The sequence below is a fragment of the Acinetobacter sp. AHP123 genome, from assembly GCF_023757925.1.
GTDB classification, from domain to species: domain Bacteria; phylum Pseudomonadota; class Gammaproteobacteria; order Pseudomonadales; family Moraxellaceae; genus Acinetobacter; species Acinetobacter oleivorans.
The window spans coordinates 173,015-634,387 of the sequence record NZ_CP092454.1 but is presented as its reverse complement, the minus strand read 5'-3'; the positions used below and the strand labels follow the sequence as shown (position 1 = coordinate 634,387).

414 protein-coding genes, 12 tRNA genes, 3 rRNA genes, 2 other RNA genes, 4 pseudogenes and 1 riboswitch (2 of these 436 only partly in view) are annotated in these 461,373 nt (G+C 39.5%); of the genes and pseudogenes, 276 read left to right on the top strand and 159 right to left on the bottom strand.

Going from position 1 to position 461,373, the window contains the following annotated elements; genetic code table 11:
- The 5 genes from MJX77_RS02995 to MJX77_RS02975 all read right to left on the bottom strand — a co-directional run.
- A protein-coding gene (locus MJX77_RS02995; RefSeq protein ID WP_252060526.1) for a PhoX family protein crosses the window boundary here: on the bottom strand, positions 1-1,656 show its 5' portion. The gene continues 537 nt to the left of window position 1, outside the view; the window shows 1,656 of its 2,193 coding nt (coding positions 1-1,656); the start codon lies at positions 1,654-1,656; the stop codon falls past the left edge of the window.
- Between the two features lie 174 nt (positions 1,657-1,830).
- Positions 1,831-4,011, bottom strand: coding sequence for a PhoX family protein (locus MJX77_RS02990; protein WP_252060525.1), 2,181 nt, complete (start codon positions 4,009-4,011; stop codon positions 1,831-1,833).
- Between the two features lie 175 nt (positions 4,012-4,186).
- Positions 4,187-4,957 (bottom strand): twin-arginine translocase subunit TatC, encoded by a 771-nt coding sequence (gene tatC, locus MJX77_RS02985; RefSeq protein WP_252060524.1) that lies wholly within the window; start codon positions 4,955-4,957, stop codon positions 4,187-4,189.
- The gene (tatB, locus tag MJX77_RS02980; protein ID WP_252060523.1) at positions 4,954-5,388 is read right to left on the bottom strand and encodes a Sec-independent protein translocase protein TatB; all 435 of its coding nucleotides are present in this window, start codon (positions 5,386-5,388) and stop codon (positions 4,954-4,956) included. The genes tatC and tatB overlap by 4 nt, the downstream gene beginning before the upstream one ends.
- 12 nt (positions 5,389-5,400) lie before the next feature.
- Positions 5,401-5,619, bottom strand: a complete 219-nt coding sequence (locus MJX77_RS02975) for a Sec-independent protein translocase subunit TatA (protein WP_002114991.1) — start codon at positions 5,617-5,619, stop codon at positions 5,401-5,403.
- Between the two features lie 251 nt (positions 5,620-5,870).
- On the opposite strand from MJX77_RS02975, the gene MJX77_RS02970 reads away from it, so the two are divergent.
- The gene (locus MJX77_RS02970; protein WP_111855520.1) at positions 5,871-6,746 is read left to right on the top strand and encodes an AEC family transporter; all 876 of its coding nucleotides are present in this window, start codon (positions 5,871-5,873) and stop codon (positions 6,744-6,746) included.
- Positions 6,747-6,991: 245 nt separating this feature from the next.
- On the opposite strand, the gene rdgB is transcribed toward MJX77_RS02970, so the two are convergent.
- The 7 genes from rdgB to MJX77_RS02935 form a co-directional block, all read right to left on the bottom strand.
- Positions 6,992-7,618 (bottom strand): RdgB/HAM1 family non-canonical purine NTP pyrophosphatase, encoded by a 627-nt coding sequence (rdgB, locus tag MJX77_RS02965; RefSeq protein ID WP_151682928.1) that lies wholly within the window; start codon positions 7,616-7,618, stop codon positions 6,992-6,994.
- A gap of 174 nt (positions 7,619-7,792) precedes the next feature.
- Positions 7,793-8,380, bottom strand: a complete 588-nt coding sequence (locus MJX77_RS02960) for a tetratricopeptide repeat protein (protein ID WP_013198993.1) — start codon at positions 8,378-8,380, stop codon at positions 7,793-7,795.
- A complete protein-coding gene (gene metW / locus MJX77_RS02955) occupies positions 8,377-8,970 on the bottom strand; it encodes a methionine biosynthesis protein MetW (protein ID WP_001217230.1) in 594 nt (197 codons plus the stop codon). Before metW ends, MJX77_RS02960 begins: the two co-directional genes overlap by 4 nt.
- Positions 8,970-10,130: a homoserine O-succinyltransferase MetX gene (metX, locus tag MJX77_RS02950; protein WP_049837917.1), complete on the bottom strand. Its 1,161-nt coding sequence runs from the start codon at positions 10,128-10,130 to the stop codon at positions 8,970-8,972. Before metX ends, metW begins: the two co-directional genes overlap by 1 nt.
- Before the next feature lie 83 nt (positions 10,131-10,213).
- Positions 10,214-11,911, bottom strand: a complete 1,698-nt coding sequence (gene leuA, locus MJX77_RS02945; RefSeq protein WP_107880700.1) for a 2-isopropylmalate synthase — start codon at positions 11,909-11,911, stop codon at positions 10,214-10,216.
- A 458-nt stretch (positions 11,912-12,369) separates the two neighbouring features.
- Positions 12,370-13,053 carry a Fe2+-dependent dioxygenase gene (locus MJX77_RS02940; protein WP_199944983.1) on the bottom strand — a complete coding sequence of 228 codons (684 nt, stop codon included), beginning with the start codon at positions 13,051-13,053 and terminating at the stop codon, positions 12,370-12,372.
- Positions 13,054-13,160: 107 nt separating this feature from the next.
- A complete protein-coding gene (locus MJX77_RS02935; protein WP_252060522.1) occupies positions 13,161-15,449 on the bottom strand; it encodes a TonB-dependent receptor in 2,289 nt (762 codons plus the stop codon).
- Positions 15,450-15,863: 414 nt separating this feature from the next.
- On the opposite strand from MJX77_RS02935, the gene tig reads away from it, so the two are divergent.
- From tig to MJX77_RS02915, 4 genes are all read left to right on the top strand, one after another.
- Positions 15,864-17,198 carry a trigger factor gene (gene tig, locus MJX77_RS02930; protein ID WP_252060521.1) on the top strand — a complete coding sequence of 445 codons (1,335 nt, stop codon included), beginning with the start codon at positions 15,864-15,866 and terminating at the stop codon, positions 17,196-17,198.
- 193 nt (positions 17,199-17,391) lie between these two features.
- Positions 17,392-17,997, top strand: coding sequence for an ATP-dependent Clp endopeptidase proteolytic subunit ClpP (gene clpP / locus MJX77_RS02925; RefSeq protein WP_003654845.1), 606 nt, complete (start codon positions 17,392-17,394; stop codon positions 17,995-17,997).
- A gap of 105 nt (positions 17,998-18,102) precedes the next feature.
- The gene (gene clpX / locus MJX77_RS02920) at positions 18,103-19,416 is read left to right on the top strand and encodes an ATP-dependent Clp protease ATP-binding subunit ClpX (protein ID WP_005302193.1); all 1,314 of its coding nucleotides are present in this window, start codon (positions 18,103-18,105) and stop codon (positions 19,414-19,416) included.
- 154 nt (positions 19,417-19,570) lie between these two features.
- The gene (locus MJX77_RS02915; RefSeq protein WP_005302195.1) at positions 19,571-20,287 is read left to right on the top strand and encodes a DUF2846 domain-containing protein; all 717 of its coding nucleotides are present in this window, start codon (positions 19,571-19,573) and stop codon (positions 20,285-20,287) included.
- A gap of 24 nt (positions 20,288-20,311) precedes the next feature.
- Here MJX77_RS02915 and MJX77_RS02910 read toward each other — a convergent pair whose 3' ends face one another.
- From MJX77_RS02910 to MJX77_RS02890, 5 genes and pseudogenes are all read right to left on the bottom strand, one after another.
- Entirely contained in the window at positions 20,312-20,866 is a 555-nt protein-coding gene (locus tag MJX77_RS02910) for a DUF2059 domain-containing protein (protein WP_252060520.1), read from the bottom strand.
- 141 nt (positions 20,867-21,007) lie between these two features.
- On the bottom strand, positions 21,008-22,534 hold the full coding sequence (locus MJX77_RS02905; protein ID WP_002115045.1) for a fumarate hydratase: 1,527 nt from the start codon (positions 22,532-22,534) through the stop codon (positions 21,008-21,010).
- 228 nt (positions 22,535-22,762) lie between these two features.
- Positions 22,763-24,907 carry a phosphate acetyltransferase gene (gene pta / locus MJX77_RS02900; protein WP_252060519.1) on the bottom strand — a complete coding sequence of 715 codons (2,145 nt, stop codon included), beginning with the start codon at positions 24,905-24,907 and terminating at the stop codon, positions 22,763-22,765.
- 41 nt (positions 24,908-24,948) lie between these two features.
- Positions 24,949-26,151: an acetate/propionate family kinase gene (locus MJX77_RS02895; protein WP_191900508.1), complete on the bottom strand. Its 1,203-nt coding sequence runs from the start codon at positions 26,149-26,151 to the stop codon at positions 24,949-24,951.
- Positions 26,133-26,253 (bottom strand): annotated as a pseudogene (locus MJX77_RS02890) (hypothetical protein). Before MJX77_RS02890 ends, MJX77_RS02895 begins: the two are co-directional and overlap by 19 nt.
- A gap of 658 nt (positions 26,254-26,911) precedes the next feature.
- On the opposite strand from MJX77_RS02890, the gene edd reads away from it, so the two are divergent.
- From edd to MJX77_RS02870, 4 genes are all read left to right on the top strand, one after another.
- Entirely contained in the window at positions 26,912-28,765 is a 1,854-nt protein-coding gene (edd, locus tag MJX77_RS02885) for a phosphogluconate dehydratase (RefSeq protein ID WP_252060518.1), read from the top strand.
- A 20-nt stretch (positions 28,766-28,785) separates the two neighbouring features.
- Positions 28,786-29,415: a bifunctional 4-hydroxy-2-oxoglutarate aldolase/2-dehydro-3-deoxy-phosphogluconate aldolase gene (gene eda / locus MJX77_RS02880; protein WP_252060517.1), complete on the top strand. Its 630-nt coding sequence runs from the start codon at positions 28,786-28,788 to the stop codon at positions 29,413-29,415.
- A gap of 186 nt (positions 29,416-29,601) precedes the next feature.
- Positions 29,602-30,960: a GntT/GntP/DsdX family permease gene (locus MJX77_RS02875; RefSeq protein WP_004794740.1), complete on the top strand. Its 1,359-nt coding sequence runs from the start codon at positions 29,602-29,604 to the stop codon at positions 30,958-30,960.
- Between the two features lie 17 nt (positions 30,961-30,977).
- Positions 30,978-31,490 (top strand): gluconokinase, encoded by a 513-nt coding sequence (locus MJX77_RS02870; protein ID WP_151821263.1) that lies wholly within the window; start codon positions 30,978-30,980, stop codon positions 31,488-31,490.
- Positions 31,491-31,559: 69 nt separating this feature from the next.
- Here the strand turns inward: MJX77_RS02870 and MJX77_RS02865 are convergent, their stop codons facing one another.
- Positions 31,560-32,825, bottom strand: a complete 1,266-nt coding sequence (locus MJX77_RS02865) for a glutamate-5-semialdehyde dehydrogenase (protein WP_252060516.1) — start codon at positions 32,823-32,825, stop codon at positions 31,560-31,562.
- Positions 32,826-33,124: 299 nt separating this feature from the next.
- On the opposite strand from MJX77_RS02865, the gene MJX77_RS02860 reads away from it, so the two are divergent.
- Positions 33,125-34,438 (top strand): alpha/beta fold hydrolase, encoded by a 1,314-nt coding sequence (locus MJX77_RS02860; RefSeq protein ID WP_252060515.1) that lies wholly within the window; start codon positions 33,125-33,127, stop codon positions 34,436-34,438.
- A 55-nt stretch (positions 34,439-34,493) separates the two neighbouring features.
- Here the strand turns inward: MJX77_RS02860 and MJX77_RS02855 are convergent, their stop codons facing one another.
- Both MJX77_RS02855 and nagZ read right to left on the bottom strand, forming a co-directional pair.
- On the bottom strand, positions 34,494-35,336 hold the full coding sequence (locus tag MJX77_RS02855) for a class I SAM-dependent methyltransferase (RefSeq protein ID WP_252060514.1): 843 nt from the start codon (positions 35,334-35,336) through the stop codon (positions 34,494-34,496).
- Between the two features lie 373 nt (positions 35,337-35,709).
- Positions 35,710-36,729, bottom strand: coding sequence for a beta-N-acetylhexosaminidase (gene nagZ, locus MJX77_RS02850; protein WP_252060513.1), 1,020 nt, complete (start codon positions 36,727-36,729; stop codon positions 35,710-35,712).
- 192 nt (positions 36,730-36,921) lie between these two features.
- Between nagZ and MJX77_RS02845 the strand changes: the two genes are divergently transcribed.
- The 33 genes from MJX77_RS02845 (at position 36,922) to MJX77_RS02685 (ending at position 68,311) form a co-directional block, all read left to right on the top strand.
- Positions 36,922-39,105 (top strand): carboxy terminal-processing peptidase, encoded by a 2,184-nt coding sequence (locus tag MJX77_RS02845; protein WP_004794726.1) that lies wholly within the window; start codon positions 36,922-36,924, stop codon positions 39,103-39,105.
- Between the two features lie 138 nt (positions 39,106-39,243).
- On the top strand, positions 39,244-40,533 hold the full coding sequence (locus MJX77_RS02840; RefSeq protein ID WP_252061305.1) for a glycosyltransferase family 4 protein: 1,290 nt from the start codon (positions 39,244-39,246) through the stop codon (positions 40,531-40,533).
- A gap of 24 nt (positions 40,534-40,557) precedes the next feature.
- Positions 40,558-41,109, top strand: a complete 552-nt coding sequence (locus tag MJX77_RS02835; protein ID WP_013198979.1) for a phosphatase PAP2 family protein — start codon at positions 40,558-40,560, stop codon at positions 41,107-41,109.
- A gap of 99 nt (positions 41,110-41,208) precedes the next feature.
- Positions 41,209-41,409, top strand: coding sequence for a Fe-S cluster assembly protein IscX (gene iscX / locus MJX77_RS02830; RefSeq protein ID WP_003654869.1), 201 nt, complete (start codon positions 41,209-41,211; stop codon positions 41,407-41,409).
- 113 nt (positions 41,410-41,522) lie between these two features.
- Positions 41,523-41,954 (top strand): nucleoside-diphosphate kinase, encoded by a 432-nt coding sequence (ndk, locus tag MJX77_RS02825; RefSeq protein WP_003654870.1) that lies wholly within the window; start codon positions 41,523-41,525, stop codon positions 41,952-41,954.
- Positions 41,955-42,077: 123 nt separating this feature from the next.
- Complete coding sequence (gene rlmN, locus MJX77_RS02820) at positions 42,078-43,313, top strand: dual-specificity RNA methyltransferase RlmN (protein WP_004794719.1); 1,236 nt, start codon at positions 42,078-42,080, stop codon at positions 43,311-43,313.
- A gap of 15 nt (positions 43,314-43,328) precedes the next feature.
- On the top strand, positions 43,329-44,129 hold the full coding sequence (gene pilW / locus MJX77_RS02815; RefSeq protein ID WP_252060512.1) for a type IV pilus biogenesis/stability protein PilW: 801 nt from the start codon (positions 43,329-43,331) through the stop codon (positions 44,127-44,129).
- The gene (locus MJX77_RS02810; RefSeq protein WP_005302244.1) at positions 44,120-44,911 is read left to right on the top strand and encodes a helix-turn-helix domain-containing protein; all 792 of its coding nucleotides are present in this window, start codon (positions 44,120-44,122) and stop codon (positions 44,909-44,911) included. Before pilW ends, MJX77_RS02810 begins: the two co-directional genes overlap by 10 nt.
- Before the next feature lie 21 nt (positions 44,912-44,932).
- Complete coding sequence (ispG, locus tag MJX77_RS02805; RefSeq protein ID WP_004698760.1) at positions 44,933-46,048, top strand: flavodoxin-dependent (E)-4-hydroxy-3-methylbut-2-enyl-diphosphate synthase; 1,116 nt, start codon at positions 44,933-44,935, stop codon at positions 46,046-46,048.
- Positions 46,045-47,337, top strand: a complete 1,293-nt coding sequence (gene hisS / locus MJX77_RS02800; RefSeq protein ID WP_199987235.1) for a histidine--tRNA ligase — start codon at positions 46,045-46,047, stop codon at positions 47,335-47,337. Before ispG ends, hisS begins: the two co-directional genes overlap by 4 nt.
- Positions 47,338-47,364: 27 nt before the next feature.
- Positions 47,365-48,063, top strand: coding sequence for a YfgM family protein (locus MJX77_RS02795; RefSeq protein WP_252060511.1), 699 nt, complete (start codon positions 47,365-47,367; stop codon positions 48,061-48,063).
- Positions 48,063-49,208: an outer membrane protein assembly factor BamB gene (gene bamB, locus MJX77_RS02790; protein WP_049837905.1), complete on the top strand. Its 1,146-nt coding sequence runs from the start codon at positions 48,063-48,065 to the stop codon at positions 49,206-49,208. The genes MJX77_RS02795 and bamB overlap by 1 nt, the downstream gene beginning before the upstream one ends.
- 187 nt (positions 49,209-49,395) lie before the next feature.
- Positions 49,396-50,805, top strand: coding sequence for a ribosome biogenesis GTPase Der (gene der / locus MJX77_RS02785; protein ID WP_004794708.1), 1,410 nt, complete (start codon positions 49,396-49,398; stop codon positions 50,803-50,805).
- 197 nt (positions 50,806-51,002) lie between these two features.
- The gene (locus tag MJX77_RS02780; protein WP_252060510.1) at positions 51,003-51,617 is read left to right on the top strand and encodes a beta-ketoacyl synthase chain length factor; all 615 of its coding nucleotides are present in this window, start codon (positions 51,003-51,005) and stop codon (positions 51,615-51,617) included.
- A complete protein-coding gene (locus MJX77_RS02775) occupies positions 51,602-52,405 on the top strand; it encodes a lysophospholipid acyltransferase family protein (protein ID WP_107880720.1) in 804 nt (267 codons plus the stop codon). The genes MJX77_RS02780 and MJX77_RS02775 overlap by 16 nt, the downstream gene beginning before the upstream one ends.
- A 1-nt stretch (position 52,406) precedes the next feature.
- Complete coding sequence (locus MJX77_RS02770; protein ID WP_252060509.1) at positions 52,407-52,667, top strand: phosphopantetheine-binding protein; 261 nt, start codon at positions 52,407-52,409, stop codon at positions 52,665-52,667.
- Between the two features lie 5 nt (positions 52,668-52,672).
- Entirely contained in the window at positions 52,673-52,927 is a 255-nt protein-coding gene (locus tag MJX77_RS02765) for an acyl carrier protein (RefSeq protein ID WP_080649511.1), read from the top strand.
- The gene (locus tag MJX77_RS02760) at positions 52,924-53,478 is read left to right on the top strand and encodes a COG4648 family protein (RefSeq protein ID WP_252060508.1); all 555 of its coding nucleotides are present in this window, start codon (positions 52,924-52,926) and stop codon (positions 53,476-53,478) included. The genes MJX77_RS02765 and MJX77_RS02760 overlap by 4 nt, the downstream gene beginning before the upstream one ends.
- Positions 53,479-53,487: 9 nt before the next feature.
- On the top strand, positions 53,488-55,146 hold the full coding sequence (locus MJX77_RS02755) for an ApeI family dehydratase (RefSeq protein ID WP_252060507.1): 1,659 nt from the start codon (positions 53,488-53,490) through the stop codon (positions 55,144-55,146).
- A gap of 2 nt (positions 55,147-55,148) precedes the next feature.
- On the top strand, positions 55,149-55,889 hold the full coding sequence (locus tag MJX77_RS02750; RefSeq protein ID WP_252060506.1) for a glycosyltransferase family 2 protein: 741 nt from the start codon (positions 55,149-55,151) through the stop codon (positions 55,887-55,889).
- A gap of 2 nt (positions 55,890-55,891) precedes the next feature.
- Positions 55,892-56,818: a lysophospholipid acyltransferase family protein gene (locus MJX77_RS02745; protein WP_252060505.1), complete on the top strand. Its 927-nt coding sequence runs from the start codon at positions 55,892-55,894 to the stop codon at positions 56,816-56,818.
- Between the two features lies 1 nt (position 56,819).
- Complete coding sequence (locus MJX77_RS02740) at positions 56,820-58,355, top strand: HAL/PAL/TAL family ammonia-lyase (RefSeq protein ID WP_252060504.1); 1,536 nt, start codon at positions 56,820-56,822, stop codon at positions 58,353-58,355.
- Between the two features lie 9 nt (positions 58,356-58,364).
- On the top strand, positions 58,365-58,793 hold the full coding sequence (locus tag MJX77_RS02735; RefSeq protein ID WP_252060503.1) for an acyl-CoA thioesterase: 429 nt from the start codon (positions 58,365-58,367) through the stop codon (positions 58,791-58,793).
- Positions 58,793-59,422, top strand: coding sequence for a LolA family protein (locus MJX77_RS02730; RefSeq protein ID WP_174726921.1), 630 nt, complete (start codon positions 58,793-58,795; stop codon positions 59,420-59,422). The genes MJX77_RS02735 and MJX77_RS02730 overlap by 1 nt, the downstream gene beginning before the upstream one ends.
- A complete protein-coding gene (locus MJX77_RS02725; RefSeq protein WP_252060502.1) occupies positions 59,397-61,712 on the top strand; it encodes an MMPL family transporter in 2,316 nt (771 codons plus the stop codon). Before MJX77_RS02730 ends, MJX77_RS02725 begins: the two co-directional genes overlap by 26 nt.
- A gap of 29 nt (positions 61,713-61,741) precedes the next feature.
- Positions 61,742-63,037 (top strand): NAD(P)/FAD-dependent oxidoreductase, encoded by a 1,296-nt coding sequence (locus tag MJX77_RS02720; protein WP_250374795.1) that lies wholly within the window; start codon positions 61,742-61,744, stop codon positions 63,035-63,037.
- Between the two features lie 2 nt (positions 63,038-63,039).
- Positions 63,040-63,585 (top strand): DUF3261 domain-containing protein, encoded by a 546-nt coding sequence (locus MJX77_RS02715; protein WP_252060501.1) that lies wholly within the window; start codon positions 63,040-63,042, stop codon positions 63,583-63,585.
- Positions 63,582-64,784 (top strand): beta-ketoacyl-[acyl-carrier-protein] synthase family protein, encoded by a 1,203-nt coding sequence (locus MJX77_RS02710; RefSeq protein WP_252060500.1) that lies wholly within the window; start codon positions 63,582-63,584, stop codon positions 64,782-64,784. Before MJX77_RS02715 ends, MJX77_RS02710 begins: the two co-directional genes overlap by 4 nt.
- On the top strand, positions 64,784-65,209 hold the full coding sequence (locus MJX77_RS02705; protein WP_252060499.1) for a hotdog family protein: 426 nt from the start codon (positions 64,784-64,786) through the stop codon (positions 65,207-65,209). Before MJX77_RS02710 ends, MJX77_RS02705 begins: the two co-directional genes overlap by 1 nt.
- Positions 65,210-65,232: 23 nt before the next feature.
- The gene (locus MJX77_RS02700) at positions 65,233-65,958 is read left to right on the top strand and encodes a 3-ketoacyl-ACP reductase FabG2 (RefSeq protein WP_016139278.1); all 726 of its coding nucleotides are present in this window, start codon (positions 65,233-65,235) and stop codon (positions 65,956-65,958) included.
- Positions 65,958-67,184 (top strand): beta-ketoacyl-ACP synthase, encoded by a 1,227-nt coding sequence (locus MJX77_RS02695; protein WP_252060498.1) that lies wholly within the window; start codon positions 65,958-65,960, stop codon positions 67,182-67,184. Before MJX77_RS02700 ends, MJX77_RS02695 begins: the two co-directional genes overlap by 1 nt.
- 11 nt (positions 67,185-67,195) lie before the next feature.
- A complete protein-coding gene (locus tag MJX77_RS02690) occupies positions 67,196-67,630 on the top strand; it encodes a hypothetical protein (RefSeq protein ID WP_004794675.1) in 435 nt (144 codons plus the stop codon).
- Between the two features lie 24 nt (positions 67,631-67,654).
- Positions 67,655-68,311 (top strand): 4'-phosphopantetheinyl transferase family protein, encoded by a 657-nt coding sequence (locus MJX77_RS02685; protein ID WP_252060497.1) that lies wholly within the window; start codon positions 67,655-67,657, stop codon positions 68,309-68,311.
- A gap of 69 nt (positions 68,312-68,380) precedes the next feature.
- Here MJX77_RS02685 and secB read toward each other — a convergent pair whose 3' ends face one another.
- The 4 genes from secB to rsgA all read right to left on the bottom strand — a co-directional run bounded on the left by secB (position 68,381) and on the right by rsgA (position 70,706).
- Positions 68,381-68,833 carry a protein-export chaperone SecB gene (secB, locus tag MJX77_RS02680; RefSeq protein WP_003654925.1) on the bottom strand — a complete coding sequence of 151 codons (453 nt, stop codon included), beginning with the start codon at positions 68,831-68,833 and terminating at the stop codon, positions 68,381-68,383.
- Between the two features lie 27 nt (positions 68,834-68,860).
- Entirely contained in the window at positions 68,861-69,118 is a 258-nt protein-coding gene (grxC, locus tag MJX77_RS02675; RefSeq protein ID WP_002114715.1) for a glutaredoxin 3, read from the bottom strand.
- A gap of 11 nt (positions 69,119-69,129) precedes the next feature.
- A complete protein-coding gene (locus MJX77_RS02670) occupies positions 69,130-69,546 on the bottom strand; it encodes a rhodanese-like domain-containing protein (RefSeq protein ID WP_004794673.1) in 417 nt (138 codons plus the stop codon).
- Between the two features lie 98 nt (positions 69,547-69,644).
- Positions 69,645-70,706, bottom strand: a complete 1,062-nt coding sequence (rsgA, locus tag MJX77_RS02665; protein WP_005302303.1) for a small ribosomal subunit biogenesis GTPase RsgA — start codon at positions 70,704-70,706, stop codon at positions 69,645-69,647.
- Between the two features lie 125 nt (positions 70,707-70,831).
- On the opposite strand from rsgA, the gene orn reads away from it, so the two are divergent.
- The 3 genes from orn (at position 70,832) to MJX77_RS02650 (ending at position 73,224) form a co-directional block, all read left to right on the top strand.
- Complete coding sequence (orn, locus tag MJX77_RS02660) at positions 70,832-71,398, top strand: oligoribonuclease (RefSeq protein ID WP_005302306.1); 567 nt, start codon at positions 70,832-70,834, stop codon at positions 71,396-71,398.
- 153 nt (positions 71,399-71,551) lie between these two features.
- A complete protein-coding gene (locus MJX77_RS02655) occupies positions 71,552-72,283 on the top strand; it encodes a Bax inhibitor-1/YccA family protein (RefSeq protein ID WP_004794670.1) in 732 nt (243 codons plus the stop codon).
- 137 nt (positions 72,284-72,420) lie between these two features.
- Positions 72,421-73,224: an enoyl-ACP reductase FabI gene (locus MJX77_RS02650; protein ID WP_023274323.1), complete on the top strand. Its 804-nt coding sequence runs from the start codon at positions 72,421-72,423 to the stop codon at positions 73,222-73,224.
- A 114-nt stretch (positions 73,225-73,338) separates the two neighbouring features.
- Here MJX77_RS02650 and MJX77_RS02645 read toward each other — a convergent pair whose 3' ends face one another.
- The 9 genes from MJX77_RS02645 to MJX77_RS02605 all read right to left on the bottom strand — a co-directional run bounded on the left by MJX77_RS02645 (position 73,339) and on the right by MJX77_RS02605 (position 83,792).
- Positions 73,339-73,668 carry a hypothetical protein gene (locus tag MJX77_RS02645; RefSeq protein WP_252060496.1) on the bottom strand — a complete coding sequence of 110 codons (330 nt, stop codon included), beginning with the start codon at positions 73,666-73,668 and terminating at the stop codon, positions 73,339-73,341.
- A 118-nt stretch (positions 73,669-73,786) separates the two neighbouring features.
- Positions 73,787-74,041: a hypothetical protein gene (locus MJX77_RS02640; RefSeq protein ID WP_252060495.1), complete on the bottom strand. Its 255-nt coding sequence runs from the start codon at positions 74,039-74,041 to the stop codon at positions 73,787-73,789.
- A gap of 184 nt (positions 74,042-74,225) precedes the next feature.
- Entirely contained in the window at positions 74,226-75,620 is a 1,395-nt protein-coding gene (locus MJX77_RS02635; protein WP_252061304.1) for an efflux transporter outer membrane subunit, read from the bottom strand.
- A gap of 22 nt (positions 75,621-75,642) precedes the next feature.
- Positions 75,643-77,637, bottom strand: coding sequence for a MacB family efflux pump subunit (locus MJX77_RS02630; RefSeq protein ID WP_005302315.1), 1,995 nt, complete (start codon positions 77,635-77,637; stop codon positions 75,643-75,645).
- A 2-nt stretch (positions 77,638-77,639) separates the two neighbouring features.
- Entirely contained in the window at positions 77,640-78,980 is a 1,341-nt protein-coding gene (locus tag MJX77_RS02625; protein WP_004794665.1) for a MacA family efflux pump subunit, read from the bottom strand.
- Positions 78,981-79,087: 107 nt separating this feature from the next.
- On the bottom strand, positions 79,088-80,077 hold the full coding sequence (gene holA / locus MJX77_RS02620) for a DNA polymerase III subunit delta (protein ID WP_004794664.1): 990 nt from the start codon (positions 80,075-80,077) through the stop codon (positions 79,088-79,090).
- A gap of 18 nt (positions 80,078-80,095) precedes the next feature.
- A complete protein-coding gene (locus MJX77_RS02615) occupies positions 80,096-80,605 on the bottom strand; it encodes an LPS-assembly lipoprotein LptE (RefSeq protein WP_004794663.1) in 510 nt (169 codons plus the stop codon).
- Between the two features lie 27 nt (positions 80,606-80,632).
- Positions 80,633-83,257: a leucine--tRNA ligase gene (gene leuS, locus MJX77_RS02610; RefSeq protein WP_252060494.1), complete on the bottom strand. Its 2,625-nt coding sequence runs from the start codon at positions 83,255-83,257 to the stop codon at positions 80,633-80,635.
- 187 nt (positions 83,258-83,444) lie between these two features.
- Positions 83,445-83,792: a DUF4124 domain-containing protein gene (locus MJX77_RS02605; protein WP_252060493.1), complete on the bottom strand. Its 348-nt coding sequence runs from the start codon at positions 83,790-83,792 to the stop codon at positions 83,445-83,447.
- A gap of 505 nt (positions 83,793-84,297) precedes the next feature.
- Between MJX77_RS02605 and MJX77_RS02600 the strand changes: the two genes are divergently transcribed.
- The 4 genes from MJX77_RS02600 to MJX77_RS02585 all read left to right on the top strand — a co-directional run bounded on the left by MJX77_RS02600 (position 84,298) and on the right by MJX77_RS02585 (position 89,952).
- A complete protein-coding gene (locus tag MJX77_RS02600; protein WP_004794658.1) occupies positions 84,298-86,022 on the top strand; it encodes an acetolactate synthase 3 large subunit in 1,725 nt (574 codons plus the stop codon).
- Positions 86,022-86,513 (top strand): acetolactate synthase small subunit, encoded by a 492-nt coding sequence (gene ilvN / locus MJX77_RS02595; protein WP_001215920.1) that lies wholly within the window; start codon positions 86,022-86,024, stop codon positions 86,511-86,513. The genes MJX77_RS02600 and ilvN overlap by 1 nt, the downstream gene beginning before the upstream one ends.
- Positions 86,514-86,545: 32 nt before the next feature.
- Complete coding sequence (gene ilvC / locus MJX77_RS02590; protein WP_004794656.1) at positions 86,546-87,562, top strand: ketol-acid reductoisomerase; 1,017 nt, start codon at positions 86,546-86,548, stop codon at positions 87,560-87,562.
- A 335-nt stretch (positions 87,563-87,897) separates the two neighbouring features.
- On the top strand, positions 87,898-89,952 hold the full coding sequence (locus tag MJX77_RS02585) for a bifunctional diguanylate cyclase/phosphodiesterase (protein ID WP_252060492.1): 2,055 nt from the start codon (positions 87,898-87,900) through the stop codon (positions 89,950-89,952).
- 701 nt (positions 89,953-90,653) lie between these two features.
- Here MJX77_RS02585 and MJX77_RS02580 read toward each other — a convergent pair.
- On the bottom strand, positions 90,654-91,226 hold the full coding sequence (locus MJX77_RS02580; RefSeq protein ID WP_013198955.1) for a TetR/AcrR family transcriptional regulator: 573 nt from the start codon (positions 91,224-91,226) through the stop codon (positions 90,654-90,656).
- A gap of 329 nt (positions 91,227-91,555) precedes the next feature.
- Between MJX77_RS02580 and MJX77_RS02575 the strand changes: the two genes are divergently transcribed.
- The 7 genes from MJX77_RS02575 to MJX77_RS02545 all read left to right on the top strand — a co-directional run bounded on the left by MJX77_RS02575 (position 91,556) and on the right by MJX77_RS02545 (position 100,974).
- Positions 91,556-92,419, top strand: a complete 864-nt coding sequence (locus tag MJX77_RS02575) for a hypothetical protein (protein WP_252060491.1) — start codon at positions 91,556-91,558, stop codon at positions 92,417-92,419.
- Between the two features lie 233 nt (positions 92,420-92,652).
- Positions 92,653-94,245 carry a peptide chain release factor 3 gene (locus MJX77_RS02570; RefSeq protein ID WP_199943647.1) on the top strand — a complete coding sequence of 531 codons (1,593 nt, stop codon included), beginning with the start codon at positions 92,653-92,655 and terminating at the stop codon, positions 94,243-94,245.
- 69 nt (positions 94,246-94,314) lie between these two features.
- Complete coding sequence (locus MJX77_RS02565; protein WP_252060490.1) at positions 94,315-95,157, top strand: hypothetical protein; 843 nt, start codon at positions 94,315-94,317, stop codon at positions 95,155-95,157.
- Between the two features lie 91 nt (positions 95,158-95,248).
- On the top strand, positions 95,249-96,190 hold the full coding sequence (locus tag MJX77_RS02560; RefSeq protein WP_252061303.1) for a DUF3298 domain-containing protein: 942 nt from the start codon (positions 95,249-95,251) through the stop codon (positions 96,188-96,190).
- Positions 96,190-97,002: a TatD family hydrolase gene (locus tag MJX77_RS02555; protein ID WP_252060489.1), complete on the top strand. Its 813-nt coding sequence runs from the start codon at positions 96,190-96,192 to the stop codon at positions 97,000-97,002. The genes MJX77_RS02560 and MJX77_RS02555 overlap by 1 nt, the downstream gene beginning before the upstream one ends.
- Positions 97,003-97,126: 124 nt before the next feature.
- Complete coding sequence (acnA, locus tag MJX77_RS02550; RefSeq protein WP_144734209.1) at positions 97,127-99,883, top strand: aconitate hydratase AcnA; 2,757 nt, start codon at positions 97,127-97,129, stop codon at positions 99,881-99,883.
- Between the two features lie 329 nt (positions 99,884-100,212).
- Entirely contained in the window at positions 100,213-100,974 is a 762-nt protein-coding gene (locus MJX77_RS02545) for a tRNA threonylcarbamoyladenosine dehydratase (RefSeq protein ID WP_151989376.1), read from the top strand.
- 64 nt (positions 100,975-101,038) lie between these two features.
- On the opposite strand, the gene MJX77_RS02540 is transcribed toward MJX77_RS02545, so the two are convergent.
- A complete protein-coding gene (locus MJX77_RS02540; RefSeq protein ID WP_252060488.1) occupies positions 101,039-101,161 on the bottom strand; it encodes a hypothetical protein in 123 nt (40 codons plus the stop codon).
- A 96-nt stretch (positions 101,162-101,257) separates the two neighbouring features.
- Between MJX77_RS02540 and MJX77_RS02535 the strand changes: the two genes are divergently transcribed.
- On the top strand, positions 101,258-102,157 hold the full coding sequence (locus tag MJX77_RS02535) for a LysR family transcriptional regulator (RefSeq protein ID WP_252060487.1): 900 nt from the start codon (positions 101,258-101,260) through the stop codon (positions 102,155-102,157).
- Positions 102,158-102,188: 31 nt separating this feature from the next.
- On the opposite strand, the gene MJX77_RS02530 is transcribed toward MJX77_RS02535, so the two are convergent.
- The 6 genes from MJX77_RS02530 to MJX77_RS02505 form a co-directional block, all read right to left on the bottom strand.
- Positions 102,189-102,584 (bottom strand): hypothetical protein, encoded by a 396-nt coding sequence (locus tag MJX77_RS02530; protein ID WP_252061302.1) that lies wholly within the window; start codon positions 102,582-102,584, stop codon positions 102,189-102,191.
- A gap of 169 nt (positions 102,585-102,753) precedes the next feature.
- Positions 102,754-103,272, bottom strand: a complete 519-nt coding sequence (locus tag MJX77_RS02525; RefSeq protein WP_252060486.1) for a hypothetical protein — start codon at positions 103,270-103,272, stop codon at positions 102,754-102,756.
- A gap of 334 nt (positions 103,273-103,606) precedes the next feature.
- Positions 103,607-104,611 carry a tRNA dihydrouridine(20/20a) synthase DusA gene (gene dusA, locus MJX77_RS02520; RefSeq protein ID WP_252060485.1) on the bottom strand — a complete coding sequence of 335 codons (1,005 nt, stop codon included), beginning with the start codon at positions 104,609-104,611 and terminating at the stop codon, positions 103,607-103,609.
- Positions 104,612-104,752: 141 nt separating this feature from the next.
- Positions 104,753-105,943 carry an MFS transporter gene (locus tag MJX77_RS02515; protein ID WP_252060484.1) on the bottom strand — a complete coding sequence of 397 codons (1,191 nt, stop codon included), beginning with the start codon at positions 105,941-105,943 and terminating at the stop codon, positions 104,753-104,755.
- A 15-nt stretch (positions 105,944-105,958) separates the two neighbouring features.
- Positions 105,959-106,369 carry a RidA family protein gene (locus MJX77_RS02510; protein WP_252060483.1) on the bottom strand — a complete coding sequence of 137 codons (411 nt, stop codon included), beginning with the start codon at positions 106,367-106,369 and terminating at the stop codon, positions 105,959-105,961.
- Positions 106,370-106,436: 67 nt separating this feature from the next.
- Complete coding sequence (locus MJX77_RS02505; RefSeq protein ID WP_252060482.1) at positions 106,437-107,363, bottom strand: DMT family transporter; 927 nt, start codon at positions 107,361-107,363, stop codon at positions 106,437-106,439.
- 238 nt (positions 107,364-107,601) lie between these two features.
- Here MJX77_RS02505 and MJX77_RS02500 point away from each other — a divergent pair, with 238 nt between their 5' ends.
- Genes MJX77_RS02500 through MJX77_RS02490 form a run of 3 tightly spaced genes read left to right on the top strand, consistent with a single transcriptional unit; the run spans position 107,602 to position 110,522 of the window.
- A complete protein-coding gene (locus tag MJX77_RS02500; RefSeq protein WP_004794594.1) occupies positions 107,602-108,729 on the top strand; it encodes a Re/Si-specific NAD(P)(+) transhydrogenase subunit alpha in 1,128 nt (375 codons plus the stop codon).
- An 11-nt stretch (positions 108,730-108,740) separates the two neighbouring features.
- On the top strand, positions 108,741-109,055 hold the full coding sequence (locus MJX77_RS02495; RefSeq protein WP_003654992.1) for a proton-translocating transhydrogenase family protein: 315 nt from the start codon (positions 108,741-108,743) through the stop codon (positions 109,053-109,055).
- A gap of 12 nt (positions 109,056-109,067) precedes the next feature.
- Positions 109,068-110,522 (top strand): NAD(P)(+) transhydrogenase (Re/Si-specific) subunit beta, encoded by a 1,455-nt coding sequence (locus MJX77_RS02490; RefSeq protein ID WP_004794591.1) that lies wholly within the window; start codon positions 109,068-109,070, stop codon positions 110,520-110,522.
- A 69-nt stretch (positions 110,523-110,591) separates the two neighbouring features.
- On the opposite strand, the gene MJX77_RS02485 is transcribed toward MJX77_RS02490, so the two are convergent.
- The 6 genes from MJX77_RS02485 to MJX77_RS02460 form a co-directional block, all read right to left on the bottom strand.
- Positions 110,592-111,413: an SDR family NAD(P)-dependent oxidoreductase gene (locus MJX77_RS02485; RefSeq protein WP_252060481.1), complete on the bottom strand. Its 822-nt coding sequence runs from the start codon at positions 111,411-111,413 to the stop codon at positions 110,592-110,594.
- Positions 111,414-111,629: 216 nt separating this feature from the next.
- Positions 111,630-112,031, bottom strand: coding sequence for a ribosome silencing factor (gene rsfS, locus MJX77_RS02480; protein WP_004794586.1), 402 nt, complete (start codon positions 112,029-112,031; stop codon positions 111,630-111,632).
- An 81-nt stretch (positions 112,032-112,112) separates the two neighbouring features.
- Positions 112,113-112,907, bottom strand: coding sequence for a hydroxypyruvate isomerase family protein (locus MJX77_RS02475; RefSeq protein ID WP_252060480.1), 795 nt, complete (start codon positions 112,905-112,907; stop codon positions 112,113-112,115).
- Between the two features lie 13 nt (positions 112,908-112,920).
- Positions 112,921-113,790: an NAD(P)-dependent oxidoreductase gene (locus MJX77_RS02470; RefSeq protein WP_252060479.1), complete on the bottom strand. Its 870-nt coding sequence runs from the start codon at positions 113,788-113,790 to the stop codon at positions 112,921-112,923.
- A 12-nt stretch (positions 113,791-113,802) separates the two neighbouring features.
- Positions 113,803-114,591, bottom strand: coding sequence for a crotonase/enoyl-CoA hydratase family protein (locus MJX77_RS02465; protein ID WP_004794580.1), 789 nt, complete (start codon positions 114,589-114,591; stop codon positions 113,803-113,805).
- Between the two features lie 94 nt (positions 114,592-114,685).
- Positions 114,686-117,493 (bottom strand): GacS-like sensor histidine kinase, encoded by a 2,808-nt coding sequence (locus tag MJX77_RS02460; protein WP_192835849.1) that lies wholly within the window; start codon positions 117,491-117,493, stop codon positions 114,686-114,688.
- 172 nt (positions 117,494-117,665) lie between these two features.
- On the opposite strand from MJX77_RS02460, the gene cysM reads away from it, so the two are divergent.
- From cysM to MJX77_RS02440, 4 genes are read left to right on the top strand one after another with little or no spacing between them, the layout of a single operon-like run.
- A complete protein-coding gene (gene cysM / locus MJX77_RS02455; protein ID WP_005036815.1) occupies positions 117,666-118,598 on the top strand; it encodes a cysteine synthase CysM in 933 nt (310 codons plus the stop codon).
- Positions 118,599-118,610: 12 nt separating this feature from the next.
- Entirely contained in the window at positions 118,611-119,429 is an 819-nt protein-coding gene (locus tag MJX77_RS02450; protein WP_252060478.1) for a 3'-5' exonuclease, read from the top strand.
- A gap of 9 nt (positions 119,430-119,438) precedes the next feature.
- The gene (gene rlmD, locus MJX77_RS02445) at positions 119,439-120,830 is read left to right on the top strand and encodes a 23S rRNA (uracil(1939)-C(5))-methyltransferase RlmD (RefSeq protein ID WP_005302392.1); all 1,392 of its coding nucleotides are present in this window, start codon (positions 119,439-119,441) and stop codon (positions 120,828-120,830) included.
- A gap of 30 nt (positions 120,831-120,860) precedes the next feature.
- Positions 120,861-123,167: a RelA/SpoT family protein gene (locus tag MJX77_RS02440; protein WP_005302395.1), complete on the top strand. Its 2,307-nt coding sequence runs from the start codon at positions 120,861-120,863 to the stop codon at positions 123,165-123,167.
- Between the two features lie 48 nt (positions 123,168-123,215).
- Here the strand turns inward: MJX77_RS02440 and MJX77_RS02435 are convergent, their stop codons facing one another.
- Positions 123,216-123,989, bottom strand: a complete 774-nt coding sequence (locus MJX77_RS02435) for an SDR family oxidoreductase (protein ID WP_252060477.1) — start codon at positions 123,987-123,989, stop codon at positions 123,216-123,218.
- A 112-nt stretch (positions 123,990-124,101) separates the two neighbouring features.
- Between MJX77_RS02435 and mazG the strand changes: the two genes are divergently transcribed.
- The 9 genes from mazG to yjgA all read left to right on the top strand — a co-directional run bounded on the left by mazG (position 124,102) and on the right by yjgA (position 130,738).
- The gene (gene mazG, locus MJX77_RS02430; RefSeq protein WP_252060476.1) at positions 124,102-124,908 is read left to right on the top strand and encodes a nucleoside triphosphate pyrophosphohydrolase; all 807 of its coding nucleotides are present in this window, start codon (positions 124,102-124,104) and stop codon (positions 124,906-124,908) included.
- Complete coding sequence (locus MJX77_RS02425; RefSeq protein ID WP_252060475.1) at positions 124,877-125,281, top strand: ComEA family DNA-binding protein; 405 nt, start codon at positions 124,877-124,879, stop codon at positions 125,279-125,281. Before mazG ends, MJX77_RS02425 begins: the two co-directional genes overlap by 32 nt.
- Positions 125,282-125,406: 125 nt before the next feature.
- Entirely contained in the window at positions 125,407-126,870 is a 1,464-nt protein-coding gene (gene pcnB / locus MJX77_RS02420; protein WP_013198931.1) for a polynucleotide adenylyltransferase PcnB, read from the top strand.
- Complete coding sequence (gene folK, locus MJX77_RS02415) at positions 126,867-127,349, top strand: 2-amino-4-hydroxy-6-hydroxymethyldihydropteridine diphosphokinase (RefSeq protein WP_013198930.1); 483 nt, start codon at positions 126,867-126,869, stop codon at positions 127,347-127,349. Before pcnB ends, folK begins: the two co-directional genes overlap by 4 nt.
- A gap of 46 nt (positions 127,350-127,395) precedes the next feature.
- Positions 127,396-128,205 (top strand): 3-methyl-2-oxobutanoate hydroxymethyltransferase, encoded by an 810-nt coding sequence (panB, locus tag MJX77_RS02410; protein ID WP_004794557.1) that lies wholly within the window; start codon positions 127,396-127,398, stop codon positions 128,203-128,205.
- Positions 128,206-128,208: 3 nt separating this feature from the next.
- Positions 128,209-129,057: a pantoate--beta-alanine ligase gene (panC, locus tag MJX77_RS02405; RefSeq protein ID WP_252060474.1), complete on the top strand. Its 849-nt coding sequence runs from the start codon at positions 128,209-128,211 to the stop codon at positions 129,055-129,057.
- A 24-nt stretch (positions 129,058-129,081) separates the two neighbouring features.
- Positions 129,082-129,933: an RNase adapter RapZ gene (rapZ, locus tag MJX77_RS02400; RefSeq protein WP_004794551.1), complete on the top strand. Its 852-nt coding sequence runs from the start codon at positions 129,082-129,084 to the stop codon at positions 129,931-129,933.
- Entirely contained in the window at positions 129,930-130,199 is a 270-nt protein-coding gene (locus MJX77_RS02395; protein ID WP_013198928.1) for an HPr family phosphocarrier protein, read from the top strand. Before rapZ ends, MJX77_RS02395 begins: the two co-directional genes overlap by 4 nt.
- A 2-nt stretch (positions 130,200-130,201) precedes the next feature.
- Positions 130,202-130,738, top strand: coding sequence for a ribosome biogenesis factor YjgA (gene yjgA / locus MJX77_RS02390; RefSeq protein ID WP_004794549.1), 537 nt, complete (start codon positions 130,202-130,204; stop codon positions 130,736-130,738).
- A 47-nt stretch (positions 130,739-130,785) separates the two neighbouring features.
- Here the strand turns inward: yjgA and MJX77_RS02385 are convergent, their stop codons facing one another.
- A complete protein-coding gene (locus MJX77_RS02385) occupies positions 130,786-132,423 on the bottom strand; it encodes an acyl-CoA synthetase (protein WP_252060473.1) in 1,638 nt (545 codons plus the stop codon).
- A 393-nt stretch (positions 132,424-132,816) separates the two neighbouring features.
- Here MJX77_RS02385 and thrS point away from each other — a divergent pair, with 393 nt between their 5' ends.
- The 4 genes from thrS to MJX77_RS02365 all read left to right on the top strand — a co-directional run bounded on the left by thrS (position 132,817) and on the right by MJX77_RS02365 (position 136,631).
- Entirely contained in the window at positions 132,817-134,739 is a 1,923-nt protein-coding gene (thrS, locus tag MJX77_RS02380; RefSeq protein ID WP_004794546.1) for a threonine--tRNA ligase, read from the top strand.
- Positions 134,740-134,744: 5 nt separating this feature from the next.
- Positions 134,745-135,296, top strand: a complete 552-nt coding sequence (gene infC, locus MJX77_RS02375; protein ID WP_081399203.1) for a translation initiation factor IF-3 — start codon at positions 134,745-134,747, stop codon at positions 135,294-135,296.
- Positions 135,297-135,524: 228 nt separating this feature from the next.
- Positions 135,525-136,145 carry a glutathione S-transferase N-terminal domain-containing protein gene (locus MJX77_RS02370; protein ID WP_005302422.1) on the top strand — a complete coding sequence of 207 codons (621 nt, stop codon included), beginning with the start codon at positions 135,525-135,527 and terminating at the stop codon, positions 136,143-136,145.
- A 57-nt stretch (positions 136,146-136,202) separates the two neighbouring features.
- Positions 136,203-136,631 carry a YqaA family protein gene (locus tag MJX77_RS02365; RefSeq protein ID WP_252060472.1) on the top strand — a complete coding sequence of 143 codons (429 nt, stop codon included), beginning with the start codon at positions 136,203-136,205 and terminating at the stop codon, positions 136,629-136,631.
- Between the two features lie 44 nt (positions 136,632-136,675).
- Here MJX77_RS02365 and nreB read toward each other — a convergent pair whose 3' ends face one another.
- Complete coding sequence (nreB, locus tag MJX77_RS02360) at positions 136,676-137,929, bottom strand: nickel resistance MFS transporter NreB (RefSeq protein ID WP_252060471.1); 1,254 nt, start codon at positions 137,927-137,929, stop codon at positions 136,676-136,678.
- A 236-nt stretch (positions 137,930-138,165) separates the two neighbouring features.
- Here nreB and rpmI point away from each other — a divergent pair, with 236 nt between their 5' ends.
- The 4 genes from rpmI to MJX77_RS02340 all read left to right on the top strand — a co-directional run bounded on the left by rpmI (position 138,166) and on the right by MJX77_RS02340 (position 139,940).
- Positions 138,166-138,360 carry a 50S ribosomal protein L35 gene (gene rpmI, locus MJX77_RS02355; protein ID WP_003655048.1) on the top strand — a complete coding sequence of 65 codons (195 nt, stop codon included), beginning with the start codon at positions 138,166-138,168 and terminating at the stop codon, positions 138,358-138,360.
- Positions 138,361-138,371: 11 nt separating this feature from the next.
- A complete protein-coding gene (gene rplT / locus MJX77_RS02350; protein ID WP_000124858.1) occupies positions 138,372-138,731 on the top strand; it encodes a 50S ribosomal protein L20 in 360 nt (119 codons plus the stop codon).
- Positions 138,732-138,821: 90 nt separating this feature from the next.
- Positions 138,822-139,379 carry a riboflavin biosynthesis intermediates N-glycosidase gene (ybiA, locus tag MJX77_RS02345; protein WP_252061301.1) on the top strand — a complete coding sequence of 186 codons (558 nt, stop codon included), beginning with the start codon at positions 138,822-138,824 and terminating at the stop codon, positions 139,377-139,379.
- Between the two features lie 57 nt (positions 139,380-139,436).
- Positions 139,437-139,940 (top strand): GNAT family N-acetyltransferase, encoded by a 504-nt coding sequence (locus tag MJX77_RS02340; RefSeq protein ID WP_252060470.1) that lies wholly within the window; start codon positions 139,437-139,439, stop codon positions 139,938-139,940.
- Positions 139,941-139,946: 6 nt separating this feature from the next.
- Here MJX77_RS02340 and MJX77_RS02335 read toward each other — a convergent pair whose 3' ends face one another.
- Positions 139,947-140,939: a hypothetical protein gene (locus MJX77_RS02335; RefSeq protein ID WP_252060469.1), complete on the bottom strand. Its 993-nt coding sequence runs from the start codon at positions 140,937-140,939 to the stop codon at positions 139,947-139,949.
- 158 nt (positions 140,940-141,097) lie between these two features.
- Between MJX77_RS02335 and pheS the strand changes: the two genes are divergently transcribed.
- The 3 genes from pheS to MJX77_RS02320 are packed head-to-tail and all read left to right on the top strand — an operon-like array spanning position 141,098 to position 144,785.
- A complete protein-coding gene (gene pheS / locus MJX77_RS02330; RefSeq protein WP_252060468.1) occupies positions 141,098-142,078 on the top strand; it encodes a phenylalanine--tRNA ligase subunit alpha in 981 nt (326 codons plus the stop codon).
- 32 nt (positions 142,079-142,110) lie between these two features.
- Positions 142,111-144,492, top strand: a complete 2,382-nt coding sequence (gene pheT, locus MJX77_RS02325) for a phenylalanine--tRNA ligase subunit beta (RefSeq protein ID WP_252060467.1) — start codon at positions 142,111-142,113, stop codon at positions 144,490-144,492.
- The gene (locus MJX77_RS02320; protein ID WP_000126166.1) at positions 144,489-144,785 is read left to right on the top strand and encodes an integration host factor subunit alpha; all 297 of its coding nucleotides are present in this window, start codon (positions 144,489-144,491) and stop codon (positions 144,783-144,785) included. The genes pheT and MJX77_RS02320 overlap by 4 nt, the downstream gene beginning before the upstream one ends.
- Before the next feature lie 153 nt (positions 144,786-144,938).
- On the opposite strand, the gene MJX77_RS02315 is transcribed toward MJX77_RS02320, so the two are convergent.
- Complete coding sequence (locus MJX77_RS02315) at positions 144,939-145,178, bottom strand: hypothetical protein (protein ID WP_252060466.1); 240 nt, start codon at positions 145,176-145,178, stop codon at positions 144,939-144,941.
- Positions 145,179-145,272: 94 nt separating this feature from the next.
- On the opposite strand from MJX77_RS02315, the gene MJX77_RS02310 reads away from it, so the two are divergent.
- Entirely contained in the window at positions 145,273-145,425 is a 153-nt protein-coding gene (locus MJX77_RS02310) for a hypothetical protein (RefSeq protein ID WP_107880773.1), read from the top strand.
- 164 nt (positions 145,426-145,589) lie between these two features.
- Here the strand turns inward: MJX77_RS02310 and rho are convergent, their stop codons facing one another.
- On the bottom strand, positions 145,590-146,858 hold the full coding sequence (gene rho / locus MJX77_RS02305) for a transcription termination factor Rho (RefSeq protein ID WP_004794523.1): 1,269 nt from the start codon (positions 146,856-146,858) through the stop codon (positions 145,590-145,592).
- A gap of 322 nt (positions 146,859-147,180) precedes the next feature.
- Positions 147,181-147,507, bottom strand: a complete 327-nt coding sequence (gene trxA / locus MJX77_RS02300) for a thioredoxin (RefSeq protein ID WP_003655060.1) — start codon at positions 147,505-147,507, stop codon at positions 147,181-147,183.
- A gap of 277 nt (positions 147,508-147,784) precedes the next feature.
- Here trxA and ppx point away from each other — a divergent pair, with 277 nt between their 5' ends.
- The 5 genes from ppx to MJX77_RS02275 are packed head-to-tail and all read left to right on the top strand — an operon-like array spanning position 147,785 to position 152,884.
- The gene (gene ppx, locus MJX77_RS02295) at positions 147,785-149,305 is read left to right on the top strand and encodes an exopolyphosphatase (protein WP_004794521.1); all 1,521 of its coding nucleotides are present in this window, start codon (positions 147,785-147,787) and stop codon (positions 149,303-149,305) included.
- An 18-nt stretch (positions 149,306-149,323) separates the two neighbouring features.
- Positions 149,324-150,145, top strand: a complete 822-nt coding sequence (locus MJX77_RS02290) for an acetyl-CoA carboxylase carboxyltransferase subunit alpha (protein ID WP_013198918.1) — start codon at positions 149,324-149,326, stop codon at positions 150,143-150,145.
- A 56-nt stretch (positions 150,146-150,201) separates the two neighbouring features.
- Positions 150,202-151,485, top strand: a complete 1,284-nt coding sequence (gene tilS, locus MJX77_RS02285; RefSeq protein ID WP_252061300.1) for a tRNA lysidine(34) synthetase TilS — start codon at positions 150,202-150,204, stop codon at positions 151,483-151,485.
- Entirely contained in the window at positions 151,457-152,293 is an 837-nt protein-coding gene (proC, locus tag MJX77_RS02280) for a pyrroline-5-carboxylate reductase (protein WP_081399200.1), read from the top strand. The genes tilS and proC overlap by 29 nt, the downstream gene beginning before the upstream one ends.
- 21 nt (positions 152,294-152,314) lie before the next feature.
- On the top strand, positions 152,315-152,884 hold the full coding sequence (locus MJX77_RS02275) for a YggT family protein (RefSeq protein ID WP_004794512.1): 570 nt from the start codon (positions 152,315-152,317) through the stop codon (positions 152,882-152,884).
- 53 nt (positions 152,885-152,937) lie between these two features.
- Here MJX77_RS02275 and polA read toward each other — a convergent pair whose 3' ends face one another.
- The gene (gene polA / locus MJX77_RS02270) at positions 152,938-155,709 is read right to left on the bottom strand and encodes a DNA polymerase I (protein WP_252060465.1); all 2,772 of its coding nucleotides are present in this window, start codon (positions 155,707-155,709) and stop codon (positions 152,938-152,940) included.
- A gap of 154 nt (positions 155,710-155,863) precedes the next feature.
- Between polA and MJX77_RS02265 the strand changes: the two genes are divergently transcribed.
- The gene (locus tag MJX77_RS02265) at positions 155,864-158,668 is read left to right on the top strand and encodes a DUF2339 domain-containing protein (protein WP_252060464.1); all 2,805 of its coding nucleotides are present in this window, start codon (positions 155,864-155,866) and stop codon (positions 158,666-158,668) included.
- On the opposite strand, the gene MJX77_RS02260 is transcribed toward MJX77_RS02265, so the two are convergent.
- Positions 158,658-159,575 carry a mechanosensitive ion channel family protein gene (locus MJX77_RS02260; protein WP_049837853.1) on the bottom strand — a complete coding sequence of 306 codons (918 nt, stop codon included), beginning with the start codon at positions 159,573-159,575 and terminating at the stop codon, positions 158,658-158,660. The genes MJX77_RS02265 and MJX77_RS02260 overlap by 11 nt on opposite strands.
- Before the next feature lie 9 nt (positions 159,576-159,584).
- The gene (locus tag MJX77_RS02255) at positions 159,585-160,406 is read right to left on the bottom strand and encodes a DUF432 domain-containing protein (protein ID WP_151822292.1); all 822 of its coding nucleotides are present in this window, start codon (positions 160,404-160,406) and stop codon (positions 159,585-159,587) included.
- Positions 160,407-160,502: 96 nt separating this feature from the next.
- Here MJX77_RS02255 and gspE point away from each other — a divergent pair, with 96 nt between their 5' ends.
- The gene (gene gspE / locus MJX77_RS02250; RefSeq protein WP_049837851.1) at positions 160,503-161,993 is read left to right on the top strand and encodes a type II secretion system ATPase GspE; all 1,491 of its coding nucleotides are present in this window, start codon (positions 160,503-160,505) and stop codon (positions 161,991-161,993) included.
- A 57-nt stretch (positions 161,994-162,050) separates the two neighbouring features.
- On the opposite strand, the gene MJX77_RS02245 is transcribed toward gspE, so the two are convergent.
- The 7 genes from MJX77_RS02245 to MJX77_RS02215 all read right to left on the bottom strand — a co-directional run bounded on the left by MJX77_RS02245 (position 162,051) and on the right by MJX77_RS02215 (position 166,995).
- On the bottom strand, positions 162,051-162,482 hold the full coding sequence (locus MJX77_RS02245) for an organic hydroperoxide resistance protein (protein WP_107880781.1): 432 nt from the start codon (positions 162,480-162,482) through the stop codon (positions 162,051-162,053).
- Between the two features lie 88 nt (positions 162,483-162,570).
- A complete protein-coding gene (locus MJX77_RS02240; protein ID WP_013198912.1) occupies positions 162,571-163,008 on the bottom strand; it encodes a MarR family winged helix-turn-helix transcriptional regulator in 438 nt (145 codons plus the stop codon).
- A gap of 166 nt (positions 163,009-163,174) precedes the next feature.
- Complete coding sequence (locus tag MJX77_RS02235) at positions 163,175-163,549, bottom strand: DUF4951 domain-containing protein (protein WP_004794496.1); 375 nt, start codon at positions 163,547-163,549, stop codon at positions 163,175-163,177.
- A gap of 14 nt (positions 163,550-163,563) precedes the next feature.
- Positions 163,564-164,388, bottom strand: a complete 825-nt coding sequence (locus tag MJX77_RS02230) for a carbon-nitrogen hydrolase family protein (protein WP_252060463.1) — start codon at positions 164,386-164,388, stop codon at positions 163,564-163,566.
- A gap of 26 nt (positions 164,389-164,414) precedes the next feature.
- Entirely contained in the window at positions 164,415-164,936 is a 522-nt protein-coding gene (gene gigB, locus MJX77_RS02225; protein WP_002117273.1) for an anti-anti-sigma factor GigB, read from the bottom strand.
- Positions 164,937-165,038: 102 nt separating this feature from the next.
- A complete protein-coding gene (gigA, locus tag MJX77_RS02220) occupies positions 165,039-166,007 on the bottom strand; it encodes an RsbU family protein phosphatase GigA (RefSeq protein ID WP_252060462.1) in 969 nt (322 codons plus the stop codon).
- Positions 166,008-166,116: 109 nt separating this feature from the next.
- Entirely contained in the window at positions 166,117-166,995 is an 879-nt protein-coding gene (locus tag MJX77_RS02215; protein WP_225995796.1) for an MlaA family lipoprotein, read from the bottom strand.
- Between the two features lie 572 nt (positions 166,996-167,567).
- Here MJX77_RS02215 and MJX77_RS02210 point away from each other — a divergent pair.
- The 12 genes from MJX77_RS02210 (at position 167,568) to hisC (ending at position 180,073) form a co-directional block, all read left to right on the top strand.
- A 16S ribosomal RNA gene (locus MJX77_RS02210) occupies positions 167,568-169,105 on the top strand.
- Positions 169,106-169,164: 59 nt separating this feature from the next.
- Positions 169,165-169,241: transfer RNA gene (locus tag MJX77_RS02205), tRNA-Ile, on the top strand.
- Between the two features lie 55 nt (positions 169,242-169,296).
- Positions 169,297-169,372: transfer RNA gene (locus tag MJX77_RS02200), tRNA-Ala, on the top strand.
- Between the two features lie 352 nt (positions 169,373-169,724).
- Positions 169,725-172,617 (top strand): 23S ribosomal RNA (locus tag MJX77_RS02195).
- 179 nt (positions 172,618-172,796) lie between these two features.
- Positions 172,797-172,911 (top strand): 5S ribosomal RNA (rrf, locus tag MJX77_RS02190).
- The 16S, 23S and 5S rRNA genes sit together here with 2 tRNA genes alongside, the layout of an rRNA operon.
- A gap of 322 nt (positions 172,912-173,233) precedes the next feature.
- Positions 173,234-174,682 (top strand): RNA polymerase factor sigma-54, encoded by a 1,449-nt coding sequence (locus MJX77_RS02185; RefSeq protein WP_252060461.1) that lies wholly within the window; start codon positions 173,234-173,236, stop codon positions 174,680-174,682.
- A gap of 165 nt (positions 174,683-174,847) precedes the next feature.
- Positions 174,848-175,186: a ribosome hibernation-promoting factor, HPF/YfiA family gene (gene hpf, locus MJX77_RS02180; RefSeq protein WP_004641296.1), complete on the top strand. Its 339-nt coding sequence runs from the start codon at positions 174,848-174,850 to the stop codon at positions 175,184-175,186.
- A 138-nt stretch (positions 175,187-175,324) separates the two neighbouring features.
- Positions 175,325-175,576, top strand: coding sequence for a BolA family iron metabolism protein IbaG (ibaG, locus tag MJX77_RS02175; RefSeq protein WP_004794487.1), 252 nt, complete (start codon positions 175,325-175,327; stop codon positions 175,574-175,576).
- Between the two features lie 6 nt (positions 175,577-175,582).
- On the top strand, positions 175,583-176,839 hold the full coding sequence (gene murA / locus MJX77_RS02170; protein ID WP_252060460.1) for a UDP-N-acetylglucosamine 1-carboxyvinyltransferase: 1,257 nt from the start codon (positions 175,583-175,585) through the stop codon (positions 176,837-176,839).
- A complete protein-coding gene (hisG, locus tag MJX77_RS02165) occupies positions 176,839-177,522 on the top strand; it encodes an ATP phosphoribosyltransferase (protein ID WP_003655841.1) in 684 nt (227 codons plus the stop codon). The genes murA and hisG overlap by 1 nt, the downstream gene beginning before the upstream one ends.
- Positions 177,523-177,628: 106 nt before the next feature.
- Positions 177,629-178,915, top strand: a complete 1,287-nt coding sequence (gene hisD, locus MJX77_RS02160; protein ID WP_252060459.1) for a histidinol dehydrogenase — start codon at positions 177,629-177,631, stop codon at positions 178,913-178,915.
- Positions 178,916-178,987: 72 nt separating this feature from the next.
- Positions 178,988-180,073 carry a histidinol-phosphate transaminase gene (gene hisC, locus MJX77_RS02155; protein WP_252060458.1) on the top strand — a complete coding sequence of 362 codons (1,086 nt, stop codon included), beginning with the start codon at positions 178,988-178,990 and terminating at the stop codon, positions 180,071-180,073.
- A gap of 3 nt (positions 180,074-180,076) precedes the next feature.
- Here the strand turns inward: hisC and MJX77_RS02150 are convergent, their stop codons facing one another.
- On the bottom strand, positions 180,077-181,435 hold the full coding sequence (locus MJX77_RS02150; RefSeq protein ID WP_252060457.1) for an anthranilate synthase component I family protein: 1,359 nt from the start codon (positions 181,433-181,435) through the stop codon (positions 180,077-180,079).
- 356 nt (positions 181,436-181,791) lie between these two features.
- On the opposite strand from MJX77_RS02150, the gene filA reads away from it, so the two are divergent.
- The 6 genes from filA to filF all read left to right on the top strand — a co-directional run bounded on the left by filA (position 181,792) and on the right by filF (position 189,977).
- On the top strand, positions 181,792-182,631 hold the full coding sequence (filA, locus tag MJX77_RS02145) for a putative pilus system protein FilA (RefSeq protein ID WP_225995840.1): 840 nt from the start codon (positions 181,792-181,794) through the stop codon (positions 182,629-182,631).
- 314 nt (positions 182,632-182,945) lie between these two features.
- Positions 182,946-183,779 carry a putative pilus system C39 family peptidase FilB gene (gene filB, locus MJX77_RS02140; RefSeq protein ID WP_004794473.1) on the top strand — a complete coding sequence of 278 codons (834 nt, stop codon included), beginning with the start codon at positions 182,946-182,948 and terminating at the stop codon, positions 183,777-183,779.
- Between the two features lie 45 nt (positions 183,780-183,824).
- Positions 183,825-184,991 carry a putative pilus system protein FilC gene (gene filC / locus MJX77_RS02135; protein WP_252060456.1) on the top strand — a complete coding sequence of 389 codons (1,167 nt, stop codon included), beginning with the start codon at positions 183,825-183,827 and terminating at the stop codon, positions 184,989-184,991.
- 12 nt (positions 184,992-185,003) lie between these two features.
- On the top strand, positions 185,004-186,668 hold the full coding sequence (gene filD, locus MJX77_RS02130; protein ID WP_252060455.1) for a putative pilus system OmpP1/FadL family transporter FilD: 1,665 nt from the start codon (positions 185,004-185,006) through the stop codon (positions 186,666-186,668).
- Positions 186,662-188,017, top strand: coding sequence for a putative pilus assembly protein FilE (filE, locus tag MJX77_RS02125; protein ID WP_252060454.1), 1,356 nt, complete (start codon positions 186,662-186,664; stop codon positions 188,015-188,017). The genes filD and filE overlap by 7 nt, the downstream gene beginning before the upstream one ends.
- Before the next feature lie 19 nt (positions 188,018-188,036).
- Positions 188,037-189,977 carry a putative pilus system protein FilF gene (gene filF, locus MJX77_RS02120; protein WP_252060453.1) on the top strand — a complete coding sequence of 647 codons (1,941 nt, stop codon included), beginning with the start codon at positions 188,037-188,039 and terminating at the stop codon, positions 189,975-189,977.
- Between the two features lie 58 nt (positions 189,978-190,035).
- On the opposite strand, the gene MJX77_RS02115 is transcribed toward filF, so the two are convergent.
- Complete coding sequence (locus MJX77_RS02115; RefSeq protein ID WP_002115876.1) at positions 190,036-190,584, bottom strand: NUDIX hydrolase; 549 nt, start codon at positions 190,582-190,584, stop codon at positions 190,036-190,038.
- A 114-nt stretch (positions 190,585-190,698) separates the two neighbouring features.
- On the opposite strand from MJX77_RS02115, the gene MJX77_RS02110 reads away from it, so the two are divergent.
- The 6 genes from MJX77_RS02110 (at position 190,699) to fghA (ending at position 195,879) form a co-directional block, all read left to right on the top strand.
- Positions 190,699-191,328: a CoA pyrophosphatase gene (locus tag MJX77_RS02110; protein WP_085942204.1), complete on the top strand. Its 630-nt coding sequence runs from the start codon at positions 190,699-190,701 to the stop codon at positions 191,326-191,328.
- A gap of 19 nt (positions 191,329-191,347) precedes the next feature.
- Positions 191,348-191,875 (top strand): gamma carbonic anhydrase family protein, encoded by a 528-nt coding sequence (locus tag MJX77_RS02105; RefSeq protein WP_252061299.1) that lies wholly within the window; start codon positions 191,348-191,350, stop codon positions 191,873-191,875.
- Positions 191,876-192,010: 135 nt separating this feature from the next.
- On the top strand, positions 192,011-192,676 hold the full coding sequence (gene tsaB / locus MJX77_RS02100; protein ID WP_005302860.1) for a tRNA (adenosine(37)-N6)-threonylcarbamoyltransferase complex dimerization subunit type 1 TsaB: 666 nt from the start codon (positions 192,011-192,013) through the stop codon (positions 192,674-192,676).
- Positions 192,677-192,685: 9 nt separating this feature from the next.
- A complete protein-coding gene (locus MJX77_RS02095; RefSeq protein WP_252060452.1) occupies positions 192,686-193,477 on the top strand; it encodes a class I SAM-dependent methyltransferase in 792 nt (263 codons plus the stop codon).
- Between the two features lie 136 nt (positions 193,478-193,613).
- The gene (locus MJX77_RS02090; protein WP_005302864.1) at positions 193,614-195,065 is read left to right on the top strand and encodes a C13 family peptidase; all 1,452 of its coding nucleotides are present in this window, start codon (positions 193,614-193,616) and stop codon (positions 195,063-195,065) included.
- The gene (gene fghA / locus MJX77_RS02085; protein ID WP_252060451.1) at positions 195,034-195,879 is read left to right on the top strand and encodes an S-formylglutathione hydrolase; all 846 of its coding nucleotides are present in this window, start codon (positions 195,034-195,036) and stop codon (positions 195,877-195,879) included. Before MJX77_RS02090 ends, fghA begins: the two co-directional genes overlap by 32 nt.
- Here fghA and MJX77_RS02080 read toward each other — a convergent pair whose 3' ends face one another.
- Complete coding sequence (locus MJX77_RS02080; RefSeq protein ID WP_125698996.1) at positions 195,880-196,152, bottom strand: DUF2218 domain-containing protein; 273 nt, start codon at positions 196,150-196,152, stop codon at positions 195,880-195,882.
- Between the two features lie 184 nt (positions 196,153-196,336).
- On the opposite strand from MJX77_RS02080, the gene rpe reads away from it, so the two are divergent.
- From rpe to MJX77_RS02010, 14 genes are all read left to right on the top strand, one after another.
- On the top strand, positions 196,337-197,023 hold the full coding sequence (gene rpe / locus MJX77_RS02075) for a ribulose-phosphate 3-epimerase (RefSeq protein WP_013198894.1): 687 nt from the start codon (positions 196,337-196,339) through the stop codon (positions 197,021-197,023).
- 357 nt (positions 197,024-197,380) lie between these two features.
- Positions 197,381-198,202 (top strand): Cof-type HAD-IIB family hydrolase, encoded by an 822-nt coding sequence (locus MJX77_RS02070; protein ID WP_252060450.1) that lies wholly within the window; start codon positions 197,381-197,383, stop codon positions 198,200-198,202.
- 103 nt (positions 198,203-198,305) lie between these two features.
- Positions 198,306-198,701: a hypothetical protein gene (locus tag MJX77_RS02065; RefSeq protein ID WP_252060449.1), complete on the top strand. Its 396-nt coding sequence runs from the start codon at positions 198,306-198,308 to the stop codon at positions 198,699-198,701.
- A 40-nt stretch (positions 198,702-198,741) separates the two neighbouring features.
- Positions 198,742-200,676 (top strand): copper resistance system multicopper oxidase, encoded by a 1,935-nt coding sequence (locus tag MJX77_RS02060; RefSeq protein WP_252060448.1) that lies wholly within the window; start codon positions 198,742-198,744, stop codon positions 200,674-200,676.
- A complete protein-coding gene (locus tag MJX77_RS02055; RefSeq protein WP_252060447.1) occupies positions 200,663-201,418 on the top strand; it encodes a copper resistance protein B in 756 nt (251 codons plus the stop codon). Before MJX77_RS02060 ends, MJX77_RS02055 begins: the two co-directional genes overlap by 14 nt.
- Positions 201,419-201,446: 28 nt before the next feature.
- Positions 201,447-202,442, top strand: coding sequence for a cation efflux transmembrane domain-containing protein (locus MJX77_RS02050; protein ID WP_252060446.1), 996 nt, complete (start codon positions 201,447-201,449; stop codon positions 202,440-202,442).
- Between the two features lie 149 nt (positions 202,443-202,591).
- A complete protein-coding gene (locus MJX77_RS02045; protein WP_032056956.1) occupies positions 202,592-202,912 on the top strand; it encodes a DMT family transporter in 321 nt (106 codons plus the stop codon).
- 12 nt (positions 202,913-202,924) lie between these two features.
- Complete coding sequence (locus tag MJX77_RS02040) at positions 202,925-203,404, top strand: methylated-DNA--[protein]-cysteine S-methyltransferase (protein WP_252060445.1); 480 nt, start codon at positions 202,925-202,927, stop codon at positions 203,402-203,404.
- 133 nt (positions 203,405-203,537) lie between these two features.
- A complete protein-coding gene (gene argJ, locus MJX77_RS02035) occupies positions 203,538-204,758 on the top strand; it encodes a bifunctional glutamate N-acetyltransferase/amino-acid acetyltransferase ArgJ (protein ID WP_252060444.1) in 1,221 nt (406 codons plus the stop codon).
- Between the two features lie 144 nt (positions 204,759-204,902).
- Positions 204,903-205,967 carry a quinolinate synthase NadA gene (gene nadA / locus MJX77_RS02030; RefSeq protein ID WP_004794428.1) on the top strand — a complete coding sequence of 355 codons (1,065 nt, stop codon included), beginning with the start codon at positions 204,903-204,905 and terminating at the stop codon, positions 205,965-205,967.
- A 142-nt stretch (positions 205,968-206,109) separates the two neighbouring features.
- Positions 206,110-206,186 (top strand) — tRNA-Pro (locus MJX77_RS02025).
- A gap of 56 nt (positions 206,187-206,242) precedes the next feature.
- A tRNA-Arg gene (locus tag MJX77_RS02020) sits at positions 206,243-206,319 on the top strand.
- A 32-nt stretch (positions 206,320-206,351) separates the two neighbouring features.
- Positions 206,352-206,427: transfer RNA gene (locus tag MJX77_RS02015), tRNA-His, on the top strand.
- A 4-nt stretch (positions 206,428-206,431) separates the two neighbouring features.
- Positions 206,432-206,508 (top strand) — tRNA-Pro (locus MJX77_RS02010).
- A gap of 301 nt (positions 206,509-206,809) precedes the next feature.
- Here MJX77_RS02010 and add read toward each other — a convergent pair.
- Complete coding sequence (add, locus tag MJX77_RS02005; protein ID WP_252060443.1) at positions 206,810-207,805, bottom strand: adenosine deaminase; 996 nt, start codon at positions 207,803-207,805, stop codon at positions 206,810-206,812.
- Between the two features lie 401 nt (positions 207,806-208,206).
- Here add and MJX77_RS02000 point away from each other — a divergent pair, with 401 nt between their 5' ends.
- On the top strand, positions 208,207-209,382 hold the full coding sequence (locus tag MJX77_RS02000) for a zinc-binding dehydrogenase (RefSeq protein ID WP_252060442.1): 1,176 nt from the start codon (positions 208,207-208,209) through the stop codon (positions 209,380-209,382).
- Positions 209,383-209,485: 103 nt separating this feature from the next.
- Here the strand turns inward: MJX77_RS02000 and MJX77_RS01995 are convergent, their stop codons facing one another.
- Positions 209,486-210,433 (bottom strand): LysR substrate-binding domain-containing protein, encoded by a 948-nt coding sequence (locus MJX77_RS01995; protein WP_252060441.1) that lies wholly within the window; start codon positions 210,431-210,433, stop codon positions 209,486-209,488.
- Between the two features lie 245 nt (positions 210,434-210,678).
- Between MJX77_RS01995 and MJX77_RS01990 the strand changes: the two genes are divergently transcribed.
- The 3 genes from MJX77_RS01990 to MJX77_RS01980 all read left to right on the top strand — a co-directional run bounded on the left by MJX77_RS01990 (position 210,679) and on the right by MJX77_RS01980 (position 214,727).
- The gene (locus MJX77_RS01990) at positions 210,679-211,899 is read left to right on the top strand and encodes an acyl-CoA dehydrogenase (protein ID WP_252060440.1); all 1,221 of its coding nucleotides are present in this window, start codon (positions 210,679-210,681) and stop codon (positions 211,897-211,899) included.
- Positions 211,900-212,123: 224 nt separating this feature from the next.
- The gene (locus MJX77_RS01985; RefSeq protein ID WP_252060439.1) at positions 212,124-213,446 is read left to right on the top strand and encodes an MFS transporter; all 1,323 of its coding nucleotides are present in this window, start codon (positions 212,124-212,126) and stop codon (positions 213,444-213,446) included.
- A 51-nt stretch (positions 213,447-213,497) separates the two neighbouring features.
- Positions 213,498-214,727, top strand: a complete 1,230-nt coding sequence (locus tag MJX77_RS01980) for a CaiB/BaiF CoA transferase family protein (protein ID WP_252060438.1) — start codon at positions 213,498-213,500, stop codon at positions 214,725-214,727.
- Positions 214,728-214,813: 86 nt separating this feature from the next.
- Here the strand turns inward: MJX77_RS01980 and MJX77_RS01975 are convergent, their stop codons facing one another.
- Together MJX77_RS01975 and MJX77_RS01970 are read right to left on the bottom strand one after the other, a co-directional pair.
- Entirely contained in the window at positions 214,814-215,473 is a 660-nt protein-coding gene (locus MJX77_RS01975) for a VOC family protein (RefSeq protein WP_252060437.1), read from the bottom strand.
- 14 nt (positions 215,474-215,487) lie between these two features.
- Positions 215,488-216,036, bottom strand: coding sequence for a TetR/AcrR family transcriptional regulator (locus MJX77_RS01970; protein WP_032048087.1), 549 nt, complete (start codon positions 216,034-216,036; stop codon positions 215,488-215,490).
- 97 nt (positions 216,037-216,133) lie between these two features.
- On the opposite strand from MJX77_RS01970, the gene MJX77_RS01965 reads away from it, so the two are divergent.
- Positions 216,134-216,667, top strand: coding sequence for an HPP family protein (locus tag MJX77_RS01965; RefSeq protein ID WP_252060436.1), 534 nt, complete (start codon positions 216,134-216,136; stop codon positions 216,665-216,667).
- A 77-nt stretch (positions 216,668-216,744) separates the two neighbouring features.
- Here the strand turns inward: MJX77_RS01965 and tcuB are convergent, their stop codons facing one another.
- The 7 genes from tcuB to MJX77_RS01930 form a co-directional block, all read right to left on the bottom strand.
- Positions 216,745-217,878, bottom strand: coding sequence for a tricarballylate utilization 4Fe-4S protein TcuB (gene tcuB, locus MJX77_RS01960; RefSeq protein WP_252060435.1), 1,134 nt, complete (start codon positions 217,876-217,878; stop codon positions 216,745-216,747).
- Entirely contained in the window at positions 217,868-219,274 is a 1,407-nt protein-coding gene (tcuA, locus tag MJX77_RS01955) for an FAD-dependent tricarballylate dehydrogenase TcuA (RefSeq protein ID WP_252060434.1), read from the bottom strand. The genes tcuB and tcuA overlap by 11 nt, the downstream gene beginning before the upstream one ends.
- A gap of 103 nt (positions 219,275-219,377) precedes the next feature.
- On the bottom strand, positions 219,378-220,307 hold the full coding sequence (locus MJX77_RS01950) for a LysR family transcriptional regulator (protein ID WP_004773590.1): 930 nt from the start codon (positions 220,305-220,307) through the stop codon (positions 219,378-219,380).
- Positions 220,308-220,437: 130 nt separating this feature from the next.
- Positions 220,438-221,232: a substrate-binding domain-containing protein gene (locus MJX77_RS01945; protein WP_252060433.1), complete on the bottom strand. Its 795-nt coding sequence runs from the start codon at positions 221,230-221,232 to the stop codon at positions 220,438-220,440.
- A 91-nt stretch (positions 221,233-221,323) separates the two neighbouring features.
- The gene (locus MJX77_RS01940) at positions 221,324-222,634 is read right to left on the bottom strand and encodes an MFS transporter (protein ID WP_004773587.1); all 1,311 of its coding nucleotides are present in this window, start codon (positions 222,632-222,634) and stop codon (positions 221,324-221,326) included.
- 279 nt (positions 222,635-222,913) lie between these two features.
- Positions 222,914-223,843, bottom strand: coding sequence for a LysR family transcriptional regulator (locus MJX77_RS01935; protein ID WP_005302915.1), 930 nt, complete (start codon positions 223,841-223,843; stop codon positions 222,914-222,916).
- Positions 223,844-224,047: 204 nt separating this feature from the next.
- The gene (locus MJX77_RS01930) at positions 224,048-224,656 is read right to left on the bottom strand and encodes a LysE family translocator (RefSeq protein ID WP_017481278.1); all 609 of its coding nucleotides are present in this window, start codon (positions 224,654-224,656) and stop codon (positions 224,048-224,050) included.
- Between the two features lie 255 nt (positions 224,657-224,911).
- On the opposite strand from MJX77_RS01930, the gene MJX77_RS01925 reads away from it, so the two are divergent.
- From MJX77_RS01925 to MJX77_RS01910, 4 genes are all read left to right on the top strand, one after another.
- Positions 224,912-225,784, top strand: a complete 873-nt coding sequence (locus MJX77_RS01925) for a LysR family transcriptional regulator (protein ID WP_252060432.1) — start codon at positions 224,912-224,914, stop codon at positions 225,782-225,784.
- Between the two features lie 366 nt (positions 225,785-226,150).
- Positions 226,151-227,137, top strand: coding sequence for a DUF1852 domain-containing protein (locus tag MJX77_RS01920; protein ID WP_252060431.1), 987 nt, complete (start codon positions 226,151-226,153; stop codon positions 227,135-227,137).
- Between the two features lie 21 nt (positions 227,138-227,158).
- Positions 227,159-228,202, top strand: coding sequence for a methionine synthase (locus tag MJX77_RS01915; protein WP_004703605.1), 1,044 nt, complete (start codon positions 227,159-227,161; stop codon positions 228,200-228,202).
- 187 nt (positions 228,203-228,389) lie between these two features.
- Positions 228,390-228,881 (top strand): flavin reductase, encoded by a 492-nt coding sequence (locus tag MJX77_RS01910; protein WP_252060430.1) that lies wholly within the window; start codon positions 228,390-228,392, stop codon positions 228,879-228,881.
- 3 nt (positions 228,882-228,884) lie between these two features.
- On the opposite strand, the gene MJX77_RS01905 is transcribed toward MJX77_RS01910, so the two are convergent.
- Positions 228,885-229,970 carry an AraC family transcriptional regulator gene (locus tag MJX77_RS01905; protein ID WP_252060429.1) on the bottom strand — a complete coding sequence of 362 codons (1,086 nt, stop codon included), beginning with the start codon at positions 229,968-229,970 and terminating at the stop codon, positions 228,885-228,887.
- A 270-nt stretch (positions 229,971-230,240) separates the two neighbouring features.
- Here MJX77_RS01905 and MJX77_RS01900 point away from each other — a divergent pair, with 270 nt between their 5' ends.
- The 5 genes from MJX77_RS01900 to MJX77_RS19315 all read left to right on the top strand — a co-directional run bounded on the left by MJX77_RS01900 (position 230,241) and on the right by MJX77_RS19315 (position 240,392).
- Positions 230,241-230,699 (top strand): GFA family protein, encoded by a 459-nt coding sequence (locus MJX77_RS01900; RefSeq protein ID WP_252060428.1) that lies wholly within the window; start codon positions 230,241-230,243, stop codon positions 230,697-230,699.
- Between the two features lie 86 nt (positions 230,700-230,785).
- Positions 230,786-232,036 (top strand): oxygenase MpaB family protein, encoded by a 1,251-nt coding sequence (locus tag MJX77_RS01895; RefSeq protein WP_252060427.1) that lies wholly within the window; start codon positions 230,786-230,788, stop codon positions 232,034-232,036.
- A gap of 738 nt (positions 232,037-232,774) precedes the next feature.
- On the top strand, positions 232,775-233,329 hold the full coding sequence (locus MJX77_RS01890) for a TetR/AcrR family transcriptional regulator (RefSeq protein WP_252060426.1): 555 nt from the start codon (positions 232,775-232,777) through the stop codon (positions 233,327-233,329).
- A gap of 487 nt (positions 233,330-233,816) precedes the next feature.
- Positions 233,817-234,392 carry a hypothetical protein gene (locus MJX77_RS01885; protein ID WP_252060425.1) on the top strand — a complete coding sequence of 192 codons (576 nt, stop codon included), beginning with the start codon at positions 233,817-233,819 and terminating at the stop codon, positions 234,390-234,392.
- A 24-nt stretch (positions 234,393-234,416) separates the two neighbouring features.
- The gene (locus tag MJX77_RS19315) at positions 234,417-240,392 is read left to right on the top strand and encodes a beta strand repeat-containing protein (RefSeq protein ID WP_286089232.1); all 5,976 of its coding nucleotides are present in this window, start codon (positions 234,417-234,419) and stop codon (positions 240,390-240,392) included.
- An 81-nt stretch (positions 240,393-240,473) separates the two neighbouring features.
- On the opposite strand, the gene MJX77_RS01865 is transcribed toward MJX77_RS19315, so the two are convergent.
- Entirely contained in the window at positions 240,474-240,803 is a 330-nt protein-coding gene (locus MJX77_RS01865) for a darcynin family protein (protein WP_252060424.1), read from the bottom strand.
- Positions 240,804-240,922: 119 nt separating this feature from the next.
- Here MJX77_RS01865 and MJX77_RS01860 point away from each other — a divergent pair, with 119 nt between their 5' ends.
- The 3 genes from MJX77_RS01860 to MJX77_RS01850 all read left to right on the top strand — a co-directional run bounded on the left by MJX77_RS01860 (position 240,923) and on the right by MJX77_RS01850 (position 242,493).
- Positions 240,923-241,522 carry a TetR/AcrR family transcriptional regulator gene (locus MJX77_RS01860; RefSeq protein WP_252060423.1) on the top strand — a complete coding sequence of 200 codons (600 nt, stop codon included), beginning with the start codon at positions 240,923-240,925 and terminating at the stop codon, positions 241,520-241,522.
- A 72-nt stretch (positions 241,523-241,594) separates the two neighbouring features.
- Entirely contained in the window at positions 241,595-241,906 is a 312-nt protein-coding gene (locus tag MJX77_RS01855; protein WP_111855889.1) for a hypothetical protein, read from the top strand.
- Positions 241,907-241,917: 11 nt separating this feature from the next.
- Positions 241,918-242,493: a hypothetical protein gene (locus MJX77_RS01850; protein ID WP_252060422.1), complete on the top strand. Its 576-nt coding sequence runs from the start codon at positions 241,918-241,920 to the stop codon at positions 242,491-242,493.
- Between the two features lie 6 nt (positions 242,494-242,499).
- Here the strand turns inward: MJX77_RS01850 and MJX77_RS01845 are convergent.
- Positions 242,500-242,664: pseudogene (locus MJX77_RS01845) on the bottom strand (LysR family transcriptional regulator); the annotation flags it as partial.
- Positions 242,665-242,667: 3 nt separating this feature from the next.
- On the opposite strand from MJX77_RS01845, the pseudogene MJX77_RS01840 reads away from it, so the two are divergent.
- From MJX77_RS01840 to MJX77_RS01830, 3 genes and pseudogenes are all read left to right on the top strand, one after another.
- Positions 242,668-242,862: pseudogene (locus tag MJX77_RS01840) on the top strand (hypothetical protein); the annotation flags it as partial.
- A 50-nt stretch (positions 242,863-242,912) separates the two neighbouring features.
- Complete coding sequence (zapE, locus tag MJX77_RS01835; protein ID WP_252060421.1) at positions 242,913-243,995, top strand: cell division protein ZapE; 1,083 nt, start codon at positions 242,913-242,915, stop codon at positions 243,993-243,995.
- A 173-nt stretch (positions 243,996-244,168) separates the two neighbouring features.
- Positions 244,169-244,927, top strand: a complete 759-nt coding sequence (locus tag MJX77_RS01830; protein ID WP_252060420.1) for a sulfite exporter TauE/SafE family protein — start codon at positions 244,169-244,171, stop codon at positions 244,925-244,927.
- Positions 244,928-245,345: 418 nt separating this feature from the next.
- Here MJX77_RS01830 and MJX77_RS01825 read toward each other — a convergent pair whose 3' ends face one another.
- From MJX77_RS01825 to MJX77_RS01815, 3 genes are all read right to left on the bottom strand, one after another.
- Entirely contained in the window at positions 245,346-246,629 is a 1,284-nt protein-coding gene (locus tag MJX77_RS01825; RefSeq protein ID WP_005302967.1) for a ribonucleotide-diphosphate reductase subunit beta, read from the bottom strand.
- Between the two features lie 138 nt (positions 246,630-246,767).
- Positions 246,768-246,902, bottom strand: coding sequence for a preprotein translocase subunit YajC (locus MJX77_RS01820; RefSeq protein ID WP_081399196.1), 135 nt, complete (start codon positions 246,900-246,902; stop codon positions 246,768-246,770).
- Between the two features lie 54 nt (positions 246,903-246,956).
- Entirely contained in the window at positions 246,957-249,788 is a 2,832-nt protein-coding gene (locus tag MJX77_RS01815) for a ribonucleoside-diphosphate reductase subunit alpha (RefSeq protein WP_151964519.1), read from the bottom strand.
- Between the two features lie 353 nt (positions 249,789-250,141).
- Between MJX77_RS01815 and MJX77_RS01810 the strand changes: the two genes are divergently transcribed.
- Genes MJX77_RS01810 through bfmS form a run of 3 tightly spaced genes read left to right on the top strand, consistent with a single transcriptional unit; the run spans position 250,142 to position 252,719 of the window.
- The gene (locus MJX77_RS01810) at positions 250,142-250,324 is read left to right on the top strand and encodes a hypothetical protein (RefSeq protein WP_034679197.1); all 183 of its coding nucleotides are present in this window, start codon (positions 250,142-250,144) and stop codon (positions 250,322-250,324) included.
- Positions 250,321-251,037 (top strand): response regulator transcription factor BfmR, encoded by a 717-nt coding sequence (bfmR, locus tag MJX77_RS01805; RefSeq protein WP_003653488.1) that lies wholly within the window; start codon positions 250,321-250,323, stop codon positions 251,035-251,037. The genes MJX77_RS01810 and bfmR overlap by 4 nt, the downstream gene beginning before the upstream one ends.
- Before the next feature lie 32 nt (positions 251,038-251,069).
- Positions 251,070-252,719 (top strand): sensor histidine kinase BfmS, encoded by a 1,650-nt coding sequence (bfmS, locus tag MJX77_RS01800; protein ID WP_049838196.1) that lies wholly within the window; start codon positions 251,070-251,072, stop codon positions 252,717-252,719.
- A 22-nt stretch (positions 252,720-252,741) separates the two neighbouring features.
- Here bfmS and MJX77_RS01795 read toward each other — a convergent pair whose 3' ends face one another.
- Together MJX77_RS01795 and MJX77_RS01790 are read right to left on the bottom strand one after the other, a co-directional pair.
- Entirely contained in the window at positions 252,742-253,095 is a 354-nt protein-coding gene (locus tag MJX77_RS01795; protein ID WP_002120022.1) for a hypothetical protein, read from the bottom strand.
- A gap of 91 nt (positions 253,096-253,186) precedes the next feature.
- On the bottom strand, positions 253,187-254,605 hold the full coding sequence (locus MJX77_RS01790; RefSeq protein ID WP_252060419.1) for a GGDEF domain-containing protein: 1,419 nt from the start codon (positions 254,603-254,605) through the stop codon (positions 253,187-253,189).
- A 424-nt stretch (positions 254,606-255,029) separates the two neighbouring features.
- Here MJX77_RS01790 and ndhC point away from each other — a divergent pair, with 424 nt between their 5' ends.
- The 15 genes from ndhC (at position 255,030) to MJX77_RS01715 (ending at position 271,222) form a co-directional block, all read left to right on the top strand.
- Positions 255,030-255,581 (top strand): NADH-quinone oxidoreductase subunit A, encoded by a 552-nt coding sequence (ndhC, locus tag MJX77_RS01785; RefSeq protein WP_003653481.1) that lies wholly within the window; start codon positions 255,030-255,032, stop codon positions 255,579-255,581.
- Positions 255,582-255,587: 6 nt separating this feature from the next.
- On the top strand, positions 255,588-256,265 hold the full coding sequence (locus tag MJX77_RS01780; RefSeq protein WP_002050353.1) for a NuoB/complex I 20 kDa subunit family protein: 678 nt from the start codon (positions 255,588-255,590) through the stop codon (positions 256,263-256,265).
- A gap of 84 nt (positions 256,266-256,349) precedes the next feature.
- Positions 256,350-258,137: an NADH-quinone oxidoreductase subunit C/D gene (nuoC, locus tag MJX77_RS01775; protein WP_004794331.1), complete on the top strand. Its 1,788-nt coding sequence runs from the start codon at positions 256,350-256,352 to the stop codon at positions 258,135-258,137.
- A 13-nt stretch (positions 258,138-258,150) separates the two neighbouring features.
- Positions 258,151-258,660 (top strand): NADH-quinone oxidoreductase subunit NuoE, encoded by a 510-nt coding sequence (nuoE, locus tag MJX77_RS01770; protein ID WP_005302974.1) that lies wholly within the window; start codon positions 258,151-258,153, stop codon positions 258,658-258,660.
- Complete coding sequence (gene nuoF, locus MJX77_RS01765; protein WP_049838194.1) at positions 258,657-259,988, top strand: NADH-quinone oxidoreductase subunit NuoF; 1,332 nt, start codon at positions 258,657-258,659, stop codon at positions 259,986-259,988. Before nuoE ends, nuoF begins: the two co-directional genes overlap by 4 nt.
- An 11-nt stretch (positions 259,989-259,999) precedes the next feature.
- Positions 260,000-262,684 (top strand): NADH-quinone oxidoreductase subunit NuoG, encoded by a 2,685-nt coding sequence (gene nuoG / locus MJX77_RS01760; RefSeq protein ID WP_144735480.1) that lies wholly within the window; start codon positions 260,000-260,002, stop codon positions 262,682-262,684.
- Positions 262,685-262,687: 3 nt separating this feature from the next.
- The gene (nuoH, locus tag MJX77_RS01755) at positions 262,688-263,704 is read left to right on the top strand and encodes an NADH-quinone oxidoreductase subunit NuoH (protein WP_004703499.1); all 1,017 of its coding nucleotides are present in this window, start codon (positions 262,688-262,690) and stop codon (positions 263,702-263,704) included.
- A gap of 18 nt (positions 263,705-263,722) precedes the next feature.
- Complete coding sequence (gene nuoI, locus MJX77_RS01750; RefSeq protein ID WP_004794319.1) at positions 263,723-264,265, top strand: NADH-quinone oxidoreductase subunit NuoI; 543 nt, start codon at positions 263,723-263,725, stop codon at positions 264,263-264,265.
- Positions 264,265-264,783, top strand: a complete 519-nt coding sequence (gene nuoJ / locus MJX77_RS01745; RefSeq protein ID WP_014205902.1) for an NADH-quinone oxidoreductase subunit J — start codon at positions 264,265-264,267, stop codon at positions 264,781-264,783. Before nuoI ends, nuoJ begins: the two co-directional genes overlap by 1 nt.
- Positions 264,783-265,091: an NADH-quinone oxidoreductase subunit NuoK gene (nuoK, locus tag MJX77_RS01740; protein ID WP_003653467.1), complete on the top strand. Its 309-nt coding sequence runs from the start codon at positions 264,783-264,785 to the stop codon at positions 265,089-265,091. Before nuoJ ends, nuoK begins: the two co-directional genes overlap by 1 nt.
- Complete coding sequence (nuoL, locus tag MJX77_RS01735; RefSeq protein ID WP_252060418.1) at positions 265,088-266,977, top strand: NADH-quinone oxidoreductase subunit L; 1,890 nt, start codon at positions 265,088-265,090, stop codon at positions 266,975-266,977. Before nuoK ends, nuoL begins: the two co-directional genes overlap by 4 nt.
- 1 nt (position 266,978) lies before the next feature.
- On the top strand, positions 266,979-268,577 hold the full coding sequence (gene nuoM, locus MJX77_RS01730; RefSeq protein WP_004794314.1) for an NADH-quinone oxidoreductase subunit M: 1,599 nt from the start codon (positions 266,979-266,981) through the stop codon (positions 268,575-268,577).
- Between the two features lie 2 nt (positions 268,578-268,579).
- A complete protein-coding gene (gene nuoN, locus MJX77_RS01725) occupies positions 268,580-270,076 on the top strand; it encodes an NADH-quinone oxidoreductase subunit NuoN (RefSeq protein ID WP_004794312.1) in 1,497 nt (498 codons plus the stop codon).
- Positions 270,077-270,176: 100 nt separating this feature from the next.
- Positions 270,177-270,812 carry a uracil phosphoribosyltransferase gene (gene upp, locus MJX77_RS01720; protein WP_004794310.1) on the top strand — a complete coding sequence of 212 codons (636 nt, stop codon included), beginning with the start codon at positions 270,177-270,179 and terminating at the stop codon, positions 270,810-270,812.
- Positions 270,813-270,928: 116 nt separating this feature from the next.
- A complete protein-coding gene (locus MJX77_RS01715) occupies positions 270,929-271,222 on the top strand; it encodes a cold shock domain-containing protein (protein WP_004794308.1) in 294 nt (97 codons plus the stop codon).
- Positions 271,223-271,418: 196 nt separating this feature from the next.
- Here the strand turns inward: MJX77_RS01715 and gigC are convergent, their stop codons facing one another.
- On the bottom strand, positions 271,419-272,303 hold the full coding sequence (gigC, locus tag MJX77_RS01710) for a LysR family transcriptional regulator GigC (RefSeq protein WP_004794306.1): 885 nt from the start codon (positions 272,301-272,303) through the stop codon (positions 271,419-271,421).
- Positions 272,304-272,389: 86 nt separating this feature from the next.
- Between gigC and MJX77_RS01705 the strand changes: the two genes are divergently transcribed.
- Complete coding sequence (locus MJX77_RS01705; protein ID WP_005302981.1) at positions 272,390-273,151, top strand: ferredoxin--NADP reductase; 762 nt, start codon at positions 272,390-272,392, stop codon at positions 273,149-273,151.
- 48 nt (positions 273,152-273,199) lie between these two features.
- On the opposite strand, the gene MJX77_RS01700 is transcribed toward MJX77_RS01705, so the two are convergent.
- Positions 273,200-273,619, bottom strand: coding sequence for a hypothetical protein (locus MJX77_RS01700; protein ID WP_171056780.1), 420 nt, complete (start codon positions 273,617-273,619; stop codon positions 273,200-273,202).
- A gap of 290 nt (positions 273,620-273,909) precedes the next feature.
- Here MJX77_RS01700 and MJX77_RS01695 point away from each other — a divergent pair, with 290 nt between their 5' ends.
- The 3 genes from MJX77_RS01695 to MJX77_RS01685 all read left to right on the top strand — a co-directional run bounded on the left by MJX77_RS01695 (position 273,910) and on the right by MJX77_RS01685 (position 276,328).
- The gene (locus MJX77_RS01695; protein ID WP_005302983.1) at positions 273,910-274,143 is read left to right on the top strand and encodes a hypothetical protein; all 234 of its coding nucleotides are present in this window, start codon (positions 273,910-273,912) and stop codon (positions 274,141-274,143) included.
- Between the two features lie 221 nt (positions 274,144-274,364).
- The gene (locus tag MJX77_RS01690; RefSeq protein ID WP_252060417.1) at positions 274,365-276,029 is read left to right on the top strand and encodes a mechanosensitive ion channel; all 1,665 of its coding nucleotides are present in this window, start codon (positions 274,365-274,367) and stop codon (positions 276,027-276,029) included.
- A 128-nt stretch (positions 276,030-276,157) separates the two neighbouring features.
- Positions 276,158-276,328 carry a hypothetical protein gene (locus tag MJX77_RS01685; RefSeq protein WP_004794296.1) on the top strand — a complete coding sequence of 57 codons (171 nt, stop codon included), beginning with the start codon at positions 276,158-276,160 and terminating at the stop codon, positions 276,326-276,328.
- A gap of 1 nt (position 276,329) precedes the next feature.
- Here the strand turns inward: MJX77_RS01685 and MJX77_RS01680 are convergent, their stop codons facing one another.
- The 5 genes from MJX77_RS01680 to MJX77_RS01660 form a co-directional block, all read right to left on the bottom strand.
- Entirely contained in the window at positions 276,330-277,529 is a 1,200-nt protein-coding gene (locus MJX77_RS01680) for a BaiN/RdsA family NAD(P)/FAD-dependent oxidoreductase (protein ID WP_252060416.1), read from the bottom strand.
- Between the two features lie 117 nt (positions 277,530-277,646).
- The gene (locus MJX77_RS01675) at positions 277,647-278,528 is read right to left on the bottom strand and encodes a 1-aminocyclopropane-1-carboxylate deaminase/D-cysteine desulfhydrase (protein ID WP_252060415.1); all 882 of its coding nucleotides are present in this window, start codon (positions 278,526-278,528) and stop codon (positions 277,647-277,649) included.
- A gap of 64 nt (positions 278,529-278,592) precedes the next feature.
- A complete protein-coding gene (locus MJX77_RS01670) occupies positions 278,593-279,738 on the bottom strand; it encodes an HlyD family secretion protein (protein ID WP_252060414.1) in 1,146 nt (381 codons plus the stop codon).
- A 40-nt stretch (positions 279,739-279,778) separates the two neighbouring features.
- On the bottom strand, positions 279,779-281,422 hold the full coding sequence (locus MJX77_RS01665; RefSeq protein WP_252060413.1) for an MFS transporter: 1,644 nt from the start codon (positions 281,420-281,422) through the stop codon (positions 279,779-279,781).
- On the bottom strand, positions 281,419-281,988 hold the full coding sequence (locus MJX77_RS01660; RefSeq protein WP_192836462.1) for a TetR/AcrR family transcriptional regulator: 570 nt from the start codon (positions 281,986-281,988) through the stop codon (positions 281,419-281,421). Before MJX77_RS01660 ends, MJX77_RS01665 begins: the two co-directional genes overlap by 4 nt.
- A 178-nt stretch (positions 281,989-282,166) precedes the next feature.
- Here MJX77_RS01660 and MJX77_RS01655 point away from each other — a divergent pair, with 178 nt between their 5' ends.
- The 3 genes from MJX77_RS01655 to MJX77_RS01645 all read left to right on the top strand — a co-directional run bounded on the left by MJX77_RS01655 (position 282,167) and on the right by MJX77_RS01645 (position 283,457).
- A complete protein-coding gene (locus MJX77_RS01655) occupies positions 282,167-282,790 on the top strand; it encodes a LysE family translocator (RefSeq protein ID WP_013198835.1) in 624 nt (207 codons plus the stop codon).
- 162 nt (positions 282,791-282,952) lie between these two features.
- Positions 282,953-283,141, top strand: a complete 189-nt coding sequence (locus MJX77_RS01650) for an NF038215 family lipoprotein (RefSeq protein WP_005302999.1) — start codon at positions 282,953-282,955, stop codon at positions 283,139-283,141.
- A complete protein-coding gene (locus MJX77_RS01645) occupies positions 283,122-283,457 on the top strand; it encodes an EF-hand domain-containing protein (RefSeq protein WP_004794282.1) in 336 nt (111 codons plus the stop codon). Before MJX77_RS01650 ends, MJX77_RS01645 begins: the two co-directional genes overlap by 20 nt.
- A gap of 110 nt (positions 283,458-283,567) precedes the next feature.
- Here the strand turns inward: MJX77_RS01645 and metG are convergent, their stop codons facing one another.
- On the bottom strand, positions 283,568-285,634 hold the full coding sequence (gene metG / locus MJX77_RS01640) for a methionine--tRNA ligase (RefSeq protein ID WP_252061297.1): 2,067 nt from the start codon (positions 285,632-285,634) through the stop codon (positions 283,568-283,570).
- 396 nt (positions 285,635-286,030) lie between these two features.
- Between metG and MJX77_RS01635 the strand changes: the two genes are divergently transcribed.
- The 3 genes from MJX77_RS01635 to MJX77_RS01625 all read left to right on the top strand — a co-directional run bounded on the left by MJX77_RS01635 (position 286,031) and on the right by MJX77_RS01625 (position 288,883).
- Positions 286,031-286,531 carry a hypothetical protein gene (locus MJX77_RS01635; RefSeq protein WP_013198830.1) on the top strand — a complete coding sequence of 167 codons (501 nt, stop codon included), beginning with the start codon at positions 286,031-286,033 and terminating at the stop codon, positions 286,529-286,531.
- A gap of 145 nt (positions 286,532-286,676) precedes the next feature.
- A complete protein-coding gene (apbC, locus tag MJX77_RS01630) occupies positions 286,677-287,867 on the top strand; it encodes an iron-sulfur cluster carrier protein ApbC (RefSeq protein WP_252060412.1) in 1,191 nt (396 codons plus the stop codon).
- Between the two features lie 143 nt (positions 287,868-288,010).
- On the top strand, positions 288,011-288,883 hold the full coding sequence (locus tag MJX77_RS01625) for a 5'-methylthioadenosine/S-adenosylhomocysteine nucleosidase (RefSeq protein WP_174743088.1): 873 nt from the start codon (positions 288,011-288,013) through the stop codon (positions 288,881-288,883).
- Between the two features lie 31 nt (positions 288,884-288,914).
- On the opposite strand, the gene MJX77_RS01620 is transcribed toward MJX77_RS01625, so the two are convergent.
- Positions 288,915-289,484, bottom strand: a complete 570-nt coding sequence (locus MJX77_RS01620) for a DUF2062 domain-containing protein (RefSeq protein ID WP_003653419.1) — start codon at positions 289,482-289,484, stop codon at positions 288,915-288,917.
- Between the two features lie 362 nt (positions 289,485-289,846).
- On the opposite strand from MJX77_RS01620, the gene MJX77_RS01615 reads away from it, so the two are divergent.
- The 7 genes from MJX77_RS01615 (at position 289,847) to MJX77_RS01585 (ending at position 299,318) form a co-directional block, all read left to right on the top strand.
- On the top strand, positions 289,847-290,440 hold the full coding sequence (locus tag MJX77_RS01615) for a LysE family translocator (protein ID WP_252060411.1): 594 nt from the start codon (positions 289,847-289,849) through the stop codon (positions 290,438-290,440).
- A gap of 115 nt (positions 290,441-290,555) precedes the next feature.
- Positions 290,556-291,125, top strand: a complete 570-nt coding sequence (dcd, locus tag MJX77_RS01610) for a dCTP deaminase (protein WP_003653416.1) — start codon at positions 290,556-290,558, stop codon at positions 291,123-291,125.
- Between the two features lie 297 nt (positions 291,126-291,422).
- Complete coding sequence (locus MJX77_RS01605) at positions 291,423-292,763, top strand: hypothetical protein (protein WP_192834770.1); 1,341 nt, start codon at positions 291,423-291,425, stop codon at positions 292,761-292,763.
- Between the two features lie 223 nt (positions 292,764-292,986).
- Complete coding sequence (locus tag MJX77_RS01600) at positions 292,987-295,020, top strand: hypothetical protein (RefSeq protein ID WP_151826430.1); 2,034 nt, start codon at positions 292,987-292,989, stop codon at positions 295,018-295,020.
- A gap of 15 nt (positions 295,021-295,035) precedes the next feature.
- Positions 295,036-295,761, top strand: a complete 726-nt coding sequence (locus MJX77_RS01595; protein ID WP_111855928.1) for a DUF6160 family protein — start codon at positions 295,036-295,038, stop codon at positions 295,759-295,761.
- A gap of 32 nt (positions 295,762-295,793) precedes the next feature.
- Positions 295,794-298,205 carry a DUF6160 family protein gene (locus tag MJX77_RS01590; RefSeq protein ID WP_252060410.1) on the top strand — a complete coding sequence of 804 codons (2,412 nt, stop codon included), beginning with the start codon at positions 295,794-295,796 and terminating at the stop codon, positions 298,203-298,205.
- A 159-nt stretch (positions 298,206-298,364) separates the two neighbouring features.
- The gene (locus tag MJX77_RS01585; protein ID WP_252060409.1) at positions 298,365-299,318 is read left to right on the top strand and encodes a DUF6160 family protein; all 954 of its coding nucleotides are present in this window, start codon (positions 298,365-298,367) and stop codon (positions 299,316-299,318) included.
- 80 nt (positions 299,319-299,398) lie between these two features.
- Here MJX77_RS01585 and MJX77_RS01580 read toward each other — a convergent pair whose 3' ends face one another.
- Complete coding sequence (locus MJX77_RS01580; protein WP_192455632.1) at positions 299,399-300,343, bottom strand: tRNA dihydrouridine synthase; 945 nt, start codon at positions 300,341-300,343, stop codon at positions 299,399-299,401.
- Positions 300,344-300,427: 84 nt separating this feature from the next.
- Positions 300,428-301,237, bottom strand: a complete 810-nt coding sequence (locus MJX77_RS01575) for a cytochrome C assembly family protein (protein WP_013198819.1) — start codon at positions 301,235-301,237, stop codon at positions 300,428-300,430.
- Between the two features lie 140 nt (positions 301,238-301,377).
- Here MJX77_RS01575 and ffh point away from each other — a divergent pair, with 140 nt between their 5' ends.
- Positions 301,378-302,793: a signal recognition particle protein gene (gene ffh, locus MJX77_RS01570; protein WP_004794257.1), complete on the top strand. Its 1,416-nt coding sequence runs from the start codon at positions 301,378-301,380 to the stop codon at positions 302,791-302,793.
- A gap of 49 nt (positions 302,794-302,842) precedes the next feature.
- On the opposite strand, the gene MJX77_RS01565 is transcribed toward ffh, so the two are convergent.
- On the bottom strand, positions 302,843-303,577 hold the full coding sequence (locus tag MJX77_RS01565) for a pantothenate kinase (RefSeq protein ID WP_252060408.1): 735 nt from the start codon (positions 303,575-303,577) through the stop codon (positions 302,843-302,845).
- A gap of 14 nt (positions 303,578-303,591) precedes the next feature.
- Entirely contained in the window at positions 303,592-304,344 is a 753-nt protein-coding gene (locus MJX77_RS01560; RefSeq protein ID WP_252060407.1) for a biotin--[acetyl-CoA-carboxylase] ligase, read from the bottom strand.
- A gap of 30 nt (positions 304,345-304,374) precedes the next feature.
- Between MJX77_RS01560 and MJX77_RS01555 the strand changes: the two genes are divergently transcribed.
- From MJX77_RS01555 to MJX77_RS01525, 7 genes are all read left to right on the top strand, one after another.
- Positions 304,375-305,178, top strand: a complete 804-nt coding sequence (locus MJX77_RS01555) for a sulfite exporter TauE/SafE family protein (RefSeq protein WP_252060406.1) — start codon at positions 304,375-304,377, stop codon at positions 305,176-305,178.
- A gap of 256 nt (positions 305,179-305,434) precedes the next feature.
- Positions 305,435-306,130 carry a GntR family transcriptional regulator gene (locus MJX77_RS01550; protein WP_004794249.1) on the top strand — a complete coding sequence of 232 codons (696 nt, stop codon included), beginning with the start codon at positions 305,435-305,437 and terminating at the stop codon, positions 306,128-306,130.
- 10 nt (positions 306,131-306,140) lie between these two features.
- Complete coding sequence (gene smc / locus MJX77_RS01545) at positions 306,141-309,590, top strand: chromosome segregation protein SMC (protein WP_252060405.1); 3,450 nt, start codon at positions 306,141-306,143, stop codon at positions 309,588-309,590.
- Position 309,591: 1 nt separating this feature from the next.
- On the top strand, positions 309,592-310,635 hold the full coding sequence (locus MJX77_RS01540) for a cell division protein ZipA C-terminal FtsZ-binding domain-containing protein (protein ID WP_252060404.1): 1,044 nt from the start codon (positions 309,592-309,594) through the stop codon (positions 310,633-310,635).
- Positions 310,636-310,729: 94 nt separating this feature from the next.
- Positions 310,730-312,769, top strand: coding sequence for an NAD-dependent DNA ligase LigA (ligA, locus tag MJX77_RS01535; protein ID WP_252060403.1), 2,040 nt, complete (start codon positions 310,730-310,732; stop codon positions 312,767-312,769).
- A gap of 252 nt (positions 312,770-313,021) precedes the next feature.
- Entirely contained in the window at positions 313,022-313,486 is a 465-nt protein-coding gene (gene ftn, locus MJX77_RS01530) for a heteropolymeric bacterioferritin subunit Ftn (protein WP_001214863.1), read from the top strand.
- Between the two features lie 289 nt (positions 313,487-313,775).
- Positions 313,776-314,969 carry an MFS transporter gene (locus MJX77_RS01525; RefSeq protein ID WP_252061296.1) on the top strand — a complete coding sequence of 398 codons (1,194 nt, stop codon included), beginning with the start codon at positions 313,776-313,778 and terminating at the stop codon, positions 314,967-314,969.
- A 69-nt stretch (positions 314,970-315,038) separates the two neighbouring features.
- Here the strand turns inward: MJX77_RS01525 and MJX77_RS01520 are convergent, their stop codons facing one another.
- Positions 315,039-316,472 (bottom strand): alpha,alpha-trehalose-phosphate synthase (UDP-forming), encoded by a 1,434-nt coding sequence (locus MJX77_RS01520; RefSeq protein WP_213073478.1) that lies wholly within the window; start codon positions 316,470-316,472, stop codon positions 315,039-315,041.
- Positions 316,460-317,311, bottom strand: coding sequence for a trehalose-phosphatase (gene otsB / locus MJX77_RS01515; protein ID WP_252060402.1), 852 nt, complete (start codon positions 317,309-317,311; stop codon positions 316,460-316,462). Before otsB ends, MJX77_RS01520 begins: the two co-directional genes overlap by 13 nt.
- Positions 317,312-317,667: 356 nt before the next feature.
- Between otsB and MJX77_RS01510 the strand changes: the two genes are divergently transcribed.
- From MJX77_RS01510 to bioD, 5 genes are all read left to right on the top strand, one after another.
- Complete coding sequence (locus MJX77_RS01510; protein ID WP_252060401.1) at positions 317,668-318,399, top strand: alpha/beta fold hydrolase; 732 nt, start codon at positions 317,668-317,670, stop codon at positions 318,397-318,399.
- Positions 318,400-318,492: 93 nt separating this feature from the next.
- Positions 318,493-319,773 carry an adenosylmethionine--8-amino-7-oxononanoate transaminase gene (gene bioA / locus MJX77_RS01505; protein ID WP_252060400.1) on the top strand — a complete coding sequence of 427 codons (1,281 nt, stop codon included), beginning with the start codon at positions 318,493-318,495 and terminating at the stop codon, positions 319,771-319,773.
- Between the two features lies 1 nt (position 319,774).
- Positions 319,775-320,932 (top strand): 8-amino-7-oxononanoate synthase, encoded by a 1,158-nt coding sequence (locus MJX77_RS01500; RefSeq protein ID WP_252060399.1) that lies wholly within the window; start codon positions 319,775-319,777, stop codon positions 320,930-320,932.
- Positions 320,929-321,678 (top strand): malonyl-ACP O-methyltransferase BioC, encoded by a 750-nt coding sequence (bioC, locus tag MJX77_RS01495; protein ID WP_252060398.1) that lies wholly within the window; start codon positions 320,929-320,931, stop codon positions 321,676-321,678. The genes MJX77_RS01500 and bioC overlap by 4 nt, the downstream gene beginning before the upstream one ends.
- Positions 321,679-322,323, top strand: coding sequence for a dethiobiotin synthase (gene bioD / locus MJX77_RS01490; protein WP_005303053.1), 645 nt, complete (start codon positions 321,679-321,681; stop codon positions 322,321-322,323).
- 59 nt (positions 322,324-322,382) lie between these two features.
- Here the strand turns inward: bioD and rluB are convergent, their stop codons facing one another.
- The 5 genes from rluB to MJX77_RS01465 all read right to left on the bottom strand — a co-directional run bounded on the left by rluB (position 322,383) and on the right by MJX77_RS01465 (position 326,323).
- Positions 322,383-323,306, bottom strand: a complete 924-nt coding sequence (gene rluB, locus MJX77_RS01485; RefSeq protein WP_004794225.1) for a 23S rRNA pseudouridine(2605) synthase RluB — start codon at positions 323,304-323,306, stop codon at positions 322,383-322,385.
- Positions 323,307-323,347: 41 nt separating this feature from the next.
- Positions 323,348-323,941, bottom strand: a complete 594-nt coding sequence (scpB, locus tag MJX77_RS01480) for an SMC-Scp complex subunit ScpB (RefSeq protein ID WP_004794223.1) — start codon at positions 323,939-323,941, stop codon at positions 323,348-323,350.
- Positions 323,938-324,729, bottom strand: coding sequence for a segregation and condensation protein A (locus tag MJX77_RS01475; protein ID WP_034590956.1), 792 nt, complete (start codon positions 324,727-324,729; stop codon positions 323,938-323,940). The genes scpB and MJX77_RS01475 overlap by 4 nt, the downstream gene beginning before the upstream one ends.
- Before the next feature lie 224 nt (positions 324,730-324,953).
- Entirely contained in the window at positions 324,954-325,571 is a 618-nt protein-coding gene (locus MJX77_RS01470; protein WP_004794219.1) for an L-threonylcarbamoyladenylate synthase, read from the bottom strand.
- 89 nt (positions 325,572-325,660) lie between these two features.
- Entirely contained in the window at positions 325,661-326,323 is a 663-nt protein-coding gene (locus MJX77_RS01465; protein WP_252060397.1) for an elongation factor P hydroxylase, read from the bottom strand.
- 96 nt (positions 326,324-326,419) lie between these two features.
- Between MJX77_RS01465 and MJX77_RS01460 the strand changes: the two genes are divergently transcribed.
- From MJX77_RS01460 to lysM, 6 genes are all read left to right on the top strand, one after another.
- The gene (locus MJX77_RS01460) at positions 326,420-326,980 is read left to right on the top strand and encodes a YceD family protein (RefSeq protein ID WP_004794216.1); all 561 of its coding nucleotides are present in this window, start codon (positions 326,420-326,422) and stop codon (positions 326,978-326,980) included.
- Positions 326,981-327,054: 74 nt separating this feature from the next.
- The gene (gene rpmF / locus MJX77_RS01455; protein ID WP_000290730.1) at positions 327,055-327,240 is read left to right on the top strand and encodes a 50S ribosomal protein L32; all 186 of its coding nucleotides are present in this window, start codon (positions 327,055-327,057) and stop codon (positions 327,238-327,240) included.
- 151 nt (positions 327,241-327,391) lie between these two features.
- Complete coding sequence (gene fabD, locus MJX77_RS01450; protein ID WP_005303062.1) at positions 327,392-328,378, top strand: ACP S-malonyltransferase; 987 nt, start codon at positions 327,392-327,394, stop codon at positions 328,376-328,378.
- A complete protein-coding gene (fabG, locus tag MJX77_RS01445) occupies positions 328,375-329,109 on the top strand; it encodes a 3-oxoacyl-ACP reductase FabG (RefSeq protein WP_092709241.1) in 735 nt (244 codons plus the stop codon). The genes fabD and fabG overlap by 4 nt, the downstream gene beginning before the upstream one ends.
- Positions 329,110-329,192: 83 nt before the next feature.
- A complete protein-coding gene (gene acpP, locus MJX77_RS01440) occupies positions 329,193-329,429 on the top strand; it encodes an acyl carrier protein (protein ID WP_004641570.1) in 237 nt (78 codons plus the stop codon).
- Between the two features lie 185 nt (positions 329,430-329,614).
- A complete protein-coding gene (lysM, locus tag MJX77_RS01435) occupies positions 329,615-330,088 on the top strand; it encodes a peptidoglycan-binding protein LysM (RefSeq protein WP_005303067.1) in 474 nt (157 codons plus the stop codon).
- A 42-nt stretch (positions 330,089-330,130) separates the two neighbouring features.
- Here the strand turns inward: lysM and MJX77_RS01430 are convergent, their stop codons facing one another.
- Positions 330,131-330,898, bottom strand: a complete 768-nt coding sequence (locus MJX77_RS01430; protein WP_252060396.1) for a hydroxymethylpyrimidine/phosphomethylpyrimidine kinase — start codon at positions 330,896-330,898, stop codon at positions 330,131-330,133.
- A 97-nt stretch (positions 330,899-330,995) separates the two neighbouring features.
- Between MJX77_RS01430 and MJX77_RS01425 the strand changes: the two genes are divergently transcribed.
- A complete protein-coding gene (locus MJX77_RS01425; protein ID WP_151989106.1) occupies positions 330,996-331,670 on the top strand; it encodes an HAD-IA family hydrolase in 675 nt (224 codons plus the stop codon).
- Positions 331,671-331,729: 59 nt separating this feature from the next.
- Here MJX77_RS01425 and ribB read toward each other — a convergent pair whose 3' ends face one another.
- Positions 331,730-332,389, bottom strand: a complete 660-nt coding sequence (ribB, locus tag MJX77_RS01420; RefSeq protein ID WP_111855962.1) for a 3,4-dihydroxy-2-butanone-4-phosphate synthase — start codon at positions 332,387-332,389, stop codon at positions 331,730-331,732.
- Positions 332,390-332,479: 90 nt separating this feature from the next.
- Positions 332,480-332,630: riboswitch (FMN riboswitch) on the bottom strand.
- Between the two features lie 176 nt (positions 332,631-332,806).
- Here ribB and MJX77_RS01415 point away from each other — a divergent pair.
- Together MJX77_RS01415 and MJX77_RS01410 are read left to right on the top strand one after the other, a co-directional pair.
- Positions 332,807-334,597, top strand: a complete 1,791-nt coding sequence (locus MJX77_RS01415; protein WP_252060395.1) for a DUF2157 domain-containing protein — start codon at positions 332,807-332,809, stop codon at positions 334,595-334,597.
- Positions 334,594-335,145, top strand: a complete 552-nt coding sequence (locus MJX77_RS01410; protein WP_252060394.1) for a GDYXXLXY domain-containing protein — start codon at positions 334,594-334,596, stop codon at positions 335,143-335,145. The genes MJX77_RS01415 and MJX77_RS01410 overlap by 4 nt, the downstream gene beginning before the upstream one ends.
- A gap of 55 nt (positions 335,146-335,200) precedes the next feature.
- On the opposite strand, the gene panD is transcribed toward MJX77_RS01410, so the two are convergent.
- From panD to MJX77_RS01355, 11 genes are all read right to left on the bottom strand, one after another.
- Entirely contained in the window at positions 335,201-335,581 is a 381-nt protein-coding gene (gene panD, locus MJX77_RS01405; RefSeq protein ID WP_252060393.1) for an aspartate 1-decarboxylase, read from the bottom strand.
- A gap of 131 nt (positions 335,582-335,712) precedes the next feature.
- On the bottom strand, positions 335,713-336,294 hold the full coding sequence (gene pth, locus MJX77_RS01400; RefSeq protein ID WP_252060392.1) for an aminoacyl-tRNA hydrolase: 582 nt from the start codon (positions 336,292-336,294) through the stop codon (positions 335,713-335,715).
- Between the two features lie 20 nt (positions 336,295-336,314).
- The gene (gene rplY, locus MJX77_RS01395; protein ID WP_004794199.1) at positions 336,315-336,611 is read right to left on the bottom strand and encodes a 50S ribosomal protein L25; all 297 of its coding nucleotides are present in this window, start codon (positions 336,609-336,611) and stop codon (positions 336,315-336,317) included.
- A gap of 96 nt (positions 336,612-336,707) precedes the next feature.
- A complete protein-coding gene (locus MJX77_RS01390) occupies positions 336,708-337,658 on the bottom strand; it encodes a ribose-phosphate pyrophosphokinase (protein WP_005303079.1) in 951 nt (316 codons plus the stop codon).
- Between the two features lie 36 nt (positions 337,659-337,694).
- Positions 337,695-337,769: transfer RNA gene (locus tag MJX77_RS01385), tRNA-Gln, on the bottom strand.
- A 91-nt stretch (positions 337,770-337,860) separates the two neighbouring features.
- Positions 337,861-337,935 (bottom strand) — tRNA-Gln (locus tag MJX77_RS01380).
- A gap of 20 nt (positions 337,936-337,955) precedes the next feature.
- A tRNA-Gln gene (locus MJX77_RS01375) sits at positions 337,956-338,030 on the bottom strand.
- Between the two features lie 26 nt (positions 338,031-338,056).
- Positions 338,057-338,131, bottom strand: a tRNA-Gln gene (locus MJX77_RS01370).
- Entirely contained in the window at positions 338,130-338,963 is an 834-nt protein-coding gene (gene ispE, locus MJX77_RS01365; RefSeq protein WP_151989109.1) for a 4-(cytidine 5'-diphospho)-2-C-methyl-D-erythritol kinase, read from the bottom strand. Before ispE ends, MJX77_RS01370 begins: the two co-directional genes overlap by 2 nt.
- Before the next feature lie 18 nt (positions 338,964-338,981).
- On the bottom strand, positions 338,982-339,560 hold the full coding sequence (gene lolB, locus MJX77_RS01360; RefSeq protein WP_003653326.1) for a lipoprotein insertase outer membrane protein LolB: 579 nt from the start codon (positions 339,558-339,560) through the stop codon (positions 338,982-338,984).
- Positions 339,561-339,564: 4 nt separating this feature from the next.
- A complete protein-coding gene (locus MJX77_RS01355; protein WP_252061295.1) occupies positions 339,565-341,274 on the bottom strand; it encodes a tetratricopeptide repeat protein in 1,710 nt (569 codons plus the stop codon).
- Positions 341,275-341,362: 88 nt separating this feature from the next.
- On the opposite strand from MJX77_RS01355, the gene hemA reads away from it, so the two are divergent.
- Positions 341,363-342,646: a glutamyl-tRNA reductase gene (gene hemA / locus MJX77_RS01350; RefSeq protein ID WP_252060391.1), complete on the top strand. Its 1,284-nt coding sequence runs from the start codon at positions 341,363-341,365 to the stop codon at positions 342,644-342,646.
- Here hemA and MJX77_RS01345 read toward each other — a convergent pair.
- Both MJX77_RS01345 and MJX77_RS01340 read right to left on the bottom strand, forming a co-directional pair.
- Positions 342,643-344,517, bottom strand: coding sequence for a DNA primase (locus MJX77_RS01345; protein WP_199987831.1), 1,875 nt, complete (start codon positions 344,515-344,517; stop codon positions 342,643-342,645). The two genes, hemA and MJX77_RS01345, sit on opposite strands and share 4 nt — an antisense overlap.
- A gap of 157 nt (positions 344,518-344,674) precedes the next feature.
- A complete protein-coding gene (locus MJX77_RS01340) occupies positions 344,675-345,838 on the bottom strand; it encodes an outer membrane protein assembly factor BamD (protein WP_151827015.1) in 1,164 nt (387 codons plus the stop codon).
- Positions 345,839-345,909: 71 nt separating this feature from the next.
- Here MJX77_RS01340 and rluD point away from each other — a divergent pair, with 71 nt between their 5' ends.
- The 3 genes from rluD to MJX77_RS01325 all read left to right on the top strand — a co-directional run bounded on the left by rluD (position 345,910) and on the right by MJX77_RS01325 (position 348,455).
- Positions 345,910-346,962, top strand: coding sequence for a 23S rRNA pseudouridine(1911/1915/1917) synthase RluD (rluD, locus tag MJX77_RS01335; protein ID WP_005303089.1), 1,053 nt, complete (start codon positions 345,910-345,912; stop codon positions 346,960-346,962).
- A 10-nt stretch (positions 346,963-346,972) separates the two neighbouring features.
- Entirely contained in the window at positions 346,973-347,710 is a 738-nt protein-coding gene (gene pgeF, locus MJX77_RS01330; protein WP_252060390.1) for a peptidoglycan editing factor PgeF, read from the top strand.
- A gap of 193 nt (positions 347,711-347,903) precedes the next feature.
- Positions 347,904-348,455 (top strand): flavodoxin family protein, encoded by a 552-nt coding sequence (locus tag MJX77_RS01325; RefSeq protein WP_005303092.1) that lies wholly within the window; start codon positions 347,904-347,906, stop codon positions 348,453-348,455.
- Positions 348,456-348,502: 47 nt separating this feature from the next.
- Here MJX77_RS01325 and smpB read toward each other — a convergent pair whose 3' ends face one another.
- The gene (gene smpB / locus MJX77_RS01320) at positions 348,503-348,979 is read right to left on the bottom strand and encodes an SsrA-binding protein SmpB (RefSeq protein ID WP_004641603.1); all 477 of its coding nucleotides are present in this window, start codon (positions 348,977-348,979) and stop codon (positions 348,503-348,505) included.
- 134 nt (positions 348,980-349,113) lie between these two features.
- On the opposite strand from smpB, the gene coaD reads away from it, so the two are divergent.
- The 5 genes from coaD to MJX77_RS01295 all read left to right on the top strand — a co-directional run bounded on the left by coaD (position 349,114) and on the right by MJX77_RS01295 (position 351,726).
- Complete coding sequence (gene coaD, locus MJX77_RS01315) at positions 349,114-349,605, top strand: pantetheine-phosphate adenylyltransferase (protein WP_023274310.1); 492 nt, start codon at positions 349,114-349,116, stop codon at positions 349,603-349,605.
- Between the two features lies 1 nt (position 349,606).
- On the top strand, positions 349,607-349,870 hold the full coding sequence (locus tag MJX77_RS01310) for a YfhL family 4Fe-4S dicluster ferredoxin (protein ID WP_004794186.1): 264 nt from the start codon (positions 349,607-349,609) through the stop codon (positions 349,868-349,870).
- A 27-nt stretch (positions 349,871-349,897) separates the two neighbouring features.
- An RNA gene (gene rnpB / locus MJX77_RS01305) (RNase P RNA component class A) lies at positions 349,898-350,253 on the top strand.
- A 63-nt stretch (positions 350,254-350,316) separates the two neighbouring features.
- Positions 350,317-350,393 (top strand) — tRNA-Met (locus MJX77_RS01300).
- Positions 350,394-350,541: 148 nt separating this feature from the next.
- Positions 350,542-351,726: a porin gene (locus MJX77_RS01295; RefSeq protein ID WP_252060389.1), complete on the top strand. Its 1,185-nt coding sequence runs from the start codon at positions 350,542-350,544 to the stop codon at positions 351,724-351,726.
- A 53-nt stretch (positions 351,727-351,779) separates the two neighbouring features.
- On the opposite strand, the gene MJX77_RS01290 is transcribed toward MJX77_RS01295, so the two are convergent.
- The gene (locus MJX77_RS01290; RefSeq protein ID WP_130121079.1) at positions 351,780-352,760 is read right to left on the bottom strand and encodes a LysR family transcriptional regulator; all 981 of its coding nucleotides are present in this window, start codon (positions 352,758-352,760) and stop codon (positions 351,780-351,782) included.
- Positions 352,761-352,863: 103 nt separating this feature from the next.
- Here MJX77_RS01290 and MJX77_RS01285 point away from each other — a divergent pair, with 103 nt between their 5' ends.
- The 7 genes from MJX77_RS01285 (at position 352,864) to MJX77_RS01255 (ending at position 360,546) form a co-directional block, all read left to right on the top strand.
- Positions 352,864-353,976: a tartrate dehydrogenase gene (locus MJX77_RS01285; RefSeq protein ID WP_252060388.1), complete on the top strand. Its 1,113-nt coding sequence runs from the start codon at positions 352,864-352,866 to the stop codon at positions 353,974-353,976.
- 20 nt (positions 353,977-353,996) lie between these two features.
- Complete coding sequence (locus MJX77_RS01280) at positions 353,997-355,649, top strand: BCCT family carnitine transporter (RefSeq protein WP_252060387.1); 1,653 nt, start codon at positions 353,997-353,999, stop codon at positions 355,647-355,649.
- An 11-nt stretch (positions 355,650-355,660) separates the two neighbouring features.
- A complete protein-coding gene (locus tag MJX77_RS01275) occupies positions 355,661-356,635 on the top strand; it encodes an alpha/beta hydrolase (RefSeq protein ID WP_252060386.1) in 975 nt (324 codons plus the stop codon).
- 42 nt (positions 356,636-356,677) lie between these two features.
- Complete coding sequence (gene cntA, locus MJX77_RS01270) at positions 356,678-357,793, top strand: carnitine monooxygenase subunit alpha (protein ID WP_252060385.1); 1,116 nt, start codon at positions 356,678-356,680, stop codon at positions 357,791-357,793.
- 63 nt (positions 357,794-357,856) lie between these two features.
- The gene (locus MJX77_RS01265) at positions 357,857-359,308 is read left to right on the top strand and encodes an NAD-dependent succinate-semialdehyde dehydrogenase (protein ID WP_252060384.1); all 1,452 of its coding nucleotides are present in this window, start codon (positions 357,857-357,859) and stop codon (positions 359,306-359,308) included.
- 47 nt (positions 359,309-359,355) lie between these two features.
- Positions 359,356-360,312, top strand: coding sequence for a carnitine monooxygenase, reductase subunit CntB (cntB, locus tag MJX77_RS01260; protein ID WP_252060383.1), 957 nt, complete (start codon positions 359,356-359,358; stop codon positions 360,310-360,312).
- A gap of 157 nt (positions 360,313-360,469) precedes the next feature.
- A tRNA-Met gene (locus MJX77_RS01255) sits at positions 360,470-360,546 on the top strand.
- 43 nt (positions 360,547-360,589) lie between these two features.
- On the opposite strand, the gene MJX77_RS01250 is transcribed toward MJX77_RS01255, so the two are convergent.
- From MJX77_RS01250 to MJX77_RS01230, 5 genes are all read right to left on the bottom strand, one after another.
- A complete protein-coding gene (locus MJX77_RS01250) occupies positions 360,590-361,618 on the bottom strand; it encodes a hypothetical protein (protein ID WP_252060382.1) in 1,029 nt (342 codons plus the stop codon).
- Complete coding sequence (locus MJX77_RS01245; protein ID WP_252060381.1) at positions 361,611-363,236, bottom strand: NAD+ synthase; 1,626 nt, start codon at positions 363,234-363,236, stop codon at positions 361,611-361,613. The genes MJX77_RS01250 and MJX77_RS01245 overlap by 8 nt, the downstream gene beginning before the upstream one ends.
- A gap of 385 nt (positions 363,237-363,621) precedes the next feature.
- Positions 363,622-364,182 carry a hypothetical protein gene (locus tag MJX77_RS01240; protein WP_111855992.1) on the bottom strand — a complete coding sequence of 187 codons (561 nt, stop codon included), beginning with the start codon at positions 364,180-364,182 and terminating at the stop codon, positions 363,622-363,624.
- Positions 364,183-364,344: 162 nt separating this feature from the next.
- Entirely contained in the window at positions 364,345-364,797 is a 453-nt protein-coding gene (locus MJX77_RS01235; RefSeq protein ID WP_013198778.1) for a CopD family protein, read from the bottom strand.
- Positions 364,798-364,815: 18 nt separating this feature from the next.
- Positions 364,816-366,045 carry a beta-ketoacyl synthase N-terminal-like domain-containing protein gene (locus MJX77_RS01230; RefSeq protein WP_004641618.1) on the bottom strand — a complete coding sequence of 410 codons (1,230 nt, stop codon included), beginning with the start codon at positions 366,043-366,045 and terminating at the stop codon, positions 364,816-364,818.
- 300 nt (positions 366,046-366,345) lie between these two features.
- On the opposite strand from MJX77_RS01230, the gene MJX77_RS01225 reads away from it, so the two are divergent.
- From MJX77_RS01225 to rimI, 8 genes are all read left to right on the top strand, one after another.
- Positions 366,346-367,665, top strand: a complete 1,320-nt coding sequence (locus tag MJX77_RS01225) for an EcsC family protein (RefSeq protein WP_252060380.1) — start codon at positions 366,346-366,348, stop codon at positions 367,663-367,665.
- A 200-nt stretch (positions 367,666-367,865) separates the two neighbouring features.
- Positions 367,866-368,240: a 30S ribosomal protein S12 gene (rpsL, locus tag MJX77_RS01220; RefSeq protein ID WP_002050319.1), complete on the top strand. Its 375-nt coding sequence runs from the start codon at positions 367,866-367,868 to the stop codon at positions 368,238-368,240.
- 160 nt (positions 368,241-368,400) lie between these two features.
- Positions 368,401-368,871 (top strand): 30S ribosomal protein S7, encoded by a 471-nt coding sequence (rpsG, locus tag MJX77_RS01215; protein ID WP_004638185.1) that lies wholly within the window; start codon positions 368,401-368,403, stop codon positions 368,869-368,871.
- 177 nt (positions 368,872-369,048) lie between these two features.
- Complete coding sequence (gene fusA / locus MJX77_RS01210; RefSeq protein WP_004794161.1) at positions 369,049-371,187, top strand: elongation factor G; 2,139 nt, start codon at positions 369,049-369,051, stop codon at positions 371,185-371,187.
- Positions 371,188-371,281: 94 nt separating this feature from the next.
- Positions 371,282-372,472 (top strand): elongation factor Tu, encoded by a 1,191-nt coding sequence (gene tuf, locus MJX77_RS01205; protein ID WP_004794160.1) that lies wholly within the window; start codon positions 371,282-371,284, stop codon positions 372,470-372,472.
- 204 nt (positions 372,473-372,676) lie between these two features.
- Positions 372,677-373,558, top strand: a complete 882-nt coding sequence (locus MJX77_RS01200; protein WP_252060379.1) for a metal-dependent hydrolase — start codon at positions 372,677-372,679, stop codon at positions 373,556-373,558.
- Positions 373,559-373,798: 240 nt separating this feature from the next.
- Positions 373,799-374,674 (top strand): metal-dependent hydrolase, encoded by an 876-nt coding sequence (locus MJX77_RS01195; RefSeq protein ID WP_252060378.1) that lies wholly within the window; start codon positions 373,799-373,801, stop codon positions 374,672-374,674.
- A 107-nt stretch (positions 374,675-374,781) separates the two neighbouring features.
- The gene (gene rimI, locus MJX77_RS01190) at positions 374,782-375,237 is read left to right on the top strand and encodes a ribosomal protein S18-alanine N-acetyltransferase (RefSeq protein WP_252060377.1); all 456 of its coding nucleotides are present in this window, start codon (positions 374,782-374,784) and stop codon (positions 375,235-375,237) included.
- Positions 375,238-375,278: 41 nt separating this feature from the next.
- On the opposite strand, the gene MJX77_RS01185 is transcribed toward rimI, so the two are convergent.
- Both MJX77_RS01185 and aat read right to left on the bottom strand, forming a co-directional pair.
- Complete coding sequence (locus tag MJX77_RS01185) at positions 375,279-376,094, bottom strand: arginyltransferase (RefSeq protein ID WP_005303129.1); 816 nt, start codon at positions 376,092-376,094, stop codon at positions 375,279-375,281.
- 18 nt (positions 376,095-376,112) lie between these two features.
- Complete coding sequence (gene aat / locus MJX77_RS01180; protein ID WP_005303131.1) at positions 376,113-376,844, bottom strand: leucyl/phenylalanyl-tRNA--protein transferase; 732 nt, start codon at positions 376,842-376,844, stop codon at positions 376,113-376,115.
- A 108-nt stretch (positions 376,845-376,952) separates the two neighbouring features.
- Between aat and MJX77_RS01175 the strand changes: the two genes are divergently transcribed.
- Positions 376,953-377,252 (top strand): putative quinol monooxygenase, encoded by a 300-nt coding sequence (locus MJX77_RS01175; protein ID WP_252060376.1) that lies wholly within the window; start codon positions 376,953-376,955, stop codon positions 377,250-377,252.
- Between the two features lie 65 nt (positions 377,253-377,317).
- Here the strand turns inward: MJX77_RS01175 and trxB are convergent, their stop codons facing one another.
- On the bottom strand, positions 377,318-378,268 hold the full coding sequence (gene trxB, locus MJX77_RS01170) for a thioredoxin-disulfide reductase (RefSeq protein WP_107881034.1): 951 nt from the start codon (positions 378,266-378,268) through the stop codon (positions 377,318-377,320).
- 269 nt (positions 378,269-378,537) lie between these two features.
- Here trxB and MJX77_RS01165 point away from each other — a divergent pair, with 269 nt between their 5' ends.
- Together MJX77_RS01165 and rhtC are read left to right on the top strand one after the other, a co-directional pair.
- Positions 378,538-381,579, top strand: a complete 3,042-nt coding sequence (locus MJX77_RS01165) for a DNA translocase FtsK (protein ID WP_252060375.1) — start codon at positions 378,538-378,540, stop codon at positions 381,577-381,579.
- 156 nt (positions 381,580-381,735) lie between these two features.
- Positions 381,736-382,356 (top strand): threonine export protein RhtC, encoded by a 621-nt coding sequence (rhtC, locus tag MJX77_RS01160; protein ID WP_252060374.1) that lies wholly within the window; start codon positions 381,736-381,738, stop codon positions 382,354-382,356.
- 102 nt (positions 382,357-382,458) lie between these two features.
- Here rhtC and MJX77_RS01155 read toward each other — a convergent pair whose 3' ends face one another.
- The 7 genes from MJX77_RS01155 to yihG all read right to left on the bottom strand — a co-directional run bounded on the left by MJX77_RS01155 (position 382,459) and on the right by yihG (position 387,496).
- Entirely contained in the window at positions 382,459-382,983 is a 525-nt protein-coding gene (locus tag MJX77_RS01155) for a hypothetical protein (protein ID WP_192455573.1), read from the bottom strand.
- Positions 382,984-383,130: 147 nt separating this feature from the next.
- Positions 383,131-383,418 (bottom strand): PA4642 family protein, encoded by a 288-nt coding sequence (locus tag MJX77_RS01150; protein ID WP_003653274.1) that lies wholly within the window; start codon positions 383,416-383,418, stop codon positions 383,131-383,133.
- Between the two features lie 84 nt (positions 383,419-383,502).
- On the bottom strand, positions 383,503-383,775 hold the full coding sequence (gene minE / locus MJX77_RS01145) for a cell division topological specificity factor MinE (protein ID WP_000896934.1): 273 nt from the start codon (positions 383,773-383,775) through the stop codon (positions 383,503-383,505).
- Positions 383,776-383,777: 2 nt separating this feature from the next.
- Complete coding sequence (gene minD, locus MJX77_RS01140; protein ID WP_004794144.1) at positions 383,778-384,590, bottom strand: septum site-determining protein MinD; 813 nt, start codon at positions 384,588-384,590, stop codon at positions 383,778-383,780.
- Between the two features lie 66 nt (positions 384,591-384,656).
- On the bottom strand, positions 384,657-385,385 hold the full coding sequence (gene minC, locus MJX77_RS01135) for a septum site-determining protein MinC (protein WP_004641649.1): 729 nt from the start codon (positions 385,383-385,385) through the stop codon (positions 384,657-384,659).
- A gap of 121 nt (positions 385,386-385,506) precedes the next feature.
- Positions 385,507-386,553, bottom strand: a complete 1,047-nt coding sequence (locus tag MJX77_RS01130) for a preprotein translocase subunit SecA (protein ID WP_111856008.1) — start codon at positions 386,551-386,553, stop codon at positions 385,507-385,509.
- A 16-nt stretch (positions 386,554-386,569) separates the two neighbouring features.
- Positions 386,570-387,496: a 1-acylglycerol-3-phosphate O-acyltransferase, YihG family gene (gene yihG, locus MJX77_RS01125; RefSeq protein WP_013198766.1), complete on the bottom strand. Its 927-nt coding sequence runs from the start codon at positions 387,494-387,496 to the stop codon at positions 386,570-386,572.
- Between the two features lie 245 nt (positions 387,497-387,741).
- Between yihG and MJX77_RS01120 the strand changes: the two genes are divergently transcribed.
- From MJX77_RS01120 to MJX77_RS01075, 10 genes are all read left to right on the top strand, one after another.
- Complete coding sequence (locus MJX77_RS01120; RefSeq protein ID WP_005303150.1) at positions 387,742-388,395, top strand: YiaD family glycine zipper/OmpA-like lipoprotein; 654 nt, start codon at positions 387,742-387,744, stop codon at positions 388,393-388,395.
- A 193-nt stretch (positions 388,396-388,588) separates the two neighbouring features.
- Complete coding sequence (locus MJX77_RS01115; RefSeq protein ID WP_004794135.1) at positions 388,589-390,628, top strand: UvrD-helicase domain-containing protein; 2,040 nt, start codon at positions 388,589-388,591, stop codon at positions 390,626-390,628.
- 23 nt (positions 390,629-390,651) lie between these two features.
- Entirely contained in the window at positions 390,652-391,104 is a 453-nt protein-coding gene (gene dut, locus MJX77_RS01110; protein ID WP_003653255.1) for a dUTP diphosphatase, read from the top strand.
- A gap of 198 nt (positions 391,105-391,302) precedes the next feature.
- Complete coding sequence (locus MJX77_RS01105; RefSeq protein ID WP_005303157.1) at positions 391,303-392,721, top strand: phosphomannomutase/phosphoglucomutase; 1,419 nt, start codon at positions 391,303-391,305, stop codon at positions 392,719-392,721.
- A gap of 15 nt (positions 392,722-392,736) precedes the next feature.
- Positions 392,737-393,642, top strand: coding sequence for an acetylglutamate kinase (gene argB, locus MJX77_RS01100; RefSeq protein WP_004794131.1), 906 nt, complete (start codon positions 392,737-392,739; stop codon positions 393,640-393,642).
- 122 nt (positions 393,643-393,764) lie between these two features.
- Complete coding sequence (locus MJX77_RS01095) at positions 393,765-394,547, top strand: GNAT family N-acetyltransferase (protein ID WP_004794129.1); 783 nt, start codon at positions 393,765-393,767, stop codon at positions 394,545-394,547.
- Between the two features lie 107 nt (positions 394,548-394,654).
- Positions 394,655-395,503 carry a class II glutamine amidotransferase gene (locus MJX77_RS01090; RefSeq protein WP_252060373.1) on the top strand — a complete coding sequence of 283 codons (849 nt, stop codon included), beginning with the start codon at positions 394,655-394,657 and terminating at the stop codon, positions 395,501-395,503.
- 251 nt (positions 395,504-395,754) lie between these two features.
- Positions 395,755-396,210, top strand: coding sequence for a bacteriohemerythrin (locus tag MJX77_RS01085; protein WP_013198763.1), 456 nt, complete (start codon positions 395,755-395,757; stop codon positions 396,208-396,210).
- A 151-nt stretch (positions 396,211-396,361) separates the two neighbouring features.
- Entirely contained in the window at positions 396,362-397,429 is a 1,068-nt protein-coding gene (locus tag MJX77_RS01080) for a hypothetical protein (protein WP_252060372.1), read from the top strand.
- Positions 397,429-397,743 (top strand): RnfH family protein, encoded by a 315-nt coding sequence (locus tag MJX77_RS01075; RefSeq protein ID WP_252060371.1) that lies wholly within the window; start codon positions 397,429-397,431, stop codon positions 397,741-397,743. Before MJX77_RS01080 ends, MJX77_RS01075 begins: the two co-directional genes overlap by 1 nt.
- 64 nt (positions 397,744-397,807) lie before the next feature.
- Here MJX77_RS01075 and MJX77_RS01070 read toward each other — a convergent pair whose 3' ends face one another.
- Positions 397,808-398,206, bottom strand: a complete 399-nt coding sequence (locus MJX77_RS01070; RefSeq protein ID WP_003653245.1) for an outer membrane protein assembly factor BamE — start codon at positions 398,204-398,206, stop codon at positions 397,808-397,810.
- Between the two features lie 111 nt (positions 398,207-398,317).
- On the opposite strand from MJX77_RS01070, the gene fur reads away from it, so the two are divergent.
- A complete protein-coding gene (fur, locus tag MJX77_RS01065; RefSeq protein WP_004794120.1) occupies positions 398,318-398,755 on the top strand; it encodes a ferric iron uptake transcriptional regulator in 438 nt (145 codons plus the stop codon).
- 69 nt (positions 398,756-398,824) lie between these two features.
- Here fur and MJX77_RS01060 read toward each other — a convergent pair whose 3' ends face one another.
- Both MJX77_RS01060 and MJX77_RS01055 read right to left on the bottom strand, forming a co-directional pair.
- Positions 398,825-399,943 carry a PilT/PilU family type 4a pilus ATPase gene (locus MJX77_RS01060; RefSeq protein ID WP_013198760.1) on the bottom strand — a complete coding sequence of 373 codons (1,119 nt, stop codon included), beginning with the start codon at positions 399,941-399,943 and terminating at the stop codon, positions 398,825-398,827.
- 19 nt (positions 399,944-399,962) lie between these two features.
- Positions 399,963-401,000: a type IV pilus twitching motility protein PilT gene (locus tag MJX77_RS01055; protein ID WP_003653239.1), complete on the bottom strand. Its 1,038-nt coding sequence runs from the start codon at positions 400,998-401,000 to the stop codon at positions 399,963-399,965.
- A 126-nt stretch (positions 401,001-401,126) separates the two neighbouring features.
- On the opposite strand from MJX77_RS01055, the gene MJX77_RS01050 reads away from it, so the two are divergent.
- Positions 401,127-401,819, top strand: coding sequence for a YggS family pyridoxal phosphate-dependent enzyme (locus tag MJX77_RS01050; protein WP_252060370.1), 693 nt, complete (start codon positions 401,127-401,129; stop codon positions 401,817-401,819).
- Between the two features lie 107 nt (positions 401,820-401,926).
- Positions 401,927-402,769: an undecaprenyl-diphosphate phosphatase gene (locus MJX77_RS01045; protein WP_013198758.1), complete on the top strand. Its 843-nt coding sequence runs from the start codon at positions 401,927-401,929 to the stop codon at positions 402,767-402,769.
- 122 nt (positions 402,770-402,891) lie between these two features.
- Here MJX77_RS01045 and MJX77_RS01040 read toward each other — a convergent pair whose 3' ends face one another.
- Entirely contained in the window at positions 402,892-406,488 is a 3,597-nt protein-coding gene (locus MJX77_RS01040) for an AAA family ATPase (protein ID WP_252060369.1), read from the bottom strand.
- Between the two features lie 9 nt (positions 406,489-406,497).
- The gene (locus tag MJX77_RS01035; protein WP_252060368.1) at positions 406,498-407,766 is read right to left on the bottom strand and encodes an exonuclease SbcCD subunit D; all 1,269 of its coding nucleotides are present in this window, start codon (positions 407,764-407,766) and stop codon (positions 406,498-406,500) included.
- Between the two features lie 164 nt (positions 407,767-407,930).
- Between MJX77_RS01035 and MJX77_RS01030 the strand changes: the two genes are divergently transcribed.
- Positions 407,931-408,404 carry an OsmC family protein gene (locus MJX77_RS01030; protein ID WP_252060367.1) on the top strand — a complete coding sequence of 158 codons (474 nt, stop codon included), beginning with the start codon at positions 407,931-407,933 and terminating at the stop codon, positions 408,402-408,404.
- 75 nt (positions 408,405-408,479) lie between these two features.
- Here MJX77_RS01030 and MJX77_RS01025 read toward each other — a convergent pair whose 3' ends face one another.
- Positions 408,480-408,857, bottom strand: coding sequence for a VOC family protein (locus MJX77_RS01025; RefSeq protein ID WP_252060366.1), 378 nt, complete (start codon positions 408,855-408,857; stop codon positions 408,480-408,482).
- A 380-nt stretch (positions 408,858-409,237) separates the two neighbouring features.
- On the opposite strand from MJX77_RS01025, the gene MJX77_RS01020 reads away from it, so the two are divergent.
- Together MJX77_RS01020 and MJX77_RS01015 are read left to right on the top strand one after the other, a co-directional pair.
- Positions 409,238-409,690, top strand: coding sequence for an ABZJ_00895 family protein (locus MJX77_RS01020; protein ID WP_013198753.1), 453 nt, complete (start codon positions 409,238-409,240; stop codon positions 409,688-409,690).
- Positions 409,691-409,773: 83 nt separating this feature from the next.
- Positions 409,774-410,679 (top strand): TIGR01777 family oxidoreductase, encoded by a 906-nt coding sequence (locus MJX77_RS01015; protein WP_252060365.1) that lies wholly within the window; start codon positions 409,774-409,776, stop codon positions 410,677-410,679.
- Here the strand turns inward: MJX77_RS01015 and MJX77_RS01010 are convergent.
- Together MJX77_RS01010 and hemB are read right to left on the bottom strand one after the other, a co-directional pair.
- Complete coding sequence (locus MJX77_RS01010; protein WP_252060364.1) at positions 410,671-411,786, bottom strand: NAD(P)/FAD-dependent oxidoreductase; 1,116 nt, start codon at positions 411,784-411,786, stop codon at positions 410,671-410,673. The genes MJX77_RS01015 and MJX77_RS01010 overlap by 9 nt on opposite strands.
- Positions 411,787-411,811: 25 nt before the next feature.
- Positions 411,812-412,825 (bottom strand): porphobilinogen synthase, encoded by a 1,014-nt coding sequence (gene hemB / locus MJX77_RS01005; protein ID WP_005075335.1) that lies wholly within the window; start codon positions 412,823-412,825, stop codon positions 411,812-411,814.
- Between the two features lie 142 nt (positions 412,826-412,967).
- Here hemB and MJX77_RS01000 point away from each other — a divergent pair, with 142 nt between their 5' ends.
- The 9 genes from MJX77_RS01000 to MJX77_RS00960 all read left to right on the top strand — a co-directional run bounded on the left by MJX77_RS01000 (position 412,968) and on the right by MJX77_RS00960 (position 424,117).
- A complete protein-coding gene (locus tag MJX77_RS01000; protein ID WP_004703260.1) occupies positions 412,968-413,465 on the top strand; it encodes a thioesterase family protein in 498 nt (165 codons plus the stop codon).
- Positions 413,466-413,732: 267 nt separating this feature from the next.
- Positions 413,733-414,884 carry an EmrA/EmrK family multidrug efflux transporter periplasmic adaptor subunit gene (locus tag MJX77_RS00995; RefSeq protein ID WP_252060363.1) on the top strand — a complete coding sequence of 384 codons (1,152 nt, stop codon included), beginning with the start codon at positions 413,733-413,735 and terminating at the stop codon, positions 414,882-414,884.
- A 6-nt stretch (positions 414,885-414,890) separates the two neighbouring features.
- Positions 414,891-416,417 carry a DHA2 family efflux MFS transporter permease subunit gene (locus MJX77_RS00990; protein ID WP_013198748.1) on the top strand — a complete coding sequence of 509 codons (1,527 nt, stop codon included), beginning with the start codon at positions 414,891-414,893 and terminating at the stop codon, positions 416,415-416,417.
- A 303-nt stretch (positions 416,418-416,720) separates the two neighbouring features.
- The gene (ggt, locus tag MJX77_RS00985; RefSeq protein WP_252060362.1) at positions 416,721-418,706 is read left to right on the top strand and encodes a gamma-glutamyltransferase; all 1,986 of its coding nucleotides are present in this window, start codon (positions 416,721-416,723) and stop codon (positions 418,704-418,706) included.
- Positions 418,707-418,866: 160 nt separating this feature from the next.
- Positions 418,867-419,225: a transfer-messenger RNA gene (gene ssrA / locus MJX77_RS00980) on the top strand.
- Positions 419,226-419,520: 295 nt separating this feature from the next.
- Entirely contained in the window at positions 419,521-421,569 is a 2,049-nt protein-coding gene (locus MJX77_RS00975; protein WP_252060361.1) for a DUF262 domain-containing protein, read from the top strand.
- A gap of 238 nt (positions 421,570-421,807) precedes the next feature.
- Complete coding sequence (locus MJX77_RS00970) at positions 421,808-422,239, top strand: hypothetical protein (RefSeq protein WP_252060359.1); 432 nt, start codon at positions 421,808-421,810, stop codon at positions 422,237-422,239.
- Between the two features lie 250 nt (positions 422,240-422,489).
- Positions 422,490-423,077 (top strand): hypothetical protein, encoded by a 588-nt coding sequence (locus tag MJX77_RS00965; RefSeq protein ID WP_252060357.1) that lies wholly within the window; start codon positions 422,490-422,492, stop codon positions 423,075-423,077.
- Between the two features lie 128 nt (positions 423,078-423,205).
- A complete protein-coding gene (locus MJX77_RS00960) occupies positions 423,206-424,117 on the top strand; it encodes a GIY-YIG nuclease family protein (protein WP_252060356.1) in 912 nt (303 codons plus the stop codon).
- Positions 424,118-424,262: 145 nt separating this feature from the next.
- Here the strand turns inward: MJX77_RS00960 and MJX77_RS00955 are convergent, their stop codons facing one another.
- Positions 424,263-424,547: a hypothetical protein gene (locus MJX77_RS00955; protein ID WP_004794079.1), complete on the bottom strand. Its 285-nt coding sequence runs from the start codon at positions 424,545-424,547 to the stop codon at positions 424,263-424,265.
- Between the two features lie 645 nt (positions 424,548-425,192).
- Positions 425,193-425,288, bottom strand: a pseudogene (locus MJX77_RS19380) (hypothetical protein); the annotation flags it as partial.
- Between the two features lie 225 nt (positions 425,289-425,513).
- On the opposite strand from MJX77_RS19380, the gene MJX77_RS00950 reads away from it, so the two are divergent.
- Genes MJX77_RS00950 through MJX77_RS00940 form a run of 3 tightly spaced genes read left to right on the top strand, consistent with a single transcriptional unit; the run spans position 425,514 to position 431,656 of the window.
- Complete coding sequence (locus tag MJX77_RS00950; protein ID WP_252060355.1) at positions 425,514-426,995, top strand: type I restriction-modification system subunit M; 1,482 nt, start codon at positions 425,514-425,516, stop codon at positions 426,993-426,995.
- A complete protein-coding gene (locus MJX77_RS00945) occupies positions 426,992-428,182 on the top strand; it encodes a restriction endonuclease subunit S (RefSeq protein WP_252060354.1) in 1,191 nt (396 codons plus the stop codon). The genes MJX77_RS00950 and MJX77_RS00945 overlap by 4 nt, the downstream gene beginning before the upstream one ends.
- Before the next feature lie 30 nt (positions 428,183-428,212).
- On the top strand, positions 428,213-431,656 hold the full coding sequence (locus tag MJX77_RS00940) for a DEAD/DEAH box helicase family protein (RefSeq protein ID WP_252060353.1): 3,444 nt from the start codon (positions 428,213-428,215) through the stop codon (positions 431,654-431,656).
- Positions 431,657-431,742: 86 nt separating this feature from the next.
- On the opposite strand, the gene MJX77_RS00935 is transcribed toward MJX77_RS00940, so the two are convergent.
- From MJX77_RS00935 to MJX77_RS00925, 3 genes are all read right to left on the bottom strand, one after another.
- Complete coding sequence (locus MJX77_RS00935; RefSeq protein ID WP_252060352.1) at positions 431,743-433,089, bottom strand: OprD family outer membrane porin; 1,347 nt, start codon at positions 433,087-433,089, stop codon at positions 431,743-431,745.
- 77 nt (positions 433,090-433,166) lie between these two features.
- On the bottom strand, positions 433,167-434,552 hold the full coding sequence (locus tag MJX77_RS00930; RefSeq protein WP_252060350.1) for an MFS transporter: 1,386 nt from the start codon (positions 434,550-434,552) through the stop codon (positions 433,167-433,169).
- A gap of 172 nt (positions 434,553-434,724) precedes the next feature.
- Positions 434,725-435,669 (bottom strand): dihydrodipicolinate synthase family protein, encoded by a 945-nt coding sequence (locus MJX77_RS00925; RefSeq protein ID WP_000050879.1) that lies wholly within the window; start codon positions 435,667-435,669, stop codon positions 434,725-434,727.
- Between the two features lie 187 nt (positions 435,670-435,856).
- On the opposite strand from MJX77_RS00925, the gene MJX77_RS00920 reads away from it, so the two are divergent.
- From MJX77_RS00920 to MJX77_RS00880, 9 genes are all read left to right on the top strand, one after another.
- Positions 435,857-436,747: a LysR family transcriptional regulator gene (locus tag MJX77_RS00920; protein WP_252060348.1), complete on the top strand. Its 891-nt coding sequence runs from the start codon at positions 435,857-435,859 to the stop codon at positions 436,745-436,747.
- Positions 436,748-436,883: 136 nt separating this feature from the next.
- Positions 436,884-437,405, top strand: coding sequence for a sigma-70 family RNA polymerase sigma factor (locus MJX77_RS00915; RefSeq protein ID WP_114212174.1), 522 nt, complete (start codon positions 436,884-436,886; stop codon positions 437,403-437,405).
- The gene (locus MJX77_RS00910; protein WP_252060346.1) at positions 437,406-438,422 is read left to right on the top strand and encodes a FecR family protein; all 1,017 of its coding nucleotides are present in this window, start codon (positions 437,406-437,408) and stop codon (positions 438,420-438,422) included.
- Positions 438,423-438,561: 139 nt separating this feature from the next.
- Positions 438,562-441,735, top strand: coding sequence for a hemophilin receptor HphR (gene hphR / locus MJX77_RS00905; RefSeq protein WP_286089231.1), 3,174 nt, complete (start codon positions 438,562-438,564; stop codon positions 441,733-441,735).
- 194 nt (positions 441,736-441,929) lie between these two features.
- Positions 441,930-442,721 (top strand): hemophilin HphA, encoded by a 792-nt coding sequence (gene hphA, locus MJX77_RS00900; protein ID WP_252060344.1) that lies wholly within the window; start codon positions 441,930-441,932, stop codon positions 442,719-442,721.
- A gap of 79 nt (positions 442,722-442,800) precedes the next feature.
- Positions 442,801-444,291 (top strand): hemophilin secretion modulator, encoded by a 1,491-nt coding sequence (hsmA, locus tag MJX77_RS00895; protein WP_502806537.1) that lies wholly within the window; start codon positions 442,801-442,803, stop codon positions 444,289-444,291.
- A 10-nt stretch (positions 444,292-444,301) separates the two neighbouring features.
- Positions 444,302-445,222: an energy transducer TonB gene (locus MJX77_RS00890; RefSeq protein ID WP_252060343.1), complete on the top strand. Its 921-nt coding sequence runs from the start codon at positions 444,302-444,304 to the stop codon at positions 445,220-445,222.
- Between the two features lie 32 nt (positions 445,223-445,254).
- Positions 445,255-445,854: a biliverdin-producing heme oxygenase gene (locus MJX77_RS00885; protein WP_081402120.1), complete on the top strand. Its 600-nt coding sequence runs from the start codon at positions 445,255-445,257 to the stop codon at positions 445,852-445,854.
- A gap of 28 nt (positions 445,855-445,882) precedes the next feature.
- The gene (locus tag MJX77_RS00880) at positions 445,883-446,323 is read left to right on the top strand and encodes a YbaN family protein (RefSeq protein ID WP_252060342.1); all 441 of its coding nucleotides are present in this window, start codon (positions 445,883-445,885) and stop codon (positions 446,321-446,323) included.
- A 5-nt stretch (positions 446,324-446,328) separates the two neighbouring features.
- Here MJX77_RS00880 and MJX77_RS00875 read toward each other — a convergent pair whose 3' ends face one another.
- Positions 446,329-446,604: a hypothetical protein gene (locus MJX77_RS00875; RefSeq protein WP_013198670.1), complete on the bottom strand. Its 276-nt coding sequence runs from the start codon at positions 446,602-446,604 to the stop codon at positions 446,329-446,331.
- A gap of 322 nt (positions 446,605-446,926) precedes the next feature.
- Between MJX77_RS00875 and MJX77_RS00870 the strand changes: the two genes are divergently transcribed.
- Positions 446,927-447,634, top strand: coding sequence for a YoaK family protein (locus tag MJX77_RS00870; protein WP_151987128.1), 708 nt, complete (start codon positions 446,927-446,929; stop codon positions 447,632-447,634).
- A gap of 149 nt (positions 447,635-447,783) precedes the next feature.
- Positions 447,784-449,697 (top strand): esterase/lipase family protein, encoded by a 1,914-nt coding sequence (locus tag MJX77_RS00865; protein ID WP_252060340.1) that lies wholly within the window; start codon positions 447,784-447,786, stop codon positions 449,695-449,697.
- A 55-nt stretch (positions 449,698-449,752) separates the two neighbouring features.
- On the opposite strand, the gene MJX77_RS00860 is transcribed toward MJX77_RS00865, so the two are convergent.
- The 7 genes from MJX77_RS00860 to betI form a co-directional block, all read right to left on the bottom strand.
- Positions 449,753-451,087, bottom strand: coding sequence for a basic amino acid/polyamine antiporter (locus MJX77_RS00860; RefSeq protein WP_107881073.1), 1,335 nt, complete (start codon positions 451,085-451,087; stop codon positions 449,753-449,755).
- 5 nt (positions 451,088-451,092) lie between these two features.
- Complete coding sequence (locus MJX77_RS00855; RefSeq protein ID WP_199942592.1) at positions 451,093-451,971, bottom strand: homocysteine S-methyltransferase family protein; 879 nt, start codon at positions 451,969-451,971, stop codon at positions 451,093-451,095.
- Between the two features lie 216 nt (positions 451,972-452,187).
- Positions 452,188-452,658 carry a hypothetical protein gene (locus MJX77_RS00850; RefSeq protein ID WP_252060339.1) on the bottom strand — a complete coding sequence of 157 codons (471 nt, stop codon included), beginning with the start codon at positions 452,656-452,658 and terminating at the stop codon, positions 452,188-452,190.
- 91 nt (positions 452,659-452,749) lie between these two features.
- Complete coding sequence (gene mqo, locus MJX77_RS00845) at positions 452,750-454,390, bottom strand: malate dehydrogenase (quinone) (RefSeq protein WP_191899647.1); 1,641 nt, start codon at positions 454,388-454,390, stop codon at positions 452,750-452,752.
- A gap of 510 nt (positions 454,391-454,900) precedes the next feature.
- Positions 454,901-456,559, bottom strand: coding sequence for a choline dehydrogenase (gene betA, locus MJX77_RS00840; protein WP_151766823.1), 1,659 nt, complete (start codon positions 456,557-456,559; stop codon positions 454,901-454,903).
- Positions 456,560-456,654: 95 nt separating this feature from the next.
- Positions 456,655-458,127, bottom strand: coding sequence for a betaine-aldehyde dehydrogenase (gene betB, locus MJX77_RS00835; RefSeq protein ID WP_252060338.1), 1,473 nt, complete (start codon positions 458,125-458,127; stop codon positions 456,655-456,657).
- Positions 458,120-458,743, bottom strand: coding sequence for a transcriptional regulator BetI (betI, locus tag MJX77_RS00830; protein ID WP_005303239.1), 624 nt, complete (start codon positions 458,741-458,743; stop codon positions 458,120-458,122). Before betI ends, betB begins: the two co-directional genes overlap by 8 nt.
- 265 nt (positions 458,744-459,008) lie before the next feature.
- Here betI and MJX77_RS00825 point away from each other — a divergent pair, with 265 nt between their 5' ends.
- Both MJX77_RS00825 and MJX77_RS00820 read left to right on the top strand, forming a co-directional pair.
- Positions 459,009-460,631: a BCCT family transporter gene (locus tag MJX77_RS00825; protein ID WP_250374675.1), complete on the top strand. Its 1,623-nt coding sequence runs from the start codon at positions 459,009-459,011 to the stop codon at positions 460,629-460,631.
- Between the two features lie 120 nt (positions 460,632-460,751).
- A protein-coding gene (locus tag MJX77_RS00820; RefSeq protein WP_252060337.1) for a choline transporter crosses the window boundary here: on the top strand, positions 460,752-461,373 show its beginning. Its footprint extends 1,445 nt past the window's final position; the window shows 622 of its 2,067 coding nt (coding positions 1-622); its start codon is at positions 460,752-460,754; its stop codon lies beyond the right edge, outside the window.

Below are 461,373 nucleotides of genomic sequence, written 5' to 3'. Positions count from 1 at the left end.
TTCTTTAAAACGGATAATATGACCGTTAACGTTACCCTTTTGCTCTTTAGTGCCGTTGTAGAGGTCTGTGTAGTTACGTGGGTTTGCAGCATCGGTTGCGTAATCTTTACCACGATTTGAGTTGTTGGTTAGGGTGACATAGACTTCGCCGTTTACTGGATTAACCGTACACCATTCTGGACGGTCCATTTTTGTAGCGCCGACTGCATCTCCCGCCAAACGTGCAAATGTAACAACGTCTGCCTGAGATTTGAAAGGGTAAGTAGTGTTGCTTTCATTTAAGCCATTTTTGCCATAAGCAAGTTCAATCCATTGACCTGAACCATCGTTATTAAACTTGGCAACATACAATTTACCTGCGTTCATGTATTTGTCACCAGCCGCATAACCACGATTTACATCTTTGGTGTCCCACACTGCCGTAGAGACAAATTTATAGATGTATTCACCACGAGAGTCATCGCCCATATAAAACGCTAATGGTTGACCTGCTACGGCACGACAAGCACTGTCTTCATGTGCAAAACGACCTAACGATGTTCTTTTAACTGGGTTTAGACGGTTATCGAAAGGATCAATCTCGACCATCCAACCGAATGTATTTGGTCCGTTACGATAGTCTTGAGTAGCTTGTGCCGCTTTTACATCGGCATTCCAGCGGTCATACAAGTCTTGTGACTCCACTTGACCGATTGCTGTTTCCCAACCGTAACGTGAACCAGATCCTGCCTTTAAGCCATAGCGTTTCAGTGCAATAATTTCTTCTGGAGTACGTAACGCGTCATCAGTCGTACTACGAGCAAAGTAACCAATAAAGTTTTCTTCGGTAGTTAAGTATGTGCCCCAAGGCGTATAACCGTTACCGCAGTTATTATGGGTACCACGAGTTTGACGACCAGCAGGTGAGAAACGAGTTGCAAGCAAACTAGACCCAGCAGCAACACCTGCAAAATTCATCTCTGTTGACGCTGTAATACGGCGGTTAAAAATTGATTTTTTATCAATGGCTACTTTTTGAGTTGCTGCATCTTTTTTGATGTGAACAATAGAAACGCCATGCGCATTTGTTTCACGAATGACTTCATCTTCAGGGCGGCGTCCATTAACTTTTGTTGGGCCTTTTGGGTGAAGGAAGGTCTGGTTGATATATTCGTGATTCATTACCAACAAACCTTCAGCCGAAACACTTTCATCAAAGTTGTTTTTTGAAGTATTTAAACCAAAGAAATGCATACCGTCATGGCAATCACCAGAACGGAACTGGAAGCTTGGACCAGATGGAATATTATTGTCATCCCAGTCACCAAAAGCAGGGTTGATTGAATCCCCTAAAGCGTAAATGACATTCGCTTCATAGCCTTCAGGTACAGTCACGATGTCGTTATGGTTTTTCGCAACTGCGGTAAAAGTTAATTTCTCTGGTTTTTTATTTGGATCTACAGGTGGGATTCCACCGTTGTTAGAACCTGGGTCATCATTACTATCATTACAGCCTGTTAAAGTAGAGGCTAAAGTTAAAGCTACAGCACCGCTTGCTGCTTTAGTAATTAAACTACGGCGACTTACATGTTGTTCTAAAATGTCACGAAAGTGGATATTGTCAGAAGTATTATTGTCCAGTTCTTGATCTTCATGATATGGCGTCAGCTCTGTCATGGGAAATTCCTAAGTAATTAAAGAAATAGAGATTGTTCTAAAAATCTTCATTAGCTTAGTTGGGTAGTGTGACGAGGCTTTGACGTTTTGATGATAGGTTTGTGAAATAATTGATCGTTTAGTCAAAAAAAGAAACCTGCACAAGGCAGGTTTCTTCTATTTTGGTAAAAGAGATTATTTCTTCACAACAGATGGAGCAATTGGATCGGCAGTGATATAACCAACCGCTGCTGCAAATTTATTGCTGTAGTTTACATTAATCGCTGTATCAATTTGCGAAAGTAAATCTGCACTGATACCAGTACGAACACCGTTAGTTTCTTTATAGAAACGATTCCATTCATCACCTGGATGTTGGAAGTTACTCATGATGTAAGTCCAACCGTTTACTTCATCGACTGCGTGTAGACCAGTTGATTCTGCACCTGCTGGTGTAGACAAGATACGGATGAGCTGTTTAGTGTCGACATTGTAAGCCCATAAGAAGTTATTTAAGTGATTACCAGAGTCTTCACCGATAAATAACGTACGTAGCTTTTCAGAGAACTTCAAGTTGTCAGGGCTAGCAATCTGTTCTGGGTCAGCAGTGTTACCTAAGCTGTCAAAGCTAATGTCTTTACCTTTAATGAGAAGACTAGATTGGCTAGGTACCCATTCACTGTTAATTGCTACATTTGAGCTGTCTTTTTGGCCGCCTGTCAGTTTATGCTCCAAAATACCACCAGCCGTGATTTTCGGGAATTTAACGTTGTGCTCAGCAAGGTAACCGCTACCACCTTCAACCATTGAATCAACAATGTTAGCTAAAGCTGAATATGCGCGTTTATCTGCAATATTTACAGTCGTACCTTCGTTCTTGGTCAATGCCATTGAAGCACCAACGTAAGCTGCATAACGGTGTGTCTCAAGGAAAGCCGCTGCAAGTTTAGTTTTGTCGCTGTTATCTTTAAGCTTGAGATAAACACCAGTTTTGCTCAAATAAGTAAATTTAAAACCTTGAGCTTCTAATTCTGCTTTTTGAGCAGCTTGTTGTAGTTTTAAACGATCTTTCGCAGCTTTTGCTAAAGCTTGTTGTTCAGGCGTACCTTTATCTCCAGCATCAATAGCTTCAACTTCTGCTGTCGTTGCATCGCTTGGATATTTGGCAATTTGTAGAACCGATTCGAAAATATCAGTTCCTTTGATACCGCTCTTGATTAGATTTTCAATCTCTACACTTGTTGCATGACCAAGCTTGATCCATGAGATCTGACCCGTCGTTGTATCTGTAAGTACTGTTGTATATTTTGCAACGTAAAGTGTGCCAGCAGATAGGTCTTTCTCTTTATCTGCAACGAACATGAAGAGACCACCATTGGTATAGTCGTCACCCATCAAAACTGTACGGTTATCTGGGAAAACTTGTACAAGCTCATGTGAAATACGGCCTAAACAGTAATGCTTTGTTACACGACCCGTACCATCTGCATTTACGGTAATTTCTGGTAAGTGACCGTAGTTATATGGGTTAGCCGCATTTTCATCACCATACACATTTTTACTGAATGCTTTAAGTGTTGAAAGTGATTGACCTAACTTTTGGTTGAAAGCATCTGGCTCATATTCTTCACTCGATAAATGAGTTCCCCATGGTGACAAGCTTGCACCACAAGTAATCCATAAACCATGCGCACTTGAAGTGTCTACATTGTGATATTTAATTAAAGTCAAATGACCAGTTTTCGGGTCTTGATCTAAAGTAAGTACTGCAATCGGAGATGATAATTTACCGTACGTATCACCACCATTTTGGTCTTTAGATAAATATTCAAACTGAACGACATGGAACACTGGGTTACCAGTTACACCTAATGCTTTCTTGTCTGCATCTGTGAAATCTTTGCCAGTCGCTTGTTTGAAGCTAATCAGAGAACTACCATCTGGACAGTCAGAGAAGAATTGACGTTCTTTACCTGCAACTGACTTATCAATAATTGGTTTATTATTAATATCAACATAACCACCTGCAATAATCTTTCCGCCTTTACCATCAGGAACTTCTGTACCTGTTAAGAAGAATGGTTTGTAAGCAAGTTGATATTCGGTTTTACTGCCATCTTCCCATGAAATAGCAAGCTTTGATGCACATGCTGTTGTTGCGATCTCTGCTACAGTAGACGGTGCAGGCATTGACGTGAACGTTGCATTTTTAAAGTTAATTGGTTTTGATGGAGTTGTAACGTCTGAATCATCATTACTATCGTTACATCCTGCTAACGTTGCTGCCGTAGCCATCGCACCTAATGGAAGAAAAGGGATCCCCGTAAACCATTTTAAAATGTCGCGACGTGTTGGGTGGTTAGAAGCAGTTGTCATAATAAATCCGTAACTTTTGTGAGTATATTTGTTGAGTTGATTCTATGGACTGGAAATGACACTTTTCTTACATTTTTAAGTCACTTTGAAGACAGTTTATTGCTTTATAGATTAAAAAGTGGTCTATATAAAAAAGCCTGAACTTAGAGGTTCAGGCTTTTTCTTAAATATTATTTTATTCAGCAGATTGAGCTTTTCTTTTCTCAAGAATTTTACCGAACAATAATCCAAGTTCGAAAAGCAACCACATCGGGATTGCCAACATCACCATAGAAATTGCATCTGGTGGGGTAATGAACATCGCTACAAAAAAACAGCCCACAATGATAAAACGTCTTTTTTCAGCAAGACTTTTTGTATTTACCACACCAATTAAAATCAGTAGAAGCGTCGCGATTGGAATTTCAAAAGTGACACCAAAAACTAAAAACAGCTTTAAGCAAAAGCTTAGGTAGCTATTAATATCCGTCATAGGTGCAACAGTTTCAGGCGATACACTAATAAAGAAATGTAAAATTGCAGGAAGTGTAATGTAGTATGCAAAGGCAACTCCAGCATAAAACAAAACAATACTACCGATGAGTAATGGCAGCGCTAAATGACGTTCTTTTTGATATAACGCTGGGCGGACAAAAGTCCAGATTTCATAAAGAATAAATGGCATTGCCAGCACAAGCGCGACAAATAAATTGAGCTTAAAAGGTGCCATAAAGGTTGCAGTTACATCTGTTGCAATCATTGACGATGATGCTGGAAGTTGCAGTCTTAAAGGTTCAGATAATAATTGGTAAGTATTATTTCGAAACGGTAATAAGCAAAAGAATAAAAATAATGTTACCCCGACAATCCTAAATAAATGACGTCTTAAAATGACCAAATGATTCATGATTGGCATTTGGTCTAAATTTTCTTGCGTATTTACAGTCGTTGAAGGCAGTTGGTTCATACGGCAATCTTCAATTTAACGGGAGGTGTTTCTAAAGTGTCGCTTTCAGATACCAAAGGTGTAAATTTGGTAAGAAAGGGCACTTCATAATGACCCGATACAGGGGAGTACATCGTAGACTGAGATATAGTTTCAGCTACCTCAGTTTTTTCTGAGTTGTCTGAAGTAGTCTGTTTTTGTATTTCTTCAAGTTGTTGTTGTACTTTGCGTTCTAGTGCTTCAATGCGGTTGAGTTCTTCTTGCATTTCTTTTCGAAATTCAGAAAGACGCAACTCTTGATCAATCTCATTTTGCAAATTGGTAATATAACGTTTTAGGCGAACATACCAGCGACCAGCAAAGCGTGCGGCTTCTGGAAGTTTATCTGGGCCTAAAACTAAAATTGCAATAATTGCAAAACAGAGTAGCTCTGTCATTCCTACATCAAGCATGGTGGAAAACCTTTAGCTTTTCACTGATGTGCTGTCAGGGGTTTTGACTTGGGCATCAATTGTACGTGGAGTATTAAGAGCAGTAGTTTCGTCTTCTTCACGAACTGATTTTTTAAAGTCTTTTACTGCACCGCCTACATCTTTACCGATATTTTTTAATTTAGATGTACCGAATAATAAAATAACGACAATTGCAAAAATAACGACGTGCCAAATAGATAAACCGGCCATGATCTTATACCTCTTTTCAGTTTGCTTTATATCAACAGGTTGCCATGACAACAATGTGACATTTATATGTCATTTTTAAGACAATAACCGTCAGTCAAAATCTAAAAGGGTAATTCTATAAAGGCTGTCTTTAATTTTTATTTTGGAGAGAGCTGAGAAAGTGAAGCTTAAATTACTTGAAATGGAGAGTACATTTCACTTTGAAAAGGTGTAGCATAACAACCTGATTTTGATGGGTGAGAGGAGAAAACGTGGCGTTATTATTGCCAATATTGGCGTTTATCACTGGACTTTTACTTGCTCAGACTTCTCTTTCAGAAACGATAAAACCTGTTCTTTCAGCTTGGCTTGCCCGCTTACTGATTCCAGTTGTGATTATTTACAACATGGTATTTTATCAGCCGGGTAGTTTGAGTTTGATGCTCTTTAGCTTCGGTTCAGCATTTCTTATTTTCTTTGCTTATTTAGCTTTATTTAAAGACAGATTATTAGCGCTTTGCGTGAGTTATACCAACATGGGCTGGCTCGGTTTTCCTTTTGCCATGGCTTTATTTGGCCCTGATGCTACGGCTCCAATTGTTGCGCTATATATTGGTATGTCTCTTTTTGGAAATGCATGGGCTGTTACGGCAGTCACTACAGCACCACAAAGTAAGCTTAATATATTAAAAAAGGTTTTAACTTCTCCACCGTGTATTTCAATCTTTTGCGCGCTTGTGCTCAGGTTGTTAGGTGCTCAGCATATCGAGCATCCTGCCATACATTGGGTGTATGAGGTTGCCAAGTTTGCAATGACATTTGCTGGAATGTGTGTATTGGGAATGTGGTTACGTCGTACTCGAGTGCATTTAAAAGACTTAATCTACAGCACCAAAGCTCAAGCATTTAAGGTGGTGTGTGGACTTATTCTTTGTGGCTTAACTTATAGATTTCTACCGATTCCAAATATAAGTCAGCAAATTGGTGTGATGTTTTTAATGTTCTGTCTGCCACCAGCAGCCAATATTGTAGCGCTAGAAACACATTATCAAGGAACAGGAAGATCTGCGGCTTATATCGCCTCAGGGACGATTGTGAGTTGTGTATGTATTGCGATTTATGCAGTATTTTTGCATCTTTATTTCTAAGTAAGATAATTAGATTAGGCTGCCTTTGAATAGTGGTTATATGCTTATTTTGTGTATGTAAGCAATACTTTACTTTTGTTTCGTCAAAAGTAACAAAACCATTTGTCGAACTGACGACACATCCTGAGCGATTCCCGAAGCACTGCTTTGGGAATCAGCGCAAGGCAGTGACGGGCGACATCCATGTCGCCTAGCACGATAGCAAATGGCTTTAAAGTTAAACTAAATAAATACTATATAAAGTTTTACTTCTGCAAACTCTCTCTAAATAACTGCATCGCTTGTCCACGATGACTAATCTTATTCTTGTCTTCTTTAGAAAGTTCAGCGCTAGAAACTTGTAGCTCAGGTAACCAGAATAGTGGGTCATAACCAAAGCCATTTTCACCACGTGCAGCTTCTAAAATTTCGCCGTGCCAGATGCCTTGGAAAATTTGTGGCAAAGGATCTTCAGCATGCGTTACTAAGGCAAGTACACACACAAACATGCCTTCAATCACTTCACCATTTTTACGAAATGGCAAAAGATCATTTAATAATTTGGCATTGTTCGCTGCATCATCACCGTGTTCTCCAGCATAGCGTGCAGAGTAAATGCCTGGTGCACCGCCTAAAACAGGAACACAAATACCTGAGTCGTCAGCCATCGCAGGTTTACCTGAAATTTTAGAGGCATGACGAGCTTTAATAATGGCATTTTCAATAAAGCTTAAGCCATCTTCAATTGCATCCGGAATATTAAGGCGACCTTGAGGAATAATTTCTACAGGTAACTTAAGCTGTTCAAAAAGTTTTTCAAACTCAGCGACTTTACCTTTGTTATTGCTGGCAAGAACTAAACTGCCCTGATCAAACCAATGTGGGGTAGACATAATAAAACCAAACTTTATAGCGAATATCGAACGTGAGTTATGTTACGTGTTTTTTAAGAGGGGATATAGAGGGAAATAAATAGAATATAAAATGGGACAACCTAAACTAAAGCCACCTTGTAGAGCATACAAGGTGGCTTTAGTCGAGTAAGGTTTTTTACGGATGAACCGTTATTATTGTGCTTGAATCCATTTGTCTGCACGGTCACGCGCTGTACGGATTTGTTCTTGAGTTAAGTTCGCCGCTAGAGCAGTTTTCTTACCTTCAGATAGGCTAATCACTTTATTATCGAGCATGCCATCACGAGTTGAAAGCTCATACCACTGGTAAGCACCTACGTAGTTTTTCTTTTGCTCTTCCATCATCGCGAGGTTGTAGCTTGCACGGTTATCACCATTGCTTGCTGCTTTTTCAAAGTATTTACGAGCCATTGACTCATCTTTTCTAACACCAATACCGTCGGCGTACATACGACCCACGTTGAGTTGTGCTGGCGATAAACCTTGATCAGCTGCTGCTTTAAACCATGCGAAAGCTTGTTTTTCGTCTTTTTCTACATCTTTACCATATTGGTAGTGTGTACCAAGGTAAAATTGCGCGCCTGCTTGACCAGCTTTTGCAGCTTTCTGAAGGTCATTAACCCCCATTGTTGAAAAGCGTGCAGCCTGACTCGCAACCGATTGTGGCTGGGCGATATAATCTGCATGAGCCTGCATACTTAGCAGTCCTGCAAATAGTGTGCTAAATAATGTCTTTTTCATAGTGCACTCACTCGATAAATAGCGACTTCACCAAACAAATTAGGAACATGTTTGCTTAACAGGCTTCCCTGCTGATTTCCATTGACGGCGAGTCGATTAATAATTTGTATCTGATTTTCAGCACAGAGTGCTTCGAAATCTTTAAATGTACATAGATGAATATTGGGGGTGTTATACCACATATATGGTAAAGCATCCGATACAGGCATCATTCCTTTTAATGCAAGAAAAGAACGAGTCTTCCAATGCGCAAAGTTCGGAAAAGTAATAATTGCCTGTTTACCCACACGCACCATGTCTCTTAATAAAACATCCGGTGCATCTACGGCTTGCAAAGCCTGTGCCATAACCACATAGTCAAAAGACTGGTCAGCAAAACGGCTCAAACCGAGATTCAAATCTTGTTGAATAATATTTAACCCGCGACTGACGGCAATTGCAATCTTTTCTTGATCAATTTCTAAACCATAAGCACGAATTTGATGCTTTTGGCTCATATGAGCGAGTAATTCACCATCACCACACCCTAAATCGAGTACGCTTGAGCCGGGTTTAATCCACTTTTCTGCCAGTTGTTGATCAATACGCATTAACTTGCCTCCAGTGATGTCGATTTTAAGTGTTCTTCACCGCCTAAGAAAGCGCGCATGGTTTTGACATACAGTGGAATCGGGAATAAGAACGAGTCATGGCCTTGCTCAGCATCAATATCGAGATAACTTACAGGCTTATGATTGGTAATAAGTGCATCTACAATTTCTTGAGAGCGACTAGGGGCAAAACGCCAGTCTGTTGTAAATGAGACAATCAGGAACTGACATTTGGTTTTACCCATCGCTTCTGTTAACGAATGATTGTATTCACGTGATGGGTCAAAATAATCCAAAGCTTTGGTCATGATGAGATAAGTATTGGCATCAAAGTTACGGCTAAACTGTTCGCCTTGATAACGAAGATAGCTTTCGACTTGAAACTCGACATCAAAACCATACATAAATTTGCCAGATTTTAAATCACGGCCAAATTTTTGTTTCATGGCTTCTTCTGAAAGATAGGTGATATGACCGACCATGCGAGCCAAAATCAGACCACGTTTCGGGTAGCTATCATTTTCTAAATAACGACCATGATGGAAGTCTGGATCAGATAAGATCGACTGACGTGCAACCTCATTAAATGCAATATTTTGTGCTGAAAGCTTTGGTGCGCTGGCAATAATCACACACTTTTGTAAGCGGTCAGGATAGTCTACTGACCATTGTAGTGCTTGCATGCCCCCTAATGATCCACCCACAACTGCATACCACGCATCTACACCTAATAGGTCAGAAAGCATGGCTTGGGTTTTGACCCAGTCGCGTACCGTTACTAACGGGAAATCCGGTCCATAAGGGCGATTATCATTTTCAGGATTTGGTGACGTTGGACCAGTTGAGCCGCTACATCCACCAATATTATTGAGCGAAACTACAAAAAACTTATTTGTGTCGATTGCTTTACCCGGGCCAATACAGCTATCCCACCATCCAGCTTTTTTATCATCTTCATGGTGATAACCCGCTGCATGATGATGTCCGGAAAGAGCATGACAGATTAAAATGGCATTTGATTTATCTGCATTTAAAGTGCCGTAAGTTTCAACCATTAATTCAAAACGTGGCAAAACACGCCCACATTCAAGATGTAATGGTTCTTCAAATTGGAACTTTTGCGGAGTGACTAACCCCACTGAATCAGCTGGAAAAGACACGGGAACATTTCGCCTTTTAAATCTTTCAGGAATAAAAAGAAAGGATACCAAGCTAGGTATCCTTTCAAAAGAGTTTTTTTAAATTAAACAGCGGCGGCAACAACCTGATCTGTACTTAAAACGCCTTGATCAATCAAACGGTTAGTACATGCAATAATTGCTTCAATCGATGAGGTGACGGTATTGTCATGAACACCTGCACCAAATGAACCTTTACCGGTACCTTTGACTTGAAGTTCGATCAAGGTTAATGCTTTCGCATTTGCACCTGAACTAATACTACGTTCTTCATAGTTCAATACGTCAATTGGTAATTGAAGCGCATTTAAGAATGCAGAGATTGGTCCGTTACCTTCACCGCGAAGTTGTTGTGTTTCACCTTCAACATCAACATCAAGTTCGATAATTTGAGTGCCATTAATGTCAGATAATCTGTAGTTTTTGACTGTGTAATGGTGGTTTTTCACATCAACATAAGTGTCTTTAAACAAGGTCCAGATTTCTTTTGCATTAATTTCTGTACCATTATCATCAGCATATTGTTGAACAACTTGGCTGAATTCGATTTGTAAACGGCGAGGCAATACAACGTTGTAGTTCGCTTCTAATAAGTAAGCGATACCGCCTTTACCAGACTGACTATTTACACGAATAACTGCGTCATAGTCGCGGCCCAAATCTTTCGGGTCGATTGGCAAGTAAGGCATATCCCAGATTTCTTCGTTTTTCTGGTACTCAAAGCCTTTTTTGATTGCATCCTGATGTGAACCAGAGAATGCAGTAAATACCAAGTCGCCTGCATATGGATGACGAGGGTGTACCGGTAAACCAGTACATTCTTCAACCGTTGCAATCACTTCATTAATGTTAGAGAAATCTAACTCTGGCGCTACGCCTTGGGTGTACATGTTCAATGCAATTGCTGCAACGTCAACGTTACCTGTACGTTCACCATTACCGAACACACAACCTTCAACACGGTCAGCACCCGCCATAATCGCAAGTTCTGATGCAGCAATACCACAGCCGCGGTCATTGTGACAATGAACAGAAATGATCACGCCATCACGACGTGCCAAATTACGATGCATCCATTCAATTTGGTCTGCATAAACATTTGGTGTAGAAACTTCTACAGTCGCGGGTAAATTTAAAATCACTTTATGGTCAGGACGTGCATCCCAAATTTCTGTGACGGCATCACAGACATCTTTAGCGACTTCTAATTCAGTTGCAGAGAAACACTCTGGGCTGTACTGGAAAATCCAGTCAGTTTGAGGATATTGCGCCGCATATTCTTTAACTTTTTGAGCAGCATTAATTGCTAATTGTTTTGCGCCATCAACATCTACATTCAACACCTTTTGACGGAAGGTTGGAGAGTTAGAGTTATAAATATGCACAATTGCGCGTTTAGCACCTGCCAAAGATTCAAAAGTACGTTCAATTAAATGATCACGTGCTTGAACTAAAACCTCAATGTATACGTCATCAGGAATATGATTTTCTTCAATCAACATGCGAGTAAAATCGAAGTCAATTTGAGACGCGGAAGGGAAACCGATTTCAATATGTTTAAAACCGATTTTTACAAGCATTTTGAACATTTTGAATTTTTGTTCCATGTTCATCGGTTCAAAAATTGCTTGGTTACCGTCACGTAAATCAGTACTCATCCAGATTGGCGCTTTCGTAATTTCTTTATTTGGCCATTGGCGATCTGGTAAATCCACTCGTTGGTACATACGGCGGTATTTTTTGCTTGGGTCAGCCAACATCATGAGAAAACTCCTTGTCTCGTAGCGCAGTTGCTCTGGATATATTTAAAAGGCAACGTCTCTACTTAATATATGGTATCTAATTCAGAAAAATTAAAGGGAATTTCAAAGTGCTGCTTTAGAAAGCAGACAAAATTTTTATACGCGCGCTTGGCGCAGCATCAGGAGTTGCGGATGATGTCTTGCTTGAGTAGGCTGGGCAAACAAGTAATTCGTTTTCATCTCTAGACCGTGAAATAATAAGTTTGATGGTTTGCTGGTAATCTTGATATTTAGATATATCACATCTAAACAATGATTACACCTTGTGCAAAATTCTTATCGTAATTTTAATCTCAGAAATTAGAAAATAATTTTCTAATTTTGCGCAGTTTTATATTTATGAGAAAATAATTTTCATATTTTTGCCAAATTAAGGTAAAAGAAATTATATGATCTCAATAAGGCAAAAATAAATGTAGTTATAGCTCTGACCACATTCGAATTAAATTATGATAAATGTTGGTGAGCTTCATGACTTCTGGATAGTTGTCGCCGTGTGTTTTACGTAATTCTCTAATACTTTCATCTAAGTTAAATAAAAGATGGCGTTTACTATCGTCGCGTACCAAACTTTGTACCCAAAAGAAAGAGGCAAAACGAGTACCTGAAGTAATACTACTAACTTCATGCAGGCTAGTAGACGGGTAGAGCACCACATCACCTGCGGGTAATTTGACTTCGTGATAACCATAAGTGTCTTCAATAACGAGGTCACCACCTTCATATTCATCAGGTTCGCTTAAAAATAGCGTACAAGATAAATCGGTGCGGAGCTGCTCAGAAGTGCCACGGATAAGACGAATTGAGTTGTCCACGTGAAAACCGAAGCTTTCATGTTCATCATAACGATTAAAAAGTGGTGGAATAATTTTGTGGGGTAGAGCCGCAGCCTGAAACACTGGATTTTGCCAAATTGCTTTAATGACAATATCACTTAAATGATGAGTAAGCGGGTCTTGTTCAGAAAGCTGCTGATTTCTTTTAACAGAAGCAGATAAGGTCCCAGCCGTCACTTTTCCACCTACCCAATTGGCTTCTTCCATAAGTTTACGAAACTCGGCAACTTGCTCTTTGCTTAAAACATTGGGGATATGATGAATCACAGCAAACACCTTTTAATATAGATACTTCATTTGTAAAAATAGCCTCGTGATGAGGCTATTTTATATGAAATTTGATTAATTCCATAAATAAATTATGGAATTTAAACTTAGTACTTAAAGTTAATCGCTAAAACTGCATTACGGCCATTACCTTCAAACGCGTAGTGAGCCGCATGTGCGCTAGTGAAATAACGCTTATCAGAGATATTGTTGATGTTAAGCTGTAAATTTACGTTCTTGTTCACGTCGTATTTAGCCATCGCATTATAAATAGTATAGGTTGGCAAGTATTTTGGAGCAGTTGTGTTCACAAAAACTTGATCACGATATTCAACACCGGCACCTAAAGTCAATTGAGGCATAACTTTATACGTAGACCATAAGGTAGCACTGTTTTTCGCTACAAATGGTAATGGTTTACCTTCTTGAGCAATGGCATTGTAAGCAGCTTCAGTGATTTCGCTATCTAGATAGCTATAGCCTGTAGATACATCCCATTTGTCAGTAATCTTTCCGTTCAAGCTAATTTCAAATCCATCAACTTTACTTTTACCTGCATTTGCAGTTGTTGTAGGATCGATTTGGATGCGAGTATTTTGCTTTTCAGTACGGAAAACTGCTGCTGTTAAGTTCGCACGATTATTAAACAAATCCCATTTTGTTCCAAGTTCAAAAGTACGAGCTTCTTCTGGTTTTAGATCATTTGCACTCGCACTTGCAGCACCTGAGTCGCTAATAGAATCTGAACCTGTATCACCTTCAGCGAGCACACCTACTGGGTTTGCTGACGTAGCATAGCTTAAATAAATACTACCATCTTCTGTTGGTTTAAAAACTAAACCAGCTTGGTAAGAGAAGTAATCTGTATCACTTTCTAGTTTATCGCCAGCTTTATGAGGTGTACGTCCACCTACGTCTTGATTGTATTTTTTCTCAGTGTCAAATTTATCCCAACGAACACCTAAGTTAAGTAACCATTGTGGATTAAATTCGATACTATCTAAAGCATATACACCTACATTATGACTACGAGTGGTCGATTGTGCTGTAATAGTTCCACGTTTGTCTGTGAATGCACCATTTCCTGGATTATTTAAACTCGTACACCAGCCATTTGCTACAGCAGCGGCTGAAGTACAGTTTTGAATGTTGCTGTCTAAAATGGTTGAGGTAGTTTCACCAGCAGCATTAGTAAAGGTATGTACACCTTGATCAGTTTCTTGGAAGCTCCATTCAGTACCGACATTAAAAGAATGTTTTAATGAACCAGTATTAAATTTACCTCTTAAAGAAAGTTGATCGCTATAAGCATCGCTATCCAAAATACGACTTAAAGCACGACGAGCGATTGTGCCTCTGTAAATATTACCCTTAGAGTCATCAGCATTCGTATAAACATAATCAGATTTAGATTTGTTGTAAGTTGCTACATTTGACAAAGTAAGATTTTCATTAAAATCATGTTCTAATTTAAACGTACCAATATGGTTCTCACGTTTATCGAAATCACGTGCTTTCCAGCCATAGTAGGTACCCGCTTTTACATCAACAGGTTTACCATCACCAGGAGTTACAGTAACTCCAGCTGGAGGAGTCGTTGGATTTGCGTTGTTAAACGGAATACCTGCATCAGGTTCATCATTACTACGTAAATAGTAGTAGCTCAGTGTTCCGCGAGTTGCAGTATCTAGGCCAAATGCAAGACTTGATGCAATACCAGCACGAGCATATTCTGCGCCGTTACTTTGACCAGCTTTTTCATTTTCATGACCCATAATAACAACACGACCAGCAACACCGTTACCAAAGTCTTTGTTGGCATCGAGTTGGATATGTCGATAGTTGTCAGTACCACCTTGAACACTACCTTGGTAAACGTCACCTTCATGAGCAACTTTAGGGATTAAGTTGATACTTCCACCTACGCTACCACCACCACCAAGGGCAGAAGAAGAGCCCTTAATAACTTCAACTTGTTCAATGGCAAACATATCGCGGCTTTGTGAAGTTGTATTGCGAACACCATCAACATAAATAGAAGATTGACCGCTATAACCACGAATGTAAGGCATATCTGTAAACGGGGTACCGCCTTCACCTGCACCTAGCGTAATACCAGGTTCATAGCGTAATGCTTCGAGTAGGGTATTAGAGTTTGTATCTTTAATTAATTTTTGAGAAAGAATAGAGACTGATTTTGGTGTGTCTTTGAGGGGAGCCACGAATTTAGAGTTTGCTGACTGATCTACTTTTAAAGATTCTTCTTGAGTCGCTTGAGCATGAATCGTTGGTAATTGTGAAATTGCTTCTTGTGCCATGGCTGTTGTTGCAATCATTGATAACGAAGAAGCTATCGCAGAAGAAACAATTTTTTTACGTGTTCTAATCAAAGACATGACTTCAGGACTCTAAAACTAAAAGGTTATGCGAATAATAATAATTCTTATTTATATGTACAGTTTGTGTTAATTGGATTTGCCAATTGAATTGTGAAGGAAAAGTGAATGATTGAATGGTGAATTGTACTTTTATTTAGCTAATCTACTGATTCTTAGTAATTGTTTGTAAAAGCGATTAAATTTAGATTTTGATTGTAATTTTAGATTTATGAAGAATAACTAAAAAATTAGTTTTAGTTAATGCTTTATGAAAAATATTTAAAGAATCATAAAATTACTGTGAAATTTACGAGAATAACGAGGCTAACTTAAATGAAGTGATCGGTTAATTTTGTATATCTTGAAAGTTGTCATATAATACAGCACTTTTAAAAAAACTGTTCCTACTCACTAATTTTTATCGAGGAAGCCATGCAAGTAACGACTGAAGCGGTTTCGGGCGTTGCCCGTCGTTTAAATGTGTCTGTACCGACGAGCCGTATTAACGAGCAATTTGAAGCTCGTTTGAAACGCACTGCCAAAACTGTGAAGATCAACGGCTTCCGTCCAGGTAAAGTACCTGAAAACGTTGTTCGCCGCGAATATGGTGCAGGCATTTATCAAGAAGTTGTAAATGACATCATTCGTGATAGCGTTTTTGAAGCAATTCAACAAGAAAAAATCAATGCGGTAGGTATGCCGAACATTGATAAAGTTGAACATAAAGAAGATGCTTTAGTTTTTGAAGCGACTGTAGAAATTTATCCAGAAGTTGCAGTACAAGCATTCGACGGTTTAGAAGTTGAACGTAAAACAGCTGAAATTAAAGATGCTGACGTTGATGCTATGATCGAAAACTTGCAAAAACAACGTCAAACTTGGGCTGTTACCAAGGGCATGGCGAAAAAAGACATGCAAGTGACTTTTGACTTTGAAGGCACTATCGACGGTGAGAAGTTTGAAGGCGGTTCTGCTGAAGACTTTAAACTCGTATTAGGTTCAGGTCGTATGATTCCTGGCTTTGAAGACGGCATCGTTGGTATGAAAGCTGGTGAAGAGAAAGTAATTGATGTTACTTTCCCAGAAGACTACCAAGCTGAAAACTTGGCTGGTAAAGCAGCTCAGTTCAAAATCACTGTGAAGCAAGTTGAAAAATCAAAACTTCCAGAAATTGATGCAGAATTCTTGAAAATCTTCGGTGTAACTGAAGAAGAAGGCGTTGAGAAATTAAAAGCTGACGTTCGTAAGAATATGGAACGTGAAGTTCGCAATGGTTTACGTAACCAAGTTAAACAAGCTGCTTTTGATGCACTTGTTGCTGCGAACGAAGTTGAAGTTCCAACTGCAATGGTTGCTCAAGAAATTGACCGCCAACGTCAACAAATGGTTCAACAATTCACTCAACAATTTGGTGGTGCAGGCGCGCAATCTTTTGACAAGAGCATGCTTCCTGACGAATTGTTCAAAGAACAAGCAGAGCGTTCTGTTAAGCTTGGCGTATTGGTAAGCAAAGTTTTAGCTGATGCTAAACTTGAAGTTGACCAAGCTCGCGTTGATGCTTACATCGACGACATGGCTTCTTCTTACGAAGATCCAACTGAAGTGATTGAATACTTCAAAAATGATGCTCAACAACGTGCTCAAATCGAAGCAGTTGTATTAGAAGATCAAGTTGTTGATCACATCTTAGCTGGTGCTAAAGTGACTGACAAAGCTGTATCTTATGATGACTTATTGAAAGAACAACAAGCTCGCCGTATGGGCTAATCTTTTAAGAAGTCAGAAAAAGGCGCTTTAGGCGCCTTTTTTGTTTTTCTTTATGTGGTCAATTTGAGTGCGACATTAAGTACTTAGGTATAAATAATATAATATTTCAGTGCGAACCTTTTGCAATTTGAGAAATTATCCCGCATATTGTTGCCATAGGTTAAGTCACAAAAAATTTAGGAATAAATAACGTATGTATGTTCCAACAATTGAAAATGCTTTAGTTCCTGTTGTGGTTGAACAATCTTCTCGCGGCGAACGTTCTTTTGATATTTATTCACGACTTTTACGTGAGCGCGTCATTTTTTTAACAGGTGAAGTTGAAGACAATATGGCAAATCTAATTGTTGCCCAAATGTTGTTTTTAGAAGCTGAAAACCCTGATAAAGATATCCACCTTTATATCAACTCTCCAGGTGGATCAGTGACAGCGGGCATGGCTATTTATGACACGATGCAGTTTATTAAACCTGATGTCGTCACATATTGTATGGGCCAAGCTGCTTCAATGGGGGCATTCTTATTAAATGCTGGTGCTAAAGGCAAACGCTATTGTCTAGAAAATGCCCGTGTCATGATTCACCAACCATTAGGTGGTTTCCGCGGTCAAGCATCGGATATTGAAATTCATGCGCGTGAAATTCTATTTATTAAAGAACGTTTAAACCGCTTAATGGCAGAGCATAGTGGTCAAGACTACGAAACTGTTGCTCGTGATACTGACCGTGATAACTTTATGACAGCACAGTCTGCTAAAGAATATGGTTTGGTTGATCAGGTGTTAAGTAAGCGTCCATAAGGACCTTCCTATATAAATAACTTGAGATGTTGAAAAAGATCTCCATTTAGTTATTTATGCAGTGCATCTTGCCCTAATATTTAAGATTCTATTTGTGGAGTGAATATGTCCGAACATCCTCAAGGACAAAAACATTGTTCATTTTGCGGTAAAACGCAGTCTGAAGTCGGGAAACTGATTGCAGGTGAGGACGCATATATTTGTAATGAGTGTGTGGATGTCTGCTTAGACCTTGTACAAACCAGCCAACAGGTTGAAGCAGGGGACTGGGCGAGTAAGGCATTGCCAAAACCACATGAAATACGTGCTGCGCTTGATCAATATGTAATTGGTCAAGATCTTGCCAAAAAGACATTATCTGTTGCGGTTTATAACCATTATAAACGCCTAAAAGTTGGTCATAATGGCCATGTGTCTAAAGAAGTAGAAATTGCTAAAAGTAATATTCTATTAATTGGACCTACAGGTTCGGGTAAAACTTTACTTGCGCAAACATTGGCTCGCCTTTTAGACGTTCCATTTGCAATGGCAGATGCAACGACATTAACCGAAGCTGGTTATGTGGGCGAAGATGTTGAAAATATTGTACAAAAACTTTTGCAAAAAGCAGACTACGATGTAGAGAAAGCTCAGAAGGGCATTATCTATATTGACGAGATTGACAAGATTACTCGTAAATCTGAAAACCCGTCAATTACGCGTGATGTTTCTGGTGAAGGTGTACAACAAGCATTGTTAAAAATGATTGAAGGTACAGTGGCTTCTATTCCTCCGCAAGGTGGACGTAAGCATCCGCAGCAAGAGTTTATCCAAATTGACACTTCGAATATCTTGTTTATTTGTGGTGGTGCATTTTCTGGTTTGGAAAAAATTGTACAGCAGCGTCAAGAGAAAGGCGGTATTGGTTTTACAGCTGATGTTAAAAACAAAGATGAAACCAAAAAACTTGCTGAATTGTTCCGTCAGGTTGAACCAACCGACTTAGTGAAATTTGGTTTAATTCCAGAATTCATTGGTCGTTTACCAGTGATTGCGACACTTGAAGAGTTGGATGAAGAAGCATTAATGCAAATTTTGACTGAGCCAAAAAATGCATTAACTCGCCAGTATCAATATCTTTTCACTATGGAAAATGTTGATCTGATCTTTGAAGATTCTGCATTGCGTGCTATCGCGAAGAAAGCACTTGAACGCAATACTGGTGCACGTGGTTTACGTTCTATTATGGAGAACGTGCTGCTTGAAACCATGTATGATTTACCAAGTCGTACTGATGTTGGGACAGTCATTATTAATGAAGCAGTCATTAATGGTGAAGCAGAACCTGTTTATAAAGCAGAGCGTCAACCTAAAGAAGCTGCAACGCATGAAAGTGTTGCTAAGGCAGATTTAAAGGTTATTGATTCGAAGTCTGCATAGAGATTTCATTCATCTAAAAAGCATGAATCGCGCGAGTGATTCATGCTTTTTTTGTTTTCAATTTATGTGCGTGGTGTTAATCTTAAAAATACAAAATACGCATAGTTTTGCGTTGTAAAAAATAAATCAAAAACAAAACGCTTTGAGGGATGCCATGCGTTATTTAATCGTATCTTTGTGCTGTGCCGGACTGTTTGTGGGCTGTCAAAGTTCATCTCATTTAGAAAAAAATACGGGTGAATTGACTGCGACCTTACCTAAAGTTGATGTTGAAAAAGAACCTGGTTTATTTGATCAATATCATGTGGGTGGTTTTGCTGTAGGTGGTTGGGTTAATCAAAAATTGGGTCAGACTTTTGTTCCAGTCAAACCACAAAATCAACAAGCTGCTGTTGTTTATCTTTACCGACCAGACACGAAATGGAATCGTCAGGAAATTGCGGCGATAAATCTCTTTGTGAATGGCAAACGCATTCCGAGTCTATTACATAATCATTATTACTGGATTGAATTGCCCGCAGGAACTTATCGTCTTTCTGCAAGCCGGCCTCTACTTGGTATTCATTTTCAAGAACCAAAATATATTGATATCACTGTTGAGGCGGGAACGTCTTATTATTTGAAATATGATGAAGAGAACAAAATGGACCGTGGTGAACACACTGGCCCATTTATGTTAATGCAAGACAATATTGGACGTAGAGAGATAGCATTTACTGAGCTTAAATCTTCTAGCTACAACTTTGTGGCTGAAGATGCTTCAGGCAAGATCCGTCATAAACCACAGGAATTAAAGCCAGCCAAATATGATGAAAAATCAGATGTACATCTGATTAAGCCATTTAAATTATGGAATCCTTTAACTTGGTAATAGCCTACAAAAGATAAAGAAAAGTTAAGACTTTTCTTTATCTTTCATGAGTGGGGCAAGAATTTTAAGCATTTCTTCTTGCATATGATCCCTTGCTTTAGGGTCATTAAAGGTCTGTTGTCCCAACTCCATCATGTATTCTGAAATTTGCCCCATAATTTGCACGTTCTTGCGTGTAATTGATAGGCCTTCAGGAGTTTTTAAAAACTTCAAATTTGCTTGAACTTCCTCTTCAGTATAAGTCTTAAGATAAATATCCTGTAAAGCTTGAGCGGTTTTTGGGTTGCTAATGAGCTGATTGCTCGAATCTTTCAAAAGTAAGCCTAACTTTTTCGCGGCCTCTTTTTCTTTTGGACCTAAAGTTTTGATACCCGTGATATTACTAACGATCTGTTCTGCCTGTTGATCATAGTAAGGCGTTAATTCATTAATTGATTCTTTAAGCAGGTAATCAATCTGGCTCATTTGCATGAGTTCTTTGACTGAACTTAATTTGGCAGGAGAAGCAAATAAGCTTGTGGTAATACAGCTTAAGCAGAGACTGATCGAAAGATTTTTAAGAATAGGGCGAATAGTCATGAAATGACCTATATTCAATATATGGCGAGAGAGTGCATTTATTAATAGCACAGATTGAAGAAGTAATTGTTACAATTCTTTTCAGATTTTAAAATAAAAAAAGAATGCAAAAAAAAGCACCGAATTCGGTGCTTTTCTTGATTAGCCTGCAGCAGCGTCGACTACTGGAATTTTTCCAATTTTCGCTTGCCAGATTTTTGGAGCTACTGCGTGAATTGAAGTACCGTTTACATCAACTGCAACAGAAACAGGCATATCTTCAACTACGAATTTGTAGATTGCTTCCATACCTAAGTCTGCAAACGCAACAACTTCAGCTTCGCGAACAGCTTTAGATACGAGGTAAGCCGCACCACCAACTGCCATTAAGTAAGTTGCTTTGTTGTCTTTGATTGCTTCAATTGCTGTAGGGCCACGATCAGCTTTACCAATCATACCGAATAGACCAGTATGCTCGAGTACTTTACGTGTGAATTTGTCCATACGTGTTGCAGTTGTAGGACCAGCAGGACCAACGACCTCATCACCCACAGGATCAACTGGACCAACGTAGTAAATAAATTTACCTTTAAGATCAACTGGTAATTCTTCACCATTGTCGATCATTTCAACCATACGTTTGTGCGCAGCATCACGACCTGTGTACATTGTACCGCTAAGAAGTAATGTGTCGCCTGGTTTCCAAGAATCCATTTCTTCTTGAGTAATGGTATCAAGGTTTACGCGCTTAGATTGTGAAGAGTCCCAAGTTACTGAAGGGTAGTCTTCAAGTTTTGGTGCTTGAATATGAGCTACACCTGTACCATCAAGCTGGAAGTGAGCATGACGAGTAGCAGCACAGTTAGGGATCATACCAACTGGTTTACCAGCAGCATGACATGGGTAATCTTTAATTTTAATGTCAAGAACAGTTGTTAAACCACCAAGACCTTGAGCACCAATACCAAGTGCGTTTACTTTTTCAAAGATTTCGATACGAAGTTCTTCGATTTTGTTTTCTGGTCCACGGCGAAGTAATTCGTCCATGTTGATTTCTTCCATGAGCGCTTCTTTAGCAAGCATCATGGCTTTTTCAGCAGTACCACCAATACCAATACCGAGCATGCCTGGAGGACACCAGCCTGCACCCATTGTTGGAACAGTTTTAAGTACCCAATCAACAATCGAGTCAGATGGGTTAAGCATTGCAAGTTTAGATTTGTTTTCTGAACCGCCACCTTTAGCAGCAACAGTAATATCTACTTTATTACCCGGAACGAGTTTGTAGTGAATTACAGCAGGGGTATTATCTTTTGTATTTTTGCGACCGAATGCTGGGTCAGCAAGTACAGATGCACGAAGAACGTTGCTGTTTTCAAGGTAACCTTGGCGAACACCTTCGTTTACCGCATCGTCTAAGCTCATTGTTAAATCAAATTTAACATCTAAGCCCACTTCAAGGAAAACGTTAACAATACCAGTGTCTTGGCAAATTGGACGATGACCTTCCGCACACATGCGAGAGTTAATTAGAATCTGTGCAATTGCATCCTTTGCGGCTTTGTTTTCTTCGCGATCATAAGCACGGCTCATCGCTTGGATAAAGTCTTGCGGGTGATAGTACGAAATAAACTGTAGGGCGTCCTTGATCGATGTAATCAAGTCATCTTGTTTGATAATCGTTGTCATACCAGAAAATCTCTTGAGCGGGCTGTTAGCTAGCGGGCTAAATTATATGACAAAAAGACAGTGTTGTGGGAGATTGGTTGATCTTTTGACCGAAAGTCGCATAAGACGATATTGAAGTGATTTAAATACCAGAAATCGGAAAATTATTTATTTTTGAATAACTAAAATAAAAAAAGCCATTTGAGCGGACATCAAATGGCGAGAGGTAGTAAAGGTTAATTATATTAATTATTTGGCAGTGGCTTGCTGTTCTGCCTGAATTGCGGTTAATGCAATGGTAAAGACGATGTCATCTACCAATGCTCCACGAGACAAGTCATTAACAGGCTTGTTTAGGCCTTGCAGCATTGGTCCAACGCTCACAACATTTGCAGCACGCTGTACTGCTTTGTAAGTGGTATTACCCGTATTTAAATCTGGGAAAATAAATACATTTGCACGGCCAGCAACGCGTGAGTCTGGTGCCTTTTGACGTCCCACACTTTCAACTGAAGCTGCATCGTATTGAAGTGGACCATCAATTAGTAAATCAGGACGACGTTGCTGAGCAATTTGAGTTGCTTGCTGTACTTTTTCGACATCTGCACCTGTTCCAGAAGTACCAGTTGAGTAGCTGATCATGGCAATACGTGGGTCAATCCCAAAAGCTTTCGCTGAGTCAGCCGACTGAATTGCAATTTCAGCAAGTTGCTCTGCGGTTGGATCTGGATTAATCGCACAGTCGCCATATACATAAACTTCATCTGGCAAAAGCATAAAAAATATTGATGAAACCAGTGAATAATCAGGGGCTGTTTTAATGAGCTGGAATGCTGGGCGAACCGTATTGGCCGTGGTGTGTACCGCACCTGAAACTAAACCGTCGACTTGATCTAAAGCTAACATCATGGTGCCAAGCACAACAGTATCTTGAAGCTGTTCTTTCGCTTGAAGCTCGTTGAGTTTACCTTTACGTAGCTCAACCATTGGTGCAACGTATTGATCACGAATACTATCAGGGTCAACAATTGCCAATTCAGCAGGTAATTCAATACCACGTGCTTTTGCAACATCCTGTACTACATCTGGTTTAGCCAGCAAAATACAGTCAGCAATACCACGTGCCTGACAAATTGCCGCAGCTTGAATGGTGCGTGGTTCATCACCTTCGGGTAGAACAATTCTTTTTTTCGCTGCAATCGATTTTTGCACCAGTTCGTGACGGAAAGCTGATGGCGACAGGCGAGGGGTAGCAGCATTGTTGCTGTGCTGCTTAAGCCATTCAACATCAATATGACTTGAAACAAAACGAGTCACTTGCTCAGCACGTTCAGTATCATCTGTTGGAATTTCATTACCAAAATTAGATAAACGCTGAGCGGTTTCAAGTATGTTTAAACGGGTATGTAAAATCGGCAACCCTTGTTTAATCGCACTTTGACAAAACTCTAAAAGTTCTGGTGCCGGCGCTTCTCGTTCTGTAAGTACTAAACCTGCTAGAGGAATACCATTGCTCGTTGCCAAACTACTTGCGAGTAAAACGTCGGTACGCTCAGATGCGCTAATAATCAATTCGCCTGCAATAAATTTATTCAGTTCATATTCAATGCTTGAAGCAATTAAACTCGAATGCAAAATACGACGGGTTTTCGCTTCACCTTGATGTACCCATTGCCCATCAATGACATTTGCAATATCGAGAGTTCTCGGTACGCTTAGCGTGTTACTAAATGGAACCAAACCAATAATTGGTAAATCGCTAGAGCCAAAATAACGATTATATTTTTGCAGTTCGGTCGTAAATTTTGCGATTTCTTCATTCGGTCGTAACGATGGATCAAAAGCAACAGGAATTTGTGCTGTTTCTTCAGTTAATCCACGGGTACGCATAAAGAGTACGCCCGCAGTACGATTTGAAGCTGCTCCACCGAACTGGCGTAAATGAGCATCTACTTTTTCTGCGGCTTTTTTCGGGTTTTGAATATCTGCTGTGCTGACCAGCACGACTTCTGCATCAAGTGCTTGTGCAAGACTTGCGTTGAGCTCACTGGCGAAGTGGTCTTGTCCGTTAGGTAATAAGCCTTCCACAATAATGACATCGTGGTCTGCTGCAACGCTACGGTGGAGGCTGACAGCCTCTTCAAGTAATTCATCTACTTCCCCAGCGGCAATAAGCTGAGTTAATTTTTCATGCGAAATAGATTGAACGGTTTTGCTTTGAAATAGATGACCAAATAATGAAGTGGTTCGGTCAAGATGCTCTTGGTCTTCTTGAGAAAATGGTTTTAAAAAGCCAGCTTTAATCCCGTTGCAATCAAGTGCGTAAATCATGCCTAAACAGGCAGAGGTTAAGCCAACCCCTTCGCCTGTAGGAATCAATAAAATTGTATTCATATAAACCTATAAATAAATATCGAGTTTTCGCTGAGCTCTAATTAAGCAAGGCTTGCTACAGATGCTGTATTTTCTGCCGCTTCAACAACTTGACGAGTTTCTTTGGCAATGCGACCTTCTTCATCTGTTGGAATGACCCAAATTTGAGGACCAGTTCCATTGTCGATTCGGCCTTCAGTGCCACGTTTTAGGTTGTTGTTTTGATCTTTATCAAGCTGCAAACCAAAATGAGGTAAATAAGCTAAGGTTTTTTCACGAATATAAGCTGAGTTTTCGCCAATACCACCCGTGAAGATTAAGCCGTCTAAAGTTGGTAAGCCACAGCTTAATGCAGCAAGTGATTTTGCAAGGCGATAGCTAAACACTTCAATTGCAAGACAAGCATCTTCATTACCATTTTCAGCAGCTTCAATCACTGTACGCATGTCATTAGACAGTTGAGATAAGCCTAGTAAGCCACTTTCGTTATTTAAAACTTTATCAATTTTTGCTAAATCCCAACCGAGGTTTTTCGCAAGGAAACTATGTAAGCTTGGGTCGACGTCACCACTACGCGTTCCCATCACCACACCTTCAAGTGGAGTAAGGCCCATAGATGTATCAACACTTTGTCCATTCCAAACTGCGCAAGTTGAACTGCCATTTCCTAGATGCGCTGTTAACCATCCACCTTTTTTCAGGTTGCCTGCAAGCTCACTTGCTTTGTCAGATACATAAGCATGGCTCGTACCATGGAAGCCATAACGGCGGACGTTGTGGTCAGTATATAAAAACTTAGGAATTGCATAACGGTATGCATGCGGTGGCATGGTCTGATGGAATGCAGTATCAAATACGGCAACCTGAGGTAATTCAGGAAATAGGCGTACGGTTGCGTCAATACCAATTAAATGTGCTGGGTTATGAAGCGGAGCCAAAGGCGTTGCCGCACGAATACGTTCAATAATTTCAGGAGTGAGTAATTCTGCTTTGGTTAAACTACCACCGTGTACAACACGATGTCCGATGGCTTGCGGTTTGTAGTTGGCAAGACGTGCAAGTAAAGTTTCTAAAGCTTTGGCATGGTCAGCATAAGGAATTGAAAGTTCAAGTGGTTCACCACCAACTGTAACTCCCTTAATACGAGCGTCAGCTGCCCCCAAGTTTTCTGCTAAACCGTAAATACGGTCTTCACGACGCTCTGAAACCAGTGCGTATTTAATAGATGAAGAGCCGCAATTGATAACTAATACTGATATAGCCACGTTGAAATACCCAAGTCCTGATTTAAAATAGTTTTCCTAACTTCCTGTTCAAGATGTATTATTTTTTTCATACAGATTGAACGGGTTGTCATGTTTTAACATGTGTTGTTTTTCTGTCCAAGATAGACTTTAGCCCATTAGACTTAAGCACTATCGACCATCAAATTATTTGTAACTAATATTTGTCCAGTATAAAGCTTAACCACTGTATTCCTTGTTTTTTTATATGCTTAGAAACGAGTTTTTTGTATATATTTATGAAAAAATAACCCCGAATGAAGCATGTGTTTTAAATGCTAGAAAACAAACCTTTATTGAATAAGTGAGTTGGTTCTTTAAGTTAAATTTTAAGCATATATTACAAATAATATACGTAATTGAAATTAAGTTTTGATGGTATTTAAGGGCGTTAAAAAGAACCTAATATGGATTTATAAGTACTAAAAATTAGAATGAAAAGCTCATCATTTATATAGTATTAAATATATTTTATTGTGTTGATTTACAATAAATTTACCGTATTTTTGAGATTTTGTTTAGCTGTAAATATACCTAAATATTAAATAAGTTTTTTGTCTAAAATATAAACTCGTTATGTCTTTAAAGCTTGTACTGAGGCCATTACAGCCACATTGGCTGGGGTTGCATGTCGCTTTTTGCCTGAATAATATTGTTCATCCTTTTTTCAAATGATTATAAAAATATATCATTTGGTCTATTTTTCTTTTCCGGCTTATCCGGTTGTACAGGAGCGTCCAGCATGGACTTGCCGAATCCAATATTGGCAAAAGTGACCGAGCGTGTAATCGTCCGTAGTCAAAAAACTCGTTCTTCATATTTACAACGTATTGAACATGCACAAGGCAAATTTCCTGCTCGTGGGGCACTTTCATGTGCCAATCTGGCTCATGGTTTTGCCAGCATGGATGACAATGAAAAATTAATTATTAAAGTTGGCCGTGAACCAAATATTGGCATTGTGTCGTCATATAACGAAATGCTGTCGGCTCACGCACCGTATAAAACATTTCCAGATTTAATTAAAACAGCCGCTCGCGAAAATGGTGGCGTGGCACAGTTTGCAGGTGGTGTTCCTGCGATGTGTGACGGTATTACCCAAGGTAATGCTGGCATGGAACTATCTTTGTTCTCTCGTGAAACCATTGCGATGAGTACAGCGATTGCATTGTCTCATAACATGTTTGACGCAGCTTTATGTCTTGGTGTTTGCGACAAGATCGTGCCGGGCTTGCTCATTGGTGCTTTGCAGTTTGGCTATTTACCTACTATTTTTGTGCCAGCTGGCCCAATGACCAGTGGTCTATCTAACGATGAGAAAGCTAAAATTCGCCAGCAATTTGCAACGGGTCAAGTTGGTCGAGATGCTTTGTTAGAAGCTGAGTCAGCTGCTTATCACGGACAAGGGACTTGTACTTTTTACGGTACAGCCAACAGTAACCAGATGCTGATGGAAGTCATGGGCTTACATTTGCCAAGCGCTGCATTTGTTCATCCTCACACACCATTACGTGATGCACTGACCGCAGAAGCTGCGATTCGTGTACTTGATTTAACCGTTGAGCGTGGAAACTACACGCCGATTGGTCATGTTGTCGATGAAAAAGCAATTATAAACGGCATCGTGGCGTTACTCGCTACAGGTGGTTCAACCAATCATACTTTGCATTTAATTGCGATTGCTCGTGCCGCTGGCATCTTGATTGACTGGGATGACTTCGATGAATTGTCAGCTGTTGTTCCATTGCTCGCAAAAATCTATCCAAATGGTAAGGCCGATGTAAACCATTTCCAAGCTGCGGGTGGGGTTGCTTTCCTTATTCGTAACTTACTTGAAGCTGGCTTGTTGCATAACGATGTAACGACAGTGGCTGGTAAAGGTTTGCAGCATTACACCAAAGAACCGAAATTGATTGACGGTAAGCTCACTTGGGTTGACGGTGTGGTTCAAAGCCTTGATGACAAAGTTCTACGTAGCATTGATGCGCCGTTTCAACCAGATGGTGGCTTGCGTTTGATGCAAGGTCGCCTTGGCCGTGGTGTTATCAAAATTTCTGCTGTTGCGCCAGAGCACCGTAAAGTTAAAGCTCCAGCAATCGTGTTTGATTCTCAAGAAGCAGTACAAGCAGCGTTTGATCGTGGTGAGTTACACCGAGATTTTATTGCGGTTGTTCGTTTCCAAGGTGCGCGTGCTAACGGTATGCCTGAATTACATCGGTTAACGCCTGTGTTAGGTGTTTTACAAGATCAAGGTTTTCACGTTGCTTTAGTTACTGATGGACGTATGTCTGGTGCTTCAGGCAAAGTTCCTGCGGTGATTCATTTATCTCCAGAAGCCTTGCTAAATGGGCCGATTGCTAAAGTTCAAACAGGCGATATGTTGATTATTGATGCTGAGGCTGGCGTACTCGATGTTGAAATAGATGAACAGACTTGGCAGTCGCGTCCTGTTGCACAGCCAGAACATCAGGCAGAAAACGAAGTTGGTTTTGGCCGTGAATTATTTGGTGTTTTCCGTGCTGCTGCTGCGCCAGCTGAACATGGAGCATCTGTATTTGGTGCATTGGTTGGTGAAATTTTACCAGAGCAGATTTGAGTCAAAGGAACTGAAAAATAATGATTAAAATTGAAGATATCGTCAAATTAGGTCCAGTCATTCCTGTATTGGCATTTGATTCTGCTGAGCAAGGTGAAGATGTATCTCGTGCGTTGCATGCTGGTGGTGTAAAAGTCCTTGAAATTACGTTGCGTACTGCTGCGGGTCTTGCTGCTATTGAGCGTGCGAGCCAATTGGCGGATGACATTGTGGTAGGTGTAGGAACGATTACCAAGCCAGAACATTGTGCTCAAGCTAAAAAAGCAGGCGCTCAATTTGGTGTTTCTCCTGGTTTGACCAAAGATCTGCATTTGGCTGCACAAGATGCTGGCTTACCTTTATTACCGGGTGTGATGACACCAAGTGATCTGATTCAGGCGATTGAGTTAGGTTATGAGATTGTGAAGTTCTTTCCAGCTCAACAAGCAGGTGGAGTTGAGATGCTAAAAGCATTTTATGGTCCATTTCCAAACTTACGTTTTTGCCCGACTGGCGGAATTACGGCAGAGTCAGCGCTAGATTTCTTAAAGCAACCAAACGTAGTGTGTGTAGGTGGTTCATGGTTAACGCCTAAAGCTGCTGTAGCTGCACAAGATTGGGCTGAAATTACTCGCTTAGCGCAAATTGCGAGTCAGTTGAGAGCACTGTAAATGTAGTCAATATTTATAAAAAATGAAGTGCATTCTATGTGCTTTAAGGCTGTATTGAGGTGGCCAGTTTGTGCTGGTCACACCTAAATATAAAAATTTAGTGTCTTAACAGTAGGAATTACTGTGGTTGAAGACCTTTGTTTGGGCAGTGTGCCTAAATAGTATTATTCCAAGGAGAAGTATCACATGGAAACCGTTCAGGGTGGCATGTTGCTTATCTACACTGTAATCGCGATTATTGCATTGGTTGTCATGATCGCGAAGTTCAGAATTTATCCATTTCTTGTTCTTATTATTGTTTCACTCGGTTTGGCTTTGGCTGTTGGCATGCCAATGGGCGATATTGTTAAATCATACGAAGCTGGTACTGGTAAAACCTTGGGCCACCTTGCGATTGTAATCGCACTGGGAACGATGCTCGGTAAAATGATGGCCGAGTCGGGTGGCGCTGAGCGAATAGCAATTACTTTAATTAAATGGTTTGGTGAGAAAAATATTCACTGGGCCATGATGTTTATTGCGCTGATTGTTGGTCTTCCCGTATTTTTCGAAGTAGGTTTCGTTCTACTCATTCCAATTGCCTTCAACATTGCTAAGCGAACTGGTAAATCTTTACTGGTTGTTGGCTTGCCAATGGTCGCTGGTTTATCTGTTGTGCATGGCTTAATTCCACCACATCCGGCGGCATTGTTGGCTGTACAAGCCTATCACGCTGATATTGGTAAAACGATTGCGTACAGCTTAATCGTCGGTGTGCCAACGGCTATTGTTGCTGGGCCATTGTATGCACTTTGGATTAATAAGTACGTCAAATTGCCTGAAAATAACCCGTTAGCAAAACAGTTTATTGAAGCAGATACAAATAGAACTCGTGAGTTGCCAAGCTTTGGGATTACCTTATTTACGATTATGCTGCCAGTAGTGTTGATGTTAATCGGAAGTTGGGCAGATCTGTTCTTTGCGCCACAGACTTTCGCAAATGATTTACTACGTTTCATTGGTACTTCTGATATCGCATTGCTTATTGCTGTACTGGTCAGCTTTATTACCTTTGGTACGATGCAGGGTTTTAACCGTGAACAAATTGAAAAATTCTGCGGCGGATGTTTAGCTTCTATTGCCGGAATCATGTTGATTGTTGGTGCTGGTGGTGGTTTTGGTGGCATTTTACGTGACACAGGGATTTCTAATGAGATTGTGTCCACAGCCTTGAAAGCAAATTTGTCGCCATTATTGTTGGGTTGGTTTGTTGCAGCATTGATTCGTTTGGCAACAGGTTCTGCAACGGTGGCTATGGCTACAGCATGTAGTATTGTTGCTCCAATTGCAGCTACGGCTGGGGTCGCTGTTAGGCCAGAACTTTTAGTACTTGCCACAGGCTCAGGTTCATTGGTTTTCTCACATGTAAATGATGCGGGATTCTGGTTAATCAAAGAATATTTTGGTATGACCGTGGGACAGACACTCAAAACTTGGTCGGTATTAGAAACGATCATTTCAGTGTTGGGTTTATCTTTCACGCTACTGCTTAGCACTATTTTATAATTAAAGGTGAGTAATCCATGATTGTGATTGCAATGGGTGTCTGTGGAACAGGTAAAACCCTCATTGGTGAGTTGTTATCAGAGCGTTTGGCTTGTGAGTTTCTCGACGGTGATACGCTTCATTCGGCTGCAAATAAAAGTAAGATGAGCCAAGGGATTCCTTTAACTGATGATGATCGTCTGCCATGGTTGCAGGCCATTCGTCAGGTGATTGAAACCAAACAAAGAGATGGTGAAACAGCTGTATTTACATGTTCATCTTTAAAACGTATGTATCGCGATATTTTAAGAGGGCAAGATCAGAATGTTAAGTTCGTCTACCTCAAAGGCTCTTATGAGTTATTACAGGAAAGACTTGCAGCAAGATCAGGCCATTTCTTTGACCCATCATTGCTACAAACTCAGCTTGATACATTAGAAGAACCAGATCTTCATGAAGCAATAACGATTGATATTGCTTTGACACCTGAACAGATTGTGGCGCAAGTCATGCAGCAACTTGGTGTAGTTAGTGATGTCTGCCAAGAATAATCATAGAAAAGTTTAAATGATAAAAAACGCCTGATATTGATCAGGCGTTTTTTTGAATTGTTAAATCGGTTATTGGCGAATTTGACCATCACCTAACACAATCCATTTTTGAGAAGTTAAGCCTTCTAAACCAACTGGACCACGTGCATGAATTTTATCTGTTGAGATACCAATTTCTGCGCCTAAGCCATATTCAAAACCATCAGCAAAACGAGTTGATGCATTGATTACAACTGAGCTTGAATCTACGCGAGCCAAGAACTGACGAGCCAGAGTGTAGTTTTCAGTCACGATTGCATCGGTGTGATGTGAACCATATTTGTTGATATGGTCAATTGCTTCATCAATGCCACTCACTACTTTAACTGCAAGAATTGGCCCTAAATATTCGGTATACCAGTCTTCTTCTGTTGCAGGTTTTACAGAAGTACCCAAAATACGACGTGTTTCTGGACAGCCGCGAAGCTCAACTTGTTTTTCAGCATATAGTTCAGCAATGCGTGGTAGGAAAACTTCTGCAATTTTTTCATCAACAAGCAGAGTTTCCATCGCATTACAAACGCCATAACGATGTGTTTTGGCATTTAATGTAATCGGTAATGCTTTTTGCAAGTCTGCCTGTGCTTCAACGAATACATGGCAGTTACCATCAAGATGCTTAATCACCGGAATACGCGCTTCGTTGGTGACACGTTCAATTAAGCTTTTGCCACCACGTGGAACGATTACATCTACATATTCCGCCATGGTAATGAGATGACCAACTGCCGCGCGGTCAGAAGTGTTAATTACTTGAACTGAATTTTCAGGTAAGCCAGCAACTTTTAAGCCATGCTTAATCGCTTCAGCAATTGCTTTATTTGACTCGAGTGCTTCTGAACCACCACGTAAAATAATGGCGTTGCCCGATTTAATCGCTAAAGATGCAGCTTCAAGGGTTACGTTTGGACGTGATTCGTAAATCATCCCAACAACACCTAAAGGCACACGCATTTTTCCAATTTGAATGCCTGTGGGGCGATATGCAAGATCAGTAATTTCCCCAATTGGATCGACAAGAGCAATCACATCTTTTAGACCTTGCAACATTCCTTTAAAACGTGCGGGCGTAAGTTCAAGACGATCAAGCAATGCGCTGTCGAGCTGATTGCTACGACCTTTATCCATGTCGATTTGATTCGCTGCCAAAATTGCTGCCTGATTATTTTCTAAAGCAGTATAAATAGCAGAGAGTGCATGGTTTTTTAGTGAGGTAGAAGCACTTGTAAGGACACGAGAGGCCTGACGTGCTTGTTGCCCAACTGTTTGCATATATTGTTCAATTGAATCTTGCATAGCATTTTTTAATCATTTACCAATGAGTAAGATAGTAGCAGTCAAATGCGGAACAATGAATGGCTTTTTTTGAAAAATGTGACCGCCATAAAAAAACATTTAAATATTTTGCAAACTATTAGCGACTTAAACAAGATGAGCGGTCATTTGAGCGATTGCGTATATTTCACACAATTGTTTAGAATGTTATTGTGCAATACAAACTAATACAAATTTTAAAGTTTTGTGCATAAAAGATTACGTGTTCAAGAAGGAACTCTTGCAGCATAAAAAAATTACAGCAAGGAGGAAGCAAGGATATGAATTCCATTATTCAAATGGATTCGGAGATCAACCAAGCTTATGCCGGTTTTGGCTTTTTCGATATCTACCATAGAGATAGTTTTAAACAACCTGCTCGTACCACATGGATTGACGGCTGGAAAATTGAATATATGGCAATTGCCGACCCAAAAACGATTCACAATACGCCAATTGTGATTGTGGGCGGAGCTTTCCAGAATTTTAATTCTTATAAATATTGTGTTGAGCAATTGTTTGAAAGCGGTCCGGTCATATTAATTGATTTACCTTCTATGGGCGCAAATCAGCAAATTACCAATCGGGACACAGGAGTATCAGCGGGTACTTTAGAGCTACCTGATTTGTCTAAAATGTTGGGTCGCTGGTTAGATATTGTGGGACTACAAAAAGTTTCTGTGATGGGAATGTCTTTGGGGTCAGTGATTGCTTCTTGCTTTGCTTATCACCGTCCCGAGTTAATGGATCGCATGATTTTGATGGGGGTTATGCAAAAGACCCGAAAAAGTTGGCGAATGATTTTGGAAGAGTCGCTCAAGCTCATGCAAGAAAACCGCATGGAAGAGTTTGGGCAAGCTGTAATTTTATATTTAGTTAATCATGCAAAATTAGATAAAACCCGCATGTCACCAACAGCCAAAAAATTATTTTTTAGGCAAATGGCTGAGTTTACGGGTACAGAGCGAGAACGTTATGAAATTAACTGTAATCGTCTTTTGCGGTTAACTGATGTACCCATTCCAGAGTGTAAAACGCTGGTTGCAGCAGGGCAGTACGATAGTTTTACTCTGCCTCATGAAAATGCGAATTTTGCTTTGCAATGCCCAGATATGGAATTTGCACTTATTGCTAACGCGGACCATGTGCCACAGCTCCAGCGTCGTAAAGAAACCATGAGTTTGTTCACTTCATTTTTAAAAGGTGAATCTATCCAAAATTTGGATGGCATTATTCCTATGACACGTGAACAAATGCAAAAGATGGAGCGCCGTGGGGAAGAGCGAGTTCGGGTTTTGCAGCCAAAAACCCAACTTACTCACCGAGAGTCTGATGTAGAGGTACCTGTAACGATTGTTGATGTCACTTTCTTCGGTATGTATTTAAAAATGGATGATATTTTGCAGCTTGATTTTGTGAATGATCATCCACGTGATTTAGCACTACATTTAGAGGATGAAGAAGGTAGCTTTGCAATTGAGTGCTTAATTTTTGAAAGTACAGAGCAGGGTATTCGAGCTTTATTTAAACATGGTAGTTTCGAACTTGCTGATCGTTTAAGCCGTTTTATTGCTCGTCAAAAACAAGCAGTTTAATAATATAGTTATAGATGGAAGCTCGTTTATTTCGAGCTTCCATTTTTCATATGAGTTATTTTGTTTGGGCGTGAATGGTCCAAACTAAGTCGCCTAAATGTTCTTCACCTCTTTCTTTAGAAACTGGTCCAAAGAATATTTGTGGTTGTTCCACGCTAACTTGATCGAACTCTGTATCTTTAAAAAAGTCTTCAACTTCTTTGGGATTTTTGAAGTGAAAACTAAACGAGCTTCGAGACATTAATTTCAATAATTTACTGCTATTCCAGATAATACTGGCAAGTTTGTTTTTTACTGGTTCAGGGTAGAGGTCCGTTAAATAATGGAACTTTTTAAAAGAAGTGCCATAGTGAGCAATTGATTGAATCAGCTGTTTTAATAAATTTTTATCAAAATAATTAATTAAACCTTCACTAATCACAACCAATGGGCGGTTCGGGTCAAATACTTCAAATGCTTGTGCAAAAGCTTCGGTAAATAAATCAACTGATAAAACTTCAGGTGCATTTTTTTCAATTTGTTGTAACGCATTTTGTTTGGTTTGTGCCATATCGGGTAAATCAAGCTCCCGATAGGTAATCGAAGGGTAATGCTGTCTAAACCACCAGCCACGTGGAGACAGGCCACATGCTATTTCTAGAACTTGTAAATCAGGACTTTCTTGAATGAGTTGTTCTAAGTGATGATCAAGCATGGTGTGGCGTTGTTTGAGCGTCGTGCGCATGCTACCGCCTACATATTTCTCAGCCCAAGATTCTATTGGGTGAACTAAATATGCCAGTGATTTACCTTTAGTTGTAGCAAGTGCTTCATGAGAGATCCCCATTTGATACCAGATATAGCCTGTGTAATGGGCTGTAAAAGAGATGTGGCGGTGTTTTGAAAGTTGTTGTGTCATTCGTCCTGAGCTCGATTTATTGTTTTTCTGTGATCTTCATTATTTGTAACAATGAAGAGGGTTTAATGTATTGATGTTGAATGAACCTGCATGACGGAGTCCTGTCAATTAGGTTCGCATTCTGGGATGAACTTTCAGTTAGAGTTACTTTTCTTTTGGGAAAAGTAACCAAAACCTGAGGTGCGAATAGCAAAGATTAATTATCTTTGCCGTACCGTAAAACGAAAGCTATGCTTGAGTAAAATACTACGCACTTCGTTTGTCTTGCGCAATGCGAAAGCGCTAACGCTTTTGCATTGCTCAGGTTGCGTATGACTTAACCGCGTATCAGATAGTGAATAGGTTTTTGTAGCCAATTAAAATTTTTACTAACTTAAATCGAATTTTTAAACTCTTCAATGGCTGTTTTGACAGCTTGCCACTCGTCGCCAAGCGATAAGGTTTCACCAATCTGAATTTGTGGAATTTGACCACGCATGCGTTCAAGGCGTTCTTGATTTGGTAGCTCTAGGTTTGCAATACCTTCAAGTGCTGTACATGCCGCACTACGGTCGTTACACACAAGTCCCATATCACAACCAGCAGTTAAAGCAGCTTGAATACGTGCATCTGCGCCACCTGCTACACATGCGGCTTGCATGCTTAAGTCATCAGAGAAAAGTACACCATCAAACTTCAAACGGTTGCGTAGAATTTCTTGAATCCAGAACGGTGAAAAACCTGCTGGATTTGGATCGATTTGATCATAAATCACATGTGCAGGCATGAGTGCATCAAGCTGAGGCATAAGCTTAATGAAGCTTTGCATGTCATGGTTGTAAATTTCGTCATAGCTACGGCTATCGATTGCAGCTGCGACATGAGAGTCGGCTTTCACTGAGCCGTGACCCGGGAAATGTTTGCCCGTGTTAGCCATTCCAGCTTTTTTCATGCCTTGCATAAATGCGCCAGCAAGTGGTGCGATATCCTCAATATTTTTAGAGAAACCACGGTCGCCAATCACGTCACTAATTGCATTAAGGTCTAAAACGGGTGCAAAACTAAAATCGATACCTACAGCAAGGACTTCGGTTGCCATTAACCAACCGCACTGTTCAGCTAGTTCAAGTGCTTTTTGAGGTTGAGTAATATAGAGTTCACCGAAACGACCCATGGCCGGTAATAAGGTAAAACCTGATCTTAGGCGCTGAACTCGACCACCTTCTTGGTCAACAGCAATTAAAATATCTGGACGAATTTGACGCATATGGTCCGTTAAGGCACGGACTTGTTGTGGAGATTCAATATTTCGTGCAAATAAAATCATGCCACCGACTTGCGGAGCGCGTAATAGTTCAATATCTTCTTGAGTAAGTTCTGTGCCGGCGATGTCCAGCATCAATGCGCCAATCATATTGGTTCCATTTGAATTTTGATTGAAAAACAATAAGCGAATTTTGCAATGTTTTGCTACATTTTGTCAGTACAGAATATGATAAAACTACACGGTATAAACAATTTAGTTGGTTAAGATTTTGAATCTGCTTAGTTCATATCGAAAACAGAGCGTGTAAGATAGGAACACCCAAGGAAGTATTAAAAATTTATGAAACTTCAAACTATAGCTTGTGCAGTAGCGATCGCGACTGGCGGTTTATTCTTCACTCATACGATGAATGAAGCGAGAGCAGCAACCAATACTGCTGTGGTTTCTCAATCGATCCAGCCAACGCAAGAACAGGCTTTGGTGGCTCGCCAACTGGCAACTTTAGTTGATCGCCAACATTATTTAAATATGCGTCTGGATGCGACGACATCAAATCGTATTCTCGATATGTATTTAGATAGTCTTGATCCGGATCACTCTCTATTTTTAGACGCTGAAGTTCAAAATTATAAAAAACTATATGGTTCAAATTTTGGTGCTTCTTTAAAAGCGGGGAATTTGACTGGACCGTTTGCAATTCATCAGCAATATCGTGAACGCTTAAAACAATTTTATGAGTTCATGTTAGCCGAGCTGAAACAGCAGCAAAATTTAAAACAGCCAAATAGCTATATTGAAGTAGATCGCGAAAAAGCGCCGTATTTTAAAACATCGGCTGAGCAACAAAATCACTGGCGTAAAATGTTGGTTTCGCAGTTAATCAACTTAACGATTAGCCGTGAAGAAGAACAGGCGAAACAAAAAGCGCTTAAAGAAAATCCATCACTTGCTGATGGTCAAGATTTAACTGGCCCAGAAGATTTAACACCAGCTCAGACTTTAACTAAACGTTATACGCGTCAGCTTGAAAGAATTAGTCGTGTGAAAAGCGATGATGTGTTGGACAAAACATTGAACGCCATGTTGGCGACTTATGATCCACACAGTAACTATTACCCACCAATCGATGCGATAGAACTGAATCGCCAAACGACCTTGCAACTAGAAGGTATTGGTGTGTCGATTCGTCCAGAGCGCGGCAATGAAGATTACACCAAGATTGAAACCATTGTAGAAGGTGGTCCTGCAAGTAAGTCTGGCCAAGTGAAATCAGGAGACCGAATCGTTGGTGTCGCCCAAGAAGGCGAGAAAATGATTGATGTGGTTGGTTGGACAAGTTCTGAAATTGTTGGACTCATTCGTGGTAAGCGTGGAACTAAAGTCACGTTAAAACTTCTTGGTGCTGGCGCATCAATGAGTCAAGCACGTAATGTGACCTTAGTGCGTGATGTGATTCAAGAAGAAGATGCTGGTGTTCGTTCGCGTACAGTTGAAGTGACACGTGATGGTAAAAAGCATGTGTTGGGCGTAATTGAAATTCCCTCATTCTATTTTGACTATCGTTCACGTCGTGCGGGTCAACAATATCGTTCAGTTTCTGAAGATACAGCAAATGCTTTTGAAGCGTTAAAAGCGAAAAAAGTAGAAGGTATTATTATCGACTTGCGTAATGATCCAGGTGGTTCATTAGAAGAAGTTGCACGTATGCTGGGTCAAGTGATTAAGTCAGGTCCAGTGGTTCAAATTCGTGATGGCAATGGCAACGTAAGTGTTTTTGAAGACAACGACGGTGGTCAGCAAGTTTACACAGGGCCTCTTGCTGTAATGGTGAACTTGGCATCTGCATCTGCAAGTGAGATTTACTCTGCTGCAATCCAAGACTATGAGCGCGGTATTATTATTGGTAGCACAACGACTGGTAAGGGTACAGCTCAGGTGCAACTTGATACTCTGGCATACGGTCAAGCGACTTTAACTCAGCGTAAGTTCTACCGTATTACAGGTGGTAGTACACAAAATAAAGGTGTAGTGCCAGACATTAAACTCGTCGATATCTATAACGAAGAGTTTGGTGAGCGTAAATCGAAGAATGCGTTGAAGTGGGACACAATTCCTACAGCACCATTTAAACGTGAAGGCTCTGTTCAACCTTATGTGGCAAAGTTGTCTCAATTCTCTGAACAACGTGTTGCTAATGATGCCCAGTTTAAATATCTAAATAAACGTACGGCGATTGCCAAAGTTACGAGTGATCAGAAACAAGTGGTGCTTGATATTGATAAACGCCGTGCTGAATTACTTGGTTTAGAGAAACAAACTTTAGATGCAGAAAATGAACGCCGTGCTGCAACTGGTCAAAAGCCTTTTGCAAACTGGGAAAGCTATCAAGCTTCATTAGATGCTCTAGCTGAATCTCGCGCTAAAATGAAAGCATCTCAACGCCCTGCATTACCAGAGGAAGAAACTTTTGTGACTGAAGCTGCAAATGTACTCATGGACTATGCAAAATTGCAAAATCGCTAAGTATTACTAGGTCTTAAGAGAAAAGCATGCTGTTATCAGTGTGCTTTTTTTATTTTTCATGTCAGTAAACTGTCACGCATTTATCATCAAAATGTCAAAAAAACTGCTTAATCTTTAAGCATGAAAATAAATACATTGATGGATGGCGCTATGCAAAGCTCATACGCGACAGCACTATTAAAACAACAGCAACTTCCTGAAAGCTTCCAATTCTTTTTTAAACAAAAGCAGCAGCTATCTAATACGCATTCATTGCATGATTTGGTGCGCCCACGTTTAAAAATTGCGATTGTGACGGAAACTTGGCCACCTGAAATTAATGGTGTGGCACTTTCATTATTACAACTATGCCAAGGTCTACAAAAACAGGGGCATAAGATTTTACTGATTCGTCCAGAGCAAAAGGCAAAATGCCATGACTTTACGCCAGAGCAAGAATGTCTGGTGATGTCGCAGGCGATTCCAAAATATCCAACTTTACAATTTGGTTGGCCACAATATTTAAAAGTATCGAAAGCTTTTGAAAAGTTTGTGCCCGATGTCGTGCACATCGTGACTGAAGGACCGTTAGGTTTAACTGCCATGCAAGCTGCTAAGGCAAAAGCTATTCCAGTTTCTAGCGGCTTTCATTCGCCATTTCAAGATTTTAGTCGATTCTTCGATTTGGCTTTTTTGGTTAAACCGATTCAAAAATACCTATGCTGGTTTCACAACAATACTCAAGTGACTTGTGTGCCAAGTAAAGATACACAAGAAGCATTACGCGGTTTTGGCATTACTTGCCCGCTGGTTGTCGTTGGGCGTGGCGTAGACACAACAAGATTTTCACCAAAGCACCGCTCTGAAAATTTACGAAAGCAATGGGATGCCGATGAGAATACTCGCGTTATGCTTTATGTGGGGCGTTTGTCTCCTGAAAAAGAAGTGCAAGTGCTCATTGAAAGTTATGCCAACTTACAAACTGTTCAGCCCCAGAAAACGAAATTAGTTATTGTGGGAGATGGCCCAGATTTTGCTCGTTTAAAGTCACTACCTGAAGCGAAGGGTGTTATCTTTACCGGAAGTCTGAGAGGTCAAGATTTGGCTGCTGTATATGCGAGTGCCGATGTATTCGTATTTGCGAGTCAAGTTGAAACGTTTGGTAACGTAGTTTTAGAGGCAATGGCAAGCGGTTTGCCAGTTATCGCGTATGATTATGCATGTGCACATCAATATTTAACCCATGGTGTGAATGGCTGGTTAAGCCCACTTGGACAAAAAAGCCACTTTATACAACAAATTTATCAGCTTCCTTCAGTACAACAACTTAGAGAAATGGGCGTACAAGCCTGTCATAAAGTACAGCAAAGCGGTTGGCAACTTCCGGTTCAGCAATTGGAGCAGGCATTTTATCAGGTAGTGAAGGAGCCCTCGGTGGACTTCACCTAAGTATCCTAAAATAGGAGAATGACCATGAAATTTAAGAATGCAAAAATAAAAATACTCGATTTAGATTTAAGAGGCTGTTTATATCTTAACAATTTCTCTCACTCACAGCGCGTTGCCCTTTTCTTCAAAATTATCAGTCGTGTGGGTGACGGTCCATTTTGGTATCTAATGCTGGCAATCGTGTGGGGCATGCAAGGCATCACCTATAGCTTGCAAATCATCTACTTGTTATTAGGTGGTTCTATTGGCACGGCAATCTATAAATTTTTAAAACATAAGACAACACGACCTCGTCCTTATCAAGTGCATCAGGTGATTGTGCTCGGTGAGAGACCACTTGATCATTTTAGCTTTCCATCGGGTCATACACTTCATGCAGTGATGGTGACAATTGTGTTGGGTTATATCCAGCCCGCTTTGCTTGCGGCGATGTTTCCTTTCATGGTGCTTGTAGCATTGTCTCGTATGGTCCTTGGTCTTCATTATCCAAGTGATGTGATTGTCGGTGCGCTTATTGGCGCGGCGGTCGCGGGTATGATTATCTTTATGGCTCCACTATTGAATATCGCTTTATAAGTATCGGTAATTTTTATCAGCTTAAGCTATCGATTAGGTTTGTGGATTTGCTAAAGTACACAGTTCGTGATTTAGCAGATTAAACAGATAGGAGCCGCTATGGGCTTACGTTGGACAGATACGATTGATATTGCCATTGAATTGTCAGAAGCACATCCAGAAGTTGATCCGCAATGGATTCGTTTTACCGATTTACATGCATGGGTGTGCGCATTACCAGACTTCAATGATGACCCAAATAAATCGACAGAAGGATTGCTAGAAGGGATTCAAATGGCCTGGATAGACGAAGTTCGCTAAAAACAGTAGAAAAAATCGCAACTTTTACACATTCAAAGCTGATTATTGCCTATGACATCGGTATAATGCGGCAAATTTTTCAATGTTTAAATTTTAAAATAAAGGAGCCACTCATGGCTATTGAACGTACTTTGTCTATCGTAAAACCTGATGCAGTGTCTAAAAACCACATCGGTGATATTTTTGCTCGTTTTGAAAAAGCGGGTTTAAAAATTGTTGCGACTAAAATGAAACACCTTTCTCAAGCTGATGCTGAAGGTTTCTATGCTGAGCATAAAGAACGTGGTTTCTTTGGTGACTTAGTTGCATTCATGACTTCTGGTCCAGTTGTAGTATCTGTTCTTGAAGGCGAAAATGCAGTTCTTGCACACCGTGAAATCTTAGGCGCTACAAACCCTAAAGAAGCTGCTCCTGGCACTATCCGTGCTGACTTTGCTGTAAGCATCGACGAAAATGCTGCTCATGGTTCTGACTCAGTTGCTTCTGCAGAGCGTGAAATTGCTTACTTCTTTGCTGACAACGAGATCTGCCCACGCACTCGTTAATCGAAAGCATTCAAACCAGATAAGTGGTATACTACTTATCTGGTTTTTTTATTCTCTCAAGAGAATATTGTTTGATTCTTGAACAATATCTTCAGTTTTTTGACATGGTTTAGGTAAATACACATGAGTTCTGCAGAGGTCGTTTCATCTGAAAATCTTGATGGACAGCAGCAATCTTCGTCCACGCTGGTAATTCCTGCTGCCGAAAATAAAGTGAATTTACTCGGCATGTCTCGTACTGAATTAGAAAAATTCTTTGAAGATATTGGCGAGAAAAAGTTTCGTGCCGGTCAGGTCATGAAATGGATACATCAATACTTCATTACTGATTTTGCTGAAATGACCAATATTTCAGGGAAATTGCGTGCGAAGCTTGAACAGATTTGTGAAATCAAAGCTCCTGAAGTGGTTCACCGTCACTATTCAAAAGATGGTACACGTAAGTGGGTTTTTCGTGTGGGTGATGGTGCAGGTTCTTTAGTTGAAACTGTATTAATTCCTGCCGAAGATAAAACAGGCTTGCGCAAGACTTTGTGTATTTCGTCACAAGTCGGTTGTGCATTAGACTGCTCATTTTGTTCAACAGGCAAACAAGGTTTTCAACGTGATTTAACGCCAGATGAAATCATTGGACAGCTTTGGATGGCAAACTATTCTTATATGGAAGAAGTGCCTGTTGCTGAGCGCGAGCGTTCAGTGACCAATGTTGTGATGATGGGTATGGGTGAACCATTGCTCAACTATGATGCCGTATTAAGCTCAATGCAGATTATGCTTGATGACTTTGCTTATGGCATGTCTAAGCGTCGTGTGACTTTATCTACATCAGGTGTTGTACCTAAAATTGATCAACTTGCAAAAGACATTGATGTTGCTTTAGCAATTTCTTTACATGCACCAAACGATGAATTACGTAATGAATTAGTGCCAATTAATAAAAAATATCCATTGGCTCAGTTGATTGCAGCATGTCAGCGTTATATTGCCAAAGATGGTAATGAAAGTACGCGTAAACATGTGACTATTGAATATGTGATGTTAGAGGGTGTAAATGATCAGCCTGAACATGCACAGCAAATGATTAAATTATTAAAAAACCTACCAAGTAAAATTAATTTAATTCCATTTAACCCGTTCCCGCATGCACCATATGGTCGCTCAAGCCGAAATAGAATTATCTCGTTCCAAAAAACTTTGTCTGATGCTGGATTTGTGTGTACGATTCGTCAAACACGTGGTGATGATATTGATGCTGCATGTGGACAGTTAGTTGGTCAAGTGGCCGATAGAACTCGTCGTGCTGAACAGTGGCAGAAGAAAGTCACACAGCGTCAAGAGATTTTGCGTACACAGGGATAAAATTGAGGGCAGGCTTTGAGTACTCCAAAGTTAAAAACGGTATTATGTATGGGGGTTGCAGTTGCATTTATGGTAAGTGGTTGCCAGACAACGCATGTGCAAAAGAAAGACCCAGAAAAAGCGGTAAAAGTGCGTACACAACTTGCTGCTGAACATATCCGTTCGGGTGACTTGGATTCGGCAAAGCGAGCTCTTGATCAAGCTTTAAGTGTAGATAGCCGCGATGCAACGGCAAATATGATGATGGGTATTTTACTACAGCAAGAAGGTAGTAAGCCGAACTTAGAAAAAGCAGAACATTACTTTAAACGAGCAATTTCATCTGAACCAGATAATGCTCAAGCACATAATAACTATGGTACGTACTTGTATCAAATGGAACGCTATAATGATGCGATCGAGCAATTTCGTATTGCTGGTACAACATTAGGTTATGACCAACGCTATCAGGCGTTAGAAAATCTAGGGCGTATTTATTTAAAATTGGGTGATGTTGCGAATGCTGAAAAAACATTCAAACAAGCACTCCTTGCTAACCGCGACTCTTATATTTCAATGTTAGAGTTAGCGGAAATTTTTTATTTGCAGCAGCAGATTCCGGCTGCTACACAAATGTATGAACAATACGTTCATACAGTGGGGCAGAAAAATCAGGGTGCAAGAGCACTTTGGATTGGTGTAAGAGTGGCTCGAGCCAATGCGGATAAAATGGGAATGCAAGTGTTAGTAAACCAGTTACGTGCTTTATTCCCGGAAAGTCCAGAATATCAACGTTATTTGCAATTACAGTATAGTACTGAGGCCGTATGGAAATAAATCCTAATTCACAGCAGCCAACTGGCTCAAGCTTACCGACTTCTGCTTTAGGAAATATTCAACGTCCTGGTGAGTATTTACGTCAAATTCGAGTTGCTCAGAATAAAGAGTTAGGGCAAGTTTCTTCAGATTTAAACATGCCGGTTAAGACTCTAACTGCTTTAGAGCAAGATGATTACAAGTCATTGCCAGAAGCGACTTTTATTAAGGGTTATTACCGTTCATATGCAAAATATTTAAATACAGATGCGACGGCAATTATTCAGCGCTTTGATGAAATTTATGCAAATGATACCGGGCTTTTACCAAACCATGCCTTAAACAACTCACCGATTAAAATCATGGGTAAACTCCCTGGTTCTAATAGTGACCGTAATAAGAAATGGTTGAAGCGAGCACTTCTTGCAATCGTGGTTATTGCTGTTGTGTCATTGATTGTCATGGGTATTCAAAAATGGACTTCTAAGAAAGAAGATGCTGATTTACCTAAAGTAAATCAATCTAGTGTTGAAGTTTTACCTATGAAAGGAAATGCCACCTCAACAGTGGGTGATCAATTGGTGCTAAACTTTAACCGTCCAACGTCTGTTCATATTGTTGATGCAACAGGTAAAGTTTTGGCGACAGGCCGTCAGTCATCAACTTTAAACTTAAATGGCGAGTCTCCATTTCAGATTCGTCTTGATGATGCAACTGCGGTGTCATTAAGTTTAAACCAAGAACAGATTTCATTGTCTCCATATACGGTAAACGGTAAAGCTGAATTCCGTTTATCCCGCTAATACCATGAGTTGAGCGATACAATGATAGAGAACCCAATTAAACGTCGACCAACACGCAAAATTCGTGTTGGGTCGGTGTATGTCGGTGGCGATGCACCTATTAGTGTGCAAAGTATGACAAACACTGAAACTTGCGATGTTGATGCAACCGTTGCTCAGATTGAGCGTTGCGTTGATGCAGGTGCTGATATTATGCGTGTTTCGGTCCCATCTATGGAGGCTGCTGAGGCATTTGGTGCAATTCGTAAGCGCGTTTCAGTACCATTAGTTGCCGATATTCATTTTGACCATAGAATTGCCTTAGCAGTTGCAGATTATGGTGCAGACTGTTTGCGTATTAATCCGGGTAATATCGGGTCAGACCAGAAAGTTCGTGAGGTCGTTGCTGCGGCACGTCATCATGGTATTTCAATGCGTATTGGTGTGAATGCGGGTTCTCTAGAAAAAGATTTACAGAAAAAATATGGCGAGCCTACTGGGCAAGCACTTCTTGAATCAGCTTTACGTCACATTGATATTTTAGACCGCCTTGATTTTCATGAGTTTAAAGTTAGCGTAAAAGCCTCAAATGTGTTTTTAACCATGGATGCTTACCGCTTGCTTTCTCAGCAAATTGATAATCCATTACACCTTGGTGTTACCGAAGCGGGTATTTACCGTACGGGGACTGTGAAATCAGCGATTGCCCTTGGCGGATTATTGATGGAAGGCATTGGCGATACAATGCGTATTTCGCTTGCTGCCGAACCAGAAGATGAAATCAAGATTGGTTTTGATATCTTAAAATCGCTGGGTCTACGCTCTAACGGGATTAACTTTATTGCTTGTCCGAGTTGTTCGCGCCAAGAATTTAACGTTATTCAAGTGATGCAAGCTTTGGAAGAACGTTTAGAAGATATTCGTACTCCAATGGATGTGTCAGTGATTGGTTGTAAGGTAAATGGCCCGGGTGAAGCAAAAGAAGCTGATATCGGAGTTGTTGGGGCTGCGCCTCGCTCACTGGTTTATCGTAATGGTGAGAAAAGCCATTTAATCGATACCGATCAATTGGTTGATGAAATCGAAACAATGGTTCGTCAACGTGTCCAAGAGCTTGAAGAAGCTAAATCTAAAGAAATTATTCGTAGTTCATCATGAGTTCAATTGTCGCAATCAAAGGTTTTAATGACGTCTTGCCAACGCAAACAGTAGCGTGGAGACGTCTTGAGCAACATTTAGCATCGTTAATGGATGCTTATGGTTATCAACAAATTCGTTTACCAATCGTTGAACAAACGAGCTTGTTTAAACGCACTATTGGTGATGCTACTGATATTGTTGAAAAAGAAATGTATACCTTTTTCGATAAAGGCAACCCACCAGAGTCATTAACTTTACGTCCGGAAGGTACAGCTGGTTGTGTTCGTGCGTTGGTTGAACATAATTTGTTGCGCGGCGCTACGCCACGTGTGTGGTATATGGGACCTATGTTCCGTTATGAAAAACCACAAAAAGGGCGTTATCGTCAGTTCCACCAGTTTGGTGTGGAAACTTTTGGCGTTGCGACTCCTGACATTGATGCTGAATTGATTATGTTGACAGCTCGCTTATGGAAACGTATGGGCGTTGCTGATAAGGTTCAGCTTGAGTTGAATACTTTAGGTGAGGCTGATGAGCGTGCTGAATACCGCAATGCTTTAGTTGCGTTCTTAAATGAACATAAAGATGCGTTGGATGAAGATTCTCAGCGTCGCTTAACAACAAATCCATTACGCATTTTAGATTCTAAAATTGAATCTACTCAGAAAATTCTGGAAAATGCGCCGAAATTGCACGATTTCTTAAAAGAAGATAGTTTGGATCATTTTAAGCAGTTACAAGATTATTTGTCTGCTGCTGGCATCCAGTTTGTAATTAACCAGAAGTTGGTACGTGGCCTGGACTATTACAACAAGACTGTTTTTGAATGGACGACTACAGCACTCGGTTCGCAAGGTACGGTATGTGCTGGTGGACGCTACGACGGTTTAGTTGGTCAATTAAAAGGTAAGCCAGATCAATCTGTACCGGCTGTTGGTTTCGCGATGGGTATGGAGCGTCTATTGCTTCTGCTTGAGCAAGTTGAACAAGCTGAAGTTATTCGTGATTGTGAAGTCTTTTTGGTTGCAGAACCTGCTTATCAAACAAATGCTTTGATTTTAGCGGAACAATTACGTGACCAGTTAGAAGCTGCAAATAGCAGTATTCGAATCAAAACAGGTTCACAAGGCAGCATGAAAAGCCAGATGAAAAAAGCTGATCAGGCTGGAGCAATCTTTGCTTTGATTTTAGGGGAACGAGAGTGGGAAGCGCAGCAGTTTGCTATTAAAGAGTTAGCAACAGCTGAACAGTCACAAGTCGCAATTGCTGACCTCGTACCATTTTTAATCCAAAAATTTACAAAATAAACTGAACATCTGGAAAAGGACAATCACATGAGCTTAAGTGATGAAGAACAATTCGACAGCTTAAAGTCGTTCGCCAAAAAATATGGTTCTGCCATGATTAGCGGAATTCTCATTGCGTTGATTGCCTTTTTTGGGTGGACATACTGGCAAAAAAAGAATCTGGCAACTAGTCAGGTAGAAACTGCAAAAGTACAGCAGTTAATGGATGAGGCAAATGCGAGTGCCGATAATCCGAATGCTTTAAGTTCAGTAACTGCATCAGCAGATAAAATTGTAAAAGATGATATCGACTCTGTTCAGGCCATACAGACTCAGTTTGTATTAGCAAAATTAGCCTATGAAAAACAAGATTATGCCGCTGCCGAAAAAGCCTTAAAGAAAGTTGAAAATTCAAAAGTTAAAGATGAAGGTTTGATTCAGGTTGTAAAAGTGCGTTTAGCAGATGCACAATTGGCGCAAAACAAATATGATGAAGCACTAAAAACTCTGTCTGGTAACGTCGATCCTGCATTTAAAGCAACGGTAGAAGAGTTACGTGGTGATATCTTTGTTGCTAAGAAAGATGTTGATTCTGCTAAAAAAGCGTATCAGGCAGCTTGGAATTCGTTACTAGAACGTAAACAAGAGCGACAAATTTTACAAATTAAACTCGAAAGTGTTGGCGTTTTAGTTGAAGATCCACAGATTGAGCGCCCAATTTTGGAAACACAGGTGGAAGAGTCTTAATGAATCAGAAATTCAAACTGCCTTTGGCAATTGCAATCGCATCGGCTGTACTGGTGGGATGTTCTAGTAATAAAGTAAAAGAAGTTAAACCAAATCCTCTACCGAAATTGACCGAGTCGAAAAAGACCTTAACGCCAGTGTTTTCGCGTAGTGTTTCTTCTACTGATAAAGCTGATCCATTACGTTTGCAACTTGATGCAAACGATGGTGTGGTTTTCACTCTTGATCCAAAAGGTGAAGTAGCTGCATATCGTGGTAAACAACGCATTTGGGAAAAGAAAGTCAGCAAATTAGGCTTGAGTTCTGGTGTTGAAGCTGCTGAAGGAATTGTTGTTGTTGGTAACAGTAAAGGTCAACTTTTCGCACTAGATCAGGCAACAGGGGAGCAGAAGTGGACTGCACAGTTATCCGGTGCATTGTTAAGCCCGTCATTGGTTCAATCTGGACGTGTTATTACCATTGCGAATGATGGTACTGTATTTGCGCATGATGCTACTTCAGGCCAACAAGTTTGGGCTTATAAGTTACCGAATGTCCAATTTAGTTTGCGTGGTCAGGCATCACCAGTGAGCCTTGATCCTCGTACTGTATTAATTGCTTCTGCGAATGCATATGTTTATGCAATTGATACCATTAGTGGTATTCCGCGTTTCCAACGTCGTGTTGCGGTGAGTGAAGGTCGTTCTGATATTCAACGTTTAATTGATATCGATGGTGATCCTACTGTAGCTGGACAATTTATGGTAACGACCAGTTTCCAAGGTCAAGTGACTGTAACAGATCTTGCTTCTCAACGTGTAGTTTGGAGTGAAGATTCGAGCAGTACTAAACGTCCAGAAGTTTATGACAATAAAGTATTTGTCTCTTCAACAGATGGTAAGTTAACAGCTTACGATTTAGCATCTGGTGAAAAAATCTGGGAAAATGATAGTTTGTTAAACCGTCATTTAAGTAACCCAGTTGTGTTAGGACAAGATCTTGTTGTAGGTGATTTAGATGGCGTATTACATCTTGTTGAACCAACAACAGGTAAGTTAATTGGTCGTTCAAAAACAAGTGGTGAAGTTAACACATTGCGTGTTATCGAGAATCAACTTTATGTTTCGACCCGAAAAGGCGATTTAAGTATTTGGCAGAATCGTTAATTTCGTTCGCTTGTGCTAAAATAAGCGCTTAACAAATTATGCTGTTAAAAATATCGGGGTGTTTGAATTAAATCAGTTCAAAGCCCCGTCTTTTATTATGGTCATCTCTGACCTTAAAATATATCTCCTGTACTGTTTTTAATGCTCATGCCATGAGATATGGCTGGTCTTGAATTAAGGTTATTGTATGAAACCCGTTATTGCGCTCATTGGTCGTCCGAATGTCGGAAAATCAACGTTATTTAACCAGATTACCAAGAGTCGTGATGCACTTGTAGCCGACTTCGCGGGCCTGACTCGTGACCGTAAATATGGTGATGCGACTTATCAGAATAAGTCTTTCATTGTCGTTGATACTGGCGGTATTGGTGAAAATGAGGGCGGTATTGATAACTACATGGCCGAGCAGTCAAAAACAGCAATCAATGAAGCAGACATCATTATTTTTGTGGTTGATGCTCGTGCTGGTTTATTGGCTTCTGATGAACAAATTGCCCGTGAACTACGTACTTTGGGCAAGAAAATTTATCTTGTTGCGAACAAGGTAGATGGCGTTCATGCAGAAGCGGCTTTGGTTGAATTCTACAAGCTTGGTATGGGGGAACCTTTACAAGTTGCTGCCAGCCATGGTCGTGGCGTGCAGCAAATGCTTGAAGATGTTCTTGAGAATGTTCCTGAAGACGAAAGTGAAGAAGAACATGACAAAGCAACAGGTTTACGTTTAGCTATTATTGGTCGTCCAAATGTTGGTAAATCTACCTTGGTCAATCGATTACTTGGCGAAGATCGTGTAGTAGCATTTGACCAACCTGGTACAACCCGCGATTCGATTTATATTCCTTTTGAACGTGATGGTCGTCAATACACATTAATTGACACAGCTGGTGTGCGTCGTAAGGGTAAAGTAGAAGAAATGATTGAGAAATTCTCAATTGTGAAAACGCTACAAGCAATTAAAGATGCACATGTGGTTGTGGTAGTTCTCGATGCTCGTGAAGGGGTTGTTGAGCAAGATTTACATTTAATTGGTTATGCGCTTGAAGCTGGGCGTGCCATGATGATCGCCATTAATAAATGGGATAACATGACCGAATATGATCGCAAACAATGTAAATTGGATGTTGATCGTCGTTTTGACTTTATTCCATGGGCGAAAGTACACCTTATTTCGGCATTGCATGGTACGGGTGTAGGCGATATGTACCCAACTATTCACCGTGCTTATGATTCATCGCATTTAAAAGTTTCACCTGCGAAATTAACCCAAATTTTGAATGATGCTACAGATGCACATCAACCGCCAATGGTGAGTGGAAAACGTATTAAAATGCGTTACGCGCATATGGGTGGACAGAACCCACCAACGATTGTAATCCATGGTAATAAGGTTGATAAGACTCCTGCGGATTATCGTCGTTACTTAGAAAACGTGTTCCGTAAAGTATATAAACTTGAAGGTACACCAGTTCGTATTGACTTTAAAACTTCTGAAAACCCGTTTGAAGGTCGTAAGAGTCAAATTGATGAACGTACTGCTGCGCGTCGTCGTCGCTACATTCAGAAATTTAAAAAAGCAGAGAAAAAATTTAATCGTTAAGCTTTTTAACGTTCAAAAACCCAAAGTTTTCTTTGGGTTTTTTATTGCAAATAAATGAGCACGTGCCAAGAGTTATGAAAAAGTGTGAGTGATAAACGTAATTTTTTGTAAATTTTATAACGAATGCTATAATCAGCATCTTTATAAAATAATTTATATTTCGACAGAATAACGCGGCTTAGGGTTCATTTTTTAGCATGGTAACATTACATCTTGCTCAGCTTATATTTACACATGCTCAGCCCTCCTACGCAGCTCTCGACTGCATCCCCGCTATGCAGCGTAGACGGTTATCGCCTTTAGCTAAACTTGCTTTAAATAGCGCGATCGGTGCATTAGATGGTAATAAAGCCGATTATATTGTTTGGGTGTCAAAATATGGTGATGAGGCCAAAACTTTAAATATCTTAAAAGATGTTTTAAATGACCAAACTCCATCACCTACACAATTTTCAACGTCTGTTCATAATGCAATTTCTGGGCTTTATTCTATTTTATGTCAGGATGATACTCCCTCTACAAGTTTAAGCTGTTCATGGACTGAAAGTTTGATTGAGGCATATGCACTTTTAAAGTCAATGACTGATATCAAACGGGTCTTAGTCGTTGCTTATGATGAGCCATTACCTAATATTTATGCTGAGGCAGTCGATTTTTCTGCCTATGCAATGGCTGCTGTCGTTACTTTAGAGCAACCTAATTTACAAATTACTGCGTGGATGCATACAGATGAAGCAGATGCTCCTGCTTTTGCTCATTTTTGGCAGGATGCTGACCAGTTAACATCTGCATTTGGGTGGAACAAATGCTAAATCTTAAAAACCTCAAGCAAAAAAGTAATTATTGCTGGCGTGTGGCTGCTACTGGTTTTAGTTTTGCCAGTTTTGGGCTGGGTGGTATGGCAATTGCCTCAGTGATTGCACCAGTACTAAATGCGACAACCTCTGATTCTGAAGAGCGTCAGCAGCGTGCACAAAATGTGATTAAACATAGTTTTAAAGGCTTTACCGAAATGATGGTCAAACTTGGCATCATGACTTATTCGGTAGAAGGCTTGGAAAAGCTACAAAATAGTCGTCAAGAGTTGGTGATTGCCAATCATCCGACTTTGATTGATGTTGTAGTACTAATTGGTATGATGCAGCAGGCTAATTGTGTTGTGAAGCAGTCTCTTTGGTCGAACCCATTTACCAAAGGACCCGTACAAAGCGCAGGCTATATTTTAAATGCAGGTTCTCAGCAGTTTGTTGAAGACTGTGTAAAGCGTCTAAAAGAAAACAATGCGGCTTCTCTTTTAATTTTTCCGGAAGGAACGCGCACTGAAAAAGGGATGACCCTAAATGAGTTTCAGCGAGGCGCAGCCAATATTGCCATTCGCGCAAATGTACCAATTCGTCCAGTAGTTATTACCTGCACACCATCCACATTAACCAAGAATGAAAAATGGTATCACGTACCATCTCAACCATTTCATATCGAGGTCAAGGTTTTAGATGCGGTACAGGTATCAGATTTGTTAGACGATTTAACAGTAGGACCTAAACAAGTTCGTCAGTTAAGTCGTAGTTTTTATAAAATTTTTGATGAAGAGTTATCTTGAAATGAGCAATCTTGCTGATGAACTAAAGCAAATGATTATTGATGTTTTGGCACTTGAAGATATCACTAGTGCGGATATTGATACAGAAGCGCCACTATTTGGAGAAGGTTTAGGATTAGACTCGATTGATGCACTTGAGTTGGGACTAGCTTTGAAAAAGCGTTACAACATTCATTTAAATGCAGAGTCGGATGAAACCAAACAGCATTTTAAATCAATCCAGAGTTTGGCTGCTTTAGTTGAAGCACAACAGAAGTCATAAGGAGCGTGATGATGTTATCTCAAGAGCAAGTATTAACTAAACTCCGTGAATGGATGGAAGATTTGTTTGAAATTGAACCAGAGTCTGTTCAACTCGATTCGAATCTTTATTCAGATCTTGATGTCGACAGTATTGATGCGGTTGATTTAGTTGTAAAAATTAAAGAGTTAACAGGTAAGCAAGTAAAGCCTGAAGACTTTAAAAATGTGAGAACCGTACTGGATGTTGTGACGGTTATTCAGAACATGACTGCTGAATGAAGTTTATTCTTAAAGGGATAGTTGCAGCACTTTTTGTGCTGTATCCCTTTATTGTGGGTTGGAGTTTGACACACGGTCAATTCATTTGGGTAAGTCTATTACTCATCGGGTTGGGTGTTGTCAGACTTTTTGGTAAAGGTAACTCATTATTATGGCCTTTAACCGGTTTTGCTATTGTTTGTGGCAGTCTGAGCTTATTGTCACATAATCATGCGTGGTTAAAGTTATATCCAGTTGGTATGAGTTTAGGCGCATTAATTATTTTTTCGCTGACACTCATCAATCCGCCGTCTATGATTGAGCGCTTTGCCCGACTTGTTGAACCTGATTTACCTGATTCTGGGGTGCAGTGGACCAGACAGGTGACTAAAGTTTGGTGTGTTTTCTTTTTTTGTAATGCACTGATTGCGTTAAGCACTGTGCTTTTTACCTCAACTCAGGTTTGGGTCATTTATAATGGCTTTATTTCTTATGTGCTGATGGGCATTTTGTTCCTTGGTGAATTTATTTTGCGTAAGCGACATCAGCGTTTACTTTCTTCAAATCATTAATTAAAAACTATGTATTGCCATTTTCAGAAATTCATCGATTCAGCTCAGCCACTTTGTATAGACGGTGCTCTGCACTCGATCAGTTTTAATTACTTTTGGCAGGATGTGGCCTTACAAGCTGCTGCAATTGCTCAAATGGAAAATCTAACTTGGGCTTTATGGGAAGCGGATAGCTATGAATTTCTGGTTTTATTCTTTGCTGCTTTGCTAGCGAAAAAACAAGTACTTTTACCACCAAATCAAGTACGTGAACTAGAACAAGATTTTGCAGCACAACAGATTTATTTTTTAAAGCGCCAAAATTCTGAAAAAGTTGTTCCTTCATCTTTAACCTTAGACGATGCTTTTTTAGAGCAGGCGCAACTCTATTTTTATACATCAGGTTCAACTGGTGAACCTAAAAAAATTCCAAGGACACTCAAACAATTACTCAATGAAGTCCAAGGGTTGAGTCAAAGCTTTAGTTTTGATGAGCATGCAATCGCGATTGCAACGGTTAGTCATCAACATATTTATGGATTACTGTTTAAATTACTGCTACCACTTGCTACTGGTCGAAGTTTTTATGTGCCTCAAATGGCATTCCCCGAAGATGTGGTACAAGCTCAAAAACAATTAGAAACGTTGGGATTAAGCAATTATTTGATCTCAAGTCCTGCATTATTAAAACGTTGGACAACCGATGTCATTTTGCAACACTGCCAGATGGTCTTTAGTTCTGGGGGCAAGCTAGAAAGTGGTGTTCGCCCTTTCTTAAATCGTCCGATTATTGAAGTTTTGGGAAGTTCGGAAACTGGTGGTATTGCCCATCGTGCTAAAGATGAAGATGCTTGGATTGCATTTAGTAATGTGGCTATTCGGATTGAAGACCAACAGCTTATGGTCAAGAGTAATCAAGCCTTTGAGAATGATTGGATTAGCACAGGTGATGGCGCTGTATGGACAGATGCAACATGTCAGACCTTTAAGCTGATGGGACGTACAGATCGAATTGTAAAACTTGAAGAAAAGCGCTTGAGTCTAGACGCGATTGAGCAAAGTATTCAGGCTCTAGATGTCGTAAAACACTGTCATGTATTGGTACTTGAACATGAGCAACGTCAAATATTGGGCTGTATTGTTGTTCTGACAGAACAAGCTCGTGAGCAGTTACAACAGCAAGGTAAGTCCGCTTTTGTCAGCCATTTAAAACAACAATTAAAAGACAGCTTGGAAACGATCGCGATTCCTCGTCAATGGCGTTTCCTCAGTCAGCTACCACAAAATACTCAGTCCAAACTCAATAAAAACTATTTGAAAACTCTATTTAAGCCTATGTTACAACCCGTGGTGCTGTCACAGTCTCAAAATTCAGATGACTACATTTGGGAGTTGGAATTTCCACCTGAGTTAGTTTGTTTTAAAGGGCATTTCCCAACACAACCGATTTATCCTGGGGTTGGGCAAATAGGTTTTTTACAACATTTTGCTAAATCAATTTGGTCTGATTTGAGCTGGTGTCAGGGATATGAACAGTTAAAATTTCAAAACCTGATTCGTCCGTATGCTGTGGTACAACTTAAGCTTGCTCGAAAAGAGCACAAAGTGAGTTTTGAACTACGTGATTCAGAACAGATTCTGGCTTCAGGGCGACTATTATTTGCCTTGCAAACAGAAGTAGAGGATTAAAAATGCAGTCCAATTACGGCTTTGTTGTTCCGGTTTATAACCATCCACATTATTTAGCAGATTTGATTTCTTATCTGGACAGTTTTGATCTACCGATTGTGTTGGTAAATGATGGAAGTGATGATGCTTGTAGCCAAATTTTAAAAGGATTAGCAGAGCAATATTCTCAAATTCATCTTATTGAACATGATGTGAATAAGGGTAAGGGACAAGCCGTAATGACTGGTTTACGTGCAGCCTATGAGCTTGGTTTAAGCCATGCATTACAACTCGATTCAGATGGACAACACTGCTGGGATGACATTCCAAAATTTATTGAGCAGTCTCGGCAACATCCAGATGCAATGGTGATTGGTCAGCCATACTTTGATGCCTCTATTCCTAAAAAGCGCTTATATGGCCGTTACATTACCCATTTTTGGGTCTGGTTAAACAGTTTGTCTTTTGAAATTAAAGACAGTATGTGTGGGTTTCGCGTGTATCCGCTTGAGAGCACAATAAATGTTTTAAATAGTGCTAAATTTCAGCCACGTATGGGTTTTGATAGTGAAATTTTAGTGCGTTTAAAATGGGAAAATACTCCTTTTATTAATGTACCAACGCCTGTGGTTTATCCAGAGCAGGGTATTTCTCATTTTCATGCTTGGCGAGATAACTTAGGACTAAGCAAAGCGCATGCAACTTTGTTTATGGGCATGCTGATTCGCTTACCGAAGCTATTAAAACAAAAGCTGCAAGGTTAATTATGACAGATTCAGCTTCACCAAAATGGAACGACATTAAAGAGCGAGGTGGCATGTTGCCCCTTATGCTGATGTTGTGGTTTTACCGTTTTGGTGGACGTTGGTTATGCAAGTTGGTGATGTACTTTGTCATTATGTGGTACTGGTTATTTGCTGTCACAGCAAGACAGGCTTCCCTATTTTATTTACAAAAACTACATTATTTTGCTGGATCAGAGTCGCCGTTTAATCACCAACCAAATTGGACAAATAGCTATGCGCATTTCATGCAATTTGGCGAATGTATTTTAGATAAGATTGAGGGCTGGTTGGGTAATATTCCTGAGCAGGAATTACAAGTTTTTGGACATGAAAACTTCTCTCAGCATTATCAAAAAGGCGCTCTTATTGTTGTCTCTCACTTTGGCAATATTGAATTGCTTCGAGCCATTAAGTCAGAGCATCCGCAGAAAATTAATGTGCTGGTTTACCAAAAGCACGCGACAAAATTTAATGAGTTTTTAAAAAAAATAAATGATAAGGCAGATGTCTGTCTTTTATCAGTTGATGAGCTGGGTATTGAAACTGCCATGCTATTGCAAGACAAAATGCAGCAAGGTGAGTGGGTCATTGTAGCGGCAGATCGAGTGCCTGTGCAGTCAGATCGTGTACAGCATGTTGATTTTTTAGGGGAGTCAGCAGCTTTCCCACAAGGGGCTTGGATTTTAGCAAATTTACTCAAAGTGCCTGTTATTGCGGTGTTTTGTTATCGGATGCATCAGCAATTTCAAGTGCATATTCATTCAATTGCTGAGCAGGTAATTTTACCTCGTGCTCACCGTATTGAAAGTATGCAAACCATCACTAAAACATATGTTGCCGTACTAGAACAGCATTGTCTGCGTGCCCCTTATCAATGGTTTAATTTTTATAATTTTTGGACGAAATAACATGCGTGTGTTAACCGTAGGTGAACAGCCACTGAGTATTGAAGATGTCGTTTCTGTAGCCAGAGGCGAATGTCAGGTTGCTTTACCAGAAACGTCTGAGTGGCGTGAACTGATTCAAAAAGGCGCTGATTTTCTCGATCAGCTCCTTGAAGAAGAAGGGGTTATCTACGGTGTGACCACGGGTTATGGTGACTCATGTTTGGTTGACGTGCCATTACATCAGGTGAATGAACTACCGCTGCATCTTTCACGCTTTCATGGTTGTGGTTTAGGTGAAAATTTAGATGTCATCACTGCACGTGCAGTAGTTGTAACACGTTTATGTTCATTGGCTCGCGGTTATTCAGGCGTGTCGATAGCACTACTTGAGCGCTTGGTTTGGTTGCTAAATGAAAATGTAATTCCAGTTATTCCATCAGAAGGTTCAGTCGGGGCAAGTGGAGATTTAACGCCGTTGTCCTATATTGCGGGAACTTTAGTCGGTGAGCGTGATGTCTATGTTGATGGACAAATTGTTCCTGTTGCTCAAGTCTATACTGAAAAGAATATGCAGCCTTTAACGCTTAGACCTAAAGAAGGTTTAGCGCTCATGAACGGCACAGCAGTGATGACGGCAATTGCTTGTTTAAATTATAAAAAAGCAGAGCAAATTGCACTTGCAAGTACTTTAATTACTGCTCTAAATGTATTGGCATTAGAAGGTAATCCTAGTCATTTTGATGAAGTGCTGTTTGCACAAAAACCTCATTCAGGGCAGCAACGGATTGCCAAGCAATTACGTGACTGGCTGAACAGTGAAGTACAAACAGCACATCAAAGTCCACGCTTGCAAGACCGTTATTCGCTTCGTTGTGCACCACACATTATTGGCGTGTTTGAAGACTCAAAAGTATGGTTACGTCAGTTTATTGAAAATGAACTGAATTCAAGTAATGACAATCCACTGATTGATCCAGTCGGTATGCGTGTATTGCATGGCGGTCATTTTTACGGTGGACACATTGCACAGGCAATGGATAGCTTAAAAATTATGATTGCCAATATTGCTGACTTGATGGATAGACAGATTGCACAGCTAGTCGATCATAAAATGAATCATGGCTTACCACGTAATTTAACGGGTGCAACAGCAGAGCGTTTGCCGCTGAATCATGGTTTTAAAGCGGTGCAAATCGGAGTATCGGCGTGGACGGCTGAAGCCTTAAAAAACACTTTGGCAGCTTCAATTTTTTCACGTTCAACCGAATGTCATAACCAAGACAAAGTTAGCATGGGAACTATTGCTGCGCGTGATGCGAGCCGAGTAATTACCTTAACACAGCAAGTCATTGCAGCGCTGTGCTGTGCAAGTGTGCAGGCGATTCACTTGAAAGGCCTCACCACACAGTTAAGTCCAACATTGCAGGCATTTATGCAATGGACCTTACAAAGCTTTGCATTTGTCGAAGAAGACCGACCATTACAAACCGAATTACAACAGATTGTTGATCGTTTAGACCAACTTGAACTGTTTAATCAACCAGAATTTATGGGATAAGGTGAGCCAATGCATGCAGATGTAATCATTGAAATTCCATTTCATGATGTCGATACCATGAATGTGGTTTGGCATGGACACTATTTAAAATATTTTGAGATTGCTCGCTGTAAATTGCTCGATCAATTTCATTACAACTATATGCAGATGAAAGAATCAGGCTATGCATGGCCTGTGATTGAAAGCCATGTTCGCTATGCATACGGTATCGAGTTTGAACAAAAGATTCGGGTTCGGGCCATTTTAAAAGAATGGGAAAACCGTTTGAAAATTGATTATTTGATTTTTGATGCTGAGTCAGGGAAACGTTTAACCAAGGGTTATACCACACAGGTGGCGGTGAATATTGAAGCTCGTGAAATGTGTTTTCAATCGCCACAGATTTTATTTGATCGCTTGAATGCATGGTCTGAGTTTCAACCGAAGAGGAATGCGTGATGTCTCAATTCATCAAAACTTTAGGTTTAGGTGCTGCTGTTTGGATGAGCAGTTTAAGTGCGGTCTATGCAGCGCCAACACAGATCACTCAAATTTTTCAGCAATTGTCACAGTCTCCTACGGTTCGTGCTGATTTCGAACAGCAAAAAAAATTGCCATCGTTGAATAAAACTTTTGTATCGAACGGCTCTTTGTTGTTCTCAAAATCTTATGGTGTAGCGTGGCAAATCAAACGACCTGTGCAAGCAGATTTGATTGTTACCCCAACCAAATTGGTACAGAAAACTCAGCGTACATTTAGCCAAATACAAGTTGATCAATCGCCATATAGTTCGGTCGCGACTTTATTCTTACAGCTCATGTCTGGTAATGAACAGGCTTTGGCAAAGAATTTTAATGTAGTAAGTTCGAATTATAGTCCAGCGGGTTGGAGCATGAGCTTAACTCCGAAAAGTAGCTTGTTTAAAAAGTTATTTGTGCGTGTTGATGCTCAAGGGCAACAGTACGTCAACCAAATCGTGATTACCGAGAAAGCGAATAATTTAACGACCATCCGCTTTAGTCACCAGACTTCTCAACCGACGACTCTAACGGCTGCTGAGCATGCGATTTTCCAACTGGCAAAATAAGTTCACCGCGCTTTGGTTAATTGCCCTGTTACTGATTGCTGCGGGGCTGGGCGTGACGTGGCTGAATAAAGATATTCATATTCAAACTAATATTTTTGCGTTATTGCCTAAAGTTCAGCAAGACCCAGAACTTGCACGTACTCAGCAGTACATGAATGAGCAACTCAACAATAAAGTATTTGTGGTGGTAGATGCCAAAGATGAAGCTGTGATACAACAAGCGACTCATTTCTTAACAGCGCAGGCCAAGCAAAGCCAGTTGTGGCAACCACTGAAGCCACAACTTGATTTTGATCAATTTGCAAAACAGTTGTATCAACATCGCGCAGGCTTGTTGAGTGCTCAAGATCAAGCCTTATTGCAAAAAAAGGATTATGCTGCGCTGACTGAACAAAGTCTGATGCAGATGATGAGTCCAGGCATACCTGTCACTGCTGAATCACTTAAGCAAGACCCGCTATTATTGTTTCCTCGCTATGCTATGCAGTTGGCAAACCCGTCACAACAAGATATTGAAATGGAGCAGGGGTTTGCCACGATTCATCATGAGCAAGGTATCTCTCGGCTTTTTGTATTACAGTTGACGCAAAGCCCATACAATATTGATTACCAAGAACAGACCTCTACTTGGATTGAGCAAACTAAGCAAAAGTTAGCTGCAATGGGATTAAAATCTCATTGGACTGGAACTATTTTATTTTCAAATTTTGGGACGCAATCGGCTAAACAGGAAATCTCAACCATTGGTGTTGGTTCGACATTGGGCTTAATTTTTCTGGTTTGGTTCGGCTTTCGCTCATTGCGACCTTTGGCGACCGAGTTTATTGCAGTTTCGACTGGAAGCTTTGTAGCGTTTGCGGTCACACATTGGGTGTTTGGTGAAATTCACCTGATGACATTAGTGTTTGGTGCAAGTCTGATTGGTGTCTGTGTCGACTTTTCATTTTATTTTATGGCGATGCAATCGCAGCATAGAAAGCTTGGTGGTTTTCAAATTTTAAAACCGCTATTACCAAGTTTGTTTATGGGCTTAATGACCACATTAGTTGCTTACATCTTTTTGAGTTTTACTCCATTTCCAGGTTTTAAGCAGATTGCAGTCTTTTCAATTGTAGGATTAACTGCGGCATGGATCAGTAGTGTACTGCTATTACCAAGATTACCTGCACTCAATGCCCAGCCAGCAATAAAAGCACTGTCGTGGATTGGACAAGCACGGTTATGGTTTCAACAGCGTGCCAAAATTCGTTATGGCTTGATTGGAGTCATTTTAGCAGTAGGTACAGTGAGTCTTTTCTATCTTAAAAGTAATGATGATATTCGTAATTTACAAGGTATGGACGCGAGCTTAAAACAGCAAGACCAAGCGGTTCGTGAGCAATTTGGCCAGCAACAAAGTAGTGATTATTTTGTGGTGCGTGCAGCATCGGCAAATGAAATGCAGCAACAAGAGCAGCAACTGATTGGTCATTTGCAACAGTTACAGTCACAAGGGAAAATCAGTGCATTTCAAGCTTTGGGACAATGGATTCCACCATTGGCAGAGCAGCAAAATAATCTACAATTATTAAGAAATATTCCAAAAGCGACTTTGCAGCAATATGCACAAAGCATGAGCCTAAATGTCGCTGATGTTTTACAGTGGCAACAGCAACTGGCAACACAACCGTTATTAGATTTTTCTGTATTTAAAGATCACCCTTTAGCTTTTTTACAACCTCAAGCCAATGAACGATTAGTGATGGTGACAGGGGCAAAACAGCCTGAAGTGTTAAAGCAGCTTCAGAATGAGCATATACATTTCCAACAACCAATTACCGAAATGTCGCAAATGTTTGCTGAACATCGAGTGCAGGCTCAACATCTTCTGATTTATGCCTTAATTGGTCTGGCGGTTGGTTTAGCGCTTATTTATGGACTAAGTTCGATTGTGCCATTGGTTCTGCCAGTCAGTTTGGCTTTAATGAGCACTTTTGCTGTTCAGGCATGGTTAGGTGTGGAGATTAACCTATTTAGTATTATGGCAACTTTTCTGATTATTGGGATTGGTGTCGACTATGCAATTTTCTACCGACATGGACATGATCACCCTCAAGTAGTTGGAATGGCATTATTTTTATGTATGATGTCGACCTTACTTGGCTTTGGATTACTTTCATTTAGCCATACTTATGCAATTCATTGTTTTGGTTTAACGGTTTTATTCGGGGTTATTTTCTCATTTATCTATGCGACTTTGTTAACCCCCGCAGATGAAAAACATATTGTAAATTTACAAGACCATTCATAATTTGAATAAATTAAAAAGGAAGTTGTGCTATGAGCACTATAGAAAAAATTGACGTCGTGATTATTGGGGCTGGGCCATCAGGTAGTTCTGCTGCTGCACTTCTTCGAAAAAAGGGCTATACCGTTACGGTCATTGAAAAACAGCATTTCCCTCGTTTTTCGATTGGTGAGTCATTGTTACCTCAATCTATGGCATTTTTAGAAGAGGCTGGTTTATTAGAAACAGTCCGTGAACATGTTGAACAATATGCTTTTCAATTTAAAAATGGGGCAGCTTTTCTACGTGGCAAACAGCGTAGTTTTTATGACTTTACAGAAAAATTTACGGATGGTCCGGGAACAACTTGGCAAGTTCGCCGTGCAGATTTTGACAATTTGCTAGCAAAACAGGCTCAAGTTTATGGCGCAGACATACGCTTTGGACATGAAGTCTTAGATGTTGATGTTGCATCTGAACAGCCTGTACTTACAGTAATTGATGAAGAACAACAGCGTTATCAGATTCAAACTAAATTCTTGTTAGATGCAAGTGGCTTTGGTCGAATTTTGCCAAAATTATTAGATCTGGAGAGTCCATCAAACTTTCCAGTACGACGTGCGCTGTTTACCCATGTTGAAGATGGAATTACAGATGACCCAGAGTTTGATCGCAATAAAATTCTAATTACGGTGCATGAAAAAGATCACCGTGCATGGTATTGGTTAATTCCATTTGCTGATGGGCGTGCTTCTTTCGGTGTCGTTGCAGAACAAGAATTTTTTGACAAATACACGGTCGAAAATGCTGAAGATAATGAACCAGAGGCAATGTTTAAGCGTATTTTGGCTGATGAATCAAGCTTGTCACATGTCTTGCGCCATGCAAAGTTTGATACACCAGTGCGTACTTTGGTGGGCTACTCAGCGAATGTAAAACACTTGGCAGACCGCAACTATGCGCTATTAGGTAATGCGGGTGAATTTCTTGATCCGGTCTTTTCATCGGGTGTGACGATTGCTCTTAAATCTTCAAGTTTGGCGGTTCCTTTGGTTGAACGAGTTTTACAAGGTCAGCAAGTCGACTGGTTAGAAGAATATGAAAAACCATTACGCCGCGGCATTCAGGTATTTCGTGCCTATGTTGAGTCATGGTACGAAGGCGAGTTCCAAGATGTGGTGTTCTCGCAAAATCAGAATGAAGGTATTCGCCGTATGATTTCTTCATTATTGGCTGGTTATGCGTGGGATGAAAAAAATCCAATCCATAAAAGTGCCAAACGTAGACTCAACACTTTGGCAGAATATTGTCGTGAAGGCTTGGCGCAAGAACAAGTACTTGAGGGATAACCATGCAACGCAAATGGGCAACGATATTACTCAGTAGCTTTATATTTTTACATGGTTGTCAGGTCATGCCTCATGCCAAAGGGCTGCAAAGTCCACTATGGCAGGCTCAGACCTATCAAAGGCAAGATCAGGTTGAAGTTCAGTGGAAGCAGCAAAGTTTTAGCTTCTTGTTATATCAACAGCAAAAGGGTGCTGTACTGGATATGGTCGCTTTGAGCTTGACAGGCCAGCAATTATTTAAGTTACAGTTTGATGGGTATTGGGTTCATGTTGAACAGCGTATTGATCAAATGCGTTTATTGCCTTTTGAATTTGTGGTGCGTGACCTTTTGTTTGCGACATACCCTCAGTTTTCGCATTTAGGGCAGCAAGCTGTAGAGATGAAACAACAAGCAGACAAGCAGGTTGTTTATATTGAAAAGCAACCTGTGTTGCAGCTTAAACAGGGGCAAGGAAGCATTGAATTGATTAATGAACAAGTCCCTTATACCATGACGCTGAGTTCGATTGAGAACACCTTGCAGACAGAAGAAAGTTCTACGCCATGAAACATTTACCTTCAGAAAATGCAGCTCCAATGGCAGTAGGCATACAATTTAGTGTTGGTTTATCTGCATTAGGCTGCGAACTTAATCAAATTAAACAAGCATTACAACAGCCGCAGCAAATCTTAACTTTGCGTAATGATTTAATCGCTGATCGTGATGTTTGGGTGGGACAATATACGCATCCATTATGTTCGAGCGTACCTGATGCTTTACAGTCTGTAGATTCACGTAATCTACGCTTTGCCTTAACCGCATTATCTAAAATTGAAACAGAGTTAAAAGGCTATACAGCATCCTTTGAAAATAAACGTTTAGCCATTGTGGTAGGCACATCTACCTCTGGTATTGCAGATAATGAATTATTACTTAAGCAATATTTTCAAGGGCAAACAGATCTATCGATATCACACTATCCCCAAGAAATGAGCTGTTTAGGGAAAGCATTACAGCAGTACTTAGGATGGGAAGGGCCAGCATATACGATTTCAACAGCTTGTTCTTCAAGCGCTAAAGCATTAGCCGCAGGGCAGAGATTACTTCACGCAGATTTAGCCGATGTTGTGCTAGTCGGTGGCGTCGATACCTTGTGTAAGTTGACTCTAAATGGATTTAATAGTCTAGAAAGTTTATCTGAACATGTTTGCCAACCCTGCGGTCTAAACCGTGATGGTATTAATATTGGTGAAGCCGCTGCGTTTTTTGTAATAAGTAAAGAACAAGCACCTGTCATGTTAATGGGGGCGGGTGAGTCCATGGATGCATGGCACATTTCAGCCCCGCACCCTGAAGGTAAAGGTGCCGCTTTAGCTATGCAACGTGCATTAGATATGGCACATATTTCAGCTCAAGAGGTGGGTTATATCAATTTGCATGGAACAGCAACTCCACAAAATGATGCAATGGAAATTAAGGCTGTAAGACAAATTTTTGGTGATTACCCAGTGGCTTTAAGTAGTACAAAACATAAAACTGGACATTGTCTCGGTGCTGCTGGTGCCATAGAAGCTTTTATTTGTGAGCAAGTTTTAAAAGATCAAAATTGGTTGCCTTTACATCAAAGTGTTGAGGTCGACCTAGATTTGGCTGACCAAAACTATGTGCAAAATGCCGAACTAAAACAGCCCATCCGCTATGTCATGAGTAATTCTTTCGCTTTTGGGGGAAGTAATATTAGTCTTGTTTTTGGAGTGAAGCCCTGATGAAACTAGATGCAATTCAATATATTCCTCATGAGCAACCGATGGTATTTATCGACCATTTAACTGAGGTTGCAGAAGGGCGAGCGCAAGCAGAACTCACGATTACGCCAGAGCTGATGTTTTGTGAAGCAGAAGGCTTGCCGACATGGGCAAGCATTGAAATTATGGCACAAACGATTAGTGCTTATTCAGGCTGGCAAGGTCAGCAGTCAAAACAAGCGCCAAAAGTCGGTTTTTTATTGGGAACGCGTAAGTTAAATTTACCGATCCCTTATTTCGCTTTAGGTTCACGATTGATCATTCAAATAGAACAACAATATTTTCATGAAGGACTTGGGCAATTTTCCTGTGAAATTCAATATGCTGAGCACTGCATTCAGGCAACGTTAAGTGTATTTGAGCCAACAGAATCATCATTTGAATAACCACAAAGAATTAGGAATACATTGTGACAAGACGAATTTTAGTAACAGGTTCAAGCCGAGGAATTGGGAAAGCAATTGCGTTGCAACTTGCAAAGGCTGGTTTTGATGTAACTGTGCATGCACGTTCGCGTCAGGCAGAGGCTGAGCAAGTCGTACAAGAGATTCAAGCGCTAGGTCAAAATAGTCATTATCTAATGTTTGATGTAAATGAACGCCAAACCGTTCAACAAATTCTAGAACAAGATGTAGAACAGCATGGCGGATTCTATGGTGTTGTACTCAATGCAGGTCTTACTCATGATGGTGCTTTTCCAGCACTCACCGATCAAGATTGGGATGAAGTTATTTCGACTTCCCTAGACGGTTTTTATAACGTATTAAAACCATTAGTTATGCCAATGATTCATTTGCGTAAAGGTGGTCGTATTGTCACCTTATCTTCGGTTTCTGGAATTATGGGTAATCGTGGTCAGGTCAACTACAGTGCTGCAAAAGCAGGATTGATTGGTGCGACCAAGGCTTTGGCACTTGAATTGGCGAAGCGAAAAATTACCGTGAACTGTGTAGCCCCTGGACTGATTGAAACTGAAATGGTCACCGATGAAGTTAAAGAACATGCGCTTAAAATGATTCCGTTGCAACGCATGGGACAGGTCGATGAAGTTGCTAGCGTAGTTAAATTCTTGTGTTCAGATGAAGCCTCTTATATAACCCGACAGGTTATTTCTGTAAATGGGGGACTCATCTGATGAAACGTGTGGTCGTGACAGGAATGGCAGGAATTACTTCTTTAGGTGAAACCTCCGATGAGATCTTTGCTCGATTTGACGCTGCCAAAAGCGGTATACGTTATATGCCAGAGTGGGAGCAATATGTTGATCTTCGGACAAAGCTTGCTGGCCCTGTTGAAACATTCCATGTTCCAAAACATTTTAACCGTAAGGTTACCCGCGGGATGGGGCGTGTAGCGCTCATGTCTGTGGTTTGTGCCGAAACTGCTTTACAAAATGCTGGTTTGTTTGGGCATGAAATTTTGTCTAGTGGCGAAGCAGGTGTTGCTTTTGGTTCTTCTGCGGGTAGTGTAGAGGCCGTAGGTGAGTTTGCTAGCATGTTGCTTCATCAGAGCATGAGTAAGATCAATGCAACAACCTATATTCGTATGATGGCCCACACCAGTGCGGTGAACATGACCGTATATTTTGGTCTAAAAGGCTTAACTTTACCGACCTCAAGTGCATGTACTTCTGGCTCTATGGCCATTGGGCAAGCCTATGAAGCCATTAAATATGGCAAACAACAGGTCATGATTGCGGGTGGTGCTGAGGAACTCAGTGCAGCAGGTGCAGCAGTTTTTGATGTATTGTTCGCGACCAGTGGCATGAATGATCAACCCGAAAAAACACCGCGTCCATTTGATGCCAAGCGAGATGGATTGGTGATTGGTGAAGGGGCAGGTTGTTTAATTTTAGAAGAATACGAACATGCCAAAGCTCGAGGTGCTCATATCTATGCAGAGGTGATTGGCTACGGTAGCAATACTGATGGTCAACATGTAACTAAACCAGATGCCGAGATGATGGGGCGCTGTATGCAATTGGCACTTAAAGATGCATCTGTAGACGCTAAAGACATCGCTTATGTGAATGCGCACGGTACCTCAACAGATCAGGGGGATGTAGCTGAAAGTCAGGCGACAGCAACAGTTTTAGGACGTAAACCAATCAGCTCTTTAAAAAGCTACTTTGGACATACGCTGGGGGCGTGTGGAGCTATTGAAGCTTGGCTGAGCATTGAAATGATGAATCGTGGCCGCTTTATCCCAACTTTAAACCTAGATGAAATTGATCCATTGTGCGGTGATCTAGATTATATCGTTCAGCAACCGAGAACTTTGGATGCTGACATTATTATGAGCAATAACTTTGCTTTTGGCGGAATTAATACTTCGCTTATTTTTAAACGTGTTAAACAATAAGGAACACAACAATGTTAAATAAAAAACTTTTATTTGTAGCAATGCTAAGTGCGGGTTTTACTGCCACTGTTCAGGCTGGAGATGAAGTACATCAGTTAAATTTTAAAGAAGCTGTAGACCGTGCAGTTGCAGATGGGACTTTAGATGGTTCAGTAAAGTTTTATTTAAAGGGTACAAAGTCTGGCGGTAAAATTATTCAAAAAGATGCGGTGACTAATAAAAAAACCAATGGTTTTGGTAAGTCAGCAGCAACGTCTTGTGACTGGGTTTTACGTTCAGCACTGATCCAAATGCAAAACAATGCTAAAGCACAAGGTGCAAACGCTGTTACCAATATTGTGAGCTATTTTAAAGCCAATGAAACTACAAGTACGACAACTTACGATTGCTATAAAGGTGCCATGATGGCGGGTGTTACCTTAAAAGGTGACGTGGTTAAGTTCTAATTAATTTTAAATAAGGTCGGGATAATGTCTAAACGTAATATTGAAGTCTACACACAGACATTGTCCCAGCTTCTTTTAAAATCTAAACAAGATTTTCCAGACTTTCGTACATTTAATCATTATAAAAAACAGCAAATACATAATATTAGAAACGAGCTGATAGCACAGAAATTACAAATTACAATAACGGATTTGGCGTTTGCAAAGCATGAGCATGGCAAGCCATATTTATTGAGTCACGATTTAAATTTTAATCACTCTCATAGTCAACAATACTATGCTTTAGCGATGAGTCAGCATGTTAAAGATATCGGTATAGACGTTGAAGAGTTAGACCGTAAAGTACGTTTGGAAGCTCTAGCGCAGCATGCATTTCATCCCGATGAATATGCAACATGGCAAAGTCTAGAACAAGATAGAGAATATTGGTTTAAAGTCTGGACGACAAAAGAGGCTGTTCTAAAAGCTTCAGGCCTTGGTATCCGTTTAGATTTAAATACTTTAAATACTCAAGCACATCCTACAGACCGTGGCGGAATATGTTCTCATCCACTGATCGGGACATTTGCTTATCAAAACTTCGTTGTGGGTAATATGATTTTAACAGTGGCATGGCGTTCAGAATTATCTTGCCGTGGTTTTCAGTTTCCTACAATTCAGCTTCATTCAATTGATGTTTAATAAGCGAAATAGCAGACATAAAAAAACCGCGAATTACGCGGTTTTTTTAGTTTAGAACAAGCTATAAAATTAAGCTTGACCTTCAACAGCTTGAGCACGTTGCATATTCGCTTCGAACTCTGCATCAAAGTTGATTGGTGTAAGAAGTAACTGTGGGAAGCTACCTTTAGTCACTAAATCATTTACCGCTTCACGTAAGAACGGGAACAAAATATTTGGGCAATAAGCGCCTAAAATATACGGTAAGCGATCTTCTTCGATGTTATCAATCAAGAAAATACCTGATTGAGTGATATCTACAATGAACGCTGTTTCGTTGTCGTTATCGGCTTGTACCACAACTTTTAAAGAAACTTCAAAATGAGTTGGATCAATTTTTTCTGCAGCAGAAGAAAGATTGATATTGAGTTCAGGTTGCCATTGTTTAGTAAAAACCTGCGCCCCAGGAACCTCAAAAGAAATATCTTTTGTATAAATACGCTCTAAAGCTAATTGTGGTTGAACTTGTTGTTCTTCGCTCATTGTTTTTTCCTTAATATGGATGCGAGATTAAGCCAATAATTCGTCGAGTTTACCTTCACGCTCTAAAGCATAAAGTTGGTCAAAACCACCAATAAACTGATCGTTAATAAAAATTTGTGGGACAGTACGATGATTAGTGCGTTGCATTAATTCAACACGTACTTCCGGTGCTTCAACAGAAAGATTTACTTCTTTGTAAGCAACACCTTTACGCTCAAGTAACTGTTTAGCACGAACACAATACGGGCATACAGAAGTTGAGTAAACAATGACATTTGCAGCCATAATAATTCTCCTTAAGCTTTTGGTTTGCTTTTTACAAGAGGTAAGCCTTGTGCTTTCCAGTTACTAATGCCACCATCAAGACGATAGCTGTCATGGTGAGCAACTTTTTGCAAAGCACTACCAGCGACTTGCCCGAGGTTGCAAATAAATACTAATGGACGGTCACTTGCTTTTAATTCATCAGCATGACTTGCAATTTGGCTGAAAGGAATATTGCGGCTACCACTAATATGACCTTCACGGAAGTCTTTACTATCGCGCAAGTCGATGAGTATGGCATTTTTCGCTTTCACTAAAATACCAAGCGACTGTGGTGAAATTTTACGACCGTTACGTTGACCTTCAAAAATGAAGAACAACACGACCAAGACTCCGAGCGTACCAAACAAAATGGGGTGATTCCCCATAAACTCTAACCAGCGTTCCACAAGTCACCTAAAAAAAATTAAAAACAAAATTGACCTAGAGTATAGCGTATATAGATGGTGATCAAAATCACCACTTCAAGGGCAAAGCGGACAGAAAATTAGTTTTTTTGCTGTGCTTCTTGAATCTCATCATTCAAACGCAAAAAGCTATCTAGGCGCCGTGGTAAAATTTCACCAGATTCTACAGCGTGTTTTAACCCACAGTTCTTTTCATGGGTATGGGTACAGTTACGGAATTGGCAAGAACCCAAATGTGCTTCAATTTCTGGAAAGCCCATACGAATTTTTTCTAAATCAAGATGCCAAAGCCCAAATTCACGAATTCCCGGTGAGTCGATTAACGCGCCATTTTTACCGAAATTCATTAAACGTGTAGAAGTTGTTGTGTGCTGGCCAAGTGCAGAGTTTTCAGAAATAATATTTGTTTTTTGCTCTGCTTCTGGAATGAGCACATTAATTAAAGAACTTTTTCCTACACCCGATTGGCCAACGAATGCTACTGTTTCGCCATCTAAACGTTCAGATAAAGCAGAGATATCACCCTTTTTAGACTGACAAATCATCACTTCATAACCCAAAGTTTTATATTCTTCTAATAGTGTGAGAATTGGGTCATTTTCGGTTAACAAATCAGACTTATTGAGGACTAAAAGAGCAGGAATATTAGCATCTGCACAAGCAACTAAATAACGGTCAATTAACGTTGGCGCAGGTTCAGGAAGCGGTGAAAATACAATCACAATCAAACTGATATTTGCTGCCACAGGTTTAACTTTGTGATAACGGTCTGGACGGGTAAGTAAAGAGGTACGAGGGTGAATGGCTGTAATAATGCCTAACCCTGTGTTTGGGTCAGCTTGCCATTTAACTCGGTCACCAGTCACAAGTAATTCTAAGTTTGTTCTAGTATGACAGCGCCATACGCTTTTGAGCTCGATAGGTTTCCAGAAAGGTTCTGGCTCTCCTTCGGCAACTTGAGGTTTTTCTGGGTGATGCTCAGGTACAGAGAGTGCTTGTACTTCAAGTTGGCGGCCATAATGTTGTACAACGAGTCCGTCCAGATCTTGTGAAGTATCGGCCTCTTCTTGGCGAGTTTTGTGCTGTTTTTCAATACGACGTTGCTGTTGTTCAGTTAAACGACGCTTACGAATTAAAGCCATTCATATCCCAAAAAAACCACTGTTTGAAGATGGCAAAAATAGCATGAAGCGGCTATAGAATTACAGCGCAGATGCAAGAAATTTGCTACTATTGATGTTTTTACGGCATTTTAGAACGTACATACATGAGCAGTACTTTAAATACACGATTAATTTGGATTGATCTGGAAATGACCGGATTAGATACCGATAATGACCAAATTATTGAAATCGCAACAATTATTACAGATGATCATTTAAATGTACTTGCCGAAGGTCCGGTTTTAGCCGTTCACCAGCCTGACCGTATTTTAAATGCAATGGATGAATGGAACACTCGTCAACATGGGCAGTCTGGTCTGATTGAACGAGTTCGTCGCAGTAAATTAACAGCTCGTGATGCCGAGTTACAAACTTTAGAATTCCTAAAAAAATGGGTGAATCCAAAAGTTTCACCAATGTGCGGTAACTCGATCTGTCAGGATCGCCGTTTCTTACACCGTCTTATGCCTGAACTAGAGCAGTATTTCCACTACCGTAATCTTGATGTATCTACGGTAAAAGAACTCTCAAAACGCTGGCGCCCTGAAATCATGAGCGGTCTTAAAAAGAATGCATCGCATTTGGCAATGGATGATATTCGTGACTCGATTTCTGAGTTGAAATACTACCGTGAATATTTCTTTATTATGAACACTGACGGTAAAGATTAATGACTTTGCCTGAGTGATATGAAAAGGAGGCTATTGCCTCCTTTTTATTGTTTAAAGGGGATTGTTACAATAATGCCGATCGCCTGATTTGGCTTTCATATTCATTTTGCTTAAAATGATGTTTTAAATTTTTATTATAAAAAGAGAGCATTTATGCAAAGTAATAACCCGATACTGACCCGTGTTGAAACGGTCAGTGACTATAGTCAACCGATGACTGTGCAAGGTGCGATTCAAAAATCTGTAATGTTGACAGTCATTGCTGCTGCGGTGGGTGTCGCTTTATTTTTCTATGCAGCCTTTACTGCAAATGTTGGTATTGCTTACGCGGCTTCAATTGTGGGTGCAATTGGTGGCTTGGTTTTAGCTTTAATTACAACGTTTAAACCAACGACAGCGCCAACATTGGCAATTCCATATGCCTTATTTGAAGGGGCTTTTTTAGGTGGTATTTCTTTTACTTTCCAGTTGAAATACCCAGGTGTTCCTCTTCAAGCTTTATTAGCAACTTTCGTTACGACTTTGGTGATGTTTGGTCTATATAAATTCCAAATTATTCGTGCAACTGAAAAGTTCAAGTCAGTTGTAATTTCTGCATCTTTGGCGATCTTTATTGTATTTATCGTTCAGATGGTTATGCGTTTAGCATTTGGTTCAAGTGTTCCTTATATTTTTGAAAGTAACTGGTTAGGCATTGGCTTTGCTGCATTTGTTGCAGTGATTGCTTCACTTAACCTGATTTTAGATTTTGATTTAATCGAAACTAATGCAGCATATCGTGCACCAAAATTCATGGAATGGTTGTGTGGTATCGCATTACTTGCAACTTTAGTGTGGATGTATATTTCTTTCTTACGCTTACTTGGCTTATTGTCTGACGACTAAGATTGAATTCATCGAGAAGTCGCTCCTTATCAGGAGCGATTTTTTTTCGTGCGATTTTTGAAAAAAGATGCATTATGCAATTTCGAAAACCGCTGAATATTGGCATTATGCTTGAAATTGTTTTGAGTGAGATCGGCATGACACAAGGACTTTTAGCAGGTAAGCGCTTTTTGATTGCAGGCGTTGCTAGTAAATTATCAATTGCTTTTGGTATTGCACAAGCATTACACCGTGAAGGTGCAGAGCTTGCGTTTACTTATCCAAACGAAAAATTAAAAAAACGTGTGGATGAATTTGCTGAGCAATTCGGTTCTAAGCTTGTGTTTCCATGTGATGTTGCTGTTGATGCTGAAATTGATAATGCATTTGCAGAACTTGCAAAACATTGGGACGGTGTAGACGGTGTTGTGCACTCAATTGGCTTTGCACCTGCGCACACGCTTGATGGTGACTTCACTGACGTGACTGACCGCGACGGTTTTAAAGTTGCTCATGACATCAGTGCATACAGCTTTATTGCAATGGCTCGTGCTGCAAAACCTTTATTACAAGCTCGTCAAGGCTGTTTATTGACTTTGACTTACCAAGGTTCTGAGCGCGTTATGCCTAACTACAACGTAATGGGTATGGCAAAAGCTTCTTTAGAAGCGGGTGTTCGCTACTTAGCATCAAGCTTGGGTGTTGATGGTATTCGTGTAAACGCGATTTCTGCGGGTCCAATCCGTACTTTAGCTGCTTCTGGTATTAAGTCTTTCCGTAAAATGTTAGATGCTAATGAAAAAGTTGCACCGTTAAAACGTAATGTAACGATTGAAGAAGTAGGTAATGCAGCGTTGTTCCTATGCTCACCTTGGGCTTCAGGTATTACTGGTGAAATTCTATATGTAGATGCTGGTTTCAATACTGTAGGTATGAGCCAATCTATGATGGATGATGAATAATTAGATTTATCTAATTTATATAGTAAAGCCGCTTTAATAGCGGCTTTACTTTAACAACTTAATTTCACTTTTGTGTCATTTCAAAATTAATATAAATATATCGCTATAGTCTAATTATTCGTTTTGGGGATATGGTCCTTCAATAGACCATTCATGATCTTTGTAATATTCAAGCCATTCATCAAACATAGGATCATCTATACCGCAGCGCGAGAATTCATCTTGCAGAGTGCAGGAAAATGAATTGCTCTCCATGCTCCATTTAATAGATTTAATTTTTTGGTTTCTTTCAAGAGGAAAGTCAATTTCTAAGCCAATGAAAGGAATAAATGGCATTTCAATCTTTTTATATGCCACTGCCCAATTCTTCGATTGGTCTAAAGTTTGACTATCCCAGATGTATAAAAGAAGGTGAACTTTATGCATATTGCTATTACTATCCATGTTAAGAAACTTGTTTATAATTTAATAAATACTCAAATATTTAATTTGTGAAGCCGTACTTTGGTAATTTTATATCGCTTCGTAGAGCTTATCTGGTAAAAGTACATAGTTAAGCAATTTATACTATTTGTTCTCTCATATATTTTTTTGCTTGGTTTAATATATCTTCACCCATTGTTTTCGAAATTAAATCATCAAGTTCACCTGCTATAAATTGTTCGAAAGAAACAGACTTTGAACCACTCGAATGAGCAAAACGCCCATATGTACAAATGACATTTTTTTCCTTGTGAATTATCAATTCATATAGTTCATCTCCAATGTTGTCTAAAGTCCACTTTTTGATAATTCCATTTACCCAAGGTTCGTGCATTTAACTACTCTCTTTTGATATATCGTTGTGATAATAAAATATAATTAATTGGATTTTCTATCTTATTTTTATCGAAATATAAAAACAATATTTTCGTCAAGATGCATAATAATCAAGAGTTATCAGCCCTTTGAAAATGAGCTGATAACTCTAATTGAATAAAGAAATAGCATCTATAGTACTATTAATTCGGCAGTTCTTTTACAGGTGAACCACCTAATGCCTGCATAAGGGTGACATAAGCGTTATATTGGCTTTGCTTGGTTTCAACGAGGCTTAAGCGGGCAGTACGTGTGGTTTGCTGAGCATCAAGAAGTGTTTTTAATGCGACAGCACCATAACGGTAACGGACTTCGGTTAAACGTTCAGTTTTTTCTGCAAGTTCAACATTGCGTTCCTGTAACGCTACTTGTTTGTCGAGTTCGGTACGACTCGATAAAGCGTTTTCTACATCAGCAAAAGCCTGATAAAGCGTTTGACGATATTGAATAATCGCTTTTTCATAATCCAGATTACTAATCGCGATATCTTTCTTCATATCGTTATATTGCAAAAACGGTAAGCTCAAACTCGCCCCAAGCGTCAGAGCAGGGTTACGTAATAACTCTGTTAACGATGTGCTGCTTGAACCCAAACTACTGGTTAAGCTAATTGATGGATAGTAGCTCGCCTTAGTAGCATCTTTAGTAGCTAATGCTTTTCTTAAGCGGAGCTCACTTGCTTGCAAATCAGGGCGGCGCGATAAAATATCAGCAGGTAAACCAGCACCAATTGCAGGTAGAGCAGTGCGTGGTAAACGCTTTGGCTCTTGGATGTTTAACTGTTGCAATGGCTCATGTAATAGCACTGCAATAGCCGTGCGTGTTTCAACACGTTGTTGTTCAATCTGGCTTAAACTCGCTTTCTGGCTTTGTACCGATTGTTCTGCTTGAGTCAGATCTACACCTGAAACAGCGCCAGCTTTATATTGAATCTGTACCAAGTCATAAAGCTTTTGTGATGTTGCGAGACTTTGCTGGGCAGTTGTGTAGCGCTCATTTAAATAACCGAGTTGCCAATAAAGTTTAGCTGTGGTTGCAATTAAACTTTGCCCAGTGGCTTGTAAGTCTTGTTCAGTTGCTAAGGCTTCCCATTTACTTGCCTCAGTTTGGCGTGCAAGCTTGCCAAACAAGTCAAGCTCATAGCTTACACCCGCACTCATTGATAGGCCTTTAGAGCTGTCATCTGCCGAATTTAAATCGAAAGAATGTCCTGTAGAAACGTTTGAGCTGGTACGTAAGCCTTGTTTGTTTGCAGTTAGATCAGCTTGTAGACGGGCTTGCTTTAAGGCAATACCTGCAACTGCTAAATCACTGTTACGCTCTAATACATTGCTTACGAGCTGATTAAGCTGAGCATCATTAAAAAGCGTCCACCAACGATCAGAGTATTGATCGGCAGACATGTTTTTCGCTTTTGCTGTGTCATATTGAAAGCTACCCGGAACTTGTACCGCAGGCGTTTCATAAGGGGTTTTCACTACAGCTGCACATCCTACAAGAGAACCTGTGAGAAGAAGTGCTGTGCTGAGTTTAGTCATAGAGAAAGACATGCAATTTTCCTTATTCTCGAGATAGTGCGGCAACAGGGTCAAGTTTCGCGGCATTCTTGGCAGGTAAGAAACCGAATACGACACCAATCAGTGTTGAACAGACAAATGCTGCAATAATAGAAGTGCTTGAATAAGCCACGCTAAAGTTACCGCCAGCAAATTTATTAATGAGTTGTCCAAGGCCAAGCGATAGTAAGACGCCAAGCACACCACCAATTAAACACACCAAAATTGCTTCAATTAGGAATTGCTGCAAAATATCACTTTGACGAGCACCTACGGCCATACGTACGCCAATTTCCTGAGTACGTTCAGTCACTGAAACCAACATAATGTTCATCACCCCGATACCACCAACCACCAGTGAAATTACGGCAATTGCTGAAACCAGAAGCGTCATTGTGCTGGTTGTTTTCTCAATGGTTTGACGGATACTGTCACTATTCATGGTGAAAATATCTTGTGCGCCATGGCGCTGGGTTAATAAATTTACAATCGCATTTTCTGCCGCAGCAGTTGAATATTTGTCATTAATACGAACCACGATATTACGTACATTAGACTGACCCAACATACGGCTCATTACGGTTGTATACGGCATATAGACATTTAACGTATCATCTGAACCCATGCCGCTTGTCTGCGGCTCTACAATCCCGATAATACGTGCTGGTACACTACCGAGCAGTACGACTTGGCCAATTGGATTGCTACCATCTCCAAAGAATTGTTTTTGTGTATTGGTATCGATTACAACATCTTGTGAACGATCACGCACACTACGTTGGTCGAAAGTTTGCCCATCTTTAAAGACTAAACCTTTTACATCGAAATAATCGTTACTCACACCATTAATGGTCGCATTTGCTTCATTCTGCTGGTAACGCATGGTTTTTGATGTACTGACGATTGGGCTGACTGCGCTGACATAAGGTTGAGTCATTAACGCATCAGCATCGGCAGGAACCAATGTTTTAAAGTTTGCAGTTTTGGAGTTATCACCAAAACCACGGCCCTGAAACACCGTAATCGTATTTGTTCCCAGACTACTAATATTACTTAAAATTTGTTGTTGAGAACCTTTACCTAGCGCGACCACTGTAACAACAGATGCAATACCAATAATGATCCCAAGCATGGTTAAAAAAGTACGCATGCGGTGGGCATTCATAGACAGTAAAGCCATTTGAAAAGCTTCTGACAAACGATCTAAAGTAGAACGCCATGCAGAAATACTTTTGCCTTTCTTTTGTTTGCCTTGCAAAGCAGGAGCGGCATCAGGATCAGAATTGCCTGGTTCGGCTGCTTGATCAGGAACATTAGGACGGTCACTAATAATTTCTCCGTCACTAATTTCGATAATACGCGTCGCATTTTTTGCAACTTGCATATCGTGGGTGACTAAAATAATAGTGTGACCTGCGGCATTGAGTTCACGCAAAATACGCATCACCTCAACACCACTATGAGAGTCGAGTGCCCCTGTCGGCTCATCTGCTAGAATAACGTCACCGCCATTCATAAGAGCACGGGCAATAGAAACACGTTGCTGCTGACCGCCAGAGAGCTGGCTTGGTCTATTAAGTGTTTTAGTACCTAATCCTAATTCGGTCAGTAAAGCCGTTGCACGTTGTTTACGCTCAGAAGGGGTAACACCTGCATAAACAGCCGGAACTTCAACGTTACCCTCAGCAGATAAATCACCTAATAAATGGTAGCGCTGGAAAATAAAACCAAAATATTCACGACGTAGTCGAGCGAGTTGATCTGGTTCAAGTTTACCGGTCTCTTGTCCACTAACCTTGTAACTACCACTCGTAGGGCGGTCTAAACAGCCCAAAATATTCATGAGTGTTGACTTACCAGAACCAGACTGACCGACAATGGCAACCAGTTCACCTTCGTAAATGGTAAGGTCAATGCCTTTTAAAATTTGTATCGTGCTTTCGCCAGCAGGGAATTCCCGGACTAGATTGCTGACTTCAAGCAAAGCTTGTTTTGTCATGCTTACATTCCCATTGGGCCACTACGGCGACGGTTATTACTACTATTAGCTGATGCAGCAGAAGTATCGGCGCTATCGGCAATGACAACTTGATCACCTTGTTTTAAGCCCGCAAGAACTTGCGCATTTACACGGTTGTTAATGCCAACCAAAATTTGAGTTGGTTTAGTTGTGCCATCAGCTTGTAATACACGTACAACACTTAACGTTAATTTGCCTTGTTCAATTAACTGTTTTTGCTCAGCAGTCAGGTTAAGACGCTCTAAACGAGCTCCATTTCCTTGTGATTTTTTAGCAGCTTCAGGTGTAGAGCTTGCTTTATCAGATGATTGGCCTGATTTTCTTTGACCTGAAAATTGTTTAGAGCTAAGTGCTGATGATGGAACGAGTAGGGCATTTTTAGCTGAGTTTAATACGATATAAACTTGTGCAGTCATATCAATACGCAATTTACCATCGGTATTTGGCACATCGAATAAGGCATTATAGTAAACAGCTGAACTCGTTGTTGAGCTTGTCGTACTTGTTGATTCGCTAGAAATAGAATCTGGAGCAGGTTCAATCTGACGTAAAGTTGCATAACGCTTAGTGTCTTCACCTAAGGTAGTGAAATAAACCTGTTGTCCTTTCTCAACTTTCATAATGTCAGCTTCACTGACCTGTGCCTTGATCGTCATGTTTTGTAGTTTTGCAATTTTGACAATTGTTGGCGCACTTTGATTGGCGTTTACTGTTTGACCTTCTTCGGTCACAATCGCAACAACCGTACCATCTGTTGGAGCAACAATACGCGTATAACCAATATTGGTTTGCGCCGTAGATTTTGTGACTTTTGCCGATTCGATTTGTGCATCTAACGCTTTGATTTGTGCCTGAGCTGTTTTATAGCTTGCCTCAGCCGACTCTAAATCTGCACGCGGTGTTGCATCTTGCGCATACATTTGTTGCTGACGGCGGTATTCAAGTTGTTTTTCATTCAAAGAAGCAACTTGCTGAAGGCGCTGTGCTTCTAAATTTTTAATATTTGCATCAGAGGTTTTTAAACTATTTTCTTGGGTCGTTGAATCAATCTGTGCAATAAGTTGACCTTGCTTAACCTGATCGCCAAGTTGCACATACATCTTTTTGACCTGACCAGATACCTGAGCACCGACACTAATCAGTTTGGTTGCATCAAGTGTACCCGTTGCAAGTACATTATTTTCAATATCCCCGCGTGTTACCTCGGCAGTAATATATTGTGGCTGTTGCTGTTTAGGCTTGAAAAACTTCCAGGCTAAAAGAGCAATAATGACTATGCAGACGATGATAATAACAAGTTTGATTGGCTTTATTTTTGGCATGGCGAGAGGTCGAAAAGTTTAAAATTTAATTTAGTATAAAAGCGAAATGAGGATAAAACGTGAATTTTTATGATATTTCAGGAATGAAGAAAAAGGATACAGCCGAATTACTGTATAAATAATGTTTTTCCACATAATTCAGCAATCGCTTGCTGCATTAAATGTTCTGCATTTTCGTTCGACATTCCTTTAATTGCTGCATCGATTTGCAATAGAAGGGTAGACCAGCCTAGAAACTGTTGTGGATTTAGTCTTCTTAATGCTTGTTGATATAAGCTGACTTTTGTTTTCCATATACCGAGCTGTAAGGCATTATGGGGTTGTTCAAACAACTGCATCAACAAGCGCATTTCTTTACTTAAAGTCCATAAAATCAGACTGTCTGGTTCGCCTGCTGCAATTAAATATTGAAAAATCTTAATAGATTGGCCAAGGTTGCCTTCTAATAATGCATCACTTAAATCATAGGTGGTATAGCGTGATTGATCTTGTAGGCACGCATATAATTGTTCAATTTGAATGAGTTGTTGGTCTGGAAATGTGTCTCGTACACGCATCAAGCTATTTTTAGCTGCAAGCAAATTGTGCTCATGATGTTGCATTAGCCATTGCCAAGCATCATTGTCGAGTTGAATTTCAAGTTTCTCTGCTTCAGCAGATAAAATTCTTTGACGATCTTGTGGGTAATTTGCTGTGAGAGCAACTACAACCCCATTTGCCTCAACAACTTGGAAAAAAGCAGATTTTAAGCTGCTACTATCTTGTTTGGGTAAAACAATTAATAGCAGGTTATGTTCATTATGTTGTATATAGCTTTTGAGCTGTTTTAAGCCATTCGCATCAGGTTTTATATTGCCGTGTACTTCAATAGCAAGCTGCTGAGAAAATAAAGATAAGCTATTAAGTGCGTTAAAGACATTTTTCCAGTCGCTTACGCTACTAATATCATAACGCTGTCTTTCAACTTCTTGTTGCTGCCAGCTTTTGCGAAAGGCATCTAATAAATTTTGTTCTAATAAAGGCTCTTGCCCATGCAAAATCCACGCACCCCGAGCTTCCGGAGTACGTTTTAAGGCTTGTAAATAATCAATTTTCATTGCTGATAAAAATACAGATTAAGGCTGAGCTTTTGGTAAGCGATTTGCTGAAATCTGACGAGTAATTTGCTGTGCAATATCATCAATTACAATGCGTTGTAAGTAACTTTCTTGCTGATTTTCAGTGTTGACTGTTGCCAAGTCATATTGATAACTACGAGATGCAGTTAATGAGCGTGGCTCAGTAATTTTATTACCCTGACGATCTTCAATCTGGAAGGTTACCGTCAAACGTAATAATACTTCAGTGAGTTTTCCATTTAAAAGCTGACGACGTGGTGTGTACTCTAAAACGCGAAGTACATAGGCATCATTATCATTGCTGAGTTGAACACCATTTGCAGCTAAATACACTTTTAACTGCGTTTCCAAATCATCAGTTTTAGCCGGTAACTCAAGGCTTAACTTTTTATAAACAAGCGGAGTCGCAGTGGGGTTGGTTCCTTTTAAATGAAATCCACACCCGACTAAGCCTGCACTAAGGCCTAAGGTTAAAACAACAGCGGCTAAACGTTTGGCTAAGTGCATGCTTGATCCTCTCATTAATAACTTTAATTAAACCACGAGGTTAACTAATTTATTTGGAACCACAATTTCTTTTTTTGTTGGTCCGGTTAAGAATTGTTGAACTTCTGGTAGAGCTTTAGCTTGAGCTAATAGATCTTCCTTAGAAATATCAACAGAAACTTCAAGTTTACCGCGAAGTTTACCATTAACCTGTACAACAATCGTTTGTGTATTACGCGTCAACGCAGAAGCATCAACTTCAGGGAAAGTTGCTGCTGTAACATCTGTACCAAATTGAGCCAATAAAGTTTGGCTTAAATGCGGTGCAAACGGTTCAAGTAAAGTTAACAGTGTTGTGATTGCTTCACGTTCTACAGCAATGTCATTGTCATCTTTTGCTTCAAACTTGTTACTTGCGTTTAATAGCTCCATTAAAGCAGCAATCGCAGTATTGAATGCATGACGACGTTCAATATCATCACTTACTTTTTGAATAGTTTCGTGTGTTTTACGACGTAAATCTTGAGCGTCTTTAGACAAATTAGCTGCATCAATCGTAGAAGCTGAGTTGCCTTTTTCAAGGAAGCCAGCTACAAGGCGCCATACACGTTTCAAGAAACGGTTTGCACCTTCAACACCTGCATCAGACCATTCTAAAGATTGATCTGGTGGAGCAGCAAACATCATGAATACACGAGCTGTATCTGCGCCGTATTGATCAATAATCGCTTGTGGGTCAATACCGTTATTTTTCGACTTAGACATTTTTTCTTGTCCGCCGATCACAACTTCTTGGCCGTCACCTGAATATTTTGCAGAAAGAATACGACCTTTCTCATCACGTTCTAGTTCAATATCAGCTGGGTTGAACCAAGTTTTCTTGCCATTTTCTGCTTCACGATAGAACGTATCTGCAAGTACCATGCCTTGAGTTAATAAGTTCGTAAATGGCTCATTACCTTGTACAACGCCTTCATCACGCATTAATTTGTGGAAGAAACGTGCATAAAGTAAGTGCAGAATCGCGTGTTCAACACCACCAATGTATTGGTTTACAGGAAGCCAGTTTTGAGCTGCTTCAGGTTTAACCATACCACCAGTAAAGTCTGGAGAAGCATAGCGTGCATAGTACCAAGATGACTCTACGAAAGTATCTAAAGTATCTGTTTCACGACGAGCATCGCCACCACAACAAGGACATTTAGTTTCATAGAATTCAGGCATTTTATTAAGCGGGTTACCTGAACCATCTGGAACAACGTCGGTTGGTAATACAACTGGAAGCTGGTCTTCTGGAACTGTGACTTGACCACAAGTATCACAGTTAATCATTGGAATTGGACAACCCCAGTAACGTTGACGAGAAACACCCCAGTCACGTAAACGGAATTGAACTTTAGAGTTTGCTAAAGCTTGTGGTTCTAATTTTGCAAGGAATGCGTCAAACGCGGCTTGGAATTCTAAACCGTCAAACTCACCAGAGTTAACAAGTTTACCTTCTTTAGAACCGTACCACTCTTGCCATTCAGTTGCAGAGTAATCTGCATCTTCAGCACCTTTTGCATCAATCACTTGCTTAATTGATAAATTGAACTTGTTAGCAAATTCAAAATCACGTTCGTCATGCGCTGGTACAGCCATTACTGCGCCAGAACCATAAGACATTAATACGTAGTTTGCGATCCAAACAGGAAGCTCTTCACCAGTTACAGGATGTTTTACAAACAAACCTGTTGCCATGCCTTTCTTCTCGGCTGTTGCCAAGTCAGCTTCTGCAACTGAACCCATGCGGCACTCTTCAATAAATGCAGCCAATTCAGGGTTGTTTTCAGCAGCTTTAAGCGCGAGAGGGTGTTCTGCTGCAACAGCAACATATGTCACACCCATTAGCGTGTCGGCACGTGTTGTATAAACAGTTAAACCATCAGCATAGATTTCAGTATTGGCAGATGGGAAAGTAATTTCCATGCCTGTAGAGCGACCAATCCAGTTACGTTGCATGGTCAACACTTGTTGAGGCCAGCCGTCTTGTAAGGTGTCTAGATCGTCTAATAATTCTTGTGCATAGTCCGTAATACGGAAGTAATACATTGGAATATCACGTTTTTCAACCAATGCACCTGAGCGCCAGCCACGACCATTTTCAACTTGCTCGTTTGCTAAAACTGTTTGGTCAACCGGATCCCAGTTTACTGTTGAAAGTTTACGGTAGATCAGGCCTTTTTTATAAAGCTGAACAAATAACCATTGTTCCCAGTGATAATACTCTGGTGTACAAGTTGCGAATTCGCGATCCCAGTCTACAGATAGACCTAATTTTTTTAATTGATCACGCATGTAAGCGATGTTTTCAAATGTCCATTTTGCCGGAGCAACTTTATGGGCAATTGCTGCGTTTTCAGCAGGTAAACCGAATGCATCCCAACCCATAGGTTGTAATACAGTTTCACCTTTTAAACGGTAAAAACGGCTAATTACATCGCCAATTGTATAGTTACGCACATGCCCCATATGCAGCTTGCCGCTTGGGTAAGGAAACATTGACAGGATGTAGCGATGTTTACCTTCGACAGTGTCGGCAACTTTAAAGACTTTACGATTTTCCCAATCTTGTTGAACTGATGGTTCAATCGTGTTTGCTTGATATTCGGGGTCAATGTGAGAAATAGTCATAGACGTAAGCTATACAACGAAAATTGAAATGAAAGATTGCTGCACAGCATAGCGCAAAATAACAGGAAATGTCAGTTTTTAGATCAGGATTTTATCTTTTAATATGAACAATAAACATTTCTCAATCTATTCTTCTTTATTTTAAATAATAGAGGAGTGATGAAAATATTCACCACTCTCATTTTACTTATCGCGGTGTTGGAGCAGATGGGGTAGATGCTACAGGTGGAACAGCTACTGCTGGTGCATTTTTTTCCTGTGCGACGTTAGTTGCCTCTTGCACTACTTTATCTGTTTTATCTTGAGATTGTTGTTCTGGAGAAGGCGTCGAATTTTTTACGGATGATTGGCTACCGTAAGTTGAAACTTTGTTCAAATGTTTTGCACTCTTAGGTGGTGGAGTCGTGGTGTAATGGGTGGAACCATTTTTATCCATCCATTTATAATATTGCTGTGCCTGACTTTGGCTTGAGTAAACTAAAAACACTGTTGTAACTGCCGTATATAAGCTTGTTTTTAAATAAGATAAATTCATATTAGATATTCCCCAAAGAAAGCTGGCTATATTTAAATAAAGTTCAGAAATAAGCAATTTACAATGCATGGTTTTATATAAAAAAGAAGAATTATTTTTAATAAATAGAGAGTAGAACTACCAAATTTACGATTCAATTTTAGATTAAAAAAGAAGCAGCTAAAATTTTTTATGGAAAAACCTTTTCTTTAATCTTGACTTTAGTGAATTAAACAACAAAAATGCTTCCTTTAGTTTTATATGCGATTATTTGATCACCCTTCGAATAACCGTCATGTTTTGTAATAGACATTCTCTCTAGCCGAGAGATTGATTTTACTTAAAGTATGTATATCCAGACATGCTTTATTAATGTTAAAAAAGCTTATACGGCTGAAAAACAGAAATTTTTCTATTGCAACGAAAACTAGACAATATGTGTGCTATAACAGTGCAGACAATTCAATGAATGAAACACTATTTGTGCCTTCCATAAATAGTGATAAAGATTTTAGGGTGAATCACGTTGGAACTTTTATCTGGTGGTGAAATGCTCGTTCGTGCTCTTGCGGACGAAGGCGTTGAACATGTTTTTGGTTATCCAGGCGGCGCTGTATTACATATTTATGATGCGCTATTTCAACAAGACAAAATTAATCATTACCTCGTACGTCATGAACAAGCTGCTGGTCATATGGCAGATGCTTACTCGCGTGCTACAGGTAAGACTGGCGTAGTACTGGTCACTTCTGGACCTGGCGCAACTAATACTGTGACTCCAATTGCAACAGCTTATATGGACTCAATCCCAATGGTGATTTTGTCTGGCCAGGTTGCATCACATCTTATTGGTGAAGACGCTTTCCAAGAAACTGATATGGTGGGTATTTCACGTCCGATCGTGAAACATAGCTTCCAAGTTCGTCACGCAAGCGAAATTCCTGCAATTATCAAAAAAGCATTTTATATCGCATCAAGTGGTCGCCCTGGCCCTGTTGTAGTCGATATTCCTAAAGATGCGACAAATCCTGCAGAAAAATTTGCGTACGAATATCCTGAAAAAGTGAAGATGCGTTCTTATCAACCACCTTCACGTGGTCATTCTGGTCAAATTCGTAAAGCGATTGATGAGCTTTTAAGTGCAAAACGCCCTGTTATTTATACGGGTGGTGGTGTTGTTCAAGGTAATGCATCAGCATTATTGACTGAGTTGGCTCATTTGTTGGGCTATCCAGTAACAAATACACTTATGGGCCTTGGTGGCTTCCCAGGTAATGATCCACAGTTCGTGGGCATGTTGGGAATGCACGGTACTTATGAAGCAAACATGGCGATGCATAATGCTGACGTCATTCTTGCAATTGGTGCGCGTTTTGATGACCGAGTAACCAATAATCCTGCAAAATTCTGTGTGAATGCAAAAGTTATTCATGTTGATATTGATCCGGCAAGCATTTCAAAAACGATCATGGCGCACATTCCGATTGTAGGGGCGGTTGAGCCTGTACTTCAGGAAATGTTGACGCAGTTGAAACAATTGAATGTGTCTAAGCCTAACCCTGAAGCAATTGCTGCATGGTGGGATCAAATTAATGAATGGCGTAAAGTTCATGGTTTGAAGTATGAAACACCTGCTGATGGCACGATGAAGCCACAGCAAGTTGTTGAAGCTTTATATAAAGCGACTAATGGCGATGCCATTATTACTTCGGATGTGGGTCAACACCAAATGTTTGGTGCGTTGTATTACAAGTACAAACGTCCACGTCAATGGATTAACTCAGGCGGATTAGGCACCATGGGCGTAGGTTTACCTTATGCAATGGCAGCTAAGTTGGCTTTCCCAGATCAACAGGTAGTTTGTATTACCGGTGAAGCTTCAATTCAGATGTGTATTCAAGAGCTTTCAACTTGTAAGCAATACGGTATGAATGTGAAGATCTTGTGCTTAAATAACCGTGCTTTAGGTATGGTTAAACAATGGCAAGATATGAACTATGAAGGTCGTCATTCAAGCTCATACGTTGAATCATTACCTGATTTTGGCAAATTGATGGAAGCTTATGGTCATGTAGGTATCCAGATTGATCATGCTGACGAACTAGAGTCAAAGCTTGCTGAAGCAATGGCGATTAATGATAAATGTGTATTCATTAATGTCATGGTTGATCGTACAGAACATGTTTATCCAATGCTGATCGCAGGTCAGTCGATGAAGGATATGTGGTTAGGGAAAGGGGAGCGTACATAATGAGACATATTATTTCTGTACTCGTTGAAAACGAAGCTGGTGCGCTTTCTCGTTTGGTAGGTTTATTCAGTCAACGTAACTATAACATTGAGACGTTGAATGTAGCCCCAACCGAAGACCCAACGTTATCACGTTTGACGTTAACCACTTATGGTGATGACCATAAGATTGAACAGATTACAAAGCAGCTCAACAAGCTTGTTGAAGTTGTAAAAGTAGTAGATTTATCAGAAGGTTCACACATTGAGCGTGAACTGATGTTGATTAAAGTAAAAGCGTTAGGTGCTTCACGTGCTGAAATTAAGCGAACAGCGGATATTTTCCGTGCGCAAATTGTCGACGTGACACCAACTACCTATACCATTCAAATAGCAGGGACAACTGAAAAATTAGATGGTTTTATCGATGCACTTGCAGAAAACACTATTCTAGAAGTCGTTCGTTCAGGTGTATCAGGTATCGCCCGTGGCGAAAAAGTTTTAGCCATTTAATTTTTTAAAAAGTATTTTAGCGGAGAACACAAATGCAAATTTTTTACGATAAAGACTGTGACTTATCAATCATCCAAGGCAAGAAAGTAGCGATTGTTGGTTATGGTTCTCAAGGTCATGCTCATGCACTTAACCTTAAAGACTCAGGCGTAGACGTAACTGTAGGTTTACGTGCTGGTTCAGCTTCTTGGAAGAAAGCTGAAAATGCTGGTCTTAAAGTTGCAGAAGTGCCTGCTGCTGTTAAGCAAGCTGACCTCGTAATGATTTTGACTCCAGATGAATTCCAATCACAACTTTACCGTGACGTGATTGAGCCGAACATCAAAGAAGGTGCAACTCTTGCATTTGCTCATGGTTTCTCAATTCTTTATAACCAAGTTGTTCCACGTAAAGATTTAGATGTAATCATGGTTGCTCCTAAAGCACCTGGTCACACAGTTCGTTCTGAATACCAACGTGGTTCAGGTGTTCCTGACCTAATCGCAATTCACCAAGATGCTTCTGGTAATGCACGTAACGTTGCTCTTTCTTATGCTTCAGGCGTAGGTGGCGGCCGTACTGGTATTATCGAAACTTCATTCCGTGAAGAAACTGAAACTGACTTATTCGGTGAGCAAGCAGTTCTTTGTGGTGGTGCAGTTGAACTCGTGAAAATGGGCTTCGAAACTTTAGTTGAAGCTGGTTATGCTCCAGAAATGGCTTACTTCGAATGTTTACACGAACTTAAATTGATCGTTGACTTGATGTTCGAAGGCGGTATCGCTGACATGAACTACTCAGTTTCTAACAATGCTGAGTATGGTGAATATGTAACTGGTACTGAAGTAATTAACGAACAGTCTCGTGAAGCAATGCGTAATGCGTTGAAACGTATTCAATCTGGCGAATACGCGAAGATGTTCATTCAAGAGGGTGCATTAAACTACCCCTCTATGACTGCTCGTCGTCGTCAAAATGCTGCGCATGGTATTGAAGTAACTGGTAATAAGTTACGTGCGATGATGCCTTGGATTCAAGCAAACAAAATCGTAGACAAAGAAAAGAACTAATTTTCTTTTTCTAAAGCTTCAAAAGAACCCTGCTACTAAGCAGGGTTCTTTTTTATACTGTTTTTATTTGAATGCGAAAAAGAGCGATTAGGTCAAGTTGACTAGATTAAAGAAATTCTATATTTTTCATATAATTGGATGTTTAATTTTTAGTTACTCTATTGATTTATAAAGTAAAAAATACTTGACCAAAATATAGATAATGTTATTGTTTATAACTGACTAAAAACGTCAAATTTACTAAAATTTTTTTAACATGTTTAATTTTTAATTGTATTTTGGGCAATGAGTTGAACAAAATAAAAAAAAGTATTGAATAATCATGGAAGTCCACTATGGGTCATGTTGATTACGATAGCACATTGATCGTCGGCTCTTTTTTTGCAGCTGGCTTCATTTGCTATCTTGTGATTTCCATGGAGCAATTAATATTCAAGCAAATCTATAAAAAAATTGAGTCCTTAATTCTATTTATCAATGGCTTATTGCTCGCATCAGCAATTAGTATTGTTCATATTATTGGTATACAAGCTTATCATCTGTCTGAAACAGTTAACTCGAATATTCCTTTGATTACTGTTTCATTTGCCATTAGTGCTTTGCTATCGTGCATTGCCATGTGGTTGACTTCGCGTTTTACGCTCCCTTTATTCCGGCTCATTTTAAGCTCTATTATTATGGGAATTGGAATTTCAGCTTCATATTACATTAGTATGTTGGGCTGGAATATTAATATCTATAAAAAAGATTACACCTCTTTCTTGCTATTATTTTCTATATTAATTGCGATGAGTGGCTCAGGGCTGGCGTTTTTATTAGCCTATAAATTGAAAGACAATGAACGTTACCGCCTAACTTTAAAAATCGCATTTTCGGTTATGATGACCTTAAGTATTATGGGAATGCACTATACGGCACTCATTGCGACGAATATCACTGATAAATTTATTAGCCAATATCAGGCAGAACATGACTTATTATTATTTACGATTATTTTAGTCACGTGTCTGGTACTTGTAGCAAGTTTTATTGTCGCGATGTTAGAGCAGAGGCTCACAAAACAGAATTTAGAGTTACGTAAGGCGAATAAAGAATTAGCTAACTTATCTATACTAGATAATTTAACCAAACTGCCCAACCGCCTTTACTTGGTTGATTATGCAGAGGTATTGCTCTCAGATCATCGATATAAAGATCAGAAAATTGCTTTTTTATATATTGATTTAGACCGTTTTAAATCGGTGAATGATGCATTTGGGCATCATGTGGGTGATCAATTACTTATTCAAATGGCAAACCGTTTACATTGGCAACTCAATGAAAAATGTAAATTACTTAGAATCGGTGGCGATGAGTTTTTGCTTATTGCGGAAAATACAAATGCAGATGAAGCGGTGGTTTTGGCTGAGAAAGTTTTACAACTAATTCAGGAAAGCTATCAAATTTCTGGTAAGGAAATTAATATTTCTGCAAGTTTGGGTGTGGCACTCTTTCCCGAGCATGGACAGAATGTTCAGGACTTACTCATGAATGCTGATGCCGCCATGCTCATGTCTAAAGAACAGGGGCGGAATACATATACAATCTTTAGTTACTCAACCCACCAGCAAGAAACAAGAAGTCAGTCAAAACTGATCAATGATCTTTATAAAGCCGTAGAAGAAAAACAGTTCATCTTATATTACCAACCAAAATTTAATACGAATCTTGAAGTCTGTGGAGTTGAAGCCTTAATCCGCTGGAATCACCCAGCCTTAGGAATACTTACTCCGCATATGTTCATTGAAGGTGCGGAAAAAACTGGTTTAATCATTCCAATGGGATATTGGGCACTCGAGCAAGCTTGCCTGCAAATTCAAGCATGGGAACGCAGTAATACACCGTTTTATCCAGTTGCAGTGAACCTGTCGGCATTACAGTTTGAAAATAAAAAGTTATTTAGTACGCTCGAAGCATTACTAAAAAAATATCAAATTCAACCTCATCACTTAATTGTTGAAATTACAGAATCTACGGCAATGCGTCATATCGACTTGAGTATCCGAGCCTGTGAGCGATTACGTGATATGGGAATTCGTGTTGCCATTGATGATTTTGGAACAGGGCATTCAAGCTTCTTATATTTAAAAGATTTGCCTGTAGACGAATTGAAAATTGACCGTGGCTTTATTGTTGATTTAAAACCAGGTTCAAAAGAAGAAGTTATTCTAGAAAGTATTATTCATTTAGCTAAAAAGCTAGGTTTAACGGTAACGGCAGAAGGAGTGGAAACCCAGCAGCAGGTTGAGATTTTGACGCGTTTAGGATGTCAGCAATTTCAGGGTTATCTATTGGGAATGCCTGTTCACGTTGATCAACTCATTGAGTCTCAAGGGGCTAATTTCGTTTAACCTTTTATATATTTATTTCCTTTAATTTAATTTTTTAATTATCAAAGTATTATGCTAAGCAGTGACTGATCAAGCTAGTTCTAATCTTTTAAAATGATCCACCTAAAGATGATATGTGCCTGCTCAGTTACAAATAAAAGATTAAACATAAATATATAGTTTAAGAGAGAGTTTCTTCTTATATGCTCATTTAGATGGGATTGCATAGTTAATAATTTTTGAAATTGAAAAAGCTTTAGCCCAAAGCACAGCAAGTTATAGTGTGCTATTGGAAGTGTTTGTTAGTAAAATTTATATAATAATTTTAATAACTTATATAAAATATTTGAAATGGATGTGTTAACTTTTTATTTGTTATAGAAAATAAAATACTTTAGATATAATAATTTATTAGTATATTTAAATAAAATATATATCATTGCTGAAGAATTACTTTAATGAATAAATAGCTCGAGCTAGAAAAAGGATTATAAAATTTTCTTATTGATTTTATTAATTTTATAAAATAATTAGACTTAAAATAGAGGGTCTTGATTAAAGTTGAAGTGAAATACTTGTTTTAAAAATAAAATCATTAAATTTATAGGACTGTAAAAATGAGTGAGTCAGGTTTAACTTGGTGGAGTAGGGTTTTATGCTCCACCAAAATTAACATTATTGTTTATTTTTATTAAATTATAAAAAATTAATTAATTTATATATTAAATAGTTGCACACTCTCGAACCTTCTCAAAATTAATGATTTTATTTATATAAGACCATGTTTTCTCTGAGTTGATTTTTGATTTATTTATAGTGCCATCAATAATGATGCCATCGACAATATTAAGAAAGAGTCCTGTAAGAATTTGTTTATTCTCAACTTCTAGTTCTGAAAAGGTTGAAAAAACTAATTTGTAAATCCAATCTCGATATTTATTAATTTGATATTTAATAGATGGATACAATTGCATGACTTCAATCGTCGCTTTCTTAAATAAGCAGCCATTAAAATCATCTGTATTGATCCAGTCTACATACCAGTTGAAAATACTTTTAAGTTTAATTAATGGATCATCAATATCATTAACTTTATCAAATAAAGAAGTTTGGACTTCTAAATTTCTTCGATGAAGACATTCTTCAATTAAGGCTTCTTTAGAAGAAAAATATTTATAAAAAGTCATTTTTGCCACGTTTGCTTCAGCAATAATACGATCAACCCCGATAGAGGTATAGCTTTTTTGGTTAAAGAGGGTAGTGGCTGTTGTTATAATTGTTTCTCTTTTTGACATCGGTTTTCTCGTCATAAAATATTTTTGATTAACTTTGCTATTGTAAAGTATGAAAGCTTAAATAAATCTTATTTAATGATATTTAAAAAATTATATTTATTCAATAGGTTGATTTGTTATTGAAAATAATAAAAATTACCTCTAATTGGCAGTAATTTACTTTTTTTAAATATTATTAATTAATTCGTTGATTTGTTGAGTTAATAAACATAATATAAAATTGTTAAGTTTTGGTTTGTGGAATTTATTTTAGCAATTGAATGCAAAATTGGAATAAAAATAAGGCCCTATAACTTAACTATAAGAAAAACTTTTTACTGAGAATGATTATGTCAAAAAAATTTGAAGACTTTAATAATCCAAGAGAAAAAGCATTGCAAGGGATGAGAAATAGCATTCCTGCAAAACAGTGGGAAGAGAATTTACAATTTCTTAAAGAGTTAAGAAGTAAAATTGCAAAATTACCAGTTTCTAGACATCCTGCAATTGAAGTATTAAATAACGGATATCTCGATAAGAAGAGTTTGACTCATATTCATTTAGAATATCGTCATGCAATTGTACAAATTTTTACAGATGCTTTATTAAAGGCTCAGTTTCTGACAAAACAATTGGAACCTAAACTCCATTCCGGAGCTAAAATGTTCCCAAGAGTATTATTAAGTTTAAATATACTTGATGAATTTGGTTTTCGTCCTGGTTTAGGTAAAGATAATTATTATTTGGGGAATCCTGAATATGCTCATTATCCATTATATGAAGATTTACTTAATGATTATGGTTTAACAGAGCTTGATCGTCGTAACTTTAAGCCATCAAAAATTTCAGATCAGGTTAGATCATTTTTAGAATCTTCTTATGATAGTTATATCAATGTAGTCGCTTTACTAGCTGTTGCAGAGGAAGAGGTGATTCTTTTTAGTCCTCCATTACGTCAAGCAACCAAATTTGTGAATATCGATGTTGAAGGTGGTGGGTATTACCATGTGCATGGTGTATCTACTGATGAAACGTCTGAAGCTGCTGATGATGACCATCAAGATGATCTTTGGTTCACTTTAGCGCAAGCAATTACCAAAGATGATTATGAAGGCTTAACGAAGCTATGTATTGAATATTGCGCGTTATGGAATGAGTTCTGGGATGCACAAATTGCCGATGTTCAGTTTATAGAAGAAAAGAAACTGGCATAAGATATTCTCCTAAGCCCGAAGAAAGCCCATCTAAGATTGTATGGGCTTTTTTTAATTATAAAATTTCTAAGATGCTAAGCTACATTCTCAAAAAATATCTAAAAAGCTTATGAGTAGCTCATAGCTTATCAACAATCATTAAACACTTCTATAAATCTGCTACAATTACGCCAATTTTTATTTTGATCGACTTTAGGTCTTTGGCACTGCAATTTCCGCAGTAGGTGTATTTCATGAGTTTTAAAGATGAGTTAGCGGCACAGGTTGCTCAACGCCGCACATTTGCCATCATTTCCCACCCCGATGCCGGTAAAACCACCATGACAGAAAAACTGTTGTTATGGGGTAAAGCAATTCAGGTTGCAGGGATGGTAAAAAGCCGTAAATCTGACCGCGCAGCTACATCTGACTGGATGGAAATGGAAAAAGAGCGTGGTATTTCGATTACCACTTCTGTTATGCAGTTCCCATATAAAGGTCATACGATTAACTTACTCGATACACCGGGACATGAAGACTTCTCGGAAGATACTTATCGTACCCTAACTGCAGTTGACTCTGCGTTAATGGTAATTGATGGTGCAAAAGGTGTCGAAGAACGTACCATCAAATTGATGGAAGTTTGTCGTATGCGCGACACTCCTATTATTTCATTTGTAAACAAGATGGACCGAGAGATTCGTGAGCCGCTTGAGTTACTTGATGAAATTGAAAATGTCCTCAATATCCGCTGTGTACCGATTACATGGCCATTAGGGATGGGACGTGATTTTGCTGGTGTATACAACATTATTGAAAATAAATTGTATGTCTACAAAGCAGGTTTTGGCTCAACCATTACCGATATTGAAGTCCGTGATGGATACGATCATGCGGATATTCGTGAAAAAGTAGGTGAGTTGGCTTGGGCATCTTTTGAAGAGTCGCTTGAACTTGTGCAAATGGCGAATGAGCCATTAGACCGCGAATTATTTTTACAAGGTAAACAAACTCCGGTTCTATTTGGTACGGCATTAGGTAACTTTGGTGTTGACCACGTTCTAGATGCATTTATGAACTGGGCACCTGAACCTAAAGCGCATCCTACACAAGAGCGTGTGGTTGAGGCGAAAGAAGAAGGTTTCTCTGGTTTTGTATTTAAAATTCAAGCCAATATGGACCCTAAACACCGTGACCGTATTGCCTTCATGCGTATTTGCTCTGGTAAATATGAAAAAGGTTTAAAGATGAACCACGTGCGTCTTGGTAAAGATGTCCGCATTAGTGATGCTTTGACATTCCTTGCTGGTGAGCGTGAACATTTAGAAGAAGCATGGCCAGGCGATATTATTGGTTTACATAACCATGGCACAATTCAAATTGGTGATACTTTTACCAGTGGTGAAAATTTACATTTCACAGGTATTCCTCACTTTGCGCCAGAGATGTTCCGTCGTGTGCGTTTAAAAGATCCATTGAAGTCAAAACAATTGCAAAAAGGTTTGAAAGAGTTGTCGGAAGAAGGGGCGACTCAGGTATTTATGCCACAAATCAGCAATGACCTGATTGTGGGTGCGGTAGGTGTGCTTCAGTTCGATGTGGTTGCTTATCGTTTGAAAGAAGAATATAAGGTTGACTGTGTTTATGAGCCAGTAAGTGTTAACACAGTTCGCTGGATTCACTGTGATGACGAAAAAACTCTGAATGAGTTTAAGAAGAAAGCACATGATCAACTTTCTATCGATGGCGGCGGACACTTAACCTATCTTGCGCCAAGCCGAGTGAACTTGCAGATTATGCAAGAGCGTTGGCCTGATATTCAGTTCCGTAACACACGTGAACACTGATTATTTTAATGTGACAAACAGCTTCGAATAGAAGCTGTTTTGTTTTGAAAAATAAGAAAGGATGATGAAATGAATTTGAATAGAAAGACAATTATTGCGCTTGTAGTTGCAGTAATCATATTAATTTTGGCAATTTGTCTTTTTGTCTGGAAAAGAACTCAGTCTTCATCATCTTCTCAAACAAAACTAGAATCTACCCAAACTCAACATATAGAAAAGGCTGAAGTACTGCCATTTCTTAACTTACAACAAGTAAAAGCTGATTATGCTTTGCCATTTTGTGAAAAGAAAAACTGTATTGATGTTGATCTTCAAACGATAAAGACCCAAGATGCATGGCTAAATGAATGGATTGCCAAAAGTCAGGCTAAAGTGATCCAAGACCAAATTGATTTGAAAAAAGACTTAAGCTTGCAGCAAGCCATTAATGCCTATGTTAAAAAGTCTGATGAATGGCAAGATAAATATTCAAAGAATCGGGCTTACGAATTACATCTTCATACGCGTATTGCATCACAGCGTAACCAATATGTTTTATTGCAATTAGGGCTGGATACCAAGCAAGAAGAGCTCACGATTAAAGATCGTTATTACTTTTTTGTGGCCGATCGAAAACTGCATAAAAGCTTAGCTTTATTAGATGTTTTACAAAAAGATCAACAAACGACTGTGCATCAAATGGTGCAGGTGGCCTATCAAGACTGGTTAAAAAAGCAGACTGCTGACATAAAGAAAGAAGCACCAAAAACTTTATATTGGGGGCAAGCAGATTGGTTCTTTGATGGTGAAGGTGTTGGCTTACATTATCAGGCAAATCAGATTACTAAAGAAGCTCCACAGCTCGATATTTATTTATCTAAAGAACAAACCAAAAAAATATTACAACCCGAGGTTTATGAACAAATGTTTTAAGATGGTAGCAGAATTTGCAACCTCTTTTTATATGCGCTAATTTCTTAGAAAAGGCACTGTGTAATCTCCTTAGAATAAAAGGCAAAATATGATGTTATCTTCTAAAGCTTCACTGCGATTAACTTTGCTTGCTTCTGCTATATTTTTGGTGGCATGCCAACCTAAAGCTGATCCTAAGGATTCTCAAGAACAGCAGAAACCAGCAGTCGAGGAACAAAAGCCAGTAGAGCTGACTTTGAAGGGCGAAACAGTTCCTACTAAGGTTGCTTTACCTGATTGTGATGGTAAAACTTGTCCAGAATTCACAGTTGAACGTTTGCAGAGTAATTTTCCATTTATTGACAAAATTCTAGATGAGCAAATTTTAAAGACTCTAGGTCAAATTTTAGAGATTGCTGAACCAGATGCTAAAGTGAAGCAAGCCGATCAAAAAACAGAAGCTTCAGCAGTTGCGGGTGCAGAGCAAAAAAATAGTTTTGATGCACAAGTTCAACGCTATGCCAATTCATTTATTGGTTTGGACAATGAATTAAAAGCTTTAAGTAGTAATCATCAAATTAATCTTTTGGTGAAACCTAAAATCTTGCAGGCTCAAGGTAAAGTCGTAACCGTGGTACTGAATAGTAGTAGCTATTTAGGTGGAGCACATGGTTCTGCTGCGCAGCATTATTATAATTTTGATTTAAAAGAACAAAAGCAGATCAAGCTTGAAGATTTGTTACGCCCACAGCAAAAAGCTGCATTAGAAAAGTTAGCCCATGAAGCCTTTAAGACTTGGGTTACGGACTCTAAACTGGCTGATAATGTGGGTGAATATGAGCAAGCTTGGCCATTTAAGTTATCTGATAACTTCTTATTGGGTGAGCAAGGTTTAATTCTTCAATATGGTGAATATGAAATTGGACCATATGTAGTGGGATTACCTCGATTAGTCATTGCATATGACCAATTACAAGACGTGTTGAAACAAGAGTATTTGCCACAGCCTAAAGCTAAACCAGCTTCTGCACCAGTTGCAAAAAGTGCTGGCTAATGCATTTGTTTGATACCCATACCCATTTTGATGTTGCCGATTTTGATGAAGATCGGCAACAGTTAGCGCTTAATGCCAAAAAAGTGGGCGTAGATGCATTAGTCTTAATTGGTTTTGTGCAGTCACGCTTTGACGAATTGCTACAAACTCATCATCAACTCAAACAGTGGGACAACGTGCCTGCTTCTTATTTAGCGCCGGGGCTGCATCCGTTTTATATTGAACAGCACAGGCCAGAGCATCTTTCTCATCTTGAACAAATTTTACAGCAAGAAGACTGCGTTGCAGTGGGTGAAATTGGCTTAGATACTTTCTTAAAAGAACATAAGCAGCCCGATATATATGCTAAGCAAAAGCAATATTTTACAGATCAGTTAGAGCTGGCAACGCAATATCAAAAACCAGTGTTACTCCACATTCGAAAAGCACATGGTGATGTGCTTGCTATATTAAAAGCTCAAAAATTTAAATTGGGTGGTATTGCTCATGCATTTAGTGGTGGGGTAGAAGAGGCAAAAGGCCTTATTAAGCTTGGTTTTAAAATTGGTGTGACAGGACAGATTACCAACCCGAATGCAAAAAAACTTCATACTGTTGTGCAGGCCATAGGTGCCGAGCACTTGGTGATAGAAACAGATTGCCCAGATATGACACCGCTTTGCTGCCAAACCTCAACTGAACAACGTACTCGTAATACTCCTGTTAATTTGCCTTATGTATTACAAAGTTTGGCTGAAAATTTAAATATGCCAGAGTCAGATTTGACTGAGGTGTTGTGGAAAAACTCTCTCACTGCATTGAAATTATCGTAATAAAAATCAAAGATTAAAAATATTAACTAAAACAAAACACAGCGATTAAAAAAGAAGCTTAAAGTAAGAAAACAACATGTAAAAACGTGAAAAATAACATTGCCAGACATGGGAGGATAACCCAATGGCTAAGTATAGCAATATCAATAGTTTTAATGCTTTACAGACGCTAACAGTAGGTTCCAGCAATTATCAGATTTTTAGCTTAGCCCAAGCAGAGAAAACGCTAGGGGATATTGCCAAACTGCCGAAATCTTTAAAGGTATTATTGGAAAACTTATTACGGTTTGAAGATCAGCACAGCGTTAAAACTGAACACATCCATGCCTTAGCAGAATGGCTAAAAACCCGCACCTCAGATCAGGAAATTCAATATCGACCTGCGCGGGTTTTAATGCAAGATTTTACGGGTGTGCCAGCAGTCGTTGATTTAGCTGCAATGCGAGCAGCGATGGCACAGGCAGGCGGTGACCCTGAAAAAATTAACCCATTATCTCCTGTTGATTTGGTGATTGATCACTCGGTGATGGTCGACTATTTTGCTGACGATCAAGCTTTCGAAGAAAACGTACAAATCGAGATGCAACGTAATGGTGAGCGATATCAATTTTTACGTTGGGGACAATCAGCATTTAATAACTTTAGTGTAGTGCCACCGGGCACAGGTATTTGCCATCAGGTCAATTTAGAGTATTTGGCTCAAGCGGTGTGGCTAGGTGAAGATAACGGTCAGACTTTTGCTTTTCCCGATACTTTAGTGGGTACAGACTCACATACCACCATGATTAATGGTTTAGGTGTTTTAGGTTGGGGTGTAGGGGGAATTGAGGCTGAGGCGGCTATGCTGGGCCAACCGATTTCTATGCTGATTCCTGAGGTCATTGGTTTTAAATTGACAGGAAAACTACCAGAAGGGATTACTGCAACTGATTTGGTGCTGACTATTACTCAAATGCTTCGTCAAAAAGGGGTAGTGGGTAAATTTGTAGAGTTCTATGGTGATGGTTTAGCAGATTTACCACTTGCTGACCGTGCAACCATTGCCAATATGGCGCCAGAATATGGGGCGACTTGTGGTTTCTTCCCAATTGATGAAGTGACACTAGGATATTTGAGATTAACTGGTCGTCAAAGTGATCGTATTGAATTGGTTGAGGCATATAGCAAAGCACAAGGTTTATGGCGAAATGCAGGTGATGAACCTGTTTTTACTGATACTTTAAGTCTTGATATGAGTACGGTTCAGGCAAGTCTAGCAGGACCAAAACGTCCACAAGACCGAGTGCTTTTATCCGAAGTACCTAAAACCTTTAATGCGCTCATGGAGTTAACATTAAAACCAGCCAAAGAAGCTAAAGAGCGTTTAGAAAATGAAGGTGGTGGCGGTACTGCTGTCGAGGCAAAAAAAGCAAATATTCAACATGAAAGTCCTTCTTGTGTGATTGAAGGACAAACCTATCCATTAAATCATGGTGATGTTGTTATTTCGGCTATTACATCTTGTACCAATACTTCTAACCCAAGTGTAATGCTGGCAGCAGGTCTCCTTGCTAAAAAAGCGATTGAAAAAGGTTTACAGCGGAAACCGTGGGTGAAAAGTTCTCTTGCACCAGGTTCTAAAGTCGTGACTGATTATTTGCTGGCTGCTGGGCTTACGCCGTATTTAGATGAGTTGGGCTATAACTTGGTGGGATATGGTTGTACAACCTGTATTGGTAACTCAGGTCCACTACCCGAACCAGTTGAAGAAGCAATTCAATGCCATGATTTGAATGTTGCATCAGTACTTTCTGGTAACCGTAACTTTGAAGGACGTGTACACCCATTAGTTAAAACAAACTGGCTTGCTTCACCACCTTTGGTAGTCGCTTATGGTTTAGTTGGTAATATTCGTACTGATTTGACAACGCAACCTATTGGGCAAGGTAAAGATGGGCAACCTGTTTACTTAAAAGATATCTGGCCAAGTCAGGCGGAAATTGATGCCGTTTTACAGAAAGTAAATACAGACATGTTCCATAAAGAATATGCTGCGGTGTTTGATGGTGATGAAAGCTGGCAATCAATTCAGATTCCAAAAAGTAAAACTTATGAATGGGCTGATGATTCGACTTATATCCGTCATCCGCCATTCTTTGAAGGCATTGGTGAACCACCAAAACCAATTAAAAATATTGAACAAGCAAATATCTTGGCAGTGCTTGGTGACTCAGTAACGACTGACCACATTTCACCAGCAGGTAATATCAAAAAAGACAGTCCGGCAGGTCGATATTTACAAGAGCAAGGTGTTGAGCCAAAAGACTTTAACTCCTATGGTTCTCGACGCGGTAATCATGAAGTCATGATGCGCGGGACCTTTGCCAATATTCGTATTAAAAACGAGATGCTTGGTGGTGAAGAGGGTGGTAATACCATTCATGTGCCAAGTGGTGAAAAGCTCGCTATTTATGATGCTGCAATGCGTTATCAACAAGAACATACACCGCTTGTGATTATTGCTGGTAAAGAATACGGAACAGGTTCTTCACGTGACTGGGCTGCCAAAGGAACAAACTTATTAGGTGTGAAGGCAGTGATTGCTGAGAGCTTTGAGCGTATTCATCGTTCAAACTTGGTGGGTATGGGCGTGTTGCCACTACAGTTTGTTGATGGGCAAACTCGACAATCTCTCAACTTAACAGGCCATGAAGTGATATCAATTCGAGGTTTGTCTGATGGCGTTCAGCCTCATCAAATTCTTGAGGTTGATGTAAAAGGGCCAAATGGAGTCGCCAGCCACTTTAATGTTTTATGTCGAATTGATACGTTAAATGAGGTGGAGTACTTTAAGGCGGGTGGTATTTTGCATTATGTACTGCGGAATTTGATTGCTGGTTAATGTTATTTTGAGATTAATACCAATCAATATTTGTATTGGTTGGTATTGGAAGAATTATCACGGCAGAGCCTTGTCGTAAAAAATTCTAATGGTAGTAGCTCATAACCCTACTTTTGTTTCGGCAAAAGTAGGCAAAACCATTGCTATTCACAGAACCTGTTCAATACTGATTAATATCTTACGTTTTGCAAAAACAGTATCTTGTCGATGCTCGACAGGCTGTGAATGGCTTTGGCATCAATCAGATAGCTGACTAGTGCCAAGTAGCAATTTGGTTTTGAAAAGCAGTAAAATACCTCCCGTGTTTTATATCCCCTCAAAGAGTAGCAATGACCGATCTTCAACAAGATGAATATGACCGCCGTTTTGCAGGTGTAGCCAAAGTTTATGGTGATTCATCGTTCCAGCACTATGAAAAAAGTCATGTGATGGTGATTGGTATTGGTGGTGTCGGCAGTTGGGCGGTTGAAGCTTTAGCACGTACAGGTATTGGTGAGATCACACTAGTCGATATGGATGTAGTTGCAGCATCAAATGTGAACCGTCAGCTACCTGCAATGACATCAACTCTGGGCTGTGAAAAAGTTGAAATTATGGCGGAACGTTGTCGCCAAATTAACCCACGTATTAAAGTAAATATTATTGATGACTTCTTAACACCTGAGAATGTCACAGCGCTGCTAAACCCTGTACCAGATATTATCCTGGACTGCATTGATGACGTTAAAGCAAAGTTGGCTTTAATGCTCCATTGCCGTTTTAATAAAATTCCGTTGATTGTGTCGGGTGGAGCAGGTGGTAAGCTCGATCCGCTTAAAATCCGTGTGGCTGATTTATCAAAGACGGAACAAGACCCAATGTTGGCTAAGCTACGTAGTCAGCTTCGTGCTCGAGGCATCTGTAAAAAGCCAAAAGAGAAATTTGGCATTACTTGTGTTTACTCAATCGATAATCCATTTTCAAGTGCGGATGTTTGTCCATCGGCTGGCCTACGCTGTGGTGGTTATGGTTCAGCGGTAGTGGTGACTTCAAGCTTTGCTATGATTGCTGTGGCTGAAGTTTTGAAGAAACTCGATTTGAAGAAAGCCTGATTTAAACATAAAAAGGCATGCTCTTATGTTGGTGGGCATGCCTTTTGTTTTTGAGAAAAACGATTTAATCATATAACTCTATAGTGTCGTGTTTGGGCTGTGTTGGAAGATGTTGATCATAAAATTTAAAGCACCAGAAAATTAGAACAACAACAGTGAAGATGGTGAAACCTTTAAAATACTTCATGAATAATTCAATCAAGTGGGTGGTCTTGATAAAATTCTAGCGAAGGCAACCCATCTAATCTAATATAGAAAATAGACCTAATAATCTAATTTTGAGATGGTAATGCTCACATTAAAACAATTTCAATATTTCATAAAAATTGTAGAAGAAGGGAGTTTTACTGCTGCTTCAGAAAAGCTCTTTATTGCTCAGTCTGCTTTAAGTCGACAAATTAAGTTATTAGAAGAAGAAATTGATTTTCAATTATTTGATCGCACTGATAAGAAAATAAAACTTACAACGGCGGGAGAGATCTTCTATAAAAAAATAAAAAATAATATGCATTATTTAAATGAAATCATTGGAGTTTCTAAGGATATTGCCGAAGGAAAAAATCGCCAGATTAAAATTGCTCACTCGAGTAGTATTATTATGGATGATAAAAAGGTTCAGATATTAAAAGAAATTAGCTTAGCCAAACATATAAATTTTGAGATAAATACTTTGTCATCTGAGCATCAAATTCTAGCTTTAATGAGCGGAGAAATTGATATTGGTTTGATTAGACCACCAGTTCGGCACACTTTAGATGAAATTAATATTGTTAAGCTATATGAAGAACCTTTAATGGTGGCTGTGCATGTTGATCATGCTAAGTTTGCAAATAAACAAGAGATTCAAGTTAAAGATTTAAAAGATGAGTATTTCGTTTCTACACCCCATTCTAAACGAGGTGGTTTAAGCTATTTGGTTTCAAACTTGTGTGTAGGGGCAGGCTTCTGGCCTAAAGCAGCAGCGATCCAATCACGTAAGCTAAGCCAATTGCAGTTAGTCGCTGCAAATTTAGGTATCAGCATTGTTCCCCAAGAGTTTAAGCAAATATTACCCAAAAATGTAAAATTGATTCCTCTAGAAAATAAGAATCTTTTATCTGAAGTAGTTTTAGCTTACAGAGCAAACCAGAGTGATCTGATTCAACCTTATGTTGAGCAGATCTACCAGCTGCTGCAAGTGTGAGAGGCAATATGTTTAACTTATGCTGAAATAATTATTGTGGCCCAGTGTGCTCACTAATAGAAAATGTATATTCGGTATCACCTTCTAACTGACGCTCCTGAGATAGGATGTCCATTTTTGGGCGTTTATGCTGGTAAAATTCCAAATTGATACAACCACTATTGTTAACCTCATAGCGAATATAGTAACGATCAGGCTCTAGAAAAAATGTTGCTTCTTCAAATGAGTGCAAAGATAGAATTTTCTTCTTGTCGTAATAAATCACGGAAGGACAATCTAGTAGTCCATTTGAATATTGTTTTCGTATCACATGGATCCGAGCTTTAGGGGTGGTTTCTTTTAATAAATATTGGGGCTGATAAATCCGTTTTTCAGGTACTTTTTTAAAAACCTCTTCAATTTTTGTATCTGGGGCAGCATACGTCATACTAAATGACGTCATTAAGTAAAAGCTCAGCAATATTCTTTTCATAAAGTTCCATCATTATTTTTGACGAGTACAATATGAAAATAAAGCAAAAAAGAAGCCAAGCTGGATTCAAAATGTTTGTTTGATAAAATGCTTGAAATGATTCAAGTGATTGAACATTTAGTTCTTAAGTAGTTTGCCCTAATCGGTAATAAGTATAGGTTACGCTATCATCTTTATAGACATCATAACTATTTTGTTTGAAGTCAGAGACCCATTCACTTCCTGTATATCCAGCAATATGTCCATAAACATGGTTGCGGGTTCTGTGAATGATATAGATGTCGCCTTCTTGTGGTTCATCAAAGGCTGGATTAATTTCTTTATAGCCAATCTTTTTTAAGGTATCTCCCCAATCTGAAGCTGCGATTGGGTGGTTTTCGACATTGGCACCAGCAGATTCTAGTGCAAGGCGGATACTACGGGCGCAACGAGCTTTACTGCGTCTAGAGGTAACACTTTCTAATTTTTCTACAAATTTATCAATATCTATAGCGGGAGTACTGGAAGTTTCTGTCTGATGATTATTGGGTTTCATGGTGAAAGGATAAGGAAGGCTTGGGGTGCTGTGGGATACAACAATGGCTGCCTGATTTGAATCCTGATACATGTAATTATCAGCTACTTGTCCGTCATAAATAATCATCGTGAAATCTCTACCGTGCTACTCATATCCATATTAAAAAAATCACCACCTACCTGTGGCGTTCAGAGATACTAATCGGCGTACCTTAAAAGTTTTGTTTATGTTATGTAATAACGTATCTTTTTTCCAGAGGTACCTGCTTCGGAGTAAAAAGATGCTCATCAAAAGAGTGATTAAAAATAGTGAAATTTAAATTATTGATATCATTATAAATAAATAATTAACCAGAGCTTAAATTTGAATATTTTGCTTCAACATTTGCGAATATACTCAAAATCTAAGTCTCTGATTTAAAATGCCACATTTTCTTACAATTTAAGAAGCGCTCACAGACTTAAGCTTGCTGCTCTTTTAAATATTCCTCGGTACGAATTAGAGCTGCTTGCATGTTGCTAATAGCCTGTTCTACATCACCTAAAGTTTTTGCATTTCCGCCACTTAGCGCTTGGCGCCACTTTCGAGCACCTGGCAAGTTTTGGAATAGACCTAAGATATGACGCGTAATGATTGAAAGAGGAGCGCCTTCAGCCATACGTTGTTCAATATAAGGCAGCATTTTTTCCATAATATCGAATCGATCAGGTGCCTCTAAATTCCAAAGCTGACCCATTTCCGCGAGTAAGTACGGATTATGATAGGCTTCACGGCCAATCATGACTCCATCAACGTGCTGTAAATGTGTTTGAGTTTCAGCAAACGTTTTAATTCCGCCGTTAATTTCAATAGTGAGATGCGGACGCTCTTGTTTTAAACGATAAACATCTTCATAGCGTAAAGGTGGAACTTCACGGTTTTCTTTCGGAGATAGACCTTTCAAAATAGCGATACGAGCATGTACAACGAAGTAAGTACAACCTGTCGCTGCAACAGTATCTACAAAATGAAGCATCTCTTCGTAAGATTGCATGTCATCGATACCAATACGGTGTTTGACTGTTACAGGAATCTTTACTGCTTTTTGCATGGTATGAATGCATTCAGCAACCAAGTCTGGTTCTGCCATTAAGCAAGCACCGATTTTATTGTTCTGTACACGGTCACTTGGGCAGCCTACATTGAGGTTGACTTCATCGTAACCCCAGTCTTCGGCCATTTTTGTGCAGGTTGCAAGCTCTTGCGGATTTGAGCCACCAAGTTGCAATACGATAGGGTGTTCTTGTGCGCTGTAGTCCAAATGACGTTTTGCATCGCCAAAAAGAATCGCACCTGTGGTCACCATTTCTGTGTAGAGCACAACATTTGGGTTAAACAAGCGTGCAAAGAATCGATAATCCTTTGTAGTCCAGTCCATCATGGGTGCGACAGAAATACGAGGTTGTAACGATTGAAGTGATTGCATAACCAATAGCCCAAAAGTCGCTAAATTAATGAAAGGGCAGCATTATACGAGGTTTATGCTTGAATCGACAGGGGCATTTAACCGAGTAATTTATAACCACTCTTGTATTGAATATAGAAAGATGATTTATAACAAGTTACCTTATTGGGAAACCATTTTCTTTTTTTGTAAGATCGTATCGAACATGCTAAATAAAATACAAAGAACAACTAGCCCAATCCCTGCAAGGCAAGTCATGGTCCATCCACCACGGTTCCATGCAAAAATTCCTAATGCTGAACCGCCTGCACCACCAATAAAGTAAGTCGTCATATAAATGGCATTAATACGAGACTTTGCATCTGGTCGTAAACGGAAAATAATACTTTGGTTACTGGTGTGTACGAGCGCCAGTGCTAATTGAATTAAAGCAAAACCAATAACATAAGTAGAAAGTAGAGTTTGTCCGAAGTAGAAACAAACCCAACTTACTAAGAACAGCCCGCAGCCCATCCATGTCAGTAAGCTAGTATGGCCTTGATCTGCATATTTACCAATGTAGCGTGTTGATAACGCACCGAAGATACCCACTAAAGGCACTAGTCCAATAAATAGATCAGGTAAGTGATGTGCTGAGGTAAGAAGTAATGCGATAGTAGAATACAAGATACTTACTGCTGCAAAGGCGAAAGCACCTGTAAGTGCTCTTAATAATAATCGCTTTTCCTGCTGTAAAAGTTGAGCCATGGAAACAAAGATTTGCCCATAGTTCATTTTCATACGTAAGACATAAGGCAAGCGGCTTTTTAAGGTAAATGCTAGCAGCAGCATTAATATGCCACTTACAACATAAACCACTTTCCAGTGGAAAAGGTTCGAAAATAAGCCTGCCAGACTGGTAGAGAGTAAAATCCCGACTAATAAACCACTCATTAAAAAACCAATGATTTCGCCAGTTTTTTCGGGTTTTACAGTCATTGTGGCAAGAGGAATAAGCACTTGAGCGGCAACAGAAAACAAGCCTGCTAAAATTGTACCAATCCATAGCATAGGCAAGTTCACAGCAAAAGCAGAAGTAAATAGGCCAATTGCACAAAGCACCATTAAAAATGGAATAGCCTTGGCTTTATTGACGATGTCACCCATTGGAACAATAAAGAGTAAACCGAGGGCATAAGACACCTGAGCAAATGTCACTGTTAAAGCAGCTTGTGCTTGAGTTACAGCAAACTCTTGTTGAATCGAGTGAATCAGCGGTTGACAATAGTAATTCACACCTGCACATAAGCCACATGCTGCTGCCATCAACCAAAGCAAAGGTTTATTCTGACTGATATCTTCAGGGGTAGACATGATGTTCTCTCGATTTTATTGGGTGTATGCGGTTGCTTCGACTTCAATGAGCATATGCTCTAATGCAAGGCGTGGTACAGGAATGAGTGTACAGGCTGGAAAAGGATGATTTTTCCATAAATTTTGCATAATTTTAATCAAAATTTGATGTTTTTCGACCGAATGGTCAACAACTAAAACTCTTAACACTGCAATGTTACTAAGCTCTGCATTGGCAGCTTTTAAAGCATGTTGAATGTTATTAATGGCTTGGATAACTTGTTCTTCAAAATTTGGGCTTAATTCACCTTTTGAGTTTTCGCCACCTTGACCTGCAATATGAATAATCTTTTTAAATTTTTCTACTACAGCCACATGACTATAAGCATTTGGGGTAGGGTCATATAAAGTTGATGGATTTATGATTTTAAAAGTTTCTTTATTCATGGAACTCAACCGTTCATTCAAATTTAGATGAGTATCCAACCTCAACTTAAGTTGAGGTCAAGAGAATTTAATGTTTTAGCCTTTTCTTTCTTAATGTAATCATCATCACACCAATAATATTGAGAAGGCAACCGACCCATTGCCAAATATTTAAGTGTTCATTTAAAAAGGCAACGGCAAGTAAAATCGTTAAAACCGGTCCAATCGAAGCAATCATTGCAGATTGAGAGGCACCTAATCGTTCAATACTTTGCATGAGCATAACAGTAGGTAAGACGGTCACTAAGAAGCCTAGACCAACCCCATACCAAATTACACTAGAGGGTAGCTGTAATAGAAGTTGAATAGGTTGAGGTGTGCTGAGTGCATAGTGCGTTAATGTACCAATGCAAGCCACAGTTAATGCTAACCCTGTGAAATTCCAAGAACCAAATTTCTTAATTAATGGTGGGGTTAGTAATAAATAGCCTGCAAAAGCTACCGCACCTGCAAATACTAAACTTGTACCTAGCCAGAAGTTGCCCTGAATTGGTGCGTTGTTGTGCTCTTGAAGCATGACCAGCACGGTTCCACCATAACTAAGAAAAATGGCAAATAAACTTTTTGCATCTAATTTTTGTTTGTAGAGTAAGCTTGAGACGATGACAGTAAGCGTGGGATATAAAAATAGAATAATTCGTTCTAGAGAGGCACTAATAAACATGAGACCCATAAAATCGAGCCAACTGGCAAAGTAGTAGCCTAATAGACCGGCAAAAATTAAAATTAGCCAATCCTTCTTTTTTATGCCCTTATTATGATGCCTGTTAAACCAACAAATAAGTAGAAAGAACGGTAAAGCGCTTAACATGCGTAAAGCCATCAGGACTGTAGCATCTACTAATGGAGAAAGGGCATAAGTCTGTTTAATAAAGATTGCTTTTGTACTGAATAGAAAAGCAGAGCAAAGAGCAAAAAAAGACCCGATTTGAAACGAAGAAAACGAAATTTTCATATACAAGACTGTATAAGAGAGACTGTTGTCTACAAAAAAAGAAAAATCTTCCTATATTACACCTCAAATCAAATATCGTGAATCATCAGTTCAAAATATGGGTATTTATTAAATAAATATTGGGTGGTATTTTAAAAAAGTTCAATTAGAATCCAAATTCTGTACAAAGAATACACATGGGGGAAACATTGCAGCTTGCAATGTTTTTGACAATGAGAAATTAGCTTGAGGAACGCTCATGCAGATCGGAATCCCAACCGAAACTGTCGTCGGTGAAAATCGTGTAGCTGCTACGCCAGAGACAGTAAAGAAGTTGATTAGCGCTGGTCATAGCGTTGTGATTGAACGTGGTGCTGGTGTAAAGGCCGCGTACATTGACAGTGCTTATGAACAGGTCGGTGCAACCATTACGGATGATGCCTATACGGGTAGTCAAATTATTTTGAAAGTTCGCGCGCCACAAGGCGGGGAAATTCAAAAACTTGCAGCAAATACTGCTGTTGTAGCAATGTTTGATCCTTATCGTAATACCGAGCTAGATCAGTTTGCGAATCAGCAAGTTTCTGCTTTTGCTCTGGAATTGCTTCCTCGTACGCTTTCTCGTGCGCAGAATATGGACGTATTGTCTTCTCAGGCAAACCTTTCTGGTTATAAATCAGTTTTGCTTGCTGCTGCTGAATATCAGCGCATGTTCCCAATGCTTATGACTGCTGCTGGTACTGTAAAACCTGCTCGTGTTGTGATTATGGGTGTGGGCGTTGCTGGTCTTCAGGCAATTGCAACCGCAAAGCGTTTAGGCGCAATTGTTGAGGCGACCGATTTACGTCCTACAGCAAAAGATCAGGTTGAATCTTTGGGTGGTAAGTGGTTAGACGTACCAATGTCTGAAGAAGAACAACAACGTGCAGCGGATGCCGCTAAAAATGGTTATGGATGGATGCCGGGTGAGCAATACATCAAAGACCAAGCTGCGATTGTTGATAAGGCTGTTTCTAACGCTGACATCGTGATTACTACTGCGCTCTTGCCGGGTCGTGATGCACCACGTTTGATTAAGGCTGAAACTGTTGCCAAGATGAAACCGGGTTCTGTCATTTTAGATATGGCTGTTGAAACTGGCGGTAACGTTGAAGGTTCTAAAGTGGGCGAGACTGTTTTTACAGAAAATGGCGTGAAAATTTTGGGTATTCCAAATATTCCGGCAACTGTAGCAACAGAAGCTTCAGCGCTATATGCACGTAACGTTTTTAATTTCGTAGAGACTTTATTCGACAAAGAGAAAAACTTTGCGATTAATCAAGAAGACGAAATCCAAAAAGCCCTATTGGTCACTCATGGCGGTCAAGTACTGCTTAAGCGTGGTTAAGGAGAGTTCTCATGGTTGAAACTATTACAATTTTCGTCCTTGCCATCTTCGTAGGTTATTACGTAGTTTGGGGTGTTACACCAGCTTTACATACGCCGCTTATGGCTGTAACCAATGCATTGTCATCTATTATTGTAGTGGGTGCGATGTTGCAAACTGTGGGTCTGCCTATTTTGGGTGTAGATGCTAACGTTGCATTTCAAAGTGTAAATGTGGTGAGCGTACTTGGTGCGATTGCAGTATTTTTGGCAAGCATTAATATTTTCGGTGGCTTTGCAGTAACTGCACGCATGCTGGAAATGTTCAAGCCTAAGCAAAAGAAATAAGAGGGCTTTGACATGGAATTTATTCAAGCAAATGCAAACTGGTTGTACCTTGTTGGCGCAATCCTCTTTATCTTGACGCTTCGTGGCTTGTCTGGCCCTAAAACAGCAATTCAAGGTAACCGTTACGGTATGATCGCGATGGCGATTGCAGTTGTAACGACTTTCTTTGTTGCGAATAACCCAGTGATCTGGATGATTGTTGGTGCAATGGTGCTCGGTGCAATCGTAGGTATTGCACGTGCTCGTACTGTACCAATGACGCAAATGCCGGAAACTGTTGCGCTTATGCACTCTTTGGTTGGTTTGGCTGCTGTTTTAATTGCAATTGCTGCAATTTTACATAACAACCAACTTACTGAATTGTTCGCTCAAAATGAAGCGGCTTTAACGGCAGCTGGTGTGCAACATGTGCACATGAGCAAAGTTCACTTATTTGAATTGTTTGTTGGTTGTTTCGTTGGTGCGATTACCTTTACTGCATCTGTGTTTGCGTACGGTAAATTGGCTGCGAAAAAATGGGCTAAAACAATTTCTGGTGCATGGGTTAAACCTGTTCAAGCGCTTATCTTTATTGCGATGTTGGCTTGTGGTTTTTACTTCTTCACGACTGGCAACATGACTGCTTTCTGGGCAATGACAGCTCTTGCACTTGCATTTGGCTGGGTGTGGATTGCACCAGTCGGTGGTGGTGATATGCCTGTAGTAGTATCGCTTCTTAACTCATTCTCAGGTTGGGCTGCGGCAGGTATTGGTTTTACACTTGAAAACAACATGTTGATCGTTGCGGGTTCTCTCGTAGGTTCATCTGGTGCGATTCTGTCGTACATCATGTGTAAAGCAATGAACCGTTCGATCATCAATGTATTGTTTGGTGGTGCAATGGGCGGTGCAGCGGTTGCTACTGCTGCCAAAGGTGAGCAAGTTCAACGTAACCATCGTTCTGGTTCTGCTGATGATGCTGGCTTCTTGATGTCAAATGCTGACAGCGTTGTGATTGTACCAGGTTATGGTATGGCGCAAGGCCGTGCACAGAATGCTGTAAAAGAATTGTGTGAAATTCTAAAAGAGCAAGGTGTTCGCGTTCGTTTCGCAATCCATCCTGTTGCTGGTCGTATGCCTGGTCACATGAACGTATTGCTTGCAGAAGCAGACGTGGCGTATGAAGATATCTTGGAAATGGATGAGATTAACTCAGACTTCCCTGCAACAGACGTAGTACTTGTAATTGGTGCAAACGACGTTGTAAATCCTGCTGCGAAAGATGATCCAAGCTCGCCGATTTATGGTATGCCGATTCTTGAAGCTCATAAAGCGCGTACAATCATGGTGATTAAGCGTTCTATGGCAACAGGTTATGCTGGTCTAGACAACGATTTGTTCTATAACGAAAAAACAATGATGATCTTTGGTGATGCTAAGAAAGTTGTTGAAGATATGACAAAAGCAATCAATGGTGGCGGCCACTAATTTGACCCCAATCAGGATTGTAAAAGCCACCCTCGGGTGGCTTTTTCTATTTATATTTGGCTTATTTGTTTAAAGAAATTTTTCTACAAGGTTTAGAGATTGTTGATAGAGGTCGCGTGCCAGTTGCTTATTTTTTGCATGTGATGATTTCCAGTCTGGCATATGTGCGCTGACATATTCGCCATTACGGTTTTGCCAAGCATCTCCAGTTGCCATTTCTGTAATGAGGTTTGCTGGAACTGAAGTTGGAACTAATCCTAATTTCATCGCTGCATAAACTGGTTTTGGTAAGTCACGATAAATATCGGAAGCAACACCACCAGGGTGTAATGCATTATTAGTAATTGAGCTTCCAGCTAGCTGTTCTGCTAATGCATTGCTGAATAATAAATTTGCAAGCTTTGATTGCCCATAATAGAACAGGGGATTGTAAAAACCTTCTGCGCGAAACTTGTTGGGTTTAATTGAACCAACCCAGTGAGCAATAGATGCAAGATGAATAATACGTGCTTTAGGAGATTGTTTTAAAACTGGGAGTAATTTTTGGGTAAGTAAAAAATGACCTAAATAGTTAACCCCAAATTGTTGCTCAAAGCCTTCATTAGTCAATTGTTTGGTTTTGGCAAATAAGCCTGCATTATTAATAAGTACGTCAAGGCTGCCATAGCGATCAGCAATTTCATCTGCTGCTTTTCGGGTTAACTCAAGACTGTTTAAATCGAGGGAAACTAAATCGACTTGGCCTTGATTAAGTGAAAGTAGTTTGTTCTGCGCATCTTGGGCTTTTTGTGGATTTCGGCACGCTAGAATGACATGTTGTCCTTGTTTAACGAGTTGTTCTGCTGTAGCAAAGCCAATGCCCGTATTGGCGCCTGTAATTAATATCTTCACTTTCTGTACTCCAGTTATGCTATTTATTGGTGAGAACTTTCAGAAAATATATAGTGCTGCAAATCTGACAATTTGTCATGTCAAATTTGGTTGTAAGTGATGATTGGTATTTGTGGAGGGGCGGGAAAGATGATGGGATATTGAAAATGGTTAAAATCTTTGTTTAGTAAATAAAAAAAGCGGCTCAAAAGAGCCGCTTTTTTTAAAAGCAAAATTTTAAGCAACCGACTCTGGGGCGGTACGCCATAAGCTTTCTAAATCATAGAATTTACGAGCTGTTGGTAGCATCACATGTACTACAACAAAGCCGAGATCAATTAAGATCCATTCTGCATCTCGTTCGCCTTCAACACCAATCGGGCGGAAACCGGCTTTTCGAGCTTCTTCTGCAACATTGTCTGCAAGTGCTTTCACATGACGAGTAGAAGTACCGCTCGCAATTACAATAGCATCAGCGACATTGCTAATTGAGCTAACATCTAACTGGAGAATATCTTTTGCTTTTACATCAACTAAAGCGTCGTGGACGACTTTGAGACAAGTTTGTACGTCTTTATTTGAGGTATTCATTGCGAAATCGTGAGAATTAGACACGCTGGGCGATGGTTCTAAATTCATATAGGGTATATTTTCCTGACAATTACTCACTATCTAATATAGTGGTTTTCGCGATAAATTTCAAACAAAACTCGTAACAGTTTATATATTTACATCATCCGAAAAATACTTTTTCTTCCATGTAAATGACTGATTTGAAGTGTTTTCAGGCTTATATTCCGCTGCAATATAGTTCTGATAAGAACTTTGTTTTAACCAAGAAAAAATTTGTTCATAAGGAATTTCAGCTGTATCTGGCTCATGACGGCCTGGACAGTCCGCAAACTGAATGTGTCCAATTGAGTTAATATTCTCTTGTAAACCCTCAAGAACGTCTTCGCCCATCATTGCCATGTGATAGCAGTCATATTGCATTTTTAGAGTAGGGTCGTTGACCGCTTCTAACATTTCTTGTGCCTGCGCAATATTTTGTACTAAAAAGCGGGGCATATCGGTACCGTTAATCATTTCAAAAACGGGTTCTATATCGTGTTCACTGAGTAGGTTGCAGGCAAGTTTTAAATTGGCTGCTAAGGTTTTTAAACAAGGCAGTAAATCGGCATCGAGCGGTTGTTTGCCAGCTAAAATATTAACACGAGGAACCTTTAAGGCAGTGGCATAGCTAATGGCTAACTCTAATGCTTCATGGAAAGCTATTTCTTGGCCGGGAATGCCTGCTAAACCGTTTCCACCTTGCATAAGATCACCGGCCGGCATATTGATTAGACAGAGACTAAGATTATAGCGTTCGAGTTGAGTTTGAATATCTGCAATAGTTAATTCATAAGGGAATTGAATTTCTACATATTCAAAGCCCTGTGCATGGGCCAGAGCGAAGCGTTCAATTAAAGGAACTTCGGTAAAAATCATGGATAAATTGACTGCAAGACGACCCATACTCAAACTCCGTTTATTTTTGCTCTACTAATTGAATCATAGTAGCTAAATCTTTCTCAGCAAAGCCATTTTTTTGGTGAGTTTGTAGCTGTAATAGAGCTTTTTGTGCAACTGGGATGTTTAAATTAACATTGTTAGCCAATGTTACTGCGTTATTAAGATCCTTAGATAATGTTTGAACTTTCCACTGAACTGGCTCAAAGGTATGAGTTGCCATACGTGGAGTTAGAATTTGAAAGGGTTTAGAGTCCGCAAATCCGCCTGCTAAAGCTGGAGCGAGTAAAGTCGTATCTACACCAGCTCGGTCTGCAAGCGCGACAGCTTCAGCAATAAGGGCGCTGTTGGCTGCAACAATCAGTTGATTACAAATTTTGGTAGCTTGGCCAGTTCCAGTATCGCCCATTCGGGTTACACGTTGAGATAAAACATTATAAACAGGCGTTAGTTCTGTAATCGTTTGAGCATTACCGCCTGCAAAAATGACAAGTGTGCCTTGTTCTGCTCCAGCTGTTCCACCTGATACAGGTGAATCAATCCAAATAACGTCATGTGTGGCAGCTGCTTGAGCAAGCGTTTTTGTTGCAGCAACAGATAAGCTTGAGAAATCCACAATAACTTGCTCAGCTTTTAAGTTAGGCTGAATTTTTTCAAATACTGCCTCTACGGCTTTGTCATCTGCCAGACAGATTAAAATAATAGGATAGTCACCAATATTTGAAAGTTCTAAAGGTTGGGCGCCGATATCAATCAGTTCTTCACATGCAGAGAAGGTTCGATTCCAAACCGCAACTTGAAAGCCGGCTTGAATAAGGCGGGTTGCCATCCGACTTCCCATAAGCCCCATACCTAAAAAAGCAATAGGGGTATTACGATCAAAATTCATAATCTAAGCTCTTTATTTATATTGGCGTGGTAAAAAGTTAACTTCCGGATGTTTGTCTTTTTTACGAGCAAGTTTGCTATTTTTACCAAGTAATAATTTAAGTTGCCAGATTTTTTCTAGACGCAATGATTTTTCTGGTTGATGCTCCATTGCATCAAGTACACGTTTTGCCGCTGTGAGGGCATCAGGTGAGCGTTGTAACATTTCAGCTGCAATCTCATGTGCTCTCTCTAGAGGCGAGTCACTTAAATGAGTCACAAGACCGATTTCTTTTGCATAATTTCCGTCAAAAACACGGGCAGTTAAGGTGAGTTCTTTTGCAAGGTCAACGCTAATTAAACCTTTTAATGAGCGAGTAAGTCCCATGTCAGGAACTAAACCCCAACGGCTTTCCATAATCGACATTTTTGTTTCTGGATGAGAAATTCGAATGTCGGAAGCCAAGGCAAGTTGCATACCTGCGCCGAAACAATATCCTTCTAATGCAGCAATAACTGGGACAGGTAAATTCTGCCAAGTCAAAAATGCTTTTTGAAAAAGGCTTTGTCCAGGTTTTACAAGTTCCCAAATGGCAAAAGCAGAGTTTTTCGGATTGTTTAGGTCGGATAAATCAATTCCAGCACTAAACACATTTCCTTCGCCTGTTAAAATAACACAGCGAATATCTCTATCCTTCTTAATTGCTTTTGCAGTTGAAACTAACTCTTTTAATAAGGCAAAACTCATCGCATTGCGTTTGTCTGGACGGTTTAAATATACCGTTGCAATGCCATTATTTTTTTCAATACGTAAGAGTGCCATGAGATTCCCGCTTCTTTTTTTATAGATGAACGGAGCATAACATGGCTGTAATTTGGAAACATGACAGCCCAGTCATGCCTCTTTGATAGAGATGTTAGTCAGGAATCACCAAAATTTGATGGGCTGCACTTTCTACCTCTTTAACGACAAGACCTAGTTCATTAAAGCGCTGCATAACTTCTTCAATGAAACCTTCATCTGCTATACGGCGTTCCTTGCGCAGCGTTGAAATAAATTGCTCAAAGTCACCAGTCACTTGTTGTAGTTTCGGGGCGCCTACATAGCGAGTAGCACCATAGAGGCGATGTAAAACATGTTCAAGTTGAGGGAAGTCTTCAAGCTCAATGAGCTGCTGCATTTCATCTAGCTCAGTTGGAAAACTATCAACTAACATTTTAAGTAAATCTTGCGCTAAGTCTTCTTTATTTGCTGCAAGCTGCAAACTTTGTTGCCAGTTTAAAATTTGTGGATCTAAAGCTTCTGCGACTACATGATGGTCTTTATCTAAGGCTTTTGCTGTAAAGTTGTTTTTAGTCCATTGCGTTAAGATCTGGATGATTTGTTCCATTTGAATTGGCTTGGTGACATAGTCATTCATGCCTACTTTAAGGAGTTTTTGCTTTTCATCGGCAAGTGCGTGGGCGGTGAGTGCAATAATTGGAAGTTGCATTTCTCCGTCTAGTGTCGACTCTAAAGAACGAATAGCACGAGTGGTATCAATGCCTGACATGACAGGCATTTGAATGTCCATAAACACTAAATCAAATGGTTTAAGTTTCTGGTCAATTCGTTCTTGGATCAGGTTAAGAGCTTCTTGGCCACTGAGTGCTTTAGTTGTTTTAACGTTAAGTTCACCGAGTAAGGCTTCTAAAACAATTAAGTTAGGAAGATGGTCATCCACTGCCAGAATGTGTAGACCCTGACCATTAAAGTCTTGTTGTTCCTCTTCAAAAATAGGTTGATCATTTAATAATTGAATGAGTCCGCTTCGACTTAATGGTTGATAGAGAGGGCGAGCACGGTATTCATTGAGCATGTTTGGCTCAAGCGTCATTTGATAGCCATAGACGGCTAAATTGCCTTGATAACGGCTACGGATTTCTTTTAATAACGCTTCAGTGTCGCCGCTATGGTCAACAATGAGCCATGTATTATCTTTCTGATCAAGATGTTTTAAACGGCTAAACAAGTCCAGAATCGATTGTGTTTCGATATGAGGAACATGGTAGTTTTCAAGGTAGTAACGTAAAACACTTGCTGTAGCAGGATGAGCAAGATAAGACACCACTTGTAAATGCTCAAAGTGCGGGTGTTCGATTTCGTAATCTTCATCCACTACAAATTGTGCGGTAAACCAGAAAGTCGAACCTTTTTCTGTTGGAGCACGTTCTTGGTTATCTTCAAAACCAATTTGACCATGCATGAGATGAACAAGCTGTTTAGAAATAGCTAAACCTAAACCTGTACCACCAAATTGACGTGTAACTGAGGCATCACCTTGCGAGAATGATTCAAATAGTTTTTTACGGTCTGTGCCACTTAAACCAATACCACTATCTTGAACACTGAAATGAAGCAGACATTGCCCAATATCATCATGTTCCATACGAACACGAACAATAATTTCGCCATCTGGAGTAAACTTGATCGCATTAGAAATCAAGTTGGTCAAGATTTGCTTGAAGCGTAAAGCATCGCCAATCACTTCTTGTGGAATGTTATCCGCATAGTAAAAAGCCATGGCGATATGTTTTTGAGCAGCCAATGGAGACAGCATATCCATGACATCAAAGATGGCTTCTTCTAAATCAAAAGGTGCTGTTTCAAGTTCTAACTTACCTGCATCAATTTTCGAGAAATCTAATACATCGTTAATTAATGCCAATAAATGGGCAGATGACTTGCGAATGGTTTGCAAATAAAGATTTTGCTCATTATTTAAATTTTGTTGACGAAGCAATAAATGAATAAAGCCATCAATACTGTTTAGAGGTGTTCGAAGCTCATGACTAATATTTGCCAAGAAAACTGACTTCGCTTGATTTGATGAAATCGCTTGGTCACGTGCTTGACGATAAGTAATGTTTTGGACTTCTAAGGTATCTAGTGTTCTGCGTAAGTCTTCTTCTGTTTGTTCAGTGTGTTCTTTTAATTCTAAAAAGCTAAAGTGTAATCGCTTAACAACATTTGCAATATCACGCTGTAATAAGCGTAGCTCCCCAGTACTGTTAATGACTAGGTGCTGATCTAAAGTATCTGCATTTAGGCGTTGTAACTGCATGCGAATTTCATACATCGGCGCAATCCAGCGACGAGAGTAAAAATTCAAGCACAGTAAAAGTAATAATAAGGTCATTAATCCAGTAATGACGAGGGCAATCATAATGCGATAACGTGCCAACTCTAGAGGCTGGTTATCCATTTCAATCATTAACCAAACTGGGGCTTTTCCTGCTTTATTGCTAATTTGCAGTCCATAAATATTGTTGTGGTTATAAGAGATTGGACCGAAAAAACTATTATTACTAGGAAAACTTGGCCAATAACGATTATCACGATAACCAATACTTAAATAAGTCTGTCCATTGTTATCAATTAATACCGCGCGTTTAAGATTTTTTTCGCTAAACATGCTTTGCATAATGTGCTGAGCATGATCGTATTCATCGGGTTCTAGTTCGACTAGCGTATATAGATCTTTCGCAATTTGATTGTAGCGAGCTAAAATTGCTGAGGCGTGATGTAGCTGTTGTTGTTTTACCGAATGTGACGTTTCAGTTAAAACCAGAAAAGCACCGACCCCTGTTAAAATCATAATCGGCACAAAAATTAGAGCAATCAATTGCCCATATGCATGATTCAGACGTAAGCGTTTCGATAAGGTTTTATTGAAATTAGACATGGCTACATCAGATTTATCTCTCTGTACGGCATCTTATCACGCTTTATTTTAAAACAGACGGCATTTTATAAATGACCGAGCTTTAATCGCTTTCATGAAAAAGCATATTGAAATGGGTGCAGTAACGAGCATTTTTTCATACAATAGGCGCACCTCGATATAGGTATTGATCATGAGTAATACACAACCTGACTTTTTGGCCGACGAATTTTTGTTAGATCACTATGTAGGTAAGACACCTCTAGTTCGTTTGCAGCGATTAGCTTCTCATACGCAAGCGACGGTTTTAGCAAAATTAGAAGGTAATAATCCGGCAGGTTCTGTAAAAGACCGTCCTGCATATAACATGATTATGCAGGCAGAAAAACGTGGTCAAATTAAGCCAGGCGACACCTTGATTGAGGCAACCAGTGGGAACACAGGTATTGCTTTGGCAATGGTTGCTGCAATGCGTGGCTATAAAATGAAACTTATTATGCCGAACAACATGAGTCAGGAGCGTAAAGATGCGATGCTGGCTTATGGCGCAGAGCTGATTGAAGTAACACCGCAGCAAGGTATGGAAGGTGCACGTGATTTAGCCTTGCAAATGGAAAAAGAAGGTAAGGGGCACGTTTTAAATCAGTTTGGTAATCCTGATAATGTTGAAGCTCATTACTTAACAACTGGTCCTGAAATTTGGAAACAAACAGGTGGGAAAATCACCCATTTTGTAAGCTCAATGGGTACGACTGGTACCATTATGGGTGTTTCTAAATATTTAAAAGAACAAAATCCAGATATTCAAATTGTTGGTTTGCAACCAGCAGATGGCTCAAGCATTGCTGGTATTCGCCGTTGGCCAAAAGAATATTTACCTACTATTTTTGATAGTAGCCGTGTAGATCGTACTATTGATATTCCACAAATTGATGCTGAAAAAACCATGCGTAAATTAGCGCGTATGGAAGGCATTAGTGCAGGTACATCTTCAGGCGGTGCGGTATGGGCATCCATCAAAATTGCAGAAGAAAATCCAGATGCTGTTATTGTTTGCATTATCTGTGACCGTGGCGACCGCTACTTGTCTACAGGATTGTTTTCAGTACAGGACGATAACTCATAATTGAGAGAAATAATGCGTTTCCCTACCTTAGTTTTTGATATTGAAACTTTAACTGATTTAAAAGCGGGAGCGCATTTATATCATCTTGATTTACCAGAGGCTGATGTAGAGCAAGCATTGACTAAACTCCGTCGTCAAGAATCAGGCATGGATTTTCAACGCTTACCTTTGCATGAAATTGTTTGTATTTCTGGTCTATGGATTGATGAGTCTGGTTTTAGATTATTCTCTTTTAGTCGTGAACAATATTCTGAAGCTGAGATTTTGCAAAAGTTCTTGTCAATTTTTGATAAGCGTCATCCGACTTTAGTGAGTTGGAACGGCTCACAATTTGATTTACCCGTTATTCTGTTTCGCGCGATGTATCATGGGCTTTCTGCACCGGGTTTGTTTGATCAAGGTGAGATTGATAGCCAGAAGCGTTTTAATAATTACCAAAACCGTTATCACCATCGCCACATTGATTTAATGGACGTGATGGCAATGTTTAATGGGCGTAATTTTCAAAAGCTTGATGATATTGCCTGCATTTTAGGTTTGCCGGGTAAACGTGGTGAATCGGGTTATCATGTGCCTGAATATGTTCGTAATCAACAATGGTTAAAATTGACTAGCTATTGTGAAGGGGATGTACTCAATACATGGTTTATTTATTTGCGTTGGCTGATACTAAAAGGCCAGTTGAGCGTAGATGAACATAACCACTGGATTAGTTCGAGTATTGAATATTTACAGACTATGCCGCAGCAGTCTGACTTTCTTGAAGTATGGGAACGTACTTCGAAACATACTGAATTTACTTCTCACTATTTTAATCCTTCAGATTTTTAGGTTCATCCTTTGAAACAACAAGCCAAATCTCGTAAGCCTCAACAACCTGAATATATTTTTCAAGTTGAAACACTTTCTCATGAGGGGCGAGGAATTGCGCATTATGGTTCTCATCCTGATCATCCAGCAGATAAGCATGGCAAGAAAGTTTTTATTCGCTATGCATTGCCTGGAGAAATTGTAAAGGCTCAGATTACCCATCAAGCAAAGCGTCTTGAAGAAGCTGAGATGGTGCAGTTGTTAGGAGAGCCTTCAACTCATCGCATAGATGCAATTTGTCCTCATTATGGTATTTGCGGTGGCTGTAGCATGCAGCATATCCATCCTGATGAACAAATCCGGTTAAAGCAAAGTGTGCTCCAATCGCATTTACAACATTTTGCAGGAATTCAGCCTGAACAGTGGCTTGAGCCAATTCGATCTTTACAAACAGATTATCGTCGTCGTGCTCGAATAGGGGTGCGCTATCTGCCAAAGCCAGATCGCTTAATTATGGGGTTTCGTGAACATCATAGTAATCGGCTAACTTCTATCCACACTTGTAGTGTTTTGGATAAAAAACTATCAGATAGCTTGCCTGAGCTGCGTACTTTACTCCAAAGTCTAAAAGGCAAAGCGCATATAGGTCATGTAGAATTAGCAAAAGGTGATCATGAAATTTCTTTGTTGGTTCGTCATGTAGAAAAATTAAACAATTCTGATGTCAACCAATTAAAGCAATTTGCGTTAGACAAAGGGTGGCAGTTGTATTTGCAGCCTAAGGGGCCTGAAAGTATTCATCGTATTGATGATGAAAAAGGTGCTTTACGTTTACACTATGCTTTAGAGCAGTTTGATGTAAATTTTGCTTTTTCGCCATTGGATTTTACTCAGGTCAATGCCACAGTAAATGAACAAATGGTTCAATTGGCATGTGAATTGCTTCAATTGCAACCAGGTGAAAAGGTACTTGATCTATTTTGCGGTTTAGGCAATTTCTCACTCCCGTTAGCACGATGTGTTGGTGAGAGTGGTCAGGTTGTCGGTGTGGAAGGGAGTGAAGAAATGGTGCAGCGGGCAACAGCTAATGCAAAATGCAATAGTTTGGTGCAAGCAACCTTCTTTTCACAAGATTTAACAAAAGATTTTTCGCATCATTCTTGGGCAAATCAAGGATTTGATGCATTATTGATTGATCCTCCTCGTGCTGGTGCATATGAAATTATGCAGTATGTATCAAATTTTGGAGCAAAAAGAATCGTTTATGTATCATGTAATCCAGCTACACTGGCAAGGGATGCGGGTGTTTTGGTCCAATATGGTTACCAGTTAAAAAAAGCAGCTGTGATGGACATGTTTACGCACACAGAACATGTTGAATCCATTGCACTATTTGAAAAAATTCAAGAGATAAACGATTAAAAACATGAGTTACATATTGAGGAGAATGGTATGGTCACAGTACGTGAACAGTTACCTGAACAACTAACTGAGTTGTCCGAGGAAACGACTGTAGAGCATGCCGCCGAAACGCAAATCGGTTTAGCCTCATGGTTGGATCGGGTGCGTGAAATATTAGACGGGGCGAAGCTTGAACAGCTTGAGCAGGTTGCTCATTTAACCCTGCAAAAAGAGTTGGATTCAACGGTTAATCATCGTTCAAATACTTTCGCTACAGGCGTTGGAATGGCTGACATTCTGGCGCATCTACATGTAGATGAAGATACTCTATCGGCAGCAATGCTCTATCGTAGTGTGCGTGAAGACATTACTGATATAGAAGAAGTAAAACAGAAATTTGGGGAGCAGGTCTATAACCTTGTCAAAGGCACTTTGGCAATGGGTAAGCTCTCGGAACTCATTGAGAAAAATAAACGGTTAGAAGATCATTTTAATAATAATCAACGAGAACATTTAAGTGGCATTTATAAAATGCTGATTTCGGTTACCGAAGATGTTCGAGTTGTTTTAATTAAACTTGCTGAACGTACGTATTCTTTACGAGAACTAGCAAATTCATCTCGTGAACGTCAAGAACGCGTAGCACGCGAAATTCTTACTATTTATTCGCCATTAGCGCATCGACTCGGTATTGCTCAGCTTAAGTGGGAACTTGAAGATCTCGCTTTTCGCTATTTAGCTCCAGATCGTTATAAAGAAATTGCGTCATTACTGAATGAAAAACGATTAGAGCGCGAACACTATATTCAATTCGTGATTGATCGTTTAAAAAATGAGTTAGCGTCTTACGGAATCGAGTCAGAAATCACAGGTCGAGCGAAGCACATTTATTCGATTTATCGAAAAATGAAAAGCAAAAACCTGAGTTTTGATCAGCTTTATGATATTCGTGCCTTACGTGTATTGGTCAATAGTGTTCCTGAGTGTTACCACTCTTTGGGTATTGTTCATCAAATCTGGCGTCACATTCCGCATCAGTTTGATGACTATATTACCAACCCGAAAGCAAATGGTTATCGCTCTTTACATACTGCTGTAATTGCCGAAAATAAATCGCTTGAAGTACAAATTCGTACTCATGAGATGCATGACGAAGCAGAATTAGGCGTATGTTCGCACTTTAACTATAAAGAAGGTTCAAAGAATACCGACCATTCCTTTAATCATCGTTTGCATTCATTGCGTGCTGTTTTAGAGCACTATCAAGAGCGCAATGAAACGACGGTACATCAGAACGAAGATGAAACAGAAGGCTTTGAACAGTTACAAGACTTTGAAGGCTTTGAGAAGATTTACGTTTTTAGTCGTGATGGTGATATTAAGGAATTGCCACGTGGCTCAACAGTTTTAGATTTTGCTTACCATGTGCATACGGAAGTAGGCAACAAGTGTTATGCAGCGCGAGTTAACCAGCGCTATGTGCCACTTACCTATACTTTAAAAACTGGTGAGCAGGTTGAGATTTTAACTAAAAAAGATCGTGATCCAAACCGAGATTGGTTGGTCAATTCTTTAGGTTATATTAAAACCTCTCGTGCTCGTGACAAGCTGCGTCATTGGTTTAGACAGCAAGATCGTAGTAAAAATCTTGAAGTTGGCCGTGAACTTCTTAATAAAGAGTTAGCTCGTCTAGCGATTCACCCAAAAAGTATCGACCTAAATGATTACTCATCACATTTTAACGTGAAAACGGGTGATGACATTTTGGTGAGTCTAGTAAGCGGTGATATTAGCTTACATGCCTTGATTAATCAGGTGAACCGTCAAATGCATCTAGATCAGGATGAACCTGAACTAGTGCTTAAACCAGCATTAAATCCACGCGCTAGCCATACGTTATCGGCTCATGGAATTTTAATTGATGGTTTAGACAATGTAGAGCTGCACATCGCGCAGTGCTGTCAGCCTGTACATGGTGAGTCAATCGCTGGATATATTACTTTGAACCGTGGTGTTAGCATCCACAAAGTAATTTGTTCAGACTACCAACGTATGATTAAGCAAGAACCAGAGCGTGCTGTTGAAGCCGATTGGGAAATGCAACCAACACGTGGTCAAAGCGTTCAAATTGTGGTGGAAGCGTATGATCGTCGTGGTTTGCTTAAAGACTTAACTCAAGTGATTTTCTCTGACCAAATCAATATTCGTCAGGTCAATACAATTTCTGAGGCAGATGGTATTGCCAATATGAAGTTGTTAATTGAGGTTAAGGGTTTAGCACAGCTTTCTCGCTTATTGGCTCGTTTAGAGCAACAGCCTGGAATTATTAGTGCGCGACGCATGATTCAAGGTGTTTAAATAAATTGAGTAAAAAGGCTGTCAAATGACAGCCTTTTTTATATTGGATTATTTTCTCGATAAATAAATGTTAGTGAGCCGATTTAAAAACTGTGGGCTTAAAGTTGAGAGTTGATAAAGTAGTTTGGTTTTTATCCCAACTGGAGTGTGAGTAGGCGTCCAGAAATGAACCTTTTTCTCTACAAGTGTAAGCACCTGCTGAGCAATATCATTTGGAGTTAAATCTATCCCCATATTTTGAATTGTACCTGCATCCATATTGTTAACCATTGCAGTTTGCACAAACAGCGGCATCACATCTAAAACGCGAATACCATATTTTTTCCATTCCACATCTAAACCCTCAGTAATTCCTCGAACAGCAAATTTACTGGCTGAGTAAGAAATAAGGTCAGCTTGCCCATAAATTGCAGAAGCTGAAGATAGATTGATAACACGTGCAAAAGAAGCTTGCTTTAAATAAGGTAGGGCAGCATGACAGCCATTGATGACACCGTTTACATTAATATTTATTGTTCTTTGGTGAGCTTTAATATCAGTTGTTTCAAATGCACCAGAATATAAAATACCGGCATTATTTACTAAGATGTTGAGTTCGCCAGCCCATTCAGTAAATTCTTTTAATATGTGTTGCCATTGGTCGTAATCACTTACATCTAGATAGCCGGCACGGGCATTTGGCCCTAAGTCGTTGGCCAATTCTTGAGTAAGCGATTCATTAATATCATAAATGCCTACTTTATATCCTTGTTTGTAGAATACACGTGCAATTTCAGCCCCAATACCTTGAGCGGCACCACTAATCAGAATACTGTATCTCATCTTTTTTCTCTTTGTCAGTACAATAGTGCGACTGATTTAATCGCTTTGATTTTGATCATAACAAATTAAAATCTTAGTTTTACTGACCGACTTTTTAAACTTGAGGGTTACCATGGATAAATTGCTTAAAATCATGCAAGAGTTACGAGAAAAATGTCCATGGGATCAAGAACAGACCCCAATATCACTGACTAAATATGCGATTGAAGAAGCATATGAAGTTGAGGCTGCTGTTCGTCAGGGTAATATCGATGAAATCAGAAATGAGCTAGGCGATTTGTTATTACAAGTCGTGTTTCAATCACAAATGTTTAGTGAGCAAGGTGCTTTTAACTTTCAAGATGTTGTTGAAGCAATAAGTGAAAAGTTAATACGCCGTCATCCACATGTTTTTCAGGCAGATCAATTTAATAACTTAACGCCAGAGCAAGTAAGTAAGCTTTGGAAACAAATTAAACAGCAAGAAAAACAAGGCAAGCCGCAATCAAGGTTGGATGAAATTAAACATGGTCCAGCTCTATTGCAGGCACAAGAAATTCAAGAAAATGTAGCAAAAGTTGGGTTCGACTTTGAAACCGTAGAAGATGCTTATGGAAAACTAGAAGAAGAGCTCGATGAGTTTAAGCAAGCACTAAAAAATCAAAATATTGATGAAATTCAAGATGAATTTGGAGATTGCCTGTTTTCATTAGTCAACGTAGGACGTAAACTTGCGATTTCAAGTGAAACCTCACTTTTATCAACAATACATAAATTTAGAAGTCGTTTTGCTTTTGTTGAAGATCAAGCACGAAAACAGCAAAGAACATTAGAAGACATGACCTTGTCTGAAATGGATGAATTGTGGAATCAGGCAAAGCGGCAGTTAAGATTAGGGGAAAAAACACATGCATCTCAGCATGAATCTTTGGAAGAGTAAGTCTTATATTTTTATTATTTTATTTTGGAGCCTGATTTCTTCAACCTTTGTTCAGGCTCAATCTTTTGATCAAAATTTTAAGGAGTGGAAGGCTAAACAGCAGATGTATGATCAGAAGTTGAGCATGCAACACGCCTCGCATTCTAGCGTTCCAAAAAGCTCTGCCATGACTGACTCTTCGGGACAAGTTCACTTGAATCAAGCCAATATTGATGAGCTTCAAAAGCTAAAAGGTATTGGTGAGAAAAAGGCTCAAGCGATTGTAGAATACCGTCAAAAGAATGGTGGCTTTAAAAATATTGATGAATTTAAAAGTGTAAAGGGTATTGGTCCAGCCATTTTTGAAAAGAATAAAGCGCGTTTGACTTTATAAATCATCTGTTTGTCAATTGTCATTTCATGCGCAAACTACAGAGAATCAAATTGCCCTTTGTGTGCGTTAGAGCTATGATTAGCGACAACTTGTTATTTACGTCCTGACGTAGGAGACAGCGTCTTTTGCAAACCTTGCGAGCGTCAAAATGTGGTTTGTCCACAGCCCAACTTCCTTCTTCGATTTTAGATGTGATCGATAGCCTGACTAAAGCTGGCTATGAAGCTTATATTGTTGGGGGTGGTGTCCGTGATTTAATGCTAGGGTTTAATCCTAAAGATTTCGATGCAGTGACCAATGCGACACCTTCTCAAATTAAAGAAGTTTTTGGCAGACGTTGCCGAATCATTGGTCGTCGATTTGAATTGGCACATGTCTATTCAGGGCGTGAGCTTATTGAAGTTGCTACATTCCGTGCCCCTCCTAAAAAAGCAGTCACTAGTGCCTCAGGCATGATTTTACGTGACAATAATTGGGGTACTATCGAACAAGACTTTGCTCGACGTGATTTTTCAATTAATACGCTATATTACCAACCGCGTAAGAGTATTGTGCTCGATTTCTGCAAAGCAATTGACGATGTAAAAAATAAAACTCTACGTTTATTGGGCGATCCGGCACAGCGCTTCGAAGAAGACCCAGTGCGTATGCTGCGAACTCTACGTTTTGCAGCTAAGTTAAATTTCAAAATTGATTCAAATATTCTCGATATCTTTGATGCTGAAATGACGCAATTACTGCGTGATGTCTCTCCGCATCGTTTATACGATGAATCTCAGAAGCTGTTCACAATGGGGCATTTGGCGCGTGTTCTGCCAATGTTGATTGAGTTTGGTGTCTGGAAGCAACTCTTTGCAGATATTCAGCCGAACCTCACTCCATTTATTCTAAGAGCAGCAAAGAATACAGATCAACGTATTCAGGTTGGGAAAACAATTAACCCAGCATTTTTCTATGCAGTCTTATTGTGGCAACCATTTTTAGAGCGTTGTGAGTTTTATTTATCTAAAGGTATTGTGCCGGCTGAAGCCCGTGCGCAGGCAGGTTTAGATGTCTTAAAACGCCAAGCAACACGTACAGTTATTCCTCGCTTTGCAGAAACTTTTATTCGTGAAGTTTGGGAAATGCAGACCCGTTTGCTTAATCCAAAACCACAGCAAATAGAAGCATTGGCTGGACATGCTCGCTTCCGTGCAGGTTTTGACTTCTTATTACTTCGTGAAAAGTCTGGTGATGACACAACACAAGGAATGGGAAGCTGGTGGGAAGCCTACCAAGAAATGTCAAATGACGAAAAAGAAGCTGCGATTAGCCAATATAATCGTCAGAAAGCTAGAAACCGTCGTAAAGCTGTTGCTGAACCTATTGAAAATAATAAAGTTGACACGGAAATTGAACCTTTGGTTGATATTCCGGAACCACGCACTCGCCGTGGGAAAAAAGAACGTACTAGACAAGATCAGGCAGTTGGCCGATTTGTTGAAAAAGCGACTACTTCTGAAGCAGGCGTGATAGGCGATCATCCAATTTTAAAACGTAAGCGGGTACAACGTGATTTAAGCCAAGTCGTCTTTGGGCCAACGCAATGACAATAACCACTTATATTGGTTTAGGAAGTAATTTAGGCGATTCACGTCAAATTTTATCTGAAGCCATTGCTAAGCTTAAGACGTTAGGAATGGTTAAAGTCTCTAGACTTTATCAAAGTCCGCCTATGGGACCTCAAGATCAGCCAAATTATTTAAATGCAGTTGCAGAATTAAATACCGATCTTGCGCCTTTAGATTTGCTGGATCATTTACAACGTTTTGAGCAAGAAGCTGGTCGTGTACGGCTTCGTCGTTGGGGTGAGCGAACCTTAGATCTGGATTTGCTTATTTATGGCAATGAAAAAATTCACAATGAGCGCTTAACTGTGCCGCACATAGGAATTTTACAACGAGATTTCGTTGTGATTCCTTTATTAGATTTAGATGCTGATTTACAGATTAATGATCAGCCACTTAAAAATTTAGAACTGATACAGCAGCCAACGCTGACTGTACTTGCGGATGAGTCTTGGGCTTAAGCTCTCGATTCATTATGTTCTGCAAACTCCTGTAGAGGATATCATCATGATTAGTCTAAGTGACTTAAGAAAATTTAAAGCCGAAGGACGTAAGTTCTCTTGTCTAACTTGTTACGATGCAAGCATGGCAAAAGCAATGGAACTTGCTGAAATTGATACAATCTTAATTGGTGATTCTCTTGGAATGGCAATTCAAGGGCGAGATTCAACTTTGCCAGTAACCGTTGAAGATATGGCTTATCATACGGCAGCAGTACGCCGTGGTAATCAACATGCCTTGATTATGACTGACTTGCCATTTATGAGTTATGCAACCTTGAATGATGCTTTGCAAAATGCAAGAACAGTCATGCAAGCTGGCGCTCAAATGGTGAAAATCGAAGGCGGTGCATGGTTAAGTGAAATCGTGCAGGTTTTAACCCGTAATGGCGTACCTGTTTGTGTACATTTAGGCTTAACACCTCAATCTGTACATGTATTCGGTGGCTATAAATTACAAGCTAGAACACGTGAAGCAGCAGATCAGCTTATTGCTGATTGTACAGCAGTGGTTGAGGCCGGTGCAGCGGTATTATTACTTGAATGTGTTCCTGCTCAGTTGGGTCAAGAAATTGCTGAATTATTCCCAAATACTCCTGTAATTGGTATTGGTGCAGGTAATGCCACTGATGGTCAAGTGCTGGTTGTACAAGATATGTTGGGTTTAACTTTTGGTCGAGTTGCGCGTTTTGTACGTAACTTTATGAAAGAACAATCAGGTGAAACTGCCATTTTAGATGCTTTTAAAGCTTTTCATGCTGCTGTGCAGGATCAGTCATTTCCTGCCAAAGAACATACTTTTCACGTTGAGCTGTAATTCATGAAAACAGAAACCACCATACAAGGTCTTGCAGCCTCTTTAAATCCTGCTAGAGCTGCACGTAAAATTATTGGTTTTGTCCCAACAATGGGAAATCTACATGAAGGGCATCTCACACTTGTTCGTGAAGCGAAAAAGCTATGTGATGTTGTGGTTGTAAGCATCTTCGTAAATCCGACTCAATTTGGTCCAGGCGAAGATTTTGACAGCTATCCTCGTACTTTAGAGCAAGATAGTCGCCTACTTGCTGATGTCGGCTGTGACATTATTTTTGCACCATCAGTTGAGCAAATGTACGGTACACAACCACGTTTAACGAACATCAGTGTCAGCCAGATTACAGATGCTTTATGTGGTAGTTCACGTCCAGGACACTTTGATGGTGTAGCTTTGGTTGTAACTAAGCTCTTTAATATTGTGCAACCGAATTACGCTTTCTTTGGACAAAAAGATTACCAACAGTTAGCCGTTATTCGTCAGTTTGTACAAGATTTAAATATTCCTTTAGAAGTGATTGGCGTGCCAATTGTTCGTGCAGCAGATGGTTTGGCGCTTAGCTCAAGAAATGGTTATTTAAGCGCTGAGCACCGTCAGATCGCTCCGGTTATTTATCAAAGTTTGAAGCAGGCTGAGCAACAGTTACATCAAGGCAAAGATTTGCAACAAGTTGTAGAAGATATCAAAACTCAGTTGACAGATAATGGTTTTGTTGTTGATTATGTCGAAGCTCGTCAGACAAATCTGTTACCTGCTACTCAATTTGATCGTGATATTGTGTTGTTTGTCGCGGCAAAACTAGGTTCAACTCGTTTGATTGACAATTTAGAAGTTGCCTTTACACCCCAATAAAAGAGATCAAAGGACAGCCATGCCATGAAGCGTATACTTATCGTGACAGGACAGTCTGGTTCAGGAAAATCTTCAGCCCTTCAAGTATTAGAAGATTTGGGCTATTACTGTATTGATAATTTGCCTTTGGCATTGCTGCCTGAAATTGTGGCAAAGCTAGATCATGAAAACAATCTGGAGCAATTAGCTTTAGGTGTGGATGTAAGAAGTACTCGAGCAGATATGCAAGAGTTCGATCATGTGTTTGAGCAATTACAAAGGCATGGAACTGTTGATGTTATTTACTTGACGACACAAGATCAGGATTTGATTGCACGTTTTAGTGCATCGCGTCGCCCGCATCCATTAGCTAATCGTTTTAAAAGTCTGTTGCAATGTATTCATGAAGAAAAGCAGTTACTGCTTCCAATTCAGTTCCGAGCTACGGTTCATATTGATACAACGGATAAAAGCGTTCATGATTTAAAGCATATTTTACTGTCTAAATTGGGGCAGTCAGATAAGCTTATTGTCATATTGCAGTCATTTGGATATAAACATGGCATTCCTTTAGATGCCGATTATGTTTTTGATGTACGGCATTTACCAAATCCGCATTGGGATTTAGAATTAAGACGTTTTTCTGGTTTGGATGAGCCAGTAAGACTATTTTTAGAAGCAAGTCCGCAAGCAAACGAAATGTTTGATGATATTCTTCACTTCTTAAAAAAATGGCTTCCCGCATTTGCTGAAGGACATCGTCACTATATGACGATTTCTATTGGTTGCACTGGGGGGCAACATCGTTCGGTTTATATCGTAGATAGACTAAAACAAGCACTTGAGGCAGAATGGTCTGTTCAGGTCTTACACAGAGAAATGAAGCACTGGTCATGATAGACACAACTGTTGATGTAATTAATAAACTCGGTTTACATGCTCGTGCATCAGGAAAACTGATAGAGGTCACTACAAAGTTTCGTTCGTCGATCCAGATTGGAAAAGGCGATCATTTGGTAGATGCAAAAAATATTATGTCTTTGCTGATGTTAGGTGCAGGTAAAGGGACCACTTTGCGATTGGTCATTGATGGTACCGACGAAGAGCAGGCATTAAATGAAGTACTGGCGTTATTCGCAGCAAAATTTTATGAGGCAGATTAATCGTGGCACGTGGTTCCCAACGTTATACTGAAGAAGATTTCGGTTCTTTAGAAGGACGTGCAAGTAAAACCGAACAGAAAAAAGCAGTGCAACGCATGGCTGCTTTAGGTGAGCAACTCGCACAACTTTCTATTAAACAAATTCAGAAACTTCCAGTTGATGAGCGTTTAATTGATGCTTTAATGGAAGTGCAGAACATTAGTTCTTTTGAAGCACGTCGTCGCCAATTTCAACGTATTGGTAAGTTATTGCGCAATGAAGATGAGACGATTATTTTGTCTTATTTAACCCCGCAGCAAGGCGCAAAAAGACAGGCTCAATTAATGCGTTGGGTTGACCGTATGATTGAGCAGGGTGATCCTGCAATTAATGAATTTAGTAAAATTTATAATGCATCGGAACGTCACACCTTGCGTCAGCATGTGTTGAGAATCAACCGCGATAAAACTCAACAGGCGAGTGAAGCAGATATTGAGGCATCAAAAGTTAAATTTGTTAACTATGTGCAGCAAATCGCATTATTGTCTGATCAAGGCTAAATGCGCTTAAATAAAAAAAGCGACGCTCGAGGCGTCGCTTTTTTTATTTATATATTTTCAGCACGTTCTTTTGCCCATTCTCGCAAAATAAACTTCTGTAATTTGCCGGTCGATGTTTTTGGAATTTCTGTAATAACCACATCTTTAGGAACTTTAAAGCGTGCTAACTCTTTTTGGCAATGTTCAATAATTTCTTCAGGTGTCGCTGTGGCACCCATTTTTAATTCAATAAATGCGCAGGGTACTTCTTGCCAACGAGCATCGGGTTTAGCGACGACCGCAGCAGTTAAAACAGCTGGGTGTCTATACAACACATCTTCTACTTCTAGAGATGAAATATTTTCTCCACCTGAAATAATAATGTCTTTTGATCGGTCAGTAATTTTTGCATAACCATCGGGATGGCAAACGGCTAAGTCTCCCGTGTGGAACCATCCTCCAGCAAAAGCTTCTTGAGTTGCTTTCGGGTTCTTTAAATAGCCTTTCATGACAATATTGCCACGAAACATAATTTCCCCCATGGTTTGTCCATCACTCGGGACAGGCTGCATTGTTTCGGGGTCTAACACACGCATACTGTCTTGTAATGGGTAGGGTACACCTTGACGGGAATGAAGCTGAGCCTGTTCAGCAATTGAAAGTTCATTCCATCCAGATTGTGAAGCACATAAGGCAGAAGGACCATATGTTTCTGTTAAGCCATAAACATGGTTGACGTTAATTCCCATGTTTCGCATACCTTCAATAATAGCAACTGGGGGAGCTGCGCCAGCAACCATTACTTCAACATGGTGATCAAAGTTGGTTTGTTTTTCTTTAGGTAAGTTAATAATCATTGAAAGAACAATCGGTGCACCACAGAAATAATCAACCTTATGTTCTGCAATGAGTTGCATGACTAATTCTGGGTCGACTTTGCGCAAACAAATATTCGTTCCACCGCTTGCTGCGATACTCCATGCGAAACACCAGCCATTACAATGGAAAAGCGGTAATGTCCATAAATACACAGCACGAGGTTTCATGCCACAGGCTAAGATATTGCTTGCAGCATTGAGATAAGCCCCACGATGATGATAAACAACGCCTTTAGGATTACCCGTTGTTCCAGATGTGTAATTTAAGCTAATTGCATCCCATTCATCTTCTGGTAAATGCCATACAAAGTTAATATCGCCTTGGGCTATCCATTCTTCATATTCAAAAGAACCGATAAACTGATTTTCACCTTCATATTCATCATCAGCTACATCAATCACAATAATGTGCTGATCAGGAATAAGAGAGAGGGCTTCTCTTACCAAATTAACAAATTCAGGGTCAACCAACAGTACTTTGCTTTCAGCATGTTCAAGCATGAAAGCGATTGTTTTTGCATCTAAGCGTGTATTGAGTGTATTAAGTACGGCACCCGCCATTGGAACTGCGAAATGTGCTTCAACCATGGCTGGAATATTTGGCAATAAGACCGACACTGTATCATTTTTTTTAATTCCCAGTTGTTTGAGCTGAGAAGCAAACTGGCAACAACGTTGATAAGTTTCTTTCCATGAAATTTGGCGCTTACCATGAATAATTGAAGCTTGATTTGGATAAATATAGGCTGCACGTTCTAAGTAGCGTAGAGGTGACAATGCAACAAAGTTTGCGGGTGTGCGTGGTAACTCATCATAAGCACTAACCATGGTAAACAACTCCGTGTTCTATTTTTAATTCATTCTTTGAAAATATGACTTAATACGCATCAAAGCATCTATGCTTTAGTCTTAAACAGAAATACCCTTCAGTCAGAAAATGAGCAAAAATGCTATTTTCTTCATCTTAAACCACTTGCGCTGAGTGTGTTTGAAAAATCTTCCCAATATATTTTTAAGTCATTTATTGCTGTTTACCTGATAAGCAAAATGTATTTATGATTTTGTGGGCTCAAAGGTTTTCACTTTGCTTGAACAAGTGTAAAATCTTTCAGGTTTTTTAATTTTGATTTACACCGTTTTTATATTTTGAGGTTCGCCTCGATCATAATCTCGCGGTGAAATGCTCCTTCGTATAGGGCATCACTCCTTAAGGATTTTTTTATGCCAATTATCACATTGCCAAATGGCGATCAAAAAAGTTTTGATCACGCTGTATCTGTTATGGAAGTTGCCCAAAGTATCGGGCCTGGTCTAGCAAAAAATACTGTTGCTGGCCGTGTAAATGATCGCTTAGTTGATGCATGTGACTTAATTACCGAAGATTCGACCTTACAAATTATCACTCCAAAAGATGAAGAAGGTCTTGAAATTATTCGCCATTCTTGTGCACACCTTGTAGGACATGCTGTTAAACAGCTATTCCCTGAAGCCAAGATGGTGATTGGTCCAGTCATTGAAGAAGGTTTTTACTACGACATCTGGATGCCTCGTCCGTTTACATTAGACGATATGGCAGCGATCGAAGAGCGCATGAAAAAGCTCATCGACCAAGATTACGATGTCGTTAAAAAAATGACACCACGTGATGAAGTAATTGCTGAATTTACTGCACGTGGCGAAGAATACAAATTACGCTTGATTGCAGACATGCCTGAAGAAACACAAATGGGCTTGTACTACCATCAAGATTATTTGGATATGTGCCGTGGTCCACATGTACCAAACACCAAATTCTTAAAATCATTCAAGCTGACAAAAATCTCTGGCGCTTACTGGCGCGGTGATGCGAAGAATGAACAGCTTCAACGTATTTATGGTACAGCATGGGCTGATAAGAAACAGCTTGCTGCGTACATTAAGCGTATTGAAGAAGCTGAAAAGCGCGACCACCGTAAAATTGGTAAAGCCTTAGACTTGTTCCATATGCAAGAAGAAGCACCGGGTATGGTGTTCTGGCATCCAAACGGTTGGACAATTTACCAAGTTCTTGAACAATACATGCGTAAAGTTCAGCAAGACAATGGTTACCTCGAGATTAAAACTCCACAAATCGTAGACTTTACGCTTTGGGAAAAATCTGGTCATGCGGCAAACTACGCTGACAACATGTTTACGACTCATTCTGAAAGTCGTAATTATGCGGTTAAGCCAATGAACTGTCCATGTCACGTACAAGTTTTCAACCAAGGTTTGAAGTCTTACCGTGATTTACCAATTCGTTTAGCCGAGTTCGGTTCTTGCCATCGTAATGAACCATCTGGTTCTTTACACGGTATTATGCGTGTACGCGGTTTTACACAAGATGATGCACATATCTTCTGTACTAAAGAACAAATTGGTCAAGAAGTTGCAGACTTTATCAAGCTCACTTTAGATGTCTATAAAGATTTTGGCTTTGAAGAAGTGCAAATGAAACTTTCTACACGTCCAGAAAAACGTGTGGGTGATGACGCGCTTTGGGATATGGCTGAGAAATCTTTAGCAGATGCTTTAGATGCAGCGGGTCTTGAGTGGGAACTACAGCCAGGTGAAGGTGCGTTCTACGGTCCGAAAATTGAATTCTCATTGAAAGACTGTCTCGGACGTGTATGGCAATGTGGTACTATTCAGTGTGACTTCAACTTACCAGAGCGTTTAGATGCGTCTTACGTAACTGAAGACAATGATCGTGATCAGCCTGTTATGTTGCATCGTGCAATTCTTGGCAGTTTTGAACGTTTTATTGGTATACTAATTGAACACTACGCTGGTTTCATGCCACCTTGGTTGTCGCCGTTACAAGCATGTGTTATGAATATTACTGACTCTCAAGCTGAAGCTTGTGAGAAAGTCGTAGCAAAACTCAAAGAAAATGGTCTTCGTGCTATTTCTGACTTGAGAAACGAAAAAATCGGATTTAAGATTCGTGAGCGTACTTTAGAGCGTATTCCTTACCTGTTGGTTCTTGGTGATCGAGAAGTTGAAGAAGGTACAGTGAATGTACGTACGCGCTCAGGAAAAAATTTAGGTACTATGTCAGTAGATGCATTCATTGACTTAGTGAAGTCTGCCGTCGCCGAACGCGGCCGGTATATTGTGGAGTAAGAAAGATTAAACAGCCTGACCGTAACCAACAACAAGGTGCAAAAAGCAACCGTCCAGCAATTAACGATGAGATCCGTGCAAAAGAAGTACGCCTCGTCGGTGCTGAAGGTGAGCAAAAAGGAATTGTTTCATTAAGTGAAGCACTGCGTGCTGCTGAAGAGGTTGAACTTGATCTTGTTGAGATCGTTGCAAACGCCGAGCCGCCTGTTTGTAAAATTATGGATTACAACAAGCACTTGTTTGACCTTAAGCAGAAGCAAAAAGATGCGAAGAAAAAACAGCATCAAGTGCAAGTGAAGGAAATCAAACTGCGCCCTGCAACTGATGTTGGTGATTATCAAGTTAAGCTTCGTGCTATTTTGAAATTCCTTGAAGAAGGAAACAAAGTGAAGATCACTTTACGTTTCCGTGGTCGTGAAATGGCTCATCAACAACTTGGCTTAGCTCAATTGCAAAAAATTGAAGCAGACGTGGCTGAGTATGGGGTTGTGGAACAAGCACCAAAAATGGAAGGCCGTCAAATGGGTATGTTACTTGGACCGAAAAAGAAAAAGTAATACTCAAAAAAAGCACTGCAAAAGCAGTGCTTTTTTTTACTCTAATATTAATAAAAAATATCACTTAACTTTTCTTTGTTCAGTTTTATTTAAGACAATTGCTATATTTTTTTAAGAAATTCAATTCACGAATTTTATGTGTTTTTTAGTGTTGGAAATCTCATCGCTCCTCTTAAAACATGATATAACGCAAGACGCAGTCATGATAACGATGAATAGGAAAATAGAATGATTGATCTATATTATTGGGGCACTCCCAATGGACATAAAATCACAATTGCCTTAGAAGAAATGGGACTGGATTACACCCTTTACCCAATTAATATTTTAGAAAATGATCAATTTCAACCAGATTTCCTGAGAATTTCTCCAAATAACAAAATTCCTGCGATTGTTGATCAAAATGGACCTCGTGGTGAGCCGATATCTATATTTGAATCGGGCGCTATCTTGCAATATCTAGGTCGAAAAACTGGATTATTTTATCCAGATGATGAACAAGAGCGAGTTGAGGTTGAGCAGTGGCTCATGTGGCAAATGGGCGGGTTAGGGCCTATGCTTGGGCAAAATCATCATTTTAATCGTTTCGCCCCAGAAAAAATTCCCTATGCCATAGATCGTTATGTAAATGAAACTAAACGTTTATATGGTGTACTTAATAAACAATTAATTGGTCAGAAGTTTGTTGCTGGTGAGTACTCGATTGCTGACATGGCAATTTTACCTTGGATCTTGCGTTATGAATGGCAAGGTATTCAACTTGAAGACTATCCATATGTACAAGAATATATTGTGCGTTTAACAGCACGCCCAGCAGTTCAGAAAGCACTATCAATTAAAGTGGCTTAATTTCTTGCCTAGATTTAATAAATGCTTAAAGCAAAAAGTCATTTGGTGTAATTGCTTATGCTGAGTTACTTTTTGCTTTTTATCAGTGCTTTTGGCGCTGCTACTTTATTACCTCTACAGTCTGAAGCGGTATTGGTAACCTTATTGTTAAAGGGACAATATTCAGCTTTGCTTTTAATTAGCATTGCTACCCTGGGTAATGTATTGGGTTCTTGTGTCAATTGGTGGTTAGGCCTAAAGATAGAGCAGTTTAAACATCGAAAGTGGTTTCCAGTTTCTGAAAAGCGTTTAGAACAAGCCCAGCGCTTTTATCATAAGTATGGCTTTTACTCTTTACTTTTAAGTTGGACACCTGTGATTGGTGATCCAATTACTTTAGTTGCAGGTTTATTCAAAGAAAATTTTTGGCGTTTCCTTAGTATTGTTATTATTGCCAAAGCAGGGCGCTATTTGTTTATTTACTGGGTGGTGATGGGGTTTATTTAAAATAAAAAAGCATCCGAAGATGCTTTGATTTATAACTATTTAAATTAATCTTCTGAGCTTCTGGTGATATCAACTTTAAATAGATCGTTCGTTTTGATCCAACAGAAAGTCACAACAACCAGAGTCATGCAGCCTCCAAAAATTGTAGCGGTAATCGTGCCTAAATATTTAGCCGCTAAACCTGATTCAAAGGCTCCTAATTCATTACTTGAAGATACAAACATACCGTTTACGGCAGCAACGCGGCCTCGCATATTTTCTGGTGGAAAAATTTGCAAAATGGTTTGTCTTACAACAACAGAGATACTGTCACATGCGCCTGTCATAGCAAGAGCAAAAAGAGATAACCACATATTGTTTGAGAAGGCGAATAGAATAGTAAATATTCCGAAACCTGCTACAGCAAGTAACATGTTACGCCATGCATGCTGAGTTGGCGGAAAGCGAGTCAAAGCAATCATGGTGATAAGTGCGCCAATAGATGGAGCAGCTCGTAAATATCCAAGCCCTTCCGGACCGACTTTTAATATATCTTCTGCGAAAATTGGTAATAACGCGATAACGCCACCAAATAAAACAGAAGCTAAATCAAGAGAAATCGCCCAAAGAACAATTTTGGTTTTCCAGATAAAACGGAAACCTTCTCCTAAGCTTTCTAAAATATTGTCCGTTTCAATTTTAGGGAAATTACGTTTATGCAATAAGTTAATTAAAATAAAGCAAATACCAAGTAAAACAGCAACGCTAAATAGACTGGTTTCTCTGCCTAAGTAAGCAAGCATAAAACCGCCCAGCATTGGTCCAATAATTACACCACTTTGCCAGCCGATGGTTGTCCATGTCGCGCCATTTGCATAAAGTTCGCGTGGAATTAAAAATGGTTTTAAAGATGTTGCAGAAGGATTGTAGAAACCGCGGATTGTTCCTAAGCCAAAAATAACAGCATAAATGCCCCAAGAAAGGAAGCTAACACTGATATGCCCTAAACCATGTAAGTGGAAAAGTAACCATAAAACTAGGGGAAGGGGAACCGAGAAAAATAAACAGATTTTCATAATAATCTGTTTATTAAACCTATCTGCAAAATAGCCTCCCCAAAGAGAAAGAGCAATAAAAGGAATGGCTTCTGCAAGTCCGATTAAACCTAAAGTCAGTGGGTCTTTGGTGATTTGATATAATGAATAGGCAACAATAATTTCTTGAATCAAAATTGCGAGCGTTAAGCAAAACTGATTGATCGTAACGATAGAGAAGTCTCGATACCGTAATGCAGCGAAAGCATCATTTTGTATATTCATATTCTTTTGAATTTAAGAGATTGCACTTATTATAGGCGATGATTTTGTGGATTTTCTCGTAATTTGATAATTGATTATAGAAAATAACGTTTATATAAAATAGACAATTTACTATCAAAAAATGAGCATTTTACTTTTGTTTTAAGTTGGGATGCTTTAGAATATCGGCTCCCTTACCTGCAGGTCGTTTTTGCAATGGTGCAAACGTTCCGAACAGGTGTTCAAAAGAGGTTGTTATGCCTAAGATGAAAACTCGCCGCGGTGCTGCTAAACGCTTCAAAGCGACTGCACACGGTTTCAAGCGCAAACAAGCATTTAAGCGCCACATTTTGACCAAAAAATCTGCTAAACGTATCCGTCAATTACGCGGCTGTGTAATGGTTCATGTTTCTGATGTGAACTCAGTTCGTCGTATGTGCCCATACATCTAAGGAGATTATAAATGGCTCGTGTAAAACGTGGTGTAGTGGCTCATCGTCGTCACAAAAAAATTCTTGCTCGCGCTAAAGGTTACTATGGTGCTCGTTCACGCGTTTACCGCGTAGCGTTCCAAGCGGTAATCAAAGCTGGTCAATACGCTTATCGTGACCGCCGTCAAAAGAAACGTCAATTCCGTGCTCTATGGATTGCGCGTATCAATGCTGGTGCTCGTCAAAACGGTTTGTCTTACAGCCGTATGATCGATGGCTTGAAAAAAGCTCAAGTGATCATCGACCGTCGCGTATTAGCTGACATCGCTATGCATGATGCAGTAGCATTTGCTGCTTTAGCTGAAAAAGCTAAAGGCGCATTAGCTGCATAAGCTTAGAGATTCAAAAAGAGGCCGCTTTTTAGCGGCCTTTTTTATTTTTAGTGGTTCTATTTTAAAAAAGAAAATAGTCAGAGATAAATGATGAAAGACGAAAAATTTCTAAAGGACTTAATTCAAAAAGTACAGCAAGACCATCAGTCTAAATACTTATATTTCTGGGGGCATACTCCTAAACAAGCTGATCTTGTTGATAAAAGCTGTTTTAGCCAGTGGTTTCCAGCGCAATTTAAAGTGGAAGGTGATGAATACTTTACTGCTGAGCACTATATGATGGCGCAAAAAGCAAAATTATTTAATGATGAAGAAACTTTTGCACGGATCTTGCAGGTTAAACATCCGAATGAGGCAAAACAGCTAGGTCGTAAAGTGCGTAATTATGATGAACAGGTATGGCAAGAAAATCGGTTTGACATTGTCGTACAGGCGAATTTTGCTAAATTCTCTCAGCATCATAAATTGAAAGAATTCTTATTAGCTACAAAAGACCGTATTTTGGTTGAAGCATCTCCAGTCGATAAAATTTGGGGAATTGGTATGGCACAAGACTATCCACATATTCAAGATCCATCTCAATGGCAAGGACTAAATTTGTTGGGTTTTGCTCTAATGCATGTTCGAGAGCGGTTTTTAGCTGAATAAGTTTGTATGAAACAAAATGGTGCTTCACTTTAAAAGTAGTGACATAAGGGGAACGAATTGCAATCACTAAATGAAACAGAAATTCGTATAGCTATTTTTAAGGATGCATTATCTATTGCAGAAGTACATGTGCAGTGTTGGAAAGAAACCTATACAGGTATACTTAAGCAGGAAATATTGGATGAGCTTAAAGTACTAGATAAAGAACAATTATGGAAAGAAATCACCAAAAGACCTGATCATAAGTTACTTATCTATACTGAAAATGGAATAGTGAAAGGCTTTCTCGATGGTTACTTAAACCCAGAGAGTAATATTGCTGAAATTCTTGCTTTTTATCTTTTAAGAGAAGTTCAAAAACAAGGCATAGGCTGTGAGTTATTCCAAAATTTCTATCAATGTGCTTTAAATCAGGGATACAGTTTTATTCGTTTAGAAGTTTTTAATAAAAATCCAAGCCGGTTTTTTTATGAAAAAATGGGAGCCAAAATAATTGGCGAAACCGAACTACCGGAGTTCGGCTTCGAAATAACAGAATTACTTTATCAATGGAAACTCTAATTTAAGTTAAAGCCCAAAATAATAAGCCAGAGCACAAATAATAATCGTTAGAATAATCAGCTTAATAACGCCTGAACCAGTGCCTTTATGGTGGTGAGATTTCAAATGTTGTGGATTTTCATTTGATTGCTCGAACGGAGAGGCTTTAATTACAGGTACGATCTGAGCTGTTTGGTAGTGATTTGCAGCCTTAACAATAAGTTTGGCAAACAAATCATCAGTTTTTTGCGTAAAATTTCTTAAATTAATGAGTTGTTCTTGGTCTAGCTCTTCTCCTAATGGATCATTTGCAAGGCGTTTCTTTTGTTCTAAATAATTAGCCAATGCTTGAGTACGAGATAAAAGCTGATGAGCATAATCAGCAGGATAATTTTCTGGAATTAAAGCAAGTCTTGGTTCTTGGCTCGTAATGCTTGTACCATCAAAATGAGCTTTTTGAAATTCTGGCTCTTCAAACCCTGCTGCATATTTACTACGAAATAATTCACTCTCCATAAAGTCAGCTATTTCTTGCCATGGCGGATTTTTTAAATCAGCTTCAATTTTTTTTGATAATTTTTCATTGAGTTCAAAACGCCAGAAAGTTTCTAAACGAAGCTCACAGGTTTGTGAAGCAGGAGCTTCAAACTCATTATCATTGTTATACCATTCAGCAAGTTCATGGCCGAAAATCCATGCAAATTTCTTATCATTTTGATGGCTAACGATAAAATGAGTGTAAGGCAAAAGCTCAACGTTGCTGTTTGGATTTTGCTCTTCGTTTAGCAGGCTTGATAAATGTAAACTGAGCTGAGTGGTACCTTGTTTTTTTAGCGCTTCTAGCCAAACTTGAAAGTGTTGAGCGAGTAAATGCTGAGAAGCTAAGTCACGAAACTGAAAACTATGGTGGTCAAAAATATGATGTTGTCGCCATTGGGTAAAGCTTAAATTCTGACGGAGGTATTCATTACCATACGTCACAAGCGTAAGTTGTTGTTTCCAAATTTGATTGAGCGCCATAATAGTTGATCTCATTGACGATGCTATTATCTTATACGTTTTATCTTTTTGTTGCCTAATACATTTTTCATGATGGATAAACTTCATCAATCTGATGAAAAACTGTTAGAATGCAGTGTTTTATTATATTTTTTTAATTTGTTGCTTTGAGAGTTAATATGTCACTGGAAGCCCTGACCACAGAAGCGCTTGCTGCCATTGCAGCAGCTCAAGACCTTGTTGCACTTGATCAGGTGCGTGTGCAATTTACAGGGAAAAAAAGCCAGCTTGCAGAACAATCGAAAGCATTAGGGAAAATGGACCCTGAAGAACGCAAAGTACAAGGTGCTGCGATTCATGCTGTTCGAGAAACAATTAATACTGCTTTAACAGAACGTCAAGCAGCATTACAACAGGCAGCACTTGAGCAAAAGCTAGCAAGCGAAACGATTGATATTACTTTGCCGGGCCGCGGTCAGCGCATTGGTACAGTTCACCCTGTTACTCAAGTACAAGAAAGAATTTGTCAGTTCTTCACTAAAGCTGGTTTTACAGTTGCGACTGGTCCAGAAGTTGAAGATGACTATCACAATTTTGAAGCATTAAATATTCCTGGTCACCATCCAGCGCGTGCTATGCACGATACTTTCTATTTTGATGCCACTCATTTACTGCGTACGCACACGTCTGGTGTGCAAATTCGTACCATGGAAACAAGTGAGCCACCAATTCGTATCGTATGTCCAGGCCGTGTTTATCGTTGTGACTCTGATCAGACGCATTCGCCAATGTTCCATCAGATCGAAGGTCTATACGTTGCTGAGAACACCAGCTTTGCTGAATTAAAAGGTTTACTCATTAACCTGCTGAATGAGTTTTTTGAAAAAGATTTAAAGGTGCGTTTCCGTCCATCATATTTCCCGTTTACTGAGCCAAGTGCAGAAGTAGATATTATGGATGAACGTGGCCGTTGGTTAGAGGTTTTAGGCTGTGGCATGGTACATCCAAATGTATTAAGTGCTGCGGGTATTGATCCTGATAAATACAAAGGCTTTGCTTTTGGTTTAGGGGTAGAGCGCTTTGCTATGTTGCGTTATGGCATTAATGACTTGCGTATGTTCTATCAAAATGATGTGCGTTTCTTACGCCAATTTGCCTAACAGTTTTTCAGGATTAAAAAAGGTTTATAAAGATGAAGATTAGCGAAAATTGGCTACGTACATGGGTTAATCCGGCAATTGATAGTGATACATTGTCTGATCAGTTGACGATGCTTGGTCTTGAAGTTGATGAATTGGCACCTGTTGCTAAACCATTTACTGGTGTTGTAATTGGTGAAGTGCTCACTGTTGAGCAGCACCCTGATGCAGACCGTCTACGTGTTACAACAGTGAATATTGGTCCAGGTGAGCCTTTACAAATTGTATGTGGCGCACCGAACGTTCGTGTTGGAATGAAAGCACCTGTGGCAACCATTGGCGCAGTATTACCTGGCGATTTTAAAATCAAAAAAGGTAAACTTCGTGGAGTTGAATCACAAGGCATGCTTTGTGGTGCTTCTGAGATCGATCTTGAAGATAAAATCGATGGTTTGCTCGAACTACCAGCTGATGCTCCAGTAGGAGTAAATATCCGTGAATACCTCAAACTTGATGATAATGTCATTGATATTAGCATTACGCCAAACCGTGGTGACTGTTTTAGTATTCGTGGTATTGCTCGTGAAATTGCAGTTATTAATAAGCTACAAATGAATGAACCTGTAATTAACGCGGTTGATGCCACTATTACTGATGAGAAAAAAGTCGTTATCAGTACTGAAGGTGCTCCGCGTTATCTAGGGCGTGTAGTTAAAAATGTTAATGTAAAAGCTGCGACTCCTGAGTGGATGGAACAGGCTTTATCACGTTCAGGTATCCGTACTCATAGTATTTTGGTTGATGTGACCAACTATGTCTTAATGGAATTGGGTCAACCAATGCACGCATTCGATTTGTCTAAAATCGAAGGGACTGTACATGTTCGTCAAGCAACACAACAAGAAAAATTACAACTTCTGAATGATCAAGAAGTTGAGTTGCAAGAAGATATAATGGTGATTGCTGATGATCAAAAAGCTCTAGCAATTGCTGGAATTATGGGTGGTTTATCATCAAGTGTAACTGATGATACGACTGATATTTTCCTAGAAAGTGCTTTCTTCGCGCCACTCGCGATTGCTGGTCGTGCACGTCGTTTTGGTTTACATACTGATTCTTCGCAGCGTTATGAACGCGGTGTAGATTTCGAATTACCTTTAATTGCAATGAATCGTGCTTCTCAGCTTATTCAAGAGTTAGCAGGCGGCGAGTTTGGGCCAATTACTGTAGCTGAAAAAACTGATCTACTTCCTAAGCGTGAAGCAATTGAACTGAAACAAGCTCAGGTAGACCAATTGTTGGGATATCAAGTTGCGGGTGAGTTCATTGCAGATGCTTTAACTCGACTAGGATGTAAGGTAACAGTTAAGACTGAAGGTGAATGGAGTGTAGTACCACCATCACATCGCTATGACATGGCTATTTATCAAGACTTAATTGAAGAAGTAGCGCGTATTGATGGTTATGACAATATCCAGATCAGCTTACCAAGCATGGATGTTAAATTTGCTAAATATCAAGATCGTTTTGAACTCGCTGAGCTGCGTCAAACGATCGTGACTTTAGGTTATCAAGAAGCAATTAGCTTTAGCTTTGCTGATGCAAAACTTGAAAAGCAATTAAATCCAGAAGTTCAGCCACTGATGCTAGCAAATCCAATTTCAAGTGATTTGGCTGCAATGCGTAGTACTTTACTTTCTAGTTTAATTCCTTGTGTGCAATATAATCTCAACCGTCAGCAAAGTCGTGTTCGTTTCTTTGAATTCGGACTGCGTTTTGATTATCAAAATGCTAAGAACATTGAAGACTTAAAACAGACTCCTACGTTGGCTCTGGTTGCAGTTGGTTCGCAAGAACCAGAATCATGGCATGTTAAGCCTCAACCTATGGATTTCTTTGATTTCAAAGGTGAGATTGAAGAGATATTAGCTGCTGGACGTGTAAGTGTTGAATATGTACGTTCTGAGCGTGCTTGGTTACACCCAGGGCAATCAGCTGAGATTTTAGTTGATGGTAAATCAATTGGTTACTTAGGTCGCTTGCATCCCTCTCTAGAAAATGAGCTTGATTTAAGCACGACTTGGGTAGCTGAACTTGATCAAACAGCTGTTTTGCAATCTTATGTATCTAATTTTACAGAATTATCACGTTTTCCTTCGGTTAGACGTGATATTGCGCTTTTAATCTCTGATAATATAAATGTTAGAGATATTCAGCAGTTAATCGAACAAACTGGTGGAGAGCTTTTAGACTCTACATGGTTATTCGATGTGTATACGGGGCAGGGTGTCGAAGATGGTAAGCGCTCATTAGCGTTTGCACTTCTGTGGCAACATCCTTCACGTACGCTTGAAGATGCTGAAATTAAATCTGGTATGGACAATATAATCCAAGTGTTAGAAAACACTTATCAAGCGACATTGAGGGCCTCATGACAGCATTAACTAAAGCAGACATGGCTGATCATTTAAGTGAGTTAACCAGCTTAAATCGCCGTGAAGCAAAACAAATGGTCGAGTTGTTCTTCGACGAAATTAGCCAAGCACTTATTGCAGGGGAGCAGGTTAAGCTTTCTGGTTTTGGTAATTTTGAGTTAAGAGATAAACGCGAACGTCCAGGACGTAATCCTAAAACAGGTGAAGAAATTCCAATTTCTGCACGTAGGGTAGTGACCTTTAGAGCAGGTCAAAAGTTTAGACAACGCGTTGGAAATGAGCAGATCGATTGATCTGCTTTTTTTTACTTATATTTAGATGGCTTTATTTAATTAAAATGTTATATCAATCTATCTAGATATATTAAGAGAAGTGGTTTTAATAATTTAAAATTTAGGCGTAAAAAAAGAGGACAGAAAGTCCTCTTTTTATCTAATCTTTATAGATTAGTGTGCAGCAGAAGCAGCAACTTCAGAAGCAGCAGCAGCAACTTCAGAAGCAGCAGCAGCAACGTCAGAAGCAGCAGCATCAACAGCTACAGCAGCTTCAGAAGCAGCAGCAGTAGCTTCAGAAGCAGCAGCTACAGCTTCAGAAGCAGCAGCAGGAGCTTCTTCTTTCTTAGAACAACCAACGAAAGCTAAAGTAGCAGCTACAGCAGCAGCAACAGCAAATTTTTTGAATAACATGGCATCACTCTCACAAAAAAGATTTGAGATTAAAAAAACCTAAGTTGGACTGTTTTGCTTTTATTATTCCTAAAACGTAGCTAGGTAACAACGCATGGAGCAGTCTAACTGGTCTGCCGCTATGCTATCACTGCAAATGCTGAAATACTACTGTCGTCTGTCAAAAAAATGTATGAAAAACAGAAAAACAGTCTGTTTTTTAACAGAAAAAAACAATCAATCGGCTCGAGTGTATTGGAAAAGGTAGAGGTAAGCTACTAAAAAACATATTTTTTTTAATTCAAAAATAATTATTATCAAAAGCTTATAAGTAAAATTACATAAAAAACTGCAAAATGTATTTTTGTGTAAAGCTTGTCAACCAAATAAAAAGCCACTCAAAAGAGTGGCTTTTTATTGAAGATTAATCGATTAAGTTGAAGCTTTACGCTTCATCTGATCGAAGAAATCATCATTTGTTTTGGTTTCTTTCATACGATCAAGTAAGAATTCCATTGCCGCCAATTCATCCATAGGATGTAGAAGCTTACGGAGGATCCATACTTTACGTAAGTTATCATCATCCATTAAACGCTCTTCACGACGAGTGCCAGATTTCTTAATATTCATAGCAGGGAAGACGCGTTTTTCAGCAATACGGCGATCAAGTGTAATCTCTTGGTTACCTGTACCTTTGAATTCTTCATAAATTACGTCATCCATTTTACTGCCTGTTTCAATCAAAGCAGTTGAAATGATCGTAAGAGATCCACCTTCTTCAATATTACGTGCAGCACCGAAGAAACGTTTAGGGCGTTCTAATGCATGAGCATCTACACCACCAGTTAATACTTTACCTGATGACGGGATAACGGTGTTGTAAGCACGAGCAAGACGGGTAATAGAGTCAAGAAGAATCACGACGTCTTTTTTATGTTCAACTAGACGTTTTGCTTTTTCAATTACCATTTCTGCAACTTGTACGTGGCGAGCAGGAGCTTCGTCGAATGTTGAAGCAATGACTTCACCGCGAACAGTACGTTCCATTTCAGTTACTTCTTCTGGACGCTCGTCAATTAATAGAACAATCAGGAATACTTCAGGATTATTTCTAACAATAGATTGAGCAATATTTTGAAGTAACATTGTTTTACCTGCTTTCGGCGGTGCAACAATAATAGAACGTTGTCCTTTACCAATTGGCGCAACTAAGTCAACAACACGAGCAGTTAAATCTTCTGTCGTACCATTACCGAGTTCCATAACCAATTGTTCAGTTGGGAAAAGGGGGGTTAAGTTTTCAAATAAAATTTTATTTCGAGAATTTTCTGGCGTGTCATAGTTAATCTGGTTAACTTTGAGCAACGCAAAATAACGCTCACCTTCTTTTGGAGGGCGAATAGTACCTGTGATGGTATCACCTGTACGCAAGTTAAAGCGTCGGATTTGTGAAGGACTCACATAAATATCATCCGGACCTGCTAAATACGAACCTGCCGCAGAGCGCAAAAAACCAAAACCATCAGAGAGAATTTCAAGAACGCCATCACCAAAAATTTCTTCGCCATTCATTGCATGGCGTTTCAAAATGGCAAAGATAATATCTTGCTTTCGGTTACGAGCCATACCTTCCAGGCCCATAAATTCAGCAATTTTAATTAATTCACCAATTGGTTTTTTCTTGAGTTCAGTTAAATTCATAAGGGTCAGAATTAGGAAAGAGTAGAGTGTGGTTTAAAAAGAAGAAAAATCGCTCGCATACAAAAAAGATTATCGCAATTGTATTTACACAATAACAATTCAGAAGTCTGATTGATTGTTTCGAAGAAAAATGTGAAAAAACAATTTCTGTTGCCGAGTGGCGATCTTTATGTTTGTGTCTTGTAAGAAGCCGGACGAAGATGATTCCCTTCAGTGCCTCTTGAGCATGCAATATAAGCCAGCTTAGTTAATTTGTCAATTTATAGCCGAAAAAAATACGCTATAAAAAAGTATAGCGTATTTTCATTCTTAGCATTTTGACTTAAACATTTTCATCAATAAAGCTAACAAGTTTAGACCGAGGTACAGCACCAATTTGTTGAGCTACAACTTCACCATTTTTGAAAAGTAATAAAGCAGGAATATTACGGATATTGTATTTCACCGCAATATCTTCGCAAGAAGTTACATCAACTTTAACAATTTTTACTTTACCAGCATATTCACTTGATAGGTCTTCAAGAACAGGTGCAATTGCTTTACAAGGTGCACACCAACCTGCCCAGAAGTCAACAAGTACAGGTGTTTCAGCGTCTAGAACATCTGCTTGGAAGTTATCATCAGTTGTATTTACAATAGTCGCAGACATGGTACGGCTCCAATTTTTAGAAAAAGTGCTATTACTACAGGAGAAATTATCTCTATCAGTATTACATAGCTACTTAGTTCAATGTAAGGGTTTGATGCTATTATTCAAGGCTTAACTAAATTTGTCTAATGGATGCTCACGATATTCATCATCGGCTTGTACAATCATTTAACAAATAGAAAAATATCGATGGCTATTAATTGTTGATGAAAATGGCTTTTCAATTGCATTCTTGTGAATTACTCTAGGCGTGAATTGTTATGGGTTTAGTTCAATAATGTCTGACTTTCTGATTGATGAAGAATTACTTGCCGCCATAGATATGGGGTCGAACAGCTTTCACCTTGCAATTGCACGGGTAGATCATGGCGAAGTTAAAAAAGTTGCTTCGATGTCAGAAAAAGTACAGCTTGCAGCTGGTTTAGATGAAAATAAAAATTTAACGGAAGCCGCGCAGCAGCGTGGTTTAGCATGTCTAGCCCGTTTTGTTGGAAGATTGAGCTCTGTTCAACCTAATCGTTTACGAATTGTGGCTACGAATGCTTTGCGTCAGGCAAAAAATGGTCATGAATTTATTCAAAAAGCTGCAGAAATTTTACCTAAACCTATTGAAATTATTGCAGGACGAGAAGAAGCCCGTCTAATCTATTTGGGTGTATCGCATACCATGGCCAATGGTGGACGTCGCTTAGTTGTTGATATTGGTGGTGGTTCTACCGAATTCATTATCGGTGAAGAGTTTGAACCCATTTATACTGAGTCATTACAAATGGGTTGTGTGGCTTATACAACGGCCTATTTTTCTGATGGGGAAATTACACAAAAAGCATTTGATAAGGCCGTAGTTGCTGCTCGTAAAGAACTTTCTGCTATTGCAACGACTTATAAAATGGAAGGGTGGGATACAGTCGTTGGTTCGAGTGGAACGATTAAAGCCTGTCGCCAAATTATGGTCAATATGGGCTTAAGTGATGAACAAGAAAATGTCACTCGAGAAGGACTATATAAACTTAAAGATAAATTGCTTAAGTTTAAAAATGTTTCTGAAATTGATTTTGAAGGACTAAGAGAAGATCGACGAGCAGTTTTGCCAGCCGGATTGGCAATTTTGTACGCAGTTTTTGAAGTTTTAGAAATTGATCGTTTGGCATATTCTGATGGTGCATTACGCGAAGGTGTGATGTATGACCTGTTAGGTCGATTTAAACATGAAGATATCCGTGATCGTAGTGTACAGGCCTTAATGGGGCGTTATAACGCAGATCCAAAGCAAGCAGAAAGAGTTGTAAATACAGCACAACAATTATTTGATGGTGTTGCGAAATCTCTTAATTTAACTAGTGAAGACAGTGACTTACTGCGTCGAGCTGCTTATTTGCATGAAATTGGTTTAGCAATTAGTCATGGTGGTTATCATCGCCACGGTGCTTATTTATTACAGCACTCAGATATTCCAGGTTTCTCGCAAATTGATCAAAATCATCTTTCACATTTAGTTGCTCACCATCGTCGTAAATTGCGAAATGATGTAAAAAACGAAATTTTGAAGGCTGGTGGTCATAAATTACTTTACTTAAGTTTATTACTTCGCCTAGCAGTTTTACTCAACCATAGTCGAAGTGATCAGATGCTTCCTGCCATTGAACTGACCATCATAAATGATCAACAATGGCAGCTTAGTGTTTCTGGTGATGCCAAACAATGGCCATTGTTAGTTGCCGACTTGCACGATGAGCAAGAGCAGTTTAAGCATTGGGACATTGAATTGAATATTCAGTCGGAAAAATTTATCGATTAAAGGGATAATATTCGACCTATGAAAAAATCTACTCAGTCCAAAGCTTGGACAACGGTTCAAATTGCACGTCATCCTGAACGTCCGCAGTTTCTAGATTATGTCGGTGAAATCTTTACAGAGTTTGACGCCTTGCATGGTGATCGTTTGTTTGGTGACGATGGTGCGATGGTAGGTGGTCTTGCTCGTTTTGACGGTCAACCTGTGATGGTCATTGGACAACACCGTGGTCGTAGTACCCGTGAAAAATTAAAGCATAACTTCGGTATGGCTAACCCTGAAGGTTACCGTAAATCTCAACGCCTATTAGATATGGCTGAGCGTTTTAATCTTCCGGTCTTCACGTTCATTGATACGATGGGTGCTTACCCAGGTGTTGGTGCTGAAGAGCGTGGACAAGCCGAAGCAATTGCAACGAGTCTTGCTCAACTTTCAAGCTTGAAAGTTCCTGTTGTTGCAACAGTACTGGGTGAAGGTGGTTCTGGTGGTGCTTTAGGTATTGGTGTTGCTGACAGAGTCATTATGTTATCGCACAGTATTTATTCTGTGATTTCACCAGAAGGCTGCGCATCTATTTTATGGAAAACTGCTGAAAAAGCGGCTCAAGCGAGCGAAGCTTTAGGTTTAACAGCAGACAAATTACAATCTCTAGGTATTGTTGAATATGTAGTAGATGAAGGCGAGGGGGCACATTTAGACCCTGAGCAAGTTATGCAAAACCTAAAAGTAGTTCTGAAGCAAGCTTTGGATGAATTGCTACCACTGGAAGCAAATGAACGATGCGAAGCACGTTATCAACGTTTAATGAAGTTTGGCAGCGCAAATTTAGGCATAATGTCTTAAAGCAGGCTCAACTATTTTCAGAAAATAGTTCTTTTCTTATTGGATGTAGTGGCGGCATGGATTCTATGCTGCTGCTACATTTGATGTCTCAAATTTTCCCTCAAAAGATTCGAGCAATCTATATCGATCATCAACTGCAATCACAAAGTGCAGAGTGGGGGAAACTAGTCGCTGAACAGGCTACTCGTTTAGATATTCCTTTTATTATTCAAAAAGTTCAGGTTAACGACGGTAATTTGGAAGCTCAAGCACGTCAGGCGCGTTATCAAGCTTATCGACAGCATTTGCAACCGAATGAAACCTTAGTACTTGCTCATCATCAGCAAGATCAGGCTGAAACAGTCATACTCCGTTTATTATCGGGTGCAGGTGTTGATGGATTAGCTGCAATGCAGTCTGTGGATTGCCGTGTAGACATGACGATTTGGCGTCCTTTTTTAGACTTATCTCGTGAGCAAATTGCTGATTGGACTACTCAACTTGAAATTGAGTATGTAAATGATCCGACAAATTACGATATTCATTATGATCGGGCGTGGTCGCGTGAGGAACTTTGGCCATTTTTACAAAACAGATTTCCTAAAATGCAGCAAGCACTGAGCCGAACCAGTTATCTCATGCAAGATGCTTCTGAAATTTTAGAAGAAGTTTTGAAAGCTGATTTAAAACATTGTGGTACTGCTGAGTGTTTAGACTTAACTAAACTTTTAGATTTATCAGTTGCCCGTCAACGTCAATTACTTTCAGTTTGGATGAAAGGTGATGGGCAATATCGACCTGTATTTGAAATGGTTGAGCGTTTAAAAAATGAAGTGATTGATTCAAAGTCCGATGCACAAGCAGCATTACACTGGAATCAGTTTTACTATGTCCGTTATCAACACCATCTTTATAGATTGAGTAAGCAAGTTTTTCTTGCTGAAAAATTAAATCCAGTTGAAGTAGAGTCGGAGCATCATTTCCAAATGGGGGAAATAGTGCATTACGCTTCAGCGCATTTTCAGATTACACAAAAAAATATTGGTTTGGCTCCATCTTTATTAAATAAAAAATTGACAATAATTCGACGCCAAGGTGGAGAAAAAGTCCATTTATACGGTCGTGTTGGGCAATGGCCATTAAAAAAAGCAATTCAAGAAGCACATATTTTGCCTTGGCTTCGTCATACAATTCAAATATTAGTCATAGATAATGTTATGCTTGGGGTTTTTACACCGAAAGGATTTTGGTTGGCTCAGTCTCCGTATTGTGAGCAAGGAGGATGGCAACCGGATTTAATTTCTCATTCTTGTAATCTGGTAAATGGCGAATATGGTTATGGCAAGTGCAGTAAATTGTAATATCTGTTTTATTGGTGGCGGTAATATGGCCCAAGCGTTAATTGGCGGGCTCATTTCAAGAGGTTTACCACCGACACGTATTACTGTTTCAGATCCTGTTGAGCAGATCCGTCAATTATTACAAGAGAAAGAAGTCCACGTAACACAAGATAACGTGGCTGCAATTCAAAATGCTGATGTTGTCGTACTAGCGGTAAAGCCGCAAGTTTTGGCGACTGTTTTACGTCCGTTGAAAGGTCTTTTATCAGATAAATTGGTCATTTCAATTATTGCTGGTGCTGAAATTCAAACGATATCAAACTTAATTGATAGCAATCGAATTGTTCGCGTTATGCCGAATACACCAGCTCTGGTTCAAACTGGCGCGCACGGTATCTATGCAAATGATGTAGTAGGTACTTCGGATCGTGAATTAACAAGTCAGATTTTAGCGGCCACAGGCTTAACAATTTGGGTAAACTCCGAAGCTCAAATTGATGCGGTAACAGCAGTTTCTGGTTCAGGCCCTGCATATTTTTTCTATCTGATGGAAAGTATGATCCGTGCGGGTAAAAATTTAGGACTGGATGAAAAAGTTGCAACTGCGTTAACTCTTCAAACGGCGTTAGGTGCAGCTCAAATGGCAATTACCAGTTCAAATACTCCATCTGAACTTCGTAAGAATGTGACATCGCCAAATGGTACAACACAAGCTGCACTTGAAGTTTTTGACCGTGCACAAATCTCCCAAAATATTCAATCTGCATTGGCTGCTGCTCAGAAGCGTAGCCAAGAATTGGCTCAAGAATTGAGTGACAGTGCGAAATAGCTTAAATAGGATAAGACAACTATGGGTGCAAATTCTGCGCTAATTTTTGGAATTTTAATTAACGTCGCGATTTTATTGGTCTTTTTCCGTTTTTTAATGCAATTGGCGGCAGTAAGTCCTTATAATCCTGTGGTTTTATCGACCGTAAAGGCGACTAAAATTGTTGATATTTTTGGCCGAATTTTTCCGACGGTCGCAAAAGGCCGGTTTAATTTAGCTGCGTTAGCTCTTTTAATTATTTTATATTTACTGAAAATTTTCGGTGTAATGTATCTTTCTGGCTCTATGCCAAATAGTCCGATTCATTTAGTGATTCTGACATTTGTGACTATGATTCAGGACTTGATTCGTTTCTGTCGTTATTTAATTTTTGCAACAATCATTTTGAGTTGGGTGGTTATGTTCACCCAATCTCGTTCACCTTATATTGAGGTGATTCAAGATTTAGCTGAACCATTACTTGCGCCATTCCGTCGTTTATTGCCTAATATGGGAATGATTGACTTATCGCCAATTTTGGCTTTTTTGGCGCTCTATATTGCCGAAATTTTAATGAATGAAGTTGCTAAAGTTCTCTTAACTGGTCTTTAAGCTAACTCAATAAAAAGGGCTGTATTTCACAGCCCTTTTTTTATTTCTATTAATTAATGGGCGTCATCCCAGTTTTGTCCTTGTCCTACTTCAACCACTAAAGGCACGGAAATTTCTACAACAGATTCCATGACTTTTGCGATTTGCTTCGAAAGTTCTTCAGCAATGTTTTGATCGGCTTCAAAAACTAATTCATCGTGTACTTGAAGAAGTAACTTGGCTTGATCTTTTGGCAAGATTTTATCAACTTCAATCATTGCAATTTTAATAATATCAGCTGCACTACCTTGTAAAGGTGCATTGATGGCAGCACGTTCGGCAGCCTTACGTACCATCACATTTCGTGCATCAATATCTGGCGTATAAAGACGACGGCCTAAAATAGTTTCAACAAAGCCTTGCTCTGATGCAACTTGACGTGTGCGTTGCATGTATTCATAGATACCAGGGTAACGTTGGAAATATTGCTTAATATAGTTTTGTGACTCTTGACGTGTGAAACCTAACTGACGAATCAAGCCAAACTCAGACATACCATACAGTAGACCAAAGTTTACTGCCTTGGCTTGGCGACGTTGATCATTGGTCACATCTTCAATTGCAATACCCAATACTTCTGCTGCAGTACGGCGGTGAACGTCTTGACCGTGCTGGAATGCATGTACTAAAGCATCATCTTGAGAAAAATGTGCCATTAAACGTAATTCAATTTGCGAGTAATCGGCAGCCAATAGAACTCGGCCTTCTGGTGCAATGAATGCTTTGCGAATCTGACGGCCGATTTGTCTACGAATTGGAATATTTTGTAAATTAGGATCGGAAGAGGAGAGGCGGCCTGTCGCTGTGAGTGCTTGGTGATAGCTCGTATGTACACGGTGCGTATCATTATGAGATTGCTCAACCAGACGGTCCGTATAGGTACTTTTGAGCTTTGCCAAACCACGATGTTCTAGAATAATTTCCGCTAAAGGATGTTCAATTTTTTCTAAAACACTTTCACTGGTGCTGTATTGTCCAGTTGCAGTTTTTTTACCGCCTTTGATTCCTAATTTATCAAATAGGATTTCACCTACTTGTTTAGGTGAAGCAATATTAAAAGTTTCATCTGCAATTTCCATGGCCTTGTTTTCAAGACCTTCCATAGTTTTTGCAAATTCAACACTTAATTTATCTAAGAAAGCATGATCTAAACGAATGCCATCTTCTTCCATGCCTGACAAAATTCGGGCAACTGGCATTTCGATGTTATATAAAATATTTTCTAACTCAGGAAATGGCTTAAGTTTGTTTGAAAGTACTTCATACAAACGATAGGTCACATGCGCATCTTCTGCTGCATAGTGAGCAGCAACTTCAATCTCAATTTGATTAAAAGTTTTCTGCTTTGCACCCTTACCAGCAATTTGTTCAAAGGTGGTGGTTAAGTGGCTTAAGTAGACACGAGCTACATCATCCATGCCATGACGAGTTGCTGCTGCATTTAGTACATAAGATGCCAGCATGCTATCGAAATACCAGCCTTTTAGCTCTATACCGTGGTTTGCAAAAATGTGTGCATCATATTTAAGATGATGACCAATTTTTTTAACTGCTTCATTTTCTAATACAGGCTTAATTTGAGCCAAAATTTGTTCACGGTCCAGCTGCTGCGGTGCATTTTCATAATTATGCGCTAAAGGCACATAGTAAGCATCTTGCGCATCAAAAGCGATTGAAAAACCAACCATCTCGGCAATACGGTAATCAAGGCTTGTAGTTTCTGTATCAATGGCAAAATGATCAGCATTTTGCATGCGTTGCAAGAGTTGATCCCATGCTTCTTGAGTTAAAACAGTATGATAATTTGCAGTCCCAAGCTGGTCATCTTGACTGGTTAAGCTTGCTTGATCTTCGGTTTCAATAGCGTCAGCCGGTTTAATTTCATCTTGAACGACTACTTGTGAAACTTGTTGTTTATAAGTAGAGCTGTTCGGATTATTTGGATGATCAAGCGACTGTAACTGATTTCTAAACTCAAGCTCAGTATAGAGGTTACGTAAAGCATCAACATTTGGATCAGTGAGTTTTAGTTCATGCCAGTCGAGTTCTAAAGGAAGATCACAGACAATGCTAGCTAACTGGTGATCAAGCTTAATATTGTCTAAATTATCTTTAATATTTTGGCTAATCTTGCCTTTAAGTTGATCAGCATTGGCAATGATATTCTCTAAAGTGCCATATTCAGTCAGTAACTTAGCTGCTGTTTTTGCCCCTACGCCTGGAACACCCATAATACCATCAGATGCATCACCCATTAGTGTTAAATAGTCGATAATCTGATTTGGCCAAACGCCAAATTTTTCAAATACACCATCGGTGTCCATTACACGATCTTTAAAGCTATCTTCAAGTTTGACATGATCATTGACGAGCTGAGCCATGTCTTTATCTCCAGTTGAGATAAGTACATGATGGCCTTCAAGCACGGCACGTTTAGCAAGTGTTCCGATAATGTCATCTGCTTCTGCACCCGGAAGACTATATAAAGGAATGCCTTGAGCTTTAATTAATGCATGTAAATATGGAATTTGTTGAGATAACTCTTCAGGCATGGTTGGGCGGTCACCTTTATAAATAGGTGAAAGCTTATGACGGAAAGTTGGCTCAGGCGTATCAAAAATTACGGCCATATGCGTCGGTTGCATACGACGCATAAGTTTTTGAATCGCAGAAATTGCTCCACGTATTGCATTGGTATGTAACCCTGTAGAGGTCGTCAATGGTGGTAATGCATGATATGCACGAAATAAAAAATAGGACCCATCAACCAAGACAAATGGTGGCATTGAACAATTCCTTAATTTGAATTACGGGTATTTTACGTGAAAACGGCTATGAATGCAGGTTTATGATTTTTGCAGTATTTTGTATGTATAAATATACGCTTGTATTGGCTTGAAGTAAGATGACATGTAATGAAGGTGTCATATTGCTAAGCCCATGTATAAAAAAGACAAACAGGGAATGATCATCGTTTTGATCGCTTTGACTTTGTTTTTAGCCATTTCAATTGGTTTTAAATTCCAGAGTGCTGTTGCTGCTTTATCTATTGCACTTACTGTCGTACTGGTTCAGCTATTATCAAATCTGCATCAGCGTTTGACTCATTTAGAACAACAGTTTTCTCAGCAGGAAAAACCACTTTATTCTATTCATACACAAACAATAGTGATTTATGCAGCCGCCTTGGTTGCATTAGTTGCTTATATGAATCACTGGATGTGGATTGCTGGTGGGGCATTACTGGTTTTATTGCTATGTTTGATTCAAACAATTAGTGCGTTTAATACTCGACTGTTATACCTCGAGTCGGCAAAACCAACTGTGCATGTAAATGAAACCCTACAAACAGAAATTATAGCTCCAGCGGTAGTGCAAGTTGATTCCAATATTACAGACACGTTAATTCCTGTTGAAACGGCAATTTTAAATGAAACAGAACAACCAGCCCATGTACAGAGTACATGGTGGCAACCAGCAGTCGACTGGATGGTTCATGGCAATCCAATTTTAAGAGTTGCTGTCGCTGTGTTGATGGTTGGGGTGGTGTTGTTATTGCGTTTCGCAAGTGAGCACTGGCAACTTAGTTTAGGTGTAAAACTTGGTTTTATTGCTATTGCTGGAGCTGTATTAACGGCATTTGGATATAGCTTGCAAAAGAAAAATCAACTTTTTGCTGTAGCATTGCAGGGTGTGGGACTAGCTGTTGTATTCCTAACACTCGTGTTCTCACATCATTTTGGTGTAATTGCTAATCTAACTACAGCGAGTATTCTGTTTACGATCTTATTGGCTATTACGGTATTCCTGAGTTTAAAACAACAAGCTATTTATTTGGCAATTTTAGCACTGGGCATGGCCTATGCAGCCCCTTTAGTTATTCCACAATATCGTCCAGATGTAGTCTTCCTATTTAGCTACTATTTGGTAATTAACTTAGCAGTTGCTGCGGTTAATTTTATTCAACCATGGAAAATCTTAAATCAGATTGCTTTCTTTGCCACAATGTTTATTGGTGGTAGCGCGATAGGTTTTTATGCAGAACCAGCAAAATTTGACACATTAGACTGGATTTTATGGCTACATATAGCTTTGTTTATTTGGCTTAGTGTCCGTTATAGCCAAAATATATCTCGAGTTTCAGCACGTGAACAACAAGAAGGCATTCGTTTACCTCCGCTCTTAGATGTTGGTCTTATTTTTAGTGTGCCTGTACTAGGCTTTACGCTACATGCCTATTTAGTTCATGAGTCTACTCAAGCGTTGACGATTGGTGCTGCAGTTTTGGCTGGTACCTATGCGGTATTAACTTTTTGGATCAAAAAGATCCATCCTCAACTTTCAGTTCTTGCTAAAAGCTTTTTCATCCTTGCCGTTGCATTTTTTGCTTTAATCTTTCCACTCGCGAAAGGGGCACATTGGACTGCGATTGGTTGGGTTGCTCAAGGTACGGCCCTTATTGTATGGGGAGTAACTGAGCGCTACCGTTTGAGCCGATATATTGGTGTAATTTTAGTTTTACTCAGTTCAGTTGCATTGTTTTATCAATTTTGGGCAAATGCAGAGTTCCCGACTCTAAGCACAAGCATTTATGCAATTGCACAATTCATTTCGGCCTATTATTTATTGCAATACAACAGTAAAGAGCAACACTATTTTAGTGCAAGCATGTTTAGCGGCATTTTCTTATGTTTAGGTATGTATGCGGGTGCTATCGCTGGTATAGAAATTTTGACATGGCAACATCATGGCTTAAGCCCATATTTGATGATTGCGATACTATTATTATCAATATTTAGTGTAGTGGTTCACTACAAACTAAGGGTCCAATGGCAGAGCTTACAGTTAAGTTTAATTGGCCTGTTATTGGTGTTAATTTTGGGTGAGGCCTTTACCAGTCAAGTATTCAGCCTGTTTAAATGGCCGAGTATATTACAGCAGGGTACTTTCCTTATCGCAGCAACGCTTCTTAGTGCTTTATTCATTATGGCTCAACCGCAATCAGGTCAGTTTGGATCTTTAAAGGTCTGGTCTGGTTTGAGCTGGTTGGCATTAGCAACGGTTGGTTTGGCAATATTTCCACAAATGCCACTTGTTGCTCTGGCTTTTGTTCCAGTGGTTTATTCCCTTTGGGTGTATAAGGCTCATAAAACGACACTGTTACATCAAATTCCAGTGTGGTGTTTAAGCTTACTTTGGTTGCTAGTAGTGAGCGTAGATCGGCATTCTGCTGAGAATCTTTATTTTGTTCCTTTGATTAACTTAACAGACTTCCTTTCAATTTCAGTATTTGCTGGTCTACTCTTTATTATTTATCAGCATGCTTTTGATCAAGATAAATCACTGGAGTGGACTTTTAAAATTACAACAATTCTAGTGGGGTTGTTAGTATTCAGTAGTGTGGTGGTTAGAGGCTTGCACTATTACTGGGCAACACCACTCTGGAGTGCTGCAATTTGGACAAATGGCTTGGTGCAATTAAGTTTGACATTGCTCTGGGTTATTTTGGCATTTATTTTAACTACATTCTCTAGCCGAAAAATGATTCGTCAATTATGGTTTGTAGGTGCTGCGCTTTTAGGGATTGTGGTATTAAAACTGATTTTGCTTGATCTATCGCAAAGTGCGACTTTAACTCGAGTCATTTCATTTATTGGCGCGGGTGGGGTAATGTTGATTATTGCTTATCTTGCGCCATTACCACCATCATCCGCTGTGCAGAAAAATGAAGAGCCTAAGCTTTAGGCTCTCGATTTAATTCTTTTTGATTACTGTATTGATCGATATCATCTTCAGCAAAAACACTAGATGGTCGATCAATCAAACCCATTTTAGGAACAGGAATTTCAATTCGGTTATCTAAAAATCCATTTCGAATTCGTTCTTGCATCTCATCTCGAACTTTTAAAGAGTTCTCTTGTCGACACCACATTGTAAATAAAAGCTCAATTGATGATTCTCTGAATGCGGTCACTGTAACAGCAGGCTTTGGATCATCTAATACAAGAGGATAATGAGCTGCTACATTCAGTAGAACCTCACGAACTTTAATAATGTCTTCATGGAAGTTGATTGCGAGCGTAATTGGAATACGCCGTATTGGGTATTTAGATAAGTTGTGCACGGGAGCACGAATGAGTTGTTCGTTTGGCAAACGAATATAGACATTGTCTAATGTAAGTAGCTTAACTGAAAGCAAATCAATCGAGATCACTTCACCTTCAATTGTATTTCCACGAATGAGCGTAATCTGGATCGTATCACCGACTTCAAATGAACCTTCACCAATCAAAAATAAACCACTAATCAAGTTACTGGCTGATGTTTGCGATGCAAAACCGAGCGCTACGGTTAAAATCCCTGCCGCGCCAAGAAATACACTCAGTTTAAAACCAGCTTCTTTTAAACTCGTCATAATGAAGAGTAAGAAAATAAAATAAAAAATACCGCGACGCCACACCAGACGTTGATGAGCATTAAAACGTGAGCCAATGGTTCTAATAAATGTATTTGAAATAATACGGGCAAGAACAAAACCAATAAAACACAGCACAACACCGACTAAAATTTCACTAATACGTTCGGTATTGATATTGGTAAATATGCTTGTGAGGCTATCAGCGATATCCTTAGGAATACTTGTATCAGCCATATAAACCTCTTAAAAGAATGAATCAAACATATTGAATAATGCTCCACCGGGTGAACGTGGTGGGTGAACATAGGTCACTTCACCAGCAAGCGGGGGGGTACGGTTTTCAATACGAATTCGTGCAGGACGATCAGAGCCTTCATAATAAACTTTAATTTGAGAAGTCCATAAACGACCGGTACTTTCACTATAAAAAAGAGGCAGAGCGGTAACTGGCACGTTCATGCGGTCAAAACGCAATTGATGATTACTGGTGTTGTGAAAGTCGATTGGAGTAACAGCACGGAAAGCACGTGGTGTTAATAGATTCAAATCAGTACGGCCATCCACGGAAGTCGCATAACAGATTTCACCTTGCTGTGCATTAGGACCAAACCACGTATCTTTAGGCTGAATCACGGGAATCTCAAACAAAGGTTCATGCTGACTTTCAACTAAGCCTGCAATCCATAATGGTGTACTAATATAAAGAGTTCCGCGTTGACCTGCCGGAATGTAGATAGGATCAACGGGTTTAATGACCACAGAACGGTCTGCCAGACGGGGCATAAGTAAAAATTCTGGATTAGTTTTCCGAAACATGTAGCGTTCTACTTGAACAGTATGCGGAAAGGCAAAATTCGGATCCGCAATTGGGTGCCAATCTTGCTCATTATCGTCTTGAAGAGATGGGCGATAATATTCGATACGCCATTCTTTTATACCGCGCGTTAGACGAAAAAGCATTGAACCAAATTGCCATGCTTTGGACTGGTTAATTTCAAAGTGCTGCTCTCCCCACCATTTTAAGGAATTTTGGGGGCGAGGCTGATATTCATTATTTTCAAACAAGACGTAAAATTCCTCTACCGAGTTGTTAAACAGACTTCACGCTGTAATCTGCTTAGAGTACACTCAAAATCATCTTACTCATCATTATAAATTGTGATGCAAATATTGAAACAAATACAAGTTCCATATAGTTTTGCCAAGCGTCATGGTGTTTTATTTCGTTATGACGGTGATCAAGTATTTATTATTAGACGTCAAAACACTGAAAAAATTGCATTGCAGGAAGCAAGACGAATTCTAGGTAAGCCAGCTCACTTCCAATTATGTACTGAACAAGAATTTAATACGCTCTTAAGTACAAGCTATGCCGGTGATACAGGGGAATCACAACAAGTTGCAGCAGGTTTAGAAGATCATCCGGATTTATTGAGTTTGGCCGATCAGGTTCCTGAAACAGAAGATTTGATGGATCAAGAAGATGACGCACCTATTGTTCGTCTGATCAATGCGCTACTTTCAGAGGCAATTCGAGTAGGAGCTTCTGATATTCACATTGAAGCTTTCGAAAAGAAATTATCTGTACGATTACGTGTAGATGGTCAATTACGTGAAGTTGTACAGCCGCGCCGTGAGTTGGCACCGTTGCTGGTTTCACGTATTAAAGTCATGGCAAAACTCGATATTGCAGAAAAGCGAGTGCCACAAGATGGGCGTATTTCTTTACGCCTTGCTGGCCGAGAAGTAGATGTTCGTGTTTCGACTTTACCATCTTCACATGGTGAAAGGGTTGTAATGCGTTTGCTCGATAAACAAGCTGGTCGACTTAATATGATCCACTTGGGATTAATGGCAAATGACTATGAGCGTTTAACTCAGTTAGTACATCGTCCTCATGGCATTATTTTGGTCACAGGGCCTACAGGTTCGGGGAAAACAACGACTTTGTATGCAGCTCTATCTGATCTAAATGATAATACGCGGAACATCTTAACTGCCGAAGATCCGATTGAATATCAACTTGAAGGCATTGGTCAAACACAAGTGAATACCAAAGTGGATATGACGTTTGCTCGTGCTTTAAAGGCAATGTTGCGTCAAGATCCAGATGTGGTGATGGTAGGTGAGATTCGTGACTTGGAAACGGCTGAAATTGCAGTGCAAGCATCGTTAACTGGACATTTGGTTTTATCGACACTACATACCAATACAGCTATTGGTGCGGTTACTCGACTTAAAGATATGGGGATTGAACCCTTCTTATTATCAAGCTCTTTAATTGGGGTGATTGCTCAACGTTTGGTTCGTACCTTATGTCCACATTGTATGACATGGCGTGAAGCTGATACTTTTGAAAAACAGGTTTTTCAACATATTCATAATGAACCATTGTTGCAGTTACCTGAAGCCAAAGGGTGTGACCATTGCTCACATTTAGGCTTTAATGGACGTACAGCCATTTATGAAATCGTACCAGTTGATGAACCGATGCGTCGTCTCATTCATGGTAATGCGGCTGAATATGAATTAGAAAATCATGCTCGTGAGTATTCAGGTTCTATTCGTGATGATGGTCTGCGCAAAGTACTCGCAGGTAAAACGACACTTGAAGAAGTGCTTCGAGTAACCAATGAAGCAAGTGAAGTCTAATTTGTAACATGCAATAAAAAATGCCCGATATGATTCGGGCATTTTTAATAATAAAACTTATTCAGTCACAATATTAAAAGTCACATCAATATTACCGCGAGTTGCATTTGAATATGGACAAACAATATGAGCTGCTGCAACTAACTTTTCAGCTTCTTCACGGTCCATACCCACTAAGTAAACATTTAAAGTTACTTCGATGCTAAAACCTGTAGGAATTGGACCAATACCTACTTCACCTTCTACGTAAGCATCTTTACTAATATTAAATTTATCGCGGTTTGCAACAAATTTTAAAGCTCCTAAAAAGCATGCTGAATAGCCAGCTGCAAATAACTGCTCAGGGTTTGTTACCGCACCACCAGCGCCACCCATTTCTTTAGGTACGCCAAGTTGTACATCTAATACACCGTCAGATGAAGTTGCGCGGCCATCACGACCACCGGTTGCTTTAGCTTTTGCACGATAAACAACTTTTTCTAATGACATCGTTTTTATTCCTAAAATAAATTGAATACAAATATATCGTACACGACTTAATTATTTTGACAAGTATATTTTTTGAAAAAATTGCTGTTTATTTAACTAGATTTGTACGGAGTTTGGTAAGTTGATCTTTCAAGCCTAATAGTGTTGTCATGTCACATGAACTTGCTTCTAGTACGCCTGCTGGAATATCCAATGCTTGATCTTTTAATTTTTTTCCTTCATCGCTAAGTGTAATAATCACTTGTCTCTCGTCTTGAGTTGAGCGGGTACGATGAAGTAAACGTAGGGCTTCTAACTTTTTCAAGATAGGAGTGAGAGTGGATGATTCTAAAAAAAGTTTGGTGCCAATTTCTGAAACAGTCACTTCATCCTGTTCCCACAAAACTAACATCACTAAATATTGAGGATAGGTAAGCCCCAAAGGCGCGAGAAGTTTTCTGTAGAGTTGATTAAGCGCTAAATTTGTTGAATAAATGAGGAAGCACAATTGATTCTCAAGCTTTAAGTTTTGACAGTCTTGGTCCATATATTCCTCAAAGAAACTCTGTATTGCTTTTGTAGTATATCGCGTTCTATTCAGTTTCTTAAATGTTCATAAGAATAGGTTATGAATAAAGTAAATTAAGAGACATAAAAAATGGAATAATTAATCCAATTATTCCATAACATAAAAATATTTTAGATAAAATTGTCTACCACAGATCTGCAATTTTTTTCATTAAACGCGCACGATATTTAGCGGTAGGATTATTTGCATTGCGTTGTTGCTCTTGTTCATAAAAATCTTGCCATGCAGTAATCATTTCAAGCGTTGTTCCTTGTTTTTTAATCATAGAAACATCTGCTGGCTGAATATTTTCTAAACGTTGTCTTGCGCCTTCTGCACCCGTTCCCCATCCAATTATTCTTTGGCCAAATGCAGGCAAAGGAATATCTTTAGGAGTAGAGGGAAGAATATCTGATTTGAGCTGTGCCGTTGGTGAAACGAAATGATTCGTTGTCCCAAACTCAGCATAACAATGAATATTTGCCCCCAAGCAAAAAAAGCTAAATAAGTATTTCCACATGAATAATTAAACTTTTAATAGTGAATTAATTTACGGTGTGTCATTAGAGGCATTGAAGAGCGGACGAGATCTTGCGCCGTTAGATCAAAGGGCACAGTAATTAAACCATTTCCTTCATATCCAATCATACTTAAAATTTGGCCACGACTATCAGTTGCCCCAGAGTGTCCCCAGGTCTGTCGTTTTTCACCATGCCAGCCCTGTTGTGCTGCACCTAAAACATAACATTGGCTATCCATTGCCCGACCTTGTAACAAAAGCTGCCAGTGCATTTGTCCAGTTGTATAGGTAAATGCAGCAGGGGCAGTAAGAATATGAGCGCCTTGTTGTCTTAGCGTTAGAGCAAGCTCTGGAAAACGCAAGTCATAACATACCATTAAGCCAATATTGCCAAAAGGGGTAGATGTGACTACTACGTCTGTTCCTGGTTCAAAGAAACGAGACTCCTGATAACCACCGACAGCATCACCCACTTGTACATCAAATAAATGGATCTTGTCATAACGCGCTTCTGTACGCTCAGGGCTAATACAGAGGCTAACAGTTCGGACGCGACCATCTTGAATAGTGGATCCATCTGGACGGAATGGGCAGGGTAAGGTGCCAGCCACAATCCAGATTTGATATTGATGTGCGAGTTTCTCAAGCCTTTGTTGAATAGATTCAAATTGCTCAGCAGTTTCACGTTGTTTTCCAGCAGCAAAACATACAAAGTTTTCGGGGAAAACAATCAAACTGGCATTTTGCGCCTTGCTCTGTTGAATCAAAGACTCAATGACTTGAAAATTATTTTCAATATCATCTTGAGAGTTCATTTGAGCAACAGAAACGAGGGTCATATTCTAATCCGGCTTAATGGTGAAAATCAGGCATTTTGCTTGTCCGATACCTGTTCAAGAGTATCTTGTTCTTTCTGTAACTGCTTAACAAGTGGCTCAAACATATTCTGATTGTTTGCATTGAGTTTCATCAATGTCTTATGTGCATCCAGAACAGTTCTTAGCATTGCATTATGAGTGATTTGTTCATCTGTTAACGTTAATGTGCAAACGTTAGGATCACCACAATAATTCAAAATGACAAAAACCTGCCCTAGCCCCATACTGTTGGCTAAGGTTGTGATATCTGGATTGGTAGATAGCATCACAGCTTGAATATGATGAGTCTGTTTAAGCTTTAAACCTAGCTTAGCTAAGATGCCTAATACAGTACTATCAATAAATGTTGTTTGGGTTAAATCAACGATTGCACCTACAACATTCTCTTGCTGTTCAATTCTGTTTAAAAGTTTGTCTAGACTTATACAAGAATGGGCTCGCACTTCACCAATAAGTTTGAAAATATGCGTTCCATTTAAACTTGCATATTCAACATGACCTGTTGACATATAAATGCCATTTTCAGAGAAGGATAGAAAAATTATCACATAGTGCCATCCCAGACTCAAGAGTCCTTAAGTCGTATATTATGTAATTAATTGATTCGTAAATTAATTCATTCGACAAAGACTGAAGATGGCAATATCGTCGGCCACATGATCGGGTGCTTGAAATGATTGATTTTGCAAATGATGGACCAATTGTTGGAACTGATCGTTTAAACCGCCATCAAAAGGTTCGAGGGCTCCGTCCGAGCAAACAATGAAGCGAGAATGGCGATTTAATGTACAAATATGCTCTTCAACTTCAAGTTCATCAGTTAAACCTAGTGGGAAACTGCTCGTTGTTAGAATCTTCGGTGCCTGATTAGGCTCAAAAATGATAGGAGGAGGGTAGTGCCCAGCACTTGACCAGCGAAGAGTGTGTGTTTCAAGGTTTAAAATACCCACCACAATCGTAATGTGCTTTTCGATATTCTCTTGAACTAACATCCCATTTAATTTTTTTATTAATTGTCTTGGGGTCTTAGAGCGACCATGAAATGCTGCCATCCATGATGTTAATAAACTACTGGTTACACCATGACCTGAAACATCAGCAAGATAGAATAAAACTTCTTTGTCATTTAATTTCCAATAGTCGTACCAATCACCGGAAAGATAAGCTGAAGGCTGAAAGAAAGTTTCGACTTCATAATTTAATAGATCAATTGGATTAGGCAATAATCGTTTTTGCAGTTCAGCAGCCGAAGGTAAATCACGACTATCTTGATTACGCTTATATTGAGCATCAATTCTTGATAGGGCTTTATTTAAATCACTAGGTAATTGATTCCACACCCAGCCTGCAAGAGCACCTGCTTCCCATGCATGCGCTAAAGCGGTACCTTCATGTTCAAAAGCAATTACGACCGTTGGCAAATTCCATTTATAAGTCAGGAAATCTTGTACATCTGCAATTGCAATGATGGTTGGATCATATAAATCTAAATCATCTATGTTAATGACTTGTAAGCCTGGCAGTTTATCCAAAGCTTGCTCTAAATAAGGAATAGAGCGTGTCGGTTTAATAAAATACATAGAAGATATGGTAGTCCTTTTATATGATCACTTTATTCATCATAGAGTATGTATGATCAAAATCAAGGTATTGCCTAACTCTTAATCCAAGCAACACCTTTATTTCATGTTAAGGGTTTTGATTCTCATCTGGTGTATCTTCTGAGTCATCATCAATGAAAGACACATCGGCAGAATCGCCCTTTTTCTCTGCAATTTGGAATGCTTTACGCTGGAGGTATAAGTCTCGAATCATAGCGTATTGATCACCTTGTAAGGTTTGATCTAAGTCAAGATATTGGGCGCGTGTATCCACAGCTTGTAATAGATTACTCGACCAATAAAGACCTTCTTGATCATCCATAACGTATTTTTGTGGACGAGCTTGAGCATCTACTGCTAAACCAAAACCATCACGTAAGGTGCTTGGACCAAAAAAAGGCAACATAAGGAAGGGGCCAGAAGGAACGCCATAGTAGCCAAGAGTTACACCAAAATTCTCTTCTTCAGTTGGTAAACCTAAGCGACTTGCAGGATCAGCCAAACCAAGAGTGGTTAAGGTGTTAATTGTAAATCGGCCTAAAGTTTTTGCTGCACGACCAGGGCGGCCTTGAATAAGCTGATTGACAGCATTCCATGGTTCACCAAGATTTTTACGGAATTGGCGATAAGAACCACGTACATCTTCTGGGGTTTTTTCTCTATATTGAACAGCAACTGGGCGTAAAAAATTACGATCCAACATATCATTAAAAGAATAAATTGGACGATTCAATGATTGCAAAGGATCTTTGACAAGATCTGGTTGAGCTGCATTTGCGTTAATTTTTAAATCTTTAACTTTAATATTTTTTAGATCTTTAATAATTTGTGAACGGGGATGGTTTGGCCCTGTTTCTTCTAATGAACTAGCATTAGTAGATTCACTTACCGTGTTTTCTTGAGCATATATAGAGGTACAAACACCTACAGATAACACGCTTAGTAAAATTAAATTAGAATAATTCATATAATTCCTTAACCGCCAGCCAGGCTAATACTTAATGTGCAGTTGGGTGGAGATATGTTTTAATACAAAGTTGATAACCTATTATCAAGGTAAAATTGATCAAATAATATAGATAAAATGCTAAAATGACTAAAAAACGAACATGTGGTAATATTAAATTAAAAAAGGGGTTGTCAAAGGAATTTAATGGTCTATAATGCACATCCATCGGCGGTGATGCAGATAAGAACTTGTTGAAAAACAGTTACTTGGAATTAAGTTGGTTGCTTTAAGTGATGAATTTGATGAGAAGTTGGTTTTGAGATTAAGTTTTAAAAATATCGAAATTACCTGTTGACTTTTAAGAGATTAAGAGTAATATAGCCGACCTAGCTTGCTGGTGACGAACCAGGAAGAAGATCATTAAGAGAATTGAAGAACAACTTGTGTGGATTTTTACTGATTGATCGATCGAAATATTATCATTGATTGATTGGTTTAAATTACTCGAAGTTTATTTGAGCGAAATTTAAGTCAGAAAATTGATGAGCCAGAATTGGCACCTTGTCTTTAATAAGGTGCAAAATGATTTTTAACTGAAGAGTTTGATCATGGCTCAGATTGAACGCTGGCGGCAGGCTTAACACATGCAAGTCGAGCGGAGAGAGGTAGCTTGCTACTGATCTTAGCGGCGGACGGGTGAGTAATGCTTAGGAATCTGCCTATTAGTGGGGGACAACATTTCGAAAGGAATGCTAATACCGCATACGTCCTACGGGAGAAAGCAGGGGATCTTCGGACCTTGCGCTAATAGATGAGCCTAAGTCGGATTAGCTAGTTGGTGGGGTAAAGGCCTACCAAGGCGACGATCTGTAGCGGGTCTGAGAGGATGATCCGCCACACTGGGACTGAGACACGGCCCAGACTCCTACGGGAGGCAGCAGTGGGGAATATTGGACAATGGGCGGAAGCCTGATCCAGCCATGCCGCGTGTGTGAAGAAGGCCTTATGGTTGTAAAGCACTTTAAGCGAGGAGGAGGCTACTTTAGTTAATACCTAGAGATAGTGGACGTTACTCGCAGAATAAGCACCGGCTAACTCTGTGCCAGCAGCCGCGGTAATACAGAGGGTGCAAGCGTTAATCGGATTTACTGGGCGTAAAGCGCGCGTAGGCGGCTAATTAAGTCAAATGTGAAATCCCCGAGCTTAACTTGGGAATTGCATTCGATACTGGTTAGCTAGAGTGTGGGAGAGGATGGTAGAATTCCAGGTGTAGCGGTGAAATGCGTAGAGATCTGGAGGAATACCGATGGCGAAGGCAGCCATCTGGCCTAACACTGACGCTGAGGTGCGAAAGCATGGGGAGCAAACAGGATTAGATACCCTGGTAGTCCATGCCGTAAACGATGTCTACTAGCCGTTGGGGCCTTTGAGGCTTTAGTGGCGCAGCTAACGCGATAAGTAGACCGCCTGGGGAGTACGGTCGCAAGACTAAAACTCAAATGAATTGACGGGGGCCCGCACAAGCGGTGGAGCATGTGGTTTAATTCGATGCAACGCGAAGAACCTTACCTGGCCTTGACATAGTAAGAACTTTCCAGAGATGGATTGGTGCCTTCGGGAACTTACATACAGGTGCTGCATGGCTGTCGTCAGCTCGTGTCGTGAGATGTTGGGTTAAGTCCCGCAACGAGCGCAACCCTTTTCCTTATTTGCCAGCGAGTAATGTCGGGAACTTTAAGGATACTGCCAGTGACAAACTGGAGGAAGGCGGGGACGACGTCAAGTCATCATGGCCCTTACGGCCAGGGCTACACACGTGCTACAATGGTCGGTACAAAGGGTTGCTACCTAGCGATAGGATGCTAATCTCAAAAAGCCGATCGTAGTCCGGATTGGAGTCTGCAACTCGACTCCATGAAGTCGGAATCGCTAGTAATCGCGGATCAGAATGCCGCGGTGAATACGTTCCCGGGCCTTGTACACACCGCCCGTCACACCATGGGAGTTTGTTGCACCAGAAGTAGCTAGCCTAACTGCAAAGAGGGCGGTTACCACGGTGTGGCCGATGACTGGGGTGAAGTCGTAACAAGGTAGCCGTAGGGGAACCTGCGGCTGGATCACCTCCTTAACGAAAGATTGACGATTGGTAAGAATCCACAACAAGTTGTTCTTCATAGATGTATCTGAGGGTCTGTAGCTCAGTTGGTTAGAGCACACGCTTGATAAGCGTGGGGTCACAAGTTCAAGTCTTGTCAGACCCACCATGACTTTGACTGGTTGAAGTTATAGATAAAAGATACATGACTGATGATGTAAGCTGGGGACTTAGCTTAGTTGGTAGAGCGCCTGCTTTGCACGCAGGAGGTCAGGAGTTCGACTCTCCTAGTCTCCACCAGAACTTAAGAGAAGTTCGGATTACAGAAATTAGTAAATAAAGATTTAGATCTTGGTTTATTAACTTCTGTGATTTAAGTATCACGGTATTAAGCATGACCTGACGAAGGCATGTTTATTCATTAACAGATTGGCAAAATTGAGTCTGAAATAAATTGTTCACTCAAGAGTTTAGATTAAGTAATTAATCTAGATGAATTGAGAACTAGCAAATTAACTGAATCAAGCGTTTTGGTATATGAATTTAGATTGAAGCTGTACAGTGTTTAAGTACACAGACAACAGATAGTAGCGATGAAGAATCGCACGGACAACACTCACTTGTAAGTGTTGACGACTGTTTGGGGTTGTATAGTCAAGTAATTAAGTGCATGTGGTGGATGCCTTGGCAGTCAGAGGCGATGAAAGACGTAATAGCCTGCGATAAGCTCCGGGGAGGCGGCAAATATCCTTTGATCCGGAGATTTCTGAATGGGGGAACCCACCTACTTTAAGGTAGGTATTGCAACATGAATACATAGTGTTGCAAGGCGAACGAGGGGAAGTGAAACATCTCAGTACCCTTAGGAAAAGAAATCAATTGAGATTCCCTTAGTAGCGGCGAGCGAACGGGGATCAGCCCATTAAGTTATGTGTGTTTTAGTGGAACGCTCTGGGAAGTGCGAACGTAGAGGGTGATATTCCCGTACACGAAAGGGCACACATAATGATGACGAGTAGGGCGAGGCACGTGAAACCTTGTCTGAATATGGGGGGACCATCCTCCAAGGCTAAATACTCCTGACTGACCGATAGTGAACCAGTACCGTGAGGGAAAGGCGAAAAGAACCCCTGTGAGGGGAGTGAAATAGATCCTGAAACCGCATGCATACAAGCAGTGGGAGCCGACTTGTTCGGTGACTGCGTACCTTTTGTATAATGGGTCAGCGACTTATATTCAGTAGCGAGGTTAACCGTATAGGGGAGCCGTAGAGAAATCGAGTCTTAATAGGGCGTTTAGTTGCTGGGTATAGACCCGAAACCAGGCGATCTATCCATGAGCAGGTTGAAGGTTGGGTAACACTAACTGGAGGACCGAACCCACTGTCGTTGAAAAGCCAGGGGATGACTTGTGGATAGGGGTGAAAGGCTAATCAAGCCTGGTGATAGCTGGTTCTCCCCGAAAGCTATTTAGGTAGCGCCTCGGACGAATACCATAGGGGGTAGAGCACTGTTTCGGCTAGGGGGTCATCCCGACTTACCAAACCGATGCAAACTCCGAATACCTATGAGTACTATCCGGGAGACAGACTGCGGGTGCTAACGTCCGTAGTCAAGAGGAAAACAATCCAGACCGCCAGCTAAGGCCCCAAAATCATAGTTAAGTGGGAAACGATGTGGGAAGGCATAGACAGCTAGGAGGTTGGCTTAGAAGCAGCCACCCTTTAAAGAAAGCGTAATAGCTCACTAGTCGAGTCGGCCTGCGCGGAAGATGTAACGGGGCTAAAACTATGTGCCGAAGCTGCGGATTTGACTTTTAGTCAAGTGGTAGGGGAGCGTTCTGTAAGCCGATGAAGGTGTATTGAGAAGTATGCTGGAGGTATCAGAAGTGCGAATGCTGACGTGAGTAACGACAAAACGGGTGAAAAACCCGTTCGCCGAAAGACCAAGGGTTCCAGTCCAACGTTAATCGGGGCTGGGTGAGTCGACCCCTAAGGCGAGGCCGAAAGGCGTAGTCGATGGGAAATTGGTTAATATTCCAATACTTCTGTGTAATGCGATGAGAGGACGGAGAAGGTTAAGTCAGCCTGGCGTTGGTTGTCCAGGTGGAAGGAAGTAGGCATGCATCTTAGGCAAATCCGGGGTGCTCTATGCTGAGATCTGATAGCAAGCTGTACTTGTACAGCGAAGTGGCTGATACCATGCTTCCAGGAAAAGTCTCTAAGCTTCAGTTACACAGGAATCGTACCCGAAACCGACACAGGTGGTCAGGTCGAGTAGACCAAGGCGCTTGAGAGAACTCTGCTGAAGGAACTAGGCAAAATGGTACCGTAACTTCGGGAGAAGGTACGCTGCTGACGGTGATGACCCTTGCGGTCTGAGCTATTGGCAGCCACAGAAACCAGGCCGCTGCAACTGTTTATTAAAAACATAGCACTCTGCAAACACGAAAGTGGACGTATAGGGTGTGATGCCTGCCCGGTGCTGGAAGGTTAATTGATGGGGTTAGCGTAAGCGAAGCTCTTGATCGAAGCCCCAGTAAACGGCGGCCGTAACTATAACGGTCCTAAGGTAGCGAAATTCCTTGTCGGGTAAGTTCCGACCTGCACGAATGGCATAATGATGGCGGCGCTGTCTCCAGCAGAGGCTCAGTGAAATCGAAATCGCTGTGAAGATGCAGTGTACCCGCGGCTAGACGGAAAGACCCCGTGAACCTTTACTGCAGCTTGACATTGAACTTTGACCTTACTTGTGTAGGATAGGTGGGAGGCTTTGAAGTTGGAACGCTAGTTCCAATGGAGCCGTCCTTGAAATACCACCCTGGTAATGTTGAGGTTCTAACTCTGCCCCGTAATCCGGGGCGAGGACCATGTCTGGTGGGTAGTTTGACTGGGGCGGTCTCCTCCTAAAGAGTAACGGAGGAGTACGAAGGTGCGCTCAGCGTGGTCGGAAATCACGCGTAGAGTATAAAGGCAAAAGCGCGCTTAACTGCGAGACCCACAAGTCGAGCAGGTACGAAAGTAGGTCTTAGTGATCCGGTGGTTCTGTATGGAAGGGCCATCGCTCAACGGATAAAAGGTACTCTGGGGATAACAGGCTGATACCGCCCAAGAGTTCATATCGACGGCGGTGTTTGGCACCTCGATGTCGGCTCATCTCATCCTGGGGCTGAAGCAGGTCCCAAGGGTATGGCTGTTCGCCATTTAAAGAGGTACGCGAGCTGGGTTTAGAACGTCGTGAGACAGTTCGGTCCCTATCTACCGTGGGCGCTGGAAATTTGAGAGGATCTGCTCCTAGTACGAGAGGACCAGAGTGGACGAACCTCTGGTGTACCGGTTGTGACGCCAGTCGCATCGCCGGGTAGCTATGTTCGGAAGGGATAACCGCTGAAAGCATCTAAGCGGGAAGCCTACCTCAAGATAAGATTTCCCTAGGACTTTATGTCCTCTAAAGAGCCGTTCGAGACTAGGACGTTGATAGGTTGGATGTGGAAGCATAGTGATATGTGAAGCTGACCAATACTAATTGCTCGTGAGGCTTGACTATACAACACCCAAGCAGTTGTATATAAAGCATCAATCGATTCATTAATATGCAAAGCAACTTGATTTAGTTATATGCTTAGCTAAAATGAACAAATAAAGTAAGATTCAATCAGCCCATCTGTAAAGATTTGGAAAACGCATCGGCATATTAAGACCAATGCAAGTATCCATACCAGTTGTGCTGGCGACCATAGCAAGAGTGAACCACCTGATCCCTTCCCGAACTCAGAAGTGAAACCTCTTAGCGCTGATGGTAGTGTGGGGTTTCCCATGTGAGAGTAAGTCATCGCCAGCTCATTATTCTAACACCCCGGTCTCGAAAGAAACCGGGGTGTTTCTTTATGGGAAATTAAATTAATCTATTAATTTAGATGCAGTAAGACCATAAAAAAGGACTCTATATGAGTCCTTTTTTATATATGAAGGAAACTTCGAACCCGCTCTAAGTTAGAAATGGCTGCAAGACCTATATCTTAATTAGTTATAGAGCAAAATTTTTTATTAAAAGATCCGCTTTTTCTTCTAGAAATTTCATACCAATATATATGATAAATAGAAACTATATGTTATAAATGTTAAGTAGGCATGATTTTTGCTTGTTTAATGGAATCTAAAATATGAAATTATCTGTTGGGTTGAAAGTTGCGAATTCTTTATCGTTAACACCTCAATTGCAGCAGGCGATTCGTTTGTTACAGCTTTCTAGCTTAGAGCTTGAACAAGAAATTCAAATTCAACTAGATAGTAATCCTTTACTTGAAAAAATAGAAGAAGAATCAATAACAGAAAGCCTATCTGTATTAGAAAGCAAAGAATCAGATGATTTAACAACTGAATTAAATGCAAACCATTTGCCTGATGATTTACCAGTCGATACTGATTGGGATGATATTTATACTCATCAATCAACAGTATTGGCTACTCCAGAATTTGAAGAGAGAGAGGATAATCGTCAAGTTCAATTATCTCTAAAGGAACATATTTTAGAACAAGTTAATCTTTTGCACTTTTCTAAAATAGATCAATTAATTGCTTACTGTATTGTTGATGCATTAGATGATAAAGGTTTCTTAGATGCTGAAATAGAAGAAATAATTTTAGCTGCCCAACAATTATTAAATGAGATGGATATCGAAGAAGAAATTGAAGAAGATGAGGTTCTAGTCGTCTTAAAGCATATTCAACGGCTTGATCCACTAGGGATCGGTTCACGTAATTTAGCGGAATGTTTAAAAATACAACTCGAATTTCTACCAAAAGATGTTGAATATTTAAACGAAGCAAAAAGCTTATTGCAATATTATGAGCTTTTGATAGCAAATGATTTAAATAAATTACTCAAACAAACGGGTTTAACAAAAGACCAATTAAAGTTTGCAATCAATCTCTTAAAAACATTGAAACCTTATCCAGGTATGGATTTTGATAAACAAGAATCAGATTATCAAATCCCAGATGTAGTAGTTTCTAAAAAAGATTTGCATTGGCAGGTTCAATTAAACCCAGATGTATTACCTAAATTAAGAATTAATTCTTTTTACTCCAGTATGATTCGTAGAGCAGATCAGAGTGAAGATAATTTATATTTGCGTAATCAAATGCTTGAGGCGAAAAACTTTATCAAAAGCATTGATGAAAGACATAAAACATTATTAAAAGTAGCATCATGTATTGTGGAACATCAGAAAGCTTTTTTGGAAATCGGTGCAGAAGCAATGAAACCATTGGTCCTTCGAGATGTTGCTGAAGAAGTAGAATTGCATGAATCTACAGTTTCTCGTGTAACAACAAATAAGTATATGCTTACTCCACGTGGCCTTTTTGAGTTGAAATATTTTTTCTCTAGCCATGTAGGCACAACTGCTGGTGGAGAGGCTTCTTCTACTGCAATTCGTGCAATGATTAAAAAACTTGTAGCAAGTGAAAACCCGCGTAAACCTTTGTCAGATAATGTAATTGCCACATTGTTGAAAGATGAAGGGATTGAAGTAGCAAGAAGGACTGTCGCAAAATATCGTGAATCGTTACATATTCCTTCATCGTCTGAAAGAAAAGTCTTGATCTGAATTTTGAAGTATGGCTATTCTAGAGATTCATTATGACGAAATAATGAAATTTTAATTTCACCAAGAGGAGCCGCTAAAATGGTTTAATTGTCCTAATTTTTTTTGATAGCATTAAATCGTTTTAGTTCTTCTTTAAATAACCTAAAAAAGGTGAGGGATAGAATTATGCAAATAACGATTCGTGGACATCATTTAGCAATTACACCAGCTATAGAAGAAAATATTAAATCAAAGTTTAATCAATTGACGAAACACCTAGACCAGGTGAATAGTATGCAGATTAAATTAACCAAAGATCATCAAATTGATAAGCGCTCTCATAAGGGGAGTTCAAATCATGTTGCAGAGGCTATTGTAAGATTGCCGGGGATTGAGTTGTTTGCTCAGGCAACCGCTGATGATATGTATACTTCAATTAAAAAATTGACAGAAAAATTAAAAAGACAATTATTAAGATATCGAAAAATGCAATGTACTTATTCGCAAGTTACTGTTTCTGTTTAATAAGTTTTATTAATTTAAGAGAGGCTTGAAAGATAGCCTCTTTTTTATTGATAAAATATAAACACGTACTGAATTCTTGGAAAAAGTTATAGTAAAATACTCCGTTTTACCCCTTAGGTTGTGTCAGAGGTCTTTGCAATGAATAGTGAACAGCTCACTCAAATTTTAAAAGAAGCTTTCCCTGTAGCGGAAGTAGCGGTGAGCGGACAGGCCGGAAAATTTGACCTCCGTATTGTGGATGATCAATTTGAAGGTAAGCGTACAGTGGCTCGTCAACAATTAGTTTATGCACCATTAAATACTTATATTGCAAGTGGGGAAGTTCACGCGGTAACAATTCGTGCAATGACCAAAGATGAATGGCGTAAAGCAAGCCTTTTCGGAGCTTAAATATTAATGGATAAATTTTTAATTACGGGTGGTGTTAAGCTCGAGGGCGAAGTGCGCATTTCTGGTGCAAAAAATGCGGCTTTGCCATTACTTGCTGCAACTATTCTTGCAGATTCTCCAATTACAATAACCAATGTTCCAAATCTTAAAGATGTTAATACTTTGGTAAAGCTAATTGGTGGATTAGGGGTAACAATTGGCTATGAAAATGACACAGTAAAAGCAGATACCTCTACTTTAGATAATCAGTTTGCACCTTATGAGCTGGTAAAAACAATGCGTGCCTCAATTTTGGTTTTAGGACCATTATTAGCACGTTACGGTAATGCTAAAGTTTCTTTACCTGGTGGTTGTGCGATTGGTTCAAGACCTGTGGACCAACATTTAAAAGCTTTAGAAGCTTTGGGTGCGCATATTGAAGTTGAAAATGGTTATGTCCATGCTTCAGTTGATGGTCGCTTAAAAGGTGGTGAAGTTGTTTTTGACATGGTTACTGTTGGTGGTACCGAAAACATCTTGATGGCAGCGGCATTAGCAGATGGCGTTACGACTATTCGTAATGCAGCTCGTGAACCAGAAATCACTGATCTTGCTCAAATGTTAATTAAAATGGGCGCCAAGATTGAAGGTCTTGATACAGATACTCTTATTGTAACAGGCGTAGAAAGTTTGCATGGCTGTGAATATGCTGTTGTTGCTGATCGTATTGAAACAGGTTCATATTTAGCAGCTGCTGCAATTACGGGTGGTCGTGTCAAAACTACACATACTGACCCTGCATTACTTGAGTCTGTTTTGGATAAGTTTGAAGAAATGGGTGCTGAAGTCACTCGTGGTGATGACTGGATAGAACTTGATATGATGGGTAAACGCCCTAAAGCTGTAAGTTTTAGAACTTTGCCACATCCAGAATTCCCAACTGATATGCAAGCACAGCTGATGGCAGTAAATGTGATTGGTCGTGGATTCGCAACAATCTCTGAAACGATCTTTGAAAATCGTTTTATGCATGTTCCTGAATTGTCAAGAATGGGCGCTAATATTCAGGTAGAAGGTCACGATGCAGTCGTAACCGGAGTTGAAACCTTACAGGCAGCACCTGTTATGGCAACAGATTTACGTGCTTCATTCTCTTTGGTTCTAGCTGCTTTAGTTGCAGAAGGAGATACGTTAATTGATCGTATCTACCATATTGACCGTGGTTATGAACATGTCGAAGAGAAGCTTCAAGGTTTAGGTGCCCAAATTAAGCGAGTAAGTTAATGAATGATGTAAGAAACGATGATCCTAATTTTGATGTGATGGGTAATTTTGATCATGGTTTGACCTTGGCATTGAGTAAAGGGCGTATTTTAAAAGAGACGTTACCTTTATTGGCTACGGCGGGTATTAATTTACTCGAAGATCCGGAAAAGTCTCGTAAACTAATTTTCCCTACTACGCATAAGCAAGTACGTATTTTAATTTTACGTGCGTCTGATGTACCAACCTATGTAGAAAATGGTGCAGCAGATATCGGTGTAGCGGGTAAAGATGTGTTGATGGAACATGGTGCTCAGCATGTATATGAGTTGCTTGACCTACAGATTGCTAAATGTAAGTTAATGACTGCTGGTAAAGTAGGTATGGAGCATCCAAAGGGTCGTTTAAAAATTGCCACGAAATATGTCAATCTTACACGCCAGTATTATGCAAGCTTAGGTGAGCAGGTTGATGTTATTAAGCTCTATGGTTCTATGGAGTTAGCACCTTTGGTTGGTTTGGGTGATTACATTGTAGATGTGGTCGATACTGGTAATACTTTAAGAGCAAATGGTCTTGAGCCATTAGAAGAGATTTGCAAAGTTTCTTCTCGATTAATTGTAAATAAAGCCAGTTTTAAACGTAAACAAACTTTGTTAAATCCAATCATTTCACAGCTTGAGCAAGCTGTTCAATCGCGTTAAAAGCAATTTCCCATCATGCTTTTGCGATAGTTAAGCTAGATCATGCCCACAAGCGCATAGAAAAAGGGTAAACTTACTTTTTCTTTTTCGCCTTGTGGGTAAATTGATGCGACGTTTATCGACTCAAGATCAAAACTTCAAACAGGTTTTTGCTGAGCTATTAGCATTTGAAACCGTGAATGATCTTAATTTAGTGCAAACAGTAGATCAAATTATTGCTGATGTTCGTCAGCATGGTGATGATCATGTTTTAAAGCTTACTCAACAGTTCGATCGACATCCTGCGCATCAATTTTCAGATTTAGAATTATCTCAAGAACAACTTAAAACTGCTTTTGATAATTTAAGCCCAGAAATTCGTGATGCTTTAGAGTTGGCAGCAAAGCGTATTCGTACATTTCATGAAGCTCAGAAACAAGATAGCTGGACTTATATTGATGACTTGGGCAATACATTAGGGCAAAAAGTTACGCCTTTAGACCGTGTTGGTATTTATGTGCCAGGTGGTTTAGCTTCTTATCCATCTTCAGTTCTAATGAATGCTGTACCTGCTCATGTAGCGGGTGTACCTGAAATTATTATGGTTGTTCCAGCACCGAATGGTGAATTAAATCCATTGGTTCTTGCCGCAGCTTATCTTGCGGGAGTTAGCCGAGTATTTACCATTGGTGGGGCGCAGGCTGTAGCAGCTTTGGCTTATGGTACTCAGACAATTCCACCTGTAGATAAAATTACTGGTCCTGGAAATCGTTTTGTAGCAGCTGCTAAACGTGCTGTATTTGGTCAAGTCGGCATCGATATGATTGCTGGACCTTCTGAAATTTTAGTATATGCAGAAGGTGAGAATAATGCAGATTGGTTGGCTATGGATGTTTTATCACAAGCTGAACATGACACTGTGGCTCAAGCTATTTTTATCACTCCAGATGAAGCTTTGCTTAATGCAGTCGAGTTGGCAATTGAAAAGCATTTAAATGAATTGCCAAAGGCAGATATTGCTCGAATTTCAATTGAAAACCGTGGTGCTTTGGTATTAGTCAAAGACCGTGCTGAAGCAATTGAGTTGATTAATCAGGTTGCACCAGAGCATTTGGAGCTATGCCTAGATGATGCAGAAGCAATGAGCGAAGAGATTCGTCATGCTGGAGCAATTTTCATGGGCCGTTATACACCTGAAGCAATCGGTGACTATTGTGCGGGTCCAAACCATGTATTGCCGACATCGGGAACTGCTCGTTTTTCTTCTCCGTTAGGCGTTTATGATTTCCAAAAACGTTCGAGCTTGATTATGTGTTCGAAAGATGGAGTTAAAACGTTAGCTAAAACAGCCGACATATTAGCTGTCCAAGAGAACTTAGATGCCCATGCACGCTCAGCTCGCTATCGTTATTAATAAGCTTATAAACCTTGTCGTTTTTTAATTATTACTCAGGGCTGATTTTCAGCCCTTTTTTGAGATAAGACCATGACTTTATCTACAGTACAAATGCGCTTTTGGAGTCCAGAAGTTCGTGAATTAGAGCCTTATGTTCCGGGTGAGCAGCCTAAAATTCAGAATTTATTGAAACTCAATACGAATGAAAATCCATATCCGCCATCTCCAAAAGTAGTTGACGCAGTTCAAGCAGTTTTAACTCAGCAAGCTGATGCTTTGCGTTTATATCCAGATCCAGATGCAACAGCTTTAAAGCAAGCAATTGCTAAACAACAGAATATTGAGGTGTCTCAAGTTTTCGTTGGTAATGGCTCAGATGAAGTACTTGCTCATATTTTTAAAGCATTTTTTCTTCAAGATGAACCGATTCTTTATCCAGATATTACTTATAGTTTTTATCCAGTTTATAGTCAGTTCTTTGGAACAAAAACTAAAGAAATTCCACTCAATGAAAATTTCGAGATAGAAGCTAAGGACTATATCCAACCAAATGGTGGGATTGTTATTACAAACCCTAATGCACCAACCAGTATTGCAATGGGTTTGCCAGATATCGAGCAAATCTTAAAAGCAAATCCAGATCGGGTGGTGGTGATCGATGAGGCTTATGTTGATTTTGGAGCAGAATCCGCAGTTGGTCTTGTAAATCGCTATGAGAATCTAGTTGTTTGTCAAACAACCTCAAAATCTCGTTCATTAGCTGGTTTGCGCGTTGGTTTTGCAATCGCTCAGCCACATTTAATTGCAGCGCTTGAAGCTGTCAAAAATAGTTTTAACTCATATCCTATTGACCGTTTTGCAATTGCAGCCGCAGTAGCTTCTTTTGAAGATCAGGCTTATTTTGAAGAACACTGTCAGAAAGTTATTTCTAGTCGTGAAAAGCTAGTAGATGACTTAACTGCTTTGGGCTTTAAAGTTTTACCTTCTAAAGCGAACTTTATTTTTGCTTCACACTCAGTCCATGATGCTGGCAAACTTGCACAGCAATTACGTGAACAAGGTATTATTGTGCGTTATTTCAATAAGCCTCGTATTAATCAATTTTTGCGTATCACAGTGGGTACTGATGAGCAGAATATGCGTTTAGTGCAAACGTTAAAACAAGATATTCTTTAAGTTTTAGTCTGCTGTGCTGTTCATCAAGTTCAGCATGGCAGAAATTTTATCAAGGCTTTCTTGATATTCTGCTTCTGCATTTGAGGCAATCGTAATACCACCACCGGCCCACAAAGAGAGCTGATTTTGATATTGTTGGAAGCTACGGATAAGAATATTCCAGCGGCCCGTTCCATCAAAATTGAAGTAACCTAATGTCCCGCAATAAGCACCTCTTGCTTCTTCTTCTAGCTCTTCAATAATTTGCATCGCCCGAATTTTTGGGGCTCCTGTAATCGATCCCCCCGGTAAAGCAGAGAGCAACATTTGCATTGGATTAATATCATCTTTAAGCGTGGCAACAATCTCACTGACCATATGATGAACTTGATTAAAACTTTCAATCTCGAATAATTGCGTTGTTTTTACGGACCCTGTATTGGCATAAATGCTCAAATCATTACGTAATAAATCAACAATCATGACATTCTCGGCCTGATCTTTTTGCGAGTTTTTTAAAGTTTGTTTTGAAATAAAATCTTTTTCGATATCTTCATATCGAGGCATGGTTCCCTTAATAGGTCGAGTCTTAATTTGTTTATTTTGATTGAATTCAATGAAGAGTTCAGGTGAACAACTTAATAATTCAAATTGATCTAATTTTAAATAACCTGCATATGGTGCATTAGTAAGGCTCCATAACTCTTCAGCTTTATTTAATAAAGACCCTTTGAAATCAGCTTTAAATTCTTGGGTTAAATTAATTTGATAACAATCCCCAGCTTTAATGTACTCTTGTATTTTGTTAAAAGCCTCGAAATATTGTTCTTTAGACCATCTTGGTTGAATAGAAGTTTTTAATTCAAATATATTTTTAGATTTATTTGAATTAGGAATCTCTAACTTCTTTTCAATATATTTAAATAGGTCTAATGCATTTTCTTCATCACTAAAAAAATACCAAACATTATCTACATATTTTAAAAAAGAACGATATTGGCCTAAGAGCAAAGATGGCTGTATATGAGTCTGAGCATGAATAAATTGATGTGCAGCAAAATCATAACTAATAAAACCGATATAGCCGCCATTAAAACTTGTTATTGATTTAGTATTCTTGATTTCTTTTAATTTATTTTCTTTTAGTTGAATAAAGTCTAATAATTGATTCGGTTTTAATATTTTCTTATATTCATTAAAGTTTTGACGTTGAAATGCTATATTCTTTTCATTCTGAATAAGAATGTATTGTTGTGGGAGAAAACCAATAATAGGATTATTATTGTCATTTAAATAAATGAGCCCAGTTAATCCTTGTAAATTTTTTAAAATCTCGGCAGTACTTTTACCATGTAATGAGATTTTTTTCTTTAACTGAGACATTTTTAAATAACAGAATAGTTAATGAGGGAAATATTAGTTTACTACAACTTGAGGATCATCAGGGAGAAGACTTAGAAGAGAGGTACTTTTCGTTGATAAAATAGTCGAATTTTAGAGTGGGATTTGCGTTGGTTTTAGAAGTTAAAAGCAAAATAAATTGAGCGTACCGTTTGTCGGGTAGTTGGCAAAAAATGCACAACACTAGTTGAACAAAAAGTAACGTAGATGTAATTTAGTAATTGCTAAGCAAAACTACTCAAGGATTGGAAGTTTCGGTTGCTATATAAAGAAAAATGCAACTTGAGACAATGAGAGTGGTTAAAGTCAAAAAATAAATGCTCTTGGGAGAGTGCTCAATGAAAATGTTCACTAAACTTGCTTTAGTTTCTTCTTTAGCTATCAGTGCAAATGCAATGGCAATGCAGTCAATGGACGATGCTGCACTAAGCGCTGCTACAGGTCAAGATGGTATTAATATTGGTATTGCTTTAGGTACTGACGGTATTAATATTAGTAAACTATATTTACATGATAATGATGGTTTAGGTACCGCAACAGGTATTCTAGGTGCAACAGGAACTGCTGGTGCAATCGCAATTAATGGTATTACTCTTAAGCAAACAGGTACTGATCCGCTTTTAAATTTAGCAATTGATACGAATGGTGCTTCGGGCTCAAACGGTGCTTTCCTAAACGTTGCAGCAACAGTTGGTGCGGTTGACGTACATGTTGGTTCAATTGGTGTGGGTACTTCAGGTACTTTAAGTGAAACGACTGCAGTACGTGGTATTACAGAAACTGCTCCAACAGAGATCATTACTGGTTTAGATTTGTCTTTAGGTAAAATTACTGCAAACATTCAGTTAGGTGCAGCTCCTCAAGGCGCAATGATTAAAGTAAACTCTAGTTTACAGGGTGGTTTAAATATCTCTAATCTAGGTATTAAAGATGCTGCTGGTGGCGGTACTATCAAACTTGACAAAATCATGGTACGTGGTGCTAACGCAACGGGTGATTTAGACGTTAATGCTGGTATCTCGGTAAAAACGACTGGACTTGAAGTTAAAAATAATAGCACTCAAGCAATGAATGTATATTTACAAGGTGTACATTTAGGTACAGCTGCTTCGATTGGTGATGTGGAAGTTCAAGGTCTAAATGTTGCCAACTCTACAATTACAATTTCTGGACACTAATTTTCTAGAGTTCAAAATAAAAAAAGCGCGTTTTATACGCGCTTTTTTATTGACTGAAAATTTAAAATGATTTTATATATTTGTTTAATATGAAATTATTATATAAATAATAAATATGTTGGAAGTGCTGATAATTAAACATGAGGACTGGTTAACAGTTTAATTAGAGTAGAACTATGCGTTCATCAAAAAGATTAAAAAAAAGCTGTTTTTTACAAAAAAAAAAGGTATCTTCAAGACACAGGGATGTAGAGCTATTGCTCTAAGAATAAAATGAATAAGGCCGGTTAGGCCACCATTTAGACCAAGTGCTTATGTTAGAGATTGTTTTAGGCTCAGCATTGATGTATTACTTTGCGACAGAAGCCTTCGAAATAGAAAAAAAGCCACCGGGAACTGTTTATTATACAGAGACTGCAGATTCACGTAATTTATCTTTTCGCCGAAATCATTTTGAATCAGTTACGATTAAGCCTGCTGTAGAAGATCAATTTCGCGGTATTGTTCGACAAGCATATGATTATAGCTGTGGTTCAGCTGCACTTACCACTTTATTAAATGGTTATGTTGGCACTAGTTTGACTGAACAACAAACGATGAGTGGTTTACTACAGTACGGTGAATATCAGCGGATTATTGAGCGTCGTAGCTTCTCGCTACTTGATATGAAGCGCTTTGTTACAGCAATTGGTTTAGAGAGCGGCGGTTATCGTGGCGAGTTTTCTGACTTAGTTAAACTTGGTCAACCTGCAATTGTTCCAATTTCATATGCTGGTTTTAAACATTTTGTCGTATATAAAGCTTATAAAGATGGACGAGTATATGTAGCTGACCCTGCATTAGGGAATATCAGCTTTGACGAAAATCGTTTTAAAGAAATTTGGGATAATAATACTTTATTTGTTATTTCTGTGCCCGAATCTCAGCGTAAAGATTTATTGGCATTAAAAGAAGCAGATATGCGTCATGTGGAAGATGCAACCGTCAACAGATATGCTTTTGTTGATGTGCAGTATCCAACATTTAATTATGACCGTTTAGCAAATAAAGCTTCAACGATGCGTCGTGTTTTGGACAATGATAATCATTCTCCAACATATAATCAGCCAATAGAAACTTATATGCGTCTTTATTACAAACGTAAATAGTTAGATTTTAATTTAGTAAAATAAATAAATTGGGTGGGAAGAAATATGAATAATCGATGGATGAATATGAGTGTATTGGCATTAAGTATGAGTGCCATTACAGGGACAATCTATGCAGATGATCAAGTTGCACAAACAACAGATGCACAAAATGGTGCGGTTGTTGCTGAAGCAAGTACAACACCAGAAGTAACGTCAACACCAAATTCAGTGCAAGAAGGAGGAGTAGTTCCGACTACATCAGCTAATCCTGAAGCAAATCAAGCTGCTACTGCCTTACAGAAAAAAGAAGGTGATGCGAGCCAAGAGACAAATTTACAAGAAGTATTTACTTCCAACGAGCGGCAATATTCGTTAATTAAAAAGGGCGTAATTTCATCTTATTATGACCTTGATTACACATATTATCGTGATACACGAATTGACTTAGCTTTATCGGATAACTCTTCTCAACTCAACCGTTTACGTGTTGAAGAAGATGCAAACCATACTTTAACAAACAGTTTTACTTTTCAATATGGTGTTCTTGATAATTTAACTCTTTCAGCAACTTTACCTTTTGTTGCAAAGTCTGAAATTATTAAAGATAAAACTACTGCTGGATTGGGTGATATTTCTTTAGGTGCTCGTTGGGAGCCATTTCCTTTAAAGCAAGGGCGTTTACCATTAGTTCTTTTTGGTAGTTTATCTACGAAAACTGGCGATAGTCCATATGAAATAGGCTTAGATGAACTTTCAACAGGTAAAGGTTATTACTCTGCTGGGATAGGCGCTAGTACTCGTAAGTATATCGATCCAGTCGTTTTATTTGCTTCTGCGTCTGCAAATTATGGTTTTAAAGAAACAGGACTTGATCAAGTTCGTGGGGGAGGGAAAAATGGAACGAGGACTTTAACCTCATTTGATCCAGGCATTAGTGGTGGTTTTTCTTTTGGTTTTGCTTACTCATTTAATTACGACGTATCTCTAACTATGTCATATCAGCAAAGTTTTAATATGAATGCTGAGTTTGAATTTGATAATGGCAATGAATCTTATACTTCACCAGATCAAAGTAGCGCGATGCTTTCATTTGCTCTAGGTGTACGTGTTTCACCTGAAACGATTGTTAATGGCACAGTTGGTATTGGTTTAACAGAAGATGCTCCGGATATTTCACTGGGCCTATCTTTCCCACTAGATATTTTAGGTTTTGGCAAAAAGCAAAAATAAGGAGATATAAAGGTGAAATATCCTAAATTATGTCCTTTAACTGCGGCAATTGTTATCTCCGGTTTTTCTAGCTTTGCCAATGCCCAATTAGGACAAAACCTAGCAGTTGATATTCGTTCACTCTCGATGGGAAATGCTGTAACCGCAGATCCTCCTGGGATTAGTGCGGTTCATTTTAACCCCGCAGCATTAGCTAAAATTGATGGGCTGCAAACAGATGTACAGGGTATTCTGGCAAACTTTGATATTCAGAGGGAATATTCTGCACCACCGGGTTATAACGTTTTTGGTTATTCAGATGACCCAATTGTTTGTAATGATGGTCCTGAAGTTTCGGTAGGTATATGTACTGATTTTAAAGGGCCTGTTCGTGGCGATGTCGAATATGCTAGCTTATATGTACCAATTCTTAAAAAAATGGTTGATTTGGGGGCAGGTTACCCTTTAGTTGCTCCAACAGCGGGTATAGCTTATAAACCACCAGGATCGAAAGTAACCTATGCAACAGCAATTTATGCACCTTTAGTTGCAGGTTTTGGAGCAGAAAATGGTAACCCAAGTAATTATATGGGGCAACAAGTTGCTGTAGAGCGTATTACATATCTATCGCCATCTTTTGGTTTTCAAGTGAATGATCATTTATCCCTTGGTGCTTCATTTGGAATGTCCTATAACGCGATTGCATTAAATACAGACTTACGTTTTCCCAATGAAATGATTGGGGTATTAAGAATGGTTGATGAGGTTGTTTGTAGACCATTTAAAAATAATAAAGAATTTTTTACAGATCTAATATTATTGGGTATTTGTAATACTCAAGAAGGAATGAATCCATTTAATAAAATGGGTGCACTGCAGGTTTCTCTAGAGCAGTCATTAAGTCCAAGTTATAACTTAGGTTTGCTTTGGGAGCCAACTGATGACTTTAGTTTTGGTATGGTTTATCAGAGCTCAGCTAAAATGCGCTTAAAGGGTAAGTATCTGATTGATAATGCTAAAGCCCCCCAACAGCTTATCGCAGGTCTTAACTCATCAACTAGTGGTAGCATTGCTTCAGCAGTCTTACAATTACCAGGATATATTCCAAATACTGAGTCTGGTTTAGTTGCAATGGATCTGGAATATCCTGCGCATTTTCAAGCAGGAATTAAATATAAATTATTGCCAGATTTACAAATGAATTTTGATGTAGGTTGGACTGATTATTCAGCCTGGGATAAATTTAAATTTGAATTTGATCGCCAGATTTCATTACTTCAAGTGGCAAGAATTCTATCTAATGATGTAACTCCAGCTTCTTTAGCGTTACCGTTAAAGTTTACCTCGCCTTGGAGTTGGGGAATAGGGCTAGAATATTCTGCTACAGATCGGTTGAAATTACGTGCTGGTTATGAACCTCGTGCAAGCTCTATTCCTAATGATAAACGTAATACCATGGTTCCAATCAATAATGCGCAATTATTCGGTTTGGGAGTAGGATATCGTTTCGATACAGATACCGATTTAGATCTTTCAGTTGGCTTCTTACGCAGTCGAGATAACATACCCGCTTGTACAAGTACTTTATCTAATAAGTGTGGTGTCGATAATATTTTATTAAATCCATATGCTGGTTTGGATGTAAAAACGAATACAAAAGTCACAGTACTTGGTTTGAGTTATAGAACAAAATGGTAAAACAGTATAAACGGATGTTTAACCCTAATTTTGCTATCTTAACCTTATGTGTTGCGATAGCGAATGTTTCTGTTTCTTACGCAGACGGATTTTATACGATTATAGGTCCCGATGGCCGTCCTATGATTGTGCCTAGTAAAAGAGTTGACCAGAAAAAACAAGCCTTCTCTAAAATAGAAGAAGCACAACACCAGAACCCAACAACTAATACGATAGTTGTTCCCGCTCAAAAAGTGTTTAAAGAGGAAGCGCGCAATACAGATTCACCAAAAAGAGTAGAACAACAACCACAAAAGAAATTAAATTCTGCACCGACTGCACCGACTGCACCGACTGCACCGACTGCACCGACTGCACCGACTGCACCGACTGCACCGACTGCACCGACTGCACCGACTGCACCGACTGCACCGACTGCACCGACTGCACCGACTGCACCGACTGCACCGACTGCACCGACTGCACCGACTGCACCGCAAAAAACTCAAAATGCTACCGTTACTGATAAAGAATTAAAAACATCTACGGAGAAAACTAAATCTTTCGAAGGTGAAAAGGTTCAATCTGTCGCTAATAATGAGTGGAAGAAAAAGATTATTTTAGTTCCGCCGCCAATAAAAAACATATCACAGACAGCTCCACCAGCCGTCTCTTCACAGGATAAGTCTAAATTTACAACGATTGATAATATTGAATATGTAAATAATGAGTATCTTGAAGATCAGGAATTTAATCTTGAAGGTAAAAAGCGTTTTTATCTTATGCCTGACGGCTTAGGACGAACTGAATCAATAGAGCGTAAAAAAGGTGTTAGTCGGTCAACGCTAGATCAGCTTTTTAATCGACATACTGAAGATGATTGGTCTCCTGTTGTCTTAGCTCCAACATATATGCGGTTATCTCCGCAAGAGTTAGAAGCTGCTTTTGAAAAAGATCAATGTTTTATTAAAGGTTATACCAAATCTATTAAGACGCTTAGCATAAATAAAGAAGTAAATTTATGGCCTCGGAAACCCTTAAAAGAAAAATTTGAATATGAGGTAGTACAGCTAAATCCTTCTGTTCAACATTTAAAATTTATGTCGTTTGCTGCTAGTAATGAGAAGCCACTTTATTATTGGCCCTTAGTTATTTTTTTAGATGAAAAAGGTTGTATTTTAGAAGGTGTAAGTGGGTTCAAGAGTAAATCTTATCCTTCTACGATGTTACAACACGCATCACTTCAAGGTGTTTTAAAAGTACCATCTTCAGCACATTACATGATGATGACTCCATTATCATCTGCTGTGGATGTTTCAGAAAAAGAGTTAACAAATCAGGGACAAATTCAAATTTCGGTATTACGTTAAAAAATAAGTAGGATAGCTAATGAATAAAAAAGTTTTCTGGCCTTTTGCACTGACTACTCTAGCACTGATGTTAAATGGTTGTGGTGGTGGTAGTTCCAATATTAATGAAGATCCAAACTCTGGAGGTAATAATGGCAATTTAACTTCTGGTAGTTGCAAGCCAAATGTCAGTGGGACTGCTAGTAGAGATTCAAATTGCTTTGAGTTTGCATTGGATTATCCAGTTGAAGGAATTAATTTTGATTGTAGTACGGCCCTCGGGCAGCATTTTGTCACTACCCTTTCACAGGGGACCGTGACGGGTACATGTAAAGTTGGTGATACTGCACGTTTCTATTTACAAGGTAAGAGCGATAAACAGATTTTCTTAGGTAGTGTGAAGCTTGATACAATAGGAAAATATACTGCTTTTGTGAATAATGGAAGTCAAAAAACATCATTACCTGTGTATTTAAGACTATTAGATTTAGCAAGTGGGATAACAGGTAAAACACCTGCGACTTTAGATAAAAATGATGAAACAATTAAAGTTGCAATTGCTTTGGTAAAAATATTCCAAAGTATTGGTTTTGAAAAAGGTGATAATCTGATTGGAGATATACAGCCTATAGAAATTACAGATGAGAAAAAGGATCTACTTACTAAGCTCTCTCAAAGCGTAACAGCAGCAGATTTTCAAAGTGGGGCGTATGCGAGTCTTTTAAAACCTTGGCTAGATGTCAGTCCAATCTCAGATGATGAAGCATATAAATTAGTAGTGCAAACAACTAATTTAAGTAATGCGGGAACTTATGAAGCTACAGATATTCTCGATGTTTTCCTATTTAGAGGATGTAATCTTAACTCATATGAAGAGTGTGAAAAAAATTCCTCTACTGCCTTGCGTGATAGTGTAAATTCAATGTACTTAGTGACAGACCGTCAAGGTTATACATTCGGTTATGGCTTACAATGGAATGGTGTTAGAAAGGATTTAACAGATCCTTTAAATCTTGTACGAAAAGTTAAACCAGTCAAAATGAATGTTAATGCCCAAAATACTTGGCTTCATCCAATCAGCAGAGAAATTCAATCAACTACACCTCTTCGTTTAAGTCTATCGGATAATCCAAATGAAGACATACAAATTTATCAAGGCAAATTATTTAATGATTATGCTATTGCAGGAAATGAATTTGTATATAAAACCTTGACGAATCTAAATACTGGAAATCCTCAACATTATGGCCGTTGGCGGCAAACTCTGGGTGGAGAAAACTATAATGGGGGAGTAGATATTTATAAAGGAAATAAGATTAGTTTTTTAGAAAGTAGTGTTTTTAAAAATGCTGGGAATGTTAAAACTGGAGAAAATTATATTTTTCCACTCTATGCAAATTTAACTTTTAATTTTGCGCAAACAGCGGCACAGCCTGTAAATTTAGGTATTGTTATTGATGAACATGGCGATATCCGAACTGATATTAAACCAAATGCCACAACTACTGATATGTCAGGGCAATGTGCCACAGTTACAGGCAACAATTTAATTGATAGTTTGGGTGTACAGCAATACCGTATTGGTACGACTGCTGCGACACTAGATGATCCGACAAACTCTGATCGCTCAGTTTATATTCGTATGATGTTAGCAAATCCAAAATTTTCGAATATTGATGGTGCGATGATTGGATTGACATTCATTGGACCATCAGCAGGAACTGCAAAACTGAATTTATTTAATTTACTGGCAAATAAAGTAGATAATAATAGTATTAATCTTAATAATGGAGCAAAAGGGCTGGCTAGTTGGTATAACGCTCATGCAGCTGCACAAGCGAGTTATAATGCAATTGATAAAGTAATTCCAGCACCAACTGATGAAGAGAAAGCATTAGCACAACGTATTGTTGGTACAGTAACAATCAAATTAGCAGATCAGTCTATTCCAGCATGTAAAGCAATTAAAACTAAGTCTTAAAATAAGAGACAAATAAAAAAGACCGCTTAGCGGTCTTTTTTATTATCTAATTAATTAATTAACCCGTATGGTCTAAACGAGTACCCAAAGTTTCAAGATGTGTTGGGAATACTTGTTTTTTACGGTCTTCAAAATAATGTCTTAGTGTGTGTTCGACACTAGGGAAGGCTAGTTCTCCCCATGGAATTTCATGCTCTTCAAACAACCGACTCTCGATACTTTCTTCACCTGCACCAAAAATACCATCTTTCAGCTGCGCTTTGAAAAGTACATAAATTTGACCAATACGCGGAATATTGTACATACAGTAGAGTTGTTCTATTTCTATCTCAGCTTCTGCTTCTTCACGAGTTTCGCGTGCTGCACCTTGCTCCATGGTTTCGAACAATTCCATATAACCAGCAGGCAAAGTCCATAAACCATAACGAGGTTCAATCGCACGACGGCAGAGGAGTACTTTATCTTCCCATAACGCTAAGGCACCGCAGATTACTTTGGGGTTTTCATAGTGAATATTTCCACAATGAGTACAAACACGGCGTACTTTATGATCACCTAAAGGAATTTTTTGTTCGGTTTTATGCCCACACGCTACACAGAAACTCATAATTATCATCGAGTATAGAGATGACTCAGCATAACTGAATTTTTAGACTTACGCATCAACTCTATTCCCTAAGTTTGATTTTCAGATATGATGCAAAGAGAGATAGAATAATAGGTGAATGGTATGGAAGAGCACTTGCTAACACAAAAGTTACAGCAAAGATTGCGCTTTTCCACCCGCATACAAGAAGCACAAGCAGCAGTACTGATAGCAATTACTAATGAAAATGATCCGAAGGTACTGCTTACACGCCGTTCAATACATATGAACAACCATGCGGGGGAAGTTTCTTTTCCGGGTGGAAAGCGTGATCCTAGTGATACCAGTAATATTGTTGTAGCGTTAAGAGAAGCTCAGGAAGAGACAGCTTTAAACCCTTTTGATGTGCAGTTGCTCGGTGATTTGCCGATGCAGCGTGCAAGAAGTGGTTTGTCTGTAAAACCGATCGTTGGGCTTATTCCTCCAGAGGTGACTTTAATACCTCAGCCTACCGAAATTGATCGAATTTTCTTTGTCCCGTTACAACAACTGATCGAGACGCGCCCGACACCTTATGAGGTTCGATATGCCCATCAGTCTTTATATTTTCCAAGCTTACAGATTGATAATGAAATCATTTGGGGTTTAACTGCTCGTATGTTAGTTGCTCTGTTTAAATATGGATTGGGTTATCAAAAAGATTGGCCATTTTTACTCAACTCACCAACCTTTGGAATGCCAAAGTTTTCTCATAAGAATAAATGATCAGGATTGATAAATTATGATGTATAGCTATCAAGGACAGCACCCAAAAGCCTTACATGAGCCATGGGATGGTTGGGTTGCTCCAACAGCAACGCTAATTGGACAAGTAGAGTTAGGACGTCAAGTCAGCATTTGGTTTGGAGCTGTAGTACGTGCCGATAACTGTGTAGTTCGAATTGGTGATTTCTCTAATATTCAAGAAAATTCTGTACTACATACCGATGCGGGCCTTGAGTTGAACATTGGTGAATATGTCACAGTCGGGCATAAAGTCATGCTGCATGGTTGTACGATTGGTGATAATAGTTTGATTGGTATGAACGCCGTAATTTTAAATCGCGCTGTGATTGGTAAAAACTGTATTATTGGTGCGAATGCCTTAATTCCTGAAGGGAAGGTGATTCCAGATAATTCAGTGGTGATGGGTTCACCTGGCAAAATTGTCAAAATTTTAGATGAAGATGGCGCTGCAAAAATACGTTTGAGTGCACTACATTATGCTGAGCACTTTAAGAACTATGCAGATTTAAAAGAATTCCACTTTTAACTCTTTTTTAGAAAAATATTTTTATGCCAAGCACAAGCTTGGCATTTTTATTTAGAAAGAGAACAACTCGCCTATCAGAGCTGAGTGGGGTATCATAACCCTCGTTTTTAATCTGATTTAATACTAAGGTTGTGCATGAAATTGCTGGCGTTGGAAACTGCAAATGAGCAGTGTTCTATTTCATTAGTCGATGAAACCCAAGAACTGTTTTTTCAACTCGATACGCGGGCGAAAGCACAAACCCAGACCATTTTGCCTATGATTGAGCAGGGGCTACAACAAACAGGTCTTGAGGTTGCTGGTCTAGATGCGATTGCCTTTAGCCGTGGGCCAGGTTCTTTTAGTGGTGTTCGCATTAATGCAGCTGTGACTCAGGCGTTGGCATGGTCACAAGATTTACCCGTTATTCCTGTTTCGAGTTTGCAAGCTTTAGCTCAAGCGGCATACCGACTTGAAGGTTTGAAACAAGTGACTGCGGTTCTCGATGCTCGTATGAACGAAGTTTACATTGCAAGTTATGTTCTAGATGAGCATGGAATTATGCAGTGTATTGATGAAGAAAAATTAATGGGCTACGAGCCAGCAGCTGCTTACGCAAAACATTGCTTAATTGGTTCGGGCGCAAAGTTACTTCAAGCTGATGCAGATCATCAAACAATCACTGCAACTGCACAAGACATTGCTTCTATTGCACGTGTTTATGCAGAAGAAAAGCAGTGGGTTGATGCTGAACATGCTTTGCCAGTTTATTTACGTGATGATGCATGGAAAAAAATAGCAGATCAGGGTAAAGCAAAATAAAGGCGAATCATGCACATATATTTTGAAGTAGATTTTCAACAACAAGCACAGCACTACCAAGCTGTGCTTTGTTCTAGAGGTGTGACTGTAGATTTGCAGTTAGTTGAAAAACTGAATGCACGTTTTCTGCGTTTAAATCCTGAGTTGGCACTTTGTGTGGATGAAAATGGGCTATGGTTATCTGCAAATGGCATGAAAATGCAGCCCGACTGGAAAGCCGAAATTTCCCGTTTAAAACGTGCAAGTCTTAAATCAGAAATGATTGCTCGGGCTTGTCAGTTAGGTGAAAAACCAATATTGGTTGATGCTACAGCAGGCTTAGGCCATGACAGCTTACTCATGGCTTATTTAGGCGCACAAATACAATTGGTTGAGCGCCATCCAATTTTGTTTACCTTACTTGAAGATGCAAAAGCACAAGCTGAACAAGACAGCTTTTTAAGCCAGTTTATGGATCGGATTCAACTGATCTTTGCTGACTCTGCAAGTTATTTACAACAGTTACAGCAAACAGCTCAACTAGTTGATGTGGTTTATCTAGATCCGATGTTTCCACAGCGTGATCAGAATCACCAAGCAATCAAAAAACAAGCTCAAGTAAAAAAACAGATGCAGCTTTTACATCTTCTTTTACCCGAAGATGGTGAGATGGATTTAGGTGATAATTTGCTGGTTTTGGCACAGAAAGTTGCTAAACGTGTAGTCGTTAAACGACCGCGCCATGCTATTTTCTTGGCGAATCAAGAGCCAGCTCATCAATGGCAAGGAGATGCTTGTCGTTTTGATGCGTATTTTCAGTAGGCTTATGTAAGGTTAGGTTTTATTGCTTGAATAATGCACAAATATATGTGATATAGTTCAAAAGCATGATTGCTAAAATTCTTAGCAGGCATACACTTAAGATGCCTGACAAAAACGAAATTTTTGAAAACCTTTTATGATTGATCTTAAACCCTCCATTAACTTTTGGCATGATTTTAAAAGCAACCAAATTGCCGGAATGTGGCTGTTTTTGGGATCAAGACGTTCTCTACAAATTGTACATCCATCTATTCTTCAGCTTATTGTTTGGGGAATTTTAGGGGGATGTACTAACTCTCTGTATAGTTGGCTTGTCGCTGGTCAAATCGGCGATTTCAATTCACAAGGTTTAATTGGTTATGCACTTTGGCCATTCATTGCCTTAATTGTTGGTATTTTCTTATCCCAGCGCACCAACCAACCTCGTTTAATGCTAGTACCTGCTTTACTGTGGTTGGTTTTAGATACAAATATCTTATTAATTCAATGTTTAATTCAGTATTTGGGTTCTAACGGTTATCTCAACTTTATTCCCGATGCTATTTATAACGGAATTTTACCGAGCTTATTTGTAGCTTTGTTTGTGTGGCAAAGTTTAGCGGTGATTTGGGTTTTCTCACGCGAACTTAAGTGGCCTTGGTGGGAACGTGCACTCGTCATGGTTGCGACTATTGCGACAATGGTAGTGTGGCAACTTTCTGTAAAAGATCAACCGATTTGGAAGGTGGAGGATTCGGCTCCAACATTTGCTGAAGATGCTTTTTACGCACAAAGTAAGTTGCTGAGCGATTCTTTAGAGCAAGTCCAATATGGCGAGCAGGCAAAAAGTCATTGGTATTTTTTAGGTGTTGCTGGCGATAGTTACCAAGATGTTTTTAAATCGGAAGTAGTCCGTATTAAAGAACAATTTGACACACGTTTCGGAACGATTGGTCGTTCGATGATGTTGGTCAATAATCCAGACACCCGCACAGAAATTCCGATTGCCTCTAAAACCAGTATCGAGTTAGCCTTACGCCGTATGGGGCAGCAAATGAACCGTGATAGCGATGTTTTATTTCTATATATGACTTCACACGGTGAACAGAATCACTTCGAAATTGAAAATGCACCATTAGATTTAGGGCAAGTAGACCCGAAATGGTTGCGTGAAACACTTGATAAATCCGGTATTCGCTGGCGTGTGATAGTTATCTCAGCCTGCTATTCAGGAAGCTTTATTCCTGCGTTACAGTCTCCTGATACTTTAATTATTACCGCATCTGCCGCTGATAAAACTTCTTTTGGATGTAATAACGAAGCTGACTATACCTATTTTGGTCGAGCTTTCTTTGATTTGGCTATGCGAGAGCAATCGTCGATGAAAGACTCATTTAACACAGCTAAGCAAACAGTAACCAAATGGGAAGTAGCTCAAGGTGTTGAACCTTCTGAGCCTCAGTGGATGATTGGTAAAAATATGGAACTTATGCTACCTCAATTGGAAAAGTATTTATTTCCTCAGCAAAATACGGGTAGTGTAGATATTGCTCAAACAAAAACAGAGGCTAAAAACGATGCAACTCCTGCAAAAAAACCGCTGCTTTGAGGGCGAGCAGCGTATATACCAATTTGAATCTTCTTATTTAAAAGGACCAGCGAAGTTTGGTGTTTATTTACCACCAGCAGCTCTAGAAGGTAAAGCATGCTCAACTTTGTTTTACTTAGCTGGGTTAACGTGTACTGAAGAAACCTTTGCCATAAAAGCACATGCGCAACATATGGCAGCACAACTCAGCTTAATATTGATTACCCCAGACACTTCTCCTCGTGGAGAACAAGTCGCAGCAGGAGATAACTGGGATTTAGGTCAAGGTGCAGGCTTTTATATTAATGCTACACAAGCACCATGGTCTGAGCATTATCAAATGGAAAGCTATTTAATTGATGAGTTATATCCACTCATTTTAAAAAACTTTCCTGTAAACGCTCAACAAGTTGGTATCTTTGGGCACTCAATGGGTGGACACGGCGCACTAACTTTAGCGTTTAAATATCCTGAAAAGTTTAAGTCGGTATCTGCTTTCGCACCGATCTGTGCACCAACTGAATGTGCATGGGGAGACAAAGCGTTTAGTCATTATTTAGGTGCAGATCGTAATAGCTGGTTGGCTCATGATGCCACAGCTTTAGTCTCAAAAAATGGTGCAGTATTTGACGAAATTTTGGTTGATCAGGGATTAGATGATCAATTTTATGAACAACTTCACCCTGAAAAGTTTAAGCAAGCATGTTTAAAAGCAGGACAGCCTTTAACTTTAAGACAACATGCTGGCTATGATCATGGTTATTACTTTATTCAAACCTTTATGGATGAGCATTTACAGTTCCATGCAATCCAATTAGAAAAGGTCGCTGGCTAATTAGTGTAGCCATTCAACCTGAAATTCTTGTTGAGCCATACGGTTTAGATGATCAAGCACCACTTTTTCTAAGTGATCGTGGTCATCTAACTGGCTATCAATTGCAACGTTTAACTGTTCTGTTTCTGGTGCAAGTGTAATCGTTGCTGTAGGCATTAAGATTTTAAAATCTTGTTCAGTTTCTTGTACTTCAAACTTGTGCTTCCAATGATTAACTAGACGTTTTGCAATGCGTTTTCCATCGTTTGTTAATAGATGAGTTGTGCTTTTCATTATCAATCCTCACATTGGTTTAATGTACCTTAACAAATTCGTTTCGCCGTTAGCATTCTATTGTTGCAACGTTACGTTGCAAGTTTGAAATGTTGTCATTTAAGCAAGGAAGGGCAGGCCAAGTAGGTTCTTTTTTGTTATAATTTTCAGCCTCTCCTTAAATTTTTAGCCAGGTCATCCACCTATGTCCAAGCCTTACTTGATTGCTCCTTCTATTTTATCTGCCGATTTTGCTCGTTTAGGCGAAGATGTAGACAAAGTGTTAGCCGCAGGTGCCGATGTAGTACATTTTGATGTGATGGATAATCACTATGTTCCAAATTTAACTTTTGGTGCTGGTGTATGTAAGGCTTTAAAAAATTATGGGATTACAGCTCCTGTTGACGTGCATCTAATGGTATCTCCAGTTGATCGAATTATTGGAGACTTTTTGGAAGCTGGTGCAGATATTATTACTTTCCATCCAGAAGCATCGCACCACATCGATCGTTCATTACAGTTGATTAAGTCAGGTGGTGCTAAAGCAGGTTTAGTCTTTAACCCAGCAACACCGTTGCACTATTTAGATTATGTACTTGATAAAGTTGATCAAATTTTAATAATGAGTGTAAACCCCGGTTTTGGTGGACAAAAGTTCATTCCAATGACTTTAGAAAAATTACGTGAAGCTCGTAAAATTATTGATGCAAGTGGCCGCGATATTCGTTTAGAAGTTGATGGTGGTGTTGGCCCTGCAAATATTCGTGAAATTGCAGAAGCGGGTGCAGATATGTTTGTTGCTGGTTCAGCTATTTTTGGTCAACCAGATTATAAAGTTGTGATTGATCAAATGCGTGCAGAGCTTGCGAAAGTGGGCAGTGTAGAAGCTTAAAAAAGTATATTGAACTGAGAATAAGCTTGTGGATAACTTTGTTTATAACTATATGGATAACTGTGTTGATAACCGTATGGATAAGATGTTGGTAAAATAAACAAAATTAGATCAACCGTTTATTCTCTAAGCGAAATGTATGAAAAAAGAACGTTTTGGCGTTCTTTTTTTATGCGTGTTGAATATTTTATTATCTGATTTTTTATTAAGCTTTGCTAAAAAATAACCTGTGCAAAAAACGATACGGCTCTGTGTGAAATTTTTTTAGAGATAGATAAGTATAAAACTGTAAAAGTGTCATGAAAAATAAAGCTAAATTTGCTTTAATAAGATTTTAGTAAGAGATTTAGATAATTAATGACGATAAAAATTTTAGCGGTAGATATGGATGGGACTTTTCTTAATTCTAAGAAGCAGTACAACAAAGCACGTTTTTTAAAACAGTACGAACAACTTAAACAAAATAATATTCATTTCGTGGTTGCCAGTGGTAACCAACTCGCAAAGCTAATTACCTATTTTCCAGAAATTAGTCATGAAATTGCTTTTATTGCAGAAAATGGCGCGCATGTTGTAGATGCAGGGCAAGAAATAGCTTTTGCTCATTTAAGTCAGCAACAATACATTGAGATTCTAAAAGCAATCGACCCTTCATATACCTCAACCATGGTGATCTGCGGGAAACAGAGTGCTTATGTGCATAGCAGCATGAACGCAGAGGACTATGCCAAAGTCGCTCGATACTTTGAAAAGCTAACAGTTATTGATGATTTTTATGCACTAGATGACTTGGTGTGTAAAATTACTTTTACTGCTCAGGAAAACGAAAGCTTTGAGATTTTTGAACATTTTCAGAAAAAAAGTTTTGTTGCAGATAAAGTCTTAGTGCCTGTTTCAAGTGGTTTTGGTTTTATTGATTTAATTCTTCCAGACCAGCATAAAGCGCATGGCTTGAAGCTATTGCTGCAAAAATGGCAGGTTAAAGCTGATCAAGTGGTCGCGATTGGTGATAACAATAATGATATTCAGATGATCAAAGCTGTCGGCTATGGATTTGCGGTTGAAAATGCAGTTGAAGCTTTGAAAGCAGTAGCCCCTTATACAACTGTAAGTAATGAACAAGAGGGTGCACTAGATGTGATTGATTTAGTCCTTCAGCATCAAACACCATTTGCTTAATTACTTTAAAACAACCAGTTAAGATTGAAAATTGTATCTGTTTGAAAACTTGGTTATGCTAATGGGGTTAAGATTACTCATCGGCTCTAGGCGATAAACCACAATGGCTCTACAACACTTACGCAAGTATGCTTGGTTTGTGTTCCTAATGACTTTGGTCATTGGGTGGAGTGGTGTGTCTGTTGCTCAGACGCCTATGCAGCATGATCTTCATACGATGCCGTGTCATAGTGAAAAAACTTCGCATAAGAATATGCATGTTCAAGCAGATGATCAGACTGTATGTCATCAAAATATGACACAGTCTCTTAACTCACATGGTGAGCATTGTCAGGACTGTAACCCAGTTCATTGTCAAATTGTGAATTTGGCATTACAGCAAGCTGTACCAGATATTGACTCGCAATTTATTCCAATCTCGTCTCAATTTAGCAGTATTTATCAGGCTCAGCATCTAGCCGGATACTGGCAAGAAATTTTACGTCCTCCAAAAGCTTAATCCTTTCTTACTTATTTTTTTAGTTCAAAGGATTACAGCAATGTCTCATAAAACAATTAGCAGCCTCGTCGCTGTATTTGGTCTATTGGTTTCACCATGGACCCTCGCGGCAATTAAGGAATATCACCTTAATATTAATGAACAACAGGTCAATGTTACGGGTCAGCCGCTTAAACGAATTACCGTAAATGGCAAGTTTACAGCACCACTTCTTGAGTTTGAGGAAGGAGATGAGGCTGTTATTCATGTTCATAACCAATTAAAGAATCAAGATACGTCTTTGCATTGGCATGGGTTGTTACTGCCAGGGTTAATGGATGGTGTGCCCAGTTTCAATGGTTTTAAAGGAATCGCGCCAAACGGAGATTTTGTTTACAGCTTTAAAGTGAAGCAAAACGGCACTTATTGGTATCACGCTCATAGTAAAGGCCAAGAGCAGGATGGTTTATATGGCCCGCTCGTGATTTATCCAAAAGGGAAAATACCCGTAGCTGCACATGAAAAAACTGATCGTGATTATGTGGTGATGCTTTCAGATTTTCACAATTCTTCTAGCGATAGCATTATGAAGAATTTGAAGAAATCTGCTGAGTATTATCAAAACCGCCGTGAAACCGTATCTGATGTTTTGAAGCAAGTCAAAACACAAGGCTTAAAAGCAACTTGGCAAGATCGTTCGATGTGGAATCAGATGCGGATGTTAAAAACGGATATGTCTGATGTGACGGGTTATACCTTTTTAGTTAATGGCAAGACACCACAGCAAAACTGGACAGGTAATTTTAAAGCTGGCGATAAGGTTCGATTACGATTTATTAACGCATCGGCAATGTCATTTTTTGATGTCAGAATTCCAAATTTGAAAATGACAGTTGTAAGTGCAGACGGGCAGCCAGTTAAACCAGTTGCAATTGATGAGTTTCGTATTGGCACAGCCGAAACCTACGATGTCATTGTAGAACCTAAACAGCCAAATTATCAGATTGAAGCAGAGTCTATTGATCGCAGTGGTTTCGCTATCGGGACTTTGCACAATGAAAATACGCAAGCTGTAGAGCCAGTTCAAATGCCGCAACCACGTCCACGTTCTTTGCTAACCATGGATGATATGGGCATGAGTCATGGCAATGGGGCAAGTGATGAACATGCTGGCCATCAAATGAACATGCAACACGACATGTCGGCTATGCCTGAAATGAAAAAAGAAGAGAGCCAGACTAATCATGATCATACGATGATGAACATGGATCATGACATGAAAAGTATGTCATCTGAAAAACATGATCATTCTATGATGCAAATGAAGCATGACATGTCAGCGATGCCTGAAATGAAACATGATATGCAGGCAATGTCATCGAGTGAACATGACCATGCCATGATGAATATGAAGCATGAGATGCCTGCGCAATCTGAGAATAAGTCTAAAAAGGATGAGCCCGTTTATGGCTGGGCAAATGCTTCGACGCCAGCGGGTATGAAAGCGCTGCAATATAGTGATTTGCAATCTTTAACTCCTCAGCCAGACACACGTGCACCAGAACGAGAGCTTGTTATTCGTTTAGGCGGCAACATGGAGCGTTATATTTGGACCATTAATGGTAAGAAATTTAGCGAAGCTGAGCCATTACAAGTTAAATATGGCGAGCGTATTCGCTTGAAGTTCGTGAATGACAGCATGATGGCTCATCCAATGCATTTACATGGCATGTTCATGCAATTGGAAAATGGTCAGCAAGCTGAAAACTTGCCAAATAAACATACCGTTATTGTTCCACCAGGAAAGACAGTTACTGCGTTATTAACAGCCGATGCTTTAGGAGAATGGGCGATTCATTGCCATCTGCTTTATCACATGAGTGCAGGGATGATGAATAAGTTGATTGTGGCTCAAGTGAATGATGGAGCAGTAGATGCATCTCAAGCACCTATTCAATCTGAAAATGAAAAAGGAGCGAGTCATGCGCATCACTAAATTATTTTCTCAAATGATATGTTGCGGTATTTTCTCTGGTGTATCGGTTCTTGCTTTGGCACAAGAACCCTTAACGCATGATCATTTACGCGAACATGGTGGACAGATCTATCAAGCAACAAAAATTGATACTGGCTGGACTCAAAATGAAGAGGGAGAAGGCAGTTTTTCTTCTGAATTAGAAAGTTGGGTGGGAACTGATGAAAATAAATTATTCATTAAAGCCCATGTTGAAAAAGCCGAGTCGGAAGATGCTAATTACGGCGGTTCAGTACTTTACAGTCGAAATGTAGCTGATTATTGGGATGTACAGGCTGGGGTAAACTACGAGCGTTTACAACGGGAAGATGAAAAGCAAGATCGCTGGGCAGGTGTAGTCGGTTTGCATGGCATGGCACCTTACTTTTTTGAAACCGATGCATATCTTTATGTAGGTGAAGATCAGCTATGGAAGCTAAGTTTAGAAACGGAAAGAGACTTACTCTTTACCCAAAAGCTAATTGGTAAACCTTATTTAAAAGCAGATGTTGTTTTGAAAGATGAATCTCACTATGCAAGTAAAACAGGTTTATCAAGTTTACAAGCTGGTTTTCAAACCCGTTATGAAATCAACAAAAAGGTGATGCCATTTCTTGATGTGGGTTACGGCTATGAAAAAGGTTTAAAACAAACTGCTTGGCAAACTGGAACCGACTCTGAACATGGTTGGTATTATGGAGCAGGGTTAACACTTAAGTTCTAATTGCCGAACAAAAATTAAGCTTAATGACATGCCATTGGTTTATACTGATGGCATTGTTTTTTGTGTCAGTTATGGTGCACAGATGGCTTTAGAAAAACAAGAGAATCAAATACATTTAAATAAAACTAGCTCTAGCTGCGGGTGCTCAAGCATGCCGTCTCAGGAGTATTCTACACCTAGTGAAGCTATGCCTAGAAAGAGCCAATGGGTGAGTTATTATCATATTCCTCACATGGATTGTGCAGCTGAAGAGCAAATGGTGCGGATGGCTTTGGCCTCTTACGCTGACGATATACAAGAGCTCCATTTTGACTTGCCAGCACGGCATTTGGCGATTTATCACAGTGTTCAAGCTGAAAAGATTACTCAAAGTCTGCAACGTTTAGGACTAGGGGCGGAATTACAACAAACGCAGCCACATTATGAACCTGTTGAAAAACCTAAAAAGGTTCGAGCTAGTTCTTCAACAAATGCGTCACAAAAGCAAGTTTTACAATGGTTGTTACTGATTAATGGCGTCATGTTTGTCATTGAGTTTATGGCAGGTATTATTGCTTCATCGACAGGATTAATCGCCGATTCACTCGATATGTTTGCCGATGCTGCAATTTATGGCATTGCTTTATTTGTGGTGGGTAAAAATCTAAATGCACAATTAAAGGCTGCGCATCTTTCAGGATGGTTCCAGTTCGGCTTAGCCATAATTGTGTTAATTGATGTGTTGCGCCGTTTTATTTACGGCAGTGAACCCGTTTCAATTCTCATGATTTTAATTGGCGGATTGGCTCTTGCAGCCAATATTAGTTGCCTTTATTTAATGAGAGATCATAAAGAGAGTGGGGCACATATGAAGGCGAGTTATATCTTTTCTGCAAACGATGTCATCGTAAACTTAGGGGTCATTGTCGCAGGAATATTGGTTGCCATTACAGGTTCTCCTTATCCTGATTTAATGATTGGATTAATTATTGTTTTGTTTGTCTTAAATGGCGCACGAAAAATTTTACAGTTAAAAAACGAATAATATTTTCTAAGACAGGCAAGCTTTAGATAGGGTTTGCCTTCATTTTTTATTTTAAAGTAAACTGAGTCTTCACATAAAGGAGGAACGACCTCCCCCATATTGGGTAATCATGTCGGGACGACCTGACGCTATAAAAATTAGTGAATGTTATGGCTTGGGCTATTTTAATTTTAGCAGGTGTATTTGAAATCATTTGGGCATATTCTATGAAAATGTCTGAAGGTTTTACACGTTTAACCCCTAGTGTTATTACCGTAGTTTTTATGATTTTGAGTGTAGTTCTACTTTCAATTTCCATGAAAACTTTACCTCTTGGCACTGCCTATACGGTTTGGACAGGCATTGGCGCAATTGGGTCATTTCTTGTAGGTATATTTTTTCTTCATGAGCCTGTTGGCGCTATGCGAATGATTGCCGCTGTATTGATTGTGTCAGGTTTGGTTTTAATGAAAATTTCATCACCGTCCTAAGAGAATAAAACTATGTTGCTGTCTTATAAGTATATCAATTCGCCTGTTGGGCAATTAAAGCTGGTTGCGAATGAAAATGCTTTGGTGGCAATACTCTGGGACAATGAAAATCCAAAACGTGTTCGACTGGCCGAGCTGGTCGAACAACTTGAACATCCAGTTTTATTAAAGACAGAACAACAATTAAAAGAATATTTTGAAGGTAAACGCCGCGAGTTTACATTACCACTAGATTTCGAAGGGACTGCATTTCAAAAGCAGGTCTGGTCTGCTTTATTGACCATCCCTTATGGTGAAACAAGAAGTTATAAAGATATTGCTGTTCAAATTGGCAATGAAAAAGCGGTGAGAGCAGTTGGCGCTGCCAATGGCAAAAACCCGATTTCAATTATTGCACCTTGTCATCGTGTCATTGGTGTGGGCGGTGCTTTAGTTGGTTTTGCTGGTGGGCTTGATAAGAAAGATATTTTATTAAAACTAGAGCAACAATGAGCCGTTTTTGCGCTCGATTTTTTTAGACTTTTCTACTAAGCTGTCCACTATGATATTTCATGAAGAAAGTGCTTCATGGCATCGCTTTTTTTGAAATATTGATCTTATTCAACAAACTTTGGATGTTCTAAAAATGGCTGTCGGTGACGTAACAATGCCACAAATGCATGTGGTAAAAGGTGTAAAAATTGGCTCAACAGAAGCATATGTACGTTACCAAAACCGACGAGATTTAGTCATTTTTGAGTTTGCAGAAGGTTCAAATGTTGCTGGTGTATTTACTCAAAATGCATTTTGTGCAGCACCTGTTCATGTCTCTAAAGCTCATCTTGCCGAAGGTAATCCTCGTTATTTAGTGATTAATACCGGTAATGCGAATGCAGGAACTGGACCTACGGGTTTGAAAAATGCTCAGGATACTTGTGCAAAATTGGCGGAGATTGCTGGGGTAAACAGTTTTGAAGTTCTTCCGTTTTCTACGGGGGTGATTGGTGAGCAACTTCCGATGGAACGTTTACTTGCGGGTCTTCAGCCTGCATTAAATAGCGTACAAGACGCGGCTTGGAATGATGCTGCATCTGGCATTATGACCACAGACACAGTACCTAAAGGTGCATCTGAACAATTTGAACTTGATGGCATTACTTATACCATGACAGGTATTAGTAAAGGCGCCGGAATGATTCGCCCGAACATGGCAACTATGTTGAGCTTTGTAGCAACAGATGCACCTATTAGCCGTGATTTAGTACAAAAGCTACTAAAAACGACAGTTGAGCATTCATTTAACCGTATTACGATTGATGGCGATACTTCAACAAATGACTCTTGTATTTTTGTAGCAACAGGTCAGGCGGGTGGAGCTGAAATTACTTCAGACAGCGATGTACGCTACGCTAAAGTGTTAGAAGTACTTGCGCGTGTAATGAATCGTTTAGCACAGTTAATTGTTCGTGACGGCGAAGGCGCGACGAAGTTTATTACTGTGGCTGTAGAGGGTGGCGGTAACATTCAGGAGTGTTGTGACATTGCTTATAGCATTGCGCATTCACCACTTGTCAAAACTGCACTTTTTGCATCGGACCCGAACTGGGGACGTATTTTAGCTGCGATTGGCTATGCAGGAGTTAAAGACCTAGACGTGTCTAAAATTCAAGTGTGGTTAGACGAAGTACAAATCTGTAAGGATGGCGGCGCAGCTGAAGACTATACCGAAGAAGCAGGCGCGCGTGTTATGGCTCAAACCGAAATTACCATTCGTGTTGATTTAGGACGTGGTCAAGCCAAAGACACGGTGTATACCTGTGACTTATCTTACGACTATGTCAAAATTAATGCTGATTACCGTTCTTAAATATCAGTTATAATCAAGCCTCGACAAAGAGGCTTTTTTATTAGCCCCAACTTTTGATATTAAATGATTCAATCCGTAAATCATTTAAGCAGTAACGTTATATGCGAGCAGGTATGCCAGCATGAAGGATAGAGAAGACGTTTTATGAGTGATGCGACTTTAATTGCCAACGATGCAAAAAACATTGTACAAGCGCATTTAGACCGTTTAGGTGAGCCAAAAGACAATCGCTTAAGTGAAGAAGCAAAACAACAAAAGTTTGCACAGATCGAAGCAGAGCTCAAAAAACGTGATGCTGTCCTTGTTGCTCATTACTATTGCGACCCTGAAGTACAGGAGCTTGCCGAAAAAACAGGTGGATGCGTTTCTGACTCTTTAGAAATGGCCCGTTTCGGACGAGATCATGCTGCCTCAACACTCGTTGTGGCTGGTGTAAAGTTTATGGGAGAAACAGCAAAAATTCTGTCTCCTGAAAAAACAATTTTGATGCCGACACTTGAGGCAACCTGTTCACTCGATTTAGGCTGTCCAGTTGACGAGTTCACAGCATTTTGTGATCAGCACCCTGACCACACCGTAGTTGTTTATGCCAACACATCGGCTGCTGTTAAAGCACGTGCAGATTGGGTAGTGACTTCAAGCTGTGCTGTAGAAATTGTTGAACACCTAGATAGCTTGGGCGAAAAAATTATTTGGGCACCAGATCAGCACTTAGGTCGCTATATTCAAAAGAAAACGGGTGCAGATATGTTGCTTTGGGATGGCGCATGTATTGTGCATGAAGAATTCCGTGCACGTGGTATTGCCAACATGAAAGCACTGTACCCAGATGCGGCTGTATTGGTACATCCAGAATCGCCTGAATCAGTTGTAGACATTGCCGATGCGGTAGGTAGTACCTCTCAACTGATTAAAGCTGCGCAGACTTTGCCAAATGAAAGACTCATTGTGGCAACTGACCGCGGTATTTTCTACAAAATGCAGCAAGCGGTACCGAATAAGATTTTAGTTGAGGCACCAACAGCAGGTGAGGGTGCAACTTGTCGTTCATGTGCTCACTGTCCATGGATGGCAATGAATGAACTCGATGGAATTTTAGAAGTTTTACAAAAAGGTGATCAGGAAATACACGTTGATCCAGCGCTTGCTGAACGTGCCAAAATGCCTTTAGATCGAATGTTAGCCTTTAGTGCATCGTTAAAGCGTTAAAAAACCTCAAAATGCTTGTTAAATATACATTTGATAAGGATTTTTAACTTTTTTTGACAATAGGTGTTGACGTCTGAGGGCGTCGCGCCTAGAATGCACACCGTACCGCACGATGTGCGATACAGCAAAAGCTGAGATAGATCGGAGCATAGCACAGCCTGGTAGTGCACCTGGTTTGGGACCAGGGGGTCGTAGGTTCGAATCCTACTGCTCCGACCACTTAAAATAATATTTTAAGATCGGCGAAGTATCGCATGATAAGCATCATCGGTTAAGCGCCTGTAGCTCAGTTGGATAGAGCATCCGCCTTCTAAGCGGATGGTCACAGGTTCGAATCCTGTCAGGCGCGCCACTCGGTAGCTTGGTACATAGAACTATTTGATGGTGGATGTAGCTCAGTTGGTAGAGCCCTGGATTGTGATTCCAGTTGTCGCGGGTTCGAATCCCGTCATTCACCCCAATTTCGGAGCATAGCACAGCCTGGTAGTGCACCTGGTTTGGGACCAGGGGGTCGTAGGTTCGAATCCTACTGCTCCGACCATATTTTAAAAGCGTTCAAGCTTTAAAAAAATATCCCAAAGATTAAAAAGAATTTCTTCTTGTCGTATTGATAGAAGGAATTTTTTTTTCTAGTTCTTAATTTTAATTCAATCGCACTCCAATATTTGAACGTGTTTATATAAGCTTGTTCTCTGTTCTCTGTTCTCTGTTCTCTGTTCTCTGTTCTCTGTTCTCTGTTCTCTGTTCTCTGTTCTCTGTTCTCTGTTCTCTGTTCTCTGTTCTCTGTTCTCTGTTCTCTGTTCTCTGTTCTCTGTTCTCTGTTCTCTGTTCTCTGTTCTCTGTTATTGATATTTCTGTCTTAATTCATCTTTTTCTTGATCTGATAAAAATGCGATTTTAAGTCCATTTTCTTGAGCTGTATAAATTTGTTCAGGCGTCAATCCTGCTAATGGGGCAGCAGTTAAATATTCATGTTGTATCTCAATACCTTCTACCGCTGGGTCATCTGTATTAATAGTGGCAAGTACACCATGTTCTAAAAATGTCTTTAATGGATGTTCTGCTAAAGAAGGTACTGTGTTGGTTTGAATGTTTGAGGTGAGACAAGATTCAATACCAATCCCATGTTTAGCCAAATAATCTAAAAGTTTTAAATCCTGAACTGCTTTAACACCATGTCCAATTCGTTCGGCCCCTAATTCTTCAATAGCTTGCCAAATACTTTCTGGGCCGGCAGCTTCACCTGCATGTACCGTAATGTGCCAACCTGCATCACGCGCTTTTTTAAAGTGATCAATAAATAAATTGCCCGGAAAACCAAGCTCATCTCCAGCAAGATCCAGTGCTTTAATATCATTTTTATGGGCAAGTAGGGCATTTAATTCTTTTTCGCAAGCTTCCTGACCAAAAGTACGGCTCATAATGCCAATTAGGTTCGCTTTTACACCGTACGCCTGACTGCCTTCTTTGACTCCAGCAATAACCGCTTCAACAACGCCTTCAAGAGGGAGTTGATGTGTCATTCCCATATAACCTGGTGAAAAACGCAGCTCTACATAATCTAGGCCTTGTTGTGCTGCATCTTGCATGTTTTCAAAAGCAATACGCTTACAGGCATCTAAACTGGCTAATACTTTTACGCCCCAATCGAGCTTCGATAAAAAACTTAATAAGTCTGGTTGGTTATCCATCACTTGTACGTGTGGTCGTAAAGATTCAATGTCGTAGGCGGGTAAATCTAAATAGTATTGTTGGCCTAATTCTAAAATGGTTTGAATGCGGATGTTGCCATCAAGGTGGCGGTGTATATCGGTAAGAGGGAGCGTTTTTGTAATCATAGACTTCTTCTTATCTGTTCGTATTAACTTATCATGCCTGTTTAGGACTGCTGATAAAAGTTTGGATTTGCTATGTTTTTGTGAAAAGCGTTGAGTTGAGTTTTTTGAACTTACTATATTTGTATAAGTTTTAATTTTGATGACATTGTTCTGGCCTAAGAAGACAACGCAGTCTGTGTAAGATACAAGCACCAAGATTTTTACTGTTTTTAACTTCGCTGAGCCTGTTTTTGTTGACTCTTCAACAATAGATTGGCTGAAAAATGGTCATTGGTATTTTGCCTTTTACTTGTAAAGATGAATAAAGGCTTGCTAAAGACCAAACTGATAAAGCGATTAATTTATCTGTAGAAATCTATTTCTGGCAAGTAAATGAAAAAGAAGAAATAGGAAGCGCTCAAATGAAGTCGGTACTTTGTCATCAAGCAAAACTACAAGTGGTGGACCAACCGAAATTAACGCCTGCTAAAGGACAGGTTTTATTAGAAGTGGTGCGATGTGGGATCTGTGGCTCTGATTTGCATATGCAGCATCACTGCGACCACATGCATGATCTGGCTGCACGTGTAGGGTTTAATGGTTTAGCGAAGTCTACAGACCCATTTGTACTGGGTCATGAGTTTTGTGGCAAGGTTTTGGATTATGGTCCAAAAACACGTCATAAATTTAAAGCTGATACACTCGTTTGTGCAATGCCTCTTTTAAATGTAGATCAGCATGGTTATTTATCTACAGGGCTTTCTCCAAATGCTTCGGGCGGTTATGCCGAGCAAGTATTGGCTCAATCGAGCTTGATGTTTGAAGTACCCAACGGTCTAGATGCAGATAGTGCTGCCATGACTGAACCTATGGCGGTTGCATTACATGCTGTTCGCCGTAGCCGTGTGAAAACTGGTGAGCCTGCTATTGTGATTGGCTGTGGTCCTGTCGGGCTGGGTGTCATATTAATGCTTAAAGCAGCTGGGGTTAAAACTGTAGTTGCCAGCGACTTTTCACCAAACCGCCGTAAGCTTGCCGAGCAATGTGGTGCGGATATTGTGGTAGACCCTAAAGAGACATCGCCATTTGCTAACTGGAAAGAGTTTGGTTTATTTGGCAATGTTTCGGATGCTATTAACATGGGCATGGGGCTGTTTGATAAGTTACAAGCGACACGCTTACCTTGGTGGCATGGATGGCGCATGATTGATAAATTGGGTGCTCTGCCAAAACGTCCTGTTATTTTTGAATGTGTCGGCGTACCGGGTGTCTTGCAGCAAATTATTGAAGGTGCACCTTTATTTTCTCGAATTGTCGGGGTGGGCGTCTGCATGCAAAGTGACAAAATCGAACCCGCACTTGCAATTAATAAAGAGTTAGAAATTCAGTTTGTGTTGGGTTATACACCGCTGGAGTTTCGAGATGCACTACACATGATTGCAGAAGGTAAAGTGAATTGCTCACCGCTCATTACCGGTGTTGTTGGCCTAGAAGGTGTTACCAGTGCATTTGAAGCGTTACGTGATCCTGAACAGCATGCCAAAATCTTGATTGACCCGAAACGTAGCGGTTCAGATATTCAATTAATGAGTCATTAATTCAAAGTCATTTATGCATAACTAAAAGGTTGTGATCTCATCAATCACAATCTTTTTTTATGAGTATAGATCGCAATATTGAGCATAAGTAAAACCTGCTGAGCTAATTTGAATTGCTCTTTAGTTGCTCTAACTCTTGATAAATCCACTCAACAAATTTTTGAATAGTCGGTGAGATGTCTTGGCTTGAGTGAATGAGATAGTACTTTCGGCTGCCTTTTAGTTTCTTACTGGAAACAATCACCAGTTCTTTTTTTTGTAGTTCAGATTCAATCAACATTTGCGGAATTAGAGCCATTCCCATGTCGTGACTGGCAGCAACCGCAAGCATTGAAAATAACTCATGGCGTTGTCCATCAAAAGGTTTCGGGTGCTGCATCTGATGGGTTAGAAACCATTCTTGCCAAATGCTAGGCCGAGTGGTTTGTTGTAGTAGGGGAATTTTCAGTAAATCTTCTGAGCTTAGATCATAGGTATTTTCATTAATCATCACAGCATCTGGAAAATACTTCTCGATGAGTCTGGGTGAGCACACAGGTACAATTTCTTCATCCATTAAATAATGCGCTTGTATGCCGGGCCAGTGGTCAATTTGCTGCTGCGTACCTGCAAAAATCGCAGCGTCAAAAATATTGTCATTAAATAAAAAAGGCTTGGTACTGGTTTCTAAGTGAACCGTAATTTCAGGGTGTTTTTGATTTAAAAGATGAAGTTTGGGTAATAGCCAACGGGTTGCAAAGGTAGGCACCACGCCTAACTTTAATGTTCCGCCTAAACCTTTATGAGAAATCACATCGGCTGTACATTTTTCTAGACCTAATAGATAGGGCTTAATACTTTTAAAATACTGCTGACCTCCAATAGTTAGTTCAACCCCATGCCGAGTACGTATAAAGAGTTCCACACCCAAGAAATCTTCTAACTGCTGAATTTGGCGAGAGACCGCGCTTTGGGTAATGCATAACTCTTGCGCAGCATAGGTATAACTTAGATGTTTTGCTGCACTTTCAAAGCAAATCAGGCCCTGAATGGATGGGATACTTCTTCGCATAAATAAATCCTTTTATTTGTCGTCATATTTCAAAACAGCATATGACCTAAATGCAGATATCAGAGTTTAGTATAAAAACAAGCCATTTTTAATGAAATACAACGAATTAAATATCTAAATTTAATGTGTCTTGGTTTAAATATGCGTAAGTCGCATATCTGCATGAACATTTATCGTTTGATTACTGCATTTTTCACGCATAACATCGAGTTAAATAAAGAAGATCAAATCAAGCAGAGGATGCGATGAATCACATGGTGACAACAAAAAAAGCAAAAGCTCAATTTAACTGGCAAGACCCATTTTTAATTGAGCAACAGCTTAGCCCAGATGAGCGCATGATTCGTGATGCGGCTCATGCCTATTGCCAAGAACGTTTGCAACCCCGTGTACTTGAGCAATTCCGTCATGAAAAAACAGATCCATCTATTTTTCGTGAAATGGGAGAGCTTGGCTTATTGGGTCCAACCATCCCTGAGCAATATGGCGGTGCCGGTTTGAACTATGTGAGTTACGGTTTGGTTGCACGTGAAATTGAATATGTCGATTCGGGCTACCGCTCTATGGCGAGTGTGCAAAGCTCATTGGTCATGGTTCCAATTCATGAATTTGGTACCGAAGAGCAAAAGCAGAAGTATTTACCTAAACTAGCTACTGGTGAATACATTGGTTGTTTTGGTTTGACCGAGCCTGATCATGGTTCAGACCCGGGTAGTATGATTACCCGTGCTAAAAAAGTTGACGGTGGTTACCGTTTAAGCGGCGCAAAAATGTGGATTACCAACAGCCCAATTGCGGATGTATTTGTAGTCTGGGCAAAAGAAGTTTCTGCTGAAGGTAATGTCGGTGACATTCGTGGCTTTATTTTAGAAAAGGGTTGGGAAGGCCTATCTGCACCAGCAATTCATGGCAAGGTCGGTTTACGTGCATCGATTACGGGTGAAATCGTGATGGATAACGTTTTTGTACCTGAAGAAAATGCATTCCCTGAAATTCGAGGTTTAAAAGGCCCATTTACCTGTCTAAATAGCGCTCGTTATGGAATTGCATGGGGTGCAATGGGGGCTGCCGAGTTTTGTTGGCATACCGCACATCAATACACCATGGACCGCAAACAATTTGGCCGTCCATTGGCTGCAAATCAGTTAATTCAAAAGAAACTAGCAGATATGCAAACTGAAATTGCATTAGGTTTGCAAGTGGCTCTACGTTTTGGTCGTATGAAAGATGAAGGCATTGCGTCAGTTGAAGGCACATCTCTAATTAAGCGTAATAACTGTGGAAAGGCACTTGATATTGCCCGCATGGCGCGTGACATGATGGGTGGAAATGGTATTAGTGATGAGTTTGGCGTAGCACGTCATTTGGTAAATCTTGAAGTTGTGAATACCTATGAAGGTACACATGACGTTCATGCCCTGATTTTAGGTCGTGCACAAACAGGCATCGCAGCATTTAGTAACTAACTCATTCATTTAAAAGATAGAGGTGTTCTTTCGAGAGCACCTTTAGGGATTTTTACGCAAAAATTTATGGATAATGACAAGATTCATCGTAAGGATACTCATGTAAAGATGTGCCTCTGTGTACTTAAAACTAAATATAAGATGATGAAAATATAGAAGATTAAGTCATGCAGAAAACATAAGTAGGCTACCGATGACTCATTTGGGAAAATGAGGAACTAAAGATGAACAATGATGTTCAAGTAATATCGAAAGAGTTAAGAACCACATTTCCAAGTAATCTTGGAACATATGAAAGAATTGGCCCTCATACATGGAAATGGGCGTTGTTATTTGCCTATTTTGCGATGGTGGTCGATGGCATAGATATTATGCTGCTGTCTTATAGCTTGACCAGCTTAAAGGCAGAGTTTGGTTTAAGTACCTTTCAAGCGGGTGCATTGGGTAGTGCATCATTAGCAGGAATGGGTGTTGGCGGTATTTTGGGTGGTTGGGCATGTGACAAGTTTGGTCGTGTACGAACCATTGCCAACTCGGTAACCTTCTTTTCGGTAGCGACCTGTTTATTGGGCTTTACGCAAAGCTTCGAGCAATTTATGGCTTTACGTTTTATTGGTGCTTTAGGAATCGGAGCACTCTATATGGCCTGTAATACCTTAATGGCTGAATATGTGCCGACCACTTACCGTACAACAGTCTTAGGTACGTTACAGACAGGTCAGACCGTAGGTTATATTGCTGCGACGTTATTAGCAGGAGCGATTATTCCAGATCATGGCTGGCGTATTTTGTTCTTCCTGACCGTAGTACCTGCTTTCGTTAATATTTTCCTGCAACGATTTGTACCAGAGCCAAAATCTTGGCAGCTCACCAAAATTAAAAGCTTACAAGGCAACAGACAACCTAAAGAAATGGTCGTGGCTGAAAAGCCTAAAAGTGGAAGTATTTATAAGCAAATTTTTAATAACTTTAAACACCGTAAGATGTTTTTCTTGTGGATGACCACAGCATTCTTCTTACAGTTTGGTTATTACGGCATTAACAACTGGATGCCAAGTTATTTAGAAACAGAAGTGCATATGAACTTTAAAAACTTAACCAGTTATATGGTGGGTTCATATACCGCAATGATTTTAGGAAAAATTTTAGCGGGTTATCTTGCAGACAAATTTAACCGCCGTGCTGTTTTTGTGTTTGGAACAATAGCCAGCGCCGTGTTCTTGCCAATCATTATTTTCTTCAATACCCCTGACAATATTTTGTATTTATTGATCACTTTTGGCTTCTTATATGGCATTCCATATGGTGTAAATGCGACTTATATGGCTGAAAGTTTTTCAACCGATGTGCGCGGAACAGCCATTGGCGGTGCCTATAACATTGGTCGTGTCGGGGCGGCTATTGCACCAGCTACCATTGGTTTCTTGGCATCGGGCGGTACGTTTACCATGGCCTTTATTGTTATGGGCGCTGCGTATTTTGTTGCGGGTGTATTACCGGGCTTATTTATTAAAGATCGTCAGTACGATCCACAAAGACAATCATAAACAATGAAAAGAAGGTGCGTTGAGGGCCTTCTAAAAGATAAGGGTATCGTTATGGGTGCATTACAAGGAATTCGGGTTTTAGATTTAAGCCGTGTGCTTGCAGGGCCTTGGTGCGGACAGATCTTGGCAGACCTTGGCGCGGAAGTGATTAAAATTGAACGTCCTCGAGTTGGTGATGACACCCGTATGTGGGGGCCACCATGGATGCCCGATCAAGATGGAAACATGACCCGTGAATCTGGTTATTTTCAGTGTACCAACCGCAATAAATATTCGGTTGCGGTAGACATTACTACACCCGAAGGTCAGGCTTTAATTTATGAAATTGCTAAGACAGCCGATGTGGTAATTGAAAATTATAAGACAGGGTCTTTGGCTAAATATGGTTTGGACTATGCTTCTTTAAGTGAGTTAAACCCAAATATTGTTTATTGCTCGATTACGGGTTTTGGGCAAGATGGCCCACGTGCAGAAGAGCCCGGCTATGATTTTATTATTCAGGGTATGTCTGGTTTGATGAGCATTACTGGCGAGCCTGATGATGTAGCAGGTGGTGGTGCACAAAAGGTTGGCGTGGCTGTGGTAGATATTCAAACTGGTTTGTATTCAACCATTGCCATTCAAGCTGCCTTGATTGCTCGTTCGCACACAGGACGTGGCCAATATATTGATATGTCACTCCTTGATGTGCAGGTCGCGGCACTGGCAAATCAGGGAATGAACTATTTAGCTTCGGGTAAAGCCCCGCAGCGCATGGGTAATCAACACCCGAGTATTGTGCCGTATCAAACTTTTAAGGCCAAAGATAAAGAATTTATTATTGCTTGTGGTAACGATAAACAATTTAAAGATTTATGTATTGCGATTGGTTATTCAGAGCTACTCGAAAATGAAAAGTTTGTGCGTAACCAAGACCGCGTCAAATATCGAGATGAATTGATTCCTTTATTGTCGGAGCATTTTTTGCATAAAACTGCCAAAGAATGGGTCGAGATGATTCATGCGCTTAAAGTTCCCGTAGGTGTTATCAACTCTATTGAAGATGCTTTAGCTGAACCACAAATCGTCCATCGCAATTTGGTGGTCAATATTCCTCATCGTTTAAATGAAAACTTCCAAACCATAGGCTCACCCATCAAGTTGTCTGATACTCCAGTTGAATATCATCATGCACCGCCAGAGCTAGGTGAACATACTGCTCAAATCTTATCGAGATTTAAAACAGCAGAAGAACTCGCCGCGTTAAAGGAGAAGGGCATTATTGATGGAAAGATAGCTTAATTCATTGATGCTTTTAATGTGATTCAATTTAAATTAAAACTGTGATTTGCCATAAATCACAGTTTTTTTATTAAAAAATAAGACACTTAATATTTAAAAATAAGCGGCAGTTCTGGTCTGAAATCATGAATCATTCCTTGAGGTTCATGATCAAAACTAATTTCCATTAAATGCTCCGATCCATTAGTCACTTCAAAATCATCAAGCGAATTGAACAGCAATGAAGTAGGGTGCTTTTCAAGGTTTGGAACAGAAACTTTAATCGCAGTGATTTCTGATAAATCTTTGCTATGCACAAGTGGTTGTTGTTTTTCTTTTGCGGCAAGGTCTGGTCGTGAAGCAAATGAAAGGAAGAACCACATCGGTTCAGTTACCACAGAATCTTTGGCAACATTTACTTCTAAGCTGGCTGGTAAATAGCTTGGCTTGTAAACCCAATTAGGAAATTTTGCACCGTTATCATCTTTATTTTTAGGGCGAAAACAGATACCAAAAGGGGACGCGATATTATTTTGAGTACTTAGTCGCTCAAAAAGCAGAGTAGGTTTGGTAAGATCACTTGAGGCTTCTTCTGGGTTATTTAAAAAGATTAATTCAATAAAGCTATTTTTAAAGAAAAAGCGTCTGTTTTCTGTACCTTGACCTGGGTGCTTATTGGATGAACCTTCTGTTAGACCGAATTTTTTTAAAGTTTCAGCTTCGGGAGCGCCTGATTGTACACAAATAAAAATATGGTCCACTTCCATTTTAAGTTCTCATACTAATGTTGATGAATATTAAATAATTGATTAATAGAATTTTTCATGTTTATCGCAAGTGTTTCATCGAAACCATCGACTAAAAAGCGGCTAATTAATCCTTCAATCACCGTATAGATCAGCTCAGATAAAGCTTCACCATTCGGTATATTGCAGTTTTGCGCAATCAATACTTTAATCCATTGTTTATGAGCTTTAGAAATAGAAATAATGTCTTGATCATCTTGGTTAGATTCAGCGACCGCTCTTACAAATAAACAGCCCTTAAAAAAATCTTGTCTAAACCAGTTGGTGTGCCAATCCAGAATTTTATTGATGGCTTCCAACCCTGTTGCATCTCCCACATAGCCCAAAAGGCTTTGCTTAAACCGTTCATCACGTGCAACGAGTACAGACTTAACTAGTTGATTTTTATTTTTATAGTACGTGTACATAGTGGTTTTAGAGCAACCAGATTCATCGCGAATCAAGTCAACGCCAACCCCAACAAAACTATTTTCATTAAATAACTTCTCGGCTGTATCTAATATTTTTAAGGCAGATTTTGACATGTGTCTTTTCCAAAAAATAAAATAGTACAGATCTGTACTATTTGAAATTTTATCTATATGCTTTTTAAAAAGCAAATTTTTGTTTGAGGAAAAAATCATGTTCTCGATCTTTTATGGCAAAGAAAAACTGGCTCCATCGCCCAGTAAAGTTGATATTTTAAGAAGCCTTGTTGGGGGTACGCTTAGTATTTTTATACTCCTGTGGTTGAGTAAGCTCACACATAATATCTTTATCATGGCGCCGTTTGGTGCGACCTGTGTATTGCTCTATACCGTGTCGCAGTCACCTTTGGCACAGCCGAGAAATATTATATTTGGGCATCTTATTTCGGCTTTTGTAGGTTTGTTTTTTCTAAAATTTGTCGGTGTTTCTATTTTTACAATTGCTTTATCAGTGGGCTGTGCAATTGCACTCATGCAGATTTTTAAATGTGTTCATCCACCTGCTGGGGCCAATCCTTTGGTTATTTTACTCACCGCGAGTAGCATACATTACCAGTGGAGTTTCTTAATTTTCCCTGTTTTGGTTGGCGCAGTGTCTTTAGTTTTGGTGGCGATGCTGATTAATAATATTAAAGCGAGTACCAAGTGGCCAATCTATGGCTTGGGAATTTTAAATAGTAAAAAGTAGGCAAGGTATGAAGTATTTTGAGCTTAAAATAATGAAAGTATTCACTACGCCAAGATAGTGAATACTTTTGAATGAAATTATGACTTTTTAGAAATACGTTCTTCGATGGCAAATTTGAGTAAAGAAGCACTGCGGTAAAAACCGTGTGCGAACTTTCCAAATGGCATCGTTATAAAGAATGTCATGACCGTAGCTAAATGGAAAATCAGTAAAAGTGCCATGTAAGGGGTATTACGAAATGTCATGAGAGCTAAGCCTGAAGCACTGACTAAAATTAAAAGGAAAATAAAGCCTCGATCTACAGGTTTTTGCTCGCGGTCACCATGTAATGGATGACGTTTAAGGTTTAAATAAAGCAAACCAGATGGTCCAATCACTAAGCCAAACCCACCCAACGTACCTAAAATAACAGGCAAGCTAAAGATAGGGTAAGGCGCATGCAGGTTAAGGAAATAGTGATATAAAGTTGCTACGCCTGTGGCTGCAAAGCAAAGCATAAAGCCATAAAACGTCAGGTGATGGAACACACGGCGGATTTGTGTGTAACGGTCATCTTGCTCATTACAGCCTTTGCCATGTCCACCATCTAAATATTTAAGCGTTAACACATTTTGAGATGCTTGAATAAGGTCGGGTTTTTCAACTTTGCCGTGAATAACTTTAGACGTCTGTCTCCAAAATTTACTAATCCCAATGCCGAGCAAAACAATCGCAACTGTAAAGGTCGCTCCAAACAATAGAGCTAAAAAGTTATGCGGGAAAATCGCATAGAAATTACCTTGATAGCCTGCAAACAGGTCGGTGCCTTTGTACCACACCACAGCTAACATGCATAAAAAGAAAATGAGTGATAACGCCGAAACAAAAGGAATCCCAACAGACTTATAAAGTCGGCCTAGCGGTTTAGGCGTCGCAAACTCTTGGTAAGTTTCCAAACGTACTTGTGCCATCGCTTTTGGAATGTTTACACCAAACTCGTGCGGCGGGGCATATTGGCAAGCGTGTAAACAAGCACCACAGTTATGGCACAGGTTTGCGAGGTAATGAATATCGGCTTGATTAAACTCAAGACGCTTAGTCATCGCCGCAAACACAGCACAAAACGACTCACAGTAACGACAAGCATTACAAATCTGTAGGGCTCTTTGAACTTCCTGCTCATGATCAGAGAGCTGAACAACTGGAATCAGGGCTTTAGTACTAGCATTCATGTTCAACTCCTTGTGAAAGTGCGTAGTGGGCTGCATTTTTTCCGGCAATGCGTCCAAACGTTGTGCCAATCGACATGCCGACCCCTGCGGTATAACCCTGACCGAGTACGTTACCTGCCATCATTTCACCTGCAACAAACAGGTTGTGGCTGGCTTTATTGTTAAAACGTACCGCAGCATCATCTTCGACTTTTAAGCCTAAATAGGTAAAGGTAATGCCGGGTTTAAGCGCATAGGCATAGAAGGGTGGGCGATCGAGAGGAACTGCCCAGTGGGTCTTGTTGGGAACAATATTTTTGGTGGTGCAGTCATCTAAAACCGTATGGTTAAAGGTGCCTTGTACGCAGGCTTGATTAAATTCTTCTACCGTGTGACAGAAGGTTTTTGCATCTAGCCCGATTTTTTCGGCCAATTCTTGAATGCTATTTGCTTTCACACCCGCAAATACAGGTGGCATAAAGCGACCAATGGATTTTGAGTCGATAATCGAATAGGCGATTTGCTGAGGCTGTTTGGCAACAAGACGTCCCCAAATCGCATAACGTTTTGGCCAGAAGTCTTCGCCTTCATCGTAAAAACGTTCGGCTTTGTTATTGACCACAATACCCAGTGAAACGCAGTCAATACGGGTGCAGATGCCGCCGTCATATAACGGTGCGCGTGCATCTACAGCGACGCAATGCGATTGTGATGGGTCACCAATAATATCGGCGCCTTGATCTATCATAAATTTGAGCAAGTTGCCCTGATTAAAGCGGGTTCCACGAATAATGAAATTATCGGCAGGCCATTCGCCGTTTTCATTTTGTCCCCATGCTTCTCTTAACCATTCCAGATTTGACTCAAAACCACCTGCGGCCAATACACAGCTTTTCGCTTTAAACACACGGCCATCTTCCGCAATTGCAGCTTCAAAATGTCCTTGGTTTAACTTTAGATCTTTAATTTTTGTGTTGTATAAAATCTCAATGCCAAGTTCTTGGGCACTACGGTAATACGCATTAATGAGGGCTTTACCGCCACCCATAAAAAAGGCATTGGTACGTGCAACATGCAAAGCACCCGATAGTGGCGGCTGAAAATTCACACCATGTTTACGCATCCAGTCGCGACATGTTGCCGTGCTACGAATGACCAGACGAGCTAAGTGCTCATTAGTTTTTCCAGCAGTGACTTTAAGTAGGTCTTGCCAATATTCTTCTTCTGGGTAGGCATCGACTAATACATCTTGAGGAGCATCATGCATGCAACGGAGGTTACGAGTGTGTTGTGAGTTACCACCACGCCATTCTTTAGGTGCTGCTTCTATGACAAGCACAGACGCGCCACTTTCTTTTGCCGTGAGCGCGGCACACAGTGCGGCATTCCCACCACCAATTACAATCACATCATGCATGGATTTCTCCCTTTCTCAGCTAAGGCTAATGTAGCTTTAAAAGGGACGGTGAAGTGAGAGGCTAAACTTGAATGGGTGTTTAGTAAAAATAAACACTAAGCGCTTAAGTGTTTATGAGTTTCGCACCGGGCCAGCGCTTTTCATTAATCAGGTTGGTCACACAAGCACGAATCACTACTTTGGTGGCTAAAGTAGCAGGCGAGAGTTCTTCTTCAGACAGACTAATTAAATAGTTAATGCGTTCAATGGCAGGTTCTACAATGCGCAGTAAACATAGGTCTTGCCGTGAGTTTAACGATGCGCCCGCAGGTTGGATGGTTGCCATTTCGAGTTGGCTAATGCTTTCCATTAACAAATGCAGCCCATCAATTTCATAGGCCACTTTAAGTTGATGAATTTTCTGTTCGAGCAACAAACGCAGTCCATGTCGTTGACTCGGTAAAATCAGCGGAAGTTCTTTAAGCTGTGAATGGGTAATCGTTTGAGTATCTATACAGCTTTCAAGATGGTACTGACTCAGTACTTCTTTAGGTGAAATTAGAAACATCTGTTCTTTGACTAAAGGCTGTATGGCCCACTGTGGGTCGACATCGTCACTAAAGATGATGGCAACATCGAGCTGCCTTGCATTAACTAATGCTTTTAAGTCACCCGATAAGCCTTCAATTAAACGGACTTTAATGTCGGGATAACGGTTTCTCATGAGTTTTAAAAAGTGGGTGCCAATAACCGACGCGACACTTGGCGAAAAACCGACGGTGACATGACCACTTAAGCGTGAAGAATGTGCAGAGTCTACGGCATGGTCTAAGTGTCTAAGCGCCAGTTGAACTTGTTGAAAAAAAGCTAAACCCGCAGGGGTGGGAACCGTACCCAAAGCAGTACGTTGTAAAAGGCGAATAGAAAGCTCGCTTTCTAATTTTGAGATTTGCTGACTTAATGCAGAAGTTCCAATATCGAGATTTTTTGCAGCTTTACCCAAGCTTCCTGACTCGATCACCGCAATAAAATACTTTAATTGTTTGAGTTCCACGGCAAATACTACATAGTCCTTTATTGGTTATTCTACACTGGTTTATCGCTATTCATTTTGTTCTATTACGCTGAGTAAACCACCCACAGAGTAAAGCAACATCACCTCAAGATGTTGCCTTTTAGAGCTTTTATTGTTTAACCTGCTCAAGACCCTGTTCTTCAATAATTTGTGTTGCTTGAGGCGATTTCACAAATTTGATGAGTTCTTTTGCGACTTTTTCATGTTCAGAGTTTTTACCAATGCCCGCTGCAAATACAGTGACTTTCTGGTAAGGCGCAGGAATTGGGCCGACTAAATCAACTTGACCATATTGGCCTGTAAAAGGTTTGATTTCACTAATTTGCTGGAAACCAATATCGAACTGACCTTCAGCAATACGTTTTGCAACGCGGTCACCGACCACTTTTTCTGCTTTACCAGAAATCACTTTGTACTCGACAGGTGGAAAGCTTGGAAAAACATCTTTTTCAAGATGCGTGCCGCTCGCACTTGCTGAATAACCAATGTGCTTAGCATTTAATAAAACTTTTTCGAATTTTGCCGCAGAGCTAATATCTGGTTTTGGTGCACCTTTAGGCACAGCCATACCAATGCTTGAATTGACTAAAGCACTTTGTGAATTTGGGTCTACATAACCTTTTTCTGCAAGCTTGTTCAGTTCAGGAGCAGCCAACACCACCACATCAAAATGTTCACCACGATCGAGTCGATTTGGAATTGCAGTTGGCGACGCGCCCATTGATGAACCAGACGAAAGGTGAACCGTGTGACCAGTTTGCTTTTCAAATATTGGAATGAGTTTTTCCATAGATGAATAGAAACCGCCTGAACTAATCACTTCGAGTGTATCTGCGTTAGCAAGCGTTGAGCCTAAGCTTGCACCAGCTAGGCAAATGGTCATGAAGATAGGGGACTTTTTCATAGTATCTCACTTTAATGACAGGAGAGCACAGTACGGAGACTTAAGATCCGCCGTACTGTTCATTAAAATTTCAGGTTAAGTCGTTATTGTTTTAAGCGCTAACCTTCGCAGGTTCAGCAATTGGGTCTGCATTCTTCTGCTTAGAACCACGGCATAGATATAAGCTTGAGATTAAGCTACATACCGCTGCTAACATCAGCCAGAATGCTGGTGTGCTTGCATTGCCTGTGTTTTCGACAAGGTACGTACAGGCCATTGGTGTCATACCACCAAAAATAGCGGCTGCAAGGCTGAACGCTAAAGAGAAGCCAACGGTACGTACACGTTTTGGCATTACTTCGGCAAGTGTTGCGACCATGGTGCCGTTGTACATACCAAAGAAGAATGAGAAGTAAGCAAGCGTAATAATTAGATTGGTAAAGCTAATGTCACTCACTAACCAGCTTAAAACTGGATAAGTTGTAAAGATGGCAAGGGTTGTAATGCCGACTAAAACTGGACGACGACCAATTTTGTCTGAAAGTAAACCACCCATTGGTAACCAGAAGAAATTCGATAAACCCACAAATACGGTTGCTAAAAGGCTATCCGTTACCGACATTTCTAGAGTACGTTTTGCATACACAGTGGTGTAAACCGTAATAAAATAGAACGTGGTTGTGGTCATGGCACTCATCATCATGCCCGCAAGTACGATGCGCCAGTTGCTCGCAAGCGTGCTGAAAATTTCTTTGGTCGATGGATGAGTTTTTTGCGCTTTAAAGTCTTCAGTTTCTTCTAACGTACGGCGGAACAAGAAGATTAAAGGAATAATCAAACAACCAATTAAGAACGGAATACGCCAGCCCCATTCACCCACTTGAGCATGAGTTAAAATGGTGTTGAGCCAGTAGCCAAGTAATGCTGCGAATACCACCGCAATTTGTTGGCTGCCAGATTGCCAGCTTGTGATAAACCCACGGTTTTTATCTGTTGCAATTTCAGCGAGATAAATCGATACACCGCCAGATTCAACACCTGCCGAGAAGCCTTGTAATAGACGTCCAATCACCACCAAAATTGGCGCAATAATACCAATGGTTTCATAACCCGGTACAAAGGTAATTAAGATGGTTCCGATTGCCATAAGGCTTAAAGTCACAATAAGACCTTTACGTCGACCAACTCTGTCGACATAAGCGCCCAAGAAAATAGCGCCGAGAGGACGCATAAGAAAACCCGCAGCAAATACGGTAAATGTCATCATTAAAGAGACATATTCATTTTCAGAGTGGAAAAATTTTGCTGCGATATAAGTAGCATAGAAACCAAAAAGAAAAAAATCGTACTGTTCTAAAAAGTTGCCACTCGTTACATTTAATATTTTTTTAAAAGTAGCCCTACGGTTATTCACGACATCCATTGGAGACCTCCTTGGCCTGACAAAATGGAAACATTCACGATCTTCAATTGAGGGCTTTAAAATTGACTCATTCAATAAACCTAAATAGGAAATGGGTTAGAGATGAGATTTAAAGGTATCCTTGGTAGAAAATGTGATGCCTTGTTTCCAGTTCAAACTACACATCTATAAGTCGATAAACAGAAATTCACTTATCATTCAGATGAAAATGTAATCTCAAACGGCAGGAGGGAGTGAGAGGGCAAAATTAATTAGGTATTTAATAAAATTAATGACCCTTTATAAAATAATTTCAGAACATGGCCAAATTTGGTTTTGAATCAGTTCTTTCACACAAGCTTTAATTGCCGATTTTGCAGCGAGTGCAGCAGGTGATAATTCTTCTTCGGCAAGACTGACTAAGTAATTGATTCGCTCAACTTCAGGATCGATCAATTTTAGTAGTTGAAGCTTATGTTTATACTCTTGTAGACAAGCACTTCCGGGGCGGACGCTGGCAAGGTCGAGGTGAATCAGGCTATCCATGAGTAAGTGTAGACCATCAATTTCATAGACAACATTAAGCTGCCCAATCTTGTGTTCAAGCAATTTTCTTAAGCTATGACGCTGCCTTGGTAATACTAAAGGAATATCACCGATTTGCTGAGACTGAATAATTCCACTTTTGATGCAATCGGCAAGACCATATTTTTCAAGCACTTCTTTGCGTGCCATTAAATACATTTGTTCGCGGACCAAAGGTTGTATCGACCACTGTTTATCAATTTCATTGGTAAAAATAATGGCAATATCAAGCTGACGCGAATTAATCGACTGAATTAGATTTCCCGACAAGGTTTCCACAATTTCTAGACGAATGTCTGGATAGCGTTCAGACATTAGTTTCATTAAAGGGATGCCAATTAAAGCGGTAATGGTGGGCGGAAAACCAAGGCTGACATGGCCTGAAAGCCGAGCTGAATGTGCAGCGTCTATTGCGAAGTTAACTTGACGCAAAATAAGTTGAGAGTGTTTTAAAAAGGCCAGACCCGCGGGTGTAGGCGTGACGCCAAAAGCATTACGCTGTAATAAGCGAATGCTTAATTCTTGTTCTAGCTTACTAATTTGCTGACTAATGGCCGAAGCGCCGACATCGAGTTTTTGAGCAGCTTTACCAATACTGCCTGCTTCAACCACCGTCAAAAAATATTTTATTTGCTTGATTTCCATAATAAATGTATTCGCTCATCATCCTTGATTTATAGAAATATGAAGGATTGGAAAATCTATCATGCGTTTTAATATTAACAGCAAAAAATATAAAAGGTTCTTAAAAATTAAATAGCTCTCTTGGAAAAGTCTTATAAAAAGCCTTTTTAAAAGTACAAACTATATATGAGCATAAGCAAATTATTCTTCCATAAAATGAGCTTTTTACTGAAACTTAGTGAAAAGTAGAATCACGCCTAATACACATAAAATTGAGCCAATGACCTTATTAATTTGCACTTGCTTGGCTAACATTTTCTGTCTCAATAGCATGGAAGAGAAAAGCACAGCTACCAGTGAAAACCATACAAAATGAGCAAATGACATAAAAAAGCCATAAGCCAAAAGAATGGTTTTAGGCGTAGTTAAACTCACAATTTGGGTATAGGTGCTAATCACAAATAGCGTGGTTTTAGGGTTCAGGGCGTTGGTAAAAAAGCCGTATTTTATGGCTTGCAAAGTACCTATAGACGTTAAAGCAGCGGTGTCTAAAACAGGTTTTTGAGTAAAAGTTTTATAGCCAATGTAGATCAGGTAAAGCGCGCCAATATACTTAACAATATTCAAAATTTGCGGTGTATAAGTCATCACAAAGGCAACGGCGACTAGCGTATAGGTCACATGCACCAACACGCCAAGCGATATTCCCAGTGAAGTGAACACACCTATTTTTCTGCCGTACAAGTAACTATTTTTCGTAACGATCGCGAAGTCAGCGCCGGGGCTAACCACCGCCAAAATCGTGATGAGAATAACCGCAATAAACTCTGCCATTATCGTGTGCCCTCGCTGAAAACGAGGGAGTTCATCTGTACTTTTTGGAATGCATGTAAGAGAGCGAAAACACTACTTAAAATTGCTCTTCTTTTTGTAAGAGATGCTTGGGCTTTAGGTTTGCGAAGATAGATATCGATATCCAATATGTTTTTCATCATCTAAAATAGGGCCTAATCAAGATGATTTTTATTTTGAACAGAAACCTAGAAATAAAAATCGATAAAAACGACTACACATTTATGAGTTTTTGGAATGATTGAAAGAATATCGCTGAATTCACTAAAATTTTTCTATTTTGTGGCGAAGTATGGCAGCGTCACTTTAGCTGCAAAGAAATTATTCGTGACGCAAAGTGCGGTCAGTAAACAGATTTATAATTTAGAAGAAGCTTTAAATACGACTTTGTTCGACCGAAAAAATAAAACACTTGTGATGACCGAGCAGGGTGAAACTTTATTGAGTTGTTGCCATCAGGTGTTTGGTCAACTCGATGAATGTTTAATAGAACTCAGCCAACCTAAGACTGAAAGCAAGCAACTGGTTTTGTCGTGCGAACCCACTCTTTCAATGAAATGGCTCATTCCGCGGTTATCAAAATTTAAAAAGCTCGGTCATGATTTTGAGGTTGTGCTACTCACAGCAGGCGGCGTGGTCGACTTTGAAAAAGATAATATTGATATCGCGATTCGCAGAAATGATTTTGATTGGGGAGAGCATATCTATAGTGAAAAAATTGCCGATGAATATATTGCTCTAGTTCAAGCAACCAAGCCATCGGAAACAAACGACGTACTCATCTCGACCTCTAGGCCAAATTTTTTCACAAGCATGAATCGCATTGCTGAGTTAAAGCAGAGTTTAAAAGCCTACGCTAAAGTTGAACTCGAACATTTTTATCTATGTTTAGAAGGCTGTTTGGCTGGACTTGGCGCAACAATCATCTCAATTTATATGATTGAAAAAGAGCTTGAGTGGAACTTACTGAAAAAAATTTCACCTGTTGTACAAGATAATTCAGCCTATTATTTACTTTCTCATAGTGCTTTTGTGGAAGATTCACGTAAAACCATATTTTTAGAATGGCTAAAAGCAGAGATGAATGAGAGTCAGCATAAATTACTTTAGGTCTAGCCATTCTCCCTAAATTTTTATGGATTAACAAATTGAAAATAATAATAAATATTTGAATTTTTAAAGGTGATTTGTGAGCGCCGTATATTGAATTTTTGCTGTCTAAAATTTCCTAAGATGAAAAATATTTAACTTCATACTTCTTTATTAAACCCTAAACATGAATTTCACTCAGTTTTGAATGAGACTAAATCATTTTTATTCATGTTCTGATTGCGGTATAAATCTATTCACGCTCTGAAGCGTTCCAGTCATTCACTTTTGATAAGACCTTAAGGCACAAATCTGACAAGGCTGGAAAGTTTAAAAAGAGCTCGAAATATTTTTAGGTTTATCTCAGAAATTAGGGTACTGATCAAAATGAGTAAAGAATTTACATTTACGATTAAGAGTATTTGTTTCGATGAAAACTATCGTCCAGCAGACAATACGCGTATTACAACCAACTTTGCTAACTTAGCGAGAGGGATGAGCCGTGAAGAGAATCTGCGCAACACCTTACAGATGATCGACAATCGTTTTAATGCCTTAGCTCATTGGGACAACCCTAAAGGTGATCGCTACGGCGTTGAACTTGAAATCATTTCAGTTGAAATGAATATTGATGCCGAAAACCGTGCAAGTGGGCTTCCTTTAATCGAAATATTGAAAACCAATATTGTTGATAAAAAGACCAACGAACGTATTGAAGGCATTGTAGGCAATAACTTCTCGTCTTATGTACGTGACTATGACTTTAGTGTGCTGTTGTTAGATCACAACAAAAACAAGTCTACTTTCAGTACTCCAGAGAAGTTTGGTGAATTGCACGGTAACTTGTTTAAGAGCTTTATTAACTCTGAAACTTATAAAGCCAACTTTAAAAAGGCACCTGTGATTTGCTTAAGCGTTTCAACCACTAAAGAGTATCACCGTACTGAAAACGAACATCCTGTTTTAGGTGTTGAATATAAGCAAGAAGACTATTCATTAACCGATGAATATTTCCAAAAAATGGGTTTAAAAGTTCGCTATTTCATGCCTAAAAACAGTGCTGCACCTTTGGCGTTCTATTTTACGGGTGATTTGCTGACTGATTACACCAACCTTGAGTTGATCAGCACCATCAGCACCATGGAATCGTTCCAAAAGATTTACCGCCCTGAAATTTACAACGCAAATTCAGTGGCTGGACAGTCTTATCAGCCAAGCTTAAAGAACCAAGATTACTCACTTACTCGAATTGTGTATGACCGTGAAGAACGTAGCCGCCTCGCTATTGAGCAAGGGAAGTTTGTTGAAGAGCAATTTATCAAACCATACCAAGCGATTCTTGAGCAGTGGTCTGCTAATTACGCTCTTAACTAATCAACATATAGGTCATTGATCATGAAAAAATTATTACCAACTTCAACTGCTGGCAGCTTACCTAAACCGTCTTGGCTTGCAGAACCTGAAAAGCTTTGGTCGCCTTGGAAACTCGAAAACGAAGGTCTGCTTGAAGGTAAAAAAGACGCGCTACGTTTAGCGTTGCACGAACAGCGCCTTGCTGGCATCGACATTGTGAGCGATGGTGAACAAACCCGCCAACACTTTGTGACGACGTTTATTGAACACTTAAATGGCGTAGATTTTGAGAAGCGCGAAACAGTTCGAATTCGTGACCGTTACGATGCAAGCGTGCCGTCTGTAGTGGGTGCGGTGTCTCGTCAAAAGCCTGTGTTTGTTGAAGACGCTAAGTTTTTACGTCAGCAAACTGATCAACCAATTAAGTGGGCATTACCTGGCCCAATGACTATGATTGATACGCTTTACGATGGTCACTACAAGAGCCGTGAAAAACTTGCTTGGGAATTTGCAAAAATTTTGAACCAAGAAGCGCGTGAGTTAGAAGCTGCTGGTGTAGACATCATTCAGTTTGACGAACCTGCATTTAACGTCTTCTTTGATGAAGTAAATGATTGGGGCGTTGCGACTTTAGAGCGTGCAATTGAAGGTCTTAAGTGTGAAACTGCGGTCCACATTTGCTATGGTTACGGCATTAAAGCTAACACTGACTGGAAAAAGACATTAGGTTCGGAATGGCGCCAATACGAAGAAGCTTTCCCGAAACTGCAAAAATCTAACATCGATATCATCTCGTTAGAATGTCACAACTCGCATGTGCCTATCGATTTACTCGAACTCATTCGTGGTAAAAAAGTCATGGTCGGTGCAATTGATGTAGCATCTAACCAAATTGAAACACCAGAAGAAGTGGCAAACACACTTCGTAAAGCGCTTCAGTTTGTAGATGCCGACAAGCTTTACCCTTGCACAAACTGCGGTATGGCGCCTCTTTCACGTGAAGTGGCACGTGGCAAGCTAAATGCTTTAACGGCAGGTGCAGAAATCGTTCGCAGAGAACTTACTGGTTTTGATCTTACTGCTTAATATTTACCAATAAGTGGTATAAAGGGTTACTTTTTTGATGGCAGTTGATAATCAAACAAGTAACCCTCATTTTACTTACTACATGTAGTTCTAATCAGGACTCATGTTGATAAAGTACCTTCCTGATGGAGTTGGGCGGTATAGCAAACACTCAGGATAAGGTACGATTCAATTTAGGAATAATGTCATGGTTCAAGCAACAGACTTTAGAAATGCAATGTCTTTACTCACAAGTGCGGTTAGTGTTGTGACTACGGCAGGCATGTCTGGCCGTTTTGGATTTACTGCCTCTGCTGTTTGTAGTGTGACTGACACACCGCCGACATTATTGGTCTGTATGAACCAATCTGCGAGTTCACATGCACATTTCCTAGATAACAAAATCTTAACTGTGAATGTTTTAGGCGCACACCACGAACATATTTCAAAAGCATTTTCATCTAAGCTCACGCCAGAAGAACGCTTTAAACATGGCGAATGGATTGAGTTAGAAACAGGTTCACCTGTGTTAGATGATGCTTTGGTCAGTTTCGATTGCGAGATTGAACAAATTCAACAAGTCGGCACACACACTATTCTTATTTGTCCGATTGTTGCGATTAAACAAAGCCAGCATGATCAAAGCTTGGTTTATTTTAATCGTGCTTATCACCAAGTGGGGCAGGTAGACGTAGTTTAGAACTTATTCGTATCGATTTGATTCATTATTTGTTTCTATCTCCATACGCTTTTTAAATTGATGTGGTGTTTCCCCAAACAATTTTCTAAACGCTCGAATAAAGTTAGTCGTTTCGTTGTAGCCAACCAAATTTGCGACATCTTGAACATCATATTGCTCTAACTGAAGTAATTCCTTAGCTTTTTTAAAACGAACTTCTGCAAGTATGGTTGAAAAGTTAGTCCCTTGCTGTTGCAAATGTCGGGTTAAGCTCCGTTCTGACATATTTAAGCATTTGGCAATGGTGGCAAAAGATGGAAAAGTATTTCCGGCTTTGTAAGTTAATTCAGCACGTATATTTTTTTGGATATCGCGAAAAACATTTCCAGTCACTTTAGCTTTATCATTTTCGCAATACTGTATGGCTTGCTCATAGGCGATATGATCGGCCTGTGGATTTTTGTGAGTCAGGTATTTTTTAGGGAACCGTATACTATTTCGTAGGCAATTAAAATGAACAGGAATAGAGGATTTGCTGTCTGTTTCACGGATTGGTAGTGGTGCCCAATCAACAAAAATCTCACATTCTGATTCAAAACTTTCTGCAAGTGTGCCTAAAAAATGTATTATCCCATATAGTAAAGACTCTATTAGAAAACATCTCAATTGATGCGACTGCATTTCCTCACCCATTTCAATTGGGTGTAGATCATCTAAATAGATATAGACATAGTGGTTGTCAGCATTCCAGCTGGGAGAAAAACTTTGGATTCGCGTACAAAAGTATGTTGTCATGAGATTCAAAACAGTCTCAATATCTGCACAACTTAAAAATGCAAAACCTAACGCACCATGAGACGTTGGTCTCAGGCGAGAACCATATTCAATACCAAGATGAGGATTGTTGGTTAACCGTAGGGCATTTAATACGAGCTTTACCCACTCTATAGCACTCATTTTAGCTTCAGGCTGTCTTAGCCTTTCTACCGTGAGTCCAGTATTTTCAAGCACTTGCTCTGATGTTAAATCACATTCGGAAGTAATTTCCAATAATAATAGCGCATAAGAGATCGAAACTTTCTGCTGAAATAGACCAAATGGATCTTTCATAGGCAGTACTATGGCGTGAAATGATCATTATTATGGCGGAAAATAACCTTTAAACCAAGTTCCATATTTCCAATAATTAATTCAACACGTTTATGTTTGGATGTACTGGCATGCTATGCAGCATCTAAATAAGAACTTTATGTGAATATTTGCACTTCAATTTTATTAATGCCATTCAAAATCCTTAATTGGAAAGATGCTGTGTAAATAATTTAAAAAGTGTTGATGGGATATGTCTCCTTAATTTTTAGAAAATGAACAGGATATAAAATGGCTTTGAATATGATTACCTGTCCATGTCATAGCACTGAACTTGATATTTGTACGCCAGTTTTAATGCGTTTTATCTGCCATTGCACTATCTGCCAACAAATTTATAAAACACCTTATGCAGATGTTAGTGTTGTGTTTAAAAAAGATATTGCCAAGCATGCTCAAGCCAATCTTGAGTTTAAAAAATATCGTCGGCCACCAGCGTTAGAACGTGGATTTTGCATATCTTGTTTCAATCCTGTCTTTTCATATTTAAAAACATATACATCTTATGATTTGGCGTTTATACCAAGCAAAAACTTTAAAGATCAAACTGCATTACCTAAACCGATATTACATATGTTTTATAACCGTAAAGTTAGTCAAATGAATGATCAGTTACCCAAATATAGAGGCTATGTGGCAAGCCAATTTGGTTTTACCAAACATTTATTATCAAAACTTTTGTCTATTTAAAAAATAGTGCAGAAGTTTAAGCCATATTATTTATTTAGCCTTTTTTGAAATAGAAAGAGGAACAAAAGAAAATGAGGGAAAATAAAGTGAATAGCCTCAGCCAAAATATGCATTCTACCTACGATGCCGATATTCCATTGCCACAGCGTATAGCTGCTGCTATTGAATTGATAAACCATCCCATTCGAGATACGGTTTATCCCTTTGCAGACCTTGATGTGCAGCAAATTAATACTCTATTTGAAACATGGGATAGTGTGGGTGATCCTTTAGCTGAAAACTTGATAGCCGAGTTACGTAAGCACAAAAGGATGACTAAAAACTTGTTTCAAGCTGCCAGAGCGTTAGAAGCAGAAGGTAATCAGGCCGCAGTTCTATTTTTTAAAGATGTTGAAACAGTACCTGAATGGTTTGATTTTGAAGAAACCAAAGCAAGTGCAGAAATGTCTGGTCGTAATATATTAGGCTTTATATTTGGGTTGCATTCAGCGCTCCCATATACTGCGGTTGATGGCAATATTCCAAGTGTCTTTTTTGCCACAGGTCGTATGAACAAGAAAGGTGATTTTGTTCGACGAATTTGGGAAACTGCTGCTGGTTTTATTGGCGTAATTGATATTGAAGGAATGAAGCCTGGAGGAAAACAGTGGGAGATGTGGGTTCGCATTCGCTTGATGCATAGTATGGTGCGTTTGGGATTAGGTGTGAGTAATAAATGGGTTGGCGTGCGCAAAGGTGTGCCAATATCTGTTACAGGCGCTATTGCTGGAGTCTATGTCATGGGGCGTTTACGTTCTAAGGTTATGCGTGCATTTGGTTATGTGACTAAAGAGGAACTCAATAGTTCTATACGTATTTGGCAATGGGTTGGAAAAATTTTAGGCGTGCCACAAGAGTTTTTTCTGCAAGATTTTCAACAAATCAAAAGATTGGATCAACTCGGATTTAATTTTTTTTATAGTCCAACTCAACTATCGCAAGACTTTGCAAATGAAGTCTATGCTGGGCTTGAGGATGTTACTAAAGGTTTTATACCTAAAAGTGTGAATGCGGCAATTGGTCGATATTCATTGTCTCCACAATGTGTATTGAGTCCAAAAAATGGCCATGTCGCTAATGATCTAAAAATACCTAAAAACATAGTTTTGGATTTAGCTATTACTAGTTTAGCAACAGTGAGTAGAACAGCTAGTCAAATTAATCGTGTTCCATTTGTAGGTCGAATAAATGCACATATTGGTCAAAAGGTTCTCAATAAAGCGCTTGAGATTGGCTTAAATGGTTTACATGCAGAGTTCTCGACAAAAATGAACAATGGATCGACTTGTCCCGTTTAGGAGATAGTACTGAGCAAAAGAGGTTTTTCTGACATTGTCTAGCTCAGATTATTTTGTTTCTTTCCCTTTATGGTAGGATGAGTGTCAGTTCGTTAACTCTTTTCATCCTACTCCATATCTTTGAAGTATTTAAAAATACAATTAAATATAATATCTAAAATAATAGTTAAGTTAATCTAATGAAAAATAATAATAAATTTAAATACTTGTCATAAAAGCTACATTGACACCTACCAACTCTCGGATTATCCTTTGCCTGCTGGCCACATTGCCAGCCGGCTTTGACAGGCCGTCCTTAAGAGCATTGAAAAAAGTCATTTTTTTGATGTAGACTCACTCGTCCCCCTTTTTGTAGCGGTAGGACGGAAGGGGGACACCCTCGGGTGTGCTGGGATCTTAAGGCCAGTCTGTCAACCCTCTTTCGTTCTGCCACCATAATTCCAAATGAATGCTTTGGCAGAACTCCCAAAATCAGGAGTTGGCTATGCACATCCATCAATTCTTGGCACTCATTGCCAAAAGCTATAACGACACCACTTAATTCATCTTTAAACAGTTTGAAGGCTTAACCGCTTTTCAGACTTTAAGTCATTACGGCTAAAAACTTATATCAACAATAAAACTTGAGATGTGCCAAGCACTGTCTTACGGCTTTGCTGTGCCTTTTTTTCTCCCAGAAAGGGCACAGGCTTTTTATCTCAGCCAGACATAACAACCTATTTTTATAATGGTAAAACTATGCCAACTTTAGAAAAGGCTTCAAAAAAATTAAAAGTTATTCATAGCGCAGTAGATCTATTTAATCACTATGGATTTCATAACACGGGCGTAGACCTGATTGCCAAAGAAACTAAAATTCCAAAAGCCACGCTTTATAACTACTTTCACTCGAAAGAAAAGCTGGTTGAAACCTGCATAAGCTTTCAAAAAAGTCGACTGAAAGAAGAAGTGCTGGCAATTGTCTACTCACACCGCTACTCAAAACCAAGCGATAAACTTAAAGAAATTGTGCGTTTACATGTTGATGTAAATAGCGTTTACCATCTTTTGTTTAAAGCCATTTTTGAAATAAAACAGCTTTACCCAACGGCTTACCGTATGGCAGTTGAATATCGAAAATGGCTACTTCGAGAGCTTTTTGATTTGGTCTTTAGTCTGGAAAGCAATGCATTTAATCCCGATGCCAACATGGTTTTAAACCTAATTGATGGCTTGATGCTACAAGTGTTGAGTTCAAATAGTGTGGATGAACGGGATGTGGTGTTGGAGCGGTTTTGGGGGAGGGGGTATTAGTTTTATAAACGACAATATTTGTCGTAATGGCATAATTTCACCTTATAAAAAAGTAACTTAATGGTAATATTGCATCAAACAAATATTGTGAAACTTAAAAGAGAAAATCGTGTCTAATCATCTAAGAATAACTATAGCAATACGAAAGGATAATGTTGAAAATTTCGGCTTATTTCATATGAAGATTTAAAGGAGTTTGGAGGATAAAAAGTAGAATATTTTTCAATGTAAATTGAAAGAATAAATTTAAAATTAAATAGTTTTATATTTTATGAAAATTTAGTTTAATTACTTTATTTTTGTTGGGGAAAGATTATGAAAAACGAAATTATGAGCAAATCAGAGACTGGAGGTGGTTGCACTTTTTTGGGGTTAGTTGGTTATTTTTATTTTTTAGTAGATTAAACGAAAAATTATATAAGTCGATAAAGAAATATATATCGTAAAATTTATTAATTTTATTGGGAATTTTAGTACTGGGGGGAGTATGTTTTATAAAGTTAGAAAGTGGATAATTTGTGAAGTTGTTGATCCGATATCTTCATTGTATAGGTATGTTTATAAAAATATTATTGCTTTCTTTATGTTTGGTTTTTTTCTTGCAGTAATTAGTTGTGTTATTAATCCCAGTATAATTTTTACACCAAAGAAAGAAGTTTTTGTGGTTTATAATCCTGACTTTTATATAAAAAGTGGGCGAATGACATCACTGATAATAAAAGATAAAAATAAAAAAAATATTATTAATTGTGCATATTTTATAAATGAGAATGGTTCATTCTGTGAGTTATATAAACCTAGAAAATTAATGAAAGTAGAAGGAGGTTTTTTTTCTAATTCATCATTATTTTTTAAAGATAAAAAAATTGTAGTTACTCGAATTATTTTTGAAGATGAAAAAGGAGATGTGATTGATTTTTCAACAAATAAGGTAAATGTTATTTTGTGGTGGAATTGGATCTTTTTCCCCACACTATTAGGGAGGTGGTTAATTTTATTTTGGTTCATAGTTATTACTTTAATATTATTTCGAAAAAATTTTAAACATAAAAATAGAATTTAATTCTATTTTTTGGGGTGTTATTTTATGTCAAATTCATTACAGCTTACATTTAATTACTTATCAACAAATATATCTAGTGTTTCTGGTCTTTCTGGACAAGCAATAGCTTATTCTGGAGATAATCAATCATTACTTTCAACAGGTGTTGGGGTTACAGCTACAGCTGTATCTTATGCAGAAGGATTTTCTGAATTAGCTGGAACAAATTTAGGAAAACTTTCTGGTGCGGGAAATCTTCTTGGTATGGTACAAGTTGGAGTTAATATTTATGATAATAATGGAGATACTGGTAAGTTAACGATCGGAGATGCACTTTCTATAGCAAGCACAATGTCGATGTTTATTCCTGGAGGACAAGTAATAGGGTTATCTTTATCAGTAGCAGGGTTAGTTTATAATATTTATGAAAATAAATATGGCTCATATACTCTTAATGATGTTGGTAATTATTGGTTTGATGCTTTTAATAAAAATAATAGTTCGATGAATTTAAATAATGATGGTGTTAAAAAATATCATATTTATGACCCAATCATCTTAGACTTAGACAAAGATGGTATTGAAACGATTGCTGCCAATAAATTGTCTGGTGTGTTATTTGATCATGATAATGATGGGATCCGTACTTCAACAGGTTGGGTTAGTTCAGATGACGGTATCCTAGTATTGGATCGTAATGGCGATGGTGTCATTAATAATGGTAGTGAACTCTTTGGTGACAGTGTAACTTTAAAGGATGGTAGTCAAGCAAGTAATGGTTATGCTGCTCTAGCTGAATTTGATAGCAATGGCGATGGTAAAGTAAATGCTGAAGATATGAATTTTGACCAACTGAAAGTTTGGCGTGATCTGAATCAAGATGGAGTTAGTCAAGCAGATGAACTATTTGGTTTGACGGAACTAGGGATTCAGTCTTTAAATTTAAATCATACAAATACTGATACTGCGTTGGGTAATGACAATATCTTGGCTCAAACTGGAAGCTTTGAAACTCTAGATGGTCAAAGCCATATAATGGGAGATGTCAATTTTAGTTTTGATAGTATCTACAGTAGATTTAATAACACTATTGAATTAACAGCAGAACAACAACAAGCTGCAAATCTACAAGGTGCTGGACGTGTCCGTGATCTTAGAGAAGCTGCCGCTTTATCTCCAGAGCTAGCAGAAACATTAAAAAATTATTCAAATGCAGAAACAAAGGCTGAGCAGTATGATTTATTAGACCAATTGATTTTAAATTGGGCGAAAACTGATCCAGATTTTAAAGATGCAAATGAAGTGCGAATGGTATCTTGGGTTAAAACTGCTAATGAAGGTATTGCATTAACACCAGGACAAGCGGCAACAGTTACTTTAGCAGCACCATTGTCAAAAGAATCACAGGCAATGTTAGATAAAATTCATCATATACTTCCAATATTAGATGCATTTTCTGGTTCAAAACCTTCACAGGTTTATTATGAAAATGAAGCAGATATTAAAAATGTTTTTAATATTATAAATAATGCATATGTGAGTTTGAAAGAAGGTATTTATACGGGCTTGCTTTATCAAACACGTTTAGATGATTATTTGGCAGAAATTAAACTCAATTTACAAGCAACAGATCCAGCTGAGTTATTTGATTATTCTGGAATTCAGGAAAAATTAGAGAAAATTTTTATAACTAACCCAGAGAAAGCATTTACCGATTTAAGTGATTTAGTAAACCATCATCCTGATATTTTAACTAATTGGTTGGCGGGAGGAAAAGTATTATTAATTCAGTTCTTAAATGAAGCAATTGATCAGGGATTATGGAGCAATTTAGCATCTAAGATCGATCTAATAACATTGAATAAAATAAGCTTTATTATGGGAACACAACGAAATGATACCTTAAATGGTACTACTCAAGATGACATTCTCGTAGGTGGTTCAGGTAATGATATCCTCAATGGTGGGACCGGAAATGACGTTCTTGAGGGTGGTGCTGGTAACGACATCTTGAGTGGCGGTGCGGGTGATGACCTCTTTGATGGTGGTACGGGCAACGACACGCTGAATGGTGGTTTGGGTAACAACATCTATGTGTTTGGCCGAGGTGACGGACAGGATACAGTCAGTTCAAGCTATAACAATGATGTAAACAAATTGAATATCCTGAGATTAAAAGAAGGTATCACTGCTTCAGACCTGATTATCAAACAGGTGGGTACCGGACTTGAAATTAGCATTTCAGGGAGTACGGATAAAATCACATTCCAGGATGTGCTTTATCAGGATTCATTGAATAATCCGTATAGCTCATTACAGCGAATCGAGTTTGCAGACGGGACCAGTCTGAAAGTTGCCGATATTTTACAGCAGGCGTATCAGGGAACGGACGGTGCCGACTGGTTGGCTGGAACTACAGATGCGGATCACTTACTGGGTGGCTTGGGGAACGACACGTTATATGGACGTGGAGGGAACGATACGCTTGAAGGTGGAGATGGCGACGACAAACTGTATGGCGAAGAAGGTGCAGATATCCTCAAGGGTGGACTGGGTAACGATACCTTAGATGGCGGCAATGGAAATGACGTTCTTGAGGGTGGTGCTGGTAACGACATCTTGAGTGGCGGTGCGGGTGATGACCTCTTTGATGGTGGTACGGGCAACGACACGCTGAATGGTGGTTTGGGTAACAACATCTATGTGTTTGGCCGAGGTGACGGACAGGATACAGTCAGTTCAAGCTATAACAATGATGTAAACAAATTGAATATCCTGAGATTAAAAGAAGGTATCACCGCTTCAGACCTGATTATCAAACAGGTGGGTACCGGACTTGAAATTAGCATTTCAGGGAGTACGGATAAAATCACATTCCAGGATGTGCTTTATCAGGATTCATTGAATAATCCGTATAGCTCATTACAGCGAATCGAGTTTGCAGACGGGACCAGTCTGAAAGTTGCCGATATTTTACAGCAGGCGTATCAGGGAACGGACGGTGCCGACTGGTTGGCTGGAACTACAGATGCGGATCACTTACTGGGTGGCTTGGGGAACGACACGTTATATGGACGTGGAGGGAACGATACGCTTGAAGGTGGAGATGGCGACGACAAACTGTATGGTGAAGAAGGTGCAGATATCCTCAAGGGTGGACTGGGTAACGATACCTTAGATGGTGGCAATGGAAATGACATTCTTGAGGGTGGTGCTGGTAACGACATCTTGAGTGGAGGTGCGGGTGATGACCTCTTTGATGGTGGTACGGGCAACGACACGCTGAATGGTGGTTTGGGTAACAACATCTATGTGTTTGGCCGAGGTGACGGACAGGATACAGTCAGTTCAAGCTATAACAATGATGTAAACAAATTGAATATCCTGAGATTAAAAGAAGGTATCACTGCTTCAGACCTGATTATCAAACAGGTGGGTACCGGACTTGAAATTAGCATTTCAGGGAGTACGGATAAAATCACATTCCAGGATGTGCTTTATCAGGATTCATTGAATAATCCGTATAGCTCATTACAGCGAATCGAGTTTGCAGACGGGACCAGTCTGAAAGTTGCCGATATTTTACAGCAGGCGTATCAGGGAACGGACGGTGCCGACTGGTTGGCTGGAACTACAGATGCGGATCACTTACTGGGTGGCTTGGGGAACGACACGTTATATGGACGTGGAGGGAACGATACGCTTGAAGGTGGAGATGGCGACGACAAACTGTATGGTGAAGAAGGTGCAGATATCCTCAAGGGTGGACTGGGTAACGATACCTTAGATGGTGGCAATGGAAATGACATTCTTGAGGGTGGTGCTGGTAACGACATCTTGAGTGGAGGTGCGGGTGATGACCTCTTTGATGGTGGTACGGGCAACGACACGCTGAATGGTGGTTTGGGTAACAACATCTATGTGTTTGGCCGAGGTGACGGACAGGATACAGTCAGTTCAAGCTATAACAATGATGTAAACAAATTGAATATCCTGAGATTAAAAGAAGGTATCACTGCTTCAGACCTGATTATCAAACAGGTGGGTACCGGACTTGAAATTAGCATTTCAGGGAGTACGGATAAAATCACATTCCAGGATGTGCTTTATCAGGATTCATTGAATAATCCGTATAGCTCATTACAGCGAATCGAGTTTGCAGACGGGACCAGTCTGAAAGTTGCCGATATTTTACAGCAGGCGTATCAGGGAACGGACGGTGCCGACTGGTTGGCTGGAACTACAGATGCGGATCACTTACTGGGTGGCTTGGGGAACGACACGTTATATGGACGTGGAGGGAACGATACGCTTGAAGGTGGAGATGGCGACGACAAACTGTATGGTGAAGAAGGTGCAGATATCCTCAAGGGTGGACTGGGTAACGATACCTTAGATGGTGGCAATGGAAATGACATTCTTGAGGGTGGTGCTGGTAACGACATCTTGAGTGGAGGTGCGGGTGATGACCTCTTTGATGGTGGTACGGGCAACGACACGCTGAATGGTGGTTTGGGTAACAACATCTATGTGTTTGGCCGAGGTGACGGACAGGATACAGTTAGTTCAAGCTATAACAATGATGTAAACAAATTGAATATCCTGAGATTAAAAGAAGGTATCACCGCTTCAGACCTGATTATCAAACAGGTGGGTACCGGACTTGAAATTAGCATTTCAGGGAGTACGGATAAAATCACATTCCAGGATGTGCTTTATCAGGATTCATTGAATAATCCGTATAGCTCATTACAGCGAATCGAGTTTACAGATGGCACGAGTCTGACGGTTGCAGATATTCTGACGAAGTTGTATGCGGGAACAGCAGCAGCAGATAGTTTAACGGGGACCAAAGAAGCTGACCATATCTTGGGCGGGGCAGGCAATGACACATTATATGGTCAGGCAGGTAATGACAGCCTTGAGGGAGAAGATGGAGACGACAAACTCTATGGTGGTGATGGCAATGACCTTCTAAAAGGTGGAGCAGGAAACGATACACTTGATGGGGGAACAGGTTCAGATATTCTGGAAGGTGGTATAGGGAACGATACTCTCTATGGCGGAGCCGGAAATAACGTTTACCTGTTTGGTCGAGGAGATGGGCAGGATGTTGTTCGGGTGAGTTATGACACGACGATCAATAAGACCAATACCCTTCAACTTAAAGAAGGAATTACTGCCTCCGACATTATTTTAAAGCAGGTTTCTGACCCTGATGTTGGCGGTAATGGTGCCGTGGAGGTATCCATCTCTGGTAGTACGGACAAGATTACGTTTAATGGCTTCCTTTATCAGGACAGTCCAGTCAATAACTATAACTCGCTCCAACGAATCGAGTTTGCAGATGGCATGAGTCTGACGGTTGCAGATATTCTGACGAAGTTGTACGCGGGAGCAGCAGCAGCAGATAGTTTAACGGGGACCAAAGAAGCTGACCATATCTTGGGCGGGGCAGGCAATGACACATTATATGGTCAGGCAGGTAATGACAGCCTTGAGGGAGAAGATGGAGACGACAAACTCTATGGTGGTGATGGCAATGATCTTCTAAAAGGTGGAGCAGGAAACGATACCTTAGATGGTGGCAATGGAAATGACATTCTTGAGGGTGGTGCTGGTAACGACATCCTGAGTGGCGGTGTGGGGGATGATCTCTTTGAAGGTGGAACTGGTAGTGACACGATCTATGGCGGTACTGGTGCTGATAATGCGATTTTCAAAATTTTAGAAGGTTTGGGAAATAATGCTGTAGGTGGTAATAATGTTGATACATGGTCAGACTTTAATATTTCCCAAGGAGATAAAATTAATATTTCAGAGTTAATCATTGGTCAGGCTAGTAAAGAGAATCTTAATCAGTTTGTATCATTTGAAAAAAGCGGTTCAACAGTTACGCTAAGTTTGGATAGAGATGGAAATGATGTAAATTATTCAGCTACTAAGTTATTAATTTTAAATAATCAAACAAATGTAACTAGTTTAGATGATTTAATTAAAGTAGATGTCTTTATAGTTTAGTTTCATCAGTGATACTTCAATTTAAATCTTAAAGATTGAATAAAAAACCGCTATTAGATAGCGGTTTTTTATTCATAATTTTTATAAAGAACTTTCATACTCCACATACCCATCTTCAATTGCAGGAATAATCTCTACAAACTCAAAGTAGGGCACTGTACAAAACTCAGAGTCTCGAATCACATCAATCACAAAATAATAATCTTGCAAAGATGTCGTCTCAAACACAGCAATATCACTGGCTTTAGTGCTAAACGCTTCAACGTCATACCATCGAACTTTTACAGTCGGGTATTTTTTAAAAATAGGTTCAAGCTTCTTTGCACTAAACTCAGCCCGCTTTTCACGAGCTAAAGCCAACCAAGCAGGCAAAGCTCTTAAATGAATAAAAAAAGTATAGGTTCTAGACATAACCACTCCATGACTGAGCTGAGTTGTAGCTCAACTGAAAACTGTATTTGCTTGTCATATCAAAATGACTCAGTCAGTATATGAGTGATTACTCACATTATATACTCGCATTTCGGCCCATGTCAGAAACTCTTCCAGACCTACGCAAACGCCCGCGTCAAGCACGCTCAACGGCTACCTTTGAAGCTATTTTAGAAGCGGCTGCTCGCATTTTAGAGTCTTTAGGCTTTGCAGGATTTAACACAAATGCCGTGGCTGAACTTGCTGGAGTAAGCATTGGTAGCCTATATCAATACTTTCCATCTAAAGATGCTTTAATCGTCGAGTTAATTCGACGTGAGCGAGCTGAGCTTTCAAATCGTATTGTTGAAGCCATAGAGCAAAATAACGCTACAGACCTAAAAGAAAAATTAAAACTCGTCATACACGCTGCTGTGCAACACCAATTGAGCCGTCCCCTGTTGGCACGAACACTAGAGTTTGCTTCTGAACTCATTGGAAAAGACATTGAGGAAAGTGAACTTCAACATGAGCTTGAAACCATAATTTCCGATCTGTTTATACGTTCTGACATTTCCCATGCACAAACAGTCGCACAAGATGTGATTGCTTTAAGCAAAGGAATGATTAACGTGGCAGGCATCGCAGGGGAAAGTGATTTAAATCATTTACAGCAGCGAGTTGAAAAAGCTGTATTTGGTTATTTGAATCTATATTAAAGATTATTAATTTTGCTATAAAATAGCTTTTTTTATTTTATTAAATAATTATATTTTTTTATTGGGGAATTTATGAAAGATGAAATTATGAGTAAAGGAGATGTAAGGGCATTTACCTCAATTTTCTTAGGTTTAGCAGGTTACTCTATTTTTATGTTTTATCTACTTGCTAAAAGAAGTAAAGGAGTAAATTACTTTGATGATTTATACTCAGTTAATAGTTTTGTAGTTTACTTTCTAGTTTTTTTGCTATTTATCTTAGAAAGACAAGTAAAAAAGTATGTAAAACAAGAAAAAATATGGATTGTAAATTTTCTTGTATGTGTCGGTACTTTTAGTACAGGTATTTTATTGGCCTCTGGCTTTTTTACTATTGTTTTATAATGGGGATAGTTGTGATTTATAAACTTAAAATGTGGATCTCTAGGGAAGTGGTTGATCCATTTTTTTCATTATATTCGTATATTTATAAAAATTTTGTTCTTGTCTTTACCTTAGGTTTTTGTCTGATCGTACTACTTTGTGCTCTTAACCCAAGTATAGTTTTCACTCCTAAAAAAGAGGGTTTTGTTGTTTATGAACCTGAATTTCAAATTAAACATGGGCGTATGACATCACTGATAATAAAAAGGGGAAATAAAAAATTTTTAATCAATTGTGCATATTTTAAAAATGAGAATGGTTCATTCTGTGAATTATATAGACCTAGAAAATTGCTTAAATTAGAAGGAAGTTTTTTTCCTTATCCTTCAATATTTCTTGATGGTAATAAAATTGTGGCTAGCAGTGTTCTCTTTGAAGATGAAAAAGGGAGTGTAATTAATTTTTCAACTAGTGAAGAAAAAATTGCTTCTTGGTGGATTTGGGTTATGTTCCCCACCTTATTAATGCGGTATTTAATTTTAATCTGGCTAGCGGTGGTTGTTTTAATATTACTTTTAAAAGCTTTTAAATATCAGAATAAAAGTTAATACTTATCACAACAGATATTCTTGTAGTTCTTTTTCAATCGTCTCACTAATCAACGTTGAATAGTCACTATCCTTAGTATCTAAATGACGCATTAACCACACATCTTGTTTTAAAGTTTGCTCGGGTAGTATGGGGGCTAAACCCGAAGCCTTTGCAACAAAACAAGGCAGTAATTCCTTGTTCATCACGATTTAATCGAATGTGATCAGAAAGTAATTTATTGGGGATATCAAGGTCTAGCCATACAAAGACCGGGGCGAGTTTTAGTAACAGTTGAGAAAACAGATTCAATATTACACGTTAGCATTGCAGGCCAAGCCGTTTTAGTTGGTTCTCTTATTTACCCCAGCAATTTTAATAATGAATGATATTATTATTAAGCACTCAACAACAATCTTGGCTACCGTAGGGAATGAAGATGCTTAAGCATGAGGGTCAAAGTCCAATCGAGATATACAATTCCATGATTGATAATGGCGTTGTTCTTGCAGATCCATCTCAGCGACAAGCTATTGAAACATTGGATGAGATTTGGAATAAACTTGAAAACCAGTCTAATCATTTCTTTAGTCCCCAGATTAAAGGTCTATATATGTGGGGAAGCGTAGGAACAGGTAAGACATGGATTATGGACTTATTCTATAACTCCCTTAATTTTAAAAAGAAAATGAGAGTGCATTTTCATCATTTCCTAAAAGATATTCACAAACAACTTATTGGCTATCGGGGAAATAAAGATCCTTTAACGTTGATCGCTAATGACATAGCAAGCAACTATAAACTGATTTGCTTCGATGAGTTTTTTGTATCAAATGTTGCCGATGCAATGATACTTTCAAATCTATTTAATCTGCTATTTTCAAAGAAAGTGATATTGGTTGCTACCTCGAATATCGATCCGAAAGATCTTTATAAAGATGGTTTAAATCGCGATAGATTTTTAGAGACCATAGATCATATCAATAAGAATTGCACGGTCTTGAAAATCGGTAATCAACTCGATTATAGAACCATTAAAGAAAGCAATGCCAATGACCATTTCTATAGGTTTCCATTAAATCAAGAATCAGAACAATGGCTTCATTCGGTTTACCAGCAGCTTACAAATAACCAGAAAGAACTCAAGACGAGCATCTTAATCAACCATAGATCAGTCGAGGTTAAATCTTGCTATAAGAATGTGATTTGGCTCGACTTTGAAAACCTTTGCCGAGAAGCCAGAAGCCCAGCTGATTATATTGAGATAGCAATGCAATATGACTATGTGCTTATCAGTGGAATTGGTGATTTAACAGATAGAATTTATGATACCGTGAGACGTTTTATTTATTTGATTGATGAACTTTATGATCAAAAAATCAAACTATACTTTGCTGCTTCACAACCATTAAATCAATTATATAAAGGCGAGAGGCTTAAATTTGAATTTCAAAGAACGTATTCACGATTACAGGAAATGCAAAGCATAAGTTATAACAAGGAACTTCAAGAGCCTGCTTGAATTATCCTTTTATAATAAAAATTATTTTTACAGCGAAATTTTTATAACAAAGAAATAATCAAAAAAAATGAGTATTAAATATTTTAATGTTTGATAAAATTATCTAATATTTATGTGGTGATTTATATTTTCGTGTAGTTTGACTTGGTTAAAAATCAAAAATGGAATTTTAAATGTATCTTTTAGAATATTTTTCAGTGCTGCAACTTTCAATAATGTTAATAACAATAGTTTTTTCTTATATTATTTTTGGAATGGTTGGTTTTGGAACTGCGTTAATTGCGAGCCCTGTATTACTTAACTTTTTACCTCTCTCTCAAATTATTCCCCTTTTAGCCTTACTAGATATGTTTGCTGCCATTTCGAATGTTATTAAAGATGGTAAGAAGGCAGACTTTTCTGAATTGAAATTCCTAATACCACTTATGTTTGTCGGTAGTTTTCTTGGCTTTATACTACTGATGAGAGTGAATGCAAGTTACGCACTTCTAGCATTTGGCATATTTACGCTTTTATATGCGATTTACTCATTAAGCGGCTTTAAACCCCAGAAAAAACTAGAGAAAAAATTTGTTTTTCCTTTTGGGTTATCTGGTGGTTTCTTAGGAGCTATGTTTGGTAGTGGTGGGTTTTTATATGCGATTTATCTTAACGGACGAATCGAAACCCCAGAAAAAATCCGCGTCACTCAAACTACATTAATTGGGTGCAGTACGGTGTTTCGAGTCATTCTATTTACTACAGCAGGTGTGTACTTTTCGGATAACTTATTTTCACTTGCGCTTCTGTTTATTCCATCAATGTTGATAGGTGCGTTCATTGGCAAGCGAATTACACTCAAATTGTCTAAACAACAATTCTTGAAGATTATTAATGTCATTGTGCTGCTATCTGGAATCTCGATTATTGTTAAATATACTTTAACAATATAGATTTATTATTTTTAGCTTCTAAACTAATTGATTTAGATATTAATAATTTTAATTTTATTCTATTTGTTTTAATAACGAAGGGTAAGATACATATATTGCTTTGTGTAAAATATTAACCAATACCTTGATACCTATAGTGAAATAAAACCAATTATAAATACCCAGTTATAATTTTTGATTTTAATGGCGTGGTAGTGGTTTTGAAAAGACTAACTATAGATGCACTAAACTTTGCATTAAGTTCATTTAAAATTAATTTAAGTGAGAAAATCGCAAGTGATATGTATAGGGGTAGTCAATTTAGCAAGATTGCTAAAGATTGATACATACCTGAACGTGTTGTGCGTGAGATACGGCAGGGGATAGCCAATAAAAAACCGCTATAGATAGCGGTTTTTTATTTAGCAGATGCTTAAACTTACCAGCTTAACGCACCACCAGTTTGGTAGTCAGTTACGCGAGTTTCAAAGAAGTTCTTCTCTTTACGTAAGTCCATCATCTCAGACATCCACGCAAATGGATTCGTTACACCAGCAAATTGCTCTGGTAAACCTAACTGAGATAAACGGCGGTTACAGATGAATTTCAAATATTCTTCCATCATGCTTGCGTTCATACCCAATACACCACGTGGCATTGTGTCACGCGCATATTCGATTTCAAGCATTGTGCCTTCAACAATCATTTGAACCACTTCTTGTTGGAACTCAGCGCTCCAAAGGTGAGGGTTCTCAATCTTGATTTGGTTAATCATATCGATACCAAAGTTCAAGTGCATAGACTCATCACGCAAGATGTATTGGAATTGCTCAGCAACACCGTTCATCTTGTTACGGCGCCCCATACTCAAAATTTGAGTAAAGCCACAGTAGAAGAAGATCCCTTCAAGAACACAGTAGAATGCAATCAGGTTACGAAGTAAACGCTGATCGTTTTCAGGCGTGCCTGTGTGGAAATTAGGATCAGTTAAAGATTGAGTATATTTCAATCCCCACGCTGCTTTACGCGCAACAGATGGAACTTCACGGTACATATTGAAGACTTCGCCTTCATCCATGCCTAAAGATTCGATACAGTATTGGTAAGCGTGGGTGTGAATCGCTTCTTCAAATGCTTGACGCAAAATGTACTGACGGCATTCAGGGTTAGTAATGTGGCGGTAAATTGCCAATACTAAGTTGTTTGCAACCAAAGAGTCCGCAGTCGAGAAGAAACCTAAAGAACGCATAACAATCGTACGCTCATCTTCAGTTAAGCCGTTTTCAGACTTCCAAAGCGCGATGTCTAGGTTCATGTTTACTTCTTGCGGCATCCAGTGGTTTGCACACCCGTCAAGGTACTTCTGCCAAGCCCATTCATATTTAAATGGAACAAGCTGGTTCAAGTCTGCACGACAGTTAATCATTGCTTTGTCGTCAACTTGCACACGTTGCGCGCCCATTTCTAGCTCTTCAAGGCCAGGGGCAACATCTAAGTGTTCTAAGGCTGCAGAGGCTCTAGCCACCGTATCGGAGGCAACTGTTGGTCGCACGGAATGGGTTCCAGCGGATTGTGGAGCTGCCACGCTCTGCGATGATGACTGCGCAGCAGATACATTCTGCGAATCAGACGTTTTTTCCGGTTGGATGGGCGCAGACTTGTGTTCAGGTGCAGCCGGTTTTTGCGAATCATCTTCAAAATCGTCCCAACTAAGGATAGACATTTTTGTTCTCTCTTCGTTGTGTATATCTATATTTGACATCTCTTAAACGAAGATGTCCCTACTATACGCTTTTAATGTGTAAACAAAATTAAGTTTTATTGATGCATGACCAAATTTTGGGCCTCTGGTCTCTACTCACTACAACTTATTTTGTTTACGCTGTTGCTTACGTATTGTGAAAAATGCGTAAATCAGCGGTATATAAAAGAAAAGAAAGGCAAAGATTAAAACTCCAACACCAAGCATATAGTTATGGCTGAGATGAAAAAGCATAATCTTTACCTCTTAAAATTGCTCTTTAGTGAAAAAGAGCAATTTTATTGAATGTTATTGGCAAGCTTCACAATCTGGGTTGTCGATTGAACAAGCCATTGGAACTGGAGCTGCTTGAGTAAAACCATCTTCTTCAACAGCTTCTGGTTTTTTCGCTTCTACAACAGGGGCAGCAACTGCCGCCGCTTCAACAGTCGCAGGTTTAACTGCGTTTAAAGCACCTGTGTTGATTGTAGATTTTTCAGCAGAAGTTGCGCCTAAAGCTCGGAGGTAATAAGTCGTCTTAAGACCACGTAACCACGCCATCTTGTAAGTGATGTCAAGTTTCTTACCATTAGCACCAGAGATGTAAAGGTTAAGAGACTGAGCTTGATCAATCCACTTTTGACGGCGTGATGCAGCATCAACGATCCAACGTGTATCTACTTCAAACGCAGTAGCAAAGATTGCTTTTAATTCTTCAGGAATACGAGCAATTTTTTGTACTGAACCTTCAAAGTGTTTCAAGTCATTAACCATCACTGTGTCCCAAAGACCACGATCTTTTAATGCACGAACGAGGTAAGGGTTAATTACAGTGAACTCACCAGACAAGTTAGATTTCACATATAAGTTCTGGAATGTTGGCTCAATAGACTGAGAAACACCACAAATGTTAGAGATGGTTGCAGTAGGAGCAATCGCCATCACGTTTGAGTTACGCATACCGTCTTTTTGAACTTTTGTACGTAAAGTATCCCAGTCTAGACGTTGAGTACGGTCAACTTCGAACATGCGTTCTGGACGAGATTTCGCAACAATTTCTAAAGAGTCGATTGGAAGGATACCTTGATCCCACAATGAACCTTTGAATGTTGAGTAAGAACCACGTTCAACAGCTAAGTTGCTTGAAGTTTCAATCGCGTAGTAGCTAATCACTTCCATTGATTCATCAGCAAAATCAATAGCAGCGTCTGAACCGTAAGCGATGTTCATTTCATATAGAGCATCTTGGAAGCCCATGATACCCATACCCACTGGGCGGTGTTTCAAGTTCGAGTTTTTCGCTTGTGGTACAGCGTAGTAGTTAATGTCGATAACGTTATCGAGCATGCGTACTGCTGTTTTAATTGTGCGAGCTAACTTCTCACGGTCTAACACACCACCTTGAACGTGTTGTACAAGGTTGATTGAGCCTAAGTTACATACTGCGATTTCGTCTTGATTTGTATTCAAGGTAATTTCAGTACATAAGTTAGATGAGTGAACTACACCAACATGTTGTTGTGGTGAACGTAAGTTACATACATCTTTGAACGTAATCCACGGGTGACCAGTTTCAAACAACATAGAAAGCATTTTGCGCCATAAGTCTTTAGCACGTACTTTCTTATGTAGCATGTTGGTTTCTTTCGCTACAGACTCATAGTAAGCATAACGCTCAGCAAATTCAGCACCAGTTAAGTCGTGCAAGTCTGGAGTTTCAGAAGGGGTAAATAGTGTCCATTCACCATCTTCAAATACACGTTGCATAAACAAGTCTGGAACCCAGTTCGCAGTGTTCATGTCGTGTGTACGGCGACGGTCATCACCAGTGTTTTTACGAAGTTCTAAAAACTCTTCGATGTCTAAGTGCCAAGTTTCTAAGTATGCACACACGGCACCTTTACGCTTACCACCTTGGTTTACTGCAACAGCTGTATCGTTCGCAACTTTCAAGAATGGAACCACACCCTGAGACTTACCGTTTGTACCCTTAATGTAAGAGTTCAAGGCACGTACAGGTGTCCAGTCATTTCCTAAACCACCAGCCCATTTAGAAAGCATAGCGTTATCACGCATTGCGCCATAAATGTCGTAAAGGTCATCGCCAATTGTTGTTAAGTAACAACTAGAAAGCTGTGGACGTAATGTACCTGAGTTAAACAGGGTAGGCGTAGACGCCATGTAGTCGAAGCTAGACAATAAGTTATAGAACTCGATTGCACGTTCTTCTTTATCTTGCTCATTTAACGCAAGACCCATCGACACACGCATAAAGAATAATTGTGGTAATTCGAAGCGAACGCCGTTTGAGTGAATGAAGTAACGGTCAAATAAAGTCTGTAAACCTAAGTAGGTAAACTGATTAGAGCGTTCTGGCTGAATTGCTGCTGCCAATTTCTCTAAATCAAAATCAAGCAAGTCTGGTGAAAGCAAGTCAAGCTCTACACCTTTTTTCAAAAAGGCTTCAAGTGCATTGTTTTCAGGAGTATCTGTAGGCAAGCCTAAGAATGCTAAACCTGTGCTCACTAATTCACTAGAAAGCAAACGTGCAGTTACGTAAGTATAGTTTGGTTCTTGTTCAATACGAGTACGTGTTGCCATCATCATTGTAGTGGCAATATCACTTTCTTTTACGCCGTTATATAAGTTCTTAACGGTTTCATCAACAATAGCCTGAACGTCAATACCTTCCAAACCTTCAGCTGCTTTCGCTACAGTTGCTTGCAATGCACTTAAATCAAGTGGCTGAAGCTGACCGTTAGCATCGGTAACTTGTAACGTAGGATGGTGGTTTGAGTTCGTTTGCTGACGAGCAGTAGTACGTTGTTCGCGGTAAATCACGTAAGCGCGGGCAACTTTCTGTTCTCCGGTACGCATTAAAGCAAGTTCAACCTGATCTTGAATTTCTTCAATATGGATTGTACCGCCTGATGGTAAACGACGAGTGAAAGTATTTAATACCATTTCCGTCAGTTGGGTAATACGGTCGTGAATACGGCTTGAATCCGAACTCTGTTGACCTTCCACAGCAAGAAAAGCTTTACCAATCGCAACAGAAATTTTCTCTGCATCAAATGCAGCAACATCTCCAGTGCGTTTGATCACCTGAATTTGACCGGGAGTCGAAGTAATTACGCTCATGCCAGCATAGCTCCATTGTCACTTTTGTTATGTTTATAGACCGTTTGAACCGAGCAAAAAGTATGCCACGATGTTTGAGGGATAAACACAAGACTTAGTAGTTAAAGTTTATTTTGAACACAAGATACGGGATTTTTCATAGCAGATCAATCTTGACTTTTTAGTAATTTTTTATCTGTATGATTTGATGGGAGATAGCATAGCAAAGCTATTAAAAAACGCTTATAGATAACTTTGTGGATAACTCAAAAAACAAGCACTTAAATACAATTAATGTAGGTGAAGAAATAATTTGTTTAATATTCATACATTGGAAATATGAATAGAATATGAAATTTCATAACAATAACTAAATGTTAAAAACACGAGAAAATTCAAAGGTTAATAAAATGCAACAAAACACGGTTGTCATGTATCAGTTTGGTGAACGCCTACTTGTTTACAATGTAAACGTGTGTATATTGCAAATGATAAACGAATGTATCTGCAAGATTTTTAAGATGCATGTAATGAGATTTATAGGGGCAATGATATGAGCCAAGAAGAAAAGTTACCAAAGATTCTGATCGTTGAAGATGACGAGCGTTTAGCACGATTAACTCAAGAGTATTTAATCCGCAACGGCTTGGAAGTTGGTGTAGAAACTGATGGTAACCGTGCAATTCGTCGTATTATTAGTGAACAACCAGACCTAGTGGTCTTGGATGTCATGTTGCCGGGTGCCGATGGCTTAACTGTTTGCCGTGAAGTTCGTCCACATTATCATCAACCGATTTTGATGTTAACTGCACGTACAGAAGATATGGATCAGGTACTTGGTCTAGAAATGGGTGCAGACGACTATGTTGCTAAACCAGTTCAACCACGTGTGCTATTAGCGCGTATTCGTGCACTATTACGTCGCACAGATAAAACTGTAGAAGACGAAGTTGCACAGCGTATCGAATTTGATGACCTTGTAATTGATAATGGCGGCCGTTCTGTAACACTGCATGGTGAGCTTGTTGATTTCACTAGCGCAGAATATGACCTATTATGGTTGCTTGCATCAAATGCTGGTCGTATCTTATCGCGTGAAGATATCTTCGAACGTTTACGCGGTATTGAATACGATGGTCAGGACCGTTCAATCGATGTCCGTATCTCACGTATTCGTCCAAAAATTGGTGATGATCCTGAAAATCCAAAACGTATTAAAACAGTGCGTAGTAAAGGTTACTTGTTCGTTAAAGAAACCAATGGGTTATAAGATCTGAATAAACTTCCTATAAGGTTGGTCGAGTGTTTAAACACAGCATATTCCTGCGAATCTATGCGGGACTGGTAATTCTTGTTGTTTTGGTTGCCGTTTTTGGTTATTTGCTTGTACAAATTATCAATTATCAGCGTGCTCAAGAATACCGTGAATCTTTAACTGATGGTATTTCTTATGTCATTAGTGAGGGAGTCGCTCGACAACCGGGGAAGCAACAGAAAATAGACTGGGTTTCAGATGCATCAGATTTATTGGAACTTCCAATTTATTACACTGATGCGAGCAAGGTCGAGTTATCTCGTACTGAGAAAAAACGGATCGAAGCTCAAAAGTCTGTTGTTCGTTACGATGCCAGTAATAGTATCGCGTATATCATTATTGGTCTACGTGACGATCCTCAGCACTTTTTATCGATAAAAGTAGACAAAATTAGTGAGCGCCAAATGAAGGCTCTCCCTATTTTTGTACTTGATTATCTAATGTTTTATCCGGGGCAAGAACAAGAATATCTTGCCAAGATTCAAAAACATTTTTCATATCCAATTAATATCTACAATATTCAAGATATTAATCTAGACTCTGAGCAAATTGGTCGTTTGCGCCAAGATCAAAGTGTCATGTTGTACAAAGATAGTGCAACAATGCGTGGAACAACCATTTCAATCGTATCTCCAATACCAAATCATCCTACACAAGTTCTGGTTCTTGGACCGGTTCCAATGTTTAACTGGATGCCTTTACAGCTTTCTGCCGGAATTACCTTATTTAGCCTATTCTTATTGAGTTTGGGTGTTTATGGTCTTATCTTGCCGTTAGAGCGTAAAATTCGCCAAGTGCGTTATGCGTTAAACCGCATGAAGTCAGGTGATCTGTCATTGCGTGTTCCTATTGAAGGAAGTGACGAAATGGCAAACTTGGCATCAAGTTATAACAATATGTCTGATCATATTCAGCGTTTGATTGAGGCTCAGCGTGAGTTGATGAGAGCTGTATCTCATGAGCTTAGAACGCCGGTTGCCCGTATCCGTTTTGGTACAGAGATGTTGGCAGAGGAAGATGATTACAATCATCGTATGCATCAGGTCGATATGATTGATAAAGATATTGAAGCGCTCAATACCTTAATTGATGAAATCATGACTTATGCAAAGCTAGAGCAGGGTACACCTTCATTAGATTTTGCTGAAATTGCGCTATTTGATGTGTTGGATCAGGTTGCGGTAGAAACTGAAGCTTTAAAAACGCAAAAAGAAATTGAGCTTGTTGCTCCTCCTGTTTATTTGAAAGTCGATGCGGAGCGCCGTTATCTACATCGGGTGGTTCAAAACTTGGTGGGGAATGCTGTTCGTTATTGTGATAACAAAGTTCGTATTACAGGTGGTGTTCACAGCGATGGCATGGCCTTTGTTTGTGTTGAAGATGATGGTGCCGGAATTCCTGAGCAAGATCGTCAAAGAGTATTTGAAGCCTTTGCCCGTTTAGATGACAGTCGTACGCGTGCGTCTGGTGGTTATGGTTTAGGGTTGTCAATTGTAAGCCGTATTGCTTACTGGTTTGGTGGTGAGATTAAAGTAGATGAAAGTCCTACCTTGGGTGGAGCTCGCTTTATCATGACATGGCCTGCAAAACGCTTTAAACAACCTCCTTTGAAAACCAATAAAAAAGCACCTTCATAAAGGTGCTTTTTTATTGCATTACTTATAATTGAGTTGCATCTGGTTCCAAAATAGGTTTTCCGCTTCTTAAGCTGGTCAACGCATCGGAATTAAAGTCGATCAGTAATGAATTGTTTTTTGCATCAATCTGGTATTTTTGAATAAGAGGTTGATCTCCATTAAGCGTTTCTATTTTATATTCATCCGCAATATGCAAAATACCTTCTAGGTTTGTTGTCGTTGACGCAAAATCCTGTCTAAATATTTCATAGACATCTCGCAAGTCAAAAATTGCATTGTTCGCATCTGGATGTTTGTGAATATAGCTTTCTATATGTCGCACAAGTAACTGCGCAAACAAGTAGTAGTTTGGTTTGTGCGTATATTCTAGAGTCATGCATTTTTCTCCTTATTATCTGTTATTAGCATACATGGCAAAACACAGGTTATTGTATAAAATTCATTACACTAGATGATTAAATGAAAACCTATAAAGATATAAAGACCCGATTACGCCCTTGGCGTTTTGCTTGATATAAAGCGTCATCTGCTTCTTTAAATAAATTTTCAATCGCTCTATGTGATGAAGGGGAATATAAACTTATACCAATACTGACTTGTATGAAAATTGGTAATTTCCCATAAATATAAATCGGTTGCTGACTAATTTTAATTCGTATTTGCTCTGCAAGGTCAAAAGCACTCTCTTTGGTGGTATCGGCAATGAAAATTGCAAATTCTTCACCGCCAAATCGTCCTAATAAATCATGAGGATGCAAAATATTTTGAATAGTGGTGACACAGGTCTGTAGGGCACGGTCTCCTATTTGATGGCCGTAGTTGTCATTAACTTGTTTGAAATGGTCTACATCCAGCATAAAAAAGGCTGAGATTTTATTTTCCTTGTGCACTTTTTCTTGAAGTAGTCTGACCGACTGCAAAAATTGGCGTCGAGTGAGACTTGAGGTTAACTCGTCATGCGCAATCGCGTGTTGAAGCTTTTGAATTAATTCTGAGTGTAAAACGCTAATACTGGAAACCGTAAGAGGGGCAATCGTCATCATGATTAAACCAATACGGATTGAAATCGTATTGCTGAAATAGTCATTTGGATAGAGTAAAAGATAATGTCCAGAGACATGATAAATAATGTAGGCACTCGTAAGACTTGTAATGAGTGCAACAACAATAGGTTTGTAGCGAATTGCACACCAAATCAGTGCAGCAATTGGGTAGAGTAGCGAACCGGGACCAGAATCATAATAGCTGGCTGCAATAGAAATGAGGACAGCCCCGAAAGGTAAAAGGTCGGTTACTTGTAAGCCGCGATTTCTTGAAAAATAATGTTTTACCTGACTATATTGAGGTAGGTTTAATATGATCGGTAAAAGAAGCAAAGCATTTTGCAATTCTGAAGTGAACCAGTAACCAAATTCATCCCATAAACCACCTAGCATAAATTTAGTATTAAACATGGGCACGAGAGTTGCTGCAAACAATGCGCCTGCTACGCTTCCTACTCCGCATAAAGCAAATAAAAAAAGGTAGGAATAACCTCGGTAGGCCGCTTTAATAGGCTGATTAAAAAACATATAGAGTGCAAACGTAGTAACAACATAAAGAAAATTTGACGTTGTTAAAACGAGTGTAAGAGCAAATGGAGTACCCTGAAGTAGATCGGCAACGACATAGCCGCTATAAGCACCTAAAAATGAGCTTAATCGACGTGTGCTTGGAAAGCGAATGAGTAAACCAAGCAAAACCGAGTTAGCAGGCCAGAAGAATGCGAGAAAGCTTAAAGGGCGAGATGCGATGCCAATAAAACAACATACTGCAATAATGAAGCTAAACAGGAGAAAAATTTTTAAAGAGGAGAAAAATGAAAATTCACGAAGTGAGTATGGCATCAGCTGCCCTTAATGATAAATACTCTTATCCAAGAGTAATAAAATATTATGCATGACTAAACATTCATCATAATTCAGAGGAGAAGCTGAATACAATAAAAAACAAACTAATATTATAAAAAAGTAAGTTATTAAAACTTAATAGTCGATGAACTGTGTAAATATTCTAAAATTAAAAAATGAAAAAAATCATCATAAACAAAAAAACTATTAAATAAACCGATTATGTGCGGTGAAACCCCCCTTACAACCCATAGAAGAATAGTTTTGTTTAGAAAATCATCCGAAAGACTAAGACGCTTCAACTAGCATGCGAAATTAGAAATCAGGTACAATTGGCGGGATTAATTTTGTGTTTGGTGTATTTGAAGGCCAATACATACATTCTTTGTTAAATAATAGGCCTGCCAGGAGTTATCCCCGCATGAGTGCCATTACTCCATACGACTGGGCGATTATCGCCTTCGTGATCGGCGTTACATTTCTTTGCGTCTTTATGCTCACAGTTCCCTTACTCCTCGGGGGGAAATCGTGGGGGCGTGCTAAGCAAGAGCAGTTTGAATCGGGTGTCGTGAGTGCTGGTGGCGCTCGCATTCGCCTGTCTGCAAAGTTCTATTTAGTTGCAATTTTCTTTGTTGTCTTCGACTTAGAGGCACTTTACCTCTATGCATGGTCTACTTCTGTGCGTGAAGTAGGGTGGTTGGGATATACCACAGTTGTGATCTTTGTCGTTGATTTATTGATTGCGCTTGTTTATGCCTTCTCTGTAGGTGCTTTAAGTTGGTCACCAGCAGATCGCCGTAAATCAGCAGGTGAGGCGATTAAAATCGGTTCACCAACAATGAACATTGCTGAAATTACACGCTTTAACTCTATTGAAGAGCTCGTAACTGACCCTACAGGCCAGATTCCAGCTCAATCATCAGGTCGTGTTAAGTCAAAAACTACACCTGCATTGTCATCTGAAAAGGAGTAAGTCGGGATGAAATATACTCTGACCCGCGCGAATCCGGATGCTGATCAATACCCATTGCAAGAACGTCAAATTGTGACAGATCCACTAGAAGAGGAAGTGAATAAGAACGTATTCATGACTCGTTTAGAGGATGTCTTGCATACAGCAGTAAACTGGGGGCGTAAAAACTCCTTGTGGCCATTTAACTTTGGTACCTCTTGTTGTTACGTTGAATATGCAACGACCTTAACAGGTGTGCATGACTTGTCACGTTTCGGCGCAGAGGTTATTCGTGCTTCACCTCGTCAAGCTGACTTGATGATTGTTGCAGGAACCTGTTTCGTAAAAATGGCCCCAGTTATTCAGCGTCTATATGAACAGATGTTAGAGCCTAAATGGGTCATCTCGATGGGTGCTTGTGCAAACTCTGGAGGTATGTACGACATCTATTCAGTAGTTCAAGGTGTAGACAAAATTATTCCTGTTGACGTGTACGTCCCAGGTTGTCCGCCTCGTCCTGAAGCATTAATTCAAGCTTTAATGCTTTTACAAGACCAGATTCAATTAGAGCGACGCCCGCTTTCTGCCGTGATCGGTGATGATCTTCAGCCAGTGTATAAGCCAAAGATGATGCCAGAACGTGACCGTAAGAATGCGCAGCGTATTGCCGTTAAAAACTTACGCTCTATGGATGAGATTAAATAATTTTTTGACGGTGTTTTGACATATCTAACCGATATGTTCATCGAGAAAATTGACAGAATTTGTATTAAATAGGAAGCCAAGCCAATGGCTGAAACTGACATTGCTATGCCAGAGTCAACACCAGTTGATTCACGCCCAGCATTTGCAATCGTAGAAGAACTCAAAACCAAATTTGGTGAGAACTTTTACGTGCAGGCGACTTTTGAAGAGTTTCCAACAGTCTGGGTTGAGCGCGCACGCGTGCAAGAAGTCCTTATGTTCCTACGTAAAGTGGAACGTCCATATGTAATGCTGTTTGACTTGTCTGCGATGGATGAGCGTTTACGTGTTCATCGTGATGGTTTGCCAGCATCTGACTTCACTGTGTTCTATCATTTATTATCGCTTGAGCGTAATAGTGACATTCGTATCAAGGTTGCCTTGAACGAAAATGATCTTAACCTTCCGACAGCGACTAATATCTGGCCAAATGCCAACTGGTATGAACGTGAAGCTTACGATATGTTCGGTATCAATTTCGAAGGGCATCCAATGCTCCGTCGTATCTTGTTGCCAACGTACTGGGAAGGTCACCCGCTTCGTAAAGAATATTCAGCACGTGCGACAGAATATACGCCGTACATGCAAGACAAAGCGAAACAAGACTTTGAACAAGAGCACTTACGCTTTGTGCCAGAAGACTGGGGTCTTAAGCGTGGTAACGCTGACGAAGACTTCATGTTCTTAAACTTGGGTCCTAACCATCCATCTGCACATGGTGCGTTCCGTGTTGTATTGCAGTTAGATGGCGAAGAAGTGAAGGATTGTGTTCCTGATATCGGTTATCACCACCGTGGTGTGGAAAAGATGGCTGAACGTCAAACATGGCATTCTTTCATTCCTTATACTGACCGTGTCGACTACTTAGGTGGTTGTGCTCAAAACATGCCGTATGTAATGGCTGTAGAGCAAATGGCTGGTATTAAAGTTCCTGAACGTGCGCAAGTGATTCGTGTCATGTTGAACGAATTGTTCCGTATTAATAACCACTTATTATTCTGTGGTACGGCAATTCAGGATGCCGGTGGTATGACACCAGTATTCTATATGTTCGCAGACCGTCAAAAAGTTTACGACATTGTTGAAGCAATCACGGGTTACCGTATGCATCCAGCATGGTTCCGTATTGGTGGTACAGCACACGATCTTCCAAACAACTGGCAAAAACTTGTTAAAGAATTGCTAGAGTGGATGCCTAAGCGCTTAAACGAATACTACACAGCGGCATTGAAAAACTCTGTGTTTATTGGTCGTACGCGTAACGTTGCACAATACGATGCTAAATCTGCACTCGCATGGGGTGTAACTGGTACTGGTTTACGTGCGACAGGTATTGATTTTGACGTTCGTAAATATCGTCCATACAGTGGCTATGAAAACTTCGATTTTGATGTGCCAGTTGAGTATGAAGGCGATGCATATGCACGTGTACTCGTTCACTTCCGTGAAATTACTGAGTCGTTAAAAATTATTCAACAGTGTTTGGATAACATGCCTTCTGGTCCATATAAAGCGGATCATCCATTGGCTGTTCCACCACCGAAAGATAAGACATTACAAGATATTGAAACCTTGATTACGCACTTCTTGAGCGTTTCATGGGGTCCTGTCATGCCAGCGGGCGAGTCATCATTTATGACTGAAGTGGTTAAAGGCGCAAGTACGTACTACTTGACTTCAGATAAAGCGACGATGAGTTATCGTACTCGTATTCGTACACCGACTTTTACTCACTTACAGCAAATGCCTTCAGTGATTAACGGAAGTTTGGTATCTGACTTAATCATTTATCTGGCGACCATTGACGTGGTTATGGCTGACGTGGATCGCTAAGAGGTAACACATAATGATGATTTTGACTGATAAAAAGCCACGTGTGAATGTTGAAGGAATTTTGACTGCGGAAGAAATTCACGATATCGAACATCACATTGGTCACTATCCATACCCTCGTGCAGCCTCTTTGGATGCATTGAAGTGTGTACAGCGCCGTAATGGTTGGGTAGATGACGCTCAAATGAATGCCATCGCACAGTTATTGTCGATGAGTGTTGCTGATTTGGAAGGTGTTGCAACATTTTACAACCGTATCTATCGCCATCCGGTAGGTCGTCACGTAATTTTGCTTTGTGACTCAATTGCTTGCTTCTTGATGGGTGCAGAAACACTTGCTGAAGCATTCCAGCGCGAACTAGGAATTCAGTATGGTCAGACGACACCAGATGGTCGTTTTACGCTGCTTCCAATTTGCTGCCTCGGCAACTGCGACAAAGGCCCAACTTTAATGATTGATGAAGATACTCACGGTTTAGTTGAAGTGACATCGGTCAAACAGTTATTGGAGAAGTATGTATGAATACTGAACCAAAACCAATTTATGGCGACGGTAATCCAGAAACTCATCCACTAACTTGGCGTTTAAGCAAACGTGACGAAGTTCGTGGTGCTGATGATTACGAAGCACTTGAAGGTTATGCTGGCTTTAAAAAAGCATTAGGCATGAAACCTGCTGAAGTGTTAGACGTGATTAAAGCTGCAACTGTAAAAGGTCGTGGTGGTGCGGGTTTCCCAGCGGGTATTAAATGGTCATTAATGGCACCAAATGATGGTGGTCCACGTTATTTGATCTGTAATGCCGATGAAATGGAACCGGGTACCTTTAAAGACCGTTTGTTGATGGAAAAACTTCCACATCAATTGATCGAAGGGATGTTAATTGCGGGTTATACCTTAGAGGCGACTCATGGTTATATCTTTATCCGTGGTGAATACATCGAGGCTGCTCAATATCTAAATGAAGCGTTAGAACAGATTCGTGCTAAAGGTTATTTAGGCGAAAATATTTTAGGTTCTGGCTGGAATTTTGAGTTGCATGTACATACGGGTGCAGGGCGTTATATCTGTGGTGAAGAAACTGCATTGATTAACTCGCTTGAAGGTCGTCGTGCTAACCCTCGTACTAAGCCACCGTTCCCGCAAGTTGCAGGAGCATGGGGCCGTCCAACAATTGTGAACAACGTTGAAACTTATAACAACTTGCCAGCAATTATGCTTCGTGGTCCAGAGTGGTATATCGGTTTATCGGCAGGTAAATCAAAAGACCCAGGCACTAAAATTTATGGTGCGTCAGGTAAAGTGAAATTCCCAGGTCTTTGGGAATTACCATTTGGTACAACTGCGCGTGAAGTGATTGAAGATCATGCTGGTGGTATGCGAGAAGGCTTAAAGCTTAAAGCATGGTTACCGGGCGGTGCTTCAACTGACTTTTTACCAGCAGATACCATTGATTTACCAATGGATGCAGACACGATTATGAAAGCAGGTTCTCGTTTGGGAACATGTTTATTAATGGTTGTAGATGAAACCCAATGCATGGTATCGCTCACTCGTAACTTAGAAGAGTTCTTTGCGCGTGAATCATGTGGTTTCTGTACACCATGTCGTGATGGTTTGCCATGGGCTGTTAAAGCGCTTAAAGCACTTGAAGCAGGCGAAGGTAAGAAAGAAGATATCGACCATTTACAAGAATTGACTCGTAAATTATGGATCGGTAAAACTTTCTGTGCCCACGCACCAGGTGCGATGGAGCCGCTTATGGGCGCACTCAAACATTTCCGTGGTGAGTTTGAAGCGAAAGTGACGACTCGTCCTGTCGTGCAAACCAGCAACGTAGAACAAGCTTAAGGAATTCGACTATGGCTACAATTCATGTCGATGGAAAATCGTATGAAGTCAACGGCTCGGAAAACTTGCTACAAGCATGTTTGAGTCTGGGCATCGACATCCCATATTTTTGTTGGCATCCATCCTTAGGTTCGGTTGGTTCTTGCCGTCAATGTGCTGTTACGCAATATGCGAATCCAGAAGATACGCGTGGTCGTTTGGTCATGTCTTGCATGACTCCAGCATCTGACAATACCTATATCTCAATTGAAGACAAAGAAGCAACGGATTTCCGTGCATCTATTGTTGAATTTTTGATGACGAATCACCCGCACGACTGTCCAGTCTGTGAAGAGGGTGGTCACTGTCATTTACAAGATATGACTGTAATGACGGGTCATGACCGTCGTCGTTACCGTTTTACAAAACGTACGCATTACAACCAAGAACTTGGCTCATTCATTGCACATGAAATGAACCGCTGTATTGCTTGTTACCGTTGTGTTCGTTACTACAAAGATTATGCGGGCGGTACAGACTTTGGTGTGTATGCCAATGCATCTCGTGTTTACTTCGGTCGTCCAGAATCAGGTACTTTAGAATCTGAATTCTCGGGTAACTTGACTGAAGTATGTCCAACAGGTGTATTCACTGATAAGACTCATTCAGAGCGTTATAACCGTAAATGGGATATGCAGTATGCACCAAGCGTGTGTCAAGGCTGTTCTTCTGGTTGTAACATTTCTCCGGGTGAACGTTATGGTGAAATCCGTCGTGTAGAAAACCGTTTTAATGGTTCGGTTAACCAATACTTCCTTTGTGACAAAGGTCGTTTTGGCACAGGTTATGTAAACCGTGCAGACCGTCCACGTCAGCCTCAGTTCCGTAACGGTGAAACTGTTGCAACTGTTTCTGTTGATCAAGCTTTAGATCAAACGATTGCAAAACTTCAAGGCAAAAAAGTCTTGGGTATTGGTTCTCCACGCGCAAGCTTGGAATCGAACTACGCACTACGTGAGCTTGTAGGTCAGGCAAATTACTCAACTGGTGTTGCTCAAAAAGAACAAAAACTTGTTGAACTTGCTGCATCTATCATGCAAACCGAGGGTATTTACAACCCGAACATGCGTGAAATTGAAAGCTATGATGCTGTTCTGATTTTAGGTGAAGACCTGACTCAAACTGCTCCACGTATGGCATTGTCTGTTCGCCAAGCTGCGAAAAACAAAGCTCGCGAAATGGCTGCGAAAACACGTACTCCAGATTGGTTGGCTGAACCTGTACAACGTATTGGTCAAGAAGCAAAATCTCCGATCTATATCTTGGCTGCAACTCAAACTCGTCTTGCCGATGTTGCAACTGGTGAAGTTGTTGCTTCTCCAAATGATATTGCACGTTTAGGCTTTGCCGTAGCAGCAGCAGTGAAAGGTGATGTATTAATTGGTCTGGATGACGATGCAAAAGCATTCGCTCAAACTATTGCTGACACTTTAAAAACAGCAAACAAACCATTAATCATTGCGGGGACAAGTTTGCAAGATGCTTCTATTATGGAAGCTGCGGCTGAGTTGACTCAGAACTTAGGTTCTAAAGCTGGTTTAAGTCTTGTGGTTCCTGAAGTGAACTCTATGGGCTTGGCATTGTTTGGTGGCTTAAGCCTTGAACAAGCATTTGCTCAAGACTACGACACACTTGTTATTGTTGAAAATGACTTGTTCCGTCGTTTACCTGCTGCTCAAGTAAAAGCTGCACTAGATAAAGCTGAAACAGTAATCGTGCTTGATCACAGTGAAACTGAAACTGTAAAACAGGCTGATATTGTTCTTTCAGCAGCAAGCTTTGCGGAAGGTGATGGTACTGTTGTAAGCCAAGAAGGTCGTGCACAGCGTTTCTATCAAGTTTACGATCCAAGTTACTACAAGCCTGAATATGCAATTAAAGAATCATGGCGTTGGTTACATGCCATTGAAACTGGCATTAAAGGGAAGGCTGTAGATTGGACATTGCTTGACGATGTGATTGAAAGCATCGTGAAAAATGTACCAGTACTTGAAGCAATTCAAGATGTGGCACCTGATGCTGGTTACCGTGTACATGGTTTGAAAATTGCGCGTGAGCCACGTCGTTATTCAGGCCGTACAGCAATGCGTGCACCGTTATCAGTTCATGAACCGAAACAGCCTACCGATCCAGATTCAGCATTAACATTCTCAATGGAAGGTTATGTTGGTCCGCAAAAAGCATCATCATTAGTACCATTTGCGTGGGCTCCGGGCTGGAACTCTCCACAATCTTGGAACAAATACCAAGATGAAGTAGGTGGTCACTTAAAAGGTGGTGATTCAGGTGTTCGTTTATTCGATCGCTTGGCAAAACGCCCTGCGCGTAGCTATGTTGCTCCAGTGCCTGTAGTTGCAAACCCTGAAAGTTTCCGCTTAGTACCAATGCATCATATTTTTGGTTCTGGTGAATTCACGATTAAAACACCTGCAATGGAAACTCGTATTCCAGAAGCTATGTTTGCAGTGGGCGAACAAGATGCAACTCGTTTGAACCTTCAAGAAGGTCAACGCATTACTGTAAAAGCAGGCGAAACCAGTGTGAGCTTGCCTGTACAAGTAATTGAATATTTACCTACAGGTTATATTGGTTACCCAGTTGGTTTAGCACCAATGGTGTCACTAGCTGAGCCTGTATCAGTGGCTTTAGGAGTGTAATTCATGAATCAAGAAATTATACGTCAAACGCCACTTTGGGCTGAGAACTGGCCAATCGCCTATGCTGTAGTTCAAGCAGTTGTGATTTTGCTTGTTGTTGTTTTAGTTGCAGCGTTGATGTCTTTCATTGAACGTCGTTTACTTGCTTGGTGGCAAGACCGTTATGGTCCAAACCGTGTTGGTCCTGGTGGTATGTTCCAGATCGTTGCCGACATGCTCAAGATCATGTTCAAAGAAGACTGGACACCAAAATTTGCTGATAAACTTACATTCCGTTTAGCGCCAGCTGTTGCAATGGCAACAGCGGTTCTTTCATTCATGGTAATCCCGGTGAGTCCTTCACTGGGTGTTGCCGACATGAGTATCGGTTTGTTGTTCTTCATGGCAATGGCTGGTATTGCAGTCTATGCAGTATTGTTTGGTGGCTGGGCTTCAAATAACAAATACTCATTGCTTGGTGGTTTACGTTCAGCTGCTCAAACCATTTCTTATGAAGTGTTCTTGGGTATCTCATTGATGGGTGTGGTTGCAATTGCAGGCTCATTTAACCTTCGTGAAATTGTTGAAGCACAACGCGATGTTTGGTTCGTTATTCCACAATTCTTAGGTTTCTTGATTTTTGTGGTTGCTGGTGTTGCGGTAACTCACCGTCATCCATTTGACCAACCAGAAGCAGAACAAGAATTGGCTGAAGGTTACCATGTTGAATATGGTGGTATGAAATGGGGTATGTTCTTCGTTGCTGAATATGTCAACGTGGTACTTATTTCTGCATTGATCGTAACTTTATTCTTCGGTGGTTGGTTAGCACCATTCAATTTAGAAATTCCATTTGTTCCGCCAGTATTCTGGTTTGTGATTAAAACAGCATTCTTTGTAATGATGTTTGTTTTGGCTCGTGGTTCTTTAATGCGTCCACGTTATGACCAAGTCATGAACTTTGGTTGGAAAATTTGTTTGCCATTGGCGTTGGTCAACTTGTTAGTGACTGGTGCTGTGATTCTGATGAATCAGGCCTAGGACAGCAGGGAGTACAAAATGTATAAATTTCTAGCTGGATTCGGATCGATTGTACGTTCGTTGTTTATGGTATTTAGCCATGTAACGCGTAAACGTGACACGATTTTATATCCAGAAGTACCGGCTGAACAGATTGTGCCGCCACGCTTTCGTGGTCGTATTGTGTTAACGCGTGACCCAGATGGGGAAGAGCGTTGTGTGGCATGTAACCTATGTGCGGTTGCGTGTCCAGTTGGCTGTATCTCACTACAAAAAGCAGAAACAGAAGATGGACGTTGGTATCCGGAATTTTTCCGTATCAACTTTTCACGTTGTATTTTCTGCGGTATGTGTGAAGAAGCTTGTCCAACAACTGCAATTCAGCTCACACCAGACTTCGAGTTAGGCGAATACGTACGTCAAGACCTTGTTTATGAGAAAGAAAACTTACTCATTTCAGGTCCGGGAAAATACCCAGACTACAACTTCTACCGTGTAACGGGTATGGCGATTAACGGTAAAGAGAAAGGTCAAGCACAAAAAGAAAGTGCACCAATCGATGTACGGAGTCTATTACCATGATGTGGCCGTTTTATTTGATGGCACTCGTGGCCATCGTTTCTACGGTTCGTGTAGTGACTAACACGAACCCTGTACACGCTTTGCTTAGTCTAATTGTTTCATTGCTTGCTGTTGCTGGTATTTTCATGATCGTGGGGGCGCCTTTTGCAGGTGCTCTTGAAATCATCGTCTATGCCGGAGCAATTATGGTTCTGTTCGTATTCGTTGTGATGATGCTTAACTTAGGTCAACACACTGTTGAACAAGAACGTAAATGGCTTTCTTCAGATGCTTGGGCATATCCAGCACTCATGAGTTTCTTACTCGGCTTGCTTTTAGTTTGGATGCTTGGTGGTGAATACACTACTATTTCAGCACCGCTTGGGGCACAAGTGATTGGACCAAAAGTCGTTGGTCAAGCACTCTTTACTCACTATTTATTATTGGTTGAAGTTGCCGCGATGTTATTGCTAGCAGCCCTTGTTGCAGCATACCACTTAGGTAAACGTGAACCAGGTGCAGAAGAGGAAAAAGAATAATGGGCCAGATTCCTTTAGAACATGGTTTGATTGTTGCAACCATCCTTTTTGCACTCGGTTTTTACGGTGTAATGGTGCGACGCAACCTATTATTTATGTTAATGAGCCTTGAGGTCATGATGAATGCTGCTGCATTGGCATTTGTTCTTGCGGGTAGCGTATGGGCACAACCAGATGGACAAGTGATGTTCATTCTGATTTTGACCCTTGCAGCAGCAGAGGCATGTATCGGTCTTGCGATTGTCCTTCAGTTCTATCATCGCTTCCATCATTTGGATGTGGATGCTGCTAGTGAGATGCGCGGATGAGTTATTTATATCTAACAGTATTATTTCCGCTAATCGGTTTTATTTTGTTGGCGGCGGGACGAGACAAACTCTCTGAAAATGTTGCAGCAATTATTGGTGTAGGTTCTGTAGGTTTATCTACATTATTTGCATTGATTGCTGGAATGGCATTTACCACAAGTGGTCAGCAAGTTTTTGTTCAAAATCTGTGGACATGGTTCAATGTTGGTGGTTTTGCGCCAGGCATTAGCTTACATTTAGATGGCTTATCTTTACTTATGATGGGCATGGTGACAGGTGTTGGTTTCTTAATCCATATCTTTGCATCATGGTACATGCGTGGTGAAGAAGGTTATGCGCGTTTCTTCTCTTATTTCAACCTGTTTGTTGCCAGCATGCTTGTGCTTGTATTGGGCGACAACTTAGCGTTGTTATTCTTAGGTTGGGAAGGCGTAGGTCTTTGCTCTTATTTGCTTATCGGTTTCTATTATGCAAACCCTGCAAATGGTTGGGCTGCGATCAAAGCATTTACAGTTACCCGCGTAGGTGACGTATTCTTACTTATCGCTTTATTCTTGCTTTACCAACAATTTGGTACGCTGAATACTCAGTACATCGTTGAACACGCAGCAGAAGTAATGACGAAGAGTTCGTCTCTTACGATCTGGACTGCATTAATGTTGTTCTTGGGTGCTGCTGGTAAATCTGCGCAAATTCCATTGCAAACATGGTTAGCAGATGCAATGGCAGGTCCAACACCTGTTTCTGCATTAATCCATGCTGCAACAATGGTAACGGCTGGTGTGTACTTATGCTGCCGTCTATTCAGCGTATTTGAACTTGCTCCTGAAGTGATGCAATTCATTTCGGTAACTGGCGCGGTAACTTTGTTAGTTGCAGGTTTTGCTGCACTCGTACAAACAGACATCAAACGTATCTTGGCTTACTCAACAATGAGTCAGTTGGGTTATATGTTTATGGCTGTAGGTGCAGAAGCGTATCAAGCTGGCTTGTTCCATATGTTGGCTCACGCATTCTTTAAGGCATTATTATTCTTGTCTTCTGGTGCTGTGATTTTGGCTTACCACCACGAGCAAAACATCTTCAAAATGGGTGGTTTGTTCAAACGTAACAAATTCCTATTTGCTTGTTTCGCGATTGGTGGTGGTGCATTAGCAGCGATTCCATTCTTGACCATTGGCTTCTTCTCTAAAGATGCGATTCTTGGTGAAGTTTGGGTACAAGGTCAATCAGTTGCCCTATATCACACCTTATATTGGGTGGGTGTAGCAGGTGCATTCCTGACTTCAATCTATACATTCCGTTTAATCTGGGTTGTATTCTTTGGTCAAGAAAACACGCCTTACCATGAAATTAAAGGCGCAACTTACTGGGCTCCATTGGGCATTTTAGCTGTACTATCTACTTTTGTGGGTGCCGTATTAAAAGCGCCTGTAGCTGGTATTCTTAATACTGCAAAAATTCCTGAATTCCACGTGGCTGAACAATTTGTTGAAGGCATGCATGGGGCAGAGCATTTAGCGGTAGGAATTGCGCTAGTTGGTCTAGTTGTTGGTATAGCATTATTTACATTTGCTTATGGTGCAGTGAAATCATTTGCTCAAACAAGTTTGGGTTCAGGTTTGGCACATATTTGCCGTACCGCTTTTGGTTTTGATGCATTGTATGACATCGTTTTTGTTAAACCTTATTTATTCTTCGCCAAAATCTTTGGCCGTGACCCGATTGACAGTTTGTGGTTAGTTCTTCCTGCACTTGTTAAAGGCGGAAACAGTTTTACAAGCTCACGTCAAACCGGTTCATTGCGTGAATACGCATCAAGTATGTCACTCGGTGTAGTGGTGTTATTGATGATCTTGATCGTTATTCAGGTAGTGGGGAAATAAAATGGAAAACAATTTAATTTTACCCGCGCTGATCCTTGTTCCGTTCATTGCTGGTTTTATTTGTTGGTTAGTCGATAAGCTCGACAAAACCTTGCCACGCTGGATTGCCTTGATTGGTATGCTCATTACTTTGGGCTTAGGTCTTGCACTTTGGCAAAATGGAACTTATAGCTATGAGATGGGTTCAAAAATCCCAACTTGGTCTGCTGAGTTCTATTTACCGTGGATTCAATCACTCGGTATCGGCATTCACTTAGCTGTGGATGGCTTATCTTTACTCATGGTGTTATTAACAGCGTTACTTGGTGTACTTGCTGTTGGTTGTTCATGGGGTGAAATTCAAAAGAACGTTGGTTTCTTCCACTTAAACCTTTTATGGAGTTTAGGTGGCGTTATCGGTGTATTCTTAGCGATTGACCTGTTCCTGTTCTTCTTCTTCTGGGAGATGATGCTTGTACCAATCTACTTCCTGATTGCGTTATGGGGTCATAAAGGTTCAAACGGTCGTTCACGTGTTTACGCAGCTACTAAGTTCTTCCTTTACACGCAAATCGCTGGTTTAGTGATGTTAATCGGTATTCTTGGTCTTGTAGTTTATGGCTACATGATGACCGGAATGATCGGTTTTGATTACAACTATTTATTAGCTGTAGCGAATCACTTACCGCCTGGCTTAGCGTACGGTTTCATGATCTGTTTCTTCATCGGTTTTGCCGTGAAGTTACCAGTGTTCCCATTACACGGTTGGTTACCAGATGCGCACGCTCAAGCACCTACAGCAGGTTCTGTAGATTTAGCGGGTATCTTGATTAAAACAGCTGCGTATGGCTTGCTTCGTTTTGTTATTCCATTCTTCCCGACAGCTTCTGCTCAGTTTGCAGACATTGCGATTATTTTCGGTTTGATTGGTATTTTCTACGGCGCATGGTGTGCTTACCAGCAAACTGACATGAAACGTTTACTTGCGTACACGTCGATTTCACATATGGGCTTTATTTTACTTGCGATCTACGCAGGTAACATTTTGACCTTCCAAGGTCTAATGATCATGATGTTGGCACATGGTTTGTCATCAGCTGCATTGTTCATTATGTCTGGTCAAATCTACGAACGTTTACATACACGTGACTTGCGTTTAATGGGTGGTCTTCGTGGCCAGCTTCAGTACTTGCCATTTTTCTTGATGTTCTTCGTTGCTGCTCTTGTTGGTGTGCCAGGTTTAGGTAACTTTATTGGTGAATTCCTGATTTTGATGGGTTCATTTAATAAATATCCTGTATTCACGATTCTTGCTTCTATCAGCCTTGTATTCGCAGGCTTATACGGCTTGATTTTGATTCACCGCGCTTTGTTTGGTGAACCAAATCCTGAACAAAAGCAACACTACACTAGTCCACTAAAAGACTTATCTGCTCGTGAAGTTGGTATTTTGATGATTTGTGCGATTGGTCTCGTTTGGCTTGGTATCTACCCACAAACATTCTTGGATGTATCTCATTCAAGCATGCAGTGGTTCGTCAATAGTTATGTGCCAGTTCAAGAAGTCGTTGACACTGTTCAGCAAACAGCTACTCAACTTGACCATGTGGAGATCCAATAATCATGAACTTCACAGTATCATTCGCTACGCTTATGCCTTTAGCTCCGGTGATGATTGTTGCTTTGACAACAATCGTCGTCATGCTGTTAATTTCAATTAAGCGTAATCATAATTTAATCGCAACAGCTTCTGTTGTTGGTTTAAACCTCGCTGCACTTTATATTTTATTTGCGGTATTTGGCGGTAAGTTTGTACCGGCAAATGTGATGGGCATGTTTATGGTTGATCCATTTACCATGTTCTATCAATTTATGATTTTGATTGCGGCGTTGGCTTGTTGTACTTTGTCTCACGCTTACATCGAAACCTATAAAGATAACCGCGAAGAACTCTATCTTTTGTTACTTGCTTCGGTAGCAGGTGCAATGTTGATGGTTGCAAGTTCTCACTATGCATCGTTCTTCATTAGCCTTGAGTTAATGTCGATCCCTGTATACGGTTTACTTGCTTATACTTATCAACGTAGTAGTTCACTTGAAGCTGGTATTAAATATCTTGTACTTTCAGCGACAGCTTCTGCAATGTTGTTGATGGGTATGGCATATATCTATGCATATACTGGTTCACTTTCATTCTATGATTCTGTACAGGCTTTATTTGGCGCAATTAAACAGCCAATGGTGTTATTAGGTTTAGCACTCATTATCTTTGCTGTTGCGTTTAAATTATCGCTTGCGCCGTTCCATAAATGGACACCAGATGTATATGCAGGTGCACCAGCGCCAATGGCAACTTTCTTAGCGACTGCTGCTAAAGTTGCAACCATTGGTTTGTTCGTGCGCTATATGCTTGCTTCGGGCGCAATTATGGTGGATTCGTTAGTCACTATTTTGACAATCATTGCAGTATTGTCGATTTTAGTTGGTAACTTACTCGCTGTTCGTCAAGTTAACTTAAAACGTATTCTCGGTTATTCATCTATTGCTCATTTTGGTTATTTGTTAATTGCTTTAATTAGCATGACTTATGCGAGCTTGGGTAGCGTAACTGTATATGTGGTGTCTTACGTATTAACAACTATCGGTGCTTTTGGTGCTGTAGCGTTAATGTCTAGCCCATATAACAACGTAGATGAAGCACAAAGTCTTGCAGACTACCGTGGTTTGTTCTGGCGTCGTCCAGTACTTACAGCAACTTTAACAGTCATGATGTTATCTTTGGCTGGTATTCCATTAACAGCAGGCTTCATTGGTAAGTTCTTGGTTGTAATGGCTGCTGTAACAACTCAACACTGGTTCTTGGCTGCCATGATTATTGTGGGTAGTGGTATTGGTTTGTACTATTACTTACGTGTGATGGTTGTAATGTATATGACACCACCAGAAACTCCTCGTATTGATGCAGATGCTCATTGGGGTCAAAAAGTAGGTGGTTTAATGGTATTAGCTGCTGCTGCATTAGTTATTATTTTGGGTGTTTACCCAGATCCAATGATTAACTTAGCATTAAAAGCAGAAATTTTATCTCCATTACATTTCATGCTTTCACAACAACACTAATTCTAGTGTACAAAAAAGCCTCCAAATCTGGAGGCTTTTTTTTATTGAGCATTAAAAAAAGATTATAATAAATACGTTTTTATATTTTTAGGTAACATCTGTGGCCATTCAAGAAATTCGTCACCCACTTATTCGTCATAAATTAGGTTTGTTGCGTCGTTCTGACATCAGTACTAAGAATTTCCGTGAGCTTGCTCAGGAAGTGACTATGTTGTTGACGTATGAAGCAACAAAAGATTTACCAGTGGTGGATTGTGAAATTGCTGGATGGGCTGGAACTGTTACTACACAGCGTATTGCTGGTAAAAAAATAACGATTGTACCGATTTTACGTGCAGGAATTGGTATGCTGGATGGCGTACTTAATCTGATTCCAAGTGCAAAAGTAAGTGTTTTAGGTCTTGAGCGTAATGAAGAAACACTAGAAGTTCGTACTTATTATAAAAAACTAGTTCCAGATGTCGCTAATCGTCTTGCAATGATTATCGATCCAATGTTGGCAACAGGTAATTCATTAGTTGCTGCGATTGATGTATTAAAGGCGAGTGGCTGTAAAGATATACGTGTTATGGTATTAGTTGCTGCTCCTGAAGGTGTCGCTAAAGTTGAAGCAGCTCATCCAGATGTACAGATTTATACAGCATCTATTGATAATGGCTTAAATGAACAAGGCTATATTGTTCCTGGTCTAGGTGATGCGGGCGATAAAATTTTTGGTAGTGTCCAAAAAGACTAATTTTTGAAATAACGATAAAAGAGACTTAATCAAACCGTAAAGTTTTGAGAGCGGATTGAAAGTCTCTTTTTAATTTTCTGCTGTAATAACAGTATTGAAAAAGTAAGGTAAAGATCATGAAGCAAGAATTTTATACCGGAAAGGTTAAACAATATGATCCTGATAAGGGATTTGGCTTTATTTCGACTACTGAAGGAGATATTTTCTTTCATATTTCTGATTTCCCTGCATCCGAAGGTGAGCCAAAAAGAAATGAAAAAGTGAGATTTCTTGCGGCAGATAATCAGGGGAAATTTAAGGCTATCAAGATCGAGCGTATTGATCCTAATCCGGCTAAAACAAAAAAGAATAAAATCGCTGATCATAATAAAGCGATTACGTCAGAATTGTTATCACATTTTCGACGTTAATAGAGATTCTCAATCTTCAAGGCTAGCTTGTTGTCGAGTTTAGCTGTGACGGACAGAGGATTATTGATAACGTTTCGAACAAGTAAGTAATGCAAAATTAAGGGAGGTGATAGCTTCCCTTAATTGTCTTAACCAATAAATAATAAAATGGTGAGCCATGTGAGAATGACTCAAGATGGCACTAGAAGATCATGTCTTAAACTTGATCTTCACAGAATTGCAAGAATGCTTTAAGACCAGGGCCTTGGTATTTTTGACGATGTACTAACATGTAAAGTGGGCGAGTGAGTTGCCAGAAAGGTGTTTCTAAAATCACTAATTGTCCTTTTTCAATTAAAGGCTCAATAGCAAGTTTAGAGATACAAGACATTCCTAAACCACCAGCAACGATTTTTAAGATTGCTTCATTGTGACCTAAGGTTAGGCGAATATTGGCATCTGGGAGATCTTGCAAAATAGCATTATCAAACACTTCACGAGTTCCTGAACCTTCCTCACGTAAAATCCATTCAACTTGATAAAAATCATTTGCTGTTAAAGGTCGATTTAAACGTGCTAGAGGGTGATTAGGGGAGCAACATACTGCAAGCTCATCATCTCGCCAGTGAATACATTGAAGTTGAGGCAGGTGACATGAGCCTTCAATTAATGCCAAATCAAGCTGAAACTGATTGACTGCTTCAATCATTTGGCGTGTGTTGCCTACCTGTAATTGTAAGTGGGCTTTGGGATGATACTGTAAAAAGTTCGCCATTAAATCTGGCATGAGATAATCACTGATCGTTAGAGTTGCCCCAATACGTAAATCAATGCTTTGTAACTCACCTTTTGCAGCTTGCTCAAAAGCTTCACAGCGACCTAATATTTCTAGCGCTTGAGGCAATAAAAACCGACCAAGATCATTGAGTTGTAGTCGTTTACCTAAACGATCAAATAGAGGGGCACCAAGACCATCCTCTAAATCGGCTAAAGCCATACTTGCTGCACTTTGCGTCAGTCTGACCGCATCACTGGCTTTGGTGACAGTTCCTTCTTGAGCGACTGCTACAAAAACAGCCAACTGGCGTAATGTCATGCGCATGTTTAAAAAGCCTTAACGTTTAAAAGTATTCATTATTTCGGCTGTCATGCTAACATGAGCGCACTATTTCATGCCACGTTGAAATCATGTCAATTGAAAAATTTAGCGTAGAAAAAGTTTTATCTGTACACCGTTGGACGCCAACTCTTTTTAGTTTCACCATGACTCGCCCTGCACATTTTAAATTTACGGCTGGGCAATTTGCGCGTATTGGACTGAAAGTTGGAGAGGAACTTGTTGTTCGTGCCTATTCGGTAGTGTCGTCTCCATTTGATGAAACGCTAGAATTTTTCTCGATTGTAGTACCTGACGGTGCATTTACCTCAAATCTTCAACATTTGAAGGTAGGTGATGAGCTTTACTTAGAAAAAATACCTTATGGTTATCTTACTTTAGCTCGCTATCAACAGCCTTTACCGCATGATTTATGGTTATTGGCAACTGGTACGGGTTTGGCGCCGTTTTTGTCGATGCTACAAGACTTCGATACATGGTCTAAATATCAAAAGATTAATTTGGTCTACAGTGTCCGTACCGCAGCTGAATTAGCTTATGTCGATCGTATTCAAGAAATTGCTGAAACATTTGGGGAAGGGCACATTGGTTTTAAATTTATTTCAATTATCACTCGTGACCCATCAGCACAGTTACATGATCGTTTGCCAGTTTTGATTGAGAACGGTGAATTAGAAAAAGTTGCTGGTATAGAACTGAGCCCTGCAACAAGCCATGTCATGCTTTGTGGAAACCCAGAAATGGTAGATGACACGAAAGATGCTTTAAAGCGCCGTGGTTTGACGATGAATCGTCGAGGTGAGGGAAATATTGCAGTAGAAAATTACTGGTAACAAACGACAATTAAAAGAACTTTAAAATTATTTTTATGGATATGTTTATTAATGGACAAACATATCCATAAATTCACGAATTTCGGAAATTGCACTGTCTACATCGCTTGAAAGCCAAGTCGGTTCAAAAAGCCCTGCATAATGTTCCAAACGATCTTGAGGAACAACTAAGCGAACAGGGCAGTCTTCTTCAAGTAAACGCCAAGGTAAAATTGGAACTTCATTGTCCAGAAAAATATTGATATTACGAATATCAACAATCATGGCGTTAATACAGTCAGGAAATGGCATCACTGAAAACTCTTCAGTACGGCGACGAAAATACTCCAGATCACCCCATTTGAGTTCATAACTTGGTTTATTAAATTCAATAATACCAATCAGATGTTCATCTCTCGTCTGGTGTATATAACATTGATGTGTGACGTCAGTGTCGAGATCAAGAGTTACGTTTTGCTGACGATACATCATAAAATAGAGCAGCTTTAAAACAAGGGGGCTTATTATAGCCTATTTTATAAAAAGTAAGCGCTAAAACATATTGTATTACAAATGGGGAATAGACGAAGTTTGTGAATAACGAGAAATTATTTTTAAACGTCTAAATAAATGTGTGCAAATTTTATACTATTTTTATTGATTTAAAAGTAGAGTTTTGCAACTACAGACACCTTCCAATAATGCTTTTTCACACAATGCAACAAAGCAAATTGCTATGATGAATATAAAGTTAATGATAATAGAAGAGGGGAAAGAAGATGCATGACTTTTCAAAACCACCTCATGTGACGAGTCCTGAAGAAACTGCGAAAAAAAGAAGACTGCCAGTTTATATTTTAATTATTGTTGGGCTTTTTCTTCTTGCACTAATTGTCTATATGGTTGCTGACCACAACCAGACTCCTAAACAAGAAGGAGCATTTCAAAATGAGACCACACCACATGTAATTAAGGGTAGTTCTGATTTGAATTTAAAGACCTATACAGGGTAATAAGAGAATCAGTTTAACTTGATATCAAGCCTTTAGGTGTAAACCTGAAGGCTTTTTTGCAACCTTTTGCATCAATTTGTTGTATTTGTGCAGAAGTGTGTTGATTAGAAAATATTCAAAACATAATGTGAGATAGACCGCATTCATCGTCATTTTTTACAACGAATGGTGTTTCCTAGAGATAACACTGAAAAGAACATAACAATTGAGGACATAACAATATGAATGAATTTTTTGATGGGCCTCGCGGCGCTCAATTTGATGCGATGTATTACTGGGATCAGTTTCATCCTATCCTGGCTGCAGTAGTGATCTTATTGGTTGGTTGGATAATTGCTTTATTAGTAGCAGCAGGTGTGAAAAAGCTTCTACAAAAAGTAAATACCAATGCCAAACTATCTTCAGCTACGGGCAGAGCGCCAAATATTGAAGGTCTGATCTCCAAGGTTGTATTCTGGTTTATTCTGATTTTAGCTGTTGTTGCGGCTCTAAATGTGCTCAACATTAGTGGAGTGAGTGGCCCATTCAGCAACATGGTAAATCAGGTACTGGTCTACATTCCAAATATTATTGCTGCTGTGGTGGTGGGTTTTATTGGTTGGATCGTTGCTCGACTGGTGCGGGCAGGGATTACCAATGTTTTATCCAGAACCCAACTCGATGATAAGTTAAGCAGTGAAGTGGGTGTAGGTGGAATTAGCCAGAACATTGGTGAAATTCTTTACTGGCTTGTATTGTTACTTTTCCTTCCGATTGTTTTGTCAATATTAGGACTTACAGGCTTACTCATTCCAGTTCAAAATATGGTAAATGACGCCGTAGCTTTCTTACCGAATATCTTTATTGCTGGCGTTATCGTTTTTGTTGGTTATATCTTGGCAAAAATTGTACGCGGTATTGTTGAAGGTCTAGTAAATAGCTTAGGTGTTCAGGCTCAAGCGGAAAAAATTGGTCTTTTTAAAAGCTCTAATGTAGGCAAATTCTTAGGTTCATTTGTTTTTGCCATCATCATTATTACTACATTAATTGTAGCGTTCGAAGCGTTAGGTATTGAGACAATTTCTCAACCTGCGACAGCAATGCTAAATGAAATCTTGCAAGCAATTCCAAACATTATTGCGGCTGGTCTAATTTTACTGGTTGCTTATATTGTTTCTCGTTTTGTTGGCCGCTTAGTCGCTGAACTCATTGCAGGTACAGGTGTTGATGAAATTCCTGCAAAATTAGATGTACAACGCTTCTTAGGTCAAACTAAAGTTTCTAATGCAGTTGGCTGGCTAATTGTATTCTTTACTATGCTATTTGCAGTATCTGAAGCAGCGGACCGTCTTGGTTTCGATCAAATCAGTGGTCTCATTGCAATGTTTATCCATTTCGGTGCAAACATTCTATTGGGTGCTGTAATTTTAGTAATTGGTTTCTGGCTAGCGAATGTTGTAGCGAATGTGGTGCAACGTGGTGAGTATAATAGTTCACGTTGGTTAGCTAGTTTAGTTCGTGTTTTAATTATTGGTCTGGTACTTGCGCTTGGTTTAAGAGCAATGGGTATTGCAGATTCAATTGTTAACCTTGCATTTGGTTTGACTCTAGGCGCGGTTGCCGTAGCTTTCGCTCTTGCATTCGGTTTAGGGGGGCGCCAACCAGCAGAACGACTTTTAACTGATTTGCTTGATAAAGCGAAAAAAGAAGCGAATCAACCAAATCCTCTTTATCAACCGCCTTCTAATACGAGTAGTTCAGCTCCAGCTACAACTACATCTACGCCAATAACTCCACCATCAACAGCTCCATCTGATGCAAAACCAGCAGATTCTGTACAGGTGAATCCAGCGCAACCTCCAGTGAATAAACCGTTTGGTTCTACAGGCGAAAATGATGAAATTTAAGGGGATTAAATTAAATTTCAGATAAACAGTACAAAAAATCTTTGATTTTTGTGATAAGTTCGACCACTCTATATTGAGTGGTCGTTCTTTTTTGGCCGTTATAAAAACAAATAAGTGAGGAAAATACGATGAAGAAACCAGGTCGTTTTTTAGCACCGATTGTCATTGCCGGAATTACGGTAGGGTTTTTAGCAAGTGCTTATAAATTTGTATTTAGTAAGTCAGAAAGCTCAAAACAGACTACTTCTCAGCCACAAGATTCATCGAACGCATCAAGTAGTTCGAAAAACTCAAATTAGCTTATACATATTGGGCAGCAGCATAGGCAGAAGACCATGCCCACTGGAAGTTGTAGCCCCCTAAATGTCCAGTGACATCGAGCACTTCTCCCACAAAAAACAGTCCTTTCTGCTTTTTACTTTCCATGGTCTTAGAAGATACTTCTGTTGTATCTATTCCACCTAAAGTAACTTCAGCGGTACGATATCCTTCTGTGCCAGACGGTTTAACTGCAAAGCCATGTAGCTGCTCGGCAATATGATCTAGCTGTGCATCACTGATATTGCCAATCGCTGTTTCGCTCTGTTCTGACCATATGAGTTGTTGTAACTCTTGGATAATACTTTTGGCAGTAAACTCATTAAGAAGAGTACGTAATAAAACTTTTGGCTGTGCTTTCTTTTTATTTTTTAAATAGGTTGCTAAATCTTGGCTAGGGAAAAAGTCAATTTTAAAACTTTCTCCTGAATTCCAATAGTTTGAAAGCTGCAAAGAACTTGGCCCACTCAAGCCACGGTGGGTAAATAATAACGCTTCAGTAAAACTATTTTTTGAGTTGCTTAACGTCACATCTAAAGCATTACCACTTAAGCGTGTGGTCACTTCTTTAATGTGATCTGAAAAAGTAAATGGAACTAAACCTGCACGAGTTGGAAAAACTTGATGTCCAAATTTTTGTGCTAGTTCATAGCCAAATCCAGATCCCCCAAGAGTCGGAATGGATAAGCCACCCGTAGCAATAACTAAAGAATCACAAGTGTAATGTCCTTGATTGGTGTTTAGTGAAAATCCACCTTTTTCTAAGGGTGTAATTTGGCCAACTTCGCAATGGGTTTGAATATCCACATTTTTGGTTTTATTACACTCACTCACCAACATCTCTAAAATTTCTTTAGCGCCGTTTAGCGTAAATAATTGTCCGTGTTTACGTTCTTCATAGGCAATTTTGTAGTCACATACCAAACCGATAAAGTCCCAGTTGCTATAGCGTGATAGGGCAGAAATAACGAAGTGCGGATTATGAGAAATATAGTTATCAGGTTCGACATACAGATTGGTAAAGTTACACTTACCGCCACCTGACATTAAAATCTTTTTACCAATTTTATTGGCTTTTTCTAAAATTAAAATCGAGCGCCCACGTTTAGCAGCATGTGCAGCCAACATGAGTCCAGAAGCACCTGCACCTAAGACAATGACATCGACATGGCTGTTAGACATAAGAGGTTCTCGATTAATCTTGAAAATTAAAAAGGGGCATATACTATCATGCCGAGCCTTAGTCATGCTAAAGACATTTACAGCTCTGGTGAATAAGGCTCCCTAAATATTTATGAGTCAGTAGCTTGGTTTATTTCTTATATCTGCTTGTAAGCCACCAGAATGAATTGCCAGAATGCGAGTTCCTTCAGGGAAGTAGTTGTTTTTGATAAGGTCAAACAGACCGAACATCATTTTTCCCGTATAGATCGGTTCAAGGGGCACAGCGTATTGTTCTTCGAAATTTTCTATAAATGCCAGTAACTCAGATGAAGTTTTCGCATAACCACCGCAGCAATAAGCATCTGTCAGCGACCAATTCTGTTTTTTAGTCCACTGCATAATATCTTGTTGTAGAAAGTCGCCTTTTAATGCTGAAAATCCTAGAACCTTTTGATGCGGTGCGCTTCGTTCAATGAGTCCTGAAATCGTGCCTCCAGTTCCAACTGCACAGCAAATGACATCATAGTTGTGTAAATCGCTTTGACTGAGAATTTCCTGACATCCTTGTACTGCTAGCTCATTAGAACCACCTTCAGGAATAATGAAGGTTTCAGGAAATTGATTGTGTAATTGTTTAAGGTAATTTGCATCATCCCTCAAGCGATATTCAGTGCGCGAGACAAAATGTAGATGCATTCCTAAACTTTGAGCTTTTGCCAGTGTTGGGTTAAGAGGCTGGGTTGCTAATTCTTCACCACGAATAATGCCTACACTTTTAAAGCCAAAAAGATGAGCTGCATACGCAGTTGCTGCAATATGGTTTGAATAAGCCCCACCAAAAGTCAAAATGCCTGATAATGCTTGTTGTTTTGCGGCAAGCAGATTGTATTTTAGTTTGAAAAATTTATTACCTGAGATTTGGGGATGAATTAAATCTAGCCTCTTAATGTCAAGATGCAGGTGATAGGGTAGTTGAATATGTTGATAAGGAACTGATTGAGCAATGTGATCAAACATTAGAAATTGAGAAAATAATGATTGATCACATTGTAACTTTTTAAATAGAACTTTAAAAAGCTGTTTACGAATTTGTATCGACAGAAGTAACCACTGACATGCCAGGACGTAAATGTTCCATTCCTTCCTGATTTGGATCAATAGTAATGCGTACGGCAATTCGTTGAACAACTTTGGTAAAGTTACCTGTCGCATTGTCAGGTTTTAATACACTGAACTCGGAACCCGCAGCAGGTGAGATCTGCTCAACATGCCCTGTAAATTTTTTGTGTTTCATCGCATCGACTGTAAACCATGCCTTCTGACCAATTCGCATATTGGCAATTTGGGTTTCTTTGAAATTGGCAATCACCCAAGTTTGCTGTGGAATGAGATAGAGTAACTGTGAGCCTGCTGCTACATATTGCCCAACACGAGGGTTAACTTCACCAAGTTGGCCATCCATCGGAGCAACAATAACGCTATAGTCTTTGGTGGTTTGTGCTTGGTCTAACTGTGCTTTAGCACTTGAAACTTGTGCTTCTAAACCAGCTTCTGCAACTTGTGCTGTTTTAAGTGCTTCATTTGCCACTAATACATTAGCTTCTGCTTGCTTCAGTGCTGCAAGGTTATTTTCAGCATCTGCTGCGGCTTTATCTTGCTCAGATTTAGAAGCTGCGCCACTATTTCCTAGTTGTTGATAGCGTCTAAGCTGGGCTAAAGAAAGTTCGTATTGAGCTTTGGCTTGATCTACTTTAGCTTGTGCCGCCACAATGTCAGCTTGTTTTTGGGCAATCGATTGAGTTTGATTAGCTAAGGTATTTTTAGCTTGTTCAACACCTGATGCTGCTTGTGTTACTTTTTGGTCGTAAGTGGTTGCATCAATATGCATGAGCACTTGACCTTTTTTGACATGATCAAAGTCTTTAACGACTACATCTTTAACGTAACCATTAATTTGTGACGATAAAATCGTGGTTTTACCTTTGACATAACTATTGTCAGTTTGCTGGACACTCGTTGCAAATGGCCCGATTCTCCATGCCCATAAAATCACTAAAATACCGACAATAAGAACACCTAACATCCATAACAGTGTTGAGCGTTTTGTCGGAATCAGTTTACTTGCAGGTGCAGGTGCAGGTGCAGGTGCAGGTGCAGGTGCAGGTGTTGGCTCGTTGGCGGGTGCCTGAGCTGGTGTTGGTTCCGGTTTGTTTTGATCATCTGACATATATCAATCTCAATTTCTATTTCATCAAATACGAAAGCCATTAAGGACGGCTAATTCCTCTGCGTTGTAGATATTTACTACGCGCAATATTAAATCCACCCCATAAGAGTAGGGCGACGGCAAAAATACCGTTTAAAGCAATAACATCATTGTAGGCACGAACTTGGGCTTCACGGGTGACCACTTGATTAAGTGAGCGCATGGATTGAGCTGTTTGTAATGCTTGGTCAGTAGTAGTGATGGATGCACTGCGTTGATAGGTCGAGAGCCTTTGAGCGACTAGAGGGTCTGCTTGTTCTAAATCTTTAATAATCTCTGCCTGATAGTTTTGCGTACGATGTTGTTGATAGGTCGAGAAGAAGGAAGATCCAACAAGACCACCGAAAGTTTGGGTAGCAGAAAATAATACGATAAAGGTCACTACGTAAGATGGGCCTTTAGCAAGCGTTTGCGCAAAGCCAATCAGAAGCAGTGGGCCAATAAATAGACCACCAGCAAAACCGACTAAAAACTGACTTGCAAAGAAATTCACAGGTCGAACATCACTGGTTAGGTGATAATCTAGTCCACAAGCAACCAGAATGAGGAACTCTGCAAAAAGTAAGTGGAAGATAATTCGTTCGCGTGAAAAAGTAAGTGCACTAAAAAGTGTTCCGCTTAAAATCCCCACTAATATGACAACATAGAGTGGAACAAATTGGTCAGGACCCATTCCCATTGTTTTTAAGAAGTTAACAGCAGCGTAGCTTTGTTCAGACATTAAAAGTCGAATAGCAAAAGCACCAAAAATGAAACGTAGGGTCGAAGAGGCGCCTAGCCAACGTGTCATAATTAATGGATTGGCACGATAGTGTTCATAGAGCAAACCTAAAACAACTAAGCTAAAACCTGCAATCAAGACATAAGCGAGCCATTCACTATTAAACCACCATAAAATTGGGCCTTGCGTGAGCACAATACACAAGCAGGCAAAACCTGGAGCCAATAAAGCAAATGTAAAGAAATCTTGTTTCTCAAAAACATAGATTCGTAAGCTACGTGGCAATTTCAATGAAACCACCATGGCTAAACAACAAAGTGCTAAACCAAGCTCAAAGGTGTAAAGAACAGACCAACTGTCTGTACTGACAAGAAATGGAGAAATAATCCAAGCCAACGGTACGCCAAGTTGCTGAAAGCCGAAGGCGATATATATACCTTTTGCCATGTCTGCTTTTTTAAAAGCTTGCATGGTGTAATACATACCTAATGAGCTTAGTGGTGCACCAGCTAAACCTGCAACAACCCGAGCGAATAGTGCCATTTCATAGGTGTGTACAAAAATATGCAAAACAAGCACGGCAATAAAAATAACCAGCCCTATTTCTGAAAATACTCTCAAGCCATATTGTTGTCTGGCTTTAAACAAAATCAAGTTTGAGCTGACATTTGCCATGACATATGCCGCAGGCAGCCAAGCAGCTTCGGAAGGCGTCAGGCCATATTCACCTTGGATTAAGGGTAAATTTGCCGTAATAAAACCATTACTTAAGCTTGCCGATAGCGCGATGAATAAACCAATAAAAAAGTAAATAAACCGCTTAGGTACAGAGTGAGCAATAGCTGCTGGTGAACCGGGTAGAGTCGGTTGCTCTTCTGGTGTCCAGTCGGGTGGTGTTTCTAAATAACGAGGCGTTTTACTCATTCTATCCCTCGAATTTTTTGTATTTGAATACCATGAAATAGTAATTCAATTGCTCGTTTTGCTAAGCGAGTCTGTTCTTCTGGCTCATGTCCTTGAAATGAAGAACCCAACATTGCAGTGACCATTGCATAGTCATTGGCAGTGAAATCAGCTCGGCACAATTTTTGTTCTATCGCATTTTCAATCAGTGGGTTAAGTGCATTATTTCGCCGTTCATAAATTTTTAACATAATTGGGTCTTGTCGATCAATTACTCTCCAAAAATCTTGCAAAATTGCGAGCTTGGGAAGTTGCCCAATATGTCCTTCAATTAAACGAAATAAACCGTCCTCGAATTGTTGAAAATGAGCTGCTTTTTGCTCTAGCTGTGTAATCGCACGCTCTAGAAGCGCGCTAATTAAAGCCTTGCGATCACAAAAGTTGCGGTAAAAAGTTGCTCTGCCAACACCAGCGTGGTCAATTACAACTTGTAAGGGAACATTAATGCCATGAATACGAAAACATTCTTCGGCTGCATTGAGTAATTCATCCCGATTTTGGGCAGCAATTTTTTGACGTTTACTCATGTCATCGATTGGGGAGTTTCAAAGGTGATATATTTAACGGACATTTTTGTCCGTTGTGAAGATATAAATTGTAAAAACATGAAAATTCAATTTTCATCATTTATATCTTCTGCATTTTTATATGCGTCATAAAAAGCTGTTAGAATACCGCGCAATTGCGTGATGCTAGGTCAATACAATGTTTGAGTCCCTTATTCCTCTTTTTTCAATTGCGATGGCATTGATGCTTGGAGCAATAAGCCCTGGGCCAAGCTTTATTTATGTAGCGCAAAATTCGATTTCTAAATCACGTAAACATGGCTTGTTTACAGCGTTAGGAACAGGAACGGGCGCAGCTCTGTTTGGCCTATTAGCTGTTATGGGATTGCAAGCAGTTTTATTAGCAGTACCTTCTGCATATTTGATTTTAAAAATTGGTGGTGGGCTGTATTTGCTTTGGCTGGCTTTTAAAATTATTAAACACGCTAAAGAACCAATTGCCATGGAAAATGATGGCAAATCAAAAATGACCTATAAACAGGCATATCGTTATGGTTTGATTACTCAGTTAAGTAATCCGAAAATTGCAGTCGTGCTAGCGAGTGTATTTACTGCTTTGTTGCCAAAAGAAATCCCAAATTATTACTACGTCGCATTACCAGTAATTTGTTTTATGATTGATGCGGGTTGGTACTCATGTGTGGCAATGCTGCTCTCTTCAGAGAAGCCTAGAACGATGTACTTAAAAGCAAAAACTGGCGTTGACCGAGTCGCTGGAAGTATTGTGAGTGTATTAGGCTTAAAGTTAATTTTCTTCAAATGATAAGTCTTTAATTAAAATATCTAAAAAATCCAAAGCCAGCTATTTATAGTCTGGCTTTATTTTTGCGTAAAATATATACAAATTGAAATATCTTTTTTAGCACTTAAACACTTTAAAAGTGGTAACTTAATAAATAAAACAAAAAGAAATGAGGATCACGTTATGAAAAAACTAATGGTGAGCATTTCTGTAGTTTTTCTCATCTTAACTACAGGATGTGAGATGAGAACAATGAGCAAGCAACAGCCAGCAAATGAGCGGACCATGAGTATTGTGGGTACTCCGGTTCATGAAAAGGATTATAAAATTTCCGATATACAAGTGAATAATCATGAGCAAGCTAACTATTAAGTTACTTGCTGGATGTGCAACTTACTGTATTTTGAATATGGTAAATGCATGTGAGCCTGCTTCTTTAGATTGGAAGCTTTTTCAGGAAAAATATGATTTAAATCATGATGGCATGTATAGCCTAAAAGAATTTCAACGTGTTGAAGATTTCTATCCTTACAACTGGCCGAGCGATAAACGTTTTCAAGGTGAAAACAAGCAAACAGAGCTATTTCATTATCTAGATGAAAATAAAAATGGTTATTTAACAAATGAGGAGTTAGGAAACATACATGTTTTATTTAATAACCCTTGTGAAGGGTGGCCGTGGTCATAATTTGAAAGCACTGGCTTCCTAAGTTTATTTAATATTTTAATTCACTCAGTTTTGATATTTCAAAAATAAAAAAAGCTTCCAATTCAGGAAGCTTTTTTTATTAAGACAGATTAAGAAACTTTATCGCCTGGTTTCGCGCCTGTATCTGGAGAAATAATGAAAATACCTTCACCATTTCCAGCAGCAAGTACCATTCCGTTTGAAATACCAAAACGCATTTTACGTGGTGCAAGGTTAGCCACCATGACGACCAATTTATCTTTTAAATCTTCTGGTGCATATTGGCTACGAATTCCACTGAATACATTGCGTGGTTCAGCTTCACCAACATCTAACGTCAGCTGAAGTAACTTATCTGAACCTTCAACTGTACCTGCTTCAATGACCTGAGCAACACGCAAGTCAACTTTTAAGAAGTCTTCAATACCGATAATTTCAGCTTCACCCACTGCTGGAGTTGGGGCAGCTTTTTTCTCGGCAGCTTTGTCCTTTTTCGCCGTTGCTTTAGTTGCTTCTGGAGCAGGAGTACCTAAAGACTCTTTAGAAGCATCCACCATTGCGGTAACAGCTTTTGGATCAACGCGCTGCATGAGCGGTTGGAACTGTGCAATCTCGTGGCTTACAAGAATTTGTTTACGTGATTCGAAATTAAAACTTTCAAGTTTTAAGAAACCTTGAACTTGCTCAGCCAAAGTTGGAAGAACAGGCGCTAAGTACACTGCTAATTGACGGAATAAATTGATACCAACCGAGCATACATCAAGAACTTGTTGCTCTTGACCTTCTTGTTTAGCAAGTGCCCAAGGTTTTTTCTCATCAATATATTGGTTTGCACGGTCAGCTAGCGCCATGATTTCACGAATAGCTAGTGAGAATTCACGTGCTTCATATGCACTTGCGATTGAATCACCTGCATCAATAAAGCTTTGTACCAATTCAGGTTCTGCGCATTCAGCAGATAAAGTATTGTTAAAGCTACTGTTGATAAATTTAGCGCAACGACTAGCAATGTTGACTACTTTACCGACTAAGTCAGAATTTACTTTTTGAATAAAATCATCAAGATTTAAATCAGAGTCTTCAACTTTATCTGAAAGTTTAGAGGCAAAGTAGTAACGTAAATATTCTGGGTTTAAATGCTGTAAGTAAGTCTCTGCTTTAATAAAAGTTCCGCGAGACTTAGACATCTTTTGTCCGTTCACAGTCAAGAAACCATTTACAAAAAGACCAGTTGGAGTGCGATAGTTTGCACCATCCAACATTGCAGGCCAGAACAAAGCATGGAAATAAACAATATCTTTACCAATGAAATGATAAACATCGTTTTGACTGTCTTTTTTCCAGAAATCATCAAAGTTTAAATCTGGGCGTTTCGCTTTGATGTAGTTTTCAAAACTAGACATATAACCGATCGGTGCATCTACCCAAACATAGAAGTATTTATTTGGTGCATCTGGAATTTCAAAACCAAAATATGGCGCGTCACGAGAAATATCCCAATCTGCTAAACCAGCTTCAAACCATTCATCGAGTTTGTTTGCAATCGAGACAGGTAAGCGACCTTCATCACGGGTCCATTTCTGTAAATACTCAGCAAAGTTCGGTAGTTTAAAGAAATAGTGATCTGAAGATTTTTCAACTGGTGTTGCACCACTTAAAGTCGAGCGCGGGTTAAGTAACTCCGTTGCATTATAAGTCGTACCGCAAACTTCACATGAGTCACCGTATTGATCTTCAGACTTACATTTCGGGCATGTACCTTTGATGAAGCGGTCAGATAAGAACATGCCTTTTTCTGGATCAAATAATTGAGTTACAGGACGAACTGCAATATTTCCAGCTTCACGGTTTTTAATATAAATATCTGTTGAACGTGCTTTATTGGCATCGCTATGAGTTGAATCATAGTGATCGAAATGTACACCGAAGCCATCAAAATCACGAATATGTTCTTTCTGAACGTTCGCAATTTGCTCCTCAGGGCTAATACCGTTTGCCTCAGCACGTAGCATGATGGCAGTACCATGAGCATCATCCGCACATACATAAGTCACATCATGACCCATTGCCCGCATGGCACGAACCCAGATATCTGCCTGGATGTAACCGAGTAAATGACCCATATGAATTGGACCATTAGCGTAAGGAAGGGCATTAGTGACTAAAATTTTACGCACGGATTTCATTCTCTCATTCGTATTTATAAGGTGGAAGATTTTAACTGATGAGCGAGGATAAGCAAAGGTTAATAATCTTTGCCCGAGCGCAAGACGAGAGCTAAGCTTGAGTGGTGGGATAAGCAAAGGTTAATAATCCTTGCCCAAGCACAAGGTGAGAGTTGTGCTTGAGTGGCGGGATAATAATCTTTATTGGGTAACAATGAGTATTCATAAAAATTGGTTTTTAGTTGCGAAGTTATTTCTCTTTAGAACAGATAAACAAATCGAAAAATATTTGAATCTTCCTGTATTGTCTTTGTTTCAAATTGCAGTTACGGTCAGAAAACAAGCCATAACGATGTATAACTAATAACTTATTCAGGTAATTTTTTAATTAACTAGAGGATAACAACGATGACTACTGAAAATAAATTAGATGATTTAAAGGCAAAAGCGGCAGATGCAAAAGTTCAAGGTGAAAAAGCTTTGGATGATTTAAAGGAAAATGTAAAAGAGAAACAAGCTGCTGGTAAAGAAGCAGTTGAAGATACAGTAGACAAATTAAAAGCAAAAGCGGCAGATGCAAAAGCTCAAGGCGAAAAAGCTTTGGATGATTTAAAGGAAAATGTAAAAGAGAAGCAAGCTGCTGGTAAAGAGGCGGTTGAAGATAAAGCAAGTGATTTGAAAGGCAAACTTGAAGATGCTCAGCACACTCTGCAAGACAAGTTCGATCATTTACGTACTGAGGCAAGCCATAAACTTGATGATGCCAAAGCTAAGGCAGCAGAGCTAAAAGATGAGGCTGCAACAAAATTTGATGAGTTAAAAACTCAAGCAACAGCAAAATTTGACGAGTTAAAGAAAACAGCAACTGATAAGTTAAATAAATTGAAAAACCATGATTCTGCTGAATAAGCTGATCTAAACTAAAATCTGCACTCCTCACCTAAAAGATGAGATTGTAAGTGAGTAATTATTCATCCCAAGGTGAGCGAGTGCGGACCAATACTGTTACACTATCTCCATTAAGCTGTAATGATCTGTTTTTGGAGTAAACAATATGTCTTGGCTTTCTTCACTAAAGTCTGTTTTTTCACCCGCACAAGAAGTGAAAGAAGATGAAATCCAAACCGTACTCCAAAATTATTTACTACCCCATTCAAAAGATGCTTTAAAAGATCGCATTAGTCAGCTCCAAGTTCAGGGGCGTGTATTACAACTTACTATTAATACATTTCCTGATGAAAAAGAGCACTTGCAGCAAATTCATGATGATTTGGCTGGGGCTTTAGAAAAGTGTGGTATTGAAGAATTAAACCTGCATGTGGTTCAACAGAAGCGCCCTACACAAGAAAGTTCAAATTTACCTCCTGTGTTAGATGCTTCACCTAAATCAGACCCAGATCCGAATAATCCCCCTATTCAAAAAGCCGCTCCACAACAAAGAGATGTTCCACTTCATCCACGCATTAAGCATGTTATTTTAGTTTCATCTGGTAAGGGCGGTGTTGGTAAATCGACAACTACGGTCAATTTAGCACTTGCCTTGCAAAAAATGGGACTTAAGGTTGGGGTATTGGACGCTGATATCTATGGTCCAAGTATTCCAACCATGCTAGGCAATGCAGGCAAAACACCTCTTATTGAAAGTGAAAATTTCGTGCCTTTAGATGCCTATGGAATGGCAGTGTTATCGATTGGACATTTAACTGGTGATAACAACACACCTGTCGCGTGGCGTGGACCAAAGGCAACGGGTGCTTTAATGCAATTGTTTAATCAAACTCTTTGGCCTGATCTAGATGTGCTCATGATTGATATGCCACCGGGTACTGGTGATATTCAACTCACGCTTGCACAGCGTATTCCAGTGACTGGTTCAATCATTGTGACTACACCACAAAATGTTGCCTTACTAGATGCTACAAAAGGGATTGAGTTGTTTAATAAGGTTGGCATCCCTGTATTAGGTGTCGTTGAGAACATGTCGACCCATATTTGCTCTAACTGTGGTCATGAAGAACAAATTTTTGGTATTGGTGGCGGTGATAAGCTCTCTGAACAGTACCATATTCCATTATTAGGTCGTTTACCTTTAAACGCTCAGATCCGTGAGCATGCTGATCAGGGTAAACCAAGTGTTGTAGCAATGGATGATGCGGCTGATAGTTATATTGATATTGCTAAAGTTATGTGGGAACAAATTGAAAAGATTCCTCAACGTACACGTGATGACAAGCGGATTTTTTAACTTATTAAAGCCCGACTTTAAGTCGGGTTTTTTATTGTCTGGTTAAAATAAAAAATTAAATTACTGAATTTTAATAACAAAGCTAAACTTGAAATTGGCATGTAGATTGCTACTTTACACTTTTTAAAAAGAAAGGTTAAAAAATGCAATTTAAATGTGCTTTTGGCGTAATCAGTTTATGTAGCGCTTTATTTTTAGTCGGATGCAATAATGACGACTCTTCTGTTTCACAAACACCAACAGTTCAGGAACAAAAACAGAAATTACAGCCGATTATTATTCAGGGTGCTTTGCCAGTAGAATCGGAAAAAATGGCTTCAAAATTAGAGAATAAGACTGTTGAAGAAATTGGTGGGTGGAAATTCTGGAAGGGTACCTATAACGGTTATCCAATGATTATTTCTAAAACCCGTATGGGGATGAGCAATTCTGCTGCTGCAACTGCTTTAGCTATTGAGCGTTATAAACCGATTGCGATCATTAATCAGGGTACAGCAGGTGGGCACGACCCAGATCTACACGTTTACGATATTGTTTTAGGAAAATATGCGACCAATATTGGTGCATTTAGAACCCCTAAACAGCCATTGGGTGCTGGGTCAAATTCACTTACTTGGGTTGAAGCTTTTGATGTTTTACCAACAGATGAGTCTAATCCAGAACCGATTGCAATACGCAAATTTGAAGGTGATCAAGAGCTATTAATGGCGGCACATAAAGTCCGTTATGACAAAGGTGAGGTGGTTGAGGGAACGATTGGTTCAGCAGATGTTTGGAATAACGAACTTGATCGTATTCAATTTTTCCATCAGCGTTATGGCACTTCAGTTGAGGAAATGGAAGCAGCATCAGTTGCACAAATTGCAAGTCAGTTGAATGTTCCGTTTTTAGGCATTCGAATCTTATCTAATAATATTACAAATAACGGAGCTTATGACCCTGGTACAGGAGAGGCTTGCCAAGAGTATGTACTCAATGTGGCTGAAGAATATATGAAATCAAAACTACCAAAATAATAATTTAACACTCAGCAAGAAGATTGAAGTTTTATAAAACTTCTTCTTCTTGCTTTTTATGACGATGTCTACTTTTCCAGTTCTTAATAACCATCCAACGCCAGAAAATTTCTGTAGATAAATATAAAATGACGGCAAATACGAAAGCTTCGACAACCAGACCTGTCATCAAAATTTTCGCGAGACTAAAATCAATATGCCCGTGCCCGAAATGAGTAATCCAGCGAGAAATTTGGTGCAATACACCTAGCAACATTTCTTTGTTGATCATATGCACATGAAAAATATGTGCACCAAACCAAAAACCAATATACAGAATTGGAACTAGAGTAAGAGGATTACTTAGCCAAGCCAGCATTAAGCTAATGGGTAAATTTACTTCGAATAGTAAAACCGCCATCACAATAAATACACTGTGAAAAGGAATAGGCAGTAACCCAAAAAAAGTTCCCACAAAAACAGCTCGGGTAATCGATTTCCGATTGACGTACCAAAGCACAGGATTCAAGGTCTTTTTACCAAAAATCCTTAGAAATTTCATATTTGAAACTTTCTCGGGTGAGGGAAGCCAAGATTGAAAAAAGTGCTTTGCCATAATCATTAAGGTAGTAGAGCGCGGTGCTCTATATAAAAAAATCAGGAACAATATATGAATTGAAACTTATTAAAAGCTTAAAATTTAAACTTACCATCGCTATATATTTTTTATTATAAAGGCTTTTGATGGAAAAATAGACTTAAAATAAAAATACTTATGTTACTTAAGTACGAAATTATTTGAAAAGCATAACAACTGACCGTAAAGTTTTCTTTACTGCTTTCTTTAGTAATTTTATAAGTAATTGTTTTTAATATTTTTATTTGAAATTAAAAAATAATTTGAAAAACTTTGTCTTACAATTACCTTTTGCCATGTGACCGGATATCTATTAATCTGAGATGACTATATTGTGAGGTCATTCAATGATTTCATGGCTTTTTATTGGCTTAGTAGCCACAATTTTACTTACCCCTGGTCCAACTAACACTTTGCTTGCTTCTTCAGGCGTGCAAGTAGGACTACGGAAGTCAGTAAAACTTATTCCAGCAGAAGTTTTAGGTTACGTAATCTCTATTTCTGCATGGGGAATGTTAATTGGAAAAGTGTCCAACACTTTGCCCTTGCTGCCGCCTATTCTTAAGCTGTTGAGTGCTTGCTATATTATTTTCTTAGCCATTAAGTTATGGCATACGGCAAATCAAGAAGTTGAATTAAATCAGCCTACAATTCGTGCTCGTGAATTATTCTGTGCAACTTTATTGAACCCCAAAGCCTTACTGTTTGCTTCAGCAATTTTTCCGGTAGCTGCATGGAGTGATTTTCATATTTATTTAGTTCATATGATTGCTTACTTAGCACTCATTACACCAATTGCATTGTTCTGGATTTTCTTGGGTTCAGTTTTAGCATCTAAGAAAGTGGGGTGGTTAAATCAAACTAATTTACAAAGAACAGCTTCACTTGTTTTAGTTAGCTTTTCAATTCCAATTAGTTATTCTGCTCTACTGAACCTTTAAATGTACAGCTGAGCTATTCTTATCGAGAAGAGTAGCTCAAGCGTTGTTTTCATAATTGCTTTTTTACGTTAAAGTACGTCGCAATCAATGAAATTACCTTTTGGATAGAAAATACATGGCTATTAAGTCTGATCGTTGGATTCGCGAGATGAGCGAAAAACACGGCATGATTGAACCTTATGCAGAGAATCAAGTCCGTTTTGATGAAAATGGTGAAAAGTTGATTTCCTACGGGGTCTCTAGCTATGGTTACGATGTACGCTGTGCCCGTGAATTTAAGGTTTTTACTAACGTACATTCTGCAATTGTCGATCCAAAGAATTTTGATGACAAAAGCTTTATCGATATTGAATCTGATGTTTGTATTATTCCGCCAAACTCATTTGCTTTAGCGCGTACAATCGAATATTTCCGTATTCCTCGTAATGTGTTGACAGTCTGCTTAGGTAAATCGACCTATGCTCGCTGCGGTATCATTGTGAATGTGACTCCATTAGAACCTGAGTGGGAAGGTCACGTAACTTTAGAATTTTCAAACACCACTAATTTACCTGCCCGTATTTATGCAGGGGAAGGTGTAGCACAAATGCTATTTTTTGAAAGTGATGAAGTATGTGAAACATCTTATAAAGACCGCGGTGGTAAATACCAAGGCCAAACAGGTGTTACACTGCCTAAGACATAATTTTTCTTAGATAAAGAAGAGTTTTAAAATAATGGGTCACTGAGGTGGCCCAATTTTATAAATAAAATTTACATGAGATGCGTTTATCGGAATTATAATAAACGACAGTTTCCTTTTGTAAAAAATAATATAATATGATCAATAATTGATTTGTTTTTTTGTTCTGCATCACAGAATTTAAAAGCAAATGTATCGGTTGTCTTTTAGTCGTAATCGTTTAGATATCTACTAAATTTAGGCAAACCAAATAAAAAGAAATTAAACAGGATTATGCCCCCACGGATACGGAGGTCGGCCATGCGACAGTTTACGTCTCTTCGAGTAGCGCTCTTGACACTCGGAAGCTTATGCTTTTCCTCAGCCTATGCTGCTTCTACATTAGTCCCGATGTCAGATGCTGAACTATCTGCGACTCGCGGGCAAGCCTTGATGAGTATGTCTTATATTGCACCTACGGATTCTGCAAATTTGGAAAAGCTACGTGACAATAGTAGTAATGTAGGCTTCTATAAATTAGGTCTAGATGCTGAAGTTGAACTTAATACTAATATCCGTAAGCTTCAACTAGGCTGTGGTGGCGTAAATGGTACAGGAGCCTGTGATATTGATATTGATAATTTAAGTTTAAGTGGTATCTCTGATACAAATGATGGTCGTGCTAGCTCATCTGCAAAAATAACTAATCCATTTATTGAGTTTGCAATTAAAAATCCTAATAGCACTGCGTTACGCGAGGTCACAGGGATGCGAGTAAGTGCAGAGGCTATTGAAGGTTTATTAACGTTTGGTACTGAAAATGGACCAAATAAAAGTGGTATTAATTCTTTAAGTGGTTATATGGAAGTTGCACAAGCAGGAGGTACAGTTAAAGTAAATCCTGTGAGTGGATTGAGGCCAGCAGATGTTAATAATGCTCAAATCTCTGGTGAAGCTTGTGGATATTTGGCATGTGTACCTTTCCAAACTTATGATTATACGTTGAATTTAACGACGGATGCGGCTGGTAATTCGACTGATAAATTGACTGGAACTCTATTCCTTCCACAGCAAACAATTACGGGTAAACGTATTTCTGTAGCTCCATTAAAAGCTACAGCAACAGTAAGTGGTATCAATGTATCAGGCAATATTAAAGCTATGGCAGCAGGAATTTTAAATTTAGATAAATCTGTTACAGGGTCTATTAATAATTTAACTGTAAATGTAGATATTTCAGAGGATCTTGGGTTCTTTCATAAGGCTAATTTAAATGGTTCACCTGTTTCATTATCACTCCAAGGAAATGATATACGTTGGCCCGGTTCCAAATCGGTAGCACAGCGAGGCTGGTGGTTAGAGCTTTCGAATCCGATCGATATTGGAGATATTACTCCAGTTGATTCTGTAAGTATTGCAAATAAAACAATTGAAGATACTTTAGCACTAGTAAGTCAGAAACTAAGTACTGGTACGAGAGGTGACACAAAAGTTGACTGTGGTGCTTTAGGTCTTTTAAGTTGTATTGGTGGTAGTACCATTAACATTGGTAACTTAAATTTAGCAGGTGCAACCCCTGTACAAATGTCTTTAAGTAATTTGGTTTTGAAAAATCAAAGTTTCGCATCTAACTGCCATGGAGCAGATGTAAAATTCTGTTAAAAAACTAAATTGGTTCATTCATCGGAAAATTTAGTTTTTAAGGTCTTTTTTTTGCATTTGTGTAAATATTGCGCATAATGGAAATGTGGAAAAGTTGGCAATATCTATTTAGATTTGTCTTCTGGTCTAAGGTGAAAAGGAAATATTCACCTGCCATCAAGGATTGTTAAAGAAAAATAAATGAAATATGGTGCGCGGCATCGTATAAAACAGGAAGGTCAAGATGACTACACTTAATTATACGGTAAGGTTTCGAAAAACCGTTTTAGCAAGTTTAATCGGACTTTGCGTAAGTCAATCAAGTTTTGCTCTTGAAGAACTTTCTGATGCAGGCTTAAGCGAAACTACAGGTGAGGGTATTGCTATCTTGCCCCAAAATACTTATATGGTATTTCGTGGTGCCGGTGCGAATGAAACCTCAAACCAGATATTGACTGATCGAACTAAAGATACTGGTTATATCAATTATGTGCCTGTTGGTCCGTTAAGTAAGACTGCCGCAGATACCAATAAAAATGGCTCTGTCGATTCGGCTGATCGCGCTGTTGGTAAAGCAGATATTTTTCTTTATGGCTTAGCGCTATCTAAATCTGATAATGATACAAATACTCGAATTGCTTCTACTGATACAGCTGCTGCAATCTCCAGCTGGGGAACAGCTGTTAACCCGTGGATATTTAAAGTTGCAACAGAAAACTCGGTACCGAATTTTAGTGCAACCAATTGTAGTGGTGCGGCAGATCCATCTTGTCAAGTAACTTATTTAGCTCTAGAAGCTCCTTTATATGAAGTCGGAACGAAAGACTCAGCAGGTATAGATGCTTATAAGTTAAAACTAGGGTTATGGACAGATATTTTTGTGCGTGATCCAAATAAAATAAATGGTGCAGCAGATCAATTTAATTATGGCGACTCAAATGGATTGATTGGTACAAGTACTGATGCAAGCCGTGCAAACCGTCTTCGTTTACAAGGTGTTTGGAATAACTTTAGTTTAAATGGCAGCCGTTTGCAGCTTTTCCAAACATTAGGGGGGGCAACATCTGCGGGTGGAATGAGTCCTTTTTATAATGATACTTTAGGTTTTGCTGGAGTTGTACGTTTAAACAGTGGGGATGCCTCTAATTTAAGAGCAACAATTACTTCAAATACTCCAACCTCCTCTGTAGGGGCGTGGGTGAATCGCTATAGTACTCAATATACTGGTGCGCCAAGTAATAACTCGCCAAGTGCAGATTGGTTATATCGAATTCGTAGCCAAACTACGACGGTTACTTCAACAGGTTCATGGACTGCTCCAACTGATAGCGCTATGAATAACGTATTACGTTTGAGTACACGTGAGTCTGGGACAGGACAAGGTAATTTAGTAACACCGGCAATTAATGGTGGGGTTGCTCCTACTTTTGATGCAAATGAAGGTTTATATCTCTATAACCCAAATATCAATCTTGTATTAGGGTCTTTATATCAACCTCTTGTTTTAAGCTCGGACGGCAAAAATTTTAGTTTGGAGTTAGCACGTATTCCAAACAAACCAGAAATTTATAAGAAAATTTATACTGATTATAGTGGAACTAACAATAGTTATCTTGGTTCTACCTGTAATGTTTATCAATGCGGTACTAGTGTAACTTTGGGGGGTAAAACTTACCAAGGTTCTAGTGCAACGCATAGTAGTATCTCAATAGGGTCAACTGTATATAATGCTGCGACTAATACTCTAGAGGCATTTAAAGGGAACAGTACGCAAGATGCAGTCGGTATTTCATTTGGAAAACTACCCACTGGTACTGTTGGCGTAACGCAAACTAAAAACTTTTATCAATTACAAAACCAAGAACGTCGAGCGGGTAGTTACACGTGTAGTTTAATTTTTACTTGTTATGACACTTGGCAATACCGTACTGCAACAGGCTGGACTAGTAATGCGGGCTCAGGTTTAAAGTTTGACTCCCAAGGCGCTAACTGGGCTAATATTGACAGTACTTCTTATTATAATCCGACAGTAAATAATACAGGTTATACAACAACAGATGCGGGTAATGGAACACAGTTTGTTGTACCTGCTGGCACACCTTTACCAGACGCACTTTATAACGGTGGACGTTGGTCTACTACTACCCCAAATGCAGATCTGAACACATATAAACTATCTAGTTCACAAATTAGTTCTTCGATTAGTAATAACATGGGTTCTGCTGTTATTGACGGTGTTTTAATCCAGCACTTGAAACTTACAACTAAAGGTCTATAAGAGGAGGAGATTGATATGAAAAAAATAAGTACTTTGATCCTCGCTCTTTGTACAACAGTTACTCATGCGGAGCTGCAAACTTTAGATAATGACGCTTTGCAAGCGATTAATGGACAGGCTGGTGCTGATTTATCTTTAATGCTGAATTTAAACCAGACAGCTAACGGTGTCTTTGACAATGGTAGTGGTGGTGTCTGTGAGAACGTTGAGTTCTGTCATATAGGTTTAGCGATTAACAAACGTTTTGTACAAGCAGATGCAACTAAGCCAAGTGGTTGGGCTGAAAATAGTGATAGTGGTAATAAACTTTGGCTCGTGTTTAAAGGCGTACAAGGAACTTTAAATATTCAAAAAATGGGCTTGGATGGCGTTGATTTAAAGTATCTTGATAAAAGTAATACTGAAATTATTAAGCCTGCTATTCAGCTTAGTTTTAGCTCAGCTCAACCGATTTTATTCCGTAATTTTGGGTTCAATGCTTTATCAATTGAGCAAGATAACTTTACCAGCTCAACAACAACGCAAGGCTCGAGTGCAAATATGTATGATTATGCATATTTCAAAAAACCGACATATGCTGCGACTGCTAATAGTGCAGCACAGCAAGTTGCTACAGCAACTCCATCGGCCTATGACTATGGACGTGAAACTGGTTTTATGGGCTTAATGATGAATGGGAATTTGGCTATCCAAGGAAAAGTCATGGTCTTTAGTTGTGATGGTAGTCATCCTCGTTGTTAAAGGTTAATGTAGATTTCAAAGGAACTGAAGTGATGAAAAAAAATAAAGAAAATCACAGCTCAAAGTTTATTTTAAATACATTAGCAACCAGCATGTTGTTAGTGAGTGGCCAAATTTATGCTTTGGAAGCTTTAACAGATGCTGATTTGAGTGCTGTAAATGGACAAGATGGGATCTCTATTCAAACTACGTTTAATGAAATTAATATTGATAATGCTTACTGGGATGACCATGCAGGCACACCAACAAGTGCTGATCAGGTATTAAGAGCTCAAGCAAGTGGTGTAAAAGTCCAAAAAAGTAATGCATCTAACCAAACTTTAAGCACTAATTACCGTTTAGATGTAGGGAGTAACCCAACTACGGGTAAAACTGGACTCGATTTTTCTATGCAAAGTAGTCCATCACTTATTACCGTAAATAGCGTTAAAGTTTGTAATAGTTCAGCTATATGCTCGCCAACTTTAGGGCAGTTGGCTATTCAAACGACCTCTCCCTTAAATTTGGCACTTACAACCCAAGATGGCTTATTTAATGCAAATAGCCAGTCAAGCATGACACTTGGTATTAATAATGCCAATATTTATTTAGGACAATTGGATGCTCGCACCCAGCTAAATCAGTTAATTTTAAGAAATTTTAACTTTAATTTTGTTGGTAAAGGGGCCATGTTGATTGACCCAACTCGTGGCTTAGTTTTACAGACAAATACTGGAACTAATGTTGCTGGTGTAGGGCAAACTCCGAATACTACCTATGGCTATGTTGATTTTAACCGTGTAGCAGATTCAGCTTCTGGTTTAACTGCGGGTACCTATGTTGACAGTAGCGGCAAAGTAACCAATTCAGGCCTGAATATTGAGGTGATGCTCAGCTCGAATGTAAATAAAGCTAACCCTTATGCTTTAGATGCAACTAATAGCCCACAAAATGCGAAAGGTTTGATTCGTTTAGGTGCTAGCGGACGTATGGTAAATAGTTATTTACAAGTCCGTGGTATGGATGGTACTGCGGATACCACCACTTTAGGCACTGCAAATACAGCTGGAGGCACAGGTTCAAGTAATAGCATTTTAGGTAATTCTGGCATTGCCTTTCGCATGAAAGGTGAGTTCACTAAAGATAATGATTCAATGCTAGGTGCAGATGGTAAAGCAACCACTTTAGAAATTGGTGGAGCAGGTCTAAATGCTTATGGTTTCGAGTTTGGTAATTTAACAGGACTTAACTCAGCTACGCGTGGTTATTTTGACAGCGGAAATATTTATCTAAATCTTGCTGATACAAAAACCTTATTAATGCCAAACAACACAACCTTAAATGCAATTCGTTTAGGTAGCGGTACTTTAACGACAGCTGCTGATTATCAGCATAATATTCATCGTGATACGGTGACTAATCCATTCAGTTTAATTCTTGCGATGCGTGGAGCAGAGTTTCAAGCATTTTCAAGACGTGGTCGTTTTACGACAAGTGCGAATGTCGCTCCTGCAAATCAGTTTGCAGACAATGGTGCAAACAACCAGTGGGGCTTAGCACTACCTTTCTATAACTTAAATGCTAATGCTGCTATATATGGTTTAGACGCGCCAGCAAATAGTGCTTATTACTATACAAAAGATGCCAATGGTAAACCTGTTCAGAATGTTGTTGCGACATCTGGAACGACTTCACGTTTAGGTTTTGGTATTGCTGCTGGAACTACGGGACGTGATACGACTGGAACCAAAACGACCTCAATTTTATTAATTGATGGTTCTCCAAATGCTAATAATGGCGGTAGTCCTACTGATTATTATATGGGGTTACGTAACATTGATATGTTCGTTAAAGGCAATGGAAGCATCGGTTTAGAAAATGGCAGTCTTAATATTAGTTTAAAAGAGATGCTACTTGCTTTATCAACTGAAATTGCAGCAGGTTATTTACCGGGGGCAAAATATAAAACTTGTCCAGCTACCGGTTCATGTACCTCACCAATTGATAACTTTGCCAGAAATAATGATGTCTTATTTGGTCTAAAACTGCGTTTAGGTGGTGATCTTAATTTATCGATCGTGCCAAACAGTTCAATTGCAGATGGTAGTGCTTTAACTGTACTGGGCGATTTCACCATGCCTGCCACAGCAACTGGAAATACGGTTCAAATTAGTGATCCGATAGATGGTTCTGCAATTGGCTTTGATAATATTACTGGAAAGCTTGCGTTTAATACTGCTTTAGTTGTTGGTAAAGACAGTGCAAGTGGTTTAGGTAAAGTTGGCGTAAATACGGCGGTTTATTTTAATCCAGATAAGAGTATTGACGGCGCATTACGTGTTAAAGATATTAACTTCTATCCTCCATCAACTGGTGCAGGTGCACGTTTAGGTGAGCTTGCGATTACTGGTGGACGTTTAAATAGTAGCTTTAGTATTGTGCCTAGAAATGGTGCTTTTAACTAATAAAGAAAAGTGGAGATATCGCCACTTTTATAAAAAATTTATTTTGAATGTGATTGGATTTGCATTCGTCGGGTTATAGGGATAATTGCTTTGTACTTGAATATTATTCTGATAGTCTGAACAAATAATAAGCGTTTGTCTCTTAAGGATTAGAGCGACATGAAGAATAAAAATATAGGGTGCTGGTTGCTACTTGCCAGTAGTTCAAGTGTTTTTGCAATGCAGCCTTTAGATGATCAAAGTCTTGCGGCAGCAACGGGCCAAAATGGTTTAACTTTAGGTATTCAGGCTGATAAAGTTAAATTTAATCAAGTTGCTCTGATTGATACAAACGGTATTGCTTCAACTTCATATAACAGTAAGGCTGGCTTTGTCATTGCAGGAAATTCTACAAATCCAGTTCCTGGCATAGAGTTTATTAAAGCTGCGGTATCGAGTAATCCTTCTTTTAATATTGCAATGGATGTCGATGCTGGTGGTGGAAATCCTTTTTTAAATTTAGCGGTATCCATGGGGAGTGATGTAAACGGTATTCGACTTTTACCTTTTTCAGTTTATTTAGCTCCAAGTGCATCTTTATCTAGTCCATCCGATTATGCATTAACAAGTTATGCACCAAAATCAATTTTTAGTTCGGGAACGACAGTGAATACGGGTGTAAAAGAACTGATCCGTTCTACTGGCAATTTAGATATTAACTTTGTACAAACTAATAAACCTCGTTTAAATATTCAGCTTGGCCATGCTGCTCAATCAGTTATGGTTAAATTTGGAGGGGCAATTCAATCTATTTGTTCTGCTGCTGCAGGTTGTCCAATTACTTTAGTGTCCGATAATACGGGTGCTACATTCGGGTTTAAATTTGCTGGCACAAATACCTCAACAGGTTTTGTACTTGATGGCTTCTATGCAGGTGTTGATCCAACTGGATTAACTTTTGGAAATACAGGCATATCAAGTAAATTTGATGCTTCACTTAATAATGTCACTTTAGGAAATATGGGTACTCAAAATACAACAACGTTTAATAATTTACCAAATGGCTCAATGGGGAGTTTTGGTGTCACTGGCGTTTCTGTAACTGACTTTAAAATGAAAGTAAGCGGCTTTTAAAAAAGAATAATAGCTTAACCTGAAATACGAAAGAGGGCGGTTGTAAAAACAATCGCCCTCTTTTTTTTGACTATATTGCGTTAAATGGTTTCTGATCTGGTGTGTTCTAACTGTTGAACAATTTCATCCAAAGCTTTAATACGTTTTACTTGGTCCCATAGGTCTTTCGCTTGTGGATAGGCTTTCGTCATCATTCCTAGCCATTGCTTATAACGACCAACCATACCAATTTCTGTCTTTGCCTGACCGTTTAGAAAACGAATTTGTAAATCAACCAGTTGCTCCCAACTGAATAATGCCTCATTCATGTTTTCACGAATACATTGGGTTAAGTCGGGGGTCGTCACAGCACCACGCCCAATCATTAAGTCTTCACAGCCAGATTGTTGCTGACAAGCTCTAGCATCAGCATTGGTCCAGATTTCACCATTCGCAATGACATTAATTTTTAAAGCTTCTTTAATCGGTAGAATTTTTTCCCAATAGGCAGGTGGCGTATAACCATCTGCTTTAGTACGTGCATGAACCGTTAACCAGTTTGCACCCGCATCTTCAACAGCGTGGGCATTTTCCATTGTGTGGTTTTCATCGAGATAACCCAAACGCATTTTTGCTGAAACAGGAATGTGTGCAGGTACTGCATCTCTCACTGCTTTAATGAGCATATGTACAACATCAGGTTCATCAAGAAGAACAGAGCCACCTCGGTGTCGGTTTACAGTTTTCGCAGGACAACCAAAATTAAGGTCGATTGCTGGTGCACCAAGCTCTACAACTTTTGCTGCATTTGCTGCCAGCATATCTGGATTGTTACCTAAGAACTGGACATGAACAGGTGTGCCAGCTGCGGTTTTACCGTCATTTTTTAATTCTGGACAAAAACTATAGTAAATATGGTCTGGCAAAATGCTGTCTGTAACTCGAATAAACTCGGTCACACACCAGTCGAAATGACCAACAGATGTGAGTGTATCCCGCATGATCGGGTCAGTTAAACCTTCCATTGGAGCGAGTATGAGTTTCACAGTCTGTGTCACCTGAGCAAAAAGAAAACAGCGTTATACGGGATATGTATAACGCTGTCTAGTATCGAAGAAATTTTAATTTACTTAACGGCCCAAGATCATCTCAAGCACAAATTTACTACCAATAAAACCAATCGCCAAAAGCACAAAACCAATTAAGGTAAAACGAATCGCTTTTTGACCTCGCCAACCAAGTTTGTAATGACCAATCAAGAGTGAGCCATAGATAAACCAAGAAATAATACTAAATACAGTCTTATGAGCAAGATGCTGTGCAAAGAAGCTATCAATCGTCAAGAAACCAAAAGTGAGTGCAATCGTTAATAAAATAAAGCCAGTTATGATCAGATCAAATAACAAAGACTCCATCGCCTGAATTGGCGGAAGTAAATTGACCCAAAAGCGTTTTTTTTGTTTCTTTTTGAGTTCACGATTTTGGAACCAGAGCAAAATAGCGTGAATGGTTGCCATCAATAAAACTGCATAGGCAGAAAGTGAAAGAATAATATGAGTATCTAAGCCTAACGAATGCTGCTCAATAAATTGATCTGGTCGACTGAATCCAAAACCTAAAATTAGACCAATAGCCGCTACAGGAATGCCTAATAAATTTAGCGGTACGATGGGACGGAAAATACTAAAAATTAAACTTAACAACAGCATAAGCCACGATGTAAACGATACTAAATTAAAAACATCGTAGTTAATTCCGGCTGGTGTCAGCATAGCGTGGCATAAAACTGTACCGTGCAACAGAAGCGCCAAAGTCGCAACAAAAGCAAATAACCATGGGTTTGGTTCACGTTTTGACATTAAACGAATAAACAGATACCAGAAAGAAGTGGTATATGCGATGAGTGCCAAAATTGTGTAAACCAAGGGGAGGCTAATCATGTCAAACCTTTTTCAGGATTAATTCATCTATATAAGATATAAATTCGCTGCGAACTAAAGTATCCTATAGCATTCTATGCATAAATTTTCTATTTCGAGAAAGATTTTTTTGCAACTAGCCATTTTAAGCGGATTTTGCAATGTTTGATACCTTAACAGAACGACTCACACAGAGTTTAAGAAATGTTACTGGCTCAGGGCAGCTGACCGAAGACAATATTAAAGATACCTTACGTGAAGTACGTATGGCACTTCTTGAAGCCGATGTCGCGTTACCTGTAACTCGTGAATTTATCGCGAAAGTTAAGGAAGAGGCATTGGGCCAAGAAGTGATGACTCAGTTATCACCAGGCCAGGCATTTGTAAAAATTGTCTATGACGAACTCACCAAGATGATGGGTGAGGCGAATGAAACACTTGATTTAAGTGCTAAGCCTCCCGTTGTTGTATTACTTGCTGGTTTACAAGGTGCAGGTAAAACGACAACTGCCGCTAAGTTGGCACGTTTCTTAAAAGAACGTCAAAAGAAAAAAGTAATGACGGTTTCTGCCGACGTTTACCGTCCAGCAGCAATTAAGCAGTTAGAAACTGTGTCAGCAGAAGTTGGTGCAGGTTTTATTGCATCAGATGCTTCTGAAAAGCCAATTGATATCGTTAATCGTGCAATTGAACAAGCAAAAATCCAGTTTGCTGATGTGTTAATTGTCGATACCGCAGGTCGTTTACATGTCGATGAAGACATGATGGACGAAATTAAAGAATTACATGCTGCCGTTAAGCCAACTGAAACCTTGTTCGTGGTTGATGCCATGACAGGTCAGGATGCTGCAAATACAGCTAAAGCGTTTAATGATGCATTAGCACTTACAGGTGTGATTCTTACTAAAACTGATGGTGATGCACGTGGTGGTGCTGCGCTTTCTGTACGTGCAATTACGGGTAAGCCAATCAAGTTCTTGGGGATGGGTGAGAAGCTTGATGCTTTAGAACCATTCCATCCAGATCGTGTTGCTCAACGTATTTTAGGCATGGGTGACGTACTTTCTTTAGTCGAGGAAGTTGAACGTAAAATCGACAAAGAAAAAGCCGAAAAAATGGCTAAAAAATTGCAAAAAGGCGGCAGCTTCAACTTTGAAGATATGCTGATGCAATTTGAGCAAATGAAAAGTATGGGCGGCATGATGGGCTTCTTAGATAAGTTGCCTGGCATGAGCGGTGCAGGAATTCAGCAGGCGATTGAGCAAGCAAATCCTGAAAAACAGGTCAAGAAAATGGAAGCTATTATCCAGTCAATGACCGTTAAAGAACGCCGTAATCCAGACTTGATGAACCCAAGTCGTAAAAAACGTATTGCCGCGGGTTGTGGTATGGATGTTGCTGAAGTGAATAAACTCATTAAGCAACAAGCGCAAATGGCTAAAATGATGAAGAAATTTGCGAATCCATCTGGTATGAGCAAAATGATGCGTTCATTAGGCAATATGCAAAAGCAATTTGGTGGCGGCGGTGGTGGCGGAATGGGCCCACTGTTTGGCAACAATGACCAAAAGAAATAAACTTATAAAATAAAAGGCGCATATAGCGCCTTTTATTTTGTTCTGTGTTTTAGTCTTTAGGATAATGAGCAATATATTGGTGTAGTCCTTTGAGCAAAAGATCTGTTTCTACGACTGGATCATATTTTTTCAAGAACTTAGCAAAAAGAGGAGCATCTCCACCTGTAAGGAGCAACTTTTTAGGAGATTGCTGCATGATGCTTTCAATTGTGCTAATGAGGCCTAGCAAAATACCGTGGTGTACTGCATCGACTGTGTTATTGCCTGGGTTTAAATTATCAAAAGCTGAGTCTGGAATTTTTATGCCTTTAGTATTTTGAATGAGTGCATCGCGCTGCAAATATAAATTAGGGAGAATATAACCTCCTAAATGTTGTTTGCCTTGCGTTAAATCAATCGTAAGCGCTGTTCCGCAACCAATAATGCAATAGTTTTCATCTGTTTGAGCTACAGCGAGTACTTGTAGCCAACGGTCAATCCCGAGCTGACCTGGAACTTCATAGCCGCATTTTAACTCAGCATATTCAGCATGTACTTTGGCAAAAACAACAGGAATTTCAAGCCATTTTAAAATCTGCTGAATACGTTGATTGTTTTCGGTATCGAGTACTGAAGAAATCCCAATACGATGCAGACCTTGATGTTTAAAGTGTTGAATTAAACCCAGTAATAAATCGGCAGGGGACTGTAAATGTAGCTCAGCTGCATGTTCAATAATTTGCTGATTTTCAGTAATCCAATACTTTAAACGGGTGTTCCCGATATCAAGCCATAAACTTTTCATGGAAGAACACCTGTTTATTGATTCACTTGCGGTCTTAAGCGACCTTGATAAAACTGCTGAGGTTCTGGGGTTTCAAGAATTACTGCACCTTCGTTGGATATTCCAACAAAACGGCCATGTACTAGTCCCTGACTATGTTCGAACTGAACTAACTGATTAATCCATGCAGCGTGGTGATTAAAACGTCCTGCCAAGTTGTAGCAACCATGATCAAACCAGCGAGCTGCATTTTGAATAGCGACATATAGCTCTGAAATGAGTTCAAGACGGCTATTTGGCTCTAAACCTAAATCTTCTAATGAGGTAATCGGTTGGTCGCTATCAGTCACTGGTGGTGTTTTTAAATTAATACCTACGCCCACAATAGCCTGATGCTGGGAAAGCGGCTCGACCAAAATTCCACCCCATTTGCCCTGAGCACTATATAAATCATTTGGCCATTTCACTTGCAAATTCAGAGCTTGTAACTGCGGGATTTGCAAAATATTCAGAGCAACTTCAAGTGCTAAGCGACCATCTAAGGGTGTTCGAGTTTGCACCAATGTGCTTAAATAAATGTTTCCTTCAGGTGAAATCCATTGCCGTTGATGTTGACCTCGCCCTTGAGTTTGTTGAGCACTGCAAACCAAGCCCGTTGTAATGCCTTTTTGGGCAATTTCACGAATATCATCATTGGTCGAAGTTGTGGTTGCTTTTAATAAAACCACTTCTGGAAGCTGGTTTTTTGCGCTTAAAAGTTGTTGTAGTTGGCGAGTCTCTAAATCCATGTTGAATATGAGCAGAGTGGTAAAACATTTATGGAGTTAATCATATATTTACTCATTGGCGCAATTGCTGGTTTTACTGCCGGATTGTTTGGAGTTGGTGGTGGACTAATTATTGTACCAATCCTCTATGTGGTTTTTACCCAGTTGCATTATGACCCAGCAGTAATCATGCATATTGCAGTCGGAACATCGCTTGCAACCATTATTGTGACATCGTTTAGTTCAGTTTCGGCCCACCATAAAAAAGGTGCAGTTCTTTGGCCTGTTTTTCGTAATTTAGCACCTGGACTGGTGATTGGTTCATTTTTAGGAGCGGGTATTGCCGATTTGATGTCTGGTCAGCATTTACAGCTCCTTATTGGTATTTTTGCGGTTGTGATGGCCTATCGTATGTTTAAAGGGGCAAATGTAGTTGTTGACCCAACACGTCAGCTTCCTTCAACACCTATGCAATTTATGGCGGGTGGTGGCATTGGTATTGCCTCTGCAATTTTTGGTATTGGAGGCGGTAGCTTAACTGTTCCGTATTTAAACCGTCATGGCGTCGTCATGCAAAAAGCAGTCGCGACTTCTGCCGCTTGTGGTTTACCTATTGCTATTGCGGGTGCAATTGGCTTTATGTGGTTTGGTGCCAAAGAACACATCTCTGTACCTAACACGATTGGTTATGTGCACATCTATGCGTTTATTGGCATTAGTGTCATGAGTTTTGTTACAGCCAAGTTTGGCGCAAAAGTTGCTCATGCATTGTCACCACAAATGTTGAAAAAATGCTTTGCCTGTTTGTTAGTGGTGGTAGGTAGTTACTTTATTTATAAAGGGATTATGCACTAGAGAATAAAATATTAATCTTGTTATAACTACGATTTAAGAGCTTGAGTTTTTAGAAATTCGAGCTTTTTTTATTCAATAAAATAAGAACATTCGGGGCTTTTATTCATCCGATTTTGGTGTTGTTTTTAAATGGGTTGGCTTAAAATGCAATAAAATTGTCAGACAATGACATAGTTTTTAATCGGTACGATCAGTTAAAAACAAGGATGCGAAAGAAAAGCATGGATTAATGCATATAAAAAGTAGCGGGTGATTTATGAATCTCGAAGAGACAGAAAGTCTTTCTGAGCAAATTGTCAAATATATTAGCGAACAGATCATTAGTGGTGAGCTGGTTGAAGGCGAGCGTATTCAAGAATTACGTATTGCCAAAGAGCTTGATGTAAGCCGAGGATCAGTTCGTGAAGCATTATTATTATTAGAGCGTACTCATTTAATTGAGATATTTCCACGCCGTGGGGCAATTGTTTCAGAAATGTCTGCACAGCAGGTTAAAGCACTGTTTGATACAAACGTGATGTTATTGGGGCATATTGTTCAACGCATCAGTGAAACATGGCGCGCACATGAAGCAGATCAATTGCAGCTCTTATTAGAACAACTTCTTGAGCATGTAAAAGCAGGTGATATCGAAAAATTTTATGATGGTGTTTTTCAATATCTCGCTGAACAGCAAGATATGGTGGGTAACCCTTACCTAATGAAGTTTTATAAAGAGTTACTACCTTCACTACGTCGTAGTTATTTTTTGACCTTAAATACCTCTAAGCGGGAACTACAAGAAGCATTTGCATTATTTAAACTCGTGACTGATGCAATTTTGATCCGAAAATCACAACAAGCCGCTTTATTTATGGAAGATTTTTGTCGACACTTACGTAACCTTGTGTTGGAATCGCTGACACGAATGAAACAGATTGAATTGGCCTGGGCAAGACGCTCACGCCGCTAGTTAGGGCATTATGCGTTTAAGCAGTTTAAAACTTTCCGGCTTTAAATCTTTTGCAGATAGTACAACTTTAAATTTTAAGGCGAACCGCACAGCAGTGGTTGGTCCAAATGGTTGTGGCAAATCAAATGTAATTGATGCCATTCGTTGGGTGATGGGTGAATCAAATGCTCGTCAGCTACGTGGTGGTAGCATGCAAGATGTTATTTTTACAGGAACCTCCAAGCGTAAGCCAGTGGGTGTAGCGAGTGTTGAGCTACGTTTTGATAATACCTATGGCAAATTGGGCGGATCTTATAATGCCTATAATGAGCTAGCGGTTCGTCGTCAGGTCACCCGTGAAGGTAAGTCCGAATATTTCTTAAATGGCACACGTTGCCGCCGTCGTGATATCACTGATATTTTTTTAGGAACAGGGTTAGGACCGCGTTCTTATGCAGTGATTGAACAAGGCATGATTAACCGTCTGGTTGATGCCAAACCTGAAGAAATGCGTATCTTTATTGAAGAGGCAGCAGGTGTTTCACGCTACCAAGCTCGTCGACGCGAGACTTTGCAACACCTTGAACATACTGAGCAAAACCTTTCACGTTTAGAAGATATTGCCCTCGAATTAAAATCACAGCTGAAGACGCTTAAACGTCAATCCGAAGCAGCGGTTCAATATAAAACTCTGGAAAGTCAGATTCGTACCCTGAAAATTGAAATTTTGTCCTTTCAGGCAGATAAAAGCGTACGCTTACAAGAAGAATATACAGTTCAAATGAATGAGCTGGGTGAAACTTTTAAATTGGTTCGCTCAGAGTTAAGTACGATTGAACATGATTTAGAAGCAACCAGTGCTTTATTTCAGCGCCTCATTCAGCAATCTTCACCGTTACAACAAGAATGGCAACAAGCTGAGAAAAAACTATCTGAACTGAAAATGACTCTGGAACAAAAACAGAGTTTATACCAGCAAAATAGTATGACTCTCGTTCAGTTAGAACAGCAAAAATTCCAAACTAAAGAACGTTTACAACTTTCTGAATTGCAACTTGAAACACTGAATAATCAGTTAGATGAACAAACTGAATCATTAACTGGAATTGAGCATACTGCAACGGAAGCTGAACAAAACTTTGCTGATTTACAATCTCAGCAAAAACAAGCACAGCAACAATTTGAACAAGTAAAAGCTCAGGTTGAAAAACAACAGCAGCAAAAAATGCAGATGTCTGCCCAAATTGAGCAGTTAGGCAAAAATGTTCAACGCATTGAACAGCAAAAAGAAACGTTGCAGCACCAAGCAAGTCAGATTCAATCGCAGGTTCATGAAGATGAGCAGGGCGAATTTGAGCAACTACAGCAGCAATTACGTCGTGAAATCTCGACGTTAGAAGCTGAAATTGAGCAGTATTTGCAACAGATTGAACAGTCTCAACAAGCACATCAGACAACCAAAAATCAGCAACAAACACTAAAAACAGAAATACAGGTTTTATTATCTGAGCAGAAAAATTTAAGTCAGCTTGTTGCTAAACAAAGTCCAAAGCAACATCAAGATGCACTACGTTTAATGCAGGCTCTACAGTTAACAGAGCAAGGCAAACCGCATGCGCAGATTGTTGAAAAGTTTTTAGCAAAATGGTTGCAAGCTCATATTGTTGAAACTGAACAAGCCTTTCAGGAAGGAATTGCTCGCCAGTTAAAACCTTCAGAGCAAATAAATCAATTTAAAGTTAATTTAGCCTGTTTAAATGACTGGATTGAGTCTCCACAACTATCAATCTTTTCGAATGTAGCAATTGCACAAGATTTGACTGTTGCTTTAAATGAGCAAAAGCAACTGCAACATGGTCAGTCTATTTTGACTTTAGATGGCTATCATGTCGGGCAGGATTGGGTAATTGCCCTTATGTATGATGACGAAAGTCAAAGTGCACAAGGTATGCTGAGCCACCGTATTCGCTTAGATGAAATTGAACAAGCCCTTGAAAAGCAACAACCCGAATTACAAGCATTAGATCAAATTTTAGTTCAACAGAAAGATGAGCTAGGGCAGTTGCAGGCTGACTTGCAGCAGAAACAGCAAGTTGTTAAACAAAAACAAAAAGACTTACAACAGCTTGATGTACAAATTGCTAAACAGCAAACCGCAGCACAAGCATTTTTACTGCAAAAACAACAATTGAAAGATCAGTTAGCTCAGCTAGACATGCAGCTTGAAGAAGACGCAATGCAAAAAGACGATCTTGAAATTGATTTGCATGCTCTAGCAATCAAACTTGAAACTATTTTACCTGATTATAAAACTATGCAATTTCGGGTAGAAGAGTTAACAGAGCAGTTAGAAGAACAGCAACAAGCTCTACAACATCAGCAACAAGAACGCGAGATTTTACGCCGTAGTAGTACGCAAACCACTCAACAAATCGAGTTGCTTGAAAAAGATATCTCGTTCTTGCAGAGTCAATATCAGCAGATTAATGCTCAAATGGAGCAGGCGAAAAAATTTGTTGACCCTATTCAGTTAGAGTTACCAAATCTTGAGTCAGAATTTCAGCAACAATTTGCTCAAACTGAAAAATTGCAAAAGAACTGGAATGAATGGCAGCTTGAACTCAATAGTGTGCAGGAAAAACAACAAACCCTGACAGATCAGCGTCATCAATATCAACAAAAAGATGAACAACTCAGAGAGCAACTTGAAGAGAAGCGTTTGGCATGGCAAGCGGCTAAGTCAGATCGTGAACATTACCAAGAGCAACTCAAAGAGTTAAATGCCGAAGTCCAAAAAGGCTTACAAATAGATTTAACTGAGCACCAGCAAAAACTGGAAAAAGTACAGAAACAGTTTGAAAAAATCGGAGCGGTGAACCTTGCGGCTTCACAAGAATTTGAAGAGGTTTCTCAGCGTTTTGATGAGTTGAGTCACCAGATTCAAGATTTGGAAAATACGGTAACTCAACTAAAAGATGCGATGAAAAGCATTGATCAGGAAACCCGTAAGTTGTTTATGACAACGTTTGATCAGATTAATCAAGAGTTGCAAAATCTGTTTCCAAAGGTCTTTAATGGTGGTGAAGCGAGTTTAAGCCTTGAAGATGACTGGCAATCTGGTGTTAAACTGATGGCAAGACCACCGGGTAAGAAAAATAGTTCTCTAGCATTACTTTCTGGTGGAGAAAAGGCGTTAACAGCGCTAGCATTAGTATTTGCGATTTTTAGATTAAATCCGGCACCGTTCTGTGTGTTAGATGAAGTGGACGCACCACTTGATGATGCGAATGTTCAGAGATATTGTAATTTGGTAAAAGAGCTTTCTGAACATGTACAATTCATTTACATTACACATAATAAGCTGGCGATGACCATGGCAACTGATTTGTTGGGTGTGACCATGCCTGAACCGGGTACATCAAAATTAGTCACTGTCGATTTAGAACAGGCAAAAGAATACGGGTTAGTTTCGGAGTCATAGAATGGAAATCAATACGATTATTGGCATCGTTGTCGCCATTATTATTATGCTAATTGGCTTAAAAATGATTTTAAAAAAGTCAAACCATGCCGAACCCTCATTAGACAGTGATTTGCATATTAATCCTGATAGTAATCAACCAGTTATACCTAGGCATGTGCGAGATCAGCTTGAACAAGCTGAAGCTGAACGTGTATCGGTAACTAGTACAGAGCGAGTAGAGCCGACGTTAAATGAATCTGCAGCGGTAGAAACTAGTACAACAAAACAAACAGAAACTTTGGCTGTAGAACCTGCTAAATCAATTTCAGCCGAATCAACTCAACCTGCTGTTGAAAATTCTTCAGACCAGATTAAATCTGAAGAAACTGTAAAAAGCTCTACCATTAACACAGACAGTTCAGCTGAGTTAGTTGATACGGTTGCTGTTAAATCAGAAATTGAAGCTTTATCAGAAGAAAACTTGAAATTTGAAAGTGAAAAAACTGAGCCTGAGTTGAGTTTAAACCCAAATATTGAAACTGCTGAAATTGCTGAATTTGAAGGCGAGAGTAATATTCTGGATGTACATTTGCATGAACAGCAACGCTATGATGATGAAAGTGCATTAGCGATGGCTGAGCAGATTATTGCTTTAAATGTCTATCCGAACCCGCGTCGCGCGTTGTCTGGCGATAAAGCACTTAAAGTATTGTTAAAATACGGTTTACGTTATGGCGAAATGTCATGTTTCCATCGTTATGAAAATACGGATGAGCCGAGCGTACTGATGTTTTCAGTATTACGTATGACAGACAATGGACCAGCTGGATTTGATCTTGAAACCTTGTCTAGTGAACAAGTTCAAGGGTTGGCATTTTTCCTTGCGCTTCCAAACAGTAAAGCCGTAACTGGTTTTGACATGATGGCAAGTATTGCAGGTTTAATTGCTCGTGAAATTGATGGCAAAGTTTATGATGAAAATAATCTTGAATTTACACCACAGTTAAAAGAGCACTGGCGTCATCATGTGATTGATTATCGTCCGGCACATGCGACTGCCTAGTTTTAATTTTTTACGTTCGTTGCGATAATTGCAATATATCTAGTCGCAGCTCAGGGTGGAGAAATTTCCACCCTTTTTTATGGTGAATAACATAATGGCAACAACTTCCGTGATCGAACAGATGCGTCAGCTTATTCAACTGATTGCAAAGCATAACCACGCCTATTATGTGATGGATCAGCCGACAATCTCGGACAGTGAATATGATCATTTATTTCACCAGTTAAAAGCTTTAGAAGAGCAATATCCTGATCAGGTTCAATCAGATTCTCCAACTACAAAGGTAGGCGGCCAAGCACTGTCTAAATTTCAAAGCGTGACTCATGTCGTTCCGATGCTTTCTTTGGGGAATGTTTTTAATCAGGAAGACTTATTTGCATTTGCTCGTCGTGTTGAAGAGCGTTTGCCTAACCAAAAAGTACAATACGAAGTAGAACTAAAACTTGATGGTCTTGCGATTTCGCTTTGGTATGAAAATGGTGTGTTAACACGTGGTGTTACACGTGGTGACGGAGAAACCGGAGAAGACATTACCCAAAACGTCAAAACGATTCGTAACTTGCCTAAAGTGTTGCATTCAGATCATTTTGAAATTCCACGTTTGCTTGAAGTCCGTGGTGAAGTGCTCATGCCAAAGTCTGGCTTTGAAAAACTTAATGCCGATCAGGAAGCAAAAGGTGAGAAAACGTTTGCCAACCCACGTAATGCCGCAGCAGGTAGTTTAAGACAGCTCGACCCGAATATTGCTGCTAGTAGACCTTTAGCGTTTTATGCGTATGGTATTGCCCAGTGCGAACCAAATCATAGCTTAACCACCATGCACGACAGCCTACAATGGCTTACGCAACTTGGTTTTGAAATTGCTGAGCGTCAATATCTATGTAATTCAATTCAAGAAGTACAGCAGCGTTATGAGCAAATTCAGCAAGAGCGCCCAGATCTACAAGTTGAAATTGATGGAATGGTCGTAAAGGTTGATGACTTAAAACAACAACAACAACTTGGTTTCTTGAGTCGTGAGCCACGTTGGGCAACAGCCTATAAATTCCCTGCACAAGCTGCATTAACTACAGTTGATCAGATTGATTGGCAAGTAGGGCGTACAGGTACTTTAACTCCTGTAGCGCGTTTAAACCCTGTATTTGTAGGGGGAGTAACGGTTTCCAACGTAACTTTACACAACATTGGTGAAATCTATCGTCTAGATGTGCGTGTTGGCGATACGGTTAGTGTTTATCGTACAGGCGATGTTATTCCTAAAGTAGAAAAAGTTTGGCCAGAATTCCGTTCACCTGACGCTGAAATTGTACATTTACCTGAAAGCTGTCCTGTTTGTGCTTCTCCTGTAGTTATGCCTGAAGGAGAAGCTTTAGCACGTTGTTCTGGTGGACTTTATTGTGCTGCACAGCGAATTGAAGCCATTCGTCACTTTGTATCACGTAAAGCTCTCGATATTGAAGGTCTGGGCGACCGCTGGGTAGAGTCTTTATTGCATCTCGATTTGCTCAAAGATGTCGCCGACATTTACCATTTGCATGAGCACCGAGAAACTTTGCTCGGTATTGAAAAAATGGGTGAGAAATCGGTACAAAATCTGATTGATGCCATTGAAGCCAGTAAGAAGACAACGCTTGCTCGTTTTATTTATGCTCTGGGAATTCGTGGAGTGGGTGAAACAACAGCTAGAATGTTGGCCAATACTTTCCAAACTTTAGAAGCACTTAAAGCTGCTGATGTTGAAGCTTTAAAGAAAACCCCGGATGTCGGTGATATTACCGCAGAGTGGATTGCTGACTTTTTCTTGGCACCACACAATATTGAAGTGCTTGATCGCTTAATTGCAGCTGGGATTCATTGGGATGCACCAACAGCTCCAACACGCCAACCGTTAAATGGCGAAAGCTGGGTGTTAACAGGCACATTAGAGCAAATGACCCGTGATCAGGCGACTCAAATGCTACAAGCATTAGGTGCACGTGTAAGCGGTAGTGTATCAAGCAAGACCAAATGCGTTGTGGCGGGCGAGAAGGCTGGTTCGAAATTAGAAAAAGCAGCAAAACTTGGTATTGCTGTTATGAATGAGACTGATTTCTTATCACTTATGGCGAGCTACGGGCAGACTTTAAGCGAATAGGTCTACCGAAATAAGAACCATTGATTTTAGTTACAAATTTATAAATTGATGGTTTAAGTTATATTTTAACGCTTGTTTGAGCTTATAAATCAGACAAGCGTTTCTTTTTGCACAGGAAATTTAAATAACTTAAACTGCAAATGCGTATGTTTCTCATTTTAATTTGATAAAAATCATAAACTTAACTATTTTTTGTTTTGCAATCATTTTTAAGATTGCCCATAATAGTCTTCATACGATAGGAGATTTATTATGCGTGGCAATCCAGAAGTCATAGACTATTTAAATATGCTCATTGGCGGAGAATTGGCTGCCCGTGATCAATATCTAATCCATTCTCGTATGTATGAGGATTGGGGCCTAAATAAAATTTATGAACGTATTGATCATGAGATGCAAGAAGAAGCTTCTCATGCTGATGCGATCATTCGCCGTGTATTGTTCTTAGGTGCTAAACCAAACATGCATCGTGAAGATATCAATGTTGGTACAGACGTTGTATCTTGTTTAAAAGCTGATTTGGCGCTTGAATATCATGTTCGCGAAAAGTTAGCGACCGGTATCAAACTCTGTGAAGAGAAGGGCGATTACATTAGCCGTGATATGTTGCGTCAACAATTATCAGATACTGAAGAAGACCATACATATTGGCTAGAAAAGCAATTACGTTTAATTGAGTTGATTGGGTTACAAAACTATATTCAATCTCAAATTTAATAAAAAGACCCAGCTTAAGCTGGGTTTTTTATGGGTTTATTTTTATAAAATCAACTCATCGCTTAAATGTTAATTTTGTCAAATTGAACATATTCAAAGCCTTACTATATAAGGCTTTGGCAGTTACAAAAAAGTCAGAAAAATTGTATCGCACCCCCTGTTTTTTTTATGAAATTGTTTATAATTTCGCCAACAAAACCCTTGCCTAGAAATTTAATGAGGCAAGGGTTTTTCTATGGAAAATCGGTTGGTATGGATCGCCAATGATTTTATGGTGAGTTCGCGAAATATGTTATTTACCAAACCTGCTGTTTTAGACACAGCTACTCTCTTAAGCACACAGCGTCTTGCAACACGACTAAGCTTTTTTAGCTTAGGATTTGCGACTGCAGCTTGGGCACCTCTCATTCCTTTTGCGCAGCAGCGCCTAAACCTAAATCATGCCGATTTTGGTTTACTTTTGCTTTGTATGGGTATTGGCTCAATGATTGCTATGCCTGCGACTGGTGCTTTAGTCAAGCGCTGGGGGTGTCGTCCGTTAATTGCTTTAGCATTGATGCTGTTAATGGTTTTATTGCCTAGCCTTACGATGTGGAGCAGCATTGTGACTATGGCTGTAGCATTGTTTATCTTTGGATCGGCAGCAGGATGTCTTGGAGTGGCTATTAATTTACAAGCAGTAGTTGTTGAAAAACATAGCTTGCGAGCGCTCATGTCTAGTTTCCATGGAATGTGTAGTCTTGGTGGTTTAACGGGCGCTATGCTTGTGACAGCACTATTGGCAGTAGGACTTTCACCCTTAATGAGTACTTTATCAGTTGTTATGATTTTGCTTGTTATTGGTGGTGTTGCTATCCCTTCTTGTTTAACGTCTTTTGAACAGGATGAAAAGCCACATGAAGATACAACTCAAGCACCCCAAAAACGTTATCGTCCTGATGGCATTATTTTGCTTATTGGTATGATGTGTTTTATCGCCTTTTTGTCAGAAGGTGCTGCGATGGATTGGGGTGGTATTTATTTAACAAGTAAATATCAACTTAATCCTGCTTTTGCTGGTCTCGCATATACTTTTTTTGCGCTTAGCATGACCACTGGTCGTTTTGCAGGTCATGTCTTGCTTAAGCAATGGGGCGAAAAAAATATTGTGACTTATAGTGCAATTGGGGCTGCGATTGGTATGGCTGTTATTGTGACAGCACCTGTGTGGCAAGTGGTTGTATTAGGTTATGCGCTATTAGGATTAGGCTGTTCTAATATTGTGCCAGTGATGTTTTCTCGCGTAGGTCGACAAAATAAGATGCCGAAAGCAGCAGCACTTTCTTTAGTATCTACGATTGCCTATACAGGCTCATTAAGTGGGCCAGCTTTAATCGGTTTAATTGGTGAATGGACTGGTTTAAGTACGGTTTTAACAGGTGTAGCTGTATTACTATTTATTATTGCTTTACTTAACCGTTTTACATTAGTAAAGACAAATTAATTTATAACTAATAATCACCAAATAGCGAACATCGAGAAATTAAATTTCTCGATGTTCTTTTATTTAGATTTATAAAACCTGATAAATAGATTGATAATTATCTTGTAATAATCGCTGAGGCTTCATTAGTAATGTTGGCGTCTTTTCTAAATCATCCAAGAAATTATTTCGCCAATGGGTAAGATCAGATGATGTTAATCCCTCTATCAATTGTTGATAACGATTAATACGCTCAGCTTTAGACATTTCTAAAGCCATTTTTAAAGCATCCATCATTGCCGCTCTATCTTGTGGGTCAACAATCAAGGCTTGAGACATTTGCTCAGCAGCACCAGCATATTTAGATAAAATGAGCACACCTGGATTTTCTGGGTCTTGAGCCGCAATATATTCTTTAGCTACTAGATTCATCCCATCACGTAGTGAACTGATCCAGCAAATATCTGAATTGCGGTAAATGTGCATGAGATTATGATGTTGTACCGTGTCATAGCAGCAATCTACAGGTCTCCAGTCTTCATGCGCAAACTCTTCGTTAATTAACTCCAGCTTGGTTTTAAAACGTTGGTATAAGCGTTGATAAGCTGGAATATCGGTACGAGAAGGGATCGCCACTTGAAGATGTCGAACTAGGCCATGATATTCAGGGCTGGTTTCCAAAAAGGTTGCAAATGCATTAAATCTTTCGAGTAAACCTTTTGAATAATCAATACGATCAACTCCAATAATTGTCTTTTGACGTGGTATTTCTTCAAAATTAAACACCGAAGAGGTAGCCAAATCTTGCTGGGCTTGTTTTTGTATAAGTTCAGGCTGAACACCAATTGGGTATGATTTAATTAATATTTGACGTTTTTTATAGCTAATACTGTTGCTTTGAATTTTTTGAGCTTCGAGTAAATTCAGGCAAGTCTGCATGCAGGCATTTTGGTCAATCTGAGTTTGTAAGCCAATAACATCATATTGGCTCAAGTCTTGAATTAACTCACGGGCTACCGGAATTTTGTGCCAGATATTCAGACTGGCAAAAGGAATATGTAAGAAGAAACCAATTTTGTTTTGCATGCCTAATTCACGGCAATAACGAGCAACACTAAAAAAGTGGTAATCGTGCACCCAAATAAGATCTTCAGGCTGAGCAAGCTCTTTTAGCTTTTGAGCAAATAAGCGATTAACCTTTTGATAGGTATTATATTCTTCTGCATCATATTCAATCAGATCATCTCTATGATGCATTGCTGGCCACAAAACTTTGTTAGCGAAACCACAATAATATTGGGCATATTGCTGATGAGTGAGAGGGCAGGTAATGTAGTCAATTCCTTGAGAATAAGCCTGCGCAAATTCTGGCGCTTCGCTATCGGTAATTTGCTGCCCATTCCAGCCTAACCAGATGCCGTTACTATCATTTAGTGCATCTTGTACAGCTACAGCAAGACCGCCTGCTGAAGCTTTACCCGATGGCATACTTATTCTGTTTGATAACACAATTAATTTAGACATAATTTTTCTCCATTCTGATTTTGGCTATTTTTGACATATAAGCTTTTTATTCTGTTTTGAAATAAAAGAAGAAAATCCAAGACATTATCAATATCTTTTAATCTATATTTTGCTTGTGTTTCACCCGGACCTACTTTAATACTAAGGCCAGATTGCTGATTAATGTAAGTGAAACCAGATTCATCTGTTAAATCATCACCTATAAAAATAGGTAGCACAGCAGGTAAATCAAGATGATTTAATATAGTTTCAATTGCTCTACCTTTATCAGCTTGGTTTGGAATTAATTCAACAACAAATTTTCCTCTATTTATTTTTAATTGCGGATAATCAGGATTAATCTGATGCATGATGTTAATAGCAACATTTTCTAAGTTGGGATTTTTACGGTAATGTAAAGCAATAGAATATCCTTTATCCTCAATTAATAATTTTGGATATTTCTCACAAGAATTTATAATATCTTGTTTTAATTTTTTAAAATTAATCGAACTTAAATCTGGTCGAATATAATGATCTGAGCTAAAATAAATATCTAAACCATGCAAACCAGCAACAGGGATCTCAATAGACGGTAGTAGTTTGCAAGCTGTGTCTACATCTCGACCTGTTACAGCAATAACGGGTATATTTAATTTAATAATTTTTTTTATAGTTTCTAATGTAGTGTTTGGAATAAAACTTTGCTCAGGATTAATTTGGAAGGGTGCTAACGTCCCATCAATATCCAAAAATAAGCAGTAATTTTTATCTAAAGATAAAGTTTTTATAATATCATCTGGTGTAACAAAATATGTATTTTTTTCTCTCCCATCAGATATTGTACTTTGACTGTTCATATTAGCCTTCCCAATATATTTTGTTCAATAATTAATCTTCTAACATTAAAATGAATTGATGAGTCATTTCTTTTAATAAAAAAACATAAGTATTAACATTAATTACATTGCATAATGGATTTATAGGCTAAGTGTGGATTATGTTGTTTTTTGAGTGGCTTCAATGTTTAGATAATTAAAGTTTTGTATATTTACTATGAATAATGCAGGTATTGTTTATCAATATATTTCAGAATATTAAATACTCATAAATCATTGATTTTGCTTTTTGAAATTCAATTTTTATGCTGATTTTAAAAGATATTTTAAAACGATAATATTATATAATCCTGATAAAGTTGGCTTTGGACAGGCATATGAAGTTACAAAATAAAATTTTATTAATTACGGGGTGGGGAATAGGCGTGGAACCTTTGCAATCTCTAAAAGTACATTTAGAAAAAGCTGGTTTTGAAACTCAACTTATTAATATTTTTAATGTTTTAGATCGTAAATTTCAAGCACAGCTTGATTTAGTGGCTGAAGTTGATGTGGTAATCGGTTGGTCTTTAGGTGGGCAGTTAGCGACTCAACTGGTTGATATTTTTTACAGGCAAACAGGGCAAACTAAAACTTTAATTACACTCGCTTCAAACCCTTGTTTCGTTGCTAATGACAATTGGCAAACAGCAATGCCTACTGACGTATTTAGTCAATTTAAAGCGTCTTTTTTACAGAACCCGCAAGCTACTTTAAAGCGCTTTTATTATTTAATTACATTTGGCTCATCTCAAGCTAAAAAAGATTGGATAAGCATACAAAATATAGCAAGCCCGCCTTCAAATGAACTTTTATTAGAAGGTTTACAAATGCTTGAACAATTAAATCTGGTAAGTAACGTAAAAAACTATCTGGGACCACAGCTTCATCTGTTTGCCGAGCAAGATAATGTCATTCCTTGCAAAATTATAGAAAATTTTAAAGATATAGCGACAAAGAACATGAGTTATAAGCTACTAAAAGATGCTACACATGCTTTTCCCTACCTACAGGTCGAAAGAACAATTGAAGAAATCTGCCAATTTTTAACAATTCATCAGCAAAGTTAATAAGCTTTGATTGATATCGCAATTTTCTTTCATTCTTAACAGGTTTAACATGTGTTCAATGAAAGATTTGAATGCTGTAAAAGGGTAAATAGGATGACCGATAATTTTGATTTAGAACATATTTGGCATCCTTATACTTCAATGACCCAACCTTTACCCACATTTAAAGTGAAACGTGCCTATGGGGCAACGATTGAACTAGATGATGGTAAAACTTTAATTGATGGTATGTCGTCTTGGTGGTGTGCAATTCACGGCTATAACCATCCTGAACTCAATCAGGCAGTGACAGATCAATTACAGAACATGTCACATATCATGTTTGGTGGGCTAACCCATGATCCTGCGATTGAACTTGGGAAAATTCTTTTAAAAATTACACCGCCAAGTCTCGATAAAATTTTCTATGCAGATTCAGGGTCGGTTGCTGTTGAAGTTGCTTTGAAAATGGCTGTGCAATTCTGGACAGCACAAGGCCAACCACAAAAAACAAATTTTATTACCACACGTTCTGGTTATCACGGTGATACATGGAATGCGATGTCTGTTTGTGATCCTGTTACAGGTATGCATCAGATTTTTGGTACCAGCTTACCAAACCGCCTTTTTGTAGCAGCACCACAGACCAAATTTCATGAAGATTGGAATCGTCAAGATATTGCCGAGCTAGAACAGGTTATTCAGCAAAATCATGAAAACCTTGCTGCACTCATTATCGAACCAATTGTTCAAGGTGCAGGGGGCATGCGTTTTTATCATCCTGAATATTTACGTCAGGCTAAAGCGCTTTGCGAGAAATATCATCTGTTATTAATTTTTGATGAAATCGCGACTGGCTTTGGCCGTACGGGTAAGCTTTTTGCGTGGGAACATGCACAAGTTGAGCCCGACATTATGTGCCTAGGTAAAGGGTTAACAGGCGGCTATATGACTTTGTCTGCGACTTTAACTACAAAGCATGTTGCAGAAACGATTAGTCGTGGTGAGGCTGGAGTATTTATGCACGGCCCAACCTTTATGGCCAATCCGCTTGCTTGTGCTGTTGCCTTGAAAAGTACGCAATTATTAATTGAGCAAGATTGGCAAGCTAATATTAAGCGAATTGAGCAACAGCTTAGCCAATATTTAACGCCTTTAAGTCAGCTTGATTATGTTGCTGATGTACGAGTGCTGGGTGCAATTGGTGTAGTAGAACTTACTTTTAATGTCGATATGAAAACTTTACAGCAACAATTTGTAGACCGTGGAATCTGGATTCGTCCTTTTGGCAAACTGGTTTATGTGATGCCACCGTATGTCATCACTCAACAAGAGCTAAGTGATTTGCTTGAACAATTGGTTGACGTTGTTATAACGTTGCAGGGAGCACATTAAGATGTCATTACTTGATCATTTTGCTAACGAGTTAGATGAGTTAAAACAACAAGGTAATTTCAGACAATTTACCCAAAATGTGCAGCATGGCCGTTTTATTACAATTCAAAATAAAACAATGCTCAACTTAGCTTCAAATGATTATCTTGGACTGGCGGCTGATCTCAATCTTCGCCAAGAGTTTTTAGATAGCTTGCCGTTAGAGCGGAGCTATTTTAGTTCTTCATCGGCCCGTTTATTGACGGGTAATTTTGATGAATATGAACAGTTGGAAAATAGCCTAAGTAATGCATTTGGTGGCCGGTCGGCTCTGCTATTTAATAGTGGCTATCACATGAATATTGGTATTTTACCAGCTGTTGCTGATAGTAAAACTTTAATTTTGGCAGATAAGTTAGTCCATGCGAGCATGATTGACGGTATACGTTTATCTGGTGCGCAATATGTGCGTTATCGACATAATGATTTACAGCACTTAGAACAACTTCTGCAAAAGTATCATGATGATGACAAGATTGAACGAATCATTGTGGTCACAGAAAGTATTTTTAGTATGGATGGTGATGAAACGGATTTAGCTGCATTAGTCCAGCTTAAAAAACGTTTTGCTAAAACCATGCTATATGTCGATGAAGCACACTCAATTGGTGCTCGTGGTCAGCAAGGCTTAGGATGTGCTGAACAATATAATGTCATTCAAGAAATTGATTTTCTAGTTGGTACCTTCGGTAAAGCATTAGCCGCAGTTGGTGGTTACATTATTTGCGATCCAATTCTTAAAGACTATCTTATTAATAAAATGCGCCCGCTTATTTTTACTACCTCTCAACCTCCTATTATTGTAGCTTGGGTAAACTTTATATTCCAAAAAGTATTGGTTGCTCAACCTCAGCGTGAACACTTAAAAAATATTAGCCAATATCTTCAACAAGCTGTTGTACAAAAGGGTTATGTAAGCCCGTCGACTAGTCATATTGTTCCAATTATTGTGGGAGAGAGTCAGGCTGCGATCGATAAGGCAAAACACGTTCAAGAAAGCGGCTTTTATGCCATGCCTGTACGCCCACCAACAGTACCTAAAAATAGTGCACGTTTGCGTATTTCTTTAACGTCAATGGTGCAACAACATGAGCTTGAAGAATTGGTGAGTTTTCTGTGAGTTTGAATAAAAACTTGATTGCCCAGCGTTTTGCCAAAGCTGGGCAAAGCTATTCAGAGCATGCAATAGTTCAAAAACAAATTTGCCAAAATTTAGCGGGCTTACTAAAGCAGTTTTGCCCAAGTACGATGTCACGTGTTTTTGAAATCGGTTGTGGTTCTGGTAATTTGACTCGTCTTATTACTGCATCTTTTCAGATTGAAAAATTAATTTTGAATGATCTGTATGCAGATGTGCAGCAGCACTTCAATCATCAAGAAAATCTGAAATGGTTAATTGGGGACATTGAAACTTTAGAGTTTCCCCAGCAGCTCGATATGATTGTTTCAGGTTCTGCTTTGCAATGGATGCAGGATTTACCGCGTTTACTCGAACGTTGTAATGGGGCTTTAGTTGATCAAGGCTGGTTATGCTTCTCAACATTCGGCTCTCAGAATTTAATGGAAATTAAAGAGCTGACAGGCCAAGGCTTAAGTTATTGGTCAGTTGAAAATTGGAATAGTGCCTTAACTCAGGCTAGTTTTGAGATTTTGCATTTGTCAGAGTCGGAAACTCAACTCTATTTTGATTCGCCTAAAGCTGTGTTGCAGCATTTAAAAGCAACAGGTGTAACGGCAACTGCTCAGCACCGTTGGACTAAGCAAGCTTTACAACAGTTTTATCAAGATTATGATCGGTTTAAGTACGCTGATGGATATTCCCTCACATATCATCCGATTTATTGTATTGCCCGGAGAGTGAAGTAAATGAGTGGCCAGATCTATTTTGTGAGTGGGATTGATACCGACATTGGTAAAACCTACGCTACAGGCTTTTTAGCAAAATTATGGACTGAGCAGGGTAAAAAAGTGATTACCCAAAAACTCATTCAGACGGGTAATGCTGATATTTCTGAAGATATTGAAAAGCATCGTGAAATTATGGGACAGGGCTGGTTTCAAGAAGATCATGACAAGCTAACCATGCCTGAAATTTTTAGCTATCCTGCTTCGCCTCATCTTGCAACACGCCTAGATAACCGAGAAATTGATTTTCAAAAAATTGAAAATGCAACGCAAACATTAGCAGAGCGTTTTGAAATTGTATTGTTAGAAGGTGCGGGCGGCTTAATGGTGCCACTAACTACCAGTCTGCTTAGCATTGATTATGTTGCTCAGCACCAGTTCCCTGTTATTTTAGTAACATCAGGCCGTTTAGGAAGTATTAATCATACTTTACTTAGTCTTGAAGCACTTAAGTCTCGTGGACTTAAATTAAAAGCTTTGGTTTATAACTTAAAAGATGAATCAAAAGATCCATTAATTTCTCAAGATACTTCAAATTATCTGAAAGACTATTTAGCAGTTCATTTCCCTGAAGCTGAATGGATTGAACTAGAAAAAATGAATTAAATTAAAAAGATATAAAAAAACCGCTCTGATTTGAGCGGTTTTTTTTATATCTTTAAATCTTAGAATTTCTTTGAACCACGGTTAAAACCAGTCGATTTACGTTGGTTACCCGTGTTAGCCGGAGCTTCTTTTTCTTCATCACGACGTTGTTGGCGTAAGTAACCGCCACGACGAGCAGCCATTGGCTTTTCAGTCATACGGTCAGTACGACGTTTTGCCATACCAAATAAACCTGTACCTTGACGTGGTTTTAACTCAACAGATTTTGCTAGATTATCGATGTCAGTTTTATCGAGTTCCATCCAGCGGCCAGTACGTAATTCGCGTGGTAAAATAACTGTACCGTAGCGCGTACGCAATAAGCGGCTTACTTTAAGTTCTTGTGATTCAAAAATACGACGAACCTCACGGTTACGACCTTCTTTCACCACAACTTGGTACCAACGGTTAATACCTTCACCGCCAATTTCTGAGAAAGATTCAAATTTAGCAGGGCCATCTTCAAGTTCTACGCCATTAACCATGTTTTGACGTATTTTAGGTGTTACTTCACCCATAACTCGAACAGCATATTCACGTTCAACTTCATTTGATGGGTGCATTAAGCGGTTAGCAAGCTCACCATCATTTGTAAATAGTAATAAACCAGTACTGTTAATATCTAGACGACCTACCATTACCCAGCGGTCATTCGCAATTTGTGGCAAATGATCAAATACAGTCGGGCGTTTTTCAGGATCATTACGTGAACAGATTTCGCCTTCTGGCTTATAGTAAATCAATACACGGCGACGAATTTCGTCTTCAATTTGGAACTGAACTTTACGGCCATCAATGCGTAATTCATCGCCTGGTTCAATGCGCTCACCCACTTGGGCAACACGACCGTTTACACTCACGCGTCCTGCGGCAATAACCTCTTCCATATATCGGCGGGAACCTAATCCGATTCGCGCTAATACTTTTTGCAATTTTTCACTCATGACAGCACAACCTTAGACATAATGATCAACAGTCCACCTCTTTATGATTTCGGTGCATTTGCATCGAGAGCCATAAAGGCTTCCTTGGCGTTCTGTAGGGGAGGCAATTGGCCTAGCGATGCTAGACCAAAAGCATTCAGAAACTGAGGCGTTGTAATTAGCAACGCGGGTCTTCCGGGTAAATCTCTAAAACCGGCTTCTTTAATCCAGTTCCAGTCAAATAGTGTTCTAAGAATCTGACTATTATTAGACACACCACGAATTTGTTCAATATCAGCGCGGGTAACCGGTTGATGATAAGCAATGACAGCCAGGGTTTCTAGTAATGAAGGCGACAGTTTTGTTGGTCGCTCTGGCCAAATTTGAGCAATAATACTACGATATTTAGATCTTACCTGAAAGCGAAACCCTTGCGCTGTTTCAATCAACTCAATAGATCGGCCGTGTTGTAATAGCGCGAGCTGTTGTAAAAGTTGACGAAGCTGTTGTTTATTATATTGATTATTAAATGCTTCTTTTAAACGGGCAATTGAAACGGGCGCTTCACTGGCAAAAATAATAGCTTCAAGTTGTAATAAGACTTCGTGGTGAATGTCAGCTAATGACAAATCCGTATTATTTTGTTCAAAGCTCATATTGAAGATCCTTGAATTGCTAACGGAGCTTCAATACCTGAGGCAATAATTTTAATTCGCTGTTGTCGGGTTAACTCTAAAACAGCCATAAATGTAACAACCATTCCCATGCGACCTTGCAGAGGATTGAGTAATTCTTTAAAACTTAACACGTCACCAGACTCTAATTTCTCTTCAATATATGCAATGCGTTCTTCTAGTAAGACAGGCTCTTGAGCTACAACATGCGTAATAGGTTCTGGTCGGTTAAACACACAAAACAATGCGTCATGCAATGCTGAAATATCATAGCCTTCATAAACAGGAGCAATATGACCTAAGCTCACATTTGCGCTGAATGTATCACGCTCAAGAATTGGCATTTGACCCAAACGTTCAGCCGCTTGCTTGATACGTAGATAGGTTTCAAGTCGATCAATAAGTTCTTGTTTAGGGTCTTTTTCAATACTGATGATTGTTGGCTTTGGTAAAAGTAGGCGAGACTTTAAATCTGCCAATAAAGCGGCCATCACCATATAATCAGCGGTTAGCTCAATATTTAAGGATTTCATACTATCCATATAAGTTAAATATTGAGTTGCTATAGGCGCAATATCGACGTGAATTAAATCAAAACCGTTTTTTTGAATCAGATAAATTAAAAAATCTAGTGGACCTTCAAACTGTTCGAGCAAAATCTCAAATGCAGCAGGAGGGATATAGAGATCTTCAGGAATCTTGTCATGCCACTCATCTAAAACACGGATGTGTGGAGCGTCTTCCATGGATTGATGAAGTGATTGATTCATTACGATTATAAGCCACGCGAATTTTCAAAAGCATGAGACTTGTTATTCAAGTCAAAGAGAGCTGTAAACAGAAGAACAGCAGATAGTGAAAATCATTCTAAATGAATTGTGCATTTTAATAAATTACTTAACGACTAAAGTGTAAAAAAAATCCAAAATAAATAAAGAGTATTTTTTTGAGTGATAATACTTTTTTTAAAACTATTGGTAAAAATTGTAAGTGCTTATTCAAAAGCACTTACATCGCCAATACCACGACGGATAATTTCAGGATGTTCACCCGATAAGTCGACAATACTTGTGCTTGTTAAAGTACCGAAACCACCATCAATAAATACATCGATTCGTTTATCTAGCTGATTTTCAATATCGTACGGATCATCTAGAGGGTCTTCTTGGCCCGGTAAAATTAATGTACTCGTAAGTAGGGGCTCACCAAGCTCTTGTAATAAAGCCTGACAAATTGGATTACTTGGAATACGTAAGCCAATCGTTTTCTTTTTAGGATGCATTAACCTACGAGGAACTTCACTTGTTGCAGGTAAAATGAATGTCGTTATAGCAGGGGTATTCGCTTTCAATAAACGATATGTCGCATTATCAACTTTTGCATACGTTGCAATATCTGATAAGTCACAGCACATAATGGCATATTGATGTTTAGGTCCTAAACCGCGAATCTGCGCAATACGTTCCATGGCATTTTTATTACCGATTTGGCAGCCAATTGCGTAGGCTGCATCGGTAGGATAAACCACAACATCTCCGGCACGAATGCGTTCAACCGCTTGGCTAATAAGGCGTTGCTGTGGATTTTCAGGATGTACATGTAAATGCATCATATTTTAGAGACTCCATCACGCCAGTGTTAAAATAATTATTAGGCTTTTTAAATAACCTATGCAAGTAATTAACGTGGTTTTTTTGTCAATTAATCAAGGAGTTCACGTTTAAATTCATTTAATTGTAATGATAGGCCTGAACGTGTACATTGGCAAATAAAACCAATAAATGCTGCTGCATCACGTGGCAACTCGGCTTCACCTGAAAAGTAACGTTGTACTTGAGCATAGACATTATCTTTAAATATTTTGCCATCTCCACCATCACCTGTCAGGTTATCAAGCGAGACTCTAAACTTTCTACCAAAAGACTGTGCAAACAACCATTCAATTGCCTGAGGCTTAACTTCGACTTGTTCAAATAGACTTTGCTGTTCTTGCGTACGGCCATCGGGAGCGTACCAATATCCTAGATCCGGTAATAGACGTCTTTTTTCACCTGCAATAGACCAATGACTAATTTCATGCAAGGCACTATTAAAGAAACCATGGGCAAATTGAATCTTGGCAGGTTCTATATTTGTTGCAGGGAAATATTCTGGTTCAAAATCTCCACGAACTAATGTCACATTATGGTGGGAAAACCAGTGATTAAAGTGTAAAATAAGCCAATCGACTTGCTCAGACTCCGATTTTGAGCTTGACCATGGTGAGAGTTGCACTATGTCAGGTACAAGAGTGTTCTGATGAGTTGAATGGGTGCAAACGAGTAATGAAGTGTTAACTTCAGGTTGCGGCTGCAACAGGTGCATTGCTTAATTTACCCCGAGTTCTGTCTAAAGAAGTGCAAAATTGTATCTTAATCTTTGACAGAGTACCGATGAATTTGTAGAATTGCCGCCTTAATTATGTCAGCAAATACCTTTCCGGCACAGATTGAGCCGTTTAAATGGGCTGAACAAGGCTTTACATGGTCAGGTCAACTGCCCTTGTCTCGCTTTGCTCGTATCGCTCGTGAAGCTGTTGGATCAATTGATAACCAATTGATCAACATAGACTGTAAGCTATCAATGGATGCATATCATCGCATTGTGTGGATGGATGGTCATATGGACACGATAGTTCCAATGGAGTGCCAACGTTGTTTGGAACCTGTTGAAATGCCTCTTGTCTTAGACTTTCATATTGCATTAGTGGATGATGAGTCACTGATAGAGCGCTTGGATGAGGATGCTGATTTCATCGTTTTAGGTGAAAGTGAGTCTTCGACGAAAGGCGATTATGATACGCCAGCCTCGATTAACTTGCTCGCATTACTAGAAGATGAACTGTTATTGTTGATGCCTTTATCTCCCAAGCATGATGCTTGTGAAAATAAACATCAACCTACCATTCAAAATGTTGTTGAAGAAAAACGGGATAACCCGTTTGATGTTTTGGCAGGTTTGAAGGGTAAACTTAACTCATAATTTGTGATATAATTGTGAGATAAGACAACTGAATTTGTTCTGATCCATTTTTTCGATCTTTGTAAGGAGCCATCATGGCCGTTCAGCAAAACCGTAAAAGTCGCTCTCGCCGTGACATGCGCCGTTCACATGACGCTTTAACCGAGAATGCATTAACAGTAGACCAAGCAACTGGTGAAACTCATCGTCGTCACCACGTGACTAAAGACGGTTTCTACCGTGGTCGTCAATTATTCGCTAAAGCAGCTGATGCTGAATAATTGTATGATATGCATTAAGCGTGATGCTTAAGTATAGAAAAAATGGGAGCGAAAGCTCCCTTTTTTTGTTGTTTTTCGCAATTATAAAAATATAAATAACATGTTAAATTTCCGCTCCAGAAATGAGTGAAAACCCAAAAAAGGATTTCTTATGTCTGCTAAACGTCTTGAACAAGTAGCTTTAGCCACAAAAACTGCGTTTGTGTTTCCAGGTCAAGGTTCACAAAAAGTCGGTATGCTTGCTGAACTAGCAGAACAGTTTAGTGGGGTTGGGCAAACCTTTGCGGAAGCTTCAGATGCACTTGGATTTGATCTGTGGCATATTGCGCAAAGTGGTGAAGGTCTCAACCAAACAGAAAATACCCAACCTGTGTTATTAACTGCCAGTATCGCTTTATGGCGTGTATGGCTTGATTTAGGTGGTCTGGCACCTAAGTACCTTGCAGGACATTCTCTAGGTGAATACAGCGCTTTGGTTGCTGCAGGATCTATGAGTTTGGCAGATGCAGTGAAACTCGTGAATTTGCGTGGCAAACTCATGCAAAGCGCTGTTCCTCAAGGGGAAGGAGCTATGGCTGCAATCCTTGGTTTGGCTGATGAAAAAGTGGTTGAACTTTGCCAAATCGTGAATGCAGAAGGTCAAGGCTCAGTAGAAGCTGCAAACTATAATTCACAAGGCCAAGTCGTAATTGCCGGAAGTACAGCATCTGTACAACAAGTAATGGCTTTGGCAAAAGAGCAATCTGCTAAGGCAATTGCTTTACCTGTGTCAGTTCCTTCGCATTGTTCATTGATGAAGCCTGCTGCTGAAAAATTTGCAGAAGCTTTGGAACAAACTGCCATTGAGCTGCCTACCATACCTGTAATACAAAATGTCAACGCGGGAATAGCTACCGATGTTGCTCAATTGCGTCAGGCGTTGACTGCTCAATTGTACCAATCTGTACAATGGACAGACACGATGCAGTTCTTACAAGACCAAGGTATTCACTACGTTGTTGAGTGTGGCCCTGGTACAGTATTGAGTAATCTCGCGAAGCGTTTACCAAATATAGAAAAAGCTTTTGCGATTGATAGCAAGAGTAAAATGGAAGATGCCCTAAATGCTGTTTTAGTGGCAGAAGGAAAAATTGCATGACACAAGAACGCAAAGTTGCATTAGTAACGGGCGCGAGTCGGGGCATTGGCGCTGCAATTGCCCAGCAACTTATTCAAGACGGTTATTTTGTTGTAGGTACTGCGACATCTGAATCTGGTGCACAAAAGTTAAGTGAAAGCTTTGGTGAGCAAGGTGCAGGTTTAGCTCTCGATGTGCGTAATCTCGATGAGATTGAAGCAGTCGTTTCTCATATTGAACAGAACTATGGCCCTGTGCTTGTTTTGGTTAATAATGCGGGTATCACGAAAGACAATCTATTGCTACGCATGTCAGAAGATGATTGGGATGACATTCTCAACATTCACCTTAAAGCTGTATATCGTTTATCTAAACGTGTGCTTAAAGGTATGACAAAAGCGCGCTTTGGCCGCATTATTAATATTAGTTCTGTTGTTGCACATTTTGCAAACCCAGGTCAGGCGAACTACTCTGCTGCAAAAGCAGGTATTGAAGCGTTTAGCCGTAGTCTTGCAAAAGAGATGGGTAGCCGCCAAATCACTGTGAACAGTGTGGCACCAGGTTTCATCGCAACAGAAATGACAGATGCACTTAGTGAAGAAATTCGCAAAAAAATGAGTGATCAAGTGGCTTTAAATCGCTTAGGTGAGCCACAAGATATCGCAAATGCGGTGAGTTTCCTTGCAAGTGATAAAGCAGGTTACATTACCGGTACGGTATTACATGTAAATGGTGGTTTATACATGGCCTAGGGCTGATGTATAACTTTTAAAAATTTTTATATTCAATTAAACTAGTGGCAAATCAAACGCCACGAGCAATGAGGAGAATTCCTGTGAGCGATATCGAACTACGCGTTAAGCAAGCAGTTGCAGAACAACTTGGTCTTAAAGCTGAAGAAATTAAAAACGAAGCATCTTTTATGGATGACTTAGGTGCTGACTCTTTAGATTTAGTTGAACTTGTAATGTCTTTCGAAAACGACTTCGACATCACTATCCCTGATGAAGATTCAAACGAAATCACTACAGTTCAATCTGCAATTGACTATGTAACTAAAAAACTTGGTTAATTCGCATATTGCTGAATAAAAGAAGGCCACCGTAAGGTGGCTTTTTTTATTGGAGAAAAAATTTAAGAGATACATATTTTTACAAGATCAACCTCAATTGATAGCAGAGGCATAACTTTTTTGAAGTATAACAATAAAGGTCAGTTTAATGACTTTACTATAAACAATAATATGAGGACTAAAAGATGGGTCTTTTTGATTTTGTAAAAGGTATTGGTAAGAAAAATACCGCTCCTGCAGAACCACAACCAGCTCCGGCAACACCAGCAGAACCTTCTGCACAAGAAGTTGCAAATAAATTATTAGGTTTAATTAAAAGTTTAGGCTTAGGGGTAGAGGGCTTATCTGTAACCTATAATGGTGCTACAGATACTGCAATTATTAAAGGGCAGGTAAAAAGCCAAGCAGATAAAGAAAAAATTATTCTTATTGTTGGAAACATTGATCATGTGGCACAAGTAGATGACCAGATGACTGTTGCAACTCCTGAACCAGAAAGTAAGTTCTATACAGTGAAATCTGGTGACAATCTTTCAAAAATTGCGAAAGAATTTTACGGTGATGCAAATCAGTATCCAAAAATCTTTGAAGCAAATAAACCAATGTTAAAAGATCCAGATGAGATCTTCCCTGGACAGGTTTTACGTATTCCTCAATAATTGAGAGTAATAAAAAAGGCGCTTTTGGCGCCTTTTTTCTTTCTAGAATCTTTTTGGTATTTTTTGCCCATTTGGCACTGGAGTGTCAGCATTCTTTAAAACACCGAATAACCATGTTTCAGCATGCTGAACTGCAATTTTCAAAGAATCACCTAAAGCTAAACGACCAGCAATAAAACTAGCTAAAGAACAACCTGATCCATGATATTCGCCTTCAAGACGGGGGCAACTACTACTCGCTGCAAGTTCACCATTAATATATAAACTATTTTTAATATGATCTGGTGTATCTTCGTGCCCACCTTTAACTAATACAGCTTTAGCACCCATTTCAAAAAGTTTTTTGGTTGCTTGGTCTAAGTCATCAATACCTGTTAATGCACGTAATTCGACTGTGTTGGGAGTAATAATAGTGGCTAGGGGAATAAGCTCAACAAATGCTTTAACAAGAGTCGCTTGATCACCTAAAGAACCACCGCTGTTTGCCACTAAAACAGGATCAAGTACATATTGATAGTCAGGGTGTGCGCGAAGAAATTCAGCTAGAGCAGCAATATTATCTGTAGTGCCAAGCATGCCTGACTTAACGCATTTAATTGGTAAATCACCAACAACGGCATTGGCTTGAGCTAATAAGAGTTCTTTTGAGGTCGCTTCGAAGCCAAATACTTGTTGTGAGTTCTGAATGGTAAGCGCTGTACATGCAATTGCTGCATGAGCACCACTTTGTCCAATCGCTTCAATATCAGCTTGTAAACCTGCACCACCTGAAGGGTCTAAACCCGAGAAACAAAGTACGGTTGGACGCACGGTTATTTCCTTTTCAATTTAAATTTACGTTAGTATAAGAGAGTTTGATTAAACTCTCGACCAATTGAATTAAATACTTTACTGGGTTAGTGATTGAATGGCTATAAAACATATTTTGATTGATTTAGATGGAACCCTAACAGACCCAAAAGTTGGTATCCATACTTCAATTCGCTATGCAATGGAAAAACTAGGCTATCCATTGGCTGCCGATTTAAATATTGACTGGACCATTGGCCCACCCTTAAAACCTTCACTCGCAAAATTGTTGGCTACTCAAGATGATGCGTTAGCTGAACAAGCTCTGCTTGCTTATCGTGAACGTTTCTCTGTGATTGGTTTATTTGAAAATGAAGTATATCCTTCTGTTGTGCAGACACTTAAAGCGTTAAAAGAGGAAGGGTATCGTTTATTTGTTGCCACTGCGAAACCAACGATTTATGCAAAACGTATTTTAGATCATTTTGAATTAAGCCAATATTTTGTACATATTTATGGCAGTGAATTGACAGGTGAGCGCACCAATAAAGCTGAACTTATTCATTATATTCTTGAACATGAGCAACTAAGCTCAGAAGAATGCTTAATGGTAGGTGACCGTCAATATGATGTTTTAGGTGCACGTCATAACGGTATTGAGGCAGTCGCAGTAACTTATGGTTATGGAACAGCAGAGGAACTTGCTCAAGCACAGCCAAAAGCAATGATTAATCAATTCTCTGAACTTTTGGATTATGTTGAAGAAGTGGCAGCACAAAAGAAAGTTTCTTAAATATAAGTAAGTTTTAATTTAAAGGTTTGGCTTTGATATAAAGCCAAACCCTTTTTTATTTAAACACCGTGTTGTTGACGGTATTGAACAAGTTCTTCAATTGTAATCACAGTTAAGTGATGCGTTTGGGCATATGCTAAAACTTGAATACCTGATGCCATGGTGCCATCTGGGTTAGTCAATTCACATAACACACCAGCAGGTTTTAAACCGGCTAATCTTGCGAGATCAATTGTTCCTTCAGTATGACCACGTCGAGTAAGCACTCCACCATTACGAGCACGTAATGGAAAAACGTGACCTGGACGATTAAGATCGCTTGCAACAGCACCATCTTTAATTGCAGTTTGAATGGTAGTAACACGGTCTTTAGCGGAAACACCTGTAGTAACACCTTGAGCAGCTTCAATGGTTACTGTGAAAGCGGTATGAAACTGGCTCGAGTTTTGAGAAACCATTGGTGGTAGTTCTAGATGGTCTGCTAGCTCTTCTGTAAGGCATAAACATACGATACCCGAGCCATCACGAATCATGCGTGCCATTGTTTCTACCGTTAACGTTTCGGCTGCAACAATGAGATCAGCTTCATTTTCACGGTCAAAGTCATCCATAACCAAGACAGGTTTGCCTTGACGGATATCTTCTAATGCTTGTTGAATGCGCTGCTCAGCAGGAGAGAGGGCTGAGAAAAAAAGTTCTGGTTGAATTAAGCTAGACATAATGAAACGCTCTCGTAAAAATACGGTTGAACATTTCAGGACTGATGTAAAAACAGGCTGGCACTGAAATAAAACGGATTTATCCCAGTTCGTCGTCTTCTTTCATCCGGACTATACCGTCGGCTTTGGAGTTTCACCAAATCTGCTCAAATTACACAATTTAAGCTCGTGGGCTTGTTAATCTATTTATAAAAATTAACTTTACCACCGGTGGGGAATTACACCCCGCCCTGAAGCGATGGGTTTTATTATAGCGCGCTTGATAAAATTGGCTAGATGCTTTTATAGAATGCTAAGTCTCTTTATGAATAAGTATTTTCATAAACAGAATTAGGCTTTTTAACAAGAGCTTACTTGTTGATATGAAAATGGAATGCTATGTTTTTTATAGAAAATTATAAATAAAATAGGTGTTTCATGCAGATAAGAGACTATTATCCTCTAACAAATAGCTCATTTATTCAGCATCTCCATATTTTCAGTTATGTATTTATGGCGGTAAGTATTCTTTATTTAATTGCTGCTAATTGGTTGATGCTTCCAGATAGCATTCAACTCGCTATCCCGCCCCTTATATTACTTGTGACAGCATGGTTCAGTGTAAAAGATACCTTAACTGAAGGTGTTAGGCAGACCTTACACAGTATTTGTGGCTTGATGATAGGCTTAAGCTTGGCCGTTATCGGACAGGTTTATCAAACTGATGCAGACAGTTATTTGCTTTTTTTAATTTGGACATTGCTTTTACTACCGTGGCTATATCGACCGAATATTGGAATTTTTGGTCTAATTTGTATAACCAGCCAGCTCACACTTTTTTTATTTTTTAAACAGACTTTTTGGTCAGAAAAGTTTCCATATTTATATCTGTTCGCTCTAAATTTATTAAGCCTTGTCGAGTTTGGGGTGTGTATAAAGAAGTATCGCGCTTTAAGATTTTTTTTTATCACTTGGTTTACAGTTATTTCAATCATTGGAATGATCCAATATTTATCGAATGAAAATATTCCTTATCTGATCTCGGCTTTCTTTTCAGGACTCATCGCTTTTTATTATTTCTTCAAAAAAGATGATCAGTTATGTGCCAGCTTAATGGCTGCTGTTCTTGGTGTGACAGCAACAATATGGCTCGTAGATGGGATTAATAACTTATTTAAAGATTCTAATGAATTTATCTTTTTATTAATTGCGGGCATTATTTTTATTTGGTTTGCACTGATTAGTTATCTTTTAATAAAAATTTTTCGTCAAAGCCGCTTTTATGTCATTCCATTGGCAATTGGTGCTTGGCTTGCAGGTCTAGCACTTGCAGCTTTTACGCTGGTGTTTTGGGAGGCTATTTCTTTAGTTATTGGAATTATTTTTGTTGGACTAGCTTTTATTCTTTTAAAGAAATCACAAAGCTATTTCTTTCGACAATTTGCTTATTGTTTATTTATCAGTGGACAGACTGCTTTCTTATTTCATCTTGGTTCAGAAACAGATCAAATTCTATGGGTTTTAATTGCGCAGATTTTTATTCTATGTATCAGTTATTTCCTTAAACCGCATTGGTTCTTCATTTTAATTCAAATGCTTGCTACATATGGCATCGCTTTTATCTACTTGCTACAAGTAGACCATTCATTGTGGTCAATACATTCTAATCAGACTTATTTAAATTTAACTTTGCTCAGTTACTTGGTTTTTAGTTTGGTGCTGTTGCCTAAGAGTGAATCAATAGCGTTATATGAGCGTAGTATTTTTTTATGTGTGCTTGTAGTAATTCTAGTAGCTTCTTTTTTTGATGCTTTTATTGGTTTAATTCCAGAGAGTTCGATAGGTCAGCAGCTATGGGTTTTGTATTTGCTACCTAGCATATGGTTGCTATGTTTTGGTATTTTTCGTTTATATAGACAACTTCATGGAGTCACTTTTTTTGCCTTTTTAATTTTTGGCATATTGCTTATTACACTTGGCTATTTTGAAATTTTTATCCTGTTCATTATTTTAACGTGGGCATTAAAAAAGAAAGATTATATAGTTTATGGAGTTAGCTTGACTGTATTAGTTTTAGTGTTCTGGCAGCTCTACTACAACTTACAAATAACTTTTCTAGCCAAGAGTGCCTCAATTTTTATTTCTGGTGCTGTTCTCTTGGCTCTGTCATGGTTACTTCATCGTGAAAATAAAGATGATCTTGTTGAAGTTGAAGGAGAGAAAAAATGAAAAAGTATTTTTCTCTTATTCTTGCATTAGTCACCCTATTAATCTTTGTAGGATTAGTGGCAAAAAACGAATGGCATCTGCATCATAGTAAAAGTATTTTTATTGAACTTAGACCAGTCGATCCTCGTTCAATTTTACAAGGTGACTATATGGCACTGGCTTATGAGTTAAATTTACAATCTCTTAAAGCTCTTGCAGGAAGTGAGAGTGAGGCTCTAGATCAGGTAATTTTTAATCATTCTTCTGTTCAAGCAAAAGTTATTTTGGATTCACAAAATCGAGTAGTTCGTACAATTTTAGATATTAACAATTCATTTGCTGGGCAAAGTTTAATTTTAAAAAATCCTGAAAATCGTTCACAGGCTTTATATCCCGCTTCACGAAGTTTCTTGTTTGCCGAAGGTCTAGCTCAATGCTATCAGAAAGCAAAGTATGCTGAATTTAAGGTAAATACAAAAGGAGAGGCGATTCTGTTTGATTTGCGAGGAGAGGGGCTTCAACCATTGAATTGCAAACAGCAAAAGAATTGGTGGGATGGAACAATTTAGGATTTATAAAATTATAAAAGCCCGTCAATGCGGGCTTTTTTATTCTTAGAAGAAATTAGGCAACTTGGACAGGGATACAATTCGCTGTGTGGTTGACTGTATTATTTGGGTTTGCATAGACCAAACGTGGTTTATGAATGTTTGCTTCAGCTTCAGTAAAATCACCAAATGTAGCAATAATGACGAGATCACCAACGTCTGCTTGATGTGCAGCACCGCCGTTTACTGAAATAATTCCAGAGCTATCTTCACCACGAATCGCATAAGTCGTGAAGCGTTTGCCATTGGTTACATTCCAAACATGAATTTCTTCATATTCACGAATACCAGCTAAGTCCATCAATACGCCATCAATTGCACAAGAACCTTCATAGTGAAGTTCAGCATGGGTTACAACTGCACGGTGAATTTTGCATTTTAATAAACGAGATAGCATGGCTAGCGTCTCCTGAGTAGACCTAAGATGTAGATCTTATGGTGAAATCTTTAGCTTTTGCGGTTGGCAAAGTGGCTGATGCGCATTTTGCTCCTAAAAAAGCAAGATAGCAAGCATGATTGTTCAACAATTTAAGTGGGTTTATATGCATTAATTTGATTCATGGCCTGTGGAACTTGTCCTTGAACAAGTAGTTTCACTTTAGAAATGGCATGATCAATTGCTGCATCCATCAGACTTTGTTCACTACTTGGTGCTTTTCCAAGTACGTGGCCTGAAACTCTTTCTTTTGAGCCAGGATGTCCGATACCAATACGTAAACGATGAAAATTTGGACCAATATGAGGGACAATGTCACGTAAACCGTTATGACCACCATGTCCACCGCCTGTTTTAAGACGAATTACACCAGGGTTCATATCAAGTTCATCATGAGCAATTAAAATTGCTTCGGGAGCAATTTGATAAAATTTTGCAAATGGAACTACACTTTGTCCAGAACGGTTCATAAATGTAGTGGGTAGAAGTAGACGGACATCGTGTCCTTCTATATTACCACGTCCACTGATTCCGTGAAATTTCGGATCATTTTTTAATGTAATGCCATATTTATTAGCAAGCTGTTCAATGAACCAAAAGCCTGCATTATGGCGGGTTTGGGCATATTCTGAACCAGGATTGCCCAAACCAACAATTAGCGAAATATTTGACACTAATCTACGCCTTTCAACACTTATGCGCGTTTGAAGTCAGCGTGCATAGGAGTGTTTTTAGATGGGTGACGTTGTAACGCTTGGATTTTAACGTTTTCAACTTTGTCGCCCACTTTGATTTCTACAACTTCTTCAAAGAAAGCATTGTTTTCTAAAGCTTTTACAAGCTCACGAAGTTCTAAAGTAATAGCTACAGGCTCAGCATTGCCACCATAAATGATAGCTGGAATTAATGCTTCGTGACGAAGGCGGCGGCTCGCACCTTTCCCTTGTTTGTCTTCAGCACGCGCTTGAGCGTTTAATACGAAGTTTGCCATGAGTAAATCCTCATTAAAGTTTAAATATACTAAACTTGCGACCAGTTTAGTGATAGAAAACCCCAGCCAAGGCCAGGGTTCATAAAAGCTGCGGTATTATAAACTATCGAACATCGCACTGATAGATTCTTCGTTATTAATACGACGAATCGTTTCAGCAACCATGCTAGCAACAGAAACCTGACGGATTTTGCCCAAGGTTAATGCTTCATCAGAAAGAGGAATGGTGTCAGTGACAACCAATTCATCAATAACTGAATTACGTAAGTTTTCAATAGCCTTGCCAGAAAGTACAGGGTGAGTTGCGTATGCAACTACACGACGTGCACCAAATTGCTTAAGCGCATCAGCTGCTTTGCACAATGTACCGGCAGTATCAACCATGTCATCTACGATAACGCAATCACGATCTTTTACGTCACCAATTAAGTGCATAACTTGCGACTCATTGGCTTTTTGACGACGTTTGTCAATAATTGCTAAATCGATGTCACCCATCTGTTTGGCAACGGCACGAGCACGTACTACACCACCAACGTCAGGAGAAACCACCATAAGGTTGTCATGCTGTTGTTGACGTAAGTCAGCAAGCAAAGCAGGAGTACCGTAGATGTTGTCGACTGGAATATCGAAGAAACCCTGAATTTGGTCAGCATGTAAGTCAATCATTACGACACGATCAATACCAACAGTGGTAAGCATGTCTGCAACAACTTTAGCTGTAATCGGTACACGTGCAGAACGTGGACGACGGTCTTGGCGAGCATAACCAAAATAAGGGATAACAGCGGTAATACGACCAGCACTTGCACGACGCAAAGCGTCTGCCATAACCAAGATTTCCATAAGGTTATCATTGGTAGGGGCACAAGTAGGCTGAACGATAAATACGTCTTTACCACGAACATTTTCAGTAATTTCTACTGAAATTTCTCCATCAGAAAAGTGACCGACTGATGCAGCACCTAGAGGGATATGTAAGTGACTTACGACTTTTTGAGCGAACTGTGGATGAGCATTTCCACTAAAAACGACAAGATTGGGCATGAAGCACCCTTGGCGGTTGGTATGTAATTAAATAGATGGCAGGGGCGGCTGGATTCGAACCAACGGATGCCGAGATCAAAACCCGGTGCCTTACCACTTGGCGACGCCCCTAATGCGGCAGAACTTTAATATTTTTGCAATACAATGTCAAGATTAATCAACAAAAAGCATAGCAATTAAGTCTGTCTTTAAAATAAGAGAATGGCAGGGGCGGCTGGATTCGAACCAACGGATGCCGAGATCAAAACCCGGTGCCTTACCACTTGGCGACGCCCCTAAATTCGATGATATATATGATGGCAGGGGCGGCTGGATTCGAACCAACGGATGCCGAGATCAAAACCCGGTGCCTTACCACTTGGCGACGCCCCTAATATAATCATCATTACAGGTGAGGTTGGCAGGGGCGGCTGGATTCGAACCAACGGATGCCGAGATCAAAACCCGGTGCCTTACCACTTGGCGACGCCCCTAACGTGTAACCTTAAAATGATTAAGAGGAGATTCTTTTAAACTATTTACCAAGTAAGATTTACAAGGTGAATGGTTAAGAATTTCATCAATATTCATTTCATTCGTTACTTCAATAAAAACACAAGCACCTGTACCTGTAAGCTTTGCTTGACCAAACTGGTCTAAATATCGCATTGCTTCTTCTACTTCAGGGTATAACTGTCGAGCTAATGGCTCAAAGTTATTTCCAAAATTAGAAGGTTCTAACTGATAGGCGCAAAATTTAGTGGTCTTAGAGTCTCTTGTCAATGTTTTTTGTGAAAAAAGCAATTGAGTGCTGATAAAACAATCAGGTTTTAAAATAATGAACTGTTTTTGATCTAAGTCTATGAATGATAAATGTTCACCAATACCTTCAGCCCATGCATTTTTACCATAAATAAAAATAGGAACATCTGCACCAAGCTTAACGCCATAGTCTGCAAGTTGTTCTTGATTTAGTCCACATTCCCATAATTGATTTAATACAATCAGGGTTGTGGCAGCATTGGATGAACCTCCGCCCAGACCTGCACCCATTGGAATATTTTTTTCAATTTTGATGTGTAAACCGCAGAATTTTTTTGCATGCGGTCTTAGTATTTGAGCAGCCCGATAAATCAGGTTTTCTTCAGGTCTGACTTCACTCAATCCATCAATTTCGATTTGTTCATCCAAAGTCGGCGTAAATATCATCCAGTCATATAAATCAATAAGTTGGAAAATGGTTTGTAACTCATGATAACCATTTTCGCGTCGGCCTGTAATATGCAAAAACAGGTTGAGCTTAGCTGGAGAAGGAACTCGAATCATAGATTTATATAATTAGACTTAGCGGTTTTGGATGACCATTGTAATACGGTTTTCTTTATCTTCAGCAAGGGCTTGCTTTAAAACCAGTTTATTTGGCAAAGTTTGTTCGCCATCATAGCTAAAATTAACTGTCCAACCATCTTCAATCAGTTGGTTTACACGATTTTCATTATCTTTACTGATTTGAGCACTTAGAGTTGCGGGTTTGGCTAAAATCCAACTCGTTAAATGAGTAATTGGTGCTTGCCAACCAGTTGCACGCTCTAAAAGCTCTTCTGGAGAGGCAGCAGTAATTAATCCAGTTTTCGCACTATTTAACTTCACTTCACCGGGTTTGCCTTGAATTTGGGTTTTTCCTACGCCTAAAATACCGCTTAATTCAATATCAAAATTATCTTGTTGTTGAACCCATGTGAAAAAAGCACTACCGGTTTGCTGTGGTGTGCGAACACCGATTTTACCTTGTAAATTAAAGTGTTTTTCATCTTGAACTTGCTGGGTAACCGCAGGTTTTGGTTGAGTAAAATGCTGACAACCGGTTAGAAATAATACACTTGATCCACAGATCGCTGTGCACAGTTGGGCAAATTTGCTCATATATTTAACTCTTTTTTGCAGATGTAGGTAAAATTAACGCATCAAGCTGTTGTAATTGTGGATCATTGGCATGTTTTTGTTTCAGTTGTTGTAACACAGCGCTAAATTGAGTTAATGATCCTTGCATATACAATGCTTTAGCATAGCGAACGCCAATATTTATATTGTGACTAAGTTCATAAGCTTTGCCTAAAGCCTCTGCTGCGGCTTCATAATCATTCTGTAAAAATGCAATATAGCCCAGCGTATCAAGAATTGAGGCTTGTTCCGGTGCATATTCTAAAGCTTGCTCTGCATATTGACGTGCTTCTTTTAGCCGACGGTTTTGCAGGGCTAATGTATAAGCATATGCATTGAGGTAGGTTGGACTGTTAGGCTCAAGTTGTAATAATTGTTTTAATGTTTTGTCGAGTTTATCTCTGTCAGTATACGGATCAAGTAATAAAATTTCTGCGTAAATGAGTTCCGGATCATCGGGTAAATTCTTTATCGCTTCATCTAATAAGTTTAATGCAGCTTTTTTATTGCCCATTTTCTTTAAGATTTCAGCTTGAGCTTGATATAAGAAACTCGCATGTTGGGGATAATTTACGCGTTCTTGCGTGAGGAACCGTAAAGCATCATGTAAATTTTCTTGTTTATCATATATTGCAATCAGATTGCGTCTGGAAACGACGTATAAGCTGCCATCGACTAAACGATAGTAAGCTTTTGCGGTTTCATAATGTTGTTTACGTTCTGCATTAATTGCTAAGTAGTAATAGGCTTCATTTTGATATTTTGCAGAGTTTCGTAGATCAACAAGATATTGTTCTGCTTTGTCATACTGCTTTAAATCGATACTGGTTAAGCCTGCAATAAATAATGCTTCTTCAGCTTTAGGATTAGCTTCTATAACGTTTTCGAGCTTTTCTAACGCGAGTTGAGATTGATTGATTTGTATGAGATAGCGGATTTCAGCTAAACGAATGTCTAAATTTTTCTTATATTTACGGCTGGACTTCGCATACCATTTAAGTGCACCTTCTTGATCGCTCAGAGCAATGAGCAGGTTAGCTTTCATTAAAATAAAGCTCGTCACTTTAGGACGTCGGCGTAATGCCTTGTTAATGTTGGTTAGGGCTGATTCTAATTGGCCATTTTGGGCTTCTAAGTTGGCGATGAGTGCTAAAATAGAAGGGTTATCTTTTTCAGCACTAGAGCGTAAAGCTGTTAATAGTACATCCCGATCTTGAGCATTTTCTGGAGCAATGCTTGCTAAAATTTGTTCTAAATCAGCAGTCGGATCTATTTTTAAAATTTTATCTAATGTTTCAGCGGCAAGCTGATATTCATGTGTTTTTAAAGCAATATGTGACAAATAGAATAAAGCTGGCACATCTTTGGGCTCTTGAGCTACCCAATGTGTAGCAATATTTAAAGCGGCTTGTAAGTCATTATATTCAAGAGCAACGTCTAAAGCTCGTTGTTTAATTGAGGTAGAGTTGCTTTTAATTGCGAGCACTGTGTAATTGTGCAAAGCGTTAGGAATATCATCATAAGCCAGAGCAAACTCAGCGACCATAGTTTGTTCTAAGGCCTGATCAAATGAATGCACGGCATAGGTCTCTTGCACAGGACGTGCATAGACATGCGAGGACATGCTACCTAACAATAAGAATGTGGTAGAATACTGTCTTATCGAAGCACCGTTAAAATTAATACGGCTATTCATTTGACGCAATTTTTATTGATCCAAAGTAATGCTTTTTATGACACCGATGTTGCACAATAGCATAAATTTAGCGAAATGATGATCTGATATGTCTTTCTTTGCATTGGGTGTCAACCATCAAACAGCTTCTGTCGAACTCCGCGAAAAAATTGCTTTCAATGCAGAGCGATTAAGTCGTTTGCTTGCCGAACAAAACCATCACCAGAACTTAAAGGATTTGGTGGTCGTTTCGACGTGTAACCGCACAGAAGTGTATGCCATGGCAGAAAACGCCGAAAGCCTTCTGAAATGGTTAGCCGATGCCAATAATATTGATGTACAGCACTTAATTCATCATGTTTATCGTTACGAGAACACGCAGGCAATTACACATTTAATGCGAGTAGCGAGTGGTCTAGACTCTCTCATGCTGGGTGAGCCGCAAATTTTAGGGCAGGTTAAAAGTGCTTTAGCATTGTCTAAAGAAGCTCAAACAGTTTCTCCTGAATTAAACAGTGTTTTTGAGTATGCTTTTTATGCTGCTAAACGTGTACGTTCCGAAACTGCGGTAGGAAGTCATGCCGTTTCGATGGGGTATGCCGTTGCTCAATTAGCTTTACAAGTCTTTAGTAAGCCCGAAAAAATTACTGTAATGGTCGTTGCAGCAGGTGAAATGAATAGTTTGGTTGCTAAGCATCTGGCTGAAATGGGTGTTGCCAAAATTATTATTTGTAATCGTAGCCGTGAGCGTGCTGACCAATTGGCTCAAGAGATTTCACATCAAGTTGAAGTTGAAATTATTGATTTTTCAGCATTAGCTGAAAACTTATATCGTGCTGATGTTGTGTCGAGTTGTACTGGTAGCTTATATCAAGTTATTGCTTATCCAGATGTTAAGGCTGCATTAAAGAAACGTCGCTATCAACAAATGTTAATGGTTGATTTAGCCGTACCTCGTGATATAGATCCTAAAGTTGAAGCGCTTGATGGGGTCTATTTGTATGGTGTGGATGATTTACAAAGCGTGATTGATGAAAACCTTGCTCAACGGCGTCAGGCCGCTGTTGAAGCAGAAGTCATGGTTAATCAGTTAGCTACCCAGCTTATTACGCATCAAAAAGTTAAAGAGGCTGGCAGCACAATTCATGCTTACCGCCAACATAGTGAAGAAATTAGTCAACAAGAGCTTGCGCACGCATTAGAGGCTTTGCATCATGGTGAAAATGCTGAACAAGTATTACAGCAATTCGCGCATCGTTTGACGCAAAAGCTTATGCATCCGACATCTATTTTGCTACGTGAAGCTGCTAAGGCGGAAAATCCTGATTATTTAGAATGGCTACAACAGCATTTACAGGACGTCTTTGATCATGAGCGTAAGCCAAAACATTAAGACAACAGTCTTAAACTAATTTGTTTTGTTAGTTCATTGAGTTGCTGTCTTAGATTTCTTGATTCAATCAGAGAAATCGGGGACTTAAGCTTTTGACGTAAATATCTTTCTTTTAAGCCTAACGCATATTCTTGAGCTAACTTGTCAGCCACTTCAGGTGCTTGAGTTAATGCCTGGATATTGGTCCTTTGCATAATATCTGCAATTTCATGGCAATAACTGCTGCATGCACCTAAAACATAATAAGTCGCTAGCTCTTGGTCATCAGGCAACTCATCAAATATACGGTTTAAAGTTGCTAATATTTTAGCCAATAACTCATCTTGAGGAATATAGGCACGTAATCCTTCAAAATGAATATAAAGGAATGGATGGTGCATCAAAATTGCGACAGCAAAGTCTTCATCTTTCGTTTGAATATTAAATGATAACGATGCATCGTGACTAACTTGTGGGGTAAAACGTTTACCTAGTCCGAGTTTTTCACGGAAAGATTGATTAAGTAAATAGCGGAAAGAGCCCTGTTTGGGTAATAGTTCAGTCAGTTCTCTGAGTTCACCCATGACCAAGCTTTTGCCTTCAGGAGTGCTAATGTCGTGTTGACCTGTTAAATGGGCAAACACAAAATCAGACAAAAGAGGGGCCTGTTGTAATAGTTTCTGGAAATTTTCAAGCCCTTCACGACGTATAAGAGAGTCCGGATCGTGGTCATTTGGTAGAACGAAAAATTTGAGTTCGCGACCATCATTGAGAAGTGGTAAAGCAATTTCTAGCGTTCTGCGTGCTGCTTTTTGACCCGCCGCATCACCGTCAAAAGCAATGGTAATTCGGCTATTTTGTTTAAATAAAATATTAAGATGTTCTGTATTACTTGCTGTTCCTAAAGTTGCAACAGCTCCTGTAATGCCATATTGCTGAAGCGCAATGACATCCATGTAACCTTCAACCATTAACCAGTCGCTAGACTTAAGTTTTCTACCCTCATAAAGCCCGTAAAGTAGCTGATTCTTGTGAAAGACTTCTGAGTCAGGTGAGTTGATGTATTTAGGTTTGATTTCATCATTTAAGGCACGTCCACCAAAACCAACGACGCGGCCTTTAGGGTCTCGAATCGGGAAAATGACACGGTCACGTAATAAGTCGAAATCACGGCCACTATCGCTTGAACGAATAAGTCCAAGCTGTTTTAAACCATCAATATCATAAGGAAAAGCTTTTTCTAAGTGTTGCCAGTCTTCTGGTGCATAGCCCAAGCGCCAAAACTGAATAGTCTGATTAGTTAAGCCACGTTGTTTAAAGTAGTTTTTTGCCTTTTGACTATTAGGTAATTGGTGTTCATAGAACTGAGCAACATTTTCCAGTAAGTCATATAAATTACCTTCTTGAACTGGTTCATCAAAACTAAAAGGCTGCTCAAATTGAGCAAATGGGTCATCAAAAAATACAGGTTCAAGCGTATTATAGCTTTCATCAGTTGGTTGTTGTGGAGTTGGAGTTACAGGCTCCGCCGTATTTGTTTTTGCAACTGGTGGTTTGGTAACCTGACGGGTATAAGACAGCTTTTTATTTTCAGTATTATCTTTCGGTAGTTCGACTCCAGCGCTACTCGATAGCTCCTTCATGACATCTATAAAATTTCGGTTATCGATGTCCATGAGAAATCGGATCGCGTTCCCGTTAGCCTGACAACCAAAGCAGTGATAATACTGCTTGTCGCGATAGACATGGAACGATGGCGTTTTTTCTTGATGAAAAGGGCAACAGCCGGAATATGTACGTCCCGTCTTTTTCAGTTTCACACGTTGACCAATCAGATCGACAATATCTGTGCGATCTAAAATCTGATCAATCGTATGTTGTGGAATTGCCATAATTCAGATAACCGTATTAAAACTGATGAGAGAGTGAGTCAGAATATTCTGACATGATGAGGCAAGATCTACACAATAAATATTTTAATATTTTATAAAAACAAACAGGCAAGTGGTATCACTTGCCTGTTTATTGGTGCTTTTTAAAATTTGTAACTTATTGAGCAGCGTCGCTAGTACCTTGCGTTGCATCATCTGACTGAGTCTCAGTTGATACATCTGTAGAGCTAACAGCTGGAGCAACAGTTGTATTTTCTGCTGGTTGTGGCTCAGGTTTATCTAATAAACCGAAGCTTAAACGATTTGTCCAACTACGTTCTGACTTTGGAGCTTCAACAGTTGTTTTTTCTGGTTCTTCAGTTTCTTCTTTATCTGAATTACCAATTAAACCAAAGCTTACGCGATTGAGGAAACCACGTTTTGGAGCTTCTGCTTCAGCTGTGCTTTCTGGAGTTGCAGCCGTAGATTCACGACCAAAAATACCTAAGGTCGCACGGTTAATCCAGTTACCTTCTTTACGAGCAGCACGCATGTTAACTGTGCCGTCTTTTTTCACCAAGTTAGGGTAATTAAGCTTTAAAACTTCAATATATTGTTGTGAAGTCGCTTTATCACCTAATTGGTTATAGCTATATGCCAAAGTCGCTAATGCTTCTGGAACTTGAGGAGTTTGTGGATAGTGTTCAATTACCCATTGCGAACGTTCGGCAGCTGCGATCCAAGCTTTACGTTTAACGTTAAAACGCGCAGCAGTCATTTCATTTTCAGCAAGTTCTTGCCCAATGAACTTCATACGCTGAGCAGCATCAACAGAGTATTGGCTACTTGGGAAACGACGAATTAAATCAACAAAATTCTGATAAGCAACTTTTAAATAACTCACATCACGATGAGATTGTTGCAGAGATGTATAGCGCATCAAACTGTCGTAGTTTTGCTCCATATTCGATACAGCACGAACATAGTAAGCATAATCTACATTTGGGTGTTGAGGATTTAAACGAATAAAACGTTCTGCTAAGGCAATCGCGCCTTCATAATCTTTTTGTTTAAATTTTGAATATAGAAGTTCAAGTTGTGCTTGTTGTGCGTATTGTCCAGTCGGATAATAAGTATCGATTGCTTCTAAAGACTTGGTCGCATCAAGATATTGACCACGGTCAAGCGACTTTTGGGCCTTTTCGAAGTAAGCTTGTTCACTAGATTGTGGGCCACTATCGACCACTTCTTTTTTACTTGGATTGCTGCTACAGCCCACAAATGCAGACGCTACACCTAAAGATAAGGCAAGCATCGTAATTTTATAACGTGGTAGCGACATAAAAACTCCTCTGTTATGTTGGGCAATGAGCTACAATTGCGCTATTAAACCACTTTTATCTCAATGATCAAATGACTTCAGCACAATCTTCAAACACAAACTTATCTGAAACCGACTTCAATTTACTTGAAGATTCTGAGGATGCAGATAACCATACTTCTGATACAACTGCAACACGTTTATCGTTGCAAGTTCAGTTAGATGAAACCTATCTGGGACAACGTATCGATCAGGTTGCGGCCTTGGTGTGGAATGAGTTTTCACGTGAAAAGCTTAAACAATGGTTGAAGGATGGCCATCTGTTGGTGAATGGTAACATTGTCAAGCCTAAGCACCGTTGTGAAGGGACAGAGCTGCTTACACTCGAAGTTGAGCTCGAAGCACAGACCACAAGTCAACCTGAAAATATTCCACTTAATATTGTTTATGAAGATGACGACATTTTAGTCATTAATAAACCAGTAGGTATGGTAGTACATCCAGGGGCGGGCAATAGTTCTGGAACTTTAGTGAATGCATTGCTTTATCATTTCCCAAAATTGTCGGAACTTTCTCGCGCAGGTTTAGTACATCGTATTGATAAAGATACAAGCGGTTTGTTAGTTGTTGCCAAGAGCCTTGAAGCGCAGTTTTCTTTAAGTAAACAGTTAGCAAATAAATCGGTTTACCGTGTATATGACCTAGTTGTTTATGGAAATATTATTGCTGGCGGTACGATTGATGAACCGATCAAACGTCATCCAGTTGACCGTGTGAAAATGGCGATTTTACCGGGCGGGCGTGATGCTGTGACCCATTACAATGTAAAAGAACGCTTTAAAGATTTTACTCGTGTACAAGCTCGTCTTGAAACAGGCCGAACTCATCAGATTCGTGTGCATTTTAGTTATATCGGTTATGGACTGATCGGTGATCAGATTTATATGAACCGTGTACGTGTACCAGCAGGCGCGTCTGAATTACTCATTGATACTTTACGTGGTTTTAAACGCCAAGCATTGCATGCGGCTAAATTGGGTTTGAAACACCCTCGTACGGGTGAAGAAATGCTATTTGAAGCGCCGTGGCCTGAAGATTTTACGCATTTAGTAGATGTGTTACGTTCAGAAAACGCTGCATATTAAGGAAGCGTATATGGAATTTGTTCAAGGTTTACCTCAAGGCGTATGTGTGGGACAGACACGTGTTCAACATCCTTTAGCATTAGCAACGGATCAACATGAGCTGTCTGGCTTTAATCTGGCTTTACATGTTAATGATGAGGCAAAACGTGTTCAGCAACATCGCATGATATTGCTAGATGAGTTTGCTAAGTTCGGTGTTAAAAAAATGACATGGATGACTCAAACACATAGTACGATTTGCCATACAGTAAATGAACAAATTCTTTTTAAGGCTTTAATTGGTGATGGTTTGGTCACTCAAACCAAAGGCCATGCTTTAATGATGATGACTGCTGATTGCTTACCTGTCGTGTTAGGTAACGCCGAAGGTACCGAAGTCGCAAACTTACATGCGGGTTGGCGTGGTTTAGCTGGTGGGATTGTTGAAAACACGATTGCTGCTATGCGAAACCCTCCAGCTTGGGCGTGGTTAGGAGCTGCGATTAGCCAATCTTGTTTTGAAATCGGCGCTGAAGTAAAGGCTGCTTTTTGTGACAAATATCCTGAGTTGGAAACAGCTTTTGTTGAGGGGGCTGCTCCAAATAAATTTCATGCAGATTTATATGCAATTGCACGTTTTATTTTGCAGAGTCTAGGTGTGAAGCAGGTTTTAGGCGGAGACCAATGTTCATATCAACAGAGCGATGAATATTTTTCTTATCGTCGTGATGCGAAGACTGGGCGTATGGCTACCTTTGTTTTTATCTAAGCTTTATCAACATCATTAAATTCACTCTCTTATTTTGTAGTCATTAAATAAAGTAAGAGAGCGTCTTATTTAGCTTAAAGATATTACGATTGTGAATTGTATTGAAACGCTTCTATTTCATATTTATAGATGTAGGTTTAGCAAGCGTTAATAAAATGATAAAATAGAAAAAATCGCTCAAAATTTTAATCTTATGTCTTTGCCTGAAAAACATCTCTCAATTGTTTACCACAGTCCATATGGTCATACCGCCAAGGTGGCCTCTGCTATTGCTGCTGGTGCAGAGGTGATGGGGGTGAAAGTACACTTAATGAATATTGAGCATATTGATTGGGATGCGCTTGATGCATCGCAAGGTATTATTTTTGGATCGCCTACCTATATGGGAAGTATGACTGCCGATTTTAAAAAGTTTATGGACAGTACTTCTAAACGTTGGAAAGAACGTGTGTGGCAAGGCAAACTTGCGGCTGGCTTTGCAAATTCAGGTGGATTAAGTGGCGATAAACTCGCGGTATTACAACAATTAAATATTTTTGCCATGCAACATGGCATGCTTTGGTCAGGTTTACCTTTAATGACGACAGGGCATAGTGAAAAAGATTTAAACCGATTATCGAGTTGCTTAGGTTTGATGACACAGTCGGATAATGCGCCTGTTGAAATTACTCCTCCACAAGGTGATTTAGATACAGCTAAATGGTTTGGTGAATATATTGCTGGACTTTTATACAGATTAAACTAATGAAATTCACGACGTAAAAAAGCCTCTGAAAAGAGGCTTTTGTTTTATTACTTATGAAATATACGAGCTTTATCACGTTGCCAGTCACGGTCTTTTTCGGTTGCACGTTTGTCATGAAGCTGTTTACCCTTCACAAGAGCAATCTCCAGTTTGACTAAATGACCTTTCCAATAACACGCTAAAGGAACACATGAGTAGCCTTTCTGGTTAACTGCACCCATTAGGTGTTCAAGCTGACGTCGAGAGAGCAATAATTTACGGGTACGTGTTGCCTCAGGTACAACATGGGTCGAAGCCGATAATAAAGGCTGAATTTGTGAACCAAGTAAAAATGCTTCGCCATTTTTGAAAATGACATAACTTTCCGTCAAAGTCATACGCCCAGCACGTAAGGATTTTACTTCCCAACCTTGAAGTGACATGCCTGCTTCAAATTTTTCTTCGATAAAATAATCATGACGGGCACGCTTATTTTGTGCGATTGTTCCGCCATTATGTTTCTTTACTACTGTTGCTTTCGCCATAATTCAAACTTCCACAATTATGCCTATTGTGCCGTAAACTGATGCTAAGGTGAAGTTTTTCCTGCACATGAATATTTCGCCTCATGTATAACTTTTGCTAAAATAGGTTCACAATATAATTAGAGTACTAGCGGATGTCTAAAACGCGTGTAATTTATCCTGGAACATTTGACCCCATCACGAATGGACACGTTGATTTAGTTACTAGAGCATCAAGAATGTTTGATGAGGTTGTAGTAGCAATTGCAATTGGACATCATAAAAACCCTTTGTTCAGTCTAGAAGAAAGAGTTGAACTGGCCCAAAAATCACTAAGCCACCTTTCAAATGTTGAATTTGTCGGCTTTGATGGTTTACTGGTTAATTTTTTCAGAGAGCAGAAGGCAACAGCAGTACTTCGTGGTTTAAGAGCGGTTTCTGATTTTGAATATGAATTTCAATTGGCTAATATGAACCGTCAACTTGATCCACATTTTGAAGCGGTGTTTTTAACACCATCTGAGCAGTATTCATTTATTTCTTCGACATTGATTCGGGAAATTGCTCGTTTAAAAGGGGATGTAACCAAGTTTGTTCCGCAAGCTGTGGTTGAGGCCTTTGAACGTAAACATCAACAAGGTTGGTAACGTGTCGTTATATATCACCGATGAATGCATAAATTGTGATGTTTGTGAACCAGTTTGCCCGAATGAAGCAATTTTTATGGGTGAGGTGATTTATGAAATTCATCCAGATTTATGTACTGAGTGCGTTGGTCATCATGACCAACCGCAATGTCAGTTGTTTTGTCCTGTAGATTGTATTCCTAAAGATCCACAGCATGAGGAAACAGAAGAACAGCTCTTCGACAAATATAAAAAATTAATTGCTCAAAAAAGCACGAGCAATTAGTAAATAAATTTGTTAATATGCGCCCCTGAGGTGAGCTGGATGGTCGCTGCTGTGGAGGTCTTCGTGACTGAAGCAGGGGAGGAAAGTCCGGGCTTCATAGGGCAGGGTGCCAGGTAACGCCTGGGCGGTGAAAGCCGACGGAAAGTGCAGCAGAGAGTAGACCGCCTCATTCGTGAGGTAAGGGTGAAAGGGTGCGGTAAGAGCGCACCGCGTGTCTGGTAACAGTTCACGGCATGGTAAACCCCACCAGAAGCAAGACCAAATAGGAATCCTGAGGTACGGCCCGTACTGGATTCGGGTAGGTCGCTTGAGCGTATGAGTGATTGTACGCCTAGAGGAATGACCATCCTCGACAGAACCCGGCTTATAGGCTCACTTCACCTAATTTATTTAAAATTTTTCTTGACGTGCATTAAAGAAACTAAGATAATGCGCGCACAGTTTTCGGCTATGTAGCTCAGTTGGTTAGAGCACCGCACTCATAATGCGGGGGTCACAAGTTCAAGTCTCGTCATAGCCACCATTTTATAGACCACGCTCCTGCGTGGTCTTTTTTTATGCTCATTTTTTGATTAAACACAGTTTGTAAAGACCGACTTTATAGTTGTGGCATTGTTTGTCTACGTCAATTTCTTCATGTTCTTATAACACTTAACAAGGATGTTGAAGACATGAAAAGGTCATTATTATTTGTAGGGATTTTAAGTTTAACAGCGGGAGTTCAAGTTTCTGCGGCTGATTTGAGTTGGGGAGATCCAACTTTAGACTCGGGTCAATTTAAAGTTTCTGGCGCGGTACGCTCCCGCTATTTGCATAAAGATTATGTGGTTGATGCAAATGAAGGTTCTCAAAATGATGACTGGCGGCTAACCGATATTAAATTAGTGTTAGGTTATGAAAATCCAGATTGGATTGCAGGGGCGGATGCTCGTTGTTATCAATATGATCGCTTATGCGATGCAATTTTTCTAAAAAAAGCATGGGTAGGTTATAAGTTATCTGACCAGCAGAGAATCACGGCAGGTTTGCAACCCGTTGATTTTGGTTTTGGCGAATTTTGGGGAAGTAGTTATTACGAAACACTTTTAAATACAGTTGGTTTAGAAGATATCGATAATTTGGGTATCAAATATAAATTTGCAGATGATAAATATAATTTGACCTTGGGTTTCTATCCAACTGATGGTGGAAATTATAAGGGAACTTCAAAAGACTCAAGCCGTTACAGTGGTAATTTTGTTGAAGCTGATGATTTAAGTACAGGTACCAATATTGAAGAAAAAAATATGTGGATTGCCCGAGCATCTAGAAAATTTGAGATTGATAAGTCTCAAAATTTTTCGACTGAGCTAGGTGGGTCAGTTTGGTATTCTGACTTAGAAAATAAAAGAACAAATATAGATGGACACCGTAAATCTTGGAACATTTTTGCTCAAACGCAATATCAAGCATGGCAGTGGATGTTCTTGGCGGGTAAGCAAGATGTCACCAATGGCGACGATTTATTCCCTAATAGTTCAACGATTGGAGCATTTGATTATCCATATCAAGTCGCCAATAAAGGTAAATATTTGGTCAATGAAATTAATTACACCTTTGCTCAGCCATTCCATCAGATTGAAAACATTAAACCTTATATCTCTCATAGTCGCTTTTTTAAAGATGAGGATAGTTATAAAGACTCTGAACGTTTAATTGCTGGGGTTTATTTTAATTACAAAGCCATAGGTATTCAGGGTGAATATATTATGAGTAAAAATGATCCAATGGTGGGCGGTGGGGCCGATGGCCTTGCACAAGGTAGCAGTAATGACTGGGATAAATTGTTTTATCTCTCAATTGGATATTATTTCTAAAATTTAAGAGCAATTTATTGCCCTAAGTGGATAGGTCCCACTTAGGGCTTTTTTTATAGAAATACTTTTTCTGGTGGAGGTTCACGTTTGACTGCGGGTGAAATGAGTTGCCCACGGTTTAAGTTTTGCACATGCTGCAATCGATTAAGTAATTCATTTTGAATGAACAAAATGCAAGTTTGTAATTTAGACGAGCTTTTGAGTCGTGATGGATAAACTGCCCAAACATCTGCATCTTGCCAGTACTCAGGCAAAATATGCTGAAGTTGGCCTGTAATCAATTCATCTGCAACATCCCAAATCGAACGGAAAATAATGCCGTGACCTTCTATGGCAAGCTGATGAATAATTTCGCCGTTATTAGAAACAAAGCGTGGTTTGACATGAACCGAGACATCTTCAGAAGTATGTCGAAATTTCCATAGCACAGATGATTGATCACGCTCACTAATCGTCAAACAGTCATGTGTTTGCAAATCTTCAATGCTGTCTGGTACGCCGTGTTTAAGTAAATAACTCGGTGCTGCACATAAAATTCGAAAATTAGAAGCTAACTTCTTCGCAATCATGTTTGGCGCAATTTCATTACCAATTCTGATGTCTAAATCAATACTGTGTTGAATCAAGTCTTTGGTATTGTCGATAGTGTCAAAATGAATCTGGAGCTTTGGATAAAGCATCATTAATTTAGATAGAATTGGGGCGATATGCTTTCTGCCAAAACCAAAGCTACTAATAATATCCATACGACCTGTGGGCGTACTGAGCGGGTTATTGACTAGTTCACAGACTTCATCAAATTCTTCAAGAATATTTGAAACTCTCTCAAGGATGAGTTTGCCATCTTCCGTTAGGCTGACATGACGCGTGCTGCGATGAAAAAGTTTGCAGCTTAACGTGTTTTCTAAAATATTAATTCGCTTGCTAATAAAAGCTGGCGATGTCCCAAGTTCCTCAGCAGATTCGACAAAACTTTTTAGTTTGGCGACTGTGCAAAAAACCTTTAAATCCGATAGGTTAGGTAGATTATTCACGATCCGTGTCCATTGGAGTGATAGTTCCGTTATTGATCATTTTTGCTTAAAACATCATGTTTAAGCCATACAAGGATATTAGTCGAAGGTGTGAAGGAAGCTTATGGCAAAAAGATATAAAGTTGCCACGATTGCAGGCGATGGTATTGGTTTAGAAGTTCTACCAGAAGGCATTAAGGTTGTAAAGGCAGCAGCAGAAAAGCATGGCATTGAGCTTCAGTTAAATGCTTTCGATTGGGCAAGCTGCGATTACTACCTTGAGCACGGCAAAATGATGCCAGATGACTGGTTTGAAACCCTACAAGGTTACGATGCAATTTATTTTGGCGCTGTAGGCTGGCCGGATAAAGTGCCTGACCATATTTCACTTTGGGGTTCGCTACTTCAGTTCCGTCGTGGTTTTGACCAATATGTGAATTTACGTCCAGTGCGCTTAATGCCTGGTGTGAAATGTCCATTGGTAGGTAAAAAACCGGGTGACATCGATTTTTACGTGGTTCGTGAAAACAGTGAAGGTGAGTACTCAGCCATTGGTGGTAAAGCTTTTGAAGGAACAGACCGCGAGTTTGTTTTACAAGAAGCCGTATTTACACGTCATGGTGTAGACCGTATTTTGCGTTATGCATTTGAGTTTGCAAATCAGCGCGATGCAAAAAAAATTACAGCAGCAACCAAGTCAAATGGTATTGCCGTCAGTATGCCGTACTGGGATGAACGCGTTGACGCGATGGCAAAACAATATCCACAAATTCAAGCTGATAAACAGCACGTTGATATTTTAGCGGCTCGTTTTGTGTTGCAGCCTGAACGTTTTGATGTGGTTGTAGCATCGAACTTATTTGGCGACATTCTTTCCGATTTAGGCCCTGCATGTACAGGAACCATCGGTTTGGCTGCTTCGGCAAATTTAAACCCAGAAAGAAAATTCCCATCATTGTTTGAACCTGTACATGGTTCAGCACCAGATATTTACGGTAAACAAATTGCCAATCCAATCGCTGCGATTTGGTCGGGTGCGATGATGTTCGAATTCTTTGGTGAAGAAGACGAACGCTGCATTCAAGCAGGTCAGGACATTATGCAGGCGATTGAGAATGTCTTAATTAATGGGCCAAAAACAGCTGATATTGGCGGTCAGGCAAAAACTTATGAGGTAGGAGATGCAATTGCATCGTGTGTAGCCCAAATTAAAATGGACGTGTTCGCTATGGAATAACGCCATCCAAAAATGGATGTATGGATATGGATAATCAAAACACAAAAATTTATACGGATAAAGTTCTTGCCGTAACCAGCTTACTGTTTGTATTTATTTCAGTTGCTGGTTTGGCGATTTATTCGCAAGAGTCGATAAAGATTGCTGCAACATGGATGCAGTGGACGACATCGGTATTTACAACCCCAGTATTACTGTTTGCTTTTTTAGCCATCATTTTTACTTTTGGTTTGGCCTTTAGTAAATATGGAAAAATCAAATTAGGTGAAGGGAAACCTCAATACACCACGATGTCATGGATTTTTATGTTCATTTTGTCAGGTATTGGGTCTTCTACACTGTACTGGGGCTTTTTGGACTGGGCTTACTATTATCAGACTCCGGGTTTGAGCTTACCGCCTGAATCAGCAGAAGCATTGAAATATAGTGTTGCTTACTCGTTTTTTCATTCAGGTTTAAGTGCTTGGGCAATTTATGCATTGGCATCAATTTCTTTGTGCTACAGCTACCATGTGAGAAAAAACAAAGGGTTGAGTTTAGCTTCCGTGATTGAGGCTGTAACAGGCTTTAAATCAACCGGCGTGGTTGGACGTTTAGTCGACCTCATGTTCTTGCTTTGCATGTTTGGTGCCTTGACGATTTCGTTGGTACTCACTGCCGTGACATTTACCAATATCTTGTCTCAACTCACAGGTATCCCAAATACCTTTATGACCAAGGTCATCATTATTTTGGGTGTCTCGGTTGTGTTTGCGCTTAGCTCTTACGTTGGCATGGATAAAGGCATGCAGCGTTTAAGTCACATGGTGTGCTTGGGCGTGGTGTTATTTGCGATTTATGTACTTTGCTTTGGTCCAACGCAATTCATTTTGAATAATTCATTAATGAGTTTCGGGTTAATGGCAACCAACTTTGTTGATATGAGCCTGTTTACCGACCCAATGGGTGATGGCAAGTTTACCCGTGAATGGACTGTATTTTACTGGTTGTGGTGGATTTCATATGCACCGGGTGTGGCACTCTTTGTAACGCGTGTTTCTAAAGGTCGTACGATTAAAGAAGTGATCTTTGCCATGGTGATTGGTGGCAGTGTCGGTCTTTGGTTCATTTTTGGTGTGTTTGAAAACTACAGTGTTTATAGCTTTATTCATGGGGCTGTAAATGTACCGCAAATCTTAAGCCAACAAGGTGGTGAGGTTGCGATTGGTCAATTGCTCAGTCTGTTACCTGCCGGAAAGCTGATGATGTGGATTTTCCTCGGCATTATGGTGGTGTTCTTGGCAGCACACATGGATGCGGTAGGCTATGCAGTTTCGGCAACATGTACACGTGGTTTAAGTGAAGGCCAAGATCCATCGCCAAATGCTCGTTTGTTCTGGTGTGTCATGCTGACTTTAGTTCCAATTGCCATGATCTTTAGTAAAGCACCGTTAGACACAATGAAAACAGCGACTATTGTGACGGCTTTACCATTCATTGTGATTATTTTGATTCAAACCTATGGCTTAGTGAAATGGCTGATTCAGGATTATGCCAAAGTCCCATCGCATTTAATTGAGCAACAAGGTTATGATGATCAGGAGATTGGTTTAAACCAGTCTCAAAATGAACATGCAAAAAGGATGCAGCTTGAGCTTGCAAGCTCAATCAAACTGGACAGAAAAACCAGCTAGAGGGAACGGTAATGACTACACATGAACAGACCACTTATGACTTAAGTGAAGAAATGCAAAGCCTTGTGTATTGGAGCAGCATTTATTCACCAGCAGATGCAGATATTGACTCAGTCCGTGCGGCCTATGACGCGATGTGTCGACACTACACTTTGCCACGTGATGGCAAGATTGAAGTAGAAGATCGCTTTGTTGCAAATGATGAGCATCAAGTTCCTGTTCGTGTGTATTTACCAAAAACAAATCGACCTGAGTCTGGTTGGCCATGTGTATTGTATCTACATGGCGGCGGTTGGATGGTCGGTGGGCTCGATTCACATGAGTTTATTACCAGCTATTTGTGTCAGGACTTAAATGCAGTTGTCATTAGCGTAGATTACCGCATGGCACCAGAGCATCGCTTTCCGGCAGCTTATGAAGATTGTTTAGCAGTTTATCAATGGCTTAAAAAGCATGGTTCAGCTTGGCAGATCGATAGCGAAAATATCGTTCTAGCAGGTGATAGTGCTGGCGGTAATTTGGCAGCAGCCCTTGCAGTTGAACTACAACATAGTAGTTTGCAAGCTCAAGGTCTGGCTTTGGTTTATCCATGTTTAACGACAGCATTTGATGCCCCATCCGCACAAAAGCACGCCCATGCGCCGTTGTTAACAACGGAAGATATGCATTTTTATTTAAAGGAATACGCACCTAACTCACAAGATTGGCAGGATTTACGACTAGCGCCTTTATTGGCAACGGATTTTTTTGATATGCCTGCAAGTTTTGTAGCGGTTGCAGAGTATGACCCTTTAAGTGATGACGGTTATCTCTTTACCCAAAAATTGGAACAAGCAGGAATACTGAGCGAGTTTCATTTAGGCAAAGGATTATTACATGGCAGTTTACGTCTCATGCGTGACTGCCCAGAAGTTCAACAGTTATATCAAAACATGCTGAGTGCGATACGTCGCATGTTTGCCAGTGTCGAAAAGACATCAATTTAATATCGAGTCATTTGGACGAAAAGAATTTAATGGAGTAATAACATGAGTGCAGTTGAAAAATTACCTGAAGATTTTTGCGCAAACCCAGATGTTGCATGGACTTTCCCTAAAGTTTTCTATACTTCATCGCAAGTTTTTGAGCATGAGAAAGAAGCAATCTTTGCTAAAAGCTGGATTTGTGTTGCACATGGCAGTGAATTGGCACAACCGAATGACTATATTACCCGTAAAGTAATTGGTGAAAACATTGTCATCATTCGCGGTAAAGATAGCATTTTACGTGCGTTTTATAATGTATGTCCACACCGTGGTCACGAGCTTTTAAGTGGCAGTGGTAAAGCAAAAAATGTAATTACCTGCCCATACCATGCTTGGACTTTTAAGCTAGATGGTAGTTTAGCTTTGGCACGTAACTGTGACCATGTTGAATCTTTCGATAAAGAAAACTCAAGCATGGTGCCTTTAAAAGTTGAGGAATATGCCGGCTTTGTTTTCATTAATATGGATGAAAATGCGACATGTGTAGAAGATCAACTTCCGGAATTTGCTGAGCGTTTAAATCAAGCATGTAGTGTGATTAAAGATTTAAAACTGGCGGCACGTTTTGTGACAGAAACGCCAGCAAACTGGAAAGTGATTGTCGATAACTATCTAGAGTGCTATCACTGTGGACCAGCTCATCCTGGTTTTGCTGACTCAGTACAAGTTGATAAATATTGGCATACCACACATCAAAACTGGACTTTACAGTATGGTTTTGCGCGTTCATCAGAAAAGTCATTTAAGCTTGATCCATCAATAACAGATCCTGAGTTTCATGGTTTCTGGACTTGGCCTTGTACCATGTTCAACGTACCACCGGGCAGCAATTTCATGACTGTGATCTATGAGTTCCCTGTAGATGCAGAAACGACTTTGCAGCACTACGATATTTACTTCACGAACGAAGAACTCACTCAAGATCAGAAAGACTTAATTGAGTGGTATCGCAATGTATTCCGTCCTGAAGATTTGAACTTGGTCGAAAGCGTACAACGTGGTTTGAAATCACGTGGTTATCGTGGTCAAGGCCGTATTATGACTGATAAGCAGCGCTCAGGAATTAGTGAACATGGTATTGCTTACTTCCAACATCTTGTAGCGCAGCATCACAAATAAAACAAATGGATTTATTCAGGTGTAAAGATGACTTACACCTGATTCTTCAGTTAGGAAGATGATATGTCGAGTTTACAAAGCACTGAATTATTTCAGCAACAAGCCTATATTAACGGGCAATGGCTAGCTGCACAGTCAAATGCAACGGTTCCAGTGACTAATCCAGCAACGGGCGAAGAAATTGGCACAATTCCCAATATGGGGGCGGCCGAGGCGACACAGGCAGTTGAGGCTGCTTATATAGCTTTGCAAAGTTGGAAGGCTTTAACTGCTCAAAACCGTGCAGATATTTTATTAGCTTGGTACAAACTGGTTCTCGATCATATCGATGAACTTGCTTTAATCATGACCATTGAACAAGGTAAACCTTTGGCAGAAGCGAAAGGTGAAGTGCGTTATGCAGCATCCTTTATTCAATGGTTTGCCGAAGAAGGCAAGCGTATTTATGGTGATGTGATTCCAACCGTAAATAACCAGCAGCGTTTTATTATTAGTAAAGAACCTGTGGGTGTGGTGGCTGCGATTACGCCGTGGAATTTCCCAATCGCCATGATTACCCGTAAAGCAGCACCGGCTTTAGCAGCTGGATGTACGGTCGTGATTAAGCCAGCGAATGAAACCCCTTATTGTGCGTTAGCGATTGCAAAGCTTGCAGAAAAAGCAGGTATTCCGGTTGGTGTGATTAACGTCGTTACTGGTAAATCTCAAGAAATTGGCTCGGTATTTACTTCACATGAAAAAGTGAAAAAATTGACCTTCACTGGCTCAACTCCAGTGGGACGCCTACTGATGCAGCAGTGCTCAAGTACCATTAAAAAATTGGCGCTTGAGTTAGGCGGTAATGCTCCTCTGATTGTGTTTGATGACGCCGATTTAGATAAAGCTGTACAAGGTGCGATTTTTGCCAAGTTCCGTAATGCAGGCCAGACCTGTGTTTGTGCTAACCGCATTTATGTACACGACAATATTTATCAAGCTTTTGCCGAGAAGTTTGTTCAAGAAGTACAAAAGTTTAAAGTTGGTAATGGGCTTGAAGATGGCGTGCAAATTGGCCCATTAATTAATGAAAAAGCAGTGTTAAAAGCACAGCAGTTGATTGATGATGCGGTAAGTAAAGGCGCTAAGGTTGCTTGCGGCGGTAAACAACATGCTTTAGGACAAACCTTTTATGAGCCATCGGTTCTAACGAACGTAGACCGTACGATGGAAATTGTCCAAGAAGAAATTTTTGGTCCAGTTGCGCCGCTCATTCGCTTTACAGATGAAGCTGATGTTGTTGCTCAGGCTAATGACACCATCTTTGGTTTGGCTGCTTATGTTTATAGCGAAAATATTTCACGTTTATGGCGAGTGTCAGAACAGCTTGAATATGGAATGGTTGGTATGAATGCCACAGCAATTTCAAATGAAGTTGTACCATTCGGCGGTGTGAAGCAATCAGGTGTTGGGCGTGAAGGCTCAAAGTATGGTCTTGAAGAGTTCATGACCATTAAATACATGTGTTTAGGGCTTTAAGGATAAGCCCTAACAACAAGAATATGCGGTAAAAGAAGGATTCTAATATGGCTAGTCATTATGAAATGTTCCCGGCAGTTGTTACTCATGTGGAACAGCTTACCCCTTTAATCAAACGGTTTACGTTCAAACGTCAAGATGGGCAGAACTTTCCTCGATTTAGTGGGGGAAGCCATATTATTGTCAAAATGAATGAGCAACTTTCAAATGCTTACTCATTGATGAGCTGTACACAAGACCTATCGACTTACCAAGTCTGCGTTCGTAAAGATGCGGAAGGTAAGGGGGGATCGGTTTTCATGCATGATCAATGTAGTGAAGGCTGTGAAATTCAGATTTCAGAACCAAAAAATTTATTTCCATTAGCGGAAACAGGCAATAAACATATTTTAATTGCAGGTGGTATTGGCATTACACCATTCTTGCCACAAATGGATGAGCTTGCAGCACGCGGTGCTGAATATGAGCTACATTATGCTTATCGCTCACCTGAACACGCGGCTTTGTTAGATGAGTTAAAACAGAAACACGCTGAGCATGTGTTTAGTTATGTTGACTCAGAAGGTTGCGCATTAAATTTGGATGAACTGATTTCATTACAACCAAAAGGCACGCATGTCTATGTCTGTGGACCGAAACCTATGATTGATGCTGTGATTGATTGCTGTAATAAACACCGTTACCGCGATGAATATATCCACTGGGAACAATTTGCTTCAACAGTTCCTGAGGATGGTGAGGCGTTTACGGTGGTACTTGCTAAGTCTAATCAGGAAATTGAAGTACAAAGTAATCAAACAATTTTACAAGCCATCGAAACATTAAATATTGATGTGGAATGCTTATGTCGTGAAGGAGTTTGCGGCACATGTGAAACTGCCATTTTAGAAGGTGAAGCAGAGCACTTCGATCAATACTTGAGTGATGCAGAAAAGGCTTCACAAAAGAGCATGATGATTTGTGTATCAAGAGCAAAAGGAAAAAAACTAGTATTAGATCTCTAATATATTTCTTTGGTTGATCAATTGTTTAAAGTGCGAATTTGCTAAAAAATGAACAAATAATGATGATCTGAATCTTATTTGTTCATTTGATGGAGTTTAATGGTTTTGAACTCTTGACCTGCTATACAGAACTATAGATAATGCGCACACAGTTTACGGCTATGTAGCTCAGTTGGTTAGAGCACCGCACTCATAATGCGGGGGTCACAAGTTCAAGTCTCGTCATAGCCACCATTTTAAAAACCATGCTCATGCATGGTTTCTTTTTATCTACTTTTTACATATTAAAATGTTTTTCAATCGTATCGAGTGTTTTTGAGCTTTGATAAAAAGGAGCTAAAAGCGCTTGTAATAACGGTTCTAAAATACCATGTTCATTAAAGGCATTCATAACCTTCGGATAAAAACGTAAAGCTTCAGTTTGTAAGTCGCTTTCGGTTAAACCAATCTCACTTAATACTTCAAATAAACTCTGGTCTTTATAAAAGTCATAAAAAACTTCGACACCATACAAAATCAGATCTTGCATGAATTGCGATTGGCGTAATTCTTTCCAGTATTCGTAAATTAAAACAAAAAACTCTTCAACATCGAGAGGAGTGAGCTGCTTCATAAACTCATACATTTTTTTATGTCTAATATCTTCCCAGACATGACGCACTAGGCTTTCTAAATCTTCACTCGATAAAAGACTTAATTCTGTGAGTTGTTCATGAATAAAGCTGGCAATCCAGGTTTCAAGTTTATGCTCAAGACGTTGTTGCTGTAGAAAGGAGAATTTTTTGAGTTTGTGTTGCCATTCAAAGTGATAATCATCAACTCTAGATGCGCTTAGAAATTTTGGTAATTTTTGTTCTAAGGTTGAGGTTGCAATATATTGGCAAAGTTGTTGTACAGAAGGACTACTTCTTAAAAACTGATTGAGATAAAGAGGAATATGTTCCATTTCTAAAAATTTGGAGAGCCACATTTCAAATTGGTGGTCAGATACCAAATCTTGTAGCTGAATTGGAGACTTCATTGCAGATATATAAATACGCTGCGCAATTTCCCCAATAAACTCAAGTAAACCAGCACCTAGCTGCATTTCAAAAGCATAACGTTTCACAACGGCTTGTAGTTGCTCTAAATCAACAACTTCATGAAGTTTTATTTCGTCAGCATGTTGCATAAACAGTTGAATGAACTGCTGGAAATAAATAGGTGAGTTTTCTATAGATAATTGTTTTTTGAAAAATTCCACCTGCTCAAGCAAAAGTGCTTGAGCAAGTGCTGTAGTTTTTGATGAGTTTTCCTGCTCAGTCATTCGCTGTCCAACCGTTGACAATCGGATAACGTCGTTCACGACTAAATGCACGAGAAGTAATTCTCGGCCCAATCGCGCCTTGACGACGTTTATATTCATTACGATCAACTAAACGGATAACTTTTTCAACTACTTCTTTATCAAAACCTTTGGCAATAATATCTGCCTGACTTAAATCTTCTTCAATGTATGCGTAAAGAATGGCATCTAATACATCATATGCTGGTAAAGAGTCTTGGTCTTTTTGGTCTGGGCGAAGTTCTGCTGAAGGTGGACGAGTAATCACACGTTCAGGAATAACAGGAGTTTCGCTTAAGCTATTACGGTATTTTGCTAATTCAAATATGATAGTTTTATAAACATCTTTTAGAACTGCAAAGCCACCAACCATATCACCGTAAAGTGTACAGTAGCCAACTGAAAGCTCAGACTTGTTGCCAGTAGCGAGTACTAAATTACCAAATTTATTTGATAAGCCCATGAGTAATGTGCCGCGTGCGCGCGCTTGTAAGTTCTCTTCGGTCGCATCTGCTGGTGAGTTGCCAAAGAAAGGATACAAGGTTTGCATAAAGCTATTTACAACTGAATGTATTTCAGCAATACCGAAAGTTACACCCATACGACGAGCCTGTTCTGCCGCATCTTCCACACTAATTTGAGAAGTATAAGTATAAGGCATCATTACGGCTTGTACTTTTTCTGCACCAATTGCATCAACAGCAATAGCAAGTGTAAGGGCAGAATCAATACCGCCAGATAAACCTAAAATTACACCAGGGAAACCTGAACGCTCTACATAGTCACGCGTTGCCAGAACTAAACCTTGATAGATCTCTGCAAATGTTTCTAAAGCAGGAGCTGATTCTGTGACTTTAAATGCTTTGTTTTTTGGGTCAAATTCAGCGATGTAGAGGTCTTCTTTAAAGCTTGGTGCTTGTAAAGCAATTCCACCGTCTTTATTGCTGACAAAACTTGTGCCATCAAAAATTAAATCATCTTGGCCGCCCACTTGGTTAACGTACACAATGTTGAGGTGAAGTTGTTTTGCAAGTTCACTCAAGGTTTGTGTACGGTGCTGTGGTTTACCGACTTCGTATGGTGATGCATTTAATACAAGAACTGTATCAACATTTAATTGGCTTAACTGTTTTACGGTATTAATTGACCAGATATCTTCACAAATCAATACGCCAAACTTATGTCCAAGATATTCAAACACCAAATGCTGATGTCCTTTTTGGAAATAACGTTTTTCATCAAAAACGCCATAGTTTGGTAAATTGTGTTTGTTAAAAACACCCAAAACTTGACCGTCTTTCATGACAGCAGCAGAATTATAACGTTGACCATCTTCTGTCTGGTTCACAAATCCGAAAACCATGACAATATCTTTAACTTCGGCAAGTTGAGCAAAAGCCTTTTGCATACGTTTATTTAAATTTGGACGTAGCAATAAGTCTTCAGCTGGATAACCAATAACAGAAAGCTCGGGAAAAATAATCAGGTCAGCGTTTTGTTTTTTCGCCTGATTTACTTGCTCAATCATCTTTTTGGTGTTTGAGTCAATATTGCCAATATGCGGAGAAAACTGAGCAAGGGCAACTTTAAAACTTTTCATTCAAACCTAATCCTAGATCATAACGAATATAGATACACATAGTGTTGATTTTTATAGATATAATTTTTCAACGATGTGTATGATACGATATTAAACAATTAAAATAGTAAACAAAAATGTCAAGATCAATAATATATACCAATCACATATTTTCTGCGTAAAAATAACGAGATTTTCTGTATAGAATAGAAACAGGCTTCATTATTTTTATTGTTTGTATACTGCCTTATCACAAGCCAATTTGGAATAAGGGCGTTATATTTTTTTCAATAATTTGAATTAAATAAGAGTGATTTTATAGCTTAGGTAAGTATTTCTGATTTATAAGAATTCTCATTTACATTGAGCAAGAAATGTTACGTTCAAAGAATGATTGATTATTTAGTTACAAATGAAGTTGAGGTGAACAGATAATATTTGGGATTTTACCAGAGCAAATGTCGCGGGCAATTTCACCTTGTTGTTCAATGTTATAAGAGCTAAAAGCCTTGTGGGGAGAGTAGGTGTATTTATAGGGGTTGTAACTTTTAAAGCTCAGATAATAGGCTGATTGCAGTAAGGCGCCTTTAAATAGTACATGAATACCTTTTTGATACTGCATGACATGAGTGAGTTCGTGAATAAAAATACCCTGCATAAATTTAGATTCTAGAGCATAATTTTCACTGTAATCGGAAAGATTGACATAAATATTTCCGTTTGGAGCCATAAAAATACCGTAAGACTGCCAAGGAAGGTAGCGAGTAGCAATAATTTTAGGTTGTTCACAATTGAGCATGTCGCCAAAGACCATTTGTGCTAATACTTTTTCTTGAGCAGTCAAATGTCTAATTGGATAGTTTTTTAAGTGACGGAAAATAAAAAGTGTAAGAAGAATAAATTGTGTGCGAATTAAGCGTTTAAAGGCATTAAAAAGTAGCATAGCTTTGCCATTAAATGAGTTCATCTATTTCTTTAGCATACTATAGGTTAGATATCGCGAAATAAAGAGGTGTGATTATTCATTAGTTTTATCGTTCTGTTTTAAAAATATAAAGCTTTAAATGGATCTAGTTTTCTTATTGCTGTGAATAAAAGATTTCTTAGATAAGAAAAGCAAAAGCCCCAGTTAAAACTGAGGCTTTACGACAACTAAAATCACAACAGCAAATAAAATTAAGGTTGGCATTTCATTAAAGAAGCGCCAGAACTTATGTGATTTATAGTGAGCATTTCCGATAAGTTTTTTACGGTAGTAGCCACATGCCAAATGGTAGATGACTAATAAAGCAACTAATCCAACTTTAAGGTAAAACCATGTTGCCTGATGATAATGTCGAGTTGCATCGCCCCAATCCACAAGAAAATGAGCAGTAATTAATGTGGCAATCAGAGACGGCCACATAATTCCACGATACAACTTACGTTCCATTACTTCAAAGCGTTGATGACTAACAGCATCTTCACTCATAGCATGATAAACATATAGACGTGGTAAGTAGAACAAAGCAGCGAACCAACAAACCACGGCAATAATATGTAATGCTTTTACCCACAAAAAAGCATCAGAAGGTGCATCCATCGATAATCCTAGGTGGGATTATGCATCCCACTTCTTGAAAATAAGGCAAGCGTTAACACCGCCAAAGCCAAAACTGTTACTCATTACAGTATTCAATTTTGCATCACGTTTTTCAAGTACGATATCAAAAGGTTTTGCGCCTTCATCAAGTTCAGTTACATTGATGTTTGGTGCAATAAAGTCATTTTGCATCATTAGAACAGAGTAAATAGCTTCTTGTACGCCAGCTGCACCTAAGCTATGACCTGTCATAGATTTAGTTGAGCTAAGAGGAGGTACATTGCCTTCGCCAAATGCACGTTCCATTGCTTTAAGTTCTGTAATGTCACCAGCTGGAGTAGATGTACCATGTGTATTTACATAATCAATTTTGTCTACGCCATGTTGCTTAGCTTCTTCAAGTGCCATTAACACACAACGTGTAGCACCTTCACCGCTTGGAGCAACCATGTCTGCGCCATCGCTGTTTGCAGCATAACCAACGACTTCAGCTAAAATGTTGGCACCACGTGCTTGAGCGTGTTCAAGTGATTCAAGTACTACGAAACCACCACCACCAGCAATAACGAAACCATCACGGTCTGCTGAATATGGACGAGATGCTGTTTCTGGAGTTTCATTATATTTTGAGCAAAGCGCACCCATTGCATCAAACAACAAACTTTGAGACCAATGATCTTCTTCACCACCACCAGCAAGCATAAGGTCTTGTTTGCCGAGTTGAATAAGGTTGTACGCATAACCAATTGCGTCAGCAGAAGTTGCGCAAGCACTTGTAATTGTATGAGCAATACCTTGCAGTTTGAATGCAACACCTACGTTTGCAGTAATAGTGTTTGACATGTTGCGTGGTACGAAGAAAGGTCCTACTTTACGTGCACCTTTAGTTTCTAAAAGCTCTGTCATTTCAACAACAGATGCAGTTGAACCACCACCTGAACCGCCTGCGATACCGTAACGTGGATTACCACCGATTTGTTCAGCAGTAAGACCTGCATGTTCAACAGCAGCTACAGCAGCATTGTAAGCGTACATTGCACATACGCCCATAAAGCGTTTTAACTTACGGTCAATATGATCAAAATCTTGTTCTGCAGCAGCGCTCACATGACTTTTAAAATTGAGTTCAGCATAAGTTGGGTTAAAACGTGTCCCGGAGATTCCATTTTGAAGTGAATGAGTAACTGCTTCTAAAGAGTTACCGATACATGAGTTAATACCCATACCAGTGATTACAACACGTTTCATCTACAGGTCCCTTTATGGTGATATTAAGAGTCTATGGTGATCAACAGCTACGAAAACGAATAGGAGAATATAGCTGTAAGAAAACAAGACTCATGTTTTTTCGTTGTTAACATGATAGCAGAAAGGATTTTTATTTCTTATGGCAAATCTTTATGACAATTTTACATTTAAAAAAAATAACTAAATACATAGTATGTTGCATTTAGGGTTAACTAAAATACACACATTCAAGTTGAGATAAATCCACATTCCACCTAGTATTTATGTCTAATTAGATAAATTAAAAAATCGAGGTACTTGATGACAAAATTTAATAATAATCAATCTGACAATTTGTTTTCTCAGGTCTTCGGAGTGGCTAAAAAGCTCAGTTCTACAGGATTGAGTATCTTGCAACAGAACCAATCAGGTGACGTCAGTAAGGTAATTGAACCAATTCCAACTGGGACAACAGTTGAAGGAAAATCGAGAACAAAAAGCCCATTTGAAGTTGAGCAATATGAAAGTCCTCAACAAATGCTGCGAGAACAATTGCCGAAAGTAACTCGTCAGGTCTTTGGGCGACATTTTACAAAAGTAAATGGCGTGGCTACATTTCTTTCCCCAGATTGGGATGAAAAAATCTCAGGTTATTTATTTGATTGGCTGAATGATTTTAGTTCAAAAAGCACCTTAACTGAAAAAATCCTAGAAGAAGCGGGCGCTAAAGATTTATTTGAGCTCACTAAAGATACGGGCCGTTCTCAACGTTTAAGTCAGGCACTTATCGAACAAAATAAATTAATTGCGACTGTACAAGGTGCAATTACAGGCGTGTCGGGTGTAGTTGGCGCCGCTGTAGATATTCCTGTTTCACTCGTGCTGGTTTTAAGAACGATTTATCAGACAGGTAGATCACATGGTTTTGAACTTCTGGAAGTTACAGACCAAGACGTTGTCGAGTTTATCTTTAAAGAGGTTGATATTAGTCTGATTGCTGAAAAGCAAACTTTATTGATAGCTTTAAAAACATTACGAAATATGTTGGAAACGCAAGATATTCATCAATTTCAGCAAGTGTTAGGTTCAACTACCGATTTTGATACTTTAAAGAACTGGTTAGTCGATGAAGATGGAGAGTTTAAATGGGGTTGGTTAAATCGTATTCCTAAACTTTCAGCCTTTGGCAAAGTTACACCAGTTGCGGGTGCTGTTTTAAGCGCCGTATATAGTTGGAAACTACAAGAAGATGTTGGTCATAAAGCACAAGCCATTTTTGGTGCCGCAAGACATTATTTAAATGAACATCCAAGTGAGCATTTATCTCCGTTACAAGCCTATTATGCTGCGGTAACGCTCATCCAGAAGGCGAGTCCTCGTCTTTTAAATGTGGGTGAAGATGGCAATATTCATGCTGCACATCATCATAAAGTAGAAAACCATGATGTCATTTCAAAAGTATCTATTGTTTTAAAGCCTACAGAAAGTAAAAAGAGTGAAGAAAAAATTCAGGAAAATGTTCATCAAGGTATCGAGCAACTTGCTGATAAACATGTTGAGGAACATGAGCATACTGAGCAAAAACCTGCTTTAACTCCTGAGGAAGATGAAGAAGAGTTGAATGATAAAAAATACTCTTAACAATACGCTTACAAATAAGAGGTTTAAAAATAAGATTTAAACTCTATTTAGATTTGTAAGTTATCCTGTCAAAGATTGATATGGTCAACATTTGGTAAGTATTGCCGTGTTGACCATTTTTGCATCTTAGCTTACAATTATGTGCCCTTAAAAAGAGGTATTTTCTTTTTAAGGTTTTTTAATAACGGGAGAATTGCCATATGGCAACAACGAATCAGTTGATCCGTAAGGGTCGTACGACTTTGGTTGAAAAATCCAAAGTTCCTGCGTTGAAGGCTTGTCCACAACGTCGTGGTGTTTGTACACGTGTTTATACAACTACACCTAAAAAACCTAACTCAGCTATGCGTAAGGTTTGCCGTGTTCGCTTAACTTCAGGTTTTGAAGTATCTAGCTACATCGGTGGTGAAGGTCATAACCTACAAGAGCACAGTGTTGTTCTTATCCGTGGTGGTCGTGTTAAAGACTTACCAGGTGTACGTTACCATACCGTTCGTGGTTCATTAGACTGTGCTGGTGTTAAAGATCGTAATCAATCACGTTCTAAATACGGTACTAAGCGTCCTAAGAAGTAATTCTAGGAAACTAGTCCAATAAGCCCTTTAGCGTTTCGCTTGTTTGAATTCTTCATAGATTTGTAATTCAAGCGACGTATAGTAAGGCCAGCGTCGTGTACATGACACTTGTACAAACTGCTGGATTATCCTGAAGTGTCATATTATTAGGTGTATTAAAATGCCAAGACGTCGCGTAGTCGCTGCTCGTGAGATCCTTCCAGATCCAAAATTTAGCAGCCAAACAATCGCTAAATTCATGAACCACGTAATGCAAGATGGTAAAAAATCTGTTGCTGAAGGTATCGTTTACGGTGCTTTAGAACGTGTTCAAGAAAAAAACAAAGTAGACCCAGTTGAATTTTTCGAGACTACTCTTGAAAAAGTTCGTCCTATGGTTGAAGTAAAAGCACGCCGTGTTGGTGGTGCTACTTATCAAGTACCTATGGAAGTACGCCCATCCCGTCGTACTGCCTTAGCAATGCGTTGGTTAGTAGATGCTGCTGCTAAGCGTTCTGAAAAAACGATGGCTTTACGTCTTGCTGGTGAGTTGCTTGATGCAGCTGAAGGTAAAGGTGCAGCGATCAAAAAACGTGAAGACGTGCATCGTATGGCTGAAGCCAACAAAGCCTTCTCTCACTACCGTTTCTAAGCGGATAAAACAGTCCCTAATCAGGAGAATATTCATGCGTACCGCAGCTCGATTCAACATTGCTCTTTATCAAAGTGGGAGCTTTGCGGGTATTTAAGTTGCCTGCTTGGATATTTGTGCGCATCAATTTAATTGATGCGTCCTGTTTTAAATATAACATTTAGGAATGTAGACATCATGGCTCGCCAAACCCCAATTAGTAATTACCGTAACATCGGTATTTCTGCGCACATCGACGCAGGTAAAACAACTACAACAGAACGTATTTTGTTCTACACAGGTGTATCTCACAAAATTGGTGAAGTACACGATGGTGCAGCAACAATGGACTGGATGGAACAAGAGCAAGAGCGCGGTATTACAATTACCTCTGCTGCTACAACTTGTTTCTGGTCTGGTATGGGTAACCAATTCGAACAACACCGTATCAACGTAATTGACACCCCGGGACACGTAGACTTCACAATCGAAGTTGAACGTTCTATGCGTGTTCTTGACGGTGCGTGCATGGTTTACTGTGCAGTTGGTGGCGTACAACCTCAGTCTGAAACTGTATGGCGTCAAGCAAACAAATATAAAGTGCCTCGTTTAGCATTCGTGAACAAGATGGACCGTACTGGTGCAAACTTCTTCCGTGCTGTTGAGCAAGTTAAAACTCGTTTAGGTGGTAATCCTGTACCTATCGTTGTGCCAATCGGTGCAGAAGATACGTTTGCAGGTGTTGTTGACCTTATCGAAATGAAAGCGATTATCTGGGATGAAGCATCTCAAGGTATGAAGTTTGAATATGCTGACATCCCAGCTGACCTTGTTGATACGTCTAACGAATGGCGTACCAAAATGGTTGAAGCTGCGGCTGAAGCTTCTGAAGAATTAATGGACAAGTACCTTGAAGAAGGTGATCTTTCTAAAGAAGAGATCATTGCAGGTTTACGTGCTCGTACATTAGCTTCTGAAATTCAAGTAATGCTTTGTGGTTCAGCGTTCAAAAACAAAGGTGTTCAACGTATGTTGGATGCTGTAATTGAATTCTTACCATCACCTACAGAAGTTAAAGCGATCGAAGGTATCCTTGACGACAAAGACGAAACTAAAGCGTCTCGTGAAGCATCTGACGAAGCTCCGTTCTCTGCGTTAGCGTTCAAAATCATGAACGACAAATTCGTAGGTAACTTAACATTCGTACGTGTTTACTCTGGTGTTCTTAAACAAGGTGATCCGGTTTATAACCCAGTTAAATCTAAGCGTGAACGTATCGGTCGTATCGTGCAAATGCATGCGAACGAACGTCAAGATCTTGATGAAATCCGTGCAGGTGATATCGCAGCGTGTGTAGGTCTTAAAGACGTTACTACTGGTGATACATTATGTGATGAGAAAAACATCATTACACTTGAGCGTATGGAATTCCCAGAGCCAGTAATTTCATTGGCTGTTGAACCAAAAACTAAAGCTGACCAAGAAAAAATGTCAATTGCTTTAGGTCGTTTGGCTAAAGAAGATCCATCGTTCCGCGTTCGTACAGACGAAGAATCTGGTCAAACAATTATTGCTGGTATGGGTGAGCTTCACCTTGACATCATTGTTGACCGTATGAAGCGTGAATTCGGTGTTGAAGCGAACATTGGTAAACCAATGGTTGCTTACCGTGAAACGATCAAAAAGTCTGTTGAACAAGAAGGTAAATTTGTTCGTCAAACAGGTGGTAAAGGTAAATTCGGTCATGTATATGTTCGTTTAGAGCCTATGGATGTTGAAGAAGCTGGTAAAGAATACCAATTCGCTGAAGAAGTTGTCGGCGGTACAGTACCTAAAGAATTCTTTGGTGCGGTTGACAAAGGTATTCAAGAACGTATGAAGAATGGTGTATTGGCTGGTTACCCTGTTGTGGGTATCAAAGCGACATTATTCGATGGTTCTTACCATGATGTCGACTCTGATGAATTGTCGTTCAAAATGGCTGGTTCATACGCTTTCCGTGACGGTTTCATGAAAGCTGATCCTATCCTTCTTGAACCAATCATGAAAGTTGAAGTAGAAACTCCAGAAGACTACATGGGCGATATCATGGGTGACTTAAACCGTCGTCGTGGTATGGTTCAAGGTATGGATGATCTTCCTGGTGGAACTAAAGCAATTAAAGCAGAAGTTCCATTGGCTGAGATGTTTGGTTACGCGACTCAAATGCGTTCTATGTCTCAAGGTCGTGCGACTTATTCTATGGAATTCGCTAAATACGCTGAAACTCCACGTAACGTGGCTGAAGGCATCATCGCTAAGTTCCAGACTGGCGGTAAAAAAGGTGACGACGAGTAATCTTTCGATTACTATAAGCCCAAACTAATTCTTAGTTAAAAACCAAGCGCTCGTGCAGTGACCCTGCATGAGCAGTTTATAAAGGAAGATCATCATGGCTAAAGCCAAGTTTGAACGTAATAAGCCACACGTAAACGTGGGCACAATTGGTCACGTTGACCATGGTAAAACAACTTTAACTGCTGCGATTGCAACTATTTGTGCAAAAACTTACGGCGGTGAAGCGAAAGATTACTCACAAATCGACTCAGCACCTGAAGAAAAAGCACGTGGTATTACAATTAATACTTCACACGTAGAATACGATTCTCCAATCCGTCACTACGCTCACGTAGACTGCCCGGGCCACGCCGATTATGTTAAAAACATGATTACTGGTGCTGCTCAGATGGACGGCGCGATCCTTGTATGTGCTGCGACTGATGGTCCAATGCCACAAACTCGTGAACACATCCTTCTTTCTCGTCAGGTTGGTGTACCTTACATCATCGTATTCTTGAACAAGTGTGACCTTGTTGATGATGAAGAATTACTTGAATTAGTAGAAATGGAAGTTCGTGAACTTCTTTCTACTTATGACTTCCCAGGTGATGACACTCCTGTTATCCGTGGTTCAGCTCTTGCTGCTCTTAACGGTGATGCTGGTCAATATGGCGAGTCTTCAGTTCTTGCTCTTGTTGAAGCGCTTGACTCTTACATTCCAGAACCAGAACGTGCTATCGACAAAGCATTCTTAATGCCAATCGAAGACGTATTCTCAATTTCTGGTCGTGGTACTGTAGTAACAGGCCGTGTAGAAGCTGGTATCGTTAAAGTTGGTGAAGAAGTAGAGATCGTTGGTATTAAAGATACAGTTAAAACAACTGTAACTGGCGTAGAAATGTTCCGTAAACTTCTTGACGAAGGTCGTGCGGGCGAGAACTGTGGTGTTCTTTTACGTGGTACTAAGCGTGAAGACGTACAACGTGGTCAAGTACTTGCTAAACCAGGTACAATCAAGCCGCACACTAAATTCGATGCAGAAGTATACGTACTTTCTAAAGAAGAAGGTGGTCGTCATACTCCATTCCTTAACGGTTACCGTCCACAGTTCTACTTCCGTACAACTGACGTAACTGGCGCAATCCAATTACAAGACGGCGTTGAAATGGTTATGCCAGGTGACAACGTTGAAATGTCAGTAGAATTAATCCACCCAATCGCAATGGACCCAGGTCTACGTTTTGCGATCCGTGAAGGTGGTCGTACTGTAGGTGCTGGTGTTGTTGCGAAAGTAACTGCATAATCACTTTCAGTGAAAAAAAGCGCTCTTTTTAGAGCGCTTTTTTTATATTTAATTGTCTAACAATCACTATAAAAGCTGGCCTTAACTGATATTTCAATGTCCTTATTTACCCTTAATCCTTTTTATGAAATTTGTATGATAAGAATCAAGAAAACGAACAATAAAGTTTGAGTAATTTGGATTACTTAATAAGGAGCTTTGGGTATGAATGCTAAAGTGAATATTACGAATCGCGCAGGAGCAAGCTTTCCCGTACGTCGTATGAACTTTGACTTTAATGATGTACCAGAATATTGGATGAATGGTTCTGCTGGACTCACACACTTTATGACAGCATTGTCGGCCTTGTTTCCGGCAGGTGAAAAATTCTTCATAGATAGTGTACGTGCTGTACGTTATCACCCATCTATTAAAGATGATGAAGCATTACAAAAAGAGATTAGTGCCTTCATTGGGCAAGAAGCAATGCATACTCAAGAGCATGTAAATTTTAATGCTTCTGCTCAAAAGTTTGGTCACGATGTAGAAACATTAGAGAAGTTTACTGACACGGCGATTCAAACAGCAATTAAAGCTTTTGTAAAAATTGTTAAACCTTTCGGTATGACTAAAGAAATGGTTGACCTGACAGCTACAACAGCACTTGAACATTTTACGGCTACTATCGCTTCACAGTTATTAGTTAATAACCATATTCAAGAGCTTATGACAGATGAAACAATGTCAACCATGTGGTATTGGCATGCTATCGAAGAAAATGAGCATAAAGCTGTAGCTTTTGACGTGTACGAAGGTGTATTTGGTAAGGGTGTAAAAGCTTATGCCTTACGAACCAGTTCTTTAGTTTTTGCTATGACTTTAATCTTTTTGATTCAATCATCTTTTGTACTTCGTTTATTAAAACAAGACAATAAGTTGAATTTAAATGAACTATCAGTAATTTATAAATATGGATATAGCCCATCTAAAGGCATTATTAGTGGTATGGCTAAAGAAATGTTAGCTTACTTTAAGCCTGGTTTTCATCCAAATGACCTAGATACAGTTGGTCTATTGAAAACATGGAAAGCAAAATTAGGTTTGTAATTTAAATCTATGTTGATTTGAAAGGGCTCATGAGTAGCCCTTTTTTCTTTTTAAGTATTATTTGCTAACCATAACTATAAGTAAGTCTATGCACCTTTATGGGGTTATTAATGACCTCATCTGATATTTCTCTGTCCTCATCTGCACTTAATTGGTACATCGAAAGACGTATGATTATAAATATTAAGAAAATAAATAAAGTTATATGTGAATTAGCTATTCACTTAAAAGGAGTCTGAGATGAATGCTAAGGTAAATATTTCCAATCGTGCTGGTGCTAGTTTCCCTGTGCGTCGTATGGACTTTGAATTTACTCAGGTCCCACGCTATTGGGCGAATTATGATGCGGCATTAACACATTTTATGACAGCATTATCGGCTCTTTTCCCAGAAGGTGAGCAGTTCTTTGTAAATAGTACTCGTGCTGTTCGAAATGATCCAAAGCTTGCTGATCCAGATCTTCAAAAAGAAATTAGTGCTTTTATTGGTCAAGAAGCGATGCATTCGAAAGAGCATTTAGCATTTAATGCTTCAGCGCAGGCTTATGGTTATGATGTTCGCCATATGGAAAAGCAAACAGGAAAAGTCATTAAGATGGGTACGGCTGTTGTAACCAAATTAATGAAACCTTTTGGCTATACTAAAGAAATGATTGATTTGACGGGAACATGTGCGCTAGAACATTTTACGTCTACCATTGCAGCTGAACTTTTACAAAACCCTGAAATTCAGGAGATGTTCCAAGACGACACGATGTATCATTTATGGATGTGGCATGCAGTTGAAGAAAATGAACATAAAGCCGTGGCATTTGATGTGTACACAAGCATGTATGGGCAAGGTCCGAAAGCTTATTTTATGCGCTCAGCAGCTTTGATTATTGCAATGGCATTAATCTTTGCAACACAATCTTATTTTACTGCTAAGTTACTCAAGACTGATGATAAATTAACGTGGAAAGATACGAAGTACATGCTTAAGTTTATGTATGGTCGTAAAGGTTTTATGACACGTCAAATTCCAGAGTTACTTGATTTCTTAAGACCAAAATTTCATCCAAATGATTCTGACACTACAGCGCTGTTAGCAACTTGGCGTGAAAAACTAGGTCTCTAAAAAGGATGGTAAAAAAGGGCAATTTAATTGTCCTTTTTTTTACTCGTTTTTTCTTGTGAAGTTTTTATAATACGCATTACTTTAGAACTTTGATTGTGCTGAACCCCATGATTCGTATTATGCAAAACACTGATGTTGATATTGTTGTACAAATCGAAAAATCAGTGCAAACACACCCATGGTCAAGACAGCAATTTGTAGAATCTTTGAGTTCTTATCAATGCACTGTCATTGAGTCACAAAATAGAGTCGTTGGGTTTTGTATATTACAACCAGTGCTAGATGAAGCAAATTTATTGCTCATGGCAATTGATCCTAAAATGCAAGGTCAGGGCTTAGGATATGAGTTATTAAATGCATCAATTGATCAATTAAAAAATCAACCAGTACAAATATTTCTAGAAGTTCGCGAAAGTAATAAAGCTGCTATCGGTTTATATGAAAAAACAGGTTTTCATCAAATTGACCTCCGTCGAAATTATTATCCTACCCCAGAAGGGGGGCGGGAACATGCGGTCATTATGGTAAAAACCTGTACAGATGATTTTGCTTCTTTATTCTAAATTTTGATCTGATTGCTTTTCATAAGAAAACTAGATCAAAATTATTTAATAATTAAATTATTCCATTCAGAAGGTAATGTTGTCATAAGCGACGTACCTAACTGTTGAATTTCATCGGGCGATAGGGATCTGTTTAAGCGGCGCCATTGCCCATCTAGTAAAAGTTCTAAAGGAGTGTATTGCGACTTATAATTCATTTTGGCTGAGTGCGGCACCCAGTAACCTAAATAAAGATATTCTAAACCAAGTGATTTCACATATTCGATTTGGTTCAAAATAGAGTACACACCAAGTGATCTACGATGTTCATCTGGATCAAAGAAAGTATAGACCGCAGAAAGTCCATCATCCATTAGATCGCATGTAGACACACTGATTAAACGATTATCTTTCCAAAGCTCTAAAAAGAAACTATCTGTACAACTATGTACTAAAAATTTTTCAAACTGATCTAAGCTTGGAGGAAACATGTCACCATCAGCATGACGTTCATTAATATAGCGTTCATATAAATCATAATGAATTTGAGCAGCTTGCTGAGTTGGCAAAACAGTCATGGTCAGATCTTGATTTCTTTTCCACGCTTTTTTTTGCATGCTGTTCATTTGGAAATCGGCAACTGGAACGCGACAAGATAAGCATTGTCTGCATAAATGGCATTCAGGACGATAAACGAAGTCACCGCTACGGCGAAATCCTAAACGAGAAAGTTCTGAAAGAGTGACCACATCAATCCGATGAATAGGGTCTAAAAACACCATGCGCGCCGATTTATTTTCTAGGTAGCTGCAATCATGAGGTGGAGTAATATAATACTGCAAATCATTTAAAAGGGACTTGGGGTGATATGATTTCATGATTGGTCCCTCCTGTTATCATTCCATTAATTTTGCATCTAACGCTATTGTTTTACTTGAAAATACACGTTCTTGATACTTTTTCCAATTGATAGAGGGGTGAATAATTACATCTTGTAACGATTTTAAGTAGTCTTGACGAGAAAGTGTACAGGCTCCCAAGCTAATTAAGTGACTATTTACAAGCTGGCAGTCTACCCAAGGGAGCTGATTTTCTTGTCCAATCAGCATTAATGTATAAAAAGCCATTTTTGAAACATCAGTTTCATTACTAAACATTGACTCACCGAAGCATCCTTTGCCAATCGTAATGCCGTATAGACCTCCGACAAGTTCGTTTTGATCCCAGACTTCCACACTATATCCATAGCCAGCATTAAACATCTCACAATAGCCCTGAATAATATCTTCGCTAATCCAAGTTTCATCTGCATAACTTCTTGGTAAAGAACATGAGCGAATAACTTCTTCGAAGGCATGATTAACGGTAATTGTATAATCATGTTTTTTCATGTTTCTAAGGAGAGACTTGCTTGGCTTGTAATTTTGAGGATAAATCACACACCGAGGCTCAGGGCTCCACCAACAAATGGGTTCATCTTCATTGAACCACGGAAATAATCCGTGGGTGTATGCTTCATATAGAGTAGAAGGGGAGAGATCAGCTCCAATACAAATTAAACCATGACCATCCGGATCGGCTTCAATCGGGTCAGGAAAAATGAATTGAGAGAGTGGAAGTTTCTGCATAAAAAATAAAATGAAATGGAATGGTTCAAAATTAACGTAACTAAGCTTCATTGACAATTTTTATTGTTCAACTTTAGCATGCATGAACGAATAGAAAAGGTTTGCGTGATGCTAAAACTTATTGCAGAAGATTTTATTGATATTAAGAAAATTGATTTGGTTTTACCAATTTATCAAGAGCTTGTTGATAAAACGCGGTGTGAAGAGGGGTGTGTCGCGTATGATTTATATCATGATATAAAAAATTTAGGACATTTTGTTTTTATTGAGGAATGGGTAGACCAGGCAGCATTAGATCGACATGTTCAGTCTGAGCACTTTCAACGGTTAGTTCCTCAGATTGACCAATATCAGACGAGGTCAGGACGTTTTACACATTTAGACCATTTTGAAAATATGAAGAGATAAACATCATAAAACATAAAAAAAGACACCCGATCGTTTATTGGATGTCTTTTGTTGCATCGATTAAATTAAGCGAGATTATCTAGATATTTTTCAGCATCTAGAGCAGCCATACAGCCTGACCCAGCAGAAGTAATCGCTTGACGATAAATGCTGTCAGCGACATCACCAGCAGCAAAAACACCAGCTACAGAAGTTGCTGTTGCATTACCAGAAGTACCGCTTTGTACTTGGATATAGCCATCACGTAAGTTTAATTGACCATCAAACATTCCAGTATTTGGTTTGTGGCCAATTGCAACGAATAGACCATGAACCTCTACGTCTTGCTTAGATTCATCTTGAGTTGATTTAAGGCGAACACTTGTTACACCAGTATTGTCACCCAATACTTCTTCAACTTCGTGATTCCAGATAATGCTGATTTTGCCTTCTTTTTCTTTGGCAAATAAATGATCTTGCAAAATCTTTTCAGAACGTAAGCTATCACGGCGGTGTACTAGCGTTACATGTGAAGCAATATTTGATAAATAAAGTGCTTCTTCAACAGCAGTGTTACCACCACCTACAACCATTACTTTTTGGTTTTTGTAGAAGAAACCATCACATGTTGCACATGCGCTTACGCCTTGTCCCATAAAGTTTTGTTCAGACTCTAGGCCAAGATATTGAGCTGTAGCACCAGTTGCAATAATCAAAGCATCACATGTGTACTCTTCCATATCACCTTTTAGAACAAAAGGACGTACGTTTAAGTCCACTTCATTAATATGGTCATAGACGAGTTCTGTACCAAAGCGTTCAGCATGTGCTTGCATACGATCCATTAATGCAGGACCTGTTAAACCTTCAGGATCGCCCGGCCAGTTGTCAACTTCGGTTGTTGTTGTAAGTTGCCCACCTAGTTGTAAACCTGCAATCAAAGTAGGTTTAAGGTTTGCACGAGCTGCATAGACAGCTGCACTATAGCCCGCAGGGCCAGAACCGAGAATAATTAACCGAGAATGACGAGCACTCATTGAGGGTATCCTTCTTTATTTCGAGAATTTTGAAAATTATACGTGAATTTGCCGATCAATAGCGTTAAATCAATGTGGATAATATTGATCAGGTCAATCGAATTAAGTTATATAACAATATAGAAGTGCCTCATGTTAACAACAACTGTAAAGAATCATGCACCTTTTTTGTAAGAACAGGTGCATAATATAAAGTTCATTCGTTGAAGATCTAGAATGTAGTTCTTCACATCTCTAAACCAATAATTAAATGGGTTACAGGACAGTATATGACTGCGGTGTCGAGTGTTTATGCACAGCGCTTATTGATGACATTATTCTTGGTTTCTTTTGGGATTTATATGTTTCTGGCAACAGTAACATATACACCATTTGATCCGGGCTGGATGCATATTTCCAGTGATACTCAGCAAGTATCCAATGCAAGTGGTATTGCTGGCGCATGGATTGCAGATTTGCTGTTTGGTTTTTTAGGATGGGCAAGTTTGCTTATTCCAATTTTCCTTTTTATTGAAGCAATACAGGTGTGGTGGCCACGTAGTTTTTTAAACCGCCCATTTCGTTATGCTGCACAATTCTTTTTAATTTTGGTTGTGTCTAGCCTGCTTTATTTACATTGGAATGTGCCGGCAGATACTTTAGATAATGCGGCTGGGGGAATTATTGGTTACGAGTTAGGTCAAAGCCTATCTCAATTGCTAACAATTTACGGTGCGACTTTATTCTTACTCGTTTTCGGAGTGGTTTTGTTTACTCTTGCATTTGGGGTGCAATGGAGCAAAACATGGGTTACGCTCAAAGCGACACCAAGCTATTTACAAGATTTATTTTATAAAAACGTATCACCAAACGAATCGGATTATGACTTAACAACTCAGCCTGCTAACAAAGCAGCGGCAGTTAAAGTTGCACAAAACACTGAGGCCAATGCTTCAGATGAAAAAGAAGCGCCAGTTCAATCTGAAGCCACTCAATCACAACCTACAGCAACACGACATGATGCGGTTGCTGAAAGGTTATTTGCAGATGTATTAGCGAAAGAGCAGAGCCGACCTGAACCTGTAGCAGTTGAGCCAGTTGCAAATGCTCAAAACTTTGAACATACGCTTGAGCAAGCCCATAAGCTTGAAAAAGATAGCCAACGTTTAGTGGCTACGGGTGAAGTATGGCGTGCTTTACAACGTGATGATGCGAGTCATAAGCAAGAAATTGATGCACTTTTAAGAGCAGCAGATGATTCAACAGAACAAGCTCCTGCTCATGATCAATTCCAGCAGACTATTTCACAAGTTCATCAAACTCAACCTGCAGCTAAACAAGACCTACATGGTCTTGACTGGAATGATGATGAAATTTTTGATGAGTTACTTGCTGCGGTTCCAAACAGTAAAACTGCAACAGATGTGCATACACCATTTGTTCAAGATCACCATGTAGAAGCCGAACCAACTTCGCAATCTGTGAATATTGCGAATGAAACATCTTCAAATATTTCAAATTTAAATCAATCACCTAAAAATTTAGCAAACGAACAAGTCTTTGAAGATTTTGATGATTTATTAATAGATGAAGATATTGCGCCCGCTGAACTTGTCAGAGCAAGTAGTTATGCGCAATCTTCAGCATTTGTAAAAGCTCCTATTCAAACGACTATTCAGGCCGATAAACTTTCAAAAGAAGAGTTTATTGAGGCATGGCAGGAAACTGCTGGGAAACCTCAAGAAAATCTTGATATTGATGAAGATGATTTCGATTTAGATGCGCCATTAACAGATGCAGCTGGTCGACCAATGTCTCGTGCAATGCAGGTTGCCAAGAAGCGTTTGGATTTACCTACTTTGCCAGGTCTTGATCTACTTGATAAGGTTGATCCGAATAAGAAAGTTAACTTCACTGAAGAGCAGCTTTCGCGTTTATCAGAATTACTTGAAATTAAGTTACAAGAATTTAACGTTAAGGCTCAAGTGGTTGAAGCTCAACCAGGGCCAGTAGTTACCCGTTTTGAATTAGATTTAGCACCGGGTGTTAAAGCATCTAAGGTAACCAATATTTCGCGTGACTTAGCCCGTTCAATGTCGATGGCCTCTGTTCGTGTAGTGGAAGTCATTCCTGGTAAACCATATATTGGGATTGAAGTACCAAACAGTGCCCGTGAAATGGTGCGTTTGATTGAACTATTGGAAACACCAACATATCGCGATCCAAGTGCACTCATTAGTATGGCGATGGGTAAAGATATTTCAGGTAATCCAGTATTAACTGATTTAGCGAAAGCCCCACACATGCTAGTTGCGGGTACAACAGGTTCTGGTAAATCGGTTGCGGTAAACTCGATGATTTTATCGATGTTGCTTAAATATACACCTGACCAGTTGCGTTTGATTTTAATCGATCCAAAACAGCTTGAACTTGCAAACTATAATGATATTCCGCATTTATTAACTCCAGTCGTTACTGACATGAAAGATGCAGTAAGCGCATTGAACTGGTGTGTGAATGAAATGGAACGTCGTTATAAGCTGATGTCGTTTCTTAAAATTCGTAAATTAAGTGACTACAACCGTAAAGTTGAAGAAGCAATTGCGAATGGGGAAGATCTAATTGACCCAACTTGGAAACCAAGTGATTCGGCGACACAAGAACGTGCACCTCGTTTAACACCATTACCATCTATTGTGATTGTTGCGGATGAGTTTGCCGATATGATTATGCAGGTGGGTAAAAAAGCAGAAGAAATGATTACGCGTTTAGCGCAAAAATCTCGTGCTGCTGGTATTCACCTTTTGCTTGCAACTCAACGTCCATCTGTTGATGTCATTACCGGTTTGATTAAAGCCAATATTCCAACGCGTGTAGCATTACGTGTAAACAGTAAAATCGACTCGCGTACTATTTTGGATGCAGGTGGTGCAGAAGATTTGCTCGGTCATGGTGATATGCTGTTCTTAGGGCCTGGTAAAATCGAACCTGAGCGTGTGCATGGTGCATTCATTAGCGATGATGAAGTTAACCGCATTTGTGATGCTTGGCGTGAACGTGGTGAACCAGATTATGTCGACGAAATATTGACTCCATTTGACGAAGAACCGACTTCACGTGGTTTTGAAGAGGGTGAGGGTGGTTCTGACCGTGATGCACTTTATGATCAATGTGTGTCATTCGTTTTAGAAACTCGTAAAGCTTCTACATCGTCACTACAGCGTAAATTTAGCCTTGGTTATAACCGTGCTGCTCGTATCATTGATCAAATGGAAGAGAACGGCATTGTGAGCGCAATGGGGCCTAATGGTAAGCGAGATATTTTAGTTTAAGAACTTATCCCTAAAAAAAGCCTCTCTGGAGGCTTTTTTTATAATTTAAATAAACTGAATCTATTTATAAAATGACTTAAAGATTTTAACGTATAGTAAAAAATGCTAATGTATTTTTCCTAAATAAATAACAATGAATTAAATCTGGAGGAAAACATGTTACTTGCTCTAATTACTTTAGCTTTTATCCATTTTTGTGCACTTATTACTCCAGGACCTGATTTTTTTCTTGTATCTCAAACAGCGATTAGTCGATCACGTAAAGACGCTATGTTAGTGGTGGGTGGTATCACAGCAGGGGTTATGTTTTGGGCTTGTTTGGCACTGATGGGATTAAATCTTATTTTTGAAAAAATGGCTTGGTTAAAGCAAGGTTTACTCATCGCCGGTGGCTTATATTTATGTTGGTTAGGCTATCAGATGTTGCGTTCGGCATTTTCAAAAAATCAGCAAGAAGATAATGTTGCTGTAGAGCTACCAAAAGCACCTTACCTATTTTTTATTAAAGGCCTGATAACCAATCTATCAAATCCTAAAGCTGTTATTTATTTTGGTAGTGTTTTCTCTTTATTTTTAGCCAACCCTCAACTTGATCAGGTTCACTGGCTGCTCTTTATTATTGTCACAGTCGAAACAATTTTATGGTTCTGCTTTGTGACATTTATTTTTTCATTGCCAAGTTTTAGATCAGCGTATCGTAATTTTTCAAAATGGATTGATGGTATTTCCGGTGGCATTTTTACCATATTTGGTATTTTCCTTATTGGAAATCGATAAATTGAGATAAGAAAAAAGCCTCTTGAAGAGGCTTTTTAAATTACTAAATTTTAATATTTTTAAAATATTAATAAGTTAAATTTTAGATCACTTAGGTAGGATTCATATAATAAAACTGATAAGAATCAGCAGCCACATGATAGAACCTATAATAATTAAAATGATTTGAGGTGTATTGAATTTTTCTTGCTCAATCGTTGTTTCTATTTGTTTTTGTGTATAGTTCAACGCTTTAAAGGCTGGGATTAAAAATATAATGCTGCAGAGAGAGATAAGCCAGTAAGGATCAGGTAGGCGAACCAGTAAAGATGTAATGAGATATCCTAGATACATCCAACCTGAAGAGAAGTCATGAGGATATTCTTGTTCTTTTGAATAGGTTTTTATTCGATTAAATAGTGAATATAAAAATAATATAGAAAAAATTGCACGAGCAGCGGGCATAATATTTAACTTATCTTTGATTAGAAAAAATCGCCATGCTTTAAACATCCACCAAATTTGGTATAGACCAAAAGAAATAAAGGATAGAAAGATAAACTTATTAAGGCTAATAACTTTTAAATTTTCTATATGGTTTGATTGGATAGATTGTGTTTGATTTAAATTAATAGGTTCTGGATTCATGAATTTATATTTAGAATGAAATAATGCTGATGACTTTAAGATTATTTTTTATAAAAGTAAATAATTTAGATATTTGAATGAACCACATAATCTATCTACTAAATTTTACTAAGATAGATTATGCAGTCTTATTCAAATAAAAAAAGCTTAAGCAAACTTTGCTAGAACTTCTAAAAATGGTGCCGATTGACGCGGAAATTTGGCAATCACATCATGGATGCGTTGGCCTTCAGGGTCTTTGGCATTAATATCGCGTCCGTCCGCAATAAATTGAGTCAAAAGACGTTCATAGTCTGTTGGACGCATATGTTTGAATGCATGGTAGAGCACATGAAAATCTGCGTTCACACCCGCTGGCGGAAGTTGGTTGAGGTAGGCAAAAACACGCTCATCGGACCATTCTTCATTGAAAGTTGCTGGCTGTGATAATGCCATGACAATCTCCTCAGTTTTAAAAAAGGCAAAATAACTTGCGTTATTTTGCCTTGATTCTGTTTTATTGAATAGTCAGAAATAGAATTATCGTTCTTCAGGTAAATTGATATTCATTTCTAACATTTCGATATTAGCTTCAGAGCGAACCTGCATTTGGATATGCTGTTCACCTACACCGCTGACATAACGACTAACCACTTGCATGATTTCTTTCTTCATCTGATCAATCTTGTCTTGGCTTAAACGACGGCCTAAACCTTGTTCAGAAGCAACAATAACTTTTAAACGATCTTTGGCAGTTTGAGCACTTGATGGTTTTTCTTCACTGCTAAATAATTTACTCCAGAATCCTGCCATATCTACGCTCCAAATAGTCGTGCTAACCAGCCTTTAGGTTGAGCTGTGATGTGTCTATAAGGACGGTCTTCACCAAGAAAGCGAGCAACCAAATCATCATAACCCTGACCAGCTTTAGTTTCTGAATACAGAATTACTGGCTTACCCTCGTTTGATGCTTGTAATACACTTGGACATTCTGGAATAACACCTAATGTCGGTACGCGTAAAATATCTTTAGAAATATCATCAATGGTCAGCATTTCCTGACGGTCTGCGCGTTCAGGGTTGAAGCGTGTAATACATAAATGTTTACGTATACGTCCTTCGTTTTGTTCAACCTTTTTGGTTTTGCTATCTAACATACCAATAATACGGTCAGAGTCACGTACTGAAGAGATTTCAGGGTTTGTTACAATGATTGCTTCATCTGCATGATACATGGCTAAAATCGCGCCACGTTCAATACCAGCAGGTGAGTCACAAATGATGTAATCAAATTCTTGAGATAGCTCATCAATAACACGAGCAACACCATCGTCGCTCAACGCATCTTTATCACGTGTTTGTGAAGCCGGTAAAATATAAAGGTTTTCGATATCTTTATCGCGAATAAGGGCTTGCTGCAGACGTGCTTCGTTGTTAATCACATTGACAAAATCATAAACAACACGACGCTCACAACCCATAATTAAATCAAGGTTACGTAAGCCTACATCAAAATCAATCACAACAGTTTTATGACCACGAAGGGCTAAACCTGTTGCAAAAGATGCGCTCGTTGTAGTTTTACCTACACCACCTTTGCCTGATGTTACGACAACAATTTTGGCCACCGAATCCACTCCTATTATGGTCATTCACCCTTAAAAGGGCTGTTTTTTGGTGATTTGCTTAATAAACTAAAGTTCAATCGCTTCAAATTCAAGCTCTTGCTTTTCATTTAAATAAATATGTACTGGTTTTTTTACCACATGTTTAGGGATATCATCTGCGACACAATACGTTCCGGCAATGGAAACGAGCTCAGCCTCTAAAGATTGGCAAAAAATACGTGCAGCTGCGTGCCCGCCCGCACCAGCAATGACTCTACCACGAACTGTGCCATAAATATGTATATTTCCTGATGCAATCACTTCAGAACCACTATTCATGCCAGCTTTTAAAATAATATCGCCGTTATCTTGTACGAGGGATTGGCCTGTACGTAAAATTTCATCATGATAAGAGGTAATATGAGCAACTGCTATCTTGTTTAGTGGTTTTTTTGTTTCTGCTGAAGATGATGCAGGAGCAGTAGCAGGTTTTTCTACAATTGCGACTTGTTCTGTTGTGGCTTTAATACGCTGTAATGGTTGATCTGCCGGTAAAACAGGGAATTGAATAGCGCGAGCTTCATCTCCTAAAATACCGTCGATTACCGCCATAGGCTGTAGACCTAAGCTCACCAGAAGTTGAATTAATGCAATTAACTCTTGCTCAACCGTACTATCAATAATCACTAAAGTTCCTTGATAGGAACCTTCATTTAATATATTTGATAATTGCTGGCGGATCACATCATGATCATTGGTATCGAAGGTTATCCTGCTAAAGTTAACCATTCTGCCGGTAATCCGGATATCAGCCATAAGTCTTCCTTCAAGGCGTTAAAACGAGCTGTAATATCGTTAAGTTTATTGTAAATAGAGCAAATGCTAGAACAAATCGTTCCAATTCTCTAGCGTGTTTAATAAAAAATTAAGTAAATGCTTATTCTTTGATTCGATCATACTCCGCAAGCGTTTGTTGCCATTGTTTGACCTTGACCTGTTTTCGTACAGATTCCAGTGTCTCGAACACGACAGATTCAACCAATTGCTCAAGCTGACGATTATTAATATTTATTTCACTCACTTTTTGAGAAATTAATTGATAAGTAGAATTGGGACTGTTTGGTGATCCCTCAATTAAAGGTTCAATTAAACCTGCACTAATATTTTCACCTAATCTTTGGCCAATACTCTGAATTTGCTGTTCAATACGACCACCGACTAAAGGAATTAAGCGTAATAATTGGGTTAGCTCAGGTGTATCTACTATGGCCTGATCTACAATTTTCCCAACACCTTTTGTAATTGCCGGTTTTTGTTCTTTTAAAGCAGTCGCTAAAGACTCTTGTAATAATGCTGTTAGGGTAGCAGTAAATTGCTCACGATGATGATTAACTAAGTCGTGAATAATCTGTTTATGGCTAGAACTGGTTTGAAGTTCATATCTAATGCCATCAATCACGGTAATAACAACACGATCGGAAAGTTCTTCCATGACAACACGATAGTAAAATAATCCAGTCTTTCTCCAGCTTTCCGGAATAACTCGATAGCCCATTTCGTGTAAACGATAAGCAATAATCCCAGCTCGGAACAAACGTAGAAAACGAAGCTGAGGAATAATGGCTAAAATTTCATACCAGTGAATAAAAGGGAAAAAGAACCAACGTTTATGGTGTTTATTGATGATCGCAATGCTCCAGCGCACGAGCAGCTCAACAATTAAAAAACCAATAAACCAAGCTTCTGATGTGATCACCCACGGGTGTAATGAATTACGGTAAAAGCTCAATATCTGGGGCAAATGAATGTGTTCAAAGAACCATGCCCCAATACTGCTCATTAAAAAGAAATTAGTCGCAAGACAGAACAGGTTAAAAATAATAATAAACACCATAAAGATGTCATAGATCAAAAACAGCTTAAACGAAAGGCTGTTTGGATCTACATGATGATATTTCGTTTTTTTCCCAGCGCTGTTTTGCATAATAACGGATGCTTTCTTAAATATTTGTAGAGGTATATTGAGATTTCATTTGCTCAATAAGTTGATCTTTTTCGGTCCAGATTTCATGCACCCATTGTTGGAAACGTTCACGGTAAACCGCATCGTCTTCATAGTTTCCACCAAGAACCCAGTCTGGAATTTCAATTTTACGCAAATTTACTGCAATTCTTGAAACATCACCGAGCCAGAAATCGCTATATCCAGGAACGCCATTCGGATAGACAATTGTCATATCAACTAAGGCATCAATTTTGTCACCCAAAATATTCAAGGCAAGTGCCAAGCCACCTGCTTTTGGTTTAAGCAAATGCTTATATGGCGATTTTTGCTGGTCATGTTTTTCTTGAGTAAACCGAGTACCTTCTAAATAATTCAATAATGTGAAGGGCTGACTTAAAAGCTGTTCACAAGCTTTACGTGCTTCCATCATGTCACGGTCTTTGAGCTCAGGATTCTTTGCAACCTGTTCTTTTGTGTGACGTTTCATCATCGGGAAGCCTAGAATTTTAAAAGCTTGCCCAACGAAAGGAATAAAGATGAGTTCCCATTTGGTAAAGAAACGGGTGAGTGGCATACGCGTTAAACCAAAATATTGATTCACCGTTGTATCAACCCAACTTTGGTGGTTACACGTCATGAGATAACGACCTTGCATATTTAGGTCAAGTCCCTCATCAATCGTGATATCCCATTTTAGATTTGGTAAAACATGGTCAATTAACCAATTATTTACCCCTAACCAGCTATTTGTAATTTGAATATTGGTTTCATCTATTTTAGATGATTTTTTTAAAAGCTTAGTCAGACCTAGTGCAAGAACAGGTGGACCATGAAAAAACGTACTTCCTGTAATGACTGTACCTACAGTGAGTCCACGTGTAATTTTTTTTAGCGCAGATTGCTTATTGGGTGCAGTTGACATATGAATGACCCCGAATGTCTAAAATCCATAGAAAAGTTGTTCAACTATAACTGTCATAATATGAAATACAACGATATCTTAGACAACAATGAAGAAATTGTGATGAGGTAGCATCTTAAAGTGCATCAAAATATTACAAAAAAGTAACTAAACTGTTTATTATTAACAAAATATCAATGTTTTATACTTCCTTTTTGTTTCATTATTCACTCAACAACAAAACACTCAAAGTGAGGAGGCATGCAATGCGTGCATTAGTTATTTCAACAGTGGTAGGGGCAGCAGTAGTACTTTCTGGTTGTCAAACAACAGGTAACAACCTTGGTGGCGTTGAATACGATAAAGCCGCATTAGGTACTTTAATTGGCGCAGCAGCTGGTTACGGTATTTCTAAATCAAGTGCAAACTCTAGCCGTCAAAACAACCGTGCTGCAGCAATTGGTGCAGTTCTTGGTGGCGCTAGTGGTTTATACCTTGACCAAAAAGAGAAAAAATTACGTCAACAAATGGCGGGTACTGGTGTAGACGTTAACCGTAATCCAGATGGTTCTGTTCAATTAGTTATGCCTGGTAGCATTACTTTTGATACAAACAAATCAAACATCAAGCCAAACTTCTATTCAACTTTAAACAAAGTTGCTCAAACTTTGGCTGAAGATAACAAGAGTGCAATTCTTGTAACAGGTTATACTGATAACACTGGTAATGATTCAATTAACATTCCATTATCACAAGCACGCGCTCAATCAGTACGTAGTTATTTAGCTAGCCAAGGCGTATCTGCTAGCCGTATCGACGCGCAAGGTTATGGTTCATCTAACCCGATCGCAGATAACTCAACTGCATCTGGCCGTGAACAAAACCGTCGTGTAGAAATCAGCATTTATGCTAAACAATAAGATTTAGTTTATTGTTTCAAAAACCACCTTCGGGTGGTTTTTTTATGGGTGCAGTATAAGAAATAATCACGACATTCTGCGGCGCATAAATTGCATTATTAGACATCATTTATACATATCCATAGATTTACTATTGGGATTCTAAAACAGAGATGACTATAATCATGCTCGAAAAATTAAGAGGTAATACACGATGTCATCTGCCAGTCAATTGAACAACAAGCAAGAAGAAGCCATGAAATATACTCAGGGCCCTTTATTGGTGCTTGCTGGTGCTGGTTCAGGTAAAACATCGGTAATTACGCGTAAAATTGCGTATTTGGTGCAGCATTGCCGTATTCCAGCGCATCGTATCACTGCGATGACCTTCACAAACAAAGCTGCCCGTGAAATGAAAGAGCGTGTGACCAAGCTCTTGTCACGTGAAGAATCAAAAGGTTTATCAGTCTCGACTTTCCATACTTTTGGTTTAAACCTTTTACGTTTAGAACTTAAAAATTTACCTTTAAAAGCTAATTTTTCGATTTTAGATGCAGACGACTGTAAGCGTATTTTGATGGATTTGATGCATCGCGACAATTTGTCAGGTGCAGAAAGCAAAGAATTAATTGCTAAGGCAATGAAGAAAATTTCAGACTGGAAAAATGATCTGATCGTGCCAGAGCAAGCACATTCAACTTGTGAAACACCTGAAGATGTACAGTTTGCCCATCTTTACCAGCTTTATGAACGTAATTTACGTGCTTACAATGCAGTCGATTTTGATGACCTCATTGTTATGCCAACACGTTTACTGCAAGAAAATGCAGAAGTACGAGATAAATGGCAAAACCGTGTTCGCTATTTATTGGTCGATGAATATCAAGATACCAACACCGCTCAGTATATTTTGGTGAAACTATTAGTTGGTGTAATGGGGCAGTTCACCGCGGTAGGTGATGATGACCAGTCGATTTACGCATGGCGTGGTGCTAAGCCTGAAAATATGGCGTTGCTTAAGCAGGATTTCCCCAATTTACAAATTATTAAACTTGAACAGAACTATCGTTCAACGAGCCGTATTTTAAAAGCAGCGAACTGTGTTATTCAAAATAACCCGCATATTTTTGATAAGAAATTGTGGAGTGATAAAGGGCATGGTGAGGTTATCCGAATCATTACATGTCGTAATGATGATGATGAAGCAGAACGCGTGGTCAAAGACCTACTTACTCATAAGCTCATGAACGGTAAAAACTGGAAAGATTATGCCGTTTTATATCGTGGTAACTTTCAGGCGCGTGTATTAGAAACACAGCTTCGCCAAATGCAAATTCCGTATAAACTCTCTGGCGGTACATCGTTCTTCGCTCGTGCAGAAATTAAAGACGTGATGAGTTATTTACGTCTCATTATTAACCCAGAAGATGACAGTGCTTTCTTGCGTATTATTAATACGCCTAAACGCGCGATTGGCCCAGTTACTCTTGAGAAGTTAGGTTTATTCTCACAAGAAAATAATTTGTCTTTACTTGGTGCTTCTGCTGATCAACGTTTAAGCATGGTGCTTCCTAAAAAGGCAGAAACTCAGCTTCATGAATTTGCTGACTTTATCGCGACATTTACACGTGAATTGTTGGAAGACGATGAACCTGTGCCTAAAGTTCGTCAAATGATGAACGAAGCGGGTTATATGGATTACGTTCGTGAACAGTCTGCAACACCTGCACAAGAGAAAAGTAAGCTCGATAACATTGAGAATTTATTTACCAGTATTCAAAACCTCATTAACCGTGCAGAAGACGTTGATGAAAAGAATATTGAAAGTGTCATTCGAAAACTGGTTCTGCTTGACCTTTTAGAACAGCAGCAGGAAGAAGAAGATACGGACAAAGTTAACTTACTGACTCTACATGCTGCAAAAGGTTTGGAATTCCCATATGTGTACATTATGGGACTCGAAGAAGAACTATTGCCGCATAAAAACTCGATTGCAGCAGAAACCATTGAGGAAGAGCGCCGTCTCATGTACGTGGGAATTACCCGTGCACGCCAAGGTTTAACGTTAACACTGGCAGAACAGCGTAAAAATGGTGGACAGATGAAACAGATGACACCTAGCCGTTTCCTTGATGAACTTCCGCAAGATGAGCTGGAGTGGTTAGGGCGTAAAAAGAAAATTGCGGCTAATGTTGATCCTAAAGAACAGGCTCAACAATATCTGGCAAATTTAAAAGCTTTATTAAAGCGTTAATTTTTTAATTTTTAGGAAATCCCATGAAAGTTCAAGTGAAATTGCTCGATCCGCGTTTAGGTAAAGAATGGCCGTTACCTTCATATGCAACAGCAGGTTCAGCGGGTTTAGATTTACGTGCCTGCGTCGATGAAGCAATTGATATTGAACCAGGACAAACTGTTTTAGTTAAAACAGGTATGGCAATTTATATTCATGATGTAAATTTTGCTGGTTTAATTTTACCGCGTTCAGGTTTAGGTCATAAACACGGTATCGTGCTTGGTAACTTAGTTGGTTTGATCGATTCAGATTACCAAGGTGAATTGATGGTTTCAGTTTGGAACCGTGGTCAAACAACCTTCCGTTTAGAACCAGGTGAGCGCTTGGCACAATATGTTTTAGTGCCAGTCGTGCAAGCTGAATTTGAGCAAGTAGAAGAATTTGAAGAAACTTTACGTGGCGCTGGTGGCTTTGGTCACACAGGTAAACAATAAGTTTTTTAAAATATTAACGAAAATCAAACGCCTGTTGAACAGGCGTTTCTTTTTATATCTTGAATGTTACAATGGATTATATTACAACACGCTTTACTCATATTCTTTTAACTTTTTTAGCAAACAAACCTTTCAAAAATTTTGAATAATCTATGTTTTTGCGATAGATCGGATTGATCTTTAAATAGAAGATACGCTATGAATGTAAGACACTCATTTCCAAAAAGTATTTTTCGTGCTTACGATATTAGAGGCAAACTTTCTTACTTAACCGCGGACGTTGTTCGTTCGATTGCCTACGGATTGGCACAACAATACAAACAAGCAGAACAAACTCAATTAGTGATTGGCTATGATGCCCGTCTCACAAGTCCAGCCTATGCACAATTAATTGAAGAGATTTTAGTAGAACAAGGTTTAAAGGTTACCAACATTGGTTGTTGTTCATCACCAATGATGTATTACATTGCGAGAGATTTTGGTGGCAATGGCATTATGGTGACTGCAAGCCATAATCCAAAATCGGATAATGGTATTAAGTGGATTTTAAAAGGTGAACCACCGTCTCCGGAAATGATTCAGCAAGTGGGTGACGAAGCTCAAAATTATGTACCAGCTCATTCCATTTCTGTACTTGAGTTAACATTACCTCAATTTAAAGCTGAATTTTGCCAGAAATACCAGCAAGCCATTTTTAAAGATATCCAATTAAAACGTCCTTTAAAAGTTATTTTAGATGGTTTACATGGCTCTGCTGGGCACTGCTCAAAATTAATATTGGAAAAAATGGGCTGTGAAGTCATTGCTTTACGAACCCATCCGAATGGAGAGTTTCCAGATCATGCACCAGACCCTTCGCATGCAGCTCATTTAACTCATTTGCGTAAAGCAGTGGTTGAGCAGCAGGCAGATATTGGCATTGCTCTGGATGGTGATGGAGACCGTGTCGTTTTAGTCGATGAAAAAGCCCAGATATTGACAGCAGACCGTTTATTATCACTTTTTGCGCAAATGTGTTTAGAACAACACCCTGAGCAAGAAATTGTTTTTGACGTGAAATGTTCACGCATGGTTCAAAAAACGGTTGAACAACTTGGCGGAAAAGCAAAAATGATCCGCACGGGAAGTAGCTTCTTAAGAGCTTATTTATCTCAGTCAAATGGACGCGCCATTTTTGGTGGAGAATATGCGGGCCACTACGTATTTAATGATGGGCGTGGTTTCGGATACGACGACGGTCTATATGCTGCATTACGTGTAATGGAATATTTTACTCAATCGAGTGCGACAACAATTTCTGAATTATTTGCTCCTTATCCAGAAAGATGTTGTACAGAAGATACCTATATTGGTACGTATCAGTCTGATCCAAAGTATGTATTACAAGATATTGAAATTTTAAGTCATCGTTTAGGTGCCCGCATCAGTAAAATCGATGGCGTACGTCTTGATTTTGATGATGGTTTTGGCATTATTCGAGCATCAAATACTGGTGAATATTTCACAGTAAGATTTGATGCAGATAATCCTTTACGATTAAAGGAAATCCAGCAAAAATTTGTAGATATGTTGCAAGAGCACTATCCGCAAATTGCACAAGAACTTTCAGAGGCCTAAGTAAGGAGAGGCGTAATGCCCCAACATCAGCATATCGGTGTCGACAAAGCAAAAATCTTGATTGAAGCTTTGCCGTATATTCAACGTTTTACTGGTAAAACGCTGGTGGTGAAATACGGTGGCAACGCGATGACTGATCCGGAGCTCGAAAGTTCATTTGCCCGAGACATCGTTTTACTTAAAACTGTCGGGTTAAATCCGATTGTTGTTCACGGTGGTGGACCACAAGTAGACTCATTTTTAAAGCAGTTAGGCCGCGAGTCTGACCGTATTGACGGTATGCGTGTAACTGATGCTGCAACCATGGAAGTGGTTGAAATGGTATTAGGTGGTAGCGTAAATAAATCAATTGTTAACCTGATTAATAAACATGGTGGCCGTGCAATTGGTTTAACAGGTAAAGATGGTAATTTACTTCGTGCCCGTAAATTACTTATGGAAAAGCAAGAAGAAGACGGTTCTATCAAACATATCGACTTGGGTATGGTTGGTGAAGTAACTGGCGTTAAAACCGATGTATTGGAAATGTTCACTCAAAGTGACTTTATTCCAGTGATTGCGCCATTAGGTGTAGATGAAGAAGGCAATACTTATAATATTAATGCTGATTTAGTTGCAGGTAAGGTTGCAGAAGCACTAGGCGCTGAAAAGTTAATTTTGCTTACCAATATTACTGGTGTGCTTGATGAAAATAAAAATCTGTTAACTGGCCTTACTACGCAAGAAGTTGATCGCCTCATTGAAACAGGCGTGATCTATGGCGGTATGATTCCTAAAGTAGGCTGTGCACTTGATGCTGTTAAAGGTGGTGTTGTGAGCGCACATATTGTTGATGGTCGCGTACCACATGCAACATTGCTTGAAATCTTCACTGATCATGGAGTAGGTACACTCATTTCTAATCGCACTAAAACAGCTTAAAAAATCCGTTATTCTCAATAAAAAGATCACCCTAGGTGGTCTTTTTTTATACCACTTTAGTTTGGTCATTTTTTTGTCATGAGCTTTGACTAGTGTAAGGGGTGTCACTAGGAGCGTTCATTATGCTGGAAAAATTTAATCAATATCGCCAAACCTGGACTTTACCTTTAAATCGTCATAAAGCAATAAATCAGACACAATTTCGTTTTGAATGGGTTGATAATTTAAAAGAATTACAAGATGTACAGCGGTTTCGTGCACAACAATTTAGCCAACAATTTGGAATTCATTTTGAAGATAACTTAGACCAAGACATTTATGATTTTGGTTGTGAGCATGCAGTCTTACGTGAAAAGTGGACTGGAGAGATTGTCGCATATACCCGTCTAAAACTATTTCAAGGTCATGAGATTGCACAAAGCTACAGCGCACATGAGTTTGATATTGTTCCTCAGTTATCACATCTTCCTAATGTGTTAGAAATAGGGCGTACCTGTGTTCATCCTCGCTTTCGTAATGGTAAAGCATTATCGACACTGTGGTTGAACCTTGCACCGAAAGTGCTATGGTCAATGCGCGCTAAATATTTGATGGGGTGTGTCAGTATTCATTTGCAAGATAATTTGGCTAGAGCGTACTACACACATCGCCAGATTCAGCAATTATCTGAAAGTAAAACCATTGATATCCGTTCGAAAAAAATCTACGAACCTGAATATCCTGAGTTTAGCTTTCCACAAGATGAACGTATGCCAAAGTTGTTCCAAATGTATTTGAGCATGCAATCAAAATTATCGAAACAGGCTTTTTTTGATGAAGAGTTTAACTGTCTAGATTATTTTGTATTTCTGGAAGTGAATAAAGTGGCAACTTCATTTGTCATGAATAAAATGGGTCAGCGTTAATCATATGTTCTATTTTCTAATAGCCAGCACATATTGAGATTTGCAAGCAATTTTACTCTCATGCACAATAGAGCAGATGGGGTAATTAGAAGTAGTTTAAAAGCGATATGTGCCAGCTATTAGGAATGAATTGTGCAACACCAACGGATATTACTTTTTCTTTCCGTGGTTTTTCACAGCGTGCAGGAATTACCTCAGACCATAGTGATGGATTTGGTATTGCATTTTTCGAAGATAAAGCTTGCCGTTTATTTGTCGATAACCAGTCGGCAGTTGAATCTCCAATTGCCGATCTTATCCGTAATTATCCTATTAAATCACGTAATGTGATCGCGCATATTCGTAAAGCGACTCAAGGTAAAATCACTTTAGAAAACTCTCATCCCTTTATTCGAGAGTTGTGGGGGCGTCATTGGATTTTTGCCCATAATGGTGATTTACATGACTTTGATCCACCACTAAGTGGACGTTTTACGCCGGTGGGGAATACAGACAGTGAACGCGCATTTTGTTATTTGCTCGATCAACTCGTTGAAGCTTTTGGCTATGAAGAACCAAGCCTTGAACAGATATTTGAAGTATTAGAAAAAATTTCGCCACAAATTGCTGAGTACGGTACATTTAATTATTGCTTATCGAATGGCAAGGCATTATTTAGTTATGCGATTACTAAATTACATTGGTTGGTTCGAGAATATCCATTTAATCAGGCTCATTTAATTGATTTAGATGTTGAAGTCGATTTTAGTCAGGTAACAACCCCTGAAGATCGTGTGGCAGTAATAACAACTGAACCTTTAACACATAATGAAAATTGGACAGCTTATCAACCCGGTGAAATGATTTTATTTCAACATGGTGAACCAATTAAAAAAGCAATTACTCATGTAGAGAGATTAAAGCGTGAGCAGGAAAATCCTGAACTTAAGCGTGTTACTCGTGCAGATCAATATTAATATAAAGTATATTTAAAATATATAAATAGAAATATCTATATATATTAGTCGTTTAATAATAAAGTATTTTGTTTAAAAAATACTTTATTATTTTAGTTGGTTAAATTTTTAAAAAATAAATAAAAACAATAATTTATGTTTAATATGATTTTTATATGATAAACCCGACAAAATAGCTTTGTTTTTATTTATATTCTTTAAATATATCATGAGGTATATGCAACAGTCATTGAACATCATTGGGGAGATGTATGAAAATGAAATGGGCTTCAGAATATAATACGGGTATTGATGTTATTGATGAGCAACATAAACGAATACTTGATTATATTAATGAAATTGATGATGTAAAAGATGATGAAGATAGACGTCGAATTAAAGATGTTTTAGATAATATTATTGATTACACGCAATCTCATTTTACTTTCGAAGAAAGTTTACAAGAGGAAGCTGATTATAAATATCGTGTACCACATAAACGTGTACATGACTTGTTTATTAAAAAAATAGAGTTATATCGTGAGCGCTTTGAAATGGGACATACTGTTGAAAAAGAGCTACAAGAAATTTTAGCAAAATGGTTAATTAACCATATTCAACATGATGATGCTGATTATGTGGGTGCAGTAAAAGAAAATATGATGGGAATTATTAGAGAAAAAGAAAAGAAGAAAGGGAAAAACTGGTTTGCTCGGTTTTTCGCATAACTTAAATAACAAAACTTATAATTTTAGTTAGCGCAGCAAACTATCGTTTCGGTAGTTTGCTTTTTTTATTGAGCAAGCTTTGATTTTCAGGCATGAGACGGGCAAAATATCTATAGTCTTTTTCAAGGAATGCATAATGCAGGACATACCTATGTCACGATGGTTATCGCCCCTGATGGCGTTTTGCTTGTCTTTCATCATTATGGCGACATTGGCACCCGCTATGGGGATCCAGATTGATCGTCAAATCGATTTCTGGTTATTGTGGTTGGGCACAATGCTGTTATTAGCTCTGCCAGTTTGTTATTTAGAAATTGCCTTAGCAAAACGGTCGAAGACTACTGCTTTAAATGCTTTATCAAGTTTAACTCGTGAAGCAGATAGTTCACCAAAATGGCGTTTGGCTGGTTGGCTTGCAGTTATTTTTATTCCATTTTTAGCCGGGAGTGTACTGAGTACTGCTGGCAATTTACTGACAGTACAGCTCAATAACAGCGTTTCTGGGCAAATTGTTTTTGCTGGTCTCGCAGTTGCGGCTTTAATTTTATCTTTTATTCCGCGTCAGATTTTAATTGTGTTAATGACAGTCGGTGTAATCGCGTCTATTGTTTTAGCTAATACAATGGGAACGACTTTACAGCCTTGGCATTGGACAAATGTTGAGTTTAAAGAGTGGGGTAATGCAACGGTACTTGCTCTTGTTGCGAGTGGTTTAGGCTTAGGACTTTACTGGCAAAATAGCTTGTCTGTAATTCATTCTCAAGAAGGCGCTACAAGAACTGTACTTCCAATCTGGTTAGCTCAACTCATTGCTGTCGTTGCGTTTGGTTTCTTTTCTCTTCAAGCACAGCTTCCTGTTTTTACCTGGATTTTTACTGCGGTAATGACAACAGCTCTGTTTATTCAACTTGCTAAAGAACAGCTCGCTCAACGTCAACTGATGTACGTTTTACAGTGGGTGATTATTGTTGTAGCAATTGCGGTTTGGGCTGTGCCTGAACTTCACGGCATCTTTATGCTGATTTTGATGCTTTGGGGATTACTCATTTGCCTGATCTATGCAATTTTTGCTGGCTGGATTATGAAAATTAGCCACTTGCGTAAATCAATGAATTTTAGCAATGAGTTGTTCTATAACTTGTGGCGTATTGCGGTACGTATTGTTTTACCGCTTTCAATTGTAATTGCCATGATTGCGGTAGTTGGACAAATTATCTGATGGAAAAAGCTCAGCAAGTGTGGGTTGCTTATGCAGCCCCAGAGCAACAGTTTTTAGTTGCTATTCCATTTGAAGCTGGAATGACAGCATTACAAGCAGTTGAAGCGAGTGGGTTGCAGACACAGATAAGTTTGCTGGAGCCATTACAACTTGGCATATTTGGTGCAAAAGTTGAGGCACATGTGATTTTACAAGCGGGTGATCGGGTAGAGGTCTATAGGCCTTTAACGATTAATCCTAAGGATATACGCCGTAAGCGCGCCGAGAAAAATCCTGTGGGGCGATATATTAAAAGTAATCGCTTAAAGCAATAAGCCCCATAAATAAAACCCCTCGAAGTATTTCACTTGAGGGGTTTATTTTTATTAGAAAAAACGATTATAGTGGTGGGGCAGTTAAAATCGCTTCTTTAGAAGCAGGTAAACCTGGTTGCGACTCTGGAATAGTTTCTAAACCTTCAATTTTAGTTACTGTGCCAGTGCCATCAAAGTAAATTTTTAAATGCTGACCATGTGCTGCGGGGATTTTTGCCTTTTTAGCATAAGTTCCCGGGATATAGTTGTAAATGTAGTCCCAACGCTGAGGATTGAGTGGATCAGTCACAGTTGGACTACCAAGCAAAAAACGCACTTGCTGGAAATTCATGCCGACTTGTACTTGAGAGGCCTGAGCTTTGGTCAAAGGAGTCCCTTGAGGAATATCAACCTTATATACACCAAAGATTGAACAACCAGCAAGGAGTGAAGTGACTAATAACGTCAGCACGAGTTTTTGCATTTTGCTACACTATCCCAATAAATTATGATGCATTTGATCAAAGGATAGATCATACTTCATCTAAATTCTATTGCCTATTCCAACTTGAGATTTGTTGAGAGACCTTTTTTCATGCCTATTTCCAATCAAGATTTGCGCAAAGCTGGACTTAAAGTTACCCTTCCACGAATTAAGATTTTGGAATTATTAGAAAATTCAAAGCAACATCATCTTAGTGCTGAAGATATTTACAAGACTTTGTTAGAACAAGGGGAAGATGTCGGTCTTGCGACAGTTTACCGTGTGTTAACACAATTTGAAGCTGCAGGTATCATTCAGCGTCATCATTTCGAAAATAATCATTCTGTTTTCGAAATTATGCAAGAAGATCATCACGATCATTTGGTTTGCCATAATTGCAACAAAGTTATTGAATTTACTAATGATGTTATCGAGAAGGAACAGCATGCTGTAGCAGACCAACATGGGTTTACCTTAACGGGTCACTCATTAAACCTCTACGGTTACTGTAACGAACCTGAATGTCAGGAAGTTCTGCGCAAGAAATAATCGTTTTCACACAAAGAAAACAAATAAAAAAGGAAGGTTACGTTTAACCTTCCTTTTTTTATGAAGAAATTACTGTCGGTCGAAGGTTAAATGCTGATTTGTGCCTGCAATTTGATCAGGTCCTTCTTCAGCAAGCTTAATCGTCAAACGTAAATCATTTGGTGAGTCAGCATGTTTTAATGCATCTTTGTAGGTAATTTGGCCTGCTTTATAGAGATCAAACAATGCTTGGTCGAAGGTTTGCATACCGAGTTCACGTGATCGTTTCATTAAATCTTTAATTTCATGAATTTCACCTTTACGAATGTAATCTGAAATTAATGGTGAGTTAATTAAAATTTCAATTGCGGCGCGGCGAGAGTTGCCATCAGGTGTTGGAATAAGTTGCTGAGCAATCATGGCCTTTAAGTTAAGAGATAAGTCCATGTAGAGCTGACTGTGGCGGTCACTTTCAAAGAAGTGAATGATACGGTCGAGTGCTTGGTTAGCGTTGTTGGCGTGCATTGTGGCCAATACAAGGTGACCTGTTTCAGCAAAGCCAATCGCGTAGTCCATAACTTCACGAGATCGAATCTCACCAATCAAGATGACATCTGGTGCTTGTCGCAAAGTATTTTTTAAGGCAATTTCAAATGAGTCCGTATCGATTCCGACTTCACGTTGGGTAATGATGCAGCCCGCATGTTCGTGAATAAACTCGATTGGGTCTTCAATGGTAATGATATGACCTTTAGTATTGTGGTTACGATAGCTAATCATTGAAGCCAAAGACGTTGATTTACCTGTACCTGTCGCACCAACAAAAATAATGATGCCGCGTTTGGTCATTGATAAATCTTTAAGAACAGGTGGTAACTGCAAGTCATCAATTGAAGGAATTTTAGTTTCAATTCGACGTAGTACCATGCCCGGCATATCACGCTGCTGAAAAGCACTCACACGAAAGCGGGCAGTTTTATCGCGGTTCATAATGGCAAAGTTACATTCACGAGTGTCCGCAAATTCTTTGCGCTGTTTTTCGCTCATGATGGAATGTAAGAGTTGACCAATAACCTCACCTGAAAGACTATTCTTTGAAATTGGAACAATTTGTCCGTTAATCTTCATAGATGGTGCAACACCATCTGTAATAAAAAGATCGGATGATTTTTTTTCAACCATGAGGTTGAGTAAGTCATTAAAATCCATATTTATTCTCTAATTATTTTTATAGGAATGATTCAGGCTGTTTTGCAGCAGTACGAGCCGTTTGCGGACTAATCACTCCACGAGAAACTAAACCTTTTAAGCTTTGGTCGAGTGTCGTCATGCCATGATTTGCACCAGTCTGAATTGATGAATACATTTGGGCGACTTTGTTTTCACGAATTAAGTTACGAATGGCAGGAATACCAATCATGATTTCATGTGCTGCGACACGCCCACCGCCATTCTTTTTAAGCAGTGTCTGTGAAATAACAGCTTGTAAAGATTCTGACAACATGGCACGAACCATGTCTTTTTCTTCGGCAGGGAATACGTCAATCACACGGTCAATGGTTTTTGCAGCAGAAGTGGTATGGAGCGTACCAAATACCAAGTGACCCGTTTCGGCAGCGGTAAGTGCTAAACGAATGGTTTCAAGGTCACGCATCTCACCGACCAAAATAATATCGGGGTCTTCACGCAGTGCCGAACGAAGTGCTTCGTTAAAGCCATGGGTATCACGATGTACTTCACGCTGGTTAATCAAACATTTCTTCGACTGATGTACAAATTCGATAGGGTCTTCAACCGTTAAAATATGGTCATAACGATTCTCGTTGATATAGTCCATCATTGCCGCAAGCGTCGTTGATTTACCCGAACCTGTTGGACCTGTCACCAGTACAATCCCGCGAGGATAGTCGCAAATATCTTTAAAGATTTGACCTAAGCCTAAATCTTCCATAGTAAGTACTTTAGATGGAATGGTACGAAATACTGCACCAGCACCGCGGTTTTGGTTAAATGCGTTAACACGGAAACGAGCAACATTTGGCACTTCAAAAGAAAAGTCGGTTTCGAGCTTTTCTTCGTAGTCTCGGCGTTGTTTATCATTCATGATGTCATAGACCAGTCGGTGAACATCTTTATGATCTAGAGCTGGTAAGTTAATGCGACGGACTTCACCATCAACGCGAATCATCGGTGGCATGCCAGCAGATAAATGTAAATCGGACGCGCCATTTTTCACAGAGAAGGCGAGTAGCTCTGTAATATCCATAATTTCCCCAAGTAAATCAAAATATGTCATTATTTTGTAGAATAATATACGGCTTTCACCGAGGCTTACCAACACCTCGCTTTAGGTGAAAAGCAAAAAAGTTTTTTGAAAATGAGAACCTTGTCAATGAATTACCTGCAAGATGCGCGGCAGCACGTATTACAGCAAATCAGAGTTGCTTGTGAACATGCTCAGCGTTCGCCTGAAACTGTGCAACTTTTAGCCGTATCAAAAACACATCCGAGTGAAAGTTTGCGTGAAATGTATGCAGCAGGACAAAGAGCATTTGGTGAAAACTATTTACAAGAAGCTTTAGACAAAATCGAAGCTTTACAAGATTTAGAAATTGAATGGCATTTTATTGGTCATGTTCAGCGCAATAAGACTAAACATTTGGCTGAAAAATTTGATTGGGTGCATGGTGTAGATCGTTTGATTATTGCTGAGCGATTATCTAATCAAAGACTTCAAAATCAATCTGACTTGAATATTTGCTTGCAAGTGAATATTGACGGGCAAGATAGTAAAGATGGTTGTGCACCAGATGAGGTTGCGGAGTTAGTCGCTCAAATTAGCCAATTAGCAAAAATTAAACTACGTGGTTTGATGGTAATTCCAGCACCAGACAATACAGCTGCTTTTGCAGATGCCAAAGCCTTGTTTGATGCTGTGAAAGAAAAACATGCCCACCCAGAACACTGGGATACATTAAGCATGGGAATGTCAGGTGATTTAGACGCTGCGATTGCAGCAGGTTCAACCATGGTACGTGTAGGAACAGCTTTATTTGGAAAGCGCGATAAAGTTGAGAAAAAATGACTTTTACAATTTAGATAAACGTTTTGTCGGGTAACTGTAATTTGTTAATTTAAATTTAATTTTCCTAGCTTATAACCCAGATATTTTAATATTTGAGTGTGTAATGTATGGATTTATTGCATGTTTTCATTCTGGCAATTATTCAGGGATTCGCTGAATTATTGCCAGTTTCTAGTTCCGCACACGTTATTTTAGCTGAAAAGTTAATGGGGTATGATCCATCTGCACCTGATATGACCTTCTTACTTGTGATGTTACATACGGGTACGATGTTTGCAGTGATCGTTTACTTTTGGAAATCTTGGCGTAAAACCTATTTCTCTTCTTGGGAAAGTTTTAAAAAACAAGCCTTCTATATTATTTTAGCAACGCTTATTACAGGCGTGCTTGGTTTAGCGCTCCAATCTCTGATTAAGCATGTGTTCTTCGGCGGCGCGAGCAGTTTCGAAATTGAGCATTTGTTTAGTAACTCAAAACTCATGGCAGCTGCGCTGATTTCGGCAGGTGTTCTGATTATTTTATCTTCGCGTTTAGATCGTGGTCAGCAGGGTGAAATTAGTTTGCGTAGTGCTTCTATTATTGGGGCGGTGCAGGCTTTATGTTTGCCTTTCCGTGGCTTTTCACGTTCTGGTGCAACCATCTCTACAGGTTTATTTTTAGGTGTATCACGCCAAAAGGCAGAAGAGTTCAGTTTTGCGTTGGCTGTGGTATTAACACCAGCAGTAATTTTAAAAGAATTATATCGTTTAGTTCACGCTCAAGGCTTACAAACCGTGACACATGGACAAGTGTTCCATTCGATGGTTCCAAGCTTATTGGGCATGTGCTTTAGTTTTGGTGCTGGTCTTTTGGCATTAAAATGGTTGTCTTCATGGTTAGAACATGGACGCTGGCATTTGTTCGGCTTGTACTGTATCGGTTTTGCAGTTGTCGTACTCTGCGTGAATTAATTTTTTGATGTTTTAAAAATAAAAAATTAGTACAAGACCATACAAGAAACAAAGGGGCGTAAATAATACGCCCCTTTGTTATATAAGATTCAATCAAGTTTAAGATATGAAATCCTAATAAATTAACCCACGACTTCAATCGTACTTGCACCAGCACCAAGTGGTTTCACTTGAATTTGTACAGGAATACGCTCATGCATTTCTTGAATGTGTGAAATGAGAATGACCTGACGTCCCTGATTTTGCAATTGATCTAAAGCATTCATAACCATATGCAAAGACGAAGCATCTAAAGTACCAAAGCCTTCATCAATAAATAGAGATTCAATTTTCATTGAACCCGAGGCCATATTGGCAATGGCTAAAGACAAGGCAAGGGCGGTTAAGAATGACTCACCGCCAGATAAAGATGCAACAGAGCGAGTTTCTCCATCCATGTCGTGATCAATAATTGCAAGACTTAACGATTGCTCTAGGCGTTTAAGCGTATAACGCTGAGACAGCATCGCCAGTTGTTGATTCGCATGTTCAACTAAAATATCTAGGTGATATTGTTGAGCGTAGTCGCGGAACTCTTTACCTTTAGCATCGCCAATGAGACCTGAAATTTTGCTCCAGCGATGTTCTTCTTGCTGAATATTTTGAATTTGCTCAGCGTATTGTTGCTGCTTCGCAAGATTTTGCTGATGCACTTCGAGCTTAAGCTTAAGCCGATCACGTACTTCAAGTTGTGCTTTAAGCTCTGCAATATTGTCTTGAATAAGGCTAACAAGCTTTTCATGTTCAATATCTGGCTGAGTTTGTAAATGCTCGCTTAATTGCTCTTGCATGGTCTTAAGGGCAGAAGAAGCTTCACTTAATAAACGCTCAGCATGATTAAGACGGTTACGAATGTCTTGCTCTTGGGTTGAATTAATCTGCATGAGCGCCGTAAGAGCAGATGCTTGAAAATCAGCGTGAGCCTTTAACCAGTTTTGAATTTGTTCATCAACCTGCTGCTGATGTTGCGAGGTGTGTTGATGTTGATGCTTGAGCTGATCAAGTGCCTGTTTTTGTTGTTCAAAGTGCTGTCTGGTTTGTTCGAAACGTTGTTTAGCTTCGTGGTACGCCGTTTGTTGCTGCTGACGTTTAGCATCGTGCTCAATTAACCATTCGTGCGGTTTAATGTCAGCGCGGCCAGTCATTTGTTGAATGAGCGACACCGCTTTTTCATTATTCTGTTGGCCTTTAAGCGTAATCTCTTGGAGATTTTGATCGATCTCATCAATTTGCTTGGTCATTTGCTCAAGATTGGCAGCTAACATTTTCAGTTCTTGTTGCTGCTGTTCGAAACGTTGTGAAAGCTGTTCTTGTTGTTCAAGTTGCTTGGCGCGTGCATCAAGAATAGTCCAAGTTTGTTTAGCCGTTTGGCTACTTGCTTGCTGCCATGCCTGTTGTTCAGTTTCCGATAAACACTCAACAATATGTTGAACCTGTTGTTGCCATTGCTGTGCCGTATTGAGCAAGCTTTCATTACGCTGAATAGATTGAACGAGCTGATTGTGTTGTTTAATGGCTTGGGTTAAACGCACGTTTTCTGAGTCAAATGAACTGATAGCAGTTTGCGCGGCTTGTCTGAGTTCGTTCAGCTTTAGCAGGATTTGTTCAGGAGCCTGACTAAGCTCAATGGGTAACTGATTCAGGCTAAACTGCTGCTCAAGCTCTTGCTGCAAGCTTGATTGTTTGGCTTTAAGTTGAGTTAAGTATTTCTGAACTTGCTCAAGCTCAGCAAGACACTGGGTAAGCGCATGTTGTTGGTTTTGCCATGCATTAAATTTAGTTTGTTCTAGCGCTACTGCCTGTTGCTCTTGTTGTTGCTGCAAATCGAATAAAGCTTTAGAGACTGCACTGTCATCAACACGATAAGGGTGATGTGTGCTTCCACACACTAAGCAAGCTTCGCCGTCTTTAAGATTGGCCCGTAACTGCTCAATATTTTCGGTGTGTAATAAACGCTGCTGTTGCAAGATGTGTTGTAACTTTTCACGTTCAGTTTTTGCTGTTTGGTAGTCTTGTTCAGCTAACTGGCAAACGGTTTTAAGCTGCTGCTCTTGGGCTGAGGCTTGAGTTTGTTTTTCGGTGAATTGCTGAAGTTCAGCATATAGCTCATGATAAATTTTTATTTTCTGTTGAATTAGATCTAACTGATTGATTTTATTGAGTTTCTGATCTTTGTCTTTATGCTGTTGTTCAAGTTTTAACTCAATCTGTTCAACTGTGCCTAGAGAAGTTACGAGTTGTTCGAGTTCGTTTTTAGCTTCCGCTAGCTTTTGGCGGGCAAGGGTAGGGTTGCCAAGCTGTTGTTCAATCGCTTGGTAGTTTTGAATAAATTGCCCAAGCTGATGCAGATGTGCTGACAGGCCTTTGTCCAACACAGCATATTGCTGAGTTTGGGTAAGTTGCTGTTGAAGATGAATTTGGTTCTGCTCAAGCTGTGCAATGTGCTGTTGCACAGTGTTTTGCTGTTGTTGCACTGGACTGAGTTTTTGCTCAAGTACATGTCTTTTTTCTTTGCACTTTTTATATTCATCGCCAATAAAGGCGCGTTCTTGAATGGACTGTCGAACTTGATTTAAAGCATGTTGATGCTGTTGCTCAAAATCGAGGGTTTGTTTGAGCTGTTGTTCTGCAAGTTGATATTGTTTTTGTTCCGTTTCAAAAATTTGCACTAACTCATTAAACTTGCTTTGAGCTTGCTGAATTTGCGGCTCAAGTTGTTGTAGGGTTTGTAAATTTTGAGATTGCTGAAAAACTTGTGGGCGTATTTCAGAAAAAACTTCGAGTCGTTTTAATTGCTCACGTTCACCAGCCATTTGTTGATGATGATTTTGTTGAGTTTGAAACTGTTGTTGTTTCGCTTGAACTTCTTGCTCAAGTTTCGCTTTACGTTCAAACCATTGTTGTTGTTTGTCTAAAACATTTTTCTGTTGTTCTAACTGTTGATGGTTTTGCTCAGCTTGCTGATATTGCTCGGTAAATGCAGCAATCTCTTCATCAGACAGAATTTCGATATGGCCTAAAAACTCTTCAAGCTGTTTACGCTGCTTTGCAATATCTGCTGTTTTACGAAAAGCCAGTTCACCGATTTTGGCGAAAATACTGGAGTTGGTCAGATACTCAAGTAATTCACCGCGTTCGCTGTCTCGAGCTTTTAAAAACGCGGTCACTTCTGACTGGGCAAGTAACACCGCACGAGTAAACTGTTCAAAAGAAAGCTGGGTAATTTGTTTGACTTTTTCATCAACCGCTTTGGCTTTGTCGGCAAGCACCACACCATCGGTCAGGCATTTTAAATGGCGCTGTACACTTTGTAATTTACCATTTGGGTTTTCACGTGCACGTTTAATTTCCCAGCGCGCCAAATAACGTTTTTGATCTTGCGCAATAAAGCAAAGTTCAGCAAAACCATGTCCTGTACCACGGCGTAAGACAGTTAAAGGTGAGTTAGTGAGTAACTCAGAGCCATCAACATCTTTTAATTTGCCATCACTGTCTTTCAAGCGAGGCACCCGATTAAACAAAGCCAGACACATGGCATCTAAAATGGTCGACTTACCTGCGCCTGTTTTCCCTACAATTGCAATCAGACCTGCATGGGCGAGAGGCGCGCTTTCAAAATCAATAAAGTGTTCATCAGAAAGAGATGCCAGATTTTTTATTCGAATGGATAAAATTTTCATGACATATCCTTAAGGGTTTGCATCATTTTCAAGATTTTTTTCTGCTTCTTGTACCAGACTCAGAAAATCTTTTAAGACCGCCTCATCTGTGCTGTAACCTTGTTTTTCCCAAATATTCTGAAATAATTTTTCTGGTGTTGGCGGTTCAAGGGCGATTTGCTGAGTAGTATTTAAATCGGTAGCATCTTTATTCACATATTGACGTGAAATACGCACTAAACGGTAGCGGTCAGGCGGTAGAGCCGCTTCAAACTGCTGACGTAAATTAGGTTGCGGCGGCGTTAAACTATAATATTCAATATCGACATATTCACGGTGGTCAATATTCTCAATCACGCCGTTTGGCAATGCTTTGAGTTGTTGCAAGACCTCATTTAATTCACCACGAATGCGGTGCAATTGTATGCAACGTGGAATTTCTACAGCTTCAAATTGCAAACGGTTGTCTGTCTCTTGAGCTGGGTCAATTTTGACCTCTACCACTTGATGTTTATAGTTAATTTCACTAAAAGAAAGCGGAATGGGCGAACCACTATAACGAATGTGTGGCTGACCTACTTTTTGTGGCTTATGCAAATGCCCTAAAGCCACATAGTCGACAGCATCTTCAAATAAAGTTGTTGAAAGTGCCTCTTCATTACCAATAATAATTGGACGTTCAGAGTCAGATGTTTCTCCACCTTGCATGTGGGCATGCGACATCAAAATCAGGGCTTGGTCTGGTGTCTTGCGACGTTTTGCTTCGGCAATGAGCTGCTGGTGCAAATAGACAATCGCATTTTTGCTGTTGGTGGTATGTTCATTAAAGCCCGTAATTTCGGCTGAACGTAAAAAAGGCAAGGCAAGGCACCACGCCACAATATCTTGATTTTGATTATAAATAGGTAAAAGTAGTCGATCGAGATCTAGAGTTTTGTCTTCATTCCAGCGAACCACGCCCACGGTTTTTGCGTTGTATTTTTCTAATAGTGGTTCGACCTGTTCAATACGGTAGCCTGAGTCGTGGTTACCTGCAATCATGAGCGTTTGCATGTGCGGTGCAATACGGTGTGCATCTGCTAAAAATTGGTAGAGTTGTTTTTGTGCTTGAGAGCCCGGATTAATCACATCAAAAATATCGCCGGCAATGAGCAGGGCATGCGGTTGTTTTTCTTGAATTTGAGTGAGTAACCAGCTTAAAAATTGTTGGTGTTCGTAGTGTCGTGAATGATTATAAAAAAACTGCCCCAAATGCCAGTCAGAAGTATGTAGAAAATGTACGGACATAGAAACAGACATCAAGCCAAAATAAACACAGATACGTTAGCATAAATTGGCAGGAGATTTTATCAAGACATTTTAAAGTGCTCGTTATTTAAGCCTAAGTTGAAACTTAAATTAAATTTTTCACTTTAAACTTTGCTTTGTTACTATCGACTCAAACCATGAACTTTGAGAACAAAATGACCATTCATGAATACGAAGTAAAAATACAGTGGGAAGGCAATACGGGTACAGGTACTTCATCTTATCGTTCATATAAAAGAGATTTTAGTATTCAGCATCCGCAAAAAAACACGATTCAAGGTTCATCAGACCCTGCTTATTTAGGTGATGTGACCAGATGGAACCCAGAAGATTTGTTGGTTGCATCAGCTTCAGCTTGTCATAAGCTTTGGTATTTGCACCTATGTGCAGTCAATCATATTCATGTGCTGAGTTATATCGACAAAGCACTTGGCTTTATGGAAGATGCAGATCCAGTTAAACGTGGTCACTTTACCCAAATTATTTTAAGACCAGAAGTTGTTTTAGAAAAAGGTGCCGATCAAGCACTTGCTGCAAAATTGCATGAAGAAGCGCATCATGAATGCATGATTGCCAATTCGGTGAATTTCCCAATTACATGTGAAGCCAGCTTTAGCTTTGCCGAATAACCAATATGAAATAGCCACCGATAAAAAAGCGGTGGCTATACATTAAAAAATAAATAGAGTCGTTAAATAAGATCTTTAAGCTGCGTTTTCATCGACTTGGAAAATACCAAAAACGTTGTGGTCTAAATCGACAAAATAGCCATGCCAAGCACGACCGGGAATGGCGAATTTATCCATCGCGACAATACCACCTTGCTCTAAAATTTTTGTAGCCACTTCATCGAAATTTTCGACCTGAACCGAGCAGGTAAATGCATTAGTGCCATATTCCATTGGCGGCGTTTGGGCTGGGCGTTTTAATAGTCCACCCATAATTGAAGGCGTTTCGATACGGTAATATTCAATCGGTAAGTTTTCATCGAGTTTAAATTGCCAGCCAAACACAGCTTGATAAAACTGGGCATCGCGGGCAGGGTTTGAAGACTGGATTTCAAAATAGGCAATATTGTTCATATTATTTAAAACATATTTTTATGGTGCAAAAAGTATACGCATAGCCTTTATAGCCACGAAAGGACTATTGTGTATGTTGAGCGTAAAATAAATGAAAGTGCTAGAAAATAAAAACCGACGATTCGAGTGATGAGAGAATCGTCGGTCAAAAACTTCATCAAGGGTTTCGGCTGCTAACAAAACCTAATCTGAAGGAAGAAAAGAGTCGTAATGAAAGGTCACCGAAACAATTTTGCGGATGCCGTGCAAAGGAAGTATTCGGTTGCTGCGACCTTGTTACCCTATATAACGTCAAGAGATTCGAATTGGTTGACAGAAAAATGAAAAAAAATCGAAAAAAATTTATAATTATTTTTTGAACCCATAAATTAGGCAAAAATATGACCAAATTACGTACTTACTTTCTCTGGTTTTTTGCTTTATGCATCGTACTTACCTTAATTGTAGGTGTGGTTGCAGCACTATTACCAGCGAGTGTAGGCGGTATTTTAACAGCCGTTCCATATTTAGGCGCAATGATTTTTGTCTTATTTAAATTTTTAAAGAAAGAACGCCGTGCACCGACTGTACAAGAAAAAAAGAAATTTACTTTAGGTTTTACCCTGATTTTTTGGGGCTATAACTTGTGTGGTGTTTTATTTGGTCTGTTTTTATTTGCCAGAAAAGACCCTGAGATTTTGCAGAACTTTATGCTTTACCTCAAACAACCTCAGTTCTTGAGCATTATGGTGATTATGCTTTTAATGTTAGCTATTCCGCTTTATTTAATTACCTACTGGTTTTATGGCAAACAGGCACAGCGAATGGCAGACAAAATGTTTAATGTGCAATAGATCACTACATAAACAGCTACGATTAAATATAAATGAGTCTTATATAATGAAATAAAACTTGTGTCCTCGGCTTAGGAGGAAATATGAATAAGAATGTATTAATCACGGGTGCTAGTGGTTTTATCGGAACGCATTTCATTAAGTTCCTGCTGCAAAAAAATTATAATGTGATTGCTGTGACACGGCAGGCTGGCAAGAAATCTGATCATCCTGCCTTACAGTGGGTGCAAAAATTCGAAGATATTGCGACACGTCAAATTGACTATGTGGTGAATTTGGCAGGTGCAAATATTGGCGAAAAACGCTGGACCGAGTCACGTAAAAAACAACTCATTGAAAGCCGAGTAAACACGACCCGAAAGTTATATGCGTGGCTCAAGCAATCTGAAATTTTTCCAGAAGTGATTGTGTCTGGTTCGGCGATTGGTTATTACGGAATTGATGATCAAGAAAAGTGGGCAGAGGTGTGCACCGAACAAAGCTCGCCACAGCCTATTTTTATGTCCGAGCTTTGCCAAGAGTGGGAACACGCAGCTTTAGCAGATACTCAGCAAAATACTAAAATTATTCGTTTAGGCATAGTGTTTGGGCAGGGCGGTGGCATCTTGCCTAAAATGTTGCTTCCGATTCGACTTAATTTAATCGGTCAAATTGGTCACGGTCGTCAGCCTGTGGTTTGGATACACATTGAAGACGTGTTAAGTGCAATCGAGTTTATATTTAAGCATCCTCAATCTGCCCAAATTCACAATGTCGTGGCGCCAGAAAACGTGACTCAAAAGGTATTTGTTGAACAAGCTGCTGCGGTACTCAATAAGAAACCACTTTTGTCAGCGCCTAGCACTGTTTTTCGCTGTTTGTTGGGGGAGCAGTCGCAATTGATCTTAAATGGGCAATACGTCAAACCCGCTGCCTTACAAGCAGAGGGATTTGAGTTTGCTTATCCTCAATTAAAAATGGCTTTAGAGAATATATTGGCGTCAGGCTAAGATTTTATTTTGCAAACGCTCTGGCGAATATGCTTTGGCATCAACTAATGTCGGTTGACCCAGCATAAGCTGACGGAGCAATTGTGCAGAGCCTGCGCCCATACATAACCCATTTCTAAAATGACCAAAGTTTGCCCAGAGGTTGTCCATTTCAGGCATTTTGCCAATGTACGGAACGCCATTTGGTGAACTTGGTCTGAGTCCTGCCCAGCGATGTACAATCGGGAAATTGGCCAGTTCAGGCACCATTTCTAAACACGCTTCTAAAATATTGTCCTGAGTCGTTTCGTCAGTCGAAGTGTCAAAACCACGATGTGCCATGCTTGACCCACACACAATATGACCGTCCATACGAGGAATCAGATACATCACTCGATTCATGCACATGGTCGGTAGCCAGTGAGCAGGGGTTTTAAATAACAGCATTTGACCTTGAACAGGTTCGACTGGAATGTCGAGTTGTAATTGTGAGTTCCAGTAATGACTCCAAGCACCCGAAGTTATTACAAAATGATCTGCTGTGTGTTTGCGACCATCTTCAGTTTGTAGGGCTTGTATAACATCGCCATGTTGAATTAGTTTTTTGACAGCAGCGTGTTCAAAAAACTCAACATTTGGATGTTGTTTTAAATAGCTAATGAGGGACTGTAATACGCGTGGGTTGCGAATATTAGACAGTTCAGGGAAATAAATTGCTTCTTGGAACTGTTCGGAAATATGCGGGTTGACTTGCTCTAGCGCATCTCGCTGTAAATATTCGCAGCGCTGCATAGGCTCTTGATGTTGATTTGCATAGGAAAGTCCAACGTCAAAATCTTCTTCATCAAAAATCAGCATGCCTGTGTCATGAATTTCAAAATCAATCCCTGTAATAGGGTAGAGCTTTTGGTTCCATGCTTGATAAGAGGCTTTGCCAAATTGAGCAAGTTGGTTCACTGCATGCACATAGCGCCACGGATACATCGGAGAGAGAATGCCTCCGCCAGCCCAAGAGGCTGCTTGTCCCGCTTGTTGTTGATCAAAAATGCTGACTTTACAGCCTTGTTCAACCAACTCCAGCGCAGACATTAATCCACTTATGCCCGCGCCAATAATTGCAATATGCATGCAGTGTTATCCTTTCTCTGCGAACTTAGTTCATTTCCTTGAGTTTTTCGGCAGCGGTTTCTGCAAAGTAAGTCCAGATTCCGTCTGCACCAGCGCGGCGGCAGCACATCAGTGATTCTAAAATGACTGAATCTGATAACCAGCCATTTTGAATGGCGCCAGCTAACATTGCGTATTCGCCACTCACTTGGTAAATGAATGTCGGAATACCAAAGGTATCTTTCACTTCACGTACTACATCCAGATATGGCATGCCCGGTTTTACAATGACCATGTCGGCGCCTTCTTGAATATCAAGCGCGATTTCATGTAACGCTTCGGCACGGTTGGCAAAGTCCATCTGGTAGTTATATTTATTACCACCTTTTAGGTTGGATGCAGAGCCAACAGCATCACGGAACGGACCATAGAAGCTAGACGCATATTTCGCAGAGTAGGCCATGATGTTGGTGTAGATGTGACCATTGGCTTCTAAAGCTTGACGAATCGCACCAATGCGGCCATCCATCATGTCACTTGGTGCAATTACTTCGGCACCTGCTTCTGCGTGACTTAACGCTTGTTTAATCAAGCACTCTACAGTCTCGTCATTCAGCACATAGCCTGTTTCATCAATAATGCCATCTTGACCATGAGTCGTGTAAGGGTCAAGGGCACCATCAGTGATTAACACCATTTCTGGTAATTCTTTTTTAAGTAAACGGCAAGTGGTTTGAACTAAACCATCTTCATGCCATGCAGCTTCTGCGGTGAGGCTTTTATCTTCTTGCGGGGTAACTGGAAAAAGAGCCAGTTTTGATACACCCAATTCCAGAAGTCTTTCAGCTTTTTTCAGTAACAAATCTGCCGACAAACGCTGAATGTTTGGCATACTTGGAATATCTTGGGTCTGATTTTGTCCCGGTAATACAAATACTGGATAAATCAAGTGATTGGTAGTGAGCTGTGTTTCGCTGACCATCGCACGCAACTGGTCATTTTTACGGATACGGCGCATGCGAGTGGCTGGAAATGCAGGACGATTGAACGTATAAGTCATAACAATCTCGATGTTCGGTATTACACTAGGATAGGTTGGCGGATATTCCATTACTGTCAACCGACTGCTGTATTGTAGCCCCATAATGCTGGATTTGTACAAAATTATGGGTGTTTATCATGCTTTTAAATTTAGGCAATGTATGAGTGATGAAAAGAAAAATTGGACTGGGAACATCCATTTAGGTGCAAAAACTGACCTAACTGTGGTTCTCAACCAATTATGTAAGGCGTTTAATAGCTCTCCTTTTTTTAAGCATAGTGGAATGATTATGCGTGTGGTGGACGGGCACATTGAAGGCTATATCGAGATGCAACCCAACCTGATTGGCAATCTGGCATTTCAGATTTTGCATGGTGGCGTTGCTGCGACCTTGCTCGATAGTATTGGCGGAATTGTGGCAATGGAACATCTCTATCGCCGTTCGACCCCAGAAACTTTAACTGAAACGATTAAACAAGTGTCGCGTTTGGCAACAGTCGATATGCGTGTAGATTATTTAGCACCGGGGCGTGGTAAATATTTTATTGCCCGTGCTGAAGTGTTACGTTTAGGCCGTAAGGGCTGCACAATGCGTATGACCATGGTCAATGATGAAGATAAAGCCATTGCTGCCGGCATTGCTTCATATGCCTATTAAGCAATGAATTGAACCATTTAAAAGCGCCAAGTGCGCTTTTTTTAGTGTTTGAAAAGCTAAAATTTTCATAAAAACTTTGAGATAAACATTAATTTAATTAGAACGAACGCATGAGTTATAAATTTTTATTCTCATATTATGAGGTTTTAGCGTTAAAATTACCTCCTTTGACAATGCGATATGTCTTGTTTATAGAAAAATAAAAACTCTATAACAAGGTGTAGTGCGAGATTGATGGCAAAGCCAACTCATCTTTAGGAACATACCATGACTGATGCACAAAGCAATGTAGAAGAAACAGTGCCAACAACATCTGCCTCGGATGACAACAATCAAAACAAGCGCAAAAAATTTCTTGGTTTTTTTGCGCTGATTTTATTGATCGCCGCTATTTTATATGCAATTTGGGCATTATTTTTAAATAACTCCGTGAGTACGGATAATGCTTATGTCGGTGCAGAAACCGCGCAAATTACTTCAATGGTGAGCGGTCAGGTCGCTCAGGTGGTCGTAAAAGATACCCAAACGGTACATCGTGGTGACGTGCTGGTTCGTATTGATGACCGTGATGCCAAAATTGCATTAGCGCAAGCTGAGGCGGAACTCGCAAAAGCAAAACGCCAATACAAACAAACTGCGGCAAACAGTAGCTCTTTAAACTCTCAAGTTGTGGTTCGTGCTGACGAAATTAACAGTGCTAAAGCACAAGTTGTTCAAGCGCAGGCCGACTATGACAAAGCTGGGTTAGAGCTCAACCGCCGTGCACAACTTGCCGCGTCTGGTGCAGTATCTAAAGAAGAACTGACTAAGGCACAAAGTGCAGTTGAAACAGCGAAAGCCGGGCTAGAGCTTGCTAAAGCTGGTTTAGCGCAAGCGTCTTCAAGTCGTAAAGCTGCCGAAAGCACCTTAGCTGCAAACGAAGCCTTAATTCAGGGCGTAAGCGAAGTTTCAACACCTGATGTACAAGTTGCACAGGCGCATGTTGAACAAGCTCAGCTTGATTTAGAACGTACCGTGATTCGTGCGCCAGTTGATGGTGTGGTGACACGTCGTAACATTCAAGTTGGCCAACGTGTTGCACCGGGCACCAGCATGATGATGATTGTGCCGCTGAATGATTTATATGTAGATGCGAACTTTAAAGAAAGTCAGTTGAAAAAAGTCCGTCCGGGTCAAATCGTTACGCTTACTTCAGATTTATATGGTGACGATGTTGAATATCACGGCAAAGTGATGGGCTTCTCTGGTGGTACAGGTTCTGCCTTTGCCTTAATTCCGGCTCAAAACGCAACAGGTAACTGGATTAAAGTGGTTCAACGCTTACCAGTTCGTATTGCACTTGACCCGAAAGAACTTGCTGAACACCCACTGCGTGTTGGCTTGTCGATGGAAGCAAAAGTCGACTTATCTGCGAAGTAAACGCTTATGAAAACGCAAACACCTTTTGCCGAACTAAGCGGTGGCCGTTTATTACTGGCAGCGTTTGTTATTGCCTTGTCGAACTTTATGGTCGTGCTTGATACGACCATTGCCAACGTATCTGTACCGCATATTACCGGTAACCTTGCTGTTTCAAGTACACAAGGAACATGGGTTGTTACGTCGTATGCAGTTGCAGAAGCGATTTGTGTACCTTTAACCGGTTGGCTTGCAGGGCGCTTTGGAACTGTTCGGGTTTTTATTTTTGGCCTGATTGGTTTTACCATTTTTTCTTTCTTGTGCGGTCTAGCAAACTCGTTAGGCATGTTGGTGTTTTTTCGTATTGGACAAGGTCTATGCGGTGGCCCACTCATGCCACTCAGCCAAACTTTGCTCATGCGTATTTTCCCTCAAGAAAAGCATGCACAGGCGATGGGCCTATGGGCAATGACGACCGTCGTTGGGCCAATTTTAGGACCAATTTTGGGTGGTCTCATTAGTGATAACCTGTCTTGGCACTGGATTTTCTTTATTAACATACCAGTCGGCATTGTTTGTGTTTTAGCGGCAATCCGTTTGTTAAAACCTGCCGAAACAGAAACGATTTCTTTAAGAATCGATACCGTCGGTTTAGGTCTGTTAATTCTGTGGATTGGTGCACTACAGCTCATGCTCGATTTAGGGCACGAACGCGACTGGTTTAATAGCACCAGCATTGTGGTGTTAGGCTTGACTGCCGCCATAGGCTTTGTGGTGTTCCTCATATGGGAGCTGACTGATAAGCACCCCGTCGTGGATGTCAAAGTCTTTAGGCATAGGGGCTTTGCAATTTCAGTACTGGCCTTGTCGCTTGGCTTTGGAGCATTCTTTGGCAGCATTGTACTGATTCCGCAGTGGCTGCAAATGAACCTTTCATACACTGCCACGTGGGCTGGCTATTTAACTGCAACCATGGGCTTTGGTAGTTTGACCATGTCACCAATTGTGGCAAAGCTTTCAACCAAACATGACCCAAGAGCACTGGCGAGTTTCGGTTTGATTTTGCTGGGTGGTGTGACCTTAATGCGGGCATTCTGGACCACAGATGCCGACTTTATGGCACTGGCTTGGCCGCAAATCCTGCAAGGTTTTGCTGTACCGTTCTTTTTTATTCCACTGTCGAATATTGCACTCGGTTCAGTACTCCAGCAAGAGATTGCATCTGCTGCAGGTCTTATGAACTTCTTAAGAACCATGGCAGGGGCGATTGGTGCGTCAATTGCGGTGACCGTGTGGGACGACCACGCTAAAGTTGCACGCAGTGAAATGGTGTCTAACCTAAATACTGCCGAAGTTCAAAATAACCTTGCGCAAAATGGTTTTTCGGCTGACTCGACCTTAGGAATTATTTCAAACCTCGTTGATAAAGAAGCGATTACCATGTCGGCAAACCATGTGTTTTTGCTATTTGCAATGGTGTTTGTCTTTGCGGGGCTGGTCATTTGGCTGTGTCCGAAACCCAAAGGAGATGTCAGCGGAATGCCATCTCACTAAACATAAAAAGCATCTCTTCGGAGGTGCTTTTTTTAGATCTATTAAAAAATAGAGCGAGTCTATAAATGGTAGATTTTGCCTGTATTTCACTAAATAAAGCATGCCAGAATCGGGCAGATCAAATATAAAAGCGTGTAATATCAAGCAAGGAGGCTTAATACAGGGCACAGGAAAAACGCCCTTAAACATTCAATATTATAAAACCTTATTTTTATCAAAGATTAAAAAAACTTAATACCTGAAAACAAAGAAGCTTGCATGGCAATTGCATGGATAGGCAGGCGTATATATTGGAGTTATCACGTGAATAAAAGATATTCATTTTTGTTCAGTAGTTTATTAGCAGTCGGTTTATTACAAGGATGTGGAGATGACTCCTCGTCAGATCAGCCCAAGGATGATTCAAATACAACCCCACCCAATTTAATTGTTGATAATGACCCCACCAGTTGTAGCAAACTGGCACAAGACGGTTCAAGCGTGGTGGTCGGTTCAAACCAAAATGGTGACCCAGCAGCGCCTGAAGGTGCATCGGGTTATAGACTCGGTAACACGGTTAAATACGCAGATAAATATATGGTGGTGGCAAACACGCCACTTGCGGTAAAAGCGGGTTGTGATGTTTTAAGAGCAGGCGGTAGTGCAGTCGATGCTGCCGTTGCGGTACAAGCGGTGCTGGGTTTAGTCGAGCCTCAATCGAGCACCATTGCTGGCAGTGGTTTTATGATGTATTACGACGCCAAAACCAAAAAAGTCACTGCTTACGATGGCCGTGAAACCGCACCAGCCGCAGCCAACGAATATTATTTAATCCGCCAAGATATATATGACCCAAATTCACCAGCACCTGTACCAAGTGCCCGCCGTAGCGGTCGCTCGATTGGTGTGCCGGGTGTGATGCGTTTGCTTGAGCAAGCACAACAAGAACATGGCAAACTCAAGTGGAACCAGCTTTTTGGCGAAGCGATTGGTTTGGCTGACAACGGTTTCCGCATTCCGGGCCGCTTGGCAGATGCAATTGCAAGCAATGCAAACAGCTTAGCGCTCGATGCAAATGCAATGGCAACCTATTTCTACACAGATGGTTCACCTCGTAAAGTGGGCGAGACCATGACCAATAAAGCCTATGCAAAAACTCTAGAAGCACTTGCCACACAAGGCGCAAATGCGCTGCACACGGGTCCAATTGCCCAAGCGATTGTGGCAAAAGCAGGACAGACATTAGGGGATGACCCAGCAAGAACTCCAATTACGCCAAGCTTAATGACCTTGCAGGATTTATCGAACTATCAGGTTAAAAAACGCGACCCGATTTGTACGACGTATCGTGATCGTTACTATGTGTGTACCATGCCACCACCATCTTCGGGAGGGATTGCGGTTGCGCAAACACTAGGTATTTTAGAAAACTTTGATATGTCGCTTTACCCACCTAAAAACCCTGAAAATGAAGGTGGTGTGCCAGATGTGATGGGCGTGCATTTAGTGTCTGAGGCAGAACGTTTGGCCTACGCCGACCGTGATAAATATGTGGCAGATACCGACTTTGTCGCTTTACCAGCACAGGGTATACCAAGTTTTATTGATAAAAACTACTTGAAGCAACGTGCAGCACTGATTAACCCGAACCAGAGTATGGGCGTTGCGCCAGCAGGTAATTTCAACCCAGCTTCGGGTGTCGACACCACTGTTGAACATGGTACGACTCAGTTTACGATTGTCGATGCCTATGGCAATGTGGTTTCAATGACATCGACTGTTGAATCGAGTATGGGGTCATTCCATATGGTGGATGGTTTCTTGCTGTCTAACCAGTTAACTGACTTTAGTGCCAACCCGCTTGATAGTACTGGGGCACTGGTTGCCAACCGTGTAGAAGGGGGCAAACGCCCACGTAGTACCATGGCGCCAACCTTAGTGTTTAAAGGCACCACGCCAGATGAGTTTTATATGGCAACAGGTTCACCAGGTGGCGGCACCATCATTCAATATGTGGTTAAAACTTTGGTGGGAGCATTGGACTGGAACTTAAATGCACAGCAGGCCACCTCGCTTGTTAACTTTGGCGCGACCAATAGTAAAAACACCAATGTGGATAGCTCGAATGTGCAGCTTTCTTTGCTTGATTTAATTGAAGGCTTAAAAGCAAAAGGGCATGGCGTTGCTAACACTGCGCAAACCAGTGGTATTTCAACGATTATGAAAGTAAATATTAATAATCAAAGAAAATACGCAGGTGGGGTAGACCCACGCCGTGAAGGTATTGTGTTAGGCAATGGTGCTTTATAGACCCAACTTTAAAAAAAGCTGTCATTTTTGGCAGCTTTTTTATGTAACCCTTGAAAAAAACAAAAGACACTCAATTATGTAAATATGTTCATCAGTAGCAGACTGTTGATAAAATGCACAGTATTTTATTTTAGTTATGCTATGATGTTCAGACATTCATGGGGATGTTATTGGCTTCGACGCTGGTGATGAAACTCATAGATGCATGCCGAGAGCGCATTTTCTCTCGTAAATCAAATTTGCATATTTTAGTCGCAAACGACGAAACTTACGCTCTAGCTGCCTAAGGGCAGTTTGTCCGCTTCCTAGAATACTTGTGGTTTAGGAACCCGACCGTAGCGCACGCACACAAGTCCGTATAGAGTCAAGCCTCGGGGCTTTATACCAAACTTAGAGGATCGCAACTTGTACCCTGTTCGTCGGGTCACTTGGTGTTAAAACAATAGACGATATCTAAGCATGTAGTATTCTCGAGCGTAATGCTGGCGGACGCGGGTTCAACTCCCGCCATCTCCACCAAGATTCGTGAAAAGCCCTGAAACGTAAGTTTTGGGGTTTTTTATTGTTTTGAAGGGGGGATATTTGTTTAAATTAAAAGTATTTTAGATTATGTCTTTGAATAAATACTAATAAAGCGATTTTATAAATATTTTTGAAAGTTAAATTATTTGTTGAATAAGTTGTTTAGTAAAGAGTATAGATAAATATAAGATTATTTATTTGAGTAAAAAGCTCTAAATTATAATAAATATTTTTTTTAAAATGACATGTAACTTGTTAAGATATTTTAAATATTTTTATTAAGCATAAACTCATGGATCTAAAATCAATACATGCTATTTTTACAGATAGAATTTTAAGAATACCTTCATATCAAAGAGGCTACTCTTGGACTAATGATGCTGAAATTAAGGAACGTAAAGATCTAGTAAGAATTAAAGGTCAATTGATGGATCTTTGGAATGATATTCAAAATATTCCTAATGATAAATGGCATTATACTGGATTACTAACTTTAGCTGAACATACAAGTCCTGATTATAAAGAGTTTTTACCTAGAAAAGCACAATATTCAATAGTTGATGGTCAACAGCGAATTACTTCGATTTTGATTCTAATTACTGTGTTGGTTAAATACTCAAAACAATTTGATTATGAATTTGGAGACCGTGAGGGAGATACTGAATTTCATTATCTTTACATTTCTAAAGGCACTAGAAAAGCGTATATCTTTGGTTATGATCAAGATAATCCAAGTGATAAATATTTTAGAAAAAATGTACTTGGGCTTGATGAGATTGAGGGGGATAGTAAGGAGAGTATTTATACTGAAAACCTGATTAAAGCACGTAAGTTTTTTGAAAAAGCTGTTGGATTTTATCTAGAGGATGCTAGCAATAAGGTAGAAGCATTGCAATTTCTATTTGATAAGGTAACAACAGGATTAAGGCTTAATGAATATATTTTACCTAATGAATTGGATGAATATGTAGTTTTTGAAACTATGAATAATAGGGGGAAACCTTTATCTCAACTTGAGAAATTAAAGAATAGACTCATGTATCTTATTGATAAAATGAGCTTAAGTCTTGATGACAAAAATGAACTTATAAAATCAGTAAATACTGCATGGATTACTATTTATCAATCATTAGGAGCTGAAAAGAGTGCCCCTTTAGATGATGACGATTTTATTAAAGCACACTGGATTATGTATTTTGGGCAATATGATCGGTCAGAGTCTAATGTTTATGCCCAACACTTGTTTAATCATTATTTTACGATTGAACGTGTATATGGAAATGAATTAACAGCCTTAGATATTCTAAAATATGTTAAATCTTTGCAAAAAAGCTCAATTTATTGGAATCAAATACATTATCCTAAATATTTTGAAGATGCTGATGATAATGTACGTATTAAAATTTTAGGACTACATCGTGTCGGATTTAGGGCTGCGTTTAAACCTTTAATATTAGCGATATTACACAATAAAGATAAATTTAATTTATTTGATATTTGCACACGATTGGAAAAATTTGCTTTTAAAGTTTTTCATGCTGCTGATCGGCAGTCAAATACAGGTGATAGTAAGCTTTACCGATTGTCAGCATCAGTTTATAGCGGAGAAATTGATTCTCAAGCAATTTGTGATTCAGTTGAAACCTACACAAAAGAATATTATAGCTTTACTAAATTTAAAAACTTAATTGAATATCTGGTTGAAGAGAAGAAAGGTTTTTATAAGTGGAGCGGTTTGAAATATATATTTTTCGAGTATGATCAATTTTTAAGGGCAAAAAATAAAGTATCTGCTGTAAATTCACAGTTAATTTGGCAAGATTTTAAAAATAGAGATTCGATAGAGCATATTTATCCACAAAGTGCTTCTCAGAGTTTAGAAAACTTTTGTAATGGTGACAATTCATCAGAACGCAAAAGTACATATGATGAGTTACAACTTAATTGGCATGAGTTTAGTATTTTCACTGAAGGCGAAAGAAAGAGATTATGTAATAGTTTGGGTAATCTTTTAGCTATTACTCACTCAGATAATTCAAGTATGCAAAATGATCCTTTCAGGTTCAAAGCAGATCAATCAGAGAAAGGTAGCCAATATCGTAATCGTGGATATAAATACGACTCTTTAAGTGCTCAAATAGTTGCAAATGAATCAATTTGGAGTCCTGATCATGTTAAAAATCGTGGTTTAGAAATTTTAGATTTCATCTTGTTAAAATTAGATGAAGATCAAAACAAGCTCTCAATAGATGAAAAGGTTGCATTACTTGGACTAGATTTCCTAATTAACGAGCCAAAGTCACTTGTTAATTCCACTTATGAGGTTGAGGATAATGTCTGAATTCTAAATAATTTAGATTGTCTAATACTTGTTATTGCTGGTTTTGATTTAGGAAAAAGATCTTCACTTTAGTTGAAGGAATTGTCAAATTGATTCAAGTTAAAGATGTTCAACTTGGATCAATTTGGTTTTTTTCTTTTGAAATTGTGATATCAAAAGATGATTATCTGCCTTGATACTAAGTTAGAGTAATATCTCAAATTCCTAGACAAAAATGATTAAATCAGGTCATATCAATATGAAATTAACTTTATTAAATAAATCCTTTACTTCATTTCTTTTAGTCAGCATGTCAGTGTTTAGTGCTAATAGCTTTGGCTACACTCCCAAAGATTTACAAGGTATATGGGCAATGCATCCGCTTAATAATGGAATTGCCAACTTAGTTGAGTTTTCAGGAAATACAGCTACTCTACATCCTGTGCAATGTGATTTTGAAACGGGACTCTATACTGTAGATAGTATTGAAAAATCGAATTTTAAAATTAATAAGCAAAATCAAATTGAGCTATATAATGAACAGGGGGAGTTCGAGCAAGCATTAAGAATTATAAGTATCAATGATAATCAACTAGTTTTAGAAGAAGCTGCTAGTGACACGATAATGCTGAAATTTCACTACAACAAAATTAACAAGCTAACTCCAAATTGTATTAAATATAAAAAATAATATTTTCAAAAGCTTAGTTTTAATATAGCTGAAATTAAATATCATTTCAGCTATATAACCAACTTGAATCTAATGGGTAAAGAAGTATTTAAATTTTCATTTTATTTAGCCCGAATGAGTCAGAAAGAAGAAGCAATTAATAGATAACAAACACAGCAGAAGTAGAATTTTAATATTTTTATAAGGTCTCACTTGCGTAAAGTTTTGTAATCTCGTTATAGTCTAGCTTCTAATATAGAGGAGTTAAACTGTGAAAAAAATAATAGGAATATTTTTATTTTCCTTGATATTAGTTGGTTGTGGTAAATCGGCAGAAGATATTGCAAAAGAAAAGCAAGCTCAAGAACAGGCACTTAAAATTAAACAAGAACAAGAGAGAAAATTAAAAGAACAAGCTGAACTTAAAAAAGTTGAGGATGCTGTTCGCTATTATCTTAAAGATGGTGATTCTGCGAAATTTAGAAATGTTATTAAAAATTGTGGTGAGGTAAATGCCAAAAACTCATGGGGTGCTTATACAGGTTTCTCCAGATTTATAGTTAAATCAGATAAACAAGTAATCTTTGATGGACCTGATAATTACTATTTTGATAGTTTGGTAAAGCTATATTGCCATAAAGATTACTTAGCTAAGTTCCCAGTAGAAACAAGTGAAGAGATAGCAATTGATGCATCTCCAACAGAACAAATATCCGGTGTGGCTGCTGAGGCGGCAGCGGGAGAAACTTTAGAAAATGGAACAAGATCAGTTAGTAAACCTAAGAAAGAGGAGGTAGCTGTTGAGGAATTAACTACTGAAGATACAACGTCAGATAATGGTAGTTCTGAAAATTATTAAAATTTAGGAGCTAAGGTATTATCTTGATATTTTAAGATTTTAAAAGATAATTTTTCGTTTTTGAAATACTGAGAAGAATATCTTTGCTTTAATTGGTTTAGGCTCGGAAAATTTAAAGGTGGAAAGCAGTGGGTCAAGGTAAAAGTGTTAAGTTATTTTTGGCTGATGGAACACCTAATGGAATTTTAACAGCCGAAATTATTAACTGGACAGGACATGTACTTTCTGCCCCTCGTAGTAAATTGGCCGAGTTGATCCAGCGTGAAGAATGTACAAAAACAGGTGTATATTTCCTCATTAGCCATGATCCAGAAAATCCATTATATCCAAGAGTGTACATTGGGGAGTCGGATGATGTTGCTAATCGTTTAAAACAACATAATCGAACAGAAGAGAGTGGAGGAAAAGATTTCTGGGAAAAGGTTTGTCTAATTACAAGTAAAGACCAGAATTTAACTAAATCTCATATCAAATATCTTGAAAGTCGTCTGATGGATATTGCTAAGCAAAATGGACAATGTCAGCTCGAAAATGGTACAGCACATAGTTATAGCCGTTTACCAGAGTCGGATATTGCTGATATGGAATTTTTTTTAGAGCAAATACAAATTGTTTTGCCTGTATTAGGCTATGATTTTCTCAAAGATTTAAAAAGACCTAGCTATCAACAATACTTATCAAAAACACATAGTTTTGTAGAACCTGAGATTGATAAAACAGCAAACTTTTATTTATCTAGTCGTGAAGTAGATGCTAAAGCACAAGAAATAGATGGAGAGTTTTTTGTTCTGAAAGGTTCTCAAGTAAAAAGAGTATCCTCTTCTATTTTTAATTATACAAAATTGCGTAACTATTTAATTGAAAATGGAATTATTGACTCTAAAGATTTTACTTTTAACCAAGATTATTTGTTTAGTAGCCCGTCTGCAGCATCTGGTGTAATTCAAGGCCGTTCATCAAATGGACGAAAAGAGTGGAAAGAAATAAATACTCATTTAACTTATGCAGAATGGCAGCAAAAACAAGTAGATAGTGTCTAATTTGATATAGGAGAGAAGATAAACTTTAAATTAATGAAATTTTTTTCTTCTCAGGCCCCCGTGCCACAACAGAACTTTAATTTTTTGCGCTGATTTAAAGTCATCCACCATTGCGACACAGAGATAAGGGAGCTAAGCCAAACGCTTAGCCCATGTCTTCTTTATCGCACCGCCGCATTACACTAAAAAAAGTAGGGGCAAAGTCCTGTGGGAGAGCAGGACTTTGCAAACTGACATGTTCTAGACGTTGCATGAGCTTATGCGAATACACTTGTTCAAGTCGTTGGTAAATACAGTCGCAACTGGCTTGGGTGTGCCCACCAGACAGACAAATTTCTTCAAAATCCTGCTGAGTGTGAATGTCGCAACCAGAAACACCGTAATCGCCTATTAAAAGGCTTAAAGCCAAAATAGGTTTATAAAGTTTCATATTATTCTCGTGATAATTTTCACTAAGTTATTAATAAAAAATAAGCCGCATATATTTAAAGTATTAAAATCATTTAAAAGGGAATAGTTAACCCGCCTGAAATACAGGAAAATAAAATGATTAAAATTTTAAAATAAAATTATTTATAAATTTAAAATATTTTAGGTGAGAGAAAGCCTAAATTTTAAATAAATAAAATTACGAGAGAGGATCGGGGTTTAATATAAAAAAGGTCATGGTCAACTCCTAGAATGTATGGAGCTCTACCACCAAAGATCACCGTCAATTGATTATGGTGGTAGAACGGAAGAGGGTTGACAGACTGGGTATACAAACCAGCACGCGCAAGCGCGTCCCCCTCCCGTCCTACCGCAACGGTAAGGGGGAGGTGCAAGTTGCGCACAAGTCTCATACTCAGGGAGTATTTACCTGATACGCTGTATACTCGGTCTGTCAAAACCGACTGGCAATGTAGGCCAGCGAGACCATAATAATCATAAGTTTTTAACAGGTCAATTCAATTTAAATAAAATATTATAAAAAATTAAAATATAAATTTATATTTTAATTAAACTCAAAAGTTTATCTATTTAAGTGGCTAAATTAATAAAGATAATAAAGTTAAACTAAACTTTTAGCCTGTTCTTAAAATGTATGGCGGTAATTAATAAATACACGGTGCTGGTCCCAATATTTATGAGTCATACCATTTATTTTTTCACCTAGGTTTGCATTTTCAAAAATTCAAATCAGAAATAAAAGTTTAAAAAATCTTGATTGAAGCTTTGTAGGCATCTGTAGTAGTTTGCTTAATTTCTCCTCTAATTCAATCTATCTAAATATAGCTTTAAAAATAAGCAAAAGATTAAGAGGGACGACATGTATTGCCGCTGAGCATATATGGCTATAGCATTTCAAAAGTATTTCTAACACAATACGCATCGAAGAAATTTGAGGTTCAACATTGTGATCACAGGCGAGATTAAAAGTAAAATTGACCAAATTTGGAATGCTTTCTGGAGTGGTGGAATTTCTAACCCTCTAGAAGTCATGGAGCAAATGACATATTTACTGTTTATTCGCCGTCTTGATGAAATTCAAACTACAAAAGAAAGAAAGGCAAATCGTCTTAAGACTGCTGTTGAACAACCAATTTTTAAACCAGAGCAAGATCACTTACGTTGGTCTAAACTTATTCATTTAGGTGATCCAGCTAAGTTATATAAAACGGTTGAAGAAGAAGTCTTTCCTTTTATTAAAAACTTAGGTCGTGATGATGACACTACTTATAGTCATCACATGAAAGATGCTCGTTTTACTATTCCTAATCCTGCATTATTAACTAAAGTGATTGACCTTTTGGCAGAAGTGCCAATGGATGATAAAGACACTAAAGGTGATGTTTACGAGTATATGCTCGGTAAGATTGCTTCAGCAGGTCAGAATGGGCAGTTCCGGACACCTCGTCATATTATTAAAATGATTGTGGAGCTCATGCAGCCTAAGCCTACCGATACTATTTGTGACCCAGCTTGTGGTACGGCCGGTTTTCTTGTGGCAGGAAGTGAATACCTTAGCCAACATTACAGTACCGAGATTTTTGCTAACTCTGAAGCAGTAAAACGCTTTAGTGAAGAAACTTTCTTTGGTTATGACTTTGACAGTACCATGCTTCGAATTGGTTCAATGAACATGATGCTACATGGGGTCGAAAACCCAAGTATCGAAAACCGTGATTCATTAAGTGAAGCACATTCACATATTGAAAGTAAGTACAGCCTAATTCTTGCTAACCCTCCATTTGCGGGTAGTTTGGACTACGAAAGCTGTGCCAAAAATATTCAGGCGATTGTTAAAACCAAAAAGACTGAATTGCTGTTTTTAGCTTTGTTCTTACGCTTGCTTAAAACAGGTGGGCGCGCTGCGGTGATTGTGCCTGATGGTGTGTTATTTGGTTCATCTAAAGCGCATAAAGATTTGCGTCAAAAGATTGTAGAAGAGCAAAAGCTCGAAGCGATTATTTCGATGCCATCTGGTGTGTTTAAACCATATGCAGGTGTTTCCACTGCAATTATGATTTTTACTAAAACTGAATCTGGTGGTACAGATAAAGTTTGGTTCTATGACATGCAGGCAGATGGTTATTCACTTGATGATAAACGTAATGAACTAGATGCTTCTAAGCATGAAAATAATAATATTCCTGACATTATTGCTCGTTTCCATAACTTGGCATCGGAATCAGGTCGTAAAGCGACAGAGCAAAGTTTTTTGGTGGATAAAGCCGCTATTGCTGCCAATGGTTATGATCTGTCGATTAACCGTTATAAAGAAGTGGTGTATGAGCAAGTGGAATATGAAGCACCAAGCAAGATTCTGGCGGATTTAGAAGTGCTTGAGCAAGATATTATTAAAGGAATGGCTGCGCTTAAGGAGATGCTTAAGTGATATCTAAACCATATACTTTAGATGAGTTATGTATTTTTATTCGGAATGGCAAATCCGTTAAACAATCGAAAGATGTAGATGGTTTACCTATTACTCGTATTGAAACTATTGCAAATCAAACAATTGATTTCAATAGAGTTGGTTATGCTAGTTTGTCAGAGGAAGGAGGTAAAAGTCACCTATTAGAATATGGTGATATTTTATTTAGTCATATTAATAGTTTAGAGCATTTATGCAAAACTGCTATTTATACGGGATTTCCTGAAAAACTCGTTCATGGCATGAATCTATTATGTTTTCGCCCAAATCCTCAACTAATTTTTCCTCAATACCTTTTACATCTTTTAAGATCATCAAGAATTAGAACCTCATTGCTACAGTTTGCAAATAAATCAGTAAATCAAGCAAGTATCTCAGCAGGAAATTTAAAATCTTTTAAAGTAAAGATTCCACCACTTGAAGAACAACGCCGAATTGCGTCTATTTTAGATCAAGCAGATGAGTTACGCCGAAAACGTCAACAAGCGATTGAAAAGTTAGATCAGCTTTTACAAGCCACGTTTATTGATATGTTTGGTGATCCTGTGAGTAATCCTAAAGGATGGGATTTAATAAAACTGTCTGAAGTTTGTTCGAAAATAACAGTGGGGATCGTAGTTAAGCCAGCTTCTTATTATGTTGAATCAGGTGTACCTGCAATACGATCTTTAAATATTGGAATCAATAAAATTATTAAAGAGAAGTTTGTTTATTTCACAGAAGATGATAATAATTCAATTTTGAAAAAAACCAAATTGTTAGCTGGTGATGTGGTTACTGTACGGTCTGGTCAACCAGGCAAATCTGCTGTAATTGAACAAGATATGGAAGGCTGTAACGCTATTGATGTTCTTATTACACGAACAGATAACTCTAAATTGCTTCCAGAGTTTTTGAGTTTCTTTTTAAATTCAGATGCTGGTAAGCAGCTGGTCATGAAAGAACAACGTGGTCAAGTACAAAAACATTTAAATGTTTCACAACTTGCAGATGCAATTATTCCTTTACCACCGATTGATTTACAAAAGAATTTCTTCGTAAATTTAGGTGAAATTTACGGTATTATTGATAAAGCTTTTAATGCAAAAAATTTAACCGATAATTTATTTAGCTCACTACAAAACCAAGCATTTAACGGAACTTTATAAATATTTATTTCAAGATTTGAGGGTATATACATGAGTAATTTCTCATTCCTAGAACCTGACTTTAGCAGTTTGGCTATTACTGCCAAAGAAGCTGAAAAGCTCGTGTATATTTCACCTCAAGCTTCCTTGATGTGTGCCCGAAACTCTTTAGAAAACTTGGTGTTTTGGTTATATCAATATGATAAAAAATTAAACCAGCCTTACGATGCTTCTATTTATAACTTACTTAATGATGTTAAGTTTAAAGACCTTGTCCCGCCCTATATTTGGGACAAAATGGACAACATCCGCATGGTCGGCAATAGTGCCGTACATGGAAAAAAGTTTAAACAACTAACTACCGAAGAAACTGTAAAACACATCAGCCATTTATTTTTAATTTATGTCTGGTTCGAACGTAATTATGGTTCACCTTCAAAAGATCGTTCACAGCCGATTTTATTTAACCCAAAATTAATCCCAAATATTGACAGCACTCAGCAAATTGCAGCTAATAAAGAGCAATTACAAAAAGAAGCTGAAGCGAAAGAAAAGGAGTTTGCTGAAAGACACAAGGCGCTACGTGAACGTGAACAAAAACTCTTTGAGCAATCTGCAAGTTTAGAAGAACGCGAAAAATTACTTGCTAATATTGATGCGGACCTTGCTCAGAAACGAGCTGAAGTTGAACAAGCCAAAATTGCGAATAGTCAGATTCTAGACCATACCGACTATAAAGAAGACGAAACCCGTAAACTTAAAATTGACTTACTTCTTGAAGAGGCAGGTTGGGAAATTGGCAACACCGTACGCGAAGAAGTACCAGTTACAGGTATGCCAAACTCATCAGGTAAAGGCTCAGTTGATTATGTGCTTTATGATGCTGATGGCTTACCCTTAGCGCTTGTTGAAGCAAAACGTACATCTGTCAATCCTGATATTGGACAACAACAAGCAAAGCTTTATGCGGATTGTTTAGAACAACAAACAGGGCAACGGCCTGTAATTTTCTATACCAATGGTTACAAAACTCGAATTTGGAACGATGTGCAGGGCGGCCCGCCACGATTAGTCCATGGATTTTATACTCAGGCAGAGCTTAAACGGCTTATTGAGCGACGTAAGAATAATCCTGATTTAAGCAGCTTCCCCATCAATACAGAAATTGTAGAACGCTACTATCAGACTCGCGCGATTAAAGCCATGCTGGCAGCATTCCAACGTAAAGAACGTGCTGGTTTGCTCATCATGGCAACAGGTACAGGAAAAACTCGTACATCGATTGCCTTAGTTGATGTATTGATGAAAGCTAATGTGGTACAAAAAGTACTTTTCCTTGCTGATAGAACATCATTAGTCAATCAAGCAACCAATGCTTTTAAAGCCAATTTACCCGATGCTGCACCAGTAAACTTAGTCGATAGTAAGAACCAAAACGGACGAGTTTATCTTTCTACCTATCACACAATGATGGGCCTGATTGATGAAATGAATGCAGATGGAACCCGTAAATACGGTACAGGTATGTTTGACCTGATTATTGTTGATGAAGCACACCGTAGTGTTTATCAAAAATTTGGTGAGATTTTTAACTACTTTGACAGTTTATTAGTTGGTTTAACTGCAACACCGCGAGATGAAGTGGATCGTGATACTTATGCATTGTTTGGTTTAGAAAGTGGTGTCCCAACCGATTACTACGATCTCGATCAAGCTATTGCTGATGGTTATCTAGTACCACCAAAGGCCTATTCAGTTCCTCTTAAATTCATGCGTGAAGGCGTGAAATATGATGAACTTTCAGAAGAAGAAAAACAGCATTGGATTGAATTGGACTGGGAAGGGGGAGATGTACCGGAAGAGGTTTCAGCATCCAAACTTAATAAAGAACTATTTAATACGGGTACAGTCGATAAGATGCTTCGACACTTAATGGAAAATGGCATTAAGGTAGAAGGTGGTGATCGGTTAGGAAAAACAATTATTTTCGCCGTAAATCAAAATCATGCTAATTTCATTGCCGAGCGCTTCGACAAAAATTATCCGCAATATGATGGTAAATTTGCACGTGTAATTACTCACGCAACTAAGTACGCGCAAAGTTTAATTGATGGTTTTAGTAAAAAAGACCTACCAGACCCGCAAATAGCTATATCTGTGGATATGCTTGATACAGGTATTGATGTACCTGAAGTGGTTAATCTGGTGTTCTTTAAAGCGGTACGTTCTAAAGTCAAATTTATGCAAATGATTGGGCGAGGTACACGACTGTGTAAAGAGTTATTTGCACCAGAACAAGATAAAAAAGAATTTTATATTTTCGATTATTGCTCAAACTTTGAATATTTTAATGAAAACCCGGAAGGTGCTCCAGTTTCTACGACTGAACCGTTGGGACAGCGATTATTTAAAGCACGATTAAATATTTTAAGTTTATTGAATACCAAAGATTTTGACACTGAAGAACTAAAAGCAGTACAGCAAGATATTCGTCAAAGCTTACAGACAGAAGTAAAATCGATGAACAATGAGAATTTCATTGTGCGGTCTGAACTCGAATATGTTGAACATTTCAAAGATGATGATGCTTGGAATAATTTAGATGACCTATCTATGGGCATATTACGTGAGCATATTTCAAAATTACCAAATGAGCTTGAGGCTGAAACCTTAGAAGCAAAGTTATTTGATATGTTGTGCTATAACCTTGAACTTGCAGTATTAGCAAAGAACAATAAAGCAATTCAAACGTATGCTAATAAAGTGATTGAAGTTGCATCTAAGCTCGAGACTAAAGAAAATATTCCTGTTGTTGCTGCACAAATCACTTTAATTCAAGAAATTCAAACTGCTGAATATTGGAAAGATATTACACTTCCAATGCTTGAATCGATGCGTAAACGTATTCGTGGCTTGGTAAAACTGATAGAAAAATCCACCTCTACCATTGTTTATTCCATGCTAGATGATGAAATTGGTAATGCAGTAGAAATTGATATTCCTGTCGTCTCTAGCGGTGTCAATCTTGCGCAATATCGTAAGCGTGTTGAAAATTTTATTAAGGCAAATGAAAACCATATTACTATCGCAAAATTAAAACGTGGCCTAGCATTAACTCCGACTGACTTAATTGAGTTAGAGCGTTTTGTCTTTGAAGCGCAAGAAGTCGAGAGTAAAGAAAAATTTGAAAAGTGTTTTGGTACAGAAAAGTCTTTAACTCTCTTTATCCGTTCTCTAGTGGGTTTAGATCGGCAGGCAGTACAAGAGGCATTTTCAAATTATTTACATGGCACTACATATAACGAAAAACAAATCCGTTTTGTAGGGATGATTATTGACCATTTAACTATGCGTGGAACTTTAGAAGCGTCTCAACTTTATGAACCTCCGTTCAATCAAATTCACTATGAAGGTATTGATGGGGTGTTTGCTGATAGGGATGCTGACAAGATATTTGGTGTTGTTGAAGCATTTAATCAAAGTGCGGTAGCGTAATATTTTTAGTTAAAAAATCATGATTACGACCAGTGCTTTTACATAGTTATAATCATGATTTTGCAACCTAAACGTTTAACCTATTCTTAAAATGTATAACGGTAATTAATAAATACTCGGTGCTGGTCCCAATCTTTACGGGTCATGCCATTTATTTTTTCACCTAGGTTTGCATTTTCAAACTTTGATTCATAATGCAAAAATGAATAACGCACATCTAAGTTTTTTACCCACGGCAAGGCATAACTCACCGTAAAGTCAAAGTAACGCTCTTTACCCTCAATATCACTGCTAATGTTACTTTGGTGCGCGCCAAAGCCATAAATATACTTCGCCTCGGTTTTTAAACCTTTCACGTAGTCTTTCCAGTTATATTTCAGGCGAAGGGCAACGGCGGTTTCATCGTTATTGGTAAAGTCGGGGCCAATGGTCGCAGAGGTCGGAAACGGGTTGGTGCCGTGATCTTGCGTTAAAACCGAGTTGCGGGCGGAGTGCACGGCAAAGTTATCTTCAATCCAAAAACCATCAAGCTTTGAAACGGCAATGCCACCTTCGAGATTATTCTTAGCCACATTTACATCGACAAAATAACCATTGCCACGGTTGTTAATGTCTTGGCCTTTGACACAGTCCAACTCGGTTTCGGCACCGCATTTAAACAGCTTACCATCGTCACGCGAGAAAAAAGCACCTGTGTTGAAGGTCCACACAAGGCCATGCATCGGCAATTTATATTGAGCAATCGCCCCATACTTTTTTAAATAATCTTTGCTATTTAAATACTCGGCATTCAGGCTCCAGTTTTTGTACTGATATTTGGCGCCAAGCAAACCGACATAATCAATGCGCTCGTCATTTTCAGTCACCAGTTTTTCAAAACTATCTATGCTGCGTGGTTTCCAGCGGTCATAGTAAGCAATGTAAGTCTGTAGCTGATCATTCAATTGAAACTGACCACTCGCACCCGAAAAAGTATCGGGCACCGCGCGGTTATTGGTGCTTTTAAGTAACAGTGAGTCTTGCAACTGGCGGCCTAATTTAATTTCACCTTTATCACCCAGTTTTGCTTTGATGTAGAGCTGCCCAAAAGTTGCAAAGTTTTGATCAAGTTTGCCGTTATTTTCAACCTCTAAAAGCTGAGCGCTAGGCTTGCCAGAGTCAAATAACTTGGTGACTGCATAGAGTGAACCATCTACCCCAAGCCAGTCCCACAAGTAAGGTGACTGATAATTTAACTCAAGGCCTAAGGCACTTTGTTCATATTCACTCGATGAAGGCGAAGGGTTTGCAAGCGTGGGGTGGGCAGTGCCTTCATCGTTCCAGTAACGGGTGTTAAGCTTTAATTCTAACTTGCCAAATTCTTGAGGAAGTTCTGCATAAGCGTTGTTTACACTGCCTAAGCCAATACAGCCCCATAGCAAATATTTATTCATTTTAAATTCCTTTTTTAAGCATGAATAAGCCCTTTGCCTAACGCTGGGTTAGGCAAGCTTTTTATGAAATGGATGAATTAAGGAGAGAGTTTTTCGAGTACTTGGCCTTTGGTTTCAATGGCAAACAAGAAGGTCACAAGGCCACCAATGAGCGCCACAACCGCCAGCACACTAAACACATATTGAATGCCATAGCCACCAACAACGAGACCCACCATAACAGGCCCAATCGCAGAGCCGGCACGGAGCCAAGCGGTACTAAATCCAATGCCCATTGCACGTAGGCGAGTTGGGTAAAGTTCAGCAGCGTAAAGGTATAAAGAGAATGAAATGGTCTGCAAAATGGCATAGCTAATCGTTGCGAAAATTACAACTTCCATCGCCGATTTTGCGCCTAAAACCGAGAGACTCATGAGTGGAATGATCGCCAAGAAAAACGCTGCACTGTACCAAGGGCGGCGGCCAACTTTATCAATCATTAACGCACAGATAATAGAGGCAATTACACCCACGCCCGAAGTAATCCAGCCATAACCCAAACTGGTTTGAAGTGACAGGCCAAAGTGTTGTTTGTAGAGAGATGGCAGCCAAGTCACCATGGCATTGTTCACCATATATACGCAAAACCACATGCCCCACAGGGTAAAGGTCCGTTTGCGGTAAATGCCACGGAACAGCTCACGCCAGTCGGTTTTTGCCATGCCTTGCGGATTAATTTCTTTAACGACAGGTTCAGGCAAAGGTTTACCGCTTTTAATAGCACCATCTTCAAAGCTTTTAACCACTTGATCGGCTTCTTTAAAACGGCCTTTGGAAGCAAGCCAGCGTGGTGACTCAGGCAAGAAAAACCGTAAAGGAATCACCAGTAAAGATGGAACTAAGCCCACAATAAACATGACTTTCCAGCCGTAAATTGGCATCAGGAAAAATGCTGCCATGCCTGCAAACATAAGACCAAGTGGGAATAAAACTTCATAAAGCAAGAAAAACTTACCGCGCTTTTCTGCACCAATAAACTCATTAATATAGGCACTCGCAACAGGCACTTCGCCACCTGTACCAACACCTTGCAAGAAACGGAAAATTAACAGCGACATTCCGCTCCAAGCAAACAGACAAGCAATGTCCATTGCCACAAACAGTAAAATGGTAAAAGACAGCACTTTTAAACGACCGACTTTTTCGGCAAGAGAACCAAAAAAGATCGCACCGACCAGTTGCCCAACATAGCCCGCGGCAATGATCGCACCGACATAGGCAGGCGTCAGGTGCCATTCGGTAATGAGTTGGGGTAAAGCAAAGGCAATTGCAAGAACAGTATAAGCGTCAAAAAAGGTCGCTATACCAATGGTAATACGCATAAATTGCAATCGACCAGTGACGGGTAGCCGTTCAAGTCTTGCAATAATTTCCGCATTTTTTTGATGATGACTAATTTGTTCTACATCCGCTAGATTTGTCATCTTCTATCTCCTTATTACTACATTCCTCGTAGTTTTTTTGTTCTATTTCGCACTACCTGTTCACCACAGTTTGCATGCTTTTTATTATTGTTTTTAAGAGACATGCCCGATGTTTTGCCTCAGGCAGCGTACAGGAAAAAAAGGCTAGCGTACATGCTAGCCCGAATAGAATTTAAGCAACGGCTTGCGTTAAATCGACCTTGCCAATTCCGGCTTGACGCATTGCATCATGAATTTCTTGCTCAGCACCATCTGCCAGTGGAAGCAGTGGCGAACGCACAGTGGCATGGTCCAAAATTCCGCGAGCAACCAATGCATGTTTAAGCGCGACCGTGCCTTCCATGTGTGAACCGCGGTGATAAACATTGCGAGTCACTGGTAATAATTGGTCGTGAATCGCACGAGCTTTAGCGTAATCTTTGGCTTTGCCTGCTTTAATCATTTCAATTAACAGTTCAGGGGCAATGTTGCCATAGCCAACCAAAGCACCGTCTACATCAAACATGGTGTGAAGCAAATATTCATCGTGGCACGTCAACACCTGTAAGTCTGGGCGTTCACGGCGAATAATCGGAATTTCCACATCCCAGCGGCGCATGTTACGCACACCATTTTTCATGGCAAACACACCTGGCTGTGCAGAAATATCGAGTAGAGTCTCTAGGTCGTAAGTGGCCTTCGTTGCATCTGGATATTGGAATAAAATAGATGGCAAACCACTTTCTTCATAAATCGCTTTATAGCGGTCTTGTGGTGCGCCTTTTTGATAGCCAAAACGCAACCAACCATGTGAAGGGTAAATTAAACCTGCCGAAGCACCAGCGCTGACTGCACGTTTTGCTTCTTCTGCTGCAACCGAAGTACCTTCGAGCGTAATCCCAGCGATTACGGGAATTTTGTCATCTACCGATTTAACAAAGCTTTCGATGACCTGCATTTGTTCTTTTTGCGACAAGAATGTTCCTTCACCTGCATGCCCAAGAACAACCAAGCCTTTCACACCATCAATACTGCCTAACCATGAACCTAAACGTTGAATTGCATTATGGTCTACTTGTCCGTCACGGGTAAAAGGAGTCACAGGTGCTGGGGTTAATCCACGTAAATCTAAACTCATAATCGTACTTCCTATACAGTGTAATTAAATATTCTCTGGTTCTTAATCTGACTTAAATCGTGTTGTAGAGAACATGATTGGAGTATAGAAATAGGTGAGCTATGTAGGAATTACCAATTCTTGAATTTCAGTTATACTGAAAATGTATAGCTCAAAATACTGCCTATTTACGATTTAGGAAGAATCGATGAATTATGAATTATGGAAAATATTTTTAGATGCGGTGGAACTCGGTAGCTTAAGTAAAGTCGCCATGCTGCATAACACCAACCAACCGCAAATCAGTCGGCAAATGAACGAACTTGAGGCCCAATGTGGCGGTCGTTTGTTTAACCGAACTGGACGCGGCGTCGAACTCACCGATTTAGGCCAGCATTTACTTCCTAAAATTCGTTCATGGCTGAACGTAACCGATCAACTCAATAATGAAATTTTGCACTCGACCGATACCCCAATTGGTACGGTGCGCATAGCCAGTTTGCCGTCTACTGCACATCCGTTGTTATCGACCCTCTATAAAGTGCTTCAAGAGAAATATCCCCTAATTAAACTGTCGGTGCGTGAAGGACAAGGGGTACATTTAGAAAAATGGCTTGAAGATGGCAGCGTTGATTTAGCCATACTCTATCGGTTCAACCCAACGCCTAAACATGGCGATGTTTACCTTTCCGAAGCCGATACTTATTTGGTCGGCTGTGAAGGAGATATGCTCACTCAGGCCAATGAGGTCGAATTTAAAAAGGTAAGTCAGTTACCGCTGGTCACGTTTTGCAGGCCAAGTAACTGGCGGAACTTTTTAGACCACATGGCTTATGAAAATGGGGTAGAGCTGAATATTGTGTTTGAAGCGGACTCAATTAGTTTGCAAACCCATTTGGTTTCCGAGTCTCGCATGTACACCATGTTGGGGCCGCAAGCGTTAAAGAAGGCCAGCCAATACACCCCAATTCAAGCTGCAAAAATTATTAACCCTGCGCTCAAGCGTTATATTTCTTTGTCTATTTCTAAACATGGCTATTTAACACCTGCGTGTAAAGCGGTGATGGAAGAAATTAGAAATCTTGCCGATTTACTTTAAGAGAAGTGCAGCAAAGCGAGCGGGTAATTAATTCAATTTATTAAACAGTGATTTAAGTTTTACTTGAATTATTGCTTGACTTGTTTAAATGATAATTATTATCATTTATAAGTTCCTTGTTTTGAGTCCAATTGCTGTGAACAAAACTTCTTTGCTTGTAGATCAGTTATATAGAAGTCACCAAAGCTGGCTTCACCAATGGTTGAGACAAAAATTAGGTAATACTGATCAGGCCGCAGATCTGGTTCAGGACACATTTATTAAACTGCTACAAACCCGAGACGAGCTATTCGGCATTAAGGAACCGCGCGCCTATTTGACGTCGATTGCTAAAAACCTGCTCATTGACCAAGTGCGCCGTAAACGCATTGAACAGGCCTATTTAGATGGCTTGAGTCAAATGGAATATATGCTTGACGCAGTGGCTTCACCCGAAGACCAGATGCAAATTATTCAAGCGATTAACCAGCTTTGCAAAGCACTCGAAGGCGTTTCTGAAAAAGCACAGCAAGCTTTTATTTTGCATTACCTCGAAGGCTATACCCATAAAGAAATTGCCGAACGTTTAAATGTGTCGACCAAAATGATTCAAAAATATTTGGCGAGCTGTTTAATTCAGTGCTACCAAAACAGACAAGACATGGACGCTTACATTTAAATGGCCATGGATAAAAGCAAGCATCACCAACTGGTTGAAGAAGCCGCGCATTGGATTGTTCAACTGAGTTCAGATGATGAAAGCTCACGAAAAACCGCCAAACAAAAATTTGAAGAGTGGAAAAAAACCAGTGAGCAACATCGCCAAGTGGCTGCCGATATTGAACAGTGTATTGGATCAATTCAAAAACTTTCTCAAACCAGCGGACATAAAAAAGTTACTAAAGTCGCTCTTAAAGCTGGCCTAAGCTCAGGAAAAACCTATAAACATTTACGTGCAGGAACAGCTTTTGCCGTTGTGTTTGTTGCCATGAGTGGGGCGTTATTTTATTTAACTGAAACCACTGTGGCCTATGTTACGGCCGACATTCAAGGGCAATCGGGGCAGTGGACCACGCAAACCTTAACAGATGGCTCACGTTTAATTTTACGTGGTAAAAGTGCAGTTAATCTTGATTTTAAAACCAACCAGCGAGTGGTTGAGCTGGTGCAAGGTCAAATTTATGTCGATGTTGCCAAAGATAAGACTAGACCGTTTTTGGTCAAAACCAGTCATGGACAAATTCAGGCACTCGGCACAGCTTTTAGCGTCAGTTATGACCCCTCAGCAACCGAGCTCAACATGTTGCACTCGAAGGTAAAAGTAGAAGCCACGCAAGTTAAAACCACTCAATTGCATGCGACTCGTCAGGCTATTGTCGAGGCAGGTCAAGCCATTAAAATGGACAAAAATGGCGTACAAAAACTGCCTGCACTGAATGTTTATAACGAACAACAAAAATGGCAAAAGCATCAACTCATGGTAGAAAACTTGCCACTGAATCAAGTGCTACAAGAGCTAGACCGCAACTACAAAGGCAAAATTATTTTTAATGATGCGGCACTGCAACATGTGCGAGTCAATGCTGTGTTGCCTTTAGACCAAACCACAGAATCACTTAAGCTTTTGGCTACGGTTTTTCCTGACCTGAAAATTAAGCAAATCACGCCGTTTGTGGTCATGGTTTCTTTAAAATAATAAAAAATTAAATTTATTTTCGATTTTAGGTTCCACTTTTTTGAAAGTCGTTCGTCATAGTAAGTAGAAGCAATAAATATGGATCATTTTAATTTGTTTTATTGAATGATTCTTATTACGATTTACTGGGGCGGGGCAAATGAAAAAAGCGGGAACGGGGCAAAAGCAGAATCGATCGATTTTTCGATTTTCAACACTGGCGTTTGCCATACATGCTGTGTCGATGGGTGGGCTTGTTGCGCTGCCTATGCAGCAGGCCTATGCAGAAACAGCCGGAGTGAAAAGCTATAACATTCCTGCGGGTCGCCTTGCTAACGTAATCAACCAGTTTGCCGAACAATCGGGTACTTCAATTGCAATGGATGCCCAGCAACTTCAAGGGTTACACAGTCTGGGTTTAAAAGGTAACTTTGCAGTCGAACAAGGTTTTGAGCAGCTTTTAAAATCAACTGAATTTAATGCTGTAAAAGTTGGGCAGGGCTACACACTCAGCAAAAAATCTACACCGCGCGCCACTCCCGTTAAGGTTCAGGCCGCTAGCCTGCCGCCAAGTAGTGCCGTAATTGAAGAAGATGCATCGGTACGACTCACGCCAATTGTGGTGTACGGCAAAGAAGACCGTGATACAGAAGGCTATAACAAAGTTTATGACGCAAACCGTTCTTCGGTTTATGCGGGCAAAGACTATGTCGAACGCTTTAAAGGAACCAACCCAGCCGATGTTTTACAAGGCATGGTGGGAGTCTATAGCGGCGATGCCCGTAACAGTGGCGCGCTCGACCCAAGTGTACGTGGTGTGCAGGGCGTTGGCCGTGTGCCTTTAACCATTGATGGCACTGAACAGTCGATCGCGGTGTGGCGTGGTTACAACGGGGTAAACAACCGAAACTATATCGACCCCAATCTTATTGCGGGCATTGAAGTCATTAAAGGCCCATCTTTAGAGCGCAATACCACGACTTCTGTTGGCGGTGGTGTAGTCGTTAAAACGCTAGAGGCCGATGACATTGTTCGTCCGGGTAAGTCTTTTGGTGCCGAGTTAAAAGTAGAAGGCTCAACCAACTCAATCGATCCGTCTTTGCCAGACATGAGCAAAGTGGGCCAAAACTACGATGACACAACGCCTTGGATCGACATGAACGGGTCAAAGTATGACCCCGATATTTATAAAAAGAACCGGACCAGAAGTGATAACTCTCATTTTTCGGGCGATGACTTAGCGGGCCGACTGGCAATAGCCACCAAGCAAGATAAATTTGATTTACTGGCAGTTTATGCGGTACGTGAGCGCGGCAATTATTTTTCAGGGACACATGGCTCGAGCTACTATAAACGAGCAACGCCAGACAGCAGCCTCGATTTTATTCCTTATTTTGCCTATGCCTATCAACCGGGCGATGAAGTTCCTAACACCTCAAGTCATATGGAATCGTGGTTATTAAAAGGGACCTATCGCCCAACCGATAGCCAGACTCTTAAGCTGACTTACCGAGATACCAAAAATATTTTTGGTGAAATTATGCCGTCTCGGATTGTTTGGGGTATTACCCCTGACTTGGGTGTTCCGCAGTGGCCTTTAAGCAATATTCACTCTAAAGCCTATAGCCTCGAATATAAGTTTAAGCCTGAGAATAATCGCTGGATTGATTTTTATGCCAACATTTGGCAAACCGACACCGAAAGCCAGACATACACACGTGGTGGGTGGCCAACCACAATCGACTTTCGAGATAACACCATTATTAACACGGCAATAAGCCATTCTGACAATACGCGTAAAGGCATTACGGTCAGTAATAAAACTCGTTTGTTAGACCAGCTTGATTTGACGCTCGGTGGAAGTTTCTTAAAAGAAAAGCTGACGTCCGACGATATATATGGCGAATTTGGTCCAAGTTATTCGCTTTATCAGGCACTGCCACGGGCAGGGCGCCGTGAGGAAAAAACGTTCGACTTTAACTTTAATTATCGACCGCTGTCTTGGTTAAGTTTTGATGCGGGTATGCGTTATCGCTCGTATTGGGCTGTTGATGACTTTTTAAATAAGTCTTTGCAGAGTGAGATTGACCCGAGTTTAAATCCGCTGTTTACCAAAAAAAGTAGGCTTAAAGAATATACCTTTGAATATCAGACCATGCCTGAGAGTTACACCTCGACTCAGCAGCGTTTAATCAATGTTTTAAAACAGCGCTATGCCACAAAAAATCCTGAGTGGGATGGGCAGCTCGATACTGTACCTGCATCAGAGAGCACGTTGTATAACATGATCTGGTCACAGAAAAATACGCTGAGCTGGAAAGCAGATGCGAATGGGCAATTGTCGCTTGCCGATAATCCGTTAAACCAGCTCAATGCCTCTGGACAAAAGTACGTCGTGACTGGCGGTAACTTTATGTCGGTGGTAGACCAAGTTCCGGTTGAGTCGGCCGACAAAGTTAAAGATAGCGGCTGGGCACCGCAGTTAGGCGCCTCAATTCATCTTACGCCAAACAGCAGAATCTATGCACGCTATGCAGAGGAATATCGCTTACCAAGTTTGTTTGAAAGCACTGTCGGTTTTTCTGCCATGTTGCCATATCAAGTAATCAAACCTGAACACGCTTTTAACTACGAAGTGGGTTATGTCTATGACATGCGTGATTGGTTCAGCACAGCACGCAATGCTGATATTAAGCTCGCCTATTACTACAACAAAACTAAAAATGTGATTGAGCGTGACCAAAACCTTATTTTTACCAATATGGATGAGCAAAAGCTATCAGGTCTAGAGTTACAAAGCCGTTTTGATAATGGTGGTTTTTTCACAGACTTAAGCGTGGCCTATAACTTAAAAAATGAAGTGTGTGACACCAATAGTGCCATTAACAAAATGATTTTAGGTGGTACGGTTCAAACCGAGCAGGGCCTTGAGTTCCGTGAACCGTATCAGCGTTGTGTCGATGATGGTTTCCCAAATGGCTACTTGGTAACCATGGCTACACCTGAACTGAGTTTCCACGGTTTGCTTGGCGCACGTTTTTTTAATGAAAAGTTAGAGCTCGGTGCGCGTGCAACATTTTATAAAGCTTATGAAAGCCCGCTACGCAAAAACAATGATGCTAGCGTTAATAAAGGCTATTACCTCAATGTGCCTTTGGCTTGGGATGACACGTGGATTTTTGATGCCTATGCACGTTATCAGGTTGATGACTACAACACGGTTGAGTTTGTCGGCAGTAATCTTTCTAACCAGTTTTATATCGATCCTTTAACCCGTAGTGCCATGGCCGCACCCGGCCGAACGATGAAAATTAGTTGGACCACCAAATTTTAAACAGAATTTGATTCCCTCTACACATACATAAAAGGGGAGTCAGGTAACGGTAAATAATAAGATTGAATGATTATTATTTACAAAAAAAGCCCGAGTAGGTTTGCAGCTGGGCCTACTCAATAAACTAAAAATAGCGAAATCGTTATTTTAAATTAAACAATAACTTAGTTTTAAAAAAGATGGAGTAACAACAAATGAAAATCTCTCAATTGTTCTTGGGTCTTGTTGCTTGTTCAACTGCATTTGCTTATGCAGGTATTGATGGTATTTCGAGTAATGAAAGTAACATCAAAATCGGTGCTGCTGCCAATGCAAGCCATCCGGGTGGTGTAGCAGCGGTGTCGGTTCAAGCTGCGGGTGCACCATATAACGCTTTTACAGGTTTTAGTTCGTTAAAAGGTTTGGCTCAGGCTTTTGCTGCTCAGGGAACGAGTAATACCAATGTAACGGTTGGCAGCAAAACCTTTAATATTTCGCATATTCCAGTGTCTGCAATGCCACCTTCACACAGTGCATTAGGTAATTTTAACTTTGGTCAGGTGGGCACACAGGAAGTCTATTTTGGTGAATGGTGGAAAGCGGGCGACACGCCGGCAAGCGCGAGCCATACCGTTTACTACGCGGGTGATAACACCAATACCACTATTCCAACCGCGGGTACTGCAACTTATACCGTTGCAGGGATTAATGGTTCTGGAAGCAATCTGTTAAGTGGTACGTTCACGGCAAATTATGGCGCGGGGACACTTGAAGGAACGCTTACCGGAACAGGTACGGCTGTTTCATCATTAAGCCTAGATGGTGTGGCATTTAACCCGGGTACTGCTGCGTTTGCAGGTTTGGCAACGGCTAACGGTACGGCTGGTGTCGACAACTCTGGTGTGGTGCAAGGTCAATTCTTTGGTGCAAATGCTTCGGCTTTAGCGGGTATTGCCCAGTTTGATAACGTGTCTTACAACACTGCATTTGGCGGTGCTAAAAATTAATGAATGCAAAAGGAATCTACACACGTAGATTCCTTTTGTTTTTTTGGCTTTTGCTTGGTTGCTTCAGGTTTATTGTTTTATGAAACGAACGCTTTTGTGCTGTCTGACTGTGTTGAGTTGTCCATTTTTATATGCCGACGAAGACACACAGCTTCGTCTCAATCAAAGCTTGGACCAAACGCTTTTACAAGAACAGCGGCAGTTTCATGAGCAGGGAACCATTCGTAGTACCGAGCAATTACCTAAACTTCAAATTAATGGACAAGAATACAGTGTTGAGCAAAACCCGAATGATCTTGCCAAGGCATTATATTTGGCAGTCATGCAAAAACAGTGGCTCAAAGCCACGGTTTATTTAGAACATTATAAGAAATATGTTGGCTACGATCGGGCTTTAACCGACTTTGCCGAAGGGGCAGTTGCACGTTCTCAGGGGCAACTGAAATTGGCTGAACAAAAATTTCAAAGCAGCCTAAAACAACAACCTCATAATTTAATTGGTGAACTTGAGTTAGCGCGCGTGCTGTTTGAACAACAGAAGAATAAGGAAGCAGCACGCCTTTTTATTTCCATTCAAGACAAACTTAAACAAAGTGACCCTGCTGTAATTCCGTCTGGAGTTTTAACAACAGTGAATACCTTTGTTCAAGCACTAAAAAAACGAGACTCTTGGCAAGGCTCGGTTTCAGCGGGTTATACCTATGTCAGTAATTTAAATAGTTCTTCTGAACAGAGTAAAACATGGACGCTTTATGGCAAAGATAGTAAAGGTAATATTATCCCGATTGAGCAAGTTACCCGTGGGACGCCTAAAGCTGAGTCGGCAACGGGTTTAGACTACGAAGCCAGTCTGATTAAACGCTATGCGATTAAGGGGCATCATGGCGTGGCTTTACGTGCGCTGGCGTTTGGACAGTCCTATAACGACCACGCGGCATTTAATGAATCTACTATTAACATTAATGCCGGCTACAGCTACTTTGACTTAAAAAATCAAATTGGGGTGAGTCCGCTATTTGAACATAAACGTTATGGCAATGATGGTCTTTACAATGCGTGGGGCGCACGTGCCGAGTGGATGCATTTTATCTCGGCAGATAAAGCCTTCAAGCTTGAGGCTGAGAGTAAAGATTTAAATTATCAGAAATATAAAACCCTAGATGGGGTAGAAAGCTCAGCTTTTGCTACTTTCTGGAAGATTTTTCCAGACCAGTGGACTTTTTTTGGTGGTTTAGATGTGCTCGACCATTCGACCCAAGAAAAATATATGGCTGCCTACCAACAACAAGGTGTGAGGTTGGGCTTAAGCAAGTCTTGGAGCACAGGATTTAACACCACTTTGTTGAGCTCTTACCGTTGGCGCCTGTTTGATAAATATGCGGAAACTTTCTTAGCACGCCGTCATGATTTTGAACAGAACTATACCTTTGTTATGCAAATGCCGCGCTTTGAGTTTTATGGCATGACGCCTAATTTAACCTATCGCTATAACCATAATAAAAGCAATGTCGATTGGCTGTATTCCTACGATAAACACAACATTAGCCTCAAGCTTGAGCATCGTTTTTAGGGAATAAGCCATGAAATCAAAATCATTATTCCCTACACATAAGCCAATGGTTATGTTGCCTTTACCACAAGGGCCAAAGCATTTTTATAAGTGCTTAACCGTAGTGGTGGTGATTGGCCTGCATGTGTTTGTTGTCTGGATGCTGAGTCATTTAATTGAACCTTATACTTTTCAAGCATCGCCAAAAGTAGATGCATTAAAAGTAAGTTTTGTGTCATTAGCGTCTGCTAAAAAGCCATCGGCTGAAAAGACTGAAAGCCAACCTAAAAACAGTGTAACGCCTCAATCTATTTTAAACAGTTCGGTATATTCAGTACCTGAAAAATCAAAAAAAACACCTACAAATGTTCAAACATTAGCGTCAAAAACTGCTTCTAAAGAAGTTGTGCAAAATAATTTAAATGACAAACAGCAAGCACAACCAAAAACGACTTTAAACAATTTAGCCTCGTCTCAAACAGCGCAGCGTACAGAAAGGCTGGCGACTCATACCGATAAAAAACTGAGTTCGACAGACCTTGAACAAACGCAAACTGAGCAGTTGCCACAAAACACCAATAGCGAAGCTAAAAGTGGTGGGGTCAAAACACCCGCAATGCAGCAAGAATATTCCAAAGCACCGAGTACTCAAGTTGAACATGATGATGTTGTTCAGGTGAGTAGTGTAGATGTGCTGAGTTTTGGCGGGCTTGACTATGATGACCGCGAGTTAAAACAACAAAATCGTTTGGTTGAGCTTCGGATTCGCATTAATGAAAAAGGGCAGCCGATCGACATTCAATTACGCCAAAGTTCGGGCATTCAAAGCCTTGATGAACGGGTCATGCAAGCTACACGTAAATCCAGATTTAAACCCCACAAAATTAACGGTCGAGCCGTGACCATTGTTGTGGATTTTCCAGTCCAACTCAAACTCAATCGGGGCCGTTAACCGATGAGCGATATCCATTTTGCAGGAGAAAGATGATGAACTCATCTACAGACCAAATCATTAGCAACAGCTTGTCTTTACGTTTGAAACAAGAAACTGCTGCTGAACACGAACGTATGCATCAATTAATGTCAGAGGCAAAGGTGTTTTCAAGTAAAGAAAAATACGCGCAATTTACGTTGTCTCAATATTACTTTCAGCGTGAAATTGAACATCTTTTTGAAAAAGAGGGTGTGGCAGGACTGATTCCGGACCTCGACATTCGTGGCCGCTCAAAACAAGCACTTGCCGATTTAAATGATTTGGGTATTCAACCCAACGGGCAGCAATTACAGAGTGAAAACGTACAGCTACCCGAAGCTTTAGGCTGGATTTATGTGTCTGAGGGTTCAACTTTAGGGGCTGCATTTTTATTTAAAGAAGCTCAAAAGCATTTGGGTTTTTCTGAAACGTTTGCTGCCCGTAATTTAGCGGCCTATCCCGAAGGGCGCGCGAAAGTCTGGAAACGTTTTGTACAAGCACTTGATGAAACCGGCTTTGACCAAACCCAGCAAGACCGAGTCGTTCAAGGAGCGTTAGATGCCTTTGGATATTTTGGTCAGGCGCTTGATCAGCTTGATGAATTGAAATAATAAAAAGTGGAGAAAGGGAATACCCGATATGGACAAACTCAATCAAGTAAATGTGATCGTAAAACATGAGCAGTCGTTAGCACCCGCTCAACCAGTCAGTAAGCTTGCTCGTTCTGTTTGGGCGCGTTCGGTGTTTATTGGTTTGGCTTGGTTGTGCATTGCGCTTGGCATATTGGGTATTTTTATTCCGGGTTTACCCACCGTTGATTTTATAATTTTGGCTGTGTTCTTTGCGGCTCGAGGCTCTGAAAAACTTCATCAATGGTTTCGAAATCATCGTTATATCGGACCACTCATTCGTGAGTGGCAAGAACATCGGCATATTCCTAAAAAAGCAAAATATATCTCTACAGTGAGTATGAGTCTGGCTGCGGGGCTTATGATTTGGACGATTCCACATCCGTGGTTTGTCTATCCGGCAATTTTATGTATGGCAGGGGTATTGGTGTGGATGTGGCTTAAAAAATGAAAGAATTATGATTGGCACTGTTGCATAGTACGCTTCATAGTTTTCACAAAATCACGCGGTACTTCAGGGCTTTGTAAACTTAAACTGCCAAGTTTATGCATGAGTTTAGGGGAATATTGACGCTCTAAACGATGATAAATACATGTACAACTTGCACGGCTATGACCTGCTGCCATACATTTTAAATAGAAATCACGTTGAGCATTATTTTTTTGACCGGCGAAGGCAATAGATGCAAATAATAATCCACCTAGAAAAACTGAAAAATTATAAAGTGACATATATCTACTCTTGGTTGTTGTTTTTCATTATCCATATCTTGGCATAACTTTTTCAGGTTCAAAACCAATTGATATTAACTTGCGGCTTCATCATAGTTATAACAGTTTTAGAGGTCAAATTGATTTGAAGTTGAGAACCGTTTATTGTTTCAAAAACACTCAATTTTAATTGTTGCCATTTTAAAGACAGTGTTGCGACATTACACACTCTATTTTTTTACATCATTTTTTGTTTTCATAAACACTTTAGTATTACTTATTTTTTAAATCATTTATATACAACTTACTTGTTTTAAAACTCTAATTTAACAGGATATTTTATATGGCAGATACCCCAATTCAAAAAGAGACAGAAAGTACCTGGGCAATATGTCGAGATCCTGTTTTGTTGACTATGGTGGGTGGGGCAATTGATACCATAGGTTTTATTGCGCTGTTTGGTTTTTTTACCGCGCATGTTACGGGAAACTTAGTATTGGCAGGTGCTGCATGGGTTAAAGGCGGCGCTGGCATATGGATTAAGCTTGCTGCTATTCCGCTATTTATTTTGACAGTTGTGATCACGAAACTGTTAATTGACCGTAGTCAGGTTAAGCACAAAACCCTGTCTTATTTATTTTTATTTGAAGCTATTTTTCTATGTGCCTTTATGGTTGCAGGACTTTACTTTGAACCATTTAAAAATCCGGATGCATTAACAGTTGCAGTAACAGGCGGGTTGGGTTTAATTGCTTTGGCTATTCGTAATACTTCAAGCAAAACCCTCATTAAAAATATTAGCCCAAGTACCATGATGACAGGCAACACCACGCAGCTTGGTATTGATATAGCCAACTTGCTTAAAAACAATAATGCAGCAAATCGGGCAAGTTTTCTAAAAAGTGCCAGTATTGTGATTGGGTTTGTAATTGGTGCTTTCTTGGGAGCGATTCTCTATGTCTATTTTGACTTCTGGAGTGTAGCGCCGTTTATCTTACCCATTTTGTATTTTTCTTATTTAGCTTCACAGCAAAAGTTCAACCAAGCTTGATTAGAGAAAATAACAAATTAGCCTGAATTAAAATGAGTTCAGGCTTTTTTTCGCAATAAAGGAAAATGGAAGCTGAGCCGAAATTGTTCGTTCACCGCTTTACAGGCATAATGACCAGATGGGGAATACATTCGATTAAGGAATGCACAATGACAAAGTCTTATCATTATTCAATCATAACAATAATGGCTTTGCTCAGTGGCTGTCAGGTCATTAATTTAAAAGAAAGTAATTTAAGTAATGCTTTAAAAAGTAAGAATGAAAGTATTCTGACCGATGGCACCTTAAGTCATCAAACTCAAAACTTGCTGTATTTAGTTAAAAAAAGTGAAAAATCTTGTCTGCAAAATTTTGATGATTGTTTAAATAAAATTCAAAGTTTGTCTGAAAATAGCAGTCGAGAAGAACGCTATGCTGCGCTCAGTGAAATTTATTTGGCAAAAGCTTTAGACGTCGGACGTAATAGCCAATGTAATGTCATTAATAAAAGTAGTAGTTGCATTGAGCAAGAGTTAGCGCTTTTTGATAAAAGCTTGCGCTATAGTTATGTCTATTTATTTGACTCTGAAGAATCACCGTTTGATCGGGTATTTGACCATCGCCAAAATCAGGTACGTATTTTTTATAACGTGGCTTTGTCGAAGCTTATGACCACGTATTTTAATCATTTAAATACGCATCGTTTTCCACCGCTGCTTAAAGCAGATGGGCATGAGTACCACGTCAATTTTGACCATGCCGTAGATGTACAAAAAATTGAAGTCGATACTTTTCGCTCTAGCTATAACATGAACTTTTCTGGCTTTAATACCGTTAACCGTAAGGATGGTTTAGGAGCAGAGTTTATTGTTGGGCGTAAAGAAAATGATGTAAATCACGGCTTCATTTTAGACCCCGATGCTTTTTACGCTCACCAGAATAATCCGAACATACATTTACCGCGCTTTTTTCCAGTCACTGCGATTGCTTACCCAAAACAAAAAGCCACAGCAGAGCAGGTCATTGCTGGAGCAGATTTAGAAATTGCGATGTTTGATCCATATCGACAAGACCGCGTAAAGGTTGAAGGTGTGGACTATCCGCTTACTGCAAACTATTCGGCGCCTTATGGGCTTTGGCTGTCGAAATATAATTTAGGTGCAGCAGGCTATTGGTCTTTAATTAATAAAGAAAACAATTTGATCATGCCGCATTTATATATGTTAGAACCCTTTAACCCAAATAAGAAAATTATTGTATTTATTCATGGTTTGGCAAGTAGCCCAGAGGCGTGGGTGAGTCTAACCAATGACATTATGGGCGATGCCGAATTAAGGAATAACTATCAAGTCTGGCAGGTGTTTTATTCAACCAATATGCCGATTTTTGAAAGTCGTTTTCAGATTTATTCCTTGCTGAATCAGGCTTTTCAAAATGTTGCTAAAGATAGCTACGCTGCACACGATGCAGTGCTGGTTGGACATAGTATGGGCGGAGTGATTAGCCGCCTCTTAGTAAGCAATGCCGATGTTTCAGAGCAAGCCATGCAAAAAATGAATGAAGCTCAGCTAAACCGTTTAAAAGAAAATCCGGTGGTGCTAGAGCGTTTTCAATTCAAAGCTTTGCCTTATTTTAAGCGCGTTGTTTTTGTTTCGGCACCGCATCATGGCACTGATTACGCTGACCGATGGTTTACCCAAATTGCCCGCCGTATTATTCGTTTGCCAGCTGACTTTTTTATTGCAGTCGAAATGAGAGATGAGAAAAACACAAAGCTCAGAAAAGGTTTAATTGAAAACGGAGCGAGTAATTTAAGTCGTTCTTCTAGCTTTATGCAGCTTACGCAAGCCATTCAGCCATCGTCCAGCGTGGTCTATCACTCGATTATGGGGAACATAAATGGCACGACTGATAAGTTAAAAAGCAGCGATGGGATTGTGCCGTATCAAAGTTCACATTTAGGTGGTGAACAGTCGGAACTCATTATTAAGGGCGGGCATTCAATTCAAACTACCCCAGAAGCGATTTTAGAATTACGCCGTATTTTACGGTTGCATTTAAAGCAGTCACAGCCTTTAAAATAGAATTTTTTGTTTTTAGAAAACCACTGCTGAAATGATTCAACAGTGGTTGAAAGGATTAATTAAGCTGATTTTGTTTGAGTGATTTTTTATGCTCAAAATAGCTGATTGAAAAAATAATCAAGCCGACCAAATACAACACTACAGACAGAAGTAATAAATCTAATCCTGCTGCATAGAGCAACCAAAGTGCATAAATGGAAGCAACACTTGCAATGGCAATATGCGGTGTGCGTTTATGGCGAATGGATTCTTTAAGATAAAAAGCCGACACCAGAAAATAAGGCAGCAAAATCATCACTGATGAAATTAATAAAAGCTGGGTGTAGTTTTTATTGAAAAAATACACCGCAATCAAAGCACCTTGTACGACAATGGTGGTTAGCCAAAGTGATGAAATGGGTACATTGTTTTGATTATTCTTTAAAAATAATTTCGGGAATGCACCATTCTTTGCAGCCAAATATGGAATTTCAGTGGCGAATAAAGTCCAGCTTAAATAAGACGAAGAAACTGAAATAATAAGCCCGATAGTAATAACGATTGTGCCCGGTAAACCGATCAGTTGCTGCAAAATGGTTGCCATTGATGGGTTGTGCATGCCAGCAAGGGCTTCACGACTCACCACACCATAGGCCAATACGGTCACCATGACATAAAAACTTAAGGCCAGTAACACACCTAAAATGGTCGCTTTACCAATGTCATGACGTTTTTTCGCACGCGATGATAAAACCACAGCACCTTCAATACCGGTAAATACCCAAAGGGTAATGAGCATCAGGTCTTTTACTTGCTGCCAAAGCGGAACTTTTAAAGAGAAGTCATTTAAGTTGAGTTTGAACAAATCAAACTTAAAGGCAATGAAAGTAAAGAAGATGAAAACCACCATTGGAATGATTTTGGCAATAGTTGCCAGTAAATTCACAATCGCAGCTTCTTTAATGCCTCGACTCACTAACCAGTGCACTAGCCATACAAAAATGCTTGAGCCAATCAGAGAGTAGAGCGTATTGCCTTCACCAAAAATAATATGGTCTTTGCTATCGGTAAACATGCCAACGCCTGAAAAGGCAATCACCACATAACCGACAATACCAATGGTGGTACATAACCAATAGCCCCAAGCCGAGCAAAACCCGATGAGGTCGCCAAAACCTTCCCGCGCATAGTTATAAATACCACCGTCAAGATCTGGGCGTTGACGCGTTAAATGCAATAGCGTGAGGGCCAAGAAAATAATGCCGACCCCAGTAATGAGCCATGCAACAAGAAGGGCAGAGCCGTTAGCGACTTGAGCCATATTTTGGGGTAGGCTAAATACACCTGACCCCACCATAGAACTAAAGACCAGCGCTGTAAGAGACAATAGTCCAATTTTGGCAGCAGACATGGTATTTATTCTTTAAAAAATTGAGAAAGTTCAGCAATGTGTTCTGGACCAATGCCACAACAACCGCCGACTAGACTTGCACCTGCTTTTTGCCATTGTTTAGCAAAACCAAGATAAGCTGGAGCATCTAAGTCTTTACGAATTTCATCCAGACCATCGTTGGCAGTAGCGCTTTCATCTTGCGGTGGGAAAGCATTGGCATAGGCACCAATTTGTACAGACTCTGGAATGAGTCCTTTAATTTCTTTAATTGCTTGCAAGATCACTTCAGGTTGGCAGCAGTTAAACAACACTGCTTTGGCATTTGATTGTTTGATGAAATCAGCCACTTGTTGCATGTTTTCACCTGAACGAAGTAACGCTTGTTCTTGTTTAATTTCATCTTGAAGGGTAAATGACACCCAATAGTCTTTACCATCTTTTGGTAATAGCGCATGCACTGTTTCGACTTCTTTTAAGCACGATTGAGTTTCAGCGAGCCAAAAATCAACCTCTGGTGCCAATGTGTTAATGATTGGCTCAGCAAGGTTTTTAGCTTGTTCAGGTTGAAACAAGTCTGCACGGTAAGAGCCAAATAACGGCGGTAAGCAGCCTGCGATTTTGACATTTTTGCCGCTTTCTTTAACTGCATTTTTTGCTTGTTCGATTGCAACTTGAATTAAACGCACGCCGTCAGTTTCAAAGCGTTCTTGTCCGATATGAAAAGGCACAACAGCGTAGTTGTTAGTCGTAATGACTTCTGAACCTGCGTTAATAAAATCGAGATGTACTTCTTTTACTGTTTCTGGTGCTTCAATCAGTGCAAGAGCAGACCATTCTGGTTGACGAAACGGAGCGCCACGACGGGCCAATTCACGGCCTAAACCGCCATCTAAAATCTTCATAAATTACAACATAAAGGGAGAAAAAATATTTGATTAATCTAGCGTGTAGATGAGCCGTGTTCAATCGCGAATATGCTCGATATATTTCTAAATAAATTAGATTGTTATGAATATTTTTTCTTAAAAGGATTTCTGTAGACGATGTTCAGTTTTATTGATGAACTTCATGTGAAAAAGAGTATGTATTTATTTGAAAATATAGAATAAAAAACGATCTTATAACGCGCCAAATTGTTGCCAACTTTCACCCGTGTGCTGGGTTTGATAATAGGCTTTAAGTTGTTCAAGTTGTGTAAAGTGTATGTTACACCAAATCAATAAACTGATTAATAATAAAAGCTTACATAAGCTTCGAGTCTTGTTTTGAGAAATAAAAGCAAGCACAGCAAAAAATAGCGCAGGTAAAAATATAAAGAACTGAACAGGCGAGAAAAATAAATGAGTAGTACTGAAATATAATGCGGCTGCACTCATCAGCACATTTAAAACCGAGTATAGCTTTTGATATTTGCCGAGCTTAAATGCATAAGCAGTGATGGCAAATAACACCGCTGAGCTGACATAAATGGCTGTACCGCCAATCATCCACATATAAAAACCGCTTACCAAAAGATAGGCCAGTAGCAAAACAAGCACGAGCTTAAAACAAAATGACAAGAGGCGAGATGATGAGTTTAAAGGCGTCATAGCGAATCTAAATATCTCAAGTGAGGGCTTAAAAAACAAAAGGACGAATCGAAATTCATCCTTTTGATATTTTAGTTATACATCGTCAAACTTAGTTTGCTTTTGCAACTGGGGCAGCAGCAGTTTCATCGTTTGCAGCTTTGAACGGAGATGTATAGTTCAAGCCAAGCGTAGAACTTGTGTACTGACGAACTTTGTCGAGTAATACAGGGTCTTTGCTCAAGTCTTGCTTATAAGATACTACAATTTCATGAAGCTTCTGATTCCACTTACCTTCAGTTTGCTGAGGGAAAGCTTTTTCAAGCAAGTTAAGCATGATGTATGGAGAAGTCGAAGCACCCGGAGACGCACCTAACAATGCAGTTACAGCACCATCTTTAGACGCAAAGATTTCTGTACCGAATTGAAGCGTTGCTGGTTTACCTGGTTCTTTCTTGATGATCTGAACACGTTGACCACCTTGGCTTAAACGCCAGTCTTCAGCTTTCGCATCTGGGTAGTATTTACGAAGTTCATTTAGACGATCTTCATCTGACATCATTACTTGGCTCACCAAGTATTTAACAAGATCAAGGTTTTCCAAGCCAACAGTAGTCATTGGTAAAACGTTGTTTTTGTTAGTTGATGCAAGTAAATCAAGCTGAGAACCATTTTTCAGGAACTTGTTTGAATACGTTGCAAATGGTCCAAACAATACATATTTTTTACCGTCGATATAACGTGTATCAATATGTGGTACAGACATTGGAGGCGCACCAAGTTCAGCACGGCCATAAACTTTTGCTGTGTGCTGAGCAGTAATTGCTGGGTTATCAGTAATTAAGAACTCACCACCAACAGGGAAGCCAGCATATTGTTTCGCTTCTGGTAAACCAGTAAGTTGCAATAATTTAACTGCTGCACCACCTGCACCAATAAATACAAAACGTGTTTTAACGTGATCTACTTTACCAGTTTTCAAATTTTTGAAAGACACAGTCCAAGTTTTGTCATCATTTTGGCTGATGCCAGTCACTTCGGTTGAAGTCTGTAATTTGAAATTCGGGTTTTGGTCTAAACGATTCACTAATTGTTTAGTGATAGAACCATAGTTTACGTCAGAGCCAACATCCATACGGGTTGCTGCAACTTTTTGACTAGGGTCACGATCGTTCATGACTAAAGGTGCCCATTGTTTAATCACAGCTGGGTCTTCAGTAAATTTCATGCCTTTGAACAGCGGGCTTTGAATCATGGCAGCATAACGTTTTTCTAAGAATTGAACGTTATCACCCCAAACGAAAGCAATATGCGGAACTGGGTTAATGAATGATTTAGGTTCAGCTAAAACGCCTTGTTTTACCTGATATGACCAGAACTGTTTTGCTACTTCAAACTGAGAAGCAACTTTTTCAGCTTTGACAATTTCCATCTTACCGTTTTTTTCTTCGGTATAGTTCATTTCCATAAAGCCAGAGTGGCCTGTTCCGGCATTGTTAAAGCCGTTTGAACTTTCTTGAGCAACTTGGTCAAGACGTTCATACATACGAATTTGCCAGTTTGGTTCAAGCTCAGTTAAATAAGTACCAAGAGTGGCACTCATGATGCCGCCGCCAACAAGAACAGCATCAACAACTGGCTCATCTTTTGCAGTTTCGACTTGTTTTGACGCAGTTGGTCTAAACAAGAAAACAATACCAGCAATTAAAATAAGAATGATTAATACCAGAAGGTATTTCAAAAACTTTTTCATGTAAGGGGGACCTTAAAATAAGTTATTTGAGTCACTTAAGGAGTGAGGAAACCTAGACAGCGTATCCAGACAAAATGGATATAAATGCGAAACTGAATTCTCAAAATTAGAGAACTTCGAAAAAAATAAAAATGACTTGGGATTATCGCAAACACCCTATATTTTAGACTAATTTTGCATTGACAAGACAATTTTTATAATAAATGGGGTTCATCAAAATCATAAATATGATTTATATTTAATCAAATTGGGCTTTTATAAGATAGTTTAAGTTAATTGTTTAGTTTTAAGTTGTTGAAATTAAAATAATAGTTTTGATTTGATTAAAGTTGGATCATTTGAAGAATATTTGCCTATAAAAATAGATTAATTTTTATTTCATGACATATTTATGTAAATAAGCTCCTTACAAATGCTTATTTTCTGTCATACATAGTTCTTATTAATATTGGCTCAATGAATATGAAATTAAGGGCATATCTCTGCATAAGAAATATGCCCTTTAAGATTTTATGATGCTACATAGAACGGTGCAGTTGAACGTGGTAATGCTTCACGTCCACGAATCTGGTCTGCAATTTTCTCGGCAATCATAATGGTGGTTGCATTTAAGTTACCGGTAATAATCAGTGGCATAATTGAGGCATCAACTACGCGCAAACCATTCATACCATGTACACGGCCTTGACCATCTACGACAGCCATTTCGTCTTCGCCCATCTTACAGCTACAAGATGGATGGTAAGCGGTTTCTGCGTGGTTACGAACAAAGTCATCAAGCTCTGCATCAGTTTGCAAATGTTTACCCGGACTAATTTCTTCACCACGATATGGATCAAGTGCAGGTTGCTGCATGATTTCACGCGTGATACGAATTGCATCACGGAACTCACGCCAGTCTTGCTCAGTCGACATGTAGTTAAACAAAATACTTGGATGCTCAAACGGATCTTTTGATTTCAGTCTAATACGACCACGTGAAGGGGAGCGCATTGAACCTACGTGTGCTTGAAAACCATGTTCTTTCACGGCATTACTACCGTTGTAGTTAATGGCAACTGGCAAGAAATGGTACTGAATGTTTGGCCATTTGAACTCGTCCGAACTACGGATAAATCCGCCTGCTTCAAACTGGTTACTTGCACCAATACCTGTGCCATTAAATAGCCACTCGGCACCAATCGCAGGTTGGTTATACCATTTCAAGGCAGGGTATAAAGAAACGGGTTGCTTACATTTATACTGTAAGTACATTTCCAAATGGTCTTGCAGGTTTTCACCTACACCCGGTAAATCATGAACGACATCAATGTCCATTGATTTTAAGAAATTGCTTTCGCCAACACCCGAGCGCTGTAAAATTTGTGGTGAAGCAATTGCACCTGCACACAGTAAGACTTCACGTTTAGCCAAGGCACGTTGTAAGTTGTTTTGATCGGCGCCAATAATGTATTCAACACCAATCGCTTGTTTTTGATTAAACAAGATTTTATTGGTCGTGGCATGAGTCAAAATAGTTAGGTTTGGACGACCTTTTGCCATATCCAAATAACCACGTGCAGTACTTGAGCGGCGACCTTTTGGGGTAACCGTACGGTCCATTGGCCCAAAGCCTTCTTGTTGGTAACCATTTAAGTCGTCAGTACGTGGATAACCTGCTTGTACACCAGCTTCAACCATGGCATGGAACAATACATTATTGCCATTTTTAGGGGTAGCAACGGATACAGGGCCATTACCACCATGATAGTCATTTTCACCAATGTCACGCGTTTCGGCTTTTTTATAGTAAGGCAAACAGTCGGCATAAGACCAGTTTTCAAGGCCTTTATGAGTTGCCCATTGCTCTAGATCCATTGCGTTACCACGGATATAGCACATACCATTAATTAAAGATGAGCCACCTAAACCTTTACCACGACCACATTCCATACGGCGGTTATTCATGTGCGGTTCTGGGTCAGTTAAATAAGCCCAGTTATAGCGACGACCTTGAAGAGGGTAGGCCAAAGCTGCCGGCATTTGTGTGCGGAAATCCAAGCGATAATCTGGTCCACCCGCTTCTAAGAGTAAAACGGTGGTATCTTTGTCTTCAGTTAGACGTGCAGCAAGTACATTTCCGGCAGATCCTGCGCCAATAATAATGTAATCATATTCTTTAATATTCATAACTATCCTTTTTTTACTAACAGTTTGCCTGAGCAATCTATAAAGACTGCTCGGCATATGTGATTTAGGTTGAAGTGTCTAGAGCGATTGAGGCATTAAAAAATGCTTTGATAATCGCCAAGTTCAACTTGAATAGATTTGATACGGGTGTAGTGCCCAAGTGTGGTCAAGCCATTTTCTCGGCCCACGCCAGATTGTTTGTAGCCACCCACTGGCATCTCGGCAGGCGATTCGCCCCACGTGTTAATCCAGCAAATACCAGCTTCAATTTGGTGAATAATGCGATGAGCGCGGCTAATATCTTGAGTGACTACGCCAGCAGCTAAACCAAAGGTAGTGTCGTTGGCACGTTGAATCACTTCTTCTTCGGTTTCATAGCTTAAGATGCTCATGACAGGTCCAAAAATTTCTTCTTGAACAATCGCCATTTGGTCGGTGCAGTCGCTAAATACTGTTGGTAGGACATAGGCGCCTTTGGCAAGCTCGCCTTCTGTAGCACGACCGCCACCAATTAACACTTTAGCGCCTTGTTGTTTGCCCGACTCAATGAAAGACAACACTTTTTCCATATGAGGGAAGCTAGTGAGTGGTCCGAAGTTTGTGTCTTCAGCCATTGGGTCGCCAATGCGAATACGTTTTACACGCTCTACAACCGCTTTTTCAAAGTCGGCTAGAAGTGATTTTGGAACGAATACGCGTGTACCGTTGGTACATACCTGACCTGAGCTAAAGAAGTTCGCCATGACAGCAATGTCTGCGGCACGGTTAAGGTCGGCATCTTCACAAATAATGAGTGGCGATTTACCACCAAGTTCCATGGTCACTTCTTTAAGCGTAGAGCCAGCCGCGCTTGCCATAACTTTTTTGCCAGTTTCCACACCGCCAGTGAATGAGATTTTTTCAATCACAGGATGTTCAGTGAGCCATTGACCGATTTCACGACCCGCACCTTGCACCACGTTAAATACGCCGTCTGGTACGCCAGCTTCTGTATAGATTTCTGCAAGTTTAAATGCAGTAAGTGGGGTGGTTTCGCTTGGTTTGAAAATCATGGCATTACCCGCAGCAAGGGCAGGGGCAGATTTCCATAAAGCAATTTGAATTGGATAGTTCCAAGCACCAATACCAGCAACCACACCTAAAGGTTCACGGCGTGTATAAAAGAAACTTGATTCGCGAAGCGGAACTTGGTCACCCTGAATGGCAGTTGCCAGTCCTGCGTAATATTCGAGTACATCTGCGCCAGTCACGATGTCGACTGTAGATGTTTCGCTAAAAGATTTGCCTGTGTCGAGTGTTTCAAGACGTGCAAGCTCATCATTTCGTTCACGAAGAATGTCGACAGCACGACGTAAAATACGTGAACGCTCCATGGCAGTCATGGCAGCCCAGATTTTTTGTCCTTGTTGGGCACTTTTTACAGCAGCTTCAATATCTTGTTCAGAAGCTTGTTGAAGAGTCGCGATTGTCTCGCCGTTGGCAGGGTTAATACTATTAAATGTTTTTCCACTGGTTGCGTTAACGTAGCGTCCGTGGATATACAGTTGATGAACTTGTGCATCACTCATTTTGTCTCTCCTGCAAAGGCTTGTTCGCAAATTGAACTTGCGTTTGTACATAATCGTAAGCAATGGAACGGGCAAGATTGCTGTCAAATTCGTTATGACGGCTTAAACTGCCTCGTAACCATAATCCATCAATCAATGCTGCCAACCCTCTAGCGGCAACACTGGCCTGTTGTTCATTCATTAACTTGAGGAAATAAAACTTCAAGTTAGAGTACAGGCGTTGATCATTAATCTTTTGCAAGCGGCTTAAGTCTGGTACATGCATACTCGCTGACCAAAAGTCTAACCAGACCCGCATTGCTTTTTCATTGACCTGACTAATGTCAAAGTTCGAGTCGATAATGGCCTTAATTTGGCTCTCTGGATGCGAATCTGCTTCTGCTCTGTACTGTTCGGTTTTACGACGCAGAACATTTAACATTTCTTGCATACAGGTATTGATCAACCCTTGTTTGTCGCCAAAATAATGGCTGACAATGCCGGTCGACAGCTCGGCTTTTTTTGCAATTTGAGCAATGGTGGTATTGGATAACCCCACTTCATAAATTACGTCGAGTGCGGCATTCATAATTTCTTCACGTCGCACGTGCTCTGGTTTTACTCTGCGTTTTGTCATGTTTTTCCACATCAGCACTTTTAGTGGTGCTTTAAATTCAGCATGTTAACTTGCAGAGCATCATAGCACTTTTTTTATCATACTTGTTATTGATTGAACGTTCAATCAATAACAAGTATGATATGTAAAAATCAATGAATTTTTGAAGATTAGCACGAGGAATAAAGCGCTAAAATCAAAGATTCTTAAGGATAGGATGATGCGCATAAGTACATTACTTATTACGTTATTTTGAGAAAATACACCGATTGCAAGGAGCAATAAGATGGTGTTGAAAAGTGATAAATATTCTTCAGACCATATTCGGTTAAATCGTTTTGTATTTTGGAGTTCAGCCGTCAGTATTGGCATTTTTGGCCTACTTTTTGTGCTGTTTCCCGAAAAAAGTCAGTTTTGGCTGACCTATGTACAAGAGCAGGTAAATCACTTTTTTGGGTGGTATTACATGTTGGTTATTGTGCTGTGTTTGGGCTTTGTCGCTTGGCTCGCTTTTTCAAAAGTAGGGCAGATTCCATTAGGAAAAGACGACGACAAACCTGAGTTTAGCTATTTGGCTTGGACTTCAATGTTGTTCTCGGCAGGGATTGGTATTGCACTACTTTATTATGGTGTTGCTGAACCTGTTGATCATTTCTTAAGACCGCCAGAAGGTGAGTCAGGAACCATTCAGGCAGCCCGTAATGCGATGACTTATAGCTTTTTGCATTGGGGCATCCATGGCTGGGTACTCTATGCATTGCTCGGAGTCACTTTAGGTTATTTTGCTTTCAGACAAAATTTACCACTAGCTTTGCGTTCAGCGCTTTATCCAATTTTTGGCGAGCGAGTCCATGGCTTGGTCGGTGATTTCGTGGATGGTTTTGGAATTTTAGCGACGGTTATTTCTCTGGTCACTAACTTGGGAATCGGAGCATTGGTGCTGGTATCCGGCATTTGTTATTTACTTCCGCAAATTCCTAATAACTCAGTGACATTAATTGCTGCTGTTCTCATCATGATGAGTGTTGCCACGATCACGACAGTGGTTGGCATTGAAAAAGGTTTGGCATGGTTATCGCGTATTAATTTACGTCTACTGTATGCGTTACTTTTATTTGTATTTTTAACAGGTCCTACAAATCATTTATTAAATGGTCTTGTACAGAATATGGGAGATTATCTAAGCAATTTTATTGGTAAAAGCTTTGATATGTATTTATACAATCAAAAAGCCAGTGGCTGGTTAGGGTCATGGACAGTATTTTATTGGGCTTGGTGGATTGCATGGGCGCCTTTTGTCGGCATGTTTATTGCGCGCATTTCAAAAGGACGTACGATTCGTGAGGTTGTTTTAGGTGTATGCCTGATTCCTCTAGGTTTTACACTGGCTTGGATCTCGGTTTTTGGAAATACTGCCATTTACTTTATTTTGAACCAGAAACAAAAAGTTTTGGGCGATATGGTTTTAACTGATCCGGCATTGTCTTTATTTAAGTTACTCGAATATCTGCCGTTTAATCCGTATGTTGCTGGCATTGTTGTTGTAATTTGTTTCGTTTTATTTTTGACACCAGTTGGCTCTGGTACACTAATGATCGCTAATTTGTCCTCAAAAGGGGGCACCAATGATAGTGATTCACCGATCTGGTTACGCGTTTTTTGGTCTGTGGTAATTACCATTGTAAGTATTGGCTTGCTTTTGGCCGGTAGTTTTAACTCCATGCAAAGTGCTGTGGTGTTATGTGGTTTACCATTTTCAGTCATTATTTTGCTCTATATGTTTGGTTTAGCCAAAGCGTTAAAGCAAGATGATTTTGACCCTCAATTAGTGAAAAAACAGTTAGCTGTTTCAAAAGACATTTCGGTTCCGTCGAATTGTGACCAGAATAAAGTGACTGAGGTTTTATAACCTCAACCGATCACATCTATATATTATTTTTTGCGTTTAAAGTCGTCTTTTCATTGTTTTAAATAAGAGTGAAAAGACGAAATTAAATATTTTGTTTTTATTTTATTCCTTGAGGATTGTATGGCAACAGATAATCCAAGAGCAGTTGATGATTTAACATTATCTAAATCTAAAAAAGACCCGCTCAACCGTGTGGTTTTTTATTTTTCAGCTGTACTTATTTTAATTTTTTCTCTCGTCACGTTTTTGTTCAATGATTTTGCAAATAGAGTCATGAACGCCGTACTTCAGTGGGTAACCTCAACCTTTGGTTGGTATTATCTGCTTGCCGCAACATTATATATGGTTTTCGTGATTTTTATTGCCTGTTCAAGATACGGCAGTATTAAATTAGGACCTAAGCATTCAAAACCTGAGTTTAGTTTACTCAGTTGGTCTGCGATGCTGTTTTCGGCTGGTATCGGTATCGATCTGATGTTCTTCTCGGTCGCTGAACCATTATCTCATTATATGCAACCTCCAGTCGGAGCCGGTCAAACCTATGAGGCGGCACGCCAAAGTATGGTCTGGACCTTATTCCACTATGGCTTAACCGGTTGGTGTATGTATGCCTTGATCGGTATGTCATTGGGATACTTTAGCTATCGTTATAACTTACCACTTACCATTCGTTCTGCACTTTACCCAATTTTCGGGAACAGAATTAATGGAGCAATTGGGCATAGTGTTGATACGGCTGCCG

Coding starts and splice junctions, on each gene's coding strand:
- MJX77_RS02990 (WP_252060525.1), bottom strand. CDS start 4,011: ATGACAACTGCTTCTAACCACCCAACACGTCGCGACATTTTAAAATGG.
- tatC (WP_252060524.1), bottom strand. CDS start 4,957: ATGAACCAACTGCCTTCAACGACTGTAAATACGCAAGAAAATTTAGAC.
- tatB (WP_252060523.1), bottom strand. CDS start 5,388: ATGCTTGATGTAGGAATGACAGAGCTACTCTGTTTTGCAATTATTGCA.
- MJX77_RS02975 (WP_002114991.1), bottom strand. CDS start 5,619: ATGGCCGGTTTATCTATTTGGCACGTCGTTATTTTTGCAATTGTCGTT.
- rdgB (WP_151682928.1), bottom strand. CDS start 7,618: ATGTCTACCCCACATTGGTTTGATCAGGGCAGTTTAGTTCTTGCCAGC.
- MJX77_RS02960 (WP_013198993.1), bottom strand. CDS start 8,380: ATGAAAAAGACATTATTTAGCACACTATTTGCAGGACTGCTAAGTATG.
- metW (WP_001217230.1), bottom strand. CDS start 8,970: ATGCGTATTGATCAACAACTGGCAGAAAAGTGGATTAAACCCGGCTCA.
- leuA (WP_107880700.1), bottom strand. CDS start 11,911: ATGATGTTGGCTGACCCAAGCAAAAAATACCGCCGTATGTACCAACGA.
- MJX77_RS02935 (WP_252060522.1), bottom strand. CDS start 15,449: ATGTCTTTGATTAGAACACGTAAAAAAATTGTTTCTTCTGCGATAGCT.
- tig (WP_252060521.1), top strand. CDS start 15,864: ATGCAAGTAACGACTGAAGCGGTTTCGGGCGTTGCCCGTCGTTTAAAT.
- clpP (WP_003654845.1), top strand. CDS start 17,392: ATGTATGTTCCAACAATTGAAAATGCTTTAGTTCCTGTTGTGGTTGAA.
- clpX (WP_005302193.1), top strand. CDS start 18,103: ATGTCCGAACATCCTCAAGGACAAAAACATTGTTCATTTTGCGGTAAA.
- MJX77_RS02915 (WP_005302195.1), top strand. CDS start 19,571: ATGCGTTATTTAATCGTATCTTTGTGCTGTGCCGGACTGTTTGTGGGC.
- MJX77_RS02910 (WP_252060520.1), bottom strand. CDS start 20,866: ATGACTATTCGCCCTATTCTTAAAAATCTTTCGATCAGTCTCTGCTTA.
- MJX77_RS02905 (WP_002115045.1), bottom strand. CDS start 22,534: ATGACAACGATTATCAAACAAGATGACTTGATTACATCGATCAAGGAC.
- pta (WP_252060519.1), bottom strand. CDS start 24,907: ATGAATACAATTTTATTGATTCCTACAGGCGAAGGGGTTGGCTTAACC.
- edd (WP_252060518.1), top strand. CDS start 26,912: ATGGACTTGCCGAATCCAATATTGGCAAAAGTGACCGAGCGTGTAATC.
- eda (WP_252060517.1), top strand. CDS start 28,786: ATGATTAAAATTGAAGATATCGTCAAATTAGGTCCAGTCATTCCTGTA.
- MJX77_RS02875 (WP_004794740.1), top strand. CDS start 29,602: ATGGAAACCGTTCAGGGTGGCATGTTGCTTATCTACACTGTAATCGCG.
- MJX77_RS02870 (WP_151821263.1), top strand. CDS start 30,978: ATGATTGTGATTGCAATGGGTGTCTGTGGAACAGGTAAAACCCTCATT.
- MJX77_RS02865 (WP_252060516.1), bottom strand. CDS start 32,825: ATGCAAGATTCAATTGAACAATATATGCAAACAGTTGGGCAACAAGCA.
- MJX77_RS02860 (WP_252060515.1), top strand. CDS start 33,125: ATGAATTCCATTATTCAAATGGATTCGGAGATCAACCAAGCTTATGCC.
- MJX77_RS02855 (WP_252060514.1), bottom strand. CDS start 35,336: ATGACACAACAACTTTCAAAACACCGCCACATCTCTTTTACAGCCCAT.
- nagZ (WP_252060513.1), bottom strand. CDS start 36,729: ATGATTGGCGCATTGATGCTGGACATCGCCGGCACAGAACTTACTCAA.
- MJX77_RS02845 (WP_004794726.1), top strand. CDS start 36,922: ATGAAACTTCAAACTATAGCTTGTGCAGTAGCGATCGCGACTGGCGGT.
- MJX77_RS02840 (WP_252061305.1), top strand. CDS start 39,244: ATGGATGGCGCTATGCAAAGCTCATACGCGACAGCACTATTAAAACAA.
- MJX77_RS02835 (WP_013198979.1), top strand. CDS start 40,558: ATGAAATTTAAGAATGCAAAAATAAAAATACTCGATTTAGATTTAAGA.
- iscX (WP_003654869.1), top strand. CDS start 41,209: ATGGGCTTACGTTGGACAGATACGATTGATATTGCCATTGAATTGTCA.
- ndk (WP_003654870.1), top strand. CDS start 41,523: ATGGCTATTGAACGTACTTTGTCTATCGTAAAACCTGATGCAGTGTCT.
- rlmN (WP_004794719.1), top strand. CDS start 42,078: ATGAGTTCTGCAGAGGTCGTTTCATCTGAAAATCTTGATGGACAGCAG.
- MJX77_RS02810 (WP_005302244.1), top strand. CDS start 44,120: ATGGAAATAAATCCTAATTCACAGCAGCCAACTGGCTCAAGCTTACCG.
- ispG (WP_004698760.1), top strand. CDS start 44,933: ATGATAGAGAACCCAATTAAACGTCGACCAACACGCAAAATTCGTGTT.
- hisS (WP_199987235.1), top strand. CDS start 46,045: ATGAGTTCAATTGTCGCAATCAAAGGTTTTAATGACGTCTTGCCAACG.
- MJX77_RS02795 (WP_252060511.1), top strand. CDS start 47,365: ATGAGCTTAAGTGATGAAGAACAATTCGACAGCTTAAAGTCGTTCGCC.
- bamB (WP_049837905.1), top strand. CDS start 48,063: ATGAATCAGAAATTCAAACTGCCTTTGGCAATTGCAATCGCATCGGCT.
- der (WP_004794708.1), top strand. CDS start 49,396: ATGAAACCCGTTATTGCGCTCATTGGTCGTCCGAATGTCGGAAAATCA.
- MJX77_RS02780 (WP_252060510.1), top strand. CDS start 51,003: ATGGTAACATTACATCTTGCTCAGCTTATATTTACACATGCTCAGCCC.
- MJX77_RS02770 (WP_252060509.1), top strand. CDS start 52,407: ATGAGCAATCTTGCTGATGAACTAAAGCAAATGATTATTGATGTTTTG.
- MJX77_RS02760 (WP_252060508.1), top strand. CDS start 52,924: ATGAAGTTTATTCTTAAAGGGATAGTTGCAGCACTTTTTGTGCTGTAT.
- MJX77_RS02755 (WP_252060507.1), top strand. CDS start 53,488: ATGTATTGCCATTTTCAGAAATTCATCGATTCAGCTCAGCCACTTTGT.
- MJX77_RS02750 (WP_252060506.1), top strand. CDS start 55,149: ATGCAGTCCAATTACGGCTTTGTTGTTCCGGTTTATAACCATCCACAT.
- MJX77_RS02745 (WP_252060505.1), top strand. CDS start 55,892: ATGACAGATTCAGCTTCACCAAAATGGAACGACATTAAAGAGCGAGGT.
- MJX77_RS02740 (WP_252060504.1), top strand. CDS start 56,820: ATGCGTGTGTTAACCGTAGGTGAACAGCCACTGAGTATTGAAGATGTC.
- MJX77_RS02735 (WP_252060503.1), top strand. CDS start 58,365: ATGCATGCAGATGTAATCATTGAAATTCCATTTCATGATGTCGATACC.
- MJX77_RS02730 (WP_174726921.1), top strand. CDS start 58,793: ATGTCTCAATTCATCAAAACTTTAGGTTTAGGTGCTGCTGTTTGGATG.
- MJX77_RS02725 (WP_252060502.1), top strand. CDS start 59,397: ATGCGATTTTCCAACTGGCAAAATAAGTTCACCGCGCTTTGGTTAATT.
- MJX77_RS02720 (WP_250374795.1), top strand. CDS start 61,742: ATGAGCACTATAGAAAAAATTGACGTCGTGATTATTGGGGCTGGGCCA.
- MJX77_RS02715 (WP_252060501.1), top strand. CDS start 63,040: ATGCAACGCAAATGGGCAACGATATTACTCAGTAGCTTTATATTTTTA.
- MJX77_RS02710 (WP_252060500.1), top strand. CDS start 63,582: ATGAAACATTTACCTTCAGAAAATGCAGCTCCAATGGCAGTAGGCATA.
- MJX77_RS02705 (WP_252060499.1), top strand. CDS start 64,784: ATGAAACTAGATGCAATTCAATATATTCCTCATGAGCAACCGATGGTA.
- MJX77_RS02695 (WP_252060498.1), top strand. CDS start 65,958: ATGAAACGTGTGGTCGTGACAGGAATGGCAGGAATTACTTCTTTAGGT.
- MJX77_RS02690 (WP_004794675.1), top strand. CDS start 67,196: ATGTTAAATAAAAAACTTTTATTTGTAGCAATGCTAAGTGCGGGTTTT.
- MJX77_RS02685 (WP_252060497.1), top strand. CDS start 67,655: ATGTCTAAACGTAATATTGAAGTCTACACACAGACATTGTCCCAGCTT.
- secB (WP_003654925.1), bottom strand. CDS start 68,833: ATGAGCGAAGAACAACAAGTTCAACCACAATTAGCTTTAGAGCGTATT.
- grxC (WP_002114715.1), bottom strand. CDS start 69,118: ATGGCTGCAAATGTCATTGTTTACTCAACTTCTGTATGCCCGTATTGT.
- rsgA (WP_005302303.1), bottom strand. CDS start 70,706: ATGGCTTTAATTCGTAAGCGTCGTTTAACTGAACAACAGCAACGTCGT.
- orn (WP_005302306.1), top strand. CDS start 70,832: ATGAGCAGTACTTTAAATACACGATTAATTTGGATTGATCTGGAAATG.
- MJX77_RS02655 (WP_004794670.1), top strand. CDS start 71,552: ATGCAAAGTAATAACCCGATACTGACCCGTGTTGAAACGGTCAGTGAC.
- MJX77_RS02650 (WP_023274323.1), top strand. CDS start 72,421: ATGACACAAGGACTTTTAGCAGGTAAGCGCTTTTTGATTGCAGGCGTT.
- MJX77_RS02645 (WP_252060496.1), bottom strand. CDS start 73,668: ATGGATAGTAATAGCAATATGCATAAAGTTCACCTTCTTTTATACATC.
- MJX77_RS02640 (WP_252060495.1), bottom strand. CDS start 74,041: ATGCACGAACCTTGGGTAAATGGAATTATCAAAAAGTGGACTTTAGAC.
- MJX77_RS02635 (WP_252061304.1), bottom strand. CDS start 75,620: ATGACTAAACTCAGCACAGCACTTCTTCTCACAGGTTCTCTTGTAGGA.
- MJX77_RS02630 (WP_005302315.1), bottom strand. CDS start 77,637: ATGACAAAACAAGCTTTGCTTGAAGTCAGCAATCTAGTCCGGGAATTC.
- MJX77_RS02625 (WP_004794665.1), bottom strand. CDS start 78,980: ATGCCAAAAATAAAGCCAATCAAACTTGTTATTATCATCGTCTGCATA.
- holA (WP_004794664.1), bottom strand. CDS start 80,077: ATGAAAATTGATTATTTACAAGCCTTAAAACGTACTCCGGAAGCTCGG.
- MJX77_RS02615 (WP_004794663.1), bottom strand. CDS start 80,605: ATGCACTTAGCCAAACGTTTAGCCGCTGTTGTTTTAACCTTAGGCCTT.
- leuS (WP_252060494.1), bottom strand. CDS start 83,257: ATGACTATTTCTCACATTGACCCCGAATATCAAGCAAACACGATTGAA.
- MJX77_RS02605 (WP_252060493.1), bottom strand. CDS start 83,792: ATGAATTTATCTTATTTAAAAACAAGCTTATATACGGCAGTTACAACA.
- ilvN (WP_001215920.1), top strand. CDS start 86,022: ATGAGACATATTATTTCTGTACTCGTTGAAAACGAAGCTGGTGCGCTT.
- ilvC (WP_004794656.1), top strand. CDS start 86,546: ATGCAAATTTTTTACGATAAAGACTGTGACTTATCAATCATCCAAGGC.
- MJX77_RS02585 (WP_252060492.1), top strand. CDS start 87,898: ATGGGTCATGTTGATTACGATAGCACATTGATCGTCGGCTCTTTTTTT.
- MJX77_RS02580 (WP_013198955.1), bottom strand. CDS start 91,226: ATGTCAAAAAGAGAAACAATTATAACAACAGCCACTACCCTCTTTAAC.
- MJX77_RS02575 (WP_252060491.1), top strand. CDS start 91,556: ATGTCAAAAAAATTTGAAGACTTTAATAATCCAAGAGAAAAAGCATTG.
- MJX77_RS02570 (WP_199943647.1), top strand. CDS start 92,653: ATGAGTTTTAAAGATGAGTTAGCGGCACAGGTTGCTCAACGCCGCACA.
- MJX77_RS02565 (WP_252060490.1), top strand. CDS start 94,315: ATGAATTTGAATAGAAAGACAATTATTGCGCTTGTAGTTGCAGTAATC.
- MJX77_RS02560 (WP_252061303.1), top strand. CDS start 95,249: ATGTTATCTTCTAAAGCTTCACTGCGATTAACTTTGCTTGCTTCTGCT.
- MJX77_RS02555 (WP_252060489.1), top strand. CDS start 96,190: ATGCATTTGTTTGATACCCATACCCATTTTGATGTTGCCGATTTTGAT.
- acnA (WP_144734209.1), top strand. CDS start 97,127: ATGGCTAAGTATAGCAATATCAATAGTTTTAATGCTTTACAGACGCTA.
- MJX77_RS02545 (WP_151989376.1), top strand. CDS start 100,213: ATGACCGATCTTCAACAAGATGAATATGACCGCCGTTTTGCAGGTGTA.
- MJX77_RS02540 (WP_252060488.1), bottom strand. CDS start 101,161: ATGAAGTATTTTAAAGGTTTCACCATCTTCACTGTTGTTGTTCTAATT.
- MJX77_RS02535 (WP_252060487.1), top strand. CDS start 101,258: ATGGTAATGCTCACATTAAAACAATTTCAATATTTCATAAAAATTGTA.
- MJX77_RS02530 (WP_252061302.1), bottom strand. CDS start 102,584: ATGACGTATGCTGCCCCAGATACAAAAATTGAAGAGGTTTTTAAAAAA.
- MJX77_RS02525 (WP_252060486.1), bottom strand. CDS start 103,272: ATGATTATTTATGACGGACAAGTAGCTGATAATTACATGTATCAGGAT.
- dusA (WP_252060485.1), bottom strand. CDS start 104,611: ATGCAATCACTTCAATCGTTACAACCTCGTATTTCTGTCGCACCCATG.
- MJX77_RS02515 (WP_252060484.1), bottom strand. CDS start 105,943: ATGTCTACCCCTGAAGATATCAGTCAGAATAAACCTTTGCTTTGGTTG.
- MJX77_RS02510 (WP_252060483.1), bottom strand. CDS start 106,369: ATGAATAAAGAAACTTTTAAAATCATAAATCCATCAACTTTATATGAC.
- MJX77_RS02505 (WP_252060482.1), bottom strand. CDS start 107,363: ATGAAAATTTCGTTTTCTTCGTTTCAAATCGGGTCTTTTTTTGCTCTT.
- MJX77_RS02500 (WP_004794594.1), top strand. CDS start 107,602: ATGCAGATCGGAATCCCAACCGAAACTGTCGTCGGTGAAAATCGTGTA.
- MJX77_RS02495 (WP_003654992.1), top strand. CDS start 108,741: ATGGTTGAAACTATTACAATTTTCGTCCTTGCCATCTTCGTAGGTTAT.
- MJX77_RS02490 (WP_004794591.1), top strand. CDS start 109,068: ATGGAATTTATTCAAGCAAATGCAAACTGGTTGTACCTTGTTGGCGCA.
- rsfS (WP_004794586.1), bottom strand. CDS start 112,031: ATGAATTTAGAACCATCGCCCAGCGTGTCTAATTCTCACGATTTCGCA.
- MJX77_RS02475 (WP_252060480.1), bottom strand. CDS start 112,907: ATGGGTCGTCTTGCAGTCAATTTATCCATGATTTTTACCGAAGTTCCT.
- MJX77_RS02470 (WP_252060479.1), bottom strand. CDS start 113,790: ATGAATTTTGATCGTAATACCCCTATTGCTTTTTTAGGTATGGGGCTT.
- MJX77_RS02465 (WP_004794580.1), bottom strand. CDS start 114,591: ATGGCACTCTTACGTATTGAAAAAAATAATGGCATTGCAACGGTATAT.
- MJX77_RS02460 (WP_192835849.1), bottom strand. CDS start 117,493: ATGTCTAATTTCAATAAAACCTTATCGAAACGCTTACGTCTGAATCAT.
- cysM (WP_005036815.1), top strand. CDS start 117,666: ATGAGTAATACACAACCTGACTTTTTGGCCGACGAATTTTTGTTAGAT.
- MJX77_RS02450 (WP_252060478.1), top strand. CDS start 118,611: ATGCGTTTCCCTACCTTAGTTTTTGATATTGAAACTTTAACTGATTTA.
- MJX77_RS02440 (WP_005302395.1), top strand. CDS start 120,861: ATGGTCACAGTACGTGAACAGTTACCTGAACAACTAACTGAGTTGTCC.
- MJX77_RS02435 (WP_252060477.1), bottom strand. CDS start 123,989: ATGAGATACAGTATTCTGATTAGTGGTGCCGCTCAAGGTATTGGGGCT.
- mazG (WP_252060476.1), top strand. CDS start 124,102: ATGGATAAATTGCTTAAAATCATGCAAGAGTTACGAGAAAAATGTCCA.
- MJX77_RS02425 (WP_252060475.1), top strand. CDS start 124,877: ATGCATCTCAGCATGAATCTTTGGAAGAGTAAGTCTTATATTTTTATT.
- folK (WP_013198930.1), top strand. CDS start 126,867: ATGACAATAACCACTTATATTGGTTTAGGAAGTAATTTAGGCGATTCA.
- panB (WP_004794557.1), top strand. CDS start 127,396: ATGATTAGTCTAAGTGACTTAAGAAAATTTAAAGCCGAAGGACGTAAG.
- panC (WP_252060474.1), top strand. CDS start 128,209: ATGAAAACAGAAACCACCATACAAGGTCTTGCAGCCTCTTTAAATCCT.
- rapZ (WP_004794551.1), top strand. CDS start 129,082: ATGAAGCGTATACTTATCGTGACAGGACAGTCTGGTTCAGGAAAATCT.
- MJX77_RS02395 (WP_013198928.1), top strand. CDS start 129,930: ATGATAGACACAACTGTTGATGTAATTAATAAACTCGGTTTACATGCT.
- MJX77_RS02385 (WP_252060473.1), bottom strand. CDS start 132,423: ATGGTTAGTGCTTATGATGAGTTACCACGCACACCCGCAAACTTTGTT.
- thrS (WP_004794546.1), top strand. CDS start 132,817: ATGCCAATTATCACATTGCCAAATGGCGATCAAAAAAGTTTTGATCAC.
- MJX77_RS02370 (WP_005302422.1), top strand. CDS start 135,525: ATGATTGATCTATATTATTGGGGCACTCCCAATGGACATAAAATCACA.
- MJX77_RS02365 (WP_252060472.1), top strand. CDS start 136,203: ATGCTGAGTTACTTTTTGCTTTTTATCAGTGCTTTTGGCGCTGCTACT.
- nreB (WP_252060471.1), bottom strand. CDS start 137,929: ATGAATATACAAAATGATGCTTTCGCTGCATTACGGTATCGAGACTTC.
- rpmI (WP_003655048.1), top strand. CDS start 138,166: ATGCCTAAGATGAAAACTCGCCGCGGTGCTGCTAAACGCTTCAAAGCG.
- rplT (WP_000124858.1), top strand. CDS start 138,372: ATGGCTCGTGTAAAACGTGGTGTAGTGGCTCATCGTCGTCACAAAAAA.
- ybiA (WP_252061301.1), top strand. CDS start 138,822: ATGAAAGACGAAAAATTTCTAAAGGACTTAATTCAAAAAGTACAGCAA.
- MJX77_RS02335 (WP_252060469.1), bottom strand. CDS start 140,939: ATGGCGCTCAATCAAATTTGGAAACAACAACTTACGCTTGTGACGTAT.
- pheS (WP_252060468.1), top strand. CDS start 141,098: ATGTCACTGGAAGCCCTGACCACAGAAGCGCTTGCTGCCATTGCAGCA.
- pheT (WP_252060467.1), top strand. CDS start 142,111: ATGAAGATTAGCGAAAATTGGCTACGTACATGGGTTAATCCGGCAATT.
- MJX77_RS02320 (WP_000126166.1), top strand. CDS start 144,489: ATGACAGCATTAACTAAAGCAGACATGGCTGATCATTTAAGTGAGTTA.
- MJX77_RS02315 (WP_252060466.1), bottom strand. CDS start 145,178: ATGTTATTCAAAAAATTTGCTGTTGCTGCTGCTGTAGCTGCTACTTTA.
- MJX77_RS02310 (WP_107880773.1), top strand. CDS start 145,273: ATGGAGCAGTCTAACTGGTCTGCCGCTATGCTATCACTGCAAATGCTG.
- rho (WP_004794523.1), bottom strand. CDS start 146,858: ATGAATTTAACTGAACTCAAGAAAAAACCAATTGGTGAATTAATTAAA.
- trxA (WP_003655060.1), bottom strand. CDS start 147,507: ATGTCTGCGACTATTGTAAATACAACTGATGATAACTTCCAAGCAGAT.
- ppx (WP_004794521.1), top strand. CDS start 147,785: ATGTCTGACTTTCTGATTGATGAAGAATTACTTGCCGCCATAGATATG.
- MJX77_RS02290 (WP_013198918.1), top strand. CDS start 149,324: ATGAAAAAATCTACTCAGTCCAAAGCTTGGACAACGGTTCAAATTGCA.
- tilS (WP_252061300.1), top strand. CDS start 150,202: ATGGATTCTATGCTGCTGCTACATTTGATGTCTCAAATTTTCCCTCAA.
- proC (WP_081399200.1), top strand. CDS start 151,457: ATGGTTATGGCAAGTGCAGTAAATTGTAATATCTGTTTTATTGGTGGC.
- MJX77_RS02275 (WP_004794512.1), top strand. CDS start 152,315: ATGGGTGCAAATTCTGCGCTAATTTTTGGAATTTTAATTAACGTCGCG.
- polA (WP_252060465.1), bottom strand. CDS start 155,709: ATGCCACCATTTGTCTTGGTTGATGGGTCCTATTTTTTATTTCGTGCA.
- MJX77_RS02265 (WP_252060464.1), top strand. CDS start 155,864: ATGTATAAAAAAGACAAACAGGGAATGATCATCGTTTTGATCGCTTTG.
- MJX77_RS02260 (WP_049837853.1), bottom strand. CDS start 159,575: ATGGCTGATACAAGTATTCCTAAGGATATCGCTGATAGCCTCACAAGC.
- gspE (WP_049837851.1), top strand. CDS start 160,503: ATGCAAATATTGAAACAAATACAAGTTCCATATAGTTTTGCCAAGCGT.
- MJX77_RS02245 (WP_107880781.1), bottom strand. CDS start 162,482: ATGTCATTAGAAAAAGTTGTTTATCGTGCAAAAGCTAAAGCAACCGGT.
- MJX77_RS02240 (WP_013198912.1), bottom strand. CDS start 163,008: ATGGACCAAGACTGTCAAAACTTAAAGCTTGAGAATCAATTGTGCTTC.
- MJX77_RS02235 (WP_004794496.1), bottom strand. CDS start 163,549: ATGTGGAAATACTTATTTAGCTTTTTTTGCTTGGGGGCAAATATTCAT.
- MJX77_RS02230 (WP_252060463.1), bottom strand. CDS start 164,388: ATGACCCTCGTTTCTGTTGCTCAAATGAACTCTCAAGATGATATTGAA.
- gigB (WP_002117273.1), bottom strand. CDS start 164,936: ATGTCAACAGGTCATGTTGAATATGCAAGTTTAAATGGAACGCATATT.
- gigA (WP_252060462.1), bottom strand. CDS start 166,007: ATGTATTTTATTAAACCGACACGCTCTATTCCTTATTTAGAGCAAGCT.
- MJX77_RS02215 (WP_225995796.1), bottom strand. CDS start 166,995: ATGAATTATTCTAATTTAATTTTACTAAGCGTGTTATCTGTAGGTGTT.
- MJX77_RS02185 (WP_252060461.1), top strand. CDS start 173,234: ATGAAATTATCTGTTGGGTTGAAAGTTGCGAATTCTTTATCGTTAACA.
- hpf (WP_004641296.1), top strand. CDS start 174,848: ATGCAAATAACGATTCGTGGACATCATTTAGCAATTACACCAGCTATA.
- ibaG (WP_004794487.1), top strand. CDS start 175,325: ATGAATAGTGAACAGCTCACTCAAATTTTAAAAGAAGCTTTCCCTGTA.
- murA (WP_252060460.1), top strand. CDS start 175,583: ATGGATAAATTTTTAATTACGGGTGGTGTTAAGCTCGAGGGCGAAGTG.
- hisG (WP_003655841.1), top strand. CDS start 176,839: ATGAATGATGTAAGAAACGATGATCCTAATTTTGATGTGATGGGTAAT.
- hisD (WP_252060459.1), top strand. CDS start 177,629: ATGCGACGTTTATCGACTCAAGATCAAAACTTCAAACAGGTTTTTGCT.
- hisC (WP_252060458.1), top strand. CDS start 178,988: ATGACTTTATCTACAGTACAAATGCGCTTTTGGAGTCCAGAAGTTCGT.
- MJX77_RS02150 (WP_252060457.1), bottom strand. CDS start 181,435: ATGTCTCAGTTAAAGAAAAAAATCTCATTACATGGTAAAAGTACTGCC.
- filA (WP_225995840.1), top strand. CDS start 181,792: ATGAAAATGTTCACTAAACTTGCTTTAGTTTCTTCTTTAGCTATCAGT.
- filB (WP_004794473.1), top strand. CDS start 182,946: ATGTTAGAGATTGTTTTAGGCTCAGCATTGATGTATTACTTTGCGACA.
- filC (WP_252060456.1), top strand. CDS start 183,825: ATGAATAATCGATGGATGAATATGAGTGTATTGGCATTAAGTATGAGT.
- filE (WP_252060454.1), top strand. CDS start 186,662: ATGGTAAAACAGTATAAACGGATGTTTAACCCTAATTTTGCTATCTTA.
- filF (WP_252060453.1), top strand. CDS start 188,037: ATGAATAAAAAAGTTTTCTGGCCTTTTGCACTGACTACTCTAGCACTG.
- MJX77_RS02115 (WP_002115876.1), bottom strand. CDS start 190,584: ATGAGTTTCTGTGTAGCGTGTGGGCATAAAACCGAACAAAAAATTCCT.
- MJX77_RS02105 (WP_252061299.1), top strand. CDS start 191,348: ATGTATAGCTATCAAGGACAGCACCCAAAAGCCTTACATGAGCCATGG.
- tsaB (WP_005302860.1), top strand. CDS start 192,011: ATGAAATTGCTGGCGTTGGAAACTGCAAATGAGCAGTGTTCTATTTCA.
- MJX77_RS02095 (WP_252060452.1), top strand. CDS start 192,686: ATGCACATATATTTTGAAGTAGATTTTCAACAACAAGCACAGCACTAC.
- MJX77_RS02090 (WP_005302864.1), top strand. CDS start 193,614: ATGATTGATCTTAAACCCTCCATTAACTTTTGGCATGATTTTAAAAGC.
- fghA (WP_252060451.1), top strand. CDS start 195,034: ATGCAACTCCTGCAAAAAAACCGCTGCTTTGAGGGCGAGCAGCGTATA.
- MJX77_RS02080 (WP_125698996.1), bottom strand. CDS start 196,152: ATGAAAAGCACAACTCATCTATTAACAAACGATGGAAAACGCATTGCA.
- rpe (WP_013198894.1), top strand. CDS start 196,337: ATGTCCAAGCCTTACTTGATTGCTCCTTCTATTTTATCTGCCGATTTT.
- MJX77_RS02070 (WP_252060450.1), top strand. CDS start 197,381: ATGACGATAAAAATTTTAGCGGTAGATATGGATGGGACTTTTCTTAAT.
- MJX77_RS02065 (WP_252060449.1), top strand. CDS start 198,306: ATGGCTCTACAACACTTACGCAAGTATGCTTGGTTTGTGTTCCTAATG.
- MJX77_RS02060 (WP_252060448.1), top strand. CDS start 198,742: ATGTCTCATAAAACAATTAGCAGCCTCGTCGCTGTATTTGGTCTATTG.
- MJX77_RS02055 (WP_252060447.1), top strand. CDS start 200,663: ATGCGCATCACTAAATTATTTTCTCAAATGATATGTTGCGGTATTTTC.
- MJX77_RS02050 (WP_252060446.1), top strand. CDS start 201,447: ATGCCATTGGTTTATACTGATGGCATTGTTTTTTGTGTCAGTTATGGT.
- MJX77_RS02045 (WP_032056956.1), top strand. CDS start 202,592: ATGGCTTGGGCTATTTTAATTTTAGCAGGTGTATTTGAAATCATTTGG.
- MJX77_RS02040 (WP_252060445.1), top strand. CDS start 202,925: ATGTTGCTGTCTTATAAGTATATCAATTCGCCTGTTGGGCAATTAAAG.
- argJ (WP_252060444.1), top strand. CDS start 203,538: ATGGCTGTCGGTGACGTAACAATGCCACAAATGCATGTGGTAAAAGGT.
- nadA (WP_004794428.1), top strand. CDS start 204,903: ATGAGTGATGCGACTTTAATTGCCAACGATGCAAAAAACATTGTACAA.
- add (WP_252060443.1), bottom strand. CDS start 207,805: ATGATTACAAAAACGCTCCCTCTTACCGATATACACCGCCACCTTGAT.
- MJX77_RS02000 (WP_252060442.1), top strand. CDS start 208,207: ATGAAGTCGGTACTTTGTCATCAAGCAAAACTACAAGTGGTGGACCAA.
- MJX77_RS01995 (WP_252060441.1), bottom strand. CDS start 210,433: ATGCGAAGAAGTATCCCATCCATTCAGGGCCTGATTTGCTTTGAAAGT.
- MJX77_RS01990 (WP_252060440.1), top strand. CDS start 210,679: ATGAATCACATGGTGACAACAAAAAAAGCAAAAGCTCAATTTAACTGG.
- MJX77_RS01985 (WP_252060439.1), top strand. CDS start 212,124: ATGAACAATGATGTTCAAGTAATATCGAAAGAGTTAAGAACCACATTT.
- MJX77_RS01980 (WP_252060438.1), top strand. CDS start 213,498: ATGGGTGCATTACAAGGAATTCGGGTTTTAGATTTAAGCCGTGTGCTT.
- MJX77_RS01975 (WP_252060437.1), bottom strand. CDS start 215,473: ATGGAAGTGGACCATATTTTTATTTGTGTACAATCAGGCGCTCCCGAA.
- MJX77_RS01970 (WP_032048087.1), bottom strand. CDS start 216,036: ATGTCAAAATCTGCCTTAAAAATATTAGATACAGCCGAGAAGTTATTT.
- MJX77_RS01965 (WP_252060436.1), top strand. CDS start 216,134: ATGTTCTCGATCTTTTATGGCAAAGAAAAACTGGCTCCATCGCCCAGT.
- tcuB (WP_252060435.1), bottom strand. CDS start 217,878: ATGAATGCTAGTACTAAAGCCCTGATTCCAGTTGTTCAGCTCTCTGAT.
- tcuA (WP_252060434.1), bottom strand. CDS start 219,274: ATGCATGATGTGATTGTAATTGGTGGTGGGAATGCCGCACTGTGTGCC.
- MJX77_RS01945 (WP_252060433.1), bottom strand. CDS start 221,232: ATGAAAAAGTCCCCTATCTTCATGACCATTTGCCTAGCTGGTGCAAGC.
- MJX77_RS01940 (WP_004773587.1), bottom strand. CDS start 222,634: ATGGATGTCGTGAATAACCGTAGGGCTACTTTTAAAAAAATATTAAAT.
- MJX77_RS01935 (WP_005302915.1), bottom strand. CDS start 223,843: ATGGAAATCAAGCAAATAAAATATTTTTTGACGGTGGTTGAAGCAGGC.
- MJX77_RS01930 (WP_017481278.1), bottom strand. CDS start 224,656: ATGGCAGAGTTTATTGCGGTTATTCTCATCACGATTTTGGCGGTGGTT.
- MJX77_RS01925 (WP_252060432.1), top strand. CDS start 224,912: ATGATTGAAAGAATATCGCTGAATTCACTAAAATTTTTCTATTTTGTG.
- MJX77_RS01920 (WP_252060431.1), top strand. CDS start 226,151: ATGAGTAAAGAATTTACATTTACGATTAAGAGTATTTGTTTCGATGAA.
- MJX77_RS01915 (WP_004703605.1), top strand. CDS start 227,159: ATGAAAAAATTATTACCAACTTCAACTGCTGGCAGCTTACCTAAACCG.
- MJX77_RS01910 (WP_252060430.1), top strand. CDS start 228,390: ATGGTTCAAGCAACAGACTTTAGAAATGCAATGTCTTTACTCACAAGT.
- MJX77_RS01905 (WP_252060429.1), bottom strand. CDS start 229,970: ATGAAAGATCCATTTGGTCTATTTCAGCAGAAAGTTTCGATCTCTTAT.
- MJX77_RS01900 (WP_252060428.1), top strand. CDS start 230,241: ATGGCTTTGAATATGATTACCTGTCCATGTCATAGCACTGAACTTGAT.
- MJX77_RS01890 (WP_252060426.1), top strand. CDS start 232,775: ATGCCAACTTTAGAAAAGGCTTCAAAAAAATTAAAAGTTATTCATAGC.
- MJX77_RS01885 (WP_252060425.1), top strand. CDS start 233,817: ATGTTTTATAAAGTTAGAAAGTGGATAATTTGTGAAGTTGTTGATCCG.
- MJX77_RS19315 (WP_286089232.1), top strand. CDS start 234,417: ATGTCAAATTCATTACAGCTTACATTTAATTACTTATCAACAAATATA.
- MJX77_RS01865 (WP_252060424.1), bottom strand. CDS start 240,803: ATGTCTAGAACCTATACTTTTTTTATTCATTTAAGAGCTTTGCCTGCT.
- MJX77_RS01860 (WP_252060423.1), top strand. CDS start 240,923: ATGTCAGAAACTCTTCCAGACCTACGCAAACGCCCGCGTCAAGCACGC.
- MJX77_RS01855 (WP_111855889.1), top strand. CDS start 241,595: ATGAAAGATGAAATTATGAGTAAAGGAGATGTAAGGGCATTTACCTCA.
- zapE (WP_252060421.1), top strand. CDS start 242,913: ATGCTTAAGCATGAGGGTCAAAGTCCAATCGAGATATACAATTCCATG.
- MJX77_RS01830 (WP_252060420.1), top strand. CDS start 244,169: ATGTATCTTTTAGAATATTTTTCAGTGCTGCAACTTTCAATAATGTTA.
- MJX77_RS01825 (WP_005302967.1), bottom strand. CDS start 246,629: ATGTCTATCCTTAGTTGGGACGATTTTGAAGATGATTCGCAAAAACCG.
- MJX77_RS01820 (WP_081399196.1), bottom strand. CDS start 246,902: ATGCTTTTTCATCTCAGCCATAACTATATGCTTGGTGTTGGAGTTTTA.
- MJX77_RS01815 (WP_151964519.1), bottom strand. CDS start 249,788: ATGAGCGTAATTACTTCGACTCCCGGTCAAATTCAGGTGATCAAACGC.
- MJX77_RS01810 (WP_034679197.1), top strand. CDS start 250,142: ATGTTAAAAACACGAGAAAATTCAAAGGTTAATAAAATGCAACAAAAC.
- bfmR (WP_003653488.1), top strand. CDS start 250,321: ATGAGCCAAGAAGAAAAGTTACCAAAGATTCTGATCGTTGAAGATGAC.
- MJX77_RS01795 (WP_002120022.1), bottom strand. CDS start 253,095: ATGACTCTAGAATATACGCACAAACCAAACTACTACTTGTTTGCGCAG.
- MJX77_RS01790 (WP_252060419.1), bottom strand. CDS start 254,605: ATGCCATACTCACTTCGTGAATTTTCATTTTTCTCCTCTTTAAAAATT.
- ndhC (WP_003653481.1), top strand. CDS start 255,030: ATGAGTGCCATTACTCCATACGACTGGGCGATTATCGCCTTCGTGATC.
- MJX77_RS01780 (WP_002050353.1), top strand. CDS start 255,588: ATGAAATATACTCTGACCCGCGCGAATCCGGATGCTGATCAATACCCA.
- nuoC (WP_004794331.1), top strand. CDS start 256,350: ATGGCTGAAACTGACATTGCTATGCCAGAGTCAACACCAGTTGATTCA.
- nuoE (WP_005302974.1), top strand. CDS start 258,151: ATGATGATTTTGACTGATAAAAAGCCACGTGTGAATGTTGAAGGAATT.
- nuoF (WP_049838194.1), top strand. CDS start 258,657: ATGAATACTGAACCAAAACCAATTTATGGCGACGGTAATCCAGAAACT.
- nuoG (WP_144735480.1), top strand. CDS start 260,000: ATGGCTACAATTCATGTCGATGGAAAATCGTATGAAGTCAACGGCTCG.
- nuoH (WP_004703499.1), top strand. CDS start 262,688: ATGAATCAAGAAATTATACGTCAAACGCCACTTTGGGCTGAGAACTGG.
- nuoI (WP_004794319.1), top strand. CDS start 263,723: ATGTATAAATTTCTAGCTGGATTCGGATCGATTGTACGTTCGTTGTTT.
- nuoJ (WP_014205902.1), top strand. CDS start 264,265: ATGTGGCCGTTTTATTTGATGGCACTCGTGGCCATCGTTTCTACGGTT.
- nuoK (WP_003653467.1), top strand. CDS start 264,783: ATGGGCCAGATTCCTTTAGAACATGGTTTGATTGTTGCAACCATCCTT.
- nuoL (WP_252060418.1), top strand. CDS start 265,088: ATGAGTTATTTATATCTAACAGTATTATTTCCGCTAATCGGTTTTATT.
- nuoM (WP_004794314.1), top strand. CDS start 266,979: ATGGAAAACAATTTAATTTTACCCGCGCTGATCCTTGTTCCGTTCATT.
- nuoN (WP_004794312.1), top strand. CDS start 268,580: ATGAACTTCACAGTATCATTCGCTACGCTTATGCCTTTAGCTCCGGTG.
- MJX77_RS01715 (WP_004794308.1), top strand. CDS start 270,929: ATGAAGCAAGAATTTTATACCGGAAAGGTTAAACAATATGATCCTGAT.
- gigC (WP_004794306.1), bottom strand. CDS start 272,303: ATGCGCATGACATTACGCCAGTTGGCTGTTTTTGTAGCAGTCGCTCAA.
- MJX77_RS01705 (WP_005302981.1), top strand. CDS start 272,390: ATGTCAATTGAAAAATTTAGCGTAGAAAAAGTTTTATCTGTACACCGT.
- MJX77_RS01700 (WP_171056780.1), bottom strand. CDS start 273,619: ATGTATCGTCAGCAAAACGTAACTCTTGATCTCGACACTGACGTCACA.
- MJX77_RS01695 (WP_005302983.1), top strand. CDS start 273,910: ATGCATGACTTTTCAAAACCACCTCATGTGACGAGTCCTGAAGAAACT.
- MJX77_RS01690 (WP_252060417.1), top strand. CDS start 274,365: ATGAATGAATTTTTTGATGGGCCTCGCGGCGCTCAATTTGATGCGATG.
- MJX77_RS01685 (WP_004794296.1), top strand. CDS start 276,158: ATGAAGAAACCAGGTCGTTTTTTAGCACCGATTGTCATTGCCGGAATT.
- MJX77_RS01680 (WP_252060416.1), bottom strand. CDS start 277,529: ATGTCTAACAGCCATGTCGATGTCATTGTCTTAGGTGCAGGTGCTTCT.
- MJX77_RS01675 (WP_252060415.1), bottom strand. CDS start 278,528: ATGTTTGATCACATTGCTCAATCAGTTCCTTATCAACATATTCAACTA.
- MJX77_RS01670 (WP_252060414.1), bottom strand. CDS start 279,738: ATGTCAGATGATCAAAACAAACCGGAACCAACACCAGCTCAGGCACCC.
- MJX77_RS01665 (WP_252060413.1), bottom strand. CDS start 281,422: ATGAGTAAAACGCCTCGTTATTTAGAAACACCACCCGACTGGACACCA.
- MJX77_RS01660 (WP_192836462.1), bottom strand. CDS start 281,988: ATGAGTAAACGTCAAAAAATTGCTGCCCAAAATCGGGATGAATTACTC.
- MJX77_RS01655 (WP_013198835.1), top strand. CDS start 282,167: ATGTTTGAGTCCCTTATTCCTCTTTTTTCAATTGCGATGGCATTGATG.
- MJX77_RS01650 (WP_005302999.1), top strand. CDS start 282,953: ATGAAAAAACTAATGGTGAGCATTTCTGTAGTTTTTCTCATCTTAACT.
- MJX77_RS01645 (WP_004794282.1), top strand. CDS start 283,122: ATGAGCAAGCTAACTATTAAGTTACTTGCTGGATGTGCAACTTACTGT.
- MJX77_RS01635 (WP_013198830.1), top strand. CDS start 286,031: ATGACTACTGAAAATAAATTAGATGATTTAAAGGCAAAAGCGGCAGAT.
- apbC (WP_252060412.1), top strand. CDS start 286,677: ATGTCTTGGCTTTCTTCACTAAAGTCTGTTTTTTCACCCGCACAAGAA.
- MJX77_RS01625 (WP_174743088.1), top strand. CDS start 288,011: ATGCAATTTAAATGTGCTTTTGGCGTAATCAGTTTATGTAGCGCTTTA.
- MJX77_RS01620 (WP_003653419.1), bottom strand. CDS start 289,484: ATGATTATGGCAAAGCACTTTTTTCAATCTTGGCTTCCCTCACCCGAG.
- MJX77_RS01615 (WP_252060411.1), top strand. CDS start 289,847: ATGATTTCATGGCTTTTTATTGGCTTAGTAGCCACAATTTTACTTACC.
- dcd (WP_003653416.1), top strand. CDS start 290,556: ATGGCTATTAAGTCTGATCGTTGGATTCGCGAGATGAGCGAAAAACAC.
- MJX77_RS01605 (WP_192834770.1), top strand. CDS start 291,423: ATGCGACAGTTTACGTCTCTTCGAGTAGCGCTCTTGACACTCGGAAGC.
- MJX77_RS01600 (WP_151826430.1), top strand. CDS start 292,987: ATGACTACACTTAATTATACGGTAAGGTTTCGAAAAACCGTTTTAGCA.
- MJX77_RS01595 (WP_111855928.1), top strand. CDS start 295,036: ATGAAAAAAATAAGTACTTTGATCCTCGCTCTTTGTACAACAGTTACT.
- MJX77_RS01590 (WP_252060410.1), top strand. CDS start 295,794: ATGAAAAAAAATAAAGAAAATCACAGCTCAAAGTTTATTTTAAATACA.
- MJX77_RS01585 (WP_252060409.1), top strand. CDS start 298,365: ATGAAGAATAAAAATATAGGGTGCTGGTTGCTACTTGCCAGTAGTTCA.
- MJX77_RS01575 (WP_013198819.1), bottom strand. CDS start 301,237: ATGATTAGCCTCCCCTTGGTTTACACAATTTTGGCACTCATCGCATAT.
- ffh (WP_004794257.1), top strand. CDS start 301,378: ATGTTTGATACCTTAACAGAACGACTCACACAGAGTTTAAGAAATGTT.
- MJX77_RS01565 (WP_252060408.1), bottom strand. CDS start 303,577: ATGAAAAGTTTATGGCTTGATATCGGGAACACCCGTTTAAAGTATTGG.
- MJX77_RS01560 (WP_252060407.1), bottom strand. CDS start 304,344: ATGGATTTAGAGACTCGCCAACTACAACAACTTTTAAGCGCAAAAAAC.
- MJX77_RS01555 (WP_252060406.1), top strand. CDS start 304,375: ATGGAGTTAATCATATATTTACTCATTGGCGCAATTGCTGGTTTTACT.
- MJX77_RS01550 (WP_004794249.1), top strand. CDS start 305,435: ATGAATCTCGAAGAGACAGAAAGTCTTTCTGAGCAAATTGTCAAATAT.
- smc (WP_252060405.1), top strand. CDS start 306,141: ATGCGTTTAAGCAGTTTAAAACTTTCCGGCTTTAAATCTTTTGCAGAT.
- MJX77_RS01540 (WP_252060404.1), top strand. CDS start 309,592: ATGGAAATCAATACGATTATTGGCATCGTTGTCGCCATTATTATTATG.
- ligA (WP_252060403.1), top strand. CDS start 310,730: ATGGCAACAACTTCCGTGATCGAACAGATGCGTCAGCTTATTCAACTG.
- ftn (WP_001214863.1), top strand. CDS start 313,022: ATGCGTGGCAATCCAGAAGTCATAGACTATTTAAATATGCTCATTGGC.
- MJX77_RS01525 (WP_252061296.1), top strand. CDS start 313,776: ATGTTATTTACCAAACCTGCTGTTTTAGACACAGCTACTCTCTTAAGC.
- MJX77_RS01520 (WP_213073478.1), bottom strand. CDS start 316,472: ATGTCTAAATTAATTGTGTTATCAAACAGAATAAGTATGCCATCGGGT.
- otsB (WP_252060402.1), bottom strand. CDS start 317,311: ATGAACAGTCAAAGTACAATATCTGATGGGAGAGAAAAAAATACATAT.
- MJX77_RS01510 (WP_252060401.1), top strand. CDS start 317,668: ATGAAGTTACAAAATAAAATTTTATTAATTACGGGGTGGGGAATAGGC.
- bioA (WP_252060400.1), top strand. CDS start 318,493: ATGACCGATAATTTTGATTTAGAACATATTTGGCATCCTTATACTTCA.
- MJX77_RS01500 (WP_252060399.1), top strand. CDS start 319,775: ATGTCATTACTTGATCATTTTGCTAACGAGTTAGATGAGTTAAAACAA.
- bioD (WP_005303053.1), top strand. CDS start 321,679: ATGAGTGGCCAGATCTATTTTGTGAGTGGGATTGATACCGACATTGGT.
- rluB (WP_004794225.1), bottom strand. CDS start 323,306: ATGAGTGAAAAATTGCAAAAAGTATTAGCGCGAATCGGATTAGGTTCC.
- scpB (WP_004794223.1), bottom strand. CDS start 323,941: ATGAGCTTTGAACAAAATAATACGGATTTGTCATTAGCTGACATTCAC.
- MJX77_RS01475 (WP_034590956.1), bottom strand. CDS start 324,729: ATGAATCAATCACTTCATCAATCCATGGAAGACGCTCCACACATCCGT.
- MJX77_RS01470 (WP_004794219.1), bottom strand. CDS start 325,571: ATGATGCATTTACATGTACATCCTGAAAATCCACAGCAACGCCTTATT.
- MJX77_RS01465 (WP_252060397.1), bottom strand. CDS start 326,323: ATGCACCTGTTGCAGCCGCAACCTGAAGTTAACACTTCATTACTCGTT.
- MJX77_RS01460 (WP_004794216.1), top strand. CDS start 326,420: ATGTCAGCAAATACCTTTCCGGCACAGATTGAGCCGTTTAAATGGGCT.
- rpmF (WP_000290730.1), top strand. CDS start 327,055: ATGGCCGTTCAGCAAAACCGTAAAAGTCGCTCTCGCCGTGACATGCGC.
- fabD (WP_005303062.1), top strand. CDS start 327,392: ATGTCTGCTAAACGTCTTGAACAAGTAGCTTTAGCCACAAAAACTGCG.
- fabG (WP_092709241.1), top strand. CDS start 328,375: ATGACACAAGAACGCAAAGTTGCATTAGTAACGGGCGCGAGTCGGGGC.
- lysM (WP_005303067.1), top strand. CDS start 329,615: ATGGGTCTTTTTGATTTTGTAAAAGGTATTGGTAAGAAAAATACCGCT.
- MJX77_RS01425 (WP_151989106.1), top strand. CDS start 330,996: ATGGCTATAAAACATATTTTGATTGATTTAGATGGAACCCTAACAGAC.
- ribB (WP_111855962.1), bottom strand. CDS start 332,389: ATGTCTAGCTTAATTCAACCAGAACTTTTTTTCTCAGCCCTCTCTCCT.
- MJX77_RS01415 (WP_252060395.1), top strand. CDS start 332,807: ATGCAGATAAGAGACTATTATCCTCTAACAAATAGCTCATTTATTCAG.
- MJX77_RS01410 (WP_252060394.1), top strand. CDS start 334,594: ATGAAAAAGTATTTTTCTCTTATTCTTGCATTAGTCACCCTATTAATC.
- panD (WP_252060393.1), bottom strand. CDS start 335,581: ATGCTATCTCGTTTATTAAAATGCAAAATTCACCGTGCAGTTGTAACC.
- rplY (WP_004794199.1), bottom strand. CDS start 336,611: ATGGCAAACTTCGTATTAAACGCTCAAGCGCGTGCTGAAGACAAACAA.
- MJX77_RS01390 (WP_005303079.1), bottom strand. CDS start 337,658: ATGCCCAATCTTGTCGTTTTTAGTGGAAATGCTCATCCACAGTTCGCT.
- ispE (WP_151989109.1), bottom strand. CDS start 338,963: ATGATTCGAGTTCCTTCTCCAGCTAAGCTCAACCTGTTTTTGCATATT.
- lolB (WP_003653326.1), bottom strand. CDS start 339,560: ATGAGCAAATTTGCCCAACTGTGCACAGCGATCTGTGGATCAAGTGTA.
- MJX77_RS01355 (WP_252061295.1), bottom strand. CDS start 341,274: ATGAATAGCCGTATTAATTTTAACGGTGCTTCGATAAGACAGTATTCT.
- hemA (WP_252060391.1), top strand. CDS start 341,363: ATGTCTTTCTTTGCATTGGGTGTCAACCATCAAACAGCTTCTGTCGAA.
- MJX77_RS01345 (WP_199987831.1), bottom strand. CDS start 344,517: ATGGCAATTCCACAACATACGATTGATCAGATTTTAGATCGCACAGAT.
- MJX77_RS01340 (WP_151827015.1), bottom strand. CDS start 345,838: ATGTCGCTACCACGTTATAAAATTACGATGCTTGCCTTATCTTTAGGT.
- rluD (WP_005303089.1), top strand. CDS start 345,910: ATGACTTCAGCACAATCTTCAAACACAAACTTATCTGAAACCGACTTC.
- pgeF (WP_252060390.1), top strand. CDS start 346,973: ATGGAATTTGTTCAAGGTTTACCTCAAGGCGTATGTGTGGGACAGACA.
- MJX77_RS01325 (WP_005303092.1), top strand. CDS start 347,904: ATGTCTTTGCCTGAAAAACATCTCTCAATTGTTTACCACAGTCCATAT.
- smpB (WP_004641603.1), bottom strand. CDS start 348,979: ATGGCGAAAGCAACAGTAGTAAAGAAACATAATGGCGGAACAATCGCA.
- coaD (WP_023274310.1), top strand. CDS start 349,114: ATGTCTAAAACGCGTGTAATTTATCCTGGAACATTTGACCCCATCACG.
- MJX77_RS01295 (WP_252060389.1), top strand. CDS start 350,542: ATGAAAAGGTCATTATTATTTGTAGGGATTTTAAGTTTAACAGCGGGA.
- MJX77_RS01285 (WP_252060388.1), top strand. CDS start 352,864: ATGGCAAAAAGATATAAAGTTGCCACGATTGCAGGCGATGGTATTGGT.
- MJX77_RS01280 (WP_252060387.1), top strand. CDS start 353,997: ATGGATATGGATAATCAAAACACAAAAATTTATACGGATAAAGTTCTT.
- MJX77_RS01275 (WP_252060386.1), top strand. CDS start 355,661: ATGACTACACATGAACAGACCACTTATGACTTAAGTGAAGAAATGCAA.
- cntA (WP_252060385.1), top strand. CDS start 356,678: ATGAGTGCAGTTGAAAAATTACCTGAAGATTTTTGCGCAAACCCAGAT.
- MJX77_RS01265 (WP_252060384.1), top strand. CDS start 357,857: ATGTCGAGTTTACAAAGCACTGAATTATTTCAGCAACAAGCCTATATT.
- cntB (WP_252060383.1), top strand. CDS start 359,356: ATGGCTAGTCATTATGAAATGTTCCCGGCAGTTGTTACTCATGTGGAA.
- MJX77_RS01250 (WP_252060382.1), bottom strand. CDS start 361,618: ATGACTGAGCAGGAAAACTCATCAAAAACTACAGCACTTGCTCAAGCA.
- MJX77_RS01245 (WP_252060381.1), bottom strand. CDS start 363,236: ATGAAAAGTTTTAAAGTTGCCCTTGCTCAGTTTTCTCCGCATATTGGC.
- MJX77_RS01240 (WP_111855992.1), bottom strand. CDS start 364,182: ATGAACTCATTTAATGGCAAAGCTATGCTACTTTTTAATGCCTTTAAA.
- MJX77_RS01235 (WP_013198778.1), bottom strand. CDS start 364,797: ATGGATGCACCTTCTGATGCTTTTTTGTGGGTAAAAGCATTACATATT.
- MJX77_RS01230 (WP_004641618.1), bottom strand. CDS start 366,045: ATGAAACGTGTTGTAATCACTGGTATGGGTATTAACTCATGTATCGGT.
- MJX77_RS01225 (WP_252060380.1), top strand. CDS start 366,346: ATGACAAAATTTAATAATAATCAATCTGACAATTTGTTTTCTCAGGTC.
- rpsL (WP_002050319.1), top strand. CDS start 367,866: ATGGCAACAACGAATCAGTTGATCCGTAAGGGTCGTACGACTTTGGTT.
- rpsG (WP_004638185.1), top strand. CDS start 368,401: ATGCCAAGACGTCGCGTAGTCGCTGCTCGTGAGATCCTTCCAGATCCA.
- fusA (WP_004794161.1), top strand. CDS start 369,049: ATGGCTCGCCAAACCCCAATTAGTAATTACCGTAACATCGGTATTTCT.
- tuf (WP_004794160.1), top strand. CDS start 371,282: ATGGCTAAAGCCAAGTTTGAACGTAATAAGCCACACGTAAACGTGGGC.
- MJX77_RS01200 (WP_252060379.1), top strand. CDS start 372,677: ATGAATGCTAAAGTGAATATTACGAATCGCGCAGGAGCAAGCTTTCCC.
- MJX77_RS01195 (WP_252060378.1), top strand. CDS start 373,799: ATGAATGCTAAGGTAAATATTTCCAATCGTGCTGGTGCTAGTTTCCCT.
- rimI (WP_252060377.1), top strand. CDS start 374,782: ATGATTCGTATTATGCAAAACACTGATGTTGATATTGTTGTACAAATC.
- MJX77_RS01185 (WP_005303129.1), bottom strand. CDS start 376,094: ATGAAATCATATCACCCCAAGTCCCTTTTAAATGATTTGCAGTATTAT.
- aat (WP_005303131.1), bottom strand. CDS start 376,844: ATGCAGAAACTTCCACTCTCTCAATTCATTTTTCCTGACCCGATTGAA.
- MJX77_RS01175 (WP_252060376.1), top strand. CDS start 376,953: ATGCTAAAACTTATTGCAGAAGATTTTATTGATATTAAGAAAATTGAT.
- trxB (WP_107881034.1), bottom strand. CDS start 378,268: ATGAGTGCTCGTCATTCTCGGTTAATTATTCTCGGTTCTGGCCCTGCG.
- MJX77_RS01165 (WP_252060375.1), top strand. CDS start 378,538: ATGACTGCGGTGTCGAGTGTTTATGCACAGCGCTTATTGATGACATTA.
- rhtC (WP_252060374.1), top strand. CDS start 381,736: ATGTTACTTGCTCTAATTACTTTAGCTTTTATCCATTTTTGTGCACTT.
- MJX77_RS01155 (WP_192455573.1), bottom strand. CDS start 382,983: ATGAATCCAGAACCTATTAATTTAAATCAAACACAATCTATCCAATCA.
- MJX77_RS01150 (WP_003653274.1), bottom strand. CDS start 383,418: ATGGCATTATCACAGCCAGCAACTTTCAATGAAGAATGGTCCGATGAG.
- minE (WP_000896934.1), bottom strand. CDS start 383,775: ATGGCAGGATTCTGGAGTAAATTATTTAGCAGTGAAGAAAAACCATCA.
- minC (WP_004641649.1), bottom strand. CDS start 385,385: ATGGCTGATATCCGGATTACCGGCAGAATGGTTAACTTTAGCAGGATA.
- MJX77_RS01130 (WP_111856008.1), bottom strand. CDS start 386,553: ATGCAAAACAGCGCTGGGAAAAAAACGAAATATCATCATGTAGATCCA.
- yihG (WP_013198766.1), bottom strand. CDS start 387,496: ATGTCAACTGCACCCAATAAGCAATCTGCGCTAAAAAAAATTACACGT.
- MJX77_RS01120 (WP_005303150.1), top strand. CDS start 387,742: ATGCGTGCATTAGTTATTTCAACAGTGGTAGGGGCAGCAGTAGTACTT.
- MJX77_RS01115 (WP_004794135.1), top strand. CDS start 388,589: ATGTCATCTGCCAGTCAATTGAACAACAAGCAAGAAGAAGCCATGAAA.
- dut (WP_003653255.1), top strand. CDS start 390,652: ATGAAAGTTCAAGTGAAATTGCTCGATCCGCGTTTAGGTAAAGAATGG.
- MJX77_RS01105 (WP_005303157.1), top strand. CDS start 391,303: ATGAATGTAAGACACTCATTTCCAAAAAGTATTTTTCGTGCTTACGAT.
- argB (WP_004794131.1), top strand. CDS start 392,737: ATGCCCCAACATCAGCATATCGGTGTCGACAAAGCAAAAATCTTGATT.
- MJX77_RS01095 (WP_004794129.1), top strand. CDS start 393,765: ATGCTGGAAAAATTTAATCAATATCGCCAAACCTGGACTTTACCTTTA.
- MJX77_RS01090 (WP_252060373.1), top strand. CDS start 394,655: ATGTGCCAGCTATTAGGAATGAATTGTGCAACACCAACGGATATTACT.
- MJX77_RS01085 (WP_013198763.1), top strand. CDS start 395,755: ATGAAAATGAAATGGGCTTCAGAATATAATACGGGTATTGATGTTATT.
- MJX77_RS01080 (WP_252060372.1), top strand. CDS start 396,362: ATGTCACGATGGTTATCGCCCCTGATGGCGTTTTGCTTGTCTTTCATC.
- MJX77_RS01075 (WP_252060371.1), top strand. CDS start 397,429: ATGGAAAAAGCTCAGCAAGTGTGGGTTGCTTATGCAGCCCCAGAGCAA.
- MJX77_RS01070 (WP_003653245.1), bottom strand. CDS start 398,206: ATGCAAAAACTCGTGCTGACGTTATTAGTCACTTCACTCCTTGCTGGT.
- fur (WP_004794120.1), top strand. CDS start 398,318: ATGCCTATTTCCAATCAAGATTTGCGCAAAGCTGGACTTAAAGTTACC.
- MJX77_RS01060 (WP_013198760.1), bottom strand. CDS start 399,943: ATGGATTTTAATGACTTACTCAACCTCATGGTTGAAAAAAAATCATCC.
- MJX77_RS01055 (WP_003653239.1), bottom strand. CDS start 401,000: ATGGATATTACAGAGCTACTCGCCTTCTCTGTGAAAAATGGCGCGTCC.
- MJX77_RS01050 (WP_252060370.1), top strand. CDS start 401,127: ATGAATTACCTGCAAGATGCGCGGCAGCACGTATTACAGCAAATCAGA.
- MJX77_RS01045 (WP_013198758.1), top strand. CDS start 401,927: ATGGATTTATTGCATGTTTTCATTCTGGCAATTATTCAGGGATTCGCT.
- MJX77_RS01040 (WP_252060369.1), bottom strand. CDS start 406,488: ATGAAAATTTTATCCATTCGAATAAAAAATCTGGCATCTCTTTCTGAT.
- MJX77_RS01035 (WP_252060368.1), bottom strand. CDS start 407,766: ATGTCTGTTTCTATGTCCGTACATTTTCTACATACTTCTGACTGGCAT.
- MJX77_RS01030 (WP_252060367.1), top strand. CDS start 407,931: ATGACCATTCATGAATACGAAGTAAAAATACAGTGGGAAGGCAATACG.
- MJX77_RS01025 (WP_252060366.1), bottom strand. CDS start 408,857: ATGAACAATATTGCCTATTTTGAAATCCAGTCTTCAAACCCTGCCCGC.
- MJX77_RS01020 (WP_013198753.1), top strand. CDS start 409,238: ATGACCAAATTACGTACTTACTTTCTCTGGTTTTTTGCTTTATGCATC.
- MJX77_RS01015 (WP_252060365.1), top strand. CDS start 409,774: ATGAATAAGAATGTATTAATCACGGGTGCTAGTGGTTTTATCGGAACG.
- MJX77_RS01010 (WP_252060364.1), bottom strand. CDS start 411,786: ATGCATATTGCAATTATTGGCGCGGGCATAAGTGGATTAATGTCTGCG.
- hemB (WP_005075335.1), bottom strand. CDS start 412,825: ATGACTTATACGTTCAATCGTCCTGCATTTCCAGCCACTCGCATGCGC.
- MJX77_RS01000 (WP_004703260.1), top strand. CDS start 412,968: ATGAGTGATGAAAAGAAAAATTGGACTGGGAACATCCATTTAGGTGCA.
- MJX77_RS00995 (WP_252060363.1), top strand. CDS start 413,733: ATGACTGATGCACAAAGCAATGTAGAAGAAACAGTGCCAACAACATCT.
- MJX77_RS00990 (WP_013198748.1), top strand. CDS start 414,891: ATGAAAACGCAAACACCTTTTGCCGAACTAAGCGGTGGCCGTTTATTA.
- MJX77_RS00975 (WP_252060361.1), top strand. CDS start 419,521: ATGGATCTAAAATCAATACATGCTATTTTTACAGATAGAATTTTAAGA.
- MJX77_RS00970 (WP_252060359.1), top strand. CDS start 421,808: ATGAAATTAACTTTATTAAATAAATCCTTTACTTCATTTCTTTTAGTC.
- MJX77_RS00955 (WP_004794079.1), bottom strand. CDS start 424,547: ATGAAACTTTATAAACCTATTTTGGCTTTAAGCCTTTTAATAGGCGAT.
- MJX77_RS00940 (WP_252060353.1), top strand. CDS start 428,213: ATGAGTAATTTCTCATTCCTAGAACCTGACTTTAGCAGTTTGGCTATT.
- MJX77_RS00935 (WP_252060352.1), bottom strand. CDS start 433,089: ATGAATAAATATTTGCTATGGGGCTGTATTGGCTTAGGCAGTGTAAAC.
- MJX77_RS00930 (WP_252060350.1), bottom strand. CDS start 434,552: ATGACAAATCTAGCGGATGTAGAACAAATTAGTCATCATCAAAAAAAT.
- MJX77_RS00925 (WP_000050879.1), bottom strand. CDS start 435,669: ATGAGTTTAGATTTACGTGGATTAACCCCAGCACCTGTGACTCCTTTT.
- MJX77_RS00920 (WP_252060348.1), top strand. CDS start 435,857: ATGAATTATGAATTATGGAAAATATTTTTAGATGCGGTGGAACTCGGT.
- MJX77_RS00910 (WP_252060346.1), top strand. CDS start 437,406: ATGGCCATGGATAAAAGCAAGCATCACCAACTGGTTGAAGAAGCCGCG.
- hphR (WP_286089231.1), top strand. CDS start 438,562: ATGAAAAAAGCGGGAACGGGGCAAAAGCAGAATCGATCGATTTTTCGA.
- hphA (WP_252060344.1), top strand. CDS start 441,930: ATGAAAATCTCTCAATTGTTCTTGGGTCTTGTTGCTTGTTCAACTGCA.
- hsmA (WP_502806537.1), top strand. CDS start 442,801: ATGAAACGAACGCTTTTGTGCTGTCTGACTGTGTTGAGTTGTCCATTT.
- MJX77_RS00890 (WP_252060343.1), top strand. CDS start 444,302: ATGAAATCAAAATCATTATTCCCTACACATAAGCCAATGGTTATGTTG.
- MJX77_RS00885 (WP_081402120.1), top strand. CDS start 445,255: ATGATGAACTCATCTACAGACCAAATCATTAGCAACAGCTTGTCTTTA.
- MJX77_RS00880 (WP_252060342.1), top strand. CDS start 445,883: ATGGACAAACTCAATCAAGTAAATGTGATCGTAAAACATGAGCAGTCG.
- MJX77_RS00875 (WP_013198670.1), bottom strand. CDS start 446,604: ATGTCACTTTATAATTTTTCAGTTTTTCTAGGTGGATTATTATTTGCA.
- MJX77_RS00870 (WP_151987128.1), top strand. CDS start 446,927: ATGGCAGATACCCCAATTCAAAAAGAGACAGAAAGTACCTGGGCAATA.
- MJX77_RS00865 (WP_252060340.1), top strand. CDS start 447,784: ATGACAAAGTCTTATCATTATTCAATCATAACAATAATGGCTTTGCTC.
- MJX77_RS00860 (WP_107881073.1), bottom strand. CDS start 451,087: ATGTCTGCTGCCAAAATTGGACTATTGTCTCTTACAGCGCTGGTCTTT.
- MJX77_RS00855 (WP_199942592.1), bottom strand. CDS start 451,971: ATGAAGATTTTAGATGGCGGTTTAGGCCGTGAATTGGCCCGTCGTGGC.
- MJX77_RS00850 (WP_252060339.1), bottom strand. CDS start 452,658: ATGACGCCTTTAAACTCATCATCTCGCCTCTTGTCATTTTGTTTTAAG.
- mqo (WP_191899647.1), bottom strand. CDS start 454,390: ATGAAAAAGTTTTTGAAATACCTTCTGGTATTAATCATTCTTATTTTA.
- betA (WP_151766823.1), bottom strand. CDS start 456,559: ATGAATATTAAAGAATATGATTACATTATTATTGGCGCAGGATCTGCC.
- betB (WP_252060338.1), bottom strand. CDS start 458,127: ATGAGTGATGCACAAGTTCATCAACTGTATATCCACGGACGCTACGTT.
- betI (WP_005303239.1), bottom strand. CDS start 458,743: ATGACAAAACGCAGAGTAAAACCAGAGCACGTGCGACGTGAAGAAATT.
- MJX77_RS00825 (WP_250374675.1), top strand. CDS start 459,009: ATGGTGTTGAAAAGTGATAAATATTCTTCAGACCATATTCGGTTAAAT.